This is a genomic window from Nonomuraea sp. NPDC050663, assembly GCF_044456985.1.
Classification (GTDB): Bacteria; Actinomycetota; Actinomycetes; order Streptosporangiales; family Streptosporangiaceae; genus Nonomuraea.
Genome location: NZ_JBITGL010000004.1, coordinates 453002 through 846323 on the forward strand (window position 1 = coordinate 453002; position 393322 = coordinate 846323).

The following is a 393322-nucleotide window of genomic DNA, read 5'->3' on the forward strand; positions in this document are numbered from 1 at the left end:
ACGGCGGTGCCGGACAGGGCGGGCATCACCACTTCCAGCCGCCTGCCGCCGACCTCGATGAGGACACGCTCACGAGTAAGTGAGGGCGCAGGCCCGTCGAGCACGCCCGATCCGGCGAAGGGCGGGATCGTGTTGGCGAACTCCGTCTCGATCCAGGAGGTGTGGACGGTGAAGGGAGCGGAGGTGAAGGCGGAGTCGGTCACGACCGCGCGGTGGAAGGGCAGCACCGTCGGCATGCCGTCGATCTCCATCTCGGCCAGGGCGCGACGGGACCTCTCCAGGGCCTCGGTACGGGTGCGCCCGGTCACGACGAGCTTGGCCACGAGGGAGTCGAAGGTCTGCGGGACGGTCATGCCGGCCTCGTAGCCGCAGTCGACCCGCACGCCGGGGCCGGAGGGGACGCGCATGGCGGTGAGGGTGCCGGGCGCGGGCAGGAAGTCGCGGCCGGGGTCCTCGGCGTTGAGGCGGAACTCGATCGAGTGGCCGCGCACCTCCGGGTCGCCGTAGCCGAGCGGCTGGCCGTCGGCGATGCGGAACATCTCGCGCACCAGGTCGATGCCGGTCACCTCCTCCGAGACCGGGTGTTCGACCTGCAGGCGGGTGTTGACCTCCAGGAAGGAGATCGTGCCGTCGCGGGCGACGAGGAACTCGCACGTCCCCGCGCCCGAGTAGCCGGCCGCCCGCAGGATCGCCTTGGAGCTGGAGTAGAGGATCTCGGTCTGCTCCTCGGTCAGGAACGGCGCGGGCGCCTCCTCGACGAGTTTCTGGTGCCGGCGTTGCAGCGAGCAGTCTCGCGTGCTGACGACAACCACGTCGCCGTACTTGTCGGCCAGGCACTGGGTCTCCACGTGGCGTGGCCGGTCCAGGTAGCGCTCCACGAAGCACTCGCCCCTGCCGAAGGCCTTGGTGGCCTCGCGGACGGCGCTGTCGTACAGGTCGAGGATCTCCTCCAGCGTCCTGGCGACCTTCAGCCCGCGTCCGCCTCCGCCGTACGCCGCCTTGATCGCGATCGGCAGCCCGTGTTCCCGCGCGAAGGCGACGACCTCGGCCGCTCCCCGCACGGGCTCGCTCGTGCCGGCGGCCAGGGGCGCGCCCACGGAGGCGGCGATGTGCCTGGCGCGGACCTTGTCGCCGAGGGCGGCGATGGCGGAGGGCGGCGGGCCGATCCAGGTGAGGCCGGCTTCGATGACGGCGCAGGCGAAGTCGGCGTTCTCGGCCAGGAAGCCGTAGCCGGGGTGCACCGCGTCGGCGCCGGTCCGTGCCGCGATCCGCAGCAGCTTCGCGACGTCCAGGTACGTCTGCGCGGGCGACTGGCCGCCCAGCGCGTGCGCCTCGTCGGCCATCCTGACGTGCAGCGAGTCGAGGTCCTGCTCGGCGTAGACCGCCACGCTGGCCAGTCCGGCATCCCTGCAGGCACGCGCCACCCGTACGGCGATCTCACCGCGGTTGGCGATCAGGACCTTCCTCAACATGCTTCCCTCCGCGGGCGTGGGCGGGGCGGTGACCGAAGGGGTGGATCAGATCCGCTGCAGCGCCCTGTCGGAGCGCGCCGAGATGGCGATGGCGGTGAGGACCAGCCCCTGGCTGGCCATCCAGCGGCCGCTGAAGCCGGTCAGCGGCCGGCCCATGACGCTGGGCCCGGTCACGAGCAGCCGGGCGAAGAACGTGCCGCGCACGGGGTCGAACGTCACCGTCGCGCTCTCGAAGTCGAGCCAGCGTTTGGTCAGGGGGAACCAGGCCTTGTAGACCGATTCCTTGGCGCTGAAGAGCAGGCGGTCCCAGGAGGGCCCGGGGTGCTCGCGCGCCAGCCGCCGGATGGCGGCCCGCTCCTCGGGCTTGGAGATCGCCTCCAGCACGCCGGTCGAGATGCCCTTGTCGGGTTCGGCGTCGATGCCGATCGTCAGGCCCTCGGCACTCGATCCGACCACCGCCGCGCGGTAGCCGGTGCAGTGGGTGATGCTGCCGACGACGCCTCTGGGCCACTGGGGTTCGCCACGCACGCCGGGCAGAACCGGCTGCGGAGGCACGCCGAGCGACTCCATGGCCTTCCTCGCGCACATCCGTGCTGTCGCGAACTCCGCGCGCTTCTTGGCGACGGACCTGCTGATCACCTCGGCCTCCGCGGGGAAGAGCCGGACGTTCGCGTGGTCCTCGAAGGTGTCCACGGCCATCGCCCAGGGGGGCAGGATGTTCGCGATCAAAGCCTCGGTGTTCACATTTTCACGATAGGCAGGGGTCGCGGGCCCGAAGAATCGCCGCGAGCCGCTTCTGGGGTGGTCGGCGCGACGGTCAGGGGGCGGGCAGGGTCACCTCGTGGGGGTGATCAGCGAGGCGTCGATGGCGCGGTTGACGGCGTCGATGCGGGAGGCGGCTCCGAGCTTGACGAAGATGTTGCGCAGGTGGCGCTTGACCGTGGCCTCCGTGGTGTTCAGCCGGGAGGCGATCTGCCTGTTGCTGAGGGCCTGGGCCACCAGCTCCAGCACCTCTCGCTCCTTGCTGGTCAGCACGTCGGACGGCGCGCCTTCCATCTGGGCCAGGCTCTCCGGCGAGACGACCAGGATGAGGCGGTCGGGTTCGAAGTGCACGCTCCTGATCGCCGACACCAGCTCGTAGCGGTGCACGGTCTTGAGGAGGTATCCCCGGATGCCTGCCTGCAGCAGCTGGCGGAGCAGATGCGGCCCGTCGTACATGCTGAGGATGATGATCTGGGTGCTCGGCGACAGGGCGCGGGCCTGGGTGACGGTGTGCGCCGCGGAGCCACCGGGGATCTCGACGTCGAGCAGGAGGACATCGGGGCGTTTCTGCGAGATCAGCTCAAGCGCGGTGGCCGACGTGCCGGCCTCCCCCACGACGACCAGGTCTCCCTGCGCCTCCAGGATCTCACGCACCCCTTCTCGGAACAGCGCGTGGTCGTCGACCAGCACGATGGAGATGGGACGGTCAGCCTGGCTCATCTACGGACCCCGGTAACGGCACGGCGAGATCGATCCTGGTGCCTCGCCCCACCTCGCTGCTGATGGTGACCATGCCGCCCAGCAGGGCGGCACGCTCTTGGATGGAGGCCAGCCCGAGACTGTGGCGGTCAGAGGGCCGGTTGACGTCGAAGCCGCGGCCGTCGTCGGCCACCGAGGCGCGCAGCTCGTGCGGCGCGATGTCGACCCTGATGGAGATGGCCGACGGCTTGCCGTGGCTGAGCGCGTTGCGGATGCCCTCGCTCAGGATGAGCAGGCATTCCTCGGAGATGGCCGGCGTCGCCCACACCTCGTCCCCGTTGACCACCAGCTCGGCACGCAGATCCTCGGCGCCGATGGTCTCGAGATGGGCCAGCAGCGCCTTCTCCAGGCTCTGGATCGGCTCCAGGGGATGGAGGTCGGAGGTCAGCTGCCGCAGGCGCCACATGGCCTCGCGGATGGCCTCCTGGGTGCGCTCCATCTTCGCGATGGCCTTGGCCGGGTCGGTGGTGCGGTACATGACCGACAACTCGGCCTGCCGGTGGGCGACGCTCAGGCTCTGCCCGATGCGGTCGTGCAGCTCGCGGGCGATGCGCCCGCGCTCCGCCACGTGCGCCTCGTGCACCTTGCTGAGCAGGAACCCTGCGTAGCTGGTGGCGGCCTCCCTGATCCTTATGGAGACCGACTGTTCCAGCGTGTTGACCACGTGCCTCAGCAGGCGGTCGGTCTCCGAGTCGCCCTGGAGGCGCTTGCTCAGCACCGAGAAGGCGGCGCGGAAGAAGACCGAGGCGGCCAGGAGGGATTCCTTCGGATGTACGCCGGCGGCCGCCCGGGTCAGGCCGATGTCCCAGGACAGGAAGCGGAATGCTTCGTCCGACTGAGGAAGATCCGTGCTGAGCGCGGCCGCGATATCTGTCAGGATTTGGTTGGCATTGGCGATGACCTGGGCTCTTGCGTGCGGGTCACGGACGAGCACGCTGCCTACGGCCTCGAGATCCTGCTCGTACCTGGCGAGGATATCCGCTCGGCACTCTTCGATAAGAGCGACTGAGGGACCATGCTTGTCAGCCTCGGCCACCCTGCCCCCTTCTGTCAGTTTCCCAGATATTCACATCATGGTTCAAAACTGACAGGCGGGCAACCGACATCGGGTGAATGAAGGAGTCAACCAACAGAACCCGAGCCTAACTCAATTGCGACAATAGACTTTGCTCTAAATATTACTGTGGGTCAGATTTCACTGTCATTCACATGCTCACTAGGACAAATGTGAGCGCCAATGCGGAGGGCGCCCCGGGCGGGTCGGCGCGGGGCGCCCTCCTGGGCGATCAGGCGGGGCGCGTGGTGATCATCGGCGCGGGCACGCCGTTCCTCCGGAGGGCGACGCCGATCGCCGACAGGGTCGCCCCGACGGCCGAGGAGTCGACGCCCGCCCCCCAGACGATCCCTGCGTCGAACTTGCACTCGGCGTAGACCGTCACCTCCGAGTCCGGCCCGGCCGCCTGGGCCGTGCGATGCACGGTGCGCACGTCGATTCCCCAGGCCGAGAGTTTGGAGCCGATCGTCCGGGCGTCGTGCTCCCCCGCGCCGTCGAGGTGGAGCGTCGCGGCGATGCGGCCACCGGCCACGTACAGCTCGCCCGGCATGCCCTGGGGCAGGAGGTACTCCTTCTCGAACAGCGCCCAGACCTGTTCCGGCGACAACTCCGCGCCCAGCAGCTCCGCGCTGGCCTGGACCACGGTGGAGAAGTCCCGCTGGAGCTCCTTGGGCAGGCGCATGCCGTACCTGGCGTTCATGATGTAGGCGACGCCGCCCTTGCCCGACTGGGTGGTGATCCGGACGATCGCCTCGTAGGTGCGGCCGACGTCCTTGGGATCGATCGGCAGGTACGGCATCTGCCACGGCACCTCGTCGACGCTCGTCCCCTCCTCGGTCGCCTGGCGCTCGAGATCGTCGAAGCCCTTTTTGATCGCGTCCTGGTGCGAGCCGGAGAAGGAGGTGTAGACGAGATCGCCGCCGTAGGGGTGCCTGGGGTGGACGGGGATCTCGTTGCAGAGTTCGACGGTGTGGCGGATGCGGTCGATGTCGGAGAAGTCGATGCCGGGGTCGACGCCGTGGCTGAACATGTTCATGCCGAGCGTCACGAGGCAGACGTTGCCCGCCCGCTCGCCGTTGCCGAAGAGGCAGCCCTCGATGCGCTGGGCGCCGGCCAGCAGGGCCAGTTCGGCCGAGGCCACGCCCGTCCCGCGATCGTTGTGCGGGTGGATGGACAGGCAGACGTGCTCGCGGCGCGACAGGTTCCGGTCGAGCCATTCGATCTGGTCAGCGAAAACGGACGGGAGCGAACGCTCCACGGTGGTGGGAAAATTCAGGATTATCGGACGGTCCGCGGCCGGCTCCCACACGTCCATGACCGCCTCGCACACCTCGAGGGAGAAATCGGCCTCGGTCTCATTGAACAACTCCGGCGAGTACTGGAAACGAAAATCACCCTCACGTAGCTCCTTGTCGGCATATTTCTTGACCAGCTCCGTTCCCCGCACCGCCAGCTCCCGGCACTGCTCCCGGTCCATTCCGAACACCACGCGCCGGAACAGGGGCGCGGTCGCGTTGTAGAGATGCAGCGTGGCCCGGGGCGCGCCGGACAGGCACTGGATCGTGCGTTCGATCAACTCGTCCCTGGCCGGCACCAGTGCTGATATCCAGACGTCGTCCGGGATGCGATCTTCCTCGATGAGGAGGCGGACGAAGTCATGATCATCCTGGCTGGCGACCGGGAACCCGACCTCGATCTCCTTGTAGCCGATGTCGATCAGAAGTTCGAACATGCGGAGTTTTCTCGCCGGAGACATCGGGTTGGCGAGCGACTGATTGCCGTCACGCAGATCCGTGGAGAGCCATCGGGGCGCGGAAACAATGCGCTTGTCCGGCCACGAACGACTGGGCAGAACGAGTGGCGTGAAATTTGAATAACGCTCTACTGGTCGATTCGCGTCCATTCCCGAATCCCCTTCGCCGAGATATTCCGAATGCGTCTGCGTGCTGCCAACACCAAATAATCATTGACCCGCGAGGTCAAGACCGATGATCAGGAGAACGCCGCCGTGCACCGAAGGATCAGTCCGGGTATCTAAAGTTCGGCCCGGGCGCACCGGACCGATCCCCTTGATCGCGTGGCATCGATGTTCAGGCAGCCGGGACATGTGTGACACTTGGGGGTGAAATCCGGCGTCGATCTGCAACGTCACGGGCCCCCACGGCCGAAGTGACGACTGGACAGCTTCAGCGCGGAAGGCTTGATGATGACGACCGACATCGGTTCCTCCTCACCCAATCCCCTGCCCCTGCCCATACGTCGCGCCGGCATGTGCGTGGCCGAGGCGCGAGTGACCGTCCAGATCAACTTCCTGCTCCGCTACCTCACCGGGGCCTGGCTCAGCTCGGCGGCCGGAGGGGGCGAGCCCGTCAGGGTGGCCTGGGGGGCGTTCAGCTGGACCCTGGCCGTCTTCGCGGTCTACCTCTACAACGGCGTCACCGACATGAACGAGGACCGGCTCAACGGCTCGCGCCGGCCCATCGCCAGGGGTGAGCTGTCCCCGTCCTTCGCCACCGGGGTCGCCGCCACCGCGGCGGTCGTGTCGGTCGCCGCCGCCGTGCCGCTCGGACCGGCGTGGACCGGCACGGCCGTGCTCTTCCTGACGCTCGGCTACCTCTACTCCGGCCCGCCCTTCCAGCTCAAGCGCAGGACGAGCGCGACCATCGCGATCGGGCTGACCGCGAGCGTCCTCACCTACTGCGCCGGCGCGTACGCTTACGCGGGCGAACTGCACGCCGACCCGACCCTGATCGTCTTCGTCTTGGCCGCCTCGCTCTGGACCGGGCTGGTGGGCTCGACCACCAAGGACCTGCCCGACCTGGAGGGTGACGCGGCGGCGGGCCGGGTGACGTACGCGGCGGTCCACGGCGAGCGCGCGCTGCGGCGGGCCGCCATCGCCGTCTCGCTGGCGTTGCCCGCCGTCGTCACGGTGGCCGTGCTGCTGCTGGACGTGGCGCTGCTCCTGCCGACGGCCGCCATGTGGGCGGGCGGGCTGGCCATCGCGCTGCTGTGCAGGCGGCCGATCCCGGAGGGCCCCCAGCGGGGCCGGCCGTACGCCGTCTTCATGGTCACGCAGTACGTCCTGCACGCGTGCGTGATCGTGCCCGCGATCACGAGGGACTGGCTGCTCCTGTAAGAGAGCGCAGAACCCCGAGCGACCGGTCGCTCGGGGTTCTGCGCTCTCTACATCGTGGCCGAGGCGTGGCCCACCAGGTTCAGGTCCGCCGGCAGGTCGGCCCGCTGGGTGATGTTCAACTTTCGATACACCCGGGTCAGGTGCTGCTCGACGGTGCTGACGGTGATGAACAGCTTGGCGGCGATCTCCCGGTTGGAGTATCCCGCCGTGGCCAGCCCCGCCACCCGGCGCTCGGCGTCGCTGAGGATCGCCACCGCCCTGCCGGGCTGGTCACCGTCCTCGGCGTGCACGTCGTCGACGGCGAGCAGGCGGCTCAACGGCCGGGCGCCGCACTCCTGGGCCAGCGTCCGCGCCCGGCCGGCGATGACGCCCGCCCGGCGGAACTCGCCCACGGCGTGGTAGGCCTCGGTGAGCTCGAGCAGCACCCTGGCCAGCTCGTAGCGGTCGCCGCAGGCCTGGAGGTACTCCACCGCCTGGCGCAGGAACACCGGCCGCTGCCGCGGCTCGCTGGTGACCGCCAGCACCCGCAGCGCCATCCCGTCGGTGCGCTCTGACCCCGCTCCCGACCGCTCCAGCTGCTGCTCGGCCAGCTCGCGTGCCTCGTCGGGCGAGCCCAGCGCCAGGAGCGCCTCTGCGGCGTCCGGGCGCCAGGCGATGAAGCCGCAGGTGTCCATGTTCCACTCGGTCAGCAGGTCCCCGCAGAGCCGGAAGTCCCGCAGGGCCGCCGCGGGGTTGCCGACGGCCAGCTGGTAGCGGCCGCGCGCCTGGAGGAACTGCACGCCGAACCGGGTACGGAGCATCGCCTCGGGGAAGGCGTGATCGAGCTGGGCGAGCGCCTCGTCGTACCGGCCCATCCCGGTGGCGGCCAGCATGAGGGTGGCCACCGGGCCGCCCACGGCCACGCCCCAGCTGCCGGGCGGGATGCTCTCGAGCGCCTGACGGGCGAGGTCGGCGGCCTCTGCCAGTTCGCCGCGGCGCAGGCAGATCTCCGCGCGGATCGCCGTCAGGCGGGCACGGCGCGCAGGCGATCCGCCGGAGCTCAGCTCGCCGAGCAGTTCGTCGCAGCGGGGCATCGCCCGATCGGCCTTGCCCGCGTACACGAGGGCGAGCAGCGCGCTCTCCACCGTGTCCATCGACATCTCGTCCAGCTTGGAGCTGCGCAGAATGCGCTCGGCCGTCTGCACGATCTGCTCGCGCGGGCCGTTGGTGAGCGCCCCGGCCAGCACGTTGATCGACTCCAGCCGCCGGCCCACCTGGAAGGGCAGGACGGCCTCGCTGACGCTCCTGCCGCTCCAGCTGTTCATGTGGGTGAGCAGCGGCGGAGCCGTACAGCGCAGCCACATCCTGGTGCCCACGCCTTCCGCGACGGTCAGCGGGTCGGCGTCGCCGGACTCGGCGATGCGCTCCAGCACGTCGCAGGCCACGTCCATCCGGCCGTGCCACAGCAGCGCCCTGGCCAGGACCATGGCGTCGCTGCCCTGCAGCGAGCCATTGTGGAGCGCGGCGGTCAGCTCCTCCATGTGGCCGATGGGCACCTTCGGGTCGATGCGCCACTCGGCGCGCATGAGCATGGTCGCGATCGCCGAGCGCTCGCGTTCGTCCAGGCGGCCGTGCAGGGCGAGCTTGAGGCAGTCGACGGCCGACTCGACGTCGCCGTCGGCCAGCCGCCTGCGGGCCGCCGACTCCAGCACCGGCACCGCCCAGGACTCGTCGGCGGTCTCGGCCTTGCACAGCTGCTCGGCGACCGCCAGGTCGGAGGCGCCCTCGTGGTAGAGGAACTCGGCCGCCTGCCCGTGCATCCGCCTGCGCCGCTCGGCGGACAGGTCGGCCAGCACGGCCGCCGCGCCCGCCTCGTCGCGGAACCGACCGGCCTCCAGCAGTCCTGCCGTCTCCAGCCAGTGGAGCGACATGGGGACCGAGGTGGTGTCGGAGTGGGCCAGCCGGCGGACGAGGCCGGGGTCGCCGAGCACCGCCACCCACCGGGCCACGTCCAGCAGGGCAGGGTCGGCCCGGTGAAGGCACGACAGGACGGCTTCGCCGTACCCTTCGGCCGCCTGGTCCGTGCCGTTGCGGAGGAAGTCGTCGACCAGGCCGTCCATCAGGAGCGGGTTGCCGCCGCTGAGCCGGTGCCACGCCGGCGTCACGCGCTCGGCGGCCTCGTGGCCCAGGCGCTCGGCGGCCATGCTCTGCACCGAGCCGCGGGAGAGGGGCAGCAGCCTGATGGCGGTGCAGTGCGGCTGGCGCATGACGTCGGTGGGGAAGAACCTGTCGCGCTGGTGGGTGTAGTCGGCGTGGCCGAACACCATCATCGTCGGCGTCGAGCGGGAGCGGCGCATGAAGTACGACAGGCAGGCCTGCGAGGCGTGGTCGGCGTCGTGGACGTCGTCGACCACGATCACCAGCGGCAGTTGCTCCGCCAGCGACAACAACATGCCGGACAGGGCTTCGATCACCGGGGTGGTCAGGCGCTCGGCGCCCTCGTGGAGCAGGCGTGTCGTCTGCTCGCGCAGGTGGCCGCCCAGCGGGGCGCCGCCCAGCAGTTGTCCCATGACCCCGAGCGGGAGATCCGTCTCCGCGCGGGAGGCCGACGCCACCAGCGGGAGCGCCGCCTGGCCGTAGGCCTGCTCGGCGAAGGCGTGCAGGAGTTCGCTCTTCCCCGTGGCGACCACTCCTGTCACCATCGCGACCCTGCTCCGCCCTTCCACGGCCTCGCCGAGAAGCCGCTGCAGCGAATCCATCGCCGCGTCTCTTTCGAAGAATCCCATATCACGTGCCCCCTGAGGACCGATTGGTGGAATTTACGGTACGCCGCCCCTTATGCACCCACAACGGGGTTACCCGTTAAGTCGACCGGTCTACAACTTTCGATCCCCCAAGGGGTCAAAAAAAAGCGCCGCGCCCACCTTTCAAGGGGGCGCGGCGCGCATGTTGTCCCGCGGATTACTCGGCGATTCTCGTCCTGGTCGTCCAGCGATAGACGACACCCTGGCAGTCGCCTCCGACGTGGTAGTGCTCATCGGATCGCTCGAAATGCTCGTATCCACTGCGGTGCTGGATCTTCACCTTCTCGTCGAGATTGTCGAGCCTTCTGTACCGGGCGCCCTCCGGGAAATCGGAAGGTCCGCCGAGAAGGAAGATGTTGACGTCGTAGGGACCGTTCTCCCAATTCGCGCAGTCCGCGAGAGCCGTTGCGGCAGGGCTGGGGACAGGGGCCATGGGCACCTCCATGAATGAGCCTATGAATTGATTGGACAGCCATTTTCAGAGTGGTCCCATCCCCGACCTCCCCCTCCTATCCGCCGTCCCTCGCGGTCCAGCGGAAGGTCTTCAGGCACAGGATGAGACCCAGCACGCACCAGCCGCCGAGCGCGAGGGCGACCATGGGCAGCTCCCAGCTGCCGGCGGGCTCCAGGACCACCGCCTGCTCGGGCAGGAACACCGAGCGCATGCCCTGGGTCATCCACTTGAGCGGGAAGATCGACGCGAAGACCTGCAGGAAGCCCGGCACGTCGGAGAAGGGGATGTAGACGCCCGAGCAGAACTGCACGATGAGGAAGGGCAGCGTGATCACGGCGTTGGCGCCTCGCGTCGACTTGGGCAGGCTGCCCGCCGCGATGCCGAGGAAGGTGCAGGAGATGCCGCCGAGGATGAGGACCCAGGTGAAGGTCAGCCACTGGTTGACGGTCGTGGGGAACGCCACGCCGAACATCAGGACCCCGACCGCGATCAGCAGTGCCACCTCGGCCAGCATGCACACGAGAACCTGGATGATCTTCCCGCCGAAGTAGGCGACCCGCGGCATGGGCATGCCGTACAGGCGCTTGAGCGTCCCGTCGTGACGCTCAAGCGCGATGTTGATGCCCAGGTTCTGGAAGGAGGTGCCCATGATGCCGGCGCCGATCATGCCGGCGGTGAGGATCTGCGCGCCGGTCACACCGGGCAGGCCCGTACGGCTTCCCGACATCGCGCCCAGCAGCATCAGCATGATCGCCGGGAGCGAGAAGATGACGATGAACTGGCCCTTGGTGCGGAAGAAGCCCTTGAGCTCCAGCGCGCCTCGCTTGAGCGCCAGCCGGGCGGCGCTGGGCAACTGTGGCGCCGGATCCGCCTTGATGTCAGTGGATTGCAGGGGCAACGTGGTGGTCACGGATGTTCTCCGATCAGGCCGAGGTAGGTGTCTTCGAGAGTCGGCCGCGTCACCGTCAGGTCGGGGATCTCCCCGTCGAACTGCGCGATGAGCTCGGCGACCACCTGGGTGGGCGACGAGGTCTTGATCCGGCGCTCCCCGTCAGGAGTCGACCAGGCGACCGTCGCCTCCGCCTCGGCCCGCCCGGCGAGCGTGGCCGGCTCGCCGACCGCCACCACCCGGCCCGCGGCGATCACGCCCACCCGGTCGGCCAGCGCCTCCGCCTCATCGAGGTAGTGCGTGGTCAGCACGATGGTGGTGCCCTCGCTGGCCAGCAGGGAGATCAGGCTCCAGAACTGGCGGCGGGCCTCGGGGTCGAACCCGGTGGTCGGCTCGTCGAGGAAGAGCAGCTCAGGGCTGCCCACCACGCCCAGGGCCACGTCGACCCGGCGCCGCTGGCCGCCCGACAGGTTGCGGACGCGGGCATCGGCCTTGCCGGACAATCCCACCAGCTCGATCACCGACTCCGGGTCGCGCGGGCGCGGAAAGTAGGTCGCAAAATGGTGCACGGTCTCACGGACGGTGAACTCCGCGGCGTCGGTGGCCGACTGCAGCACGATGCCGAGCTTGGACCGCCAGGCGCGCCCGGCCCGGCTGGGATCCTCGCCGAGAACGCTGACCTCGCCGCCGTCGCGCCTGCGGTGACCCTCCAGGATCTCGACGGTGGTCGTCTTGCCGGCGCCGTTGGGCCCCAGGAGCGCGAACACCTCGCCCCGGGCGATGTCCAGGTCGATACCGTCCACGGCGGCCACGTCGCCGTACTTCTTGCGCAGCTCACGAACACGTACTGCTGTATCGCTCATGCTCCTTAGAGTTGGAGATGGCCGGGAAATGCGGTATTCACCCTTCGGCACCCCGCTCCTACGCCCTTCGATACCCCTAGCCCGGGCGGCCCCTGGTCAGCGCCCCCGGATCGGCCCGATCGGGGTGGGACCCCGATCCGGGGCGCCAACCCCCATCAACCAATCGGTGGATTCCGGAGCTCCGAGGCAGCGGCGATTCTCGAACCATGACAGTCATCGAAATCAACGGCCTGCAGAAGAGCTACAAAGCGCACAGAGTGCTCGAGGACGTCACCCTGAAAGTCGAGAAGGGCGAGATCTTCGGCATCCTGGGCCCCAACGGAGCCGGCAAGACCACCGCGGTGGAGTGCATGTCCGGCCTGCGCAAGCCCGACGGCGGCACCCTGCGCGTGCTGGGGCTGGACCCGCAGACCCAGCGGAGGGAGCTGCTGCAGCGCATCGGCACGCAGCTGCAGGAGGCCGCGCTGCCCGACGCCATCAAGGTCGCCGAGGCTCTGCGCCTGTACGCCTCCTTCTACGACGCGCCCGCCGACTGGCGAGCCCTGATGGACGAGTGGGGGCTGACCGAGAAGCGGCGCGCCCGGTTCGGCAGCCTGTCCGGTGGCTGGAAGCAGCGCCTGTTCATCGCGCTGGCCCTGGTGGGCAATCCCGAGGTCGTCTTCCTGGACGAGCTGACCACCGGCCTGGACCCGGCCGCGCGCCGGATGACGTGGGGCCTGATCCGCGACATGCGCGACCGGGGCGTCACCGTCGTGCTCGTCACCCACTTCATGGACGAGGCGGAGGCGCTCTGCGACCGCATCGCCATCATCGACCGGGGCCGGGTCGTCCACGAGGGCACCCCGGGCGAACTCATCAGCAAGGGCCACACCAACTCGCTCGACGACGCCTACTTCGCACTCACCGAGAGGACCGTGTCATGAAGGGTCTTGGCAACGTCATCGCCATCGAGCTCAAGCTCGCCCTGCGCGACCCCATGGCGGCCTTCTTCGCCCTGGCCTTCCCGGCCGTCATCCTCTGGATGAAGATGCGCAACGGCGGCACGCTGCCGAGCGGCCTGCCGATGATCGAGGCGGTGGTCCCGATGCTCAGCGTCTTCGTCATCGGGCTGGCCTCGCTGGTCGTCCTGCCCGCCACGATGGCGCAGTACCGCGAGCGCCGGGTGCTCAAGCGGCTGCGCGCCACCCCGGCCTCCTCCACCATGATCTTCGGCGCGCAGTGGGCCGCGCACATGCTGCTGGCCGTGGTCGGCACGGTCGTGCTGGCGGCCATCGGCGTGTTCGCCTACGGCCTGCAGGGCCCGGTCGACGTACCGGGCATGGTCTTCGCCTGGGTGCTCGGAGCCCTCAGCCTCGGCGCGATCGGCCTGCTCATCGGCGCCCTGGTGCCCAGCGGCCGGGCCGCCACGGTCATCGGCCTGGCCGTCTTCTTCCCCATGGTCTTCGTCTCCGGCGCCATGAGCGCCCGCGAGACCCTGCCGGAGTCGATGCGCTCGCTCGGCGACTGGACTCCCATGGCTCCCGCCGTCCAGGCGGTCCGCGCCGGATGGGAAGGCCACGCCGCCTCCCCCATCACCCTGGCCGTCATGGCCGCCATCTTCATCGTGGCCAGCGGCGCTGCGTTGAAGGCCTACAGATGGTGACGAGCGCCGCCGAGCCTGACGCCTCGCGCTGGGACCGCTCCTGGCCGGCTCTGCCGTACCTCTTCATCCTGCTTCCCACGGCCTTCTCCGTGGTGCAGGGATGGCAGCCGGAAGCAGCGGTCCTGGCGGCGTTCACGGCGGCGTGGCACTGGCTCATGGTCTCCTCGAGATTCAGCCGCATCGAGCGGCCCGCGGTGGCGGTCTGCTACTTCGTGGTGATGCTGGCCCTCGTGGCGGCGCTGATCAGGATCGACTCGCTGTTCACGGTGGCGGGTCTGGGGGCTTTCATCCAGGCCTTCGCCCTTCTGTCCGGATGGCTGGCCTACGCCGGCGTGGCCGCGACCGCGGCCGTGCTGGTCCTGGCCCGCCCCGAACCCCGCCCGGCCGCGGAGCTGGCCTTCTCCTTCCTGCTGGCGGTCCTCGTCGCCTCCACCGTCGGGCTGTTCATCCAGACCATCTCGCGGCAGAACCAGCAGCGGAAGGCGATGATCGCGCAGCTGAAGGCCAGCGGGGCCAAGCTGGCCGCGCTGGCCGAGGAGAACTCCAACCTCCAGTCGCAGCTGCTGACCCGCGCCCGCGAGGCGGGCGTGCTCAGCGAGCGGCAGCGCATGGCCAGGGAGATCCACGACACGATCGCCCAGGGGCTGACCGCCATCCTCACCCAGCTCGAGGTGGCCGAGAACGTCATCGACGACGTGCCGGCCGCCCGATCCAGGCTCGACACCGTCCGCATGCTGGCCAGGGACAGCCTCAACGAGGCCCGCCGGTCGGTCCTGGCGATGCGCCCGGCCCCGCTGGCCGACGCCCAGCTCGCGACCGCCCTCGAAGAGGTCGCGAGCGCCTGGTCGCAGACCGCCGGCATCCCGGCGCCGGTGTCGGTCACCGGGGAGGCCAGGCCGCTGCACGCCGAGGTGGAGATGACCATCCTGCGGGTGGCGCAGGAGGCTCTGGCCAACGTCGCCAAGCACGCCGACGCGGGCCGGGTGGCCGTCACACTGTCGTACATGGAAGACGTGGTGGTGCTCGACGTGCGCGACGATGGCCGCGGATTCGACCCCCGGACGGTGGAACCTTCCCCCGCCGGAGGATTCGGGCTCGTCTCAATGAGACAAAGGGTCACCCGTTTGGCCGGTGACTTCGAGATCGAATCCGCCCCCGATCAAGGGACGGGCGTGTCTGCTACCGTGCCTGCCATCCCCGCCGACTCCAGAAACGCGTGAGGCATGCCGATTCGTATCATCGTCGTGGACGATCACCCCGTCGTCCGCGATGGTCTGCGCGAGATCTTCTCCACCGACGATGCCTTCGAGGTCGTCGGCGAGGCCGCCGACGGGCCTGAGGCGCTTGCCCTGACCCGTCGCACCAACCCCGATCTCGTGCTGATGGACCTGCGCATGCCCAAGATGAGCGGGGCCGAGCTGATCCGCCGGCTGCGCGAGCAGAACCCCGGCATCAACGTGCTGGTCCTGACGACGTTCGACAACGACGGTGACGTCCTGCCCGCCATCGAGCAAGGGGCCACCGGATACCTGCTCAAGGACACTCCGCGCGTCGAGCTGCTGCGCGCGGCCCAGGCCGCCGCCCGCGGCGAGACGGTGTTGTCGCCCACCGTGGCCGGGGTGCTCCAGCAGAAGGTCCGCCCTCCCTCGCAGACGCTGAGCCGTCGCGAGCTGGAGGTGCTGGGGCTGATCGCGCGCGGCGCCACCAACCGCGAGGTGGCCGCCCGGCTGTTCATCACCGAGGCGACGGTCAAGACCCACCTGCTCCACATCTTCGGCAAGCTCGGGGTCAAGGACCGCGCCGCCGCCGTGGCCGCGGCCTACGAGACCGGCCTGCTCAAACGGGCTTCCGAGACCTGATTCTGGGGCGCCTAGGGGTGGGCCGCCCAGTCCCGCGATCCGTAGCGTGAACATGTCTGCCCTGTTCACGAGCGGACAACCCCCGGGACGAATGGAGATGGGTCCATGAACACTCTTGCCCTGGCCGACCCGCGGGCCGATCTGCCGACCGTCGGAGGCAAGGGCGAGTCCCTGGCCCGCCTGGCCCGCGCCCGGTTACCTGTTCCGCCGGGCTTCCACATCACCACCTTCGCCTATCGCGCCTACGTCGAGCACCACGGCCTGCAGCAACGCATCCTGGCCGGCGACGCCGCGCAGATCGCGGGCCTGTTCGCCACCCACGAGATCCCCCAGGACATCGCCGACGACATCCGCGCCTCCTACCTCGCGCTGGGCGACGAGCCGGCGGTGGCCGTGCGCTCGTCGGCGACCGCCGAGGACCTGCCGGGCATGTCGTTCGCCGGCCAGCAGGACACCTACCTCAACGTCCGCGGCGCCGACTCCCTGCTGGAGACGGTACGGCGCTGCTGGGCCTCGTTGTGGACCGAGCGGGCGGTGGCCTACCGCGAGCGCAACGGCGTGCCCCACGACGAGGTGGCGCTGGCGGTCGTGGTCCAGGAGCTGGTGCCGGCCGACGCCGCCGGGGTCATGTTCACCGACGACGGCGACCGCCTGACCATCAACGCCGCCTGGGGCCTGGGCGAGGCCGTGGTCGGCGGCCTGGTCACCCCCGACACGATCACGATGGACCGCGACGACCTCACGGTCGTCGCGGAGAGCGTCGCCGACAAGGACGTCATGACGGTCCGCGTTCCGGACGGCACCCGCGAGGCGCCGGTGCCCGAGGACGACCGCTGCAGGCCCGTCCTGTCGAAGGACCAGGCGGTACGGCTGGCGGGGCTCGGCATGGCCATCGAGGAGCTGTACGGCCACGCGGTGGACGTCGAATGGGCCCTCCACCAGGCGGAGCCGTACATCCTGCAGGCCAGGCCCATCACCGGCCAGCGCGAGGTGTGGAACGACTCGCTCAGGGGCGACTACCTGTGGACCAACGGCAACCTGGGCGAGGCGATCCCCAGCGTGATGACGCCGTGCACGTGGTCGCTCGTGCGGGCGTTCATCGACGAGATCATGGTCGTGGGCGAGCTCGGCGGCCATCCGTACTGCGGCAACATCGGCGGCCGGGTCTACATGAACATGAGCCTGACCGCCTCGCTCGGCAGGGCGCTGGGCATGACCAGGAAGATCCGCGACGCCCAGTTGCCGGTGTACGGCAGGGTGCCGGAGGGGGTGGAGACGCCGCTGCTGCCGATGACGCGGTGGCAGACCCTCAAGGCGGCCAAGCCGATCATGGGCGGGCGGCGCGCCATCCAGCAGCTCGTCGACACCATCCCCGAGTACGTCGCCTCGGCGACACGCGACACCGAGGCGCTCCGCGCCAAGATCGCCGTCAGCGACGACCTGCCCGCGCTCTGGGAGAACGAGATCGAGCCGCGGTTCCTGGAGTGCAACCGCATGCTGGCCGCCGCCGCCCGCCAGGACGCCGGCTCGCTGGTCTATCTCGGCGCGCGCCTGAACAAGCTGGTGGGCGAGGCCGACGCCTCCGTGCTGATGTCGGGGATCCAGGCCGGCGACGGCCGCCTGGAGAGCCTCGGACCGCTGCTCGGCCTGGCCAGGTACAAGCGGGGCGAGATCACGCGCGAGGAGTACACCAGGCGCTACGGCCACCGCTGCCCGGACGAGTTCGAGGTCTCGGTGCCCAGGCCCGTGGAGGACCCCGGCTGGCTCGACCGGCAGATCGCCGGGCTCACCGTGGACCCGGGCGAGCTGCTGAAGCGCCAGGACGAGGCGAGCAGCGCCGCCTGGAGCCGCTTCCGCGAGCGCCACCCGCGCCAGGCCGAGAAGTTCCGCCGCAAGATCGACCGGTGGGAGGCGATCGTCCGCGCCCGCGAGGAGACGCGCTCGGAGATGATGCGCGGTTTCTGGATGGTGCGCGACTTCGTCGTACGGGCCGGCCAGGTGAGCGGGCACGGCGACGACCTGTTCTTCCTGACGATGGACGAGATCATCCAGGTGCTGCGCGGATCGCGCAGGCCGCTGTCGCAGGTGGCCAAGCGCCGGGCGACCCACGAGCTGTATTCGTCGCTGCCGCGTTATCCCGGGATCATCCGCGGCCGGTTCGATCCGGAGCGGTGGGCGGCCGACCCGAACCGGCGCGGCGACGTGTTCGACGCCGAGGCGGGGGCGGCGGCGCCCTCGCAGGAGGTCACCGGCTTCCCCGGCGCGTCGGGCGTGGTGGAGGGCGTGGCCCGCGTGATCTTCTCCGTGGAGGAGGGCGACCGCCTGGCGGAGGGCGAGATCCTGGTGACGACCGTGACGAACGTGGGGTGGACGTTGTTGTTCCCGCGTGCCGCCGCGGTGGTCACCGACATCGGCGCCCCGCTGTCGCACGCGGCCATCGTGGCGCGCGAGCTGGGCATCCCCGCCGTCGTCGGGACCAGGAACGCCACCATGCTCATCCGGGACGGCGACCTGCTCAGGGTCGACGGCAGCCAGGGCACCGTGGAGGTGCTGCGGGTTCCCGCGACGGTCTGAAGCCGCTGACCGCACGACGATGGCCGCGATCCCCGGGGATCGCGGCCATCGTCGTCAGGTCAGGTCAGGTCAGGTCGGATCGGGTCAGCGGGTGGCGGTCAGCAGGTGCATGCCGAGCGGCAGCTCGACCAGCTTGCCGGGGACCAGCCCGGCGCCGTCGAGCAGCACGCGATACTCCTCCTCCGTCCGCTCCCGCCCGCCGGTCATCACCATCATGTGCAGGTCGTAGGCAAGCGGCAGGTAGGTTCCCGCGGAGACGACACGCTCGACGATCAGCAGCTGCGCGCCCTTGTCCATCGCCGCCGCGCAGGTGCTCAGCAGCCGGGCGCAGCGCTCGTCGTCCCAGTCGTGCAGGATGCGGGAGAGCAGGTAGACGTCGCCGCCGCGCGGGACCGACTCGAACAGGTCGCCCGCCACGAGCTCGCACCTGTCGAGCACCTCCATGCGCTCCAGGTGCGCCGGTGCGGTCGCCACGACCTCGGGGAGGTCGAACAGGATCCCCCGGGCCCCGGGATGGTCGCGCAGGACGGCCGCGAGCAGCGCGCCGGTGCCGCCGGCCAGGTCCACCACCGTCCTGGCGCCGGAGAAGTCGTGGGCCACGGGGACCTCGCGGAAGAACGCGGCGCCGGCCGCCATGCCGGTGTTGAAGACCGACGCCCTGTCCGGGTCGTTCGCCAGGTGGGCGAAGACCGGCCTGCCGAAGACGTGGTCGAAGGCGAGCTCGCCGGTGCGCAATGTGTGCGGCAGGCCGCGCCAGGCGGTGCCGAAGTAGTCCTCGCCGTACAGGGCCGCCAGCGGGCCGAGCCTGTCGCGCTCCAGCATGGCTCCCATCGGGGTCAGCCCGTACCGGTCGTCGTCGTCGACGTCGACCAGCCCCACCCCCGCCAGCAGGCGCAGGAGGCGGTGCAACGATCCGGCGTGGGCGCCGACGCGCAGGGCGAGCTCCGCCGGGCGCAGGCGTTGCCCGGCCAGCGAGTCGGCGACGCCGAGCCGCACGGCGGCGAAGGTCGCCTCCGCGACCCAGCCGCCGGTCAGGATCCTCATCAGGTCGTGTTCCATCGTGGTCCTTAGGGGGTGGAGGGCCAGGACATGGAGACGGTGCGGAGCACGTGCGCGAGCACCTGGTCGCGGCGTGGCACGAGGTAGAAGTGGTCGCCGTCGAGCTCGCGCACGGCGAAGCGGCCGGAGGTCAGCTCTCCCCAGCGCGCGGCCTGCCCGGGGCTTACCTCGGGGTCGCCGCTTCCGAGCATGGCGGTGACGGGACAGCTCAGCGTGCCGCCGGGCGTGTGGGTGTAGTTCTGGTCGAGGCGGTAGTCGTTGCGCGCCACCGGCAGCGTCAGCTCCCTGATCACCGGATCGGCCAGGTGGGCGGCGTCCACTCCGCCGAGCCGTACCAGCTCCTCGACGAGGTCGGCGTCGGACAGGAACGCCTGGCCGGGCCGGTGCTCGTGCGGCGCGTGCCGGCCCGAGGCGAACAGGTGCACCAGGCCGCGTCCGCGCCGTTCCAGCTCGCGGGCCACCTCGTAGGCGAGCAGGGCGCCCATGCTGTGCCCGAACAGCGCGACGGGCCGGTCGAGCAGGGGCGCCATGGCGTCGGTGACGAGCTTGGCGATGTGGTGGGCGTCGTCGATCGGGGCGTCGGCGCGCCGGTCGGCGCGGCCGGGATACTGCACCGCGCGCACCTCCACCGCGGGCGGCAGGTCGTGGTGCCAGGCGCGGAAGAAGGCGGCGGATCCGGCGGCGTGCGGGAAGCAGAACAGCCGCAGTCCCGCCCGCGGCCTGGGCTCGTAACAGTGGAACCAGCTCATGTGAACTCCGCTGAGGACAGGGGTCGGGGTGCGTCCTGGACCAGCAGTTCGGGGCGGCCGAGGGCGGTGGTGGCGTCGAGCCAGAGCCGGCTGAGCGTCAGGTGGTACTGGCCCTGGCGCAGCGGGTCGGCGCCCTGTGCTGCCGCGTCGCACAGCTCGCCCAGGGCGCGCCTGACGCCGTCCGGCCAGAGCGTTCCGACGATCTCGCGGAAGGTCGGCGCGCGCTCGGGCCCGAGGACGGTCGCGCTGGGCAGGCACAGGTGTTCGGCCTCGACGTCGAAGCGGTCCTCGGCGTCGCGGCCGACGTACATGCGCGGGCTCCACACCAGGGGGCCGTGCGTGTTGACCAGGGTGAGGTTGCCGCCCTCCGTGCCAAGGGTGATGCGGTGCAGCAGGTGGAGGTGGGCGTCGGGGTCGTTGGGCGCGATCTGGTTCTGCACCCGGAGCGTCAGCGGCACGCCGCCGATGGTGCCGGTGAGGCAGGTGAACGGGCTGGCCTGCGGGGCGGGCCCGAAGGCCCACGGCCGCAGCCCGCCGAGCGCGCGGCCGAGGATGTCGAAGAGCGCGTAGGCGACGTGCACGCTGCACGCGGCGTCGATGTAGAGGGGCTGCTGGAGCTCGCGCAGCCTGCGTGCCGCCTCGATGAACCGGCGTACCGGCTCCAGGTGCACGTAGAGCGTGTTGAGGTGGTGGACCACGCCGGCCGAGCGGGCCGCGCGCAGGCATCGGGCCAGCTCGTCGGCGTGCACGGGGTGTTCCTGGAGCACGTGGACGCCGCGCTCCAGCAGCGCCGCGGCCAGCTCGCTGCCCTCTCCCCCGACGACGCCCGAGCGCACCACGACGCAGGCCAGGTCGGCGACCTCGGGCACCTGGTCGGGGTCGGTGAGCAGCGGCACGCCGTACTCCTTGGCGTACCCGGCCGAGCGTGGGCTGCCGCGGGCCAGGATGCCCGTCAGCTCGAACGGCCCGCCGGCCAGGGCGGACAGGTAGATCTGGCCGAACTTCGTGCCGCAGACCACGACCCGCTTCACAGCGCGCCCTCCTCGAAGGCCGGTTCGGCCAGGTCGATCATCGTGATGTCGTCGGAGACCTCGATCGTGGCCACGGAGGCCAGGCCGGCCAGCACTCCCGCCGGGTCGAGCACGGCGTCGGCGTAGTGCAGGCCCGGCTCGACCTGCCCGGCGAGCACGGCGGTGGTGGCGTGCGCCACGACCGCCGCGGTGAGCGCGTAGGTGTCGGTGGTGCGCAGGGCCAGCGTGCGGGTGGCGCCGGAGCCGCTGAGCTGGAAGAGCAGCACGTAGTACGGCGTGCGCCCGGCCAGTTCGAGCTCGGCCACCCGGATGAGGTCGTCGGCCGAGACCGCGGTGCTGGAGGCGGCCATCATGCGCTCGCCGGTGACGACGTTGTACCAGCGCGCCTCGTGCAGCCCCAGCTCTTCGGCGACCCTGGCCGCCTCGGTGCTGAGGTAGGGGTAGGCGGTGACGGGCCCGTGGAAGAAGGGCAGCTCCACGCCGTTGGCCGGGGCGAGGGCGCGGGAGCGGGTGGCGCCGTCGCGCCAGGCGGCCATGGCCTCGCCGTGGCCCTCCCGCCCGGCCAGCAGGACGTCCACGGCGGCCGCGGGGGTGAGCCTGTCCAGGCCGCCGGTGTAGACGTCGAGCCGGTGGGCCCCGCCGGGGGCGAAGCGGGCCAGGTGGCGCGGCAGCAGCCCGGTGAGGCCGGGCAGCATGCCGGCGGAGAACACGGCGACGGCCCCGGCCGGCTGCGACCCGTCGAGCCGCTCGATGGCCGGGCCATCGCCCGCCGCGTCGACGTAGTCGGCTCCGGCCAGGAACGCGGCTCGTGCCACGCGGTCGAGCAGCCGGTAGGAGGGCCCGGCGCAGTTGACCACGACGCGGCAGCCGCGGCAGAACCTGGCCAGGCCGGCCTCGTCGTAGGCGTCGACCTGCCACGCCTCGCCGTGCCCGGCCAGCTCCTCCTCGACGAAGCGGCGAGCCTGCCCGGCGTCGCGCCCGCCGACCCGGATGCCGTGCGGGGCCAGCGTCCGCGCGGCCGCGCCGCCGACCGCGCCGTATCCTCCGACGATCCCGATCACGACGGGTCGCCGGTGATCAGGCGGGCGACGCCCGGCGCGTTGGCCTGGTCCAGGCAGCTGAAGTGGTCGCCGGCGATGTCGACCACGTTCAGCCGGCCCAGGCACAACTCCTGCCAGAAGCCGGTCATGTCCGTCTGGAGGGTGGGCACCAGGTTGGTCACACCGCTCTGGCGTAGGAAGGTGATGTCCCCGGCGTACGGTTCCGGCTCGTAGTGGGTGACGGCGGAGAAGCTCTGCCGGAAGACCCGGTAGGCCGGCTCCACCCGCTCAGGCGGCTGGCCCAGCGCGCGGGCGACGGCTGCCAGCCGGTCGCGATGCGGCCGGGCGGCCAGGGCGGCGAAACCCCTGCCTATCTCGGCCAGTCCGACGTCCGCGCCGGCGCCGAGCGCGGCCAGGCTGCCCTCCGGCACCTGGCCCGGCGTGATGTCCTGGACAGCGCGCAGGGCGCGGGCCAGGTCTCCGTCCGGATAGCCGAGCCCGGTGGGGTCGAGCCCGCAGGCCTGGGCGAAGCCGTACTCCAGCATCAGCTCGTCGGTGATCCGGTAGGGGAAGCGCGAGCTGCTGATGACGGTGAGGTCGTCGACGGTCGCGCCGCTCTCGGTGAGCTGGCGGGCCAGTTCGGTGGCGATCAGGCCGCCCATGCAGTAGCCGACGACGCGCACCCGGCTCAGGCCCCGCTCCAGCAGCAGCCGCGTGTAGACGCCGGCGAGCGTCGACGCGGCCTCGGCCGGGTCGAGCTCCAGGTAGAGCTCCGCGTCGTCGATCGCCAGGCCGTACAGGTCGGTGCCGGCCAGTTCCCTGATCAGCGCCCGGTAGGGGGTGAGCGTCCCGGTGCCGTCGTGGACCAGCACGCGGGCCGGGCCGTCGCCTTCCGACAGGCGGACCAGCGAGCCGGCCCGTCCGCGGGTCCGGCCGGCCGCGCGGTCCTCGCCGGCCTGGCGCAGGTGGGCGGCCAGCGCTGCGACGGTCGGCTGGTTCACCAGCTGGCGGACCAGGCTGTCCCAGTAGAAGCCGTCGGCCTCCGGCATCTCCTCGCGCACGCGCCCGGCCAGCCGGGTGACCAGCAAGGAGTCGCCGCCGAGGGCGAAGAAGTCCTGGTCACGGCCGACCCGCGGCAGGCCGAGCAGCTCGGCCCACAACGCCGCCAGGCGCCGCTCCAGGTCGTCGCGCGCCTCCTCGCCGGCAGGGGCGGCCTCTCCCGACGCCCGGGGCAGCAGGGCCGCCAGCCCGGCTCTGTCGATCTTGCCGTTGGAGGTGAGCGGCAGCTCGTCCACCACCTGGAAATGGGCGGGGATCATGTAGTCGGGCAGGCGTTCCGCCATGAAGGTTCGCAGCTCGCCCTGGTCCAGGTGCTCGCGGTCGTCGGGGAAGCGGGCGGCGAAGACGCACTGCCCCAGCCGCGCCAGCGGGCCGTCGGGCTCGGGCAGGCAGGTCATGGTGGTGGCGCCGGAGACGGCCAGCAGGTCGAGCCATTCCTCGCGGGTGATGAAGGTGCGGTCACGGCCCCGCCGTACGTCGTCGTAGTCGCGGGGGTTCATCAGGAACTCCATCGAGCTCATGATCTGGACGTGCTCGCGGGTGGTCTCGATGAACACCAGCCAGCCGCCCGGCACGAGCAGCTCGCGGAAGCGCCGCAGGACGGCGTTCGCGTCCTGGGAGTTGTGCAGGACGTTGGCGCAGAGGATGACCTCGAAGGAGTTGGGCTCGTATCCCTGCGCCCGGTAGTCGGCGTTGATGTCGAACAGGCCGTAGCGCACCCAGGGATGGTCGGCGAAGTGCTCCGCGGCCCTGGTGAGGAAGAACCTGGACAGGTCGGTGAACAGGTAGTCGACGCGGTGCCCGGCCAGCTCGGGGATCAGCTCGGCGCTGGTGCCCCCCACGCCCGCGCCCGCCTCCAGGATGCGCAGGGTGCCCCCGGCGTGCTGCTCGGCGTGCCGCTCGGCCACGCGGCCGATCACGGCGCGCACGATGCGATTGACGTAGCGGCTCAGGACGTTGTCCTTGTAGGCGCCCTCCGCGGTCTCCACCCCGGCCTCGGGGAACAGCAGGTCGCGCGCGTCGAGCTCGCCGCGCAGCAGCTCGGGCAGGTGCGCCGTGCTGACGCGCAGGAACCCGATCAGCTCGGCGCCGTAGTCGAGCCGCTCGGTCAGCTCCTCGACGCGGCGCCACAGGACCGCGGTGTCGGCCGGGGCGCGCAGGCCGCGGTAGCGTCCGGCGGGGTCGCGATCGAGGCGGCCGCGCTCGTGCAACGCGGTGAGCCAGCGCCTGACCAGCCGGTGGTGGTCGGGTTTGACCCGTGCCGCGTCGAGGATCTCCGACAAATCATGACCGGACTCGTCGGCGAACAGCCCGGCGGCGCGCAGCGCACCCGCCATGGCGGACAGCGCGATCTCGTCGAGCGTCTCGGCCACCGCGCTCACGCCCGCCAGGTCGACCCCGGCGACCGTCTCCAGCGCCGCCTCCCGCGCCGCCGCGGCGACGTCGGGTGCCGCGTGCCGCTGGGTCTTGGGTACGGCTTGCGCGAAGGCGACCAGCCGCCGTTCCAGGGGGCGATCCCCCTCGACGATCACCGTTCCCGCGGCGACGGCGGGGTGGGCCTGCAGGGCGCTTTCCACCTCGGCGAGCTCGATGCGGTGGCCGCGGATCTTGACCTGGGAGTCCTCGCGGCCGAGGAACTCGATGGTGCCGTCCGGCCGATAGCGGCCCAGGTCGCCGGTGCGGTAGAGGCGCTCGCCGTGGTGGTGGACGAAACGTTCCGCTGTCTTGGCCTCGTCGCCGAGGTAGCCCAGCGCCAGGCCCGCGCCGCCGATGTACAGCTCCCCCGGCACCCAGTCGGGGCTCGGCCGCTGGTGGGTGTCGTGGATGTGGAAGCTCTGGTTGGCCAGCGGCTTGCCGTACGGGACGCTGGGCCAGCCGGGCAGGTCGGCGCCGATGCGGTGGTAGATCGACCAGATCGCGGCCTCGGTCGCGCCGCCCAGGCTGACCAGTTCCAGGCCGGGCAGGCGCCGCCGCACGCGGCCGGGCAGCGCCAGCGGGATCCAGTCGCCGGAGAGCAGGGCAAGGCGCAGGGCGGGCAGCTCCACCTGGGGTTCGGCGTCCAGGTAGTGCTCGAGCATCTGCAGCTGCGCGGGCACCGAGTTCCAGACCGTGATCGCGTGCTCGGCGGCCAGCGCGGCCCAGTGGGAGGGGTCGCCGCGGCGCAGGGCGTCGGGCAGCACGAGCGCGGCCCCGGTGGCCAGGGTGCCGAAGACGTCGTAGACCGACAGGTCGAAGCCCAGCGCGGCCAGGCCGAACACGCGGTCGTGGGCGCCGATGCCGAAGCGGGAGCTGATGTCGTCGATGGTGTTGCGGGCGGCGCGGTGGCTGATCACCACGCCCTTGGGCGTGCCGGTCGAGCCCGAGGTGTAGATGACGTAGGCCGGTTCGTCCGGGTCGCGCTCGATCAGCGGGACGGTGGCCGCCGCGGGCAGCCGGTCGACCGCGATCCAGCCCTCCTCGGCCTGCCACGACTGGGTGAGCACCAGGCGCACGGAGGCGTCGGCGAGGATGCGGTCGCGGCGGGACCCGGGCTGGCCGGTGTCGATCGGCAGGTAGACGCCCGCCGCCAGCAGCGTGCCCAGAACCGCGACGACCTGCTCGACGCCCTTGTCCATGACCACGGCGACGATCTCGCCGGGCGAGTGCCCCGCGTCGAGCAGGGCCCGTGCCACTCCTCGCGCGCGCTCCAGCAGCTCGCCGTAGGTGAGCGTGGCAGCGCCGATGACGGCGACGCGCTCGGGGGTGCGCAGCGCCTGGGCGATCACCTCGTCGTGGAGCAGGCCGGTGGGCAGCGGGGCGGCGGTCCTGTTGACCTCGGCGCGGCGGCTCGCCTGGGCGGCGGGCAGCTCGACGGGCGACACGCTCGACCACGTCTCCTGGTCGATCAGGCGGGCGAGCAGGCCGGTGAAGGCGGCGAACATGTCGTCCACCAGCTCGTCGGGCAGCACTCCCGCGCGGACGTCCCAGTTGATCAGCAGGGCTCCGCCATGCTCCTTGACCTGGCAGTCGATCCACACCTGGGGGGTCTGGCTGATGCCGTACACCGGCTCGCCCTGCTCGGCCGCGCTCTGGCCGATGCCGATGGCGCTGGTGAACACCACGGGCATCAGCCCGGCGTCCCTGCCGCGCCTGCGGGCCAGCTCGCGGATGACCTCCACGCCGCCGCAGCGGCGGTGTTCGAGGTCGGTGAAGAGCTGCGCGCCGATGGCGGCGGCCCTGGCCGCGAACGGGGCGTCGGGCGTGGTGTCGACGGCGAGCAGGTTGAGCGAGGTGAAGTCGCCCACGACCCGGTCGATCTGGGGGTGCAGGGGCGGGCGGTCCAGCAGCGTCAGGTTGAGGGTGAAGGCCGGCTTGCGGCTCCACCGGCCGACGACCTCGGCGTAGGCGGCGAGTACGGCCTGCGACGGGGTGAGCCCGGCGGCCCCGGCTCGGGCTCGCAGCTGCGCCCACTCCTGCGGCTGGAGCGTCGACTCCCAGCGGGTGAATTTCGCGGATGTGTCCTGTCCGAGCACCGGCAGCTCCGGCGCGGGCGGGAGCTCGTCGATGCGTGACCACCAGTAGGCGCGGTCGCGGTCGTACCTGCTGCTGTCGCGCTGGGCGCGCAGGCCCAGCACGCAGTCGCGGAAGCTCACCGGCACCGGCGGCAGGTCGGCGTCCGGGTCGTCGAGCAGCCGGTTCAGCTCGGCCAGGAGCAGCTGGATGCTGACGTAGTCGGCGATGAGCAGGTCGATCGACGCGTGCAGCAGGTCGGCGGTGTCGGTGCGGGTGATCCGCAGTTCGAACAGCGGCCAGGCGCCGGCGGGGTAGACCTTGTGCGCCATCTCCTCGCGGACCGCCGCCAGCCCTTCTGTCGGGTCCACGCCGCGCAGGTCGCTGACCTGGATGTCGTAGGCGGGCACCTGGGCCAGGACGTTCTGGTGCCCTTCCGGGTGGATGACGGCGCGGAGCATGTCGTGGCGGTCGACCAGGGTGCGCCAGGCCCGCTGTGCCCTGGCCGGGTCGAGGCTGGGGTAGGCGACCTCGACGTAGCCGTGACAGGCCACGCCGCCGTAGCCGAAGGCGTCGTTGCGGCCGATCAGGTAGGCCTGCTGGATGTCGGTGAGCGGGAAGGCGTCCAGGCGCCGTTCCGGTTCCGGCCGAACGGTCTGGGAGGCCGACTCGCGGCGCAGCTGCTCGATGATCTCGGGCTTGGCTTCCTGGAGGAGGGCGCGCCGGTCCTCGGTGAGCGCCCCCTTGGGGGCGCGGAAACGCAGCCGGCCGTCCTCCTCCCACAATCTGATGCCGGCCGACTCCATGTCGGCGATCAGTCCGCGTGCGACGGGTGCCTGGGTCACAGCTCGCCCTCTTCCGTGTCGTGGTCGTCGTCAATCGACAGGGCGCAGTCGGCGATGGTGGGAGCGGCGAAGAAACGCCTCAGCGTCACCTCCACGCCGAGCCGCTGCCGGGCGAGCTCCGCGAAGCGGGTGGCGAGCAGGGAGTCGCCGCCCAGGGCGAAGAAGCTCTGGCTGCGTCCGGGTTCGGGGATCTCCAGCAGGTCGGCCCAGATGCCGGCGAGCTGTTGTTCCAGTCCTGGTTTCGGGGGGTCGTCGTCGGGTGGGGGCGCCTCGCCCGCGTCGAGGGCGGATCGATCGATCTTGCCGTTGGCGGTGAGGGGCAGCTGGTCGAGTGGTGTGATCGAGGGCGGTACGGCGTGGCCGGGCAGCCGGTCGGCCAGGAACGCGCGCAGACCTTCCGGGTCCAGGCCGGAAGGGGTGACGAAGGCGGCCAGACGTCGTTGTCTGCGCTCGCCCACCGCGATCACCACCGCCCGGTCCACCAGCGGATGGGCCTCCAGAGCGGCTTCCACCTCGCCCAGCTCCAGCCGGTGGCCGCGGATCTTCACCTGATGGTCGGCCCGGCCCAGGAACTCCAGCGTCCCGTCCGGCCAGTACCGGCCCAGGTCACCGGTGCGATACCAGCGCCGCCCGCCGTACTCCACGAACTTGGCCGCCGTCGTCACCGCATCACCCCGATAACCGCGCGCGACTCCCGCGCCGCCGATCCACAACTCGCCCGCCACCCAGTCCGGGCAGTCCCGGCCCCGGCCGTCGACCACCCGGAAACACTGGTTACGCAACGGCAGGCCGTACGGGACCGACGACCAGTGCGCCGGGACGTGGCTGACCTCCCAGGCGTTCGACCAGATCGCCGCCTCCGTCGCACCGCCGAGCGCGACCAGCCGGCAACCGGCCGGCAGCCGGGCGTGCAGGTCCAGGCCCACCCAGTCACCCGACACCAGCGCCAGTCTGAGCCGGGAGGGGAGGTCGTCCGTGGCCGACAGGAGCATCTCGAGCAGGGTGGGCACGCTGTTCCACACGGTCACGCCGTGGTCGGTGCACAGCCGCGCCCAGCGTTGCGGGTCGCGGCGTTCGTCCTCGCCGATCAGCACCACCGCGCCACCCACCGACAGCAGGCCGAACAGGTCGTACACCGACAGATCGAAATCGAGCGCCGAGACGGCCAGCACCCGGTCGTCGCCGCCCACACCCCAGCGGGCGTTGACGTCGGCGACCGTGTTCATCGCCGCCCGATGCGACACCTCCACCCCCTTCGGCACACCCGTCGAACCCGACGTGAAGATCACGTAGGCCGAGGCGTCCGCGGGTACACGGATCGGCTGGTCCAGCGGAGGCCCGTCGAATACCTCGGTGAGGACCAGCACCGCTCCCGCCCGTTCGAGAATGGACTCCCGGCGAGCCGGTGGCTGGTCCACGCCGACCGGGACGTAAACCCCGCCCGCGGCCAGCACCCCCAGCACCGCCACCACCTGATCCACACCCTTCGGCAACACCACCCCGACCGCGTCACCCGGCCGCACACCCGCGTCCCGCAACCAACCGGCCACCACCAGCGCCCGCTCCGCCAGCTCGCCGTACGACACCGTGACGTCGTCGCCGACCAGGGCGGTGCGGTACGGCTCGCGGGCGGCCAGGGCGAAGAACGCCTCGTGCAGGGTGCCGTCGGGCGCGGGACCGCCGGTGTCGTTGACCCGTTCGCGGACGACCTGCTGGCCTGAGGGCAGCATGGCGGGGACCGGCGCCGACCAGTCCCCCGTCGCGAGCCACTCCAGCAGCTCCAGGTGGGCGGCGAACATCGCGTCGAGCACGCCCGGCGCGAACAGCTCCTCCACCGCGTCCCAGCGCACGAGCAGCTCGTCGCCGACCTCGGCCACCTGGTAGTCGAGCCAGACCTGCGGCGTCTGGGAGATGCCCCAGACCTGCTCGGCGAAGCCGGGTCCGCCGGCGCCGTCGGCGACGCCCAGCATGCTGGTGAAGACGATGGGCATGGCCATGTCGATCGAGCCGGAGCGCCTGGCCAGCTCGCGCATCACCCACACGGCCGAGACCTCGCCGTGTTCGAGCCCGCGCCAGACCTCTTCCTGCAGGCCGCGCGCGCTGTCGAGCCAGGCGGGGCCGGACTGGTAGGCGACGAGCATGAGCGAGGTGAAGTCGCCCAGGACGCGGTGGATGTCGGGGTGCACCTCGCGGCGGTCGAACAATGTGAGGTTGAGGGTCAGGTCGGGCTGGGCGCTCCAGGCGGACAGGACCTCGCCGAAGGCCGAGGCCAGAACGGTGGAGGCCGTCAGGTCGTGCTTCCTGGCCAGCTCGGCCACGCGTTTCCAGGCGGGCGCCGCCAGCCTGACCTCGCGGCGCACGAACCGGGGCCGCTCGATCATGCTCGGGTCGACGCGCAGCGGAGGACGCGGCGCCGCGGGCAGCTCCGGCAGGCGGCCGCTCCAGTAGGCCTCGGCCGCCTCGACCACGGCGGGGTCGGGGGCCATGCCGAGCACGTAGTCGCGGAAGGACGCCCCCACCGGCGGCAGCGTGGTGGAGAGGTCGCGGTAGAGCTGGTCGAGCTCGGCGAAGAACGTCATCGTGCTGGCCGCGTCGAGGATGATGTTGTCGAAGCTGACACCCAGCCGGACCCGCCCGTCGTCCACGGCCGCCCGCGCGTCGAACAGCGGCCAGACGGCGGGGTCGAAGACCTGGTGCGACATCTGCTCGCGCAGCTGCTCCGGGCTGGCGGCCAGGGCGATGGTGAAGGTGGGCACCTCGGGCAGGATGCGCTGGTTGCCGTCGGCGTCGAAGACGGCCCGCAACATCTCGTGCCGCCCGATCAGCAGGTTCCACGCCGTCTGCAGCCGGCCGAGGTCGATGTCGCCGTCGAACTCGGTGTAGAAGTGGCAGCCGACGCCGCCGAGCGTGAAGTGCTCGGCGCGGCCGAGCCAGTAGGCCCGCTGCACCTCGGTCGGCGGGAAGGGGTCGTGCCGGTGTACGGGATCGGCCTGCAGCGTGGCGGGCGCCTGGGCCTGCGCCTGGTCCAGGGTGAGGGTCGCGGCGAAGTCGGCCAGGACGGGCGAGTCGAAGAGCGTGATCAGCTTGGCGCCGGAGGCCTGGGCCGCGCGCAGCCGGGCGATCATCCGGGTGGCGAGCAGGGAGTCGCCGCCCAGGGCGAAGAAGTTGTCGGCCCGGTGCACGGCGGGGATCTCCAGCAGGTCGGCCCAGATCCCGGCGAGCAGGGTCTCGGCCGCGCCGACGGGCTGCTCTCCGGCCTCGGCGGAGGGAAGGTCCTCCATGCCATCGAGGGCCGAACGGTTGATCTTGCCGTTGGCGGTGAGGGGCAGCTGGTCGAGTGGTGTGATCGAGGGCGGTACGGCGTGGCCGGGCAGCCGGTCGGCCAGGAACGCGCGCAGACCTTCCGGGTCCAGGCCGGAGGGGGTGACGAAGGCGGCCAGACGTCGTTGTCTGCGCTCGCCCACCGCGATCACCACCGCCCGGTCCACCAGCGGATGGGCCTCCAGAGCGGCTTCCACCTCGCCCAGCTCCAGCCGGTGGCCGCGGATCTTCACCTGATGGTCGGCCCGGCCCAGGAACTCCAGCGTCCCGTCCGGCCAGTACCGGCCCAGATCGCCGGTGCGATACCAGCGCCGGCCGCCGTACTCCACGAACTTGGCCGCCGTCGTCGCCGCATCGCCTCGATAGCCGCGTGCGACCCCTGCGCCGCCGATCCACAACTCGCCCGCCACCCAGTCGGGGCAGTCCCGGCCGCGGCCGTCGACCACCCGGAAACACTGGTTACGCAACGGCAGACCGTACGGGACCGACGACCAGTGCGCCGGGACGTGGCTGACCTCCCAGGCGTTCGACCAGATCGCCGCCTCCGTCGCCCCGCCGAGCGCGACCAGCCTGCAGCCGGCCGGCAGCCGTGCGTGCAGGTCCAGGCCCACCCAGTCACCCGACACCAGCGCCAGGCGTAAGGACGGCGGCACACGTTCCGCCGCCGACACCAGCATCTCCAGCAGCGTGGGCACGCTGTTCCAGATCGTGACCCCGTGCCGGGAGCAGAGCTGGGCCCACCGCTGGGCGTCGCGGCGTTCGTCCTCGCCGATCAGCACCACCGCGCCACCCACCGACAGCAGGCCGAACAGGTCGTACACCGACAGATCGAAATCGAGCGCCGAGACGGCCAGCACCCGGTCGTCGCCACCCACACCCCAGCGGGCGTTGACATCGGCGACCGTGTTCATCGCCGCCCGATGCGACACCTCCACCCCCTTCGGCACACCCGTCGAACCCGACGTGAAGATCACATAAGCGGAGGCGTCCGCGGACACCCCCACGGGACGCTCCAGCGGCGGGCCCTCGGGGATGCTGTCGAGGACGTGGGTCACGCCCGCCCGATCCAGAATCGACTCCCGGCGAGCGAGCGGCTGGTCCACGCCGACCGGGACGTAAACCCCGCCCGCGGCCAGCACCCCCAGCACCGCCACCACCTGATCCACACCCTTGGGCAACACCACCCCGACCGCGTCACCCGGCCGCACACCCGCGTCCCGCAACCAACCGGCCACCACCAGCGCCCGCTCCGCCAGCTCGCCGTACGACACCGTGACGGCGTCACCGACCAGCGCGGTCCTTCCCGGCTGGTTGGCGGCCCAGGCGAAGAAGCCCGTGTGCAGGAGGCTCTCGGACACCGGACCCGCGGTGTGGTTGACCGTCTCGCGGACGAACTCCTGCTCCATCGGCAGCGTGACGGGGGCGCAGGTCTCCCAGTCGCCCGCCGCCAGCCAGTCCAGCAGGCGGCCGTAGGCGTCGAACATGGCGTCCAGCACGCCCGGCGCGAACAGCTCCTCCACCGCGTCCCACGCCAGGTGGAGCCCGTGGTCGTACTCGTTGATCTGGTGGTCGAGCCACACCTGCGGCGTCTGGGTGATCATCCATCCTGGGTCGCCGAACGCCTCGCGGACCGCGGGCACGATCAGCTCCGTGCCCAGGTTGCAGGCGAAGACCACCGGAGCTCCGGTGTGCTCGCCCTCGCGGGCCAGGTCGCGCAGGACCTCGACGCCGGAGTAGCCGGTGTGCCGGGCATCGGCGCGGAATCTGGCCTGCAGCGCCCTGGCCCGCTCGGCGAACGGCAGGTCCACCGACAGGTCGGCGGCCAGCAGAATCAGGTTGGTGAAGTCGGCCACCATGCCGGACACGTCGGGATGCACGGTCTCGTCGCGGTCGAACAGCGGCACGTTGATCAGGAAGCGCGGCTCGCCGCTCCAGGCGGCCAGGACCTCGCAGTAGGCGGTGGCCAGCACCATGGCAGGCGTGATCCCCTTGGCGCGGGCCAGCGACTCGATGCGCCGCCACGCGCCCAGCGGCAGCCACCGCTCCCTTCGCACGAACCGCGGCCGGGTGACCAGGCTCGGGTCGACCGCGAGCGGCAACTGCGGCGCCCCGGGCAGCTCGGCCAGGCGGCCGCGCCAGTACGCCTGGTCCCTGGCGTGCTCGCGCGAACGTTCCGCCTCGCGCGCGGCCAGATAGCGGGGAAAGGAGCAGCCCGGCGGCGCGGGCATGGCCGCCGGGTCCAGGTAGAGCAGGGCCAGGTCCTTGAGCAGGATCTGCAGGCCCAGCACGTCGGCGACGAGGAAGTCCACCTCGAAGTGGATCCGGCGGCGGCCACCCGGCAGCAGGGACACCTGCACGTCGAAGACCTCGCCGCGCGAGGCGTCGAACCGGCGGTGCGACAACCGCTCGCGCAGGCGCTCGGCGCCCTCGTCGTCGAGTTCGCGCACCGTCAGGCCGGGCCACGGGCTGCTGTCCATGATCTGCTGCGTGCCGTCGTCGTTGAAGCGCGCGCGCAACATGCCGTGCCGGTCGATCAGCGCGCGTACGGCCCGCTCCAGCCTGGCCGGATCGACGTCCGAGCCGTCGAACTCCAGGTAGGCGTGGCAGCCGACCCCGCCGACGACCTGGCCGTCCGCGCGGCCGATCCAGTAGGCGAGCTGGACGGGGGTGAGCTGGAACGGAGCCCGCTCGTCCACCTCCGGCAGCGCCGTCGCGGGAACGGCGGGCGCCAGCCGCGCGGCGGCCAGCGCCCACCAGGCCTGGAGCGTGAACTCCTCGGCCAGCTCCGCGAAGGCGATGCGGGCTCCCGCACGCCGCCAGCGCCCCGCCAGGCGCATGGCCCGGAGCGAGTCCAGGCCCAGGCCGACCAGATCGGCGTCGTTGCCGATCTCGGCAGGAGAGAGGGCGAGCTGATCGGCGATGTCAGCGCGCATCGACTCCATCGTCAAGGCGCCGGCTGCGATCTCATTCATTACGGGAGCCCAACCTTCGTTCGTGTCTTACGGATTCAGCCGGCCGCGCGCAGCCTGCGGGCCAGACCCGCCGGCGTCGGCTCTTCGAAGACGTCCTTGAGCTTGAGCCGGATCTGCGTGGCTCGCTTGATCTCCTGGAGCAGCTGTACGGCCAGCAGCGAGTGGCCGCCCATGGCGAAGAAATGACTGTCGGGTCCCAGGTCGCCGCGGCTGAGCATGGCCTTCCAGAGCCCCACCAGCGTGTCGACGAGCTCGTCGCCGCTGCTGTCGGTCAGTTCCTGCGTCGCGCCCACCGCGACGCTGCGCAGCTCGGTCGCCAGCCGGCGCAGCGCCGGATAGTCGACCTTGTCGTTGCCGGTCATCGGGAAGGAGTCGAGGGTGACGTACTCCTGCGGCGTGGCCGCGAAGGGCAGCGACGCGCTGGCGTGCTCCCACAGCTGCGAGGTCACCTCGGGGTTGTCAGGCGCCACCACGAACGCCCACAACACGGCGTCGGCGCTGGGGTCCCCGACGACCACCACCGCCGCCGCCCGGACGTCCGGATGAGTCAGCAGCGTGCCCTCGACCTCGGCCAGCTCGATGCGGTTGCCGCGCAGCTTGATCTGGCGGTCGAGCCTGCCGAGGATCTCCAGGCGGCCGTCCAGCGTCCACTGGGCCAGGTCGCCCGTGCGGTAGAAGCGGCCGTACCAGGCGTGCGTGCCGAACCGCTCGGAGGTCAGCTCGGGGCGCCGGTGGTAGCCGATGGCCAGCCCGTCACCCGAGATGCACAACTCGCCACGGGTCCCGATCGGCAGCGGGCGGCCGCTGGGATCGGCCACGTACACCTTCGTGTTCGCGATCGGCACGCCCACGTCCACGCGGACGTGGGAGGGGTCGATCCGGCCCGCCGTGGACCAGATGGTCGTCTCCGTCGGGCCGTACACGTTGTAGAGCTCGCACCCGGTCGTCGTGAGCCGGCGGGCCAGCACGTCGGGCATCGGCTCGCCGCCGCACAACACGCGGCGGCCCGCCAGCAGCGGCGCGACCTGGTCGATCACCAGCCGCCAGGTGGTCGGCGTGGCCTGGACGATGGACACGTCGTAGCGCTGCAGCGCCTCGGCCAGCGGCTCGCCCTGGGTCCTGGCGTCATCGGGCGCCACGGCCAGCCTGGATCCCGCCGTGAGAGGCAGGAACAGCTCCAGGGCGGAGATGTCAAAGCTGAAGGTGGTCAACCACAACACGGTGTCGTCCGGGCCCGCGGCGAGCTGCCGCGCGAAGTGGGCGATCAGGTTGGCGAGGCTGTGGTGGTCGATCAGCGTGCCCTTGGGCAGGCCGGTCGAGCCGCTGGTGTAGATCAGGTAGGCGCAGTCGGAGGGCGTGATCGCGAAGGCGGCGGCCACCTTGCCGGTCACCGGGCGCACCGAGTCGACCGGCACCAGCGGCAGGACGGTCCGCTCGCCGGGGACGATGATGCCCTCCCCGGCCAGCACCACCGCGGCGCCGGAGTCGTCGAGCTGGTAGTCGAGGCGCTGCTCCGGGTGGTCGGGTTCGAGCGGGAGGTAGGCCGCCCCCGCCAGCCAGACGCCGAGCACCGCCGCGGCCAGCTCGGGGCCGCGCCGCGCCAGGAGCGCCACGACGTCACCGGTGCCGACCCCCGCCTCCGCGAGCCGGTCGCGGGTGGCCTCGGCCGCCGCCCACAGCCGTCGCAGCCCGACGGCGCGGTCGCCGTCGAGGACCGCCACGACGTCCTCCTCCGGCGCGCGGGACACCCGGCCGGCGATCATCTCCAGCACCGTCGCCGGGGTGACCGAACGCTCGGTGGCGTTGGCCATCTCGATGGCCGCCCGGTCCTGGTAGCACCAGACCGACGTCTCGCCGAGCGGCCGGTCCGGGTGTTCCGCGAGCGTGACGAGCATGTCGTCGTAGCGGGCCAGGAGCAGCTCCACGTCGGCCCGGTCGAGCACGTCGACGCAGAAGGCCGCCCTGATCTTGATCGACTCCGGCGTGGCCGTGACGAAGAACTCCAGGTCGAACTTGCTGGCGCCGTTCTCGACCACGACCGGCTCCGCGCGCATGCCGTCCAGGACGAACTCGCCGCCGAGGTCGGCCGGGATGTAGTTGAAGGTGTGGCGGAACAGGTTGTTGCGCCAGCCCTCGCGCGCGACGAGCTCCAGCAGCTCGTCCACCGGATAGTCGGCGTGCGCCATGGCCTCCATGAACGTGCGCCGGGTCTGGCGCGTGTAGGTGCGGAAGCTCTCCGCCCAGTCGATCTGCGTGCGCAGCGTGAGGACGTTGATGTGGTAGCCGATGGCCATGCCGGCCTCGGGGGAGCGGACGCTGACGGGCGAGCCCATCGTCAGGTCCGGGCCCGCGCCGTGGGCGGCCAGCAGCACACCGTAGGCGGCCATGAGCACGACCGACTCGGGGGCGCGCAGCTCGCGCTGCATCTTCCTGGCCGCCGCGGCGGCGGCAGGAGTCAGCTCCCAGTTGACGATGTCGCCCACGAGCGTGGTCTGCGAGGCCTCCGGCTTCTCACACCACAGGTCCAGCTCGGCGGCGCGGAAGCCGGCCAGCTTGGTTCGCCAGTACTCCGCGCTGCGCGCGTCGGCGGGCGGCTCCTCCCAGGCCGGCCTGACCGCGGGGACGGGCGCCACCGCGGCGGCCAGGCCGTCGTAGAGCGCCACCAGCTCGTTCAGCAGCAGCGCCGCCGACAACCCGTCGAAGATCGCGTGATGGATCGCCAGGCAGTACAGCTCGCCGTCCGGCTCCTCGACGACCGCGGCACGCACCAGCAGCTCGCCCTCCGGCTGGAAAGGCCGGGCGAGGAAGGCCGTCAGCCACGGCCTGGAGTCGCCCGTCTCCAGAGACAGCTCGATCTCCTCGATCGGGACGACCTGCCGCATCATGCCCTGGGCCTCGATGCGGAAGACCGTCCGCAGGATCTCGTGGCGGTGCAGCAGGTGGCCGACCGCCTCCAGGAAGCGGGGACGGCTCAGCCGGCCGGCCACCCTGAAGGCGACGCTGAGGTTGTTCACCCCGGTGCCCGGGACGAGTTCCTCGAGCATCCACAACGCCTGCTCCTTGCGGGTGGCGCGGGTGCCCAGCATCTGTTCCATGGTCATCTCTCCAGTACCTTGGTCACGGCCCGGGCGATCTCCTCGGACCTGAACAGGTCCGCGTGCGGCCTCTCGAACTCCAGCTCCTCGGCCACCTGCGGCTCGATGCCGGAGGCCCGCGCCTTCTTCAGCCCGTTGAGCTGGGAGGAGGAGCTCACCACCACCGCGCGCCGCCAGGAGTCCCACGGGTCGAACTGGTCGGCCAGGCTCATGAAGGACAGGAAGGCGCTGAACGTGCCGAGCATCTCCTCGGCGTACTCCATGTCGAGCCCGGCCCGCCCGAAGGCGTTGTGCGCGACCTGGCTGAAGGTGGCGTACAGCTGCTCGGCGTAGCTCTCGATCGTGACGCCCTCCTGGTGGAGCAGGCGGTCCCTGGCCTCCTGGGTCACGGCGACGTCCTGCTGGCTCAGGATCGAGGAGAGGATCTCGAAGACCTTGCCGAACTGGAAGTAGACGTTCGCCAGGCTGGTGGGCTCGGGGTCGAACAGGATGAGCGCGGGGGCGCGCTCCTGCGTCCCCGCGAGCCGGTCGGCGAGCTCTCCGGCGTAGACGGCGCCGACGCAGTACCCCATGACCGCGCGCACGGTCTTGCCGCTCGCGGTGACCGGCTCCAGCCACGAGGCCAGGTACTGCTGGCCGTCGATGCCCGAGCCGGGCGCCACGCCGGGAGGCTCGACGTGCCAGAAGGTCGCATCGATGTCCACGCGGGCGACCAGCTCGGGAAAGCCGGCCTCGGCCCGGCCGGTTCCGGTGAAATCGATGCAGAGGACGAGATCCGAGGAGTCGGATTCCTTCAGCGTCGTCCAGGCGGTTACCAGGTTCATGATCACTTCCTTGGTTAGGAACCCCCGCCCTCCAGGGCGAGTTGAATCAGGAGGTCGGCGTCCATGGTGTCGATCGCCTCCGCCTCGGTCGGGTTGCCCGGCTCCCGGTCGTCGGGACCGGCCAGGCGGAGCAGGCTGTCGAGCAGGCCCGCCTCTCGCAGCCGCGAGATGGGGATGGTCGTCAGGAACTGGCGCACCTCCGCGTCGCTGCGCCCCGGCCCCGCCTCCGCCGCCGCCACCGCGGGGAAGAGCTGCTCGAGCACGAACTGGGTCAGCGCCAGGGGGCTGGGATAGTCGAAGATCAACGTGGCCGGTAGCCGCAGACCCGTCGCGGCGCTCAGCTGGTTGCGCAGCTCGACCGCGGTGAGCGAGTCGAAGCCGAGGTCCTGGAAACGGCGCCGCGGCTCGACCGCCGAAGCGTCCGCGAAGCCGAGCACCACCGCGACCTGCTCCCGGACGAAGTCGACCAGGGTGGCGTGCAGCTGCTCCGGATCCATCGTGGCCAGGCGCTCCGACAGGGACTGCGCGGACCTCGTACGGCGGGGCTGCGGCCGGGTCCTCGCCTTGGCGAATCGGGCGGGGACGAGGTTGGGCTCGCCGGTGCTCAGGGCGGCGTCGAACAGCGCCAGGCCTTCCTGGACCGACAGGGGCTTGATGCCCGCCCGCTCCATCCGGCGCAGGTCCGTTTCGGCCAGATCGCCCGCCATGCCGCCCGAGGCCCACAGGCCCCAGGCCAGGGAGGTGGCCGGCAAGCCCTGCTCGGTTCGTTGCCTGGCCAGCGCGTCCAGGTACGCGTTGGCCGCCGCATAGCTGGCCTGTCCCGCACTGCCCACCACCCCGGCCAGGGAGGAGAACAGCACGAACGCGGTCAGGTCGAGGTGGGCCGTCAGCTCATGCAGGTGCCGGGCCGCATCGGCCTTCGGCCGCAGGACCGCGTCCATACGCTCCGGGGTGAGCGAGCCGACGATGCCGTCGTCCAGCACACCCGCCGTGTGCACCACGCCGGTCAGCGGGAGAGACCCCACCAGCTGGGCCACCTGCTCACGGTCGCCGACGTCGCACGCCACCACCGTCACGGCGGCACCGAGCTCGGTCAGGTCCGCCATCAGCTCCCCGGCCCCCGGCGCCTGGCCACCGCGGCGGCTGACCAGCACCAGACGGCGGACTCCATGGGCGGCCACCAGGTGCCGGGCCACCAGCGCGCCCAGGCCACCCGTGCCACCGGTGATCAGAACCATGCTGTCGGGCCCGAACACCGGCCTCGCAGAACGCCCGCCGTCTGCGCCCCGCGAAGCGGAACGCTCGGGGTCGTCGCTCGTCGGTGCGGCGGGCTGCCGGTTCAGCTTCGGCGCGAGAATCTGTCCGGCCCGCACGGCCACCTGGGCCTCGCCCGAAGCCAGCGCCAGCCCGATCAGCTGATCGTCGGCCGCGGCGGACTCGTCCAGGTCCAGCAGCACGAACCGGCCCGGCTGCTCAGCCTGAACCGCCCGCACGAGACCCCACACCGCCGACTGCACCGGATCCGCGACCGCGTCCCGCGTGACCAGCACCAGCCGCGAGGCCGCGAACCGCTCCTCGGCCAGCCACCGCTGCACCAGAACGAGCGCCTCGTGCGTCACCGCATGCAAGTCCTCGCCCGACGGGCCGTCGACCAGCACGGCCTCCGGCGGCTCCGCCACCGAGTCCAGGTCGTCCGCCCGCACCCAGGCAGGCGCCGCCCCGGCCGGGACGATCGCCGTCCACTCCAACCGGTGGAGCAGACTGTCGCCTCCGGCGCCGCTCAGACCCGCTGTGGACAGCGGGCGCAGCGTGAGCGCCTCGACATCGGCCACGGGGGCGCCGGTCTCGTCGGCGATGGCCAGCGTGACACTGCTCCCGCCCGTAGCGATGATCTTCACCCGCGCCGAGGTCGCACCCGAGGCGTGCAGGGAGACACCCGACCAGGAGAAGGGCAGGTACGGCTTGCCGGGCTCGGGCTGAGGCAGCAGATCACCCACCGCGCAGGCGTGCAGCACGGCGTCCAGCAGAGCCGGGTGCACCCCGAACCGATCCGCCTCGGCATGAGCCTCCTCGGGGAGATCGATCTCGGCGAACACCTCACCCGGCCGGGCCCAGGCACGGACCAGACCCTGGAAGGTCGGGCCGTACTCCAGGCCGAAGCCCGCCAGGTCGTCGTACAAGCTGTCGACGGCCACCGGCTGCGCGTTGGCCGGGGGCCACTGCGTCAGCTCGAACGCAGGGAGCGGGAGCTCGGTGGTCAGCAGGCCCTGGGCGTGCTGGGTCCACTCGGCGGCGTCCTGGGCCCGGGAGTGGACGGTCAGGGCCCGCGCCTCCGGCTCCTCCGCCGCTCCGATGACGACCTGGAGCTGGAGGCTGCCTTCCGCCGGCACCACCAGGGGCGCCTGGATGGTCAGCTCCTGAAGGTAGGAGCAGCCGATCTCGTCACCTGCGCGGGTGGCCAGTTCGACGAGGGCCGCGCCCGGCACCAGCACGTGCCCGCCCACCATGTGATCAGCCAGCCACGGCTGGGCCTTGACCGACAGGCGGCCGCTGAAGACCACCGACTCACCGCCGGCGACCTCGGTCACGGCGCTCAGGAGCGGGTGGTCGATCGCGCCGAGTCCGGCGTCTGCCATGTCGGCGGTCTCGATCATGGCTGGGACCCAGTAGCGGTCGTGCTGGAAGGCGTAGGTGGGGAGGTCCACGTGGGGAGTTGGGGTGACGATCGTGGTCCAGTCGATCGGCACGTTGTGGGTGTGGAGGGTGCCGAGGGCTTCGACCAGCGAGCGGACCTCGTCGCGGTCCTTGCGGGTGGCGGGGATGAACACGCCCTCGTCCAGGCTTTGTTGGGCCAGGGCGGTGAGGGTGGTGTCCGGGCCGATCTCCACGAACACGTTCGCCTGACTGGCCACAACGCCGTCAGCGAAGCGGACCGCGTCACGCACGTGCCGCACCCAGTAGCCGGGGTCGGTCACTGAACCGTTCGACATGATCGGGATCTGCGGCTCGTGGAAGGTCAGGCGCGAGACGACCTGCTCGAAGTCGGCCAGCATCGGATCCATGAGCGGCGAGTGGAAGGCGTGCGACACGCGCAGTCGGCGAGTGCGTGCGTCCACCAGGACCGCGATGTCCTCCACCGCGGCGTCGCTGCCGGAGATGACGACCGAGGCCGGGCCGTTGACGGCGGCGATGCCGACATCGGTGCGGCCTTCCAGCAGCGGCGCCACTAAGGCTTCGGGGGCGGCGATGGCCAGCATCGCGCCACCTTCGGGCAGTGCCTGCATCAACTGCGCGCGGGCAGTCACCAGCGTGCATGCATCGGACAAGGACAGCACCCCGGCGACGTGCGCGGCGGCGATCTCGCCCACCGAGTGCCCGACGAGCACGTCCGGGGTGACGCCCAGCGAGGTCAGCAGCCGGTAGAGCGCCACCTCGAAGGCGAACAGCGCCGGCTGGGTCATGCCGGTCTGGTTCAGTGCCTCGACCGGACCAGCGAACATGGCCTCCCGCAACTCCGGCGGGAGCAGCGCACACACTTCGTCGAGCGCTTCGGCGAACACCGGGAAGGCCGCCGCCAGTTCGGCGCCCATGCCGACCCGCTGGCTGCCCTGGCCGGCGAACAACATCGCCAACCGGCCGCCTGCAGCGCTTGCCGTACCGTTCTCGGCCAAGGCCCGCAGGCCCGCCACCAGCTCGGCCCGATCGGCACCCACCACCACAGCCCGCTGCTCCAGCAGCGCCCGACCGGTGGCCAGCGTCCACGCCGGGTCCACCTCCGGCCGCTCCTCGGCCCACTCCGCCAGCCGGGCAGCCTGCGCCCGCAGCGCGTCAGGCGTCTTGGCCGACAGCAGCCACGGCGAGACCGGGAGCTCATTCGTGATCGACTCCGGCTCCTCGGACACCGGCCCCTGCTCGATGATCACGTGCGCGTTCGTTCCGCTGATCCCGAACGAGGAGACCGCGGCGCGGCGCGGGTGACCGTTCTGCTGCCAGGCGACCGGCTCGGTCAGCAGCTCGACGGCCCCCGCCGACCAGTCCACGTGCGGGCTGGGCTCGCTCACGTGAAGCGTCTGGGGCAGCAGATCGTTGCGGAGGGCCATGACCATCTTGATCACGCCCCCGACTCCGGCGGCGGCCTGGGTGTGACCGATGTTGGACTTCAGCGAGCCGAGCCAGAGCGGCCGGTCACGGTCCTGCCCGTAGGTGGCGATGATCGCCTGGGCCTCGATCGGGTCGCCCAGGGTGGTGCCGGTGCCGTGGGCTTCCACAGCGTCCACGTCGGAGGTCGTCAGCCCAGCGTTGGCCAGCGCCTGACGGATCACCCGCTGCTGCGAGGGCCCGTTCGGCGCGGTCAGGCCGTTGCTCGCACCGTCCTGGTTGATCGCACTGCCTCGCAGGACGGCCAGCACGTGGTGGCCGTTGCGCTGCGCGTCGGACAGCCGCTCGACCAGCAGCACGCCGACGCCTTCGCCCCACGCCGTGCCGTCCGCCGAGGCGGAGAACGCCTTGCAGCGGCCGTCCGCCGAGAGTCCGCGCTGGCGCGAGAACTCGATGAACATGCCCGGCGTCGACATCACCGTCACGCCACCGGCCAGGGCCAGGTCACATTCGCCCGATCGGAGCGCCTGGGCCGCCCAGTGCAGCGCCACCAGCGACGACGAACACGCCGTGTCGACGGTGACCGCTGGACCTTCCAGGCCCAGTGTGTACGACACCCGTCCGGACACGAGGCTGCCGCCGCTGGTGTTCGCCGGGGTGCCAAGGCCGTAGTCGTGGTACATCACGCCCGCGAACACGCCGGTACGGCTGCCGCGCAACCCCACCGGATCCAGTCCGGCCCGCTCGATCGCCTCCCATGACGTCTCCAGCAGCAGGCGCTGCTGCGGGTCCATCGCCAGAGCCTCACGCGGCGAGATCCCGAAGAAGCCGGGATCGAACTCCGCCGCGTCGTAGAGGAAGCCGCCGTGCCGCGTGTAGGTCTTGCCAGGTGTGCCAGGTTCGGGTCCGTATACCCCGTCCACATCCCAGCCGCGGTCGGACGGGAAGTCGCCCACCGCGTCCCGAGCCTGCGCGACCAGGTCCCACAGCTGCTCCGGCGAGGAGACACCGCCGGGGAAGCGGCAGGCCATGCCCACGATCGCGATCGGCTCGTCCGCCGCCGCGACACCGCGGGTGACCGCCTGCTCGACCGTCTCACCCGCGAGCTCGGCGGCCAGATGACCGGCCACCGCCTCGGCCGTCGGGTAGTCGAAGATCAGGGTGGCCGGGAGCTGCAGCCCGGTCGCGGTGCTGAGCTGGTTGCGGAACTCGACCGCGGTCAGCGAGTCGAATCCCAGGTCCTGGAATTGGCGTCGTTGGTCGATCGCCGACCCGTCGGGGAAACCGAGGACGGTGGCGGTGTGGCTCTTGACCAGATCCATGAGCATCGACTGCCGCTCCGCCGGGGTCATCGCGGCCAGGCGTTGCGTGAGCCCGCCGGAAGTAGCCGCTCGCCGTACCGGCTTGCGGTCTGTCCTGCGCTCGGCGAAGCGGGCGGGGACGAGGTTCGGCTCGCCGGTGCGGAGGGCGGCGTCGAACAGGGCCAGGCCTTCCTGGACCGACAGGGGCTTGATGCCTGCCCGCTCCATCCGGCGCAGGTCGGCTTCGGTCAGGTCGCCCGTCATGCCGCCGGAGGCCCACAAGCCCCAGGCCAGGGAGGTGGCGGGTAGTCCTTGCTCGGTTCGTTGCCTGGCCAGCGCGTCCAGGTAGGCGTTGGCGGCGGCGTAGCTCGCCTGGCCCGCACTGCCCACTACTCCGGCAATCGAGGAGAACAGGACGAATGCGGTCAGGTCGAGGTGGGCCGTCAGCTCGTGGAGGTGCCGGGCGGCATCCGCCTTCGGCCCCAGCACTCCGTCGAACCGCTCAGGGGTGAGCGAGCCGATGACACCGTCGTCCAGCACCCCTGCGGTGTGGACCACCGCGGTCAGCGGGACCGACTCCACCACGCGGGCCAGCTGCTCACGGTCGCCGACGTCGCACGCCGCGATCGTGACCGTCGCGCCCAGCCCGGTCAGCTCGGCAGCCAGCTCAGCCGCTCCGGGAGCCTGGTCTCCGCGCCGGCTGACCAGCAGCAGATGACCGACCCGGTACGTGTCCGCCAGGTGCCTGGCCACCAGCGCGCCCAGGCCACCGGTGCCGCCGGTGATCAGGACCGTGCTGTCGGGCCCGAACACCGACCCTGCCGAACGCTCGGCGTCGTTGCCCGGCGTGGGGGAACGCTCGGCGTCACCACCCGGCGAGGCGGAACGCTCGGCGTCGGTGCCCGGCGTGGCGGTGGCCAGTCGGTTCAGTTTCGGGGTGAGCATCTGGCCGGCGCGGACGGTCACCTGGGGCTCGCCCGTGGCCAGCGCCAGCCCGATCAGCTGGTCGTCGGCCGAGGCGTCCTCGTCCAGGTCGAGCAGGACGAGCCTGCCCGGCTGTTCGGCCTGTGCCGCGCGGACCAGACCCCACACCGCCGACTGAATCGGGTCCGCGACCGCGTCCCGCGTGACCAGTACCAGCCGTGAGGCGGCGAACCGCTCGTCGGCCAGCCACCGCTGCGCCAGCCCGAGCACCTGGTGCGTCACCGCACGCAGGTCCTCGCCCGACGGACCGTAAATCAGTACGGCCTCCGGCGGCTCTACCACCGCGTCCAGGTCGTCGGCCCATATCCAGGTGGGCGCCACTCCGGTCGGGACGAGCTCCGTCCAATCCAAGCGGTGCAACATGCCCTGGCCGCTGGCCGAAGCGAGGTCCGAGGTGGACAGCGAGCGGAAGGTGAGGGTGCGCACTTCCATCATCGGGGCGCCGGTCTCGTCGGCGATGGCCAGCGTGACGCTGCTCTCGCCCGTTCCGGAGATCTTCACGCGCACCGAGGTGGCGCCCGTCGCGTGAAGCGATGCTTCAGACCACGAGAACGGAAGGTACGGCTGGCCGGGCTCCGCCTCCGGCAGCAGGTCGCCCAGGCCGGTCGCGTGGAGCACAGCGTCCAGGAGGGCTGGGTGCACGCCGAACCGGTCCGTCTCGGCATGGGCGTCTTCGGGAAGGTCGATCTCGGCGAAGACCTCGCCCGGTCGTGTCCAGGCGCGGGACAGGCCCTGGAAGGTCGGGCCGTACTCCAGGCCCAGGCTCGCCAGATGGTCGTACAGGGTGTCGAGGGCGGCCACGGGCTGCGCGTTGGCCGGGGGCCACTGCGTCAGCTCGAACGCAGGGAGCGGGAGATCGGTGGTCAGCAAGCCTTGGGCGTGCTGCGTCCATGGGGTCGACGGATCGTTCTCCGGGCGGGTGTGGATCGAGATCGGGCGCGTGCCCGACTCTTCGGAGCCGAGGACGACCTGCACCTGGAGGCCGCCTTCTGCCGGTAGGACAAGGGGAGCCTGCAAGGTCAGTTCCTGCACCGAGGGCCAGCCCACCTCTGCGCCTGCTCGCAAGGCCAGTTCGAGGAGGCCTGCGCCGGGGAGCAGCACGGTGCCGTTCACGGCGTGGTCGGCCAGCCACGGCTGGGCCTTGACCGACACCCTGCCGCTGAAGACCACCGACTCACCGCCAGCGACCTCCGTCACCGCGCTCAGCAGCGGGTGGTCGATCGCGCCGAGACCCGCATCGGCCACGTCGCCCGCCACGGCCTGCGTGGTGATCCAGAAGCGCTGGTGCTCGAACGCGTAGGTCGGCAGGTCGACGTGCTTGGCCGGGGTGAGGATCGACACCCAGGAGATCGGCACGTTGTGGGTGTGGAGGGTGCCGAGGGCTTCGACCAGCGACCGGACCTCGTCGCGGTCCTTGCGGGTGGCGGGGACGAACACGCCCTCGTCCAGACACTGCTGGGCCAGGGCCGTGAGGGTGGTGTCCGGGCCGATCTCCACGAACACATCGGCTGCAGCAGCCAGCACGCCATCGGCGAAGCGGACAGCGTCACGGACATGGCGCACCCAGTAGGCGGGGTCGGTCACGGAACCGCTGGACATGATCGGGATCGACGGCTCGTGGAAGGTCAGCTGGGAGACGACCTGCTCGAAGGCGTCCAGCATCGGGTCCATGAGCGGCGAGTGGAAGGCGTGCGAGACACGCAGTCGTCGGGTTCGCGCGTCCACCAGGGCCGCGATCTCCTCCACCGCAGCCTCGCTGCCCGAGATCACCACCGACGCCGGGCCGTTGACCGCCGCGATACCGACATCGGTGCGGCCCTCCAGCAGCGGCGCCACCGAGGCTTCGGGGGCGGCGATGGCCAGCATCGCCCCACCCTCAGGCAGCGCCTGCATCAACTCAGCACGAGCTGTGACCAGCGCGCACGCATCGGCCAGCGACAACACGCCCGCCACGTGCGCGGCCGCGATCTCGCCCACCGAGTGCCCGACCAGCACATCCGGGGTGACACCCAGTGAGGTGAGGAGGCGGTAGAGCGCGACCTCGAAGGCGAACAGCGCCGGCTGCGTCATGCCCGTCTGGTTCAACGCCTCGACCGGACCCGCGAACATCGTCTCCCGCAGCTCGGCCGGGAGCAGAGCGCACACCTCGTCGAGGGCTTCGGCGAAGACCGGGAAGGCAGCGGCGAGATCAGCGCCCATGCCGACCCGCTGGCTGCCCTGACCGGCGAACAACATCGCCACCCGGCCACCAGCAGACCCGCCTGCCGTACCGCTCTCGGCCAAAGCCCGCAGGCCCGCCACCAGCTCGGCCCGATCCGCGCCCACCACAGCAGCCCGCTGCTCCAGCAACGCCCGACCAGTGGCCAGAGTCCACGCCGGATCCAGCTCGGGCCGCTCCTCGGCCCATGAAGCCAGCCGGACAGCCTGCTCCCGCAAAGCCTCGGGCGTGCGAGCCGACAGCAGCCACGGAGACACGGGAAGGGCACCGGCAACCGACTCGGGCTCCTCCTCCACCGACCCCTGCTCGATGATCACATGCGCGTTCGTGCCGCTGATCCCGAACGACGACACCGCCGCCCGACGGGGACGATCCTCCACATCCCAGGCCCGAGCCTCGGTCAACAACTCGACCGCACCCGCCGACCAGTCGACGTGCTCCGAACGACTCTCGGCATGCAACGTGCGCGGCATGACACCACTACGCAGCGCCATCACCATCTTGATCACACCAGCCACACCCGCAGCCGCCTGCGCATGCCCGATGTTGGACTTGATGGAGCCCAGCCAGAGCGGCCGATCCCGATCCTGACCGTAGGTAGCGATCAGCGCCTGAGCCTCGATCGGGTCGCCGAGCGTGGTGCCGGTGCCATGCGCCTCGACCACGTCGACGTCCGACGGAGCCAGCTTGGCGTTGGCCAGCGCCTGCCGGATCACCCGCTGCTGCGAAGGCCCGTTCGGCGCCGTAAGACCGTTGCTGGCACCGTCCTGGTTGACCGCACTCCCCCGGAGCACGGCCAGCACCTGGTGGCCGTTGCGACGCGCGTCCGCCAGCCGCTCGACCAGCAGCACGCCGACGCCCTCGCCCCAGCCGGTGCCGTCCGCCGAAGCGGAGAAGGCCTTGCACCGCCCGTCAGTCGACAACCCGCGCTGCCGCGAGAACTCGATGAAGGTGTTCGGCGTCGACATCACGGTCACGCCACCGGCCAGCGCCAGGTCGCACTCACCCGAGCGCAGCGCCTGGGCGGCCCAGTGCAGCGCCACCAGCGACGACGAGCACGCCGTGTCCACCGTGACCGCGGGGCCCTCGAACCCGAACGTGTACGACACCCGGCCGGAGGCGATGCTGCCCGAGCTGCCGGTGCCGATCAGCCCTTCCAGCTCGCTCGGCGCGGCCGAGAGCTGGGGCGCGTAGTCGTGGTACATGACGCCCGCGAACACGCCCGTACGGCTACCGCGCAACCCCACCGGATCCAGCCCAGCCCGCTCGATCGCCTCCCACGACGTCTCCAGCAACAACCGCTGCTGCGGATCCATCGCCAAAGCCTCACGCGGCGAGATCCCGAAGAACCCGGGATCGAACTCCGCCGCGTCGTACAGGAAGCCGCCGTGTCGGGCGTACGAGGTGCCGCGGCGATCCGGGTCCGGGTCGTACAGCTTCGCCAGGTCCCAGCCGCGGTCGGTGGGGAACTCGCCGATGGCGTCCACGCCGGAGGCCACGAGCTGCCACAGTTCCTCGGGTGAGGCGACCCCGCCCGGGAAGCGGCAGGCCATGCCCACGATGGCGATCGGCTCGTCGGCGGCGGCGACGTCCGCGACAACGGCCTGCGACGCCTGGTCACTGGCGAGTTGCGATTCCAGGTAGCCGGCCACCGCCTCGGCCGTGGGGTAGTCGAAGATCAGCGTGGCGGGGAGCCGCAGCCCCGTGGCCTGGTTGAGCTGGTTGCGGAACTCGACGGCGGTGAGCGAGTCGAAGCCGAGGTCCTGGAAGCGCCGGGCGGGTTCCACCGCCTTCGCGTCGGAGAAGCCGAGCACCGTCGCCGCCTGGGTGCGCACCAGCCGCAAGAGGTCCGTCGGATCGAAGGCTGCCGCCGCTGCCGTACCGGACCTGCGTGCGGGCACGCGGACCAGACCGTGCAGGACCGACGGCAGGGTTGCGGCCTGGGCCTGCAACGCCGGAAGGTTCAGGGAGGCCGGGACCAGGACGGCACGCTCGTGGTTGACGGCCGCGTCGAACAGCGCCAGGCCGTCGTCGACCGGCATCGGCGTGATGCCGCCGCGTTCGAGACGTCGCCGGTCGGTTTCGGTGAGTTCGCCCGCCATGCCGGAGGCCCACAGGCCCCAGGCCAGCGAGGTGGCCGGCAGGCCCTGGGCGCGGCGCTGCTGGGCGAGGGCGTCCAGGAAGGTGTTGGCGGCGGCGTAGTTGCCTTGTCCCGCGCTGCCCAGCAGGCCGGAGAGCGAGGAGAAGAGCACGAACGCGGTCAGGTCGAGGCCCGAGGTCAGCTCGTGCAGGTGCCAGGCGGCATCGGCCTTGGGCCGCAGGACGGCGTCCATGCGTTCGGGGGTGAGCGAGCCGACGATGCCGTCGTCGAGCACGCCCGCCGTGTGGACGACGCCGGTCAGCGGGACCGACTCCACCACCCGGGCCAGCTGCTCACGGTCGCCGACGTCGCACGCCGCGATCGTGACCGCCGCGCCCAGCCCGGTCAGCTCGGCAGCCAGCTCGGCCGCTCCGGGAGCCTGGTCTCCGCGCCGGCTGACCAGGACCAGGCGTCCCACCCCGTGGGCCGCCACCAGGTGCCTGGCCACCAGCGCGCCCAGGCCGCCCGTGCCGCCGGTGACCAGCACCGTGCTGTCCGGCCCGAAGGGAGACACGGGCAGGTCCGGCCCGAAAGGAGACACGGGCAGGTCCGAGCGCTCCGCGTCGACGCCGGCCATCCGGTTCAGCCTCGGCGTCAGCACCTGTCCGTCGCGTACGGCCGTCTGCGTCTCGCCCGAGGCCAGCGCCAGCCTGACCAGTTCCTCGTCGGCGGCGGCGTCGTCGTCCAGGTCCAGCAGGACGAAGCGGCCCGGCTGCTCGGCCTGGGCCGCCCGCACCAGACCCCACACCGCGGCCTGCGCCGGGTCCGGGACCTCGCCCAGGCCGGTCGCCACCCCCCCGTGCGTGACGATGACCAGCGGTGAAGCGCCGGGCTCCGCCTGCAGGAGGCCGAGGACCAGGTCCGTGGCGCGGCGAGCCGCGTCAGGGGCGGGCGCGGCGTCCAGCGGCACGTCCAGCAGTTCGTAGGGCAGGTCCGTCCGCCCGGTACGACCGGCCGGTGTCCAGTCCAGCTGGAACAGGGAGGTTCCGCGCGCGGGTGCCTGCCCGGCGGAGCGGGGCCGCAGGATGAGCGAGCCGACCTCCGCCACGGGAGCACCCGTCGCGTCGGCCAGAACCAGACCGAACACTCCCGTGCTGCTCGTCGCGGAGATGCGGACACGCAGGGCGGTGGCACCCTCCGCGTGCAAGACGACGTCGTTCCAGGCGAACGGGATGTACGGCCGGCCGGGATCGGCTTCGGGCAACAGTCCGGCCAGGGGGATGGCGTGCAGCGAGGCGTCCAGCAGCGCCGGGTGCAGCCCGAACCGGCGGGCGTCGGCGTCCTGCGGAAGCACGATCTCGGCGTAGACCACCTCGCCCTGACGCCAGGCCGCCTTGAGGCACTGGAACGCTTCGCCGTACTCCATGCCGATCTCGGTCAGGTCGGCGTAGACGCTCGCCACATCGAGGGCCTGCGCGCCCGGCGGCGGCCACTGCACCAGGTCGAAGCCCGCCGCACGGGAGGAGGCCGGAGCCAGGACACCCTGGGCGTGCTGCTGCCAGTCCGCGGCGTCGTCGGATCGGGAGTGAATGGTCACCCGGCGCCGGCCGGAACCGTCCGCCTCCGCGACCACGACCTGCAGGTGCAGGCTCCCCTGTTCGGGCAGGGCCATGGGGGTCTGCAGGGTGAGCTCGTCGAGCACCGGGCAGCCGACCTCGTCACCAGCCCGGATCGCCAGCTCGACCTGAGCCGCCCCGGGCACCACCACCTGACCGTCCACCGCGTGGTCGGCCAACCAGGGTTGCGTCTGCGAGGACAGGCGGCCCATGAGCGTCAGCGAGCCGGAGCCCGGTGCCGGGACGACCGCCGTCAGCAGGGGGTGTTCCACCGCTTCGAGCCCGCTGCCGGCGGTGATCTCGATGGGGGCGTCGAGCCAGTAGCGGCGGTGCTGGAAGGCGTAGGTGGGCAGGTCGACGTGGTGGACGGGCACGGGGGCGAAATAGGCGTCCCAGTCGATCATGACGCCGTGGGTGTGCAGGGTGCCGAGGGCTTCGACCAGCGACCGGACCTCGTGGCGGTCCTTGCGGGTGGCGGGGATGAAGACGCCCTCGTCGAGGCACTGCTGGGCCAGGGCTGTGAGGGTGGTGTCCGGGCCGATCTCCACGAAGACGTCCGCTGCCGAAGCAGCCACGCCATCGGCGAAGCGCACGGCGTCACGCACATGCCGCACCCAGTAGGCGGGGTTGGTCACGGAACCGCTGGACATGATCGGGATCGACGGCTCGTGGAAGGTCAGCCGGGAGACGACCTGCTCGAAGGCGTCCAGCATCGGATCCATGAGCGGCGAGTGGAAGGCGTGCGAGACACGCAGTCGGCGGGTGCGAGCGTCCACCAGGGCCGCGATCTCCTCCACCGCGGCTTCGCTGCCGGAGATGACGACCGAGGCCGGGCCATTGACGGCGGCGATACCGACATCGGTGCGGCCTTCCAGCAGCGGCGCCACCGAGGCTTCGGGAGCGGCGATGGCCAGCATCCCGCCACCCTCTGGAAGCGCCTGCATCAGCTGAGCGCGGGCCGTGACCAGCGTGCACGCATCGGCCAGCGACAACACGCCCGCCACGTGCGCGGCGGCGATCTCGCCGACCGAATGCCCGACCAGCACGTCCGGGGTGACGCCCAGCGAGGTCAGCAGCCGGTAGAGCGCCACCTCGAAGGCGAACAGCGCCGGCTGCGTCATGCCCGTCTGGTTCAACGCCTCGGCCGGACCAGCGAACATGATCTCCCGCAGCTCAGGCGGAAGGAGAGCGCACACTTCGTCGAGCGCCTCGGCGAACACCGGGAACGCCTCGGCCAGCTCGCGGCCCATGCCGACCCGCTGACTCCCCTGCCCGGCGAACAACATCGCCAACCGGCCACCCGACGAGCTCGCCGTACCGTTCTCGGCCAAGGCCCGCAGGGCCGCCACCAGCTCGGCCCGATCGGCACCCACCACCACCGCGCGCTGCTCCAGCAACGCCCGGCCGGTGACCAGGGCCTTGCCGACCAGGGCGGGTGCCGTGGTGTTGTGCGTAGCCCACGACGCCAGGCGGGCGGCCTGGTCCCTGAGGCCGTCGCCGTCGTTGGCGGAGATCAGCCAGGGCACGACCGGCGGTTCGGCGGGTTCGGCGGACTCGGGCACGGCCGGGCCCTGCTCGATGATCACGTGCGCGTTGGTGCCGCTGACGCCGAAGGACGACACTCCGGCCCGGCGCGGACGATCCTGCGCGTCCCAGGGCCGGGCCTCGCTCAGCAGCTCGACGGCACCGGCCGACCAGTCGATGTGCTCCGAGGGGTTCTCGGCGTGCAGGGTGCGCGGAAGCACTCCGTGCCGCATGGCCATGATCATCTTGATCACGCCGCCGACTCCGGCGGCGGCCTGGGTGTGACCGATGTTCGACTTCAGCGAGCCGAGCCAGAGCGGCCGGTCCCGCTCCTGACCGTACGTCGCGATGATGGCCTGGGCCTCGATCGGGTCGCCCAGGGTGGTGCCGGTGCCGTGGGCTTCCACGGCGTCCACGTCGGAGGTGGAAAGCCCGGCATTCGCCAGCGCCTGCCGGATCACCCGCTCCTGCGAAGGCCCGTTCGGCGCTGTCAGGCCGTTGCTCGCACCGTCCTGGTTGATCGCGGTGCCGCGCACGACGGCGAGGATCTGGTGCCCGTTGCGCTGTGCGTCCGACAGCCGCTCGACCAGCAGCATGCCGACGCCCTCGGCCCAGCCCGTGCCGTCCGCCGAGGCGGAGAAGGCCTTGCACCGTCCGTCGGTGGCCAGGCCGCGCTGCCGCGAGAACTCGACGAAGACGCTGGGCGTCGCCATGACGGTCACGCCGCCGGCCAGGGCCAGGTCGCACTCCCCCGAGCGCAGCGACTGGGCCGCCAGGTGGAGCGCCACCAGCGACGACGAGCAGGCCGTGTCGACGGTGACCGCGGGACCCTCCAGGCCGAAGGTGTAGGCGACCCGGCCGGAGGCGATGCTGCCCGCGCTGCCGTTGAGCACGAACCCTTCGAAACCGTCTGGCGCCTGCGCCAGACGGCCGCCGTAGTCGTGGTACATGACCCCGGCGAAGACTCCGGTACGGCTGCCGCGCATCGACTTCGGGCTGATCCCGGCGCCCTCGATCGCCTCCCAGGAGGCCTCGAGCAGCAGCCGCTGCTGCGGGTCCATCGCGGTGGCCTCGCGCGGCGAGACCCCGAACAGCGCGGCGTCGAACTGGTCGGCGTCGTGCAGGAACCCGCCCTCGCGGGCGTAGCTGGTCCCCGCGTGAGCAGGATCGGGGTGGTAGAGCCGCTCCAGGTCCCAGCCGCGGTTGACGGGGAAGGTGCTGATCGCGTCGCCGGAGCGGGCCAGCAGCCGCCACAGGTCGTCGGGCGAGAGCACTCCGCCGGGATAGCGGCAGGCCATCCCCACGATCGCGATCGGCTCGTCGGTCTGGACCGTGCGGGTGCTGACCTGCTGGGTCTGGGTGGCGCCGGTGAGCTGGGCGTACAGGTGGTCGGCGAGCGCGTCCGCGGTGGGGAAGTTGAACAGCAGGGTCGCGGGCAGGCGCAGGCCGGTGGCGGCGTTGAGGCGGTTGCGCAGCTCGACGGAGCTCAGCGAGTCGAAGCCCAGATCCTTGAAGGCCGCCTCGACTCCCACGGAATCGGGGTCGGAGTGCCCGAGGACCAGCGCGATGTTGGTCCTGATGAGGGTGAGCAGTGCCGCCCTGTCCGTCCCGGCGCGGAGCCGCCTGGCCGGTGCGGCGCGCCGTACCTGCGGTTTGACGAGGGATCGGAAGACGGCGGGGATCTCGTCCTGGCGGCGGAGCGTCGCGGTGTCGAGGAGGGCCACGACCTGAACGGCCCGGTCCAGGGTGAGCGCGGTGTCGAACAGCGCCATGCCCTGCGCGGCCGGCATCGGGGCGAGCCCGATACGGCCGAGGCGGGCGACGTCGGCCTGGGTGAGCGCTCCGGCCATGCCTTGCTCGGTCTGCCACAGGCCCCAGGCCAGGGAGTGCGCGGGCAGGCCGAGGGTACGCCGGTGCACGGCCAGGGCGTCGAGGTAGGCGTTGGCGGCGGCGTAGTTAGCCTGGCCGGCGCTGCCGACCGTGGCGGCCACGGACGAGTACAGGACGAAGAACGCCAGGTCGAGGTCGGCCGTCAGCTCGTGCAGATGCCATGCGGCGTCGGCCTTGGGAGCGAAGACCCGGTCGATGCGCTCCGGCGTCAGGGAGGCCACGGCGCCGTCGTCGACGACGCCGGCCAGGTGGATGATCCCGTTCAGGGGCCGGTCGTCGGGGATGGTGTCCAGCAGCGCCGCCAGCTGTTCGCGGTCGGCGACGTCGCAGGCCGCCACGGTGACCTGTGCACCGAGAGCGGTCAGATCGGACACGAGCTCGTCCGCTCCCGGGGCCGCCGGACCACGGCGGCCGGCCAGCAGCAGGTGGCGCACGCCGTGCTCGGTGACCAGCCGGTTCGCGGCGAGCGCGGCGAGCCCGCCGGTGCCGCCCGTGAGCAACACCGTCCCCTGCGTTCCGGAATGATCCGCGGCGGCGAACGGGTGCTCCAGGCGCCGGGCCTCGGTGAGCGGGGCCAGGCGCGGCACGTGGATCGTGCCGGACCTCAAGGCCAGTTGCGGCTCGCCCGAAGCGCAGGCACCCGGCAGGGCCGCCTCGGAGTCGGGATGACCGTCGGTGTCGAGAAGGACGAAACGCCCAGCGTGCTCGGATTGCGCGGACCGGATCAGCCCCCACACCGGAGCGGTGGACAGGTCGATCACGTCGCCTTCCACCACGCTGACAGCGCCGGAGGTCACGAGCACGAGCTGCGACTGCGCGAGCCGCTCGTCGGCGAGCCACTCCTGGACGAGCGCCAGCACCTCGGAGAGGCGCTCGCGGCCCGAGCCGACCGGAACCCGGAACAGGACACGCTCGGCGCCCACGACCTCGTCCAGCGAGCCCGCAGCCTGCAGCTCCGTCACCTCGGAGGGCTCCGGACCCGACGCGGGGACGGCCGGCCAGTCCAGCACGTACGGCGTCAGCTCTTGCGAAGGCTCGGTCGCCACCGGCCTGACCACGATCGATTCCACGGTCAGGATCGGCGCACCGGTGTGGTCGGCGACGCTGAGCGAGAGCTCCCCCACCCCCTTGGCCGTCGTCCGCACCCGCGCCCCGACGCCGCCCGCCGCGTGCGCGTGCACGCCCGACCAGGCGAAGGGCAGGTACGGCCGGCCGGGCTCGCTCGGCGGCAGCAGCCCTCCGAGCGTGATCGAGTGCAGCACGGCGTCGAGGAGAGCCGGGTGGAACCCGAACCGCTCCGCGCCGTCCTGGGCAGGGCCGGGCAGGTCGATCTCGGCGTAGACGTCGCCGTCCCGCTGCCAGGCGGCCACCAGTCCCTGGAAGGCGGGACCGTACTCCAGGCCGCTCGCGGCCAGGTCGTCGTAGAGGTCGTCGATGTCGAGGGGCTGCGCACCGGGAGGCGGCCACTGCGCCAGGTCGAAGCCTGGCGCGTCGAACGAGGCCGGAGACAGGACACCCTGGGCGTTCCGCTGCCAGGTGGTCGCTCCCTCGGCCCTGGAGTAGAGGGCCAGCCCGCGCCGGCCGTCGTCGTCGGGCGCGTCGATGACCACCTGAAGCTGGACGGGGCTGTCGTGGCCGATGACGAGGGGCGCCTGCAGGGCGAGCTCGGAGACGCTCGCGCAGTCCCCCGTCTCCGCGGCCGCGCGCAGCGCGATCTCCAGGAAGCCCGTGCCGGGAAGGATCGCCGTGCCGTTGACCGCGTGATCGGCGAGCCAGGGCAGGGTGGCCAGGGAGAGCAACCCGGTGAGCGTCAGGCCGTCGCCGTCGGGGGCGGGGATCGCGGCGCTCAGGATCGCATGGTCCACGACGCTCAGGCCCGCAGCCGTCACGTCACTGACGGAGCGGCTGGGCTCCAGCCAGAAGTGCTGGTGCTGGAAGGCGTAGGTCGGCAGGTCCACCTGCCTCGACGGGGTGAGGATCGTGGTCCAGTCGATCTCCACGTTGTGGGTGTGGAGGGTGCCGAGGGCTTCGACCAGCGACCGGACCTCGTGGCGGTCCTTGCGGGTGGCGGGGATGAACACGCCCTCGTCCAGGCATTGCTGGGCCAGGGCGGTGAGGGTGGTGTCCGGGCCGATCTCCACGAACACATCGGCTGCGGCAGCCAGCACGCCATCGGCGAAGCGGACCGCGTCACGGACATGCCGCACCCAGTAGGCGGGGTCGGTCACGGAACCGCTCGACATGATCGGGATCTGCGGCTCGTTGAACGTCAGGCGCGAGACGACCTGCTCGAAGTCAGCCAGCATCGGGTCCATGAGCGGCGAGTGGAAGGCATGCGACACCCGCAGTCGACGGGTGCGAGCGTCCACCAGGGCCGCGATCTCCTCCACCGCAGCCTCGCTGCCGGAGATGACGACCGAGGCGGGGCCGTTGACGGCGGCGATGCCGACATCGGAGCGGCCCTCCAGCAGCGGCGCCACCGAGGCTTCGGGAGCGGCGACGGCCAGCATCGCACCGCCCTCGGGCAGCGCCTGCATCAGCTGCGCGCGGGCCGTGACCAGCGCGCACGCATCCGCCAAGGACAGCACCCCGGCGACGTGTGCGGCGGCGATCTCACCGACCGAGTGCCCGACCAGCACGTCCGGGGTGACGCCCAGCGAGGTCAGCAGGCGGTAGAGCGCGACTTCGAAGGCGAACAGTGCCGGCTGGGTCATGCCGGTCTGGTTCAGCGCCTCGACCGGGCCAGCGAACATCGTCTCCCGGAGAGAACCAGGCAGGAGAGCACACACCTCGTCGAGCGCTTCGGCGAACACCGGGAAGGCTGCCGCCAGCTCGGTGCCCATGCCGACCCGCTGACTGCCCTGACCGGCGAACAGCATCGCCAACCGGCCACCCGACGAGCTCGCCGTACCGCTCTCGGCCAAAGCCCGCAGACCCGCCACCAGCTCAGCCCGATCAGCGCCCACGACCACCGCGCGCTGCTCCAGCAACGCCCGACCGGTGGCCAGCGTCCAGGCCGGATCCACCTCCGGCCGCTCCTGCGCCCACTCCGCCAGCCGGGCAGCCTGAGCCCGCAACGCCTCGGGCGTGCGAGCCGACAGCAGCCACGGCGACACCGGGAGCTCATTGGTGATCGACTCCGGCTCCTCCGCCACCGGCCCCTGCTCGATGATCACGTGCGCGTTCGTCCCGCTCACGCCGAAGGACGACACCCCGGCCCGGCGCGGACGATCGCCCGCATCCCAGTCCCGAGCCTCGGTCAGCAGCTCAACAGCCCCCGCCGACCAGTCGATGTGCTCCGAGGGGTTCTCCGCGTGCAGGGTGCGCGGAAGCACTCCGTGCCGCATCGCCATGACCATCTTGATCACACCGGCGACACCCGCAGCGGCCTGCGCATGCCCGATGTTCGACTTCAGGGAGCCGAGCCAGAGCGGCCGGTCCCGCTCCTGCCCGTAGGTCGCGATGATCGCCTGGGCCTCGATCGGGTCGCCCAGCACGGTCCCCGTGCCGTGCGCCTCGACCGCGTCCACGTCGGAGGTCGACAGCCCGGCATTCGCCAGCGCCTGACGGATCACCCGCTGCTGCGACGGCCCGTTCGGCGCCGTAAGACCGTTGCTCGCGCCGTCCTGGTTGATCGCGGTCCCGCGCACCACGGCAAGCACCTGGTGCCCGTTGCGCTGCGCGTCGGACAGCCGTTCGACCAGCAGCACGCCCACGCCCTCGGCCCAGCCGGTGCCGTCCGCCGAGGCGGAGAACGCCTTGCACCGCCCGTCCTCGGAGAGCCCTCGCTGGCGCGAGAACTCCACGAACGTGCCAGGTGAGGCCATCACCATCACGCCACCGGCCAGCGCCATGTCGCACTCGCCTGTCCGCAGCGACTGCGCGGCCAGGTGGAGCGCCACCAGCGACGACGAACACGCCGTGTCCACCGTGACCGCGGGGCCCTCGAACCCGAACGTGTACGACACGCGCCCTGAGGCGACACTGGCCAGTCCGCCGGTGAGGAGGTAGCCCTCCACCGCCTCCGCGCCCTCGTAGCGCCGCGGGCCGTACTCCATGGGGGCGATGCCGGTGAACACGCCGGTCTGGCTGCCGCGCAGGACGGCGGGGTCGAGGTTGGCGTGCTCGATCGCCTCCCAGGACGCCTCCAGCAGCAACCGCTGCTGCGGGTCCATCGCGAGCGCCTCGCGCGGCGAGATCCCGAAGAAGGCGGCGTCGAAGTCGGCGGCGTTGTACAGGAAGCCGCCGTAGCGGGTGGTGGAAGTGCCCGGATCGTCCGGGTCGCCGGAGAGGAGCCGCTCCAGGTCCCAGCCGCGGTCGGTGGGGAACTCGCCGACGACGTCGGCTCCTGACGCGACCAGGTTCCACAGGTCGTCGGGCGAGGCCACCCCGCCGGGGAAGCGGCAGGCCATGCCCACGATCGCGATCGGCTCGTCGAGGGCGGCGATCCTGGCCGTCACCGCGCCGGACGCGCCGCCGTCGGCGCCGAGCAGCTCGGCCCGCAGGTAGTCGGTCAGCACCGCGGGTGACGGGTAGTCGAACAGCAGCGAGCTCGGCAGTTGCAGCCCGGTGGCCGTGTTCAGCCGGTTCCTGAGCTCGATCGCGGTCAGTGAGTCGAAGCCGGCGTCCTTGAACGCGCCGGTCGCGCTGATCACGCTCGGCGTCACGTGCCCGAGCACCAGCGCCGCCTGGCTCCTGACCAGGTCGAGGAGGGTGCGTTCCTGCTCTTGCGGGTTCATCCCGCGCAGGAGCTCGCCGAGCGCCATCGCGCCCGACGCGCCGGAGGTGCGCCGTTCGACGGGCTTGCGCAGCAGGCCGCGCAGCATCGCGGGCGCGGGGTCGGCGACCCCGGCCAGGTTCAGCCGGGCGGGCAGCGGCGTCTCGGCCGTCGAGGCGAGCGCGGTGTCGAAGAGTTCCAGCGCCTGCTCGGGTGGCAGCGGGGCGATGCCCAGCCGGGCCCAGCGCGCCAGGTCGGCGGGCGCGAGCGTGGCGCCCATGCCGCCGTTGTCCCACAGACCCCAGGCGAGCGCCGTCGCGGGCAGCCCGAGGGTACGGCGGTGCCGCGCCAGGCCGTCGAGGAAGGCGTTGGCGGCGGCGTAGTTGGCCTGGCCCGCGCTGCCCAGCGTGCCCGCGCACGAGGAGAACAGCACGAACGCCGACAGGTCCAGGTCCTTCGTCAGCTCGTGCAGCAGCCAGGCGGCTTCCGCCTTCGTCCGCCACACGGCGTCGAGCCGTTGCGGGTTCAGCGCCGGGACGACGCCGTCGTCCAGGACCCCGGCGATGTGCACGACCGCGGTCAGCGAGTCGCAGGAGGCGACGAGCGCCGCGAGGGCGTCGCGGTCGGCCAGGTCGCACGTGACCAGCTCGACTCGCGCGCCGAGGCCGGTGAGCTCGTCGGCCAGGGCGAGCGCCGCGGCGGAGTGCGCGTCGCGGGTCGGCAACACCAGGTCGCGTACGGCATGCGTGCCGACCAGGTGGCGGGTGATCGCCCGCCCCAGCCCGCCGGTGGCGCCGGTGACCAGGACGGTGCCGTCGGCCCTCCAGGGGGCCTCGCCCGGCGGCAGGTCGCGCTTGGCCAGGCGGGGGACGAAGATGCGGCCTTCTCTCACGGCCAGTTGCGGCTCGTCGTAGGCCAGGGCTGCCTCCGGCGGGCAGCTGCCGTCGTGGTCGAGCAGGACGAAGCGGCCGGGGTACTCGGTCTGCGCCGAGCGCACGAGTCCCCAGACGGCTTTCGCGGCCAGGTCCGTCCCGTCGCCGGTGGCGCCCTGGGTGAGGATCACCAGGCGGGAGGAGGTCGGGTGGTCGGCGGCGAGCCACTCCTGGATGGCGCCCAGCACCCGCGCCACGGCCTGCCGCGCGCGCCCCGGCTCATCCCCCGACGCCCCATCGGCCTCGCCGGAAGCCCCGGAGGAACCGTCGGCGGAAACCTCGGCGGCGGTCCATGGCAGGAGCTCGTCGCCCGGGGCGGGCATCGCGCCGGTGACCGGCACAGGCGTCCAGTCCACCCCGAACAGCCCCGTGAGCTCCGTCGGCACGCCGGCCGGCCCGCCGGTCTCCAGCCAGTACCGGTCGCGCTGGAAGGCGTAGGTGGGCAGCTCGACGGACCCGGACGGCACGGCGGCGAAGAAGGCCTTCCAGTCCGGAGCCCGGCCCGCGGCGTGCAGCAGTCCGAGAGCCTGCACGAAGGTGCGGACCTCGTCGCGTTCCTTGCGCGCGGCGGCGACGAACACGCCGTCGGCGAGCGTCTGCTGGGCCAGGCCGGTGAGGATGCCGTCGGGGCCGACCTCCAGGAAGAGGTCCGCCTGCGCGGCGGCGGCGGCGTCGGCGAAGCGCACCGGCCGCCGCACGTGGTCGACCCAGTACTCGGCGGTGGTGAGCTGTCCGGGCTCGACCGGCCTGCCGGTGACGCTGGAGACGACCGGGATGCGGGGCTCGTGGTAGGTGACGGTGGCGGCGATGCGCCCGAACTCGGCGAGCATCGGCTCCATCAGCGGCGAGTGCGAGGCGTGCGAGACCCGCAGCGCGCGGGTGCGCGCGTTGATGCGCTCGCCGATCTCGTTGACCACGGTGGCGGCGCCGGAGATGACGACCGAGGTCGGGGTGTTGACGGCCGCGATGGCGACCTGGTCCTCGCGGCCCTCGATGTACGGCTGGACGTCGGCTTCCGACGCGGCGATGGCGAGCATCGCGCCGCCCGCGGGCAGGGCCTGCATGAGCCTGGCCCGCGCCGCGACGAGCGTGCAGGCGTCGGCCAGGGACAGCACGCCCGCGATGTGGGCGCCGGCGAGCTCGCCGACCGAGTGGCCGGCGACGACGTCGGGGTGGATGCCCAGGGAGGCGAGCAGCCGGGTCAGCGCCACCTCGAAGGCGAAGAGCGCGGGCTGGGTCATCAGCGTCTCGTTGAGCACGCCGTCCGGGTCGTCGACCATCGTGGCGCGGAGCGGGTGCGGCAGTTGCGCGTCGAACTGGGCGCTGATCTCCTCCAGCGCCTCGTCGAAGACGGGGAAGGCGGCGGCCAGGTCGCGGCCCATGCCGAGCCGCTGACTGCCCTGACCGGTGTAGAGCATCGCCAGCTTGCCGCCGTGCCCGCTTCCGGTGATGACGTCAGGCGTCGCCGTACCGTCCGCGAGGGCGAGCAGGCCGGCGAGCAGTTCGTCGCGGTCGGCGCCGACGATCACCGCGCGCTGCTCCAGCGGGTCACGCCGGGTGGCCAGGGCGGCTGCTGCGGCGGCGACGGGCACGTCGGGTCCGGCCCACGCCGCGAGCCGCCGGGCCTGGGCGCGCAGCGCCTCGGGGCTCCTGCCGGAGATCAGCCAGGGCACGAGGGGCAGGCCTGAGTCGTCCGTCTCGGGGTCGGGCGCGCCCTGCTCGATGATCACGTGGGCGTTGGTGCCGCTGATGCCGAAGGAGGAGACGGCCGCCCGGCGGGGGCGTTCCGGCTGGTCCCATGAGTGCTCTTCGGTGAGCAGCCGTACGGCTCCCGCCGACCAGTCGACGTGGGGCGAGGGCTCGTCCACGTGCAGCGTGCGCGGCAGCAGGCCGTGGCGCATCGCCATGACCATCTTGATGACGCCGCCGACTCCGGCGGCGGCCTGGGCGTGGCCGATGTTCGACTTGAGCGAGCCCAGCCAGAGCGGCTGCTCGCGGTCCTGACCGTAGGTGGCGATGATCGCCTGCGCCTCGATGGGGTCACCGAGCATGGTTCCTGTGCCGTGCGCCTCCACGGCGTCGACGTCCGCGGCCGACAGCCCGGCGTTGGCCAGGGCCTGCCGGATCACTCGCTGCTGCGAGGGGCCGTTCGGCGCGGTCAGGCCGTTGCTGGCGCCGTCCTGGTTGATCGCGCTGCCCCGCAGGACGGCCAGCACGTGGTGGCCGTTGCGCCGGGCGTCCGACAGCCGCTCGACCAGGAGCATGCCGACGCCCTCTGCCCAGCCGGTGCCGTCGGCGGAGGCGGCGAAGGCCTTGCAGCGCCCGTCCGCCGACAGGCCGCGCTGCCGCGAGAACTCCACGAACATGCCGGGCGAGGCCATGACGGTGGCGCCTCCGGCCAGGGCCAGGTCGCACTCGCCTGAGCGCAGCGACTGGGCCGCCAGGTGCAGCGCGACCAGCGACGACGAGCACGCCGTGTCGACCGTGACCGCCGGGCCCTCGAACCCGAACGAGAACGCCACGCGCCCGGAGATCACGCTGGCCGTGGTGCCGGTGAGCACGTAGCCTTCCGCGCTGCCGGTCGCCTCGTGCAGGCGGGGGCCGTAGTCCTGCGCCGTCGCGCCCGCGAACACGCCCGTACGGCTGCCGCGCAGCCCGTCGGGGCTGATCCCGGCGCGCTCGATCGCCTCCCACGACGTCTCCAGCAGCAGCCGCTGCTGAGGATCCATCGCCAGAGCCTCACGCGGGGAGATCCCGAAGAACCCGGCGTCGAACTCCGCCGCCTCGTACAGGAAGCCGCCGTGGCGGGCGTAGGAGGTGCCGTGGCCGGCAGGATCGGGGTCGTAGAGCCGCTCCAGGTCCCAGCCGCGGTCCGCGGGGAACTCCCCGATCGCGTCGCGGCCCGAGATCACCAGCTCCCACAGGTCGGCCGGGGAGACCACGCCGCCGGGGAAGCGGCAGGCCATCCCGACGATCGCGATCGGCTCGTCGTGGCCCACCACGCGCGCGACCGCGCCGCCGGGCTGCTCGATCGCCCCGGTCACCTGCGCACGCAGGAACCCCGCCAGTACGGCGGGCGTGGGGTAGTCGAACAGCAGCGAGCTTGGCAGCCGCAGGCCGGTCGCGGCGCTGAGCCGGTTGCCGAGCTCGACGGCGCTGTAGGAGTCGAAGCCGAGCGCCTTGAAGGTGGTGGCGGCGTCGACGGTGGCGGTGGTGGCGTGCCCGAGCACCAGGGCCACGCAGGTCCTGACGAGGTCGAGGAGCACCTGCTCCTGAGCCGCCTCCGTCAGCCCGGCCAGCTTGCCGGCGAGCGGCGAAGCCGCCGCCCCACCGGCGGGCGACACCGCTTCCGCGGAGGACGGGAGTCCCGCCGTGCTATCGCTGAGCGCCGGGCCGTCCGCGTCACGGCGGGCGGGGTCCGTGCCCGGGGTGCCGCTGCCGGGTGACCCGGTGAGCCAGTGGCGGGTGCGCTGGAAGGCGTACGTGGGCAATGCCACCCGACGTCCGCCCGGAAGCACGGCCTCCCAGTCCAGCTCGGCCCCGCCGGCGTACAGTTCGGCCACGGCCAGGGACGCGGCGAGCGGCTCCGGCCGGCCCTCGCGGAGCGTGGGGATGAAGCGCGCGCCGCTCCCGTGCGGCAGGCAGCGCGGCCCCAGGGCCGACAGGACGGCGCCCGGCCCGATCTCCACGAAGGCGCCGGTGCCCGCGTCGGCCAGGGCCCTGATGCCGTCGCCGAACCGTACGGCCTCGCGCACGTGCCTGACCCAGTGGTCGGGCGAGCACAGCTCGACGCCGGACGCCACGGCGCCGGTGAGGTTGGAGACGATGGGAACGGCCGGCTCGTGGTAGGTGAGCGACTCGGCCACCTGCCGGAACTCCGCGAGCATCGGCTCCATCAGCGGCGAGTGGAAGGCGTGGCTGACCCGCAGGCGGCTGGTCTTGCGACCCCTGCCGCGCATCTCCTCGGCGATCTCGGCGACGCGGCTCTCCACGCCGGAGACGACCACGGAGTCCGGCGCGTTGATCGCGGCGATGCCGGCGCCCGCGTCGAGGAACGGAAGGATCTCCTCCTCCGTGGCCTGGACGGCGACCATGGCGCCGCCGGGCGGAAGGTCCTGCATCAGCCTGCCGCGTGCCGAGACCAGGGCGCAGGCGTCCTCCAGGGACAGCACTCCCGCGACGTGCGCGGCGGCGATCTCGCCGACGGAGTGGCCGATGAGGTGGTCGGGGCGAATGCCCCAGTGGGCGTAGAGGCGGGTGAGGGCGACCTCGAAGGCGAAGAGGGCGGGCTGGGTGGTGCCGGTCTCGTCGAGACGGCCGTCCGGGTCGGTGAACATCGCCTCGATGAGGTCGCCGCCGAAGCAGGCGGAGATCTCGTCCAGGGCGCGGGCGAAGACGGGATGGGCGCCGTACAGCTCCTGGCCCATGCCACGTCGCTGGCTGCCCTGGCCGGCGTAGAGGAAGGCCAGGCCGCCCGTGCCGGGGCGGCCGGTCACGACCCCGGCGGCGGGCTCGCCCGCGGCGAGCTTGGCCAGGGTTTCGGCCAGCTGGGCCTGGTCGTCCACGACGAGGCCGGCCCGCACCGGGAAGGCGGTGCGCGTGGTGGCCAGCGAGTAGGCGAGCTCGGAGAGGCCGGTCTCCGGCGTGTTCAGCAGGTGCTCGCGCAGCCGTACGGCCTGGCCGCGCAGCGCGGCCTCGTTCTGCCCGGACAGCGGCACGATCACCGGCTGGGCGTCCGCGGAGGGCGGGGAGGCCGCGGCCGTGACCGGGGAGGGCGGCTCGACGAGGACCAGGTGGCAGTTGGCTCCGCCCATGCCGAACGAGCTGACGCCGGCCACCAGCGGCGCGTCGGTCCGCGGCCACGGGCTCAGGGCGGTGTTGACCCGGATGTTGAGCTCGTCGAAGGGGATCTGCGGGTTGGGCGTCTCGAAGTTCAGCGACGCGGGCAGCTCGCGGTTCCGGATGGCCAGCGCGGTCTTCAGCAGGCCGACGATGCCCGCGGCTCCCTCGAGATGGCCGACGTTGGTCTTGGCCGAGCCGACGAGCAGCGGGGTGCCCGGCTCCCTGGCGGAGCCCAGGGCCGCGCCGAGCGCGCGGGCCTCGATGGGGTCGCCGACCCGGGTGCCGGTGCCGTGGAGCTCGACGAACTGCACGTCGGCGCCGCTGATCCCGGCCCGCTCGCAGGCCAGCCGGATGACCTCCTCCTGCGCGTGCTGGGCGGGCACGGTCAGCCCGTCGCCGCCGCCGTCGTTGTTGACGGCGCTGCCCGCGATGACGCAGTAGACGTGGTCGCCGTCGGCCAGCGCGCGGGCCAGCGGCTTGAGCACGACGACGCCGCCGCCCTCGCCGCGGACGTAGCCGTTGGCTCGCGCGTCGAAGGTGTGGCATCGCCCGTCGGGCGACAGCGCGCCGAAGCGTTCGGCGGCCAGGGTGCTGTCGGGCGTGATGTTGAGGTTGACGCCGCCGACGAGGGCCAGGCCGGACTCGCCGTTGCGCAGGCTCTCGCACGCCAGGTGGACGGCGGTCAGGGAGGCGGACTGCGCCGAGTCGACGGTCAGGCTGGGCCCCTGCAGGCCCAGGGTGTAGGAGATGCGGTTGGCGAGCAGCGCCCTGCTGAGCCCGGTCAGGCTGTGGCGGGACACGGTGCCCTGGAGCAGCTGGGCGTAGTCGCCGGCCATGGCGCCGATGTAGACGCTGGTGCCGCTGTCCCGCAGGCTGGCGGGGACGATGCCGGCGTCCTCCAGCGCCTCCCAGCTCAGTTCGAGGACCAGCCGCTGCTGCGGGTCCATCATGGCCGCTTCGTTCGGGGCGATGCCGAAGAATTCGGCGTCGAAGTCGGCTATTGCGTCGATGAATCCGCCGCGCATTCCCTCGGTCGCCGGCGATTCCCAGCGGCCGGGCGGCACTTCCGTGATGGCGTCGCGGCCGTCGCGGAGCAGCCGCCAGAACGACTGCGGATCGGGGGCCTGCGGAAGTCGGCAGGATATACCGACGATCGCCACTGCGTCGTCGGAAAAAGTACGGGAAGAAAGTTCGAATTGCATGTGAACCTGTCCAGCTTCCGACGGAGTTATCAGCTGATGACGTCGTAGATCTCGAACCCGGTGGCGACGGTGACCGGCTCCTCGAAGAGCGCGGCCGGGTGGTCCGGGTCGAATTTCCCGCAGTGCCGGTAGGCGGCCAGGGTGCCGTCCTGGTGGAGCCCGAGCAGGTCGGGGCGGCCGTCCAGGTCGATGTCGGTGAGCGCCATCAGGCGCATGTCCTGCCAGCCCGTGGCGACCGTGTGCCAGGCGCCCTCGGTGGTCTCGCCGGGGCGGCCGTCGAACTCGAACAGGTCCAGGTCGCCGTTGGCGCGGCGGACCAGCAGGTCGAGGGTGCCGTCGCCGGTGAAGTCGGCCATCGCGACCGGCAGGTCGTCGACCCCGATCTCGGTGAGCCTGACCGGTTCCTTGTCGTAGGTGTCGTTGCGGACCACGCCCCGGTCGCGGTGCGGGAAGACGTCGACGTTGCCGGCGTCCTTGCCCCTGCCGAAGGTGTCGTCGGGGCCGGTGCCGGTCACGTCGGCGAAGCCGATCGTCTCCCACTGCTGGTCGTCGTCACGCCTCCCGGACACCCTGATCGGGTCGGCGAACGGGCCGATCTCGCCGGGCCCGCCCAGGTTCTGCAGCAGGAAGAACCCGTGCTCCCCGTTCTCGCCCGGGTTGATGTCGAATTCGTGGGCGCTGAAGGCGCAGATGTCCGCCTGGCCGTCGCCGGTCGCGTCTATGGCGCGGACGAAGAAGAAACGCCACCAGCCGAATCCGTCGCCGATGCGCACGGGATCGGCGAACGTGGCGGTGCCGTTGAATTCACCGCTGTGCGGATAGACGAACAACTCGCCGGTCTCCGTGTTACGCACGAGCAGGTCGGGTCGTCCGTCTCCGCGGAAGGATCGGCATTGACCGTTCGCGAAATTCGGCGCCATTCTGAATGCTCCTCCCGACAGGTTCCACCGATTTCAGTATTCGCGGGCGGCGGGAGGCCGAGTAACCCCTAGAGGCCACTAAAGGCGCTGGTAGAGGCCCCAGTAAGGGGTGCCGGGAACGACGACGCCCGGCGGCCGGAGCGGCACGCCGGGCGTCATGACGGAGGGGGTCAGGCGTCCCTGGTCCTGAACACGGCGAAGGCCGCCAGCAGCAGGACGGCGGTGCACGCCGCCATCAGGCCCAGGCCCGTCCACGGCGCCAGCCGTTCCGCGTCGGGGACCGTGGAGGTGATACGCAGACCGGCCTGGATCGGCCAGTAGACGGTGACCCAGTCGCCCATGGCCTGGGGCATCAGCCGCGGCCCGATGATCGGGATGATGAAGTTCACCGCGACCACCACGGTCGTGGCCGCCATCGTGTCGCGCAGCAGGACACCGATCCCGACGCCGATGAGGCCCACCAGGACCCAGATCAGCCCCATGCCGAAGACCGCGCGCAGCACGCCCGGATCGGAGAGCGAGGCCGCCGGGGCGCCGTTGGCGCCGATCGTGATCTGCCCGAGCAGGAACGAGCCGAAGGCGGCGATCTCCCCCATCACCAGCGCGATCAGCCCGAACGTCCAGACCTTCGCGGCCAGCAGGCGCCCGCGCCTGGGCACCACGGTCAGGCTCGTCCTGATCATCCCGGTGGCGTACTCGGAGGTCGCCACGAGCACGCCGAGCCCGCCCACGCTGATCTGCGCGAACAGGAAACCCCCGTACATGCTGATGTAGGTGGCGTCGAACATCGGCCCCGCGGCCTGGAAGTTCTTGCTCGCGCCGTTGGCGGTGAGGGCGCCCGCGCCGATCATGACCGCCACGGTGGCCAGCATGACGGGGACGTTCGACGGGATCGAGCGGAACTTGGTCCACTCCGAGCGCATCGTCTCCACGGCGGCCATCACGCCACGCTCGCCTGGAACTCGACGCTGTCGCGGGTCAGGTCCATGTACGCCTGCTCCAATGAGCGTTGGGGGGTCAGTTCTGTCAGCACCACTCCGGCGGCCAGCGCGGCCTCACCGATCCTCCTGGCCTCCAGGCCGGTGACGATGAACGAGCCGTCCGTCCCGCGCTGGACGGTGCCGCCCGCCTCGACCAGGCGGGGGGTCAGTTGCTCGGCGTCGTCCGCGCGGACCAGGACGTTGGAGCCCTGCCGGACGAACTCGGCGATCCCGATGTCGGCGATCAGCCTGCCCTTGCCGATGACGACGAGATGGTCGGCCGTCTGCGCCATCTCGCTCATGAGGTGGCTGGAGACCAGCACGGTGCGGTTCTCTCCGGCCAGGCCGCGCATCAGCTCGCGGATCCACTTGATGCCCTCGGGGTCCAGGCCGTTGACGGGCTCGTCGAACAGCAGCACCTTCGGGTCGCCGAGCAGTGCCACGGCGATGCCGAGCCGCTGGCCCATGCCCAGGGAGAAGGAGCCGGCCCGGTTGCGTGCGACCGACGCGAGACCCACCAGCTCCAGCACCTCGTCGACGCGGCGGGCGGGGATCGCGTTGGTCTGGGCTAAGCAGAGCAGATGGTTGCGTGCCGTACGCGACTTGTGGACGGCGCGGGCGTCCAGCAGCGCCCCCACCTCGTGCATGGGGCGGGCCAGCCCCACGTAGTCGTGGCCGTTGACGGTCACCCTGCCGGCGTCGGGCCGGTCAAGGCCGAGGATCATCCTCATGGTCGTCGACTTGCCGGCGCCGTTCGGCCCCAGGAAGCCGGTGACCCTGCCCGGTTCGACGCTGAAGGTCAGGTCGTCCACGGCCGTCTTGGCGCCGAAACGCTTCGTCAGCCCGGTTATCTCAATCATGGTCGAGTGCCTCTCGAACGTGGTTTCCGATCAAGAGGTTCCCACCCCGACCGGCCCGTACCCGGGAACGGCGAGGGCATCGAGCATCGTGCGGAACTTGAGCCGGGTCTCCTCCAGCTCGGCCTCGGGATCGGAGCCGGCCACGATCCCGCAGCCGGCGTAGAGGGTGGCGGTGCGTCCGTGCAGGTGGGCGGAGCGCAGGGCGACGGCGAAGTCCCCTTCCTGGTCGGTGTTCATCCAGCCGACGGGGCCCGCGTACCAGCCCCGGTCGAAGGGTTCGGCCGCGGCGATCCAGTCCAGGGCGGCCTGCCTCGGATGGCCGCCGACGGCGGGCGTGGGGTGCAGCAGCTCGACCAGGTCGAGCACGCCGGTGTTCGACGGGTCGGCGATCCGGCCCTCGATGCGGCTGTGCAGGTGGCGCAGGTTCGGCAGGTCCATCACGTACGGCTCGGCGGGCACCCGCACCTCGCCGCACACCCGGTCGAAGGCCTGCCGCAGCATGGCGGTGACCATCTGCTGCTCGCGCCGGGACTTGTCGTCCGCCAGCAGGGCGTCGCGCAACCGGGCGTCCTCCTCGGGGGTCGCGCCGCGGGGCATGGAGGCCGCCAGGCTCATCGACCTGGCCTGGCCGGTGCGCACGCCGACCAGCCGCTCGGGGGTGGCGCCGACGAAGGCGTGCCGGTCGAGCGCGACCGCGAAGACCGTGCTGCCCGGCTGTCCCTCGATCAGGGCGCCCACCACGGACGGGATGTCGTAGGAACAGGGGGCGTCCACGCGCAGCTGGCGGGCGAGCACGGCCTTGCCGAACGCGCCGCTGCCGACCTGCTCCACCGCCCGCCCGGCCAGCGCCTTCCACTCGTCGGGCGGAGGCACCTCCGTGACCGTCGTGCCCTCCAGGTGAGGGCTGCGGCACGGGCGGCCGCCCACCGCGGTGAGCCAGCCGTACGCCTGGTTGACGACCCGGACCACGTCGTCCGATGCGGCGGGGCCCGGTTCGACGCCGACGCTGAGCGACAGCACGGCCGGCCCGTCCGCCTCGCGTGAGATCAGCACCTTCGGCACCCACATCAGCCCGTCCGGCATGGGTCCGTCGCCCGGGGCGAAGGCGAAGCCGCCGACGAGCGACGGCGTGCCGCGCGGGCCGGGGCCGCCCTCCACGACGTCGCGGGCGGCCGGTTCCCAGCCCGCCCTGACGGTGGCGAAGCGCGCGGGGCCGCGGCCGGAGAAGTCGGCCGCGGTGCCCATGGCCAGGACGCTCGACTGCGGCGAGACCCAGACGAAGGCGCGCCTCGTGTGGACGAACAGCGGGATCAGCAGCTCGGCGGGATCGATGGGATCGATCTCCTGGCGCCAGACCGCCAGGGTGGCGCGGCCGCTGTTGCACGCCTCCGCGACGGCCTTGGCGTGCACTTCCAGGAAGCCGGACAGGTCGATGGTGAACGAGGTCATCCAGAACTCCCCCGCGTACCGAACATGCCTGCGAGCTGCTTCTTGCTGACCTTGCCCAGCGGGGTCAGCGGCAGCGCCCCGATGATCTCCAGCCGGTCGGGGAACTTGAAGGCCGCCACTCCCCTGTCCCGCAGGAACGTGGTGAGCTCCGCCAGTGTCGGCGGCTGTCCGCGCGGCACCACGCAGGCGCAGCTGCGCTCGCCGAGCACCTCGTCCGGCACGCCCACCAGGGCGACCTCGCGGACGTTCGGATGGGCCAGCAGATGGTTCTCGACCTCCTCCGCCGCGATCTTGTCGCCGCCCCGGTTGATCTGGTCCTTCACCCTGCCCTCGAAGACCACGTGGCCGGACGGCAGCAGCCGCACCAGATCACCGCTGCGGTAGAAGCCGTCGGCCGTGAAGGAGCGCGCGTTGTGCTCGTCGGCCCGGTAGTAGCCGCGCGTCGTGTACGGCCCGCGGGCCAGCAGCTGGCCGACCTCTCCCAGGGGGACGTCGTTGTCCTCCTCGTCGACCACCCGCACCTCGTCGGCGGGCGAGACCGGCAGCCCCTGGCTGATCAGGACCACGTCCGCCGGATCGTCCGGCCGGTGGAACCCGCACAGGCCCTCCGCCATGCCGAAGGCCTGCTGGAGGCGGCACCCGAGGGCGGGCTCCACGCGGTGGGCGAGCTCCGGCTGGAGTTTCGTGCCGCCGATGGTCACCCGGTTCAGGCTGGAGATGTCGTACTCACCCCAGTCCGCGGCCTCCATCCAGAGCAGGGCGGCGCCGGGGATCAGGCCCGTCTCCGTCACCCGCTCGCGCTCGATCAGCGGGAAGGACTCGTCCGGGCTCGGTCCGGGGGCCAGCACGAGCGTCGCCCCGGCGTGGAAGGTGGCCAGCAGCCCGTGGGTCAGCGGCCAGTTGTGGCACAGCGGCAGGCTCACCATGTGCACGGTGCCCGCGTGGTAGCCGCACGCCTCGCTCACCGCCCGCCCGCTGTAGCTCCACTCCTGGTGGGTGCGCGGCACCAGCTTGGGCACCCCGGTCGTGCCGCCCGACAGCAGGAACAGCGCCACCGCGGCCGGGTCGGGGCGCGGCAGGTCGGGCAGGCGGTCGCCGTCGACCTCGGCCAGGGGCACGAAGTCGCCGGGTTCGCCCGCCACCAGGACGTGCTTGACCGTCGGCACGCTCGCCACCACCTCGGCGGCCAGCGTGCGGTAGTCGAAGCCGAGATGCGTGTCGGCGATGATGTAGGCGGCCGCCTCGGTGAACTCGCAGAAGTAGGCGATCTCGCTGCTGCGGTGCGCCGGCAGCGCCATGACCGGCAGGGCGCCGATCCTGAACAGCGCGAACAGCACCACCACGAGCTCGGGCACGTTGGGCAGCTGCACGACCGCGCGGTCTCCCGGGCCGATGCCGAGGCCGTGCAGGCCGGCCGCCATCCTGTCGACCCTGGAGTCGAGCTCGGCGTAGGTCCAGCGGTGCGGGTCCACCACGAGGGCGGTCCTGCCGGGATGGTCGCGCGCCTGGCGGCGCAGCAGCTCACCCAGGTTCTCGTCCGTCCAGTAACCGGCCTCCCGGTACCGCCGGGCGAACTCCTCGGGCCAGGGAGTGAATCCATCGAGCACGGGGATCGTCCTTTCCGTCTCGGCCTCCTGCCGCCGGCTCAGCCGGCGACGGCCACCTCGGCGAGCAGGTGCCCGGCCAGTTCGGCCGGGGTGGGGTAGTCGTAGACCGCGTCGGCGGCCAGCTGGATGCCGGTCAGCTCGCCGATCCGGTTGCGCAGCTCCACCGCCGCCATCGAGGAGAAGCCGAGCTCGAAGAACTCCGCGTCCGGCTCGATCGCGTCGGGCAGGGGGAACTGCAGGATGGCGGCGGTCTCGCGGCGCACGACGTCGAGCAGGATGCCGTGGTGGCTGTCGGGCGCGCTGCCGTCCAGCAGGCGGCGGAAGGCGGCGCTGCCGTCGATCACGTTCTCCGCCTCCTGCGGCGGCAGCGCCGCCTCGGGGACGGCGTCCAGCAGGTGGGAGCGGAGCAGACCGGCCAGGGCGGCCCAGTCGGGGTCTGCCACGACGAGCGTGGTGTCGTTCAGGCGCAGGGCGTGGCGCAGGGCCGCGACCGCGTCCGCTGGTTCCTTCAGGCCGACCGCCGCCGACAGTGCCGGCAGGCCCGCCTCCCGTCGCCGGGCGGCCAGCGCGGTGAAGTGCTCCAGGTGCGCCGCCCCGTCGTCGCCCCAGGCCGCCTGGGCCGGGGCGAGCATGATGAAGGCGGCCAGGTCCGTCGTGCGGGTCCGCTCGTCCAGGAGGCGCGCGGTCTCCGGTGTCGTGCAGACGACGGCGGTCAGCGGGTGAGCACCGTCGGCCGCGGCTGCCGTCACGGCGTCGAGCCCGCCCGCAAGCACGGCGTCCAGCCCGGCTGCCGTCATGGCGTGCTCGTCGGCGAGACTGCGGACGATCACTCCCGGCTCGCCGTCGAGGCGGGCGTCGGGTTCGGTGAGCACGACTCTCGTGGCGCCGTTGCGCGCGGCCCAGCGGCCGAGCTCCGCGGCGGTCTCGTCGAGCGGCCCGGCCAGCACGATGGTCCCGCTCGGACGCCATTCGGCGCCGAGCACCGTGGCCCGTGCCGGCGCGGGGCGGAGCCTGCGCACGAACACGCCGCCCTGCCGTACCGCCGCCTCGTCCTCGCCGGTGATCCCGGACAGGACCGAGCACAACCGGCGCAGCACCTGCTCGTCCAGCACGGCGGGAAGGTCGACCAGCCCGCCGTCGCGCAGCAGCCGCTCGCGGGCCGCCGTTCTGAGCCTGCCCCAGGTCTGCGCGGCCTCCGGCGTGACGTCGCCGTCCGAGGGCGCGACGCGCACCGCGCGCCGCGTGAGCACCCAGACGGGCGCGCCGCCGGGGGCGATGGAGGGCGGCGCGGCTCCGTCGGGCAGGAGGCAGACGATGCCCGCCACCCCGGTGTCCGAGCCGGGCGGTTCCGGCACGACGGCGGTGTCGGCGCCGTACCTGGCCAGCGCGGCGGCGATCGCCCGCCCGGCCGGAGCCGTGGCGTCCGGCTGCGGGGAGTCGTCGGGCGCGACCACCAGCCACGTGCCCGACAGGACGGGCGCGGGCAGGTCGGTGAGCGGCTGCCAGCCGAGCTGGTGGCGCGGGTGCCCGTGGTCGGCGCCGGTGCCGCCGTGCAGCCTGGCCAGGGCGGGCAGCAGGTCCTCCAGGGTGGCTCCCGCCCCGAGCCCGAGCGTGGCGAGCAGTCCGGGCAGGTCCTGGCGGGCGACCGCCTCCCACAACTCGGTGTCGGGCGCGGCCACCTGCTCGATCGCGGGCGGGTCGGGCCAGTAGCGCTGGCGCTGGAAGGGGTAGGTGGGCAGCGGCACGGTCGCTCCGGCGCCGACGACCGCTCCCCAGTGGACCTCGGCCCCGTGGGTCCAGGCCTGGGCCAGGGCGTCGAGCAGGGTGGCTGCCTCGGGCCGGTCGCGGCGCATCACCGCGGCGGCGACGCCGGTCCAGTCCTCGACGCAGTCTCCGGCCATCGCCGTCAGCACCGCGTCGGGGCCGACCTCCAGGAAGGTGGTGACCCCCTGCCGCTGGAGGGTGCGGATCCCGTCGCAGAAGCGCACGGCCTGCCGCAGGTGGCGGACCCAGTACTCCGGCGAGGTCAGCTCCTCGGCGCCGGCCGCCTCGCCGGTGAGGTTGGAGACGATGGGGATCGCGGGCGGCCGGAACGCCAGTCCGGCGGCCACCTCGCGGAAGGCGTCCAGGACCGGTTCCATCAGCGGGGAGTGGAAGGCATGGCTGACGGCCAGCCGCTTGGTCTTGTGCCCGCGCAGCGACAGCAGCGCGGCCACCTCCAGGACGGCCTCCTCGGTACCGGACACGACCACCGACGAAGGCCCGTTGACGGCGGCGATGCCGACCCGGTCCTCGCGCCCGGCCAGCAGCGGCAGGATCTCCTCCTCGGTGGCGCGGACGGAGACCATCGCGCCTCCGGAAGGCAGTTCCTGCATGAGGCGGCCTCGCGCGGCCACCAGCGTGACCGCGTCGTCCAGCGTCAGCACGCCTGAGACGTGCGCGGCGACGATCTCGCCGATCGAGTGGCCGGCCAGGAAGTCCGGGCGAGTGCCCCAGGCTTCGAGCAGGCGGTAGAGCGCGACCTCGACGGCGAACAGGGCGGCCTGGGTGTAGCGGGTCTGCTGCAGCGCCTCCGGGTCGCCGGTGATGACCTCGCGCAGGGGGCGGTCGAGGTGGCCGTCGAAGCGGGCGCACACCTCGTCGAAGGCCGCGGCGTACTCGGGGTAGGCCGCGTACAGCTCCTCCCCCATCCCCTGGCGCTGGCTGCCCTGGCCGGTGAACAGGTAGGCGGTCCGTCCGCGTGCGGCCGTCGCGCTGGTCACGTTGTCGGCCGGGGTCTGCGCGATCGCCGCCTCCAGCCCGGAGGTGAGCTCTTCCCTGGTCGTGCCGAGCACCACCAGCCGCCGCCGCAAGGACGAGCGGGTCGTGGCCAGCGAGCGGGCGATCTCGTCCGCCGCGTGCTCAGGCCGCGTGGCCAGGTGGCCGCGCAGCCGCCGGGCCTGCGCCCTCAGCGCCTCGTGCGACTTGGCCGACATCACCCACGGGATCAGGGGGCGCTCCGGCGCCTCCGCCGTGGCGGCGGTCTGCGGGGGCGCCTGCTCCAGGATGATGTGGGCGTTGGTGCCGCTGATGCCGAAGGACGAGACTCCCGCCCGGCGCGGCCGCGCGGTCTCGGGCCACGGGGTGGCCTCATGAAGCAGCCGCACCGCGCCCGCGGACCAGTCGACGTGGCCGGTCGGCTCGTCCACGTGCAACGTCTGCGGAAGCACGCCGTGGCGCATCGCCATGACCATCTTGATCACGCCCGCGACGCCCGCGGCCGCCTGGGTGTGGCCGATGTTCGACTTGACCGAGCCGAGCCACAGCGGCCGGTCCTGCGGCCGGTCCTGGCCGTAGGTGGCCACGATGGCCTGCGCCTCGATCGGGTCGCCCAGGGTGGTGCCGGTGCCGTGTCCCTCGACGGCGTCGACGTCCGCCGTGGTCAGGCGGGCGTCGGCCAGGGCCTGCTCGATCAGGCGCTGCTGCGACGGGCCGTTCGGCGCGGTCAGGCCGTAGCTGGCGCCGTCCTGGTTGATGGCGCTGCCGCGCACGACGGCCAGGATCGGGTGGCCGTTGCGCTGGGCGTCCGACAGCCGCTCGACGAGCAGCATGCCGACGCCCTCGCCCCAGCCGGTGCCGTCGGCCGCCGCGGCGAAGGACTTGCAGCGTCCGTCGGCGGCCAGGCCGCGCTGGCGGGCGAAGTCGACGAAGACGGCGGGGGTGGACAGCACCGTGACCCCGCCGGCCAGCGCGAGCGAGCACTCGCCGCGGCGCAGGGCCTGCATGGCCATGTGCAGGGCGACCAGCGAGGAGGAGCAGGCCGTGTCGACGGTGACCGACGGGCCCTCGAACCCGAAGGTGTAGGAGACCCGCCCGGACGCCACGCCCGCCGAGACGCCGGTGCCGACGAAGCCGTCCAGGTCGCTGGCCAGGTTCTGCAGGTGCACGCCGTAGTCGTGGTACATCAGCCCGACGAACACGCCCGTACGGCTGCCGCGTACCTCGGCCGGGTCGATGCCTGCGTGCTCCAGCGCCTCCCACGAGCCCTCCAGCAGCAGGCGCTGCTGCGGGTCCATGGCGACCGCCTCCCTCGGCGAGATGCTGAAGAAGGCCGGGTCGAAGGCGGTGGCGTCGTAGACGAAGCCGCCCTCGCGCGCGTAGGTGGTGCCCGGGTGCTCCGGGTCGGGGTGGTAGAGCTCGTCCAGCGGCCAGTTGCGGTCGGTGGGGAACATCGACATCGCGTCGCCGCCCTGCGACACCAGGTTCCACAGGTCCTCGGGGCCCGCGACGCCGCCGGGCAGCCGGCAGCTCATGCCGACGATGGCGATCGGCTCCTCCGCGCTCATCGCGGTGTGGGTGGTGACCGCCGTGCCCGGACCGTCCAGGAGCCTGCCGCGCAGGTACTGCACGAGGGCCACGGGTGTCGGGTAGTCGAAGATCAGCGTGGCGGGCAGCCGCAGCCCGGTGGCCGCGTTCATCCGGTTGCGGAACTCGACGGCGGTGAGCGAGTCGAAACCCGCCTCGTTGAAGGGCCGGTCCTGCTCGACGGCGCTCGCGTCGGCGTAGCCGAGCACGGTCGCGACCTGGTCGAGCACCAGGTCCATGACGACCTTGGCGTGCTCGCCCTCCGGCAGGCGCGCCAGGCGCTCGCGCAGCTGCGAGGCGGCGGCCGGGTCGGAGCCGACGACGCGCCGCTTGGAGACGGGCACGAGGCCATGAAGGATCGCGGGCAGGGCGCCGAACTGCGCCGCCGTCCTCAGGTTGCGCAGCTCCAGCTTGATCGGGACCAGCGTCGCCCGGTCGGCCGCGCAGGCGGTGTCGAGCAGGGCCAGGCCCTCCTCGGTGGTGAGCGGGACGACCCCGGTGCGGGCCAGCCTGGCCCGGTCGGCGTCGCTGAGCGTGCCGGTCAGGCCGCTGTCCTGCTCCCACAACCCCCAGGCCAGCGACAGGGCGGGCAGGCCGAGCCGGCGGCGTCGTACGGCGAGCGCGTCGACGAAGGCGTTGGCCGCGGCGTAGTTGCCCTGGCCGGGGCCGCCGAAGACGCCGGCGGCGGACGAGAACGTCACGAACGCCGAGATCGGCAGGTCCTGGGTGAGCTCGTGCAGGTTCAGCACGGCGTCCGCCTTGGGGCGCAGCACCGCGTCGATGCGTTCGGGGGTCAGCGTGGCCAGCACGCCGTCGTCGAGCGCGCCCGCCGCGTGCACGATCCCGGTGAGGGGATACTGGGCGGGGATCGATGCCAGGAGCCCGGCCAGGGCGTCGCGGTCGGCGGCGTCGCAGGCCGCGATGGTGGTGTCGACGCCGAGCTCGAGGAGTTCGGCCTGCAGCCGGAGCGCCCCCGGGGCGTCGGGTCCCCGGCGGCTGGTCAGCAGCAGCCGGCGCACGCCGTGCCGGAGCACCAGGTGGCGGGCGACGATGCCGCCCAGCGTCCCGGTGCCGCCGGTGATCAGCACGGTCCCACCGCGCTCCCAGCCCGCCACGGCCTGGACATTCACACCCGCCGCCTCGGCCTCCGCGCTCGCGGCCTCGGTGCCCGCACTCTCCGTCACGGGCTCCGTGCTCGCGGCTCCTGTGACCTGCTCGGGCGTGAAGCGGGTCAGGCGGGGGACGTGCAGGGCGCCCGCGATCAGCGCGGCCTGGGCCTCCCCCGACTCCGCGGCGGCCGGGACCGCGCGCCACGACTCCTCGCTGCCGTCGACGTCGATCAGGACGAAGCGCCCGGGGTTCTCCGACTGGGCGGAGCGCATCAGCCCCCAGACCGCGGCGGCGGGAAGGCTCTCTCCCGACACCGCTCCCTCGGTGACGATGACGAGCGGCACGTCGGCGTACCTGTCCTCGGCGAGCCACCGCTGCGCCACCTCCAGCACCTCGGAGGTGGCGGCCCGTGCCCCGTCGGCGGCGTGCGCCGTACCGGCCGGGCCGCAGGGCAGGAAGGCCAGCCGCGGTAAGGGGCCGTCGGCCGCGAGCTCCGCGAGCACGACCCCGTCCGCCGCCAGCCGGGACCCGTCGCCGCCCGCGAGGGCGTAGCGGGCCTCGCCGGGCTCTCCCAGCTTGGCCGGGATCCAGTCGAGGGAGAACAGCGAGTCCTTGAGCGGGTCGGCGGCGGCCTTCAGGTCCTCCACGGCCAGCGCCCGCACGGCCAGCGATTCCACGCTCGCCACGGGCGCTCCGGCGGTGTCGGCGACCTCGATGCCGACGCCGTTGGCTCCCGAGGGGCTCAGCCGTACCCGGAGAGCGGCGGCGCCGGTGGCGGCCAGCCGTACGTTGGTCCAGGCGAAGGGCAGCATCGGCCCGCCCGAGGTGTCGAAGAAGCCGCCCACGGCCAGCGGCTGGATGGCCGCGTCGAGGAGGGCCGGGTGCAGGCAGAACCCGCCCGCCTCGGTGCCTTCCGGCAGGGCCACCTCGGCGAACAGCTCGCGGTCGCGGCGCCACAGGGCGGTCAGACCGCGGAAGGCGGGGCCGTAGTCGATGCCGATCCCGGCCATCAGCTCGTACACGTCGCCGGGCTGCAGGGCCGTCGCGCCTGGCGGCGGCCAGGACTGCTCGGCGAAGGCCGCCGCGGCGGTGTCCTTGGCCAGGAATCCGGTGGCGTGCCTGGTCCACGGCTCGTCCTCGGCGCGGGCGTGGATGGTGAGCGCTCGCCTGCCGTCCTCGTCCGGCGCGCCGACGGCGATCTGCACATGCACGCCGCCGGTGGCGGGCAGGATCAGCGGAGCCTGCAGCGTCAGCTCCTCCAGCAGGTCGCAGCCGACCTCGTCGCCCGCGCGTACGGCAAGCTCCACGAAGGCCGTGCCGGGCAGCAGCACCTGCCCGTTGACCAGGTGGTCGGCCAGCCACGGGTGCGTTTTGACGGAGAGCCTGCCGGTGAGCAGCACGCCTTCCGCGTCGGCCAGCGACACGGCGGCGGCCAGCAGCGGGTGCCCGGCGGCGCCCAGGCCGAGCTGGGTGAGGTCGCCGTTGGTCTGGACGGCGGGCGGCCAGTAGTGCTGGTTCTGGAAGGCGTAGGTGGGCAGGTCGACGCGGCGGGGTGCGGCCGGTCGCAGCAGCAGGTCCCAGTCGACGTCGCCGCCGCGCACCCACAGTTCGGCGGCGCTGGCCAGGAACCGGCGCAGCCCGCCGTCGTCGCGCCGCAGGGTGCCCACCGCCGCGCAGGCGTCGGCGGCCCCTGCCGCTTCCACACTCTCCTGGACGCCGATCTTCAGGACCGGGTGGGCGCTGCATTCGACGAAGAAGCGGAAGTTCTCCTGTGCCAGGGTCTCGACGGCGGGGCCGAAGCCGACCGTCTCGCGCAGGTTCTCGTACCAGTAGGCGCCGTCGGCCTCGGTGCCCTCCAGCCAGGCGCCTCTGACCGTCGAGTACCACGGGGTGTGGCTGATGCGCGGGGCGACCGGGGCCAGCAGGCCCGCCAGGTCGTCCTTGATCGCGGTCACGTGCGCCGAGTGCGAGGCGTAGTCCACCTCGATGCGCTTGGCCCGCTCGTTGCCGGCCAGCAGCTCGTCCAAGGCGTCGACGTCACCCGAGACGACGGTGGAGGAGGGGCCGTTGATCGCCGCCACGGAGACCCGGCCGTCGAGTCCGGCCAGATACTCCCGTACCTCCGCGACCGGCAGCGGCACCGACACCATGCCGCCCCGGCCCGCCAACGCGATGATCGCCTGGCTCCGCAACGCCACCACCCGGGCGCCGTCCTCCAGCGACAATGCCCCGGCCACCACGGCGGCCGCGATCTCACCCTGCGAGTGGCCGATCACCGCGGCCGGCTTGACACCCACCGACTGCCACACAGCTGCCAGCGAGACCATCATCGCCCACAACACCGGCTGGACCACGTCCACCCGATCGAAGCCCGGCTGGCCGCCCTCGCCACGCAACACGCCCGTCAGCGACCAGTCCACGAACGGCGCCAGCGCCACCTCGCACTCGGCCATCCGCCGCGCGAACACCGGCGAGGACTCCAGCAACTCCACACCCATGCCCAGCCACTGCGAGCCCTGGCCGGGGAAGACGAACACGGTCTTGCCCGCCGTACCCGCCGTGCCTTCGACGGCGCCGGACACCGCGCCCGAGGCCAGCCGCTCCAATGCCGACGTCAGCTCTTCGCGGTCCCCCACCACAACGGCCCGGCGCTCGAACGCCGACCGCGACGCCACCAGCGAGTGCGCGACGTCGGCCGCGGCGAGTTCCGGCCGCCCGGCGGTCCAGGAGGCCAGCCGCCCGGCCTGGGCCCGCAGCGCCTCACCGGTCTTGGCCGACAGCACCCACGGCACCACCGGCAGCTCGATGCCCGCCTCGGCCTCCGCGGGCTCCAGCGCGGGAGCCTCCTCCAGGATCACGTGCGCGTTGGTGCCGCTCATGCCGAAGGAGGAGACGCCTGCCCGGCGCGGCTCCGCACCGGGCGACCAGGGGCGGGCCTCCTGCAGCAGCTCCACGTCGCCGGCGGTCCAGTCGATCTGCTCGGACGGTTGCGAGGCGTGCAGGGTGGCGGGCAGGACGCCGTGGCGCATCGCCATGACCATCTTGATCACGCCGGCCGCTCCGGCCGCCGCCTGGGCGTGGCCGATGTTCGACTTCACCGAGCCCAGCCACAGCGGCTGGCCCTCGGGGCGGCCCTGACCGTAGGTGGCGATGATCGCCTGCGCCTCGATCGGGTCACCGAGGGCCGTGCCCGTGCCGTGCGCCTCGACGGCGTCGATCTGGTCCGGGGTGAGCCGCGCGTCGGCCAGCGCCTGGCGGATCACGCGCTGCTGCGAGGGGCCGTTCGGCGCGGTCAGGCCGTTGCTCGCACCGTCCTGGTTGATGGCGCTGCCGCGCACGACCGCCAGGATCGGGTGCCCGTTGCGCTGCGCGTCCGACAACCTCTCCACCAGCAGGACGCCCGCGCCCTCGGCCAGCGCCATGCCGTCCGCGTCGTTGGAGAAGGCCTTGGAGCGGGCGTCCCTGGCCAGCGCGCGCACCCGGCTGAACCCGATGAACGTGCCCGGCGTCGACAACACGGTCACCGCTCCGGCCAGCGCCAGCGAGCAGTCGCCGTTGCGCAGCGCGCGCACGGCGAGGTGGAGGGCGACCAGCGAGGAGGAGCAGGCGGTGTCGATGGTGACGGCCGGGCCCTCCAGCCCGAGGGTGTAGGAGATGCGGCCGGACACCACGCTGGTGGCGACGCCGGTCATCAGGTAGCCCTGCAGCTCCGGCGGCGCCTGCATCATCATCGTGAGGAACTCGGGACTGTTGGCGCCCACGAACACGCCGGTCCTGCTGCCGTGCAGCGTGGCGGGGTCGATGCCGGCGCGCTCGATCGCCTCCCAGGAGGTCTCCAGCAGCAGCCGCTGCTGGGGGTCCATGGCGACGGCCTCACGCGGTGAGATGCCGAAGAAGCCCGGGTCGAACTCCGTGATGTCCTCCACGAACCCGCCCTCGGCGACGTAGGAGGCGCCGAACGCGTCGGGGTCGGGGTTGTAGAGCGTCTCCAGGTCCCAGCCGCGGCCGTCGGGGAAGCCGGAGATCGCGTCCGTGCGGTCGGCCACCACCCGCCACAGGTCCTCCGGGCTCTGGACCTCACCCGGGTAGCGGCAGCCGATGCCGATGATCGCGATCGGCTCGTGGTTGCGCTCCTCGGCCGCGTGCAGGCGTCGTTTGTTGTCGTGGAGCTCGGTCGTCACTCGCTTCAGATATTCGACGAGCTGTGCTTCGGTCGCCATCGTCGTTCCTCTCTCGCTTCCACGCCTGCTCAGGCGATGCCGAGCTCGTTGTCGATGAAGGTGAGGATCTCGTCGGCCGTCGCGGCGGCCAGCCGGTCGGCCACGTTCTCCTCCGCGGGCCGGGTGCCGCTCTGCCGTTCCTTCCAGGAGAAGAGCAGTTGCTCCAGCCTGGCGGTGATCTCCTCGGGGGTCGCGCAGTCGGCCGCGGCGGCGGCCAGCGCCGCCTCCATCCGGTCGATCTCGGCCAGCACCTGCTGTCCCGCGCTGTGCGCCGGTGGCGCGATCTCCTCCAGCAGGTGCCTGGCCAGCGCGGCGGGGTTGGGGTAGTCGAACACCAGCGAGGCCGGCAGCCGCAGGCCGGTGGCGGCCTTGAGGCGGTTGCGCAGCTCCACGGCGGTCAGCGAGTCGAAGCCGATCTCCTTGAAGGCCCGGCCGGGCTCGACGGCGTCGGGCCTGGCGAAGCCGAGGACCGCGGCCACGTGGCTCTGGACCAGCTCCAGCAGCACCGGCGTGCGGTCGGCCTCCGGGAGGGCGGCCAGCCGGTCGCTGAGCGACTCGCCCTGCGCCGCCTCCGCCACCACGACGCGCCTGGCGGTGGTCCGCACCAGGCTGCGCAGCAGCGGATGGCCCAGGCCGCCGGCGGCTCCCGCGCGCAGGGTCGCCAGGTCGAGCCTGATCGGCACGAGCGCCGCCTGGTGGGCGCCTATGGCCAGGTCGAGCAGCGCCAGGCCGTCGTCCAGGTCGAGCGCGCCCATGCCGGACCTGTTCAGCCGGCTGATGTCGGCCTCGTCGAGGTGGCCGGTCATGCCGCTGCCGCTGCGAGGTGTCCACAGTCCCCAGGCCAGCGAGGTGGCGGCCTGGCCGCGGGCCAGGCGGTGCTGGGCGAGGGCGTCCAGGAAGGTGTTGGCCGCGGCGTAGTTGCCCTGACCGGGGCTGCCGAAAACGCCCGCGGCGCCGGAGTAGAGCACGAACTGGGCCAGGTCGTGCCCGGCGGTGAGTTCGTGCAGGTTGATCGCCGCCGTGACCTTGGGCCGCAGGACGGCCGCCAGGCGCTCGGGCGTGAGCGAGGTGATCATGCCGTCGTCCAGGACGCCCGCGGTGCTGACGACTCCGGTCAGCGGGTGCTCGGCCGGGATCCGCGCGAGCAGGTGCGCCAGGGCATCGCGGTCGGCGGCGTCGCAGGCCACGATGCGCACGCTCGCCCCCAGCTCGGTCAGCTCCCGCTCCAGCTCGGCGGCTCCCTCGGCGTCGAGTCCCCGGCGTCCGGCCAGCACCAGGTGCCGCACCCCGTGCTCGGTCACCAGCCGCCTGGCCGCCAGCGCGCCGAGCGCGCCGGTGCCGCCGACCACGAGCACGCTGCCCTCTCCGCCGATCTCGGCCGGCATGGTGAGCACGACCTTGCCGATGTGGCGGGCCTGGGCGACGTGGCGGAAGGCGTCGTCCGCCCGGCGCACGTCCCAGCCGCGGATCGGGGGCAGCCGCAGGGCTCCCTGGTCGAACAGGGAGACGATCTCGGCGAGGATCTCGCCGGTCCTGTCCATGTCCAGCTGGGTGAGGTCGAAGCTGACGTAGCGGGCAGGCAGCATCCGCTCGGGGTCGCGCAGGTCCGTCTTGCCCATCTCGATGAAGCGCCCGCCGGGACGCAGCAGGCCGAGCGAGGCGTCGACGAACTCGCCCGCCAGGGAGTTGAGCACCACGTCCACGCCGGCCTCGAAGATGCGCGCGAAGTCGAGGGTGCGGGAGGAGGCGATCCGGGCGGGGTCCACGCCCAGGTCACGCACCGCCTGCCACTTGCTCTCCCCCGCCGTGCCGTACACCTCGGCCCCCAAGTGGTGGGCCAGTTGCACGGCGGCGGTGCCGACACCGCCCGCGGCCGCGTGCACCAGGAGCGATTCCCCTGCGCGCAGCCCGGCCAGGTCCACGAGAGCGTGGTAGGCGGTGATGAAGGCGATCGGCACCGACGCGGCCTCGGTGTAGGACCAGGCCTCGGGGATGCGGGCCAGCAGCCGGTGGTCGGTGACGGCGCGCCGGGCGAAGCCGTCGACGATGCCCATGACCCGGTCTCCCGGCGCCAGCGTCGTGACGTCGTCGGCGACCTCGATGACGACGCCGGCGCCCTCCCCGCCCATCGGCGCGTCGCCCGGGTACATGTCCAGGGCGATCAGCACGTCGCGGAAGTTCAGGCCCATCGCCCGGGTGGCGATCCTGACCTGGCCGGGGGCCAGCGGCGCGTCCTCGGCGGGCAGGAGCGCGAGGTTGTCGACCGTGCCGCGGCCGGTTGTGTCCAGCCGCCAGTTCGCGGTGCCGGCGGGCGGGACCATCGCGCTGCCGCGCCCGGTTCCGGCGCGGACCAGCCGGGGCGTGTACGGCACGCCCTCGCGCAGCGCCACCTGGTTCTCGCCGCCCGACAGTACGGCAGGCAGCGCCCGGTAGGAGTCGGGGTGGCCGTCCAGGTCGAGCAGGACCAGCCGCTCGGGATTCTCCGACTGGGCCGACCTGGCCAGGCCCCAGACGGCCGCGTTGACCAGGTCGGGCACCTCGTCGTGCACGTCGGCGGCTACGGCTCCGCGGGTGATGAGGACCAGCCGCGAGCCCGGGTGGCGCTCATCGGCCAGCCACTCCTGCAGCAGGCCGAGCGCCTCGCCGGTGCGCTCATGGACGGCGTCGGCCAGATCGCCGGACGTCGCGCCGTCCAGGGGCACGCACACGAGGTCGGGCGCCTGCTCCATGGACAGGATCTCGGCCAGGCCGCCGTACGGCACGGCGGTGATGCCCGCCGCGGCCAGGGCTGCGGGATCGCCGAGAGTGGCCCAGCGCTGTCCGGGGATCGGCTCGCCCGCCTGCATGGCGGCCCATTCGAGCTCGTAGAGCGACTCGCGTGCGGTGTCCGCGGTCCCGGCGCCCCCGCCCGCGGGCAGCGGACGCAGCAGCAGGGAGGCCACGTCGGCGACGGGAGCCCCGGCCTGGTCGGTGATCGTGAGCGTCACCCGGCCGGCTTCCCTGATCGACAGGTGGGCGCGGACGGTGGCGGCTCCGGTGGCGTGCAGGCGCACGCCGCTCCAGGCGAAGGGCATCTGCGGCCCGTCCTGCGAGCCGACCTCGTGCAGCGCGATGGAGTGCAGCGCCGCGTCCAGCAGCGCGGGGTGGAGGCCGAAGCCCCCGGTGGCGGTGTCTTCCGGCAGGGCCACCTCGGCGTACAGGTCCGTGTCCTTCCGCCAGACGGCCCGCAGGCCCTGGAAGGTCGGGCCGTAGCCGAGCCCGCCCTGCGCGAGCCAGCCGTACATGCCGGTCACGTCGACCGGCCTGGCGCCCTCCGGCGGCCAGACGGCAGTCTCCTGCGCCGGACGGTGCGCCGCCCCGGCGGCCAGGGTGCCGGACGCGTGGCAGGTCCACGGGTCGTCGGCCAGGCCGCGGTCGGGGCGGGCGTGGACGGTGAGGGGACGACGCCCCTCCTCGTCGGGCGCGCCGACCGTGAGCTGCAGCTGCACCGCTCCCTGCTCGGGCAGGGTGAGCGGCGCCTGGATGGTGAGCTCGTCGAGCAGGTCGCAGCCGACCTCGTCGCCCGCCCGCAGGGCCAGGTCGACGAAGGCGGTGCCCGGCAGGATGGCCTGCCCGTTGACCGCGTGCTCGGCCAGCCACGGGTGGGTCCTGAGCGACAACCTTCCGGTCAGCAGGACCCCCTCCGCCCCGGCCAGCGGCACCGCCGCGCCGAGCAGGGGGTGCCCGGCCGCGCCCAGGCCCGCCGCGCCGACGTCGCCGGCCGTGGCGGTGCGCTCCTCGAGCCAGAAGTGCTGGTGCTGGAAGGCGTAGGTGGGCAGGTCGACGATGACGGGACGGGCGGGGGCGAGGATCTGCCGCCAGTCCACGTCCAGGCCGCGTACCCACGCCTCGGCGGCGCTGGTCAACACCCTGCGCAGGCCGCCTTCCTGGCGGCGCAGCGTGCCGACGGCGGTGACGTCGTGCTCGGCCGCCTCGGCGGTGTCCTGGATGGCCGTGGTCAGCACCGGGTGGGCGCTGCACTCGACGAAGACGCCGTGTCCCTGCTCCATCAGGGCGCGGATCGACGGCTCCAGCCGGACCGTCTGGCGCAGGTTGGTGTACCAGTAGCCGGCGTCGAGCTCGGGGCCGTCGATCCAGGCGGCCGTCACGGTGGAGAAGAACGGGGTGTGGCTGGTGCGCGGGGCGACCGGGGCCAGCAGGCCCGCCAGGTCGTCCTTGATCGCGGTCACGTGCGCCGAGTGCGAGGCGTAGTCCACCTCGATGCGCTTGGCCCGCTCGTTGCCGGCCAGCAGCTCGTCCAAGGCGTCGACGTCACCGGAAACGACGGTGGAGGAGGGGCCGTTGATCGCCGCGATGGAGATCCGGCCCTGCCAGCGCTCCAGCTGCTCGGCCACCTGGGCGGCCGGCAGCGGCACCGACACCATCCCGCCCCGGCCCGCCAGCGCGATGATCGCCTGGCTGCGCAGGGCCACCACCCGGGCGCCGTCCTCCAGCGACAGCGCCCCGGCCACGACGGCCGCGGCGATCTCGCCCTGGGAGTGGCCGATCACGGCGGCGGGTTTGACGCCGACCGACTGCCACACAGCTGCCAGGGAGATCATCATCGCCCACAGCACCGGCTGGACCACGTCCACCCGGTCGAAGCCGGGCTGGCCGTCCTCGCCACGCAGCACACCGGTCAGCGACCAGTCCACGAACGGGGCGAGCGCCACCTCGCACTCGGCCATCCGCTGGGCGAACACCGGCGAGGAGTCCAGCAACTCCACGCCCATGCCCAGCCACTGCGAGCCCTGGCCGGGGAAGACGAACACGGTCTTGCCGTCGCCGGTGGCCACGCCGGTGACGACCGCGCCGCTGACGCCGCCCTCGGCCAGCGCCGCCGCACCGGACAGCAGCTCGGCACGGTCGGCGCCGACGACCACCGCACGATGATCGAATACCGACCGGGTGACGACGAGGGAGTGCGCGACGTCCACGGGCTCGGCCACGGGCTCGGCGAGCGCGAGGCGCCCGGCCTGGTCGCGCAGGGCCTGCGCGGACCTGCCGGAGAGCAACCACGGCACCGCGGGCAGCCGCACGGGAGCGTCGCCGCGACCGGAGGCGTCCGCCAGGGCACCGGTGGCGCCCGCCACGGCAGCGGAAGCGTCCGCCGGGGCGCCCGGGGCCGCCTCCGCCGAGGCCAGGCCGGGGGTCTCCGCCGGAACCGGGCCGGAGGGCGCCGCGAGGGCCTGGGCGGGGGGCTCTTCCAGGACCACGTGCGCGTTCGTGCCGCTGATGCCGAACGACGAGACCGCGGCGCGGCGCTCGCGGCCGGTGACCGGCCAGGCGACCGGCTCGGTGAGCAGCTGGACCGCGCCCGCCGTCCAGTCCACGTGCGGGCTGGGCTCGTCCACGTGCAACGTCTGCGGCAACACCCCGTGCCGCATCGCCATGACCATCTTGATCACACCCGCGACACCGGCGGCCGCCTGGGTGTGGCCGATGTTCGACTTGATCGACCCGAGCCAGATCGGCAGCTCCCGGTCCTGGCCGTAGGTGGCGATGATGGCCTGGGCCTCGATGGGGTCGCCGAGGGTGGTTCCGGTGCCGTGGGCTTCCACGGCGTCGACGTCGGCGGGCGACAGGCCGGCGTTGGCCAGCGCCTGCCGGATCACCCGCTGCTGCGAAGGACCGTTCGGCGCCGTCAGACCGTTGCTCGCGCCGTCCTGGTTGACCGCGCTGCCGCGCACCACGGCCAGGACCGGGTGTCCGTTGCGCCGCGCGTCCGACAGCCGCTCCACCAGGAGCATGCCCACGCCCTCCGACAGGCCGAAGCCGTCGGCCGCTCCGGCGAAGGCCTTGCAGCGGCCGTCGCGGGCGAGCGCGCCCTGCAGGCTGAAGCCGATGAAGCCGAGCGGAGTGCACATGACGGTGACGCCACCGGCCAGGGCGAGGTCGCAGTCGCCGTTGCGCAGGGCCTGCACCGCGAGGTGCAGGGCCACCAGCGATGAGGAGCAGGCCGTGTCGACGGTGACGGCGGGACCCTCGAATCCCAGCGCGTACGCGACGCGGCCGGAGGCGATGCTGCTCAGCGTGCCGGTGACCAGGTGGCCGATGGACTCCAGCGGCACCTGGTCGGAGTGGCGGCCGTACTCCTCGTAGGCCGCGCCCACGAAGACGCCGGTGCGGCTGCCGCGCAGCGAGCCCGGGTCGATCCGGCCGTGCTCGATGGCCTCCCAGGACGCTTCGAGCAGCAGGCGCTGCTGCGGGTCCATGGCCAGGGCCTCGCGGGGGCTGATGCCGAAGAACTCAGGGTCGAACTCCCCCGCCCCGAGCACGAAGCCGCCGTCCTGGGTGTAGGAGGCGAACGGCGCATCCGGGTCGGGGTCGTAGATGCCGTCGACGTCCCAGCCCCGGTTGCCGGGCAGCCGGGAGATCGCGTCGCTGCCCTCGGCGACCAGGCGCCACAGGTCGTCGGGGCCGTTCACGTCGCCGGGGGTGCGGCAGCTCATGCCGACGATCACGATCGGGTCGTCGGATAGCTCCCTGTGGGCAGGGCCCGCGCTTTCCTGCCGGACGCCGAGGATCTCGGTCCTGGCCAGTTCGGCGAGCGCCTTGACGTTCGGGTAGTCGAAGACCACGGTGGCCGGCAGGCGGATGCCGAGGACCTGGTTGAGCCGGCCGCGCAGCTCGACGGCGGTGACGGAGTCGAAGCCCAGGTCGCGGAAGGCACGTTCGACGCCGACCTCGGCGGGGTCGGCGTAACCCAGCACGCCGGCGACCTCCTGGCGGACCTTGGCCACCAGCAGCCGCGCCTGCTCCTGCGGGTCGAGCAGCCGGAGCTCGGCGCCGAGCTCGGACACCTCCGCCGTGGCGTCGCCGTCCGACAGGGCGGCGACGGCCTCGGGGACGCCGTCCAGGAGGGGGCGGCGCCGGGCGGCGGTGAAGAGCGGGGCGAAGCGCGGCCAGTCGATGTCGGCGACCACCAGGGCGGTCTCGTCGTCGTCCAGCGCCTGCCAGAGTCCTTCGATCGCCATGAGCGGGTCCATGTAGGCGACGCCGCTCCTGCGGGCGTCGTCCTCGCCGAGCAGCGTCGTCATGCCGCCGCCCGCCGCGTCCCAGAAGCCCCAGGCGACGGCGGTGCCGGTCAGGCCGCGGGCGCGGCGGTGGGCGGCGAGCGAGTCGAGGAAGGCGTTGCCCGCGGCGTAGGCGCCGTTGTGGGAGCCGCCCCAGACCCCGGCGCCCGAGGAGAAGAGCACGAAGGCGTCGAGCGGGGCGGTCAGGAGCTCGTCCAGGAGGCTCGCGCCGACGATCTTGGCGCTGGTGGCCTCGGCCAGTTCGTCGACGCCGAGGGCGAGCAGCGGCTGGATGTGCGGGACCCCCGCCGTGTGGAAGACCGACCGGATCGGGTCGCCTGACGCTTCCGCCTGGCTGATCACGCTCTGCAGGGCGTCGCGGTCGGCCACGTCGCACCCGGCCACGGTCACCCGCGCGCCGAGCTCCTCCAGTTCGGCGACGAGCTCGGCGGCGCCGGGCGCGTCCGCGCCGCGGCGGCTGGTGAGCAGCAGGTGCTCGGCGCCGCTCCGGGCCAGCCATCGGGCCACGTGCGCGCCGAGGCCGCCGGTGCCGCCGGTGATCAGGGCGGTGCCGCGCGCCTGCCACCGCTGCGTGGTGCCGGCGCTCTGCCGCGGCGCTCGCGTCAGGCGCCTGGCGAAGGTTCCTGAGGCGCGTACGGCGAGCTGGTCCTCGGGGCCTGCCGCGGCGAGCACGCTCATCAGGCGGCCCAGCACGCGGGTGTCGAGGGTCTCGGGCAGGTCGACGGTGCCGCCGGGGCGCTGGGGGTGTTCCAGGCCGTGGACTCGTACCACGCCGGCCACCGCTCCTTGGACGGGGTCGCGGACGAAGTCGACGCGGCTGACGCTCTGGCCGCCGTCCGTGCCGACCCACAGGGGCACGTCCATGCCGTCGGTGGCCTGGATCAGCGCGAGCGCCTGCGCCGGGTCGCAGTGCAGGGCAAGCACCCCGGCGACCTCCCCGGCGGCCTCCGTGGCGGGCTCCCCGGCGAACTCCTTGGTGGGCTCCCCGGCGGCCTCCGTAGCGGGCTTCCCGGCGGGCTCCGTGGCGGCCTCCAGGGTCGGGCCGACGATCTTCGTGGTGGCTCCGTGCCGCTCCAGGGCGCGCGCGACCGCGGTCACCGACTCGTCGGCGGCGCGCTCGTGCGGGACCGCGATCAGCCAGGTGCCGCCGAGCGCCGCCGGACCGGCCTCCGGAAGGGCGACGGGCTCCCAGGTGACGCGGTAGCGCCAGCTGTCCAGCACGTCCTGCTCGCGCCTGCGGCGTCGCCACGACGACAACGCGGGCAGCACGGCGGCCAGGGGCGATCCGTCGTCGATGTTGAGCGTCGCGGCGAGCGCGTCCACGTCCTCCCGCTCGACGGCCGCCCAGAACTCGGGGTCGGCGGCCTCGGCGGCCTGCTGGGCGGCGAAACTGCCCGGCATGAACCAGTACCGCTTGCGCTGGAACGCGTAGGTGGGCAGGTCGACGCGGCGCGGGCAGGCGTCGGCGAAGTAGGCGTCCCAGCCGACGGCGACACCCCTGGCGTGCAGCCGGCCGAGGGCCTCGACGAAGCTTCGCGCCTCGTCCCTGTCCTTGCGTACGGCGGGCACGAAGGTGACGGCCTCGTCGCCGTCGAGGACCTGCCTGGCCAGCCCGGTGAGGACGGCGTCGGGGCCGATCTCCACGAAGACCGTGGCGCCCCCGGAGCGCGCGGAGGCGACGGCGTCACCGAAGCGGACCGCCTGCCGTACGTGGTCCACCCAGTAGCCGGCGTCGGTGAGCTGGCCGGGCTGCGCGCGCCGTCCGGTGACGTCGGAGATGATCGGTATGGACGGCTCGTGGTAGGTCAGCGACTGGGCGAAGCGCCGGAACTCCTGCAGCATCGGCTCGATGAGCGGCGAGTGGAAGGCGTGCGAGACCCGCAGCCGGCGGGTGCGGACGGTGACGAGCGCGGCGATCTCGTCGACGGCGGCGGCGTCGCCGGAGATGACGACGGAGTCCGGCCCGTTGACTGCGGCGATGCCGATGTCGGAGCGGCCTTCCAGCAGCGGGAGGATCTCGGCCTCCGGCGCGGCGATGGCCAGCATCGCTCCGCCGGGCGGCAGCGCCTGCATCAGGCGGGCCCGGGTGGCGACGAGGCCGCACGCGTCGGTCAGGGACAGCACCCCGGCCACGTGCGCGGCGGCGATCTCGCCCACCGAGTGGCCGACCAGCACGTCCGGTGTGACACCCAGCGAGGTGAGGAGGCGGTAGAGCGCGACCTCGAAGGCGAACAGCGCCGGCTGGGTCATGCCGGTCTCGTCCAGCACCTGCTCGGGGCCGGAGAACATGGCTTCGCGCACGGGATGCGGCAGCAGCGGGTCCAGGACCTTGCAGACCTCCTCCAGGGCGTCGGCGAAGACCGGGAAGGACTCGGCGAGGGCGGCGCCCATGCCCAGGCGCTGGCTGCCCTGGCCCGCGAACAGGAAGGCCAGCTGGCCGCCCGTCCCGCTTCCCGTGACGGTCCCCGGCGCAGGCGTGCCGCCGGCGAGGGCCTCGAGCCCGGCGACGAGCTCGGCCCGGTCGGCGCCGACGATCACGGCCCGCTGGTCCAGGACGGACCTGCCGGTCGCCAGGGACCAGCCGACGTCGGCCACCGGCAGTTCGTCGTGCGCGAGCGTCCAGCCGTGCAGGCGGGCGGCCTGGGCGGCGAGCGCCGTCTCGTCCTTGGCCGACACCACCCACGGCACCAGCGGCAGGGGCAGCCGCTCCGGCTCGTCCTCGTCGGACTCGGCCGGCGTCTCCTCGATGATCAGGTGGGCGTTGGTGCCGCTGAACCCGAAGGCCGAGACGGCGGCGCGGCGGGGCGCTTCGGCCCGCGGCCAGGGGCGGGGCCGCGTCAGCAGCTCGACCGCGCCGGCCGACCAGTCGACGTGCTCGGTCGGCTCGTCCACATGCAGCGTCCTGGGCAGGACGCCGTGGCGCATGGCCATCACCATCTTGATCACGCCGCCGACCCCGGCGGCGGCCTGGGTGTGGCCGATGTTCGACTTCAGGGAGCCCAGCCACAGCGGGCGCTCGGCCTCCCTGTCCTGGCCGTAGGCGGCGAGGAGGGCCTGCGCCTCGATCGGGTCGCCCAGGGTGGTGCCGGTGCCATGGCCCTCGACGGCGTCGACCTGGGAGGGCGACAGGCCCGCGTCGGCCAGCGCCTCCCTGATCACGCGGATCTGGGAGGGTCCGTTGGGCGCCGACAGGCCGTTGCTGGCGCCGTCCTGGTTGACCGCGCTGCCGCGGATGACGGCGAGCACGTTGTGGCCGTTGGCCCTGGCGTCCGAGAGGCGTTCGAGCAGCAGTACGCCGACGCCCTCGGACCAGCCGGTGCCGTTGGCCGAAGTGGCGAAGGACTTGCAGCGGCCGTCGGAGGCCAGGCCTCGCTGCTGGGAGAACTCGATGAAGGTGTTCGGGGTGGCCATCACGGTGACCCCGCCGGCCAGAGCCATCGTGCACTCTCCGCGTCGCAGGGCGTGCACCGCCAGGTGCAGCGCCACCAGCGACGAGGAGCAGGCCGTGTCGACCGAGACGGCCGGGCCCTCCAGGTCAAGGGCGTAGGCGACGCGGCCGGAGGTGACGCTTCCGAGCGCCTCGGCGCGGAAGTAGTCGTGGTACATGACCCCGGCGTAGACGCCGGTCCGGGTGCCGCGCGCCGACACCGGGTCGATGCCGGCGCGTTCGAAGGTTTCCCAGCAGGTCTCCAGGAAGAGCCGCTGCTGCGGGTCGGTGCCCATGGCCTCGCGCGGGGAGATGGCGAAGAAGCCGGCGTCGAACTCGGCGGCGTCGTAGAGGAAGCCGCCGTGCCTGGCCGTCGTCGTGCCCGGGTTGTCGGGGTCGGGGTGGTAGAGGTCCTCCCGCCAGCCGCGGTCGGCGGGGAACTCGGAGATCCCGTCACCCCCGTCGGCGACGAGCTCCCACAGCTGCTCGGGCGAGGTGGCCCCGCCCGGGTAGCGGCAGCCCATGCCGATGATCGCGATGGGCTCGCGGTCGCGGCCCTCGATCTCGCGCAACTGCCGACGGGTTTGCTGAAGGTCGGCGGTAACTCGCTTCAGGTAGTCCCTGAGCTTGTCTTCGTTTGCCATCTCGCGTTGTCCTTCTCAGCAGAAGCGCACAGGGGGTCAGGAGACTTCGAGCTCGTTGTCGATGAAGGCGAACATCTCGTCGTCGGTGGCCATCTCGAAGTGCTCTGCCGTACCCGGGCCGTTGAGCCCGGTCAGCAGGTCCTTCAGGCGGGCGACCAGCCGGTTTCGTGCGGTGCTCTCCTCGTCGAGGCCCGCCACCGTGCTCTCGATCTTGTCGATCTCGGCGAAGAGCCGCAGGATCTGCGCCTCCTCGTCGTGAGCGCCGTCGAAGTGACTCATCAGGTACTCGATCAGTTCGATCGAGGTGGGGTAGTCGAAGACCAGCGTGGCCGGGAGCCGCAGTCCGGTGACGGCGGCCAGGCGGTTCCTGAACTCCACCGCGGTGAGGGAGTCGAAGCCCAGGCTCTGGAACTGGCGCTGTGGTTCGATGGCCGAGGCGTCGGAGAAGCCGAGCACCGTCGCGGCCTGGCCGCGCACCAGGTCGGACAGGGCCGCCTGCCGCTCGGCGGTGGTCATCTCGGCCAGCCGCTCGGCCAGCCCGTCGAGGGCGCCCGCGCGGGCCGTCCCCGTCCGCGACGCGGCCCTGGCCTGGACGAACCGGGCGGCGACCAGAGCGGGCAGCTCGTGGCGCAGTCCGGCGTCGAACAGGGCCAGGCCGTCCGCGACCGTGAGCGGCTTGAGTCCCATGCGCTCCATGCGGCGCAGGTCGGCCTCGGTCAGGTCGCCCGCCATGCCGCCGGCCTCCCACAGGCCCCAGGCCAGCGAGGTGCCCGCCAGTCCCTGGGACCTGCGCTGCTGGGCGAGGGCGTCCAGGAAGGCGTTGGCCGCGGCGTAGTTGCTCTGGCCGGCGCCGCCGAGGACTCCTGACAGGGAGGAGAAGACCACGAACGCCGACAGGTCGAGGTCGCGGGTGAGCTCGTGCAGGTGCCAGGCGGCCTCGGCCTTGGGCCGCAGCACCGTCTCCAGCCGCTCGGGCGTCAGCGCGGTGATCACGCCGTCGTCGAGGACTCCCGCCGCGTGCACCACGCCCTGGAGCGGGAGGCCGGCCGGGATGCCCGCGATCAGCCCGGCCAGTGCTTCCCGGTCTCCCACGTCGCAGGCCGCGACGGTGACCGTCGTGCCGAGCCCGGTCAGCTCGGCGACGAGTTCGGCGACGCCGGGTGCCTGCTCGCCGCGCCTGCTGGCCAGCAGCAGGTGTCCGACGCGATAGGTGCCGGCCAGGTGCTTGGCCACCAGCGCGCCGAGCCCGCTCGTGCCGCCGGTGACCAGGACCGTGCCGTCGCGGCCGAACTCCAGGAGCTCGTCGTCCGGCTTGGCCGCCCGGGTCAGGCGGGCCGTCCACACCGTGCCGGAGCGGATCGCCACCTGGTTCTCGCCGGTGGCCAGGGCCCGGTCGACCGTCCTGGCGTCGAGCGCGCTGTCTTCGAGGTCGAGCAGGACGAACCGGTCGGGCTGCTCGGCCTGCGCCGCGCGCACCAGACCCCACACCGCCGCCTGCGCCGGATCCGGCATCCCACCCGTCGCGTTCCTGGTGACCAGCACCAGCCTCGACGAGCCGTACCGCTCATCGGCCAGCCACTCCTGCACCAGCCCCAGCGCCTCCCGCACACCACCAGGCACCTCGACCAGCACACACTCGGCCACCGAACCGTCCAGCGACTCCACCGCCACCCAGCTCGGGGCGAGCGCGGAGCCCGCGGGGATCTCGCTCCATTCGAGCCGGTAGAGGTTCTGCGCCGCGGTGCTGCCCAGGCTCGCCGTGCTCAGGGCGCGGAGGGTCAGCTCCCCGATGTCCGCCACCGGCGTTCCGCTGCCGTCCGCGACGGCCAGCGACAGGCCGACGTTCCCGGCGTTGGTGCTCTTGGTGGCCTTCACGCGGAGCGTGGTGGCTCCCGTCGCGTGGACGCTCACGCCGTTCCAGGCGAAGGGCAGGTACGGCTTGCCGGGCTCGGGCTGCGGCAGCAGGTCGCCGAGCGCACTGGCGTGCAGCGCGGCGTCCAGCAGAGCCGGGTGCACCCCGAACCGGGCGGCCTCGGCGTGCGCCTCCTCGGGAAGGACGATCTCGGCGAACACCTCGCCCGGCCGCGCCCAGGCGCGGGCCAGGCCCTGGAAGGTCGGCCCGTACTCCAGGCCGATCCGCGCCATATCGTCGTAGAGGTCGTCGACGGTCACCGGCTGCGCGTCGGCCGGGGGCCAGACCGCGACATCGAAGCCCGGCTCCGTCACCTCCGCCGACAGCTCGCCCTGCGCGTGCAGCGTCCAGCCGTCGGCGTCCTGAGCTCGGGAGTGGATCGCCACCGCGCCACCACCGGCCACCACCTGAACCTGGACGCTGCCGCTCTCGGGGAGCACCAGCGGTGCCTGCAGGGTCAGCTCGCGGACCTGCGGGCTGCCCAGTTCTTCACCCGCCCGCACCGCCAGCTCCACCAGTGCCGTCCCTGGGACGATGACCATCCCGTTGACCACGTGATCGGCCAGCCATGCGTGCGTCGCCGTCGACAACCTGCCGCTGAAGACCACCGACTCGCCACCCGCGACCTCCGTCATCGCGCTCAGCAGCGGGTGATCGATCGCGGCCAGGCCCGCCGCGTCCATGTCACCGGCGCCCGCCTGCCCCGCCACCCAGTAACGCTCGCGCTGGAAGGCGTAGGTGGGCAAGTCAACGCGGACCGGTGCGGCCGGGGCGTAGAAGGTGTCCCAGTCGACCGCGATGCCGCGGACCTGCAGCTGGGCGAGGGCCTTGGCCAGCGCCTGCGGGCCGTCGCCGTCGCGGCGTGAGGCCGGGACGAAGACGCCGTCCTGAACACTCTGCTGGGCCAGGACGGTGAGTGTGGTGTCCGGGCCGATTTCCAGGAAGACGTTCGCCTGGCTGGCGACGACCCCGTCGGCGAAGCGGACCGCGTCGCGCACGTGCCGCACCCAGTAGCCCGGGTCGGTCACGGAACCGCTGGACATGATCGGGATCGACGGCTCGTTGAACGTCAACTGGGAGACGACCTGCTCGAAAGCGTCCAGCATCGGGTCCATGAGCGGCGAGTGGAAGGCGTGCGACACCTTCAGGCGGCGCGTGCGTGCCTGCACCAGTCCTGCGATCTCCTCGATCGCGGTCTCGCTGCCGGAGACCACGACGGCCTGCGGTCCGTTGACCGCCGCGATGCCGATGTCCGGGCAGCCGTCCAGCAGCGGCAGGATGTCGGCTTCCGAGGCTGCGACGGCCAGCATCGCGCCTCCCTCGGGCAGTGCCTGCATCAGCTCGGATCGGGCGGTGACCAGGGTGCACGCGTCCGCCAGGGACAGCACCCCGGCCACGTGCGCGGCGGCGATCTCGCCGACGGAGTGACCCACGAGCACGTCCGGGGTGACTCCGAAGGAGGTCAGGAGGCGGTACAGCGCCACCTCGAAGGCGAACAGCGCCGGCTGCGTCATCCCCGTCTGGTTCAGCGCCTCGGCCGGACCGTCGAACATGGTCTCGCGCATTCCGGCCGGGAGCAGGGCGCACACCTCGTCGAGGGCTTCGGCGAACACCGGGAACGCCTCGGCCAGCTCGCGGCCCATGCCGGCCCACTGGCTGCCCTGACCGGCGAACAACATCGCCAGCCGGGCGCGCCCGCGCACCAGCCCGGACTCCACGACCGACTCGTCCTGCTCGCCCTCGGCCAGCGCCGACAGGGCCCGCAGCAGGGCGGCGCGGTCGGCGCCGACCACGGCGGCCCGCTGTTCCAGGAGCGCCTTGCCGGTGGCCAGCGACCAGCCGACGTCGGCGGGCTCCAGCTCGGGCCGGGCCATCACCCATGACCTGAGCTGCCTCGCCTGGGCCCGCAGCGCCGCCACCGACTTGGCGGACAGCAGCCACGGCAGGGCGGGCAGATCCGCGCCAGGCGCCCTCTCCGGCTCGGCGGGTGACTCCTCCAGGACGACGTGGGCGTTGGTGCCGCTGATCCCGAAGGAGGAGACGGCGGCGCGGCGGGGACGGTCCGCGGCCTCCCACGGGCGGGCCTCGGTGAGCAGTTCGACCGCGCCGGCCGACCAGTCGATGTGCTCGGAACGGGTCTCGGCGTGCAGCGTCTGCGGCAGGATGCCGTTGCGCAGCGCCATCACCATCTTGATCACGCCGGCCGTACCCGCGGCCGCCTGGGCGTGGCCGATGTTCGACTTGATCGAGCCGAGCCACAGCGGCCGGTCCTCCGGCCGGTCCTGGCCGTAGGTGGCGATGATCGCCTGGGCCTCGATCGGGTCGCCCAGCACCGTTCCCGTGCCGTGCGCCTCGACGGTGTCGACGTCCACGGCCGACAACCTGGCGTTGGCCAGGGCCTGGCGGATCACCCGCTGCTGCGAGGGTCCGTTCGGCGCGGTCAGGCCGTTGCTCGCGCCGTCCTGGTTGACGGCGCTGCCACGGACGACGGCGAGGATCTGGTGGCCGTTGCGCCGGGCGTCCGACAGCCGCTCGACCAGCAGCATGCCCACGCCCTCCGACAGGCCCACGCCGCCTTCGGCCTGGGCGAAGGCGCGGCAGCGGCCGTCGGGCGACAGGTTGCGCTGGCGGGCGAACTCGACGAACGTCCACGGCGTGGCCATGATCGTCACGCCGCCCGCGAGCGCCAGGTCGCAGTCGCCCGCCCGCAGCGCCTGCACGGCCAGGTGCAGGGCCACCAGCGACGAGGAGCACGCGGTGTCCACCGTCATCGCGGGACCCTCGAACCCGAAGGTGTAGGAGACGCGGCCGGAGGCGACGCTGCCCGAGTTGCCGGTGCCGATCAGTCCTTCGAGCTCCTCGGGCACCGCGCCCAGCTGGGTGGCGTAGTCGTGGTACATCACTCCGGCGAAGACGCCCGTACGGCTTCCGCGCAGCGTGTGGGGGTCGATCCCGGCCCGCTCGATCGCCTGCCAGGAGCTCTCCAGCAGCAGGCGCTGCTGCGGGTCCATCGCCAGGGCCTCGCGCGGGCTGATCCCGAAGAAGCCGGGGTCGAACTCCGCCGCGCCGTACAGGAAGCCGCCGTGCCGGGCGTAGGAGGTGCCGCGGTTGGCGGGGTCGGGGTCGTAGAGCTTGGCCAGGTCCCAGCCGCGGTCGGTGGGGAACTCGCCGATCGCGTCACCCGCCTGGGCGACCAGGCGCCACAGGTCCTCGGGCGATTCGACGCCGCCGGGGTAACGGCAGGCCATGCCCACGATCGCGATGGGCTCGTCGTCGCCAGCCGACACGCGGGAGGCGACCGCGATCTCCCGCTTGCCGAGCAGCTCGCCCGCCAGGAAGGGGACGAGCACGGCCTGGGTCGGGTAGTCGAAGATCAGCGTGGCGGGCAGCCGCATGCCGGTGACCGCGCTGAGCCTGTTGCGGAACTCGACCGCCATCAGCGAGTCGAAGCCCAGCTCCTGGAAGGAGATGCCCTCGTCGAGGGCGGAGGCGTCGGAGAAGCCGAGCACCACGGCCAGCTGGTCGCGGACCAGGTCTTCCAGTACGGCCTGCTGTCCGGCCGGCGGCAGCGCCGCCAGCTGCTGCTTCAGGGTGGCCGCCGCTTCGGAGGCCGCCGTCACCACGCGCCGCGCGGGAGCCGAGATCAGGCCGCGCAGCAGGGGCGGCAGCGCGTCCGCGTGGGCCGCCAGGACCTTGAGGTTGAGCTGGGCGGGGACCAGCGTGGCCGCTCCGTTGCCGAGTGCGGCGTCGAAGAGGGTCAGGCCGTCCTCCGCCGTGAGCGGGTCGACGCCGGAGCGCGCGAGGCGCCGCAGGTCGGCTTCGTCGAGGTCGGCCAGTCCGCCCTCGCGCCACAGGCCCCAGGCCAGCGACGTGCCCGCCAGCCCCAGCCCCCGACGATGCTCGGCCAGCGCGTCCAAGAACGCGTTGGCCGCCGCGTAATTGCCCTGGCCAGGGCCGCCTAGGACACCCGCCAGCGACGAGAACAACACGAACGCTCTCAAATCGAGGTCGCGGGTGAGCTCGTGCAGATGCCAGGCCGCCTCGGCCTTAGGCTTCAGCACCGCCTCCAACCGCTCGGGCGTCAACGCGGTGATCACACCGTCGTCCAACACGCCCGCCGCGTGCACCACACCCTTCAGCGAAGGCACCGACGCCACCAGCGCCGCCACCGCCTCGCGATCGCCCACGTCGCAGGCCGCCACTCTCACCGTGGCACCCAGCCCGGACAGCTCCTCCACCAGCTCGGCCGCACCCGGAGCCCGATCACCGCGCCGGCTCACCAGCACCAGCTCACGCACCCCGTACACCGACACCAGATGACGAGACACCAGCGCACCCAGGCCACTCAGGCCACCGGTCACCAGCACCGCACCCTCAGGACCGAACACCGGCTCCAGTGTGTCCTGGGGCGGGGTGGTGCGGGCCAGTCGCGGCACCCACACCGCGCCGTCGCGTACCGCGACCTGCGCCTCGCCGGACGCCAGCGCCCGGCCCACCAGGGGCTCGTCGAGCGTCCCGGCTTCGAGGTCGAGCAGGACGAACCGATCCGGCTGCTCGGCCTGCGCCGCACGCACCAGACCCCACACCGCCGCCTGCGCCGGATCCGGCATCCCACCCGTCGCGTTCCTGGTGACCAGCACCAGCCTCGACGAGCCGTACCGCTCATCGGCCAGCCACTCCTGCACCAGCCCCAGCGCCTCCCGCACACCACCAGGCACCTCGACCAGCACACACTCGGCCACCGAACCGTCCAGCGACTCCACCGCCACCCAGCTCGGCGCCTGCGCCGGACCGGACGGGGCAGCGCTCCACTCGACCTGGAACAGCTTGTTCCTGAGGCCGGTGGTGCGGGGGGTGTCGAGTTGTCCGACGGCGACCGGGCGCACGGCCAGCGAGGCGACCGTCGCGACGGGCAGGCCCGCGGTGTCCATCAGCTTGAGCGAGACCGCGCCCTGGGCCAGCAGCGCGATCCTGATGCGCAACCGTGTGGCGCCCGAGGCGTGCAGCGCCACGCCGTTCCAGGCGAAGGGCAGCGAGGGGCGTCCCGGCTCGGAGTCGGCCACGAACCCGCCCAGGGCGGTGGCGTGCAGCGCGACGTCGAAGAGCGCCGGGTGCAGCCCGAACCTGGCGGCGTCGCGCGCCATCGTCTCGGGCAGTGCCAGCTCGGCGAAGACCTCGTCGTCCTTGCGCCAGGCGGCCTGCAGCCCGCGGAAGGCGGGACCGTAGTTCAGGCCCATGGCCGCGAAGTCGTCGTAGAGGCCGTCCATGCTCACGGCCTGCGCGCCCTCCGGCGGCCAGACCTCCTCGGCCTCCGGTACGGCGGCGCCGGACCTGGCCAGGATGCCGGCGGCATGCTGGGTCCAGGGCTCGTCCTGCGCGTCCTGCGGCCGGGAGTAGATGTTGAGGTTCCTGCGCCCGTCGTCGTCGGGTCCGGCGACGGCCACCTGCAGCTGGATCGCCCCGCGCTCGGGCACGATGAGCGGCGCCTGCAGCGTCAGCTCCTCCAGCAGGTCGCAGCCGACCTCGTCGCCCGCCCGCACGGCCAGTTCCACGAACCCGGTGCCGGGCAGCAGCACGGTCCCGTTGACGGCGTGGTCGACCAGCCACGGGTGGGTGGCGATGGACACGCGTCCGGTGAGCACCGTCGCGCCGTTCTCGGCCAGTCCGGTGGAGGCCCGCAGCAGCGGGTGCCCGGTCGCCCAGAGTCCGAGGCTCTCGGCGTCGGCCGCTCCACCGGTCTCCAGCAGCCAGTAGCGCTGGTGCTGGAAGGCGTAGGTGGGCAGGTCGACCCGTCCGGGCCTGGCGGGGGCGACGGCCAGGGTCCAGTCGACCTCGCCGCCGCGCACCCACAGTTCGGCCGCGCTGGTCCACATCCGGCGCAGCCCGCCGTCGTCGCGGCGCAGCGTGCCGACGACCGCGGCGTCGGAGGCTCCCTCCAGGCTCTCCTGGACGCCGATCTTGAGCACCGGGTGGGCGCTGCACTCGACGAAGAAGCGGAAGTTCTCCTGCGCCAGGGTCTCGACGGCGGGGCCGAAGCCGACCGTCTCGCGCAGGTTCTCGTACCAGTAGGCGCCGTCGGCCTCGATGCCCTCCAGCCAGAGGCCTCTGACCGTCGAGTACCACGGGGTGTGGCTGATGCGGGGGGCGACCGGGGCCAGCAGGCCCGCCAGGTCGTCCTTGATCGCGGTCACGTGCGCCGAGTGCGAGGCGTAGTCCACCTCGATCCGCTTGGCCCGCTCGTTGCCGGCCAGCAGCTCGTCCAAGGCGTCGACGTCACCGGAGACGACGGTGGAGGAGGGGCCGTTGATCGCCGCGATGGAGATCCGGCCCTGCCAGCGCTCCAGCTGCTCGGCCACCTCGGCGGCGGGCAGCGGCACCGACACCATCCCGCCCCGGCCCGCCAGCGCGATGATCGCCTGGCTCCGCAACGCCACGACGCGGGCGCCGTCTTCCAGGGACAGCGCCCCGGCCACCACGGCGGCGGCGATCTCGCCCTGGGAGTGGCCGATCACCGCGGCCGGTTTGACGCCGACCGACTGCCACACAGCGGCCAGGGAGATCATCATCGCCCACAGGACCGGCTGGACCACGTCCACCCGGTCGAAGCCGGGCTGGCCGTCCTCGCCGCGCAACACGCCCGTCAGCGACCAGTCCACGAACGGGGCGAGCGCCACCTCACATTCGGCCATCCGCTGGGCGAACACCGGGGAGGAGTCCAGCAGTTCCACGCCCATGCCCGGCCACTGCGAGCCCTGGCCGGGGAAGACGAACACGGTCTTGCCGTCGCCGGTGGCCACGCCGGTGACGACCGCGCCGCTGACGCCGCCTTCGGCCAGCGCCGCCGTACCGGACAGCAGCTCGGCGTGGTCGGCGCCGACGACCACCGCACGATGGTCGAACACCGACCTGGAGGTCGCCAGCGAGTGGGCGACGTCGGCGTCGGCGGGACTGCCCGCTTCCGCCCAGGCCGCCAGTCGCCCGGCCTGGTCGCGCAGCGCCTCGCCGGACTTGGTCGACAGCGCCCACGGCACCACCGGCAGCTCGGTTGCCGCCCCGGACTTGGCGGGCGCGGGCGTGGGAGCCTCCTCCAGGACCACGTGCGCGTTGGTGCCGCTGACCCCGAAGGAGGAGACCGCGGCGCGGCGCGGGTGCTCGCCCGTCTGCCACGTCCTGGGCTCGGTGAGGAGTTCCACCGCTCCGGCGGACCACTCGACGTGCGGGCTGGGCTCGTCCACGTGCAACGTCTGCGGCAACACGCCGTGGCGCATCGCCATCACCATCTTGATCACACCCGCCGCACCCGCGGCGGCCTGGGTGTGACCCAGGTTCGACTTGATCGAACCCAGCCAGACGGGCAGGTCCCGGTCCTGGCCGTAGGTCGCGATCAGCGCCTGCGCCTCGATCGGGTCGCCCAGCGGGGTGCCGGTGCCGTGCGCCTCGATGGCGTCCACGTCGGCGGGCGACAGGCCCGCGTTGGCCAGCGCCTGCCGGATCACCCGCTGCTGCGAAGGACCGTTCGGCGCCGTCAGACCGTTGCTGGCGCCGTCCTGGTTGACCGCGCTGCCGCGCACCACGGCGAGGATCTGGTGGCCGTTGCGCTGGGCGTCCGACAGCCGCTCGACCAGCAGCATGCCGACGCCCTCGCTCCAGCCCGCGCCGTCGGCCCCGGCCGAGAAGGCCTTGCAGCGGCCGTCGACGGACAGGCCGCGCTGGCGGCAGAACTCGATGAAGGTGCCGGGAGTCGCCATCACCGTGACGCCTCCGGCCAGGGCCAGATCGCATTCGCCGGCCCGCAGCGCCTGCACCGCCAGGTGCAGGGCCACCAGCGACGAGGAGCAGGCCGTGTCGACGGTGACCGCCGGGCCTTCCAGGCCGAAGGTGTACGACACCCGCCCCGAGGCGACGCTGCCCGAGTTGCCGGTGCCGATCAGCCCTTCGAGCTCGTCCGGGATCACGGTCAGCTGGGAGGTGTAGTCGTGGTACATCACGCCCGTGAACACGCCGGTACGGCTGCCGCGCAGCTGGTTCAGGCGGATCCCGGCACGCTCGATGGCCTCCCAGGAGGTTTCCAGCAGCAGACGCTGCTGCGGGTCCATCGCCAGGGCCTCGCGCGGGCTGATGCCGAAGAAGCCGGGGTCGAAGTCGGCCGCGTCATACAGGAAGCCGCCGTGCCGTACGTAGGAGGTGCCTCGGGTGTCGGGATCGGGGTCGTAGAGCTTGTCGAGGTCCCAGCCGCGGTCGGTGGGGAACTCGCCGATGGCGTCCGTGCCCGACACGACGAGCTGCCACAGGTCCTCCGGCGACAACACGCCGCCCGGGTAGCGGCAGGCCATGCCCACGATCGCGATCGGCTCGTCGTCGGATGGCGCCCGGGTGACGGCGACCGCTCCGGCCGCCGCCTCGCCGCTGAGCTCCCCGGCCAGGTACTCGGCCACCGACCGCGCGTTCGGGTAGTCGAAGACCAGCGTCGCCGGCAGCCGCAATCCCGCGACCGCCATCAGCCTGTTGCGCAGCTCGACCGCGGTCAGCGAGTCGAAGCCCAGCTCCTGGAAGGCCCGGTCCGGCTGGATCGCCGACGCTGACGCGTGTCCGAGCACGGTGGCGACCTCCTGCCTCACCGCGTCCAGCACGATCTCCAGCCGACGTGTCTCGTCCGTTCCGGCGAGCCGCTGCGCCAGTGCAGAACCGCCCGCCCGTGCGGCCCGTCTTGCCGGGGCGCGCACCAGGCCGCGCAGGAGCGCAGGCAGGCTCTCGGCGCGCGAGCGCAGCGCCGTCGTATCCACGCGGAGTGGTACCAGCGTTGCCGCACCGCTGGTCAGACCGGCGTCGAAGGCGGCAAGGCCCTCCTCCACCGACAGCGGTGGCAGGCCTTGGCGGCGCATACGTTCGAGATCGGCCTCGCTCAGCCAGCCGCTCAGCCCGGTCTCGGCATCCCACAGCCCGTAGGCCAGCGACGTCGCCGCCAGCCCCTTGGCCCTGCGGAACTGCGCCAGCCCGTCCAGGAACACGTTCGCCGTGGCGTAGCTGCCCTGCCCGGCGGCCAGGACCAGCCCGCCGGCCGAGGAGAACAGCACGAACGCCGACAGGTCGAGGTCGCGGGTCAGCTCGTGCAGATGCCAGGCGGCATCGGCCTTCGGGCCGAGGACTCCGTCGAACCGTTCGGGGGTGAGGGATGCGACCAGCCCGTTGTCCGCCACTCCTGCGGCGTGCACCACGGCCCTCAGCGGGCGATCAGCGGGGACGGAGTCGATCAGCGAGGCCAGGGCCTCTCGGTCGCTCACGTCGCAGGCGGCGACGGTGACCGTCGTGCCGAGCTCGGTCAGCTCGGCGACGAGCTCGGTGACGCCGGGCGCTTGTTCGCCGCGCCTGCTGGCCAGCAGCAGGTGTCCGACGTGGTGGGTGCCGGCCAGGTGCTTGGCCACCAGCGCGCCGAGTCCGCCCGTGCCACCGGTCACCAGTACCGTGCCGTCGAGCTCCAGGACCGTCTCGTCCGGCCTGGCCGCCCGGGTCAAACGAGGCACCCACGCCTCGCCGTCACGGATCGCCGCCTCCGGCTCACCCGAACCGACCACCGCACCCAGCATCCGCCAGGTCTCATCACTCTCATCCACATCCACCAGCGCGAACCGGCCGGGATTCTCCGCCTCGGCCGCCCGCACCAGACCCCACACCCCGGCGACACCGAGATCCACATCCCCGGCCCCGCCCACCGCCACCGCGCTGTGCGTCACCACCACCAGCCGAGAACCGGCATACCGCTCATCGGCCAGCCACTCCTGCACCACCGCCAGCACACCCGCCGCCGACTCCCGCACCGCACCCGGCACGTCCGCCACCGGCGAATCCACCACGAACACCACCGACTCCGGCACCACGCCACCCGAAGTGCGCGCCACCGACAGATCCACCAGCTCCACCGGCTCGACCTGAGCAGTGGAGAGCGCGGTCCAGGTCACCTCGTGGAGGGAGGTGAGGCCGGTGCCCGTGCTCGCGATCGTCAGGGCACGGACGGTGAGGTCCTCGATGTCCGCCACGGGTGTTCCGTTGCCGTCCGCGATGGCCAGTGTGACGCTGGTGCTTCCCGCACTCGTGTTCTTGGTGGCCTTCACGCGGAGCGTGGTGGCTCCCGTGGCATGGACGCTCACGCCGTTCCAGGCGAAGGGCAGGTACGGCTTGCCGGGCTCGGGGTCGGGCAGCAGATCGCCGAGCGCACTGGCGTGCAGCGCGGCATCCAGCAGGGCCGGGTGCACCCCGAAGCGACCCGCTTCGGCATGCGCCTCCTCGGGAAGGACGATCTCGGCGAACACCTCACCCGGTCGCGCCCAGGCGCGGGCTAGGCCCTGGAAGGTGGGGCCGTACTCCAGGCCGATCCGCGCCAGGTCGTCGTACAGGCTGTCGACCGTTACCGGCTGCGCGTCGGCCGGGGGCCAGACCGCGACATCGAAGCCCGGCTCGGCAAGGTCAGCGGACAGCTCGCCCTGCGCGTGCAGCGTCCAACCGTCGGCGTCCTGGGCTCGGGAGTGGATCGCCACCGCGCCACCACCGGCCACCACCTGAACCTGGACGCTGCCGTTCTCGGGGAGCATGAGTGGTGCCTGCAGGGTCAGCTCGCGGACCTGCGGGCTGCCCAGTTCCTCGCCCGCCCGCACCGCCAGCTCCACCAGCGCGGTTCCCGGGACGATGACCATCCCGTTGACCACGTGGTCGGCCAGCCACGGCTGGGCCTTGACCGACAGCCGGCCGCTGAAGACCACCGACTCGCCACCCGCCACCTCCGTCACCGCGCTCAGCAGCGGGTGATCGATCGCGGCCAGGCCCGCCGCGTCCACGTCGCCCGCGCCCAGCTGCACGCCGACCCAGAAGCGGTCGTGCTGGAAGGCGTAGGTGGGCAGGTCGACGTGGGGGGTGGGGGTGAGGATCGCAGTCCAGTCGATGGTGGTGCCGTGGGTGTGGAGGGCGCCCAGGGCTTCGATGAGCGAGCGGACCTCGTCGCGGTCCTTGCGGGCCGTGGGGACGAAGACGCCCTCGTCGAGGCACTGCTGTGCCAGGGCTGTGAGGGTGGTGTCCGGGCCGATCTCCAGGAAGAGGTGGGCCTGGCTGGCCGCTATTCCGTCGGCGAAGCGTACGGCGTCGCGCACGTGCCGCACCCAGTAGGCGGGGTCGGTGACCTGGCCAGTGGACATGATCGGGATGGATGGCTCGTTGAACGTCAGCTGGGAGACGACCTGCTCGAAGGCGTCCAGCATGGGGTCCATGAGCGGCGAGTGGAAGGCGTGCGACACCTTCAGGCGTCGGGTGCGCGCGTCCACGAGGGCCGCGATGTCCTCCACCGCGGCCTCGCTGCCGGAGATGACGACCGAGGCGGGGCCGTTGACGGCGGCGATGCCGACATCGGTGCGGCCTTCCAGCAGCGGCGCCACTAAGGCTTCGGGGGCGGCGATGGCCAGCATCGCACCGCCTTCAGGCAGCGCCTGCATCAACTCGGCGCGGGCGGTGACGAGGGTGCATGCATCGGTCAGGGACAGCACCCCGGCGACGTGTGCGGCGGCGATCTCGCCCACAGAGTGCCCGACCAGCACGTCCGGGGTGACGCCCAGCGAGGTGAGCAGCCGGTAGAGCGCGACCTCGAAGGCGAACAGCGCCGGCTGGGTCATGCCGGTCTGGTTCAGCGCCTCGACGGGACCAGCGAACATGGTCTCCCGCAGCTCAGGCGGGAGCAGGGCGCACACCTCGTCGAGGGCTTCGGCGAAGACCGGGAAGGCTGCGGCCAACGCCTGGCCCATGCCGACCCGCTGACTGCCCTGACCGGCGAACAGCATCGCCAACCGGCCGCCCGCTGCGCTCGCCGTACCGCTCTCGGCCAAAGCCCGCAGGCCCGCCACCAGCTCGGCCCGGTCCGCACCCACCACCACAGCGCGCTGCTCCAGCAGCGCCCGACCGGTGGCCAGCGTCCACGCCGGGTCCACCTCCGGCCACTCCTCGGCCCACTCTGCCAACCGGGCAGCCTGCGCCCGCAGCGCCTCAGGAGTCTTGGCCGACAGCAGCCACGGCGACACCGGGAGCTCATTGGTACTCGGCTCGGGCTCCTCCGCCCGAACCTCCTCGATGATCACGTGCGCGTTCGTGCCGCTGATCCCGAACGAGGAGACCGCGGCCCGACGGGGGTGACCGTTCTGCTGCCAGGCGACCGGCTCGGTCAGCAGCTCCACGGCCCCCGCCGACCAGTCGATGTGTCCCGATCGCTCCTCGGCGTGCAGGGTGCGAGGGAGGACGCCGTGCCGCATAGCCATGATCATCTTGATCACGCCACCGACTCCGGCGGCGGCCTGGGTGTGACCGATGTTGGACTTCAGCGAGCCGAGCCACAGCGGCCGGTCACGGTCCTGCCCATAGGTCGCGATCAGCGCTTGGGCCTCGATCGGGTCGCCCAGCACGGTCCCCGTGCCATGCGCCTCGACCGCGTCCACATCGGCGGTCGACAGCCCGGCGCTCGCCAGCGCCTGACGGATCACCCGCTGCTGCGAAGGACCGTTCGGCGCGGTCAGGCCATTGCTCGCACCATCCTGGTTGACCGCGCTGCCTCGCACCACGGCCAGGATCTGGTGCCCGTTACGCTGCGCGTCGGACAGCCGCTCGACGAGCAGCACGCCGACGCCCTCGCCCCACGCCGTGCCGTCCGCCGAGGCGCCGAAGGACTTGCACCGGCCATCGGGAGCCAGGCCACGCTGCCGGGAGAACTCAATGAACGTGCCGGGCGTCGACATCACCGTGACGCCACCGGCCAGGGCCAGATCACACTCGCCCGAGCGCAGGGCCTGCGCCGCCAGGTGCAGCGCCACCAGCGACGACGAGCACGCGGTGTCCACCGTCATCGCGGGGCCCTCGAACCCGAAGGTGTAGGACACGCGGCCGGACACCAGGCTTCCGCCGCTCGTCGACGCGGGGGCGCCGAGACCGTAGTCGTGGTACATCACGCCCGCGAACACGCCGGTACGGCTACCGCGCAGCTCGACGGGGCTGACTCCGGCCCGCTCCATCGCCTCCCACGACGCCTCCAGCAACAACCGTTGCTGCGGGTCCATGGTCAGCGCCTCGCGCGGGCTGATGCCGAAGAAGCCGGGGTCGAAGTCGGCGGCGTCGTAGAGGAAGCCGCCGTGCTTCACGTAGGAGGTGTCCTTGCTCTCCGGATCCGGGTTGTAGATCCTCTCCACGTCCCAGCCGCGGTCGCCGGGGAACTCGGAGATGGCGTCCGTGCCGGAGGCCACCAGGTTCCACAGCCCTTCGGGGGTCAGCACGCCGCCGGGGTAGCGGCAGGCCATGCCCACGATCGCGATCGGCTCGTCCGCCGCCCCGACGCCCCGGGTCACCGTCTGCTCGACGGTTCCGCCCGCCAGCTCGGAGGCGAGATACTCCGCGACCGCCTGGGCGGTCGGGTAGTCGAAGATCAGGGTCGCGGGCAGCCGCATGCCGGTGACCGTGCTGAGCCGGTTGCGGAACTCGACCGCGGTGAGCGAGTCGAAGCCGAGGTCCTGGAAGGCCCGATCGGCCGCGACCGCGTCCTTGGTGTCATGCCCGAGGACCGTCGCCACCTCCTGGCGTACCAGGTCGGACAGGACCGACCGCCGTTCGGCCGGTTCCATGGCGGCCACCCGTGCCGCGAGCCCGGTGGCGCCCGCCTTGGGCGGCGCCGCGCGGTTGGTGACCCTCGTCTGAGCGAACTTGGCCGCGATCAGCGCGGGGTTCTCGTGCCCCAGGGCGGCGTCGAACAGCGCCAGGCCCTCCGCTTCCGAGAGCGGCTTGAGCCCCAGGCGCGCCATGCGCCGGACTTCGGACTCGGTGAGCTCCTCGGCCATACCGCCGATCTCCCACAGGCCCCAGGCCAGCGACGTGCCCGCCAGCCCCAGCCCCCGACGATGCTCGGCCAGCGCGTCCAAGAACGCGTTGGCCGCCGCGTAATTGCCCTGCCCAGGACCGCCCAGCACACCCGCCAGCGACGAGAACAACACGAACGCTCTCAAATCGAGGTCGCGGGTGAGCTCGTGCAGATGCCAGGCCGCCTCGGCCTTAGGCTTCAGCACCGCCTCCAACCGCTCGGGCGTCAACGCGGTGACCACACCGTCGTCCAACACGCCCGCCGCGTGCACCACGCCCTTCAGCGAAGGCACCGACGCCACCAGCGCCGCCACCGCCTCGCGATCGCCCACGTCGCAGGCCGCCACCCGCACCGAAGCACCCAGCCCCGACAACTGCTCCACCAGCTCGGCCGCACCCGGAGCCCGATCACCGCGCCGGCTCACCAGCACCAGCTCACGCACCCCGTACGCCGACACCAGATGACGAGACACCAGCGCACCCAGGCCACTCAGGCCACCGGTCACCAGCACCGCACCCTCAGGACCGAACACCGGCTCCGAGCCCGCGTCCTCCGCCTGGCCGTGAGTCTCGTTCGGACGCGCCTCCGCTGTAGCCGCCGCGCGGGCCAGGCGGGGCGTCCACACCGCGCCGTCGCGGACAGCGACCTGCGTTTCGCCCGACGCCAGCGCCCGGCCCACGAGAGACTCGTCGAGGGCTCCAGCTTCGAGGTCGAGCAGGACGAACCGGCCCGGCTGCTCGGCCTGCGCCGCGCGCACCAGACCCCACACCGCCGCCTGCGCCGGATCCGGTCCCTCGCCCGCGACCGAAACAGCGCCGCGAGTCACGAGGACCAGGCGCGACGACGTGTACCGGTCATCGGTAAGCCACTCCTGCACCAGCCGCAGCGCGTCGTGCACCCCGGCCGACGCTTCGACCAGCACGCACTCGGCCACGGTCCCGTCCAGCGACTCGACCGCGACCCAGCCCGGTACCTGCGCGGGACCGGCCGGGGCCGCGGCCCACTCGAGCCGATGCAGCGAGTCGGATCGGCGGCCTGCGGACAGCTGCTCAGCGGTGATCGGGCGGACGGACAACGCTCCCACCGACAACACCGCCGACCCGGCCTCGTCAGCCACGGCCAACGCCACCGCGTTGTCCCGCGCCTGCGTCAACCGCACCCGAACCGATGCCGCACCGGCCGCGAAGAGCTCCACTCCAGCCCACGAGAACGGCAGGACCAGCCGGCCGTCGCCCGCCACCAGCTGTGCGTGCAGCGCAGCGTCCAGCAGAGCCGGGTGCACCCCGAAGCGACCCGCTTCGGCATGCGCTTCCTCTGGTAGCGCCACCTCGGCGAAGACTTCGTTGTCCCGCCGCCATACCGCGCGAAGTCCCTGGAAGACCGGCCCGTACTCGTATCCCATTCCGAGCAGCACGTCATACGCATCCGCGACGTCGACCGGCTGCGCGCCCGTCGGCGGCCATTGCGTCAGGTCGAAGCCCGCCGACGCGCTCTCCGCGGTCAGGAATCCCTCGGCGTGACCCACCCAGGCCGCGCCCGGGTCGCCTTCCGGACGCGTGTGAACCGACACCGGCCGGCCGCCCGACTCCTCCGAGCCGACCACGACCTGCACCTGCAGACCGCCGTCGGCCGGAAGCACCAGGGGAGCCTGCAAGGTCAGTTCCTGCACCGCGGGCCGGCCCACCTCTGCGCCCGCCCGCAATGCCAGTTCGAGCAGTCCTGCGCCGGGGAGCAGCACGGTGCCGTTCACCGCGTGGTCGGCCAGCCAGGGCTGAGATTGGAGGGAGAGGCGTCCGCTGAAGATGACTGCCTCGCCGCCCGCGACCTCGGTTACCGCGCTCAGCAGCGGGTGATCCAGGCCGCCCAGGCCGACGCCCAGCATGTCGCTGGTCTCGACCTTGACGGGGGACCAGAAGCGCTGGTGCTGGAAGGCATAGGTCGGCAGGTCGACGTGCTTGGCCGGGGTGACGATCGTGGTCCAGTCGATCTCCACGTTGTGGGTGTGGAGGGTGCCGAGGGCTTCGACCAGCGAGCGGGCCTCGTCGCGGTCCTTGCGCGCTGTGGGGATGAAGACGCCCTCGTCCAGGCTCTGTTGGGCCAGGGCTGTGAGGGTGGTGTCCGGGCCGATCTCCAGGAAGACGTTCGCCTGGCTGGCCACAATCCCGTCGGCGAAGCGGACCGCGTCGCGCACGTGGCGCACCCAGTAGCCAGGGTCGGTCACGTTCGACATGATCGGGATCTGCGGCTCGTGGAAGGTCAGCCGGGAGACGACCTGCTCGAAGTCGGCCAGCATCGGATCCATCAGCGGCGAGTGGAAGGCGTGCGACACCTTCAGGCGTCGGGTGCGCGCGTCCACCAGGGCCGCGATCTCCTCCACCGCGGTCTCGCTGCCCGAGATCACCACCGACGCCGGGCCGTTGACCGCCGCGATACCGACATCGGAGCGGCCCTCCAGCAGGGGAAGAACCGCCGCTTCGGGGGCGGCGATGGCCAGCATCGCACCGCCCTCGGGCAGCGCCTGCATCAACTCGGCACGGGCAGTCACCAGCGTGCATGCATCGGCCAAGGACAACACCCCGGCGACGTGCGCGGCGGCGATCTCACCGACCGAGTGCCCGACCAGCACGTCCGGGGTGACACCCAGAGACGTCAGGAGCCGGTAGAGCGCGACTTCGAAGGCGAACAGCGCCGGCTGGGTCATGCCCGTCTGGTTCAACGCCTCGACCGGGCCAGCGAACATCGTCTCCCGGAGAGAACCAGGCAGGAGAGCACACACTTCGTCGAGGGCTTCGGCGAACACCGGGAAGGTCGCCGCCAGCTCGCGGCCCATGCCGACCCGCTGACTGCCCTGACCGGCGAACAACATCGCCAAGCGGCCACCCGACGAGCTCGCCGTACCCAGGGCCCGCAGGCCCGCCACCAGCTCGGCCCGATCCGCGCCCACCACAGCAGCCCGCTGCTCCAAGGTCGACCGGGTGGTCAGCAGCGACCACGCGACGTCGCCCACTTCCAGCTCAGGCCGCTCCTCGACCCACGACGCGAGCCGGGCAGCCTGCTCCCGCAGCGCCTCGGGCGTGCGAGCCGACAGCAGCCACGGCGACACGGGAAGGGCACCCTCAACCGACTCGGGCTCCTCCGCCACCGGCCCCTGCTCGATGATCACATGCGCGTTCGTCCCGCTGATTCCGAACGACGACACCGCCGCCCGACGGGGACGATCCTCCACATCCCAGGCCCGAGCCTCGGTCAACAACTCGACCGCACCCGCCGACCAGTCGACGTGCTCCGAACGACTCTCGGCATGCAACGTGCGCGGCATGACACCGCTACGCAGCGCCATCACCATCTTGATCACACCGGCGACACCAGCAGCCGCCTGCGCATGCCCGATGTTCGACTTCAGCGACCCCAGCCACAGCGGCCGCTCACGGTCCTGCCCGTAGGTCGCGATGATCGCCTGGGCCTCGATCGGGTCGCCCAGCACCGTTCCCGTGCCGTGCGCCTCGACCAGGTCGACATCCGCGGTCGACAGCCCGGCACTCGCGAGCGCCTGCCGGATCACCCGCTGCTGAGAGGGCCCGTTCGGCGCCGTCAGACCGTTGCTCGCACCGTCCTGGTTGATCGCGCTGCCCCGGAGCACGGCCAGCACCTGGTGGCCGTTGCGCCGCGCGTCCGACAGCCGCTCGACCAGCAGCACGCCGACACCCTCGGCCCAGCCGGCCCCATCAGCGGAGGCGCCGAACGACTTGCATCGGCCGTCGGGAGCCAGGCCGCGCTGGCGCGAGAACTCGATGAACATGCCCGGCGTCGACATCACGGTCACGCCACCGGCCAGCGCCAGATCGCACTCGCCCGAGCGCAGCGCCTGGGCCGCCCAGTGCAGCGCCACCAGCGACGACGAACACGCCGTGTCGACCGTGACCGCAGGACCTTCCAGCCCCAGCGTGTACGACACGCGCCCCGACACCAGGCTGCCGCCGCTGGTGCTCGCCGGGGTGCCGAGACCGTAGTCGTGGTACATCACGCCCGCGAACACGCCCGTACGGCTACCGCGCAACCCCACCGGATCCAGCCCGGCCCGCTCGATCGCCTCCCACGACGTCTCCAGCAACAACCGCTGCTGCGGATCCATCGCCAAAGCCTCACGCGGCGAGATCCCGAAGAAGCCGGGATCGAACTCCGCCGCGTCGTACAGGAAGCCGCCGCGCCGCGTGTAGGTGGTGCCCTGGCTGCTCGGGTCGGGGTTGTAGATCCTCTCCATGTCCCAGCCGCGGTCGGTCGGGAACTCACCGACGGCGTCCGTGCCGGACATCACCAGCCGCCACAGGTCCTCCGGCGACAACACGCCGCCCGGGTAGCGGCAGGCCATGCCCACGATCGCGATCGGCTCGTCATCGGTGACCGTCCTGGCGACCGCGACAGCCCGGGACGAAGCCTCACCGCTGTACTGCTCGGCCAGGTACTCGGCCACCACCCGCGCGTTCGGGTAGTCGAAGACCAGCGTCGCCGGCAGCCGCAGCCCCGACACCGCGATCAGGCGATTACGCAGCTCGACCGCGGTCAGCGAGTCGAAGCCCAGCTCCTGGAAGGCGCGATCCGGCTGGATCGCCGACGCCGACGCGTGCCCCAGCACGGAGGCGACCTCGTGGCGTACGACCTCCAGCACGATCTCCAGCCGACGCGTCTCGTCCGCTCCGGCGAGCCGCTGCGCCAGCGCAGAACCGCCCGCCCGTGCCACTCGCCGTGCAGGGCTGCGCACCAGACCGCGCAGCAACGCCGGCAGCTCCCCGCCTCGGGAACGCAGCGCCGCCGCGTCCACCCGTAGCGGCACCAGCACCGCCTCACCGCTGGTCAGACCGGCGTCGAAGGCAGCAAGGCCCTCCTCCACCGACAGCGGCGGCAGCCCCTGGCGGCGCATGCGCTCCAGATCGGCCTCGCTGAGCCAGCCGCTCAGCCCGGTCTCGGCATCCCACAGCCCGTAGGCCAGTGAGGTCGCCGCCAGCCCCTGAGCCCGACGCACCTGCGCCAGCCCGTCCAGGAACACGTTCGCCGCCGCGTAGCTCCCCTGCCCAGCGGCCAGAACCAGCCCACCCGCCGACGAGAACAGCACGAACGCAGACAGATCGAGATCACGGGTCAGCTCGTGCAGATGCCAGGCCGCGTCCACCTTCGGAGTCAGCACCCTGTCGAACCGCTCGGGAGTCAGCGAGGCGACCAGGCCGTTGTCAGCCACACCTGCCGCGTGCACCACGGCCCTCAGCGGGCGGTCAGCCGGAATGGCGGCGATGAGCTCGGCCAGCGCATCGCGGTCACCGACGTCGCAGGCCGCGACGGTCACCTGGGCGCCCAGCTGCCACAACTCGGACACGAGCTCGGTGACGCCCGGAGCCTGCTCGCCGCGCCGACTGGCCAGCAGCAGATGGCTCACCCCGTGGGAACCGGCCAGATGTTTGGCCACCAGCGCACCGAGTCCACTCGTGCCACCTGTCACCAGCACCGTGCCGTCGAGCTCCAGGACCGCCTCTTCCGACCTGGCCGCCCGAGCCAGACGAGGCACCCACGCCTCGCCATCACGGATCGCCGCCTCCGGCTCACCCGAACCGACCACCGCACCCAGCATCCGCCAGGTCTCATCACTCTCGTCGACGTCCACCAGCGCGAACCGGCCGGGATTCTCCGCCTCGGCCGCCCGCACCAGACCCCACACCCCGGCGACACCGAGATCCACATCCCCAGCCCCGCCCACCACCACCGCGCTGTGCGTCACCACCACCAACCGAGAACCGGCATACCGCTCATCGGCCAGCCACTCCTGCACCACCGCCAGCACACCCGCCGCCGACTCGCGCACCGCACCCGGCACGTCCGCCACCGGCGAATCCACCACGAACACCACCGACTCCGGCACCACGCCACCCGAAGTGCGCGCCACCGACAGATCCACCAGCTCCACCGGCTCGACCTGAGCAGTGGAGAGAGGCGACCACTCGATGTGCTGGAGCGAGTCGGATCGGCGGCCGGCGGACAGCTGCTCGGCGGTGATCGGGCGGACGGACAACGCCTCCACCGACAACACCGCAGATCCAGCCTCGTCAGCCACGGCCAACGCCACCGCGTTGTCGCGCACCTGCGTCAACCGCACCCGAACCGACGCCGCACCCGAAGCGAACAGCTGCACCCCGGCCCACGAGAACGGCACCACCAATGGCCCGTCGGCCGCCACCAACTGCGCGTGCAGCGAGGCGTCCAGCAGAGCCGGGTGCACCCCGAAGCGGCTCGCTTCGGCATGCGCTTCCTCCGGCAGCGCCACCTCGGCGAAGACTTCGTTGTCCCGCCGCCATACCGCGCGCAGGCCCTGGAAGACCGGCCCGTACTCATATCCCATTCCGAGCAGCACGTCATACGCATCCGCGATCTCGATCGCCTGCGCTCCGACCGGCGGCCACTGCGCCAGGTCGAAGCCCGCCGACACGCTCTCCGCGGCGAGGAAACCCTCAGCGTGGCCCACCCATGCCGCAGCCGGATCGCCTTCCGGACGCGTGTGAACCGACACCGGACGGCCACCCGACTCCTCCGAGCCGACCACGACCTGCACCTGCAGACCACCCTCGGCCGGGAGCACCAGCGGAGCCTGCAACGTCAGCTCCCGCACCAGCGGCCAGCCCACCTCGGCACCCGCCCGCAGCGCCAGCTCCAGCAGCCCCGTCCCCGGGACCAGCACGGTGCCGTTCACCGCGTGGTCGGCCAGCCACGGCTGAGCCTGCAGAGACAGGCGCCCGCTGAAGATGACCGACTCGCCACCGGCGACCTCGGTCACCGCGCTCAGCAGCGGGTGGTCGATCGCGCCGAGTCCCGCATCCGCCACGTAGCCCGCCACGGCCTGTGTGGTGATCCAGAAGCGCTGGTGCTCGAACGCGTAGGTCGGCAGGTCGACGTGCTTGGCCGGGGCGACGATCGACGCCCAGGAGATCGGCACGTTGTGGGTGTGGAGGGTGCCGAGCGCTTCGACCAGCGAGCGGACCTCGTCGCGGTCCTTGCGGGTGGCGGGGATGAACACGCCCTCGTCCAGGCATTGCTGGGCCAGGGCGGTGAGGGTGGTGTCCGGGCCGATCTCCACGAACACGTTCGCCGCAGAAGCCGCCACGCCATCGGCGAAGCGCACGGCGTCACGCACATGCCGCACCCAGTAGGCGGGGTCGGTCACGGAACCACTCGACATGATCGGGATCGACGGCTCGTTGAACGTCAGACGCGAGACGACCTGCTCGAAGGCATCCAGCATCGGATCCATCAGCGGCGAGTGGAAAGCGTGCGACACCTTCAAGCGGCGCGTGCGCGCCTGCACCTGGCCAGCGATCTCTTCAATCGCGGCTTCGCTGCCGGAGATCACCACCGAGGCGGGGCCGTTGACGGCGGCGATGCCGACATCGATGCGGCCCTCCAGCAGCGGCGCCACCGCAGCTTCAGGGGCGGCGACGGCCAGCATCGCGCCGCCTTCAGGCAGCGCCTGCATCAGCTGCGCGCGGGCCGTGACGAGTGTGCATGCATCGGCCAGCGACAACACGCCCGCAACGTGCGCGGCGGCGATCTCGCCCACCGAGTGCCCGACGAGCACGTCGGGGGTGACACCCAGCGAGGTCAGCAGACGGTAGAGCGCTACTTCGAAGGCGAACAGCGCCGGCTGCGTCATGCCGGTCTGGTTCAGCGCCTCGACCGGACCCGCGAACATCGTCTCCCGCAGTCCGGCCGGAAGCAGCACGCACACTTCGTCGAGCGCCTCGGCGAACACCGGGAACGCAGCCGCCAGCTCAGCGCCCATGCCGACCCGCTGACTCCCCTGCCCGGCGAACAACATCGCCAACCGGCCACCCGCTGCGCTTGCCGTACCCAGGGCCCGCAGGCCCGCCATCAGCTCGGCCCGATCCGCACCCACCACAGCAGCCCGCTGCTCCAGCGTCGACCGAGTGGTCAGCAACGACCACGCGACGTCGCCCACTTCCAGCTCAGGCCGCTCCTCGACCCACGAAGCCAGCCGGACAGCCTGCTCCCGCAAAGCCTCCGGAGTCCGGGCCGACAACACCCACGGCGCCACGGAAAGCCGGGTCTCGGCCGCCTCCGGCTCCTCATCCACCGGCCCCTGCTCGATGATCACATGGGCGTTCGTCCCGCTCACACCGAAGGACGACACCCCGGCCCGGCGCGGACGATCCTCCACATCCCACGCCCGAGCCTCGGTCAGCAGCTCGACAGCCCCCGCCGACCAGTCGACGTGCGGAGAGGGGGCATCCACATGCAAGGTCCGCGGAAGCACGCCGTGCCGCATCGCCATGACCATCTTGATCACACCGGCCACACCCGCAGCCGCCTGCGCATGCCCGATGTTCGACTTCAACGACCCCAGCCACAACGGCCGCTCACGATCCTGCCCATAGGCCGCGATCAGCGCCTGCGCCTCGATCGGATCCCCGAGCGTGGTGCCGGTGCCGTGCGCCTCGACCACGTCGACATCAGCCGGAGCCAGCCTGGCATTCGCCAGCGCCTGACGGATCACCCGCTGCTGCGAAGGACCGTTCGGCGCCGTCAGACCGTTGCTCGCACCATCCTGATTGACCGCACTCCCCCGCAGCACGGCCAGCACCCGGTGCCCGTGACGCCGCGCGTCCGACAGCCGCTCGACCAGCAGCATGCCCACACCCTCGGCCCAGCCGGTGCCGTCGGCCGAAGCGGAGAACGCCTTGCACCGCCCGTCCACCGACAGCCCTCGCTGCCGCGAGAACTCCACGAAGGTCCCTGGCGTCGCCATGACGGTCGCCCCGCCGGCCAGCGCCAGGTCGCACTCCCCCGAGCGCAGCGACTGCGCGGCCAGGTGGAGCGCCACCAGCGACGACGAGCAGGCCGTGTCGACGGTGACCGCGGGACCCTCGAACCCGAACGTGTACGACACCCGCCCGGAGGCGATGCTGCCCGAGGTGCCGGTGCCGATGAGCCCTTCAAGCTCGGCAGGCGTGGAAGCGGAGGCGTAGTCGTGGTACATCACGCCCGCGAACACGCCGGTACGGCTGCCGCGCAGGGCGTCGGGGTCGAGGCCGGCGCGCTCGATGGCCTCCCACGACGTCTCCAGCAACAACCGCTGCTGGGGGTCCATCGCCAGAGCCTCGCGCGGCGAGATCCCGAAGAAGCCGGGATCGAAGTCGCCCGCGTCGTAGAGGAAGCCGCCGTGCCGCGAGTAGGTGGTGCCGCGGCTGCTGGGGTCGGGGTCGTAGAGCCGCTCCAGATCCCAGCCACGGTTGGCGGGCAGTTCTCCGATGGCGTCCGTGCCGGAGGCCACCAGCTCCCACAGGTTCTCCGGCGAGAGCACGCCACCGGGATAGCGGCAGGCCATCCCCACGATCGCGATCGGCTCGTGCGCCGCGTCGGTGAGGGAACGGTTCTGCGCGCGCAGCCGTTCCGTCTCCTTCAGGGAGGAACGCAGGGCCTCGATGAGCTTGGTGTCGTTCGCAGTCATTCTCGCCTCGTACTCTTCGCGCTGCCGGTTGAGGATCTACGCGCTGGTGATGCGTTCGGTGATGATGTTCATCACCGCAAGGGCGTGGTTGTTCAGGTAGAAGTGGCCCCCGCTGAAGACCTGCATGTCGAAGGCGCCGCTGGTGTGTTCCTTCCAGCGGATCGCCTCGTCCAGGGAGACGTGGGGGTCGTTGTCGCCGACCAACGCGACGATCGGCGCGTCGATCTTGATGCCGGGCGAGCACCGGTAGGTCATGATCGCGGTGTAGTCGCCGCGCAGCGACGGCAGGATCATGCTCACGACCTCCGGGTCGTTGAGCATCCGCAGGTCGGTTCCGCCGAGGCGCCGCACCTCGGCCAGGAGCGCCTGGTCGCCTTCCTTGTGCACAGTCTCGTTGCGCGTGGTGGAGGGGGCGCGGCGTCCGGAGGCGAAGAGCGTCACCGGGGAGACGCCGTGGGTCAGCAGCCTCCTCGACACCTCGAACGCGACGACGGCGCCCATGCTGTGGCCGAAGAAGGCCATCGGCAGGTCGGCGAGCGGGAGGAGTTCCCCGGTCAGCTGGTCGGCCAGGGTCGCGATGTCGTCGATGCACCGTTCGTGGCGGCGTTCCTGCCGGCCGGGGTACTGCACGGCCAGCACGTCCATGACCGCCGACAGCTGCCTGGCGACGGGGTGGAAGTAGGACGCCGAGCCTCCCGCGTGCGGGAAGCAGATCAGTCGGGTGGAGGACGGCGGCGCGCTCTGGAACCGGCGCAGCCACATCCCGGTATCGGTGATCACTTGTACTCCTTCTGCCGATTCACCGTGAAGACCATGAATTCGGCGCTTCGAAGGCTCTCGGCTCGTCCCAGGCGGGCAGTCGAGCCGGAGCGTCGTCGTCCTGGCCGGCCTTCGCCGCCAGGGTCCTGGCCAGCGCCGCCATGACCGCGGCGATCTCTTCCGGGGCCGGATCGCCGCCGACGAACCGCACCCTGACCTGCTCGTCGCCGGACATCACAGCGGCAGGTTTCCGTGCTTGCGGTAGGGCGTTCTCGCGCTCTTGGCGCGCAGCATGGCCAGCGAGCGGGCCAGCACGGCCCGGGTGTCGGCGGGGTCGATGACGTCGTCGACCAGGCCTCGCTCGGCGGCGTAGTAGGCGTGCATGAGCTCCTGCCGGTAGCGGCTGATCATCTCGGCGCGCATGGCCTCGGGGTCGTCGGCGGCGGCGATCTCCTTGCGGAAGACGACGTTCGCCGCGCCCTCGGCGCCCATCACCGCGATCTCGTTGGTCGGCCAGGCGAAGGACAGGTCCGCGCCGATGGAGCGGGAGTCCATGACGATGTACGCGCCGCCGTACGCCTTGCGCAGGATGACCTGGATGCGGGGCACGGTGGCGTTGCAGTACGCGTAGAGCAGCTTGGCCCCGTGACGGATGATGCCGGCGTGCTCCTGGTCCTTGCCGGGCAGGAAGCCTGGCACGTCGACAAGGGTGACCAGCGGGATGCTGAAGGCGTCGCAGAACTGCACGAACCTGGCGGCCTTCTCGGAGGCGTCGATGTCCAGCGCGCCGGCCAGGGAGCACGGCTGGTTGGCCACGATCCCGACCACGTGGCCGTCGATCCTGGCCAGGGCGCAGATGACGTTGGTGGCCCACAGGGCGTGCACCTCGAAGAAGTCGCCCAGGTCGGCGATCTCCCTGATCACCTCGCGGATGTCGTAGGAGCGGTTCAGCTCGACGGGCACGATGTCGAGGAGCGCGTCGCAGCGGCGGTCGGCCGGGTCGCCCGCCGGCAGGTACGGCGCGGCCTCGCGATTGTTGGCCGGCAGCAGCGACAGCAGGTAGCGGACCGCGTCGAGGCAGTCGGCCTCGTCGGCGTAGACGAACCCGGCGGCTCCGGAGACCGTGCCGTGCACCTGGGCTCCGCCCAGCCCGTCATGGCTGATCTTCTCGCCGGTCACCGCCTCGACCACGCTCGGGCCGGTGATGTACATCTGCGCGATCCCGTCGACCATGAACGTGAAGTCGGTGAGGGCCGGGGAGTAGGTGGCGCCGCCGGCGCAGGGGCCGAGCATCACGCTGATCTGGGGGATGACCCCTGAGGCCCGGACGTTGCGCTGGAAGATGCCGCCGTAGCCGGCCAGGGCGGTCACGCCCTCCTGGATGCGCGCGCCGGCCCCGTCGCTGAGGCTGACGAGCGGGGCTCCCGTGGCCGCCGCGAGGTCCATCAGCTTGTGGATCTTCTGGGCGTGCGCCTCGCCAAGCGAGCCACCGAAGATCCGGAAGTCGTGGGCGTAGGCGAAGACGGTGCGGCCGTGGACCGTGCCCCAGCCGGCCACCACCCCGTCGCTGTACGGCCTGCGGTTCTCCAGGCCGAAGCCGGTGGCCCGGTGCCTGCGCAGCTGCTCGATCTCGGTGAAACTGCCGGGGTCGAAAAGGAGGTCCAGCCGTTCGTCGACGGTGAGTTTGCCTTTGGCTTGTTGTTGTTTCGTGGCCGATTGCAGGTCACCGCCGCGCGCCTGGTCCTTGAGCATGCCGAGCTCGGAGACTCTCTCCCGCATCGAGAGAGGCGTTTCAAGACCGCGTTCTGTAGTCAGCGTCACGTCAATATTTCCTCTCGGCTAACAAGCGGGCGGATTCGAAAAGCCACGTGTGCCGATGCCCCACTCAGTCAAGGCTCATTTCAACCCGGTGGGTGGCGGGGCAGCTACCGGGGACCGCCCCTTAACCTGCGGCGGAATGGCCCCTACGGGTGGCCCTCGCGCGCCGGGAAGCTGCCTATGATCAGTGCATGAGCCCCTCGCCGAGGCTGCTGGCCATCAGCGATCTGCACGTGCGCCACCCCGAGAACCGGCGGTTCGTGGCGGAGCTGCGCCCGGGTTCCGACGACGACTGGCTGCTGGTGGCCGGCGACGTGGGCGAGTTCATGAGTGACGTGCTGTGGGCGCTACGCCTGCTCAGCGAGCGTTTCGCCAAGGTCGTGTGGGTGCCGGGCAACCACGAGTTGTGGACCCCGGCCGACGATCCGGTGCGTCTGCGTGGCGAGGCCCGCTACCTGCACCTCGTGGACCGCTGCCGCGACCTGGGCATCGTCACGCCGGAGGACCCCTACCCGGTCTGGCGGGGCGAGGGCGGGCCGGTGACGATCGCGCCGCTGTTCCTGCTGTACGACTACAGCTTCCGCATGCCCGGCGCCACGACCAGGGAGGCGGCGCTGGAGCAGGCCTACGAGGCGGGCGTCGTCTGCACCGACGAGTTCCTCCTGCACCCCGACCCCTACCCGACCCGTGACGCCTGGTGCGAGGCCCGGGTCGCGCAGACGGCCGCCCGGCTGGCCGCCCTGCCCGACGGCCTGCCGACGGTCCTGGTCAACCACTATCCGCTGGTGCGCGAGCCCACCCGCGTGCTGAGGCATCCGGAGTTCGCACTGTGGTGCGGCACCGAGCGGACCGCCGACTGGCATGTGAAGTACGGCGCCGCCGCCATGGTCTACGGCCACCTGCACATTCCGCGCAGCACGGTTTACGACGGGGTGCGTTTCGAGGAGGTCTCCGTCGGCTATCCGCGGGAATGGAAACCCCGGGCCAGGGGTCCCGCGCTCCGCACCATTCTGCCTGGGTAGTGGATTCTAGGGGTTACTCGCTCTCTCCGATCGGGCGAACAATGGAGCCGCTCGTCCATATTTCGAGCAGCACGTGAGGAGAGACCGTTGGACTTTGGCCTTTTCTATTTCGCTGACGAGGCAAGAGCCGGGACCGACCCGTACCGGCTGCTGCTGGAAGGTGCCCGTTTCGCCGACACCCACGGTTTCTCTGCGGTGTGGACGCCGGAACGGCATTTCCATGAATTCGGCGGCCGTTATCCGAATCCCGCCGTCACCGCCGCGGCCATCGCCGCGGTCACCAGCAACGTCGCGATCCGCGCCGGCAGCGTCGTGGCTCCCCTGCACCACCCGGCACGGATCGCCGAGGAGTGGGCGGTGGTGGACAACCTGTCGGGTGGTCGCGCCGGCATCTCCTTCGCTCCCGGCTGGCACGCGGTCGACTTCGCCCTGCGGCCCGAGAACTACGCCGACCGCCGGCAGGTGACGGCCGACACGATCGACACCGTGCGCCGGCTGTGGCGCCAGGAGTCGGTCGAGCTCGGCGACGGCACCGGCGAGCCGGTCAAGATCCGGACCCATCCGGCGCCGATCCAGCCCGAGCTGCCGACGTGGCTGACGAGTTCGGGCAGTCCCGAGACGTTCCGCCAGGCGGGCGAGCTGGGCGTCGGCATCCTCACCCATCTGCTCGGCCAGAGCGTTGACGAGCTGGCGGGCAAGGTGGCCGACTACCGGGCGCGCTTCGCCGCCGGCCACGGCGGCAACGGTCATGTGGTGCTGATGCTGCACACCTTCATCGGCGAGGACCGGGCCCGCGTGCGGGAGATCGTGCACGGCCCGTTCACCGACTACCTGCGCAGCTCGATCGGGCTGGTCCTGAAGGCCGCCCAGGAGCTGATGCCGGGGCTGGACGCCGAGTCGATGGATCCCGAGGACCTGGAGTTCCTCCTGGAGGTCTCCTTCGACCGCTACTTCGACACCGGTGGCCTGTTCGGCACCGTCGAGGACGGGCTGGCCGTGCTGGAGTCCCTGGAGAGCATCGGCGTCGACGAGATCGGCTGCCTGATCGACTTCGTTCCCGACACCGATCTCGTGCTGGACGGCCTGCGGCACCTCGACCGGCTCAAGAGTGCGTGGGAGAGCCGGTGAGAGATGATCGATAACTTGACGATGCGCAGGGTGCTGGGTCACTACCCGACCGGGGTGGTCGTGATCGCCGCGATGTCGGGCGGCGAGCCGCACGGGTTCACGGTCAACTCCTTCACCTCGGTCTCGCTCGACCCGCCCATCGTGTCCTTCTGCGCCGCCCACACCTCCTCGACCTGGCCGCACATCCGTGAGGCTGGCTCCTTCACCATCAGCCTGCTGAGCGTCGGGCAGGCGGAGGTCTGCCGGTCGTTCGCCACCAAGGGCGCCGACCGGTTCGCCGGGGTGGACTGGTCGCTCAAGGGCGGCGGGCATCCCGCGATCACCGGGGCGCTGGCGTGGATCGACTGCGTCCTGGAGGCCAGCCACGTCGTCGGTGACCACGAGCTCGCCCTCGCCCGCGTCACCGCGCTGACCACCGGCGAAGGCGATTCGGGCCCCCTGGTCTTCCACCGGGGAAGCCTTCATCGTGTCTGCGCCGACGCGCTGCACGCGCCCTGCCGGACCTTGCAGCCGGTCTCCTGATCCTTCTTTCCCACCCCGGAAGGCCCGGGCCCTCCCCCCGGGCCCGGGCCTTCCCCTTTCCGGTGGCAGGTGACATGAGCCTTCGACATGCCGTGCTCGGGCTCCTCGCGCGGGAGCCCGGCAGCGGCTACGACCTGATGAAGCTGTTCGACGACTCGCTGCGCACCGTCTGGCCGGCCACGCAGAGCCAGCTGTACGGCGAGCTGTCCAGGCTCGCCGACGCCGGGCTGGTCCGCGTCAGCGCCTCCGGCGGCCGCGGCCGCAAGGAGTACTCCATCACCGACGCCGGGCGGGCCGAGCTGCGTGCGTGGCTGCTGTCCGGGCCGTCGCGCGGCGCCCGGAGCGAGATGTTGCTCCGGCTGTGTTTCCTCGGCCAGGTCGAGCCGGCCGAGGCTCGCGCGTACCTGCGGCACCAGGCCGAGCTGGCCGCCAAGGAGCTGGCCGAGCTGGAGGCCGTGGAACGGCTGGTGCCTGAGCACGGCAGGCTGGCCTTCGAGCTCGGGCTGCGCCATGTGCGGGTGCGGCAGGAATGGGCGGCGTGGGCCGAGGAGCGGCTGGCCGAATCGGTGGCCTCAATGGCAGAATAAAATTCGGTTTGATACCGACACCAAGGAGCGTGGATGTTCAACTCGCCCGCCGACGTGAGCGAGCGCCTGAGCGCCGCCGGCTACCTCTCCGACGACGCGATCGCCACGAGCGTCTTCCTGGCTGCCGCCCTGGGCAAGCCGCTGCTGACGGAAGGCCCGGCGGGTGTGGGCAAGACCCAGCTGGCCAAGGCCGTGGCGCAGGCCACGGGGGCGCGGCTGATCAGGCTCCAGTGCTACGAGGGCCTCGACGAGGCCAGGGCCCTGTACGAGTGGAACTACAAGAAGCAGCTCCTGCGCATCCAGGCCACCAGCGCCGACGACGACATCTTCACCGAGGAGTTCCTGCTCGAGCGGCCGCTGCTCAAGGCCATCAGGAGCACCGAGCCCACGGTCCTGCTCATCGACGAGACCGACAAGGCCGACGTCGAGGTGGAGGGGCTCCTGCTGGAGCTGCTGTCGGACTTCCAGGTGACGATCCCAGAACTGGGCACGATCGAGGCGGCGCGCCGGCCGTACGTCATCCTCACCTCCAACGCGACCCGCGAGCTGTCGGAGGCGCTCAAGCGGCGCTGCCTCTACCTCCACATCGAGTACCCGACGCCGGAGCGCGAGCGCGACATCGTGCTCAGCCAGGTGCCCACGATCCGCCAGGACCTGGCCGAGCAGCTGGCCAGGACGGTGGCGACGCTGCGGGCGATGGAGCTGAAGAAGGCGCCGTCGGTGGCCGAGACGATCGACTGGGCCAGGACCCTGCTCGCGCTGGGCAAGGACGACCTCGACGAGGAGACCATCGGCCAGACGCTCGGCGTCGTGCTCAAGCACGCCTCCGACCAGGACCGGGCGGTCAAGGAACTGGGGCTCAAGTGAGAGTGAGCCTGGTCGACCGGCACGTGGGGTTCCTGCACGCGTTGCGCGGCGCGGGCATCCCGGTGTCGGTGGCCGAGGGGCTCGACGCGGCCGCCGCGCTGCGCGTCATCGAGATGGGCGACCGCGAGCTGCTGAAGGCCACCTACGCGGCGACGCTGGTCAAGAAGCCGTCGTACCGGCCCGGCTTCGACGTGCTGTTCGATCTGTGGTTCCCGCCGTCGACCAGCGGGCTGTACGGCGCGCCGCGCGACGACCTGCAGGAGGCGACTCCCCAGCAGTTGCGCGACGAGCTGGCCAGGCTGCTGGCCAACGGCGGCGACGAGGAGATGCGGCAGTTCGCCAGGGCGATGGTCGAGCGGTACGGCCGCCAGCCCGCCGGTCCCGGCCGGCAGAACTGGTTCTCCTACAGCGTGATGCGCGCCCTGTCGCCCGAGACGCTCATCGCCAGGCTGCTGGAGGGCATCGAGCGCGGCACCCTGCACGAGAAGCGGGCGCGTACCCACATCTCGGCCAAGATCCGGCAGTTCGAGACCGAGGTCGCCTCCGACGTGCGGCGCAGGATCGCCGAGGACTCCGGCATCGAGAAGATCGCCAAGTCGGCGGTCCGCCCCCCGCTCGACCAGATCGACTTCCTCAGGGCCACCAAGCAGGATCTCTCCGACCTGCGCCGGGAGGTCTACCCCCTGGCCAGGCGCCTGGCCACCAGGCTGGCGATCAAGCACCGGCACGGCAAGCAGGGCCGCCTCGACTTCAGGAGGACCGTGCGCGCCTCCCTGCAGACCGGAGGGGTCCCGCTCACCACGCACTTCAAGCCGCCCCGCCCCCACAAGCCCGAGCTCGTCGTGCTCTGCGACACCAGCGACTCGGTCTCCAGCTTCGCCCACTTCACCCTGCTGCTCACCTACGCGCTCAAGGAACAGTTCACCAAGGTGCGGGCCTTCGGCTTCGTCGACACGGTCGACGAGATCACCCGCTTCTTCGCGCCGGGGGCCGACTTCCTCGACGCGGTCACCCGCCTGGCGAGCGAGGCCGACATGACCCGCTTCGGCAGGACCAACTACGGCCACGCCTTCGAGCGGTTCGCGGAGAAGTACGGCGACGCGATCGGGCCTAGGACCTCGCTGCTGATCCTCGGCGACGCCCGGTCCAACTACCAGCCGCCGGCCGCCGACACGCTCAAGCGGCTGGCGGGCAGGGCCCGGCACGCCCACTGGCTCAACCCCGAGCCGCGCGCCCAGTGGGACACCGGCGACTCCGTCGCCTCCGGCTACGGCGCGATCGTGCCGATGCGGGAGTGTCGCAACGTGGCCCAGCTGGCGGAGTTCATCGAAGATCTAAACTGATCCCATGTGGTGGTTACGCCGGCCAGGACCTGATCCGGCCCAGCTCAGGCAGGCCCAGGCCGTGGCCTACGGCTCCAAGCTGCTCAGCGAGGCCCGCGAGGAGCTGAACAAGGCCGACTCCAAGGCCCAGGTGCTCCTCGGCGTGGTCGGCATCGGCCTGGGCGCGATCGCCGGCGGCCTGCTGGCGGGCAGCTGGAAGCCGCAGGACCTCGCCGACTCCGTCGAGTGGTTGTGGTGGGCCGGGGTGGTGGCCGCGCTCGCCTCGGTCGGCGTGTTGTCGGGTGCCGTCTATCCCCGGCTCGACCGGCGCAACAACAGCGGCAGGATCATGTACTTCCACGACGTGTCGCACTTCAGGACCGTCGACGACGTGACCACCGCGCTGCGCCAGTCGGCCGAACTCGACCTCGAGCGCGTCACCCACCAGCTCCTGCGGCTCAGCCGGATCGCCACGCGAAAGTACCGGCTGATCCGCTGGGGGTTCTGGCTGGCGGTCGTGGCCGCGCTGGCGAGCCTCAGCGCGGTGGTCATCAACCTGCCGCTCAGCCCTTAGCCGACCCGCTGCAGCTCCCGCGCCGCCGTACGGGCCAGCACCTCGATCTGCTGCGGTGTCAGCACCTGGGTGACCGTGCGCCGCACGAGCGAGGACACGCGTCCCGGCCTGGTGACGGTCACGCCCTCGGCGGCGACCAGGCCGCCGCGCGGCAGCTGGCCGCAGTGCACGGCCAGGATCGGGCTGATCGCGACCTTGATCCCGGTCTCGCGGGACAGCAGGTCGGCGAAGGCGTTGGCCGTCTCGACGAGCGGCCTGGCCACGCTGGTGCCGTACTTCTCGCCGAAGAACAGCCGCCCGCCGTACGTGGCGATCTCGGTGTCGGGCGCCCACGACTCGTTGTCGACGATCCACAGGCCGCCCGGCCCGATGACCAGGTGGTCGATGGAGGCCATCCCGCGGATGGCGCGTCCGTCGAGCACCCTGTGCCCGGTACGGCGCAGCGCGCGCCGCAGCAGTTTGCCGGTGATCGACTCGCCCCTGCGGCGGCCCCTCCACACCGCCGTGGAGCGGAAGGAACGCCAGGACAGGTACCAGTCGACGGCCGCGACGACGCCCGCGAGGGCGAAGCCGTACAGAGCCGCCGGGATGAGGTCGAAGCGGAGCGCCAGCAGGAAGCCGGCGACGAAGCCCGCCGCCGCCTTCGCGACGCGGGCGCGCTGTCTGGTCTTGGCGTCCTCGTGCCAGTACTTCTCGTAGTACCACTGGGCTGAGGAGCCCGTGAACTTCTCGTCCCGCTGCACGTAGATCGAGCCACCGGGCATGCCAAACTCCCCGAATGAGTAGGTAATGCCTGGATCTACCACGCCGGAGATCCCTCGCCGGTCCAAGGGGTACCCGCTCCCAGCCTCCCACGTGCAGGGGGTTACGGAAATAGCACCAACCCGATTCCATTCAACCGACCAGTCGGTATGCTCGGGAGGCGTGAAGGAAGAACCGGTACGCCAGAGACTGCTCAGCGAGGCCACCCGCCTGTTCGCGAAGCAGGGATTCGAGAGCACCTCGGTCCAGGAGATCGTGGTCGCGGCCGGCGTCACCAAGGGCGCCATGTACCACTACTTCGATTCCAAGGATGACCTGCTGCACGAAGTCTACGCTCGCCTGCTTCGCATGCAGATGGGCAGGCTCACCCAGATCGCCGACGAGTCGGGCCCCGTCGCCGAGCGCCTCCACAGAGCCGCCGCCGACGTGGTCGAGACCACCACGGAGTACCTGGACGACTCGAAGATCTTCTTCCGGTCCATGCACCTGCTCGCGCCGCAGACCCAGAAGACCGTGCGCGCCGAGCGCCGCCGCTACCACGAACGTTTCCGCGCGCTCGTGACGGAGGGACAGCGCGAGGGCGTCTTCCGCGACGACATCCCCGCCGAGATCGTCGTCGACTACTTCTTCGGCTCCGTGCACCACCTGGGCACGTGGTACCACGCGGACGGGCCGCTGACCGGCGCCCAGGTGGGTGCTCACTTCGCCGACCTGCTGCTCACATCTCTAGCCCCACGAGACTAGCCAGCGCCTCGCGGTGGTCGCCGGGCGTGCCCAGCGCGATCTGGGTGGCCTTGGCGCGCTTGAGGTAGAGATGCACGGGGTGCTCCCAGGTCATCCCGATGCCGCCGTGCAGCTGGACCGCGTCCTCTGCCACGTGCACGGCCACGTCCGCGTTCCACGCCTGCGCCGTGGCCGTCGCGATCGGCGACAGCTCCGACACCGCGTTCCTCGCCGCGGCACGCGCCCGCACCACGTCGAGCCAGAGGTCGGCCAGCCGGTGCTTGATCGCCTGGAAGGAGCCGACCGGGCGGGCGAACTGGTAGCGCGTCTTGACGTAGTCGAGCGTCGTCTGCAGGCACCACTCGGCCACACCCAGCTGCTCGGAGGCGAGCAGCGCGGCGCCGAAGCCGAGCACCTCGGGCAGGTCGACCTCGCCGAGCCTGACCTTGTCGCCCGAGCCGTACGACACGGTCCCGACAGGCCTGGTCATGTCGAGCGACGACACCAGCTCCACGCGGGCGTCGGACACCTGGTAGAGCACGCCGTCCTCGACCACGAGCACGATGTCGGCGACGTCCGCGCCCGCCACGTTCGCCGTGCCGGACGGGATCCGGTACGGCGAGGCGCTGAACGGCACCGCGAGCGCCGCGGTCGCCTCGCCGGCCGCCAGCCGCTCCAGCAGCTCACCCGCGCCCACCTCCAGCAGCGCCTTGGTGGCCAGCACCGAGCTGGTGAAGAAGGGAACGGGCGCGACGAACCGGCCCAGCTCCTCCAGCACCACGCCCGCCTCGCGCGGCGTCGCGCCGGCGCCGCCGTGCTCCTCGGGGATCAGCAGGCCCGCGACCCCGATCTCGCGCGAGAGCGTCTTCCACAGGTCCAGGTCGTAGGGCTGGGCCGTCTCGACCCGCGCCAGGACGTCGGTGCACCGGTCCTTCAGCAGATCCCGTACGGCCGAGCGCAGGTCTTCCTCGTCCGGGCTGTAGAGCAGGGTCATCGGGGCAGGTCCTTCCACGGCACGTCCTTGTCGACGCGGGGCTCGCTCGGCAGCCCGAGCACCCGCTCAGAGACGATGTTGCGCAGGATCTCCGAGGTGCCGCCCTCGATGGAGTTGCCCTTGGCGCGCAGGTAGCGGTAGCCGGGCCCGCGTCCGAAGAAGTCGACGCTCTCGGAACGGCGGAAGCTCCAGTCGTCGTAGCCCAGGTCGCGGTTGAGCTCGACCTCGATGCCGGACAGCTCCTGGTTGAGCTTGGCGAAGCTCAGCTTCATGCCCGAGCCCTCAGGGCCCGGCTGGCCGACCGCGAGCTGCTCGCGCAGCCGTACGCCCGACAGCCTCGTGACCTCGGCCTCCACCCAGATCTTCAGCAGGCGCTGCTGCAGGTCGTGGCTGCGGTGCTCGGGGTGCTCGCGCCAGGCGTCGAGCACGGGGCCCATCATGCCGCCGCCGCGCCGTACCGGATTGCCGCCGATCGCGACGCGCTCGTTCATCAGCGTGGTCTGCGCGACCCGCCAGCCGTCGCCGACCTGGCCCAGGCGCAGGTCGTCGCCGAGCCGCACGCCGGTCAGGAAGACCTCGTTGAACTCGGCCTCACCGGTGATCTGGCGCAGCGGGCGCACCTCGACGCCGGGGGCGTGCATGTCGCAGACGAAGTAGGTCAGGCCGCGGTGCTTGGGGACGTCGGGATCGGTCCTGGCGACCAGGATGGCCCAGCGGGCGTGGTGGGCGCCCGAGGTCCAGACCTTCTGGCCGTCGACGATCCACTCGTCGCCGTCCCTGACCGCCCTGGTGGCCAGCGTGGCCAGGTCGGAGCCGGCGCCGGGCTCGCTGAACAGCTGGCACCAGATCTCCTCGCCCGTCCACAGCGGCCGCAGGAAACGTCGCTTCTGCTCCTCGGTGCCGAAGGCGAGGATCGTGGGCGCGGCCATGCCCAGGCCGATCGCCTGCACGCCGAAGTCGAGCTGCGGCGTGCCCTTGAACGCCTCGTCGACCTCCTGCTGCTGGTCGCGCGACCAGCCCCGGCCGCCCAGCCCTTCGGGGAAGTGCACCCAGGCCAGCCCGGCGTCGAAACGGGCGCGGAGGAACTCCAGCCGGTCGTCGGCGGAATGATCCCTCAGGAAATCGTCGACTACATCCACTTCTTCAGCTCCCGGTAGGCGAGTGACCTCTTGTGCACCTCGTCGGGCCCGTCGGCCAGGCGCAGCGTGCGCGCGTGCGCCCAGAGCCCGGCCAGCGGGAAGTCCTGGGACACGCCGCCCGCGCCGTGCACCTGGACGGCCTTGTCGAGGATCCACTCCACCGTCAGCGGAGCGGCGATCTTGATGGCCTGGATCTCGGTGTGGGCGCCGCGGTTGCCGACGGTGTCCATGAGCCAGGCGGCCTTGAGGGTCAGCAGGCGCAGCTGCTCGACCCTGACGCGGGACTCGGCGATCCAGTCCTGCACGACGCCCTGCTGGGCGACGGGCTTGCCGAACGTCGTACGGCTCAGCGCGCGCTTGCACATCATCTCGATGGCGCGCTCGGCCATGCCGATGAGGCGCATGCAGTGGTGGATGCGGCCGGGACCGAGGCGGGCCTGGGCGATGGCGAAGCCGCCGCCCTCCTCGCCGATCAGGTTGTCGGCCGGGACCCGCACGTCCTCGAAGATCACCTCGGCGTGCCCGCCGTGGTCGCCGTCGGTGTAGCCGAAGACCGTCATGCCGCGCTTGATCGTCATCCCGGGCGTGTCGCGCGGCACCAGGATCATGCTCTGCTGCCGGTGACTCGGGGCCTCGGGGTCGGTCTTGCCCATGACGATGAAGATCTTGCAGCTGGGGTTCATCGCGCCGGAGATGAACCACTTGCGGCCGTTGATCACGTACTCGTCGCCGTCCCTGACGATCGAGGTGGCGATGTTGGTGGCGTCGGAGGAGGCCACATCGGGCTCGGTCATCGCGAAGGCCGAGCGGATCTCGCCGTCGAGCAGCGGCGCGAGCCACTCCTTGCGCTGCCACTCGCTGCCGAACATGGAGAGCACCTCCATGTTGCCGGTGTCGGGCGCGGCGCAGTTGGTCGCGGCCGGGGCGATGCTCGGCGAGCGGCCCATGATCTCGGCCAGCGGCGCGTACTGCAGGTTCGTCAGGCCCGCGCCGTGGTCACCCGGCAGGAACAGGTTCCACAGGCCCCGCTTCCTCGCCTCGTCCTTGAGGTCCTCCAGCAGTGGCGGCGGGCTCCACCCGCTCTCGTCCGCCTGCTCGTGGAAGGCTGCCTCGGCTGGGTAGACGCACTCGTCCATGAAGCGCAGCAGGCGCTCGCGCAGGTCCTCGGTGACGCTGTCGAAGGCGAAGTCCATGCCGCGAGACTACCGACCGGTCGGTATGCCTGTCGACTCTGTCAAATACCGACATACATAGATAAAGGAGGGCGCTACTATGCTCCGCGCATGACCGCAACACTCCCCCGCGCCACGGTTCTCGCGGACGGTGTCGTACGGCTGGAGCCGCTCTCCGAGAACCACGTGCCCGACCTCTTCGAGGCCGGCGGCGGGGACGACGAGGTGTGGCGCTGGCTCAGGCCCACACCGCACACCAAGGAAGACCTCACCACCCTGGCGCTGCGCCTGATCGACGGCCCCGAATACACGCCCTTCGCCGTCGTCCACGACGGCCGCGCCATCGGCTGGACCTCGTATGTGAACGTTCCCGGATACGCGCAGAGCGTCGAGATCGGCTTCACCTGGTACGGCAGGGCGTACTGGCGGACGGCCGTCAACACCGCCAGCAAGATCCTGCTCCTCGACCACGCCTTCGACGCCCACGACTACAACCGGGTCGTGCTGAAGACCGACAACCTCAACACCCGCTCCCAGCAGGCCATCGCCCGCCTCGGAGCCGTGCACGAGGGCACCCTGCGACGCCACCGCGTCCGCCCCGACGGCACCTGGCGGGACTCGGTCTACTTCGGCATCCTGCGCGAGGAATGGCCCGCCCACCGCACCCGGCTCGCCGGCGCCCGCCAATAGGATCACGCAGCACGACCCGGCCTGTCGGTGGCCGCCGGTAAGGTCACGCGGCATGGACTGGCAGACATGGCACGCCGACTACGACCGTCCCGGCTCCCCCCTGGCCCAGCGCCTGCAGGTCGTGCAGGACCGCATCCGCCAGGCGCTCGACACCGCCCCGCCCGGCCCGCTGACGATCATCAGCCTGTGTGCCGGGCAGGGCCGCGACCTGCTGCCCGTCCTGGCCCACCACCCCCGCCGCGTCGACGTCCGCGCCCGCCTGGTCGAGCTCGACCCCGCCAACGGCGACGCCGCCCGCGCCTTCGGCCTGCCCGAGGTCGAGGTCGTCACCGCCGACGCCGCGCTCACCGACCACTACCTCGACCTGGCGCCCGCCGGCCTGGTGCTGCTGTGCGGCATCTTCGGCAACATCACCGACGCCGACGTCGAGCGCACCGTCGCCTACGCCGCCCGCCTGACCGCCACCGGCGGCATCGTCGTCTGGACCCGCCACCGCCGCTCCCCCGACCTCGTCCCGTCGATCCGCTCCTGGTTCGAGGAGCAGGGCTTCGAAGAGCAGTGGATGTCGCCGTCCGACGCTCCCTACGGCGTGGGCGCGCACCGCTTCACCGGCACCCCAGGCCCTCTCGCCGCTGGTGAACGCATGTTCGCCTTCGAATAGTGGTCCCTGAGAAACGGCTGCTTGTGGCCATGCTCGGCAGACCACCCCGCCACTACCCTCGTGCCCATGACAGCGACCATGCCCTCACCCACCGTGCTCTCCGACACGGTGGTCCGCCTCGAACCCCTCACCGGCGACCACGTCCCCGACCTGTTCGCCGCCAGCGGCAAGGACGACGAGGTGTGGCGCTGGATGCCCGTCCCCACCCCCCAGAACGAGAACCAGATCGCCCGCATCGTCACCGGCCTGCTCGCCAACCCCGAATGCGTCTCCTTCGCGGTCGTGCACGACGGGCGCGCCGTCGGCTCCACCTCCTACTGGAACGTCCCCGGGTGGGACCTGAGCGTCGAGATCGGCTTCACCTGGTACGGCAGGGCCGTGTGGCGGACCGCCGTCAACACCTCGTGCAAGATCCTGCTCGTCGACCACGCCTTCGACGCCCACGACTACAACCGCGTGATGTTCAAGACCGACCACCTCAACACGCGCTCCCAGCAGGCCATCGCCCGCATCGGCGGCGTGCACGAGGGCACCCTGCGACGCCACCGGCTCCGGCCCGACGGCACCTGGCGAGACTCGGCCTGCTTCGGCATCCTGCGCGAGGAATGGCCCGCCCACCGCGCCCGCCTCGCCGCCCGCATGGCCGGACGGGGCCGGTCATGACTGTCGCCCTCCCCACGCCAGCCCACCGCGCCCGCCTGGCCGCCCGCATGGCCGGACGGGGGCCGGTCATGACCCTCGCCCCGCCCACGCCAGCCCACCGCACCCGCCTGGTCAGCCGGGGCCGGTCATGACCCTCGCCCTCCCCACGCCCGCCATCCTCGCCGACACCGTCGTCCGGCTCGAACCGCTCTCCCTCGATCACGTCGCCGACCTCTTCTCCGCCAGCGGCAAGGACGACGAGCTGTGGCAGTGGATGCCCGCCGCCACCCCTCGCACCGAGGACGACATGGAGCGCATCGTGCGCTCGCTCGTCGACAACCCGGCGCGCGTGCCGTACGCCGTGATCCACGACGGGCGGGCCGTCGGGTCGACGTCCTTCTGCGACGTGCCCGGGTTCGATCTGAGCGTCGAGATCGGGTGGACGTGGTACGGCAGGGCGTACTGGCGGACGGCGGTGAACACGTCGTGCAAGGTGCTGCTGATCGACCACGTTTTCGGGGGGCATGAGCACAACAGGGTGCTGTTGAAGACCGATGACCGGAACGTGCGGTCGCAGCGGGCCATCGCGCGGATCGGCGGGGTGCACGAGGCGACCCTGCGCCGCCACCGGCCGCGCCCGGACGGCAGCTGGCGTGACACGGTGTGCTTCGGGATCCTGCGCGAGGAGTGGCCGCAACACCGGGCCCGCCTTACGGGCAGGTAACAGGGCTCGGGAACGCCCCTGCGGGCGGTGCTCAGCGGCTGGGGGCTCTGGCGCCGGGCAGGGACCCGGCGTCGGCGCTCCCGTCAGCCGTCAGCCGTCAGCCGTCAGCCGTCAGCCGTCAGCGAGCATGCCCGCGATCAGTTCCTCGATCCCGTCCCGCAGTTCCTCGAACGACGGCTCGGATCCCGCCCCCACCAGTGTGTCGAACATCAGCCCCTCCCCGAAGGCCACCAGCTGGCGCGCGTGCCGCACCGGGTCCGCCGACCCCATCGCAGCCAGCATCACCACCCCCGGGTCCCGGAAGCGCGCCCCCACCCGGTTGTAGACGGCCCGCAGCTCGGGCCGCCGGTTGGCCTCCAGCGCCAGCTCGTAACGGGCCAGTGTGCGCCGCCGGTCCCTGATCTGCACCAGCAGCGCCGCCGCCATCAGCTCCGCCAGCTCCGACCCGCCGGCGCCGAGAGCCTCCGCCAGCGCCCGCTCCTCCAGCGCGGTCAGGTGCACCAGCGTGAGCTCCAGGAGTGCCGCCCGGCTGCGAGCCAGGTTGGAGGTGGAGCCCGTGGGAAGCCCCGCGGCCTCGTCGACGGCGCGATGGGTGAGCCCGCGCATTCCGTGATCGGCCAGGACGGTGATGGCCGCTTCCGCGACGACTTCCGATCGCTTCACAGCGGCATACTACAGGTGTAGTCTCGAACTACAAGTGTAGTTTCCCTGGAGGAGTGGGCATGCGTGCGGTAGTGATCGGAGCAGGCATCGGCGGGCTGACCGCCGCCATCGCGTTGCACAGGAAGGGCTGGGAGGTCGAGGTCCTGGAGCGCGCGCCACAGCTGGAGCCGGTGGGTTCCGGGCTGGCGATCGCCGCCAACGCGCTGAAGGCCCTCGACGTGATCGGGGTCGGCGACGAGGTGCGCAAGCTCTCGGCGATCCAGGGCACCGCCGGGATACGCAGCTCCGACGGGAAGTGGCTGATGCGCACCACGAATGACAGGGCGGTGGCCACGTTCGGCGACTCGGTCGTGCTCCTCAAGCGGGCGACGCTGACGGAACTCCTGGTGGAACGGCTACCGAAGGGCGCGCTCCGCCTGGGAGTAGAAGCGGGCGCGGGGGATCCGGCCGAGCGCTACGGTGCCGATCTCGTGGTGGCCGCCGACGGTATTCACTCGGCCACCCGCAAGGCGCTCTTCCCCCACCACCCCGCCCCGATCTACGCGGGCGTGACGGCGTGGCGGGCGATCGTGCCCAAGACCGGGGGCGTCGAGCAGACCCACGAGACCTGGGGCAGGGGCCTCGCCTTCGGCGTCATGCCCCTGGCCGGCCCCGAGGTCTACATCTACGCCACCGACGTCGTCCCCGCGGGCAGCACGTTCGCCGACGAGAAGGCCGAGCTGATCAAGCGCTTCGGTTCCTGGCACGACCCCATCCCCGAGCTGCTCCAGGGCGCGGAGAAGGTGCTCAGGAACGACGTCTACTACCTCGAGAAGCCCCTGCCGGCGATGCACCACGGCAGGGTGGCCCTGCTGGGCGACGCCGCGCACCCCATGACGCCCAACCTCGGCCAGGGCGCCTGCCAGGCGATCGAGGACGCCGTCGTCCTGGCGGCGACGGCGCCCGATCTGGAGGCCTACACGCGGGCCAGGCTGGAGCGCACCGCGATGATCGTGGCCAGGTCGGCGGCGATCAACCGGACGGTCTCCCTGACCAATCCGCTGGCCGTACGCCTGAGGAATCTGGGTGTACGGCTCGGCGGGAAGCTCAGTCCAGATCTGCTGCTGCGGTCGCAGGCACAGGTGCTGGGATGGGAGCCGCCGGAGGCTTCTTGGAGTGGTCGGGAGCCAGGCGCCCGAGTGTGATCGTGCCGGCGATGGTCAGCGCCGCGGCGGCGATCGCGGGGATGGCGGTGCCGGGGCTGGTCGGCAGGGGCTCGCCGAGCATGATGGCTCCGGCGAGCACGCTGGTGATCGGGTCAACGACCTGCACACCCGCGTAGGCGATGCCGAAGTAGCCGACGGCGTAGGAGTGCTGCAGCAGCATCACGGCGCAGATGAGCAGCACCGGGATGGCCAGCGTGAACCAGTGCAGCAGCTTGCCGAAGTCGCCGTCCATGCCGCCGCCGACGACGCGGACGAAGGTGGAGACGCTGGCCGTCGTGGCGCCCGCGCCGATCGACAGCAGGAGCGCCTTCGCCGGGCCGCTGGCCCGTCTGGAGGCCAGGTGGGTGATCAGCACGATGGTGCCGATCACGCCGACGAACACGAGTGCGGCGGGGGTCGACAGGCTCGGTTTCACGTTGTGCTCGGGCACCAGCAGCATGAGCCAGAGCAGGCCGACGGCCACGGCGATGGATCCGAAGATCTCCGCCTTGTACGGCTTGCGGCCGTACATGAAGGCGGCCAGGGGGACGGCGAACACCAGCGTGGCCACGCTGATGGGCTGCACCGCGACCAGCGGTGCGAAGCTGAGCGCCACCGCGTGCAGGCACGCGCCGGTGAAGCCGATGATGCCGCCGATCCACCAGCGCGGGCGCTTCATCAGCGAGAACGAAGCGCCCTCCGCCACGGCTTCGTACTGTTGCAATGCCGCGCCGAGCGCGTATCCGAGGGCCCCGAGCAGGGCGATCACCAGGCCTACCCAGGTCATGGGCGCCCGCAGAGGTCCAAGAGCATTGATACAGACTATTCGCCCAGCAAGGTCGTTAGATCAGACTTTAGGCTGATCTCTCGGGGCAGACGCAGAAAAGGTGGCCCTGCGGGTCCTGCATCACGACCCATTTTCCCTCACCGGGCTGGAAGTCGGGCCTGGTAGCGCCCAGATCGATGTATTCCTGGACCGCCCGCTCCACGTCCGGCACGCGGAGATCGATGTGGAACTGCTTGTCCGGACTCGGCCACTCGACAGGCTTCCGGTCGGCCACCCGCCCGAAGTAGATGCTGGTCTTCCCGTCGCCGATGGCCGCGTACTCCTCCTCGGCGTAGGTCACCTCCCAGCCGAGGACCTTGGCGTAGAAGTCGGCGAGCTTGGCGGGCTCGGAGCAGTCGATGGTGAAGGCGATGAGCGTTGCTGTCATGGATGTCATCGTGCCGGGCATACCTGTCATCCGATGTCAGGTACGTTTCCTCGCTATTCTGAGCCGGTGCCGTCGTATTACCTGATCTCTCCTCCGCCCGCCGCCTAGCGGGCGCCCCTCGTAGCGGACCGCGGGTCCGTGAGTGGTTGCCGCCTGCCCTCGTTCAGGCCCTTCCTCCAACCACTCTTCCGGAGAGATCTCCTTGTCATCCCTTACCGCGCGCCGTGGCGCGCTCTACATCTGCGTCGCCGCTGCCGCCTGGGGCACCGGCGGCGCCGCGGGAAAGCTGCTGTTCGAGCACGGCGGCCTCGACGCCGTCGGCGCCTCGTTCTGGCGTTACCTGCTGGGCGCGGGCTTCCTGCTCCTGGCCACCCGCCTCCTCGCGACCGGCGCGGGCGCTGCCGTAAGAAGCGGCACGACCGGCGCCGCAAGAAGCGGAACGACCGTCGCCGTAAGAAGCGGCACGGCCGGCGCTCGGTCAGGCCGCACGCTCCGCCACACGCTCGTCGTCGGCGCCGGAATGGCGATCTACCAGACCGCTTACTTCGGCGCGATCGCCGAGTCGGGCGTCGCCGTCGCCACCGTCGTCACCATGGGCGCGACCACGTTGTTCGCCGCCGCGGGCAGCCGCGTGTTCCTCGGCGAGCGCCTCGGCGGGCCGGGGCTGATCGCCCTGCCCGCCGCCCTGTCGGGGCTGGTCATGCTGACGGCCGAGCAGACCGGGACGAGCACCCCGCTGGGCATCGCCCTGGCGTTGTTGTCGGCGGCCGGGTACGCGGCGGTGACGCTGTACACGAAGTCCGCGGGGCAACACAACGATCCGGCCACAACCACCGCGGGCGCCTTCGCGGTCGGGGCGTTGTGCCTGGCGCCGTTCGCGACCCTGCCCCACTTCACCCCGGAGACGGTCGCGTTGCTGCTCTACCTGGGCGCGGTGCCGACGGCTCTCGCCTACGCGTTGTTCTTCAGGGCGCTGACCACCGTCAAGGCGTCGACCGCCGCGATCTTGTCCCTGGGCGAGGCGGTGGGCGCGGCCGCGCTGGGAACGCTCCTGCTGGGCGAGCCGCTGACGCTCCTGTCCGCGATGGGAGGTGCCGTGCTGCTCGCCTCCGTCGTGGTGTTGACCGTGCAGGGTCAAAGGTGAGCTAGTGTCCGGTACGGCGGCGCCTGCCGTACCGGACCTATGCCGGTCCCACGAGGAACAGGCCCGGCGTTCTTGTCGTTGGAGGGACTGTGACCGGCAACAGGGCCAGGATTTCCGGGCTTTTCCGCAATCTCTTGGATCGTCCGGGAGGAGTGAACCTCTCCGCGTACAAGAAGGTCGTTCATGCGGCCGACAAGCGCGAGGTCTCACCGGACGACAAGCCCGACATGTCAGACCTGGCGGGCTTTTGTGCCATCGCTCGGGAGGCCGCCGACCGCACCCTCGGCCTCAGGCCGTACGACGTGCAGCTGATCGGCACCCTGGCCCTGCTCGAAGGCCATGTCGCCGAGATGGTCACCGGCGAGGGCAAGACCCTGTCCGGCGCCATGGCCGCCGCCGGCTACGCCCTGCAGGGCAGGCGTGTCCACGTGATCTCGGTCAACGACTACCTGGCCAAGCGCGACGCCGAGTGGATGGCCCCGCTGTACGAAGCCCTCGGCGTCACGGTCGGCTACATCGACCAGAACACCCCGCACGACGAGCGCAGGTCGGCCTACGCCTGCGACGTGCTCTACGGCTCGGTCAGCGAGATCGGCTTCGACGTCCTGCGCGACCGCCTGGCCACCTCCCCGGCGCAGATCATCGTCCCCGCGCCCGAGGTCGCGCTCGTCGACGAGGCCGACTCCGTGCTCGTCGACGAGGCCCGCGTGCCGCTCGTGCTCGCCGGCGCCGCCGACCCCGGCAGCACCATCCCCGAGCTCGCCGCCCTGGTCCGCACCCTCGTGCGCGGCTACCACTACGAGATCGACGAGCAGGGCCGCAACGCCTACCTGACCACCAAGGGCGCCGCCAGCGTCGAGAACATCCTCGGCATCGACCTCTACGACGAGAACGAGCCGGGCACCCTGATCGAGGTCAACCTCGCCCTGCACGCCCACGCCCTGCTCACCCGCGACGTCGACTACATCGTGCGCGACGGCAGGGTCCAGCTGATCAACCCCTCGCGCGGCCGGGTCGCCCTGCTGCAGCGCTGGCCCGACGGGCTCCAGGCCGCGGTCGAGGCCAAGGAGGCGCTCGACCCCACCGAGAAGGGCGAGATCCTCGACCAGATCAGCGTCCAAGGGCTGATCAAGCGTTACCCGCAGGTCTGCGGCATGACGGGTACGGCTGTCGCGGTCAGCGAGCAGCTCGGCGAGTTCTACGGCCTCAAGGTCGCCGTCATCCCGCCCAACCGCCCCTGCGTCCGCGACGACTTCGCCGACCGCATCTACCCGACCGTGCCCGACAAGATCGCCGCGCTGGTCGAGGAGATCCAGGAGGTGCACGAGAGCGGCCGCCCGATCCTCATCGGCACCCTCGACGTCGCCGAGTCCGAGCACCTGGCCCACCTGCTGCAGCGCCGCAAGCTCGAACCGGTCGTCCTCAACGCCAAGAACGACGCCGAAGAGGCCTCGATCATCGCCAGGGCAGGCGAGCGCGGCGCCATCACCGTCTCGACGCAGATGGCCGGCCGCGGCACCGACATCCGCCTCGGCGACGGCGTCGCCGAGCTCGGCGGCCTCTACGTGATCGGTTCGGGACGCCACTCATCCAGCCGCCTCGACGACCAGCTCCGCGGCCGCGCCGGCCGTCAGGGCGACCCCGGCGGCTCGGTCTTCTTCGTCAGCATGGAGGACGAGCTGCTCACCCAGTTCGTCCCCGACGAGCGTCCGCCCGCCGCCGACCCCGACGGTCTCGTACGGCACCGCCGCGGCGCCTACCTCGTCGGCCACGCCCAGCGGGTCGCCGAGGGCGTCAACCTCGAGATCCACCGCAACACCTGGCGCTACACCAGGCTGCTGGAGCACCAGCGCGAGCTGGTCATGGAGTGGCGCGACAAGGCCCTGCACGGCGACTCGGCCTCCGTGGCCCTGTCCGAGGCCGACCCTGAGCGCTGGGCGGCCCTGCCCGAGGCCACCCGCGACGAGACGGCCAGGCAGATCGTGCTCTACCACCTCGACCGGTGCTGGACCGAGCACCTGGCCTTCCTCACCGACCTGCGCGAGGGCATCCACCTGCGGGCTCTGGGGCGCATGAGTCCGCTGGACGAGTTCCACCGCGAGGCGGTCGCGGAGTACAAGCAGCTGATGGCGGAGATCGAGCGCCGGTCGCTCGACTCCTTCGAGGCGCCGGCGCCGGAGCTCAAGCGGCCCAGCGCGACGTGGACCTACATGATCAACGACAACCCCTTCGGCACGGAGTGGGAGCGGGCGCTCAAGCGGGTCACCTCGACCAGCAAGCGGTAGCCCTCAGCTCAGGGGGAACCGCGCGGCGACCGCGAAGCCGCCGTGGGCGTCCGGCCGAGCGGTGAGGGATCCGCGCAGCCGTTCCACCCGGTCGGCCAGATGCGTGAGGCCGCGCTGGCCGGATGGCAGCGCGATCGGCGCGCGGCTGGGGCGGTCGTTGACCACCGCCACCGTGAGCCGCTCCGCCGTGCCGTCCAGGCTGACGGTCACGGGGGCGCCGGGGGCGTACTTCACGGCGTTGGTGAGGCTCTCCTGGATGACCCGGTAGGCGAGCCGTCCCACCTCCGGCGGCAGCACGACCTCCGGATCCACCCGGTCGTCGAGGCGGACCGTGGTGCCGGTGGTGTCCTCGACCCGCGCGATCAGCGCCGGCAGCGTCCGGAGGCTGAACAGCTCCCCCGCCTGCCCCGACGCCTTGTCGCCGAGGATCGCGACGATCTGCCGGAGCTCGGCCAGACCGTTGCGGGCCAGCGAGGCGATCTGGTCGGCCGTGCGCTGGTCGCCGCCGGTCAGCGGCAGCGTCGCCGCCAGGACCGCGATGAGGCTCAGCTCGTGCCCGATCGCGTCGTGCAGTTCCTCCGACAGCCGGGCCCGGTCCTCCACGCGGGCGCGGGCCTCGCGTTCCCTGTGCTCGCGCACCATCAGGCGCTTGCGTGACCGCATCGCCCGCTGCAGGAAGCCGAACGAGCAGACCGCCGCCGCCAGCATCACGCAATACAGCGTGCGGTACACCGGATCAACGGCGTACCACTCCAGGTCCCACGGCTGGGCGTAGCTGATCACCACCGTCGCCAGGGTCACCCACAACAGCGGGCCGAACCTCTGGCGCGAGGTCAGCGCCGGCACCACGAACAGGTAGGCGACGGTCTGCGCGGCCAGCGGGTCGCCCACCTGGGTGTAGAGCAGGGTGAAGCTCAGGAGGAACGCGGCGAACACCGGGTTGACCCACCGCACCGCGACCGCCGCCACGCACAGGAGGTTGACGAGCCTGATCTGCCAGGTGACGTCGCCCGGCAGGAGCACGGTCCAGATCGTCAACGACACAACCAGCGCGACCTCGAAGCCCCGCCTCAGCCGTCGGCTGCCGGCCGGCCGGCCGCTCAGCGCTCCTGTCCTCACCCTGACCATGATCAGCCCGGTGACCGCGCAGACCCCGCCCGCCACGCCCGCGTAACCGCCTCCGCGGCCTCGCGAGATGATCCCCTCATGACGGACGTGATCTTCTTCGATCTTGACGGCACCCTCGTCGACCATCGCGGCGCGGTCTGGGAGACGATCGCCCAGATCATCCGGGCCGCGCCCGGCCCCACGGCCGCCCCCGACGAACTGGCGGCGGCGTGGTGGGCGCTGGAGGCGCGTCACATGCGGGAATACCTGGCCGGCGAGTGCTCCTTCGCCGAGCACCACCGGCGCAGGGCGCGTTCCTTCCTGCCGATGCTCGGCGAGCCGGTTCCCGGGGATCCCGAACTGCTCGACGCGTGGGTCGCCGAGCGCTACCTGACCGCGTTCGAGCGGGCCTGGCAGTGCTATCCCGACGTGCGGCCCTGCCTCGAAGATCTGAAGGACCGAGGGGTACGGCTGGCCGTCCTCACCAACGGCGACCCCGGGCAGCAACGCGCCAAGCTCGCCCGCTTCGACCTGCTCGGCTTCTTCGAGGCCGTCCTGACCCCGACCGAGCTGGGCGCCGCCAAGCCCGCCGCGTACGCGGCCGCCTGCCGCCGGATGGGGACCGACCCCTCGCGGGCGGTCAACGTGGGCGACATGCTGGAAAGCGATGTGAACGCGGCCGCCCGCGCCGGGCTCACGGGCGTCTGGCTGGACCGCGGCATCGACTTCGTCACCGGCGGCCCCTCCCCTACTGCGGACGACACGGTGATCCGCATCGAACGCCTCACCGACCTGCCCGGCCGCTTGGATTCCGGCCTCGGCGGAAGGAACGGCCAAGCACGCGTCAGCCGTACCTGAGCAGTTCAGGAACCCGCGCCGCGAGCACTACCAGGGCGGCGACCAGCACCAGGCCGGCGCTCAGCGTCGTGATCCCCACGCCCACCGCGTGCGCGGCGGCGCCGAGGGCGACGGCGGCGAGCGGCATGACGCCGATCGCGAGTTCCTGCGCCCCCAGCGCCCGCCCGTGCAGGGCGGGTTCGGTGGTCATGAGCAGCAGCGTCGTCTGCAGCACGCCGAAGCACGCGCTCGCCAGGCCGATCACGACCATGAGCACGTACGCGACCGTGGTGGTGTGGGTGAGCGAGAACGCCGCCCACAGCGCCCCGAGCGCGGCGGTGCCGCCGACGAACAGGGCGCCCTTGAAGCGGAAGTCGCCCAGCCCCGCGATGATCAGCGAGCCGACGAGGCCGCCGGCTCCGCAGCACGTCAGCAGGATGCCCAGGCCGGCCGCGTCGAGGCCGAGCGACTCCCTGGCGAAGACCGGCATGAACGACTGGTAGATGGGCCAGATCAGGATGTTGGCCGCGAGCGTGACGAGGAGGACGGCGACCGCCAGGCGGTTGCGCCCGATGGCGCGGAAGCCACTGGCGATCATCGCGAACACCGGTTCCGTGGCCGAGCGCACGACCGTGCCCTGGCCGCGCAGCGGCAGCAGCAGGAACAGCGAGAAGGCGAACCAGCTGGTCGAGATCCAGAGCGCGGCGGGCGCGCCGACGGCGGCGATCATGGCGCCTCCTGCGGCGGGGCCGACCACCTGGGTCACGTTCATGGCCATGGAGTTGAGGGCGTTGGCGTTGCTGAGGTTCTCGCGGCCGACGAGGTCGAGCACCATCGAGGCGCGGGCGGGCTGCGCGGGCGACTGGGCGAGCCCCAGCGCGAACCCTCCCGCCACGATCGCCCAGTACGGCAGCAGCCCGACGGCGGCGAGCACGGCGACCGCGGCGGTGACGGCGAACGCCCAGGTCGAGGCGAGGATGAGGAGCCTGGAGCGGTCGTAGCGGTCGGCGATGGCCCCGGCGATCGGCCCGAACAGGAGCGGGGACAGGCGGATCGCCGTGTAGGCGGCGACGAGGAACTCCGACCGTGTCGTCTCGTAGACCAGCCAGCCCATGACGAGGGTCTGGTTCCAGACGCCGCCGAAGAAGAACAGGTTCGAGAGCCAGAGCAGGGCGAAGCGGCGGTTCCTGAGCGAGGCCAGCGCCGCACCCGGGCCGCGTCGGGGTGGTTTCTGACGCAGCACCAGGGCTCCTTCGGGGGTACGGACGGCGTTCGCCGTACCGGTATACCACTAATCGCGGATGACCTGCGCCTCGTCAGCGGGCGGAGGCGGAGATCGCCGCGGCCGCGGCGCACAGGATCGCGGTCCAGGCCAGGGTGGCCTCGGTCGTGGTGCCGTCGGCCAGGACGCCCGCCAGCCGCGGGCCCGCGGTCTGGCCCGCGGCGAACAGCACGGTGAACGCGGACAGGGTGGCGGTCCAGGCCTCCGGCGGCGTGGTGGTCTTGATCAGGGTGGTGACGGCGGCGGGGACGCCCATGAACGTCGCCCCGTAGAGGACCGCGGAGGCGAGGATGATCGGCGGGCTGGGGGCGAGCAGGGCCAGGGCGGCGCCGGCGGAGAGGGTGACGAGCAGCGCGGTCAGGGCGCGGGTGCCGGGCCAGCGGGCGGTGGGGCCGTTCCAGAGGAGAGGGGCCGCGATGACGGCCAGACCCAGAGCCGTCCAGGTGAGAATGACCTGGGCGAGGGGGGCGCGCTGGTCGGCGAGGTAGGCGGACAGGAACGTGATGTAGGTGATGTAGCCGGTGGCGAAGAGCAGGTAGGCGACGGCGATGCCGGCCAGCGGACGCAGACGGGCCCGGCCGCCGACGGCGGGCCGGGCCTCCCGGGCGATGGTCTCCCGGGCGGCGGTCCAGCTGGCCGCGGCGGAGGCGGCGGCGGCCAGGCCGAGGGCGGCCCAGGCCAGGCGCCAGTGCTCGGCCATCGCCGGAAGGGTCGCGCCCGCGGCGGCGATGCCCAGGCCGGCGCCGGCGAAGTACACCGTGATGGGCGCACCGGAGCCGGCGCGGGCGGCGATGCGCGAGGCGATCACCCCGCCCGCGATGAACACGGCCGCCCCGGCAGCCCCGGCCATCGCCCGTAAGGCCAGCAGGACCGGATAGTCGCCCGTCGCCGCCGTGGCCGCCAGGGCAGCGGCCACCAGGACCATGCCCCCGCGAAACGTCGCCGTGGCGCTCACCCGGCGCGTGACGACGGCGGTGGCCAGCGCCCCGAGCAGGTAGCCGAGCCCGTTGGCGGTGTTCATGGCCCCGGCCTCGGCCAGGTTCCAGTGGAGGTCGTCACGCATGGCGGGCAGGAGCAGCCCGTAGGCGAAGCGCGCCAGGCCGAGGGCCGAGGCGGTGCCGAGCGCCAGCCGTACAGCCTGCCGGTGGGCCGGATCGAGCACGACACCTCCTGAGATAGAACTGATCGGTACGATCTCGGATGCTAGCAGCGACACGAACCGATCAGTACTATCCCTCCGTGGACTGGCTGGCCGAGTGGTGCCGCGAGCAGCTGGGCGCCGCCCCGGCCGACGTGCTGTTCCGGCTCCAGCAGATCTCGACCGTGATCGGGCTCCGCCTGGCCGACGGGCGCGAGGTCGTGGTCAAGGCACGCGAGGACGACGGCAGGGCGGCGTCATGCGTCGCGGCCCAGGCCCACCTGGCCGAGCGCGGTTTCCCGTGCGCCCGCCCCCTCACCCCGGCGACCACCGTCGACGGCGCCGATCACGCTCCGCTCGCCGTCCACGCCGAGGAGCTCCGCGCGGGCGGCGAGGTGATGCACGGAGGCTCCCCCGGGGTGGCCGTGCGCTACGCGCGGGTGTTCGCCCGCCTCATGGCGGAGCTGGCCGGCGTGACCGTGCCGCCCCCGCTGCCCAACCCCCGGTGGGCGCGCTGGGACCATACGGACCCCGGCCCGTGGCCCGCGATCGACGTCCTCGACGACCTCGACCAGGCCGCCGTCCCCTCCCACCTCGCCGGCCTCGCCTCCCGGGTCCGCGAGCGCATCCTCGCCGCCGGGCTTCCCAGCGTGCTCGGCCACGCGGACTTCGAGGCCCAGAACCTGCGATGGCACGGCAGCCGGATCTGGGCGGTGCACGACTGGGACAGCCTGGCCTGGCAGCCGGAAGCCACCCTGGCCGGAGCGGCCGGCGCGGCCTTCTCCAGCTCCGGGCAGCCGACGCTGGCGCCGATCGAGAGCACGGAGGCCTTCCTGTCGACCTACCAGGAGCTGCGAGGGCGCCCGTTCACAACCGGCGAGCGGGAGGTCGCCTGGGCGGCCAGCCTCTGGACCGCGGTGCACAACGCGCGCTGGGAGGCGCTGCACGGCGACCCTCCGGTCTCCGGCGCCCAGCTCGAAGCCCAGGCGGCCGAGCGCCTGCGCCGGGCCGGGGCGTAGATAACCCGTCGCCGGCCGACGCGCCGATCTCCTAGGGTGCCGGGTATGACGGACAGCCCCGGCCAGGGCCGATGCGACTGCGGCGCGCCCGCGGGCGAGCTCGGCACGTGCGCGGACTACTACCACGCCATCCTCGCCGAGGAGCAGTCCGATCCGGAGATGTACCGGTGGCACGCGGTCGTGGTCATGGCCTACCTGCTGCAACATCCGTCGAGAGGCCACGCCACGTACCTCGACGGCCAGTTCCGCATGCTGCAGTTCTCCGTGGATCAAGGGCTCGACGCTCTGGCCCGGCTGACGGCCGGCCAGGTGGCGCGCAACAACCACCGGGCGCGGCGGGCTTTCGAGCCGGATCTCCTGACCGCCTACCCACCACTCCCCCAGGACGGGCCGCCCGCGCGCTTCACCGCCGCCTTCAGCTCGCTGCCGGTCCGGGAGGGGAGCTTCGTGTTCGACGGGCCCGTGCCGTACGGCGAGCGCATCAGGGCCATCGCCGTGGCGACGGTCGAGGGCTGGAGAGCCGTGCAGCGCTGAGGTGACGTCCACCCGCTGGACATCCGCCCACGTCCGGGCTAATGTACAACCAAATGGTTGTACATGAAGAGGCCGTGGACCAGCTGTTCCACGCCCTGGCCGACGGAACACGCCGCGACATCCTTCGCCGCTGCGGAAGGGGCGAGCTGTCGGTGTCGCGCCTGGCCGAGGCCTACCCGATGAGCTTCGCCGCCGTGCAGAAGCACGTGGCGGTACTCGAACGCGCCGGCCTGGTCAGCAAGGAGCGTCGCGGAAGGGAGCAGCTCGTGCGAACCGATCCCGACGCCGTGAGCAGGGCCCGCGCCGCCCTCGACGAGCTCGAGGCGACCTGGCGCGGACGGGTGGACCGCATGGCTCACCTGCTCGCCCTGGATCCCGGCCCAGAAACCGACAACCCGACGAGAGGACCAGCCCGATGAGCGTCACGAGCATCGACAAGGACTTCGAGAACCTGACCCTGACCCTGATCGCCGACTTCGACGCGCCGGTCGAGCGGGTGTGGCAGCTGTGGGCCGACCCGCGGCAGCTGGAGCGCTGGTGGGGCCCGCCGACCTATCCGGCGACGGTCGAGGAGCACGACCTGACGCCCGGGGGGAGCGTCACCTACTTCATGACCAGCCCCGAGGGCGAGAGGTACCGCGGCTGGTGGCGGGTCTCGGCGGTCAGCCCGCCCAAGTCGCTGGAGTTCATCGACGGTTTCGCCGACCAGGACGGCACGCCCTCGGACATGCCGACCACGACGTCTCACATGCAGTTGCTCACGCACGACGGCGGCACCCGGATGGAGCTGCGCTCGGTCTTCGACTCGCGTGAGCAGATGGAGCAGCTCGCGGAGATGGGCATGATCGAGGGGCTCAGGCTGGCGATCGGGCAGATGGACGCGTTGCTCACCGACTGACCGCGAACGGCTGACCGCGACCGACTGACCGCGAACGGCTGGGCCGGAACGACTGGCGGAACGACCAGGTCTGAACGACCGCGGCACGGCACCGGACACGGGTGAGACACCGGGTCCGGTGCCTTCACGTGTGCGCCCGGCTCACGGCTTGCGCGCGACTCCCCCCAGGAGCACCTCTTCCCACGTCGCCAGCCCCCCGTGCCGGTGCTCGTCGGGCCGCCACTCGGCCAGGTTCACCACGCCTGGCTCCACGAGCTCGAACCCCTCGAAGTATCGTTCCACCGCCGCCCGCGACCGGAAGAAGCCGGTCCCCATGGTGGCGTGCAGCATCGCCTCCAGCGCCTTGGCCTGCGGGTGCTGGGCCGTGTGGAAGTTGGTCGCCGCCAGGTAGCTCCCTCGCGGCACCGCCCCCATGTAGTCGGTGACCAGCCGCCACGGATCCTCGCTGTCGGGGAACAGGTGCAGCAACCCGACCATCATGATCGCCACTGGCCGGGAGAAGTCGATGTGCCGCAGCAGCTCGGGATGGCCGAGCACGGCGTCGACGTCCCGCGCGTCGGCGGTGATCGCGGTCGCCCTGCCGTTCTCGCGGAGGATGGAGAGCGCGTGCGGCTCCACCATGGGGTCGTTGTCGACGTAGACGACCCGAACCGCCGGGTCGGCGAACTGCGCGACCTCGTGGGTGTTCTCGATCGTCGGCAGCCCCGCCCCCACGTCGATGATCTGGGTGACCCCGGCCTCGCGCACCAGGAAGTCGGTGACGCGCCCGATGAAGGAGCGGTTGCACCAGACCAGGTCCACGACCTCCGGCACGGCGGTTTTCAGCTTGGTGGCGACCGCGCGGTCGACGGCGAAGTTCTCCGTTCCGCCGAGGAGCGCGTCGTGCACCCTGGCGACGCTGGGCGCTGACGCGTCGACACCGGGAGGCGACCACTCGCGACCTGCTTCGAGCGCCATGGCCACTCCGTAACTGCCGAATGAGGGGACGAGTGGCTGGATCGTATCCCCGTAGGGGACGGTACGTCAGTAAGTCATGCTGCAGGTCGGAGACACCCCAGCGTTATTGAAACGTTCTTCATTGACGTACAAGCCCAGGACCTGCGGAAAGTTCCAAACCCGCAACGAGGCCTTGTGCAACCTGGAGAAGAACGTTTTAATCCCCCGTAACACCGATGTAGCGAAGTGTTTCGACGAGAGGAGACTGGGCGTGCTTGCCTACGGCGGCGACTGGAACCCCGAGCAGTGGCCCGAGGAGATCTGGTCGCAGGACGTCCGGCTGATGCGCGAGGCCGGCGTCAACCGTGTCAGCCTGGGCATCTTCGCCTGGTCGAAGCTGGAGCCTGCCGAGGGCGTCTACGACTTCGCCTGGCTCGACCGCTGCATGGACCTGCTCGCCGAGAACGGCATCCGGGCCAACCTGGCCACGCCGACGGCCGCTCCCCCGCCGTGGTTCGCCGCGACCTACCCGCAGGCGCTGCCGGTCGACGCCGACGGCAGGGTGCTCACCCACGGCAGCCGCCAGTCGTTCTGCCCCAGCTCGCCGATCTACCGCGAGAAGGCGCTGGCCATCGCGGAGAAGGTCGCCACGCGGTATGCCGGGCACGAGGCGCTCGCGCTCTGGCACATCCACAACGAATACGGCTGCCACAACTCCCGGTGTTTCTGTGACACTTCCGCGGAAGCGTTCCGTAGTTGGCTCTGTGAACGTTACCAGAGCGTTGACCAGGTGAATCAGGCCTGGGGATCGGCTTTCTGGTCACAGCTTTACAGCGACTGGAGCCAGATCCTGCCGCCCCGCGCCACCCCCACCTTCACCAACCCCGCGCAGCAGCTCGACTTCCGCCGTTTCAGCTCCGACGCGCTGATCGAGCTCTACCGCGCCGAGCGCGACCTGCTGGCGGGCATCACCCCGGGTGTCCCGTTCAGCACCAACCTGATGCCCGGCATGCACTGGGAGATGGACCAGTTCGCGTTCGCCAGGGAGCTCGACGTCGTCTCCGCCGACCACTACCTGGTCGGCACCGACCCCGAGCCGCACATCCACCTGGCCTTCTCCGCCGACCTGGCCCGTTCGCTGAACGGCGGCCGCCCGTGGCTGCTGATGGAGCACTCCACCAGCGGCGTGAACTGGCAGGGCCACAACCGCGCCAAGCAGCCCGGCGAGATGATCCGCAACTCCGCGCAGCACCTGGCGCGCGGCGCCGACGGCATCATGTTCTTCCAGTGGCGAGCCTCGGCCGCCGGCGCCGAGAAGTGGCACTCGGCGATGGTGCCGCACGCCGGCACCGAGACCAAGATCTGGCGCGAGGTGGTCGAGCTCGGCGCCCTGCTCCACGACAACGCCGCCGTCGAGGGCAGCACGGTCGCCGCCGACGTCGCGATCCTCATGGACTACTCCAGCATCTGGGCGCAGGAGCACCCCGCGCAGCCCACGACCAAGCACAAGCCGATCGACGTGATCCGCGAGTGGTACGGCCAGCTGTGGAAGCTGGGCGTCACCGCCGACGTCGTGCACCCTTCGGCCGATCTCACGGGCTACCAGGCCGTCATCGTCCCAGCTCTGTACTCTGTGAACGATCACAGTCAGGCCAACCTGGAGCGCTTCGTCGAGCAGGGCGGTGTCACGCTCGTCGGGCCGTACTCCGGGATCGTCGACGAGCACGACCGCGTGCGCCTCGGCGGCTACCCGGGGGCCTGGCGCGAGCTGCTGGGCATCACGGTCGAGGAGTTCTTCCCGCTCGACGACGACATCCGGCTCACGAGCGGCGCCACCGGCACGGTCTGGTCGCAGCTCACCCACGCGAGGGGCGCCAAGGTCCTCGACAGCTACGTCACCGGCGAGCCCGCGTGGACCCGCAACGTGTACGGCGAGGGCGTCGCGCACAGCCTCACCACGCTGCTCACGGGCGACGACCTCAAGCACGTGATCGCCGAGGTGTGCGCCGACGCGGGCGTCGCGACGAGCGACCACCCGGGCGTGGAGATCGTCCGGCGCGGCCACCCGGACGGCAGCGTCCACGTCTTCGCGATCAACCACACGGCCGAGGACGTCACCGTCCAGGGGGTGGGCACGGTCCCCGCCGGGCGCGTTGTCATCGCCCATCAGGCAAGCGCTTTCCCCCAGGAGGTGGCGCCATGAGCACGGAGACGGGCCACAGCGTGACCACCGAGCCACGCGGCACGATCGCGGGCGGCGTGCCGTACGTCAACCCGCTGGCCTCCCCCGACGACATCAGGGGCTTCCGCCTGGAGGGCGACGGCGCGGTCACCTTCCCCCGCGGCCGCATGCGCCTGGAGAGCCTGCGCCCGCCCGAGGACGGCCAGGACGCCAACATCGTGCTCTGGTCCCCCCACGACTTCCCCGCCGACGTGACGATCGAGTGGAACTTCTGGCCGGTCAACGAGCCCGGCCTGGCGATCCTGTTCTTCCACGCCCGCGGCAGGAACGGCGAGGACCTGTTCGACCTGGCCCCCCGCACCGGCCCCTACGAGCAGTACCACCACGGCGACCTGGACGCCTACCACGTGTCCTACTACCGCCGCATGTGGCCGTCCGAGCGCAGGCTGCACACCTGCAACCTGCGCAAGAGCCACGGCTTCCACCTCGTCGCCCAGGGTCCCGACCCGCTCCCCGCGGCGCTGGACGCGCAGGGCCCCTACGCGATGCGCCTGACCGTCAAGGACGGCGAGGTCGCCTTCTCCGTCGACGGCCTGGAGAGCTTCCGCTGGAAGGACGACCGCCCCCTGCAAGGCGGGAAGATCGGCCTGCGCCAGATGGCTCCCCTGATCGGCGAGTACGCGGATCTGCGGGTGACGCCATGCTGAAGCTCTACCGGGCCTTCGACGAGGTCTTCTGGACCGCCCGCCTGAACCTGCTGTGGCTGGCCTTCACCCTCATGGGCGGGATCGTGCTGGGCATCGGCCCGGCCACGGTCGCCGCCTACGGCCTGGCCAGGCGGCACAGCCAGGGCAAGTCGACCACGGTCGGCGACTTCGCCGGCCTGTTCCGCAAGGAGTTCAGGTCCGGCTCCGTGCTGGTCCTGCCGATCGTCGCGGTCGTCACGCTGCTGATCGGTTACTACGAGTACTTCACCGGCCCGATGCGAACGCTCACAGGCGTCGGGCTGATCCTGGTGGCCGCCACGGCGTCCTACCTGTTGCCCATGTACGTCCACTACGACCTGAGGCCACGCGCCTACGTTCCCACGGCATCGCTGTTCGCGCTCACAAGGCCCGCGGCCACGATCCTGCTGCTGTTCATCCTCACGGCGGTGGTCTTCGCGACCGCATCGCTCCCCCTCCTGGCACCCCTGTTCACCGTGGGCGCCTGGATTCACCTCAACACCTGGCTCTGCCTGCGCTTCTTCGCCGAGAACGAAGCGCGCCTGCTTGCGAAAGGCATCTGATGAACCACTCCCCCCGCCGGCTGCTGGCCGGAATGTTGGCGCTCACAACCGTGCTCACCGCCGCCGCCTGTGGCAGCGAGGGCGAGGGCGGCGGCGAGGCCGCGAGCAACTCGCTGACCATGATGGTCCCCCTGTTCGGCACCGCGCCGAGCCCGCAGGGCGAGATCCACCAGGCGGTCGAGAAGCTCACCGGCAAGAAGCTCCAGATCACCTGGGTGCCGAACGCCGAGTACCCGGACAAGACCAACGTCACGCTGGCGTCGGGCAACATCCCTGACGTCATGGTCATCCAGGACAACAAGGGCGCCCAGTTCGTCAAGACGGCCGAGGCAGGCGCCTTCTGGGACCTGACCGACAAGCTGGACAAGTACCCGAACCTGAAGCCCAAGACCGAGCAGGGCCGGATCAACTCCCAGACCAACGGCAAGAACTACGGCGTCTACCGCGTGCGCCCGCTGCTGCGCTCCGCCGTCATGATCCGCAAGGACTGGCTGGAGAAGCTCGGCCTGCAGCTGCCGAAGACCACCGAGGACCTGTACACCATCGCCAAGGCCTTCACCGAGAAGGACCCCGACGGCAACGGCAAGAAGGACACCTACGGCCTGATCCTGCCCAAGTGGCCCTCCCCCAGCTTCTCCGCCTCCAGCCCGTACAACGCGATCGACGTCTGGTTCGGCGCCCCGAACAACTACGGCATGCGTGACGGCAAGCTGATCACCGAGTTCGACGCCCCCGAGTTCTGGGAGGCGCAGAAGTACATCAAGCGCTTCATCGACGAGGGTCTGGTCAACCCGGACTGGGCGACCCTCGACACGGCCAAGTGGAACGACCCGTTCGTGCAGGGCAAGGGCGGCATCTCGATCGACGTGAACGTCCGCACCGGCCAGCTCTACGACCTGTTCAAGGAGGTCGACCCGACGGGCTACCAGAACAAGGTCACCATGGTGGGCAACCTGGCCCGTCCCGACGGCCAGAAGACCTCCCTGCCCTTCACCGGCTTCAACGGCATCATCACCGTCTCCAAGTCGCGCATCAAGACCGAGCAGCAGCTCGACGACGTCCTGAAGTTCCTGGACAAGCTCGCCTCCAAGGAGGGCTCCGTCCTGCTGACCAACGGCATCGAGGGTCGCAACTTCAAGGTCGAGAACGGCTTCGCGGTCAAGATCGACGACCAGAAGCCCGAGATGAAGACCATCAAGAACGACGTCGAGTCGGCCTTCATCCAGCTCGGCATGACCTCCAGCGTCGGTGTCGCGGGCGGCGCCTACGAGTGGATGCGTCCCACCCCCGAGGAGCAGGCCTGGCAGAAGGAGCGCGACCTGATCGCCGAGGAGGACCTGAAGACCGCGGTGCACGACCCGTCGCTGCCGCACATCTCCAAGACCGCCGTGGAGAAGGGCGCCACGCTCAACCCGATCCCGACCGACGCCCGGATCAAGCACCTCGCCGGCCAGCTCACCGACGAGCAGCTCAAGGCCGAGTTCCAGCGCTGGCACACCTCCGGCGGCGACCAGATCATCGCCGAGCTCACCGAACTGATCGGCAAGACCAGCTGACGTTCCCGACGTGAGGGGGCCCGGACGGGTTCCGGGCCCCTCCCCCGAAAGGAGGCCGCTATGGCCACCGACCTGGCGCCGCCTCCGACCGAGGCGTCACGCAAGGCCAAGAAGCAGAAGGCGCCCAGGGTGCCGCTGGGAGCGGCGATCCTCCGCTACCGCTGGCTCTACCTGATGCTGCTGCCCGGCCTGGCGTACTTCGTCATCTTCAAGTACCTGCCGATGTACGGGCTCACCATCGCCTTCCAGGACTTCGTGCCGTTCCTGGGCTACTCCGGCAGCGAGTGGGTGGGGTTCAAGCACTTCGAGACGCTGTTCGCCGGCGGCGACTTCGGCATGCTGTTCAGCAACACGATGATCCTGGCGATGCTGATCTTCCTGATCGCCTTCCCCATGCCGATCATCGTCGCTCTCATGCTCAACGAGCTGCGCATCAACGTCGTCAAACGTTCGGTCCAGTCGCTGATCTACATCCCGCACTTCCTGAGCTGGACCATCGTCGCCGGGCTCACCTACATCCTGTTCTCGGTCGACTTCGGCGTGATCGCCAACTGGATCCACTCGATCGTCGGCGGCGGCAAGGTCGACTACGTCGCCCAGGCGGACTGGTTCCGGCCGATCATCATCCTGCAGACGGTCTGGAAGGGCACCGGCTGGGGCACGATCATCTACCTGGCCGCGCTGGCCAGCGTCAACACCGAGCTGTACGAGGCCGCCCGCATGGACGGCGCGGGCCGCTGGCGGCAGTTCTGGCACGTCACGCTGCCGGCCATCCGCCCGACGATCGTGCTGATGGCGATCCTGCACTCCGGCCACCTGCTGGACCAGAGCTTCGAGCAGCTGTGGCTGCTGACCAACTCGCTCAACCGCGAGGTCGCCAACGTCTTCGACACCTACACGTACTACGTCGGCATCACCCAGGGCGGCTACAGCTACGCCACCGCGGTCGGCCTCTTCAAGGGCACCGTCGGCGTGCTTCTGATCTTCGGATGCAACTGGCTGGCCAAGCGCCTCGGGCAGAGAGGGCTCTTCTAGCCATGAAGCAAACGTTCGGCAGCCGCGTCTTCGACGTCGTCAACACGGCCCTGCTCGTCGGCATGGGCCTCATCACCGTGCTGCCCCTGCTCTACGTGCTGGCGGGCTCCTTCGCCACCGAGTCGGAGATCGCGACCCGGCCCTTCTTCCTGTGGCCGGAGCGGTTCACCACCGGGGTCTACGAGTACATCTTCGCCACGCCCACCTTCGTCAGGGCGCTGATCACGACCATCTTCGTGACCGCGATCGGCACGCTGGTGCAGCTGGCGCTCACGCTGGTCATGGCCTACCCGCTGGCCAAGAAGGGCCTGCCCGGCCGGGGTGTCGTGCTGAACATGATCATCTTCGCGATGGTCTTCAGCGGCGGCATGATCCCCACCTACCTGGTGGTGCGCGACCTGGGCCTGCTGGACAGCTACTGGGCGCTGATCCTGCCGCTCGCGATCAACCCGTTCTACCTGATCATCGTCAAGAGCTTCTTCCAGGAGCTCCCCGAGGCGCTGGAGGAGGCCGCGCGCATCGACGGCGCCAGCGAGCTCATGGTCTTCTGGCGGATCGTGCTCCCGCTGTCGAAGCCGGTCATCGCGACCTTCGCGCTGTTCTACGCGGTGGCCATCTGGAACGACTACATGTCGCCATTGCTCTACATCACCGACAACACCAAGTGGACCCTGCAGGTCCTGGTCCGCCAGCTGACCAGCCCGGAGGCGGCCAACGCCCTGGCCACGGTGGACTCGGCCAACTTCTTCCCCGTCGAGGGCATCAAGTTCGCGGTCGTCGTGATCGCCACCGTGCCCATCCTGTGCTTCTACCCGTTCCTCCAGAAGCACTTCGCCAAGGGCGTCATGATCGGGTCGGTGAAGGAGTAGTGACCGTCCTTCACTGGCTGGACGGCTCGCGGGGCCAGGGCACCTCCTGGGGTGTGCCCTGGCCGCGCGGTGCCCACCACCCCGGCACCCCGTTCTCCCTCGGCGAGGTCCCCCTGCAGAGCTGGGTCACCGCGACCTGGCCAGACGGGTCGATCAAGTGGTCGGGCCACGCCATCGGCCCGCAGGACCGGCCGGCCGAGACCTACACGCTCGCGGCCGGCGAGCCCGCCCGCCCCGAGCACCCGGTCACCGTCGACGGCCTGACCGTTCGCAGCGGCCCGGTCACCTGGCAGCTGTCCCGCGACACGCTGATCGAGTCGATCACGTACGGCTCCCGCGAGATCGTCCGTGACGTGCGCCTGGTCAGCGTCAAGGACGAGGAGACGGTCGCCACGGTCGAGCGGGTGACGGTCGAGCAGGACGGCCCGGTCCGCGCCGTGGTCAGGGTCGAGGGGCGGCACGGCGACTGGTTGCCGTTCTCCGTACGGCTGTACTTCTACGCCGGCGCCCGCGACGTGCGCATCGTGCACACCTTCGTCTGGGACGGCGACCCCGAGCGCGACTTCCTCAGGGGCCTGGGCCTCAAGGCCGACGTGGTGATGCGCGACGAGCTGCATGACCGCCACATCCGCCTGGCCGGTCCGTCGGGTTTCCTCACCGAGTCCGTGCGCGGCCTCACGGGCCTGCGCCGCGACCCCGGTCAGGCCGTACGGCAGGCGCAGCTGACCGGCCGCCCGGTCGGCGAGATCCCCAACCCCGAGGTGGCCGGCAGGCTGCACCTGATCCCCGCCTGGAACGACTACACCCTCGACCAGAACAGCGCCGACGGCTTCGTGCTGCGCAAGCGCACCAAGCGGGGCCGCGGCTGGGTGACGATCCCGGCCGGCACCCGCTCCCAGGGCTACGGCTACGTCGGCGGTGTCAGCGGCGGCCTCGGCTTCGGCCTGCGCGACTTCTGGAAGCTGCATCCCACCAGGCTCGACATCCGCAACGCGGCAACCGAGCTGGCGACGGCGGCGGTCTGGCTGCACTCGCCCAGCGCCCCGCCGCTCGACGTGCGGTTCTGGCACGACGGCATGGGCCAGGACACGCATGCCGAGCAGCTCGAAGGCCTGGAGATCACCTACGAGGACCACGAGCCGGGCTTCGGCGACGCCCACGGCGTCGCCCGCACCCACGAGCTGTCCTTGCGGGTCTTCGAGAGCACGCCGCAGGAGCTCCCGCTGGAGCTCGCCCCGAGCCTGCTGGTCTGCACGCCCGAGCGCTACCACGAGGCGGGCGTCTTCGGCTCGTGGGCGCCGAGGGGCGACGACCCGGCGGAGGAGCGTCTCGACTTCCTCTTCGACTTCTACCGCGACCAGCAGGAACAGCGCCGCTGGTACGGGTTCTGGGACTACGGCGACGTCATGCACGCCTACGACGCCGACCGGCACACGTGGCGCTACGACGTCGGCGGCTACGCCTGGGACAACTCGGAGCTGTCCCCGGACTTGTGGTTGTGGTACCAGTTTTTGCGTACCGGCCGGGAAAGCGTTTTCCGCTTCGCGGAGGCGATGACCCGCCACACCGGCGAGGTCGACGTCTACCACCTGGGCCCGTGGAAGGGACTGGGCTCCCGGCACAACGTGCAGCACTGGGGCTGCTCCTGCAAGCAGCTGCGCATCTCCAGCGCGATCTACCGGCGCTTCTACTACTACCTGACCACCGACGAGCGCACCGGCGACCTGATGGACGAGCTGAGCGAGAACGCGGTGGCCGCCCTCGACCCTCTCCGCAAGTATCGCGACATCGACGAGCCCAGGATCGGCCTGGGCACCGACTGGGGCGCGCTGGCGGCCATGTGGCTGACCCGATGGGAGCGCCACGGCGACACCGAGGCCCGCGACAAGCTGCTCGGCACGATGGCCGACATCGCCGGCATCGGCTTCCTGGTCGGCGAGGCCGCCCTGAGGGAGGGCCGCCTCCACCAGACCACGGCCGAGATCTCCGTCTCGCACCTGTCGGCGGTCTTCGGCCTGCCCGAGGTCTGCGCCGAGCTGATCGACCTGGAGCTCGGCGTGCCCGGCTTCGAGCAGGCCTGGCTCGACTACTGCCGCCTCTACCTGACCGCCGGGTTCGAGACCGTCTCGCTGATCCAGGCCCACAGCCGCCTGGCCGCCTACTACGCCCACCGCACCGGCGACCAGGCGCTGGCCGACGTGGCCTGGCGCGCCTTCGAGGTCGGCGACGGCGACCGGCTCAACACCAACCCGCTCCAGGCCGAAGCCGACTGGAAACGCACGCGCGTCGACGGCGCGAACGTGCTCATGCCCGTCGACGAGGCCCCCTACATCTCCACCAACGACGCCGCCCAGTACTCCCTGGCGGCGATCCAACTCCTCGCCCTCATCCCCCGGAGGCCTTGATGGAAGTTTCCCGCCGCCAGGTGTTAGCCGGTATGGCAGCGACGCCGCTGATCTCGGTGGTCGGCAACACGCAGTCCGCGCAGGCGGCTGCCGTACCGGAAGTGAACCTGACCTGGCTGGAGGGCAAGCCGGGCACGGCGGCCGTCTCCACCTGGGGCACGCCGTGGCCCAGGGCCACGGTCACCAAGGAGCAGACCTTCGCCCTGTCCGACGGCACGCCGGTGCAGAGCTGGCCGATCGCCTACTGGCCCGACGGCTCGGTGAAGTGGACCGCGCACGCGATCGCGCCCACCACGCCCGCCGAGTCCTACACCCTGGTCGCCGGCGCGGCGGCGGCGCCGGCGACACCGGTGACGGTCAAGGACGAGAAGAACCACGTCGACGTCGACACCGGCGTCATCCGGGCCCGCATCCGCAAGTCCGGCTCCGAGCTGGTCAGCCAGGTCTGGCGCGGCGACGTGGAGATCGCCCGCAAGGGCCAGCTGGTCAACATCAAGCAGAACAAGATCGAGCACGACAGCGTCGAGCGCGACGAGTTCCTGAGCAACATCCAGAAGGTCGTGGTCGAGCAGTCGGGCCCGATCCGCGCCGTCGTCCGCATCGAGGGCAAGCACCAGGACAAGAAGGGCAAGTCCTGGCTGCCCTTCACGGTCCGGCTGTACTTCTACGCGGGCGCGGAGAACTTCCGCATGGCGCACACCTTCGTCTACGACCGCGACGGGCAGGAGGACTTCATCGCCGGGCTCGGCGTGCGCTTCCGCGTGCCGATGCGCGACGCCTCCTACGACCGCCACGTGCGCTTCGTCGGCGACGGCCACGGCATGCTCTCCGAGGCGGTCAAGGGCATCACCGGCCTGCGCCGCGACCCCGGCGCCGCCGTACGGGCCGCCCAGATCGCCGGGCAGAAGCTGCCCGACCCCGCCACCTGGGACCAGCGCGTCACCACCCGCCTGCAGTACATCCCCGAGTGGGGCGACTACACCCTCAGCCAGCTCTCCTCCGAGGGCTTCACGATCAAGAAGCGCACCAAGAAGGGCCAGGGCTGGATCTCGGTCGACCAGGGCAAGCGCGCCTCCGGCTTCGGCTACGTCGGCGGCGTCACCGGCGGCCTCGGCTTCGGGCTCAACGACTTCTGGCAGCGCCACCCGGCCCAGCTCGACGTCAAGAACGCGCACACCGAGGAGGCCGAGGTCACCGTCTGGTTGTGGTCGCCCGAGGCCCAGCCGATGGACCTGCGCTTCTACCACGACGGCATGGGCCAGGACACCTACGAGGAGCAGTACAAGGGCGGCCTGGAGATCACCTACGAGGACTACGAGCCGGGCTTCGGCACGCCGTACGGCATCGCCAGGACCAACGACCTGACCTTCTGGGCGCTGGCGGCCACGCCGACGGCGCAGGTGCTGGGGGCGATGGCCGACCAGGTCCGCACCCGCCCGCAGGTGATCAACTCGGTGGAGCACCTGGTGTCGGCGAAGGTCTTCGGCGGGCTGTTCTCGCCGGTCGACCGCGCCCACCCGGTCAAGAAGGTCATCGAGGACCACCTGGACTTCCAGTTCGACTTCTACCGCAAGCAGGTGGAGGAGCGGCACTGGTACGGGTTCTGGGACTACGGCGACATCATGCACACCTTCGACGAGGACCGTAAGGTCTGGCGCTACGACATCGGCGGCTACGCCTGGGACAACTCCGAGCTCTCCCCCGACCTGTGGCTCTGGTACGCCTTCCTGCGCAGCGGCAGGGCCGACATCTTCCGCTTCGCCGAGGCCATGACCCGCCACACCGGCGAGGTCGACGTCTACCACCTCGGTCCGTGGGCGGGCCTGGGCACCCGGCACGGCGTGCAGCACTGGGCCGACAGCGCCAAGCAGCAGCGCATCTCCACCGCGAGCTACCGGCGTTTCTACTACTTCCTCACCGCCGACGAGCGCACCGGCGACCTGCTGTCGGAGCTGGCGGAGTCGGAGAAGACCTTCCTGGTGCTCGACCCGATCCGCAAGATCCGCACCGAACCGTACACGCCGAACCCGAACGCGCTGTCGATCGGCTTCGGCACCGACTGGTCCGGCCTTGCCGCCGCCTGGCTGGCCGAGTGGGAACGCCAGGGCCCCAAGGCCGAGGCCTGCCACACCAAGCTGCGCGGCACCATGGAGACCATCGGCGCCCAGCCGAACGGTTTCGTCCAGGGCAGCGGCCTGTACGACATGGACACCGGCAAGTTCGCGGTCGCCGCGGCTCCCGTCGTGAGCGTCTCGCACCTGTCGGCCATGTTCGGCCTGGTGGAGATGTGCGCCGAGCTCATCGACCTGATCGAGGTGCCCGCGTTCAAGTCGGCCTGGCTCGACTACTGCAAGTACTACAACGGCACCAGGGCCGAGCAGACCGCCAGGTACGGCGCGCACTTCGGCAACGTCAGCCTCAAGCAGGGCCACGCCAGGCTCGACGCCTACGCGGCCGTCCACCTCAAGGACGACGCCCTGGCCGCGCGTGCCTGGCAGAAGTTCATGACCGTCGACAACGTCTGGGAGTACGCCCACAACGGCAACTGGACGACCACGAAGGTCGACAGCACCCTCAACCCGTCCACGGCGGCGCCGTGGATCTCCACCAACTCCACCGCGCTGTTCGGCCTGTCGGCCATCCAGAACCTGGCCCTCGTCGGGGACAAGCTCCCCAGCGCATGATCACCCGCTCGTTCGACCTGCCGCCCGGCCACTACGACGTCACCGTACGGCTGGGCGGCGGGTCGGCCGTCTTCGCCCAGGCCCGCCGCCTCATGGTCGCCCCCTGCCCTGAGGCGGGCACGCACGGGTTCACGGTGAACGTGCGCCACCCGGAGGGCCAGCAGAACGCCTTCCACGGGCACGGCAGGCACGGGTTGCACCTGGCCTTCACCGGCTCCTTCTCGGAGCTCGAGGTCGCTCCCGCCGCCGGGCACGTGCGGCTGTTCCTGGCCGGTGACTCCACCGTCACCGACCAGGAGCACGCGCCCTTCACCGGCTGGGGCCAGCGCCTGACCCGCCACTTCGGCCGGGGCGTGTCGGTGGTCAACCACTCCGGCTCCGGCGAGAGCGCGGCGAGCTTCCTGGCCAAGCCCGAGTTGTGGGCGGCGATGGAGCCGCAGGTGCGGCCGGGCGACGTCGTGCTGGTGCAGTTCGGCCACAACGACAAGCGGACGACGGCCCGAAGTTTCCGCGCGAGCCTCACCGAGATCGTGCGGAACGTCCAGGACCGCGGCGCCACCCCGGTGCTGGTCACCCCGATGGTCCGCCGCGGCCTGGGCCCCGCCGGCCTGCACGTCAACGAGGCCGGCGCCGACCTGCCCGCGGTCATGCGGGAGCTCGCCGAACGCCTGATCGACCTCACCCGGCTCAGCCGCGAGCTGGTCGAGGAGCTCGGGCCGGACGCGTCACAGGACCTGTATCTCACCCGGGAGGAGGCAGACGACACCCACACCTCCGACTACGGCGCGACGGTCTTCGCGGACCTGGTCGCGGCCGAGTTGCGCTCGCTCGACCTGATGGCAACCCCCCACTGGAAGGTCTCGCCTTGCGATTAGCAGCAGCTCTCATCCTGACCCTGGCCCTGGTGGCCGCCCCCGCCTCCGCGGCCACCACCCGATACGAAGCCGAGCAGGCCGCCTGCGACGGCACCATCGACTCCAACCACGCGGGCTTCTCCGGCACCGGCTTCTGCAACGCCGCCAACGCCGTCGGCTCAGGCGTGACGTTCACCGTGAACGCCGCCTCGGCGGGCACCGCCACCCTCACCTTCCGCCACGCCAACGGCGGCACCACCGGCCGCCCGGCCGACATCGTCGTCAACGGCTCCACCACGCAGGCGGCCAGCGCCTTCGACCCCACCGGCGCCTGGACCACCTGGGTCTCCAAGACGGTGACCGCCAACCTCAACGCGGGCTCCAACACCGTCAGGCTCAGCCCCACCACCGCCAACGGCCTGGCCAACATCGACCACCTGGAGGTCACCGACGGCGCGGTGCAGACCGGCCGCCAGGCGGAGGACCTCAACCGGGGCCTGGTCAGCGTGCGCTCCGGCAGCGCCAACCTGCTCTCCTGGCGCCTGCTCGGCACCGACCCGGTGGGCGTCACCTTCAACCTCTACCGGGGCTCCACCTTCGTCGCGGGCGTCTCGGGCTCGACCAACTACCTGGACTCGGGCGCCGCGTCGGACGCCTCCTACACCGTGCGCCCGGTGGTCAACGGGTCGGAACAGGCCGCCTCCGAGGCGTCGCTGCGCTTCACCGGCGGCTCCTACCTGGACGTGCCGATCCAGGTGCCGTCCGGGGGAACCACCCCTGACGGCGTCGCCTACACCTACAGCGCCAACGACGCCAGCGTCGGCGACCTCGACGGCGACGGCCAGCTGGAGATCGTGCTGAAGTGGGATCCGTCCAACGCCAAGGACAACTCCCAGTCCGGCTACACCGGCAACGTCTACGTCGACGCCTACCGGCTCAACGGTCAGCGGCTGTGGCGCATCGACCTGGGACGCAACATCCGGGCGGGCGCGCACTACACCCAGTTCCAGGTCTACGACTACGACGGCGACGGCCGCGCCGAGGTGGCCATGAAGACCGCCGACGCCACCGTCTCCGGCACCGGCCAGGTCATCGGCAGCTCGTCGGCCGACCACCGCAACTCCTCCGGCTACATCCTGGCCGGGCCCGAGTACCTGACCATGTTCAACGGCCTGACCGGCGCGGTCCTGTCCACGGTGAACTACGACCCGCCGCGCGGCACCGTCTCCTCGTGGGGCGACAACTACGGCAACCGCGTGGACCGCTTCCTGGCGGGAACCGCCTACCTCGACGGCGAGCGCCCGTCGCTGATCATGTCCCGCGGCTACTACACCCGCACCGTCATCGCCGCCTGGGACTTCCGCAACGGAACGCTGACCAAGCGCTGGACCTTCGACTCCAACTCCGCGGGCAGCGCCTACACCGGGCAGGGCGCCCACTCCCTGTCCATCGCCGACCTCGACCAGGACGGCAGGGACGAGATCGCCTTCGGCGCCATGGCCGTCAACGACAACGGCTCGGCGCTGTGGAACACCGGCAACGGCCACGGCGACGCCCTCCACGTCGGCGACTTCAACCCCGGTCGCTCCGGCCTGGAGTACTTCATGACGTCGGAGAACACCTCCGGCGTCGACTCCTGGATGGCCGACGCCCGCACCGGCTCGATCCTGTGGTCGGTCAGCGGCTGCGGCTGCGACAACGGCCGGGGCGTGGCGGGCGACGTCTGGGCGGGCAGCGCGGGCGGCGAGGCCTGGTCGGCGTCCGACACGGTGCTGCGCAGCGCCACCGGCGGCTCGCTCGGGCGCGAACCCTCCTCGATAAACTTCCTCGCCTGGTGGGACGGCGACCCGGTGCGCGAGCTCGTCGACCAGACCAGGATCGACAAGTACGGCACCGGCTCGGACGCCAGGCTGCTGACCGCCTCGGGGGTGCACTCCAACAACGGCACCAAGGCGACGCCGTCGTTGTCGGGCGACATCCTGGGCGACTGGCGCGAGGAGGTCGTGTGGCCGCTGAGCGACAACACCGCGTTGCGGATCTACGCGACGACGAACACCACCAACCGCGCCATCCACACCCTGCTCCACGACACCCAGTACCGGGTCGCCCTGGCCTGGCAGAACACCGCCTACAACCAGCCGCCGCACCCGAGCTTCTTCCTGGGTGACGGCATGTCGACCCCGCCGAGGCCCGCGATCTACGTGCGCTAGAGCTCCTTGGCGGCCAGGCGGATCTCGTCGAGCAGGATGGCGAGGTCCGCCTCGGTCGTCTCCGGGTGCAGGATGCACGCCCGCAGGGCCGCCATGCCGCCGAGGTGGGTACCGGTGATGAACGCCCGGCCCCTGCGCTGCACGGCGGCGGGCAGCCCCGGCAGGTCGGCCGGGGTGTAGCGGAAGGCGACGATGGAGGTCGTCACGGGCGCCATCAGCTCGAAGTCGCCGGACTCCTCGACCATCGTGGCCAGGGTCCTGGCCAGGCCGGTGGTGCGGCGTACGAGCTCGACCACGCCCGCGCGTCCGCGGTGGGCGATCGTCGCCCACACGCGCAGAGCCCTGAAGGGGCGGGTCTGCTCGATGCCGTACTCAGAGAACCAGCCCAGCGGGTCGCCCTCGTCGTCGCGAAGGTAGGGCGGGACGAGGCTGAAGGTGTCGCGCACCAGGGCGGGGTCGCGGAAGAGCACGCAGCCGCAGTCGACCGGGACGCCGAGCCACTTGTGCGGGTCGAGGGCCAGGGAGTCGGCCTCGGCCATGCCCTCGAAGACCGGGTCGCCGGTCACGGCCGCCAGCGCCCCGTAGGCGCCGTCGACGTGGAACCACAGGCCGTGCTCGCGAGCGACGGCGGCGATCTCGGCGAGGGGGTCGACGGCGCCGGTGTTGACGGTGCCGGCGCTGGCGGCCACCAGGAAGGGACGCGCTCCCTCGGCCAGGTCGCGTTCGATCCGGGCGCGCAGGGCGGCCGGGTCCATGCGGTAGGCGTCGTCGACGGGCACCACGTGGAGGTTGGCGCTTCCCAGGCCCAGCAGCTCGGCGGCCTTGCGCAGGCAGCTGTGGCCCTCTTCCGACAGGTACATGACCAGGGGCGCCCGGCCGTACAGCCCGTTCTCGCGCACGTCCGGCAGGGCGCGGCGGCGGGCGGCGGACAGCGCGACGATGGTCGCCATGGACGCGCCGCTGGTCAGCAGCCCCCCGCCGGGCGGGTGCGGGAAGCCGACGAGCTCGGCCAGCCAGCGTACGGCGGTGCGTTCCAGCAGCACGCCCGCCTGGTCGCCACCGGCGGTGCTGGGGTTGAAGGCGGCCGCGAGGGGGGCGACGGCGACCCCGGCCTGGGAGGGCGGGGAGTTGACCCAGCCGAAGAAGCGCGGATGGCCGTTGCCCATGGGGTGCGGCAGCACGAACTCGCCGATGTCGTCGAGCAGGCGGGCCAGCGGCCGGCCGCGGTCGGGCATCTGCTGCTCGGTCAGCCAGGCGCGGTCGGGCACGGGCCGCCAGACCGGCCGGTCGGGCACCCGCTCCAGGTAGGTCGAGGCCATGCGGGCCGCGCGCTCGAACTCATCCATCGTGTCGCACTCCCAGTTCCATGGCCAGGTAGAAGACGCAGTCGCCGGTCTCCAGGTCGTTGGCGAAGGCGTGCAGCCGGTCGCCGGGGAAGTAGGCGGCATCGCCTTCCTCCAGCACGTGGGGGCGGGCGTCGAGGGTCAGGCGCAGCCGGCCCTGCTCGACGGCGACGTACTCCCGCGAGCCCGGGGCGTGCGGGTCGAACATCCCGGCGTCCACGCCCGGTCCGAGCGTGGTGCGCATGAACTCGAACTCGACGCCGGGCAGCACGGGCGACAGGATGCGCCGCTCCCAGCCCGAGGGGTCGCGCACCACCCGCTGGCTCTCGCGGGTGAGCAGGACCACCTCGGGACGGGCGGGGTCGTCCAGCAGCCTGGCGATGGAGGTGCCGAGGGCGGTGGCCAGGCGGTCGAGCACGAGGACGCTCGGCGTCTTGGCTCCGCGCTCGATGTCGGAGACCATGCTCCGGCTGACTCCGCTCAGCTCGGCGAGCCGTTCGAGCGCCAGGCCGCGGGCCCGGCGCTCGGCACGGACCCGCGCTCCCAGCTCGGCCATCGACAGGCCGCTGGACAGGACGTTTTCCACAAAAGTCCACTATAGCGGCGCTGATTCCGCTATAGCGTCACCGGGCGTGCGTCGTGGCCGGCCCCGCGCCAGACGTCTTCTAGGACAGGTGCAGGACGTTCCAGGACAGCGGGGGCAGCACGGCGGTCAGCCTGCCGCCGTCGATCGCCGCGCCGGTCACCGCGTAGGGACGGACACGGTCGGGGTGCTCGCGGGTGTTGGTGGCGAACCGGTCGGCGTCGGCCAGCACCTCGTGGCCCACGACGCGCGTGGCCTCGATGCCGCGCACGTCGATCCGGAGCTCCATCGGCTCGGTGAGCGAGCGGTTGACGGCGAACACGGTGGTGCGCTCGTCGTCGCGCACGGCGGTGGCGTGGAGCAGCGCGGCCTCGCCGTACCCCTTGGTCTCCGAGACAGGGCTGACCGGCTCCACGCGCAGCACCTCGCCGCGGCCGTACCTGGCGGCCTGGGCGAAGGGGTGGAAGATGGTCTGGCGCCAGGCCGGGCCGCCCGGCTCGGTGAAGATCGGGGCGATCACGTTGACGAGCTGCGCCAGGCTGGCGGCGCGCACCCGGTCGCTCTGGCGCAGCAGGCCGATGAGCATGCTGCCGACGGCCACCGCGTCGGTGAGGTTGTAGACGTTCTCCAGGATGCGCGGGGCCTGCTCCCAGGTGTCGTTGCCGGGGCCGGCGTACCAGACGTTCCACTCGTCGAACGACAACATGATCCGCTTGCGGGCCTTGCGCTTGGCGCGCACGTGATCGCAGGTGGCGACCACGTCCTGGATGAAGTCCTCCATCGCGCTGCCGGCGGCCAGGAAGGTCGCCGGGTCGCCGTCCTCCTCGCGGTAGTAGGCGTGCAGCGAGATGTAGTCGACCTCGTCGTAGGCCGCCTCCAGCACGGTCGACTCCCAGGCCGCGAACGTCGGCATCTCGTGGTTGGAGCTGCCGCACAGGACGAGTTCGAGGTTCGGGTCGATCATGCGCATCGCGTGCGCGGTCTGCTGGGCCAGCGAGCCGTACTCCGCCGCGCTCTTGTGGCCGGTCTGCCACGGGCCGTCCATCTCGTTGCCCAGGCACCACATGCGGATGCCGTACGGCTCGGCGTCGCCGTGCTCGATCCGCAGGTCGCTCAGGGCGGTGCCGCCGGGGTGGTTGGCGTACTCCAGCAGGTCGCACGCCTCCTGGACCCCGCGGGTGCCGAGGTTGACGGCCATCATCGGCTCGACGCCCGCCTCCCTGGCCCAGGCGGCGAACTCGCCCAGGCCGAAGGCGTTGGTCTCGATGGAGCGCCAGGCGGGGTCCAGGCGGGTCGGCCGGCGCGGGCCCACCCCGTCCTCCCAGCGGTAACCGGAGACGAAGTTGCCGCCGGGGTAGCGGACCGTCGTCACCCCCAGCTCGCGGGTCAGCTCCAGGACGTCGGTCCTGAAGCCGCGCGCGTCGGCGCGCGGGTGACCCGGCTCATAGATCCCCGAGTAGACGCACCTGCCCAGGTGCTCCACGAACGAGCCGAACAGGCGGCGGTCGAGCTGTCCGATGGAGAAGGCGGGATCGAGGGTGAACGAGGCGCGCAGCATGCGGATGATTAAAACGTGTCAATCCGGGGTTTCGCTAGACCCATGTTTGCACCGCGTGGGGTTGTTAAAACGATTTGTAGATTTTCTTCCCGAGCACGAGGCCGCGACAGGGCGCGCTTGAGGCGGGAGGCGAGGGGCTTCTCGACGAACCGGTGCATGCCGTACGCCGCGACCAGCATGAGCGTGGTGATCCCGGCGAGCAGGACGTAGGCGTTGACGTGGGCGTCGAACAGGTTGAACAGGATGAAGCCGATGTGCGCGTGCAGCAGGTAGAGCGGGTAGGTCAGCGCGCCCGCCGTCACCATGCCCGGGCGGCCCAGCGGCTTGGTCACCCGGGTCGCGACCAGCAGCATGACCACGAAGATCAGCACCACGACGGCCACGATCACCGCGTCAGAGTAGCCGACCTGGTAGCGGCGGCCCACGGCCTCGGCGAAACCCACGGCGCGGAAGACCGCATTGCCCAGGCAGATCGGGATGATCAGCGCGATCTGCAGGCTCATACCGAACCGGTAGAGCATGAACATGGCCATGCCGGCGATGAAGTAGTGCGAGAACTCCGACTGCACCAGCAGGTCCAGCACCCGCGGCGCCAGGCCCGCCTGCACGGCGAAGGTCAGCGCCAGCCAGCCCCACAGCACCGCCATCATGCGGTTCTTCGTCATGCCCACCAGGGTCAGGGCGAAGATGACGGCGTAGAACCGCATCTCCGTCCACAACGTCCAGTAGACGACGTCCACGTTGGGGATGTCCGCGACCGACTGGAACATGGACAGGTTGGCCAGGAACTGCACCGGCGTCACCTCGAACACGCCCGCGCCGAGGGTGGCGACGACCACGGCCGTCACCACGACGCCGACCCAGTACGCCGGATACAGCCGCACGAAGCGCGAGACCGCGAAGTCGCGCGGCGACCTGCCCCAGGCGCTCATCAGCACCACGAAGCCGCTGATCAGGAAGAAGAGATCGACGCCGAGGTAGCCGTACTTGCTGACCACGCTCTCGGCGGCGAAGACCACCGCGGTCTCCCCCTTGGCCCAGCCGGAGAAGGTGTAGTGGAAGAGCACCACGCACAACGCCGCGATCAGCCGCAACGCGTCCATCTCGTACAGTCTGTCTCTCTCCATGTCTGGAGGGTGAACCCGACCTCTTGACGGGCGGTTGCCACATACCTGGCATCGACCAGCCATCCGCTTGAATCCGCGTTTAGGTGATTCTGTCCGGGTAGCCGGGGGTCTACCGAGAAAGTCGGACGAAAGGAGCACTCCCGATGGAGCTCTGGGAGTATCGCGCTGACGTCTACGATCGAGGCAAGAGTCTCGACCTGGTCGGATACCACGTCCAGGCCACCGACGGCAAGATCGGTTCGGTGGACGAGGCCACCTACGAGGTCGGCGAGAGCTACATCATCGTCGACACCGGCCCGTGGATCTTCGGCAAGAAGGTCCTGCTTCCTGCTTCGGTCATCACGCAAATCGACCCGCAGGAACGCAACGTCTACGTCTCCCGCACCAAGGCGGAGATCAAGGCCGCGCCGGAATTCGACGAGGCGACCTTCAAGGAGCCCGAGTACCGCAACCGGGTCGGCGACTACTACCGCCAGTTCCCGAGCGGTCCCGGTGCGGGCACCACGTTCTGACCCAATCGGGAACACAGGGGCCGCGTCCTTTCGGGGACGCGGCCCCACCCGCGTTCTAGGGCCACCCGTGTTCTATGGCCACTTCGAGTCGCCGTCGGCGTTCACCGGGTGGGAGATCACCCCCAGCCGCTCCAGCAGGGTCAGGAACGTGAACGCGTACGGCGAGTCCTGCGTGACGGCCGCCACCCGATCCCAGTCGACCTGCTCCCGCAGCGCCCTGACCTGCGGCAGCATGCTCCCGTAGTCGCAGGCGTGCTCCGACATCGGGATCAGCCACGAGATGACCAGATCGGTCGCCTCCAGCACCGGCAGCCGCACCGCGGAAGCGGTCAGCGGCTCCGCCCGATCCAGCAGCGCCTCGGTGACGTCGTGGTCGGCGATCCTGAAGATCAGATCAACCAGCCTGTCCTCGTCGAACGCCTTCACCAGCCACCCCTCCGGCGGCGTCACCGTGCGGAAGCCCAGCTCCCGCAAGGCCTCCAGGGCGGCAGGAGCGTCCTTCTCCGTGAGCACGAAATCCACGTCGTGCAGGGACGGCGCCGCCCCTCTGGCATAGGCCGCACACCCTCCCGCCAGCGCGAACTTCAGGCCCGCATCCTTCAACGCATAACTCGCGCGCTTGAGCGTCTCAAGAATCGCGTCCGTAACCTCATGACTGTGACTCCCCATGGAGTGACGGCTACCCTCACGATCGACGACTAGACGCGCTGAACAGGGGTAGCGCCCAGGGATGCTCGAGGAAACCGAACGCGAATACCAACACGGCCCGCTCGCCCCCTACCTGCGGATCCTGGCGGTGTACGGCGGAGCGGTCGCGGCCACCGCGGCCATCGCGGCCCTGACCCGGCGTCGCCCGCCCGACCGCCTCGGCCTCCTCGACCTGGCCGTCATGGGCGTGTGCACCCACAAGATCTCCCGCCTGATCGCCAAGGACCCCGTCACCAGCCCCCTGCGCGCCCCCTTCACCCGCTTCAAGGGCGTCAGCGGCCCCGCCGAGCTGAAGGAAGAACCGCGCAACCCCGTCGGCGAACTGCTGGCCTGCCCGTTCTGCCTGGCCCAGTGGACAGCCACCGGCTACGCGGCCGGGCTCATCTTCGCCCCCCGCTTCACCCGCCTGGTCGGCTCCACCATGACCGCCGTGGCCATGTCCGACTGGCTGCAGCTGGCCTATGCCAAGCTGATGAAGGAGGCTTCGTGACCACCGGCTCCGGACCCGCCGAAAGGGGCCGCGTGACGACCGACTCCCGAGTCGGTGAACAGGACCCTGTCACGACCGACTCCGGAGACGGCGAGAGAGACCTTGCGACCACCGAATCCAGAGCTGCAGAAGGAGGCCGCGTGACGACCGAATCCCGAGCGGTCCGCGAGCCCGGCGAGCCGGGCGAGAGCCACAAGGAACGCGTCGACCGCGAACTGCAAGAGCTGCTCCAAGGCCTGCGCGTGGCGGTCACCGGCGTCCAGGTACTCTTCGCCTTCCTGCTCACCGTGCCCTTCCAGCAGGGATTCACCAAGATCGACCAGCTCGGGTTGTGGCTGTTCTTCATCTCGCTGCTGGGATCGGCGCTGGCCTCCATCTGCTTCATCACGCCCGCGGCCCAGCACCGGCTCATCTTCCGCACCGGCCTGAAGGAACGCATGATCCACCGCGCCAACCGGCTGGGGATCGCGGGGGCGATCTTCCTGCTCATCGCGATGACGTCGGCGGTGGCACTGGTGGCGGAGGTCGTGCTCAACAACTGGCCGGCGGCCATCTTCGGCGGAGTCGTGGCACTCACCGGCACCTGGTTCTGGCTGCTCGAGCCGATCGTGGACCTGCGCCGCGAACGGTGACGATCGCGGGTGCGCGCCGCTAACGCTGACGATCGCCGACGCGCGCCCCGCGACCGCCAACGACCTTGGATGTGCGCCGCGAGCGCAGACGATCGCCGACGTACGCCGCGAACGCAGGCAGTCGTGAACGCCCCCCGCGACCGCAGACAATCGTGAACGCGCACGCCGCGGCCGCAGACGCTCGTCGACGTGCCTGTGCCGCGAACACTGCCCCCTCGTCATGGGGCACTAAAGTCGCCCCATGACGAGATGCGCGATCCTGGACGACTACCAGGGCGTCGCCCTGGACCTGGCCGACTGGTCCGGGATCGACGCCCACCCCTTCCACGAGCCCTTCGCCTCGACCGACGACCTCGTCGCCGCCCTCGCCGACTACGAGATCGTCGTCATCATGCGGGAACGCACCCCCTTCCCCGCCTCCCTCTTCGCCCGCCTGCCCAAGCTGCGCCTGCTCGTCACCACCGGCATGCGCAACGCCTCCATCGACCTGGCCGCCGCAGCCGCCCACGGCGTCACCGTCTGCGGCACCGGCAGCCGCTCCACCCCGCCCGCCGAACTCACCTGGGCCCTCATCCTCGGTCTCACCCGCCACCTCCTCACCGAGGCCACCAGCCTCCGCACCGGAGGCCCCTGGCAGTCCACCCTCGGCCTCGACCTCCACGGAGCCACCCTCGGCCTCCTCGGCCTCGGCAAGATCGGCACCCAGGTCGCCCGGGTCGCCCAAGCCTTCGGCATGAACGTGGTGGCATGGTCACAGAACCTCACCCATGAGCGCGCCACTGAGGCGGGCGCCACCCTCGCCCCGTCACTGGACACGCTGCTCGAACAGTCGGACATCGTCTCCGTCCACCTCGTCCTCAGCGCCCGCACCCGCCACCTCATCGGCGCCCGAGAGCTCGCCCTGCTCCGCCCGACGGCATACGTGATCAACACGTCGCGAGCCGCCATCATCGACCAGGAGGCGCTGGTGAAGACTCTGAGCGCAGGGTCCATCGCAGGCGCCGGCCTCGACGTCTTCGACGAGGAGCCGCTCCCCGGGGACCATCCGTTGCGCACCTTGCCGAACGTTCTCGCAACGCCTCACCTGGGGTATGTGACGTCGGGCAACTATCGCACGTACTTCGCCGAGGCGGTGGAGGACATTCACGCCTTCCTCGCGGGCTCCCCTCTCCGCCGCCTGCAGTAACCTCACCGGCCACGCCCCTTCGGAGAGGCCTCGCCGACCACGCATCTCCGGACGGGCCTCGCCGGTCGTGCACCTTCGGCATGGGCCTCGCCGGTCCGAGCGCCTTCGGCGCGAGGCGGGCTCGGGCTTCCCTCATTGGACCGAGCCCCCCAAGACCCCCCCTGCCGGGGCCTTCCGGCCCCGGACCCCCGGCCGTTGCCGTTGGCGAAGCGGGAATGGGTTTCGATGCCTGCTCTCAAGGGGGTGGATTCTGTCGGGTGCCCCGAGATCCGTCCCACGCATTGGCGAGCCGAGATCCAGGTGGGAGGGCTACGGCGCGCAGTCATGAGCGAAGGGGCCCCGTCGGCCTTCTATCAAGCTGATGACTTTCAAGCGCGCCTCGGCTGTCCAAGCTGCGAAACCAGCTGCGTGTTCGGTTTCGATGACGGCTTCGACGATCACCATGGTTCCAAGTATCCGATGGTGGGCTCGACGTCCAGACGGCCGTGCTGGACGTCGAGGTTCCGGGGTTGGCGTCGTGGTCGGCTCAGGCGGTCATCGGTGTGGGTGGCGGGGGTGGCGAGCTGCGACAAGCAGCGAAGCGTTCATGGCTGTGACGCTCGGACGTGGGCTGTGCGCCCGCGGTTGGCGTCACGGCGCTCAACCGCGGTCAAGCCCCTGGAAGAAGGCGCTGATGTCCGCTGCCAGTGGGGCGGGGCCGGCCATGGCCAGCATGTGGCTGGGGTGGTGGAGGTCGTTCCAGTGGACGATGCGGTTCTTGCGCTCGGCGATGCGGCGGAAGGCGGCGGGGCCGCCGTGGGAGACGCCGGTGGGCACGCGGTCCTGGTCGATGGGCATGCCGGCGGCGCCCTCGTAGTACGTCCATGACGAGGAGCTGCCGGTGTCGGTCAGCCAGTAGAGGCTGGCGTTGGTGAGGATGAGGTCGCGCGAGATCGGCTCGGTGCCGGAACCCCAGCCGTCGAACTCCTTGAAGCGCTCGACCAGGTAGGCGAGCTGCGCCACGGGCGAGTCGGACCAGCCGTAGCTGAGCGTCTGGGGGCGGGCGGCGAGGTAGGGGGCGTATGCGCTGCCGCCGGCTCCGCTGAGCATCTCGGTGACCCAGGAGATGCTTGCGCGCTCCTCCTCGGACAGGTCCGCCATGTCCTCGGGGCCGGTGGGGATGCCGAGGCCGCCGGTGATGTGCACGCCGACCACGTGCTCGGGGAACAGGGCGCCGAGTTGCGGGGAGACGAGCGCTCCGGCGTCGTTGCCGTGCGCGCCGTACCGCTCGTAGCCGAGGCGGCTCATCAGCTCGGCCCAGGTGCGCGCGACGCGTTCGATGCTCCACGGTCGCTCGTCGGCCGGGTTGAACGGCGAGAAGCCGAAGCCGGGTAGTGACGGTGCGACGACGTGGAAGTCCTCGGCGAGGGGGCCGAGCAGGTCGGTGAATTCGGCGATCGAGTTGGGCCAGCTGTGGGTGATGATCAGCGGCAGCGCGTCCGGGTTGGTGGAGCGCACGTGGAAGAAGTGGATGGGCTGGCCGTCGATCTCGGTGACGAACTGCGGGAAAGTGTTGATCTTCGCTTCCCAGGCGCGCCAGTCGTAGTCGTCGCCCCAGTAGGCGGCAAGGTCGCGCAGGTAGTCGACCGGGACGCCGCGGCTCCACCCGGCTCCGGGGAGCCTGGCGGGCCAGCGGGTGCGAGCCAGGCGCTCGCGGAGGTCGTCGAGGTCGGCCTGCGGGACGTCAATGGCGAAGGGCTTCATCATGTTTTTACGGTAGGACGTAATGCGGAAGATTTCGTTCCGCATTACGTCGGGTTCATGGATTGGCGGGGCCTGGCACCACCAGGAATGTGCCCTGGGTGCGGGTGCTGTCGGGGAGGTCCCAGGCGCCGGTCACGTGTCCGAGCGCCTTCGAGGGGGGTGAGGACTGGGGCCTGAGGACGCGCTGCAGGTGGACCGTCGTTTTCTCCGGGGTGGTGAGCTTCGTTCCTGCTCCGTCGTCCGTCGCGGTTGCCGTCGAGGACAACGCTTCGCCTGTGTACGAGCGCGTCACTTCGAGGTCGGGGGCGTCGCTGACGCTCTGCTGCTGGGCTTGCGCCCGGCCCGCGATCAGGGCGAGCAGTTGCTCGACCAGCACCGGGTCGTGGCATCCGTCGTAGGCCCAGCGGCGGCCCAGCACGCCGTGCTCCATCGTGCCGATGAGGGCGTGGTCGGCGCCTTCGAGGGCGGCGCCTCGGTAGGTGAGCGGGGTCAGGTACGAGACGGGGGCGGGGCCTGAGGTGTCGGTGACGACCATGAACTCGATGCCCACCTCGCCCGCGGGGTCGTCCAGGCGGAAGCCGCCTGCCTTGGTCAGACGGGGTACGGCCGAGCCGCCTGCGTACCAGGGGCGGGTGGGGAGCCAGGTGGTGAGGAGTTCCAGCTTGGTCGGCTTGAGGGTGGTGTTGTGGACGACGGCCATGCTGCGGGCTCGCTCTCTACGCGAAACGGGGGGCGCGGGGGTGACCTTGGCCATCGTGCCAAAAGCCAGCGGGCCGGGGTGCGCCGGGAGGGCTGGCTGTGTTGACCTCAAGGCTGGTTGAGGTTGCAGCATGGGTGGCTCGACGTGGGCATCGGCGGGAGTGGTGGTTATGCGAGTGATTCAGATGGCGCAGTTCGGGGGGCCTGAGGTGCTGGTGCCCGGGGAGGCGCCGGATCCGGTGGCCGGGGCGGGGCAGGTGGTGGTCGAGGTGGCGGTCGCGGGCATCACGTTCGTCGAGACGCGGATCCGGCGCGGGGTCGACGAATGGCATGCCAGACCGGCGCTTCCCCACGTGCCGGGTGGGCTGGTGGCGGGGCGGGTGGGTGCGGTCGGCGCCGGGGTGGATCCAGCTTGGGCGGGGCGGCGGGTCGTGGCCGATCTCGGGGAGAGCGGCGGGTTCGCCGAGCTGGCGGTTGCCGATGTGGAGAGGTTGTTCTCCGTGCCGGACGGGCTGGGGCTGCCGGAGGCGGTCGCCCTGCACAGCGACGGCAGTACGGCTCAGGGCCTGATGGAGACGGTGAAGGTGGGCCCTGATGATCATGTTCTGGTCGAGGCGGCCGCTGGTGGGGTGGGCAGTCTGCTGGTGCAGCTCGCTCTGGCGGCCGGTGCGCGGGTCGTGGGGGCGGCTCGTGGGGCGCGCAAGCTCGGTGTGATCCGGGAGCTTGGTGCGGACGCGGCGGTCGACTATTCCGAGGTGGGGTGGACCGAGCGGGTGCTGGAGGCCACCGGCGGGGTGGGGCCGACCGTGGTGTTCGACGGCGTGGGCGGGCGGATCGGGCGGGAGGCGTTCGAGGTGACGGCTCGCGGGGGGCGGTTCTCGGTGCACGGTGCGTCCAGCGGGGAGGTCACCGCCATCGAGCCCGGTCACGCCCGCGCCAGGGATGTGGAGGTGATCGGGATCGAGCAGCTTTTCGGGTTCGGGCCGCATCTGGCGAGGTGGGCGGAGCAGGTGATGTCCCTGGCGGCGGACGGGCGGGTCCGGCCGGTGATCGGGCAGACGTTTCCGCTGGAGCGCGCCGCGGACGCGCACGCGGCGATCGAGAACCGCACGGCCGTGGGGAAGACGCTGCTGCTGGTCGGAAGCACACCCCCTCCACCGGCCGGACTCTAGGCCGACGCACCAGGCCACCCTCCAGGCCGCGCGGTTCGCGCCAGGCCACGCGACAGGCCCTCGCTTCACGCCTCCTCCACCTAGGCCAGAGCCATGGCCACGACCACGGGAGCCAGGTAGAGCAGCGGGAACGGGATGTGCTTGTACGACCGGGCGCGCAGCACCGTCACCACGGCGCCGGTGAAGTAGACCACCAGCCCGATCCCTGCCGCGAGCCCGATGGCCGGGATGAACAGGCCGACCACCAGGCCAACGGCGCCCGCCGCCTTGGCGGTGCCCAGCCAGGGCCACAACGTCCGCGGGACGCCGTACTCGGCGAGGGGTTCGACGACCCACGCGGCACGAGTGAGGACCGATACGGCCGAGAAGGCCACCCAGGCGGCGGCGAGGACGGTGACGACAACGTGTGCGGTGAACATCTGAACTCTCCTGTCATGGATCTTGCTGACGGAGTTCAGCTTGCTGGGAGGGGTTGATAGGTCCGCGATGCGGCGGCGATGCGAACCTCTTGCGGTGATCTGTCATCCAATGAGCGACGGAAAAGGATCTCCTCGGGAGGATCGATGAAGAAGACTCTCGCCATGCTCGTCGCCGGCGGCGCGGTCGCCACCATGTCGCTCGTGGCGGCCCCCGCCGCTCAGGCCGCCGCGCCGCCGCAGTGCCAGGCGCCCAAGGTGGCCGACCGGGACAAGGGCCGGGCCACGATGCGCGGCACGTTCAACCTCAAGGCCGGGCCGTACGCCGGGCCGCGGTGTTCGACCGTCGGGAAGGCCAGGAAGGGGCAGGTGCTGGAGTTCTTCTGCTGGGTGACCAACGACTACGGCACCCACTGGGTGTTCGCGCACGTCAGGGGGACGAAGAAGTACGGCTGGATGTCGATCGACAACCTGAGGACGTTCCGTGACACCAACAACGTCCGGGAAGGGTGCTGACCCCGGCCACCCCCGGCGTCGCTAAGATCCACTGCGCGATGGGAGTCCACTGCGCGATTCGGAGTTGACCGCTATGAACATGCCGGAAACAGCCGTCCGGATCGGCGCCCTGGTGCCGTTGTCCCGCCCTGGATGGGTCGAGGCGGGCCGGCATCTGCTCGCCGGGCTGGAGCTGGCCGTAGGCGAGGTCAACGACGCGGGCGGGATCGGCGGTAGGCCGCTTGAGCTGGTCGTCAGGGACACCGCGGCGGATCCGCTGAAGGCCGCCGCGGCCGTGGACGAGCTGGCGGAGCTGGGGGTCTCGGCGCTGGCGGGTGAGTATCACAGCGTCGTGGCCCGGGCCGTGGCCGCGCGGGCCGTCGCCCTCGGCCTGCCGTACCTCTGCTCGTCGGCGGTGCTCGACGCGCTCACGGAGGAGCCGACCGACCGGGTGGCGCGCATCGCTCCCGCGCAGTCGCACGGGTGGCGGATCTATGCGGACTTCCTGCTCGGCGCGGGGCACGAGCGGGTCGTGGTGGCCGCGCAGGCGAGCGTGTACTGGGCGTCCGGGATCCGGATCCTGCGGGAGGCGCTGGAGGCGCGTGGCGGGTCGGTCATCGAGGTCGACATGGGGACGGTCGATCCCGCGGGGCTCTGCGACGAGATCGTCGGCTATCAGGCGACGGCTCTGCTGCTGCTCGTCGGGCATCCGGAGCCGGCGCTGCCCATCGTCGGGGCGGTGCGGGGTGATCGGCGGCTGGCCGGGGTCATGATCGGTGCTCCGGCCGGGCAGCCGGAGTTCGCCGAGTGGGCGGCGTTGCCGGGCGGGGAGGGGGCGGGCATCCCGTTCCTGCGGTATCTGCCCGAGCGGCTCGGCCCGCTGGGTGAGCGGGTCGAGGGGGCCTTGCGGGAGCGGCTGGGGGCTCCGCCCTCGTTCGTGGCGTTCGAGGGGTATGACACGGTCGCCGTGCTGGCCGAGGTGCTGCGGTCGTCGGTCCTGGACTGGGCGGGGGTGTCGGTGGAGGGAACCCGGGGGGTGATCAGGTTCTCGCGGGCGCCGGAGATCGGGGTGTGGCAGTGGGTGTGGGCGCCGGTTCAGGTGGCGGAGCGGGATCCGGCCAGGCCTGACCGGATCCGCGTCCTGCACACGGGCTGAAGGTCGGCCCGGCAGACGAAGGTCCCGCACACGGGCTGAAACCTGAACGGGTCACCTCAGGCGGGGCAGGACCTCGCGTCCGTAGAAGTCGAAGAACGCGTCCTGCTCCGTCCCGATCTGGCTGATGAACACCTCGTCGAACCCGGCCTCGACGTACTTCCCCACCGCCTCCACGTGCACCTCGGGGTCGGGCCCGCAGGCGCTCTTGCCCGACGCCTCCTCCTCCGACACCATCTCCGCGAGCTGCTCGAAGTGCCGGGGCAGGGGAAGCAGCTGCGATGCCTCCCCCTTGATCCCCTGCGTCGGCCACAGCCGGTGCACGGTCTTGCGTGCCTCGCCCTCGTCGGCGGCGTAGCAGACCTTGATGCCGCCCTGGGTGCGCTTGCCCTCCTTGGTGAACATCTGGACCTTCTCGGCGTCGGGTCCCGTCGAGATGAAGCCGTCGGCGATGCGCAGGGCCAGCTCGACCGACTTGTCCCCGAAGGCGGACATGTACACGGGGGGCGGCTCGTCGGGCAGGGTGTAGAGCCGCGCGGTGTCCACGGTGTAGTGCTTGCCCCGGTGGGTGACGAGCTCGCCGGACCACAGGGCGCGCATGACCTCGATCGCCTCCTCCAGCATCTCCAGCCGTTCGGCGGCCGGGGGCCAGCGCGAGTCGAGGATGTGCTCGTTGAGCGCCTCCCCGGTTCCGACGCCGAGCTGGAACTTGCCGCCCGTGAGCACGGCGCTGGTGGCCGCCGCCTGGGCGATGATCGCCGGGTGGATGCGGACGAGAGGGCAGGTGACCGCGGTCGTGATGGGGAGCGAGGTCGCCTGCGCGATGGCTCCGATGGTCGACCAGACGAAGGGGCTCTGGCCCTGCTCGTCGAGCCACGGGTGGAAGTGATCGGAGATCCACAACGCCTCGAAGCCGGCGCGCTCGGCCAGGACGGCCTGCCGTACCAGCTCGTCGGGACGGTGTTCTTCGCTGCTCAGGAAGTATCCGAAGGTAGCCATGCGACTCACCTGCCCAGATGAAGAAACGAAATGTGTTAAGTCGTCTCGTCTGGGGGCAGTGGCAGTCCCATGGCTACCTTGCTCTGGATCATCGCAGTAATCCTCGTCATCGCTGGGATCTACGTGATCCTGGCTCGTCGGGACATCCTCTGGGGGATCGTCCTCATCGTCCTCGGATTCCTGGTCGGACCGGGTGGCGTCAGTATTTTTAATGTATAGCGCGGGTCATGGCGGCTTGCCAGGTCTGTAGATAGGCCTCGGCTCCTGCCGCCATGTCCTGCATGAACCCGTCGCCGGCGATCGCCCGCATGTCCTCGATCCAGTCCGGAACGAGGCCGACGTGGGCGACGCCGTCGACGTTGTAGTCCCACGTGCGCTGGCCCGTGCTCGCGCGGTCCTGGCCTGTCGGAAGCGGATAGGTCACGGCACTGCCCGAGCGCGGCGCCGGTAGCACGTGCAGTCCGTAGGCGTCGAGCCCATAGCCGTATCCCGTCTTGCCCAGCTCGTCGCGCAGCGTCTTGGACGAGCGCCAGCTGTCGACGAAGTCGTCGGCGTCGTGGCTGATCGAGGTGATCATGCCGCCGAGCTGGTAGATGCGGCGGAAGTAGTTGGGGTCGGTCCAGCTGTGCGAGGAGATCACGCCCGCGTACCCGCGTGATTCCAGCAGGTCGAGGGTCTGGTCCGCGGCCTTGACGCTCATGTGGTCGATCTCGACCATCATGCCGCGGGAGATCATGCCCTCCAGCATGTAACGGCCCAGTGAGGTCAGGCCCTTGGTGTTGCAGTGCGGCGCCGGCGGGTAGACCGGCAGCCCCACGCCGGGCGGCAGCAGGTCGTTGAGCACCGGCGGGAGCACGCCGTCCGGCGAGATGGTGTTGTCGCGCTCCGGCCCCGTGCAGCGTTCGACGCGCCAGAAACTGCCCGAAGAGAGCAGGTTGCCCAGGTTGACGATCGCGCCCTGGGCTCCGGAGTCGAAGCGCACGCCACACAGCGCGTTGTCGTACTTGTGGCACAGGAACATGCTTCGCACGCCGAGCGCGTGCATCTCGTTGAGCCCGCGGTCGATCTGCGCCCTGGTGCAGTGCGGGATGCCCAGCGTGGTGCGGCACCCGAACGGCTCCGAGGTCTCGATGCCCAGCACGACGGCGAGCTTGCCCGCCGCGATGACCTGGCGGGCCTCGTCGGGGCTCTTGACGATGCGGAAGAAGCCGGTGCCGGGGCCACCCGACTTGGCGTCGATGTGATTCTGCAGGTCGTAGGTGCGCTGGGCTTCCAGCCTGATGGCCGTCATCTCGTCGCAGGAGCGGTTCTTCAGCGGGTAGATCTCGCAGAGCTGCCGGTTGGTCACCAGGTCGTTGACCATGATGCGCAGGCCGCCGCGCCAGGCTCGCTCGATCCACTCGTAGTAGTTCTGCTGGTGGGTCATCGAGTCGTTGGCGGGCCAGTCCCTGAAGGTCGGGTAGCCGACCGGGTCGTGGGTGCCCAGGGGCGAGCCGGTCCTGGTGAAGTTCTCGAACCAGGCGGCCTCGCCGTTGGGGTGGTGGTCGAGGCAGTCGACCAACGCTCTGGCGATGCCGTCGGGGTGGAAGGTCTTGCCGCAGAACAGGGCCCCGCCGAAGCCCTCGTTCGACATCAGGTGGTTGTGGGTGTCGACGTAGCCGGTGACCGGCTGGGCGGTGCGGGAGGCGGCCGGGGCGGCGGCCACGGCGATCCACACGACGGCGAGCAGGATGACAAGACGTCTGACCATGGGCACCTCGGGAGGTTACTGGCGCGGGTGCCCCCAGCGTGTGGGCTTGGTCACATGTCGTCAAGGCCTAATGTGAGCCCTACTCATCAAGGCAGTAGACCCCGAAGGCCCGCCCCAGCACGGGAAGCGCGACGTTGCGCACCCTGATCCCGCCGGGCGTCATGCCCTTCTCCGAACCCTTGTGCGCGTGGCCGTGCAGGATCAGGTCCGCCCCGACGCTGTCGACGGCCTCGGCCAGCAGGTAGCTGCCCAGGAACGGGAAGATCTCCGGCGGCTCGCCCTCCAGGGTCTCCTTGACGGGCGAGTAGTGCGAGAGCACCACGACGCGGTCCGCCTCGACCTCCTTGAGCGCCAGGGTCCACGCCTCGGCGATGTGGCGGGTGTGGGCGACGAAGTTCTTCATCTCCCGCTCGCCGAACTCGCTGGCGCACTTGCCCGCGAAGCCTCCGCCGAAGCCCTTGCCGCCGACCACGCCCAGGCGGGCCGGGCCGCACTCGAGCACGTGGCTGTCGTCGTCGAGCACGACGATGCCGTGGTCGCGCAGCTCGGCGGCGATCTCGTACTGCTGGTCGGAGTGGTAGTCGTGGTTGCCCAGCACAGCGACGACCGGGACCGGCAGGTCGCGGAACTCCTGCGCCACCAGCCTGCCTTCCTCCGCCGTGCCGTGCCTGGTCAGGTCTCCGGCGAGCATGAGCACGTCGGCGCACTCCTCGATGCCCCCGAGGCGCGCACGATACTTGCCCTTGACGTCCTCCCCCAGGTGGACGTCGCCGACCGCGGCGATCCTGATCTCAGTCAAGGTGTTCAGCCTCCCCCGGCTCCGTCATTTCGACCACGTTGATCTCGTTGTGGACCGTCATGGTGGGCGCGGCCTCCTGCGCCACCACCCCGATCTTCCTGCGGTGCTCCTCCCCGGAGACCTGGCCGCGCAGGAAGAGCTGGTCGCCTCTGACGTCGACGCGAATGCCCAGCTCGTGGGTCCGGTCGTCCTCGGCGAGCTGCTGCTGCACCCTCGCCGCCACGTACTGCGGAGCCTCCATCGTGTCCTCCTCGCTCAGAAGGCCCGCATTCCCTACTGCTCCCGGATCAAACGGATGACCTCCTGCTCGGCCGCGCCGTGGGTGGCCGGGGTGCCGAGGTCGGCGTCCGCTCCGAGCCCGGCGACCGAGATCGTACGGCCGGCCTCGAAGGCCTCGACCACCCGCGGATCCACGTACGAAGCCCTGGCCACGGCCGGGGTGTTGCCGAGGTACTCGGCGACCTCCTTCATCACCCTGGCCACCGCCCGGCGGGTGCCCGAGGGCGAGATGGCCAGGCCCACGGCGGCCAGCACCGTGGCGTGCCAGGTGCGGAAGTCCTTGGCGGTGACCTCGCAGTCCAGGAGCTCGCGCAGGTAGTCGTTGATCTCGTGGCTGCGCACGTCGCACCAGCCGTCGTCGGTGCGGTAGCGCAGCAGCTCCCCCTCCGTGCCCAGCGCCTTCAGCGACCGGATCACCGCGCAGGCGCCGGGGTCGGTGACCAGCACCTCGCGCGGGATGTCGCCCTTGCTCTGGTAGGAGCAGGTGACGGCGCCGTTGGAGCAGGTCACGTGCTCCATGCGCAGGGTGGCCAGGCCGAAGGTGTCGTAGCTCTCCGTGCCGATGCGGAAGAAGCCGACGTCGAGCAGCCTGGCGGCCGTCGCGAGCACGCGCTGCCTGGTCAGGCCCTTGCCGGCCAGGTGCTCGTCGATCTGGGCGCGGAAGGCGGGCAGGCGCTCGGCCACCTCCAGGACGTGGTCGAACTTGACCTCGTCCTGCTGCTCGCGCCACTGGTCGTGGTAGCGGTACTGCCTGCGTCCCGCCGCGTCGGTGCCGACGGCCTGCAGGTGGCCGTGCGGCGACGGGCAGATCCACACGTCGGTCCAGGCCGGCGGGATGGCCAGATCCTTGATGCGGCGCAGCGTCGCGGCGGAACGCACGGGCTTGCCGTCCCGGTGGTAGGAGAACCCCCGCCCCCTGCGGCGCCGTACGATCCCCGGCTCGTTCTGGTCACTGGGGTGCAGTTCTGGCACGTCGCCACCGCTACCCGGCACGTTAACCGGCAAACGGCCAGGGTAGCTGGTCAGACATGACTCAACACGAACGCCCGGAGGACATCCGGCACGAGGAGTTCGACGAGCGGGGCAAGCCCATGGTGCCCGCCACGCCGCGTGACGTGGTGCACATCCGGGTGGGCTCGTTCGTCCTGATTTTCTGCTTCGCGATCGGGGTGCTCGGCATCATCGCGCACGCGCCGGTCATCACCTGGATCGCCGGAATCGCGGCGGTCATCACGGTGGTCGACATCGTGCTCGCCGCCCGCAGGCAGAAGACCCGAGGCGCGGGAGAGGCGGGCTGATGGCGGCGAACGACGCCACCGCAGGAAACCACAACTCGCTCAGGGACAAGGTCGTCGTCGTGACCGGCGCCAGCGGCGGCGTGGGCCGCGCCGTGGTGCGCGAGCTCGGCGCGCAGGGCGCCAAGGTGGCGCTGGTCGCCCGCGGGACGACCGGCCTCGGCGCCGCGGCCGTCGACGTGGGCGCCGCCGGAGGGCAGGCGCGCGTGTTCGAGGCCGATCTGGCCCACTACGAGGAGGTACGGCAGGCGGGCGAGCGCATCGAGGCGGAGATGGGTCCGATCGATGTCTGGATCAACGTCGCTTTTTCTTCAGTTTTCGCCAAATTTCAGGACATCGAGCCTGAAGAGTTCGAGCGCACCACCAAGGTCACCTACCTCGGCTACGTCTGGGGCACCAAGGTCGCCCTGGACCTCATGCGCTCCCGCAACCGCGGCACGATCGTCCAGGCCGGCTCGGCCCTGTCCTACCGCTCCATCCCGCTCCAGTCCGCCTACTGCGGCGCCAAGCACGCCGTCAAGGGTTTCACCGAGTCGGTGCGGGTCGAGCTGATGTCGGAGGGCAGCGGCATCGACATCACCACCGTCCAGCTGCCCGCGGTCAACACCCCGCAGTTCGACTGGGTGCGCTCCAAGCTGCGCGGGCGCCCGCAGCCCGTGCCGCCGATCTACCAGCCCGAGGTGGCCGCGCGCGCGATCGTGTTCGCGGCGGCGCACCCGGAGCGCAAGGAGTACTGGGTGGGCATCACCACCGCGCTGAGCATCCTGGCCAACCGCGTGGCGCCTGCCGTACTGGATCGGTACCTGGCCAGGACCGGGGTGAAGTCGCAGCAGGTCGAGGAGGGCAAGCAGCCCGACACCGTCGACCGGGGCTCGGGCAACCTGTGGGAGCCGAAGGACGAGTGGAACGACTACGGCGCGCACGGGGCCTTCGACGATCGTGCGCACGGTCGCAGCCCGCAGGTCTGGCTCTCGCAGCACCGCAGGCAGGCGTTACTGGCCGGAGCGGGGGTCGCGGCCACCGCCGTGCTGGCCCGCACGCTACGCCGCCGGTCCAGGTGACCGGGTCGAGCCGAGGCGGCCGGAGATGCGTCCGGCGGCCGCGGCCACCACGGGTCCCAGCTCCCGCACGCGCGCGGGCGTGAGCCTGGAGGCCAGCCCCGACACCGAGATGGCCGACGCGACGACCTCCTGGTGGTTGAAGATGGGCGCCGCCACGCACCGCACCTCCGGCTCGTTCTCCCGGTCGTCGACGGCGAAGCCGCGCCTGCGCACCCGCGCCAGCTCCGCGCGCAGCCGTACGGGGTCGGTGATCGTGTGCCGCGTCACCGCGGCCAGCCCGCCCTGGATCGCCTCCTCGACGCCCGCCTCGGGCTGCCAGGCGAGGATGGCCTTGCCGACCGCCGTGGAGTGCACGGGCCCGCGGCTGCCGATGCGTGAGGCCATGCGCACCGTGGCCTGGTTCTCGACCTTGTCGACGTACACGACATGCGGCGGCTCGTAGACCACCAGGTGCACGGTCTCCCTGGCCTGCGTCATCAGCCGGTGCGACTCCTCCGCCGCGACCGTGCGCAGGTCGAGCGTGGCCAGGTAGGCCTGGCCGAGCCGGAGCGAGCCGGATCCCAGCCGGAAGGCCCCGCTCTTGCGGTCGCGCTCCAGCAGCCGCTCCTCCAGCATGGGCGCGGCCAGGCGCAGCACGGTGCTCTTCGACAGGCTCGTCAGCTCCGCGAGCTGGGTGAGTGTCAGCCCCGGCCGCTCGCGCACGTGATCGAGCACGGCCAGGGCGCGCCGTAACGACGAGGAGTTGTTGCGCACCACGCCATTGTGCATTGCACAACAACCCCGCACAGGGTCTTCCCGCCCGCGATCCGTTTTCCTACGGTGCCGAGCAGGAGGCAATAGTGAAGTTTCTTTCCTATACAGCCGCGTTACTCGCGGCCGCCCTGGTCACGGCCTGCGCGCCGAGCACCGCCCCCGCGACGGGCGGCGGCGACGAGCGCACCGGCACCCTCCAGGTCTGGCTCTACGACGAACCCAACCGCGCGCCCAAGGAGAAGGTGGTCGGCGAGGCGATCGCCGAGTTCACCGCCAAGCACCCGGACGTCAAGATCCAGGTGACCTACGTCCCGACCACCCCCGCCCGGCACGAGAAGTTCAAGGGCGCCTTCAACGACCCGGCCAGCTCCCCCGACGTGGCGGAGTACGGCAACACCGACCTGGCGGAGTACGCCGCCGCGGGCGGCTTCGCCGAGCTCGACCTGGCGGGCCTGGACCTCTCCCCCGACCTGGTGAAGTCGGCCACCGTCGACGGCAAGGCATACGGCCTGCCCTGGTTCATCGGCATCCGCGCCCTGTTCTACCGCACCGACGTCTTCACCGAGCTGGGACTCGAGCCGCCGGCGTCGCTGGAGGAACTCGCGACCACCGCGCGCACGATCCGCCAGAAGAAGCCCGACCTGTACGGCATAGCGGTCGGCGGCGAGTACACCTTCGGCGCCCTGCCCTTCGTCTGGGCGCACGGCGGCGACATCACCTCGCTCGACTCCGAGGGCGCGCGCAAGGGCGTGACCGCCTACACCGGCCTGCTCACCGACGAGGTCTGCCCGCCCCAGGCCTGCGCCTCGCTCACCGGCGGCAAGACCGTGGAGCTGTTCGCCAGCGGCAAGGCCGCCATGGGCATCCTGGGCAACTTCAGCCGCTCGGCCGTCGACGCGGGCGCCGCGGCCGGAAAGTACGCGGTGGTGCCGCTGCCCGGCGTCTCGCCCGGCTCGATCGCCCCCGCCTTCTCCGGCGGCAACAACCTGGGCGTGCTGAAGAACGCCAAGCACTCCAGCCTGGCCAAGGAGTTCGTCCAGCTCCTGGGCGGCAAGCCGTACCAGATCAAGATGTTCGAGGCGATGGGCAACCTGCCGACGCTCACCTCCGCCCGCGACGAGCTGGCGGCCAAGGAGCCCTTCCTCAAGCCGTTCCTGGAGACGGTGACGTCGGGCACGAGGTTCGTCCCGATCGACCCGGCCTGGGTGAAGATCGACAACCAGAAGGTCATCCCGACCCTGCTGCAGAAGGTCGCCACCGGGCAGGCGACGGTCGAGGTGGCCACAACAGAGGCGGCCGCGGCGGTCAAGGGAGCCTTCGGCACTTCATGAGGCCCTGGCTGTATCTGCTGCCCGCGGCGGCGGTGCTGCTGCCGCTGTTCGGCTATCCGATGTACATGCTGGGCCTGCTGTCGGTCTTCGACTACCGGCAGGCCCAGGTCAGCGGCGGTCAGCCGACGACCTTCGTGGGCCTGGGCAACTACGCCAGGCTCCTGTCCGACGAGCGGTTCTGGCAGGTGCTCGCGCAGACCGTGGGCTTCGCGGCGGCGCTGGTCGTCGCGACGCTCGCGGTGGGCGCCTTCCTCGCCGTGGTGATGTCCAGGGCCGGCCGCCTGCCGCGCCTGCTGCTGGGCCTGGCCGCGACGGCGGCGTGGGCCGCCCCGGCCATGACCGGCTCGACGGTGTGGATGTTCCTGTTCGACACCGACCTGGGCCTGGTCAACCAGGTGCTCGGCGTCGAGGGCTTCAACTGGTTCTACGACCGGTGGGTGACCTTCGGCGTGGTCGGCGCCACGGTGGTGTGGCACTCCTTCCCGTTCGTCATGGTGACCCTGTACGCGGGCATGCAGGCGATCCCCCGCGAGATCTTCGAGGCGGCGGCGCTCGACGGCGCGGGCCAGTGGAGCACCTTCCGCCGCGTCGTGCTGCCGATGTTGCGGCCGCTGGTCACCATCGTCGTCATCCAGTCGATCATCTGGGACTTCAAGATCTTCACCCAGATCTACGTGATGACGAACGGCGGCGGCATCGCCGGGCAGAACACCGTGCTCAACGTCTACGCCTACCAGAGCGCCTTCGGCTCCTCCGAATACGGCCTGGGCTCGGCGATCGGCGTGGTGATGACGTTCATCCTGCTCGTCGTCACCCTCTTCTACATCCGGGCGCTGTACCGATCGGGGGAACGACTGTGAGGCCCTCCCGCGCGGCGAGCACCATCGCGGTGGTCGTGGCCGTGCTGACCGCCTTCCCCATCTACTGGATGGTCCTGTCGGCGCTCAAGCCCGACGGCGAGATCCAGTCGCTGGAGGTGCGCCCGTGGACGCTCCACCCCACCCTCGAGAACTTCGCCAGGGTGCTGACCGGCGAGAACTTCGGCCGCTACTTCCTCAACAGCGTGCTCGTCGCGGGCTCGGTGGTGATCCTCTCCGGGCTCGTGGCGTTCCTGGCCGCTGTCGCCGTCACCCGCTTCACCTTCCGGCTGCGGACCACGATCCTGATCATGTTCCTGGTCGCCCAGATGGTGCCCATCGAGGCGCTGACCATCCCGATGTTCTTCGTCGTGCGCGATCTGGGCCTGCTCAACACGCTGGCCTCGCTGGTGCTGGTGCACCTGGCCTTCACGCTGCCGTTCGCGATCTGGATGATGCGCGGCTTCGTCGCCGCGGTGCCCGAGTCGCTGGAGGAGGCCGCGATGATCGACGGCGCGAGCCGGGCGACGGTGTTGTGGCGCATCCTGTTCCCGCTGGTGGCGCCGGGGCTGGTGGCCACCAGCGTGTTCTCCTTCATCACCGCCTGGAACGACTTCGTCTTCGCCCGCACCTTCATCATCTCGGCCAAGGACAGCCAGACCCTGCCCGCGGCCCTGCTGGTCTTCTTCAAACCCGACGAGAACGACTGGGGCGGCATCATGGCGGCCTCGACCCTGATGACGCTGCCGGTGCTCGTCTTCTTCGTGGCCGTGCAGCGCCGGCTGGTGTCCGGGCTGGGCGGGGCGGTTAAGGGCTGAGCTGGGGGTAGGCCTCCGATGAGGCGTTAGGAGGCCCCATGCCAGAACGAGACATCCAGTTCCTCTGCGACCTGGCCGCCCAGTTGCGGGTGGACTCGATCCGCTGCTCCACGGCGGCCGGTTCGGGCCACCCGACGTCGTCGATGTCTGCCGCCGACCTGATGGCGGTGTTGTTCGCGCGTCACCTGAAATACGACTTCGACCACCCGGACGCGCCGCTCAACGACCACCTGATCTTCTCCAAGGGGCACGCGTCGCCGCTGCTGTACTCCCTCTACAAGGCCGCAGGCGCGATCTCGGACGAAGAGCTGCTCACCTTCCGCAAGCGCGGCAGCAGGATGGAGGGACATCCGACGCCCCGCCTGCCATGGGTGGACGTGGCGACCGGCTCGCTCGGGCAGGGGCTGCCCGTGGGCGTCGGGGTGGCGCTGGCCGGGCGGCTGGAACGCCTGCCGTACCGGGTTTGGGTCCTGTGCGGTGACAGCGAGCTGGCGGAGGGCTCTATCTGGGAGGCGGTCGAGCACGCGGGCCAGGAGGGGCTGGCGAACGTGACGCTGATCGTCGACGTCAACCGGCTCGGGCAGCGCGGCCCGACCCGGCACGGCTGGGACACCGGCGCCTACGCCCGCAGGTTCGGGGCGTTCGGCTGGCACACCATCGAGATCGACGGCCACGACCCCGGCGAGATCGACTTCGCCTACTCCGACGCCGGCAACACCCGGCGCAGGCCCACCGTCATCCTGGCCAGGACCCGCAAGGGCGAGGGCGTCAACGAGGTGGAGAACCGCGAGGGCGCGCACGGCAAGCCGGTCAAGAACCCGGAACGGGCCATCTCCGAGCTCGGCGGCCCGAGGGACGTCACGGTGACGGTGGCCAAGCCGGGCGACGGGCGCGGACCGCGCAGCTTCGAGGGCGGCTCGCTGAAGCTGCCCGAGTTCGAGCTGGGCGGCCAGGCGGCGACCAGGAGCGCGTACGGCGAGGCGCTCACGGCCGTCGGCGCGGCCATGGGCCAGGTCGTCGCCCTCGACGGCGAGGTGGCCGACTCGACCAAGGCCGAGGAGTTCGCCAAGGCCTTCCCCGAGCGCTTCTTCGAGTGCTACATCGCCGAGCAGCAGATGGTGGCGGCGGCGATGGGGTTGCAGACCCGCGGCTGGGCGCCGTTCGCCGCGACGTTCGCCGCCTTCCTGACCAGGGCGCACGACTTCATCCGCATGGCCGGGGTGAGCGGCAGCGACATCCGGCTGGTGGGCTCGCACGCGGGCGTCGCGATCGGCGAGGACGGGCCGTCACAGATGGGGCTGGAGGACCTGGCCATGATGCGCGCCGTGTACGGCAGCACGGTGCTCTACCCGTGCGACGCCAACCAGACGGCCGCGCTCGTCGCGGAGCTGGCCTCCGCCAAGGGCGTGTGCTACCTGCGCACCACGCGCGGCGACACCCCGGTGATCTACCCGCCGGGCGAGAACTTCGCCGTCGGCGGATCGCGGGTGCTGCGGCGCTCGCCCGAGGACCGCGCCACGATCGTCGCCGCCGGGGTGACCGTCCACGAGGCGCTGGCGGCGGCCGACCGGCTCGCCGACGAGGGCGTCGCGGTCGGCGTCATCGACCTGTACTCCGTCAAGCCCGTGGACGAGGCCGCCCTGCGCGAGGCGGCGGCCACCACCGGCACGCTCGTCACCGTCGAGGACCACCGCCCCGAGGGCGGGCTGGGCGACGCCGTCCAGGAAGCCGTCAGCGACCTGGGGCCCAGGGTGGTTCGGCTGGCCGTACGGAACCTGCCGGGCTCGGCCGAGCCCGCCGAACAGCTCGCCGACGCGGGGATCGACCGCGACGCCATCGTCGCGGCCGTCAAGGCGCTGTAGCCGTTGGGACCCCGTACAAGGAAAGGCCCCCCGGGGGAGGGGGCCTTTCGTTACGTCACACCTCGGGGTCGACGTAGCGGCGTTCCTCGTAGACCGTCTCGCGAGCGCGCTCGGGGCTGGCCGGGTGCACGATCTCCCGGGTCACCCTTACGCGGTACAGTCCGAAGAGCAACATCGCGATCCCGCCGATCATGAGAATGACGCCGACGATGTTGATGTCAAGACCGGCCAGATCGAACTCGACGGCCCAAGTGAGGATCGCGCCGAGCATGATGAGGACGATACTTCCGGCGATCGTCATCGGATTACCTCCTTAGCACCGAGGAACTTCTATCCCCATGTCGAAAAACAAACCCGTCGTTGTGATCGGCCTGATGGGCTCGGGCAAGACCACCGTCGCCCTGCTCCTGGCCCAGGCACTCGACCTGCCCATGAGCGACAGTGATCCGTGGCTGCGCGAGCACTGCGGCGCCAGCGCGGCCGAGATCGCCGCGCAGGACGTCGGGAACCTGCACGCCCTCGAGGCCCGGCACGTGCTCGAGGCGCTGCGCACCCCCCAGGTGATCGCCGCCGCCGCCAGCGTGGTGGAGAACCCCGAGGTACGGCAGGCGCTCAAGGGCGCCCTGGTCGTCTGGCTCGACGCCCCCGACGAGGTGCTCAAGGCCAGGATGAAGAGCGGCACCCACCGCCCCCACTTCGACCCCGCGGCGATGCGGGCCAGGCGGGAGCCGTACTTCCGCGAGATCGCCGACGTGCGGGTCGACGTCGCGGAGAACAAACCGGAGGAGGTGGTGGCGCGGATCCTGGCACTCTAGACGGCATGTTCGCGAAGAAACCCACCCTCATCGGCGAGCTCGTGACGCTCGTCCCCGTCGGTCCCGAGCACGCCGACGGTCTGGCGGAACTGGTGCACGACCCCGAGGTCAAGCGCCTGACCGGCTCCCACGGTCAGGTCCCCGACGCCGAGGCCGGGCTGCGGTGGTATTCGACGCGCAAGGACCACGCCGACCGGCTGGACCTGGCGGTCATGGCCGGCGGGAGGTACGAGGGCGAGATCGTCCTCAACGAGCTCGACGACGACAACCTGTCGTGCAACCTGCGCATCGCCCTCATCCGGCCGGGCAAGGGCTACGGCAGCGAGGCGATCCGCCTGGTCCTCGACCATGTCTTCGCCACCACCCCGCTGCATCGGGTCAGCCTGGGCGTCTACGCCTTCAACGAGCGCGCGGTCCACGTCTACGAGAAGTGCGGCTTCCGGCGGGAGGGCGTCTCGCGCGACGCCCTGCTGTGGGAGGGAAGCTTCCACGACGAGATCAGGATGGCCGTCCTGCGGCCGGATCACGGGGCCTGACCGGCGAACCGGACAGAACCAATCCGGTTCGCCGGGCATCTAAGCTGCAGTGACGATGCGCTTGCTACCCGGCGACCCGGAGCGTCTTGACGGCTACTGGCCGGCGAGACGGCTCGGCACGGGCGGGCAGGGCATCGTCTACGAGGCCTACGACGAGCAGGGCGCGCGCTACGCGATCAAGGTACTCCACACCGGCGTGCCCGAGCAGGTCGCCAAGGAGGTCAGGGCCACCCGCCAGGTGGCCTCCTTCTGCACCGCACGCGTGGTCGACGTGCGGCTCGACGGCCCGCAGCCCTACCTGGTCAGCGAGTTCGTCGACGGCCCCGACCTGCGCCAGGCCGTCGAGCGCGACGGGCCCTACCGGGGCGACGCGCTCACCCGCCTGGCGGCGGCGCTGGCGACCGCCCTCACCGCGGTCCACCGGGCGGGCGTGGTGCACCGCGACTTCAAGCCCGAGAACGTGCTGCTCGGCCCCGACGGTCCCCGGGTGATCGACTTCGGCGTGGCGGGCACGGGGCAGACCTCCTCCACCGGCTTCGTGGCGGGCACCCCGACCTACATGGCGCCCGAGGTCTTCACCGGCGCCAGGGCCACCGCCAAGGCCGACGTCTTCGCCTGGGGCGGCGTGGTCCTGTACGCCGCCACCGGCTGCGACCCCTTCCAGGCCGAGAGCCTGGGTGGGGTGATGCACCGGGTGCTCACCCTCGACCCCGACCTGAGCGCGCTCGACGAGCCGGTGCGCGGGCTGGTCGCCCGTGCCCTGTCGAAGGAGCCGTCGCAGCGGCCGGAGGCGGCCGAGCTCCTGCTCGGACTCCTCGACGGCGCTCCGGCCGGCGAACAGACCCCCGATGGGGTCGCCTCCGAGGACTTCGCCGACCTGGCGGGACCGCCCGGCGGCAAGTCGCTGGGCCAGATCGCCGAGGAGCTCTACCAGAGCCTGCCGCCGGGCCGCCAGGAGGCGCTGCCCGGGCTCCTGCTGCGCATGCTCGACGGCCCCGTCCCGATCGCCGAGGTCGACGACCCCGACCTGGTCTCCCGCCTGTCGAGCGCCGGGCTGGTCGTCCGGCGCAGCATCCCGGTGCCTCCCGTCGACACCGAGACCGGCCGCCTGGTCGCCGTCAGCGACGACTCGGTGGCCCCGGCCGCTGCCGCCCTGTTCCACGCCTGGCCCAGGCTGCGCGCCTGGATCGACGACGACAGGGCGGGCCTCGACACGCACCGCACCCTGCGCGCCGCCGCCCGCCGATGGGAGGCGCGCTCCCGGCGCAGGGGCGACCTGCTGCACGGCTCCGCCCTGGACGAGGCCCTCGCCTGGGCCGCCACCGGGCGCCGCCACCTGGCGCCCAACCGGCTGGAGAGCGACTTCCTGCGCGCCGCCTCCGGCCAGGCCAGACGGCGGCGGCGGGCGCGCGGCCTGGTGACCTCCGCCCTGGCCGTGCTGCTGGCCGTCTCGGTGGGCGCCTCGGTCGTGGCCGTCCAGCAGCGCGACCAGATCAACGACCGGCTGACCGAGGCCAACGCCCGCGCGGTGGCCGCGCGCGCCGACGGGCTGCGCGGCACCGACCCGCGGGCCGCGATGCGGCTGAGCGTCGCCGCGTGGAAGATGTCGCCGGTCTTCGAGGCCCGCAGCGCCCTGCAGCGCTCGCTGGCCCAGCCCGAACTGTCGGTCTTCACCGTCCCCGAGGCGGGCTCGTCCAGGCACCGGCTGTCGTCCGACGGCGAGAGCCTGCTGAAGTGGAGCGGCGACCAGATCACCCGCTGGGACGTGCGCACAGGCCGTCGCACCGGCGCCTCCACCGTCCCCGCCGGGCTGGCGGTCACCTCCGAGCTGAGCGACGACGGCGCCCGCCTGGCCGGGGTGCGCGACCGCAGCACCCGCGTCTTCGACCTGGCCGACGGCCGGCAGGTCAGCGCCGACCTGCCGCCGGGCACCAACGTCACCCTGTACGGCGGCGGCACGCTGGCCGGGGTCTGGGAGCTGAACAGGCTGCGCCTCTACTCGATCGACGGCCGCGAACTGCTCGACCTGACCGACCGCGAGCTGACCGTCTCCCGAGACGGCCGCTGGGCGTGCGTCGCCGACCACGCGGGACGCGTGGAGTTGTGGCAGCTGCCCGGACTCAAGAAGGTCTTCTCCGGCAAGGTCGACCCGCCCGTCACCGAGGACGCGGGCGCTCCCCCCGCCGTCTTCAGCGCGGACGGGAGCAAGCTCGCCCTGGTCGGCAGCCAGGGCACCACGCTGGTCGACACCGCCTCCGGCAAGGCCTCCTACGAGGCGATCCCGGCGACGGCCCTCGTGGCCCCCGCCTTCAGCCCCGACGCCAGGTTCCTGGCGATCGACGGGCGCGAGGGCGTCGACCTGTGGCGGCTGTCCGACGGCCACCTGCTGGCGACCTACCCGGCGGAGGCGCCGGAAGGGCTCACCTTCTCGGCCGACGGCCGCGAACTGCGCTACCTGCGCGCCGACGGCGGGGTGGTCTCGCTCGACGTCTCCGGCTCGGTCGACCGGCCCGACCCCAAGACCCCCGTCCACGACAGCAACGTCGCCACGCTCTCGGCCGACGGCACCGTGGCCGCCGCCGAGACCGGCACCGCCGTCGAGCTGACCGACGTCGAGCAGCGCACCTCGCTGGGGCGCATCGAGGTCAGGGGCGCCCCGGCGGTCGACGCCGACGGCGGCGTCATGGCGATCTCCGGCGACCCCGTCACCGTGTGGCAGGTCTCCACCCGCACCAGGATCGCCTCGCTGAAGGCCGGGGCCGACCGCCAGGCCATCGCGTTGTCGCCCGACGGCCGGCTGCTGGCCGCGGGAGGCGCGAAGGACGTGCAGGTGTGGGACGTGCGCACCGGCGAGCGCACCCGGTCGGTCGGCGACGTCGAGGCGCTGGTGCTGGCCTTCTCCCCCGACGGGCGCACGCTCGCGGCGGGCGCCGACCTGATCGACCTGGCCACCGGCAGGATCAGCCGCGACGAGGCCGGGGTGCGGCGGTTGTCGCCGAGCTCGATCGCCTTCTCCCCCGACGGGCGCTCGCTCGCCTACGCCCTCGACGACGGCAGCATCCGGCTGTGGGACCTGAACAGGCGCAAGAAGCTGGGCACGGTCGCCGTCGGGCAGGCGGGCATGGGCACGGTGCGCTACTCCCCCGACGGGTCGCTGCTGGCGGTCAACGGCGCGAACGTGCGCCTGTGGGAGGTGGCCACCCTGCGCGAGCTGGGCCGGGTGCCCCTCGGGCAGAACTCCAGGGAGCTGGCCTTCAGCCCCGACGGCAAACGCCTGCGGGGGCTGCTGCCCGACGGCACCGTCCAGGAGGCGCCGGTCGACCCGGGGCTGGCCGTACGGGCCGTGTGCGCGCGGGCCGGTGGAGCGCTCAGCCCCACCGAGTGGCGCCAGTGGATCCCGGAGGCGGATTACATCTCCGACCAGTGTGCGTAAGGTGCTCGCCATGGACATCCGCGCCCTCAACCGCGCCACCCTCGAGCGTCAGCACCTCGTCCGCCGCTCCACCCTCTCCGCGCTCGAGATGGTCGAGCACCTGGCCGGGCTGCAGGCTCAGACCCCCCACACCTGGTACACGGGCCTGTGGAACCGCATCGAGGGCTTCCGCGCCGAGGAGGCCGCGCACCTGCTGGAGCAGCGGCAGGTCGTCCGCATCGCGTTGCAGCGCAGCACCATCCACCTGGTCACCGCCGACGACTGCCTGGCGATGCGGCCGCTGCTCGAGCCGCCGACCGGGCGCATGACGCGCAGCACCTTCGGCAAGAGGGTCGCCGGCGTCGACCTGACCGAGCTGGAGGCGGTGGGCAGGGCCCTGGTGGAGGAACGCCCGATGACCTTCGCCGAGCTGGGCAGGGCGCTGGCCGAACACTGGCCCTCCGCCGACCCGCACGCCCTGGGCCAGCACGTGCGCTGGCTGGTGCCGCTGGTCCAGGTGCCGCCGCGCGGCGTGTGGGGCAAGAGCGGCCCGATCGCGCACACCAGCGCCGAGTCGTGGATCGGGCGCGAGGTGGAGCCCATGACCCCCGCCGAGCTGATCCGCCGCTACCTGGCCGCCTTCGGCCCCGCGACGGTCAAGGACGTGCAGACGTGGTCGGGGCTGACCCGGCTGCGCGAGGTCGTCGCCACGATGGACCTCAAGCGCCACGGCGACCTCTACGACCTGCCCGACGCGCCGCTGCCCGACCCGGAGACGCCGGTGCCGGTCCGGCTCATGTACGACTTCGACAACCTGTTCCTCTCCCATGCCGACCGCACACGCTTCATCACGCCCAAGGCCCTGGAGGTCTCGGGCGCGTTCGTGAAGGCCAACGTGATGTGGCGGCTGATCCTTGTCGACGGGTTCACCGCGGGCGACTGGACCCTCGACAAGGGCACGCTCACCATCCATCAGTGGGAACCGTTCGCGGACGACGATCTCGAGGCCGCTATCGTCGAGGCCCGTAAGCTCCTGGCGTTCCTCGCGCCGGGCGACGAGCACGAGATCGTCACCACCCTCGGACCCTCAAAGGCTTGATGATGCTCCTTACCTTCGGCGAGACCATGGCGCTGTTCGTCGCCCGCCGCACCGGCCCCCTGCGCTTCGCCCGCGACTTCGACCTGGGGGTGGGCGGCGCCGAGTCGAACGTGGCCATCGGCGTGACCCGGCTGGGCGGCCGGGCGACCTGGATCGGGCGCGTCGGCGCCGACGAGTTCGGCGACCTGGTCAGGACCACGCTGCTCGGCGAGGGCGTCGAGACGGTCGCGATCCCCGACGAGGACGCGCCCACCGGGCTGATGATCAAGGGCCGCCGCACCGCCGACCTCATCGACGTGCGCTACTACCGCTCCGGCAGCGCGGGCTCGCGGATCGGGCCCGGCGACCTCGACGCCGAACTCATCCGCTCCGCGAAGGTGCTGCACGTCTCGGCGATCACCCCGGCGCTGTCGCCGAGCGCGCGCGAAGCCGTACGGCACGCCGTCACGCTCGCCCGGTCGGCCGGCGTGCTGGTCTCGCTCGACGTGAACTACCGGCGCCGGTTGTGGTCGCCAGAGGACGCGGGGGCGTGGCTGCGCGGGATCGTCGACCAGGTCGACGTGATCTTCGCCACCGAGGAGGAGGCCGCGCTGATCACCGACGAGCCGGAGAAGCTGCCGGTGCCGCACGTGGTGCTGAAGTTCGGCGCCAAGGGCGCGCTGGAGCGCTCCGAGGGCGTCACCCGCTTCGCCGAGCCGTACAGGGTGACCGAGGTCGACCCGGTCGGCGCGGGCGACGCCTTCGCGGCGGGCTGGCTGGCCGAGTGGATGGCCGGCGGCGACGCCGACCGGCGGCTGCGTACGGCATGCGCCGCCGGGGCGTTCGCGGTCACCTCGCAGGGCGACTGGGAGAGCCTGCCGCGCCGCGCCGACCTGGCCCTGCTTGAGCCCGGCGGGGGCGACGTCAGCCGATGACCTCGCGGTAGAGCTTCTCGTAGCCGCGGGCCATCGCCGGGACGCTGAACAGGCTCTCCACGCGTTCCCTGCACGCCCGCGGGTCGAGCCCGCCCGCCGCCTCCACGGCCTCGGCCAGGCCCTCCTCCGACTCCAGCACGAACCCGGTCACCCCGTCCTCCACGACCTCGGGCGCCGCGCCCCTCCGCAGCGTCACCACGGGCGTGCCGCAGGCCATCGCCTCCACCATGACCAGGCCGAACGGCTCCTCCCACTGGATCGGGAAGAGCAGGCAGCGGGCGCGGGCCAGCAGGTCACGCTTACGTTCGGCGTCGGCCTCGCCGATGTACTCGGCACCGTCGCCCAGCAGCGGCTCGACCTCCCGCTCGAAGTAGTCGCGCTCGAACTGCTCCGTGAGCTTCCCTGCCAGCACGATCTTCCTACCGGCTCTCCTGGCCGCCTCGACCGCCTGGTGGGCGCCCTTCTCCGGGCTGAAGCGGCCCAGCCAGAGCACCCAGTCCTCCTTCTTGTCCGCCAGCGGGAAGCTGTCGACGTGGATGCCGTTGTGGACGACTCCCGCCCAGTTCAGCTCCGGCATGCGGGCACGCTGGGCGTGGGAGATGGCCGCCAGGCTGACGCTCTGGCCCAGGCCGCGGTAGTACTCGCCCAGCTCGCCCTCGGTCGGTCCGTGCACGGTCAGCAGGGTCGGCGCGTCGCGGCCCTCCGCGGTGAGCGGCCCCGCGAGGGTGTTGTCGTGGACGATGTCGGGCCGCAGTTCGGCGATCTCCTGCGCGGCGGTGGCGGCGTGCAGCACCTCGGGCATCGGCTCGCCGATCCGTTCCGAGGGCGCCTCCGGATAGGTCGCCACGAAGCGGGCGGGCGTGTCGGCCTCGCCTGCGCCGATCAGGGTGACGCGGTGGCCGAGCCGTACGAGCTCACCCGCCAGGTCGGTGACCATGGCCTCGATGCCGCCGTAGCCGTCGGGGGGCAGCTCGTACCAGGGAGGCGCGAGTATCGCCACACGGAGCGGGGGTAGTGATTGCATTTCCGCCCACTACCCGAGGGAGCTCGAAAAGTGTCTACGTTCGTGACGTTGGTGGAAGGGGACTCCTTCGCGGTCTCGGAACGCAACGGCGACATCGTTCCCGGCGCCGCCCAGGGCGTCTTCCACGCCGACACGAGGCTGATCTCCCGGTGGGAGCTGCGCGTCGACGACGGGCCGGTGGAGCCGCTGCGGGTCGTCGAGCACGCGCCGTTCCACGCCAGCTTCCTGGGGCGCGCCCGCCCGCGTCCCGGGCAGCCGGAGAGCACGCTGCTGGTGGTGCGCGACAGGTACGTGGGAGGCGGGCTGCGCGAGGACCTGACGTTGCGCAACCTGTCGGACGAGCCCGTCGGCTGCCTGGTCAGCGTGCACGTCGGCTCCGACATGGCCGACCTGTTCGAGGTCAAGGGCGCCGGGCCGGTCACGCACGTGGCCGACGTGGAGACCGTGGTGACCTCCGACGGGCTGCTCATCTCCGCCGGCAGCCGCGGGCGCGGCACCCGGGTCGTGGCGGGCGAGTCCGTCGTGGCCGCGCAGGGGCGGCTGACCTTCCGTGTGGCCATACCCGCGCGGACCAGCTGGGAGGTCGTGCTCCAGGTCAACCCGATCGTCGGCGGCGAGGAGACGAGCGCCTGGTTCGCCGCCCACCAGCCGGTCGAGCAGGCACAGCCGTCCGTGCGCCGGGCCGACTGGGCCAGGCTCAGCCCCGTCGTCGAGACCCCGCACCGGGTCCTGGCCCGCACCCTGCAACGTTCGCGCGACGACCTCGGCTCGCTGCGGCTGCTCGACGGCGCCGTCGCGGCCGGCGCACCGTGGTTCATGACGTTGTTCGGCCGCGACTCGCTGCTGACCGCGTGGATGGCGCTGCCGCTCGACCAGTCGCTCGCGGTCGGGACGCTGCGCCGCCTGGCCGAGCTGCAGGGCGTCGAGGACGACCCGCTCACCGAGGAGGAACCGGGCAAGATCCTGCACGAGCTGCGGCACGGCGTGTTGTCGCTGGGCGGCAACGCCGGCGCTTACTACGGCTCGGTCGACGCCACGCCGCTGTTCGTCATGCTCGTCGGCGAGCTGGCCCGCTGGGACGTGCCGGTCGAGGAGTTCCTGCCCGCCGCCGACCGGGCGCTGGAGTGGATCGTCAAGCACGCCGACCCGTTCCTGTCGTACCGGCGCCGCACCGACCAGGGGCTGGCCAACCAGGGCTGGAAGGACTCCTTCGACGGGGTGAACTTCGCCGACGGCACGCTCGCCCGGCCGCCCATCGCCCTGGCCGAGGTCCAGGGTTACGTCTACGCCGCCTACCGGGCGCGCGCCAGGTTCGGCGACGCCTCGGAGTGGAACGAGCGCGCGGAACGGATCCGCGCGGCCTTCGAGGAGCGGTTCTGGCTGCCCGACCGCGGCTACTACGCCGTGGCCCTGGACGGCTCCGGCCGCCCGGTCGACGGCCTGGCCTCCAACATGGGCCACTGCCTGTGGAGCGGGATCGTGTCCGAGGAGCGGGCCGAGCTCGTCGCCGAGCGCCTGCTCTCGCGCGAGATGTTCAGCGGCTACGGGGTGCGCACCCTGGCCTCGGGCATGGGCGCCTACAACCCGATGAGCTACCACAACGGCTCGATCTGGCCGCACGACAACGCCCTGGTCGCGGCCGGTCTCATGAGGTACGGCTTCGCGGCGGAGGCCCAGCGCGTGGCGCTCGGGCTGCTGGAGGCGGCCGAGGCCTTCGACGGCCGGCTGCCCGAGCTGTTCTGCGGCTTCGACCGCGAGGAGTTCGGCGTGCCCGTGCCCTATCCCACCTCGTGCTCGCCCCAGGCGTGGGCGGCCGCCGCACCGATCCAGCTGCTCAGGACGCTCCTGCGCCTGGAGCCCGCGCCCGCGGGCATCGAGGTCGACCCGGCGCTGCCCGAAGGGTTCGCGCCGCTGCGGATGACAGGATTGCCGGTCGGGACTTACCGCGCCGACGTCGATGTCCCCGATAATTAGGGCATGGCGGAGATCACCGGCACGGACGGCACGTGGACCTTCAACGGGGAGATCCTGCGGATCGTGCCGGGGAGCGACGCCAAGGTGCACGAGATCCGCAAGGCGCTCGGCGACCGGTCGATCCCCCTGGAGGCGATCGCGGGCGCGGCCTTCGAGGCGGGGCGCAAGGGCGGCCACCTGCGGCTGCGGCTGCGCAAGGGCGCCGATCCCGTCTACGACGCCGCCGCCGGAGGGCTGACCGCTCCCGCCGACCCGTACCGGCTGTCGGTGCCCAAGGACCGCGTCGGCGCGGCGGAGTACTTCGCCGACGAGCTGCGCGACCTGCTGCAGGTCTACCAGGTGCCGTCCGGGCCGTGCGAGAGCTGGCTGCTGCCCGCGCCCGACGTGCCCGTCTCCGCGACCGCGGGCGACGCCGCGGTCAGCTTCGACGGCGAGCGGGTCAGGCTGGAATGGACGTGGCTGGCCGCCTCCGGCAAGGAGGCGGCGGGCAACCAGGAGTTCCGCCTGGCCGACGTCGTCGGCGTCGAGTGGAAGCCGCTGTCCGGCGTGGGCTACGGCAGCCTGCGTTTCCGCCTGAAGGACGAGGGCCCGCCCAAGCGGCCCGACAAGGACCTGCACTGCGTCTCGTGGGGCGTGCAGCGCTTCGGCGGCACGACCGTGCTGGTGGCGGCTGCGGTGCTGCCCATGCTGAGCCGTCCGGCGGCCGAGCTGCCCGCGGCGCCGTCGGAGGCCGACCAGGACGCCCTGCTGCGCCGTCTGGCCGAGCTGGGCGAGCTCCACAAGGCGGGCGTGCTCACCGAGGAGGAGTTCTCGGCGGCCAAGCAGGCCCTCTTGAGACGCCTCTGACCTGCTTTGGGAAGCCTTTCCTTCGTTGCGGATCATGCTTTAATCGACATAGTGTCATAAAACTATGAGCGAATGGCATCACCACCATCGAGACGTGACCGGCGGCTGGCTCCGCCCCGCCGTGTTCGGCGCCATGGACGGCCTCGTCTCCAACTTCGCCCTCATCAGCGGCGTCGTCGGAGGCGGAGCGTCGTCGACCGTGGTGATCGTCACAGGCCTGGCCGGACTGGTCGCCGGCGCCTGCTCGATGGCCGTCGGCGAATACACCTCCGTCGCCTCCCAGACCGAGCTGACCCGCGCCGAGATCGAGGTGGAGAAGGCCGAGCTGATCCGCAACCCCGAGGGCGAACTGGCCGAGCTGACCGCGCTCTACCGCACCCGCGGCGTCGACGCGGAGACCTCCGAGAAGGTCGCCAGGCAGATCACCGCCCAACCCGAACTGGCGTGGCGGGTGCACGTCCGCGAGGAACTCGGCGTCGACCCCGACGACCTGCCCTCGCCGTACGTGGCCGCCCTGTCGTCGTTCGCCGCCTTCTCCGTCGGCGCCGCCGTACCCGTCCTGCCGTTCCTGCTCGGCGCCTCCGGCCTCATCGCGGCGGCGGTGGTCAGCGTGCTCGGGCTGCTCGTCCTGGGCGGCGTGGTCGCCAGGCTCACCGCGCGGCCCTGGTGGACCGGAGCCCTGCGCCAGCTCGCCCTCGGGGCGTTCGCGGCGGCCGTCACCTTCGGCATCGGCAGCCTCGTGGGAAGCACTTTGACGTGACGCGATGAGTTTGGCGCTCCGGCCCGGTCTGTACCTGAGTACGGCCATCGCCAACTCTTCAGTGAGGAACCATGAGCGCCAACGCACTCCCGCCCGTCGTCGACGCCGGCACCTGGAAGCGCGAACTCGACGCCCTGCGCGTCCGCGAGAAGGCCGCGACCAGGGAGCTGGACGCCATCGCCGCCCAGCGCCGCCGCCTGCCGATGGTGCGGATGCCCGACTACGTCCTCGAAGGCGAGCAGGGGCCGGTCAAGCTGGCCGACATCTTCGAGGGCAAGCGGCAGCTGATCGTCTACAACCACATGTGGTTCCCGGGCAAGGAGTGGCAGTGCCCGGGATGCACCGGATTCACCTCGCAGTACACGCGGCTGGAGTTCCTCGACAACTACGACGCGCGGTTCGTCATCGTCACCCAGGGGCCCATCGACGAGGCGCTCGCCTACAAGCGGCGGGTGGGGAACCGCATGACCTGGTACTCGACGGCCGGCAGCCCCTTCGGCGCCGACGTCGACGCCCCGCCGGACGCCGGGTTCGCGGTCAACGTGTTCCTGCGGGACGGGGACGACGTCTACCGGACGTGGCACACGAACGGGAGGGGGACCGAGCAGCTCAGCCACTCGTTCCCGCTGATCGACCTGCTGCCCTACGGGCGGCAGGAGGAGTGGCAGGACTCCCCGGAGGGCTGGCCCAAGTCGCCGACGTACAGCGGGTGGGCGGGGTCGAAGGACATCGCCGCGCTGTACGGCGAGGACGCCGGCTAGCCGCCCCGGCCTCGCCGCCACGCGTTCGCCACCTGCCGCCCCGGCCGCCCGCCTCCCGGGCAGCCCGGGCCTCGCGTCCACCCCCGCCCACCCGGGCGCCCTTCGTCCCCGGGTGGGCCGTTAGAGTCGCCCTGAGGGAAGAAACGGGGAGGCGACGTGGACGTTGACGTGATTGTGATCGGCGCGGGCCCGGCGGGCGAGAACGTCGCCGGCCGGGTCGTGCGAGGCGGCCTCACCTGCGCGGTCGTCGAAGACCACCTGGCGGGAGGCGAGTGCTCCTACTACGCCTGCATCCCCAGCAAGGCCCTGCTGCGCCCGATGGAGCTGGCCGACGAGGTCAGCCGGGTGCCCGGCCTGCCCGCGACCGAGCCCGTCGACGTGGCCGCCGTCCTGGCGCGCCGCGACGAGGCGGTCTCCAACCTCGACGACTCCGGCCAGGTCGAGTGGATCACCAAGCTGCCCGCCGAGTTCGTCCGCGGCCGCGGCACGGTCGTCGAGCCCAAGGTCGTGGAGGTGACGGGCCCGGACGGCGAGGTCACCAGGCTCACCGCCCGCCACGCCGTCGTCGTGGCGACCGGCAGCGTCCCCGTCGTCCCGCCGGTGCCCGGCCTGGCCGAGGCGCGCCCCTGGGGCAGCCGCGAGGCGACCACCGTCAAGCAGGTCCCGCGCCGCCTCGTCGTGATCGGCGGCGGCGTGGTCGCCTGCGAGATGGCGCAGGCGCTGCACTTCCTGGGCGCCGGCGAGGTCACCATGCTGGTGCGCGACGACCGGCTGCTGGGCCGCGTCGAGCCGTTCGCGGGCGAGCTCCTCGCCGAGTCGCTGCGCTCGGCCGGCATCGACGTGCGATTCGGCGCCTCCGCCGAACGCGTCGAGCGTACGGCGGAGCAGGTCGTGGTGCACCTGGCCGGCGGCGGCACGATCGAGGCCGACGAGATCCTCGTCGCCACCGGCCGTCACCCCGCGCTCGACGGCCTGGGCGTCGACAGCGCCGACGTCGACGACAGCATGCGGGTCAAGGGCAGCGACTGGCTGTACGCCGTGGGCGACGTCAACGGCCGCAGCCTGCTCACCCACATGGGCAAGTACCAGGCCAGGGTCTGCGGCGACGTCATCGTCGCCCGCGCGAAGGGCGAGCCCGACGACGGACCGGCGCTGCGGGCCACCGCCCCGGTCCCGCAGGTGGTCTTCACCGATCCGCAGATCTGCTCGGTCGGCCGCACCGAGGAGGCCGCGCGAGCCGACGGCTTCGACATCCGCGTGGTGGAGTACGACCTGGGTGACGTGTCCGGCGCCTACCTGCTGGGCGACGGCTACAAGGGCAGGGCCAAGGCGATCGTCGACGAGCGGCGCAAGGTGCTGCTCGGCGTCACGTTCGCCGGTCCCGGCGTGGCCGAGCTGCTGCACGCCGCCACGATCGCGGTGACCGCCGAGGTGCCGCTCGAGGTGCTCTGGCACGCCGTCCCCGCCTTCCCCACGGTGAGCGAGGTGTGGCTGCGGCTGCTGGAGGAGTACGGGCTCTAGAAGAAGTCCTGCAGCTCGCGGGCGGCCAGCGCCATGTCGCCCGCGACGCCGCAGTCGAGGAGGCGCACGAACAGGTCCTCCCCTGTGGCGGCGCGCTGGCGGATGATCTCCGCCCTGGCCAGCATGCGGGCGCGCACCTCCTGCACGATCGCCTCCGGCCGGCCGCGGTAGCCGTACTCTCGCAGGAACATGTGCAGGCGGCGGGGCCGTCCCGCGAAGTCGTCGAAGCCCTCGCCCGCGGCCACGTGCCTGGCGTGCATGGGCACCCAGCACATGGCGGTCCAGGCCAGATCGGAGAAGACGGTGGCGGGTCCGGCGAAGTCCCAGTCGAAGAAGCCGGTCAGGCGTCCTTCGTCCCAGGCGGCGTTGTAGGGGCTCGCGTCGTTGTGGCCGATGATCAGCCCGGGAGACCACTGGTCGCCGCAGCGCCAGACGGCGTCGCCCGGCGGCACGAAGTCGCGCACCGCGACGTGGTAGTCGCGCAGCCACCACGCCACCTGGCGCAGGATGTCGTCGGTGCGGGTCCAGCCCGGCCACACCTGCCGGCTGCCCATGGTCTCGCCGTCGAGGAAGGTGAGCTGCTCGCGGCCCTCGCCGTCGAAGCCCAGCACGCGCGGCGCTCCGGGGAACCGTTTGCGCTCCAGGTGCCGCAACAACGCGTGGACCGCCGGGGTCCACGGTCCGGGTCTGCGCACGACCGCCGTGCCCACGCGCATCGCGCCCCGATCGTTGCCGCCGTCCAGGAGGATCCCCACGCCGTTGCTCACTCACGCCAGCATGAGATCGGGTAAGCGTAATGTCCAGAGACAGTGATGTGGCCCCTGGGCCTGGTCTTGCACACACGCCAACACTAGAACTACGTTCGGTCTCATGGAGTCAGCACGACAGGCCTGGCGACGCCTCGAACCAGTGCACGGCATGATCTACTTCGTCCCCGAAGCCGGGCTGCGATGGTCCGAACTCGGGCTGAAGGGCATGGCCGGCTACTTCGCCTCGCGCGGCGCCGCCTTCGGCCGCGCCTCCGCCGACCTGGTCATCGCCACCTTCTACAACTTCTGCCCCGACCTGGTACGGCAGGCGCTGCCGCAGGCCTGGGAGGTGGTCACCCCCGAGCGGATGCTGGCCGCCCGGGTCGAGGCCGCGGGCGCCGCACTGCGTCGGGCGGGACTCCACGAGCTGCCGGGACTCGACGAAACCCTGGAACTGGCCAGGCGGGCGGCACTCGCGGCCTGCGAACACCCGCAGGGACGGCCCCTGTTCGCCGCCCACGCCGCGCTGCCCTGGCCCGACGAGCCGATCGAACGGCTGTGGCACGCGCAGACCCTGCTGAGGGAGTTCCGCGGCGACGGGCACGTGGCCATGCTGCTGGCCGAGGGCGTCGGCGGGCTGGAGGCGCTGGTGCTCCACGCGGCGAGCGGCGACGTGCCGGTCGCCTTCCTCAAGATCAGCCGGGCATGGCCCGAGGAGGAGTGGGCGGCCGCCGAGGAGCGACTGCGCTCGCGGGGCCTGCTCGACGGCGACGGACTGAGCGCCGAGGGCGCGGCCCTGCGGCAGCACATCGAGGCCCGCACGGACGCGCTGGCACTGCCCGCCTACGCGGCGCTCGGCGAGGACGGGTGCGCGCGCCTGGCCGAACTCGCCCGCCCCTTCGGCCGCGGCGTGGTCAACGCGGGTCTCCTCAGCCTGGGCTGATCAACTGGCCGCCCGCCCCTCTTCAACCGCCCCCCGTCCTGCCGTATGTTCGGGTCCCGTGACTGCCATCCGCCGCCTCGACCCGTCCGAGCTCCCCGCCTGCAAGCGCCTCGAAGAGGACCGCGGGTGGGACACCGACCCCGCCAAGTGGCGGCTGATGTTCGCCCACGGCGAGGTCCATGCCATCGACGCCGACGACGGTGACGGTTTGGCGGGCTGCGTGGTCCTCACCCACTACGGCGACGATCTGACCGCCGTCGGCATGATGCTGGTCGCCGACCGCTACGGCAGGCGGGGCCTGGGCAGCACCCTGATGCGCCACGCCCTGGAGCAGACGGGCAAGCGGTCGGTGGAGCTGACCGCCACCCGCTTCGGCCGCCCCGTCTACGAGCGCCTCGGTTTCCGCCCCACCGGCACGCTCACGATCCACCACGGCTCCCTGCCCGACCTGCCCACACCGTCGGCTCGCCCGGCTACCCCCGGCGACCACGAGCGCATCCTGCGCCTCGACCACCGCACCGCCGGCGCCGACCGGAGCGCCGTCCTCACCCACCTGCTGACGGTCGCCGAGCAGACGGTGGTGGCAGACGACGGTTTCGCGATCGCCTGGAACGCCGGAAGCCATCGCGTGATCGGTCCGGTGGTCGCGCCCTCGGAGGAGGTGGCGCGTGACCTGGTCGTGGCCGCCGCCCGCGGCGCCGACCGCCCGCTGCGTCTCGATGTGCTGAGCGGCTTTCCTGACCTGCGCGCTTGGATCGTCGACAACGGCATGGCGGGTGGCGAGAACGAGCTGCCGACGATGATCCACGGCGCCGACGCGGTCGGGGGCGACAGGGCACGCTATGTCGCCCCTATCCTGATCTCCATGGGGTAGCCGGGGCGGCTCCCTAGACTTCCTATCGGGGAACAGGAGTACGTTGACCCACCCCCTTTCGCGGCGCACGTTCCTCGGTGCGTCCGGCGGTCTGGCGACCGCGCTCGCGACACCCGCCTCGGTGTCCGCTTCAGCTTCCCCGCCTGCGTCCGCGTCCCGGTTACGCAAGCCGAACATCGTGGTCATCCTGGCCGACGACCTCGGTCACGGCCAGCTCGGCGGCTACGGCCAGCGGACGATCCGTACCCCCTCCCTCGACCGGCTGGCCGCCGAGGGTGTGCGCTTCACCGGCGCCTACGGCGGTGCGCCCGTCTGCGCGCCCTCGCGGGCGGCGATGCTGACCGGCAGGCACACCGGCCACGGCATGGTCCGCGAGAACCCGGCGCCCGGCCTGCCGCAGTCGTCGCTCACCGACCTCACGTTCGCGGAGCTGGCCCGATCGGCCGGTTACCGCACGGCCTGCATCGGCAAGTGGGGCTTCGGCCCCGACACACCGGGGCAGGAGTCGCACCCCCTCCAGCGCGGTTTCGACCGGTTCGAGGGTTATCTGACCCACCGCAAGGCGCACCGCTACCGGCCAACCCAGTTGTGGAGCGGCACCCGCCGTGTGCCGATGAAGCGGGTCTACGCGCCCGACCTGTTCGCCGAGCAGGCGGTGGAGTTCATCAGGTCGGCGAGACACTCGCCCTTCCTCCTCTACTTCGCCACCAACCTGCCGCACGCCCCCAGCACCGTGCCCGACCTGGGCCGATATCGCGATCACCCGTGGAGCGAGGCCAATCGCGGCCACGCCGCGCAGATCACCCGGCTCGACCGCCACGTCAAGGCGATCATGGCGGCGCTGCACGAGAGCGGCGTGGCCGACCACACGCTGGTGCTGTTCGCCTCCGACAACGGCGCCCACGAGGAGAAGGGCGTCGACCCCGAGCTCTTCCGCGCCGGTGGCGGGCTGCGGGGATACAAGCGCAACCTGTACGAAGGCGGCATCCGGGTGCCGCTGATCGCCTGGTCGCCGTCGATCGTCGCCCGCCCAGGCACGACGGTGAGCGAGCCGGTCGCGCTCTGGGACCTGCCCGCGACCGTCGCCGACCTGACGGGCTCGACGCTGCCCGCCGGCACCGACAGCCGGTCGCTGCTGCCCGCCCTCACCGGTTCTGGCAAGGTCGGGCACGACTTCCTCTACTGGTACAGGCGGGAGTGGTACACCACCCGCCGTGCCAACGCCGCCGAGTACGGCCGCGGCAAGCGGGTCGCCGAGGCCGTACGGCGGGGCAGGTGGAAGGCGGTGCGGTTCGCTCCCGGCGTCGACCGTGAGGCGCCAGACTCCGAGTGGGAGGTCGAGCTCTACAACCTGGCCACCGACCCGGGCGAGCGGCGCGACCTGGCCTACGAGCGCTCCGATCTCGCGGACGAGCTGGTCGGCCTGATGCGGGATTCGTGGATGTCCCACCCGTCCGTTTAGCCGCTCACCCGAGACGACGGTGGCGGACCGCTGGGCTCACATCAGCGCGGTCAGCTGTGCCGTCTGCTGCGCCACCAGCACGGCCAGGAGCACCAGCACTCCGGCCAGCCCCGCCGCATGCTGCCTGCGCGGCAGGTACGCCAGGGCGGCCGCGACCGCGCCTCCGGTCAGCAGGCCGCCCAGGTGCCCCTGCCAGGAGGTGAAACCGGCGGAGATGACCATCCAGATCACGAAGAACATGAGCAGCCGGGTCGCGTCGTAGCCCAGCCGCCTGGCGAAGACGAAGTAGGCGGCGGCCAGGCCGAAGACCGCACCCGAGGCGCCGACCGCCGGCTGCTCCGGGTCGACGAGGTAGCCCAGGACCGAGCCGCCGATCGCCGACAGCAGGTAGAGGGCGGTGTAGCGCCAGGCGCCCAGGGCCTGCTCCACCACGCGCCCGAGCGTCCAGATCCAGTAGACGTTGAGCACCATGTGCAGCAGGGACTGGGCGGCGCCCTGGCTGAGCGGCAGGTGCAGGAAGGCCGAGGTCACCAGCCGTTCGTACTGGCCGGCGGCGATGCCCACCGCATCCATGTCCTGGTCGGGGTCGTACTGGTAGGACTGGCCGTCCACGTCGAGCATGCCGATGCCGAGGCTGTCGAACCTGTCGTTCAGCCACGGCCACAGCAGGTCGGCGACGTAGACGGCCACGATGATCCCGATGAGGACGTAGGTGACCACCGGCTGTGCTCCGGCCCTGCCGCCGAAGACCGTCCGGGCCTGCCGTACCGTCTTGTTGCCCTCGCGCACGCACTCGACGCACTGGTGGCCGACGGCCGCGTCGCGCATGCAGTCCGGGCAGATGTGGCGGTCACAACGAGTGCACCTGACGTAGGTCTCGGTCTTGGGATGCCGGTAGCAAGCCGGGGTCACCTGCTCATTCACTGGGGCACCTTATTGAGTGATTTATCTCCCTTGCAACGCCTTCACGTTGTCGCCGAAGGTCCAGTTCTTCGAACCGTCCCAGTTGATCGACCACGTCATCAGGCCCTTGAGCTGCCCTCCGAAGGAGTTCCACGCCTGGCTGACCAGCGACGGCGACATGTGGCCGCCACCCGCTCCCGGCTGGGCGGGCAGGCCGGGGACCTGCTTGTCGTACGGCACGCGGATCGTGGTGCCCTGGATGACCAGCCCGGTGTTGAGGCAGGTGGTCTGCGCCACGAAGCCCTGGACGGTGCCCGCCGAGTAGGAGTCACCGCTGCAGCCGTACATCGAGCCGTTGTAGTACTGCATGTTCAGCCACCACAGCCGCCCGTTGTCGGCGTACTTCTTGATGATCGGCAGGTAGGCGCCCCAGATCGAGCCGTAGACGACGCTGCCGCCGGTGACGTAGGCGGTCTCGGGCGCCATGGTGAGGCCGAAGTTCGACGGCATCTGCGCCAGCACGCCGTCGATGATGCGGATCAGGTTCGCCTGCGACGCCGACAGCGTGTTGATGTTGCCGCTGCCGGTGAGCCCGGTCTCGATGTCGATGTCGATGCCGTCGAAGTTGTAGCGCTTGAGGATCGGCACGACGGTGGCGATGAAGCGGTCGGCGACGGTGCTGGAGCTCAGGTCGATGCCCGCAGTGGCGCCGCCGATCGACATGAGGATGGTGGCGCCCGCCGCCTTGGCCGCGCACATCTCGGCCGGGGTGGAGACCTTGACGGTGGCGTCCATGCCGTCCTCCCACAGCACGGTGCCGTCGGAGCGGATGACGGGGAAGGCGGCGTTGATCACGTTGTAGCCGTGCTGCTGGATGCGGGCGTCGGTGATCGGGGTCCAGCCGAACGGCGGGTGCACGCCGTTGATGGCGCCGTCCCAGTTCTCCCAGTAGCCCTGCAGGACCTTGCCCGCGGGCTTGCTCTTGACGGCGCAGGTGTCGGGGCCGGTCGGGGTGATGGTGGGCGTGGGGCTGACGGTGGGGCTGATCGTGGGGCTGGCCGTCGGGCTGGCGGTCACGGTGGGGCTGGCGGTCGGGCTGGAGGTGACCGTGGGGCTCGGGCTGGGGCCGCCGGGGCCGTCGAGGCTGACGTCGTCGGCGTGGTAGGTGCCCTGGCCGTACCAGCCGTGCAGGTAGACCTCGGCGGTGTTCTGGCTCGCGCCGGTGGTGAAGGTGAAGCTGAGCTGGCTGTAGGAGGCCGAGCTGGTCCAGCGGGAGGTGGCGCCGGTGACGCCCAGGTAGACGTAGTTGCCGCGCACCCAGGCCGACACCGTGTAGGTGGTGCTGGGGCGCACGCTGACGGTCTGGGCGCACCGGGCGTTGTCGGAGCCGCTGGCCGCCCCGGCCAGGGCCCCGGTGCCCGAGCGCACCGGGGTGGTGACGACCGAGCCGAGGCCGCAGGACCAGGGCGAGAGGCTTCCGGTTTCGAAGCCGGGGTTGGACAGGAGGTTCGCGGCCTGGGCGGAGTTCTGGGCCAGGACCACGGCGGTCAGGGCCAGTAACACCGAGATGGCCAGGGCCAGCGGACGGAATGGTCGTTTCATGGGGGGTGGACCCTTCCTTGTTTATTTACAAGAAAGTTTCCTAACCATTCCGCCGTTTGTCCATGGCTCAGAAGTACGTGGGATACAGGTCCTTGGTGGGCCAGCTCGTCACCTTGCGGTAGGCCTCCCAGAGCACCGGGTCGATGACGTCGAAGTCGGGCGAGCCCTCCTCCTCGCGCCGGTTGAACAACACGCACCACGTGACGCCCGCCGACTGGCGCACCAGCAGCGTGAAGGTGCCCGGCATGGAACCGTCGTGCCAGGTGTTGAGCCCCGTGCCCGCCGGGCGCACCGACCAGCCGCAGCCGAACCAGGAGCCGTAGGAGTTGACCCCGGTCTCCGGCTTGGCGAACGCCCGGGTGCGCGAGGTCGCGTTGAGCACCGGGCTGGTGGAGTCGAAGGCGCTCGCCCAGCGCACCATGTCGACGGCCGAGGCGATCCAGCCGCCGTTGGCGTCGTGGTTGGCCATGTTGAACCCGCCGTGCGGATAGGGCACGGTGGCCCCCGAGCCGTTGAGCACCGTCTTGGCGGTCAGCGCCGACTTGTAGACGACCTCGGTCCTGGGCATCTCCTCCCGGAGCGTGGCGCCCAGGCGCATGCGGGTGATGCCGAGCGGCTCCAGCAGCGTCGACCGCACGTACGACTCGTAGCTCTGCCCCGTGACCTTCTCGATGATCCGGCCGAGCAGAAGGTAGCCGTAGTTGGCGTAGGCGACCTTGGTGCCGGGGTCGAAGTCGAGCGGGCGGGCGGTGACGTACTTGATGATGTCGGCGTGGCTGACCGGCAGCCCGGTGCCGAGCGAGGCGGCGACGGTGTGGTCGTTCCACACCGGATCGCGGGTGACCGTGCGGTCCCAGCCGCCGGTGTGCTGCATGAGCCGCCACAACGTCACCTTCTCCAGGCGCGGGTCGGCGGCGGACGAGAGGCCCAGCAAGGTCGTCACGGGGGCGGTGAGGCTGAGCTTGCCGTCCTGGGCCAGGCGCAGGATCGCGGCGGCGGTGATGCTCTTGGACAGGCTGGCGACGCGGAACAGGGAGGTGGGCTGCACGCGGGCGTACCACCGGTAAGGGCGGGTGAAGGAGTACATGCCGTACCCCCTGGCGAGCAGGAGCTTGCCGTTCTTGGCGACGGCCAGCTGCCCGCAGCTGATGGCGCGCTCGCTCATGTAGTTCTGGACTGCCTGGTCGAAGGGGGCGAGCTGGGAGGGAAGGGTCCCGGTCGCCGGTAGAGCGGCGGCTGTGGCGGGACGGGCGCCGAGCGCGACGGCGGGGACCGCCGCCGCGCCGGCCATCAGCAGGCTCCTGCGACTCACGTTGATCATGACCGTGAATCTTACGGACTTTTACCGGCTGACGGGATTTTGCTCGCGTTCGTCCTCTTCGACCAGGAATCCACCGGACTGGTGGTGCCACAACCGCGCGTACGAGCCGTCCGCCTCCAGCAGCTCGGCGTGCGTGCCCTGCTCCACGATGCGCCCCTGGTCGAGCACGACCAGCCGGTCCATGCTGACCACCGTGCTCAGCCGGTGTGCCACCACGAGCGCGGTCCTGTCGCGCATCAGCCGCCACAGGGCCTCCTGCACGAGGATCTCGCTCTCGGAGTCGAGCGCGCTCGTCGCCTCGTCGAGCAGCAGGATCGGGGCGTCACGCAGGATGGCGCGGGCCAGGGCGACCCGCTGGCGCTGGCCGCCGGAGAGCTTGACGCCGCGCTCGCCGACCAGGGTGTCGAAGCCGTCGGGCAGCGCCTCGGCGAACTCGGTGACGTGCGCCGCCTGCGCCGCCTGCCGTACCTCGGCGTCGGTGGCGCCCGGCCGGGCGAAGGCGATGTTCTCGCGCAGCGTGCGGTGGAACATCGCCGGGTCCTGCGGCACGTAGGCGATCAGGCTGCGCAGGTCGGCCTGGCGCAGCCGGGCGATGTCCTGGCCGCCGACGAGGATCCGGCCGCCGTCGACGTCCATCAGCCGCAGCAGCAGCCGCGTCAGCGTGCTCTTGCCGCCGCCGGACCGGCCCACCAGCCCGATCCTGGTCCCGCCCGGGATGTCGAGGTCCAGCGCCTCGAACAGGGGCTCGTTGCCCTGATGCGCGAAGGTCACGCGCTCGAATCGCACCCCGCTGCCGGCCGGGCGCAGCGGCGCCGGGCTGGGCGGGTCCACCACGACGGGCGGGACCAGCAGCAGCTCGGTGAACTGGGCGCCCTCGGTGAGCACGCTCTCCAGCCGGCGGTAGATCTGGTTGAACTCGAACATGATGCCGGTCGCGTTCATGTAGTACGTGAACGTGACCACGATCGCCTCGATGCCCAGCCCGCCGCGCAGCATCGCCGCGAGCAGCAGGCCGATCGTGCTGGTCAGCACGGACAGCGGGGCGACGGCCATGTCGACCCGCAGGTTGCTGTAGTCCCACGAGCGCAGCGTCAGCTTCTGCTGCTCGGCCAGGCGCACCCGGTGCTCGGCCAGCTCGCGCCGCTCGGCAGCGAAGGCCCGCACGGTGTCCATGTTGGACAGCACGTCGGCCACGTGGCCCGACACCCGCACCTTGGCCGCCTCCCGCGCGTCGACCAGCGCCTGGCGGCGGCGGATCAGCGGAGCGGCGACGAGGGCGGTGAAGGCGATCAGCCCGAGCAGCACGAAGACGAGGATCGGGTCGTACTGCCACAACACCACCGAGGCGAAGGCCAGCGGCACCACCTTGGCGATGATCTGGAAGGCGAGCAGGTCGCCGAACTCCTCGAACCCGGAGGAGAAGTTCAGCACCCGCTTGGTCAGCGACCCGGCGAAGTTGTCGTGGAAGAACGCCGCGTCCTTGGCGAGCAGTTCGTCCATGCCCTGCGCGCCGAGCCGCTCGATGCCCCGGGAGTCGAGGCGGTTGAGGAAGTGCAGCCCGACCCGCCACAACGCCTCACCGGCGAGCATCAGCCCGCCGAAGGCCAGGACGTACGGCAGGAGCGCGCCGACGGTGCTCTCACCGTTTCCGGCGACGTGCCCCACGAGCGCGGCCACGGCCAGCGGCGGCAGGTAGAACAGGCAGATGTTGCCCAGCGCGGGCGAGACCAGCGCGGCCGCTCCCACGCGCCACTGCCTGCGCAGTTCCTGACTGTAGTAGCGGAGCGTCAGAAGGACGGCGGATCTTCGGTTCTCCATCCCACCCCCTTGGATCGGCGAAACCAACCTCGCCATGGTGACCTCGGGGGTACGGCAGGAGCGAACGGTTTTCCGTCCAGCGGTATCCGGCGCTCAGCCGCTCTGGCAGCGCGGGCACCAGAACAGGTTGCGCGTGGCGAGCACGGCCGTGCGGATCTCGGTGCCGCACACGTGACACGGCTGCCCGGCCCGGCGGTAGACGTACACCTCGCCGCCGTGGTCGTCGACCCGCGGCGGGCGCCCCATCGCCTCGGGGGTGTGCTCGGGCCGCACGGTGTCGATGCGGTTGAGCCGCACGCCCTCGGCCATCAGCTCGACCAGGTCACGCCAGATCGACTCCCACTCGGCGGGCGAGACCCGCTCCCCCGGCTTGTCAGGGTCGATGCCGTGGCGGAACAGCACCTCGGCGCGGTAGACGTTGCCCACGCCCGCGATCACCTTCTGGTCCATGAGCAGCGCCGCGATGGGCAGCCTGCTGCGCCGTACGCGGCGGAAGGCGAGCCAGGGTTCGGCGTCGTCGCGCAGTGGATCAGGCCCGAGCCTGGCCAGCAGCGGGGCGCGGTCGTCGAGCAGCTCGCACGCCGTCGCCCCGCGCAGGTCGGCGATCCTGGTGCGGTGCGTGATGCGCAGGCGCACGGTGTCGTCGTTGGGCGCCCGCGTGAAGTCGAGCCTGCCGAACAGGCCGAGGTGCACGTGGATGTAGCGCGGGCCGAAGTGCAGGAACAGGTGCTTGCCGTAGGCGTCGGCGTCGGTCATCACCGAGCGGTCGAGCAGGGCGGCGCCGTCGCTGAACTTGCCCTGCGGGCTGCTGACCCGCACGCCCCTGCCGACGAACCGGGCACGGAACTCGGCCGCCAGCCGGTGGATCGTGTGCCCCTCTGGCAAAGGCCTCTCCCAACTCCGCGCTGTCTCCTCTCGGTTATAGCCGATGGCGGCGGCACTTTCGTCCCGGTGCCGCCGCCGTCGGAGCGGGCTCAGTAACCGTGCCCGCGCAGCCACCGCAGGCAGTCGTCGGTCCAGTGCAGCCCGGTGCCGCGGGCCAGGCCGAGCGCGTGCGGTCCCTCCTGGTAGAGGTGGAGCTCGTAGGGAAGGCCGTGCTCGTGGAGCACCCGCGCGTAGGCGAGCGTGTTGCCCGCCGACACCTCGGGGTCGTCGAGCGTGTGCCACAGGAAGCACGGCGGCGTCGAGTCGTCGACCAGCAGCTCGCCCGAGAACCTGGCCTGCAGGTCCTTGTCGTCGGCCTGCGCGCCGAGGAAGTTGCCCCTGGTCTCGTGGTGGGCGAGCGGATCGCTCAGGGAGATGACCGGATAGCAGAGCACGCCGAGTCCCGGCCGGGTCTCGCGCCGCTCGTCGCCGGGGCCGGTGACGCCCGCGAGCATCATCGCGGCCAGGTGCCCGCCCGCCGAGGTGCCGATCACGCCGATGCGCGTGGGGTCGATCCCCCAGCCGCCGGCGTGGCGGAGGGCCAGGTCCAGGGCGCGCCAGGCGTCGGCCAGGACGGCGGGGTGGCGGTAGCCCGCCGAGCCCAGCCGGAAGTGCACGACGATGCCGGCGATGCCGGCGTCGGCGAGCCACTCCGCGTACTGGATGCCGGACTTGTCGGACAGGAAGGTGTAGGCCCCGCCCGGCAGCAACAACATGGCCGCGCCGCCCGCGCGCTCGGGCGCCGGCAGATGCACGTCGAGGAAGGGGATGTCGTCGGCCCCGTCCCCGTGCGCGTGCGGCGGGCGGCCCAGCCACAGGTTCACCTTCATTCCGCTTGCCCCCTCACGTGCACGGCCTGGCCGCGCTCGACGTCGATCACGAACTCGCCCTCGCCCCAGACGGCCGCCGGGTCGACGGCCGGCGGCCGCTCCCGCAGGGCGTTCCTGGTACGTTCCAGGCCGTCCAGGAGCCAGTCGTACCGGTCGGCGTGCACACCCTGGCGGGTGAGGAAGTCGGCGAGCGTACGGCGGTAGCAGCCCATGATCTCCTCGTGGTGCTCCGCGATCAGCTCCTCCGCCAGCCGTTCCGCCAGGTCGAGCCGCTCGTCGTGTCCGGCACGGCGGATGCGCACCACCGCGGCCTCCGAGAACCACCTGGCCTCCACCTGCGCGGCCCTGCCGGGGAAGAACACCTCCAGCAGCCCTTCGCGGACGAGCAGGCGCGCCCTCGGGTCCTCGTGGGCGTAGAAGCGCAGGGCGTTCTGGAAGATCCAGCGCAGGGGGAACAGCAGGCGCTCGGGGAAGATCGTCCGTTCGAAGGCGGCGTCGTCGTAGCCGCGCACCTCGGCCTCGATGTCGGTCTGGATGCGCGTCATGTGCACGTACAGGCCGCTGGCGCGCTCGATGGCCGAGTCGCGGGTCTGGCCGTAGAACACCGGCTGACCCTTCATCAGGTTCCTGGCCATCTTGATCAGCCGGTCGATCTCCGTCTCCGCGTAGGCGCTCGCGGGGCCGAGCCGTACGGTGCAGCCGGTGGCCTGCAGGACGCGGCCGGTCTGGTAGTCGCTGCCGGTCACGATGCGCAGGCCCGGCCTGCGCAACTGGTGCTGGCCCCCGATGGCGAACGCCCAGGTCCTGATGGCCTTGAGCGCGTCGCTGGTGTCGGGGTAGACCATCGCCTCCGGCACGCCCATGCCGTCGAACAACCAGGTCAGGAAGATGTCGTGGCCCACGACGGCGTGCCAGCGCCACTTCTCGTCGCGGCGCACGCCGCCGTTCTCGAGGAAGACCAGCGCGGCGTCCCATCCGGAGACGGGCGCCTCCGCCAGCACGATCGTGCGGTCGTCGAGAACGTGGGCGAGCCGGCCCGCCGGGTCGCGCACCGTGCCGAAGCGGCGGCCGTGCTTGTCGGTCGCGGGCATCGGCACCCGCACCACCGCGCCGGCTGCGGTGGTCAGCTCCATCTCGTCGCCCACGGCCCTGCGCCGCCACCGCGGCAGCCGGTCGAAGGCCAGCAGGCCGGACAGGTCGACGTCGATCTCCGTGATCGTGCTCCTGTCGGCCAGGCAGGCCAGTTCGTCGGGAGAGGCGGCCTGGTAGCCGTCGAACAGGCGCAGCGCCGCCGTCGCCTTGTAGGCGAGGAACGGCATGACGGCGTCCACGTCCTGGTCGTCGTGGAAGACGCGCAGCACCTCGCGCAGCACGTGCGGGTGGTAGACCGTGTCGCCGTCGGACAGCGCGATCACGGCGTCCTGCAGCCGGCTCCAGTCTCCGTCGGTCTCGCACATGCGCAGCACGGTCGCGATGGAGGTGTCGACGCCGAGCCTGGCGGCGTGACCGGCGCCGGGACGGGTCTGGTTCAGGTAGACGACGCGGGCCGGTCCCCTGTTGTGGTCGATGATGGCCTTGACGATCTGGTCGGAGCCGTCGGTGGAGTTGTTGTCGACGGCGACGATCACCACCCTTCCCAGGTCCACGCCCTGCTGGTTGAGCAGCGAGCGGAAGGTGTCGGCGATGTGCGGCGCCTCGTCCATGAACTTGACCACGACGAACACGTCGCGGCCTTCGCGGGCCAGGATCTCCGCGTCGGGGAGCGGACCGCACTCGTCCGCGCCGAAGTGGGCCTCCCGGCCGTCGAGGAAGCCCTCGACGACGCGGCGCTGGAGGTCGAAGACCTTGTCGCCCTCCTCGCGGGCGCGCAGGACCTCCCGGGCGAGCAGGATCTGCTCGGCACGCAGATCGTCCACGTCCGAGCTCATGTGCAGAGCCAGCAGAGGACTGCCCAGGGTGACCTCCGCCGGCTCGGATCTCCTGCGGTGGGTCCACTCGTGGTGGAACAGCGTCGATCGTGCATCTGGGGTCACGGATTCTCCCAACGGCGGTGCGGGGCGGTCTGCCGCTCACACACGGGGTCGAAGGAACGCTGCGAGCCGTCGGCATCCCTCGGTCAGGGTCGGCTCGTCGTAGTGCACGAAACACAGCCGCATGCAGTGGGCCGAGCCACCGCCGGTGGAGAAGAGGCTGCCCGGCCGGTAGGCCAGGCCCGCCTTCTCGGCCTCGGGAAGCAGTGCGGCGCAATCGAGGTGCTCGGGAAGCGGCAGCCAGATGTAGTAGCCGCCGTCGGGCGGGACGAAGCGCAGGCTCGGGGGAAGCGTGTCGGACAGCGCCTGGATCATGTGCCTGCGAAGCGCGTGGTAGTGGTCGCTGAGCTCGTCGAGGAAGCGGTCCTGCAGGCCCAGCGCCAGGGCGCTCTCCATGATCGCTCCGGTGACCGGGGAGGCGCCGCCCGCGCTGTGCAGCTCGCCGTCCTGCAGCAGCCGCGTCAGGAGGCGGGGATCGGCGTGCACCCAGCCGAGCCGTACCCCGGGGGCGAAGATCTTGGAGAAGGAGCCGAGGGAGAGCACCCTGTCGCCGCCGGCCGCGCGCAGCGGGGGCGTCACGTCGCCGAGCAGCTGGTAGACCTCGTCGGCGACGATCAGGAAGTCGTGACGTTCCGCGAGCTCGACCAGCCGCCGCCGGCGTTGCGGCGCCAGCGTCGTCCCCATCGGGTTGTTGAAGACCGGGACGGAGTACAGCAGCCGGGGGTGCTCGGTGGCCAGCAACGACTCCAGCGCCCCGACGTCGAGCCCGCCGCCGTCCATCGGGACGGGCAGCACGCGCACGCCCCGGTCGCGGATGATGTCCAGGGCGAAGAAGTACGTCGGGTCCTCGACGACGATCGTGTCGCCCGGCCTGGTGAAGCGGCTGAGGATCAGGTCGAGCCCGTGCGAGGCGCCGGAGGTCACGAGCAGCTCCCCCGGATCGACGTCGAGGCCGGAGCGGGCGGTCAGGAACCGCGCCATCTCGGCGCGCAGCGACTCCCAGCCCTGCTCGGGCGCGTATCCGAAGGCGCTGCGGTCCGGCAAGGCCAGACGGTGCTCCGCGGCCTTGCGGAAGTACTCCAGGGGCAGCACCGAGTTCTGCGGCTCGCCCTTGCCCAGATCGATGAGGCGGGTGGTGGTCACGTGTCCCCTTCCGCGGGCGCGAGCGTGTCCAGGCCGAGCCGCGCGAGGCTCGGCCGGCCTGACAGGGCCATGGCCAGATCGAGCTCGTCCTTCAGCAGGCGCAGGACCTCGCGTGCCCCGTGCTCTCCGGCGACGGCCAGCCCCCACAACACCGGGCGGCCGGTGAGGACCAGCCGGGCGCCGAGCGCGACCGCCTTGAGCACGTCGAGGCCGCGGCGCACGCCTCCGTCGAGGTAGACCTCGACGTCGCCGGCGGCGCCGTCGCACACCTCGGCGAGGGCGTCGAGCGTGGCGGGCGCGCCGTCGAGCTGGCGCCCGCCGTGGTTCGACACGATCACCGCGGCGGCGCCGGCCCCGCGGGCCAGCACGGCGTCCTCGGCGGTCATCACGCCCTTGATGACCAGCGGCAACCGGCTCGACTCCGCCAGCCGCCCGACCGCGTCCCACGTCAGGGCCGGGTCGAGCAGGTCACGCGTGGCGGCCGCGAGGTCGCGCCCACCACCGGGGAGGCCGCGCAGGTTCGCCGGTTCGACGTCGTCGGGCAGGACGAAGCCGTGCCGGATGTCGCGCTCGCGCCGCCCCATGAGCGGGGCGTCGCCGGTCAGGACCAGGGCCGTGCATCCGGCCGCCTCGGCCCGTGAGACGAGCTCGGCGGTCAGGCCCCGGTCGCGGAAGCAGTACAGCTGGAACCACACCCTGCCGGGCGCGGCCGCCGCGATCTCCTCGACGGTCTGGCTGGCGAACGTGCTCGCCACGGTGAGCAGGCCTTCGGCCGCCGCCGCGCGTGCCGTGCCGCTCTCGCCGTCGGGGTGGACGAGGCGGTGGTAGGCCATCGGGGCGACGGCGAGGGGAGCGGCCAGGTCGGTGCCGAGCACGCGGGTGCGGGTGTCGCGGTGGGCGACGTCCACGAGCACGCGGGGCCGTACGGCACGGCGGCGGAAGGCCGCGAGGTTGGCGGCCAGGGTCAGCTCGTCGCCCGCGCCGCCGTTGACGTAGTCCCAGACGTCGGGAGGCAGGGCGGCGCGGGCCGCGGCGGCGTAGTCGGCGGCGCAGGCGAGCGGGCGAGCGGTGGCCGCGATCCCGCGGCCCTGCTCGCGCAGCACGTCAGAACCTGCCGTAACGCTTGGGGAAGTAATCCTGCAGTTCGCCTTCCCTGTGGATGTCGACGGTCGAGCAGTGCAGCCCTCCGCCGAACGGCGCGACGTCCCAGAACGGCACGGGGATGACCTCGAAGCCCAGGCTGTCGAGCAGCTCCATCTGGGCCGTCTCGCCCGCCTCCACGCAGACCGTGTCGGGCGCCAGGCTGAGCACGTTCATCGACAGCCAGGGGCTGCAGAAGCAGAGCTTGGGCAGGTCGTCCCAGGTCTTGGCGGGCCGTGCGGCCGACACGATCTCCCAGTCGTTGATCTTGAAGTACTGGACCAGGTCCTCCTCCGCCTCCCGCTCCGCGCAGTGCAGGACGAGGCCGGGGCGTAACGGCACCCACGTCGCGTCGATGTGCACCGGGTGGGTGTTGCCGAAGGTCACGGGGTGCACCCGGTGCTCGGGGAAGTGCCGCCGCAGCCAGTCGACGCCGCTGCGGTTGGTCACCATCGACAGCTGGACGAACAGGTCCTTGCCGCACCTGGCGATGTCGGCCGCGTCGAACAGGGGCTCGATCTCGGTGAGGGCCAGGTCGTTCTCGCGCACCCTGGCGATCTGCTCGTCGAAGCCGAGCGCTTCGTACTCGGGCCAGAATCCCGGTTTGTAGGCGTCGTCGGTGAGCCGCGGCTTGGGCGCGGCCTCCCAGCGCATGCCGGGGTCGTCGCGGAAGTAGGAGTCGAGCAGCGGCCGGTAGCAGAGGTACTCGAACCATCTGCTGCGATAGCTCATCGTGGCCTCGAGGATCTCGCTGCCGACGGTGACGAGCACGTCTCTGGGCGGCATGCAGCCGAACATGGAGTCCTGCTCCCAGTCGGGCGTCGACACCGGGCGGCCGAAGTCGATGACGTCGGGCCTGTCGACCCTGATGCCCCGGCTCCGCAGCAGGTCGGCGAAGGCGTCGAGCTGGGCGTTGGCGGCCTGGACCATGTCGTCGGGCAGCGGCCCGTAGGCGCCGGCCGGGAAGCCGTCCTCCGGCCAGTCCCTGACCACGGTCGGCTCGGGCGCCTGCACCATGGTGCCGTCGGCGCGGCCGACGATGACGTGCGTGAGCGGATCCCAGCCATTCCAAGAATTGACTCTCACTGAGCGTCCCCCATTAACGATGGGTGAAAGTGCGATTGACGGAGGAGCCGAAATCACCGGGCTCCCAGAGATCACGTCCTCGGCAAAGCTAAATTGGGGCTCCGGCTCTGTCAACAGCACAGAAGCACATGAAAACCCTCTTGCTAACGGATGAAGAGTCATCTATCGCACGCGCGATCCGTGCCTTTGTCCGGCCCGGATAATTGGCGACGCAGAAGATCCAAAATCAGCTTTCTGACATCGCCGAAAACGGAGGAGAATAATCTCCTGTAAATGTTGGGGGCGCGCCGGGCGCTCGCACCCCACCGAGGGCGCTCTTTATTGCACAGTCCATAAAAATTCACCGCTGGGCCCTTGCAGCGCCACCCGGAGACCGCGATGATCTCGGTAGAAGAGGCCTCACAGGGAGAAACTTCCTCTGGAGTGTATCGATAGTGAGCACCCATCCCCCGACCCCCAAGGAACGCCCATGCGCCGCTTGATCCCACCCCTGGCCGCCGCCGTGGCCCTGACCGGAGTCCTCGCCGCGACCAACTCCACCGCCGCCACCGCCGACCCGGCGAACAAGCCGACCTACCGGCTCGAGTGCGACGGCACCGGCGGTCCCGGCAGCACCTGCACGGTGGTCGCCACCGGCAAGGCGCGCAACCACCGCGTCGAGGAGTTCGTCACCACGGTCAGGACCGGCGAGCAGGTCTGGGCTCGCGACACCATGTACACCCGTGACGGCAAGGTCCGCAGCCGTCCCTTCACGCACCCCGACGGTCAGGTGACGGTCGACGTCTCCCTCACCTCCCTGCCGGAGAAGCACGTGGGCACGCAGCTGCGGCTGATGGCCTTCAACCTCTTCGTGGGCGGCACGTTCGACCGCAAGGAGACCACCGGCGAGAACCTCACCCACATGATCGACTACATCAACGAGGTCAACCCCGACGTCTTCTTCGTGGTCGAGGGCTACGGCTCAGGCGAGAAGATCCTCGACGGCCTCAACGTCGGGCGGGCGGAGGGCGACCGGTACACCGGCGTCCGGCTCACCCACCCGGAGGACAACAGCCACAACGGCGACAACCTGTGGCTGTACACCAAGCTCGAGGTCCAGAAGGTCTACCCGCGCTACGCCGACGCCGACATCGACTCCTTCAACATCGGCGGCGCCCGCCTCGGCCTGCCCAACGGCCAGCACGTCCACGCCTTCAGCCTGTGGACCTGGCACGACGGCTGGGCCTACGGCGACACGCACAACGCGGCGGTGGAGAACACCCACGGCCTGCCCCGCTCCAAGACCGACGCCCAGATCCTGGAGGGCGACTACCTGCGCCGCATGGCCATGGGCAAGGCCATCCTGGAGAAGGCCATCCCGCAGTTCACCGGGAACGACGGCGCCCCCGTGCTCATGGGCGGCGACCTCAACGCCCAGTCGCACCTGGACTGGAGCGAGCAGTTCGCCAACTCGCCCGGCCACGGCGGGCTGGTGCTGCCCTGGCCGTACACCAAGCAGTACACCGACCACGGCTTCATGGACACCTTCCGCTACGCCAACGCCGACGCGGGGCTGTACCCGGGCCGCACGTGGAGCCCCTTCCACGGCATGGGCGCCATCCCCGGCCGCATCGACTACGTCTTCGCCCGCGGCGAGGACGTGCGCGTCCTGGGCTCGCGCGCCGACGTCCGGCGCCTGCCCCGCCACCAGCAGACGCCGCTCGACCCGCAGTACCCCTGGTACTCCGACCACGGCTCCGTGGTCACCGACATCCTGATCCGCGGCAAGGGCACCGGACCCAACCGCGAGATCGTCTTCGAGGAGCCCGGCAAGGGACGCCACATCTGGCCGCCCGCGCCCGCCGGCCGCCGCATCCCGCCCGCCGAGCTCAAGGCCACGGCCAGCACGTTCAAGCCGGGCATCGGCGATCCCAAGCGGGCCGTCGACGGCGACCTGACCACGGACTTCCACTCCGACTACCCGGTGGTCGCGCCGCAGCCGCACACCATCACCGTCGACCTCGGCAGGGTCAGGGAACTGTCCGCAGTGCGGTTCCAGCCCAAGCTGCGCACCAACATGAACGGCACGATCCTCAAGGGCATGGTCCAGGTCAGCGACGACGGCGTCACGTTCAGGGACGTCGTGCCGGTCGAGTGGGCCCGCATGACCGCGGCCAACGACGTCAGCCTCCAGGGCGTCTCGGCCCGCTACCTGAGGCTGCGTTCCGACTACGGCATCGGCGGCGCGTCCGCCCTCGCCGAGATCGTCCCCTACGAGAAGGCCTGACCGCCTCCGTCGCCCCTCAGCCGAGCCGCTGGGGGGCGACGGGGCTGGCCAGGCTTCCCTCGGAGGAGAAGAACCGCTCGGCGACCTGGTCCAGCGCCAGGCAGGCGCCGCCCAGGGCGACGCACTCCTCGCCGAGGGTCGAGGGCCGGATGTCGGGCACGCGCAGGCAGTGGGGCTCAAGGGCCCGCTGGAGCGCCGGCAGCAGCACGTCGGCCGAGCGGGAGAACCCGCCGCCGAGGATGACCAGCTCGGGGTCGAGCGTGAGCACCATGGCGGCGGTGCCGAGCGCCAGGCGGCGGGCGTAGACGTCGACGGCCTCCCTGGCCACGGCGTCTCCGGCGCGGGCGGCGCCGAAGACGAGCCGGGCGGCCTCCTCCGGCGGCGCGCCGTCGGCCACGGGGCAGCCCTCCAGCTCGACCGCCATGGTGCGCCAGCCGGTGATGTTCATCAGGCCGACCTCGCCGGTGGCGCCGCTGAAGCCGTGGTGGAGGCGGCCGCTGAGGATGAGCGCCGCTCCTGGCCTACGTCCGACGTGCAGGTAGACGAGGTCCTGGACGCCCGCGGCGACGCCGAGCCGCTGCTCGGCCAGGGCGGCGAGCTTGCTGTCGTTCTCGATGGTGATCGGGCAGGACAGGCGCTCGCCCAGGTGGCCCGCGAGGTCGACCCCCGCCCAGTCGGGCAGGGCCTCGACCCGGGTGACCGACCCTTCCCGGCTGACGACGCCGACGCTCCCGGCGGTGACGCCCCACAGGTCGGCCGCGGCCAGCCCCGAGGCGACCAGGGCGGCCTCGACCGCCCGCCACACGGCATCCAGGCGCTCGGGCCTGGTGGTGCTCCTGTCGACGGCGACGCGTCCGCTGGCCACGATGCGGCCCGTGAGGTCGGTGACGACGGCCAGGACCTTGTGCACTCCTATGTCGATGCCGAGCACGTGCCCGGCGTCGGCGCGGAAGCGGTAGCGCTTGGCGGGCCGGCCCATCGTGCCGGGCGTGGGCTCGACCTCGGTGATCCAGCCGCGCTGGTGGAGGTCGGTGACCACGTCGCCGACCGAGGCCCGCGAGAGCCCTGTCTGGGCCGACAGCTCGGTGAGCGTCAGTGGTGCGCGCGACTCGCGCAGGGCGCGGATGCTGCTGAGGGAGTTCAGCTGACGCAGGCGCTGAAGATCCCCACCACTGACCTGCACAGGGTTGCTCCTCGTCATCAATGGTCTCCGGGCATTAATGAGATCATCCGGCAAAGCGGGTCTTGACTGCAAGGCGGGTTCCATGACTATTTATGGAGTCCGCAATAAAAGGGGTCCGCGAATGACAGTGACTATAGCCGTAGCCGGGGCGGGAGCCCGCGGCATGATCTACGCCCGGGCGGCGGCCGCCGACGGCCGGGCGCGGATCGTGGCCGTGGCCGACCCGGATCCGGCCAGGCGGGCCGCGATGGCCGCCGAACACGGCGTTCCCGAGGAAGCGCGCTTCGAGGGATGGGCCGAGCTGGCCGCCGCGCCGAAGCTGGCCGACGCCGTGATCATCGCGACCCAGGACACGATGCACGCCGACCCGGCCGTCGCCTTCGCCGACCTGGGCTACGCGATCCTGCTGGAGAAGCCGCTGGCCCCCACCGAGCCGGAGGCCCGCCGCATCGTCGAGGCCGTCGAGCGCAACGGCGTCGTCTTCGCCGTCTGCCACGTGCTCCGCTACACCGCCTACACCAGGGCGTTCAAGCAGCTCCTGGGCAGCGGCCGGTTAGGGCCGATCTCCAGCGTGCAGCACCTGGAACCGGTGGGCTGGTGGCACATGGCCCACTCGTTCGTGCGCGGCCACTGGCGCAACGCGGCCGCATCGGGGCCGATGTTGCTGACCAAGTCGTGCCACGACATCGACTGGCTGCTCCACGTCGTCGACGAGAAGCCCGTCGCCGTGTCGTCCTTCGGCTCGCTGACCCACTTCCGTCCGGAGAACCGGCCGGAAGGCGCGGGCACCCGCTGCGTCAGCTGCCCGGTCGAGCCGACCTGCCCGTACTCGGCCTCCCGCCTCTACCTGGGCTGCCTCGGCGACCCGGTCCGCGAGTTCTGGCCGCTCGGCGCGGTGACCTCGGACGCCAGTACGGCAGGCGTCATGCACGCGCTGGAGACCGGCCCCTACGGCCGGTGCGTCTACGACTGCGACAACGACGTGGTCGACCAGCAGGTCGTCACGATGGAGTTCGAACGAGGGACCACCGTGTCATTCACGATGACGGCGTTCACGCCGCTGGAGCACCGCAAGACGCGCGTCTTCGGCAGCCGCGGCTTCGCCGAGGGAGACGGTCACACCATCAGGGTCGTCGACTTCGTGACCGGCGCCGAGGAGACGATCGACACCGGGACGAGCGCGGGCGCGTCGTTGTCCGACGGCCACGGCGGCGGTGACACCGGGCTCATCAGGGCGTTCGTCGACGCCGTCGAGGCGGGCGACCAGGCTCCCCTCGGCGCCGGTCCCGACGACGCCCTGGCGGGACACCTCGTCGTGTGGGCCGCCGAGCGTGCCCGCGAGAACCGTACGGTGGAGGCGCTGTGACCATGATCCCGGCGCCTTCCCGCCACAGCCTCGGTGCGGGCCGCTTCACCTTCACCGCCTCCACCCCGCTGACCGCCGACCCAGCGCTGGCCAGGGCCGCCGAGTGGCTGCGCCGGTCCCTCGCCCCCGCCACCGGCCTGCCGCTGCCGGAAGGGCGGGGCGGAGTCGAGATCCGGCTCGTCGAGGGCCTCGGCCCCGAGGAGTACCGGCTCAGCGCCACGACACGATCCGTCGTGATCGAGGCCACCGGGCAGGCCGGGGCGTTCTACGGCGCGCAGACCCTGCGCCAGCTGCTCGACCCTGCAGCCTTCCGCGCCGGCCGTACGGCGGACAGGACCTGGAGCATCCCCGAGATCACCGTCTCCGACGCCCCCAGGTACGGCTGGCGCGGCTGCCTCATCGACGTGGCCCGCCACTTCCTGCCCAAGAACGACCTCCTGCGCTACATCGACCTGCTGGCCGCCCACAAGCTCAACGTCCTGCACCTGCACCTGACCGACGACCAGGGCTGGCGGCTGGAGATCAGGAAGTATCCGAGACTCACCGAGGTCGGCTCGTGGCGGCGCGAGTCGCCCCGGGGCGCCAGGCAGCACCGCCTGTTCGACGGCCGCCCGCACGGCGGCTACTACACCCAGGACGACATCAGGGAGATCGTCTCCTACGCGGCCGACCGGTTCGTCACGGTCGTCCCGGAGATCGACCTGCCCGGCCACACCCAGGCCGCCATCGCCGCCTACCCGGAGCTGGGCAACCTCAATGTCCCCCTGGACGTGCGCACCGAATGGGGCGTCGGCGAGAACGTGCTCAACGTCGCCGACGAGACGATCGCCTTCTTCACCGACGTCCTCGACGAGGTCATCGAGCTCTTCCCCGGCCAGTACGTCTGCGTCGGCGGCGACGAGACGCCCAAGACCCAGTGGAACGCGAGCGTCCCCGCCAAGGAACGCATCCGCGAACTGGGCCTGCGCGACGCCGACGAGCTGCAGACCTGGCTCATGCGGCACTTCACCGACTACCTGCTGGCCCGCGGGCGCAAGCCGGTCGGCTGGGACGAGCTCCTGGAGGGCGGCCTGCCCCCGGGCGTCACCGTCGGCGCCTGGCGCGGCCCCAAGTGCGCGGCGATGGCGGCCAGGGCCGGCCACGACGTGGTCGTCTCCCCCTTCGCCGAGACCTACCTGGACTTCCGCCAGGCGGAGGGCGAGCAGGAGCCGGTGCCGATCGGCAGCGTGACCTCGCTGCGCTCCATCCACGCGTTCGACCCGGTCCCACCAGGACTGGCCGAACGGGACCGGATCCTCGGCGCGCAGGCGGCGCTGTGGACCGAGCACATCGACTCGCCCCGGCTCCTCGACTACATGGCCTTCCCGCGCCTGGCAGCCTTCGCCGAGGCGATGTGGAGCGACGAACACGACTTCGACGACTTCCTCGTACGGCTGGCCGTACACGAGAAGCGGCTCGACGCGCTGGGCGTGGAATACCGCCCGGCCGGCGGCCCGCACCCCTGGCAGCAACGTCCCGACGCCCCCGGACACCCCCGGACCAGGGCCGAGATCGACCGTCAGCTCGTCAACTGGACCTCCAACCTCCACCCCTGACCCCCCATGGAGACAACCATGCGTTTCCGTCTGACCCTCGCGGTCCTCACCGCGTTGACGGCCGCCTGCGGCTCGTCGGGCACCTCCGGCTCGTCCGGCGACCCGTCGGGCTCGGGCAAGGCCACGATCAGCTACGCCATCTGGGACAAGAACGACCAGGCGAGCGCGGAGAAGATCATCGCGGCCTTCCAGCAGGCCAATCCGAACGTCACGGTGAAGCTCGAGATCACCCCGTGGGACCAGTACTGGACCAAGCTCCAGACGGCCGCCTCGGGCGGCGCCGCCCCCGACGTGTTCTGGATGAACAGCCTCAACGTCCGCATGTACGCCAAGGGCGGCATCCTCGCCCCGCTCGACGAGTCCAAGGCCCAGGGGCTCACCCCCGCGGTCGTCGACGGCTACCGCTACGACGGCAAGCTGTACGGCCTGCCGCACAACGTCGGCATCCCGGCGCTCTGGTACGACAAGAAGATCTTCGACGACGCCGGCGTGGCCTACCCGACCGCCGACTGGACCTGGGACGACGTCAAGGCCGCCGCCAAGAAGCTCACCGACCCGGCCAAGAAGCAGTTCGGCATCCTGGCCCACATGTGGGACCAGGGCGCCTTCTACCCGACGATGTACCAGGCCGGCGGCGAGGTGATCTCCGCCGACGGCAAGAAGAGCGGCTTCGACAACCCCGCCTCGATCCAGGGCCTGGAGTTCTGGACCAGCATGATCCAGGAGAAGGTCGCCCCGGTCGCCGAGGTCTACGCCGACACCGACTCCATCACGCTCTTCCAGTCGGGCAAGTACGGCATGTTCTACGGCGGCGCCTGGCTCGCCGCCACGTTCGCGGCCAACCCCGAGGTCGCCGAGCGGATCGACCTGGTCGCGCTGCCCAAGGGCCCGGCCAAGGAGGCCGTCATCCTGCTGGGCCTGGCCAACGCGGTCTCGGCCAAGACCGAGCACCCGAAGGAGGCCGCGGCCTTCGCCGAGTTCGTCGCCTCCGAGCCGGCCCAGAAGATCCTCGCCGACGCCGGCGGCGGCGCCCTGTCGCTGCGCGAGGGCACGCAGGACGGCTGGTTCAAGGCCTTCCCGAACTTCCACCTCAAGGAGACCTACGACGCGTCGCTGCCGCACGGCGTGCCGTACCCGGTGTCGCTCAACACCGCGCAGTGGCAGGACGTGCAGAACAAGCTGCTGGCCGAGGCCTGGGCGGGCAAGCGGCCGGTGGCCGACGTCGCCAAGGAGATCGCGACGCAGATGAACGAGATCCTGGCCAAGGAGTAATCGATGCACTCCAAGCGCGAGTGGGCGTGGGGCTACCTCCTCATCGCCCCGATGGCGCTGGGATTGGCCGTCTTCTACCTGTGGCCGATCGCCCAGACCCTGTACCTCAGCATGACCGAGTCGGGCGTCTTCGGCGGTTACACCTGGGTGGGGACGGCCAACTTCGCCGAGCTCTTCGGCGACGAGGAGATGTACGGCACGCTCGGCAACACCCTGCTCTACTCGGTGCTGGTGCTGGCGGGCGTGCCGCTGTCCATCGTCGTCGCGTCGCTGCTCAACGTCCCGGGCCTGCGCGGCCTGAGCGTCTACCGCACGCTGTACTTCCTTCCCGTGGTGACGATGCCGGCGGCCATCGGCCTGACCTGGAGCTACCTGTTCAACGGCGAGTTCGGCGCGATCAACCACCTGCTGGCGGCCATCGGGATCGACGGGCCGTACTGGCTCGGCGACGAGAGATTCGCGATCTACGCCATCGCGATCGTCGGCATCTGGAGCTCGATCGGCTACAACGCCGTGCTGTTCCTGGCCGGGCTGCAGGGGATCCCGCGTCACTTCTACGAGGCGGCCGAGATCGACGGCGCCGGGCGGATGCGGCAGTTCTTCAGCATCACCCTGCCGTTGCTCACGCCGACCACGTTCTTCGTCATCGTCATCACGATGATCAACGCGTTGCAGGTGTTCGACCTGGTCTACCTCATGGTCGACGCGGAAAGCCCCGCCCTGGCGGGCAGCCGGACGATCGTCTACCTCTTCTACCAGACCGGCTTCGTGCAGAACCAGCGCGGCATGGCCGCGGCGATCGCCGTCATCCTGCTCGCGCTGATCCTGGTCCTGACCGCGATCCAGTTCAGGCTCCAGAAGAAGTGGGTGCACTATGAGTAAGCCGCGGACCTGGCCCGCGCACGTCATCCTGGCGGCGGGCGCCCTGGTGATGCTCGCGCCGTTCGCCTGGCAGCTCATCGTCTCGCTGCAGACGCTGCCCGACTCGCTGCGCGTGCCGCCGAAGTTCACCCCGTCGTGGCAGTGGTCCAACTTCGTCGACGTCTTCCGCTCGGTTCCCCTGGGCAGGCAGTTCCTCAACACCGTCGTGGTGACGGCGGCGGTGACGGCGGGCCAGCTCCTGCTGTGCTCGCTGGCCGCCTTCGCCTTCGCCCGGCTGCGTTTCCCCGGGCGCGGCATCCTGTTCATGGCCTTCCTGGCCGTGCTGATGGTGCCGGGCGAGCTGTTCCTCATCCCCCGCTACGAGATCATGATGGGGCTGGGCTGGCTCAACACGCTGCAGGCCCTGATCGCCCCCGGCGTCTTCGGCGCGTTCGGCACGTTCCTGCTGCGGCAGTTCTTCATGTCGCTGCCGAAGGAGCTCGACGAGGCGGCCTCGATCGACGGGGCCAACCCGTGGCAGATCTACTGGCACATCCTGCTGCCGCTGGTCAGGCCGGGGCTGCTGGCGCTGGGGCTGCTGACGGTGATGTGGTCGTGGAGCAGCCTGCTGTGGCCGCTGGTGGTCAACACCGACCCGGAGATGATGACGCTCTCGGCCGGGCTGGCCTCGCTGCGCGGGCAGTTCCTGACGAACTACCCGATCCTGTTCGCGGGGTCGCTCGTGGCGTCGCTGCCGGTGATCGTGCTCTTCGTGGTCATGCAACGCCAGCTGATCGCGGGGATCGCGTTCACGGGGTCGAAGGGGTGACCTCCGCCGGAGCCTCGTCGTCGTGGGCGATGTGCATGAGCTGCCGCCACAGCGCCACCACGAAGACGGCCGAGCCGGCGAAGGCGAACCAGAAGGGAGCCGTCACGCCGTAGTGCGAGGCGAGGGCGCCGCCGATCAGCGAGCCGACGACCATGCCGCCGAAGACGCCGATGGTGTTCACGCTGCCCACCCGGCCCTGCAGCTCGGTGGGTACGGCACGCTGGCGCACGGTGACCGAGGTGGCGCCCCAGATGAACGCGTGCGCGCCGAACACCAGGAAGATCGGGAAGGCCACCCAGGCGGAGGTCGCCAGAGCCAGGCCCAGATGGGTGAGGGTCTCGATGATCAGGCCGGCGCGCATGACGACGCCGAGGCTGAACCGGCGGGTGATCGCCCCGTACAACGCGGTGCCGATCAGCCCGCCGACCGCCATGATCGTGGTGAGCAGGCCGAAGCCGACCGAGCCGAGGCCGAGCCGCTCCAGGCTGTAGAGCACCAGCACCGACCAGGCGGCGCCGAAGGTGACGTTGAAAATCAGGATGGTGAGCACCAGGGTGCGCACGGCGGCGTGCCGTACCGTCCAGAGGAAACCCTCGCGCAGGTCGTGCAGGACGCTCTTGCCCGTCGAGCCGTTCTCGCGGCCGTGCGCCGGGAGCACGATGCGGGAGATCATGACGAGCCCGGCCGCGGCCAGCAGGAACTGACCGGCGAACGGCCACGCCGCTCCCGCGGTGAACAACAGCGCGCCGAGCGGCGGCCCGGCGAGCTGGTTGAGCGTGAGGAAGCCGGTCTGCAGCCGCGAGTTGGCCAGCGCCAGGTCGTCGCGGGGCACGAGCATCGGGGCCAGGGTCGAGGCGGTGTTGTCGGCGAACACCTCGGCGACGCCCATCAGCGCCAGCGCGACCAGCGCGGAGGCCACCGTGATCGTCCCGGTGGCGATCATCGTGACCAGTCCTGCCAAGACGACCAGCCGGGCCGCGTTGGCCACGAGCATGATCCGCCGCCGGTTGAGCCGGTCCGACAACACCCCGGCGTACAGGCTGAACACCATCGGCGGTGCCCAGCTGATCAGCGCACCCAGCGAGATCAGGAAGGGATTCCTGGTCAGCGAGGCGATGAGCAGGGGCGCGGCCGCCATGGCGACGCCGTCGCCGAAGTTGGTCGACCAGCTCGATCCCAGGAGCCAACGAAACGATGAACCCCACCGTTTGGGCACAAAACGCCCCATAATCCCGCGCACAAATCACCAACCCTACGGGCCGCTGTGAGCGGCGGCAACGCAATTACCACCCGCCCGTATCCTGGGCACAACGCTCGTCCGAGGAGAGAAGCATGCAGGGGGCCGCCGAACACGCCCGCGAACTGATCGGCAGGGCGATCGGCCTGCTCCACCACGACGACCAGGCCGGATTCGACACCTGCGTCGCCGTCCTGGCCGACGGCGACGGACCGGCCGTGCGATCCGGAGGCCCTGCCTCCCGCGCCGCCACGCCGGCCGACGGCGACGGCCCGGCGCCCGGCTGGAGCCGTACCGTCGACCGCGAGCTGAACGCCACCATCGCGCGGTCCATCGGGGCCCTGTGGCGCAACGGGTGGCAGCCCGCCGACGTGATCCGCGTCGCCGGCCGCCGCCTCGGCACCCCGCACGCCGACCTGGCGGCCGAGCAGATCGCGTCGGAGCTGCGGAACTACCCCAACGACACGGTCCCGGAGCGCTGGCCGGCCCAGGTGCCCGCCGTCACCGGCCGCAAGGAGCCGCGCCTGGTCGCCCTCGGCCACGCCCTCGAACTGCTCCAGGTCCTGACCACCCTGCCCCGCCTCGAACAGCTCGGCCCCATCCCCGGCCAGGCCCGCCGCACCTCGCCCGCGCGCCAGAGCACCGCCGACGACAAGACGCTCACCAGGGTGCGCGCCCTGCTCGCCAAGGCCGAGTCGACCTCCTTCGAGGCCGAGGCGCAGACCTTCACCGCCGCGGCGCAGCGGCTGATGGCCAAGCACAGCATCGACGTCGCCATGCTGGAGGCCGGGCCCCACGCCGGCCCCTCCGGCATCAGGGTGGGCATCGACGCGCCCTACGAGCAGGCCAAGGCGTCGCTGCTGTCCGTCGTGGCCGACGCCAACCGGTGCCGCGCCATCTGGAGCGACGACCTCGGGTTCTCCACCGTGCTGGGGTTCGAGGCCGACCTCGACGCCGTCGAGCTGCTGTTCACCTCGCTGCTGGTGCAGGCGACGACCTCGATCGTCCAGGCGGGCACCAAGAAGCATGGGTCAGGACGGTCGCGCAGCCGCTCCTTCCGCGAGTCGTTCCTGCAGGCGTTCACCGTGAGGGTCGGCGAACGGCTCGACGAGGCCACCGCCGAGACCGTGCGGGAGGAGGGCCAGGCCCGCGGCACCGACCTCGTCCCGCTGCTCGCGGCCCGCACGGCCGAGGTGGAGTCGGTGGTGGAGGCGATGTTCCCGACGCTGACGCGGTCACGGGTGCGCGGCGCCTACGACCACGAGGGATGGACGGCGGGACGCGCGGCGGCCGACCAGGCCCGGCTGGGGGTGCGAGGACAGGTCGGCTCGTGAACCGCCTCGTCCGGGGAGGCAGTCAGTCGACGCGCACCTGATCTCGTCCTGGGCGCGGTCAGTCGTCGAGGCGCACCTGGTCACTGTCACCATCGGACAGGAAGCGCGCCAGCGCCCGCCCCTCCTCGGCGACGGCGTCACGATCGGCCGGCGACAGGCGCCCCAGCGGCGTGACGACCACGCCCGCGCCCGTGGCCGCCTCGACGGTCCACGTCGCGGCGACCCTGCCGTCGACCAGCACCACCCGCGCCCCCGCCACCGACAACCCCCGGTGCTCATCGTCGATGATCCGGCTCCGGTCGTCGAACCCGAGAATCACGTTGTCGAACGCCGGCAGGAAACGCACCGGCGCGGGCGTGTCCGCGTCCGGGCGCGGCGCATCGGGCAGATCCAGCAACTCCCGCCCCCGCTCGTCCCGGAACGACACGAGCTCTGGCCGTACCGCCTTCACCGCCACCGGCAGCCCGGCCAGACCGCACCAGGCCCGCAGGTCGGCGGAGGCCGCCGGGCCGTACGCGGCCAGATAGCGCCGCACCAGCGCCTCCCCCGCCGCATCCGGCCCGTCGGCGGCGAGCGGATCGGCCTCGCGCCCGAGCCACGACGACAACAGCGCGTTCCGCACCCCCGCCTTCGTGCGCCACACCCCGCGGGGCGGCATCTGGACCATCGGGATGAGGGCCGCGACGACCATCTCCCCCAGCACCCGGGCCCCCGCCGCCGGCCACCGGTCGACCAGCGCCCGGCCGATCTCCCCCATCGACCGCGGCTCGCCGTCGGCCATCAGCTCCCGGCCCGCATCGAGCAACTCGTCGAGATCCACCCCGGCGAGCTCAGCGCGATAGACCCCGAGCATGCGCTGGCGCAGCATCGCATCGTGACGGGCGCGCCACGCCAGCGTGTCCTCCGCGGTCAGCAGGTGGACGGTGCGCCGCATCAGGATGGTCCGCACCACCCTCCGCTCCACGAGCAGCTCCGAGAGCTCCTTCGGATCGAAGTCGTGCAACCGCGACCACAACCCCACAAAGGGCTCCTGCGGTTCCTGCGCCTGCAACCCGCCCAGATGCGCGACGGCGTCATACACCGGGCGATCGGCGCGCTCGAGCAGGAACTGCCTGGCCAGCGTCGCGCGGTTGAGCGTGCGATTGTCGAGCACGGTCGTCATGCGATCATCATCCCGCAACGCTCACATCGATCACCCAGGTGACGCCGAACCGGTCGGTCAGCATGCCGTACACCGGCGCCCACGCCGACGGCCCCAGCGGCTGGTGGATGCGCGCGCCGTCGGAGAGCCCGTCCCAGAAGGGGACGACCTCCTCCGCCGTCTCCCCGCGCACGGAGACGAAGAACGCGTTCTCCCCCGGGCTGTACGGCATGCCGGACGGCACGTCGTACGCCATGACGCGGAACCCGTTCGCGGCGGCCACCTGCCCCCACATCACCAGGCTCTCGTCATCCGCATGCGGCACCGAGACCAGCTCCCCGCCGAACACGGACTGGTAGAACGCCAGCGCCTCACGGGCGGCTCCGCGAAAGTTCAGATGGGTCACCGAGGACACGGCCATGACATCTCTCCTTTGTTCGAGTGCCCTCAACTTCGCATCAGAAGCGGACAGATTCTGGCCGCTACTCTGATCGGGTGCAGAAAACCTCGGCCCGGCTCCTGGCCCTGCTGTCGCTGCTCCAGGCACGACGCGACTGGCCGGGGGCGCTGCTGGCCGAACGCCTCGACGTCAGCCCCCGCACCGTGCGCCGAGACGTCGACCGTCTCCGCGACCTCGGCTACCCCATCGCCGCCATCAAGGGCCCCGACGGCGGCTACCGCCTGGACGCCGGCGCCCAGCTGCCGCCCCTCCTCTTCGACGACGACCAGGCCGTCGCCCTCGCCATAGCCCTCCAGGCGGCCCCCACGACGGGCGCCGCCATCGACGAGGCCGCCGCCCGAGCGCTGGCCACCGTCCGGCAGGTCATGCCCGCCCGCCTGCGCCACCGCATCGACGCCCTCCACCTCACCGCCGTCGCCGACCCCCAGATGCCCGGCGACGTCCTGCTCTCCCTCGGCACCACCGTCCGGGCGCGGGAGGTGCTCCGCTTCGACTACACCGGCCACGACCTGCCGCGCCGGGCCGAACCCCACCACCTCGTCACCTGGGCGGGCCGCTGGTACCTCGTCGCGTGGGACCTCGACCGCGACGACTGGCGCATCTTCCGCGCCGACCGCATCACCCCGCGCGTCCCCACCGGCCCCCGCTTCACCCCCCGCGAACTGCCCGGCGGCGACGTGGCCACCTTCGTCGCCGCCCGCTTCCGCGGCTCCTCCCCCGGCGCCTCCGGCGACTGGCCGTGCCGCGGCGAGGTCATCCTCGCCCTCCCAGCCGCCGCCGTCTCGCCCTACATCCGCGACGGCGTCGTGGAAGAGCTCGCCCCAGACCGGTGCCGGCTCGTCACGGGCTCCTGGTCATGGATCGCCCTGGCCGCCGACCTCGGCCGCTTCGACGCCGACCTGGAGATCGTCGGGCCAGAGGAGCTCAAGGCGGCCGTCACCCGCCTGGCCAGGCGATACGCGCACGCGACCGCCCCCTCGTGAACACTGGTCCCGTGACCATCACCAGACTCAACCCCTCAGACCTGCACGCCACCCCCGGCTACAGCCACATCACCATCGCCGAGGCCGGCCGGCTGGCCTTCCTCGCCGGCCAGTGCCCCCTCGACCCCACCGGCACCCTGGTCGGCGCCGGAGACCTCGACGCGCAGGTGGACCAGATCGTCGCCAACGCCCTCACCGCCCTCGCCGCAGTCTCCGCCCGACCGGAACACGTCGTGCGTTCCGTCATCTACGTGGTCAGCCACGACTCGCCCGCGCTCGGCACGGTCTGGCGGCGGCTCCTCGCCTCACCACTGGCCCCGGCCTTCACCTCCGCCAGCACGCTGCTCGGCGTCGCACAGCTCGGGTTCGCGGGCCAACTCGTCGAACTCGACCTCACCGCCGCGCTCCCTCCTGGGGAGCCTGGATGAGGTCGGCCAGGAAGTCCTGGGTCTCCTCGTCGACGGCATGGACGACCACGCCCCGGAGCCCGCGGGTGAGCAGGACCTTGTAGATGTTGCGGACCAGCCGGCCGAACTGCTCGTGCGTGACTGCGGACCTGGTCAGTTCCCTGTCCTTGCTGTACTCCTGGCGCGGCACGAAGCGGCCGTTCCGCGCCACGAGGTCGGGGCCGATGATGACCCCGGCCCAGTCGAACTCCAGCCCCTGGGCCGTATAGACGCAGCCGACCTGCCCGAAACCGCCCTCCGTGGTGGCCCACAGGGTGCTGGGCGGGATGCCGTTCATGGGCTTGTCCTGCTTGAGGTTCCACGGGCGTGCCCACTCGCCGATCGTGACGTCGGGCACCAGGGGCTGACCGGCGACGGGCTTGCTCCAGGGCCAGCAGTACCCGGCCATGATGCGCGCGCTCTGTCCTTGGCTCAGCTTCTCGTGCAGGAAACCCTCCAGTTCGGCGGGCGAGCCGGCGAGGTGGACCTGGAAGGCGGGATCTCCCGGCCAGCGTTCCGGCTCGGCTCCGCCGTTCCACTCCCCGTCCGAGGCGCCGAGCCCCAGCAGCCGCAGGACCCACGTGTCGTAGATGGCGCTGCCGCCGCAACGCCACTGGGCGTCCAGCCTGACGTGGTCGTAGGCGAGGTCCATGGCCTGCGCCTGCGCGACGATGGCGGCGACGGTGCCGACCTCGTCCGGCTTGACGACCTGGTGCTCGTCAAGGAGGAAGACGGGGACCCTGCTGGCGTTGATCATGCTCTCGATCTGCGGCCGATCGCTGCGCCACTGCTTTCTGTAGAGGTCGAAGGAGTTCTTTCTGACCCGATGCGCCTCGTCCGCGATGAGCAGGTCGAGCTCGTTCCGGCTCGCGTTGGCGAACTCCATGTAGTAGCGGAACAATCCGTGCAGCGCGCGGTCCCTTCCCGCCACGTGCTTGCGGAGGGTCTTGGTGACCGTGCTCGACCCCGTGGCGTAGGCGATGCGTGGATTGCCCTCCTCGATGTACGACTGGAGGAGCGAGAGCGCTATCGCCGACTTCCCGCTGCCAGGCCCACCGGTGATGATCACCACCCGCTTGGTGTTCGCCTCGTTCGCTTCCCTGACCCTGGCCCGGACGATGGCGAAGGCGTCGAGCTGCTGGTCCAGCAGATCGAACTGGCCGAACCCGCGGATGACTTCGGCGGACTTGCGCAGGAAGTTCTGGCTCGGATGAATCCGGCTACCGAGCAGCCGATCGGCGGCCAGGCGGCCGGGGCTGTTCGCCAGCAGCCCCAGCAGATGCTCGATCAGGCTGCCGCGGCTGGCTCTGGTGAACACCGGCACGCCCTCGCAGGCGGCGCCCATGCTCAGATCGGAGACATCCTGTGGATCGGCGTTGTGCAGGTAGACCAGAGCGGTGACGGCGTCCGCACGCCCGTCCAGGACCGCCAAGCCGCCGACGATCTGGCTGCGGTACCCCTTGGCCTGAAGTGACGGATGGCTCTTCTGACCCAGATTCGGCACTTCGAAGAGTTGCTTGTCCTCGTCCACCGCGCGGGCCTCGCTCCACTGCTTGAGCTCGACCACGACGTAGGTGTCCCGGCCGGTCTCGGGGTGCACGCCGGCGAGGACCACGTCGGCGCTGCTGCGCCGGTTGTGCGGCATGGGGAACTCGACCAGGACCTCGACCTCTCCCAGACCGGCGTCGTCGAGGACGCAGGCGAGGTCGGAGAGGCTCTCCCTCCACGCGGTCTTCTCCGACTGCACCGGTCTGCGGCCCGTCTCACGCTGCACCCGCTCCGACAGGGTCTTGATCAGCCTGGTCTCGATGACGGACCTGGGGTGAAGAAGGTCGGAGCGCAGCGCTCGGGCTGAGGACCGGTGGGCGGGTACCACAGACGTCTCCCAGACAGCACGAAGGATCGTGCGGAATGGGGGCGTATCCACGATCTGCGGAAGCCCGTCGGCCGCTCAGGTTGCGCTCTCGATGGTAGCGGGGAGATCGACTGAGCGCCGTGACCTTTCCCTGACCCACCGCTACCCTCTTGATGACCATGTGATGCGGCCCGACGGGCTTCCGCGTTCGTACGGCTGACGCCGGAGCGGATAGGCCCCCACCCGCACGAGTCTTCTCGTGCTGCCTGGGGGAAGTCCGTGACGGCGCTGCGGCTGTCTGTCGAGAACCTGCTCGCCTCGCCGAACGAGGCCGCGCTGGTGGAGGTGATCGCTGAGCACGTGCGCAGGACGACAGGGCGCGGTGTCTCGCCGGCCGAGACCAACTCGTGGCGCAGGAGCCTGCCCGTGCTGGCGCGGGACCTGGCCGACGCGGGGCTCGGGCAGGTCGAGATGCTCGTCGAGTACCGGCTGCCGCTGACCAGCAAGCGCGCCGACGTGGTGCTGGCCGGGGTCCATCCGCGGACCGGCCGGGACTCCTACGTCGTGGTCGAGCTCAAGCAGTGGAGCAGGGCCGAGCCGTCCGAGCTGGGCGAGCGCCTGGTGCTGGTGGACGGCATGGGTGGCGCGGAGCGGCTGAACCCGGCCGAGCAGGTGCGGCGCTACTGCGAATACATGGGCGACTTTCTGGGCGTCTTCGCCGGGAACCCGGACGGGCTGCACGGCGCCGCCTACCTGCACAACGCCATGGACCTGGACGTCGACGGCCTGGCCGACCAGGTCGGCGAGGAGCGCGGCCGTCTGTTCACCAAGCAGCGCCGTGGCGAGTTCCTGCGCTACCTGGGCGAGCGGCTGGCCGACCGGTCCGGCGCGGAGGCGGCCGACCGGCTGCTGGGCAGCCCGGTGGCGCCGAGCAAGCAGCTGATGACCTACGCGGCCAGGGAGATCCGCGAGCGGGAGCAGTTCGTCCTGCTCGACGAGCAGCAGGTCGCCTACGAGCTGGTGATGCGCGCCGTCGACAGGGCGAGGCGGTCCGATCACAAGCAGGTCGTCCTGGTGACCGGCGGGCCGGGCAGCGGCAAGAGCGTCATCGCGCTGTCGCTGCTGGGTGAGCTGTTCCGGCAGGGCCGTTCCGCGCTGCACGCCACGGGCTCGCAGTCGTTCACCCAGACCATGCGCCGTTATCCCGGCCGGGGAAGCACGCGGATCAAGAGCCTCTTCGCCTACTTCAACAGCTTTATCGGAGCCGAGCCCAACGCCCTGGACGTCCTGATCTGCGATGAGGCGCATCGTATCCGTGAGACCTCCACCAACCGGTTCACCCCCGCTGCCAGGCGGACGGGCCGCAGCCAGCTCGACGAGCTGTTGTCGGCCGCGCGGGTCCCGGTCTTCCTGCTCGACCAGCACCAGGTGGTACGGCCCGGCGAGTTGGGCACCGTCGACGGCATCGAGCGCTACGCCGATGCCAAGGGCTTCGACGTGCACCGGGTCGACCTGGACGAGCAGTTCAGGTGCGGCGGCAGCCGTGCTTACGAGCAGTGGGTGCTGCGCCTGCTCGGCCTGGCCGGAGGCGGCCCCGTCGCGTGGGAGGGTGACGAGGACTTCGAGGTGCGCCTCGTCGGCAGCCCGCAGGAACTGGAGGCCGCGCTCCGGGCGCGACCAGGTACGGCCCGCATGACGGCGGGGTTCTGCTGGCCGTGGAGCGAGCCGCGGCCCGACGACACCCTGGTGGACGACGTGGTCATCGGCGAGTGGGCACGGCCGTGGAACGTCAAGAAGGACCGTGCGGTCGGCGACGCCCCGCCCAGCATGTTGTGGGCCAGCGAACCCACCGGGTTCGGGCAGGTCGGCTGCGTGTACACGGCGCAGGGCTTCGAGTACGACTGGAACGGCGTCATCCTCGGCCCTGACCTGTCGGTCCGCGACGGTCGGCTGGTGACCGTCCGCAAGGAGAATCGGGACCCGGCCTTCAGGAGCCACAAGACCGTCCCCGACGCCGAGTTCGACAGGCTGGTGCGCAACGTCTACAAGGTGCTGCTCACCAGGGGGATGCGCGGGACCGTGATCTATGCTGTGGAGCCGGCTCTCCGCGATCTGCTGGCCCAGCTCGTCCGGCGCTGACACGGAGACAGGGAAAAGGTCCGCTATCGCCTGGAGACACCGTCTTGTCGCTCCGACCCCCGATCGGCCCCGCGCTGGCCCGGCGGCTGGTGGACAGCCAGTTCCCGCAGTGGTCCCGGCTCCCGCTCACCCTCGTCGAGCCCGGCGGATCCGACCACATGATCTTCCGCCTCGGCGGCGAGCTGGCCGTACGGCTGCCGCGTCACGCGGGCGCGATCGAGCAGGCGGCCAAGGAGCTGGAGTGGTTGCCCCGGATCGCCCCGCACCTGCCGCTGGCCGTCCCCGTGCCGGTCGCCGTCGGGGAGCCTGATTACGGCTACCCGTGGAGGTGGGCGGTGTCACGCTGGCTGGAGGGCGAGGTGGCGACGGTCGAGATGCTGGGCGACTCCGCCGAGGCGGCCGTCGCGCTGGCCGCCTTCCTGAAGGCGCTCCAGGAGCTGCCGCCGGGCAACAAGGAGCTGGTCGACGCGCCGTTGGCCCTGCGCGACCAAGCGACGCGGGCGGCGATCGCGCAGGTGGACGGCGTCTTCGACGGCACGGCCATGACCGCGTTGTGGGAGGCCTCGCTGGAGGCGCCGGAGTGGGACCGTGCGCCGGTGTGGTTCCACGGCGACTTCCACACCGGCAACCTGCTGACCACCGGCGGGGTGCTGAGCGCGGTCATCGACTTCGGCGGCCTCGGGGTCGGCGACCCCGCCTGCGACATGATCATCGCCTACACGCTGATGTCGGCGCGCAGCCGTACAACCTTCCGCGGGCGGCTGGAGGTGGACGAGGCGACGTGGCTGCGCGGGCGCGGCTGGGCGCTTGCGACCGGGCTGAACGCCTACACCGCCTACGCCGCCGAGAATCCGCGCGTCGCCGAGCAGACCACCCGGCAGATCAGGCAGGCGCTCGCCCAGGAGTGAGGCGATGCGCGCTCTTCAGTGGTGGAATCCCGTCCGTGAGGCGTCGGCCGTCCCCTTGGTGAGCCGCTCCACGGAGCGTCGGATGTCGCCTGCCAGCAGGGCGAGCTCGTCCCTGCCGACGCCGTGCCGTACCAGCACCCGCTGGATCACGGTCTCCTGCCGGTCGGCGGGCAGCGGGTAGGACGGCACCTGCCAGCCGCGCACGCGCAACTGCTCGGTCAGGTCGTACAGGGACCAGCCGGTGACGTCGTCCTTGAGCTTGTAGGAGACGGCGGGCAACGCGGTCGTGCCGTCGTAGAGCAGCTCGAACGGCCCCATCTGGCTGATTTCCCGTCCCAGGAACCGTGCCGAGTCCATGCAGGCCTGCTGGATCTTGCGGTAGCCCTCGCGGCCCAGCCTGATCAGGTTGTAGTACTGGGCGACGACCTCGCCGCCGGGGCGGGAGAAGTTGAGGGCGAACGTGGGCATGTCGCCGCCGAGGTAGTCGACCCGGAAGATCAGCTCCTCGGGCAGCAGCGAGGCGTCCCGCCACACCACCCAGCCGACGCCCAGCGGCGCCAGGCCGTACTTGTGCCCCGAGGTGTTGATCGACGCCACGCGCTCCAGGCGGAAGTCCCACACGACGTCGGGCTGGACGAAGGGCGCCACGAACCCGCCGCTGGCGGCGTCGACGTGCAGGGGGATGTCGAGCCCCGTGTCCGCCTGGATGGCATCGAGCTCGGCGGCCAGCTCGGCGATGTTCTCGTAGTCGCAGGTGAAGGTGACGCCCAGGATTCCGACGACGCCGATCGTGTTCTCGTCGACGTGGTCGCGCAGCTGGTGGGCCCGCAGGCCGGTGGCGCCCTCCTCGATCGGGACCTGGCGCAGCTCGACGTCGAAGTAGCGGGCGAACTTGTCCCAGCAGATCTGGACGGGCCCGGCGACGATGTTCGGCTTGTCGGCGGCCTTGCCAGCGGCCTCACGCGCCTTGCGCCATCGCCACTTCATGGCCAGCCCGCCCAGCATCGCGGCCTCGCTGGAGCCGGTCGTCGAGCACCCCATCGTGGTCTGCCCGTCGGGCGCGTTCCACAGGTCGGCCAGGATGTGCACGCAGCGGTTCTCGATCTCGGCGGTCTGGGGGTACTCGTCCTTGTCGATCATGTTCTTGCCGAGGCAGTCGTCCATCAGCTTGTGGACTTCCTGCTCGGACCAGGTCGTGCAGAACGTGGCGAGGTTCTGGGAGGCGTTGCCGTCCAGGAGCAGCTCGGAGTGGATGAGCTGGTAGACGGTGCGCGGGTCGGATTCCGCGGCGGGCAGCCGGTACTTGGGCAGGACCTGTTCGCTCAGCGGTGACGCGAAGACGTCGTCGAAATCGGCCGATACGGCATGCAACGCCATGGAACTCCCCCGTTTTGTGGGCCGGGCACGGGGGATACGGCCACCATACAAAACTCCTCGGCGTTCCTGTGTGACATGAGATGGAACGTCATGCCACGCCCGGGAGGCATGCGTTCCTTATTTCTCAGGTCACTAGTGGCCGTGGCGCTGATCGGCGCGTTCGTGGGCGTTCCTGCCCCGGCGCAGGCCGCGTCTCCCATCGATACCGAGATCTCCGTGCTCAAGGAAGAGCTGAATCGGGTGATCGAGGCGCAGCGACAGGGCCCTGCTCCCATGGATGATCAGGCCGCCACCTCCATGAAGGAGAGCGTGGAGAAGGCCCAGTCCCCGGAACCGTGCGAGTCGGCCGACGGGCTGCTGTCTTTTGCACGGCTCGCACGTGAGCAGGTGCGAGTCCTGCAAGAGGCGATCGACAAGGGCGGCTGGAATGCCGATCAGCTCGCCCAGCTCAACGCCACCCGCAACGGCCTGGACAAGCTCGGAAGGCAGGCGGGGGCCATCCGCGCGCGCGTCTTCGCCGAGCTGAAGGAGTGCGAGGGCCCGCTCGACTTCTACGTCGATCCCGACCGCGCCAAGCCTCCGATGGACAAGCTCCCCGATGATCGTCCTCTGGCCAGCCTCACCGGCTCTGACGGCACCCCGATGGACTTCGTCGCCGACGAACTGGTCGTCACCACGTCGAATCAGTCCGAGCTGGACGCCGTCGTCGCCAGGTGGAACGGCAAGGTCGTGAACAAGGTGGAACAGGGCGACCTCAACCACTACCTGGTCAAGATCGAAACTGGTGCCGCTCAGCCCGGCCAGCTGAGTGACGCGCTGAAGGCGCTCAATCCGGACAAGAACCAGGCCGATTCCGTGGCGGTGTCCAGCCGCGAGGGCCTGGAACTGCTCGCGGCCGCCGCCACGACGGAGAAGGCCGCCGTCAACTGGGTGAGCAAGGACGACGACATCCCCAGCGGCATCACGCCGGAGGCTCAGCAGGGGCCGTCCGGCCACAGCTCGACGGGTTACGACCGGAACTCCTTCAGCTGGCGATACCTCAAGGAAGGCAGCACGCAGGACATCGGGGTGCCCGCCGCGTGGCAACTGCTCGACTCGGTCGGCAAGCTGAACAACAAGGTCAAGATGGCCGTGCTCGACCGCGCCTTCACCACCAGCGTCGATCATCCGTCCTCGACCACATTCACCACCTCGGTGCCCGGAGTGAGCCCGAGCTCTCAATTCCCCGGGTCGACACCGTGGCACGGCGTCAAGATCCTGGACTCGATGGCCGCCGTTCCAGGCAACTCCGTCGGTACGGCAGGCACGGCGGGCCCGGTGGCCCGGCCGACCGGCATATGGACGACCGGCGACTTCTTCTACATGATGGTCGCGCTCGGTCAGGCGGCCGCCGGCGGCAACAAGATCGTCAGCATCAGCCAGCGGACCGAGGTGCCGTGGTACCTGTCGTGGAGCGTGCTGCCCTTCGACCGCTTCACCGCGTGGGTCAGGAACATCAACAACATCCTGATCTTCGCGTCGGCGGGCAACGAGGGAAACGACGTCGACGCCACCACCGGCTTGATCGTCAAGTGGGAGAAGACCTGGCACACCCCGTGCGAGAACGCCGGAGTGATCTGCGTCGGCGGCCTCGGCCACAACTCGCTGAACCGTCACGCACAATCCAACTACGGAAGCGAGGACGTCAACATCTACGCTCCGTACACCGTGCTGGCCGGCCCGAACCCGGACAATCCCAACCCGAATGTCGCGACCGAGATCCACGGGACCAGCTACTCCACGCCGTACACCGCCGGGGTCGCAGCGCTCCTCATCTCGGCCAATCCCGGCCAGAACACCGACACGATCGAGAACATCCTGCTCGACCACATGCGCCTGAGCCCCGACGGCAAGGTCAAGAGGAAGGTCGTCCACGCGCTGGGCGCGGTCCAGGACGCTCTACCGCCCACGGTCAAGATCGATACTCCGCTGAACGGTGAGACGGTGTCAGCGCACCTTCCCACCTCGTTCAAGGCGTCCGTGTTCGACGACGGCAACGGGCAACCCGCGATCGTCTGGCGGCGAGGCGGTGTGGTCATCGGCACGGGCCCGCAGATCCAGGCCACGGTTCCGGCCGGAACCCACACGATCACCGCGACGGGCACCTTCGGCAACGGGGTCTCGGCCGTGGACCAGGTCACGGTGACCTCGGTGGATCACGTGCCGGATGTGAAGGTCACCGGACCCAAGTCGCCGACCACGACACCCACCTTCGACCGGTCCGAGCTGATCCCGTTCCACTCCACCAGCCTCGACGACCTGGGGCCGCTGGCCGACAGCTCGATGAAGTGGTATCTCGACAACGCCACCACTCCCTTCGCGACGGGACACAACCCGACCGTCAACACCGGCGCCGCCGTGGGCAACCACACGGTGACCCTCAAGGGCTGCGACCCGGTCAACCAGTGCGATCAGGAGACCATCCCCATCGCCATCCAGCCGGACGGCGCCAACAAACCACCGGTGGTCAAGGTGACCAACCCGGCCAACGGCGCGCTGCTCTGGGTCAACGGAAGTGACGCCACCGGCTGGTACCACCAGATAACACTCAACGGCACCGCCACCGACCCCGAGGGCAACCCGGTCACCGTGAAGTGGTTCGACAACGGTGTCCAGATCGCCGACACGCTCCAGCCCACCGTCAGGCTCAAGGGCGGCTGTGGCAACTCCACCCGCAACCTCACCCTGCAGGCGACCGACAACGCGGGCCTCACCCGCCAGGACCAGGTGACCGTCACGGTCTCCCTGATCTGCTGACACCCGGCCCTCGCATGATCACCGAGGCAGATAGGAGCAGCGGACACCCGTTCGCACGGTGGCGCGCAGCTCCGCGCCGATCACCTCGTCTGCCTCGGCGATATGCGTCAACGCCCGCCGGATGGCCTTGGCCACCGCCACCCTGGCCCGTTCGTGGTCATCGGTGAAGTTCCGAGCCCGGCCGCCCAGACCGGTGCTCGCCGTCAGCTCCGAGATCAGCCAGTCGCGCTCGGAGCGCAGCACCGCGGCGCGCTCCAGGTCGTGGGCGGCCTCCAGCTCACCGATCTCCTCTTCGAGCTCGGCCATCCGCGCCACGTAGGTGCGTTCCGCGTACTCGTCCAGAAGTGGCTGAGCGGAGTGGGCCGGGGTGTCCTCCCCGCCGGCCACGAGATCGATGGAGCGGATCTCCCGTCTGGGATTGGCGATCAGGACGGCGAGGTGGCGCATGCCCACACTCGACTTGACCAGCGCGGTGCGGCCGGCCAGCTCGACCCGCCACCAGCGCCCGCCGTTCGAGCACACCGCCACCGACGGCCCCGCCGCCCGTGCCTGCGTGCCCCGCACCTCGGGAAGCGCCATGCCCAGCTCTGCGGCCTCCTTCTCCGCCATCATCAGCTCGTCGCGTGGCCCGCCGAGCCGTACGAGCACATGGCCCAGGCGCCAGCGGCTCAGGGCCGCCGCGGGCCAGTGGCCGAGCGCGCGGTTGGCCCGCAAGGCCTCGCCGAAGTGCTCGGCGGCCCGCTCGACCTGCCCCATCGTCAGAGCGGCCAACCCGAGAGACTGGTGGGCGGAGCCGAAACAGGCCACCCCGCGGCTGGCGATCATCGGCAGCCGGGCGTAAGGCTGGAGCAGATCGTAGGCCCGCGCGGCCATCGCCTCGTCGTCCAGCAGGTGAGCGGCCTCCACCAGCCCGTACATCGCCGCCAGCCAGTTCTTCGCCGGCGGGAGCGTGATGTCGCGCAGCCGGGCCATCATCGTCTCGGCCAGGCGCCGGTCGCCGGCTTCGGCGGCGGCCACCGCCAGCGCGGGGAAGTAGGCGTAGTCCGCGTGGCACAACGCCGAGGAGTTCACCAGGTCCGACAACAAGGGGAGCAGCTCCGCGACACGTCCCTGATACCAGCGGATCGTCACCAGCTGCGCGCCGTACCAGCCGACGGCGTTGACGTCACCCGCGGCCGTGCCGCGCTCGGCGCAGGCCGCCGCCGCCCGCTCGGCCTGCTCGAACCGGCCCGCCCTGATGAGCAGCATGACCTCGATGGCGTCGATGACGAACCCGATCGCCGGGTGGTCTCGGGCGGCGAGCCGCTCGCATAACTCGCGCAGAGAACGCTCGGCATGCGGATCGGCGGCCAGGAACAGGTCGACCGTCCACCACAGCAGCCCCATCAGCAGGTCGCCGCGGCGACGAGTACGGCTGGCCACCCCGACCAGCTCCTGCGCCAGCTCGAACCTGAGGTCCTGGTGCTCGGGGCTCATCAGGCAGTGATGGGCCAGGCTCAGCGCCTCGGCCAGAGTCACCGGGTCGCCGGCGGTCCTGGCGTGGGCCAGCGCGCGCATGACCGTGGCGTGCTCCCCCGTGCGGTTGTCCCGCTCGGCGGCCAACCGCACGCACAGCCGTACGGCGAGCGCGGAGTCGGGCCTGATGCCGGCCAGGGCATGCTCCTGGCGAGTGTTGATCATCACCGACTCGGCGGTGGTGCGGTGCTCGTTCAGCCAGATCCCGCCCAGCCCCAGCGCCGCACGAGCCAGCGCCCCGGAGTCGCCCGAGCGCTCGGCCTCCTGGTACGCCGCCTCGAACCAGCGGCGGCTGTCATGCAGGTTGCCCTCCTCATGGAGGGCATGATCAGCCCGGTGAAGGTAGTCGTCAGCCGTGCTCCGCTGTTCCCCGTCACGCACAGATGCCCCCTGGACATTGCGAACGCGGCCCCCGCGCCGAATCGTATGAAGGCGTGGGTGGTCTGTCCAGGGTGCACAACGGGGGCAGACAGAAAGAAACCCCAGTTCGGTATACCGAACTGGGGTTTCGCGCCGTGCGCCGCCAGGGACTCGAACCCCGGACCCGCTGATTAAGAGTCAGCTGCTCTAACCAACTGAGCTAGCGGCGCTTGCGACAGAAGAAACTCTACCAGCCCCCAAGCACCGCTCGCACACATCACCCAAGCCTCTCCCCCAACCGCCCATAAGCCCCGAGCAACACCTCCCAGAACCCCGGCACATCGAAGGACGTGGCCACCCGGGCGTTGGGCGCGTCGGAGCGGAAGTCCGTCACCGTCATCCCCGTCGTGAACCTCCCGACCGTCTCCACCTCCACCCGCGCGTCGGCGAACCCCATCAGCCCGGGCGAGATCGCGTAGGCCACGGCGCAGGCGTCGTGGAGCGCCGGCCCGCCGTCCGTCGTCACCTGCCCGTAGAAGGAGGCGGCCGGGACGACCAGGGAGGACAGCCGGCCCAGGGCGCCCATCTTCTCCAGGAGCGCGGTGTTGACCTGGGCGGTGAGGGTGACGTCGAGGCCGATCTGCGTGACGGTCCATCCCGCCCCGAACACGATGGCCGCCGCCTCCGGGTCGGTGAGGATGTTGAACTCCGCCGCCGGGTTGGAGTTCCCCCGCGTGTACGACCCGCCCATGACGACCATCTCCTTGACGGCCTGCACGATGCGGGGCTCCCGGCGGACGGCGAGGGCGATGTTGGTGAGCGGTCCGACGGCGACGAGGGTGATCTCGCCGGGCCGGTCGAGGATGGTGGAGATGATGAAGTCGACGGCGTGCCCGTCGGTGGCGCCCAGGACGGGGGCGGGCAGGACGGCGTCGCCCAGGCCGGAGGTGCCGTGCACGTGGGCCGCGTGGATCTGGTCGCGGACGAGGGCGCGGCCGGCGCCGGCGTGGACGGGCAGTTCGCCCAGCTGCAGGAACTCGCGGAGCGCCAGCGCGTTCAGGGTGGTCAGGGACAGGCCCACGTTGCCCGCGACGGTGGTGATGCCGACGAGGTCGATGTCGGTGGAGCCGGCCGCGAGGGCGATGGCGAGGGCGTCGTCGATGCCCGGGTCGCAGTCCAGGAGAACAGGTTTCACCCGTCAACGGTTTCACACCGGAGAGAAGGCGGATCCACTGGGCATAAGAGGAGGCCGGGTGGTCTCCCCCAAGAACCACCCGGCCTCCGTTTGCGGTCCAGGCCGGCTCTTTCCCCCAAAGAACCGGCGGTCCCGCATAGCAGACAGCGGTCCCCCTCCGCGTCCGCATCGGCAAAAGTCTGCAAGTCAGTCGCAGCACCCTTGACCTGCTTCGACACTACCGAGCCGAACACCACGGAGAAGTCATAACGCGGTCGAAATCGGACAACAAGCCCTCTACGGAAGTTCCAACTCCACCTTGGTTCCCTCTTGGAGTGTGCGGCTGACGGTGCAGTACTTGTCGTGCACGCGCTGCGCCACGGCCCGGTAGACCTCGTCGGCCGCCTCGGAGGGAAGCTCCACGTCGTAGGTGACGGTGATCGGCCCCAGGAGGTTCGGTTCGGCCTTCTCGGCGGTGATCTCCATCGCCAGCCGTACGAGCTTGTGCCCGCGCTTGGCGGTCAGGGGTTCGACGGTCACGATGTTGCATCCGCCCACGGCCGCCAGCAGGAGCTCGACGGGGGTGAAGACCCCCTCGTCGTCGCTGCTGCCCATGCGCACCTCGGCGCCGCGGGCGTTCACGGCGCGGAAGCCGCCGTCGTCAGTACGTTCGACTCGAACATTAGCCATGCCCATAGAAACTACTCAGTTCCCTCTCATCTTCCTGGAACACCTTGGAGACATGACGAGCCCTGTACTGATCGCCGCCGACATCGATACGGCCCGGCTGGAGCGGCTGCTGGCGCGTTTGCCGCAGGGCGCTCCGACCGTCGTGCGCACACAGCGCGTCACAGCCGAGCTCCGCGAGATCCAGCGCCGGCGCGGCCTGGTGCTGGTGGTCGGCGACGAGCACGATCCGCGGGTCAAGGAGCAGGTCAGCGCCTCGGGCCTGAGCCGGCTGCTGCCCGACATCGGCGAGCGTGAGGTACGGCTGGCGGGGCCCCGGCCGTTCCGTAAATACGTGCGGGGAGCGCTCAAGCGGATCAGGACGCAAAGCGCTTAGGCCGGCCTTACGGCTGTTATGAAAGCGTGACCTCTGGAGGTGGCAGAATGACGTTCCCCGGATCGGCCCGTATGGAAGTTGTCATGGGCATCCCGGTCATGGTTGACATCCGCACCGCGTTGCCGCAGCGCGAGCTGACGCCGCTGCTCGACGACGCCTTCGGCTGGCTGACGTGGGTCGGCGAGACCCTCGCTCCCGAGATGGAGCGCTTCTCCGGTGGGCAGACCATCGAGCAGATCCCGGAACTCATCGAGATCCAGCACCGCTGCAACGAACTCTTCGAGAGCACGGGCGGCTGGTTCGACCGCGGCGACCACGACGCGTACATAAGAGGGTGGGCGGTCGAGCGTCTGTCGCGTGCCCTGACGAACGCAGGGGCGGTCGACCATCGGATCGACGCGGGGGGCGACGTCCGGGTGCGGGGCAGCGCGGCTCCCGGGCGCCAGTGGCGCATCGGCGTGCGCGATCCGCAGCAGGGCACGATGCGCACCGTTCTGATCGCCCGCGATCTCGCGGTCGCGACGGTGGGCCATGTCACGGTCTCCGGCGCCGACCTGGGCGTCGCCGGAGCCTACGCGTCCGCCATGCATCGCATGGACCTGGCCAGGGCCAGGCGTTTCGCCGACCGCCTGCCGTACCGGACGGTGATCGTCACGCCGGACGGCACGCAGGAGTACGGCGGCGCGCTGCAACTGGCCGTCTGATCGAAGCGTCACAGCGCGCCGCCTGACCGGCGTGCCACGGCCCACCATCTGACCGGCGCGCCGCAGCGCGCCGGATAAATACGGATAAATCAGGCGTCGGGGTGCTTGGCGAGGTAATCGACGTACACCGGTTTCAACGCCTCGCCGAGCTCGCCCTCCCCAGCCGCCATCGCATCGCTGAGCAGCGCCGACACCCGGCTGAGGTCGTTGGCGCTCTCGTTCGAGTGCCCGCTGGCGGCCTCGGCGGCGGGGATCACCTTCAGCAACTCCCACAGGAATCCGAAGTCGCCATGCCGTACGGCATAGCGGACAGCGCGGTCGTGCAGCTCGCTCGCGGGCAGGGTTTCCAGCTCCTCGACGTCCATGCTTCCGCTTTTCCCGTGATTCGCTCTCCATAACGACTACGCGGTGTAATGGATGGGCACATAGCGTGCATGTCCAGTCTCGACATGACCGGCGTGCTGGTCATCTCGCTCGCCGCTGTGGCCGCCCCCATCGCGGCGGCGAGCGTGGCCCGCGTGGCGCGGGTGCCCAACGTGGTGCTCGAGATCCTGCTGGGCGTGCTGGTCGGCCCGGTGGTCCTGGGCTGGGTGCAGGTCGACGAGCTGGTGAACGCGGTCTCCGAGTTCGGTCTGGCGATGCTGATGTTCATGGCCGGCTTCGAGATCGACTTCCAGCGGGTCAAGGGCCGCCCGATCAGGATGGCCGCCCTCGGCTGGTTCGTCTCCTTCGGCGTCGGCATGGCCATCGGGCTGGCGCTCTTCGGCTTCACGACGCTCGCCCAGGTGGTGGGCCTGTGCATGACCACCACCGCGCTCGGCACGATCCTGCCGATGCTGCGCGACTCCGGCGCGCTGGCCACGCCGTTCGGCAACCGGGTGCTGGCCATCGGGGCGCTGGGAGAGTTCGGCCCGATCGTGGCGATGGCCTTCATCTTCTCCGAGGACGAGAAGTGGCACACGGTCGTGGTGATCGCCCTGTTCACGCTGATCGCCCTCACCGCGGCCACGATGGCCGCCCGGCCCCGGCATCCGCGCCTGGCGCATCTGGTCACCGCCACCATGACCACCAGCGGGCAGCTGGGTGTCCGCATCGTCATGTTCGTGCTGATGCTGATGTTGTGGCTGGCCGCTTCGTTCCGGCTCGACGTGCTCCTGGGCGCCTTCACCGCCGGGATCGTGATCCGCCTGGCGGTCAAGTCGGGTCCTGAGGAGGAGCAGGAGCTGGTCACCTCCAAGCTCGACGCCATCGGCTTCGGCTTCCTCATCCCGTTCTTCTTCGTGGTCAGCGGCGTCAAGCTCGACCTGAAGGCGATGTTCGCCGATCCGGGCTCCCTGCTGCTGATCCCGCTGTTCCTGCTGCTCTTCCTCCTGGTCCGCGGCCTGCCCAGCCTCCTGCTGGCCCGCCGCGATCCCGACGTGCGTCCCGGCGAGGACCGGGCGGTGGCGCTGTTCACCGCCGCCGCCCTGCCGCTGATCGTCGTCATCACGAACACGGGCGTGGGGGCCGGGGTCATGTCCACGGCCACCGCGGCCGCGATCGTCACCGCGGGCGTGTTCAGCGTGATGATCTATCCACTGGTGGCGCTGCGCCTCTATCGCGCGGCGGAGCAGAAATGCGAGGATCTTCCAGCGTGAGATTCATTCTGAACATCCTGGCGGTGATGGTCGCCTTCTGGGTGACGACGAAGTTCGTCGACGGCGTCACCGTCCAAGGTGATCCCAGCACCGCCAAGTACTGGGGAACACTGCTGGTGGTGGCGCTGATCTTCGGTGTCATCAACGCCATCGTCAAGCCCATCGTCCAGGCGCTCGGGTGCGCGCTGATCGTGCTCACGCTGGGCCTGTTCCTGATCGTCATCAACGCCGGCATGCTCATGCTGACGAGCTGGATCGCCGCCCAGCTCGACATCCCCTTCCACGTCGACGGATTCTGGCCGGCCGCGGTGGTCGGATCCATCGTGATCAGCGTCGTCACCTGGATCATCGGGCTCGTCATCCCCGACTAGGGCATGGAGTTCACCGGATCGGGCCTGACCTGCGCGCGGGTCCACACGATCGCGTACGGCGGAGCCGAGGTCACCCTCGGCTCCCTCGACGCGGCCTGGCGTTCCTACGAGATCGCGCAGGAACTGACGGGCCCCGTGTACGGCCAGACCACGGGGGTCGGCGCCAACAAGGCCGTCGACGTCGCCGGGGGCGGCCTCGACCTGCTGCGCAGCCACGCCACGGGTGCCGGGCCGCTCGTCGCCCCCGAGCGCACGCGCGCGATGCTGGCCGTACGGCTCAACCAGTTGCTCGCCGGAGGCTCCGGCATCGATCCCCGGCTGCTGCCGGTCCTCGCCGAGGCGATCAACGCGGGCGCCGCTCCCCCGGTCCGGACCTACGGCGCCATCGGCACCGGCGATCTGACCGCGTTGTCGGTCACCGCGTTGTGCCTGCTCGGCGAGCTCGCCTGGGACGGGCCGCGGTTCCCTCTCGCCTCCTCCGACGCCCTGCCCTTCATCAGTTCCGGCGCCGCCACCCTGGCCGACGCCGCCCTCGCCTGCCACCGGCTCGCCGCTCTGCTCGACGCCGCCGTCGAGGTGGCGGCGCGGTCCTTCCAGGCCGTGAACGCCTCGGCGGAGCCGCTGGCGCTGGCCGTCCAGCGGGCGCGCCGCCAGCCGGGGCAGGCGGCCACGGCCGCGCGCCTGCGCGACATGCTCGCCACCGAGCCGGTGCGGATCCAGGACCCGTACGGCTTCCGCGCGTTCGCCCAGGTACACGGCACCGCCGTCGCCGTCGCCTCGCACGCGTCCAGGACCGTGGAGATCGACCTCGACTCCGCCACCGAGAACCCGCTCGTCGCCGACGACCTGGCCTGGCACAACGGCAACTTCCACGCCGCCGCCGTGGCCCACGCCCTCGATGGCCTGCGTACGGCTGTGGCCACCGCCGCCCAGCTGAGCACCGCCAGGCTGGCGGCGATGATGGATCCGGCGCTCACCGGCAGGCTGCCGTTCCTGGCCGCGGAGCCGGGCGGCAACGGGGCGCTGATCCTGGAGTACGTCGCCCAGGACGCCCTGGCCGAGCTGCGGCACCTGGCGGCGCCGGTCAGCGTCGGCACCGCGGTGATCTCGCGCGGGACCGAGGACCACGCGTCGTTCGCCACCCAGGCGGCCCGGCTGGCGCTGCGGTGCGTGGAGCCGCTGGAGGTCGTCTTCGCCGTCGAGTCGGTCGCCGCGAGCCTCGCGCTCGGTGAGCCGGGGCCCGACCGCCCCCTCGACGCCGAGCTCGACGCCGCTCGCGAACGCCTGCGCGCCGCGTTCTAGCGAGCGCGGACGGAACCCCGTTCGACGAGCGTCGGCTGCTGCAGCACCCGCCTGCGTCGTGTGGCGCCGTCGGCGGCGGCCACGCCGAGGCGGACCGAGGCGCGCACGATGCCGTCGATGTCCCAGTCGACGGTGGTGAGCCCGGGGCTCAGCAGCGACGACACCGGATGGTTGTCGTATCCCATGACGGAGATGTCGCCCGGGATCGACAGCCCCAGCGACTCGGCCGCCGCGTACACCCCGTAGGCGATGGAGTCGGCGAAGCAGAACACCGCCGTGACCGCGCCGTCGGCGAGCACCTCGCGCGCGGCCTCGGTGGCCCCGGCCAGGTCGTGGGGCGCGGTCGACACCGAGATCGACAATCCCAGCCGCTCCCCCTCGGCCAGCACGTGCACGTCGGCCGGGCGGTCGGGGGTGCTGGGCATGGTCGAGGTGAGCAGCGCGATGGCGTGGTGTCCCTGCGAGCGCAGGTGCTCCAGCGCCAGCGTGACGCCGCGCCGGTTGTCGAAGACGACCTCGCCGATGGTGCCGGGCAGGGAGTCGCCGATGGCCACCACGGGCACCGATTCGGCCAGTTGCGCCCAGAACGGCGCCGCCGGGTCGACCGGCTGCACGATCATCGCGTCGACCCGCTGGTCGCGCAGCTGCTGGGCGAGCGAGCGCTGGCGCTCCGGGTCGCCCGCGGCGTCGAGGATGAGGGCGTAGCGGTCCTGGCCGAGCAGGCCCCGCCCGATGCCGACCGCGAGGGCCTGCTGCCACAGGTCTTCGAGCGAGGCGGACAACATCCCGATGGTGCCGGTCTTCCCGCTGGCCAGGGCTCTGGCGATGGGGTCGGCTTCGTAGCCGAGCTCGGCGGCGGCGGCCTTGACGCGTTCCATGGTCTCCTCGGAGACCTGCATACCGCGCAGCGCGTAGGACACGGCTGCCGGTGACAGACCCGTCGCCTGCGCCACCTCACGGATCGTCGCTCGTTTCCGCGGCATCCCGCAAGCCTAGCCCCCCATTGACACGAAACGGGGTGAAGCGGTTCACTGAACCGTATCACTGAATCGCTTCACAGAGACGTCTTCCCAGACTGAGACGTTTGCCTATAAAGTCAGTAGGAAATACATGGGATGGAGGTGGCCCGATGGACGTACATCAGCACGTGTGGACCCCCGCGTTCGTCGCGGCCCTGCGCGCCCGCACGCGCCCGCCCTATCTCGACGGGTGGACGCTCATCCTCGACGGCGAACCGCCGTACGAGGTCGACCCGGCCGATCATGACCCGGCCAAGCGCGAGACCCCGGCGATCCTGTCGTTGTCGAGCCCGCTCGGCATCGAGACGCTGCCGCCCGAGGAGGCCTGGCCGCTCATCGACGCCTACCACGCCGACGTGCCGTACGGCTTCGAGCAGTGGGCCTCCACGTGCGTCAGCGAGCCCGACCCCGGCCGCCTGGCCGCCGACCTCGGCGGCAAGGCCGGCCTGCAGCTCCCCGCGACGACGCTCCCCGACGACGCTCTGCTCGACGTGCTCACCGCCCAGGACAAGCCGCTCTTCGTGCACCCCGGTCCCGCCTCCGGCCACGCGCCGACGCCCTGGTGGCCCGCGCTGGTGCCGTACGTCCAGCAGATGCACGCGTCGTGGCACTACTTCCACGCCGTCGTGCGCCCCCGCCACCCCCGCCTGCGCGTCTGCTTCGCCCTGCTGGCGGGGCTGGCGCCCCTGCACTCAGAACGGCTGATCACCCGCGGCGGCCCGTCACGGGGCCGCCTGGACCGCGACTTCTTCGTGGAGACCTCCAGCTACGGCCCCAAGGCGATCGACGCGATCGTCCGCGAGCTGGGCGTCGACGTCGTCGTCAACGGCTCAGACGCGCCGTACGCGAGCGCCCCGGAAACGGGACTCGGCGCCGCGGCCGACCACGCCATCCGAGAGACCAACCCCCTGCGATTGATGAGAGGAGACAGGTAAGTGAACACGCTGCCCGAGCGCAACCTCGACCGGAGGGAGCTGCGGAACCTGGTCGACGAGCTGGCAGCCGACCCGGCGCAGTGGCAGGACCAGGTGGAGTTCCCCGAAGGCGGCGGCAGGCACTACGCCTCGCTCTACCGCGACGCCTACGTGGACGTGTGGCTGCTGTGCTGGCGCCCGGAAGACGACACGGGCTGGCACGATCACGACATCTCCTCGGGCGCCGTGACCGTCGTGCAGGGGGCGCTGCTGGAGTGCAACCCGCGCATCGGCGGCGAGCACCTGGAGACGGTGGTGTCCGAAGGCCAGTCGTTCTCCTTCGGACCCGATCACATCCACCGCCTGACCGGCGCGATCGACAAGAGCATCTCGATCCACGCCTACTCGCCGCCGTTGTGGCGCCTGGGTCAGTACTCCATCGACGACACCGGCCTGATGCGCCGGGTGTCGGTGAGTTACGCCGACGAGCTGCGGCCTATCGACGCCGTTGCGTGACCACCGCCCTGCCCATCGACGGGTCGTCGCAGAACGCTCCGTCGATGCCGAGGTCGAGCAGCTTACCGAGCCAGCCCATCACGTCTCCGGTGGCGCGGGGGTAGACGGGGCTGGCCGGGTTGCCGAGCCGGTGGTCGGCGGGTAGCTGGGAGTTCTCGTTGCGGACGGTCCACACGTGCACGTCGAGCCGTCGCCGGTGAGCGTCCTGGACCAGCGTGGTGGGAGGCAGCAGCCGGCCGTCGGCCCCGACGGGGATCACCCGGCGGGTGTCGACACCGATGCCGTCGGCGTAGGAGGCGACCTCGCGCAGCCCGTCGGGGGTGACGAGGTCGTCGTAGCCGCGAGGGTCCCCCGAGACCACCCAGTCGTACGGCTTGCCGCCGAAGGTCATGAGCTGGATGAGCGGGTATCGCGTCCTGCCGTGCAGGTCGCGCAGGTTGGCGGTCTCGAAGGACTGGATGAAGGCCTTGCGCACCCGGTGGCGGCCGAGCACGTCGAGCAGCGGCTCCTCCAGCGACAGGTTGATCGAGTCGAAGTAGGTCGGGTGCTTGGTCTCGGGGTAGACGCCGACGCCGTGACGCTCGGCGAGCTGCACGACCTCCTCGAAGGTCGGGATCTCGGCCAGGCCGTCGAAGGCGGTGTTGTCGGGCCGCAGGTCCGGCACCCGCTCCTTGGCCCGCAGGGTCTTCAGCTCGGCGAGGGTGAAGTCCTCGGTGAACCAGCCGGTGACGGGGCGGCCGTCGATCGTCTTGGTGGTGCGGCGGGCGGCGAACTCGGTGCGCGCGGCCACGTCCGTGGTGCCCGAGATCTCGTTCTCGTGCCTGGCGACCAGGATGTGGTCCTTGGTCGAGACGAGGTCGGGCTCGATGTAGTCGGCGCCCATGGCGATGGCCGCCTCGTACGCCAGCAGTGTGTGCTCCGGACGGTGGGCGCTGGCGCCCCGGTGCGCGATGACGATGGGATCGCCGCTGCGGCGATCGGCGACGGCGGGCTCGGGTTGGATCAGCACGACCGCGACGGTAACACCGGCGATCAACCTGCGCAGGATCATGCGCGGGAGGCTAGATCGGCTCAGTTACGGCTGAGCACACAGCAGGTGGAGCAGGGTTCAACATCCGGCAGCGTGACCCACAGGCAGCAGGTGCGGCGCAGGTAGCGGCTGCCGTCGCTCTGGATCAGCCCGTCGACGGGCGGCCCGATCCGCTCCAGCAGGCTCATGTAGTCGCCCGGCACCTGGTCGCGCAGCGGGTGGGCGAAGGCCTCGGCGGTGGAGCCCCACAGGGTGCGCTCCCCCACCCTGGCCAGCGTGGAGATGCGCTTGATCAGCGGCTGCTGCGCCTCCAAAAGCGCTGGCCTGATGCCGTCGACGTCGGTCCAGGTGACGGCGGTGGCGCCGACGGTGACGCCCGCGGGCGAGACCTTGAACCAGGTGTCGTCGAAGCGCATGACCGGGACCTGGCCGTCGAGGGCCCAGCCGACGGCCATGGGCATGGTGTGCCAGTAGGAGTAGGTCTTCCAGAACAGCGCCGCCCCGACGTGGCGCGGCGCGCCCCAGCGGTCGGCGGTCTCCTGGATCAGGTCGTCGAGGGGCATCCGCGAGACCGGGGTCCAGGTCTCGTCGGGTTCGATGACGAGGCTCGGCACGATGCCGAGCACACCTTGGCGGGCCTCCGCGAACTTCTCGAGCACACCGGTGAGCATGCAGCCATGGTAAGCCTTACCTAAGCTCGTGCGGCCAGCCACCCCACCACTGCCTGCACGCCGCAGAAGACCAGGCCGGTCAGCAGCGGCACCGTCCAGGCCCCGCTCGACTCGCGCAGCGCTCCGACCAGCACCGGGCCGATGGCCGCGAGCACGTAGCCCACCGACTGCGCCACGGCCGACAACGCGGTGACCGAGGTGGGGTCGGAACCCCGGTTGGTGATGATGAGCAGGGCCAGCGCGAGCGTCGCCCCCTGCCCGATCCCGAGCACGATCATCCACAACCACGGCAGGGTCGTGGGCGCGAGGAGCACGCCCAGGTAGCCCGTGGCGGTGAGCGCGGTCGCGCCCAGCACGTGCGGCACCTGCGAGGCCCGGCCGCCGGCGTGCATGGGCGCGCCGAAGGTGCCGACGACCTGCGCCAGCGCCGACAGGCTGAGCAGGTATCCGGCGTGCTCGGGGGTGACACCCGACTCCAGGAAGATGGTGGGCAGCCAGGCGAGCGTGACGTAGAAGGTCAGCGACTGCACGCCCATGAAGGCGGTGATGTACCAGGTGGTGCGGTTGCGCAGGATGGCACGGAAGGGCCGGGTCGCGACCTGCGGGTCGGGGCGCCTGCGCAGCGCCTGCGGCAGCCACAGCAGCGCGCCGAGCAGCGCGGGCACCGCCGCGAGCGCCGAGACGCCGCGCCAGTCGAGCCCCGTCCAGCGTTCCATGGGGATCGCCAGCCCGCTGGCGATGGCCGCGCCGAGCACGAGGGCCGAGACGTAGACACTGGTGAACAGGCCGACGCGGTCGGGGAAGTGCTGCTTGACGACGGCGGGCATGACCACGTTCATGATCGCGATGGCGGTGCCCGCCACGGCGGCTCCGCCGTAGAGGAGCACGGGGCCGTCGAGGCTGCGCACGACCACCCCGGCGGCCAGGAGCAGCAGGCCGAACAGCAGGGTGCGGTCCACGCCGAGGCGGCGGGCCAGCACCGGCGTGGCCACGCCGCACACGCCGAGGCAGACCACCATGACCGTGGTGATCGCGCCGCCGCCCGCGGGAGTGAGGCCGACGTCGGTCATGATCTCGTCGAGCAGGGGGGAGATGCCCGCCAGCGCGGGCCGCAGGTTGAGCGCGGCCAGGACCAGCCCGGCCACCAGAAGCACGAATCTCACAATGGCGGTTATTGTTTCGTGCGCTGGATCTGCGCGTAGACGTGCCCCCTCAGTTCGGCGAACCTCGGCAGCGAGCGGGTGGTCAGCTGGTCGCGCTCGGCGGGCAGGTCGATCTTGAGGTCCTCCAGCACCGTGGTGGGCGAGGCCGACAGCACGATCACGCGACGGCCCAGGTAGACCGCCTCGTCGATGTCGTGGGTGATGAACAGCACGGTCACCTCCAGGCGCTGCCAGAGGCGCAGGATCAGGTCCTCGAGGTCGGCGCGGGTCTGGGCGTCGACGGCGGCGAACGGCTCGTCCATGAGCAGCAGGCTCGGCTCGTAGGCGACGGCGCGGGCGATCGCCACCCGCTGCTGCATGCCTCCCGACAGCTGCCAGGGGTGCGCGTCGTGCGCGCCGGCGAGCCCGACGGCCTCCAGCGACTCCGTCACCAGTTCGGTGCGCTTGGCCCGGTCGAGGCCCTTCTCCTTGAGCGGCAGCTCGACGTTCTGGCGCACGGTGAGCCAGGGGAACAGGCTCCTGCCGTACTCCTGGAAGACGACCGCGGTGTGCTCGGGCGGCCCGGTCACCGGCCGTCCGGCGACCCTGACCTCTCCTTCGTACGGCAGCAGCCCGGCGACGCAGCGCAGCAGCGTGGTCTTGCCGCAGCCCGAGGGCCCGACGACGCAGACCAGCTCGCCCGCGTCGACCTGGAGCGAGAGGTGGTCCAGCGCCGTGACGGTGCGCCCGCGGCCCTGGTAGGTCTTGGTCAGATCGATGAGCTCAAGCACGGTGATACCAAGCCAGGACTCGCTTTTCGACCATACGGAACACCAGCGACAACCCCCATCCGATGAGGCCCAGCAGCACGATTCCACTCCACATCTCGGCGATCTGGAAGCCCCGCTGGAACAGCACGATCGTGAAGCCCAGGCCGCTGCTGCTGGCGAACATCTCGCTGATCACCATGAGGATGATCCCGATCGACAACGCCTGCCGCAGGCCTGTCATGATCTGCGGGCTGGCCGAGCGCAGCACCAGGTGGCGCAGGCGCACGCCGTACAGCTTGCAGGTGTCGGCCAGCACCTCGTCGATGGCCCTGACGCCCTCGACGGTGTTGAGCAGGATCGGCCAGACGCATCCCGAGATGATCACCGCGACCTTCATCGCGTTGTCGATGCCCGCGAACAGCATGATCAGCGGCACCAGCACCGGCGGCGGGATCGCGCGGAAGAACTCCAGCACCGGCTCGGCCGCCGCGCGCAGCCCGCTCGACAGGCCGATCGCCACGCCGAGACCGACGCCGATGACACCGGCCAGCGTGTAACCCACCGCCAGCCTGGCCAGGCTCGGCAGCACATCGGTGAGGATCCGCTCGGAGAACCACGTCTCGGCGAAGGCCGCGGCCACCCGTCCGGGGCTCGGCAGGTAGAACGAACCGCCGCTGACCAGCCACCACAGGCCCACGAGCAGCAGCGGCACCGCGAGGGCGTTGACCAGCCTCATGCCGCCGCCTCCCGGCGCACCGACTGGTGCCACGACAGCACCCGCCGCTCCAGCGCCCGCACGCCCACGTTGACCGCGATGCCGATCAGCCCCGCCAGCACGATCAGCGCGTAGACCTGCGCCACCGCCCCGCTGGACTGGGCGATCTGGATCTCGAGCCCGAGCCCCGGGCTGCCGATGACCAGCTCGGCGGTGATCGCCAGGATGAACGCCACCGCCGCGGCCAGCCGCAGCCCCGTCATGACGTACGGCAGAGCGGACGGCCACACCAGCCGCCGCATCCGCGTCCACGAGGAGAAGCCGTAGGAACGCGCCGTGTCCACCGCCACCGGATCGACGGCCGCCACGCCGTACAGCACCTGGATGAGCACCTGCCAGAAGGAGGCGTACACCACGAGCAGCAGCGTGGACCCCAGCGATGCGCCGAACAGGAGCGTGGCGAGCGGGATGAGCGCCACCGACGGGATCGGCCGCAGGAACTCGACGGTGCTGTTGGTGGCCGCGCGCAGCCCCGGCACGGTGCCGATGACCAGGCCGGCGGCCACGGCGGCGCAGAAGGCGATGCCCAGGCCGAGCGCCCAGCCGAGCATGGTCTCGCCGAGCGCCGCCCACAGCCCGGCGGTGACCAGCTGCCCGCCCAGGGTGGCGAGGATCTCCGTGGCGGGCGGCAGGAACCGCTCGTCGACGAGCCCGAGCCGGGGCACGGCCTCCATCAGGAGCAGGAGGCCGGCCACCCCATACAGGGATCTCATTCCAGCAGGCTCGGGACGCTCTTGAGCACGCCGTCGTTCTTGGCCATCTCGGCGATCGCGGTGACCGACTCCTTGTTGATCTCGGCGGGCCACTTGGGGAGCTTGATCTTGGCGATGACGTCCGGCGCGATCTTGGTGTAGGTCTTCAGCGTCTCGCGCACCTCGTCCGGATGCTCTGCGGCGTAGGCGAGCGACTCGTTGATGGCCTTGGCGAAGCGGTCGGACAGGTCGGCGTCGGCCTTGCCGGTGGTGAAGTACATGGCGACCGTGAGGTTGGGCGTGGCCTCGGCGAAGTTCCACGCCACCGCGCGGGCGCCCTGCGAGAGCGCCTGGCTGACGAAGGGCTCGACCACCCAGATGGCGTCCACGCTGCCGTTCTGCAGGGCCGCGGGGGCGTCGGGGAAGGGCAGCTCGACGAACTGGATGCCGGCCGGGTCGCCGCCCGCCTTGCGGACGGTGGCGCGGATGGTGGTGTCGCCGATGTTCTTGAGCTGGTTGACGGAGATCTTCTTGCCCGCCAGGTCGGCGGCCGACTGGATGGGGCTGTCGGCCTTGACCAGCACGGCGCTGAAGTCCTCGCCAGGCGTGCCGGTCGAGGAGACGCCGTTGGCCACGACCTTCACGTCCAGGCCCTGCTCCTTGGCGGCCAGCAGGGAGGTCACGTTGGCGAAGGCGAACTGGAACTGGTTGCTCACCACTCCCGAGATGGCGGCGGCGCCGCCCTGGACCGGGGTGATCGTGAGGTCGATGTTGTGCTTGTCGAAGAAGCCCTTGGCCTTGCCGAGGTGGATGGGCGCGGTGTCGACGATCGCGATCACGCCCGCGTTGACCTTGGCCTTGCCCCCGGAGGTGTCTGTCGAGCCGCAGGCCGTCAGGGCGGCCAGTAAGAAGACGGCTAAGACACGGCGCATCTCGCCTCCAGATTGTGTTCGCGATACGCACAGCCTGCCCGGTTGACGCCGTAATTGTCCACCGCTTAGCGTCACATTTGCGACCAGGAGTTCGGTAGACGAACAAGGAGCCTCCCATGCACCTCCTCGACCCCAAGCTCTGGACGGGATCGGTGTTCAGCGGCGGATGGACTTCCGCGCGGGAGGACGCGCCGGTCGTGGAACCGGCCACCGGCGAGGAGCTCGGCCGGGCGGGCGTGGCGGGGCCCGAGGAGATCGCGCGTGCCTGCGCCGCGGCGGCCGCCGCCCAGCGCGAGTGGGCAGCCACGAGCTTCGAGGAGCGGGCTGCGGTGCTGCGCCGCGCCGGGCGGCTGTTCGAGGAGCACGGCGCCGAGATCCAGGAGTGGATCGTGCGCGAGGCCGGCTCCATCCCGCCCAAGGCGGGCTTCGAGGTGCACGTGGCCGCCCAGGAGTGTTACGAGGCGGCCATGCTGACCTCCCAGCCGCTCGGCGACATCCTGCCCACCGCCAAGCGACGCCTCAGCCTGGCCCGCCGGGTCCCTGCCGGGGTGGTCGGCGTCATCGCGCCCTTCAACTTCCCGCTCATCCTCGGCATCCGCTCCGTCGCCCCCGCCCTGGCCCTGGGCAACGCGGTCGTCTTCAAGCCCGACCCGCGCACCGCCGTCTGCGGCGGCATGTCGATCGCACGGGTGATGGAGGAGGCGGGGCTCCCAGAAGGCGTGCTGCACGTGCTGCCCGGCGGCGCCGAGGCGGGCGCCGCCCTGGTCGCCGACCCGCACGTGCGGGTGATCTCGTTCACCGGCTCCACCGCCGCGGGACGCAAGGTCGGCGAGGTGGCCGCGTGCCATCTCAAGCGCGCCCACCTGGAGCTGGGCGGCAACTCGGCGCTGATCGTGCTGGAGGACGCCGACCTGGAAGCGGCGGTCTCGGCGGCGGCCTGGGGCTCCTTCCTGCACCAGGGCCAGATCTGCATGACCACAGGCAGGCACCTCGTGCACGCCTCGCTCGCCGAGGAGTACGCCGCGCTGCTGTCGGCCAAGGCCGAGGCGATGCCGGTCGGCAACCCGCTGACCGAACAGGTCGCGCTCGGCCCGATCATCGACGCCGGGCAGCTGGCGAAGGTGCACGCGCTGGTCACCGCCAGCGTCGACGCGGGCGCCAGGCTCGACGCCGGAGGCACCTACCAGGACCTGTTCTACCGTCCCACCGTGTTGTCGCGGGTGCCCACCGCCGCGCCCGCCTTCGCCCAGGAGGTCTTCGGACCGGTCGCGCCCATCGTCTCCTTCAGGGACGACCCCGAGGCCGCCGCGCTGGCCGCCGCCTCGGAGTACGGCCTGTCGCTCGGCATCCTCACCGCCGACCCGATGCGCGGCATGGAGCTGGCCGAGCACATCCCCACCGGCATCGTGCACATCAACGACCAGACGGTCGACGACGAGGCGGTGGCCCCGTTCGGCGGGGTCGGCGCGTCCGGCACGGGTGCTCGCTTCGGCGGTGCCGCCGCTAACATCGAGGCATTCACGGAGACGCGCTGGATAACGATGCAGAGCGGGATAGAGCGCTATCCGTTCTAGGTGGGGGTGACCGGATGGCGGAGTCGGCTGAGCACGTGCAATCGCTGGCACGCGGCCTGGCGGTGATCCGCGCCTTCGGCTCCGACAGCCCGGAGCTCACGCTCAGCGACGTGGCCAAGTCCACCGGCCTGACCAGGGCCGCCGCCAGGCGTTTCCTGCTCACCCTGGTCGACCTCGGCTACGTGCGCACCGACGGCAAGTTGTTCGCGCTCACCCCTCGGGTGCTGGAGCTCGGCTACTCCTACCTGTCCAGCCTGAGCCTGCCCGAGGTCGCCGACCCGCATCTCGAGCGGCTGGTCGCCGAGGTGCACGAGTCCGCCTCCGTCGCGGTGCTCGACGGCCCCGACGTCGTCTACGTGGCCCGCGTGGCCACCTCGCGCATCATGCGGGTGTCGATCAACATCGGCACCCGCTTCCCGGCCTACTGCACCTCGATGGGCCGCGTGCTGCTGGCCGGGCTCGACGACGAGGCACTCGGCACCTACCTGTCGGGCACCGAGCTGCGGGCACTCACCCCGCGCACGATCACCTCGCCGATGGTGTTGCGCGCCGAGCTCGACAAGGTGCGCAGGCAGGGATGGGCCCTGGTCGACCAGGAGCTGGAGGAGGGGCTGCGCTCGCTGGCGGCGCCGATCCGCGACCGCGGCGGGCGCACGATCGCGGCGATCAACATCTCCTCGCACGCCAGCCGCACCACCGCCCAGTCGGTGCGCCGCGACCTCCTGCCGCCGCTGCTGGCGACCGCGGCCAGGATCGAGGCCGATCTGGAGGCCACGCGCACGGGTCTGCGGGCCTGATTATCTGCGGGCCTGACCATCTGCGGGTCTGACCACGAGGTCGACCGCCTGACAACGTTGTCGGTGACGCCAGGCTGAGCGATGATTCGGTCGTGAGACCGACGATGAACGATGTCGCCCGCGCGGCCGGAGTGGCGCTCAAGACCGTCTCCCGCGTCGTGAACGGCGAGCCGGGCGTCAACGAGTCCACCGCGGCGCGGGTGCGCGAGGCGATCCAGCAGCTCGGCTACAGCCGCAACGAGGGCGCCCGCATGCTGCGCCGTGGCCGCACCGCCACCATCGGCCTGGTCATCGAGGACGTGGGCGACCCCTTCTACGCCGGGCTCAGCCGCGCGGTCGAGGAGAGCGTGATCCGCCAGGGATACCTGCTGCTCACGGGCTCCTCGGGCGAGGATCCGGGGCGCGAGCGCGAGCTGGTGCGGGCCTTCTGCGACCGCCGGGTCGACGGCCTGATCGTCATCCCGGCCGGGAACGACCACACCTACCTGCGCCCAGAGCTCGACGCCGGCACGCCCGCCGTCTTCGTGGACCGGCCGCCGGGTCCCGGCATCGACGCCGACACGGTGGTGTGCGACAACGCGGGAGGCGCGGCTCTGGCCGTCGGCCACCTGCTCAGGCACGGCCACCGGCGCATCGCCTTCCTCGGCGACAGCCCGTCGATCTTCACCGCCACCGAGCGCCTGCGCGGCTACCGCGAAACCCTGGGCGAGCTGTACGACGAGCGGCTGGTCACGATGCGCCCCGCCACGCTGGAGGGCGTGCGCGCCGACCTCGACCGCATGTTCGCCCTCGACGACCCGCCGACGGCGCTGTTCACCGGCAACGGCCGCTTCACGATGACGGCGCTGCGTGCCCTGGCTGGCAGGTGGCTGCCGCTGGTCGGGTTCGACGACTTCGAGCTGGCCGACCTGCTCTCCCCCGGCGTCACCGTGGTCGCCCAGGACCCCGCCGGGCTCGGCAGGGTCGCGGCCGAGCTGCTGCTGCGCAGGATCGGCGGCGACGACGGGCCCTCCGAGCACCTGCGGCTGCCGGTCAGGCTCATCGTGCGCGGCTCGGTCGAACGCTGAGCAGCGCCACGACCATGCCCACCGCTCCCGCCAGGGCGATCGCCAGGTGCGGCGCGGTCACCTCGCCGACGCCGCCCACCAGCGCCGCGCCCACGGCCTGGCCGGTCATCAGCCCGGTGTTCTGCAGGCCGAACGCCTGACCGCGCACCTGCTCGGGCACGGCGTCGAGGAAGGCGCGCTGCAGCCCGAGCGTGTAGGCCAGGCAGGCCGCCGCCAATCCCGCGCACACGGCGGCCACCACGATGCCCGGCTGCGCCGCGAAGACCAGCCACGGCAACCCCATGAGGACCGCCAGCGGCCGTGACAGGCGCTCGCGGGTCGGCGGCGCGAGGAACCTGCCCACGACGAACTCCCCCACGGCCATGCCGCCCGCGGCGATGCCCAGCACCAGGCCCGCCTTCGAGCCCAGGTACGGCACCAGCATCGCCTCGGCCCCGGCCAGGAACATCACCGGCAGCCACTGCGCCAGCAGCAGCCCGCGCACCTTCCGGTCGGCGAACAGCCGCTTGTTGACGGCCAGCGAGCCGCCCGCGCCGCCACGGGCCGGACGGTACGGCAGGCCGAGGCGCAGCAGCAGCGCCGAGAGCAGGGCCATGGCCGCGGTGACGACGAGCGCGTTCTCCGGCCCGGTCAGCGCGATGAAGGCCCCGCCCACCGCCATGCCCGCGATCTGGGAGCCGGCCGAGGTCACGCCCAGCACCGAGCGCCCCAGCACGAAGGCGTCGCCCGGCAGCACCTCGGGCATCATCGCCGACCTGGCGGCCATGAAGACCGGGGTGAACACGCCGCTCACCAGCACCAGGGCCAGCAGCGCCCAGATCGGCAGGCCCGCGAAGGCGATCAGCAGGCAGACCACGACCCGCACCAGCTCACCCACGATCATGAGCAGCCGGGGCGGGATCCGGTCGGCCAGGTTGAGCAGGAACAGGCCGCCGAAGACGTAGGGCAGCCATCCGGCCATGTAGGCCGCCGCCGAGAGGCCCGGCGATCCCGTCTGGGCGTAGACCAGCACCGACAGGGCCAGCATCTTGACCGAGTCGCCCGTCACCAGGAGGGCGAAGCTGCCGAACAGCACCCGGAACTCGCGGACGGCGAAGACCTGACCGAAGGTGGCGGCCTGCTCCCGGCTCTGGGTCGTCATCCTGGCTCCTTCGTGTCGGATCGCCCCGGCGGCCGAGGGAGGAGGGCCGCCGGGGCGAGGTACGTCACGATCGTCACGGCTCACCGCACCCCGTGGCGAAAGATTCGGATATAACCGAAAGATGTACCGCCTGGAGGTCACGCCGCAGGACATCGTCGCCAGCCGCTTCGCGATCTCACCGCTGATGGAGACGATGCACTGCCAGTTCGTCCTCGACGGCCAGCACCCCGCCGGGCCCCACCGGCAGTGGCTGGCCCGGTGGCGCGAGCCCTACCGGCGGCTGCGCGAGCGCCATCTCGGACTGCGGCTGGCGCCCCTGATCACCGGCCTGCGCGGGCCGAACAACGTCGACTTCCTCGCCCCGCCGCCCAGCGGCGTCGCTGTCGGCTTCGACGAGGAGATCGCCGCCATGCGCCAGGTGCCGCTGGAGCAGGCGCACCGCGAGATCGTGGAAGCGCTCGCCCCGCGGCACGGGATCGACCCCGCGCTGCGGCGCGTCCTGCTCGGGCCGGACGTCGTCGAACTGCTCGCCCAGGCCATGGAGGCGCTGTGGCGGGAGGTCCTCAGCACGACCTGGCCGAGGTTCCAGGCCACCCTCCAGCGCGACATCGTGCACCGGGCCGGGCAACTGGCCGCCTACGGCTGGGCGGCGGCGCTCGGCGACCTGAGCGAGCACGTCCGGTGGGTGCCGCCAGGGCGGATCGAGATCGACATGCGCAGCGACGGCGACATCAGGCTCGACGGGCGCGGCCTGCTGCTCGTCCCGACCGTCTTCGGGTTCGACGTGGGCGCCTACCTGGAGGAGGCCTGGCCGTACGCGCTGGTCTACCCGGCCAGGGGCGTGGCCGCCGACCTGCCCGCCCACCACGACCTGACCGGGCTGATCGGGCGCAGCCGTACGCGCATCCTGCTCGAACTCGCCGGACCGGCGACCACCACGCAGCTCGCGGTCCTGCTGGAGCAGAGCCCGGGCACCGTCGGCGAGCACCTCGCCGCCCTGCGCAAGGCCGGGCTGATCACCGGGGCCCGCTCGGGGCGGCACGTGCTCTACAGCCGCACGCTCCTGGGCGAGGCGCTGGTCAGCCCTTCAACGCTCCAGCCATGAGCCCGCGCATGAAGAAGCGACCCAGGAAGACGTAGATCAGCATCGTCGGGATGGAGCTCAGGATCGCCGCGGCCATCTGCTGGCTGTACGGCGTCGCCTGCGCGCCGGCGATGTTGTTGAGCATCACGGTGGTCGGCCAGTTCTGCGGGCTGGCCAGGAAGACCGCGAACAGGAAGTCGTTCCACAGCGACGTGAACTGCCAGATGATCACCACGGCGATCGCCGGGCCGCTCACCGGGAGCACGACCGACCAGTAGGTGCGCAGCATGCCCGCGCCGTCGACGCGGCTGGCCTCGATGAGCTCCGTCGGGATCGTCACGTAGTAGTTGCGGAAGATCAGCGTGCAGATCGGGATCCCGTAGACGACGTGCGCCAGGACCAGGCCGGGGATGCCGCCGTAGAAGAAGCCGCTCGTGCCCACCGCCTCGTCGAGGTTGATCAGCAGCTGGACCAGCGGGATCATCACGCCCTGGTACGGGATGAACATGCCGAACAGGAAGAGCGTGAACAGCACGTCGGCGCCGGGGAAGCGCCACTTGGACAGCACGTATCCGTTCATCGAGCCGAGCGCGCAGGCCAGGATCGAGCCGGGCACGGCCAGCAGGATCGAGTTCCAGATGCCCGGGCGAAGCTTCTCCCAGGCCACGCCCCACGCCTCGAAGGTCCAGGTCTGAGGCAGGTTCCAGGCCTGGCTCGGATCCGCCTCTGTCAGCGGCTTGAAGCTGGTGGCCAGCAGCACGTAGACGGGGATCAGGAAGATCAGCACGAAGGCCAGGAGCAGGATGAAGCGGACGGCCCTCAACGGTCCCTCTCCTTACGCACCGACCAGACCAGGTAGGGGATGACGAAGATCGCCACGGCCAGCACGATGTAGGCGGCGATCGTCGCGCCCTTGGCCGGATCGTCGGAGTCGAAGACGGTCACCCACATGAACACCGCGGGCACGTCGGTCACGATCTGCTTGCCCGACACCGCCATGATCAGGTCGAAGACCTTCAGCGAGATGTGGCCCAGGATGATCAGCGCCGACAGGGTCACAGGACGCAGGAGCGGCAGCACCACGTGCCGGTAGACGCCCCACTCCGTGCAGCCGTCGACCCGCGCCGCCTCCCTCAGCTCCTCCGGCACCCCGCGGAATCCCGCCAGGAACAGCGCCATGATGTAGCCCGACATCTGCCAGACCGCCGGGATCGCCATCGCGGCCATGCCCCAGTCCTGGTCGCGGAACCACGCCCACTGCGGCAGCCCGACCGCGTCGAACAGCCGGTTCAGGCCGACCGCCCGCTCGTCCACGCCCGAGTTCATCAGCCAGCGCCACACGATGCCGGTGGCGATGAACGAGACGGCCATCGGGAACAGGTAGATGGTGCGGAAGGTGCCCTCGCCCCTGATGCCCTTCTCCATGAGGAAGGCCAGGAACCAGCCGAGGACCAGCGCCCCGACCACGAAGACGACCGTGAACTTGATCGCGTGCTCGACCGACAGGTGCCATCGGGGCTGGTCCCAGATGGCGATGAAGTTCTCCAGCCCGACGAACTGCTCGTCCTGCTGCCTGCTCGTGTGCTTGTCGGTCATCGCCAGGCGGAAGTTCCAGCCCAGCATGCCGTACACGAACACGCCGATCGCCACGATCGAGGGCGCGACCAGGAGCAGTCCGGGCAACCAGGTGCGTGCCCTTCGCAAGATCTCTCCCTCAGTGAGGTGGGCCCCCGCACGGGGGACCCACGCTGCTACTGAATGTTGGCCTTCGCCGCGTCGTCGAGCGCCTTCTGCAGGCCGGCGACGTCCTTGGTGCCCATGAACAGGCCCACCGCCTCGCCGATCGCCGCCAGGTGCGGCTGGCTCACCGAGACGCCGTGCTGGATGGATCCGGCCAGCTTGTTGCTGCCCCAGTCCTTCAGCGCGTCGGCCAGGTAGTCGGTGTACAGCGAGGTGTCGGCGTCCTTGCGGGCGGGGATCGAGCCCTTCTTCGGGTTGAAGGCGTCCTGGCCCTCCTTGCTCGCCGCGACCTTCAGCCAGGCGAGCGCGCCGTCACGGTTCTTGGCGCCCTTGGGGAGGGTGAAGCTGTCGGACAGCCACATGTAGGTGCCCTCGGTGCCGGGCGAGGGCGCCCAGTCGAAGTCGGTCTTGGAAGCCTTGCCCAGGCCGCCGTCCGGAGGGTTGTGGAAGTAGCCGTAGGCCCAGTCGCCCATGATGTTGAAGGCGGCCTGGCCGTCGGCGACCTGCTTGGCCGCGGGCTGCCAGTCGTCCTGCGGGTCGCCCGCGTACTCCATGATCTTGGCGAACTTCTGCAGCGCCGTCGTCACCTCGGGACCGGCCCAGTTGCCGCCCGGCTTGAACAGGGCGTTGTAGGCGTCGGTGCCCATCGAGCCGAGCATGACGTTCTCGAGGAGGTGGGCGACGGTCCACTCAGAACCGATCGACAGCGGGATCTTGCCGGTGGCCTTGACCTTCTCCAGGGCGGCGATGAACTCGTCGATCGACTTCGGCGCGCCCGCGAGGCCGGCTTCCTTGAGGATGGCCGGGTTGAACCACAGGACGTTCGAGCGGTGGATGTTCACCGGGACCGAGTAGATCTGACCGTCGACGCTGATCTGCTCGATCAGCTGGGCGGGGAAGACGTCCTTGAGCTTGAGCTCGTCGTAGAGGCTGTTGAGCGCCTCCAGCTTGCCGTCCTTGATGTAGCCCTGGAGCTCGGCGCCCGCGTGACCCTGGAAGGTGTCGGGGGGCTGGTTGCCGTCGAGCTTCGTCTTCAGCAGGGCCTTGGCCTTGTCACCCGAGCCGCCGGCGACGGCGGCGTCGAAGAAGGTGAATTGCGTGTTCTGCTTTTCGAAGATCTCTCTCATGGCCTTCAGGCCGTCGGCCTCACCCGGGCCCGTCCACCAGGAGAAGACCTCCACCTGTTTCTTGGAATCGCCGCCCGCCGCGCCCGTCGCCTGCGTTCCCGACGGGGTCTGGTTGCCCCCTCCGCAGGCGGCCAGGCCCAGTAAGCCGGCCATCGCGATGGTCGCTAACCACTGTCGTCGCATCGCACACCGTCCCTTTCACAACCCCGAGCGGTCGTCAGGTGACAACGTTGTCAGTAGGGCAATCAACCCACTTCGCGGTCTGTGCCGTCAAGGAGCTGCGGATAACAGGTCCGCATACAAGGGGGAGCGCTCTCTGGGCCTATGCAACGCTTTACTGAGTATGCAGACAGCGATGATCTGGGCGGGCCCGAGCCCTGCGCGACTCGGGCCCGCTGTCGCGCGCCGGCGGCCAGAACCCCCACCCCTCCGAGGAGGCCAAGGCCGCGGGGGACACGCGACGTCCCCGATCGATCGGGCCGCGGCCGCGATCCCTGGCTCGCCCGGGGCACGGGGGCGGGGGTCGCGGGCACGCGGCCGATCACACTGAGAACGCTAGGCCCGCGCAGCCCCGAGCACATGGGCTGACTTCACCATTCGACGGTGTATCCCAAGTTGTGTAGGCACCCGACTCTGTATGCAGGCCATCCGAAGTGTCAGTGCACGAGCGCACACTGAGGGGATGGCCGAAGAACCGTTAGACCTCGGCGAGGTCACCTTCTCCGACTGGCACGCCCACACCGGCACCCTCACCGGGCTGCGCTTCCTCACGATGGCCCGCCGGCTGCCCGCGCTGATCCGCCACGCGATGCGCCTGGCCTGGGAGGCCAGCCCCCGTGACACCACCGTCACGATCTCACTCAACCTGGTCAGCGGCGTCTTCACCGCTTTCGGCCTGCTGGCCACCACCGGCGTGCTCGAAGCCCTCTTCAGCCAGGGTCCCACCCCCGACCGGGTGCGGGCCGCCCTGCCGAGCCTGGCGCTGGTGGCCGCGGCGGCTGCGCTCCGCGCGTCGACGCAGGCGCTGGCCGGGTGGGCGCAGTCTCGCCTGTCGCCGCAGATCTCCCGCCTGGCCGAGGGACGGCTCTACGACCTGACCGCGCAGGTCGAGCTGGTCGCCTTCGACGATCCCGAGTTCCACGACGCCTTGGAGCGTGCCAGGGCCCGCGGGGCCGACAACGCCCACGCGGTGGTCTCCACGGCGATCAACGTGGTCACCGCCCTGGTGAGCCTGACCGCGGTGGCGGGCGTGCTGGGCGTGCTGCATCCGGTGCTGCTGCCGCTGCTGCTGCTCGCCGTGCTGCCCGACGCGTGGGCGGCGGTGCGCACCGCCAAGATGCGCTATGCCGCCAACTTCGCGGTCATCCCCGCCATGCGCCGCAAGTGGATCATCGCCGACCTGATGGGCGGCCGGCATCCGGCGGCCGAGGCCAGGTCGTTCACCATGCGCGGCTTCCTCACCCGGATGTACGACGCGGTGGCGCGGGCCGAGCAGGACGTGATGCTCGACCTGGCCAGGAGGCGCACGGTCGTGCAGCTGATCGGCCAGGCGCTGGGCGGGCTCGGCACCGGCATGGTCTACGCGGCGCTCGGGCTGATGTTGTGGCTGGGCACGATCCCGCTGGCGATCGCGGGCACCGCCGTGCTGGCGATCAGGCAGGGGCAGAACTCCCTGGAGAACCTGATGTACGCCACCAACCGCCTGTATGAGGAGGGGCTGTACTTCACCGACTTCCTCGACTTCTGCGCGGCCGCCGAGAAGCGCCTGCCGCGCAGCAGGTCACAACTCGCGCCGCGCGAGTTCGGCGCCATCGCCGCCGAGGACGTGCACTTCAGCTATCCGGGCAGCGACTCCCCCGCCCTGCGCGGCGTCTCGATCGAGATCAACCGGGGCGAGGTGATCGCCTTCGTCGGGGAGAACGGCTCGGGCAAGACCACGCTCGCCAAGATCCTCTCGGGCCTGTACGAACCCGACGTCGGCCGGGTCACCTGGGACGACGTCGACGTCGCGCAGGTCGAGCCGGAGCAGCTCAGGAGCCACATCGCGGTGATCGCCCAGGACCACACGCGCTGGCCGCTGACCGCCCGCTACAACATCACGATGGGCACCGACAAGGGCCAGGAGCAGCTCGAGGCGGCGGCCAGGGTCGCCGGGGCCGACGAGGTGGTGGCCGACCTGCCGTACGGCTATCGCACGCTGCTCGACCGGCGCTTCAAGGACGGCCAGGAGTTGTCGGGCGGCCAGTGGCAGCGCATCGCCGTGGCACGCGGCTTCCACCGCGACGCCACGCTGCTGATCTGCGACGAGCCGACCGCGGCGCTCGACGCCAGGGCCGAGCACGCCCTGTTCGAGCGCATCCGCACCCATGCCGACGGCCGCACGGTCCTGCTGATCACCCACCGCCTGGCCAGTGTGAGGTACGCCGACCGGATCTATGTACTGGAGCGCGGCAAGGTGGTGGAGCAGGGCTCGCACCGGCACCTGATGGTGCTCGACGGCCTCTACGCCGAGCTGTACAACCTCCAGGCCGCCGCCTACCAGGCGGGTATGTAGTCACGACAGGGCCGCTTCCATGATGGCTCTGGCGATGGGCGCGGCGACGGCGCCACCGCTGCCGGCGTTCTCCACGACCACTCCCACCGCGACCGCAGGCGCGTCGGCGGGGGCGAAGGCGGTGAAGACCGCGTGGTCGGCCGCCCCCGGCACGTTCTCCGAGGTGCCGGTCTTGGCGGCCACGGCCACGCCGGGGATGGCGGCGCCGGTGCCGGTGCCGCCGGGCTGGGTGACCGCGACCATCATGGTGGTCAGCTCGCGCGCCTCCATGACCCCCATGGTGGTGCGGTACTCCGCAGGGTCGGCGCGTGAGATGAGCGTGCGGTCGGGCAGCCTGACCTCGTCGACCAGGTAGGGCGTCATCAGCACGCCGTCGTTGGCGACGGCGGCCGAGAGCATCGCGACCTGGAGCGGGGTGGCCCGGTCGTCGTACTGCCCGATCGCCGCCATGGCCAGCTGGGCCTGGTCGAGCTGCTTGGGGAAGACGCTCTCCGACACCGGCATCGGCACCGACAGGCCCCCGGCGTCGAACCCGAAGCCCTCGGCCTGGTCGCGCAGCACGTCCTGACCGAGTTGCAGGCCGATGGTGGCGAAGGCGGTGTTGCAGGAGATCTGGAAGGCGTAGGTGAGGGTGGGGCGGCCGTCGCCGCACGGCTCGCCGCCCGCGTTGCCCAGGGTGGCCGAGGTTCCCGGCAGCGGCAGGCGCTGGGGCGCGTCGAGCTGCGTGGCGGGTGTGTACTCCCCCGAGGTCAGCGCGGCGGCCGCGGTGACCACCTTGAACGTGGAGCCGGGCGGATAGGTCTGGTTGAGCGCCCGGTTGAGCAGCGGCTCGGCGGAGTCCTCGCGCAACGCGGAGTCGGCCCTGGCCAGCTTGGCGCTGTCGAAGGTGGTGTAGGCGTTGGGGTCGTAGGAGGGCGTCGAGACCAGGGCCAGGATCGCGCCGGTGGCGGGGTCGATCGCGACGGCCGCGCCCCGCCTGCCCGTGGCGCGCAGCGCCTCGTAGGCGGCCTCCTGCACCCGTGCCTCGATGGTCAGGCGCAGGTCGGCTCCGCCGAAGTCGCCGTCCTTGACCACCGAGCGCACCTTGACCTTGGGGTCGCTCCCCGACAGCTGGGCGTTCTCCGCGGATTCCAGGCCGGTGGCGTCGTAGAGGGAGACGTGGCCGGTGACGGCGGCGTAGCGTCCGGCCTGCGGATAGTGGCGCCGGTAGGTGTACTTGGCGTCCTCGGTGCGCACGCTGCGCGCGATGACGGTGCCGTCGGCGGTGAGGATGTCGCCGCGCGGGTTGTCGAAGCGGGCGATGATCCGGCGTTCGTTGCGCGGGTCGGCGTTGAGCGAGTCGGCGCGGAAGGCCTGGATGTAGGTGACGTTGGCCATGAGCAGGAAGAGCATCCCCGCGCACATGAGGGCGACGCGGCGGAGCGGGATGTTGATCCTCTTCGCCCTGGGTCCGGCCATACGACCTGGTCTAACAGCCGGACGACCTCGTTCCGGCTACACGACGCTGCGATAATAGGAAATCTTGGTGCGAATGTAGCGCTGCTGGGCTCGCTGCTGGGCGATCTGCTCCTCCACCCGCCGGTCGTGCTCCTCCAGGAGCTTGATCCGGTCGGCGATGGTGTGGTCGCCGGCGCGGACGAGTTCGGCGAAGCGGAGCATCTCGGCGATCGGCATGCCGGTGTCGCGCAGGCAGCGGATGGTGCCGAGCCAGCTCACATCGTGTTCGGTGAAGCGGCGCTGACCTGCGGCGTTACGCTCGACGCGGTCCAGCAGGCCGATCTTCTCGTAGTAGCGCAGGGTGTCGATCGAGAAGCCGGTCTCTTCGACCACCTCGGCGGGGGTGTAGACGCTCACGCTTCGATTGTCCCACCTGGAGTGAGCTCCAGGTCAACCGGTTGACCTGGAGCTCACTCCAGCTGACACGGTTCTCGCATGACCTTCGCACTGGGCACGATCCCCCTTGGCACCACCGTCTCCCCCGAGGACTCCTTCGCGATCCTCGACCGGTTCATCGAGGCCGGCGGGACGATGCTGGACACCGCCAACAACTACCCGTTCTGGAACGAGGGCTGCACCGGCGACGAGAGCGAGGCGACCATCGGCGCCTGGCTCGCCGCCCGCGGCAACCGCGACCGCGTCTTCCTGAGCACCAAGGGCGGCGCCCGTCCCACGGTGCCGGGCGACCGCACGCTGGCCTCCGCCGAGGGCGTCACCGGCAAGGCGCTGCGCCCGGCGATCGAGGGCAGCCTGAAGCGGCTCGGAGTGGATCACGTCGACCTCTACTGGACCCACGTCGAGGACCGGCAGACGCCGCTGGAGGACACGCTGGAGGCGCTCGACGAGTTCCACCGCACCGGCAAGATCCTCAAGGCGGGGTCGAGCAACATGCCGGCCTGGCGCGTGGAGCAGGCCCGCGGCGTCTCGCGCGCGCACGGCTGGCTGCCCTACACCCACCTGCAGCTGCGCTTCACCTATCTGCAGCCGCGCCCCGGCGCGCTCCTGCGCGAGATGGGGCACAAGCTCGCGACCGCCGAGACCCTCGGCTACGTGCAGCACGCGCCCGACCTGACCCTGTGGGCCTACAACACCCTGATGTTCGGCTCCTACACCAACCCCGCCAAGCCGATCGACCCCGCCTACGACCACGCGGGCACCACGGAGCGCCTCAAGGTGCTGCACGAGGTCGCCGCCGAGCTGGGCGCCACCGTCAACCAGGTGGTCCTGGCCTGGCACCAGCGCCAGGGGATCGTGCCCATCGTGGGCGTGACCCGCATGGAGCAGCTGGAGGAGGCCATCGGCGCCACCCGCATCGAGCTCGACGACGAGCTGTTCGCACGACTGGAGGACCCGGCGTGAAGCCTCACCGCGACAAGCGGCACGGCAGGGTCGTGATCGGCGCCGGGGGCGCGTGGTTCGTCCCCCGTCACGAGCCCGTCAGGCGGTCAGGTGCTCGGCGAGGTAGCGCCTGACCAGGTGCTTGCACTCGGCGATCAGATCGGGATCGCCGTCGGGGTGCACGCGGAAGGCCAGCTTGAGCACCGCGTCGGTGGCCTCGACCGCGACCAGCAGCGCGCGGTCGGCGGCGGTGCCGACCGGGGCTCCGAGCAGGTCGCGCAGCCGGTCGGCGACGACGGCGTTGTTCTCCAGGGCGGCGTCGAGCATGCGGTTGGTGCCGGGGACGGCGGGCCCGCCGGGGGTCGGCAGCACCTCTCCGAAGTCGACCACGGCGAAGCCAGGGGTGCTGCGCTTCATCTCGACGAACTCGTCGATGGCCAGGTCGACCAGGTCGGTCCAGTGTTCGGGAGCACGCTGGGCGATCTGGTCGGCCACGCGGGCCAGGAAGGCCTCCAGGTTGCGCAGGGCCAGAGCGCGCACGAGGCCGCGCTTGTCCTGGAAGAACTGGTAGAAGGTGCCGATCGGAACCTCGGCTCGGCGCGCGACCTCCTTGGTGGTAAGCGCGTCGTAGCCCACCTCCCCGAGCAGCGCGGCACACTCGTCGAGCATGCGCTCGACGCGCTCGACACTGCGTCGCTGGGCTGGACGGCGGCGGAGGGTACTCGTCATGCCCCCATCCTGGCTCATTACCGACCAGTAGGCTTAACATGAGCCATGCACACGTTCCTTTGGGGTACGGCCACGGCCTCGTACCAGATCGAAGGCGCCGCGAACGAGGACGGGCGCGTGCCCTCGATCTGGGACACCTTCTCCCACGAGCCTGGCCGTACCCGTGACGGCCACACCGGCGACGTCGCCTGCGACCACTACCACCGCTGGCCCGAGGACGTGGCGCTGATGAAGGAGCTCGGCGTCAACGCCTACCGCTTCTCCGTCGCCTGGCCCAGGGTCATGGGCGGCCCCGCCGGACTCGACTTCTACGAGCGCCTCGTCGACGCCCTGCTCGACGCCGGGATCACGCCCACACCCACGCTCTTCCACTGGGACCTGCCCCAGGAACTGCAGGACCTCGGCGGCTGGCTGAACCGCGACACCGCGCACCGCTTCGCCGACTACGCCGCCCAGGTCGCGGCCAGGCTCGCCGACCGCGTCTCCACCTGGATCACGCTCAACGAGCCGTTCGCCCACACCATCGAGGGACACGCCCTCGGGGTGCACGCTCCCGGCCAGGCCCTCATGCTCGACTCGCTGCCCGTCGCCCACCACCAGCTGCTCGCGCACGGCCTGGCCGTACCAGCCCTGCGCGCGGCCGGGGCGGAGCAGGTGTGGATCACCCAGAACTGCTCGCCCGCCTGGGCCGCCACCCCGGCCGACCAGGCCGCCGCCGACGCCTACTCCACACTGCACAACTGGCTCTTCAACGACCCGGTGCTGCTGGGCCGCTACCCGGACCTGTCGGCGTTCGGCGTCGAGCCTGACTTCGTGCGCGACGGCGACCTGGAGATCATCTCGGCGCCCATCGACGGCCTGGGCATCAACTACTACAACCCCACGCTGCTCGGCTCGCCGACGGGCGACGGCCTGCCCTTCGACCTGCTGGAGATCACCGGCTACCCGACCACCTCGTTCGGCTGGCCCGTCGTGCCCGACGGGCTGCGCGAGCTGCTGGTCTCCTTCAAGGACAGGTACGGCGCGGCGCTGCCGCCCGTCTACATCACCGAGAACGGCTGCTCCTCCGACGAGCCCCTGGACGACCAGGACCGCGTCGCCTTCCTGGAGGGCCACCTCACGGCTCTGGACCAGGCCAGGGCCGAGGGTGTGGACGTGCGCGGCTACTTCGTCTGGTCGCTGCTGGACAACTTCGAGTGGGCCGAGGGCTACCACCAGCGGTTCGGCCTGGTGCACGTCGACTTCGAGACGCAGCGCCGCACCCCGAAGGCCTCCTACCACTGGTTCAGGAAGTACCTCGCAGATCGATGATGATCTTTCCTACCTGGTGGCCCGCCTCCATGTAGCGGTGCGCCTCGACGATGTCGTCGAGGGCGAAGACCCGGTCCACGTTCGCCTCGAACGCGCCCCCGCGCAGCCCGGCGGAGACGAAGGCGACGGCCCTGCGCAGCCGCTCGGGGTCCGTCGTCGTCTCGTGCACGGTGTAGGTGCGCACGGCCAGCGCAGGCATGCCCAGCTCGAAGCCGGGATAGGGGGTGGGCTGCCCGCTCAGCAGGCCGTACAGCAGGAGCGTGCCTCCGGGGGCGACCACCCTGCCCAGCTCCAGCACGCCGGGACCGGCGACGGCGTCGAAGACGATCTCGGCGCCCCGCCCGCCGGTCAGCTCCAGCACCCGCGGGCCGATCTCCTCGGCCGAGGTCACGATCACCTCGGCCGCCCCCGCCTTCAGCAGTGCCTCCTTCTTGGCGTCCGTGCGGGTGGTGGCGATGGGGATCGCGCCGATGTGGTTGGCGACCCGGATCGCGGCCAGGCCGACGCTGCTGGAGGCGGCGGTGATCACCACCGTGTCGCCTGCCCGCAGCCCGCCCTCCACCAGCGCGCCGTACGCGGTCAGGTAGGGCATCCACACCGCCGCGCCCGCCACCGCGTCGACGCCGTCGGGGCGGTGCAGCACGGCGGAGGCGGGGACGATCGCCTGCTCGGCGTAGACGCCGTAGTCGTTCATGGAGAAGCCGGGCACCACGCTGACCGCCTGGCCGGACTCGAACCCCGGGGCGTTCGACGTCAGCACCACGCCCGCGGCCTCGGCTCCCAGCAGGGAGGGGAACCGCTTGACCGGCACGATGTAGTTCCCGCTGCGGAACAGGGCCTCGGCGCGGTTGAGCCCGATCGCCTGCACCTGGATGAGCAGCTCGCCCGGGCCCGGCTCGCCGACGGGCACGTCGTCGAGCTTCAGCACCTCGGGCCCGCCCAGCTCGTGGAAGCGCACAGTTCTGGTCATCACGAAACTCCATGCATTAGTACGACGGCCATCGAAGTTCGATGACCGTCGTACTATAGCCCGGATCAGAACACCGAGACGTGCACGTGGTCCCAGTGGTTGGCGGTCACGCCGCCGCGGTCGGACATCGGATCCCAGCCGCCGCCCGAGCGGATGTCGTAGTAGCGCTGCTTCCAGATGATGTACATCACGCCGAGCTGCTGCCCGTTGTCGATGAGGTACTGGGCGATCTGGTCACCCCAGTGGGCGGAGTCGCCGCCGGCCATCTGCCCGCCCAGCGTCATCATGAAGTCGCACGCCCGGCCCTTGCCGTGTTCGCCGGGGTCGCCCGCGCGGAAGCAGCCGACGCTCTTGACCGGGAAGTTGGAGGTCACCGCGTTGCGGACGGCGACCATGCGGGCCGTCAGGCCGTCGCCCGAGGTCGGCGGCTGGAAGCCGAACTTGGTGAGCAGCTGCTGCACGTCGCGGCGCTTGCCCTGCATCTTCTTGATCTCGGCCTCGAGCTTGTCGACCTTCTGGGAGGCCGCCGCCCTGGACGCCTTGGCCTCCTTGATCAGCTCCTTGAGCCGTTTGACCTGGTCGGCGCGCTCCTCGGTCAGATAGGACAGGCTCGCCGCGCGCCCCAGGACCTTGTACGGATCACCGGCGCCCAGCAGGCGGGAGGGGTCCATCGGACCGGTGATGTAGCTGGTCTGCGCCATGGCCGTGACGTCGCCCCTGGCGTTGGCCAGCAGCTTCTCCAGCCTGGCCGTCTGCGTGTTGGCGTCCTTGATCTGGACCTTGATCTCTTCGAGGCTCTGGATCTGGCCGCGGTAGAGCTTCTCGAGCTGAGCGGCCTGCTTGGTGAGGCGCTTGACCTTGGCCGGGTCGGGATCGGCGAGGGCAGGCTGGGAGACAGGGCTGGCCAGGAGCATGACAAGGACGGCGAACGACACGGCGATACGGCCGGATCTCACGCTCGTCCTCCCCTCAAGCGACGGGCGAAACTATAGAAGGTGATCTTGATCTCTGCCACCTGAACGGGGGAACTCATGCACCATTAGCGAAGTTTCTACCATTTATCGGGCACCTTGCCGAAAGCGCCAGAACATGCTTCGGTTTGAATCAACAACCAAGCGTCCGGTCATTGGAGGCTCGCGGCATGCGCCAGCACGACAAGCTTTTCATCGGGGGCGAATGGGTGGCCCCAGCGGGCACCGGAACGATTGACGTCATCTCCCCGCACACCGAGGAGATCGTCGGCCGCGTGCCCGACAGCACCCCCGCCGACATGGACCGCGCGGTGGCCGCCGCGCGCGAGGCCTTCGACCACGGCCCCTGGCCGAGGCTGAGCTTCGCCGAGCGCGCCGACGCCATCGCCAGGCTCGCCGAGATCTACGCCGCCAAGCAGGGCGAGATGGCCGAGCTGATCACCGAGGAGATGGGCTCGCCGATCACCTTCTCCCAGCTGGCCCAGGCCCCCCAGCCGCTGGGCATGCTCCAGTTCTACGCGGAGTACGGCAAGACGTTCCAGCAGGAGGAGCAGCGCCCCGGACTGTTCGGCCCGACCACCGTACGGCGCGAGCCGGTCGGCGTGGTGGCCGCCGTGGTGCCCTGGAACGTCCCCCAGTTCGTCACCATGACCAAGGTCGCCCCCGCGCTGCTGGCCGGATGCACGATCGTGCTGAAGCCCGCCCCCGAGACCCCGCTCGACGCCTACCTGCTGGCCGAGATGGTCCAGGAGGCCGGCATCCCCGCGGGCGTGCTCAACATCGTGCCCGCGGGCCGCGAGGCGGGCGAGCACCTGGTCAGCCACCCCGGCATCGACAAGGTCGCCTTCACCGGCTCCACCGCCGCCGGCCGCCGCATCGCCTCGATCTGCGGCGAGCAGCTCAAGCGGGTCAGCCTGGAACTGGGCGGCAAGTCCGCGGCGATCGTCCTCGACGACGCCGACCTGACCTCCAGCATGGGCATGCTGGCCATCGCCAGCCTCATGAACAACGGCCAGGCCTGCGTGGCCCAGACCCGCATCCTGGCCTCGCGCAACCGCTACGACGAGGTCGTCGAGGCCGTCGCCGGCATGGTGGGCGGCCAGCCCGTCGGCGACCCGAGCGACCCCACCACCGGCATCGGCCCGCTGGTCGCCAAGCGCCAGCAGGAGCGGGTGGAGAGCTACATCAAGATCGGCATGGACGAGGGCGCCAAGGTCGTCGTCGGCGGGCTCGACCGGCCCTACGACCGCGGCTGGTACGTCGCCCCCACGGTCTTCTCCGGCGTCAACAACGACATGCGCATCGCGCGCGAGGAGATCTTCGGCCCGGTGCTGGCGGTGATCCCCTACGACGACGAGGCCGACGCGATCCGGATCGCCAACGACAGCGACTACGGCCTGGCCGGAACGGTGTGGACCAGCGACACCGAGCACGGCATGGACATCGCCCGCCAGGTGCGCACCGGCACCTACGGGGTCAACTGCTTCATGCTGGAGGCCAACACGCCGTTCGGCGGCTACAAGGCCAGCGGCGTCGGGCGCGAGCTCGGCCCCGAGGGCCTCAGCGGCTACCTGGAGTACAAGACCATCTCCAGGCTGGGATAGCGGATGGGCCCAGCGCGCCCCCGCGACGCTGGGCAACCACCCGAACACAGGAAGTATGTCTCAAGTCCAACGGTTGACGCTGGACTATCCCCACGACATTTCTCCCAGGGGGTATCTTCCATCCGCCCTAAGTAGACGCTGTTTACTCAGGAAAGGTTCGAAGAGATCCAATTTCCGATGCGATGAATGAGATCGGGCCTGGCAGCCGACTCGGCGTGACCGTAGCCGGGCTCGATCCACAACTCCTTCGGCTCGCGAGCCCCCTCGAAGAGCTGGTGCGCGTGCTCCAGCGGGAAGAAGGTGTCGCTGTCGCCGTGGACCACCAGCAGCGGGGTGGGTGAGATCAGCGCGGCCGCCTCGTGCGGCGGCACCGGCACCGGGTCCCACGGCCCGCGGGCGATCCTGGTGCGCTTGCCCACCGAGGCCGCCCAGCGCCCGACGGGGCGCTCGATCGCCCAGTGCACCGTGCGCATCGGGCGGGTGCCCCGGTAGTACCAGCGGGCGGGGGCGCTCACCGAGACCACCGCGTCCACCCCGCCGTGCAGGCCCGCGTGCCGTACCGACACCGCCGCGCCCATGGAGAAGCCCACCACCGCGATCTTCCGGTAGCCGATCACCCGCAGGTGCCTCACCGCCGCCTCGACGTCCAGGACCTCCAGGTCGCCCACGGTGCTCAGACCGGTCGAGCGGCCGTGCCCGCGGAAGTCGAAGGCGACCACCCCGCCGGTGCGGCTCAGCACGTGCGCGATGCGCCTGGTGTCCTTGCACCGCCACGACCCGGTGAAGCCGTGCGCCAGCACGATGCCGATCTCGGAGCCGGGCCCCGGGGTGTGCACGGCGTCGAGCCTGACCCCGTCCTTGGTGACGAGCATGGCGGGATAGTTGGTGGCAAGAGGCATGCCAGCCAGGTTATGACCTCGCCGGATCGAGCCCGTGGGCGACCGCCGATCAGCCCGCGAGCTCCTGCGGCCCCACCACCACGCGCACGCGCGACTCCTCCGCCAGCTCCGGCCGGTCGCTGATCATCACCCTGGCCGCGGCGCCGCGCACCGCCTCCGGAGAGGGCGGGTAGGCCAGCGGCATCGCCACGGCGCCCAGGGCGATCACCGCGTTGGCCGCCACCAGCAGGTCGGTGCCGGTGGGCAGGCAGATCAGCACCGCGTCGCCCTCGCGCACGCCCCGTTTGCGCAGGCGCAGCACGGCCGCCACCGTCCGGGCGTCGAACTGCGCCTCGGTCAGCGGCAGGCCGGTGCCAGGGTCGACGCACACCACGCGGTCCATACCTGCCACCGTAGAGACGAAGCCAGGCACGAACATGGGGCGGATTATGCAGAAGATTATGCAGACCCCAGGTCGTGCTCGGCGGCCCACACCGCGATCTGCGCGCGGCTGGTGAAACCCAGCTTGTCCATGATGTTGGCGATGTGCCTGGCGACCGTCGCCGGGCTGATCACCAGCTCCTCGCCGATGGCCCGGTTCGACAGCCCGCGCACCAGCAGGCCCGCGATCTCCTGCTCGCGGGCGGTCAGCACGGTGCGCCGGCGCGGAGGCGGCGGATCCACCACGCTGACGTGCTCCTGCTCCAGCACCCTGCCCGCGGCCTCCTCCGGCGACAGCTCGCCGCCCTTGGCCCACATCGCGGCGGCCCTGCCGTCGCCGAGCTTGGCGCGGGCCCTGGACATCAGCTCGTCGGTGCGGACCCGTGAAGCGGGCTGCCCCATCGACTCGCGAAGCCGCTGGACCGCCGCCGCGGTCAGGACGGCGCCCTCCAGGTCGCCCTCCTTCTCGGCCAGGACCGACAGCGCCGACAGGCAGTGGGCGATGGTCAGGCGCTGGCCGGTGCCCTTGGCCAGGGCCAGGCTCCTGGCCAGGTGGCGCCGGGCGGCGGCGAAGTCGCCCAGCTGCCCGGCCACCCTGCCGCTCCTGGACAACACCCTGGCCAGCTCGGCCCGGTTGTCGAGCTCCTCGTTGAGCGGGACCGCGGCGGCCAGGTGCCCCAGCGCCGCCTCCAGGTCGCCACGTGCCTCGGCCAGCACGCCGAGTTGCAGGCTGACCTGGGCGATGATCCACGGGTGCCCGTGCTCGCGCGCCGCCCGCAGGGCCTCCTCGACGTGCCGCCGCGCCTCACGCAGCCGGCCCTCCGCCATCGCCAGGGTGGAACGGTAGAGCAGGGCTGCGGCCAGGGTGAACCGGTCGGCGTGGGCCCTGGCCCGGTCGATCAGCTCCTCCAGCCAGACCCCCGCGGCCTCCCGCTCTCCCAGGCGCAGCAGCACCCTGACCGCGATCGCGTAGACCACGCCGAGCCGGAAGTGGTAGGCGCCGGCCCGCAGCCCCTCCACGCCCTCCAGGGCCAGCTCGCGGGCCTGGAGCAGCTCGTCGCGCGCCTCCAGCCCGTAGGCGATGAACGACCTGGCCATCAGCAGGTCGGAGGCGGCCACCGCCGACACGTCCATCGCCAGCAGGAGGACGAGCCAGTCGGCCGCCTCCGCCTCGTCTCCCGCCACCGCCAGGGGCGCCGCCGCGATCAGGCACAACTCGATGCCCGCGCGGGCGTCACCGGCCCTGATCGCCCAGTCGAGCGCCGTCCGGGAGTCGTCGAGCAGCGCCGACGCGCGCTGGAAGGCCTCCAGCCGGTCGGGGCGCTCCATGCGCTGCTCCTCGAAGGTGACGCGGAGCCCCCTGGCCTGGACGGCGAGCACCTCCCGCAGGTGCCGCCCGGCGAACCGGTCGCCCTCGCCCGCCTCGGCCAGCCGCTCGGCGGCGAACTGCCTGATGGTGGCCAGCAGCCGGAACCGCTCGCCCTCGCCGATGACCAGCGACTTGTCGACCAGCCCCGACAGCAGGTCGAGGATCTCCTCCTGGCGCAGGTGGTCGTCGTGGCAGACCTGCTCGGCGAAGGCCAGGTCGAAGTCTCCGGGGAAGACCGACAGGCGGTGCAGCAGCGCCTTCTCCTTCTCCTCCAGCAGGTCGTGGCTCCACTGCACGGTGGCCAGCAGTGTGCGATGCCTGGCGGGAGCCGTACGGTCACCGGAGGTCAGCAACGTGAAGCGGTCGCCGATGCGGTCGATGATCTGGCGCGGGCTGAGCACCTTGGTGCGCGCGGCGGCCAGCTCCAGGGCCAGCGGCAGCCCGTCGAGCGCCACGCACAGATCGGCCACGTCGGGCAGCACGTCGAGGGAGATGCGGATCCCGGCGGCCGTCGCCCGCTCCATGAACAGCAGCACGGACTCCGCGTCGGGACGGCGCGCGTCGGGCAGGTCGAGCGGCGGGACACGCCAGATGAGCTCCTGCGGGATGCGCAGCGGCTCGCGGCTGGTGACCAGCACGCGCAGGTCGGGGCACGAGGCGACCAGCCGGGCGACCAGCTCGGCGCAGGCCTCGACCAGGTGCTCGCAGTTGTCGAGCACGAGCAGGGTGCGCGCTCCGCGAAGGTTCTCGATCAGCCCGTCGACCAGCGGCCTGGCGCCCTCCTCCCGCACGCCGAGCACCCCGGCCAGCTCCTTGGCCACCAGGTCGGGCCTGGCCAGCCGGGCCAGCTCCACCAGCCTGACCCCGCCGGGGAAGCGGTGCACGAGACGCTCGGCCACGCGTAAGGCCAGGCGGGTCTTGCCGATGCCGCCCACGCCGCACAGGGTCACGACGCGTTCGTCGGCGAACAGCGCGCACAACTCCTCGACATCCCGCGCCCGGCCGATGAAGCGGTTGGGCTCGACGGGAAGGTTGTGGTTGGCCGCCTGCGGGGAGTACACGACTCCCTCAGTGTCGCATCACGGCCGTTGGCTGAACACCATCTCATCCACAACACGTATGCCCCGCTGTCCCGCCAGCCTCCTGCCCAGGTCGGCCGGGCCGACCATCATCGTGGCGCGGTGTTCGGACATCAGCACGCGGCAGCCGATCAGCGTCGGCTCGTAGGCCAGCACCACGTGGGCGCCCGCCGTCAGCGCCAGGCCGAGCAGGCGTAGCGACCGCAGACGGTCGCCGACCGCCGCCAGGACGACGTCGTCCCGGCCGATCATGCCGCCCTTGGCCATACGCCGCAGATCGTCGGTGAGATCGGCCTGACTGAGCACCGTGTCGCCCAGCGCCAGCGCCGGACCGGCGATCGGGCCGAACTCCAGGGAGTCTCCGGTGTACAGCTCGGCGAAGGTGCTCGCCCCGGGGGTCGGCTCGACCGTGAAGACCTGCCTGGTCTCCTCGGGATCGAACCGGTTGTAGGTGACGGCCATGCGGGCCTGCCCGTTGGGATGGGCGAACGAGACGACGCCACCGGCCCACGAGACGGCGTGGACGGCCAGCAGGAGCGCGATGCCGGGAGGCAGGTCGACCGACACCCGGTCCCCTGGTCGCAGGCCCCGGCGGCGCAGGCCTGCGGCCGCCTGGGTGACACGACGCGACAGGGCCGCGTAGGACAACACCTCTCCGGTCCTGACCTCCGTCACCGCCAGGCGATCGCCCCGCTCGGGGGCTGCGCTCAAGACGAGTTCTGTCCAGGTCATGATGTTCAATCTAGGGAGGCGCACGGCCGCTGCCATGCGCAAAACCATGCACGGACCTATGTATGTTCGTGCGGCCCCGGCTTCGCGGTTGCATTCCGGGGACAGGTGGAACCGGCCGACGCCGTGACGCCTGTCGCGCCACGGCGCCGGCCGGGCTCGGTGATCAGCCGGGGCGGACGACGATCATGGTGTGGCCGTGCACCGTCAGGCTGGTGTGGGCGCCCGACAAGACGGGGGCGATGCGCGGCGGCACCGCCGCGAGCGTCACGCCGTACTGCCCGATCAACTCGCGGCAGCGGCTCAGCGACGTGTCGGCGGTGGCGACGATGTGCGCGCCCGCCATCAGCGCCACATCGAAGATCATCGCCTGCTCGCGTGCCTCCGTGGCGGCCACCAGCACGACGTCGCGCTCGCGCAGCCGCAACTCGCGCGAGATCCGGCGCAGTTCGGCCACCATCTCGGCATGGCTGACCACGCGCCGGCCGTCGAAGCTGGCGGCCGACGCCACGGGCACCCGCTCCGGCGCGCCGTCGAGATCGCAGAAGGCCGTCGCGCCGTGCACCTCGCCGAAGGCGAAGATCTGCCTGATCCTGGACTCGCCCACCGCACTCGTCGACCAGCTCGCCAGCTCGGCATCGGTGATCAGGATGCGCGCCCGGCTCGAACACAGCCGCTCGTAGAACAACTCGGTGTCCATGTCGGCTTCGAGCGGCACCACCAGGCCACCGGCCGAGGCCGCCGCGTGCATGGCCAGCGGGTAGTCGGCGCCGGGCGGCAGATGCACCAGCACCGGGTCCCCGGTCGACAGGCCACGCTCGCGCAATCCGGCCGCAGCCCTGTTCAGGCGCTTGGGCAACAACTCATAGGTGAGGATCTCGCCGGTCCCGGCATCGGTCACCGCCGGGCGGCCGTTGCGGCGCCCGGCCTCCCCCAGCACGGCATCAGTCCAGGTAGGCATGGGTTCACCGTAAGAACCGGACGCGCGGCGTACATGCGTACGAATATGCAGCGACCTAACCATTCACGATGCGGTGCTCCAGGGCCCACGCCGCGACCTGGGTGCGGGAGGAGAATCCCAGCTTCAGCATGATGTTGGCGACGTGCCTGGCGACCGTCGCCGGGCTGATCACCAGCTCCTCGGCGATCCTGCGGTTCGACATGCCCTTGACCAGCAGGCCGACCACCTCCCGCTCCCGTTCCGTGAGCAGCGAGGCGGCCTCCATCGAGACCTGCTCCCCCGGCCCCGGCGAGGCCGGTGCCACGGGCTCGGCCGACTGAGCCCTCTGCAGCGCGGCCTCCTCCGACATGGCGCGGCCGTGGGCGTACAGCAGACCGGTCCTGGACTCGCCGATCTCCGCGCGGGCCCTGCCGAGGATCTCCTCCGCCCACGCCACCGACGAACGTTGCCCGATCGCGTCACGCAGCGCCGCCACCGTCCCGCACAGCAGCACCGCGCTCTCGATCTCACCCGACGCCTCGGCCACCCGCGCCAGCGCCGCGAGCCCGCGCGTCACCCCGCGCCGCTGGCCGATCTTGCGGCTCAGCTCGATGCTCTCCACCAGCCGGTCCCTGGCCCTGCCCAGGTCGCCCTGCTGCGTGGCGACCCGGCCGAGCTCCGCCAGCGCCCTGGCGATCTCCGGCTTGGCGTCGAGCGCCTCCAGGTACGGCAGGCTGGCCTCCAGATTGGCCCTGGCGTTCTCGTAGTCCTCCCTGATGCGCCCCAGCACGCCCACGCTGATGAGCGCCCGCCCGATGCCCCACGGCTGGTCGGTCTCGCGGAAGGCGACCAGGGCGTCCTCCGCGTGGCGCTGGGCCTCGCGCAACCTGCCGCCGAGCCCGGCGATCAGGGTCAGGCCGTTGTGCGCCATGCCGATGTTCCACAGGTCCCCCGCCTGAGTGGCGCCCTCCAGCGCCTCCTCGGCGTGCCTGCGCGCCTCCTCGGGGCGGCCCGTGCGCAGGTAGATGATCGCGACGTTGTTCAGCGTCAGGCCCAGCGCGAAGCGGTAGCCAGGCCTGGTGCGCATCAGCTCCAGGCCCCGCAGCGCCGACCTCTCGGCGGTGGCCAGGTCGTCCTGGCCGAAGGCCATGTCGGCCTGGCGCGACCAGGCCTCGCCCACCAGCTCGGGACGCACCCCGCTGGTGTCGAGCGACAACAGCCGTTCGTACCAGGCCCGGTTCTCGATCCAGGTGCCTCGCACCGCCCAGATCGGATACAGGTAGCAGGCCGTCTCCAGGCCCACCTCGGCCTGCCCGGTCTCCACCGCCCAGGCGAGCGCCGCGCGGTGGTCGGCGTTGCGGTCGGCGACCTTGCCGAAGGCCTGCAGCCGCTTGTCGCCCGGCAGCTTCTTGAGCATGTCGACCCAGAAGTCGTCCCTGGCGCGGTCACGCGTCACCCTCAGGTGCCGGTCGCGCAGCTCCTGCTCCTCGCCCGCCTCCTTGAGCTGCTCCCTGGCGAAGTGGGCGATCGTCTCCAGCAGGCGGTACCTGGCCTGGTCGAACTGCACCAGCGACTTGTCGACCAGGCCGGCGAGCAGGTCGAGGATGTCCTCGGCGGGCAGGATGCCGTCGCCGCAGACCAGCTCCACGTACTCCAGGTCGAACTGGGCGGCGAAGACGGCCAGGCGCCGCAGTAGCACCCGCTCGCCCTCCTCCAGGAGGTCGTGGCTCCACTGGACCGTGGCGAGCAGCGTGCGGTGCCGGGCGGGCGCCGTACGCTCGCCGCCCGTCAGGAGCTTGAAGCGGTCCTTGATGCGGTCGGAGATCTGCTCGGGCGAGAGCACCCTCGTCCGGGCCGCGGCCAGCTCCAGGGCGAGCGGCATGCCGTCGAGGGCCCGGCACAGCTGGCCGACGGTACGCATCGTCTCGTCCGCGGGCTCGAGCCTCGACCCCGACGCGTAGGCGCGCTCCAGGAACAGCTGGACCGCCTCGCTCGCCTCGATCGCGCCGTCGTCGGGCAGGTCGAGCGGCGGCACGCGCCACACCAGCTCACCCGCGATCCGGACCGGCTCCCTGCTGGTCGCCAGGACCCTGAGGTTGGCGCAGTTGGCGATCAGCGCGTCGACCACCCGCGCGCACTCCTCGATCACGTGCTCGCAGTTGTCGAGCACCAGCAGGATGCGCTGCCCCGCGATCCGCCCGATGAGCGTGTCGAGCAGGGTCCTGGAGCCTTCCTCGGCCGCCTGCAGCACGTCGGCGAGCATGTGCAGCAGCAGATCGGCCCGGGTGATCTTGGCCAGCTCGACCAGCCACACCCCGTCGGCGAAGTCGTCGACCACCCGCCCGGCCACCTGCAGCGCGAACCTGGTCTTCCCGATGCCGCCCGCTCCGCACAGCGTGACCACCCTGTGCCTGGTCAGCAGCCCGGCGACCTCGGTCAGGTCGCGTTCCCTGCCGATGAATCGGTTGGGCTCAAGAGGGAGGTTGTGGGGCATCGTCGTCCCGTGGGTCGAGGCTCGATCATTTCGGAGTCTCGTCGGAGTGGGGAGACCTTGCAAGCGCGAGTAACTTTTGTCCTGTATCTCACTTAAGCCACGGTGATGGCATCAATCGGTCACCGAGTCTGGCCTTCGATCTCGCGGCGTGGACGAAGCCCAGGACGAGCAGAGCGAGGCCCCACCCCAGGATGTACGGCAGAGCGGCGGGTCCGGTCAGCCACTGCGGAACGACCAGGAAAGCGAAAATCCAGATCGCCGTCCCGCCGACGACGAGCTTTGCGCCGCGGCTGACCCCGAGGATGGCCGCGAAGGGCCGCCACCCCACCTCGAAGAGCGGCACCGCGACCAGCAAGGCGGTCACCGGGAGCACGGCGATCCGCAGCGCGGTCCCGCTCTCATCGATCGCCTGCGTCATCACGGTGAAGAGCGGGACGCCCGCCAGCCATATCGCGAACGGCAGCACGCCGTGCCTGCGCAGGTTGGCCTGGTCCATCGCGTCGAGCTGGGCGCGGGCCCCGGCTCTGTGCCGGTTGACGACGACGCGGACGCCGCCACGACGTCTGGCGCGCACGACCCAGCCGATCACCAGGACCAGCACGACGGCGCCGGCGATCGCCGCCTCCAGGGCGGGGTTGTCCACGAGCACGTTGACGATGATGAGGATCAGAGCGACGGCGCCTAAGAAACCGTTACGACCCATCGATCAACCGGCCTTCCCGCTTCAGCGTGCGGCGCAGCGGCACGGTGTACGGCATGGTCACCAGCCAGCCCGCCACGCCCCAGGCCAGCGCGTAGAGCCACCAGCGCGGCTCGATGGTCACCGCCGCGAGTGCCGTGAAGGCCGCCGCCGCGTTGCCCCATGCCACCGGCCCCGCCTGCCGTACGCGCGGGCCCATGTCCTGCCACAGCCACCACGCCACCAGCGCGCCGACGAGGGGTGGCCAGACGCGCATCACCACCTGGTGCCCGCCGGTGAGGGCGACCATCGGGACCAGGGCGGGCAGGACGGCGAAGCACAGCACCGAGCCGGTCTCGGCCGCCGCGAGGCGCAGGTTGTCGGCGTCGAGCGCGGCCCACCAGGCTCGCTGGCCCTCGCGGCGTTTGCTGAGGGCGGCACGGATCGTCTTGCCCGAGCGCCTGGCCTTGATCAGCTGCCAGCCCAGCACCGTGGCGCCCACCGCCAGCAGGAGCGAGGCGTCGCGGTGCACGGGCAGGTGGAGGGTCCTGACGAGGGCGGCCAGGCCTTCGTCGAGGAGCAGGATGGCGGCGCCGGCGGCCAGGAGTGCGGCGCACCCGGTCGCGGCGTCCCTGACCTCACTGTCGGCCAAGGCGCCCCCACGGCTTGCGCGCCCGGGCCTGGCGTCGCTCGGGCCGGGCCGCGAGCCAGACGACCCATGTGACGAAAATCCCGGCGAGCGCGACGCTCAGGCCGTCGAGGTCCGGGATGTCCACGGGTCCGATGATGCCCCAGAGCCGGCCCACCGTCACGCTCACGGTGGTCAGGGCCAGGAAGGTGACCAGCGGGAAGCCCGCCCGCCTCATCCGGACTCACCTCCGGACCCTGGGAAACGTTCGGTGTCGGACAGGCGACGAGGACGGGTGGCCCGGGGAGACATAGGCTGAAATGTACTGCTTTGCGCAGGGCGCGCCATAGGTGCTAACGGGATCAACTAAAATGGAGTCGCCGCGACTTCGCGCGGACGACCCCACGAGCTACAGAGCGAGACACCACCATGCCTTTGAACCGCCGCGACGACCTGCGCAACATCGCGATCATCGCGCACGTCGACCATGGGAAGACGACGCTGGTCGACGCCATGCTCTGGCAGTCGGGGGCGTTCCGCGCCAATCAGGACGTCGACGACCGCGTGATGGACTCCAACGACCTCGAGCGCGAGAAGGGCATCACCATTCTCGCCAAGAACACCGCGGTCAAGCACGGCGACATGACCATCAACATCATCGACACCCCCGGCCACGCCGACTTCGGCGGTGAGGTCGAGCGCGGCCTGTCGATGGTCGACGGCGTCGTGCTGCTGGTCGACGCCTCCGAGGGCCCGCTGCCGCAGACGCGCTTCGTGCTGCGCAAGGCCCTGTCGGCCAAGATGCCGGTCATCCTGTGCATCAACAAGGTCGACCGACCCGACGCCCGCATCGCCGAGGTCGTCGACGAGGTCTACGCCCTGTTCATGGACCTCGACGCCACCGACGACCAGATCGAGTTCCCGATCGTCTACGCCTCGGCCAAGGCCGGGCGCGCCTCGCTCGCGCGTCCCACCGACGGCGGCATGCCCGACAGCGAAGACCTCGAGCCGCTGTTCGACATCATCAAGTCGACCATCCCGGCCCCCACCTACGACCCGACCGCGCCGCTGCAGGCCCACGTCACCAACCTCGACGCCTCGTCGTACCTGGGCCGCATCGCCCTGTGCCGCATCCACCAGGGCACGATGAAGAAGGGCCAGCAGGTCGCCTGGTGCAAGACCGACGGCACGATCCAGCGGGTGAAGATCACCGAGCTGCTCATGACCGACGCGCTGGAGCGCAAGCCCGCCGAGGAGGCCGGCCCCGGCGACATCATCGCGATCGCGGGCATCCCCGAGATCATGATCGGTGAGACCCTGGCCGACCCCGACGACCCGCGCCCGCTGCCGCTGATCACGGTCGACGAGCCAGCCATCTCGATGACCATCGGCACCAACACCTCGCCGATGGTCGGCCGGGTCAAGGGCTCCAAGGTCACCGCCCGCATGGTCAAGGACCGTCTGGAGAAGGAGCTCGTCGGCAACGTGTCGCTGCGCGTGCTCCCGACCGAGCGTCCCGACGCCTGGGAGGTGCAGGGCCGTGGCGAGCTGGCGCTGGCCATCCTGGTCGAGCAGATGCGCCGCGAGGGCTACGAGCTGACCGTCGGCAAGCCGCAGGTGGTCACCAAGGAGATCGACGGCAAGGTCCACGAGCCGGTCGAGCGCCTGACGGTCGACTGCCCCGAGGAGTACCTCGGCGCGGTCACGCAGCTGCTGGCCGTACGCAAGGGCCGCATGGAGCACATGACCAACCACGGCACCGGCTGGATCCGCATGGAGTTCATCGTGCCGGCCCGTGGCCTCATCGGCTTCCGCACCGAGTTCCTCACCGAGACCCGCGGCACCGGCCTGGTCCACCACGTGTTCGAGGCCTACGAGCCGTGGTTCGGCGAGCTGCGCACCCGCAACAACGGCTCGCTGGTCGCCGACCGCTCCGGCCCCGTCACCGCGTTCGCGATGACGAACCTGCAGGAGCGCGGCACGCTGTTCGTCTCGCCCGGCACCGAGGTGTACGAAGGCATGATCGTCGGCGAGAACTCCCGCTCCGACGACATGGACGTCAACATCACCAAGGAGAAGAAGCTCACCAACATGCGCTCCTCCACGGCCGATGTGACCGAGACGCTCACGCCGCCGCGCGTCCTGTCGCTGGAGCAGGCGCTGGAGTTCATCCGCGACGACGAGTGCGTCGAGATCACTCCCGAGACCGTGCGCATCCGCAAGGTGGTGCTCGACGCCTCCACCCGCGCGCGCACCGCCGCCCGCGCCAAGCGCTCCAACTAGCGCCCGCACCACCCGAAGGCCCGCGCGGACGCGCGGGCCTTCGGCGTTCGCGGGGAGGGTACGGCGCCGCTCTCGTGATGGGACCGTTATCCCTATCGCTAGAACCTTTCCCTCTGTCAATGGATCATCAGTAACCGTGGGTCCGTTACGGGTGGTCATCGGTTATGCGCTGGCCGCGATATCGGCCGGGGCGATCGTCTGGGGCGCCGCGGCCGCCGAACCCGTGCCACGATTCCCCCAACCGCCGTTCGAGACGCAGACCCTGCAGACGGAACCCGATGGCCCGCCGGTCAGCGAGTCGCTGATCCCGCCGGAGATCACGACGAAGGTGACGGTCTCCGACCCCTCGGAAGCCGACCTCTCGCTTGCGCCGCAGGGCCGCATCGACGTGGGACGGCGGCAGGCCAAGCTGACCATCGTCCACACCCTGAGCGTCGACGCGCGCCAGAGCTCCCTGCTCGACGGGATCAGGGCGCACGCGAAGTTCCCCCAGCAGCTGGCGAGCGAGACCAACGAGCTGTTCGGTCCCACGACGGTGCTCAAGGGCGAGGAGCTGGCGTCGACGCGACGCAGCCCGCCGGAGACCACCACGTCCGGCGGGGTCACCAAGGTCTCCTACAGCCTGGTCCTGCTGCGCCAGACCGGCATGGGCGAGCCGCTCACCGTGAAGTTCCAGGTCCCCACGAGACGGCCCTACCTGGTCGACCATCGCAAGATCTCGGTGGAGTCGAAGGAGTGGGTGGTCGTCAGGACCGGCGGCTTCGTCCCCGACAAGGAGACGAAGGAGGGCATCGAGGTCACGATCAACCCCAACGACATCGAGATCACGCTCGCGCACCGCAGCCACAGCCTCGTCGACGCGGCGCAGAACTCCGACGTCTCCTGGTCGGCCGCGCTGGGCGTGCTGACCGCGATCGTGCTCATCGTCTTCCTGATGCGCGCGCTGGGGAGCGAGTGGTGGTATCGCATGCTCAACCGCGAACTGGCCGTCGGCGCCGGGTTGTGCGCCGCCGTCGCCGCGATCGCCATCCCGCTGCAGCAGGCCGAGCGCGAGGCCTCCGAGGCCGCGGCGCAGGCGCTGCACTCCTCGGCGATCGTCGGCTACGTGGCGCTGTTCGTGCTGCTGCCCGCGATCGCGCTGCGCCACGCCGTCAAGCTCGTCCCCGGTCCCGCGCCGTGGAACACCACCGACCTGCTGGTCGTCACCGGCTCCGGCATGCTCATCGGCGTCGGCATGCTCACCTGGTCGGGCATCCACCACCAGCTCGGCATGCCCACGCTGCTGGCCACCGCCACGATCGCCGCCGCGGCCGCCGCGGGCGCCGCCGTGGCGTTCGGCGCCGACCTGGGCGACCGGGCCATGGTCGTACGGCTGGCGCTGATCGCGGTGGGCATCGCCCTGGGCACCCTGGCCCTGGCGTTGTGGATGCGCGCGCTGATGAGCGGCGAGGCCTACCCTCCGGACAGCACCCGCCTGGTGCTGGCCCTGGCCTGGTCGCTGATCCCGATCGCCGGGATCGCCGTGGCCACCCGGCAGTGGTCGCGCGTGGTCGTCGGCATGGGTTTCGTGGCCGGGCTGCTGGTGCAGGGCTGGCCCAGCGAATGGCTCGACGCCAACTCGTGGACCAGGCAGATCGAGGACACCTACCCCGTCTACCCGACGCTCGGCGTCTTCCCGCTCGACGCCCTCTACCGGGGCATGCTCGGCCTGCTGCTGCTCAGCTTCATCTTGATCGTGCTGCGGTTGCGGCGGCTCGGCGACTCGCCCATGGCGCTCAACAGCAGGGCCGTGCAGGGAACGATGATGGCGGCCCTGCTCGTGGTCTACCTGACGCCCCGCGAGGACGCGCTCGACGTCGGCGTGCCGCTGCCGTCGCTGGCGATCACCTCGCTCATCGCCTGGCTGGGCGCGACCTGGCTGATCACCGGGCCTCGCCTGGAGTTCCGCGAGCCGCTCACCCATGCCGAGCACCGCGACATGATCCGCGACGCGCTCCACCAGCGGCTGCTCTTCCAGGCCAAGCAGGAGCTGTATCGGCTCGGCCGCGGCAAGCTCGGCGCCGGGGAGATGACGCTGGAGGACTTCGACAACCAACGCCGTGACCTGAACCACGCCCTGGGCGAGGAGTCACACCGGCCGGAGACCGCCTTCGCCACCTCGGCGGCCTGCTCGCCGTGGCACAACGGGGTGATGGCCTTCACGCTCACGCTGGCGCTGACCCTGCCGTTCGCCGCGCTGTTCGGCTGGCCGTCGGGCACCGACCTGAGCGTCTTCGTCTTCGACGCCCGCGGGCTGCTCGCCCTGCCCGTCTTCGGCTTCCTGTTCGGCTACTTCTACCCGCTCCTGCGCGGCACCCAGCCGATGACCAAGGCGCTCTACCTGATGACGGCCGCCACGGCCACCGAGATCTCCGCCTACGTCACCGCGTTGTTCGAGCCCGACATCGGCGCGATCGACAAGTTCCAGGTGATCGCCATCGTCGTCGGGCAGACGGCGCTGGCGTGCATCGGGCTCGGGCTCTACTGGGAGTGGCGGCTGATGCACCTGGCCGGCGAGCCGTGGGGCAGGGTGCGCAACGTGCGGAGCGTGCGCAGCCTGGCGACCCCGCTGATCGCGGTCGTCATCGCTGCGGGCACCACGGCGGCCACCACCGTGGCGGGCAAGACCGTCGACCGGATCCTGCGCGGCGACTCGATCACGACCGGGCAGGTCCAGAACTCGCAAGGACCGTGAACCCCGCCTTCTCGAAGGTGACCCGGTAGCCGTGGTCGAGGAGGAAGCGCACCCTGGCCTGCTGCTCGCCCACGTCCTTGAAGGGGAAGACCCGGCGTCGGGTGTCGGCGATCACCCAGGGCGCCCACCGGGGAGTACGGTCCCACAGCAGGACCTCGTTGCCCGCCGACAGGGCGGGGGCCAGGTTGTTGGGCGCCTCGACGCGCACGCCTCCTGGCACCGCCGCGACGGCCTCGGCCGCGGCACGCTCGCGCTCGTCTCGCTGGTAGGTCGCGGGGTCGGCGAGCGTGGCCAGGGAGAAGAACGGCACGCTGACCACCGCCACGACGAGCACGGCCACGGGCCATACCCGCCGCACGGCCCGCGCCTGTCCCGCCCGCCGTACGGCACGCAGCCGGCAGGCTCCGTCGACGCCCGCGAAGAAGACCACCGTCACCAGGAACGCGTTGTAGTGGTATTCGGGCACCCACCAGTTGGGGAACGCGCTGGCCAGCATCCGCTCGGCCAGCAGCGGCACCGCGGCGAGCAGCACCGGTGACAGGCACGCCGCCAGCAGCGTCACCCCCAGCAGCAGCCCCAGCGTCACCAGCTTGACCGGAGGGGTGCCGAGCTGGGCCAGCGCCGTCAGCGGCTGGGTGAGCACCGTCGTGGCCGCCTCCGTCATCGTCGAGCCGAGCGCCCCGTAGGCCCAGTAGTAGTCGGGCCGCCCGCCGAAGGCGGGGATGAGCACCTGCGACGCCAGCCAGGTGAACCCGAGCCCTCCCGCCAGGAAGCACCCGCCCATCACCCTCCAGCCGCGCTGCCGCGCCTGGGGCGCGGCGCCGGCCACGTGGGCGCCGTCCAGGGCCCGCCATCCGCGCTGGGTGAGCAGGGTCAGGCCGAAGCCCGCGACCAGCAGGCCCATGTCCTCCTTGACGGCCAGCAGCGCGAGCGCCGCGAGGACGACGTGGACCTTGCGCCCGGCCTGCCAGCGTTCCAGCATGACCGCGGCGGCCAGCGGCGCGAAGGCGACCTCGTGGAAATCGAAGGCGACGGCCTCGACGACGGGCCACGACAGCAGGTAGGCCGCGGCGACCAGGTGGGCCGCCGCGACTCCCATGGCCCGCCGAGTGAACACCCACAGCGGGACCGCCGCCAGCGCCATCAGCACCGCCTGCGCGACCAGCAGGGTCACCGAGGTGTCGGCGACCCAGTAGAGGGGTGCCAGGAGCGCCAGGATCGGCGAGAAGTGGTCGCCGAGGACGGAGAAGGCGGGCCCGAAGTCGTTGTGGACGCCCTTGACGATGGCCACGGGCGGGCCGAAGCGCGAGTAGGAGCGCACGGCCTGGTCGAAGATCACCAGGTCGTAGGCGCTGGCCTGGAAGTTGGCCAGCCGGAGCAGGGAGAGCGCGGAGTAGACGGCCGCCGCGGCGACGGTCATCGCCGCCAGGAGCATGGTGTCGCGACGGGCCCGCGCGGTGGGCGCCTTCACCGGGCCGGCAGCTCGCTGCCCCTCACGTGGTCGGAGAGCCAGTCGACCAGCGGGGCGAAGTCGCGCCAGCTCTCCCGCACCCGCTCGGCGACCTGCGCGGTGTGCACCCACGGCTCGGGCTCGAAGCGCAGCCCGGCGTAGAGGCTCTTGTGGCGCAGCAGCTCCAGCCGCGGGTGTGCCTCGTCGACCCCGCGCGGCCTGGTCTTGAGTCGCTCGCCCTCGACCGCGTAGCCGGCCTCGCGCAGCGAGTCGACGAGCTTCTCCAGCGGCATCCCGGTCAGGTCGTAGTCGACGGCGGCGCGGTAGCGGGCGATCTGGTCGGAGGCGCCGCTGTAGTAGCCGCCGGCGACGTAGAGCCCGTCGGCGCTGATCTGCACGTAGAGGCCGATCCCGGGGCAGCTGTCGACGAAGGCGCCCTGGTGGTCCTTGTAAGGCGACTTGTCCTTGGAGAAACGCACGTCACGGTAGGGCCGGAACAGCGTGGCGACGCCGAACTCCTCCCCCAGCTCCTCGGCCAGCGCCAGCATCGGCGCCCGCACCGCGTCATCGTAGAGATGCTTGTTGCGGGTGAAGTAGGTCTTGGAGTTATCCGCCTCGAGGCCTTCGTAGAACAGGAAGGCCTCGTCGGGGAAACCAGTGAACGCCATGCCGTACAGAGTGCCACGGCGTGCCGACAACTACCGACGTCGCTTGGCCGTGCCGAAAATGGATCGGCTGATCTCGCGTCCCAGCGTGTTCGCGATCGACCGGGTGAAGGAGCGGAAGAACGACGAGCCGAGGATGCCCTCGACCATCGACGGCTCCTGCCGCTGGGGCGGCGGCGCGGTGGGCGCGGTGGGCGCGGGTGCCTGCGGCGCCTGGGCCAGCACCCGGGCGGCGAGCATCTCGTAGGCGGACTCCCTGTCCACCTCCGTTCCGTACCTGGGCATGAGCGGCGACTGGGCGATGAAGCCGCGCATCACCACCGGGTCGATGGGCCCCATCTGCGACTGCGGCGCCCGCAGCCGGGTCCAGGCCACCGGCGTGGGCACGCCCTTGTCGCCCAGCACGGTCACCACGGCCTCGCCGATGCCGAGCTGGGTGAGCACCTCCTCCAGGTCGTATCCGGAGTTGGGGAAGGTGGACACGGTCGCCTTCAGCGCCTTGGCGTCCTGCGGGGTGAAGGCGCGCAGGGCGTGCTGCACCCTGGCTCCGAGCTGGGCGAGCACGTCGGCGGGCACGTCCTTGGGCGTCTGGGTGACGAAGAAGATGCCCACGCCCTTGGAGCGGATCAGCCGCACGGTCTGGGTGATCGACTGCAGGAACGCCTTGGAGGCCCCGGTGAACAGCAGGTGCGCCTCGTCGAAGAAGAAGACGAGCTTGGGCTTGTCGGGATCGCCCACCTCGGGCAGCTCGCCGAACAGGTCGGCCAGCAGCCACATCAGGAAGGTCGAGAACAGCGCGGGCCGGTCCTGGACGGCGGGCAGCTCCAGCATGGAGACGACGCCGCGCCCGTCGGGCAGGACGCGCAGCAGGTCGGCGGTGTCGAAGGCGGGTTCGCCGAAGAACTGCGCGGCGCCCTGGGCCTCGAAGTTGACCAGGGTGCGCAGGATGACCCCTGCGGTCTGCTTGGACAGCCCTCCGACGTCCTTCAGCACCCCGGGATTGTCGATCAGGTACTGGATGACCGAGCGCAGGTCCTTCAGGTCGAGCAGCGGCAGGCCCTGCTGGTCGGCGAAGTGGAAGATCAGTCCGAGCGACGACTCCTGGGTGTCGTTGAGCCCGAGGACCTTGGACAGCAGCGTGGGGCCGAAGTCGGTCATCGTGGCCCGGAGCGGGATGCCGTCGCCGATGCCGCCCAGGGAGTAGAACTCCACGGGGGAGGGCGTGCCCACCCAGTTCTGCCCGATGCCGGCCGTACGGCTGAGCAGTTTGTCGGAGCCGGCGCCCGGCACGGACATGCCGGACAGGTCGCCCTTGACGTCGGCCAGGAAGACCGGCACGCCCTGCGCCGACAGCTGCTCGGCCATGACCTGCAGGGTGACGGTCTTGCCCGTGCCGGTCGCTCCGGCGACCAGGCCGTGCCGGTTGAGCATGCGCAGCGGGATGCGGATCTGGTCGGCCGGGCTCGGCTGACCGTCCACGAGCAGGGCCCCGAGGTCGATCGTGGGGCTGTCGAAGTCGTACTCGATCATCGTTCGGTGTACTTCCTTCCCGGTGCCGGGCGCTTGCCGTACAGCTCGGATACGGTCACGAAGGTGTAGCCGCGGCGGGAGAAGGAGGAGATCAGCGAGGGCACGGCGGCGACCGTGCTGCGGTGGATGTCGTGCAGGAGGACGATCGAGCCCGGGGTGGCGGCGGCGGCGCGGCGGGCCACGACCGACGCGTAGCGGTCGCGCCAGTCGAGGGTGTCGACGTTCCAGAGGATCTGGGCGAGCCCTTCGCGGCGGCTCTCGGCGGCGACCCTGCCGTCGGTCGAGCCGTACGGCGGCCGCATGACCTGCATGGTGACGCCGGTCTTGTCCTTGACGATGGCCTGGGTGCGGGCGAGTTCGGCCTTGATGCCCGAGCTGGACAAGGCGGTGAGCTGGGCGTGGCTCCAGGAGTGGTTGCCGAGCTCGTGCCCGTCTTCGACCATGCGGGGCAGGTTGCCGTCGCGGTCCTCGGCGACCATCTGCCCGACGACGAAGAAGGTGCTCCTGACGTTGCGTTTCTTCAGCAGGTCCAGCAGGTCGGCGGTGTATTCACCGGGACCGTCGTCGAACGTCAGCGCGACACATTTAATTTTGGCGCAGTTTATCGGTATTTTCCGTTTTGGCCATTGCGCCTGCATCCCCTTCAGGCGCTGAGCCAGCACTCCCAGGTCAGCCGCCGGCGAAGGAAAATCTCGTACTGCCATTTCCCTCGTCGACACCTGCGCCTTGCAGCCTGCTACGGCCAGGCCGACAAGAAGCACCCACACCCCCCACCGCATGCTTCCCCCCGAAAGCGCACGCGGAGGTTAGATCACGGATAGTCCTGAGCCGAGTCCCCCCGCAGCTCTCTGCTCAGTTCCTCCCACCATGGTGGAATATCCGCCTGCAACTCTGCATGGCGACGCGCCACACGAATGGCACATCCGACCGGATCTGTACCCAGATGACGTCGTTTAACTGCTCCTTCCTGCCAACGGAAAAAACCATCCCTGAACCGCACGACCAGCCCGATCCACACGGAAAGGGTGGCACCATCGCCAACCTCGTCCGTATCGGTCACACCGAGACCGTTAAGCTCGATCTTGAGCTTCTCGATCGCAGCGCGAGCTTCGCTCACGAGCGCTCCTTTGCCTGGCCCCCCAACTGACGGTTTGTCGCACGCATTTGGTGTACCCAAGATTGACGCCGCGATGGAGCAATCATGACTCAGACATCCAAGACTTCCCGCGGTTCGGCGACCATCATGACAAAACGCACGGTTACCCCGGCGACATTCGCGTAGCGGTGGGGCCGATCGGCCGTGAACAACACGGCGTCGCCGGCCCCGACGGTGTGGCTCCTGCCGTCCACGGTGAGGGTCAGCTCCCCCTCCAGGATGGTCAGCAGCTCGCGCGTGCCCGGAGGGTGCGCGTCGCCGTCGTGGTGGGAGCCGGGGTCCAGCCGCCAGTCCCACAACTCCAGGATCATCGGCGAGTCGGCGCCCACCAGCAGCGTGGCGGCCGAGCCGTCGTGGGCGAAGGTCACCATCTCGCTCCTGTCGACGACCCTGACCACGGGCACGTCCGACACCTCGACCAGCTTGGCCACGGTGGTGCCGAGCGCGGCGGCGACCCGGGTGAGCGTCGACACGCTGGGGTTGGTGCGCGCCTGTTCGATCTGGATGAGCATGCCCCGGCTGACGCCCGAGCGGGCGGCCAGGGCGTCGAGGGTCATGTTCCGCTGGGTACGCAGGCCGCGGACGTTGGTGGCGATGGCCGCGGTCACCGCATCAGTTTCGCGCATTAGAGTGTACTAACTGTGCAATGGAGTGAACTGTGCTTGCTGTGATGTTAGCGACCGCGTGCGCGGTGGTGTACGGGACCGCCGACTTCCTGGGCGGTCTGGCGACGCGCCGGTCGCGAGTACTGGCCGTCGTGGTGCTCTCCCAGGTCGCCGGATTCGCTCTGATCCTCCTGCTGATGCCTCTCCTGCCAGGGCTCTTCTCGACGCCGGCCCTGCTGTGGGGCATGGCGGCGGGCGTGGCCGGAGCGGCCGGGCTCGTCCTGTTCTACCGGGCCCTGGCCACGGGTGTCATGTCCGTCGTCGCCCCGACGACCGCGGTGACCTCGACCGTGCTGCCGGTGGTGTTCGGCCTGGCGACGGGCGAGCGCCCCGAGGTCCTGGCCCTGGCCGGAATCGTGCTGGCCGTGGTCGCGGTGGTCATGGTGGGCCGCAGTCCCTCCCGAGGGCAACGGTCGTCGGCCGCCTCCGTGCTCTCGGCGCTGGCGGCGGGCGCGGGATTCGGCGGCTTCTTCATCCTCCTCGCCCAGGCGCCCGAAGGCTCGGGCCTGTGGCCGCTGGTCGGGGCCAGGATCACCTCCATCGCGGCGGCGGTCCTGCTGGCGCTGGCCACCCGCGCTTCCCTGCGTCCAGGCAAGGGCGCGCTGGGCATCATCGCCGCGGCCGGGGCGCTCGACATGGCGGCCAACGTGCTCTACCTGCTGGCCGAGCAGCAGGGCATGCTCAGCCTGGTCGCGGTGCTGGTCTCGCTCTACCCCGCCAGCACGCTGGTCCTGGCCCGGTTCGTGCTGGGTGAACGGCTGCAGGGGGTCCAGGTGGCCGGGGTGGCGTGCGCGCTCGGGGCGGTGGTGATGATTGCCGTTGCCTAGCGGGCCAAGCGCTTGTTACGGTTCGCTGCGTGCACTTCATGCACATGGCGGTGCCGTACAGCTCGGACGAGGGATTCCTTCACCTGGTCGGACCGCACGTCGAGAGAGCGCTGGGCGAGGGCCGTCACGTCCTGGCCATCACCGCGCCTGCCCGGCTCGACCTGCTCGACGGGCGCGTCGAACGCCGGGTGGCCGCGCGCTGGTACGAACACCCGCCGCGCACCCTGGCCGCCACGCACGAGTACGCCGACGGCCGGCGCACGCTGATCGTGGGCGAGCCGCCCTGGCAGAGCGAGGCCTGGATCCGCTTCGAGTCGGTACTCAACGCCGCCCTGCGCGGCCAGGCCTGCACGGCGTTGTGCCTCTACGCCGCCCCGCCCGAGCACATGTGGCTGACGCATCCGGCCCAGCTGGCCCCCGACGGCGTACGGCCGAGCGAGCGTTACGTCGAGCCGCACGACCTGATCCTCGACAGTGATCGTGCTCCCCTGGCCGATCCGGTCGGCGAGGTGCGCGCAGCCGCCTTCACCGCTCCCGAGCTGGCCAGGCTGCGCCAGCTCGTGGCCGACTACGCCAGGTCGGCGGGCATGGAGCGCAACCTGATCTCATCGCTGGTGCTCAGCGTCTCCGAGGTGGCGGCCAACAGCGTCGAGCACGGCGCCGGGCACGGCACGCTGAAGGTGTGGACCAACGGCCGCGAGGTGGTCTGCGAGATCATCGACCCGGGCGGCTCGCTGGCCGACCCGTTGCCCGGCTACATACCACCAGAGCCCGAATCCCAGCGGGGATACGGGCTCTGGATAAGTCGTCAGTTGTGCGATCTGGTGGAGACCAGGACCGACGCGGGCGTCCTGCGGGTCCGGCTCCACCAGCGGCTGCGTTAGGCGGCGCGCTGCGCCGGGACCTTCGCGCCCTCGTCGAGGACGTAGTCCTCCAGCATGCTGCGCAGCTGGCGGCGTCCACGGTGCAGACGGGACATCACGGTGCCGATGGGGGTGCCCATCCGCTCGGCGATCTCCTTGTAGGCGAAGCCCTCCACGTCGGCCAGGTACACCGCGACACGGAAGTCCTCGGGCAGCGAACGCAACGCGTCCATCACCGTGCTGTCGGGCAGCTGCTCCAGCGCCTCCGTCTCGGCTGACCTCAGCCCCGTGGAGGTGTGCGACTCTGCCGCGTGCAGCTGCCAGTCCTCGATCTCCTCGGCGGCCGAGAGCTTCGGGGAGCGCTGCTTCTTGCGGTAGTCGTTGATGAAGTTGTTGGTGAGGATGCGGTGCAGCCAGGCCTTGAGGTTCGTGCCCTCGCGGAACTGGTGGTAGGAGGTGAAGGCCTTGGTGACCGTCTCCTGGACCAGGTCCTCGGCGTCGGCGGTGTTCCGGGTCAGACGCATAGCGGAGGCGAACAGCTGGTTGGTCACCGGAACGACGTCGCGTTCGAACCAGTCCTGACGCTGCTCTTCAGTCATTGTGATCAAGATCTTTCCCCCTTGCGCTATCCCCCGGTCCGGCGCACGCGCCGGACTCCATGCTCGCAAACCGCCCGTAAGGGGCGCGTTAGCTGGTCATTGGGGCGAATCATCCGTCTGCTCGCGGCGTGCGTGGTCACGTCCACGGCCGGATAAGTCTCATAATCATAACACTCTCCCTCCAATTCCGCATGAGGTGTGGTAAGAGTCACATGGGTTACGTTATGGGGCATGATGGACCGTCAATGGGTCGCCGAAGCCGTCCGCACGGTCGAGGCCGACGCCAACCGCAGTGCCGATACTCACCTGCATGTCTTTCCGCTTCCCTCGCGCTGGGGGGTAAACCTCTACTTGAAAGACGAGTCGGTCCACCCCACTGGTTCACTCAAACATCGCCTAGCGCGCTCGCTTTTTCTGTATGGCCTTGCCAACGGCTGGATCGGGCCGAACACCACGATCGTGGAGGCCTCCAGCGGGTCCACCGCGGTCAGCGAGGCGTACTTCGCCCGGCTGATCGGCCTGCCGTTCATCGCCGTCATGCCCGACTCCACCTCGCCCGAGAAGATCGCCCTGATCGAGTTCTACGGGGGCAAGTGCCACCTGGTCACCGATCCCCGCGAGATCTATTCGGAATCACAGCGCCTGGCGGATGAGACCGGCGGCCATTTCATGGACCAGTTCACCTACGCCGAGCGGGCCACGGACTGGCGGGGCAACAACAACATCGCCGAGTCGATCTTCCAGCAGATGACCCTGGAGCCCTTCCCCGTGCCCCACTGGATCGTGGTCGGCGCGGGCACCGGCGGCACCTCCGCCACGCTCGGACGCTACCTGCGCTACCGATGTCACCCGACCCGGCTGTGCGTCGCCGACCCCGAGGGCTCGGCCTTCTACGCGGCCTGGACCACGGGAGACCTCTCGACCACGGCCAGCGGCTCCCGCATCGAGGGCATCGGACGGCCGCGCGTGGAGCCGTCGTTCCTGCCGTCGGTGATCGACCGCATGATCCAGGTGCCCGACGCCCGCTCGATCGCCGCGATGCGCTGGGTGCACCGGCTCACCGGGCTCGACGTGGGCGGCTCGACCGGCACCAACGTGGCCGCGGCCGTCGACCTCATCCGCGAGATGATCGCCGCGGGCGCGCGCGGCAGCGTCGTCACCCTGATCTGCGACCAGGGCTCGCGCTACCGCGGCACCTACTGCGACGACTCCTGGGTCGCCGCCCAGGGGCTGGACCTCGCCCAGCACCTGGCGGAGTTCGAGGAGTTCCTCACCCTGTGACGTCGAAGATCTTGGCCACGTCGTCGAGGATCGCGTTGGCCCCCTGGATGCCCACGGCGGTCATCCAGGTGACGTCGGCCACGTCGTGCTTGTCGCCCTTGAGCTTGTCCCACAGCGGGTTGGTGACGAACTGCTGCTTGGGCCCGACCGCGGCCGGGTCGGGATAGGTCGCGACGAAGATGTGGTCGGCGTCGAAGTCGGCGATCCGCTCCTGGCTGACGTCCACGGCGATCTTGGCCGGGTCCTTCGGCTGGCCGTCCGGACGAGGGAAGCCGACGTCCTTCAGCACGATGCCCGAGTAGGAGTTCTCGACGTACAGGCGGGTCGTGGGCTCGCCGGCGAAGCGGACCACCGCGATGGTGGGCAGCGCGCCCTCCTTGGCCTTGATCGCCTCACCCAGCTTGGCCGCGCGCGACTCGAACGTCTTGAGCGTCTCGTCGGCCAACTGCTCCTTGCCCAGGGCCTGGCCCATCAGGCGCAGGTTCTCCTTCCAGATCGCGCCGGTCGTCTCGCTGAAGACCGTCGGCGCGATCTGGGAGAGCTTGTCGTACAACGCCTCGTGGCGCACCTTGGCCGAGACGATCAGGTCGGGCTTGAGCGCGATGATCTTCTCAAGGCTCGGCGACTCGAGCGTGCCCACCGGGACGGCGTCCTTGCCGTACTGCGCGGCGACCTCGCCCAGATAGGCGGGCAGCTTGTCGTCGACCGAACGGTAGGTCGTGAAGCCGACCACGGGGGTCTGCAGGGTCAGCACGGCGTCGACGAAGCTCTGGTCCAGCGCGACCACCCGCTTGGGCTGGGCGGGGATCTTCGTCTCACCCATCGCGTGCTTGATCGTCCGGAATGGCTGCTGGGGCGCGGCCTGCTCGGCCGTCGAACCACAAGCGGACAGAGCGAGCGCGAGCGCGACCCCCAGGACCCAACGTTTCACAGCGAACCCCCATGTTTAGCTTAGGCATGCCTAACCTGGCATACTTCACCGGAACCGGCAAACCTTGGAGGCACCACATGGCACGCACGCGCGTCCTGTGCGTGCTCGCCGCCGCACTCCTCGTCGCCGTCGTGCTGAGCATCACCATCGGGGCGAAAGCCGTCCCCCTCACCGACGCCTGGCAGGCGCTGACCGCGCCCACCGGGAGCGAGAACGACATCATCATCCGCTCCCTGCGCGTGCCGCGCACCGTCCTCGGCGTGCTGGCCGGCATCGCCCTCGGCGTCGCCGGCGCGCTCATGCAGGGCCACACCCGCAACCCGCTGGCCGACCCCGGGCTGCTCGGCGTGACCCAGGGCGCCGCCTTCCTCATGGTCTCCTCGATCATCTTCCTCGGCGTCTCCAACCTGTACGCCTACATCTGGTTCGGCCTGGCCGGAGCGCTGATCGCCAGCGTCGGCGTCTTCGCCCTCGGCATGGTCGGCGGGCGCGGCGGCCCCACTCCCGTCACGCTCGCCCTCGCGGGCACCGCCGTCAGCGCCTTCCTCTACGCGCTGACCTCGGCCATCGTGCTGCTCGACGAGCAGGCCATGGACGTCTTCCGCTTCTGGCAGGCCGGCTCCATCGCCGCCCGCGGCGCCGACGTCGTCTGGCAGATCGTGCCCTTCATCGCCGCCGGGCTGATCCTCGCCCTCGTCAACGCCCCAGGACTCAACGCGCTCTCCCTGGGCGAGGACGTCGCCCGCAGCCTCGGCCAGGACGTCAACCGCACGCGCGTGGTCGGCGTGGCCGCCGTCACGCTGCTGACCGGCGCATCCGTCGCCGCCTGCGGCGCGCTCGCCTTCGTCGGGCTCATCGTCCCGCACCTGGCCAGGCACCTGTCGGGCACCGACCACCGCTGGCTGCTGCCGTACTCCGGGCTCATCGGGGCGGCCCTGCTGCTGGTGGCCGACGTGATCGGCCGCGTCGTCGCGCCGCCCGGCGAACTCGAGGTCGGCGTCGTGCTCGCCCTGCTCGGCGCGCCGTTCTTCATCGCGCTCGTGCGGCGCAGGAAGCCGGTGCGGCTGTGAGATTCCGCGTACGGCCCCGCGCGGTGATCGCCTGCGTGACCGGGTCCATCGCCCTGCTCCTGCTGATGGCGCTCAACATCCGCATCGGCGACATCCCCATGTCCCTGGGCGAGGTGCTGCGGGGGGTGGTCGAGGGCGACTTCGTCGTCATGGAGCTGCGCCTGCCCCGCGCCCTCACCGGCGCCCTCGTCGGGGCCGCGCTCGCCATGGCGGGCGGCATCACCCAGTCCATCGCGCGCAACCCGCTGGCCAGCCCCGAGATCCTCGGCGTCACCACCGGCGCGTCCGTCACCGTCGTGGCCGGCATCGTCGCCAGCGGCAGCGTGTACGGCGGGGCCAGCGGCCTGCTGCTCAGCCTCGGCATCCCCGTCCTGGCCCTGCTCGGCGGACTGCTCGGAGCGGCGCTCGTCTACTCCCTGGCCTGGCGGCGCGGGCTCGACGGCTACCGGCTCGTCCTCGTCGGCATCGGCGTGGCCGCCGTGTTCACCAACGTGAAGTACTGGCTGCTGACGGTCGGCGACGTCAACGACACCACGCGCGCCATGGTGTGGATCTCCGGCTCCCTCCACGGACGCGGATGGGAGCACGTGCTCCCCGTCTTCCTGGCCCTGGCCGCCCTCGTGCCCGTCGCCCTGGCCGCCACCCGCGCCCTCGACGCGCTCCGCTTCGCCGACGACACCGCCATGTCGCTCGGCGTGCGGCTCAACCCGGCGCGCGCCGGCATGATCCTGCTGGCCGTGGGCCTGGCCGCCGTCGCCACCGCCTCGGCCGGACCGATCGCGTTCGTCGCCCTCGCCTCGCCGCAGATCGCTCTCAGGCTGACGGGGTCGGGCAGACCTCCCCTGCTGACGTCGGCGATCGTCGGAGCGGTCCTCGTCGCCGCGGCCGACCTGATCGCCAGGACCGCCTTCGCCCCCGTCGAACTGCCCGTGGGCATCGTCACCGCCGTCCTCGGCGCGCCGTACCTGATCTATCTGCTCATCCGAATGCGAAGGGGAACCCGCACATGAGGCTCCAGGCGGTGGACGTCCGTCTCGCGTACGGCGACCGCGTGGTGGTCGACGGCCTCGACCTCGGCATCGAGGCGGGCACCGTCACCACCATCATCGGCCCCAACGGCTGCGGCAAGTCGACCCTGCTGCGTGCCCTCGGCCGCCTGCTCAAGCCCGCGGGCGGCGAGGTGCTGCTCGACGGCAAGCGCATCGACAAGCTCCCCACCCGCGAGGTCGCCCGCGTGCTCGGCGTCCTGCCCCAGTCGCCGACCGCCCCCGAGGGCCTCACCGTCGCCGACCTGGTCGCCCGCGGCCGCCACCCCCACCAGACGTGGTATCGCCAGTGGTCGTCGGACGACGAGTCGGCGGTCGCCGACGCCCTGGCGATGACGGGCCTGTCGGACCTGGCCGACCGCCCCCTCGACGAGCTCTCCGGCGGCCAGCGCCAGCGCGCGTGGATCTCCATGGCCCTCGCCCAGGGCACCGACCTGCTGCTGCTCGACGAGCCGACCACCTTCCTCGACCTCGCGCACCAGGTGGAGGTGCTGGAGCTGGTCAGGCACCTGCACTCGTCACTGGAGCGCACAGTCGTCATGGTGCTGCACGACCTCAACCTCGCCGCCAGGTACGCCGACCGGCTGGTGGCCATGCGGTCGGGGCACATCATCGCCGCGGGGACGCCGCACGAGGTGCTCACGGAGGAACTGCTGGCCTCGGTGTTCGACCTCGACGCCAAGGTGATCGCCGACCCGGTGGCGGGCACCCCGCTCGTGGTCCCCATCGGCACCCGGCACGGCTCGCTTCCGGGGGGAGCCGCCTGACCGCTCAGCGGTGGGCCATGTAGTCCACGGGCCGGTCGGGGCAGTCGAGGCAGATGAAGAGAGACAGCGAGCCGCCGCCGTGGATGTTCCAGTCCGGTGGGCACTGGAGGTCGCCGAAGTGACGATGCCGCTCCTCGATCGGCTTCCATCGCCGCTCGCCTTCGATGTCCATCTCCCAGTCGGACAGGGTGAGGAGGTGAGACATCAGATGCCCCTGAGCGCAGGTCGCCGGCCAGGGATCCTGATGCCAGTCGACATGACCCGCGACCTTGCTTCCCGGGGCGACGGACAGATGCGAGAAGTAGTGCCACCCTTCGGGATTGTCCGGGCTCCGCTCCCACGCCCGGATCCGGTCCCGTAGCGAGTCGGGAAGCTCCCAGCCGTCCGGATACTCCAGCACTCGCTCCGGCGCGAGCACACAAGGCCGGGGCACGTAGAAGTCGTCGACGTCCGGCCCCGGCTCGGGCATCTCAAGCAGCGGCGCCACGATCGATTCCGCTTTGCGCCAGAAGAGCACGGGGTGGGGGACGAAGAAGTCTCCGTGCTCGACCGGGCACCACAGGACCTGGAGGAGGTCCGTCCCGTCAGGGAAGGGCAGTTCGGGAACGTCTCGGGCGTAGAGCTGGGCGGCAGGGACCAGGGGAAGCGGATCGGTGCCCTCCGAAGGATCATGCGTCTCCGGCACGGGGCACTCAGGCCACGCCTCGTCGGACGGCCACAACAACGGCCCCCCGATCGAGCTGTCCAGAGCGGTGGGGTGGCCGCGACGGGGATGCAGCCGGACGGTCGTCCTGGCCAGCCCCGCGAGCTCGGGGAAGACCGCCTCGATCGCCAGGGGCGGCGAAGGGGTCGTCAGAGGAGTCACGTCCGAAACCCTAGAACCCCTACGCACCCCTGCGACACACCCCTTTTCACCTCAAAAGACACCGGTTCCCAGCGCGCCCCCGCTATGCGACGATCACCCGGTGCTGCGCAGCCTGGAAATCCACGCCACCCTCTCGGCCCCCTCCGCGCCCGACCATCTCCCCCTCTTATCGTGGTCCCCCACCATCGAACTGAGCCTCGACTGCTTCGTCTGCGTACGCGTGGGCCGCACCACCCGCCTCGAACGGGGGGCCGAGCAAGCCATCTGCTCCTCCGACCGCGATCACGGCCCCCACTTCGCGCCGGCCCGCATCGCCGAGTTCGACCCCGCCCAGGCGTCGGTGCGCGCCGTGGTCGAGTTCTGGTGGGCGCCCTTCCACGACGCGAAGCGCGACACCCCGGCCACGCCGCTGAGCGAGACCCCGTGGGTCCGGCTGCACCTGGCCTACCGGTGCCCCCTCCACGAGGCCCTCGGCACGGCCTCCACGCAGACGAATCTGGTCCGCCCGACCGCGCTGCGCTGCGAGCATTGCGCGGCGGTGATCGCCACGAGCCATGAGGCGCCCGCCATCCGCCTGCTGGGATGAAGGGCCGCAAGCCGGGTAGCAGCGGCCCGTGCCGATGTTCGAGAAATTCCAGGCCGAGCACGTCCAGACCGGCGACGCGTCGATCTTCACCCGCTATGGCGGCGACGGTCCGCCGGTGTTGTTGCTGCACGGTCATCCCCGTACCTCTGCGACCTGGCATCAGGTCGCGCCCCTTCTGGCCGAGCAGGGTTTCACCGTGGTGTGTCCTGATCTGCGCGGATACGGCAGATCGCGTGGCCCCGCCCCCGCGGCCGATCATTCGGCGCACTCCAAGCGCGCGGTGGCCGGCGATCTGGTGGCGGTGATGCGGGCGCTCGGGCACGAGCGGTTCGCGCTGGCGGGTCACGACCGTGGCGGCGCCGTGGCCCTGCGGCTGGCGCTCGACCATCCCGATGCCGTCACCCGCCTGGCGATCCTCGACTGCCTGCCGATCAGCGAGCACCTGTCGCGCATCACGCCCCAGTTCGCCACCCAGTGGTTCCACTGGTTCTTCTTCGCCCAGCCGGAGGTGCCCGAGCGGGTCATCAACGCCGACCCCGACGGCTGGTACCAGGGCGATCCGGAGCGCATGGGCGAGGAGAACTACGCCGAGTTCCGTGAGGCGACGCGCAATCCCGGCGTGGTCAGGGCCATGCTGGAGGACTACCGGGCGGGCCTGACCGTGGACGCCGGGCACGAGCGCGAGGACCGGGCCGCCGGGCGGGGGATCTCGTGCCCCACGCTCGTGTTGTGGTCGCTGCGCGACGACCTGGAGGAGCTGTACGGCGATCCGCTGCGGATCTGGCGTGACTGGGCCGGGGACGTGCGCGGTCACGGCATCGACTGCGGGCACCACATGGCGGAGGAGGCTCCGGACGAGCTGGCGGCAGCGCTGTCCGGCTTCCTGAAGAGCTGATCAGCGCCCCAGCACCTTCTTGAGCAGGTCGGGCCGATCCGTCATGATCCCGTCGGCGCCGAGCTCGACCAGTTCCCGCATGGTCGCCTCGTCGTTGATCGTCCAGTAGTGCACCTGCATCCCCAGCCGGTGCGCCCCCTCGACGATCCCGGGGTCGGCCAGGTCGAACCCGCTGCTGGAGGTCGGCAGCTGCAGCACGCTCGCCTGCGGCCGGTAGAACCCCGGCACGAAGAGCTTGTGCGTCAGCGCGAACGTGGTCGCCTCGGCGCGCCCGGCGCCGAGCGCGACCCTGCCGCCCGACAGCGTGTCGAACCGGTCGACGATGGCCTGGTCGAACGAGACGACCACCACGCGCGACGCCAGGCCGTACTTCTGGATCAGCTCCCACAGGGCGGCCTCGACGCCGGGGTAGGGCGCCTTGATCTCGACGTTGAACAGGTGCTTGCCGGCATATTTCTGGAACAGCTCCTCCAGCAGCGGGATCCGCACCCCCTTCCCCCGGAAGCTCGCCGCCCCGGACAGGTCCGTGAACCGGTAGCCGGCGTCCAGCTCGCGCAGTTGCGCGTAGGTGAAGGAGTCGACCCGCCCGTGCCCGTCCGTGGTGCGGTCGACGGTGTCGTCGTGGATGGTCACCAGCTGCCCGTCGCGCGTCAGGTGCACGTCGGTCTCCAGCACGTCGGCTCCCAGCGAGGAGGCCAGGTCGAAGGCGGCCATCGTGTTGCTGGGCGCGAGCTGCTCCCCGCCCTGGTGGGCGATGAACAGCGGCGTGCGCGCGCCGGGGAAGGTCGGGACCGGCCGGCCCGGCGGGAAGACGAAGAGCAGGGCCAGGTTGACCAGGTAGGCGGCGGCCAGGAGCGCCACGACACCGAGGAGGATCCGCCGCAAGAGTTTCACGGCAGCATTATGGGACCTTATCCGCCTAAACCGTACGAATCGCTGACCGCGTGACGGATGTCCTCGTCGTCGGGCGCCAGCCGGGCCGCGACGAGCAGGTCGGCTCGTGCCTCGTCGGCCCGTCCGCAGGCGCGGAGGGCGACGGCCCGGTTGAACCGCACTTCGGCGCCGTCGTCGAGGTCGAGCGCCCGGGTCAGGTCGGCCACCGCCGCCCTGGCGTCTCCCTGGCCGAAGGCCAGCCGCCCGCGTCCCGCCCAGGCGGCGGCCAGGTCGGGCTGGAGCGAGATCGCCCGGTCGAAGGCGGCGCGGGCCAGGTCGGCACGGCCATCGGCCTCCTCCACCTGGCCCAGCACGCAGAGCAGGTGAGCGTTGCCGGGGTCGAGCTCCAGGCCGCGCTCGACGTCGCGCCTGGCCTTGCCGTGCTGCCCGAGCGCGGCGTGCAGCCCGGCGCGGTTGACGTAGGCGGGGGCGAAGGCGGGGTCGAGCTCCAGCGCGTAGCCGAGGTCGGACAGCGCCCCTTCGAGGTCGCCGGCGCCGAAGCGGATGCCCGCCCGGTTGTAGTGCGGCTCGGGGAAGGGCGGGCTGATGCGCATCGCGGTCTCGTAGTCGGCCAGCGCCTCCTCCTGGCGGCCGAGCTCGACCAGCAGGTTGCCCCGGTCGAGGTAGTGATCGGGGTAGCCGGGGTCGATCGCGATGGCGCTGCCGTAGTCGGCCAGCGCCTCCTCGGTGGCCCCGCGCAGCTGGGCGCGGTTGGCCAGCAGCACCATCCGGTGGATCGGGTGGCTCTCGCCCAGCGCGGAGGCGACCTCGATGGCCTCCTCGACCAGCGCCGCCGCCCGGTCGGGGCGGCCCAGCCGTACCTCGACCAGGGCCCGGGTGTTGAGGTCGAAGCTCAGGTGGAAGGCGCGCTCGCGGGGGTCGGGCAGCAGGGACGTGATCGTGATCGCCTCGTTGATCCAGCCCAGCGCCTCTTCCGGGTCACGCCGCGACGGGTCGCTGTGCCGTACCAGGATCGTCGCGGTCTGGCAGGCCGCCGTGGCGCGCGCGACCGGGTCGACGCAGGTGCGTCGGGAGCGGTGGTACAGCTCCAGCGCCTCGTCCTCCCGCTCGATGGCCGCCAGCGCGCCGGCCGTACGGCTCAGCAGGGTCCAGTCGTCGGGCGTCCTGGCCAGCGCGGCCAGGCCGCTCTCGGCCATGGCGTGGTGGAGGCCCTCGTTGCGCAGCCGTTCGAAATCCGTGACGAGCGGCAGCCCCGAGGGCAGGTCACGGCCGCGCTCGACGCGCACCCGCGGAACCCGGCGCGCGAGAACCACAAGGAACTCGCGGTCGGTCTGGTCGGCTTCGTCCAGATTGTCGACGATCACCGTGACCGCCCCGGGCAGCGCGTCGCGGACGAACTCGGCCAGCCCGTTGGCGATCCGCAACGTGCGGCGCGCGCCGGGCACCAGGATGCGCTCCTGCGACGGCAGCCCGTCGGCCAGCGAGGTCCTGCGGGCGGCGACCCCGAGGTGCGGGGCGGCGACCCGCAGCTCGATGTCGTGCGCGGCGACCAGCTCGGTCCGCGCCTTGGGGACCAGCGTCTCCAGCAACCCGGCGGCGAGCGTGTACGGCCCGCGCAGGCGGCGGTCGGCGTCGACCACGATCGTGTTCACGAGAAGGCCCTCCCGAGCATGAGAGAGCCGGCGCTCCTGTCCAGAACGCCGGCTGATCTACTGGCTACGCTCCGTGCCTGGGGGCCGCGGCCCCGGCAGGCTTGACGGTCCCGGGCTTGTAGACGATGACCTTCTTCATGTGCGACCTCTCCTCGAACGGGTTGACGACTTATGTCAACACGAGTGAACTCAGAGATCAAGGTTCGAGGTGATAATCGATCATTCCTGAGCGAGTTCGCGCCGGATGTCCTCGTCGTCCGGGTCGAGGGACGCCGCGTGGCGCAGGTCCTCCAGCGCCTCCGGCTCGCGGCCGCACGCACGCAGCGCGACGGCCCGGTTGAAGTACAGCTCGGCCGACTCCTCCAGCTTCAGCGCCTGGGTCAGGTCGGCCACGGCGGCCTCGTGATGGCCCTGGGCATACTCCAGCTCGCCCCTGCTGGCCCAGGCCGCCACCAGATCCGGCTGGAGCTCCAGCGCGGCGTCGAAGGCCTCCCTGGCCTCCGCCCTGCGCCCCGCCGCCGCCTGGACCTGGCCGAGCACGCACAGCAGGTGCGGGTTGGCGGGATGCAGGGCCAGGCCCCTGGCCGCGTCCACCGCCGCCTCGCCGTAGCGGCCGAACTCCGCCAGCAGCCCGGCCCGGTTGACGTAGGCGGGCGCGAAGGCGGGGTCCAGCTCCAGCACGTAGTCGAGGTCGGTCAGCGCCCCCTCGTGGTCACCGGCGGCGAAGCGCAGCTCGGAGCGGTTGTAGTACGGCTCGGGAGAGGGCGGGCCGAGCCGCATCGCGCTCTCGTAGTCGGCCAGCGCCTCCTCGTCCCGTCCGAGCTTGGCCAGCAGGACACCGCGGTCGAGGTAGTAGTCGGGGTAGTCAGGATCGAGGGCGATCGCCCGCGAGTAGTCCTCGACGGCCGCGTCGGAGACCCCCTTGAGCAGGGCACGGTTGGCGTACAGCACCATCCGGTGGATCGGGTGGCGCTCGCCCAGCGTGGCGGCCAGCCCGATGGCCTCCTCGACCAGCTCGGCCGCCCGGCCGGGGCGGCCCAGCCGTACCTCGACCAGGGCCCTGGTGTTGAGGTCGAAGCCCAGGTGGAAGGCGCGCTCGCAGGGGTCGGGCAGCAGGGACGTGATCGTGATCGCCTCGTTGATCCAGCCCAGCGCCTCTTCCGGGTCACGCCGCGACGGGTCGCTGTGCCGTACGAGCAGCGTGGCCATCGAGCACGCCACCGACGCACGATGCTTCGGCTCGGTGCCCTCGCGTCTGGCCAGCTGGTACAGCTCCCAGGCCTCGTCCTCGCGCTCGATCGCCTCCAGCGCGCCCGCGGTGCGGTGGATCATGGTCCACCACTCCTCGCTCGACGGCTCCAGCCGGGGCAGCGCGTCGAGCCCTGATTCGGCCATCGCGTGGTGCAACCCCTCGTCGCGGTAGCGCCCGAAATCCGAGGGCAGCGGCAGGCCGCTCGGCCGCGACTCCCCCGGCGTGATCGTCAGGTACGGCACGCGCCGCCGGACCACCTCGACCAGTTCGGCATCGGTCGGGTCGGCCTCGTCCAGGTTGTCCGCGATCACCGCGATCGGTTCGGCGAGCGCGTCGCGGAAGAACTCCGCCAGCCCGTTGGCCAGCCACAACGTGCGCCGCGCGCCTGGGATGAGGATGCGCTCGCCCGGAGCGAGCCGGATGGAACGTTCCTGGACCAGGTGGGGCGCCGCCACCCGGATCTCGCGCTCGTGCGCCTCCACGAGCGGCGCGGGCGCCCCCGGCACCAGCAGCTCCAGGAGCGCGGCCCCCAGCGTGTACGGCCCCCGCAGGCGGCGGTCGGCGTCGACGACGGGCACTTCGATCCCCTCACCCAGGCTGTTTCCGGCAACAGAAAGGCCGGCGTCCCTGTCCAGAACGCCGGCCGACAGTACTCAGCTCTTGTGCCGCGGCGCGGCGGCTCCGGACGGCTTCACGGTTCCGAGCTTGTGGACCACGACCTTCTTCATGCGCACCTCTCGCTTTCTTTCCGCGAGATCGCCCCCACTGCACCTTGGTGGCGATCCCGACATGACCGACTCATGTGAACACGGGAAGATTGAGAGATCAAGGGCTGGGTCGGTAACGGACAATTCCCCATAAAAAAGGAACAACCCACGATTCCTCGCGGGGTGCCCAAAACCATTTCAGTCTCCCAGAATGGCGTCCACGAACACCTCCGGGTCGAACGGAGCCAGGTCGTCGGCCCCCTCGCCCAGTCCCACCAGTTTCACGGGTACACCCAGTTCACGCTGGACCGAGACCACGATGCCGCCCTTGGCCGTGCCGTCGAGCTTGGTCAGCGCGATGCCGGTGATGTTCACCACCTCGGCGAACACCTGCGCCTGGCGCATGCCGTTCTGGCCGGTGGTGGCGTCGAGCACCAGCAGCACCTCGTCGACGGTCGAGCGCTTCTCGATGACGCGCTTGACCTTGCCGAGCTCGTCCATGAGGCCGGTCTTGGTGTGCAGGCGGCCGGCGGTGTCGACGATGACGGTGTCGGCCTTCTCCTCCAGCCCCTTGGCCACCGCGTCGAACGCCACGGAGGCGGGGTCGCCGCCCTCGGGGCCGCGCACGACGTCGGCGCCGACCCGGTCGCCCCAGGTCTGCAGCTGGTCGGCCGCCGCGGCGCGGAAGGTGTCGGCCGCGCCGAGCACGACCTTCTTGCCGTCGCCGATCAGCACGCGCGCCAGCTTGCCCGTCGTGGTGGTCTTGCCGGTGCCGTTGACGCCGACGACCAGCACCACGGCCGGGCGCTCGCCGTGTTTTTCGACGTGGAGCGTGCGGTCGAGATCGGGGTTGACCTGCGCCAGCAGCTGCTCGCGCAGCAGGGCGCGCACCTCCGCGGGCGTGCGGCTGCCGAGCACCTTCACCTTGGTGCGCAGCTCGCCCACGATCTCCTGCGTCGGGGTGACGCCCAGGTCGGCGGTGAGGAGGGTCTCCTCGAACTCCTCCCAGACGTCCTCGTCGAGCCGGTCGCGGGACAGCAGCTCCAGCAGGCCCTTGCCGAAGGCGTTCTGCGAACGGGCCAGCCGGGCGCGCAGGCGCACCATGCGACCGGCCGACGGCAACGGCACATCGATCTCGGGAGCCTTGACCATCGGCTCGGCGGGCCTGGTCGCCGGAGGCGGCAGCGTGGTGGTCGCCCCGCCCTCGTCGGCCTGGGCCGGGGCGGAAGCGGCGGGAGCCTCCTTCTCCGCTTCCTCGACCTTCGGCGGCGCCGCGGGCGGCGGCACCGGCTTGGAGGATCGCCGGAACATGAAGAACAGGCCACCGGCCGCCAGCAGGGCGACCAGGGCCACGATCACGATGAGGAGAAGAGAATCACTCACAAGTGTTTAGTTTTCCAGATCAACCCAGATGCTCACGACGATCAGACACGTTCGCGCAGCCGCTGGCTCACCACCTGGGTCACGCCGTCGCCGCGCATCGACACTCCGTAGAGCGCGTCGGCGATCTCCATCGTGCGCTTGTTGTGCGTGATCACGATCAGCTGCGAGCTCTGCCGCAGCTCCTCGAACAACGTCAGCAGGCGCTGCGTGTTGGTGTCGTCGAGGGCCGCCTCGACCTCGTCCATCACGTAGAACGGCGAGGGCCTGGCCTTGAAGATGGAGATCAGGAACGCCACCGCCGTCAGCGAGCGCTCGCCGCCCGACAGCAGCGACAGCCGCTTGACCTTCTTGCCCGGCGGGCGCGCCTCCACCTCGATGCCGGTGGTCAGCATGTCTTCGGGATCGGTCAGGATCAGCCTGCCGTCGCCACCGGGGAAGACCCGGCTGAAGATCTGCTCGAACTCGCGCGCCACGTCGTCGTAGGCGGCGGCGAACATCTGCTGCACCCGGTCGTCGACCTCCTTGACCACCGTCATCAGGTCACGCCGGGTCTTCTTGAGGTCTTCGAGCTGGCTGTTGAGGAAGGCGTGGCGCTCCTCCAGCGCCGCGAACTCCTCCAGGGCCAGGGGGTTCACCTTGCCGAGCTGGGTCATCTGCTTCTCGGCGATGCGCGCCCGCTTCTCCTGCTCCTCACGGACGTACGGCACCGCGGGGTCGCCCGGCACGGGCGCCCCGGGACCGTACTCGCCGATCAGCGAGTCGGTCTCGACGCCGAACTCCTCCATCGCCCGCTCCTCGAGCTGCTCCAGCCGCAGGCGCTGCTCGGTGCGGGCCACCTCGTTGCCGTGGACCCGGTTGACGAGCTTGTCGAGCTCGTGGCCCAGCTCGCGCACGTGGGCGCGGACCTGCTTCAGCTCGGCGTCGATGGCGACCCTGGCCAGATCGGCGTCGTCGCGCTCGCGGCCCGCCTGCTGGATGGAGGCCGCCAGGGTCGACAGCACCCTGCGGGCGGCCTCGGCGATCTGCTCGGCCAGCGCCGCCTGCCTGCGGCGCTTCTCGCGCTGCTCGACCGCCCTGACCCGTTCCTCGCGCTCCTGCTGGGCCTGGCGCACCAGCTGGTCGGCCCGGCCCTCGACGCCCCTGACACGCTCCTCCGCGGTGCGGACCTGCAGGCGTGCCTCCATCTCGCGCTGCCGGGCGGCGTCGCGGGTGGCGGCCAGCTCGTCGCGGGTGTCGGTGGTGGGCTCGGCCTCCAGCTCCTGGGCGTATTCGGCCTCGGCCAGACGCATCTCCAGCTCGGCGGCCTCCTCCTGGCCCTCCGCCCTGGACTCCTCGGCCGCGCGCACGCTGGTGTTGAGGCGCGCCGCCTCGGCCTCGGCCGCCTTGGCCGCCGCCTCCAGCTGCGCCACCCGCCTGGCCGCGGCGGCGTTGCGCTGGTCGGCCTCGCGTTGCCTGGCCCTGACCTGGTCGAGCCTGCGCTGGGAGTCGGTCACCCCGGCCTGGGCGTTGCCCGCCCCCTGCTGGGCGGTCGCCACCCCTGCCTGCGCCGCCTCCAGGGCGGCCTGGGCGGTGTGCTCGGCCTCCAGGGCGGTGTCGAGGCCGTGGGCGGTGGTCTCGGCGGTGAGGCGGGCCTCTTCCAGGGCCGCCACGGCCTCGTCGAGCGCCGCGCGGACCTGCAGCACGCTGGTGCCGCCGGTGGAGCCGCCGTGGGCGGTGTGGGCGCCGACCAGGTCGCCGTCCTTCGTGACGGCCTTCAGCGACGGGTCGGTTTCGACGAGGGAGCGCGCCTCGTGCAGGGTGTCGACGACGACGATGCCGTCGAGGAGGTGGTCGAGGGCGGCTCTCAGCTCGCCGGGGACGGTCACCAGGTCGGCGGCCCACTGACCGGCCGCGAGAGAACGCCGCGCCCCGCCGAAAGACCTCTCGCCGTCGCGGCGCCCGGAAAGGGCGGTTTCGGCGCCGGCGGTCATACCCGACGCCGCGCCGGTGTCGGAGCCCGCCACGACCAGGGCGGCGCGGCCGCCGCCTGAGGCGCGCAGGTGCTCCAGGGCCTCCACGACCGACTCCAGCGACTTGACCGTCACCGCCTCGGCGGCGGCGCCCAGGGCGGCGGCGATGGCCGCCTCAGCGCCCGGAGCGACCGTCAGCGAGGTCGCCAGCGGGCCGAGCACTCCCGGCAGGGACGAGGACAGCAGCGCGGCGCCGCCGTCGGCCCCCTGCGCCAGCCCCAGCTCCAGGGCCTCGCGACGGGCCTCCAGCGCGGCCACGGCGCGCTGGGCCTCTTGGTCGGCGGCCCGGGCCGTGCCCACGGCCGCCTTGGCCGACTGCAACGCCGATCGGGGGCCGCCCAGCGCGGCGGAGGCGGCCTCGACCGCCTCCTGCGCCTCGGTCGCCAGCGCGCGAGCCTCCTCCAGGGCGGCCTCGGCCACCGCGAGATCGGCGGCGAGCTCGGGATCGGCCTCCGGTTCCTCGTCGCGGGCGGCGGCCAGCTCGTCCTCGGCGCTCTGGGCGCGGGCGGCGGCGTCGAAGACGGCCTTCTGGAGCCGCCCGATCTCCTCCTCGGCCGCGCGGACCCGGCTGCGCGCCGAGTCGACCTGGCCGCGCAGCCTCACGAGCTCCTCGCGGCGCGAGGCGGCGGCGCGGGCGGCGGCGGCCAGCGCGCGCTCCTCCTCGGCCAGGGCCGCCTCGGCGTGCTGGCGGGCCTCGACGGCCTCCTCCATCAGTTCCTGGGCGGCCTCCAACTCGGCGGCCAGGATGAGCTCCTGCTCGCGTGCCTCGACGGCCTCGCGCTCGAGCTCCTCGGGGTCGCGCCCGCGCCGCTCGATCGCGGCGGCGTCGAGGGCGTGGCGGTGGCGCTCGCGGGCCAGCTGCTCGAGGCCCGTGATGCGCTCGCGCAGCGACGACAGGCGGAAGTAGGTCTCGTGGGCGGCCGACAGCCTGGGCTGGGCCTCGGCCTCCGCCGTCTCCAGGGCGGCCTCGCGCTCCTGCCCCTCCTCGAGGGAGGCCTCGACCTGGGCACGCCTGGCGATGATCGCGGCCTCGTCGGCGGCCTCGCGCTCCAGGGTGGCACGCAAGGTCACCACGTCGTCGGCGAGCAGCCGCAGGCGCGCGTCGCGCAGGTCGGCCTGGATGACGGCGGCCTTGCGGGCGATCTCCGCCTGCCGGCCCAGCGGCTTGAGCTGGCGGCGCAGCTCGGTGGCCAGGTCTTGCACGCGGGTCAGGTTGGCCTGCATGGCATCGAGCTTCCGCAGCGCCTTCTCCTTGCGCTTGCGGTGCTTCAGGACGCCCGCGGCCTCCTCGATGAAGGCCCGCCGGTCTTCCGGGCCCGCGTGCAGGACGGCGTCGAGCTGGCCCTGGCCGACGATGACGTGCATCTCGCGCCCGATGCCCGAGTCGGACAGGAGTTCCTGGATGTCGAGCAGACGGCAGGTGTCGCCGTTGATCGCGTATTCGGACTGCCCGCTGCGGAACATCAGCCGGCTGATCGTCACCTCGGTGTAGTCGATCGGCAGCGCGCCGTCGGAGTTGTCGATCGTCAGCGTGACCTCGGCGCGGCCCAGCGGCGGGCGCGAGGAGGTGCCGGCGAAGATGACGTCCTCCATCTTGCCGCCGCGCAGCGACTTGGCGCTGTGTTCGCCCATGACCCAGGCCAGGGCGTCGACGACGTTGGACTTGCCGGAGCCGTTGGGCCCGACGACGCAGGTGATGCCGGGTTCGAAGCGCAGGGCGGTCGCGGAGGCGAAGGATTTGAAGCCGCGCAGGGTGAGGCTCTTGAGGTACAAGCAATCGCCCCTTCCCTTGACAGCGCTTCCGGGAAAGCCTACTGGTCCTCACTGCCCGGCGAAGGCCGCTGTAGCCACTGGTCAGGGAAATGACGAAGGGACGTCCCATCCGGAACGTCCCTGTGATTTAGCGCTTCCGTCCACTCACGTGAGTGCCGGCTCGCGCTCCTGCAGGCGGTTGTACGCCTCATCTCGGCTTTGGGCCGCAAGAGCGTCGTTCTGGGCCTGAAGTCGGATGAGTTCTGCCTCGAGATCCCGGATTCGCTGCTGTAGACGGCGCATCTCCGAGACCATCCGAGGGTCAGGACCGCCGACGTGGCCGAGTAGAGCCTTCGCCATGGTAAAGGGTCCTCCACGCTGAGTGACCAGACTGGTTCGCGCACTTCTTCATTCCGCGGGAGGGGTGCGCGTGGTACCTAACAAGAGTCGCACCGGCAGAGTGGGCGGTCAAGTTGAACGCACCGCATAGACCTACCTGTGGGCACTCCCGACATACAAATATACCCTATTTGGCGCGTTTACGGGAAGGGGCTACCGCTCAACAAAACCGGCCAAACTACCTCGGGCTTCACTCCAGCGTTCCACCACTCCACGGACCTCGCCCGGCGTGTCGCAACCTCGAAGCAGGTCGAGGAGCTTGACGCACCGGTCCTCAGGACCTTCTGCAACGACTTCCACGCGCCCGTCGGGCATGTTGCGCGCCCAGCCGGCGAGCCCCAGCTCCAGAGCACGCGCCCGGGTCCACCAACGGAACCCGACCCCCTGGACCCGCCCACGCACCCAGACGGTGATCCTCACCGGGGCTTGCGCTGGCATTTCGGACAGCTGAAAGAGGAGCGGTTCATGAACGGGTCGCGCCTGATCGGCGTGCCGCAGCGCGAGCAGGGCAGCTCGCGCCTGCCGTACGCCTCCAGGGAACGCTCGAAGTAGCCGCTCTCGCCGTTGACGTTGACGTAGAGGCTGTCGAAGGAGGTGCCGCCCTGCGCCAGCGCGCTGGACATCACCTCGCGCACCGCCGCGAGCAGCTCGGAGATCTTCGGCCTGGTGAGGGTCGCCGTCGGCCTGGCCCAGTGCAGCCGGGCACGCCACAGCGCCTCGTCGGCGTAGATGTTGCCCACTCCGCTGATCAGCGACTGGTCGAGCAGCGCCCGCTTGATCTCGGTGTCGCGCGCCCTGAGCCGCTTGGCGAACACGTCGTCGTCGAAGGCGGGCTCGAAGGGATCGGGCGCGATGTGGACGATCGGCTCGGGGATCTGGCCCACCAGGGGGCTGACCATCATCTCGCCGAAGGTGCGCTGGTCGACGAAGCGCAGGTCGGGGCCGCCGTCGGTGAAGGCCACGCGGACCCTCAGATGACGCTCCACGACCGAGTCGACCAGCAGCTGGCCGCTCATGCCCAGGTGGGCCACGATCGCCTCACCCGAGTCGAGCGGCAGCCACAGGTACTTGCCGCGCCGCCGTACGTCGGTGACGGTGCGGCCCGCCAGAGCGGCGGAGAAGGCCGCCGCTCCGGGAAGGTGACGCCTGATCGCCCGCGGGTGCAGGACCTCGGCGAGCGTGATGGTGCGGCCCTTGACCCACTGGTCCAGGCCCCGCCGCACCACCTCGACCTCGGGCAGCTCCGGCATCAGGACCCTGCGGGCTGAGACTCGCGGGCCTCACGGGCGGCGCGGATGCGGTTCCACGCGGCCTCGGCGGCCTGCTGCTCGGCCTCCTTCTTGGAGCGCCCGTTGCCGGTGCCGTAGGCCTGGCCGCTGACCCGCACCTCGGCGGTGAAGGACTTGGCGTGGTCGGGGCCGCTCTCCTCGACGTGGTACTCGGGCACGCCCAGCGCCTCGGAGGCGGTGAGCTCCTGCAGCGAGGTCTTCCAGTCGAGCCCGGCGCCCAGCGAGGCGGAACGGATGATGAGCGGGTCGAAGAGCTGGTGCACGACCCTGAACGCCTCGTCGAGGCCCTTGTCGACGTAGACGGCGCCGATCAGCGCCTCCAGCGTGTCGGCCAGGATCGAGGACTTGTCGCGCCCGCCGGTGCCCTCCTCGCCGCGGCCGAGCCGGAGGTACTTGCCGAGCCCGAGATTGCGGGCGACGTCGGCCAGGGCACGCATGTTGACCACCGCGGCCCTGAGCTTGGCCAGCTGGCCCTCGGGCAGGTCGGGGTGGTTGCGGTAGAGGGTGTCGGTGACGACGAGACCCAGCACCGAGTCGCCGAGGAACTCCAGGCGCTCGTTGGTGGGCAGGCCGCCGTTCTCGTAGGCGTAGGAACGGTGCGTCAGCGCACGCTCGAGGATGTCGGGGTCGAGCTTGACCACGAGCACCTTGTCGAGCTCGTCACGCGCTACGTCGACGGCGATGGGTTTGGGAGCTGAGCCCACGTGCTTCCTCCTCGGACATCTTCCAGCAGCGAGCGATGGCTGGGAGATGCCCGAAAACGTGGTGGGCGTCGGGGACACGCTCCGGCGTCCACCACGGCCGCGGGCTACGAACCACCGCGTCGCATCTTGAACCGCCGATGCCGACCGGTTGCACCGGCCGGCACGTCAACGGTCGTGTGCGATCAGGCAGACGGCTCGATGACCTGGCGACGGTTGTAGGTGCCGCAGGTCGGGCACGCGATGTGCGGCTGCTTGGGCGAACGGCACTGCGGGCAGCTCACCAGCGCGACAGCAGTCGTCTTCCACTGGGAGCGGCGGTGGCGAGTGTTGCTCCGCGACATCTTCCGCTTCGGGACGGCCACGTCACTTCTCCTGATCGTTCTCGGTAACCAAACCTTGCAACGACGCCCAGCGGGCGTCGATCTTCTCGTGCCGGTGATCCGCGCCGGCCTCGGCCAGCCTGATCCCGCACTCCACGCAGAGCCCCTGGCAGTCGTCTTGGCAGACGGGGCTCAGCGGCAGTGCGAGCACCGCCGCGTCGCGGAACGTCGGCTCGAGGTCGAACAGTTCGCCGTCGAGCAGCGAATCCTCCTCCGAGGAATCCTCGTCGGAGTAGAAGAACAGCTCCTGGAGTTCGACCTCGATCTCGTCGGAGACCGGTTCGAGGCACCGCACGCACTCCCCTGCCAGAGGAGCCCGGGCCGTGCCGCTCACGAGCACGCCTTCCATCACCGCTTCGAACCGGAGATCCAGTTCGACTTCGGCGTCCTTGGGAACGCCGATCATGTCGACGCCGAGATCTGCCGGAGCCGGGAGAGACAAATGGATCTCTCGCATCGTGCCCGGCCGCTTGCCCAGATCGTGGGTGGAGAACACCCAGGGTGCGCGGGGGTCGAGGTGCTGAGTCATTCTGCTCTCGCTAGGCATGGCGAAGACCGTCGCCGTCGTACAAGGCCGAATAGAAACAATACCAGGCGCGGGTCAGCCCCTGAGACGCTCAATCAGCAGCTTGTGTACCAGGTCGGGCACGAGACCCGAGACGTCGCCGCCGTAGCGGGCGATTTCCTTCACTCTGCTGGAGCTCAGGAAAGAGTATTCGGGGTTGGTCGGCATGAACAACGTCTCCACGCCGGACAACCGGTAGTTGAGCTGCGCCATCTGCAGCTCGTAGTCGAAGTCGCTGACGACCCGGATGCCCTTGACGATGGCCGGGATGTCGTTGTCCTTGCAGAAGTCGACCAGCAGGCCGTGGAACTTCTCGACCTTGACGTTGGAGTACTCGCGGGTCACGGTCTGAAGGATCTCGATCCGCTCGTCGACCGTGAACAGGCTGCTCTTCTCGATGTTGATAAGCACGGCGACGGTCACCTCGTCGTACAACTTGGCCGCACGGCCGATGATGTCGAGGTGCCCGTTGGTGATGGGGTCGAAGGACCCCGGGCAGACCACGCGTCGCAAAACGCCTCCCCGGTTCTAAGGGTTCCCGGCGGCGCGACCGTACCAAACGGCCGCTTCGCCGTAACGACGGACCCTCTCCTCTACGTACCCACTCGGCCAGACCAGGTCGTCTCCCCTGCTCTCGCGTTCGTAGGCGATCACGGCGTCGGACGCCAGCCACCCGTTGTCGCGCAGCAGCTCCAGCACCTCGCCGGTGTTGGCCGCGGCGTAGGGCGGATCGGCGAAGACGATGTCGTACGGCTCGGCGCACGGTTTGGCGATCACCCGCTCGACCTTGTCGGCCACCACCCGCGCCTCCTGGGCGAAGCCGAGCGTCGCGATGTTGGCCTTGATCGTGCGGACCGCCCTCTGGTCGGCCTCCACCAGCAAGGCGTGCGCGGCGCCCCGGGAGACCGCCTCCAGCCCGATCGCCCCCGACCCGGAGTACAGGTCGAGGAAGCGCACCCCCTCCAGCCCCTGGAGCGACTCGAGCGTGGAGAAGATCCCCTCTCTGGCCCGGTCGCTGGTGGGTCTGGTCGCCTTGCCGGGCGGCGCCTGGATCCGCCGCCCTCCGGCGCTCCCCGCGATGATCCGACTCATGCCTCCATCCTCGCAGGTCAAGAGTGGACAAGTGTCGGCCTCGTATGCGCAAGGGTGATTCACAACGCCACCCCCGACCCGCATGATGATGACTGCGGCCTTCGAGGTGACCCACAGGGAGGCCGCCCGGCGTGATCGTGAGCCCTTCCGCACGCCGGAACCCTCGGCACCTGACCCGAGGGTGGGCCCAGGCGGGGACGGCATTCGGGGGGAGGCCGTCCCCGCAGCTGGGCACTTGCCCGCTGCGGAGCGCTCAGGTCTTCTCCAGGTAGCCGGCCTTCTCGTCGCGCAGCAGCCGGTCGATCTCGGCCCGCAGCCCGGAGTGCCCCTTCATCTCAGGATCCTTGCGCAGCAGCTCCAGCGCCTCCGCCCTGGCCGCCTCGATGACGTCTTCGTCGCGCAGCAGCTGCAGCAGCTTCAGTGACGACCGCTTGCCCGACTGGGCCGCGCCCAGCACGTCGCCTTCGCGCCGCTGCTCGAGGTCGACCCTGGACAGCTCGAACCCGTCGAGCGTGGCGGCGACGGCGTCGAGCCTGGCCCTGGCGGGAGTGTTCTCGGCGAACTCGGTGACCAGCAGGCACAGGCCCGGCAGGCCGCCTCGTCCGACCCGGCCGCGCAGCTGGTGGAGCTGGGAGACGCCGAACCGGTCGGCGTCCATGATGACCATGACCGAGGAGTTGGGCACGTCGACGCCCACCTCGATGACGGTCGTGGCGACCAGCACGTCGACCTCGCCGCGCGAGAACGCCTTCATGATCGCGTCTTTCTCCTCCGGCGGCAGCTTGCCGTGGAGCACCGCCACCCGCAGGCCGCGCAGGGGGCCGCTCGCGAGCAGCTCGGCGACCTCCAGGACCGCCAGCGGCGGACGCCGGTCTTCGCCGCCGGACGCCGACAGGTCGCCCTCGTCGCCTTCGAGGTCGCCGATGCGCGGGCAGACGATGTAGGCCTGGCGGCCCAGCCCGACCTCCTCGCGCACCCGCTCCCAGGTGCGGTCGAGGTAGTGGGGCTTGTCGGCGGCGGGCACGACGTGCGAGGTGATCGGAGCCCGGCCCGAGGGCAGCTGCGAGAGCGTGGAGACCTCGAGGTCGCCGAAGACGGTCATGGCGACCGTGCGCGGGATCGGGGTGGCGGTCATGACCAGCACGTGGGGCCGGCCGCCCGACACCTTCTCGCGCAGCGCGTCGCGCTGCTCGACGCCGAAGCGGTGCTGCTCGTCGACGACGACCAGGCCGAGCTCGGCGAACTGCACGTGCTCCTGCAGCAGCGCGTGGGTGCCGACCACGATGCCGGCGGCGCCCGAGGCGGCGTCGAGCAGGGCCGAGCGGCGGGCGGCGGCGCCCATGGAGCCGGTGAGCAGGCCGACGGTGGTGCCGCCGAACATGCCCCCGGCGGCCAGGTCGCCGAGCATGGCGCTGATCGAGCGGTGGTGCTGCTGGGCCAGGACCTCGGTGGGGGCCAGGAGCACGGCCTGGCCGCCGGAGTCGACGACCTGGAGCATGGCGCGCAGCGCGACCACGGTCTTGCCGGCGCCCACCTCGCCCTGGAGCAGCCGGTGCATGGGGTGCTCCAGGGCGAGGTCGCGCGCGATCTCCTCGCCGACGGCCGACTGGCCCTCGGTGAGGGTCCACGGCAGGCGCTCGTCGAACTGGTCGAGCAGCCCTCCGGCGACCCGGGGCCGCGCCTTGGCCGGCCAGGAGGTGGCGGCGATGCGCCGCTGCAGCAGCACCGCCTGCAGCACGAACGCCTCGTCGAACTTCAGCCGCTCGCGCGACCTGGTCACGTCGCCGAAGTCGCGCGGCCGGTGGATGGCCTCCAGCGCCTCGGCCAGCGGCATCAGCCGGTGGCGGGCGCGCACCTCGGCGGGCAGCGGATCGTCGAGGGGGCCGAGCGTGTCGAGCACCACGCCGATCGCCCGCCTGATCACCCAGGGCGTCAGGTCCTTGCCCGCCGGATAGATCGGCACGGGCGCGTTGGCGAACTCCTCGGCCGACGCCGAGCCCGTCTCCTCCTCGAAGAGCTCGAACTCGGGATGGGCCAGCTGCCAGCGCGGGTGGGCGCGCGAGCCGAACTGCCCGACCTTTCCGGCGAACATGCCGCGCCTGCCCGGCTTGAGCCGCGACTCGGCGACGTGGGAGCCCTTGCCGAAGAACGACAGGTAGATCTTCGCGCGGTTGCCGTCGACCACCTCGACCTCGAGCCAGGTGCCGCCGCGGTTGCGCATGGGTTTGCGCATCAGCCTGGTCACCTCGCCCACGACGGTGACGTGCTCGTCGACCTCGAGGGCGTCGATCGCGGTCAGCTCGCCGCGCTCGGCGTAGCGGCGTGGGTAGTGGCGCAGCAGATCGCCGACCGTCTCCAGCTCCAGCACCGACTGCAGGAGTTTGGCGGTCTTGGGGTCGAGCGCCTTCCCGAGCGGCTCGTCAAAACGACTCACGCAGTCCGTTCTACCGTGCCGGGGCGACAGTAACGCCCTACTCCACTCCGATGAGCAACGGGTATCCGCCCTGACCGCCCTCGTAGACGACCACCTCGACCAGCGGCCCGAGGTGGTCGGCGACCGCCTGGGCCAGCGAAGGCGGCGCGTCCTTGCCGGTGACCAGCGTCACCAGCTCGCCGCCGCCCGCCACCATGCGCTGCACCAGGCGCATGGACAGCTCGCCGAGATCGGGGCCGAGGTCCACCACGTCGCCGTCGATCAGGCCCAGCACGTCGCCGGGACGGCACACGCCCGCGCTGGTCATCGCCTGGCGGTCGGCGACGGTGACGTGGCCATACCTGGTGTGCCCCGCGGCGTCGGTCATCGCCACCACGTCGTCGTCGAAGCGCCGCAGCGGGTCGTGGACGGCCAGCGCGGCCAGTCCCTGGACGGTCGCCTTGGTCGGCAGGACGCTGACCACCACGCCGTCCTCGCGGGCGATCTCCGCCGCCGCGATGGACACCGCGCGCACGCCCTCGTCGTTGGGGAGCACCGCGACCTCGCTGCCCGCCTCCCTGATGGCCGCCAGCATCGCGGGAAGCGGCGGCGAGGTGCCGGGCTCGCGCCTGACCACGACGGCCCCCGCCTCCTCGAACAGCGCCGCGATGCCGTCGCCCGCGGCCACGGCCACCACGCCGCGCCCGGCGTTGCCGCGGTGGGTGCGCTCGGCCAGGTAGGTCACCCTGATGCGGTGCGGGCGGCCCACGCGCAGGCCCGCCTCGATCGCCTGGCCGGCGTCGTCGCAGTGCACGTGCACGTTCCACAGGCCGTCGCCGCCGACGATCACCAGCGAGTCGCCCATGCCGTCGAGCTCGTCGCGCAGGTTGCCCAGCGACGGGGCGTCGAGCAGGTACATGACCTCGTATCCCGCGCCGGCCTCGGTCATCGGCACCACGGGCGCGGTCGGCGCGGGCACCTCGTAGCGCCGCGGCCCCGACCCGGTCAGCACCGACACGAGCGTGTCCAGGATGATCGCCAGGCCCGCCCCGCCGGCGTCGACGACGCCGCTACGGGCCAGGACCTCCAGCTGCCCTGGCGTCCGGCTGAGCGCCGACCGCGCCTCCGCCGCCGCGCACCTGGCGACCTCTTCGAGGTCACCTTCAAGATCTCGTACGGCTGTCGCCACGGCTTCGAGCACGCTCAGCACGGTGCCCTCGACGGGTCTGGCCACCGCCCCGCGCGCCAGCTCCGCACCCCTCACCAGCGCGCCGCGCAGGTCGGACTCGCCGTTCTTCAGCACCTCGGCCAGTCCGCGCAGCGCCTGGCTGACGATCACGCCGGAGTTGCCGCGCGCGCCCACCAGCGCGCCGTACGACAGGGTCTGCCACACCACGGCCACGTCGACGTCGTCGGGAAGCGACTCCACGGCCTCCGCGGCCGACAACATCGTCATGTGCAGGTTCGTGCCCGTGTCGCCGTCGGCGACGGGGAAGACGTTGAGCGCGTCGATCTCCGCCCTGGCCCGGCCCAGCGTGTCAGCCGACAGCCTGGCCCAGCGCCGCACCGCGGGCGGGTCGAGAACCGTGCTCACTCTCGCGCGCTCCTCGGTGTGCGGTATCTTGGATGTCAGGAGAATATCCCCACGAACCGGGCCCTGTTGAGTAGCTCTGCCGAGCTCGCGTGGCACCCATCCATCCGGATCGGATATCCTCGACTAGCTCGCCGGTTGTCCCGGCATGCCCTCCGCAAGGCCAAGCATCAGCGGAACGGGCTGTATATCGACTGTTTGAAGGAGCGATACCGTGGCTTCCGTCTGCGATGTCTGCGCCAAGGGCCCGACCTTCGGCAACAACATCTCCCACTCCCACCGCCGCACCCGCCGCCGGTGGAACCCGAACATCCAGACCGTTCGCGCGGTCGTCGGCGGCACGCCGAAGAAGCTGAACGTCTGCACCTCGTGCATCAAGGCCGGCAAGGTCACCCGCTAAGGCCTTCGGCGAAGCGAGGCGAAGCCCGGCGCACCCCGCCGGGCTTTTGTCATGCCCGAAACGGGAAGACGCTCAGCGCCACTTCCAGGCGTGGTCGACCGGGCCGATGCCGTCGCCGAGCGGGAAGCCGAGCCCGATCGCCCCGGTGACGTAATCCTTGGCCTTGCCCACCGCTCCCGGCACGTCGTCGCCCAGCGCCAGGTGCGAGGCGATCGCCGAGGCCAGCGTGCAGCCCGTGCCGTGCGTGTGCCGGTTGTCGAGCCGCTCGGCCCTGAACAGGTGCTCCCGGTCGCCGTCGGTGAGCAGGTCGACCGGCTCACCCGGCAGGTGGCCGCCCTTGATGAGCGCCCAGCGCGGCCCCAGCTCCAGCACGGCGTCGGCGGCGCGCCGCAGGTCGGACTCTGACTCCACGCGCACGCCCGTGAGCTGCTCGACCTCCCACAGGTTGGGCGTGACGACCGTCGCCACCGGCAGCAGCAGTGTCTTGACCGTGTCGACCGCCTCGGGGGCCAGCAGCGGGTCGCCGTGCTTGGAGACGCCCACGGGATCGACCACCACGGGCGCGGGGTAGGCGGCCAGCGCGGTGGCGACCGTCTCCACGAGCACGGGAGAGGCCAGCATGCCGGTCTTGATCGCCTGCGCCCCGATGTCGCCGAGCACCGAGTCGAGCTGCGCTCGCACGGCCTCGGGAGGCAGCTCCCAGTAGCCCTGGACGCCCAGGGAGTTCTGCGCGGTGACGGCGGCGATGACGCTCATGCCGTGCACGCCCAGGGCCAGCATGGTCTTGAGGTCGGCCTGGATGCCCGCGCCTCCGCCGGAGTCGGATCCGGCGACGGTCAGAACACGTGGAGGGGTACGAAGCGACACGCTTCCTATCCCATCACACACTCCGCGCCGACCACGCCACAGGTCGAGGGCTCCTCCGCCTGGCCGTACGCGCTGACGGTCACCGTGGCCTGCCCGCCCTCGGCCAGCTCGCCGGGCAGGTCGAGGATGAGCAGGTCGCCGTCCTGGGTCCAGTTGGCTCCCGCCACGTCGAAGACGTCGCCGGAGACCGGGACGGTGACGGTGGCGGCGCTCAGCGGCGAGCCGGTGTGGTTGGTCACCGAGACCTCGGCGGTGTAGCCGCGCCTGCCCTGCTCCAGGAGGTCGAAGGTGACGCCGACCTGGCTGCTGCTCTGCCGTCCGAAGGTGTCGGTGGTCGGCTCGACCGTGGGCCGGCCGTCGTCGCCCGGGTCGTCCTGGAAGATCGGAGCGTCCTCCTTCTCGGTGGAGGTGGGCTCGGCGGTCGGCGACGTCTCCGTGAAGTCCGGGGACGGTTCGCTGACCGGGCGCTGGGTCTGTTTCAGCTTGCTCTTGGTGGGCGTGGGCCTGGCCGGGCGCGGTGTGGTCGTACGGCCAGGCGTGCGCGCGGTCGGAGACTGCTCCGACTCCGGGGTCTGGTCCGCCTCGGTCTGGGGGCTCTCGTCGGCCGCACCGGAATCGGAGACGGTCGGCAGGGGCTGGCCCGAGGCCGCCTGGCAGGAGTCGCCCGTGCACTCGGCGGACGACGACGAGCTCACCATCCGCACGCCGACCACGGAGCCGCCGAGCACCACCGCGACCGCGGCGACGGCCAGCAGGGCCGCCTTGCCCCGGCCCTGAGCGCCTCCTGGCGGCCGGCCGCCGGAACGCGGGCGTCGCCGTCCGCGCCTGCGCCCTTCGTCGCCAGGCAGCTCCTCGCCACCGGACCAGCGCGAGCCGCCGGTGTCGTCGTTGCCCCACCCCGAGTCGTCGTTGCTCCAGCCGGAGCCCAGGAAGGCGGTCTGGCTCTCCGCCCACGCCGGGACGGGCGCTCCGGCGACCTTGACGTCGCCGCGTTCGGGGGGCGGCGCGTTGAAGGAGGCCCGCTGGTCCCAGGGGACCTCTGCGGTCTCGTCGAGCGCCTGGTGGCGGCTGTCCTGCGGAGGCAGGTGGTAGGGCTGCTCCGGGGCAGGCCTGGCCCACTGGCCGGTCACCGCCGGCCTGTCGGGCGGTTGCGGCCATGCGGGCTGAGAAGCGGGTTGCTCGGGGGCGGGCTGCTCGGGGGCGGGCCGTTCGGCCGGCCAGAACGCCCCTGTCGAGACGGACTCCTCCGACCAGGACCACGAGGCCCTCGGATCGGTCTGATCCGCCCCACGCTGATATTCGCTCTCCGATCCACCGCTGCCGTGGCGGCCCATAGTCGCCCTTTCTGCCGGGTACAGTGGCCGCCAAACTTCATAACACCTTTACTACGCCTTTGTCACAACTTTCCCGTGTGTCACGCGAGAGTCAAGGCATGTCAGGACTGAAGTGGTCCCAGCCCCGCGACGGCGCGACACGCCCGGCGACCTGCACGCCCTCACCCTCGACCACCCTGCCTGCAACGTTCCACCCCGCCGTGAGGCATATGTCACTCGGGAAGACCGCCGCGAGCGCGTGATCCTCCCCTCCGGCCAGCACCCAGTCGAGCGGATCGGCCCCCGCTTCGGCCGCGGCCCGGGCCACCGCGTCGTCGGCCCGCAGCAGCTCGGGGTCGAGCACGATGCCCACCCCGCTGGCCGCCGCGATGTGCCCGAGATCCTGCACCAGACCGTCGCTGACGTCGAGCATCGCGGTCGCCCCCAGCCGCGCGGCCTCGGGTCCGGCGGCGTACGGCGGGCGGGGCCGTCGATGGACCTCCACCACCTCTCCCGAGGCGTCCTCGCCGTACTTCTCCAGCATCGCCAGCCCTGCCGCTGAGTACCCCAGCAGCCCGCTGACCGCCACGACCTGTCCCGGCCTGGCCCCCGAGCGCAGCACGGGAGCGCGCCCCTCCAGGTCGCCCAGGACGGTCACGCCCATGACGACCAGCGGGCAGCGGGTGATGTCGCCGCCCGCCACGCTCGCCCCCACGAGGGCGCACTCGTCGCGCAGCCCGTCGGTCAGCGCCTCCAGCCATTCGACGGGGAGATCGGCGGGCAGCCCGAGCCCGACCACGAGCGCGGTCGGCACGGCTCCCATGGCCGCCGCGTCGGCCAGGTTCTGGGCCGCCGCCTTCCTGCCGACGTCGTACCCGCTGGACCAATCGCGGCGAAAGTGCCTACCCTCGATCAACAGATCAGTTGACACGACGACACGCCCATCGGAGGCGCTGATCATCGCAGCATCGTCACCGGGACCGACCAGGACCGGCGCGCCTTGGGGCAGACGAGCGGTAATGCGGCCTATAGCACCAAATTCGCCAATATTTCCAACTGTGATGACGCACCTCCAACAGGCAACAGGGTACGGTGGCCCTTCGGCGTGATCCAATTGCCCGGGAGGACGCAATGGTGCAGGCCTACATCCTGATTCAGACCGAGGTTGGCAAGGCGGCCGACGTGGCCAGAGAGATCGCCGCGATCCAGGGGGTCACCCAGGCCGAGGACGTCACCGGCCCGTACGACGTGATCGTGCGCGCCGAGGCCAGGAACGTGGACGAACTCGGCAAACTCGTCGTCGCCCAGATCCAGGCCGTGGACGGCATCACCCGCACTCTGACGTGCCCTATCGTGCACATATGAGAAGCTTCGCCCTGCTCAGCCTGCTCGTGCTCGCCGGTTGCGGCGCAGCCGTACAGGTGGAACCTCCGGTTCCGCAGGGCGAGGCGGCCGCGGCGTGCGGCCGCCTCAGTGGATCTCTGCCCGCGCAGTTGGCCGGGCTGGAGCGCGGCCGGTCCAGCCCGGAGTCGGCGTATGTCGCCGTCTGGGGGGACGGCGAGATCGCGCTGCGCTGCGGCGTGTCCAGGCCCAGCCAGATGGCGCCCACCGACCAGCTCCTGGAGATCAACGGGGTGGGCTGGTTCGCCGACCCCGACACGCCGACCCTCTTCACGGCCGTCACCGACACGGCCTACGTCGAGGTGACGGCCGCGCGCACGCACGAACCCGCCGAGGTCCTGGCCGACCTGTCGGAGCCGGTCAAGACGGCCACCACGACGAGCTAGCGAAGCCCAGGCTCGCGGCGCAGGGCGAGCTGGATGAGGTGGTCGACCAGCTGCGGGTAGTCGATCCCCGAGTGCGCCAGCAGCTGCGGCGCCACCGACAACGAGGTGAACCCGGGCAGCGTGTTGATCTCATTGAAGATCAGCTTGCCCTCGGGCGTGTAGAAGAAGTCGACCCGGGACACGCCCTCGCAGCCCAGCGTCTCGTAGGCCTTGACCGCCATCGCGCGCAGCTCCTCGGCCACCTCCGTGGGCAGGTCGGCCGGGACCGTCAGCGACATCTGCTCGGGGTAGTACTTGGCCTCGAAGTCGAAGAAGTCCTGGCCGCCCTCGACGATGACCTCGCCGGGCTGGGAGGCCAGCGGCGGCTGGTCGTCGAGCTGCTCCAGCACGGCGCACTCGACCTCACGCCCGTCGATGGCCGCCTCGATCAGCACCTTGGGGTCGTGCTCGCGGGCCAGCTCGACCGCCTCCTCCAGCGAGGCGCGGTCGTGCGCCTTGGAGATGCCGCGCGAGGAGCCCGCCCTGGCCGGCTTGACGAAGACCGGCCAGCCCAGCTCCTCGGCCTCCTTGAGCACCCGCTCCCTGTCGAGGCGCCAGTCGCGCTCGCGCACCACCACGTAGCGTCCGATCGGCAGCCCCGCGGCGGCCATGACGGTCTTCATGAAGGCCTTGTCCATGCCGGCCGCGCTGGCCAGCACCCCGGAGCCGACGTAGCGCACGCCAGCCATCTCCAGCAGGCCCTGGATGGTGCCGTCCTCGGCGAACGGGCCGTGCATCACGGGGAAGACCACGTCGACCTCACCCAGGCCCTGGCCTGGCTCGATCGAGACCAGCTCGCTGGAGGGCAGCGCCACCAGCGTGCCCGACTCGTCGACCACGGGCAGCTGCCCGCCCTCGATGGCGTAACGCTGGTCCCCGCCGACGAGCACCCACCGGCCGTCCTGGGTGATCCCGATCGGGATCACGTCATACTTGCTGGTGTCGATGGCCTGCAGCACACTGCCCGCCCCCATGAGGGAGACGGCGTGCTCCGAATTCCGGCCACCGAAAACGACGGCTACGCGTGGCTTGCTCATGTGAACCGAATCTACACGCCATACCGCTCAGGCTTGGGTGAGCGCGACATGAGCAATACGCCCGCTTCGGCAGGAGCCATCCCGTCATGCACCACTCCGACGACCACCTCGGTGATCGGCATCTCCACGTCGTGCTTGCGTGCCAGCTCCAGCACCGACTCCGCGGACTTGACGCCCTCGACGGTCTGCTTGGTGGAGGCGATGGCCTCCTCCAGCGTCATGCCGCGCCCCAGCTTCTCGCCGAAGGTGCGGTTGCGCGCGAGCGGCGAGTTGCAGCTGGCGATCAGGTCGCCCATGCCGGCCAGCCCCGCGAAGGTGTGCGGGTCGGCCCCAAGCGCGGCGCCCAGGCGGGAGATCTCGGCCAGGCCGCGCGTCATCATGAGCGCGCTGACGTTGTCGCCCATGCCCATGCCCTGGGCGACGCCGATCGCCAGCGCGATGACGTTCTTGATCGCGCCGCCGAGCTCCACCCCGACCACGTCGGGATTGGTGTAGGCGCGAAACCACGGCGGCACGTGGCAGGCCTGCTGGAGCCGGTCCATCACCTGCTCGTCGACGCACGACACCACGGTCGCGGACGGCTGGCCGCGCACGATCTCGCCGACGAGGTTCGGCCCCGAGACGACCGCCACCCGCTCGGCGGGCAGCTCGGCCACCTCCATCATGACCTCGCTCATGCGCTTGGTGGTGCCGAGCTCGATGCCCTTCATCAGGCTGACCAGCACCGCCCCCTCGGGCAGGTGCGGCTTCCAGGCCGTGAGGTTCTCGCGCAACGTCTGAGAGGGCACGGCCAGCACGACGAAATCGGCACCCTGGAGCGCCTCGGCGGCATCGGTGGTGGCGCGCAGCGTTTCGGGCAGCTTGACGCCGGGCAGGTAGTCGGGGTTCTCGTGCCGCCGGTTGATCGCCTCGACGATCTCGGTGCGACGCCCCTGGATGACCGTCTCCGTGCCGGCCTTCTCCAGGATCATCGCGAAGGCCGTGCCCCACGATCCGGCTCCGAACACCGCGGCCCTAGTCATCGGAGGGCTCCCACGGCTTCTCCGGCGCCTTCTCGCCGCGCAGCTCGGCCAGCTGGTGGGTGATGGCCATCATGATGTCGTTGGTGGCTTCCTTGAGCACCTTGCCGCGCATCGGCTGGCCTTCGTACTTCGACAGGTCGACCGGCTCGCCCACCGACACCTGGAAGGTCTTGCGGGGAAACGGCTTGGGCTTCGACGAGCCGTACGGCAGCAGCTCCTGGGCGCCCCAGTGGGCCACGGGGATGACCTTCGCGCCGGTCTCCAGCGCCAGCCGCGCCACGCCGGTCTTGCCCTGCATGGGCCACAGCTCGGGGTCGCGGGTGCAGGTGCCCTCGGGGTAGAAGAGCACGGCGGCGCCGTTCCGCAGGCGCTCACGCGAGATGTCGAGCGACTTGGCCGCGTCGGTGCTGCCACGGTAGACGGGGATGGCCAGCAGCGCCTTGACCGCCACCCGCAGCACCGGCACCTCGAACAGGCCCGACTTGGCCAGGATGACCGGCCAGCGGCCGTTGTTGTAGAGGAAGTGCGAGATCAGCACCGGGTCCGACCACGACAGGTGGTTCGCCGCGATGATCAGTCCGCCCTGCCGGGGAACCCGCTCGCCGTGGCGCCAGTCCTTCTTCACCAGCAGCCGCGAGAGCGGCTTGACGATCACTACGGCCAGCCACTCCCAGAAGCGGGTCGGTCGGTTGGGACGACTCACGGACTTTCCTCCAACAAACGCACGGATTGCGCCCCAATGTTCACACACGAAGTTGAGCCGCGATAGTTAACTCTTTGGCTTCCTCCCCCTCGCGGACGAGGGAGATTCTCGCAGCTCACGCCGCGAGGCATTCTGCTTCGACACCGCCTGCCCGCCCGGAGTCCTCCGTTGGGGTCTTACACCGGCTCCACAGACCGACACCGCCAGCCCGGCGGCCAGAAGGTTACGTGCCGCGTTCACATCCCGGTCATGAACCGCACCACAGCTTACGCACGTCCATTCACGAACTGCCAAGGGCATCGTCTTGGCGAGAACGCCGCAACGGGAGCAGAGCCTGGACGAAGGGAAGAAGCGGTCGACGACCACGACCTCCCGCCCGTACCAGCTCGCCTTGTACTCCAGCATGCGCCGGAACTCGGCCCAGGCCGCATCACTGATGGCGCATTTCCTGGTGCCGGGCGCGAGATCCTCGATCACGAGCGTTTGGTTCTCACGCACGAGTCGAGTGGTCAGCTTGTGCAGGTGGTCATGCCGGCGGTCACGGATCCGGGCATGGATCCGCGCAACCCGGCGTCCCGCCTTGACCCTGTTGGCTCCATCGCCCTTCTGCTTGCGAGCCAGGGAGCGCTGGGCTCGGGCCAGCCGCAACCGATCGCGGCGATCGTGCCGGAGGCCGGCGACCTTCTCCCCCGTGGACAGGATCATCAGATGGTCCGGCCCCGCACCGATCCCCACGTCCGCGTCACTCACCTGCAGCGGGACCAGGCTCGGATCGTCGCACAGCATCGACACGAACCACCGCCCCGCCCTGTCCTGGGACACGGTCACCATCGAAGGCGCGGCCCCCTCGGGGAGCGGTCGCGACCAGACGATGGCCAGCGGCTCCGTCATCTTCGCCAGGGTGAGAGTCCCGTCGCGGTAGCGGAAGGCAGAAGTGGTGTACTCCGCGCTCCTTGACGAGCGTTTCCGGCTCTTGAACCGCGGATAGCCCGCCTGCTTCGAGAAGAAGCTGCTGAACGCCGCCTGGAGGTGTCGGAGCGCCTGCTGGAGCGGAACAGAGGACACCTCGTTCAGGTAGGCCAGGTCCGCGGCCTTCTTCCAGGCCGTCAACATCTCCGACGTCTGGTTGTAGTTCAGCCGCTCCTGACGAGCCCATGCCTGGGTGCGTGCGGCGAGCGCCATGTTGTAGACCTTACGAACACAGCCGAACGTGCGCGACAGCTCCGCCGCCTGCGCATCGGTCGGGTAGAAGCGGTAACGGAACGCCCGCTTCCTGCGCTGCTCCATGGCCTCACAAATTAGCACACTAGTATGTGAGCACGATTGAAGGATTGTGATGGACGACGTCCCACCGGCTCAAGGAGCTCGGATGACGAACCGCTGGTCCCTGGTCATCCCGGTGAAGACCCTGGTCGCCGCGAAGACCCGGCTGGCAGCCGCGCTGGGGCCGCATCGCGAGCGCCTGGCCGTCGCCGTCGCCTGCGACACGGCCTCCGCCGCCCTCTCCTGCCCCGGCGTGGCGCGGGTCATCGTCGTCACCGCCGACCCCCTGGCCGCGGGGCCGCTGGGCGAACTCGGGGCCGTGGTGGTCCACGATCCGGACCGCGGTCTCAACACCGCGCTGCGCACCGGAGCCGCCCATGCCGTACGGCTCGCGCCGGACGATCCGGTGGGCGCCCTGCAGGCCGACCTGCCCGCGCTGCGCTCCCCCGAGCTGGCGCGGGTGCTGGAGCAGGACTTCGAGCAGGGATTCGTGCCCGACGCGCTGGAGGTGGGCACGACCTTCTACGGCGTACGGCCCGGCGTGCCGTTCACCCCGCGCTTCGGCGGCGAATCGAGGGCCAGGCACCTGGCGGGAGGGGCCAAGGAGCTGGCGCTCGACGGCATCGACTCGGTGCGCCGCGACGTGGACACCCCCGACGACCTGGCCGCGGCCATCGTGCTCGGCCTCGGACGGCACACCGCCGCGGTGGTCGGGGAACTGGAGCGAGCCGGACGCTGGCCGGTGCGCTGACCTGGGAGCTGGGGCGGGCTGGACGGTGGCCGGTGGCCGGTGAGCTGACCGGGGAGCTCGAGCGGGCCGGACGGTGGGCCGGTGCGCTGATCGCCCGCCTCATGGCCCGGGGGCGGTCACAGTTTCAGGTCGCGGGTGGGCAGGTGGAGCGTGATCGGCAGATGGGCCGCGGTGACGATCAGGCAGGTGATCCAGAGCATCGTGGAGATCGGCAGCGACTCCGCCAGCAGGCCGGCGATCACGCTGCCGACCGGCATCATGCTCCACATCAGGAACCGCATGCTGGCGTTCATGCGGCCCCGCAGGTGGTCGGGCGTGACCGCCTGCCGGTAGCTGGCCTGACCGACGTTGAAGACGACCGCCGCGATGAGCCAGGTCAAGGTGCCCAGCGGGTAGAGCACCAGCTGCCAGCCCGGCCCAGAGAAGGGGATGATCAGCGGGAAGACCATCGCCAGCAACGCCCCGCCGTACATCGCCCTGCCCAGGCCGAACCGCTCCACGACCTTGGGCGCGATCAGGGCGCCGACCACGCCGCCGACGCCGTACGTGGAGACGATCAGGCCGTAGACTGCGGCGCTGACCCCGATCTCCTCGATCAGGAAGAGCGGCTGCACGACGGCCCAGAAGCCGTTGGCGAGCATGTTGAGGCCGCCGACCATGGCCACGCGGCGCAGGATCGGGTGGCCGAGCACGTAGCGGATGCCCTCCAGCAGCTCGGCCCTGAGGCTGCGCCGCTCCTGGACGGGCTTGACCTCCTCGGTGGCCTTCAGGCCCCTGAGCAGGAACGCCGACGCGAGGTAGCTCATCGCGTCGGCCGCCAGGGCGATGGGCGCGGTGAGGAGCTGCACCATCGCGCCGCCCACGCCCGGCCCCGCCACGCCCGCGACGCTGCGCAGGCTCTCCAGCATGCCGATGGCCTTGGCCAGCGCCCCCTTGTCGATGATCGACGGCAGGAAGCTCATGTGGGCGACGTCGAAGAAGACTGCGCACACGCCCACCACCAGTGCCACGCCGTACAGGTGGGGCAGGGTCAGATGGCCCAGCGCCGCCGCGAGCGGGACGCTGCCCAGTGCGGCCGCGCGCACGAGGTCGGTGACGATGAGGATAGGCCGCCGCCGCATGCGGTCCACCCAGACACCCGCGGGCAGGCCCACCAGCAGGAACGGGATCATCTCCACCGCGGTGAGCAGGCCGAGCTGGAACGGCGTCGCGTCGAGGGTGATCAGCGCGACCAGGGGAAGGGCGACCAGCGTCACCTGGGTGCCGAACTGGCTCAGCACGTCGGCGCCGAGATAGCGGCGATACGCCGGATTTCTCCACAAGCTGTCCTGGGCGGCCATGAAGATCGATCCTGCGTGGCTGTGGCCGCGGGGTCAACCCGATTACTCTGGGACCCGTGCAGGGAACGGTGCGAACCTTCGATCCGGCCACCCGCAGCGGGACGGTCTTCCTCGACGACGGCGCGGTGCTCGAATTCGGCGCCCGCGCCTTTGACGCCGGGCCGCTGCGGCTGCTGCGTTCAGGACAGCGGGTCAATCTCGTGCTGACCGGCGACGAGATCAGCTATGTGACGCTGTCGACTTTTCCGGTCCCGGAATAGAAAACGGCCCCCGCATGCGCGAGGGCCGTTTCCTGGGTGAATCGTTACTTCTTCTTGGAAGCCTTCTTGCCGCCGGCGTTCACCAGCTCCTTGAAGTCGGAGCCGGGACGGAACTTCGGCCCCCAGCTCTCGGCGACCTTGATCTCGGCGCCGGTGGAAGGGTTCCTCGCCGTGCGAGCCGGCTTGTGAACCATCTCGAACGCGCCGAAGCCGGTGATCGAGACCTTGTCACCGCTCGCGACGGCCCCCTGAATCGCCTCGAGAATCGCGTTGACGGCCTCGGTGGCCGTCTTCTTGTCGCCCACCTTCGGCGCGATGGCGTCGACGAGTTCCCGCTTGTTCATCTATCCCCCTGAATTGGCGCGGGGTTCCAGCACAGACGTCCACGTAGAAACCCCTTACGCGCTCGAAATTAAGGCCGATTGCTGGGGAACTCAATCACCAAGCGCGTTTTCTTGACTGCGTGGCGTGTCGGGAAGATCCGCCAGGAAGGCGTCGAGCCGGGTTCCCGCCCGGTCGGGATCGCGTTTGGCGAGGTCGCAGATCGCCAGGAAACGCCGCTGCTGAGCGGGCGTGAGCAGGCGGACGCGGCGGTGCGCATCGCGCAACCGCCGCGCCAGATCGTCTTCTTCTAGATGCTCGTCTAGACGGTCGTCGGCAGCCATGACTGCCGACCATTCTCGTACGTGGCGATGTCGTCGGCGTGACGCAGGGTCAGCCCGATGTCGTCGAGACCCTCCAACAGGCGCCAGCGGGTGTAGTCGTCGATCTCGAACGAGTGCGCCTCGCCCGCGACCCTGACCTCGCGCTTGTCCAGGTCGACGGTGATCTCCGTGGACGGGTCGGCCTCGACCAGATCGTGCAGGTGATCGACGGCCTTCTCGTCGAGGATGACCGGCAGGAGGCCCATCTTCGTGGAGTTGTTACGGAAGATGTCGCCGAACCTGGCGGCGATCACGGCGCGGAAGCCGTACTGCTGGATCGCCCAGACGGCGTGCTCGCGGCTGGAGCCGGTGCCGAAGTCGGGGCCGGCCAGCAGGATCGTGGCGCCGGCATAGGTGTCCTGGTTGAGGACGAAGGCCGGGTCCTCGCGCCAGGCGGAGAACAGGCCCTTCTCGAAGCCGGTACGGCTGACCTGCTTGAGCCAGACGGCGGGGATGATCTGGTCGGTGTCGACGTTGCTGCGGCGCAGGGGGACCGCTGTGCCGGTGTGGGTGGTGAATGCGTCCATGTCGTGGTCTCTTCTCCTGGGCGGGGTGTGGTCAGGGGCGATCGGCTGTCACTCGTCGGCTTCCGCTCGGCGGCCTTCGCTCGTCGGCTTCCGCTCGTCGGCCTTCGCTCGGCGGCCTTCGCTCGTCGGCTTCCGCTCGTCGGCTCTCGCCATCGGCTTCGGCTCGTCGGCTTCGGCTCGTCGGCTTCGGCTCGTCGGCTTCCGCGCGGCCGTGCGTACGCGGCTTCGCTTTGCCGTGCCGTGCCATGCGGACCTCGTCAGAGGTCAGCCGGTGCGGTCAGCTTTCCGGTGACGGCGCTCGCTGCCGCGACCTGCGGCGACACCAGGTGCGTGCGGCCGCCCTTGCCCTGCCGGCCCTCGAAGTTGCGGTTGGAGGTGGAGGCGCTGCGCTCCCCCGGCTTCAGCGTGTCGGGGTTCATGCCCAGACACATCGAGCACCCGGCCTGGCGCCACTCGGCACCCGCCTCGGTGAAGACCTTGTCGAGGCCCTCCTTCTCGGCCTCCAGCTTGACCAGCATCGAGCCCGGGACGATCAGCGTGCGAGCCTTGACCTGCCGGCCCTTGAGGATGTCGGCGACCGCCCGCAGGTCCTCGATGCGGCCGTTGGTGCACGAACCCACGAAGACCGTGTCGACCTCGATGTCGCTCAGCGGCGTGCCCGCGGTCAGCCCCATGTACTGCAGGGCCCGCTCGTCCTCGCTGTTGCGCGGCGACGGGATCGGGGTGTTCAGCGGAGCGCCCTGGCCGGGGTTGGTCCCCCACGTCACGAACGGGCTGAGCTCGGCCGCGTCGATCTCCACGACCCGGTCGAACTCGGCGTCGTCATCGGTGCGCAGCGTCTTCCAGTGCTCGACCGCCTTGTCCCAGTCGTCGCCCTGGGGCGCGTGGGCGCGGCCCTTCAGGTAGGCGAAGGTGGTCTCGTCGGGGGCGATCATGCCTGCCCTGGCGCCGGCCTCGATGGACATGTTGCAGATGGTCATCCGGCCCTCCATGGAGAGCTTGCGGATGGCCTCGCCGCGGTACTCCACGATGTAGCCCTGGCCGCCGCCCGTGCCGATCTTGGCGATGATCGCCAGAATCAGGTCCTTGGCCGTGACGCCCGCGGGCAGGTCGCCCTTGACCTCGATGGCCATCGTCTTCGGGCGGTAAGCGGGCAGCGTCTGGGTGGCCAGCACGTGCTCGACCTCGGAGGTGCCGATGCCGAACGCGATGCCGCCGAACGCGCCGTGGGTGGAGGTGTGGGAGTCGCCGCAGACGATCGTCATGCCGGGCTGGGTCAGGCCGAACTGCGGCCCGATGATGTGCACCACGCCCTGGCCGGCGTCACCCATGGGATGCAGCCGGACGCCGAACTCGGCGGCGTTCTTGCGCAGCGTCTCGACCTGCGTCTTGGAGACCGGGTCCTCGATCGGGCCGAGCACCGTGGGAACGTTGTGGTCCTCGGTGGCGATGGTGAGATCGGGGCGCCGCACCTTCCGACCGGCCATGCGCAGGCCGTCGAAGGCCTGCGGGCTGGTGACCTCGTGAATGAGGTGCAGGTCGATGAAGAGCAGGTCGGGTTCGCCTTCGGCACGTCGCACGACGTGTTGCTCCCAGACCTTCTCCGCCAGTGTGCGGCCCATAATCTCCTCCTTCGATCGCGACCCGCCGGGGAATTCCGGTCAGCGCCCTTGCCTTCCGCCCTTTGCAGGTCGCAGGGACCCTCCGACTTGCTTTCTCGTATGCTGAGACGGCAGTATCGGTACATGGACAACTCTAGCGGAGTCGGAGTACTCGACAAGGCCGTTTTGGTGCTGAACGCCCTCGAAGCGGGCCCAGCCTCGCTCGCGCAACTGGTCCAGGCGACCGGTTTGGCCAGGCCTACAGCGCATCGGCTGGCGGTAGCCCTGGAATTTCACCGTTTCGTATCGCGAGACACCCAGGGCCGCTTCGTGCTCGGGCCCCGCCTTTCCGAGTTGTCCACCGCCGCCGGCGAGGACCGGCTGCTGGCCGTGGCCTCCCCCGTGCTGACCCAGTTGCGCGACTTGACCGGAGAGAGCGCCCAGCTCTACCGCCGCCAGGGCGACGAGCGGGTCTGCGTGGCCGCCGCCGAACGAGCCAGCGGACTCCGTGACACCGTGCCCGTCGGCTCCGCGCTTCCCATGAGCGCCGGATCGGCGGCCCAGATCCTGCTCGCCTGGGAGGAGCCCGACCGGCTCCACCGGGGGTTGCGGGGGGCCAAGTTCACCGCCGCCACGCTCGCATCTGTACGGCGCCGTGGATGGGCGCACAGCGTGGGCGAGCGGGAGAACGGCGTGGCCAGCGTGTCGGCACCCATCCGGGGGGCTGGGGGGAAGGTGATCGCGGCGGTGTCTGTTTCCGGGCCGATAGAGCGGCTGACCAGGACGCCGGGACGGCTGCACGCGGTGCCGGTGATGTCGGCGGCGGAGCGGATCACGGAGGCCATGCGACGGTCGTCTTGAGAGAGGTCGTCCTGGTCGCTTGAGAGAGGCCGTCTTGAGGGATATCGCCTCGAAAGACCGGGGTCCCCTCGAGAGACAGGGTTCTGTCGACACGCAGTGACGCGGCACCGCCGAAGACGCCGGTCCGCTCGCTTCACACCGTGGCCATGCCACGTTCCCCGCCGCCCCCACCCCGCCGCGACCCACCGTTTCGCCACCCTCGCCACGTCCCAGCCCACTCACTGCATTCCCGCACTGCATCCCGCCCCCTCCGCGGTCCTCGCGCGGGCGCCTGCAAGTGCCCCACCACACGCCGGACGGCCATCCCCGCCCCTTGCCGACCACTCCCTCGCCGACACGACGCCGCATCCCGGGCACCCCACCTCCCGAGCCGACACCCCACCCTGCGCCGCCCCTACCTCCCCTAAAGGCAATCGTCCACCCCATCCAGCCCCTCCCTCCGGCCCCGCCAACCAGCCCCGAGGCCGTCCGGACGCGGCATTTGCTGACGATTTCCCGAAGCGAGCGCCCTCTCAGGCGCACTAGCCTGGTCGGGTGACAGATCGCATCGAGGTAGCCGCCACTGAGCTGCGACCCCTGCTCGAGGAGTTCATCGTCTGGGCCCGCACCAACGAGCCCGACATCGCGCCTGAACTCGTCGGCCCCGCCGTGCTGTGGCACCGCTTGGCTTTCTCCGACGACGCCGGCATCTGGAAGGCCGACACCCTGCGTGAGCTGCTGCTCGAGCGCATGCCCACGGTCGTCGACGACCCCGATGCCGCCGCCGACGGCCTGATCCAGGCTTTGGAGGCCTACCTGACCTTCCTGTCCCAGACCGGCAGGATGCACCAGCGCGCCGACTCTTTCGACCGGCTGCGCTCGGAGCTGCTCGCCCTCGAAGACGATTTCGTCGACGCGATGGAAGACCTGATCGACTCCGACTCCCCCTCCGGTGCCGAGGGTGACGACGACGAGGAGATCGCCGACCTCGGCGACTTCGAGCTGTTCGCCGACGAGCTCGCCGAGCTCGACACCATCCGCTTGCGTCCCGACGCCGAGCTGGCCGACGCCGCGCGTGCCGTACCTCTGCTCGCCAAGGCGCGTGACCTGGCGCTGTGGGTCGGGCCGTCGCGGCAGGTCGGCGAGGAGAGCCTGCTGACCGACGCCGAGGTCGAGGAGGCCCTGTCGGTCGTCGGCCTGCCCCGGCCGTCGGCCGCCGGCCCGCTCGCCCAGGCGGTGCCGCAGTTGTGGAACATCTGGAACCTCGCCGTCGACCTGGAGTTCCTCGAGCCGGGCGACGACGACACGGTCAGCGTGCGCGCCGACACGGCCGACTGGCCCTTCGACGACGACGAGGACGTGCTCGACGCCTGGGCGCTCGGCCTGCAGTCGGTCGACTACGCCGACCCGGAGCTGCCCGACGAGGACCTGACGCTCGTCCTCACGGGGCTGACTCGCGGGGTGCTCGTGCGGCTGCTGCTCGCCGGCGGCTCCCTGGAGCTCGCGAACCTGCGCGCCGACCTCGAGGCCGCCGCCACCGACCTCGACGAGCTCGGCCCCGACGCGTGGGCCGCCGCCACCTCGGTGTACGGCGACCCGCTCGCGCCCGTCATCGACTGGCTCGTGGGGTACGGCATGGCGGTCGTGTCGGGCACCTCCCTGGTGCTCACCCCCCTCGGTGTCGACGGTGTGGTGCACCTGATCGACGACGCCGACATCGAGGTCGACGCCCGACCGGCCATCGACTCGATGAACGCCCTCGACCTGCTGGCGCTGAGCGCCGATCTGCCGGAGGAGGAGGCCGACGCCGAGCTCGCGGCCTGGATGGAGCTCCGCGATCCGGCCAAGGCCGCCTCGGAGCTGCTCGACGCCGCCACCGCCGACCCGGCGGACGCCCTCATCCGCGTGCAGGCCGCCTCCGTCGTGGGGGCCCTCGGCGAGGCGGCCACTCCGGCCTGGAAGGCTGCGCTCTCCGAGCCCTCGCTCCGGCCGTACGCCGCCACCCACCTCACCCAGCTCGGCGTCGCCGACGCTCCCGAGCCGACGCAGGACGACACTCACTGGCTCATCTTGGACATGTGGACCATCTCCGCAGGTCTCGGCCGCTCGGAGTTCGTGAGCAGCTTGAGGGACATTGGGCCTGATCTGCTGAACAACCTGTTGGAGGTGGTTTGGAAGATTCCTCACGCGCATGTGGAGGAGCTTCTGGACCTCATCTCGCAGGTGCACCCGGACAAGCAGGTCGCCAAGGCCGCCAAGCGGGCCTTGTTCAAGACCCGCTCCGCGACCGGGCACTAGGGTCCCGGGCACCGGGAGCGCGGGCACTCGTCGCGTTACTGGGCGCGGTGCATACGCCGGACGTTCGCATATGCATCGGGCGATCGGCGTCATGCACAGGGGTGGGACGTCATGCGCCAGGTGATCGGCACTGCGAGGCGCTTGCTGGGCGGGCCGCCGCTCCCCCGGAGTCCGGCCCTGGCCAGGCGACCGCTCGCCAGGCGACCGCTCGCCAGGCGACCGCTCGCCAGGCGACCGCTCGTCAGACGGCTGCTCGTCAGACGGCTGCTCGTCAGACGGCTGCTCGTCAGGCGTCCGCTCGTCAGGCGTCCGCTCGTGCAGCGCCAGCTCGTCAAGCAGCGGCTCGTCAAGCGTCGCGGTGCCGTAAGAGCCAGCGGCCCAGCGCCATGGCGGCGAGCGCCCAGGCGGCGAACACCCCCAGCCCTCCCCAGGGGCTGATGGGAAACGCCGCCAGGTCGGTCGTCGCCTGGATCGTCAGCCCGGCGTTGGTCGGCGCCAGCCTGAAGATCCACTCCCGCATGTCCGGGTTGCTGATCAGGACCAGGAAGCTGGGCACGTAGAGCACCGCCAGCACGCTTCCCGTGGCGGCCGCCGAGTCGCGGACCGCTGCCGCGACTCCGACACTGAGCAGGGCGATGAGCCCCAGGTACAGCACCGTGCCGACGGCGGCGCGCAGGCTGGGGCCGTGGGTGAGGGACGGCAGCGCATATCCGTGGACGAAGGTGTATCCGCTGTCGGGCAGGATGAGCCGCGCCGCGAGGATGGAGCCGAGGACTCCGACCGTCCCCGCGGCCAGGGTCGTGCCCGTGACGAGCATCGCCTTGGCCGCGAGCACCCTGCCGCGGGCGGGCATCGCCGTCAGGGTGGTCTGGATGAGCCCGGTGCTGTATTCGCCGCTGACCACGGCGACGGCCAGGAGGGCGACCAGGGCCTGGCTCAGCTGCACGCCGCTGAGGCTGATCCGGGCGGGGTCGTAGGAGCACTGGCCGTAGGGGCAGGTCATGACGGCGCTCGCCGCGGCACCCACGGCCACGGTGAGCAGCACCACCCCCACCAGCAGCCAGGCCGGACCGGCCACCGTGCGCATCTTGGTCCACTCGGCGTGCAGTTCGCGCCTCATCGTGGCTCCCCTCGGGTCAGGCGTCATCGCTCAAACGTCTCGCGATCGGAGCCGGTGGATCGCCACGCCCAGGGCGAGCGCCGCGTAGACGCAGAGCACCCCGAATCCGCCCCAGGGGGGCAGCGGATAGTAGCCCTCCAGGGGCGACTCGGACGTGAGCACGTGGGGATAGCTGGGCATGCTCTGCTGGACGGCGAAGGCGGCCGCCGGGGTCAGGCGGAGCAGCCACTGCGCCGGGCCTGTCGGCAGGAGTGAAGTAGTCGCCAGGATGTACGGCAGGACGATCAGGGCGAGCGTGGTGACGATCGCCGCCGCGCTGCGCCGGAAGATCGCCCCGAGGCCGAGGGCGAGCACCGCCGTCACGGCCAGCAGCGCCGCGGTGCCGCCCAGGATGCGGGCCTGGGTGGGGAACGAGATCGGCAGGATGAAGTTGCCGTTGTCGCGCAGCATCGGCAGGGACACGGCGATCGTGGCGACGGTGGCGAGCAGGGCTCCGGCGAGGGTGACGGAGCCGATCACGACGGCCTTGGCGGCGATCGCCCGGTGGCGCCGCGGGCTGGCGAGCATCGTGGTGGCGATCATGCCGCGGCGGTACTCCGCGGTGATGTACATGACGGCCACCACCGTGACCGCGATCATTCCGGCGAGTGTGCCGGTGAGGATGCTGGAGTAGCGCACGCCGTCGGTGGTGAGCGGCGCGATGTCGCCGTTGCCGGTGATGGTGAAGGTGTCGCCGGACTGGGTGGCCTCGCCAGGGCGGTGGGGCGTCAGGCCGTCGGGGCCGAGGGTGACGCCGACGTCCGTCTTCGTCCACTGGCCCGTCGTGGAGGGTGTGACGTTGTCGAAGGCGGCAGTGGCGTTCGCGAGGCGGGAGGTGGAGATGCTCCCGCCGAGGGAGTTGCCGGTGAGCGTCATGTCGTCGGGCGACGCGACGAAGAGGCCGATCTCCGCCGTGTCGGGCAGGTCGTCCATGCGCACTGTGCTCACCGTGCTCCAGGTGCGGCCGTCGGCCGACTCGCTGCCGGTGATCGTGTCACCGCTGCGGCTCAGTTTCAGCCACCGGCCGCCGGGCGCCGAGGCGCTTCCCGCGGTGTCTTCGGTGAAGTCGTGCTGCATGCGGACGCCGTGCTTGGCCGTGACCATCACCGCGGCGTAGGGCGAGCCCTGCTCGACGCCTTTCTTGATCATGAGGCCGGCCTTGGCCCAGGGCGTGTTGCCGGGGACAATCTCGTTGTGGTTGGGCGGCGGATAGGTGATGCTGCCGGACAGCGACGCGACGCGGGCGATGATCGTGCCGTCGCCGGTGAGCGGCTGGTGCACGAAGAAGAACTTGTCGTTCACCGCCTCCCCGCCGGGCCCGGTCGGAGGAACCGGGCATGGCACCTCTTTCGTGCCCTGCATGCACGAGCTGTAGGAGTTGGCCGCGAAGAGCAGGCCGAAGGCGGGGATCACCAGCAGCGCCACGGCCAGGCCGATGGTCCAGCCGCGGACGGTGCGGAACTTGGTCCACTCGGCGCGCAGCAGGTGGGCGAAGCCGTCGCGTCGGGCGCGCGCCTGGGGGCGAGGGCGGGTGGCGGTCGTCATCTCCCCTCACCTCCGTGGAACTCGACGGAGGCGCGCGTCAGGTCCATGTAGGCCTCTTCGAGGGTGGCGCGGTGGGCGCTCACCTCGGCGAACGGCACCGCGTCGCGGGTCAGCAGGCCGACGACCCGCTCGGCTTCCATGCCTTCGATCACGAGGGTGTCGGGCCCGGTGACGGCGACGGTCGCCCCGGCGGGTGACAGGGTCTCCATGGCCGACTCGCGCGACGACGTGCGCAGCGTGACGCGCCCGTTGGAGGCGGCCGCGATCAGGCGCGCCACGGCGGTGTCGGCGACCACCTGCCCGCGCCCCACGACCACGAGATGCTCGGCGGTGTCCTGCAGCTCGCTCATGAGATGGCTCGACACCAGGACCGCCCGCCCCTCGCGCGCCAGCGAACGCAGGAATCCGCGGACCCACAGGATGCCCTCGGGGTCGAGCCCGTTGAACGGCTCGTCGAGCATCAGCACGGCCGGATCGCCCAGCAGCGCCGCGGCGATGCCGAGCCGCTGCCGCATGCCCAGCGAATAGCCGCCCGCCCTGCGCCGGATGGCGCCGCCCAGACCCACCAGCTCGGCGACCTCGTCGACGCGCCTGGCCGAAAGTCCCTGGGAATGGGCCAGCCACAGCAGGTGGTTGCGTGCCGTACGGCTCGGCTGGAGGGCGCCCGCGTCGAGCAGCGCTCCGACCTGGCTCAGCGGGTTTCTGAGCTTTTGGTACGGCATGCCGCCGACCAGTGCGGTGCCCTCATCGGGGGCGTCGAGCCCGAGGATCACCCGCATCGTGGTGGACTTGCCGGCTCCGTTGGGGCCGACGAACCCGGTCACCTGGCCCGGCCGCACGGTGAAGGACATCCCGTCGAGGGCGAGGACCTGCCCGAACCGCTTGCGCAGCCCGGAGACTTCGATGGTCGCATCCATGCCAGGCAGATTAGGGAGTTTGGCCGTACCGGGGCGTCCCGCGTGGGAGCCATCTTCGGCATCCCTGGCATAAGGGAGGCAGGATCCCTCACGTGAGGGATGCCCCGGCAGGGCCCTGGCCTGCACAATGACCTGTGTGAATCGGTGGGTCGAGTGGGCGCGGCGCATCGCAGCCGCCCCGCGCGCGCCCGTCATAGCTGGGGTGCTGCTGGTGCTGCTCGCCGTGGCCGAGGCGCTGCTGCAGGCGCGCGACACGCGGCTGCCGAGCCTGGTGGGCGGGATCAGCGAAACCGTGCCCGTCGGCACGATCGCGCCCGCCGTCTCGCCGCACCCGCCCGACAACTCGCTGTACTTCCTCGTCTTCCCGCTGCTCGCCCTGGCGGCCACGCTGCCGCTCCTGCTGCTCAGAGCCCTGCCGGGGGCGGTGGTCGTCACGGCGACAGTGGTGGTGTCGCTCACGGCGTTCCACACCTTGACCCTTGCCGCGGCGGCAGCTCTGCTGATCTCGGAATACCGGCTCGGGCGCCGGGGCTCCCCGTTGGCGGCCGTGGTGCTGGCCGCGCCCTTCCCCGTGCTCGCCCTGGTGATGGCGGCTTCCGCGCCCTCGGGTGAGGCGTCGCTGGCCGTGCTGGTCCTGGCGTCGATGGCGCCGACCGCCGCGCTGGCGGGCATCGCGCAGCGTGCCCACGCCCAGACGCTGGCCTCGGCCGCCACCCGGCAGGTCGTGGAAGACTCGCTGCTCGCGCACACGGCGCGCGGGGAACGGGCGAGGATCGCCCGGGAGCTGCACGACGTCGTGGCGCACCACATCTCGATGGTGGCCGTGCAGGCGGAGACCGCGCGCCTGGCCACCCCGGGCATGCCCGAGGCCGGGGCCGAGCGGCTGCTGGGCATCGGGAACACCGCCCGGGCGGCGCTGACGGAGATGCGGCGGGTGCTGGGCGTGCTGCGCGAGGACGCCGAGGCCGAGACGGCCGAGCGTCGGCCGCAGCCGGGGTTGCGGTTGCATGAGCTGAACGCGCTGCTCGACGAGGCGCGGGAGGCTTCGGGGACGGTGGTGCGGCTCGTCCTCAGCGGGACGCCGGAGGTGTTCGATCCGGGGGTGGAGCTGGCGGCTTACCGCATCGTGCAGGAGGCGCTGACGAATGCTCGGCGGCATGCGCCTGGAGCTGCGGTCGATGTGGAGCTGACGTATTCGGCGGAGGCGCTGCGGGTGCGGGTGAGGGATAACGGGCCGGGAACGGAGCGGGGGGTTCAGGGGCCTGCTGGGGGTGGGCAGACCGGTGGGTGGCTGCTCACGGGCGCGCCTCAAAAGGGTGGAGAGGCCGGTGAGCGGCTGCGCACGGACGGGTCGCCGGGCGATGGAAGGTTCCATGACGGGCGCCGCGAAGAAGGGGTCGATGGCGAGTTGGTTGGTGACGAGCGTGCGCGCGGCGGGAAGGCGAGTGGCGGGCAAGCGAGTGGCGGGCGAGTGAGTGGACTCGCGGGGCGGGCGGGATCGCGCGGCGGTGGGCGGGAGGAGAGGAGTGGGCTGGGGCGCCTCTTCGGGTGGCGCCGAGCGGCGATGGTCGTGGACACCCCTGTGCTTCCGGTCGCCGGGCATGGCCTGTCCGGGATGAATGAACGGGTCGCGGCCGTGGGCGGGCGGTTTCGTGCCGGGCCGGCGCCCGGTGGAGGGTTCATGGTCGAAGCGATCCTCCCCAGGGCCGCCGAATGACGACAGGGAGCGGCCGCATGAGCGTGCGGATCATCGTCGCCGACGATCACCTGGTGGTGCGCACCGGCTTCGCCGAGCTCCTCGGCACGCAGCCTGACTTCACCGTCGTGGGCACCGCCGCCGACGGCGCCGAGGCCGTACGGCTCAGCAAGGAGCTGGAGCCCGACGTCGTCCTGATGGACATCCGCATGCCCGGCATGGATGGCATCGAGGCCACTCGCCGCCTCATGTCCGGCCCGGCGGGGCCGTACGTGCTGATCCTGACCACGTTCGACCTCGACGAGTACGTCTACGACGCGCTCAAGGCGGGTGCGAGCGGGTTCCTGCTGAAGGATGTCACCGCGGAGCGGCTGTTCGACGCGGTGCGGGTGATCGCGGCGGGTGAGGCGCTGCTGGCTCCCGGGGTCACCAAGCGGTTGATCCGCGAGTTCGCCCAGCTCAAACCCAAGGCGAATCCGGTGGTGCTCGACGGGCTGACCCCGCGTGAGACGCAGGTGCTGCGCCTGGTGGCCGAGGGGCTGTCGAATCCGGAGATCGCCGACCGGCTGGTCGTGACGGAGGAGACGGTCAAGACGCACGTGAGCCGGGTGCTGAACAAGCTCGGGCTGCGTGACAGGACCCAGGCGGTGGTGATGGCCTACGAGAGCGGGCTGGTGGTGCCGGGGCAGAAGGAGTGAAGAAATGAGAAAGCCCCTCGTGGAGAGGGGCTGAGAAGTAGTCCCGACCGGATTCGAACCGGCGCTACCGCCTTGAGAGGGCGGCGTCCTAGGCCACTAGACGACGGGACCGCTCGCGATTGTGACAGTGGTAGTCCCGACCGGATTCGAACCGGCGCTACCGCCTTGAGAGGGCGGCGTCCTGGGCCACTAGACGACGGGACCCTGTCACAAGCGACGTGCCGGGTTTCCCCGGCAGCGCTGGTAACTCTACCGCACCCCGTGGAGCACAACCAAACTGAGTGCCAAGCCCCTCAAACATCCCCGGAAATGCAGAAAAGCGGATGATCTACAGATCATCCGCTCCAGAGCTGGGGTACCAGGACTCGAACCTAGAATAACTGAACCAGAATCAGTCGTGTTGCCAATTACACCATACCCCATCGCGGCGAACCCCTTGGGGCTCACTGGCGACGTCCCAAACAATAGCCCAGTTCCGGCGTCATCGCCAAAACGATTGCCGAACCGCTGTCCCCAGTGCCATTGCACAACCCTCGACATGCCAAGCTAGAAGGGACAAAATCACCCCGTGAGGAGCCCGAGCGTTGACCGACAACCCGTTCTTCGCACCCAGTGCCCTGCCGTACCAGCTGCCTGACTTCGCCAACATCCGCGAGGAGCACTTCCGGCCCGCGTTCGAGCGTGGCATGGCCGAGCACCTGGCCGAGGTCGACGCGATCGCGAACAACCCCGAGCCGCCCACTTTCGACAACACCATCGTGGCCCTGGAGCAGGCCGGACGGATCCTCTCGCGGGTCGCCACGGTCTTCTACAGCCTTGCCTCCTCCGACGCCAGCGACGGGATCCGCGAGCTCGAGAAGGAGTTCGCGCCGAAGTTCGCCCAGCACAGCGACGAGATCCGGCTCAACCGCGCTCTGTGGGCGCGCATCAAGCAGGTCGCCACGGCCGACGCCGAGGAGGCGTGGCTGCTGGAGCGTTACCGGACCGACTTCATCAAGGCCGGCGCCGACCTGACCGAGGAGGAGCAGGCGCGGCTCAAGGAGCTCAACTCCCAGCTGGCCGAGCTGTCCACGGAATTCGGACAGAACGTGCTCAAGGCGACGACCGAGTCGGCCCTCGTCACGAGCGACGCGAGCGACCTCGACGGCCTCGACCAGGCCGAGATCGACGCGATCAAGCAGGAGGACGGCACCTATGTCCTGCCGCTCCTCAACTTCACCAACCAGCCGAAGCTCGCACAGCTCACCAACCGGGAGACCCGGGAGAAGCTGTACACCCTGAGCGTCGAGCGGGCGCCGCAGAACTTCGACCTCGCGCCGAAGATCGCCCAGATCCGCATCGAGCGGGCGAACCTCCTCGGTTACCCCAACCACGCCGCGCTGATCGTCGCCGACCAGACGGCCAAGACCGTCGACGCGGTCGAGGAGATGCTGGCCCAGCTGGTCGGCCCCGCCGTACGGAATGCCAAGAAGGAGGCCGCGGCGCTGGCCGAGCAGGCCGGGCACGAGATCCAGCCGTGGGACTGGTCGTTCTACGCGGAGAAGGTGCGCCAGGCCACCTACGACTTCGACGCCTCGGCGATGAAGCCGTACTTCGAGCTCAACCGGGTCTTCGACGACGGTGTGTTCTACGCCGCGACCAAGCTGTTCGGCATCACCTTCTCCGAGCGTCCCGAGCTGAAGGGGTATCACCCCGACTGCCGGATCTGGGAGGTTTCCAACGAGGACGGCTCGCCCATCGGCCTGTTCCTGCTGGACCCGTACGCCCGGCCCACCAAGCGCGGCGGCGCGTGGATGAACAACCTGGTCGACCAGTCGTTCCTGCGCGACGAGCGGCCCGTGGTGATGAACAACCTGAACCTCACCAAGCCGGTCAGCGGCCCGACGCTGCTGACCTTCGACGAGGTCAACACCGCCTTCCACGAGTTCGGCCACGCCCTGCACGGCCTGTTCTCGCAGGTGCGCTTCCCGCGCGTCGAGGGCACCAACGTGCCGCGCGACTTCGTGGAGTACCCCTCGCAGGTCAACGAGATGTGGGCGACCTGGCCGGAGATCCTCACGAACTACGCCAAGCACCACGAGACCGGCGAGCCGATGCCCGCCGAGCTCGTCGAGAAGATGAAGGCCGCCGAGCAGTTCAACCAGGGTTTCGCGACGCTGGAGTACCTCAAGGCGACGCTGCTCGACTGGACCTGGCACAAGCTCGGCACCGGCCAGACCGTCGCCGACGGCCGCGCCTTCGAGGACGAGGCCCTGCGCGAGGCCGGCGTCGACTTCCCGCTGGTGCGCACGCGTTACCGGACGAACTACTTCCTGCACATCTTCTCCGACATCACCGGCTACAGCGCGGGCTACTACTCCTACATCTGGAGCGAGGTGCTCGACGCCGAGAGCGTGGAGTGGTTCAAGGAGAACGGCGGGCTCAAGCGGGAGAACGGCGACCACTTCCGCAAGACGCTGCTGTCGGTCGGCGGCAGCATGGACGCGCTGCAGGCCTTCCGCAACTTCCGCGGCCGCGACCCGCAGATCGCGCCGCTGCTCAAGCGCCGCGGGCTCGACTAGTCACACCATGATGTCCGGGTGTCCGTGTCTGCCGTCGCCGGTGGCACGGACACCGGCCCCGCCGGACCTTGACGCACGATTCGACCCGGCACGATAGTCGATCCCCATGAGACGGGGGATCTTGATGCTGGCAGCGTTATGGCTCGTCGGCTGCGCGGCCCAAGGACCGAGCCCTGATCGGGGCTCCGTCACGACGACTCAGGAACCGGACCACGGCATGAGCGCCGTGGCGTACGAGCCGCTGGCCCCGCCGGACGGCCCCTGGCCGCGAGCCGCGACGGTGGTCGTGCGCCTGTGCGGCACCAGCAAGCTGAGCACCTGCGACAGCCGCGGCAAGATCACCTCTGCGGAGGCTGCGGAGGCCGGAAGGCGATGAGCGCCCTTCCCGGCGTGCGGAAGGTGGAAGGCAGGCGGACGGCCTTCTGGTACGGCAAGGCGGATGTGGCCGTGGCGCGCTCTGCGCCCGCCGCGAGATGCTGCACAACTGCCCCGGCGAGATCACCGAGGCGGGCCGACATCAAGGGACGGGTCGCCGACGAGAACGAGTCCTTCATGGTCAAGATGGATTCGGACGACCCCTACCAGGAGATCTACGAAGCTCTCGACGGCCTGCGCGCGATCGCCTTGATCACCGGCATCGAGATGTGAACCCTTTTCCCACGCGGCGGTAAGTAACGATGTCCGCTGACACACCGAGAAGGGCTCATATGCATGACCATCACCCGCGAAGTCGACCAAGCCGACGACGCGACCCTCATCCAGGAGTCACTCCGTGACCCCGAGCTCTTCGCCGCCCTGTTCGACCGGCATGCGCCGCTTCTGCACCGCTTTGCCGTACGCCGGTTAGGGCCCGACGCGGCCGAGGACGTGGTCGCCGACACCTTCCTGGCGGCGTTCAAGCACCGCGAGCGGTATGACCGCTCGCGCCCGGATGCGCGGCCCTGGTTGTACGGCATCGCGTCGAATGTGATCGGCAAGCGAAAACGCACCGAGCTCAACCTCTATCAGGCCTACGTGCGCAGCGGTGTGCACCCCGGCGTGCCTCCGGTGGAGGACGGGGTCAACACGCTGGCCGTCAACCGGCCCCTGGCCGCGGCGCTGCTGAAGCTCAAGCGCGCCGACCGGGACGTGCTCCTGCTCATCGCCTGGGCGGAGCTCACCTACGAGGAGGTGGCGCGGGCGCTCGACATTCCGGTGGGAACCGTACGGTCCCGGCTCAACCGCGCCCGCACCAAGATCCGCGAGACGTTGGGAGACGTGTGATGGACGACCTGAAGACGATGTGGGCCGAGGTGCCCGCGGCCGGCCGCCAGGACCTGGCCCCGGCCAGGGCCAGGCTGCTGGACGGCATGCACGGCGCGAAGCGCGGCAGGGCGGGCGTGAGGTTCGCGGTCGCCGGAGGGCTGGCCGCCGCCCTGGCGGTGGGGTTCGTGGCCGTGCAGGTCGTCGCGGACCCGGCGCCGGCCAACGCGCAGGAGCTGCTGGCCCGCGCGGCGCAGCAGGCCGCGGCGGAGCCCGACCTGAACCCGCGCGCCGGCCAGGTCGTGCACACGGTGGCGCGTGACCGGTCAGGGATCTTCTCCGGTCCCGACGCCACGGGCAAACCGGTGAAAATGCAGGACGAGGTGCGCGAGGACTGGTCGCCCGCCGACAGCTCGGGCCCGTTCATGATGCGCCAGGGCGACCAGATCACCCTGATGAAGCTCTGCTCCGAGAGCTTCGACAGGAAGCGCGGCACCACCTACACCGATCTCACGAGCTGGCCCACCGACGTGGCGTCGCTTCGCGAGAGGGTACGGCAGGCGGCGGCCGCGCACCCCGCCGAGCCGCACCTCCGCATGTCGTACACGCTGCAGGACCTGATCGACAAGGCGGCCGTACGGCCCAGCCTGCGCGCGTCGCTGTTCACCCTGATCTCCGAGATGGACGGAGTGACCGTGAAGCCCTCGATCACCGACGCCCTGGGGCGCGCCGGTGTGGGCGTGCGCACAGCGGAGGGCACCACCCTGATCTTCGAGCCCGAAACCTACCGCTACCTGGGCTTCGCCGAGGAGAACAGGAACGGCCACGTGATCGCCTCGCACGCCCTGGAGAAGGTCGAGCTGCTCGACCGCCTCCCGAAGGAGAAGGCGACCTTCACCGAGCCGAGCTGTATTCCGGCCTGAACGCGTCAGCGTGCTCGGCCGCCCACTGCGCGAACGTCAGGGGCGTACGGCCGAGCAGGTCGGCGACGGTCGAGCTCGGCTGGTAGGCGTCAGGGTCGACGTCGCCGAAGACCCTGATCTGGAAGTCGATCATCTCCTCGGGCACGCCCTCCGCGGCGTACTTGGCGCGCATCTGCTCGATCGACAACTCCACGAACTCGATCTCCCGCCCGATCGCCTCGCCGAGGATCCGCACCTTGGTGGGGATGTCGAGCCGTTCGCCGCCGGTCAAGCCGTACGTCTTGCCGGTGTGGCCATCCGAGGTCAGCACATGGGCGATCACCGCGCCGATGTCGGCCTCGTGCACCATGACCGTCTTGGTCGCGGCGAACGGCTCCTCGATGCGGTTGCTCAGCCGTACGGACTGCGCCCAGGCCAGCGCGTTCGACATGAACTCGGTGGGCTGGATGTACGTCCAGTCGAGGGTGCTCGCGCGCAGGGCCGGCTCGAGGGTGCCCTCGCCCCAGCTGCTGAGCAACGTCACCTTGCGGCCTTCGAGCAGCTTGACGAGCTCGGAGCCGTTGCGGAGCGGGGTGTAGTCGGAGTCGGCCGTGTCGATGAGGTGGACTCCGGCCACACCCTCCAAAGCTGGGACGATCGTGTCGAGGCGGGTCAGATCGCCCTCCACCACCTCGACCTCGTCGGCGAAACGGGCCCGCGAGGCCGAGCGGGTCAGGGCCCGCACGCGGACTCCGCGCTCCAGGAGAGACGTGACGACATGGCGGCCGACTGCGCCGGTGGCACCGGTGACGAGGTAGGTCATGGAGCTCACGGTAGGAGCTATTGCGGCAAGGACAGTTCCTCAATGGTCGCCCTCAGCCATTCTTTCTCGGCGGTGCCTGTGGCTCGCGCGACCAGGAGCATGCCGCGGCGGAAGGGATCCTGCTCCTCCTCAGCCCGGACGGGCTTGCCGGAGTCGTAGAAGAAGCTCGCCGGAGTCTCGAGGAAATCGAGGCGGCGGCGCAGCACCTCGACCTGGTCGGCACGGTCGGGCAGCACCGACAGGAAGGTGAGCAGGGTGAAGAACCTGGTCTGGTCGGTGATCTCGACGTCCTTCGGGGAGCGGAGCCTGGCCATGAGCTCCTCGCGACCGGGCAGGGTGAGGGTGAGCATGTGGCGGGGGGCGGCGACGAGGCCGCGCTCCTCCTGGCAGAGAACCAGGCCCTTCTCGCGGAGGCGGGCGATGGCGGGGTAGAGGGCGCCGTCGCTGATCGGGCGTCTGTGGCCGGACAGGGCCAGGAGGCGGTTCTTCAGCTCGTAGCCGTGCATCTGGCGCTCGAAGAGAAAGCCGAGGATCGCGAGGCTCAACTCATTGGACACGAGGTACATCTTATCGCTATACCTCTTTTCGAGATAACTCGAATCGAGGTACATCGATGCTGCTCCTCCGGCGCGCCGCCCCCATCTACGTCGAACTGCTCACCGCCGTCGTAGCCGTCAGCGTGATCGACATGCTCTGGGTCTCCGGTCTGGGCCCGTCGGCGATCGCCGCGGTTACGGTGGCGACCACCGTTGAGTACCTTCTCTACGGCCTCTTCCTCGCCGTGCCCACCGGCCTCACGGTGCTGATCGGCCGCCACGACGCTCGCAACGGCGGGCGCGGTGACGACCGTGATGGCGGGCGCGGTGACGCTCGCAACGGCGGGCGCGGGGAAGGGCGCGACGGCGGGCGTGGGGAAGGGCGCGACGGTGCGCCCGCCGGCGAGCTCGGCAGGAGCGGCAGCGGGCACGACAAGCACGGCGGTGCGCCTAGCGGTCCGCGCAGCGGCGGGCACGGCGGCGGGCGGCGCCCCATTCGACCCCTCGTCCGCACCGGTGGGCTGGTCACCGTCGCCATCGGCACCGCGATCGCCGCCGTAGCCCTGCCCCTGCGCCACCACCTCTCCGCCCTACTCGCCGCCGACCCCGCCACCGCCGCGCTGACCGCCGACTTCCTGCTCGTCAGCCTCGCCGGCCTGCCCATCTACTTCGCCCAGACCTGCGTGGACGCCATCGCCAAGGGCCGCGGCAACACCAAGCTCCCCATGCGCAACGCCCTGATCTGCAACGCGCTGGTGATCGCCCTCGACCCGCTGTTCATCTACGCCCTGGACCTGGGTGTCCAGGGCGCGGCGCTCGCCACGGTCCTCGCCCGCGCGATCACGTTGCTCGTCTCCCTCACCGCCAGGCTCACTCCGCATGACGGCACAGGCTGGGCGTCGCCGTGGCCGATCCTGCGCACCGGACTGCCGATGTCGGGAGATTTCCTGAGCCGTTCAGTGGTCGGCCTCGTCATGGTCGATCTGGTCGCCACCTTCGGGCTCCCCGCACAGGCCGGGTACGGCATCGGCCTGAAGATCATGCTCGCCGGGGTGATGGCGTTCTACGCCATCCGCCAGGCCACGATGATCTCCACCGCCCGATCGGAGCCCCTCCCCTCCCCCGCGAAGACCGGCCTGGCGACCGGAGCCGTCGTGGCCCTGGGGCTCAACCTGGTCGCCGCCCCCGTCGTCACCTGGTTCACCGACGACCCCGCGGTGGCCGGGCAGGCGGTCGCCTTCCTGCGGTGGATGCCGCTCTACCTGCTGCCGTTCGCCACCCTGCTCGCCGTCGGCGGCGTGCTCCAGGCTTCAGGTCGCGGCGCCCGCCTCCTCGCCGCCACCCTCGCGGGCTTCGCCGTACAGCTGCCTGCGGCCTTTGTGCTCAGCGGGTGGATCGGGCCGACCGGGCTCTGGCTCGCCATGGCCGTCGGCGCGGTCGTCTCCCTGGTCGGGAGCACCGACAGAGCACCCGCCCACCGCTAGTCGCCGAAGCGCGACAACTTCCCGTGGGCCCTGGCGTAGCGCAGGGCCCATGCGAAGACCCCCAGCGCCGCCGCCAGGTACACGACGTCCAGCGCCGCCGCCACCGCCAGGTCCGCCCACGGTACGGCTCCGCCGCCGAGGACGGTGCGCATGCCCTCGAAGACGTACGTCCCGGGAATGGCGTGTGCGACGGCCTGCAGCGGCGCGGGCAGCACGCTGACCGGGTAGAAGATGCCCGTCAGCGGCTGGGCGACGAACACCAGCGACCAGGCGATGACCTGGGCGTTCTCCCCGAATCTGAGCACGGCGGCGATGCCGACGAGGCCGAGGCTCCATCCCATGACGAGCAGCAGCGCCATGAAGGGCACGAGTCCGGCGCCGACGGCCGTGATGCCGAAGCCGTACAGCAGGACGCTCAGCACCGCCATCAGGGCGACGGCGACCACGACCTTGCCGAGGGCGAAGAGCATCAGGCCGAGCAGGTATTCGCCGCTGGACAGCGGGCTGACCTGGACGTTGAGCAGGTTCCTGCTCCAGATGTCCTCCAGGAAGGCGATGGAGATCTCGTTGCTCGCCTTCTGCAGCACCTGCCAGAGCAGGACTGCGCCGAGCAGGAAGCCGACCACGAACGGCACCCGCTGCGACTGGAGGAAGAGGGTGACGAACCCCCACAACACCAGTTCCACGGTCGGCCAGAAGACGATCTCGAACATCCGGATCGGGCTGCGGCGCAGGGCGGCGAAGTCGCGGCGGACGACGCCGCGCACCCGTTGCGCGCGGGCCGGGAGCGTCAGGGCGGTCATCGGCGTGCCACCTTCAGGAAGACCTCTTCGAGGTCGTCGGCGCCGAAGCTGGTGGTCAGCTCGGCGGCGCTGCCGCTGGCGATGATGCGGCCCTCCGCCATGAAGTGGATGCGGTCGCACATGCGCTCGACCTCGGGCATGTTGTGCGAGGTGATGAGCATGGCGCGGCCGTTGTCGCGCGCGAGCCGTACCAGCAGGGAGCGGATGCGGTCGCCCGCGTCGGGGTCCAGGTTGGCGGTGGGCTCGTCGAGAATGAGCAGGTCGGGCTCGTTGATGAGCGCCTTGCCGAGCTGGACGCGGGTGCGCTGGCCGGAGGAGAGCTCCATGTATCTGCGTTTGCGCAGCCGTCCGAGCTCCAGCAGGTCGATCATGTCGCGCACCCGGCTCTGCGGGACGGCGTAGAGGTCGGCGTAGGCCTCCAGGATCTCCTGGACGTACAGCACGCCGGGCAGGTCGACGTAGCTGGCGGCGAAGTTGATGCGGCTCAGCACCTCGATGCGGTGGCGCTGCAGGTCCATGCCGAACAGCTCGACGGAGCCGTGGTCGGGGGTGATGAGGCCGAGCAGCATGTGGAGGGTGGTGGACTTGCCGGCGCCGTTGGGGCCGAGCAGGCCGATCACCTCGCCGGGACCGATGGTCAGGTCGAGGCCGTCGACGGCGGTGACGGGTCCGAAACGTTTGGTGAGGGCACGTGCTTCGAGGAGATGCACCACGCCAGGATGCGGAAGCGGGGGCAGGCCGGGCAAAGGGTTTTCGCGGCGGCTCCGTGCACTGCGAGGAAGCCCTCTCTCATGCGGGCGACCGTAGGAGAGAGGGCTGTGTTCGCGCTTTACGCGCCGAGCCTGGCCAGCGCCGCGCGCACCCGCTCGACCGACTTCTCGCGCCCGAGCACCTCGATCGACTCGAAGAGCGGCAGCCCGACGGTGCGCCCGGTGATGGCCACCCGCACCGGCGCCTGCGCCTTGCTGAGCCCCATGCCGAGCTCCTCGCCCACCTTCAGCAGGGCGTCCTTGAGCGACTCCGGGTCCCAGTTGACGACCTCGAGCGACGACAGGTAGCCGGTGAGGATCTCGACGGGGTTCTTCTTCATCGCCTTGTCCCACGACGCCTCGTCGAAGACGGGCTCGTCGAGGAAGAGGAAGTCGACGTTCTGCCGGATCTCGCTCAGCACCGCGATGCGGGTCTGGGCCAGCGGCGCGACCTTGCTGAAGAGCTCGGCGTCCCAGGAGGGGTCGAGGTAGGGCAGGCAGCGCTCCTCGAAGGTCTCCAGCGGGAGTGCCCTGATGTACTCGCCGTTGAAGGCGCGCAGCTTCTTCTCGTCGAAGAAGGCGCTGGCGGAGTTGACGTTCTCGAGGGAGAACAGCGGCACCATCTCCGCCCACGGCATGATCTCGCGGTCTCCGCCGGGGCCCCAGCCGAGCAGCATGAGGTAGTTGACCATCGCCTCGGCCAGGTAGCCCTCGTCGCGGTAGGACTCGAGGGCGACCTTGTCGCGGCGCTTGGACAGCTTCTTGCGCTGCTCGTTGACGATGACGGGCAGGTGCGCCCAGACCGGGACTCCCGCGCCGAGTGCGGGCCAGAGCATGACCTGCTTGGCGGCGTTGCCCAGGTGTTCCTCGCCGCGCACGACGTGGGTGATGTTCTGGGTGATGTCGTCGACCGCGTTGGCGAGCACGTAGAGCGGCGAGCCGTCGGTGCGGGCGATGACGAAGTCTTCCTGGGCGTCGTTGGGGAACTCCACCCGGCCCCTGATGAGGTCGTCGACCACGGTGACGCCCTCGTCGGGGGTGCGGAAGCGTACGGCGCCCGCGGTGAGCCCGCGCTCGCGGCAGTGGCCGTCGTAGCCCTTGTGCTCGGAGCCGGTGCGGGCGACCAGGTCTTCGCGGGTGCAGTCGCAGAAGTAGGCGCGCCCGCCGGCCAGCAGCTTGGCCACGGCCTCGCGGTGCTGCGGCTCGAAGGTGGACTGGAAGTAGGGTCCCTCGAAGACCGGGTTGGTGCCGTTGATCCCGATCCAGGCCAGCGCCGAGATGATGCCCTCGGTCCATTCGGGCTGGTTGCGGGAGGCGTCGGTGTCTTCGATGCGCAGCACGAAGACACCACCGGACTGCTCGGCCAGCGCCCAGTTGAACAGCGCCGTGCGGGCGCCGCCGACGTGGAACATGCCGGTCGGGGAGGGTGCGAATCGGACCCTAATCACGGGAGACCACCTTGTTCGTCAAAGTGCCGATGCCCTCGATGCCCACGCTGACCTCGTCGCCGACCTCCATCGGGCCCACGCCCGCGGGGGTGCCGGTCAGGATGACATCGCCGGGGATCAGCGTCATGACCGCGCTGACGTAGGAGACCAGCGCGGGGATGTCGTGGATGAGCTGGCTGGTGCGTCCGCTCTGCCGTACGTCTCCGTTGACCGTGGTGGTCAGGGCCAGGTCGGACGGGTCGAGATCCGTCTCGATCCACGGGCCGATCGGACAGAACGTATCGAACCCCTTGGCGCGGGTGAATTGCACGTCCTTTTTCTGGAGGTCGCGCGCGGTCACGTCGTTGGCGCAGGCGTAGCCGAAGATGACGTCCTTGACCCGCTCGGCCGGGACCTCGCGGCACAGGCGGCCGATGACCACGGCGAGCTCGCCCTCGAAGTCGACCCGCTGCGACAGCGAGGTCGGGTAGGCGATCGACTCGCCGGGACCGATCACGGAGGTCGACGGCTTCATGAAGATCAGGGGCTCTTCCGGCACCTCGTTGCCCAGTTCGGCGGCGTGCTCGGCGTAGTTGCGGCCGATCGCCACGACCTTGCTGGGCAGCATGGGCGCGACCAGCCGCACCTCGGCCAGCGGGAAGCGCTCCCCGGTGAACTGGATCTGGTTGAACGGGTGACCGGCGACCGTCGAGATGAACTCATCCTCGACGACGCCGAAAGAGACACCCTCACCTGTGGAGAACCTTGCGATACGCACCCGTCAAGGCTATCGGGGCTTTGGTGTCAAGCGGTCATACCTCAATCGTCACATGGGGCGATATTTCAACATGCTGCTCCGTAGCCTGCACGCGTTGTTACCCGTTGACTGAGGAGATCACCCCATGCGGACCGCCCGGCTGGCGGCTGCAGTCTCGCTGCTGCTGCTCGCCCACCTCCCAGCGCCTGCCCAGGCCGCGACGAGCCCTCTGAGCGACGCCTTCACCAAGGCCGCCGCCGCGTTCGACGTCCCGGCCGACCTCCTGGTCGCCATCGCCTACGCCGAGTCGCGCCTGGACGCCCACGAGGGCCAGCCCAGCGCCAGCGGCGGGTACGGCATGATGCACCTGGTCAGCCCCGGCCCCCTGGAGAAGGCCGCACAGCTCACCGGGGAGAGCGCCGATCGGGTCAAGACCGACACCGCCGCGAACATCCTGGGCGGCTCGGCCGTCCTGGCCTCCCTGGCAGGCCAGATCAACCGCAAGGACCTGGCCGCCTGGTACCCGGCGGTCGCCGCCTACTCTGGCGCCGCCTCCGACACCGTCGCCCGCCTCTACACCGACGCGGTCTACGAGGTGCTCAACAAGGGCCTGACCACTCCCGAGGTCTCCATCACGCCCAGCCCGGTGCAGCCCCAGCGCGGCGAGCTGGAGAACGCCCGCAGCTTCGCCCAGGTGATCAGCGCCGACTACCCCGCGGCGCACTGGATCGCGGCCAGCGCGAGCAACTACACCGCCGCCAACCGCACCAGCGTCGACCGTGTCGTCATCCACGTCACGCAGGGCTCCTACGCGGGCGCGATCTCGTGGTTCCAGAACCCGCGCTCGCGCGTCTCGGCGCACTACGTGGTGCGTTCCAAGGACGGCGACATCACGCAGATGGTCCGCCACAAGGACATCGGCTGGCATGCCGGAAACAGCTCCTACAACCGCCGCTCGATCGGCATCGAGCACGAGGGCTTCGTCAACAACGCCTCGTGGTTCACCGACGCCATGTATCGCGCCTCGGCCGCGCTGACCAGGGCCCTGTGCGACAAGTACCGCATCCCGAGGGACCGCAAGCACATCATCGCCCACAAGGAGGTGCCGGGCGCCGACCACACCGACCCTGGACCTCACTGGAACTGGAACCGCTACATGCAGCTGGTCAACGGCACCAGCACGCCCGACCCGGGCAACCCCAAGCCGAACCCCAAGCCCAAGCCCCCGGGCGCCTGGAGCGCGGTGATCGACACGCCGTCCGGGAGCACCAACTGGGGCACCTCCGACTTCTCCGGCCAGAAGTACGGCAAGACGTACAGGTTCGCCAAGCCCGCCAAGACGGCCGACGCCGCCTGGTTCACCGCCAAGCTGCCCACCGACGGCAAGTACAAGATCGACGTCTGGTACCCGGCGAACAAGGGCTACAACACCGTGGCGCCCCATCTGGTCAAGGGGAACACGATCGAGATCAACCAGACCGTCGCGGGAGGCTCGTGGCAGCACCTGGGCACCTTCACCTTCACCGCGGGCACCCAGAAGGTGGTCGGCGTGAGCCGGTGGACCACCACGCCCGGCTACGTGGTCGCCGACGCCATCAGGGTGACCAGGGTGTCATAGGACGAAAAGTTTCATCTGACAAATGGGCCTTGGCAATTATCGACAGATGATCGTATGGTGCGGTCAACCCCCCAAAGGAGTTGACATGCGATTAGTTGCCTCCGTCTCCCTCGTCCTCGCGCTGTTCGTGGCCGCCCCGGCCCAGGCCGCCACGAGCCCCCTGTCGGACGCCTTCGACAAGGCCGCGCAGACCTACGACGTGCCGCGTGACCTGCTGGTGGCGCTGGGCTACGCCGAAACCCATCTCGACGGGCACGGCGGAGAGCCCAGCGCCAGCGGCGGCTACGGGGTCATGCACCTGGTCAGCAACCCCTCCACCAAGAACCTGGAGAAGGCCGCCGAGCTGACCGGCCTCAGCGCCGACCAGCTCAAGACCGACACCGCCGCCAACATCCTCGGCGCCGCCGCCGTCCTCGGCTCGCTCGCCGGCGACATCGACCGCAAGGACCCCGCCGCCTGGTACGAGGCGGTCGTCCAGTACGGCAACGTCGCCAGCCCCGAGGTCGCCCGCATCTACGGCGACGCGGTCTACGAGGTGCTCAACAAGGGCCTGTCCACCCCCGACGTCTCCGTCGCCGCCAGCCCGGTGCAGCCCCAGCGCGGCAAGCACGACCGGGCCCGCAGCTTCGCCGAGATCCTCAGCACCGACTACGGCCCCGCCCACTGGGTGGCCGCCAGCTCCAGCAACTACACGGTCGCCAACCGCCCGACCTCCAACGCGATCGACCGCATCATCATCCACGTGACCCAGGGCTCCTACGCGGGCTCGATCTCGTGGTTCCAGAACCCCAGCGCCCAGGTCTCCGCGCACTACGTCATCCGCTCCTCCGACGGCGACGTCACCCAGATGGTCCGCAACAAGGACATCGGCTGGCACGCGGGCAACTGGACCTACAACCAGCGTTCGATCGGCATCGAGCACGAGGGCTTCGTCAACAACGCCTCGTGGTTCACCGACGCCATGTACCGCGCCTCCGCGGCGCTGACCAAGGCCATGTGCGAGCGGTACGGCATCCCGAAGACCCGCTCGTACATCATCGGCCACAACGAGGTTCCCGGCGCCACCCACACCGACCCAGGCCAGTACTGGAACTGGTCCAAGTACATGGAGCTGGTGACCGGCAGCACCTCGACCTGGTCCACCATCGCCGACAGCCCCACCGCCTCGGCCAACTGGGGCACCTCGACCTACTCGGCCCAGAAGTACGGCGCGAACTACCGCTTCGCCAACCCCGAGGCGGTCAGCGACCCGGCCTGGTTCCGCGCCAACATCCCCAGCGCGGGCGCCTACCGCGTGGACGTCTGGTACCCGGCCGACGCGGGCTACAACGACTCCACCCCGTACATCGTGGCCGCCTCGGGCGGTAACCAGTCGGTCCGGGTGAACCAGCGCACCGGTGGCGGAAGCTGGCAGAGCATCGGCACCTTCACCCTCAACGCGGGCGACCAGAACATCGTCGGCGTCAGCCGCTGGACCAGCGGAACGGGCTACGTGATCGCCGACGCCGTGCGCATAACGAAGCAATAGCCCTCATCGCTAGTCTCCCGGCGTGGAGACAGCTCAATACACCGTCATCAGGCGACTGGGCGAGGGAGAGACCTTCCTCGCCCAGTCCGCTTCCGGGCAGCTGGTGGCGCTCAAGTACCTCACGCCTGAATACACCGTGGGACTGCGCGCCTGGCTGACCGAGGCCCGCGCCGTCTCCTCCCGCCACCTCGCCCCCATCCTCGACGCCGACCTCGACGCCGAGCGGCCCTGGGTGGCCACCGCCTACCTGGAGGGGCCCACGCTCCAGCAGCACGGCCCGGTCGGCGGCTACCTCGGCGAGCTGAGCTCGTGCCTGCACGAGGCCCTGGACGCCCTGCACCAGGCGGGGATCGCCCACGGCGACCTGCGGCCGTCGAACGTCATCCTCAGCGCCAACGGGCCGCGCCTGGTGGACTACGCCCTCACTGACCGGATCGACGACGCCGAAGGCCTGGAGTCGGTCCTGGCCTACGCCAAAGGCGCCACCGCCGTGGAGCCCTACCGGCCCAAGCGGGCCCTGCTGATCGTCTCGGCCGTCATCGCGCTCTTCGCCGCGGCGGCGGGGGCGACCCATCCCGCGCTCTGGCCCGACGGCGAGATCTGCTGGGCGGTCGGCGAGGAGACGCGGCGCATTTATCCCATCGACGACCAAGGCGCCGCCAGGCTCCGGCAGCTCGCGCAGGAGACGGACGACGCCCCCCTGCGCGGGGCATTGGAGGACGCCGCGAGGGCCGACGTCTCAAGTGACCTGTTATCCCCCTCGACCGAATACAACGACGCCCTGGCGAGGATCTCCGATGCTTGTGAACGCTGACCACGCCCACGTCACGCTGGGCCGTGCCCGCCGGATCGCGCTGGCCGCCGCGCTCACCGTGGTCGGCGTGATGGTGCTGGTCAGCGTGGGCCGCGCCGCCTTCTTCCGGCCCGATTGGGAACGCGTCGACTACACCTCTTTCTTCAACACGATCTACGGGATCACCGTCTTCCCCCTGTCGAGAACCGAGGTCCCTCCACCGCTCGTGCTGGTCTGGACCGTGCTCGCCTACGCCGCCGCGGGCGCGGTCGTCTACGGCCTGGTCGTCGGCCTGCGCAGGGTGGTGCCGGTACGGCACGGCAAACTGGCCGCCTTCCTGCTCGGTTGGGGGGCGACGATGGTCGCGCTCCTGGCGGCCGCCGTGTTTTACCGGGGCGCCATAGGCAGTGGGTACTGGCCGGGACTGGAGCCGGCCGATTGGAGTGCGCTCTTCAGCGCGCACGCCAACGGCTGGACGCTGCTCTTCGGCTGGCTCGGCGGGTTGGCCGCGCTCGTCGCCTACCATCGCACCCGCGTCTCCGACGGACCGCCCGCGCCCAGGCACACCGGTCGCGCGTTCGGTGCGGCGGCACTCTGCGCGTCCCTGCCGGCCGCGCTCATGGTGGTCGGCGGGCTCCTCCCCCTTCGGGTGGAATCGGCCTGGCCGATCTGGCTGCTCGACTTCCCCAAGCCGCTCACTCCGGACTACTTCGACGACAGCCTGACGACGGCGGACGTGCTGGCGACCTTCGCCATGGCACTGCTGACCCTCATTCTGCTGACCGCCCTGCTCGGGCTCGCCCTGCGCGGCTCCCGACGCTCCTTCCCCGGCGTGTTCGTCCTGGGCTGGATCTGCGCGTTCCTGGTCACCTCCGCCTTGGGGGCGCTCCACTCCTGGGTCTCGCTGCTCGTGCAGAAGGGCTCGGGCCTCAGCACCTGGAACGGCTACTCCGTCTTCGACGGCGCCACCTACGGCATCGCCATCGGCTGGCTGGCGGGGCTCGTCGCCGCCCTGGTGTTCGCGGGGCTCCGCCGTACTAGATTCCCCGCATGACACGCATTTCGGCTGATCTGCTCATTCCAGGCGACGGCGAGCCCGTACGGCACGGCACGGTGGTGATCGAAGGCGGCGTGATCACCTATGCCGGGCCCGCCCAAGGCGAGTCCGACCTGCACGTCCCCGTCGTCATGCCAGGCATGTGGGACTGCCACAGCCACCTGTTCGGCCTCACCGATCTGGAGCCGAGCAAGGTGGCGACCGTCCCGATCCCCACCAGGGCCGCCAGGTGCGTGCCCGACCTGAGGGCGGCGCTCGACGCGGGCGTCACCTCCATCCGCGAGGTCGGCGGGCTGGGCATCTACCTCGCGCCCGCGGTCGAGGACGGCACGGTCGAGGGGCCGTCCATCTACGCGGCGGGCGCCATCCTGTCGGCCACCGGCGGCCACGGCGACCTGCACGGCCTGCCGTACGACTGGGTCGTCGACTACAGCCACCACGGCGGCGAGCTGCGCATGGCCGACGGGGCCGACGAGTGCATGCGGGCGGTGCGCGACCAGCTGCGGCGCAACGCCAAGGTGATCAAGATCTGCGCCTCCGGCGGCGTGCTGTCCGACGTGGACCACCCGATCCACCAGCAGTTCACCGACGCCGAGATGCGGGCGATCGTCGAGGTGGCCGCGATGGCCGACCGCAGCGTGGCCGCGCACTGCCACGGCAAGCCCGGCATGATCGCCGCGCTGGAGGCCGGCGTTAAGACCATCGAACACGGCACCTACCTCGACGAGGAGGTGTGCGAGCTGATGCGCGAGAAGGACGCGGTCCTGGTCGCCACCAGGACCATCATCGACGAGCTGATCACCGACGGCTCGCTGCCGCCGATGTACATGGACAAGCTCAAGGCGATCGCCGAGATCCACGCCGACGCCATCGCGCTCGCCCACCAGAAGGGCGTCACGCTCGCGATGGGCACCGACATCTTCGTCAGCGGCTCCGAGCGGCCCAACTCGTGGGGCCGCAACGGGCGCGAGCTTGCGCACCTGACGGCCTGCGGGCTCTCCCCGCTGGAGGCGATCAAGGCCGCCACCGCCAACGGCCCGCTGACCCTGGGCCGCCAGGCTCCGCGCAGCGGCGTGCTGGCCGAGGGCCACGACGCCGACCTGATCACCCTGTCGGCCGACCCGCTCGCCGACATCTCGGTGCTGGCGGAGCCTGGAAATGTGACCGGCGTGTGGAAGGCTGGGCGCAAGGTGAAGGGGGCCTGATGGAATTCCAGGACGTCGTCGACAAGCGCCGGATGGTGCGCAACTACGACCCCGATCGGCCGGTGCCGCCGGAGATCCGCGAACGCATTCTGAGCAACGCCCTGCACGCGCCGTCGGCGGGCTTCAGCCAGGGCTGGGCCTTCCTGACGCTCGAGGGCGACGACATCCAGACCTTCTGGAAGGCCGCCGTCAAGGACCGCGGCGACGACCCGTGGCTGCAGGGCCTGATGAACGCTCCCCTGCTGATCATCCCGCTCTCCCACAAGCAGGCCTATCTCGACCGCTACGCCGATTCCGACAAGGGCTGGGAGGACAAGGACGAAAACCGCTGGCCCGTGCCGTACTGGGACATCGACACCGGCTTCGCCTCCCTGCTCATGCTGCTGACCGCGGTCGACGAAGGGCTGGGCGCCTGCTTCTTCGGCATCCCGCCGGGCGAGAACACCAGGAAGTTCAAGTCCGCCTTCGGCGTCCCCGACACCTACACCGCCATCGGCGTGATCAGCATCGGCTACCGCGCCCAGGACCGCCCCTCGCCGTCGCTGAAGCGCGGCAGGAAGCCCGTCGAGACCGTCGTGCACCGAGGGTCATGGGGCAACCACTGAGCGAGGCCGGTCCGGGCGTGTCACACTGGCCAGAGTGAGCCCGCGCAGGCACAACATCCCGGCCGAGCCCAACCAGTTCGTCGGCCGGAGCAGAGATCTCGACGAGTTGAGCCGCCTGGTGCACGAAACCAGGCTGCTCACCCTGAGCGGCATCGGCGGCATCGGCAAGACCCGCTGCGCCCTCCAGCTGGCCACCCGTGTGGTCGAACACTTCCCCGACGGCGTGTGGCTGGTCGAGCTGGCCAAGCTCACCCGCACCGACCTGGTGCTGCACGAGGTCGTCGGCACGCTCGGCCTGCGTGAGGAGGGCGGGCGGCCGCTGCTCGACTCCCTGCGCGACTTCCTGTACGGCAGGCGGCTGCTGCTGGTGCTCGACAACTGCGAGCACCTCGTGGAGTCCTGCGCGGAGCTGGCCGGGTCGCTCCTTGCCGCCTGTCCCGAGCTGCGGGTGGTGACCACCAGCCGCGAGCCGTTGAAGATCCCCGGCGAGCTGGTGTGGCGGGTTCCCCCGCTGGCCGTCCCGCTGCCCGGCCAGCCGATCGAGCAGGCCGAGTCGGTCGAGCTGTTCCTGCAACGTGCCCGCGCGGCCGGATCCGGCCTGGCGCTGACGGCCGACAACGCCCCCGACATCGAGCGGCTCTGCCGCGACCTCGACGGCCTGCCGCTGGCGCTGGAGCTGGCCGCCGCGCGCACCAGCGTGCTGTCGCCCGGCCAGATCGCCCAGCGCATCGGCGACCGCTTCCGCCTGCTGACCACCGCCTCCCGCACGACGCCCGCCCGGCAGCGCACCCTGCTGGCGACCATCGACTGGAGCCACGCGCTGCTGTCCCCGGCCGAGCAGGTGCTCTTCCGCCGCCTGTCGGCCTTCGGCGGCCCGTTCACCCTCGACCTGGCCGAGCTGGTCTGCGCGGGCGCCGACCTGCCGCCCTTCCAGGTGCTCGACCTGCTCGGCCTCCTGGTCGAGAAGTCGCTGGTGCTGTTCGACCAGGGCGACGCCTGCTACCGGCTGCTGGAGTCGACCCGGCAGTTCGCCGCCGACCGGCTGGAGCAGGCGGGCGAGAGCGTCGCCATGGCCGACCGGCTGCTGGACGGCCTGGCCGGGCTTGCCGCCCGCCACGGCCACGACATGTGGCTGGCCGACGACCGGACCTGGGCCGAGCGGGCTGTCGCGCGCGACCTGCTGCTGCGCCTGGCCGACAACGCCCGGCAGGCCATGGCCTGGGCCGCCGCGTCCGGCCAGATCGCCCCCGGGCTCCGCCTGGCCTGCGCCTACATGCCGGCCTGGATGATCACCGGCTCCTTCGCCGAGGGCCGGGGCTGGCTGGAGACCTTCCTGGAGCGCTGCGAGGGCGAGCCGCCCGAGCTCGTCGGCGACGCGCTGGTCTGCCACTCGGCGCTCGTCTTCGAGCAGCACGACTCCGCCGCGGCCGAACGCTCCGTCGCCCGCGGCCTGGAGCTCTGCCGCGCGGCCGGATCGCCCGCCCTGCTCGGCTTCGCCCTCGACATCTCGGCGATGCAGGCCGTCTTCCGCGGCGAGCTCGCGATGGCCCGCGCCCACGCGCAGGAGGCCCTGGAGGTGATCGGGCCGGGCGGCTCCGGATACCTGGAGGCCGGCGCCAGGATGATCCTGGCTTCGGTGGCCGGCCTGGAAGGCCACCGAAGGCAGGCCCTGGCCGGCGGCGAGGGCGCCATCGACTGCTACCTGGAGAGCGGCCAGCTGTACGGCGCCGCCAGGGCCGGGCTGGAGCTGGGACGGCTCGGCGACGCCCTCGGCGAGCTCGGCTTCGCCCGGCGCCAGCTCGACCGGGCCATCGCCCTGGCCGGGGAGGCGGGTTCGCAGCCGCTCCTGGCGCTGGCCCTGGGCCTGCTGGGGCTGATCCTGGCCCGCCAGGACCAGGGCGAGGACGCCAGAGACCGGATCCGCGAATGCGTGCGGCTGAGCCAGGCCATGGGGCAGCACCTGCCCGTCGCCTCGGCGCTCATGGCGCTGGCCGTCCTGGCCGAGGAGCAGGAGGACCTGGAGCCCGCCGTCCGCCTGTGGAGCGCCGCCAAGGCCCTGGAGCAGCGGCTGGGCCTGTTCACCTTCACCTCCGCCTCCCCCGAGCCGCTGCTGGCCAGGGCGCGGGCCAGGCTGGGCGACGGGCTGGTCAACCAGTGGTGGGCGGTGGGGAGCGCGATGAGCGAGGAGGAGGCCGTGCGCTACGGCCTCGAGGGTGTGCGCCCGGCCCGCGCCGCCAGACCGGCGGGCGGCGCGACCACCGTGCTCACCGCGCGCGAGCGCGAGATCGTCGCGCTGATCTGCCGCGGCATGTCCAACAAGGCCATCGCGGAGGAGCTGTTCATCAGCCCGGCGACCGCCGCGCGCCACGTCGCCAACATCCTGACGAAGCTCAACTTCAGCTCCCGTTCCCAGGTCGCCGCCTGGGGAGCGGAACTACACATCGGCCTACACAGTCCTGGCCATGCGGGCCGGGAGCCGCGCTCCTAGCGTGGAGTCATGGCTAGGACGCTGGAACGGGCGCTCGCGCTCGGCCCCCGCAGGGCGGTGGTCGAGGCGGAGACGGGAGCGTCCCTGAGCTACGCCGCGCTCGCGCTGCGCGCCACGCACTCCGCCGAACTCCTCGTGAGACGCGGCCTGATGCCAGGGGACCCGGTGGCCGTCGTCCTGCCGGTGGGCTGCCGCTTCCCGATCGCGGCCCACGCCGTGACCGTCGCGGGCGGGCATGCCCTCCCCTTCGAGGAGGGCCCCGGCCTGGGCGTACGGCTGGCGGCCGCGCGTGCCCGCATCATGATCACCGACCTGGCCCACGCGGACGAACTCGCCCAGGAGGCGAGCATCAGGCAGGTCTACTCCTTCTCCCCCGTCAGCGGCGCGATGCCGTTGCCGTGCCCGCCCGGTCCGGAGCCGGAGCCGGGCGGGGTGAACGGGGTGGTCCTGGTCACCGCGCCCGATCTGGGCGCCTTCGACCTGGCGTTCGACGCCGGAGCCCTGGTCGTCACCGCCCGCGAGCCGTCCCCCGAGGCGTGCAGGGAGCTCGTGGGCTGCCACGGCGTGACGCTCGTGGCCGGGCGCAGGCACCTGGTGGACCGGCTCGGCGACCTCGTGCCGGTCATGGCCGTCGGGGGTTGAGCGGCGGTGTCGCTCAGGAGTTGAGCGGGTTGGCCGCCAGCTTGCCCGCCAGCCCGCCCTTGACGAACCGCGCCGCGAGCGAGTCCGGCTTGCGCTCGCCCTGCGCGACGAAGCAGGCGGCGAACTCCGTCACCAGGTCGAGCCTCGGGTAGGCGGCCAGCACCTCGCGGCGCACCTCGGCCGGGATCTCGTCGGTCTGCCGTCCCGAGATGTCCATGGCGGTCGACAACTCCAGCAGGTGTCCCTCCGGGTCCTCGGTCACGTCCACGGTGTCCCACATGTGGCGCACGATCACCTCGGCGGCCCGCCTGCGCCGCTCCACCGGCCACCCGGCGCCCGCGCCGAACACCCACGCCACGTGCCCGCCCGCGTCCTCGAACGGCACCGACACGTTGTCGAAGGCCGAAGCCAGCCCGATGTCGTGCAGCATCGCCGAGACGAACAGCAGCTCGTCGTCGAAGGCGATGCCGTGCCGTCCCGCGTGGTCGGCGGCCCAGAGGTAGGCCCTGATCGAGTGGTTGAGCAGCGACGGCGTCTGGAACTCGGTGGCCACTTCGAGGGCGGTGCGGCAGGCGGCGGAGTCAGGAAAGTTCATGGAGCCAGGGTGCCGTCTGCGCCGCTCGGGCGCGAGTGGCCGGAGCGTCACCAATCGACAGAATCCGGCCAGCAATAACGATCTGGTACTCAACTTGACCAATAACTGACGAACCGGAAAACATGTTGCGCCGCCCCCGTTCCGGAAGGACCTCACGTGCGTCCCCTCGTCGTGCCTGCCGCCGTTCTCCTTGCCCTCACCGGGCTCACCGGGGGCGCCCACGCCGCGGACAAACCGGTCAAGCGCACGGCCCAGTGCCAGGGCGACTGGATCCCCGGCACCCCCACCGCCGACGACGTGATGAAGGGCGAGGTCTCCCTGGTCGGCCTGCCGCCCGTCAAGCTCGGCAAGAAGATCAACTGGGACGCCTCGCCGTACAAGAACCGCTCCTGGGAGTACGTCTTCCACTCCCTGCGCTGGATGGGCACGCTCGTCGTCGCCTACGAGAACTCCGGCGACGACAAGTTCCTGGAGCGCGCCAAGGAGATCACCGCCGACTGGTGGCGCAACAACAAGCCCGGCGCCAGCCGGCCGTACGTCTGGAAGGACCACCCGGTCTCCCTGCGCACCCAGGCCCTGGTCTGCCTGAGCATGCACGTCGACGACCCGTGGCTCAAGGACAGCCTCAGCGCCCACGCCAAGCTGCTGTCGACGCCCTCGCTGTACAAGAAGGGCCACAACCACGGCATCGACCAGGACATCGCCCTGATGGCGATCGGCTGCCGCTACAAGCGCACCGACTGGTCCAAGCTCGCCGTCCGGCGGCTCACCGAGACCGTCAAGCTCGACGTCGACTCCCAGGGCGCGCTGCGCGAGCAGGCACCGCGCTACGCCGTCTACGTGTACGGCAGGCTCCAGGTCGCCATGACCAACATGCGCGAATGCGGCATCAAGGTGCCCGGCGACATCGCCGGCAGGGCAGAGTCGCTCAAGGACTTCATCGCCCACTCCACCCAGCCCAACGGCTACATGGCCCCCCTGGGCGACGGCAGCGCCGAGACCGAGCCGAAGATGGAGACCGGCACCCCCGCCCAGGAGGTCAAGGTCTACAGGTCCGGCTACGCCTACGGACGCACCGAATGGGGCAAGCCCGACTCGGCCTACTACAGCATCCGCTTCGGCCCCGGCATGAAGTACCACGGCCACGAGGACCACCTGGGCGTCACCTACTACGCCCAGGGCCGCGACATCCTCGTCGACACCGGCTTCCACTCCTACGAGCGCAGCAAGTACCGCTACTGGACGATGTCGCACGAGGCCCACAACGTGCCCACCGTCGTCGGCGCACGCTTCCGCCCCCGTACGGCCTCGCGCCTCGTCGACAGCTCCCTCGACAAGGACCGCCAGTCCTACGAGCTCACCGACCAGGCGTACGGCGTCAGCCGCACCCGCAAGGTGCTGGTCAACCACGGCGAAGACGTCATGGCGGTGCGCGACAGCGCTGGCGGCAAGAAGGTGCGCAACATCTGGCGCTTCGCCGACTCGCTCACCCTCGTGTCGAACAAGGGCGGCGTGGTCGTGCTCGGCGACGGGAAGTTCAAGGTGGCGCTCGTGCAGCTGTCGTCGAGCTGCCGGCCGCTGACGGGGCAGAAGGTGGAGCGCGGAGGCAAGCTCGGCTGGGTGTCGCCCACCTACCTGTCCAAGAAGCCCGCCACCGTCGTCGTCTCACCGGCCGCGGCGGACGTGCTGACCATCGTGGTGCCCGGGGTGGAGGACCCCAAGGTGTCGTGTGCGGGCGGCAAGGTCACGGTTCACACGGCGGAGGGGGCCGTGAGCTTTTCGGCGGGGCTGATCTGAGGCCGAGGTCAGCTGGAGAGGTGTGCCACCGGCTGCCTGAGCATCGTCCTGGGCTCGGGAGCGGCGAAATCGGTCAGGTAGATCTCATGGTGCAGCCCATGCGGCACCAGACCGCGCTCGGCCATGAACGCCTCCATCACGTCGAGCGACGCCTTCTCCTCGCTGTAGGGGCCCTCGTGGAGCAACTCCACGCACTCGCCCTCGGCGAAGGTGACCACCAGCACACGGTCGACCGCCGCGCTGACCGCACGCGCCTGCTCACGCGCCGCCTCGGCCACACCCGGCTCGGGCACGCCGGGCAGCGCAAGCAGCAGATGCCACCGCCACTGATCGCGCGGCACCTCCAGCGGGGGCAGGGAGGTGTCCTCCACCCACCACCGGCCCTCCAGCGGCCCATAGGGGCAGCCCATGGCAGAGGCCACGGCGTACAAGGCGCCGATGGCCGAGCGGTGCTCGGCACCGCCGGGCTCGCCGACGCCGGTGACGTTGAGGCAGGTGACGGGGTCATGGTGGGTGAGGCGGGGAGGCATGCCACTCCAGGGGATCGTCAGGTGGGTGATCACCAGGATGGAGTCTCCCCACGTGGGAGAGTCCAGGCGCTCGCCGTATCATCACGAGCTCTGGCGCGCCATGCCCCCACCCGCTCCAACCACGGCGGCGACCGGGGGTCCGGGGGCCGGCAGGCCCCCGGCTGGGGGTCTTGGGGGGCTGGGCCCCCCAATGAGGGGAGCCCGACCCCGCTAGGCGCGAAGCGCCCGCCATGGGAGGCCCGTGCTGGTCAGGCTTCGCGGCCCGCTCGCAGGAGCCCGTATGTGACGGCCTGCTCCAGCGCCTGCCAGGACGCCTCGATGATGTTCTCGGCCACCCCCACCGTGTCCCACTCGCTCGTCTCGTCGCTTGAGGTGACGAGGACCCGCGTGATGGCGTCGGTGCCGTGGGTGCCTTCGAGGATGCGCACCTTGAAGTCCACCAGCTCGACCTTGGCCAGCTCCGGGTAGAGCTTCTCCAGCGCGAGCCGTACGGCGCGGTCGAGGGCGTTGACGGGGCCGTTGCCCTCGCCGGTGGCGACGATGCGTTCGCCCTTGGCGTGCAGCTTGACGGTGGCCTCGGAGACGAGTTCGCCGCCCTTGGTGCGTTCGACGATGACGCGCCACGACTCGACGTCGAAGTGGCGGCGGCGCTCCCCATGGACGGTGTCGCGCAGGAGGAGTTCGAAGGAGGCGTCGGCGGCCTCGAAGGTGTAGCCGCGGGATTCGAGGTCCTTGACCCGGTCGACGAGTTCCTTGGTGGTCTCGGGGGTGAGTTCGTAGCCGAGTTCGCGGCCCTTCAGCTCGACCGATGCCCGCCCGGCCATGTCGGAGACGAGCATGCGCATGTCGTTGCCGACGAGGGCCGGGTCGATGTGCTGGTAGAGGTTGGGGTCGACCTTGATGGCGCTGGCGTGCAGGCCGGCCTTGTGGGCGAAGGCGGACATGCCGACGTAGGGGGCGTGGGAGTTGGGGGTGACGTTGGTGACCTCGGTGATCGCGTGGGCGATGCGGGTCATGTCGGCCAGCGCGGCAGCGGGCAGGAGGTCGAAGCCGCGCTTGAGTTGCAGGTTGGCGACGACGGTGAAGAGGTTGGCGTTGCCGGATCGCTCGCCGTACCCGTTGGCGCAGCCCTGGACGTGGGTGGCGCCGGCCTTGACGGCGGCGAGGGTGTTGGCGACGGCGCAGCCGGTGTCGTCGTGGCAGTGGATGCCGATGCGGGCGCTGGTGCCGGCGGCGGCGTGAACGACGTCGGCGAGCTCGTCGGGGAGCATGCCGCCGTTGGTGTCGCACAGGGCGATGACGTCGGCTCCGGCTTCGGCGGCGGCCAGGATGACCTCGAGCGCGTAGGCTGGGTTGGACTTGTAGCCGTCGAAGAAGTGCTCGGCATCGAGGAAGACTCGCTGTCCCTCCGCACGAAGGTGAGAAACCGTGTCGCGGATCATCGCGAGGTTCTCCTGGAGAGTCGTACGGAGGGCCAGCTCCACGTGCCGGTCGTGACTCTTGGCGACAAGGGTCACGACCGGCGCGCCGGATTCGCGCAAGGCGGCCACCAACGGGTCGTCGGCTGCCTTCACACCGGCTCGGCGGGTCGCACCGAACGCGGCGAGTTGCGCGTGCTTCAGGTCCAGCTCTGTTTGAGCACGCCTGAAGAATTCTGTGTCCTTGGGGTTGGCGCCCGGCCAGCCCCCTTCGATGAAGCCGACGCCGAGCCCGTCCAGGTGCCGCGCGATGGCGAGTTTGTCGGCGACAGTGAGGTTGAGCCCCTCCTGCTGGGCGCCGTCTCGCAGCGTGGTGTCGTAGACGTGGAAGCGGTCGTCGGCCATCTGAAGTCTCCTGAAGCAAAGAAAAAGACCCCTCACGGACGTGAGAGGTCTGCGCGCTGGCGGTGTCCTTTGTCAGCCAGCGCGCCTGCCGATAATGAGCAGACCGTAGAACATGGTGAAACCGAGTCTGCCACAGGCATTCAACATCTGGCACATGGATCTCAGGATTCGAGATACGTGCCGCCGAACTGCGCCACCACCTGCTCCAGGGCGTTGGGGTCGAAGGCGAGGTCGCCGAGCATCTGGCCGTTGAGCAGCACGGTGGGCGTGCCTTCGAGTTGCGGGTTGTCCTTGAGGTGGCCTGCCGCCCGTTCCTGGCCGCGCACGCAGGCGTCGAATCCGGTCACGCGCACGCCTGCCTTCTCCCCCGCCGCGACGAGCTCGTCGAGGGTGAATCCGCTGGCGGTGCCGTGCGGTTCCGGCTGCATGCCGTACAGCTGCTCGCGGTAGGCCAGCCAGCTTTCGGCCGGGACGCAGCGGGCGGCGGCCGCGGCGCGGATGGAGTTGGAGCGCATCGGCTCGTCCACGAAGATCGTCACGGGGTGGAAGACGACCTTGAGGCGGCCCTGCGCGGCCAGCTTCAGCAGGGTGGGGTTCACCTTGCCGTGCAGCTCCCTGCAGATCGGGCAGTCGAAGTCTTCGTACAGGTCGAGCACCGGCTGCGTCACCCCGGGCAGGGCCAGCACCAGCGAACCGTCTGCCTGCCGCGTGATCGGCGTCTGGGCCTGTGCCTGGTCGGACGCCTTGTCGCCGCCGGCCCAGAACACGGTGGCGGCCATCACGGCGATGGCGACCACGACCACGGCCACACGCTTGATCATCGGCACTCCTTAAGCTGGCAGGCATGAGCTACATCGATCCCGCTGTCGAGCAGTACATTCTGGACCACACGACACGTTCCGACGAATTGTTCACTCAGCTCGCAGAAGAGACTCGCCGTCTGACAGGTGACGCGGCGGGCATGCAGATCTCAGCGGACCAGGGACGATTCCTGACGATGCTCACCCAGCTGGTCAATCCCACGCTGGCGGTCGAGGTCGGCACGTTCACCGGCTACTCCTCGTTGTGCATCGCGCGCGGGCTCACCCACGGGCGCCTGCACTGCTTCGACGTGAGCGACGAGTGGACCTCCGTCGCCCGCCGCTACTGGGAGAAGGCCGGGCTGGCCGAGAAGATCACGCTCACGCTGGGCCCGGCCACCGAGACGCTGCGCGAGGTGGAGGGCCCGATCCAGCTCGCCTTCATCGACGCGGACAAGACGAACTACCCCGCCTACTACGAGCTCGTCATGGAGCGCATGGAGCCGGGCGGGCTGATCCTGGCCGACAACACGCTGCGGGGCGGGACCGTGGCCGATCCCGCCCGCACAGAGGGTTATGTCCAGGAGATGCGCGAGTTCAACGAGCTCGTGATCAACGATCCCCGGGTGACCACGACGATCATGCCGATCCGCGACGGCGTGACGCTGATCAGGAAGAACTAGCGCGCGAACGCGATGGCCGTCGCCGTGGAGATGGCGGAGACCAGCACCACGACCACCACCACGGTGCCCAGCGGATTGCGGCGTTTGGGCGGCGCCGCGGCGATCCGCAGCGGCTTGCGCTCGGGGACGGGCGCCACCACCGCTCGCGGGGTCTTCTTCGGCCTGTCGGGTCTCTCGGGAGCCGACGGCGGCACGACGATCGGCGCCGGCTGCACCCGCCTGGGCGACTGGGTCGGCGTCGGTGTCGGTGTGGGCGTCGGCGTCGGCTCGGGGGTCGGTTCCGGACTGGGTGTGGGCGGCGGCGGGGCGGGGCTGTAGGTGGGCTTGGGGCTCGGCTTCGGCTTGGGCGGCGGAGCGCACTCCGCCGGGCACCCGCAGCCGAGGTTGACCGACACCAGCCCGCCGACGTTCACGCAGAGCTCGATGTCGACCGGCCCGACCACGACGCCGCCGCCCTTACCGTGCCCGTCATGGACGCCATCGCCCTCGCCGTGCCCGCCGGACTCCACCTCCGGGTCGTCGGCGTCCTCAGCCTCGTCGGGGACCTCGGGGGCGCCCGAGGGGTGGGCCGCCATCGCGACGATCCGGCCGCGGGGCTCCGGCTCGGCGACCGCCCCCGCGGCCGAGGCGCCCGCTGCCATCATGATGGCCAGTACGGCAAGCGCCAGCCGCATGGTCAGGCGCTCCAGGAGATGCGCTGGAGCTCGGAGAGCAGCCCCGAGAAGGCGTCAGGCGTGACCGCCAGCGCCCCGTCGAAGACGCGCGAGATGTCCATGGTCAGGTAGACGCCCATGCCCAGCAGGACCGCCATGAGCGCGAGCGGCAGCAGCGCCATCCCGCGCGGCCTGGCCCCGCCCAGCAGCGGCAGCACCAGCACGGCCAGCCCGGTGGCCACGGTGACGCCGAGCAGGCTCGGCGGCGGGGTTGCGGCCGCGTCCATCGCGCGCTGCCTGCGGGTGGCGGAGATCTCGCTGATGTGCTGCAGGACCGAGGCCTGCGCCTCCTCCTCGTCGGTGCCCTTGACCTGCAGGTCGACGACGCCCTTGCGCAGGTCTTCCAGGCGCGACCAGCCTTCCGGGCTGAGCTTGCCCTCCGCCATGAGCGGCCACTCGGCGTCCTTGACGAACCTGGCGTAGTCGTGCAGGCCGACCTGGATCGTGGCGACCGAGGCGGCGGGCAGTTCGGCCGCCGACCACGACGCCTCGGCGATGGCCTGGGTCTCGGCGTAGGTGTTGAGCCTGGCCGCGTCGGCGGTCGTCCACGGCACCACGATCGCGATGGCGAACGCGATGAGGAACAGGGCCGAGATCATCGACCCGGCGTGCGAGACGGTGGGACCGGCTGGGTCGCCGTCGTCGGACGCGCTGCGCAGCTTCCTTACCAACACGCTGGCGATGATCACCAGTGCGATGGCGCTCGCTCCGGCGAGAAGATATCCGGCCATGACCCTACCAGTCTCTCGGCATCAACTACGGAGAGAGACATTAACATCACCATAGGTAGTCATGGGTGTCATCGACGGCGTGGGCGCGCGCGTGTTCGCCGCGGCCACGCCCGATGTCAGCCGATCTTGTGAATCCACCCGTGGTGGTCGGGGCGGCCGCCGTACTGAATGCCCACGAGTTCCTCGCGCACGCGCATGGTCACCGGGCCGGGGGTGCCGTCGCCGATGGTCCAGGCGCGGTCGGCGCCCTTGACGAAACCGACCGGCGTCACGACCGCGGCGGTGCCGCAGGCGAAGACCTCGCCGAGCTCGCCCGACTCGCAGCCGGCCTGCCACTCCTCGATGGACAGCCGTCCCTCGACGGGCTCGAGGCCGAGCTCGGCGGCGAGGGTGAGGATCGAGTCGCGGGTGATGCCGGGCAGCAGGGTGCCGGTGAGGGCGGGCGTGAGCAGCTTGTCGCCGTAGACGAAGAACAGGTTCATCCCGCCCATCTCCTCGACGTAGCGGTGCTCGTGCGAGTCGAGCCAGACCACCTGGTCGCAGCCCTGCTCGACGGCCTGGCGGGTGGCGACGAACGCGCCCGCGTAGTTGCCGCCGCACTTGGCGGCGCCGGTGCCGCCGGGGGCGGCGCGGGTGTACTCCGTGGACAGCCACACCGACACCGGCTTGAGCCCGCCGGTGAAGTAGGAGGCCGCCGGCGAGGCGATCACCATGAACTTGTAGCTGCGCGAGGGGTAGTTCACGCCCAGCCCGACCTGGGTGGCGATGATGAACGGCCGCAGGTAGAGGCTGTGGCCCTCGGTGGTGGGCACCCAGTCGCGGTCGGTCTGGACGAGCAGCTCCAGCGCCTCGACGAAGGTCTCCTCGGGCAGCTCGGGCATGGCCATGCGCTGGCACGACAGGTTGAAGCGGGCGGCGTTGGCGTAGGGCCTGAACGTCACGATCGAGCCGTTGACCTGGCGGTAGGCCTTGAGGCCCTCGAAGAGCTCCTGGCCGTAGTGGAAGACCGAGGTGGCCGGGTCGAGGGTCAGCGGGCCGTACGGCATGAGCCGCGCGTTGTGCCAGCCGAGCTCTTCGGTGTAGTCGATCGAGATCATGTGATCGGTGAAGTGCTGCCCGAACCCGGGACTGGAAAGTACCTGCTCGCGCTCCGCATCGGTGCGCGCGTGGTCGGAGAGCTGCACATCGAAGCTGAGCTGAGTCATGGGATTCCCTTCATGAACGACTGCGTGACCAATACTAGGACGTAAAAAGAAATACCCGGCAGCTGTCCAGCCACCGGGCATTCGGGGGTGGCCGAGCGCGGAGGGCGCCCAGCCGTGCGGCTAGGCGCCGCCGGCTACTCGGGTCGCGATGTCGTCGCCGATCCGGCCGGTGCTGCGGCCAGGGGTGCGGGCGAGGATGTCGGCGGCGACGGCCTGCTCGACGCGGACCGCCTCGGCGGCGTGGCCGAGGTGGTCGAGGAGCATGGCGACCGACAGGATCGTGGCGGTCGGGTCGGCCTTGCCCTGGCCGGCGATGTCGGGGGCGCTGCCGTGGACCGGCTCGAACATGCTCGGCGCGGTGCGGTCGGGGTTGACGTTGCCGCTGGCGGCCAGGCCGATGCCGCCGGCGATGGCGGCGCCGATGTCGGTGATGATGTCGCCGAACAGGTTGTCGGTGACGATCACGTCGAAGCGCGCGGGGTGGGTCACGAAGAACATCGACGCGGCGTCGACGTGCTGGTAGTCGGTGGTGACCTCGGGGTAGTCGGCGGCGACGCGCTTGACCGTGCGGGCCCACAGGTCGCCGGCGAAGGTGAGCACGTTGGTCTTGTGGACCAGGGTGAGGTGCTTGCGCGGGCGCGACTGGGCCCTGTCGAAGGCGTAGCGCACGACGCGCTCGACGCCGAAGGCGGTGTTGAGCGACTCCTGGGTGGCGACCTCGTGCGGGGTGCCCTTGCGCAGCACGCCTCCGGCGCCCGCGTAGAGCGACTCGGTGCCCTCGCGCACCACGACCATGTCGATGTCTTCGGGCCCCGCGTCGGCGATGGGGGTCTTCACGCCGGGGAAGAGCTTGACCGGGCGCAGGTTGACGTAGTGGTCGAGCTCGAAGCGCAGCTTGAGCAGCAGGTCGCGCTCCAGGATGCCCGGGGGCACGCTGGGGTCGCCGACGGCGCCGAGCAGGATGGCGTCGAAGCCGCGCAGCTCCTCGAGCACGGAGTCGGGCAGGGTCTCGCCGGTGCGGTGGTAGCGCGCGGCGCCGAGGTCGTAGTGGTGGGTGTCGAACTTGACGCCCACGGCCTCCAGGACCTTCAGCCCCTCGGCCACGACTTCGGTGCCGATGCCGTCTCCGGGGATCACTGCCAAACGTGTCATGCGCAGCACTTTACCGGCCTGTCTCGCCGTACGAACACACATCTCAGGATTCGGACACAGGTAAATGTCTGATTTGCGCCCTTTTGACCATTTCGTTAGAGTCCTGACCTGCCTAATCCGCCGCGCCGTCCGTGGCGGAGCCGGGGACCCACGTTCCCCCGGGGCGAATCGGCGGTTTCCGCCGTAGGGCCGCGCTTCCAGGTCCGAGCCCGTCAGCTAACCCGGCCGGCCCCGTGGAAGGTCAATCCCCTGTCCTCCTTGCGCCTCGCCATGCTCGTGTCCGCTCCCCTCGGACTCGCGCTCGTGCTCACCGCCTCCCCCGCCTCCGCCTCCGCCCCCGAGAAGCCCGTCACCCTCACGCTTGACGGCGCCGGGATCAAGGAGATCCGCGACAAGGCCCTCAAGCCGCCCGCCTGGAAGAAGGCCCTGACCTTCGCCATGGCCGAGCGCGGCACGCCGTACGTGTGGGGCGGCGCCTCCGGCAGCGGCTACGACTGCTCGGGGCTGATGCTGCGAGCCTACGAGAACGCCGGCATCGAACTGCCGCGCACCGCGGCCGAGCAGTACTCAGCCTTCGACCGCAAGATCTCCTGGGACGACCTCAAGCCCGGCGACCTGGTCTTCTTCTCCGGGCTCGGGCACGTCGGCATGATCAGCCGGCCCGGCTACATGGTGCACGCGCCGCACTCGGGCGACGTGGTCAAGGAGGAGAGGCTCAGCGGCTGGCGCCGCCAGGCGTTCGTGGGCGCGGTGCGGCCCGACCCCAAGGGCGTCACGATCTGGGCGGCCCAGCTCAAGCAGAGGCGGGCCCCCGCACCCGCGATGCTCACCGCGAGCCTGTGAGCCCTTCCCGATCTATCGTGGTGGCATGGAGAAGATCCGGCTGACCGGCGCGCAGGCCACCATGCTGGCCACCCTGTACGGCAAGGCCGTCGACGCCGGCTCCCCCCGCTCGATCCTGCACGACACCATGGCGCTCGACGCGGTCAGGAAGATCGACCACGATTTCTCCCAGGTCGGCATGAAGCCCGGCGACGCCGCCACTGTCGCGCTGCGCAGCCTCCACTTCGACGGCTGGACGCGCGAGTTCCTCGCCGCGCATCCCTCGTGCACCGTGCTGCACCTGGGCTGCGGCATGGACACGCGCGTCTTCCGCGTCGACCCCGGCTCCGGCGTGCGCTGGTACGACGTCGACTATCCCGACGTCATCGACCTCCGGCGCAAGCTCTACCCGGCCGATCGTCCCGGCTACGAGCTCGTCGCGGCGTCGGTCACCCCTCCCGGCTGGCTCGACCAGGTGCCGGGAGACCTGCCGGTGCTCGTGGTGGCCGAGGGCCTGACCATGTATCTGCGCGAGGAGGAGGGCCGCGAGCTGTTCCGCCGCATCGTGGAGCACTTCCCCGGCGGGCAGTTCGTCTTCGACGCCTTCAGCCGTCGCGGCATCAGGATGCAGAGGATGAACAAGCCCGTCCAGGTCGCCGGGGCGACGCTGCACTGGGGTGTGGACGGTGCGGCCGAGCTGACCTCCGTCCACCCCCGGCTGCGCTGCCTCGACGCGGTGAGCGCCTTCGACATCGGAGGTTACGACCGGGTGGGGGTGCGCTACCGGGCGTTGGTGGGGGTGGCCAGGATGTTGCCGTTCATGCGGCGCATGGCCGTCATGTACCGGCTGGCGTTCTAGTCACTCGCTGGGGCGGCCGCCGTTGTCGCGGCGGTCCAGTGACAGCTGGACGGCCTCGACCGCCTCGTTCTCGGTCTCTTCTGGCGCGTTCCAGGAATACATCTCGTACATGAAGTGACTCGTCTCGCTTCGCGGGCGTTGGCTGGGAAATGTCGGACTCCGGTCGCGAATCCAAACCGGGCCTGGGTCCCTCGGTCCGGGTCACGGACGTCCGGGAGGGGGACTTAACGGCCGACACGCGCCACTCGCCGCGGCGAGTCGTCGACCTGCCCTAACAGGCCTCGCCGCGGCAGGTAATAAGTACGAGTACCTGGCGCATCCCCGTCAGGATAACCCGGTTGTCTCGTAGGACGTCCTACTATCTCATATCCTGAGACAACAAAACGGCCGGCGCCTCGTGACGAGACGCCGGCCGTACCAGGGAACGGGCTAGTCGGCCAGGTCGACCGAGCGTCCGCTCTCGGCGCCGATCTCGCTCACGATCTGGTCGAGTACCTCGGCCGGGAGGGCCGAGTCGACGGTGAGCGCGATGAGCGCCTGGCCGCCCTTGGTGTCGCGCGACACCTGCATCGAGGCGATGTTGATGGAGTGGTCGCCGAGGATGCGGCCGACCACGCCGACGATGCCGGGACGGTCGGCGTAGGCGAAGAAGGCCAGGTGGTCGGTCGGCTCGATCTCCATCTGGTAGCCGTTGACCTCGACGATCTTGGTGATCTGCCGGGGACCGGACAGCGTGCCCGAGACCGAGACCTGGCGGCCGTCGGCCAGGACGCCGCGCACCGTGATGACGTTGCGCCAGTCGGGGCTCTCCTCGCTGGTGACCAGCTCGACGGTCAGGCCGCGCTCCTTGGCGATGAGCGGGGCGTTGACGTAGGTGACCTGCTCCTCGATCACGTCGGCGAAGACGCCTTTGAGGGCGGCCAGCTCGACCACGCGCACGTCCTGCGTGGCGATCTCGCCGCGCACCTCGATGTCGAGCTTGGTCGCGCTCTCGCCGGCCAGGGCGGTGAAGACGCGGCCCAGCTTCTCGGCGAGCGGCAGGCCCGGCTTGACGTCCTCGGCGACGGCGCCGCCCTGGACGTTGACGGCGTCGGGCACGAACTCGCCGGCGAGGGCGAGCTTGACGCTGCGCGCGACCTGGGTGCCGGCCTTCTCCTGGGCCTCGTGGGTGGAGGCGCCCAGGTGCGGGGTGACGACGACCTGGTCGAGCTCGAAGAGCGGGTGCTCGGTCATCGGCTCCTTGGAGAACACGTCGAGCCCGGCGCCGGCGACGCGGCCCTCCTTGATCGCGGAGTAGAGCGCGTTCTCGTCGACGATGCCGCCGCGGGCGACGTTGATGATGCGCACGCTCGGCTTGACCTCGTGCAGCTCCTTGTCGCCGAGCAGGCCCAGGGTCTCCTTCGACTTGGGCAGGTGCACGGTGATGAAGTCGGCGGTCTTGATGGCCTCGTCGAGGCTGACCAGGCGCACGCCCATCTGCGCGGCGCGGGCCGGCGGCAGGTAGGGGTCGTAGGCGATCAGCTCGACGCCGAACGGCTGCAGGCGCTGGGCGACCAGCTGGCCGATCTTGCCGAGGCCGAGGATGGCGACGACCTTCTCGTCGAGCTCGACACCGGTGTACTTGGAGCGCTTCCACTCGCCGTTCTTCAGGGCCGCGTGGGCCTGGGCGGTGTTGCGGGCGCTGGCCAGGATGAGCGCGATGGTCTGCTCGGCGGCGCTGGTGATGTTGGAGGTCGGCGCGTTGACGACCATCACACCGGCCTTGGTGGCGGCCTCGACGTCGACGTTGTCGAGACCGACGCCCGCGCGGGCCACGACGCGCAGCTTCGGCGCGGCCGCGATGGCCTCGGCGTCCACCTGCGTGGCGGAGCGGACGATGAGCGCGTCAACGTCGGCGAGAGCGGGCAGGAGCTGGGAGCGGTCGGCGCCATCGGTGTGGCGGACTTCGAAGTCCGCGCCGAGGACGGCGAGACCGGCCTCCGACAGCTCCTCTGCGACCAGGACGACGGGCTTGTTCACAGGTGCGGATCCTTAAGGGCGGGCGTGATCAGGGGCACTTCGACGGGCCCCCGTGGGATCCCCAAGAGTCTATCCGGCCTTGTGAACGCGTTCACGAGTGTCCCAGGATCTGGGCACTACCCAGGGGTTTACAAGATCATTCAAGCTCACAGCATCTTTGTCTTGATCGGGAGTTTTCTTCACCATTAGCCTGATAAGTCGTGGCCGACTACCTATGGTTCGTCATATGAGCATCGGGAACGCTGCCCTCGCCGAAGTGCTGCGTCAGCATGGCAACCCGCACCGCCTGCTGTCCGCACTCGCCGACGGTGGAGTCCTGGTGGCCGTGCGACCAGACCGCTCCGTCGTGCTTGGGACCACCCAGGCCGGCGACCGCGTCCTGCTCGGATACACCGGGCCGGACACCTACGCACGACACCGCGGCAGCCATTCGCTGTCGGCGTGCGACGCCGACACCATCCTCGACATTCAGCGCGTCACCGGTGTGCGGGAAATCGTGATCGACGCTGCGGGCCCGGCTGCGGCAGCCGTGCCCATCGAGGACCTCCAGCGCTTCCTGCGCGCGATCCGCTCGGGGCCCATGCCCGCGTTGTCGGGGGCCGTTCCCGCGGCCTACGCGACCGGCGCCATGGCCACGGTCTCGCGAAGCGCCCCGCCGTCGGAGCGATCGTTCGCCCTGGCCGCCCCGGTCGCCTCGCCGCCGCAGAGCTGGATCCCCGCCCCCCGGCCGCACCTGTCCGGCCCCATGCAGCAGGTCGACCCCGGCTACCGGCGCTGCACCCATCCGATCCTGCCCGCCCTGCGCAAGGGGATCGCCACGCTGCTGGCGGACTTCCCCCTCGTGCACCACGTGTGGATCTCCGAGGCTCGCACGGCCTCCGGGGCTCCAGGGATCATGCTGCACGTCAAGGTGCACATGTCGGCGGCCGAGGACGTGGTGCGCGACCTCCATCGCGGGATCCGCGCCAGGCTGCCCCAGCTGGCGGCCAGCGAGGCCCCCATCCTGATGGCCCGGGTGGCCGACACCCGCAGCGAGCGGCGGATGATCGAGATCGGTGCCCACGTGGTCTGCGCCGACGTGACGGACTGACGCGCCGCGGGTAGGGGGTGGGTGTGAAGCGCACCAGCCCCCTGCACCAGCTCCGCTATGCCGTACGGCATCCCGGCCGCATCGTCCCGCACGTGCGGCGGCTGCTGCGCGACACCTGGTATCGCCTGCGGACCAGGGACCACGTGGCCTACTACCGCGCCGTCATGAAGTCCGACACGGCCAGGAACCCCGAGGCGGCCGTCGGCTCGCAGACGCACAAGCGCTGGCTGGCGCTCGGGCGGATGCAGTTCGACTACCTCAGGGAGCACGGGCTGCTGCCCGAGCACCGGATGCTGGAGATCGGCTGCGGCAACCTGCGGGCGGGCCGGCTGTTCATCGACCACCTGGAGCCGGGCCACTACTACGGCATCGACATCTCGCCCGACATCCTCTTCGCCGCGCAGGCCACGCTCGTGGAGCACGGCCTGCGCGACAAGCTGCCGCACCTCATGCCGGTGCGCGACCTGACCTTCGCCTTCCTGCCCGACGAGCACTTCGACGTCGTGCACGCGCACAGCGTCTTCTCGCACTCGCCGCTGCACGTGATCGAGGAGTGCTTCGGGCACGTGGCGAGGGTGATGAAGCCGAGCGGGTGGTTCGACTTCACCTTCGACAGGACCGAGGGCAAGGAGCACCAGGTGCTGCGGGAGGACTTCTACTACCGCGCCGAGACGCTGATCGCCCTGGCGGACCGGCACGGCCTCGACGCGGTCTTCATGGACGACTGGGAGAAGCTGCCGCACCGGCAGTCGAAGATCCGCGTCACACGGCGGGTATGAGCGCGCTCAGGTCGCCCGCCGGGTGAGTGCGGGCCTCGGCCTGCGGGTGAAAACCCCGGCGATCAGCGCCGCCAGCAGCGGCAGGCCGAGCACCACCGCCAGCGTGAAGCCCCACGGCACCGCGAAGGTCGTGTGGTCGGGAAGTTCGAAGTACCCCTGCGGCCCGTACACGGACACACCGCTCCACTTGGCAGTCAGCGAGATCGCCAGCGCCGCCCCCGCGACCCCGCCGACGAACGTGCCCGCCACCGTGCCCAGGAGCGCGATGAACCCCGCCTGGCCGGCGAGCATGCCCCGATGCGTCCCTGCGCCGGCGCCGATGGCGGCCATGGTCGACTGCTCCTGACGCCAGTCCGCGGCGGCCAGCCGGGTGGCGATGAGCGTGCCGCCGAGCACGACCACCAGCGAGCCCCCGAAGAGGATCCACAGCTGGCCGGGCATGGGGTCGGGGTAGCCGTGCTCCACGAAGAGATCCGCGCTGCCCGCCGCCATGAGGTTGCGTTCCAGGCGCAGCTCGTCGGCGGGCACGTGCATGCCGTACAGGCGCGCCTCGGCCACCTTGAGCCCGGAGGCGGCGGCGACCGCGGAGGCGGGCAGGACCGCGCCGCCCTGAGCGGGGTCGGCGGCGGTGACGCGGACGGCGGGCAGGGTCACCCGCACGGGATCGGCGATGCCGTCGTAGCGGTAGTAGCCGTTCAGCGTGATCGTGCCGTTCTCGATGAGCACGCCGGGGTCGAAGATCACGGCCTTGCCCTCCGACAGCGCGGCGGCCGCGGCGGGGTCGTCCCTGCCCTGGAAGAGCCGCAGCAGCGCCGCGTCGCCCATGGGCAGTTCCTCCCCGTGCCAGCCGTACGACTTGCACCTGCCGGAACACGTGCGCGGCATGCTGAAGGTGATCACCCGGTCCTCGGCGTCGAGGGCGACCATGCCGGGCACCAGGCGCACTCCCGGCAGCTGAGCCTCGGCCTCGGCCCGCACCCGTTCCCAGGTCGCCACCCCGTGCTGGCCGTTGACCATCATCATCCCGAGCGGCGCACCGGCCCGGTAGTTGGCCAGGTTGCCCATGTGGTTGCTCTGGTAGCCGATGGCGAACGCCAGCGCCGCCGCGGTGACAGCCATCACCGCGGCCGCGGCCGACGCCGTGCGGACCCGGTGGCGGGAGGCGTCGCGCACCGGCAGCCTGAGCACCAGCGGCAGGCGCCGGGCGGCCCGCCCGCTCCGCACCACCAGCCACGGCATCAGGGCGATCACCCCCAGCACGACGACCACCGCGGCCGCGACGACCAGCACGTCGTTCAGGTCACGCCACTCCCTGGCGCGGAAGCCGAAGACGGCGTCGCTCTGCAGGACGAGCGCGGTGGCCACCAGCCCCAGCCCGACCAGGACCGCGCCGAGCACCGGCCTGCCGGCCTTCTGGCGAGCGGATCGGCTCTCCCGCCCCACCTGCGCGGCGGGCGCGACGGCGGCGCACACGCCGCTGACCAGCCCCAGCGCGACCACGGCGAGCACCTGCGCCCACGGCACCTCGGGCGGGCCCAGCGGGGTGCCGAGCCTGGCGACGAAGGGCGTGCCGACGAGCGCCAGCACCACCCCCAGTGCGCCGCCCGCGATCGCGCCGAGCCCGCCGAGCAGCAGCCCGTCGGCCAGGACGATCATCCGCAGGTGCCGCTTCGAGGCGCCCTGGGCGGCGACCGTGGCCAGCTCGTCGCGGCGCCTGCGCAGCCCCACGGTGAAGGCGGGCCCGGCCAGCAGCACGACCTCCAGGACCACCATGAAGACGGCGAGCGCGAACCCCAACTGGTAGCCGGGAGCGTAGCCCGATCGCGAAGGCTTGTCCGGCGGGTCCATGATCACCGTCCGCGAGAGCACGCCGAGCCCCGCCTGGTTGAGCCGCTGGACATCCTGCCACGTCACCGGCGCCGGGGTGTCGACGAGGAAGCCGAGGTCGAGCCCCTTCGAGGGGTTGAGCAGCAGCAGGCCAGGCAGGGAGACGATCTCGTCGGCGGCCGGCTGCTGCGGGTGCTCCACGACGCCGACCACCGTGGCCGGGCGTTCCTGGCGGGTGACGGGGACGGTGTCGCCGAGCCGTACGCCGAGGTCGAGCACCGCCTCGGTGACCGCCACCTCGCCCGCGGCGGCGGGCAGCCGTCCCTCGACCAGGGTCCGCATGCCGTCCGTCAGCGGATCGCGCAGGTCCACCTCGACGGCGTCGAGCGCCTCGAACCCGCCGGGCAGCCGCACCTCGGTCGTTCCCACCTGGTACGGCAGGGCACGGTGGCCGGGTGGCAGCAGCGCGGCCACCTCCTCGGGCCGCCAGGGCTCGGACGGCCGGTTGCCGAGCCCCGCGTGGTACGCCCAGGCCGACAAAGGCTCCTGCGCCACCGGCCCGTGCACGGACGACGGCCGCACGATCGCGTCGGCGCGGCCCAGGCTCACCTCGACACCCTCGCGCGGGGAGACCATCATGGTGGAGTAGCCGGTGAGCAGCGCCGAGATGACGAGCACGGGCAGCCCGATCATGGCGATGATCAGTGCCGAGCGTCCCTTCGCGCGCCGGATGTCCCGCCAGGCCAGACGCAGCACCGCCCTCATCGCGCGTCCTGCAGCAGGGCGGCGTCGACGATCCTGCCGTCGCGCAGGAAGATCACCCGGTCGGCCCAGGCGGCGTAGCGGGGCTCGTGCGTGACCAGCAGCACCGCCGCTCCCGCGTCCGCGCGGGAGCGGAGCAGGGTCAGGATCTCGTCTCCGGTGGCCGTGTCGAGCGCGCCCGTGGGCTCGTCGGCCAGGACCAGCCGCCGCTCGCCCACCAGCGCCCGTGCGATCGCCACCCGCTGGCGCTGGCCGCCGGACAGCTCGTCGGGGAAGGCCTCGGCGTGTTCCCGCAGACCCACCTCGTCGAGGGCGGCCAGCGCCTGCCGGCGGGCCTGCCGGGCGGCGACGCCGTCGAGTTCGCGGGGCAGCATGACGTTCTCGGCGGCGGTGAGCGAGTGGATCAGGTTGAGCTCCTGGAAGACGTAGCCCACGCTGCGCCGCCGTACCGCCGCCAGGTCGCGCACGCGCGCGAGGTCCTCGCCGTCGACCGCGACGGTGCCCGAGGTCGGCTTGTCCAGGCCGCCGGCCAGGTTGAGCAGGGTGGACTTGCCCGACCCCGACGGTCCCATCACGGCCACCAGCTCGCCCGCCGCGACGGTCAGGTCGACGCCGTCGAGGGCCGTGACCTCCCCGTAGGCCCGGCTCACCGATTCCAGCGATAACAACGTCATGACAGCCCCTTTTCGCAGTGGTCCAGCCAGCGCAGCTCGGCCTCGGCGTGGAAGATCATCGAGTCGAGCACCAGCCGGTGCGCCAGGTCCCCGTCGGCCTGGCGTTTGGCCCTCGTCAGCTCCTGCATCGTGCGCATGGTGGCGGTGCGCTGCGCCTGGATCACCGCGAGCGCGTCGGGATGGGCGGCGACCGCCATGGCGAGCTTGATGACCAGTTCGTCCCGAGGCCGGTCGGACGGGGCGACGGGGGTGCCGAACCATCGCCCCACTTCCGCCCGGCCGGCCTCGGTGATCCGGTAGACGACCCGGCCCTGTTCGTCAGCCTCGCCCGGCTCGACCAGGCCGTCGCGTTCGGCACGGGACAGCGTGGTGTACACCTGGCCGATGTTGAGCGGCCAGGCGGCCCCGGTGCACGCTTCGAACTCCGCGCGCAGCTGGTAGCCGTAGCGCGGGCCGCGGCTCAGCAGGGCGAGCAGCCCGTGTCGGATGGACATGAATACTGAGTATGCATACTCAGTATGCTCAAGACAAGCGGGATTTCTGGACATCGGCCGTCAATCAGCCCGATACTCTGGGGCATGGGCTCGACGCAACCTCCATATCGCGCATCAGATGGAGAGCGCGATCGCGCGATCGATGAGCTCCGTGACCGCGCCGTCGAGGGACGCCTGTCCCCCGAAACCTTCGTCGGACGCGTCGACATGGCCCTGCGCGCTCAGAACGTGCACGAGCTCGACGACCTGGTCGCGGACTTACCGCCGCGCGACACGTTCCGGCTGCGGGTCACCAACGCCGTCAGCTCGGTCTCGGAGTTCCTCACCCGGCTGCAGTCGGCCTGGCGGCGCCCGCGCCTGCCCCGCCTGGCGTTGCCCGACGACACCAGGGTGCGGTTCGTCGTGGGCCGGGGATCGGCCTGCGACCTGGTGCTGTCCGACCTGACCGTCTCACGCGTGCACGCGGAGCTGCGGCGCGAGGCCGACGGCGGCTGGATGATCCACGACCTGGGCTCGCTCAACGGCACCCGGCTCAACGGCTGGCGCCTCGTCGGCCCGGCGCGGGTGCGCGCGGGCGACGAGATCGCCTTCGGCGACTGCGGCTTCCTGCTCAGCTCCGGGCAGCCATCTCTGCCGCGGTGAGCCGGTAGCGCAGCGTCAGCACGATCGCCACCCCGATGAACACCGCGGGCAGCAGCGTGCCGCCCAGCAGCACGGCCTGGATCGCCGAGTCGGGCTGGGCGACCTTCTCCCCCGGCTGCGACTCCACGAAGCCGTTCGAGCCGAGCACCCAGCCCAGCACCGTCGCGCCGAAGGCGAACACCACCGTCTCGCACGCCGTCCACAGACCCGTGAAGACCCCGGCGCGCGCCTTGCCGCTCGTCGCGGCGTCGTGCACGATCACGTCGGCCATCATCGAGAACTGCAGCAGCTGGATGCCCGCGTAGCCGATGCCCACGAAGAACACGCACGCGTGGGCGTAGACCGAGCCGAAGACCGGGGTGAGCGACATGGCCGCCGCCCCCGCCATGAACAGCGCCGACGACAGGACCATCGCGCCCTTCTTGTCGAGCACCCTGGCCAGCCACACCCACAGCGGCATGGTGAGCAGGATCGGCCCGACCAGGCACAGGAACAGGGTCGTCGTCGCGCCCGAGTCTCCCAGCGTGTAGGTCGCGAAGTACGGGGCGCCCGCCAGCATGACGCCTGCCGCGAACATCTGGGAGCAGCTGAAGCCCAGGAGCAGCAGGAAGTGCTTGTTCGAGCGCGCCACGGCGAGCTGCCTGGCCAGGGACGGCTCGGCCTCCGAGCGGGTGACGACCGGGGCCTTGGCCGTACCGAAGTAGGTCCCCAGCATCGCCGCGAACAGCACGACGCCGACGGCCACGCCCATCACGTGGTAGCCGAAGGCCTCGGCGATCGGCTGGGCCACCGCGCCCGACAGCAGGATCGCGATGCCGAGGAAGATCATGCGCCACTGGAGCAGGCTCGACCGCTCGTGGTAGTCCTCGGTCATCTCGGCGGGCATCGCCTTGTACGGCACCTCGAAGAAGGCGTAGGCGGTGGCGGTCAGGAAGTAGAGCACGGCCACGTAGATCGCGGCGGGGACGCCGGACATGCCGGGCGCGGCGAAGATCAGCGCGAACGCGATGGGCAGTGTCAGCGCGCCCAGCAGCAACCACGGACGTCTGGAGCCCGATCGGTCGGACCGTTGCCCGACCCAGGGGTTGATCAGCACGTCCCAGAGCTTGGGCAGGAACACGACGAAGCTGGCCAGCCAGGCCGGCACGGCCAGCTGGTTGGTCATGTAGAACAGCAGCAGCAGGCCTGGGACCGTGGAGAACGTTCCCGTGCAGAAGGAGCCGATGCCGTAACCGATCCGAACACTCCTGGGGACCATTGCCCTATTAGAGCCGAGCGGCCGCTCGTTCGGTAGATCTCCCGGAATATACGGATATTTGCGGATTGCAGGACGACCTTTTCGCCTCATGATCCGATCGAGATCCCCCAGTCCCCTCTTGGAGACCCCATGCGGCGCACCTCAGCCTCCCTCATCGCGGGCGCGCTCGTCGCGACGCTCGCCTGGTCGTCCAGTCCGGCCACCGCCGTCGATCCCTCGCCCGGCATCACGGACCTGACCACGGACATCAACCAGATCCTCGCCGACAACCGCCTCACCATCGCGCGCTCCGCGGTCACCGTGCGCAGCGCCGTGAACGGCGAGGAACTCTATGCCCACGACCAGGGCAAGCTCATGACGCCCGCCTCCAACACCAAGCTCTTCACCTCCGCGGCCGCCGTCGAAACCCTCGGCCTCGACTACCGCTTCGAGACCTCCGCCCTGCGCGCCGGACGCCAGGTCGGCAGCTCGATCATCGGCGACCTCGTCCTGCGCGGCACCGGCGACCCCACCATGCTCGGCGAGGACTACTCCAGCCTCGCCGCCGCCGTCGCCGCCAAGGGCGTCAAGCTCGTCACCGGCCGGCTGATCGCCGACGACACCTGGTTCGACGCCGTACGGCTCGGCAACGACTGGGCCTGGGACGACGAGCCCTACTACTACGCCGCCCAGATCTCCGCGCTGACCGCCTCGCCCGACCGTGACTACGACGCCGGCACCGCGATCGTCTCCGTGGCCCCCTCGGGCGACTCGGTCAAGGTCTCCGTCACCCCGCCCAACGACTACCTCAAGATCGACAACCGGGCCGTCGTCGGCGCCACCACCGACGTCGTCATCGAGCGGCAGCACTCCACCAACACCATCCTCATCACCGGCACGGTGGCCGAGGAGACCTCCGAGTGGGTGACCGTCGAGAACCCGACCCTGTACGCCGCCGCCCTCTTCCGCGACGCCCTGGCCAAGCACGGCGTCCGCGTCCTCGGCCGCACCACCGCCGGCGCCGCCCCCGCCTCGGCCGTCTCGCTCGCGACCCACCAGTCGATGCCGCTCAGCGAACTGCTCATCCCGTTCATGAAGCTGAGCAACAACATGCACGCCGAGATCCTCACCAAGGCCATGGGCCGCAAGGCGTCCGGCCAGGGCACCTGGGCCGCCGGGCTCAAGGTCGCCACCGACTTCGCCAAGGCGAACGGGGTGCAGGTGCTCAACCTGCGCGACGGCTCTGGCCTGTCGCGCCGCGACGGGATCACGACCTCGTCGATCGCGCAGCTGCTGTACTCCGTGCGCTCGAAGCCCTGGTACCCGGTCTGGTACGCGTCGCTGCCCATCGCCGGCGACCCGGACCGGCTCGTGGGAGGCACCCTGCGCAGCCGGATGCGGGGGACCGCGGCGGCCGGGAACGTGCACGCCAAGACGGGGTCACTGACCGGCGTGACGTCGCTCTCTGGGTACGTGACCAGCGCAGACGGGGAGCCGCTCGTCTTCTCGATCATGCTCAACCAGTACCTGTCCTCGTCGCCGAAGGACATCGAGGACAAGATCGCCGTACGGCTCGCGACGTTCTCGCGGAACGCGCCGAACGTGAGCGCGCAACTGCGCGGCGGGGAGAGCACGCAGGAGTTCCCCGACCTCGAGTGCTCGTGGCTCAAGCCGCTGCCCTGCTGACCTGACTGACCCGGGTGGGGGGGGGGGGGGGGGGGGGGGCCCCCCCCCCGCCGCCGCCCCCCCCGGGGGGGGGGGCCCCGGCGCGGTGGGCCCCCCCCGGGGGCGCCCCCCCGGCGTGCCCGTGGCCCGCGCCGCGTCCCCCGC

The 393322-nt window shown here is 71.0% G+C and carries 293 protein-coding genes, 4 tRNA genes and 1 riboswitch (1 of these 298 only partly in view); of the genes, 132 read left to right on the forward strand and 165 right to left on the reverse strand.

The features are described from left to right. The 5 genes from ACIBH1_RS15300 to ACIBH1_RS15320 form a co-directional block, all read right to left on the reverse strand. On the reverse strand, nt 1-1469 hold the 5' portion of the coding sequence (locus ACIBH1_RS15300) for an acetyl/propionyl/methylcrotonyl-CoA carboxylase subunit alpha (RefSeq protein ID WP_397314676.1). The gene continues 283 nt to the left of window position 1, outside the view; the window shows 1469 of its 1752 coding nt (coding positions 1-1469); its start codon is at nt 1467-1469; the stop codon falls past the left edge of the window. 48 nt (nt 1470-1517) lie between these two features. After that, nucleotides 1518-2216 (reverse strand): 4'-phosphopantetheinyl transferase, encoded by a 699-nt coding sequence (locus ACIBH1_RS15305; protein ID WP_397314348.1) that lies wholly within the window; start codon nt 2214-2216, stop codon nt 1518-1520. A 90-nt stretch (nt 2217-2306) separates the two neighbouring features. Further along, nucleotides 2307-2954 (reverse strand): response regulator, encoded by a 648-nt coding sequence (locus ACIBH1_RS15310; RefSeq protein ID WP_397314349.1) that lies wholly within the window; start codon nt 2952-2954, stop codon nt 2307-2309. After that, entirely contained in the window at nt 2941-3927 is a 987-nt protein-coding gene (locus ACIBH1_RS15315; protein ID WP_181612544.1) for a histidine kinase, read from the reverse strand. Before ACIBH1_RS15315 ends, ACIBH1_RS15310 begins: the two co-directional genes overlap by 14 nt. Nucleotides 3928-4279: 352 nt before the next feature. Continuing rightward, nucleotides 4280-5950, reverse strand: a complete 1671-nt coding sequence (locus ACIBH1_RS15320) for a 2-isopropylmalate synthase (RefSeq protein ID WP_397314350.1) — start codon at nt 5948-5950, stop codon at nt 4280-4282. A gap of 303 nt (nt 5951-6253) precedes the next feature. Between ACIBH1_RS15320 and ACIBH1_RS15325 the strand changes: the two genes are divergently transcribed. Continuing rightward, a complete protein-coding gene (locus tag ACIBH1_RS15325) occupies nt 6254-7183 on the forward strand; it encodes a UbiA family prenyltransferase (RefSeq protein WP_397314351.1) in 930 nt (309 codons plus the stop codon). A 47-nt stretch (nt 7184-7230) separates the two neighbouring features. On the opposite strand, the gene ACIBH1_RS15330 is transcribed toward ACIBH1_RS15325, so the two are convergent. The 4 genes from ACIBH1_RS15330 to ACIBH1_RS15345 form a co-directional block, all read right to left on the reverse strand. Continuing rightward, nucleotides 7231-9948 (reverse strand): AAA family ATPase, encoded by a 2718-nt coding sequence (locus tag ACIBH1_RS15330; protein ID WP_397314352.1) that lies wholly within the window; start codon nt 9946-9948, stop codon nt 7231-7233. Nucleotides 9949-10123: 175 nt separating this feature from the next. Then, nucleotides 10124-10399 carry a DUF5988 family protein gene (locus ACIBH1_RS15335; RefSeq protein WP_397314353.1) on the reverse strand — a complete coding sequence of 92 codons (276 nt, stop codon included), beginning with the start codon at nt 10397-10399 and terminating at the stop codon, nt 10124-10126. Nucleotides 10400-10475: 76 nt separating this feature from the next. Continuing rightward, on the reverse strand, nt 10476-11330 hold the full coding sequence (locus ACIBH1_RS15340) for an ABC transporter permease (protein WP_397314354.1): 855 nt from the start codon (nt 11328-11330) through the stop codon (nt 10476-10478). Beyond that, a complete protein-coding gene (locus ACIBH1_RS15345; RefSeq protein ID WP_397314355.1) occupies nt 11327-12172 on the reverse strand; it encodes an ABC transporter ATP-binding protein in 846 nt (281 codons plus the stop codon). Before ACIBH1_RS15345 ends, ACIBH1_RS15340 begins: the two co-directional genes overlap by 4 nt. Before the next feature lie 206 nt (nt 12173-12378). Between ACIBH1_RS15345 and ACIBH1_RS15350 the strand changes: the two genes are divergently transcribed. The 5 genes from ACIBH1_RS15350 (at nt 12379) to ACIBH1_RS15370 (ending at nt 18247) form a co-directional block, all read left to right on the forward strand. Then, nucleotides 12379-13095, forward strand: coding sequence for an ABC transporter ATP-binding protein (locus ACIBH1_RS15350; RefSeq protein ID WP_397314356.1), 717 nt, complete (start codon nt 12379-12381; stop codon nt 13093-13095). Further along, nucleotides 13092-13814, forward strand: a complete 723-nt coding sequence (locus tag ACIBH1_RS15355; RefSeq protein ID WP_397314358.1) for an ABC transporter permease — start codon at nt 13092-13094, stop codon at nt 13812-13814. Before ACIBH1_RS15350 ends, ACIBH1_RS15355 begins: the two co-directional genes overlap by 4 nt. Beyond that, nucleotides 13808-15034 (forward strand): sensor histidine kinase, encoded by a 1227-nt coding sequence (locus ACIBH1_RS15360; protein ID WP_397314359.1) that lies wholly within the window; start codon nt 13808-13810, stop codon nt 15032-15034. The genes ACIBH1_RS15355 and ACIBH1_RS15360 overlap by 7 nt, the downstream gene beginning before the upstream one ends. A gap of 3 nt (nt 15035-15037) precedes the next feature. Beyond that, a complete protein-coding gene (locus ACIBH1_RS15365; protein ID WP_397314360.1) occupies nt 15038-15673 on the forward strand; it encodes a response regulator in 636 nt (211 codons plus the stop codon). Between the two features lie 105 nt (nt 15674-15778). Next, nucleotides 15779-18247, forward strand: coding sequence for a PEP/pyruvate-binding domain-containing protein (locus tag ACIBH1_RS15370; protein WP_397314361.1), 2469 nt, complete (start codon nt 15779-15781; stop codon nt 18245-18247). Nucleotides 18248-18331: 84 nt separating this feature from the next. Here the strand turns inward: ACIBH1_RS15370 and ACIBH1_RS15375 are convergent, their stop codons facing one another. The 20 genes from ACIBH1_RS15375 to ACIBH1_RS15470 all read right to left on the reverse strand — a co-directional run bounded on the left by ACIBH1_RS15375 (nt 18332) and on the right by ACIBH1_RS15470 (nt 119600). Further along, entirely contained in the window at nt 18332-19306 is a 975-nt protein-coding gene (locus ACIBH1_RS15375; RefSeq protein ID WP_397314362.1) for a methyltransferase, read from the reverse strand. 8 nt (nt 19307-19314) lie between these two features. Further along, complete coding sequence (locus tag ACIBH1_RS15380; RefSeq protein WP_397314363.1) at nt 19315-20055, reverse strand: thioesterase II family protein; 741 nt, start codon at nt 20053-20055, stop codon at nt 19315-19317. Continuing rightward, entirely contained in the window at nt 20052-21086 is a 1035-nt protein-coding gene (locus tag ACIBH1_RS15385; protein WP_397314364.1) for a Gfo/Idh/MocA family oxidoreductase, read from the reverse strand. The genes ACIBH1_RS15380 and ACIBH1_RS15385 overlap by 4 nt, the downstream gene beginning before the upstream one ends. Next, a complete protein-coding gene (locus ACIBH1_RS15390) occupies nt 21083-22147 on the reverse strand; it encodes a saccharopine dehydrogenase NADP-binding domain-containing protein (protein ID WP_397314365.1) in 1065 nt (354 codons plus the stop codon). Before ACIBH1_RS15390 ends, ACIBH1_RS15385 begins: the two co-directional genes overlap by 4 nt. Next, nucleotides 22144-27519 (reverse strand): amino acid adenylation domain-containing protein, encoded by a 5376-nt coding sequence (locus tag ACIBH1_RS15395; RefSeq protein ID WP_397314366.1) that lies wholly within the window; start codon nt 27517-27519, stop codon nt 22144-22146. The genes ACIBH1_RS15390 and ACIBH1_RS15395 overlap by 4 nt, the downstream gene beginning before the upstream one ends. After that, nucleotides 27516-33812 carry an amino acid adenylation domain-containing protein gene (locus ACIBH1_RS15400; protein ID WP_397314367.1) on the reverse strand — a complete coding sequence of 2099 codons (6297 nt, stop codon included), beginning with the start codon at nt 33810-33812 and terminating at the stop codon, nt 27516-27518. The genes ACIBH1_RS15395 and ACIBH1_RS15400 overlap by 4 nt, the downstream gene beginning before the upstream one ends. 35 nt (nt 33813-33847) lie before the next feature. Next, the gene (locus ACIBH1_RS15405; RefSeq protein WP_397314368.1) at nt 33848-36907 is read right to left on the reverse strand and encodes an amino acid adenylation domain-containing protein; all 3060 of its coding nucleotides are present in this window, start codon (nt 36905-36907) and stop codon (nt 33848-33850) included. A 2-nt stretch (nt 36908-36909) separates the two neighbouring features. Further along, nucleotides 36910-37731 carry a hypothetical protein gene (locus ACIBH1_RS15410; RefSeq protein WP_397314369.1) on the reverse strand — a complete coding sequence of 274 codons (822 nt, stop codon included), beginning with the start codon at nt 37729-37731 and terminating at the stop codon, nt 36910-36912. Nucleotides 37732-37745: 14 nt separating this feature from the next. Further along, a complete protein-coding gene (locus tag ACIBH1_RS15415; protein WP_397314370.1) occupies nt 37746-65135 on the reverse strand; it encodes an SDR family NAD(P)-dependent oxidoreductase in 27390 nt (9129 codons plus the stop codon). A gap of 29 nt (nt 65136-65164) precedes the next feature. Next, nucleotides 65165-65989, reverse strand: a complete 825-nt coding sequence (locus ACIBH1_RS15420; protein WP_397314371.1) for an FG-GAP repeat domain-containing protein — start codon at nt 65987-65989, stop codon at nt 65165-65167. 236 nt (nt 65990-66225) lie between these two features. After that, the gene (locus ACIBH1_RS15425) at nt 66226-66996 is read right to left on the reverse strand and encodes a hypothetical protein (RefSeq protein ID WP_397314372.1); all 771 of its coding nucleotides are present in this window, start codon (nt 66994-66996) and stop codon (nt 66226-66228) included. Then, complete coding sequence (locus ACIBH1_RS15430; RefSeq protein WP_397314374.1) at nt 66996-67895, reverse strand: ABC transporter ATP-binding protein; 900 nt, start codon at nt 67893-67895, stop codon at nt 66996-66998. Before ACIBH1_RS15430 ends, ACIBH1_RS15425 begins: the two co-directional genes overlap by 1 nt. A 30-nt stretch (nt 67896-67925) precedes the next feature. Continuing rightward, nucleotides 67926-69344 carry an isochorismate synthase MenF gene (locus tag ACIBH1_RS15435; protein WP_397314375.1) on the reverse strand — a complete coding sequence of 473 codons (1419 nt, stop codon included), beginning with the start codon at nt 69342-69344 and terminating at the stop codon, nt 67926-67928. Continuing rightward, nucleotides 69341-70951 carry a (2,3-dihydroxybenzoyl)adenylate synthase gene (locus ACIBH1_RS15440; RefSeq protein WP_397314377.1) on the reverse strand — a complete coding sequence of 537 codons (1611 nt, stop codon included), beginning with the start codon at nt 70949-70951 and terminating at the stop codon, nt 69341-69343. Before ACIBH1_RS15440 ends, ACIBH1_RS15435 begins: the two co-directional genes overlap by 4 nt. Nucleotides 70952-70989: 38 nt before the next feature. Further along, nucleotides 70990-80625, reverse strand: coding sequence for an SDR family NAD(P)-dependent oxidoreductase (locus tag ACIBH1_RS15445; protein WP_397314378.1), 9636 nt, complete (start codon nt 80623-80625; stop codon nt 70990-70992). Nucleotides 80626-80654: 29 nt separating this feature from the next. Further along, entirely contained in the window at nt 80655-91772 is an 11118-nt protein-coding gene (locus ACIBH1_RS15450) for a type I polyketide synthase (RefSeq protein ID WP_397314379.1), read from the reverse strand. Between the two features lie 36 nt (nt 91773-91808). Continuing rightward, entirely contained in the window at nt 91809-117062 is a 25254-nt protein-coding gene (locus ACIBH1_RS15455) for an SDR family NAD(P)-dependent oxidoreductase (RefSeq protein WP_397314380.1), read from the reverse strand. Nucleotides 117063-117098: 36 nt separating this feature from the next. Next, nucleotides 117099-117842 (reverse strand): thioesterase II family protein, encoded by a 744-nt coding sequence (locus ACIBH1_RS15460; protein WP_397314381.1) that lies wholly within the window; start codon nt 117840-117842, stop codon nt 117099-117101. 19 nt (nt 117843-117861) lie between these two features. After that, the gene (locus tag ACIBH1_RS15465; protein ID WP_397314382.1) at nt 117862-118059 is read right to left on the reverse strand and encodes an acyl-CoA carboxylase epsilon subunit; all 198 of its coding nucleotides are present in this window, start codon (nt 118057-118059) and stop codon (nt 117862-117864) included. Continuing rightward, nucleotides 118056-119600 carry an acyl-CoA carboxylase subunit beta gene (locus tag ACIBH1_RS15470; protein WP_397314383.1) on the reverse strand — a complete coding sequence of 515 codons (1545 nt, stop codon included), beginning with the start codon at nt 119598-119600 and terminating at the stop codon, nt 118056-118058. Before ACIBH1_RS15470 ends, ACIBH1_RS15465 begins: the two co-directional genes overlap by 4 nt. Nucleotides 119601-119830: 230 nt before the next feature. On the opposite strand from ACIBH1_RS15470, the gene ACIBH1_RS15475 reads away from it, so the two are divergent. The 7 genes from ACIBH1_RS15475 (at nt 119831) to ACIBH1_RS15505 (ending at nt 125661) form a co-directional block, all read left to right on the forward strand. Then, on the forward strand, nt 119831-120661 hold the full coding sequence (locus tag ACIBH1_RS15475; protein ID WP_397314384.1) for a metallophosphoesterase family protein: 831 nt from the start codon (nt 119831-119833) through the stop codon (nt 120659-120661). A gap of 87 nt (nt 120662-120748) precedes the next feature. Beyond that, on the forward strand, nt 120749-121789 hold the full coding sequence (locus ACIBH1_RS15480; protein ID WP_397314385.1) for a MupA/Atu3671 family FMN-dependent luciferase-like monooxygenase: 1041 nt from the start codon (nt 120749-120751) through the stop codon (nt 121787-121789). Nucleotides 121790-121792: 3 nt separating this feature from the next. Next, nucleotides 121793-122311, forward strand: a complete 519-nt coding sequence (locus tag ACIBH1_RS15485; protein ID WP_397314386.1) for a flavin reductase family protein — start codon at nt 121793-121795, stop codon at nt 122309-122311. Nucleotides 122312-122385: 74 nt separating this feature from the next. Next, the gene (locus ACIBH1_RS15490; RefSeq protein WP_397314387.1) at nt 122386-122898 is read left to right on the forward strand and encodes a PadR family transcriptional regulator; all 513 of its coding nucleotides are present in this window, start codon (nt 122386-122388) and stop codon (nt 122896-122898) included. Nucleotides 122899-122931: 33 nt separating this feature from the next. Then, the gene (locus ACIBH1_RS15495; protein WP_397314388.1) at nt 122932-123765 is read left to right on the forward strand and encodes an AAA family ATPase; all 834 of its coding nucleotides are present in this window, start codon (nt 122932-122934) and stop codon (nt 123763-123765) included. Next, on the forward strand, nt 123762-125108 hold the full coding sequence (locus ACIBH1_RS15500; RefSeq protein ID WP_397314389.1) for a VWA domain-containing protein: 1347 nt from the start codon (nt 123762-123764) through the stop codon (nt 125106-125108). Before ACIBH1_RS15495 ends, ACIBH1_RS15500 begins: the two co-directional genes overlap by 4 nt. A gap of 4 nt (nt 125109-125112) precedes the next feature. Beyond that, entirely contained in the window at nt 125113-125661 is a 549-nt protein-coding gene (locus ACIBH1_RS15505) for a Pycsar system effector family protein (protein ID WP_397314390.1), read from the forward strand. Here ACIBH1_RS15505 and ACIBH1_RS15510 read toward each other — a convergent pair. Further along, on the reverse strand, nt 125658-126425 hold the full coding sequence (locus ACIBH1_RS15510; RefSeq protein ID WP_397314391.1) for a nuclease-related domain-containing protein: 768 nt from the start codon (nt 126423-126425) through the stop codon (nt 125658-125660). The genes ACIBH1_RS15505 and ACIBH1_RS15510 overlap by 4 nt on opposite strands. A 160-nt stretch (nt 126426-126585) precedes the next feature. On the opposite strand from ACIBH1_RS15510, the gene ACIBH1_RS15515 reads away from it, so the two are divergent. After that, a complete protein-coding gene (locus ACIBH1_RS15515; protein WP_397314392.1) occupies nt 126586-127167 on the forward strand; it encodes a TetR/AcrR family transcriptional regulator in 582 nt (193 codons plus the stop codon). On the opposite strand, the gene ACIBH1_RS15520 is transcribed toward ACIBH1_RS15515, so the two are convergent. From ACIBH1_RS15520 to ACIBH1_RS15530, 3 genes are read right to left on the reverse strand one after another with little or no spacing between them, the layout of a single operon-like run. Then, the gene (locus tag ACIBH1_RS15520; protein WP_397314393.1) at nt 127142-128158 is read right to left on the reverse strand and encodes an acyl-CoA dehydrogenase family protein; all 1017 of its coding nucleotides are present in this window, start codon (nt 128156-128158) and stop codon (nt 127142-127144) included. The two genes, ACIBH1_RS15515 and ACIBH1_RS15520, sit on opposite strands and share 26 nt — an antisense overlap. Further along, a complete protein-coding gene (locus tag ACIBH1_RS15525) occupies nt 128137-129279 on the reverse strand; it encodes an acyl-CoA dehydrogenase family protein (protein ID WP_397314395.1) in 1143 nt (380 codons plus the stop codon). Before ACIBH1_RS15525 ends, ACIBH1_RS15520 begins: the two co-directional genes overlap by 22 nt. Then, a complete protein-coding gene (locus ACIBH1_RS15530; RefSeq protein WP_397314396.1) occupies nt 129270-130472 on the reverse strand; it encodes an acyl-CoA dehydrogenase family protein in 1203 nt (400 codons plus the stop codon). The genes ACIBH1_RS15525 and ACIBH1_RS15530 overlap by 10 nt, the downstream gene beginning before the upstream one ends. 90 nt (nt 130473-130562) lie before the next feature. On the opposite strand from ACIBH1_RS15530, the gene ACIBH1_RS15535 reads away from it, so the two are divergent. From ACIBH1_RS15535 to ACIBH1_RS15555, 5 genes are all read left to right on the forward strand, one after another. Next, complete coding sequence (locus ACIBH1_RS15535; RefSeq protein ID WP_397314397.1) at nt 130563-131141, forward strand: GNAT family N-acetyltransferase; 579 nt, start codon at nt 130563-130565, stop codon at nt 131139-131141. Between the two features lie 52 nt (nt 131142-131193). Next, the gene (locus ACIBH1_RS15540; protein WP_397314398.1) at nt 131194-131802 is read left to right on the forward strand and encodes an SAM-dependent methyltransferase; all 609 of its coding nucleotides are present in this window, start codon (nt 131194-131196) and stop codon (nt 131800-131802) included. 66 nt (nt 131803-131868) lie between these two features. After that, the gene (locus ACIBH1_RS15545) at nt 131869-132465 is read left to right on the forward strand and encodes a GNAT family N-acetyltransferase (RefSeq protein ID WP_397314399.1); all 597 of its coding nucleotides are present in this window, start codon (nt 131869-131871) and stop codon (nt 132463-132465) included. After that, nucleotides 132462-132596 carry a hypothetical protein gene (locus tag ACIBH1_RS15550; RefSeq protein WP_397314400.1) on the forward strand — a complete coding sequence of 45 codons (135 nt, stop codon included), beginning with the start codon at nt 132462-132464 and terminating at the stop codon, nt 132594-132596. Before ACIBH1_RS15545 ends, ACIBH1_RS15550 begins: the two co-directional genes overlap by 4 nt. Beyond that, nucleotides 132593-133168, forward strand: coding sequence for a GNAT family N-acetyltransferase (locus ACIBH1_RS15555; RefSeq protein WP_397314401.1), 576 nt, complete (start codon nt 132593-132595; stop codon nt 133166-133168). The genes ACIBH1_RS15550 and ACIBH1_RS15555 overlap by 4 nt, the downstream gene beginning before the upstream one ends. A 111-nt stretch (nt 133169-133279) precedes the next feature. Here ACIBH1_RS15555 and ACIBH1_RS15560 read toward each other — a convergent pair whose 3' ends face one another. After that, a complete protein-coding gene (locus ACIBH1_RS15560; RefSeq protein WP_397314402.1) occupies nt 133280-133831 on the reverse strand; it encodes a TetR/AcrR family transcriptional regulator in 552 nt (183 codons plus the stop codon). Nucleotides 133832-133890: 59 nt separating this feature from the next. On the opposite strand from ACIBH1_RS15560, the gene ACIBH1_RS15565 reads away from it, so the two are divergent. Beyond that, nucleotides 133891-135015, forward strand: coding sequence for an FAD-dependent monooxygenase (locus ACIBH1_RS15565; RefSeq protein WP_397314403.1), 1125 nt, complete (start codon nt 133891-133893; stop codon nt 135013-135015). On the opposite strand, the gene ACIBH1_RS15570 is transcribed toward ACIBH1_RS15565, so the two are convergent. Continuing rightward, nucleotides 134918-135802 (reverse strand): DMT family transporter, encoded by an 885-nt coding sequence (locus tag ACIBH1_RS15570; protein WP_397314404.1) that lies wholly within the window; start codon nt 135800-135802, stop codon nt 134918-134920. The genes ACIBH1_RS15565 and ACIBH1_RS15570 overlap by 98 nt on opposite strands. Nucleotides 135803-135869: 67 nt before the next feature. Next, entirely contained in the window at nt 135870-136229 is a 360-nt protein-coding gene (locus ACIBH1_RS15575; RefSeq protein WP_397314405.1) for a VOC family protein, read from the reverse strand. A gap of 202 nt (nt 136230-136431) precedes the next feature. Between ACIBH1_RS15575 and ACIBH1_RS15580 the strand changes: the two genes are divergently transcribed. Next, nucleotides 136432-137373, forward strand: a complete 942-nt coding sequence (locus ACIBH1_RS15580) for a DMT family transporter (RefSeq protein WP_397314407.1) — start codon at nt 136432-136434, stop codon at nt 137371-137373. 152 nt (nt 137374-137525) lie between these two features. After that, a complete protein-coding gene (gene secA2, locus ACIBH1_RS15585; protein WP_397314408.1) occupies nt 137526-139658 on the forward strand; it encodes an accessory Sec system translocase SecA2 in 2133 nt (710 codons plus the stop codon). Between the two features lie 3 nt (nt 139659-139661). Here secA2 and ACIBH1_RS15590 read toward each other — a convergent pair whose 3' ends face one another. After that, the gene (locus ACIBH1_RS15590) at nt 139662-140822 is read right to left on the reverse strand and encodes a sensor histidine kinase (RefSeq protein WP_397314409.1); all 1161 of its coding nucleotides are present in this window, start codon (nt 140820-140822) and stop codon (nt 139662-139664) included. Nucleotides 140823-140864: 42 nt separating this feature from the next. On the opposite strand from ACIBH1_RS15590, the gene ACIBH1_RS15595 reads away from it, so the two are divergent. Beyond that, entirely contained in the window at nt 140865-141623 is a 759-nt protein-coding gene (locus tag ACIBH1_RS15595) for an HAD family hydrolase (protein WP_397314410.1), read from the forward strand. On the opposite strand, the gene ACIBH1_RS15600 is transcribed toward ACIBH1_RS15595, so the two are convergent. After that, entirely contained in the window at nt 141610-142845 is a 1236-nt protein-coding gene (locus tag ACIBH1_RS15600; protein ID WP_397314411.1) for an MFS transporter, read from the reverse strand. The two genes, ACIBH1_RS15595 and ACIBH1_RS15600, sit on opposite strands and share 14 nt — an antisense overlap. A gap of 73 nt (nt 142846-142918) precedes the next feature. Beyond that, nucleotides 142919-144046 carry a YbfB/YjiJ family MFS transporter gene (locus tag ACIBH1_RS15605; protein ID WP_397314412.1) on the reverse strand — a complete coding sequence of 376 codons (1128 nt, stop codon included), beginning with the start codon at nt 144044-144046 and terminating at the stop codon, nt 142919-142921. 77 nt (nt 144047-144123) lie between these two features. Here ACIBH1_RS15605 and ACIBH1_RS15610 point away from each other — a divergent pair, with 77 nt between their 5' ends. The 4 genes from ACIBH1_RS15610 to ACIBH1_RS15625 all read left to right on the forward strand — a co-directional run bounded on the left by ACIBH1_RS15610 (nt 144124) and on the right by ACIBH1_RS15625 (nt 146473). Then, nucleotides 144124-145041, forward strand: a complete 918-nt coding sequence (locus ACIBH1_RS15610; protein ID WP_397314413.1) for a hypothetical protein — start codon at nt 144124-144126, stop codon at nt 145039-145041. A gap of 45 nt (nt 145042-145086) precedes the next feature. After that, nucleotides 145087-145575, forward strand: a complete 489-nt coding sequence (locus ACIBH1_RS15615; RefSeq protein WP_397314414.1) for a DUF5946 family protein — start codon at nt 145087-145089, stop codon at nt 145573-145575. A 74-nt stretch (nt 145576-145649) separates the two neighbouring features. Next, on the forward strand, nt 145650-145994 hold the full coding sequence (locus tag ACIBH1_RS15620; RefSeq protein ID WP_397314415.1) for an ArsR/SmtB family transcription factor: 345 nt from the start codon (nt 145650-145652) through the stop codon (nt 145992-145994). After that, the gene (locus tag ACIBH1_RS15625; protein WP_397314416.1) at nt 145991-146473 is read left to right on the forward strand and encodes an SRPBCC domain-containing protein; all 483 of its coding nucleotides are present in this window, start codon (nt 145991-145993) and stop codon (nt 146471-146473) included. The genes ACIBH1_RS15620 and ACIBH1_RS15625 overlap by 4 nt, the downstream gene beginning before the upstream one ends. Before the next feature lie 141 nt (nt 146474-146614). Here ACIBH1_RS15625 and ACIBH1_RS15630 read toward each other — a convergent pair whose 3' ends face one another. Beyond that, nucleotides 146615-147430, reverse strand: a complete 816-nt coding sequence (locus ACIBH1_RS15630) for an SAM-dependent methyltransferase (protein ID WP_397314417.1) — start codon at nt 147428-147430, stop codon at nt 146615-146617. 250 nt (nt 147431-147680) lie between these two features. On the opposite strand from ACIBH1_RS15630, the gene ACIBH1_RS15635 reads away from it, so the two are divergent. Genes ACIBH1_RS15635 through ACIBH1_RS15680 form a run of 10 tightly spaced genes read left to right on the forward strand, consistent with a single transcriptional unit; the run spans nt 147681 to nt 162492 of the window. Then, complete coding sequence (locus ACIBH1_RS15635) at nt 147681-149612, forward strand: beta-galactosidase (protein ID WP_397314418.1); 1932 nt, start codon at nt 147681-147683, stop codon at nt 149610-149612. Continuing rightward, nucleotides 149609-150298, forward strand: coding sequence for a DUF1961 family protein (locus ACIBH1_RS15640; protein WP_397314419.1), 690 nt, complete (start codon nt 149609-149611; stop codon nt 150296-150298). The genes ACIBH1_RS15635 and ACIBH1_RS15640 overlap by 4 nt, the downstream gene beginning before the upstream one ends. Continuing rightward, nucleotides 150292-150879, forward strand: a complete 588-nt coding sequence (locus ACIBH1_RS15645; protein WP_397314420.1) for a YesL family protein — start codon at nt 150292-150294, stop codon at nt 150877-150879. The genes ACIBH1_RS15640 and ACIBH1_RS15645 overlap by 7 nt, the downstream gene beginning before the upstream one ends. After that, nucleotides 150879-152435: an extracellular solute-binding protein gene (locus ACIBH1_RS15650; RefSeq protein WP_397314421.1), complete on the forward strand. Its 1557-nt coding sequence runs from the start codon at nt 150879-150881 to the stop codon at nt 152433-152435. Before ACIBH1_RS15645 ends, ACIBH1_RS15650 begins: the two co-directional genes overlap by 1 nt. A 60-nt stretch (nt 152436-152495) precedes the next feature. After that, on the forward strand, nt 152496-153470 hold the full coding sequence (locus ACIBH1_RS15655) for an ABC transporter permease (RefSeq protein ID WP_397314422.1): 975 nt from the start codon (nt 152496-152498) through the stop codon (nt 153468-153470). Nucleotides 153471-153472: 2 nt separating this feature from the next. Continuing rightward, nucleotides 153473-154339, forward strand: coding sequence for a carbohydrate ABC transporter permease (locus tag ACIBH1_RS15660; RefSeq protein WP_397314423.1), 867 nt, complete (start codon nt 153473-153475; stop codon nt 154337-154339). Further along, entirely contained in the window at nt 154339-156744 is a 2406-nt protein-coding gene (locus tag ACIBH1_RS15665) for a Tat pathway signal sequence domain protein (protein ID WP_397314424.1), read from the forward strand. The genes ACIBH1_RS15660 and ACIBH1_RS15665 overlap by 1 nt, the downstream gene beginning before the upstream one ends. 32 nt (nt 156745-156776) lie before the next feature. Beyond that, nucleotides 156777-159428 (forward strand): Tat pathway signal sequence domain protein, encoded by a 2652-nt coding sequence (locus ACIBH1_RS15670; protein WP_397314425.1) that lies wholly within the window; start codon nt 156777-156779, stop codon nt 159426-159428. Next, nucleotides 159425-160303: a rhamnogalacturonan acetylesterase gene (locus ACIBH1_RS15675; RefSeq protein WP_397314426.1), complete on the forward strand. Its 879-nt coding sequence runs from the start codon at nt 159425-159427 to the stop codon at nt 160301-160303. The genes ACIBH1_RS15670 and ACIBH1_RS15675 overlap by 4 nt, the downstream gene beginning before the upstream one ends. Continuing rightward, on the forward strand, nt 160294-162492 hold the full coding sequence (locus ACIBH1_RS15680; RefSeq protein WP_397314427.1) for a carbohydrate-binding protein: 2199 nt from the start codon (nt 160294-160296) through the stop codon (nt 162490-162492). The genes ACIBH1_RS15675 and ACIBH1_RS15680 overlap by 10 nt, the downstream gene beginning before the upstream one ends. Here the strand turns inward: ACIBH1_RS15680 and ACIBH1_RS15685 are convergent. The 4 genes from ACIBH1_RS15685 to ACIBH1_RS15700 all read right to left on the reverse strand — a co-directional run bounded on the left by ACIBH1_RS15685 (nt 162489) and on the right by ACIBH1_RS15700 (nt 167103). Then, nucleotides 162489-163838, reverse strand: coding sequence for a pyridoxal phosphate-dependent decarboxylase family protein (locus tag ACIBH1_RS15685; protein WP_397314428.1), 1350 nt, complete (start codon nt 163836-163838; stop codon nt 162489-162491). The genes ACIBH1_RS15680 and ACIBH1_RS15685 overlap by 4 nt on opposite strands. After that, nucleotides 163831-164421 carry a helix-turn-helix domain-containing protein gene (locus ACIBH1_RS15690; protein WP_397314430.1) on the reverse strand — a complete coding sequence of 197 codons (591 nt, stop codon included), beginning with the start codon at nt 164419-164421 and terminating at the stop codon, nt 163831-163833. The genes ACIBH1_RS15685 and ACIBH1_RS15690 overlap by 8 nt, the downstream gene beginning before the upstream one ends. A gap of 79 nt (nt 164422-164500) precedes the next feature. After that, on the reverse strand, nt 164501-165976 hold the full coding sequence (locus ACIBH1_RS15695) for an alpha-N-arabinofuranosidase (protein ID WP_397314431.1): 1476 nt from the start codon (nt 165974-165976) through the stop codon (nt 164501-164503). Nucleotides 165977-165984: 8 nt separating this feature from the next. Continuing rightward, nucleotides 165985-167103 (reverse strand): acyltransferase family protein, encoded by a 1119-nt coding sequence (locus ACIBH1_RS15700; RefSeq protein WP_397314432.1) that lies wholly within the window; start codon nt 167101-167103, stop codon nt 165985-165987. 143 nt (nt 167104-167246) lie between these two features. Here ACIBH1_RS15700 and ACIBH1_RS15705 point away from each other — a divergent pair, with 143 nt between their 5' ends. Next, nucleotides 167247-167615 carry a PRC-barrel domain-containing protein gene (locus tag ACIBH1_RS15705; protein ID WP_397314433.1) on the forward strand — a complete coding sequence of 123 codons (369 nt, stop codon included), beginning with the start codon at nt 167247-167249 and terminating at the stop codon, nt 167613-167615. Between the two features lie 72 nt (nt 167616-167687). Here ACIBH1_RS15705 and ACIBH1_RS15710 read toward each other — a convergent pair whose 3' ends face one another. Then, entirely contained in the window at nt 167688-168284 is a 597-nt protein-coding gene (locus ACIBH1_RS15710; RefSeq protein WP_397314434.1) for a nucleotidyltransferase, read from the reverse strand. 61 nt (nt 168285-168345) lie between these two features. Between ACIBH1_RS15710 and ACIBH1_RS15715 the strand changes: the two genes are divergently transcribed. The 3 genes from ACIBH1_RS15715 to ACIBH1_RS15725 all read left to right on the forward strand — a co-directional run bounded on the left by ACIBH1_RS15715 (nt 168346) and on the right by ACIBH1_RS15725 (nt 170631). Next, nucleotides 168346-168813, forward strand: coding sequence for a DUF1360 domain-containing protein (locus tag ACIBH1_RS15715; protein ID WP_397314435.1), 468 nt, complete (start codon nt 168346-168348; stop codon nt 168811-168813). Nucleotides 168814-168953: 140 nt separating this feature from the next. After that, nucleotides 168954-169445 (forward strand): DUF6328 family protein, encoded by a 492-nt coding sequence (locus ACIBH1_RS15720; RefSeq protein ID WP_397314436.1) that lies wholly within the window; start codon nt 168954-168956, stop codon nt 169443-169445. A gap of 241 nt (nt 169446-169686) precedes the next feature. Further along, nucleotides 169687-170631: a D-2-hydroxyacid dehydrogenase family protein gene (locus tag ACIBH1_RS15725; RefSeq protein ID WP_397314437.1), complete on the forward strand. Its 945-nt coding sequence runs from the start codon at nt 169687-169689 to the stop codon at nt 170629-170631. A 639-nt stretch (nt 170632-171270) separates the two neighbouring features. On the opposite strand, the gene ACIBH1_RS15730 is transcribed toward ACIBH1_RS15725, so the two are convergent. Next, entirely contained in the window at nt 171271-172377 is a 1107-nt protein-coding gene (locus tag ACIBH1_RS15730; RefSeq protein ID WP_397314438.1) for an epoxide hydrolase family protein, read from the reverse strand. Between the two features lie 52 nt (nt 172378-172429). Continuing rightward, nucleotides 172430-173074 (reverse strand): 1,4-alpha-glucan branching protein, encoded by a 645-nt coding sequence (locus ACIBH1_RS15735; RefSeq protein ID WP_397314439.1) that lies wholly within the window; start codon nt 173072-173074, stop codon nt 172430-172432. A 169-nt stretch (nt 173075-173243) separates the two neighbouring features. Between ACIBH1_RS15735 and ACIBH1_RS15740 the strand changes: the two genes are divergently transcribed. Then, nucleotides 173244-174245, forward strand: coding sequence for a zinc-binding dehydrogenase (locus ACIBH1_RS15740; protein WP_397314440.1), 1002 nt, complete (start codon nt 173244-173246; stop codon nt 174243-174245). 80 nt (nt 174246-174325) lie between these two features. On the opposite strand, the gene ACIBH1_RS15745 is transcribed toward ACIBH1_RS15740, so the two are convergent. Next, complete coding sequence (locus tag ACIBH1_RS15745; RefSeq protein ID WP_397314441.1) at nt 174326-174664, reverse strand: DoxX family protein; 339 nt, start codon at nt 174662-174664, stop codon at nt 174326-174328. Nucleotides 174665-174808: 144 nt separating this feature from the next. Here ACIBH1_RS15745 and ACIBH1_RS15750 point away from each other — a divergent pair, with 144 nt between their 5' ends. Next, nucleotides 174809-175177, forward strand: a complete 369-nt coding sequence (locus ACIBH1_RS15750; protein WP_397314442.1) for a hypothetical protein — start codon at nt 174809-174811, stop codon at nt 175175-175177. 79 nt (nt 175178-175256) lie between these two features. Continuing rightward, nucleotides 175257-176312 carry an ABC transporter substrate-binding protein gene (locus ACIBH1_RS15755; RefSeq protein WP_397314443.1) on the forward strand — a complete coding sequence of 352 codons (1056 nt, stop codon included), beginning with the start codon at nt 175257-175259 and terminating at the stop codon, nt 176310-176312. 51 nt (nt 176313-176363) lie between these two features. On the opposite strand, the gene ACIBH1_RS15760 is transcribed toward ACIBH1_RS15755, so the two are convergent. Beyond that, complete coding sequence (locus ACIBH1_RS15760) at nt 176364-177308, reverse strand: TIGR03557 family F420-dependent LLM class oxidoreductase (protein ID WP_397314444.1); 945 nt, start codon at nt 177306-177308, stop codon at nt 176364-176366. A gap of 69 nt (nt 177309-177377) precedes the next feature. Between ACIBH1_RS15760 and ACIBH1_RS15765 the strand changes: the two genes are divergently transcribed. Continuing rightward, nucleotides 177378-177527 carry a GPGG-motif small membrane protein gene (locus ACIBH1_RS15765; RefSeq protein WP_164903902.1) on the forward strand — a complete coding sequence of 50 codons (150 nt, stop codon included), beginning with the start codon at nt 177378-177380 and terminating at the stop codon, nt 177525-177527. Here the strand turns inward: ACIBH1_RS15765 and ACIBH1_RS15770 are convergent. The 4 genes from ACIBH1_RS15770 to ACIBH1_RS15785 form a co-directional block, all read right to left on the reverse strand. Then, nucleotides 177517-179058 (reverse strand): Coagulation factor 5/8 type domain-containing protein, encoded by a 1542-nt coding sequence (locus ACIBH1_RS15770; protein ID WP_397314445.1) that lies wholly within the window; start codon nt 179056-179058, stop codon nt 177517-177519. The genes ACIBH1_RS15765 and ACIBH1_RS15770 overlap by 11 nt on opposite strands. A gap of 79 nt (nt 179059-179137) precedes the next feature. Then, nucleotides 179138-179857 (reverse strand): metallophosphoesterase, encoded by a 720-nt coding sequence (locus ACIBH1_RS15775; protein ID WP_397314446.1) that lies wholly within the window; start codon nt 179855-179857, stop codon nt 179138-179140. Then, nucleotides 179850-180098, reverse strand: coding sequence for a BON domain-containing protein (locus tag ACIBH1_RS15780; RefSeq protein WP_397314447.1), 249 nt, complete (start codon nt 180096-180098; stop codon nt 179850-179852). The genes ACIBH1_RS15775 and ACIBH1_RS15780 overlap by 8 nt, the downstream gene beginning before the upstream one ends. Before the next feature lie 32 nt (nt 180099-180130). Continuing rightward, nucleotides 180131-181108 carry a DNA topoisomerase IB gene (locus ACIBH1_RS15785; protein WP_397314448.1) on the reverse strand — a complete coding sequence of 326 codons (978 nt, stop codon included), beginning with the start codon at nt 181106-181108 and terminating at the stop codon, nt 180131-180133. A gap of 56 nt (nt 181109-181164) precedes the next feature. Between ACIBH1_RS15785 and ACIBH1_RS15790 the strand changes: the two genes are divergently transcribed. Together ACIBH1_RS15790 and ACIBH1_RS15795 are read left to right on the forward strand one after the other, a co-directional pair. After that, nucleotides 181165-181434, forward strand: a complete 270-nt coding sequence (locus ACIBH1_RS15790; protein WP_397314449.1) for a hypothetical protein — start codon at nt 181165-181167, stop codon at nt 181432-181434. Beyond that, a complete protein-coding gene (locus tag ACIBH1_RS15795) occupies nt 181434-182492 on the forward strand; it encodes an SDR family oxidoreductase (protein WP_397314450.1) in 1059 nt (352 codons plus the stop codon). The genes ACIBH1_RS15790 and ACIBH1_RS15795 overlap by 1 nt, the downstream gene beginning before the upstream one ends. Here ACIBH1_RS15795 and ACIBH1_RS15800 read toward each other — a convergent pair. After that, nucleotides 182472-183245, reverse strand: a complete 774-nt coding sequence (locus tag ACIBH1_RS15800; protein ID WP_397314451.1) for an IclR family transcriptional regulator — start codon at nt 183243-183245, stop codon at nt 182472-182474. The two genes, ACIBH1_RS15795 and ACIBH1_RS15800, sit on opposite strands and share 21 nt — an antisense overlap. An 86-nt stretch (nt 183246-183331) precedes the next feature. Between ACIBH1_RS15800 and ACIBH1_RS15805 the strand changes: the two genes are divergently transcribed. Genes ACIBH1_RS15805 through ACIBH1_RS15820 form a run of 4 tightly spaced genes read left to right on the forward strand, consistent with a single transcriptional unit; the run spans nt 183332 to nt 188113 of the window. After that, nucleotides 183332-184576, forward strand: coding sequence for an extracellular solute-binding protein (locus ACIBH1_RS15805; RefSeq protein WP_397314452.1), 1245 nt, complete (start codon nt 183332-183334; stop codon nt 184574-184576). Next, a complete protein-coding gene (locus tag ACIBH1_RS15810) occupies nt 184573-185436 on the forward strand; it encodes a carbohydrate ABC transporter permease (RefSeq protein ID WP_397314453.1) in 864 nt (287 codons plus the stop codon). Before ACIBH1_RS15805 ends, ACIBH1_RS15810 begins: the two co-directional genes overlap by 4 nt. Then, entirely contained in the window at nt 185433-186251 is an 819-nt protein-coding gene (locus tag ACIBH1_RS15815; RefSeq protein WP_397314454.1) for a carbohydrate ABC transporter permease, read from the forward strand. Before ACIBH1_RS15810 ends, ACIBH1_RS15815 begins: the two co-directional genes overlap by 4 nt. A gap of 38 nt (nt 186252-186289) precedes the next feature. Further along, nucleotides 186290-188113: a transketolase gene (locus ACIBH1_RS15820; protein ID WP_397314455.1), complete on the forward strand. Its 1824-nt coding sequence runs from the start codon at nt 186290-186292 to the stop codon at nt 188111-188113. 55 nt (nt 188114-188168) lie between these two features. On the opposite strand, the gene ACIBH1_RS15825 is transcribed toward ACIBH1_RS15820, so the two are convergent. Then, nucleotides 188169-188414 carry a hypothetical protein gene (locus tag ACIBH1_RS15825; protein WP_181612627.1) on the reverse strand — a complete coding sequence of 82 codons (246 nt, stop codon included), beginning with the start codon at nt 188412-188414 and terminating at the stop codon, nt 188169-188171. Between the two features lie 37 nt (nt 188415-188451). On the opposite strand from ACIBH1_RS15825, the gene ACIBH1_RS15830 reads away from it, so the two are divergent. From ACIBH1_RS15830 to ACIBH1_RS15850, 5 genes are read left to right on the forward strand one after another with little or no spacing between them, the layout of a single operon-like run. Continuing rightward, nucleotides 188452-188928 (forward strand): shikimate kinase, encoded by a 477-nt coding sequence (locus tag ACIBH1_RS15830; protein ID WP_397314456.1) that lies wholly within the window; start codon nt 188452-188454, stop codon nt 188926-188928. Nucleotides 188929-188933: 5 nt separating this feature from the next. Then, a complete protein-coding gene (locus ACIBH1_RS15835; protein ID WP_397314457.1) occupies nt 188934-189464 on the forward strand; it encodes a GNAT family N-acetyltransferase in 531 nt (176 codons plus the stop codon). Nucleotides 189465-189519: 55 nt separating this feature from the next. Then, on the forward strand, nt 189520-192897 hold the full coding sequence (locus ACIBH1_RS15840) for a protein kinase (protein WP_397314458.1): 3378 nt from the start codon (nt 189520-189522) through the stop codon (nt 192895-192897). 10 nt (nt 192898-192907) lie between these two features. Further along, nucleotides 192908-193975 (forward strand): winged helix DNA-binding domain-containing protein, encoded by a 1068-nt coding sequence (locus ACIBH1_RS15845; protein ID WP_397314459.1) that lies wholly within the window; start codon nt 192908-192910, stop codon nt 193973-193975. After that, entirely contained in the window at nt 193975-194889 is a 915-nt protein-coding gene (locus ACIBH1_RS15850; protein ID WP_397314677.1) for a sugar kinase, read from the forward strand. The genes ACIBH1_RS15845 and ACIBH1_RS15850 overlap by 1 nt, the downstream gene beginning before the upstream one ends. Here the strand turns inward: ACIBH1_RS15850 and ACIBH1_RS15855 are convergent. Beyond that, a complete protein-coding gene (locus ACIBH1_RS15855) occupies nt 194879-195889 on the reverse strand; it encodes a glycosyltransferase family 4 protein (protein WP_397314460.1) in 1011 nt (336 codons plus the stop codon). The genes ACIBH1_RS15850 and ACIBH1_RS15855 overlap by 11 nt on opposite strands. Nucleotides 195890-195943: 54 nt before the next feature. On the opposite strand from ACIBH1_RS15855, the gene ACIBH1_RS15860 reads away from it, so the two are divergent. The 5 genes from ACIBH1_RS15860 (at nt 195944) to ACIBH1_RS15880 (ending at nt 201775) form a co-directional block, all read left to right on the forward strand. Further along, on the forward strand, nt 195944-197887 hold the full coding sequence (locus ACIBH1_RS15860) for a glycogen debranching N-terminal domain-containing protein (RefSeq protein ID WP_397314461.1): 1944 nt from the start codon (nt 195944-195946) through the stop codon (nt 197885-197887). 3 nt (nt 197888-197890) lie between these two features. Next, a complete protein-coding gene (locus ACIBH1_RS15865) occupies nt 197891-198733 on the forward strand; it encodes a DUF4429 domain-containing protein (protein ID WP_397314462.1) in 843 nt (280 codons plus the stop codon). 64 nt (nt 198734-198797) lie between these two features. After that, complete coding sequence (locus ACIBH1_RS15870) at nt 198798-199493, forward strand: VIT1/CCC1 transporter family protein (RefSeq protein WP_397314463.1); 696 nt, start codon at nt 198798-198800, stop codon at nt 199491-199493. A 71-nt stretch (nt 199494-199564) separates the two neighbouring features. After that, on the forward strand, nt 199565-200254 hold the full coding sequence (locus ACIBH1_RS15875) for a DUF899 domain-containing protein (RefSeq protein ID WP_397314464.1): 690 nt from the start codon (nt 199565-199567) through the stop codon (nt 200252-200254). 156 nt (nt 200255-200410) lie between these two features. Further along, nucleotides 200411-201775, forward strand: coding sequence for a dihydrolipoyl dehydrogenase family protein (locus ACIBH1_RS15880; protein ID WP_397314465.1), 1365 nt, complete (start codon nt 200411-200413; stop codon nt 201773-201775). Here ACIBH1_RS15880 and ACIBH1_RS15885 read toward each other — a convergent pair. After that, nucleotides 201772-202542 carry a phosphotransferase gene (locus ACIBH1_RS15885; RefSeq protein WP_397314466.1) on the reverse strand — a complete coding sequence of 257 codons (771 nt, stop codon included), beginning with the start codon at nt 202540-202542 and terminating at the stop codon, nt 201772-201774. The genes ACIBH1_RS15880 and ACIBH1_RS15885 overlap by 4 nt on opposite strands. 103 nt (nt 202543-202645) lie before the next feature. Between ACIBH1_RS15885 and ACIBH1_RS15890 the strand changes: the two genes are divergently transcribed. The 3 genes from ACIBH1_RS15890 (at nt 202646) to ACIBH1_RS15900 (ending at nt 205803) form a co-directional block, all read left to right on the forward strand. Continuing rightward, the gene (locus tag ACIBH1_RS15890; protein ID WP_397314467.1) at nt 202646-203467 is read left to right on the forward strand and encodes a hypothetical protein; all 822 of its coding nucleotides are present in this window, start codon (nt 202646-202648) and stop codon (nt 203465-203467) included. A gap of 58 nt (nt 203468-203525) precedes the next feature. Further along, a complete protein-coding gene (locus ACIBH1_RS15895; RefSeq protein WP_397314468.1) occupies nt 203526-204341 on the forward strand; it encodes a GNAT family N-acetyltransferase in 816 nt (271 codons plus the stop codon). A 178-nt stretch (nt 204342-204519) separates the two neighbouring features. Beyond that, the gene (locus ACIBH1_RS15900) at nt 204520-205803 is read left to right on the forward strand and encodes an arylsulfatase (RefSeq protein WP_397314469.1); all 1284 of its coding nucleotides are present in this window, start codon (nt 204520-204522) and stop codon (nt 205801-205803) included. Between the two features lie 36 nt (nt 205804-205839). Here the strand turns inward: ACIBH1_RS15900 and ACIBH1_RS15905 are convergent, their stop codons facing one another. The 10 genes from ACIBH1_RS15905 to ACIBH1_RS15950 all read right to left on the reverse strand — a co-directional run bounded on the left by ACIBH1_RS15905 (nt 205840) and on the right by ACIBH1_RS15950 (nt 218600). Continuing rightward, the gene (locus ACIBH1_RS15905) at nt 205840-206727 is read right to left on the reverse strand and encodes a rhomboid family intramembrane serine protease (protein WP_397314470.1); all 888 of its coding nucleotides are present in this window, start codon (nt 206725-206727) and stop codon (nt 205840-205842) included. Nucleotides 206728-206748: 21 nt separating this feature from the next. Then, nucleotides 206749-208308, reverse strand: a complete 1560-nt coding sequence (locus ACIBH1_RS15910; RefSeq protein ID WP_397314471.1) for a glycosyl hydrolase family 18 protein — start codon at nt 208306-208308, stop codon at nt 206749-206751. Between the two features lie 67 nt (nt 208309-208375). Then, entirely contained in the window at nt 208376-209629 is a 1254-nt protein-coding gene (locus ACIBH1_RS15915) for a serine hydrolase domain-containing protein (RefSeq protein ID WP_397314472.1), read from the reverse strand. A 21-nt stretch (nt 209630-209650) separates the two neighbouring features. Next, nucleotides 209651-211447: an ABC transporter ATP-binding protein gene (locus tag ACIBH1_RS15920; RefSeq protein WP_397314473.1), complete on the reverse strand. Its 1797-nt coding sequence runs from the start codon at nt 211445-211447 to the stop codon at nt 209651-209653. 93 nt (nt 211448-211540) lie between these two features. After that, complete coding sequence (locus tag ACIBH1_RS15925; protein WP_397314474.1) at nt 211541-212332, reverse strand: Fpg/Nei family DNA glycosylase; 792 nt, start codon at nt 212330-212332, stop codon at nt 211541-211543. Nucleotides 212333-212421: 89 nt separating this feature from the next. Then, on the reverse strand, nt 212422-213201 hold the full coding sequence (locus tag ACIBH1_RS15930) for an alpha/beta hydrolase (protein WP_397314475.1): 780 nt from the start codon (nt 213199-213201) through the stop codon (nt 212422-212424). After that, entirely contained in the window at nt 213198-215234 is a 2037-nt protein-coding gene (locus ACIBH1_RS15935; protein WP_397314476.1) for a glycosyltransferase family A protein, read from the reverse strand. The genes ACIBH1_RS15930 and ACIBH1_RS15935 overlap by 4 nt, the downstream gene beginning before the upstream one ends. Before the next feature lie 36 nt (nt 215235-215270). Beyond that, nucleotides 215271-216374: a PLP-dependent aminotransferase family protein gene (locus tag ACIBH1_RS15940; RefSeq protein WP_397314477.1), complete on the reverse strand. Its 1104-nt coding sequence runs from the start codon at nt 216372-216374 to the stop codon at nt 215271-215273. Then, nucleotides 216371-217477: an alpha-hydroxy acid oxidase gene (locus ACIBH1_RS15945; protein ID WP_397314478.1), complete on the reverse strand. Its 1107-nt coding sequence runs from the start codon at nt 217475-217477 to the stop codon at nt 216371-216373. Before ACIBH1_RS15945 ends, ACIBH1_RS15940 begins: the two co-directional genes overlap by 4 nt. A gap of 1 nt (nt 217478) precedes the next feature. Further along, nucleotides 217479-218600 (reverse strand): serine/threonine protein kinase, encoded by a 1122-nt coding sequence (locus ACIBH1_RS15950; protein ID WP_397314479.1) that lies wholly within the window; start codon nt 218598-218600, stop codon nt 217479-217481. A gap of 469 nt (nt 218601-219069) precedes the next feature. On the opposite strand from ACIBH1_RS15950, the gene ACIBH1_RS15955 reads away from it, so the two are divergent. After that, entirely contained in the window at nt 219070-220866 is a 1797-nt protein-coding gene (locus tag ACIBH1_RS15955) for a discoidin domain-containing protein (protein ID WP_397314481.1), read from the forward strand. Nucleotides 220867-220882: 16 nt separating this feature from the next. On the opposite strand, the gene ACIBH1_RS15960 is transcribed toward ACIBH1_RS15955, so the two are convergent. Further along, the gene (locus ACIBH1_RS15960; RefSeq protein ID WP_397314482.1) at nt 220883-222049 is read right to left on the reverse strand and encodes an ROK family protein; all 1167 of its coding nucleotides are present in this window, start codon (nt 222047-222049) and stop codon (nt 220883-220885) included. Between the two features lie 121 nt (nt 222050-222170). Here ACIBH1_RS15960 and ACIBH1_RS15965 point away from each other — a divergent pair, with 121 nt between their 5' ends. The 5 genes from ACIBH1_RS15965 to ACIBH1_RS15985 are packed head-to-tail and all read left to right on the forward strand — an operon-like array spanning nt 222171 to nt 227972. After that, a complete protein-coding gene (locus ACIBH1_RS15965) occupies nt 222171-223415 on the forward strand; it encodes a Gfo/Idh/MocA family protein (RefSeq protein WP_397314483.1) in 1245 nt (414 codons plus the stop codon). 2 nt (nt 223416-223417) lie between these two features. Beyond that, nucleotides 223418-225010: a beta-N-acetylhexosaminidase gene (locus ACIBH1_RS15970; RefSeq protein WP_397314678.1), complete on the forward strand. Its 1593-nt coding sequence runs from the start codon at nt 223418-223420 to the stop codon at nt 225008-225010. Between the two features lie 18 nt (nt 225011-225028). Beyond that, nucleotides 225029-226282, forward strand: coding sequence for an ABC transporter substrate-binding protein (locus tag ACIBH1_RS15975; protein ID WP_397314484.1), 1254 nt, complete (start codon nt 225029-225031; stop codon nt 226280-226282). A gap of 3 nt (nt 226283-226285) precedes the next feature. Further along, nucleotides 226286-227164: a carbohydrate ABC transporter permease gene (locus ACIBH1_RS15980; protein ID WP_397314485.1), complete on the forward strand. Its 879-nt coding sequence runs from the start codon at nt 226286-226288 to the stop codon at nt 227162-227164. Continuing rightward, on the forward strand, nt 227157-227972 hold the full coding sequence (locus ACIBH1_RS15985; RefSeq protein WP_397314486.1) for a carbohydrate ABC transporter permease: 816 nt from the start codon (nt 227157-227159) through the stop codon (nt 227970-227972). The genes ACIBH1_RS15980 and ACIBH1_RS15985 overlap by 8 nt, the downstream gene beginning before the upstream one ends. Here the strand turns inward: ACIBH1_RS15985 and ACIBH1_RS15990 are convergent. Further along, nucleotides 227953-229200, reverse strand: coding sequence for an MFS transporter (locus ACIBH1_RS15990; protein WP_397314487.1), 1248 nt, complete (start codon nt 229198-229200; stop codon nt 227953-227955). The genes ACIBH1_RS15985 and ACIBH1_RS15990 overlap by 20 nt on opposite strands. A 104-nt stretch (nt 229201-229304) precedes the next feature. Here ACIBH1_RS15990 and ACIBH1_RS15995 point away from each other — a divergent pair, with 104 nt between their 5' ends. Next, complete coding sequence (locus tag ACIBH1_RS15995) at nt 229305-230543, forward strand: DUF2786 domain-containing protein (protein WP_397314488.1); 1239 nt, start codon at nt 229305-229307, stop codon at nt 230541-230543. A gap of 58 nt (nt 230544-230601) precedes the next feature. Here the strand turns inward: ACIBH1_RS15995 and ACIBH1_RS16000 are convergent, their stop codons facing one another. Both ACIBH1_RS16000 and ACIBH1_RS16005 read right to left on the reverse strand, forming a co-directional pair. Next, nucleotides 230602-231705 carry a winged helix DNA-binding domain-containing protein gene (locus ACIBH1_RS16000; RefSeq protein ID WP_397314489.1) on the reverse strand — a complete coding sequence of 368 codons (1104 nt, stop codon included), beginning with the start codon at nt 231703-231705 and terminating at the stop codon, nt 230602-230604. Nucleotides 231706-231712: 7 nt separating this feature from the next. Beyond that, nucleotides 231713-232105 (reverse strand): VOC family protein, encoded by a 393-nt coding sequence (locus ACIBH1_RS16005; protein WP_397314490.1) that lies wholly within the window; start codon nt 232103-232105, stop codon nt 231713-231715. 74 nt (nt 232106-232179) lie between these two features. Between ACIBH1_RS16005 and ACIBH1_RS16010 the strand changes: the two genes are divergently transcribed. Beyond that, entirely contained in the window at nt 232180-233127 is a 948-nt protein-coding gene (locus tag ACIBH1_RS16010) for a helix-turn-helix transcriptional regulator (protein WP_397314491.1), read from the forward strand. Between the two features lie 11 nt (nt 233128-233138). Continuing rightward, entirely contained in the window at nt 233139-233555 is a 417-nt protein-coding gene (locus ACIBH1_RS16015) for a RidA family protein (RefSeq protein WP_397314492.1), read from the forward strand. On the opposite strand, the gene ACIBH1_RS16020 is transcribed toward ACIBH1_RS16015, so the two are convergent. Further along, entirely contained in the window at nt 233521-235449 is a 1929-nt protein-coding gene (locus ACIBH1_RS16020; protein WP_397314493.1) for a DNA/RNA helicase domain-containing protein, read from the reverse strand. The two genes, ACIBH1_RS16015 and ACIBH1_RS16020, sit on opposite strands and share 35 nt — an antisense overlap. A gap of 258 nt (nt 235450-235707) precedes the next feature. Between ACIBH1_RS16020 and ACIBH1_RS16025 the strand changes: the two genes are divergently transcribed. Continuing rightward, a complete protein-coding gene (locus ACIBH1_RS16025; RefSeq protein ID WP_397314495.1) occupies nt 235708-237567 on the forward strand; it encodes a DNA/RNA helicase domain-containing protein in 1860 nt (619 codons plus the stop codon). Between the two features lie 44 nt (nt 237568-237611). Beyond that, nucleotides 237612-238475 (forward strand): aminoglycoside phosphotransferase family protein, encoded by an 864-nt coding sequence (locus ACIBH1_RS16030; RefSeq protein WP_397314496.1) that lies wholly within the window; start codon nt 237612-237614, stop codon nt 238473-238475. Between the two features lie 15 nt (nt 238476-238490). Here ACIBH1_RS16030 and ACIBH1_RS16035 read toward each other — a convergent pair whose 3' ends face one another. After that, entirely contained in the window at nt 238491-239852 is a 1362-nt protein-coding gene (locus ACIBH1_RS16035) for a glutamate decarboxylase (RefSeq protein WP_397314497.1), read from the reverse strand. A 141-nt stretch (nt 239853-239993) separates the two neighbouring features. Here ACIBH1_RS16035 and ACIBH1_RS16040 point away from each other — a divergent pair, with 141 nt between their 5' ends. Next, nucleotides 239994-242648 carry a S8 family serine peptidase gene (locus ACIBH1_RS16040; RefSeq protein ID WP_397314498.1) on the forward strand — a complete coding sequence of 885 codons (2655 nt, stop codon included), beginning with the start codon at nt 239994-239996 and terminating at the stop codon, nt 242646-242648. 18 nt (nt 242649-242666) lie between these two features. On the opposite strand, the gene ACIBH1_RS16045 is transcribed toward ACIBH1_RS16040, so the two are convergent. From ACIBH1_RS16045 to ACIBH1_RS16060, 4 genes are all read right to left on the reverse strand, one after another. Beyond that, complete coding sequence (locus ACIBH1_RS16045) at nt 242667-244544, reverse strand: hypothetical protein (protein ID WP_397314499.1); 1878 nt, start codon at nt 244542-244544, stop codon at nt 242667-242669. 135 nt (nt 244545-244679) lie between these two features. Beyond that, nucleotides 244680-244753: transfer RNA gene (locus ACIBH1_RS16050), tRNA-Lys, on the reverse strand. A 47-nt stretch (nt 244754-244800) separates the two neighbouring features. Further along, entirely contained in the window at nt 244801-245718 is a 918-nt protein-coding gene (locus tag ACIBH1_RS16055) for a nucleoside hydrolase (protein ID WP_397314500.1), read from the reverse strand. 276 nt (nt 245719-245994) lie between these two features. Continuing rightward, on the reverse strand, nt 245995-246387 hold the full coding sequence (locus tag ACIBH1_RS16060; RefSeq protein ID WP_397314501.1) for an OsmC family protein: 393 nt from the start codon (nt 246385-246387) through the stop codon (nt 245995-245997). Nucleotides 246388-246439: 52 nt separating this feature from the next. Here ACIBH1_RS16060 and ACIBH1_RS16065 point away from each other — a divergent pair, with 52 nt between their 5' ends. Both ACIBH1_RS16065 and ACIBH1_RS16070 read left to right on the forward strand, forming a co-directional pair. Next, a complete protein-coding gene (locus tag ACIBH1_RS16065; protein WP_397314502.1) occupies nt 246440-246760 on the forward strand; it encodes a hypothetical protein in 321 nt (106 codons plus the stop codon). Nucleotides 246761-246843: 83 nt separating this feature from the next. Beyond that, nucleotides 246844-247464, forward strand: a complete 621-nt coding sequence (locus ACIBH1_RS16070; protein ID WP_397314503.1) for an FAD:protein FMN transferase — start codon at nt 246844-246846, stop codon at nt 247462-247464. Nucleotides 247465-247553: 89 nt separating this feature from the next. Here ACIBH1_RS16070 and ACIBH1_RS16075 read toward each other — a convergent pair whose 3' ends face one another. Then, nucleotides 247554-247829, reverse strand: coding sequence for a hypothetical protein (locus ACIBH1_RS16075; RefSeq protein WP_181612668.1), 276 nt, complete (start codon nt 247827-247829; stop codon nt 247554-247556). A gap of 69 nt (nt 247830-247898) precedes the next feature. On the opposite strand from ACIBH1_RS16075, the gene ACIBH1_RS16080 reads away from it, so the two are divergent. Genes ACIBH1_RS16080 through ACIBH1_RS16090 form a run of 3 tightly spaced genes read left to right on the forward strand, consistent with a single transcriptional unit; the run spans nt 247899 to nt 250774 of the window. Beyond that, complete coding sequence (locus ACIBH1_RS16080; RefSeq protein ID WP_397314504.1) at nt 247899-249101, forward strand: cation:proton antiporter; 1203 nt, start codon at nt 247899-247901, stop codon at nt 249099-249101. After that, a complete protein-coding gene (locus tag ACIBH1_RS16085) occupies nt 249098-249472 on the forward strand; it encodes a phage holin family protein (protein ID WP_397314505.1) in 375 nt (124 codons plus the stop codon). The genes ACIBH1_RS16080 and ACIBH1_RS16085 overlap by 4 nt, the downstream gene beginning before the upstream one ends. 3 nt (nt 249473-249475) lie before the next feature. Then, a complete protein-coding gene (locus tag ACIBH1_RS16090) occupies nt 249476-250774 on the forward strand; it encodes an aromatic amino acid ammonia-lyase (RefSeq protein WP_397314506.1) in 1299 nt (432 codons plus the stop codon). Here the strand turns inward: ACIBH1_RS16090 and ACIBH1_RS16095 are convergent. Then, on the reverse strand, nt 250771-251757 hold the full coding sequence (locus tag ACIBH1_RS16095) for a LacI family DNA-binding transcriptional regulator (protein ID WP_397314507.1): 987 nt from the start codon (nt 251755-251757) through the stop codon (nt 250771-250773). The genes ACIBH1_RS16090 and ACIBH1_RS16095 overlap by 4 nt on opposite strands. Nucleotides 251758-251903: 146 nt before the next feature. Here ACIBH1_RS16095 and ACIBH1_RS16100 point away from each other — a divergent pair, with 146 nt between their 5' ends. Next, entirely contained in the window at nt 251904-252728 is an 825-nt protein-coding gene (locus tag ACIBH1_RS16100) for an amidohydrolase (protein ID WP_397314508.1), read from the forward strand. Beyond that, complete coding sequence (locus tag ACIBH1_RS16105; RefSeq protein ID WP_397314509.1) at nt 252729-253223, forward strand: cysteine dioxygenase; 495 nt, start codon at nt 252729-252731, stop codon at nt 253221-253223. On the opposite strand, the gene ACIBH1_RS16110 is transcribed toward ACIBH1_RS16105, so the two are convergent. Genes ACIBH1_RS16110 through ACIBH1_RS16140 form a run of 7 tightly spaced genes read right to left on the reverse strand, consistent with a single transcriptional unit; the run spans nt 253204 to nt 259235 of the window. Further along, entirely contained in the window at nt 253204-254274 is a 1071-nt protein-coding gene (locus tag ACIBH1_RS16110; RefSeq protein ID WP_397314510.1) for a glycerophosphodiester phosphodiesterase family protein, read from the reverse strand. The two genes, ACIBH1_RS16105 and ACIBH1_RS16110, sit on opposite strands and share 20 nt — an antisense overlap. Before the next feature lie 20 nt (nt 254275-254294). After that, a complete protein-coding gene (locus ACIBH1_RS16115) occupies nt 254295-254924 on the reverse strand; it encodes a hypothetical protein (RefSeq protein ID WP_397314511.1) in 630 nt (209 codons plus the stop codon). Nucleotides 254925-254944: 20 nt separating this feature from the next. After that, on the reverse strand, nt 254945-256087 hold the full coding sequence (locus ACIBH1_RS16120; RefSeq protein WP_397314512.1) for a CynX/NimT family MFS transporter: 1143 nt from the start codon (nt 256085-256087) through the stop codon (nt 254945-254947). Nucleotides 256088-256095: 8 nt separating this feature from the next. Beyond that, complete coding sequence (locus ACIBH1_RS16125) at nt 256096-256857, reverse strand: ABC transporter ATP-binding protein (RefSeq protein ID WP_397314513.1); 762 nt, start codon at nt 256855-256857, stop codon at nt 256096-256098. After that, nucleotides 256850-257572: an ABC transporter permease gene (locus ACIBH1_RS16130; RefSeq protein WP_397314514.1), complete on the reverse strand. Its 723-nt coding sequence runs from the start codon at nt 257570-257572 to the stop codon at nt 256850-256852. The genes ACIBH1_RS16125 and ACIBH1_RS16130 overlap by 8 nt, the downstream gene beginning before the upstream one ends. After that, nucleotides 257569-258324, reverse strand: coding sequence for an ABC transporter permease (locus ACIBH1_RS16135; protein WP_397314515.1), 756 nt, complete (start codon nt 258322-258324; stop codon nt 257569-257571). The genes ACIBH1_RS16130 and ACIBH1_RS16135 overlap by 4 nt, the downstream gene beginning before the upstream one ends. Next, on the reverse strand, nt 258321-259235 hold the full coding sequence (locus tag ACIBH1_RS16140; RefSeq protein ID WP_397314516.1) for an ABC transporter substrate-binding protein: 915 nt from the start codon (nt 259233-259235) through the stop codon (nt 258321-258323). Before ACIBH1_RS16140 ends, ACIBH1_RS16135 begins: the two co-directional genes overlap by 4 nt. A 116-nt stretch (nt 259236-259351) precedes the next feature. On the opposite strand from ACIBH1_RS16140, the gene ACIBH1_RS16145 reads away from it, so the two are divergent. From ACIBH1_RS16145 to ACIBH1_RS16155, 3 genes are all read left to right on the forward strand, one after another. Then, nucleotides 259352-260809 (forward strand): benzaldehyde dehydrogenase, encoded by a 1458-nt coding sequence (locus ACIBH1_RS16145; RefSeq protein WP_397314517.1) that lies wholly within the window; start codon nt 259352-259354, stop codon nt 260807-260809. Nucleotides 260810-260823: 14 nt separating this feature from the next. Continuing rightward, nucleotides 260824-261606, forward strand: a complete 783-nt coding sequence (locus tag ACIBH1_RS16150; RefSeq protein ID WP_397314518.1) for an IclR family transcriptional regulator — start codon at nt 260824-260826, stop codon at nt 261604-261606. A 92-nt stretch (nt 261607-261698) separates the two neighbouring features. Beyond that, on the forward strand, nt 261699-262673 hold the full coding sequence (locus ACIBH1_RS16155) for a LacI family DNA-binding transcriptional regulator (RefSeq protein WP_397314519.1): 975 nt from the start codon (nt 261699-261701) through the stop codon (nt 262671-262673). Here the strand turns inward: ACIBH1_RS16155 and ACIBH1_RS16160 are convergent. After that, nucleotides 262645-263814, reverse strand: a complete 1170-nt coding sequence (locus ACIBH1_RS16160; RefSeq protein ID WP_397314520.1) for an MFS transporter — start codon at nt 263812-263814, stop codon at nt 262645-262647. The genes ACIBH1_RS16155 and ACIBH1_RS16160 overlap by 29 nt on opposite strands. 121 nt (nt 263815-263935) lie before the next feature. Between ACIBH1_RS16160 and ACIBH1_RS16165 the strand changes: the two genes are divergently transcribed. Next, complete coding sequence (locus ACIBH1_RS16165; protein ID WP_397314521.1) at nt 263936-264919, forward strand: DUF5937 family protein; 984 nt, start codon at nt 263936-263938, stop codon at nt 264917-264919. Here the strand turns inward: ACIBH1_RS16165 and ACIBH1_RS16170 are convergent. Genes ACIBH1_RS16170 through ACIBH1_RS16180 form a run of 3 tightly spaced genes read right to left on the reverse strand, consistent with a single transcriptional unit; the run spans nt 264894 to nt 267918 of the window. Next, nucleotides 264894-265721: a carbohydrate ABC transporter permease gene (locus tag ACIBH1_RS16170; protein WP_397314522.1), complete on the reverse strand. Its 828-nt coding sequence runs from the start codon at nt 265719-265721 to the stop codon at nt 264894-264896. The two genes, ACIBH1_RS16165 and ACIBH1_RS16170, sit on opposite strands and share 26 nt — an antisense overlap. Beyond that, complete coding sequence (locus ACIBH1_RS16175) at nt 265718-266602, reverse strand: carbohydrate ABC transporter permease (protein WP_397314523.1); 885 nt, start codon at nt 266600-266602, stop codon at nt 265718-265720. Before ACIBH1_RS16175 ends, ACIBH1_RS16170 begins: the two co-directional genes overlap by 4 nt. 47 nt (nt 266603-266649) lie before the next feature. Then, complete coding sequence (locus ACIBH1_RS16180) at nt 266650-267918, reverse strand: ABC transporter substrate-binding protein (RefSeq protein WP_397314524.1); 1269 nt, start codon at nt 267916-267918, stop codon at nt 266650-266652. A gap of 529 nt (nt 267919-268447) precedes the next feature. Here ACIBH1_RS16180 and ACIBH1_RS16185 point away from each other — a divergent pair. Then, the gene (locus ACIBH1_RS16185; RefSeq protein ID WP_397314525.1) at nt 268448-270319 is read left to right on the forward strand and encodes an ABC transporter ATP-binding protein; all 1872 of its coding nucleotides are present in this window, start codon (nt 268448-268450) and stop codon (nt 270317-270319) included. Here the strand turns inward: ACIBH1_RS16185 and ACIBH1_RS16190 are convergent, their stop codons facing one another. Continuing rightward, nucleotides 270320-271777, reverse strand: coding sequence for a peptidoglycan D,D-transpeptidase FtsI family protein (locus tag ACIBH1_RS16190; protein WP_397314526.1), 1458 nt, complete (start codon nt 271775-271777; stop codon nt 270320-270322). A gap of 36 nt (nt 271778-271813) precedes the next feature. Further along, complete coding sequence (locus tag ACIBH1_RS16195) at nt 271814-272173, reverse strand: MerR family transcriptional regulator (protein WP_397314527.1); 360 nt, start codon at nt 272171-272173, stop codon at nt 271814-271816. A gap of 78 nt (nt 272174-272251) precedes the next feature. Between ACIBH1_RS16195 and ACIBH1_RS16200 the strand changes: the two genes are divergently transcribed. Then, the gene (locus ACIBH1_RS16200; protein ID WP_397314528.1) at nt 272252-273175 is read left to right on the forward strand and encodes an aldo/keto reductase; all 924 of its coding nucleotides are present in this window, start codon (nt 272252-272254) and stop codon (nt 273173-273175) included. Nucleotides 273176-273253: 78 nt separating this feature from the next. On the opposite strand, the gene ACIBH1_RS16205 is transcribed toward ACIBH1_RS16200, so the two are convergent. Beyond that, nucleotides 273254-273883 carry a TetR/AcrR family transcriptional regulator gene (locus ACIBH1_RS16205; RefSeq protein ID WP_397314529.1) on the reverse strand — a complete coding sequence of 210 codons (630 nt, stop codon included), beginning with the start codon at nt 273881-273883 and terminating at the stop codon, nt 273254-273256. A 45-nt stretch (nt 273884-273928) separates the two neighbouring features. Between ACIBH1_RS16205 and ACIBH1_RS16210 the strand changes: the two genes are divergently transcribed. After that, nucleotides 273929-275194 carry a GH1 family beta-glucosidase gene (locus ACIBH1_RS16210; RefSeq protein ID WP_397314530.1) on the forward strand — a complete coding sequence of 422 codons (1266 nt, stop codon included), beginning with the start codon at nt 273929-273931 and terminating at the stop codon, nt 275192-275194. Here the strand turns inward: ACIBH1_RS16210 and ACIBH1_RS16215 are convergent. Continuing rightward, nucleotides 275169-276164 (reverse strand): zinc-dependent alcohol dehydrogenase family protein, encoded by a 996-nt coding sequence (locus ACIBH1_RS16215; protein WP_397314531.1) that lies wholly within the window; start codon nt 276162-276164, stop codon nt 275169-275171. The genes ACIBH1_RS16210 and ACIBH1_RS16215 overlap by 26 nt on opposite strands. Before the next feature lie 65 nt (nt 276165-276229). After that, on the reverse strand, nt 276230-277120 hold the full coding sequence (locus ACIBH1_RS16220; protein WP_397314532.1) for a coiled-coil domain-containing protein: 891 nt from the start codon (nt 277118-277120) through the stop codon (nt 276230-276232). Between the two features lie 185 nt (nt 277121-277305). Here ACIBH1_RS16220 and ACIBH1_RS16225 point away from each other — a divergent pair, with 185 nt between their 5' ends. Next, a complete protein-coding gene (locus tag ACIBH1_RS16225; protein WP_397314533.1) occupies nt 277306-278739 on the forward strand; it encodes an aldehyde dehydrogenase in 1434 nt (477 codons plus the stop codon). 146 nt (nt 278740-278885) lie between these two features. Here the strand turns inward: ACIBH1_RS16225 and ACIBH1_RS16230 are convergent, their stop codons facing one another. The 9 genes from ACIBH1_RS16230 to ACIBH1_RS16270 form a co-directional block, all read right to left on the reverse strand. Further along, nucleotides 278886-279638 (reverse strand): alpha/beta hydrolase, encoded by a 753-nt coding sequence (locus ACIBH1_RS16230; RefSeq protein WP_397314534.1) that lies wholly within the window; start codon nt 279636-279638, stop codon nt 278886-278888. A gap of 49 nt (nt 279639-279687) precedes the next feature. After that, the gene (locus ACIBH1_RS16235) at nt 279688-280020 is read right to left on the reverse strand and encodes an AMP-binding protein (RefSeq protein ID WP_397314535.1); all 333 of its coding nucleotides are present in this window, start codon (nt 280018-280020) and stop codon (nt 279688-279690) included. 56 nt (nt 280021-280076) lie between these two features. Beyond that, the gene (locus tag ACIBH1_RS16240) at nt 280077-282488 is read right to left on the reverse strand and encodes an ATP-binding protein (protein WP_397314536.1); all 2412 of its coding nucleotides are present in this window, start codon (nt 282486-282488) and stop codon (nt 280077-280079) included. A gap of 18 nt (nt 282489-282506) precedes the next feature. Next, the gene (locus ACIBH1_RS16245; protein WP_397314537.1) at nt 282507-283238 is read right to left on the reverse strand and encodes an AMP-binding protein; all 732 of its coding nucleotides are present in this window, start codon (nt 283236-283238) and stop codon (nt 282507-282509) included. A gap of 163 nt (nt 283239-283401) precedes the next feature. Further along, entirely contained in the window at nt 283402-284196 is a 795-nt protein-coding gene (locus ACIBH1_RS16250; protein ID WP_397314538.1) for an AMP-binding protein, read from the reverse strand. A 55-nt stretch (nt 284197-284251) separates the two neighbouring features. Continuing rightward, entirely contained in the window at nt 284252-286669 is a 2418-nt protein-coding gene (locus tag ACIBH1_RS16255) for a tetratricopeptide repeat protein (RefSeq protein ID WP_397314539.1), read from the reverse strand. A gap of 88 nt (nt 286670-286757) precedes the next feature. Further along, nucleotides 286758-287318: a hypothetical protein gene (locus ACIBH1_RS16260; RefSeq protein ID WP_397314540.1), complete on the reverse strand. Its 561-nt coding sequence runs from the start codon at nt 287316-287318 to the stop codon at nt 286758-286760. Nucleotides 287319-287361: 43 nt separating this feature from the next. Continuing rightward, complete coding sequence (locus tag ACIBH1_RS16265; RefSeq protein ID WP_397314541.1) at nt 287362-288000, reverse strand: hypothetical protein; 639 nt, start codon at nt 287998-288000, stop codon at nt 287362-287364. Further along, nucleotides 287987-288214, reverse strand: coding sequence for a hypothetical protein (locus ACIBH1_RS16270; protein ID WP_397314542.1), 228 nt, complete (start codon nt 288212-288214; stop codon nt 287987-287989). The genes ACIBH1_RS16265 and ACIBH1_RS16270 overlap by 14 nt, the downstream gene beginning before the upstream one ends. 191 nt (nt 288215-288405) lie before the next feature. On the opposite strand from ACIBH1_RS16270, the gene typA reads away from it, so the two are divergent. Continuing rightward, complete coding sequence (typA, locus tag ACIBH1_RS16275; RefSeq protein WP_397314543.1) at nt 288406-290259, forward strand: translational GTPase TypA; 1854 nt, start codon at nt 288406-288408, stop codon at nt 290257-290259. A 136-nt stretch (nt 290260-290395) separates the two neighbouring features. Beyond that, nucleotides 290396-292993 carry a hypothetical protein gene (locus tag ACIBH1_RS16280; protein ID WP_397314544.1) on the forward strand — a complete coding sequence of 866 codons (2598 nt, stop codon included), beginning with the start codon at nt 290396-290398 and terminating at the stop codon, nt 292991-292993. Here the strand turns inward: ACIBH1_RS16280 and ACIBH1_RS16285 are convergent. From ACIBH1_RS16285 to ACIBH1_RS16310, 6 genes are all read right to left on the reverse strand, one after another. Next, nucleotides 292956-294464: a DUF2079 domain-containing protein gene (locus ACIBH1_RS16285; RefSeq protein ID WP_397314545.1), complete on the reverse strand. Its 1509-nt coding sequence runs from the start codon at nt 294462-294464 to the stop codon at nt 292956-292958. The genes ACIBH1_RS16280 and ACIBH1_RS16285 overlap by 38 nt on opposite strands. Further along, nucleotides 294461-295111, reverse strand: a complete 651-nt coding sequence (locus ACIBH1_RS16290) for a DUF2461 domain-containing protein (protein ID WP_397314546.1) — start codon at nt 295109-295111, stop codon at nt 294461-294463. The genes ACIBH1_RS16285 and ACIBH1_RS16290 overlap by 4 nt, the downstream gene beginning before the upstream one ends. A gap of 30 nt (nt 295112-295141) precedes the next feature. Continuing rightward, entirely contained in the window at nt 295142-296638 is a 1497-nt protein-coding gene (locus ACIBH1_RS16295) for a helicase HerA-like domain-containing protein (protein WP_397314547.1), read from the reverse strand. Further along, on the reverse strand, nt 296635-297276 hold the full coding sequence (locus tag ACIBH1_RS16300) for a polysaccharide deacetylase family protein (RefSeq protein ID WP_397314548.1): 642 nt from the start codon (nt 297274-297276) through the stop codon (nt 296635-296637). Before ACIBH1_RS16300 ends, ACIBH1_RS16295 begins: the two co-directional genes overlap by 4 nt. Before the next feature lie 173 nt (nt 297277-297449). Beyond that, nucleotides 297450-297755, reverse strand: coding sequence for a hypothetical protein (locus ACIBH1_RS16305; protein WP_397314549.1), 306 nt, complete (start codon nt 297753-297755; stop codon nt 297450-297452). 89 nt (nt 297756-297844) lie between these two features. Continuing rightward, complete coding sequence (locus tag ACIBH1_RS16310; protein WP_397314550.1) at nt 297845-298420, reverse strand: helix-turn-helix domain-containing protein; 576 nt, start codon at nt 298418-298420, stop codon at nt 297845-297847. Between the two features lie 44 nt (nt 298421-298464). Here ACIBH1_RS16310 and ACIBH1_RS16315 point away from each other — a divergent pair, with 44 nt between their 5' ends. After that, nucleotides 298465-299286, forward strand: coding sequence for an EamA family transporter (locus tag ACIBH1_RS16315; RefSeq protein ID WP_397314551.1), 822 nt, complete (start codon nt 298465-298467; stop codon nt 299284-299286). A 38-nt stretch (nt 299287-299324) separates the two neighbouring features. Next, a complete protein-coding gene (locus ACIBH1_RS16320) occupies nt 299325-300170 on the forward strand; it encodes an anti-sigma factor RsbA family regulatory protein (RefSeq protein ID WP_397314679.1) in 846 nt (281 codons plus the stop codon). Here the strand turns inward: ACIBH1_RS16320 and ACIBH1_RS16325 are convergent. Beyond that, nucleotides 300167-300748 carry a sigma-70 family RNA polymerase sigma factor gene (locus tag ACIBH1_RS16325; RefSeq protein ID WP_397314552.1) on the reverse strand — a complete coding sequence of 194 codons (582 nt, stop codon included), beginning with the start codon at nt 300746-300748 and terminating at the stop codon, nt 300167-300169. The genes ACIBH1_RS16320 and ACIBH1_RS16325 overlap by 4 nt on opposite strands. 231 nt (nt 300749-300979) lie before the next feature. On the opposite strand from ACIBH1_RS16325, the gene ACIBH1_RS16330 reads away from it, so the two are divergent. After that, nucleotides 300980-302029, forward strand: coding sequence for a PLP-dependent cysteine synthase family protein (locus ACIBH1_RS16330; protein ID WP_397314554.1), 1050 nt, complete (start codon nt 300980-300982; stop codon nt 302027-302029). Here the strand turns inward: ACIBH1_RS16330 and ACIBH1_RS16335 are convergent. Then, the gene (locus tag ACIBH1_RS16335) at nt 302019-302960 is read right to left on the reverse strand and encodes an ABC transporter substrate-binding protein (protein WP_397314555.1); all 942 of its coding nucleotides are present in this window, start codon (nt 302958-302960) and stop codon (nt 302019-302021) included. The genes ACIBH1_RS16330 and ACIBH1_RS16335 overlap by 11 nt on opposite strands. Nucleotides 302961-303037: 77 nt before the next feature. Here ACIBH1_RS16335 and ACIBH1_RS16340 point away from each other — a divergent pair, with 77 nt between their 5' ends. The 3 genes from ACIBH1_RS16340 to ACIBH1_RS16350 are packed head-to-tail and all read left to right on the forward strand — an operon-like array spanning nt 303038 to nt 305843. Then, nucleotides 303038-304030 carry a FecCD family ABC transporter permease gene (locus tag ACIBH1_RS16340; RefSeq protein WP_397314556.1) on the forward strand — a complete coding sequence of 331 codons (993 nt, stop codon included), beginning with the start codon at nt 303038-303040 and terminating at the stop codon, nt 304028-304030. Beyond that, nucleotides 304027-305040, forward strand: coding sequence for a FecCD family ABC transporter permease (locus ACIBH1_RS16345; protein ID WP_397314558.1), 1014 nt, complete (start codon nt 304027-304029; stop codon nt 305038-305040). The genes ACIBH1_RS16340 and ACIBH1_RS16345 overlap by 4 nt, the downstream gene beginning before the upstream one ends. Then, a complete protein-coding gene (locus ACIBH1_RS16350; protein ID WP_397314559.1) occupies nt 305037-305843 on the forward strand; it encodes an ABC transporter ATP-binding protein in 807 nt (268 codons plus the stop codon). Before ACIBH1_RS16345 ends, ACIBH1_RS16350 begins: the two co-directional genes overlap by 4 nt. Before the next feature lie 4 nt (nt 305844-305847). On the opposite strand, the gene ACIBH1_RS16355 is transcribed toward ACIBH1_RS16350, so the two are convergent. Further along, on the reverse strand, nt 305848-306708 hold the full coding sequence (locus tag ACIBH1_RS16355; RefSeq protein ID WP_397314560.1) for a DUF1963 domain-containing protein: 861 nt from the start codon (nt 306706-306708) through the stop codon (nt 305848-305850). 100 nt (nt 306709-306808) lie between these two features. On the opposite strand from ACIBH1_RS16355, the gene ACIBH1_RS16360 reads away from it, so the two are divergent. After that, on the forward strand, nt 306809-307294 hold the full coding sequence (locus tag ACIBH1_RS16360) for a hypothetical protein (protein ID WP_397314561.1): 486 nt from the start codon (nt 306809-306811) through the stop codon (nt 307292-307294). 34 nt (nt 307295-307328) lie between these two features. Next, the gene (locus tag ACIBH1_RS16365; RefSeq protein WP_397314680.1) at nt 307329-308189 is read left to right on the forward strand and encodes an alpha/beta fold hydrolase; all 861 of its coding nucleotides are present in this window, start codon (nt 307329-307331) and stop codon (nt 308187-308189) included. Here the strand turns inward: ACIBH1_RS16365 and ACIBH1_RS16370 are convergent, their stop codons facing one another. From ACIBH1_RS16370 to ACIBH1_RS16440, 15 genes are all read right to left on the reverse strand, one after another. After that, entirely contained in the window at nt 308190-309083 is an 894-nt protein-coding gene (locus ACIBH1_RS16370; protein ID WP_397314562.1) for a glycerophosphodiester phosphodiesterase, read from the reverse strand. A gap of 17 nt (nt 309084-309100) precedes the next feature. Continuing rightward, nucleotides 309101-310735, reverse strand: a complete 1635-nt coding sequence (locus ACIBH1_RS16375) for a tetratricopeptide repeat protein (RefSeq protein ID WP_397314563.1) — start codon at nt 310733-310735, stop codon at nt 309101-309103. 219 nt (nt 310736-310954) lie between these two features. After that, nucleotides 310955-312565, reverse strand: coding sequence for a tetratricopeptide repeat protein (locus ACIBH1_RS16380; protein ID WP_397314564.1), 1611 nt, complete (start codon nt 312563-312565; stop codon nt 310955-310957). A 327-nt stretch (nt 312566-312892) separates the two neighbouring features. Continuing rightward, entirely contained in the window at nt 312893-314077 is a 1185-nt protein-coding gene (gene ftsY / locus ACIBH1_RS16385) for a signal recognition particle-docking protein FtsY (RefSeq protein ID WP_397314565.1), read from the reverse strand. Between the two features lie 41 nt (nt 314078-314118). Beyond that, nucleotides 314119-317859 (reverse strand): chromosome segregation protein SMC, encoded by a 3741-nt coding sequence (gene smc, locus ACIBH1_RS16390; RefSeq protein WP_397314566.1) that lies wholly within the window; start codon nt 317857-317859, stop codon nt 314119-314121. 144 nt (nt 317860-318003) lie between these two features. Beyond that, nucleotides 318004-318198 carry a hypothetical protein gene (locus tag ACIBH1_RS16395; RefSeq protein ID WP_246379188.1) on the reverse strand — a complete coding sequence of 65 codons (195 nt, stop codon included), beginning with the start codon at nt 318196-318198 and terminating at the stop codon, nt 318004-318006. Nucleotides 318199-318390: 192 nt separating this feature from the next. Further along, complete coding sequence (locus tag ACIBH1_RS16400; RefSeq protein ID WP_397314567.1) at nt 318391-318675, reverse strand: acylphosphatase; 285 nt, start codon at nt 318673-318675, stop codon at nt 318391-318393. After that, nucleotides 318654-319487, reverse strand: coding sequence for a bifunctional DNA-formamidopyrimidine glycosylase/DNA-(apurinic or apyrimidinic site) lyase (gene mutM / locus ACIBH1_RS16405; protein WP_397314568.1), 834 nt, complete (start codon nt 319485-319487; stop codon nt 318654-318656). Before mutM ends, ACIBH1_RS16400 begins: the two co-directional genes overlap by 22 nt. Continuing rightward, entirely contained in the window at nt 319487-320209 is a 723-nt protein-coding gene (gene rnc, locus ACIBH1_RS16410) for a ribonuclease III (RefSeq protein ID WP_181613081.1), read from the reverse strand. Before rnc ends, mutM begins: the two co-directional genes overlap by 1 nt. Nucleotides 320210-320412: 203 nt before the next feature. Further along, nucleotides 320413-320592 carry a 50S ribosomal protein L32 gene (gene rpmF / locus ACIBH1_RS16415; protein WP_139632166.1) on the reverse strand — a complete coding sequence of 60 codons (180 nt, stop codon included), beginning with the start codon at nt 320590-320592 and terminating at the stop codon, nt 320413-320415. Nucleotide 320593: 1 nt separating this feature from the next. Continuing rightward, a complete protein-coding gene (locus tag ACIBH1_RS16420; RefSeq protein WP_397314569.1) occupies nt 320594-321139 on the reverse strand; it encodes a YceD family protein in 546 nt (181 codons plus the stop codon). A 72-nt stretch (nt 321140-321211) separates the two neighbouring features. Next, nucleotides 321212-321688, reverse strand: coding sequence for a pantetheine-phosphate adenylyltransferase (gene coaD / locus ACIBH1_RS16425; RefSeq protein WP_397314570.1), 477 nt, complete (start codon nt 321686-321688; stop codon nt 321212-321214). A gap of 15 nt (nt 321689-321703) precedes the next feature. Further along, nucleotides 321704-322267, reverse strand: coding sequence for a 16S rRNA (guanine(966)-N(2))-methyltransferase RsmD (gene rsmD, locus ACIBH1_RS16430; protein ID WP_397314571.1), 564 nt, complete (start codon nt 322265-322267; stop codon nt 321704-321706). A 253-nt stretch (nt 322268-322520) separates the two neighbouring features. Then, a complete protein-coding gene (gene recG / locus ACIBH1_RS16435; RefSeq protein WP_397314572.1) occupies nt 322521-324701 on the reverse strand; it encodes an ATP-dependent DNA helicase RecG in 2181 nt (726 codons plus the stop codon). A 37-nt stretch (nt 324702-324738) separates the two neighbouring features. Next, on the reverse strand, nt 324739-326274 hold the full coding sequence (locus ACIBH1_RS16440) for a DAK2 domain-containing protein (RefSeq protein ID WP_397314573.1): 1536 nt from the start codon (nt 326272-326274) through the stop codon (nt 324739-324741). Between the two features lie 211 nt (nt 326275-326485). Between ACIBH1_RS16440 and rpmB the strand changes: the two genes are divergently transcribed. Next, nucleotides 326486-326671 carry a 50S ribosomal protein L28 gene (gene rpmB, locus ACIBH1_RS16445; protein ID WP_181612732.1) on the forward strand — a complete coding sequence of 62 codons (186 nt, stop codon included), beginning with the start codon at nt 326486-326488 and terminating at the stop codon, nt 326669-326671. A 72-nt stretch (nt 326672-326743) separates the two neighbouring features. On the opposite strand, the gene thiD is transcribed toward rpmB, so the two are convergent. The 3 genes from thiD to ACIBH1_RS16460 all read right to left on the reverse strand — a co-directional run bounded on the left by thiD (nt 326744) and on the right by ACIBH1_RS16460 (nt 329899). Next, nucleotides 326744-327538, reverse strand: coding sequence for a bifunctional hydroxymethylpyrimidine kinase/phosphomethylpyrimidine kinase (gene thiD, locus ACIBH1_RS16450; RefSeq protein WP_397314574.1), 795 nt, complete (start codon nt 327536-327538; stop codon nt 326744-326746). Between the two features lie 5 nt (nt 327539-327543). Then, nucleotides 327544-328668, reverse strand: a complete 1125-nt coding sequence (locus ACIBH1_RS16455; protein ID WP_397314575.1) for a hypothetical protein — start codon at nt 328666-328668, stop codon at nt 327544-327546. A 295-nt stretch (nt 328669-328963) separates the two neighbouring features. After that, nucleotides 328964-329899, reverse strand: a complete 936-nt coding sequence (locus ACIBH1_RS16460; protein WP_397314681.1) for a thiamine-phosphate kinase — start codon at nt 329897-329899, stop codon at nt 328964-328966. Nucleotides 329900-329982: 83 nt separating this feature from the next. Here ACIBH1_RS16460 and ACIBH1_RS16465 point away from each other — a divergent pair, with 83 nt between their 5' ends. Together ACIBH1_RS16465 and ACIBH1_RS16470 are read left to right on the forward strand one after the other, a co-directional pair. Continuing rightward, nucleotides 329983-330216, forward strand: a complete 234-nt coding sequence (locus ACIBH1_RS16465) for an Lrp/AsnC family transcriptional regulator (protein WP_181612735.1) — start codon at nt 329983-329985, stop codon at nt 330214-330216. Further along, nucleotides 330213-330638: a DUF3515 family protein gene (locus tag ACIBH1_RS16470; RefSeq protein ID WP_397314576.1), complete on the forward strand. Its 426-nt coding sequence runs from the start codon at nt 330213-330215 to the stop codon at nt 330636-330638. The genes ACIBH1_RS16465 and ACIBH1_RS16470 overlap by 4 nt, the downstream gene beginning before the upstream one ends. On the opposite strand, the gene ACIBH1_RS16475 is transcribed toward ACIBH1_RS16470, so the two are convergent. From ACIBH1_RS16475 to ACIBH1_RS16490, 4 genes are all read right to left on the reverse strand, one after another. After that, entirely contained in the window at nt 330635-331714 is a 1080-nt protein-coding gene (locus ACIBH1_RS16475; RefSeq protein WP_397314577.1) for a D-alanine--D-alanine ligase family protein, read from the reverse strand. The genes ACIBH1_RS16470 and ACIBH1_RS16475 overlap by 4 nt on opposite strands. An 11-nt stretch (nt 331715-331725) precedes the next feature. After that, nucleotides 331726-332736 (reverse strand): NAD(P)H-dependent glycerol-3-phosphate dehydrogenase, encoded by a 1011-nt coding sequence (locus ACIBH1_RS16480; RefSeq protein WP_397314578.1) that lies wholly within the window; start codon nt 332734-332736, stop codon nt 331726-331728. Next, the gene (locus tag ACIBH1_RS16485; RefSeq protein WP_397314579.1) at nt 332729-333439 is read right to left on the reverse strand and encodes a lysophospholipid acyltransferase family protein; all 711 of its coding nucleotides are present in this window, start codon (nt 333437-333439) and stop codon (nt 332729-332731) included. Before ACIBH1_RS16485 ends, ACIBH1_RS16480 begins: the two co-directional genes overlap by 8 nt. A gap of 66 nt (nt 333440-333505) precedes the next feature. After that, nucleotides 333506-334726: an RNA-guided endonuclease InsQ/TnpB family protein gene (locus ACIBH1_RS16490; protein WP_397314580.1), complete on the reverse strand. Its 1221-nt coding sequence runs from the start codon at nt 334724-334726 to the stop codon at nt 333506-333508. A gap of 82 nt (nt 334727-334808) precedes the next feature. On the opposite strand from ACIBH1_RS16490, the gene cofC reads away from it, so the two are divergent. Continuing rightward, on the forward strand, nt 334809-335453 hold the full coding sequence (cofC, locus tag ACIBH1_RS16495; RefSeq protein WP_397314581.1) for a 2-phospho-L-lactate guanylyltransferase: 645 nt from the start codon (nt 334809-334811) through the stop codon (nt 335451-335453). 116 nt (nt 335454-335569) lie between these two features. Here cofC and ACIBH1_RS16500 read toward each other — a convergent pair whose 3' ends face one another. Then, complete coding sequence (locus tag ACIBH1_RS16500) at nt 335570-336793, reverse strand: MFS transporter (RefSeq protein ID WP_397314582.1); 1224 nt, start codon at nt 336791-336793, stop codon at nt 335570-335572. A 56-nt stretch (nt 336794-336849) separates the two neighbouring features. Here ACIBH1_RS16500 and ACIBH1_RS16505 point away from each other — a divergent pair, with 56 nt between their 5' ends. Beyond that, on the forward strand, nt 336850-337053 hold the full coding sequence (locus ACIBH1_RS16505; protein ID WP_397314583.1) for a hypothetical protein: 204 nt from the start codon (nt 336850-336852) through the stop codon (nt 337051-337053). Nucleotides 337054-337097: 44 nt separating this feature from the next. Here ACIBH1_RS16505 and ACIBH1_RS16510 read toward each other — a convergent pair whose 3' ends face one another. The 4 genes from ACIBH1_RS16510 to leuC form a co-directional block, all read right to left on the reverse strand. Beyond that, nucleotides 337098-337397 (reverse strand): HU family DNA-binding protein, encoded by a 300-nt coding sequence (locus tag ACIBH1_RS16510; protein WP_397314584.1) that lies wholly within the window; start codon nt 337395-337397, stop codon nt 337098-337100. A 90-nt stretch (nt 337398-337487) separates the two neighbouring features. After that, nucleotides 337488-337718: a hypothetical protein gene (locus ACIBH1_RS16515; protein WP_397314585.1), complete on the reverse strand. Its 231-nt coding sequence runs from the start codon at nt 337716-337718 to the stop codon at nt 337488-337490. After that, nucleotides 337697-338284: a 3-isopropylmalate dehydratase small subunit gene (gene leuD, locus ACIBH1_RS16520; protein WP_397314586.1), complete on the reverse strand. Its 588-nt coding sequence runs from the start codon at nt 338282-338284 to the stop codon at nt 337697-337699. Before leuD ends, ACIBH1_RS16515 begins: the two co-directional genes overlap by 22 nt. A gap of 257 nt (nt 338285-338541) precedes the next feature. Beyond that, on the reverse strand, nt 338542-339906 hold the full coding sequence (gene leuC, locus ACIBH1_RS16525; protein WP_397314587.1) for a 3-isopropylmalate dehydratase large subunit: 1365 nt from the start codon (nt 339904-339906) through the stop codon (nt 338542-338544). A 123-nt stretch (nt 339907-340029) separates the two neighbouring features. Between leuC and ACIBH1_RS16530 the strand changes: the two genes are divergently transcribed. Next, the gene (locus ACIBH1_RS16530) at nt 340030-340746 is read left to right on the forward strand and encodes an IclR family transcriptional regulator (RefSeq protein WP_181612747.1); all 717 of its coding nucleotides are present in this window, start codon (nt 340030-340032) and stop codon (nt 340744-340746) included. A 534-nt stretch (nt 340747-341280) separates the two neighbouring features. Continuing rightward, complete coding sequence (locus tag ACIBH1_RS16535; protein ID WP_397314588.1) at nt 341281-343023, forward strand: hypothetical protein; 1743 nt, start codon at nt 341281-341283, stop codon at nt 343021-343023. Nucleotides 343024-343369: 346 nt separating this feature from the next. Here ACIBH1_RS16535 and ACIBH1_RS16540 read toward each other — a convergent pair whose 3' ends face one another. From ACIBH1_RS16540 to ACIBH1_RS16550, 3 genes are read right to left on the reverse strand one after another with little or no spacing between them, the layout of a single operon-like run. After that, entirely contained in the window at nt 343370-344143 is a 774-nt protein-coding gene (locus ACIBH1_RS16540) for an ABC transporter permease (protein ID WP_397314589.1), read from the reverse strand. Nucleotides 344144-344173: 30 nt separating this feature from the next. Beyond that, nucleotides 344174-345727, reverse strand: coding sequence for an ABC transporter permease subunit (locus tag ACIBH1_RS16545; protein ID WP_397314590.1), 1554 nt, complete (start codon nt 345725-345727; stop codon nt 344174-344176). After that, nucleotides 345724-346644 (reverse strand): ATP-binding cassette domain-containing protein, encoded by a 921-nt coding sequence (locus ACIBH1_RS16550; protein ID WP_397314591.1) that lies wholly within the window; start codon nt 346642-346644, stop codon nt 345724-345726. Before ACIBH1_RS16550 ends, ACIBH1_RS16545 begins: the two co-directional genes overlap by 4 nt. A gap of 136 nt (nt 346645-346780) precedes the next feature. On the opposite strand from ACIBH1_RS16550, the gene ACIBH1_RS16555 reads away from it, so the two are divergent. Further along, nucleotides 346781-348361 carry a sensor histidine kinase gene (locus tag ACIBH1_RS16555; protein ID WP_397314592.1) on the forward strand — a complete coding sequence of 527 codons (1581 nt, stop codon included), beginning with the start codon at nt 346781-346783 and terminating at the stop codon, nt 348359-348361. Between the two features lie 17 nt (nt 348362-348378). Then, nucleotides 348379-349038 (forward strand): response regulator, encoded by a 660-nt coding sequence (locus ACIBH1_RS16560; RefSeq protein WP_397314593.1) that lies wholly within the window; start codon nt 348379-348381, stop codon nt 349036-349038. Nucleotides 349039-349076: 38 nt separating this feature from the next. Here the strand turns inward: ACIBH1_RS16560 and ACIBH1_RS16565 are convergent. The 3 genes from ACIBH1_RS16565 to ACIBH1_RS16575 all read right to left on the reverse strand — a co-directional run bounded on the left by ACIBH1_RS16565 (nt 349077) and on the right by ACIBH1_RS16575 (nt 349460). Continuing rightward, nucleotides 349077-349149, reverse strand: a tRNA-Glu gene (locus ACIBH1_RS16565). Between the two features lie 17 nt (nt 349150-349166). Beyond that, nucleotides 349167-349242, reverse strand: a tRNA-Glu gene (locus tag ACIBH1_RS16570). A 146-nt stretch (nt 349243-349388) separates the two neighbouring features. Further along, nucleotides 349389-349460, reverse strand: a tRNA-Gln gene (locus tag ACIBH1_RS16575). Nucleotides 349461-349622: 162 nt separating this feature from the next. Between ACIBH1_RS16575 and ACIBH1_RS16580 the strand changes: the two genes are divergently transcribed. From ACIBH1_RS16580 to ACIBH1_RS16600, 5 genes are all read left to right on the forward strand, one after another. Then, nucleotides 349623-351599 (forward strand): M3 family metallopeptidase, encoded by a 1977-nt coding sequence (locus ACIBH1_RS16580; protein ID WP_397314594.1) that lies wholly within the window; start codon nt 349623-349625, stop codon nt 351597-351599. Between the two features lie 217 nt (nt 351600-351816). After that, nucleotides 351817-351975: a hypothetical protein gene (locus ACIBH1_RS16585; RefSeq protein ID WP_397314595.1), complete on the forward strand. Its 159-nt coding sequence runs from the start codon at nt 351817-351819 to the stop codon at nt 351973-351975. Beyond that, complete coding sequence (locus ACIBH1_RS16590; protein WP_397314596.1) at nt 351972-352247, forward strand: hypothetical protein; 276 nt, start codon at nt 351972-351974, stop codon at nt 352245-352247. Before ACIBH1_RS16585 ends, ACIBH1_RS16590 begins: the two co-directional genes overlap by 4 nt. A 63-nt stretch (nt 352248-352310) precedes the next feature. Next, nucleotides 352311-352862 (forward strand): RNA polymerase sigma factor, encoded by a 552-nt coding sequence (locus ACIBH1_RS16595; protein WP_397314597.1) that lies wholly within the window; start codon nt 352311-352313, stop codon nt 352860-352862. Next, nucleotides 352862-353764 carry a CU044_5270 family protein gene (locus tag ACIBH1_RS16600; protein ID WP_397314598.1) on the forward strand — a complete coding sequence of 301 codons (903 nt, stop codon included), beginning with the start codon at nt 352862-352864 and terminating at the stop codon, nt 353762-353764. Before ACIBH1_RS16595 ends, ACIBH1_RS16600 begins: the two co-directional genes overlap by 1 nt. Here the strand turns inward: ACIBH1_RS16600 and ACIBH1_RS16605 are convergent. Both ACIBH1_RS16605 and ACIBH1_RS16610 read right to left on the reverse strand, forming a co-directional pair. Then, nucleotides 353736-354566 carry an SDR family oxidoreductase gene (locus tag ACIBH1_RS16605; protein WP_397314599.1) on the reverse strand — a complete coding sequence of 277 codons (831 nt, stop codon included), beginning with the start codon at nt 354564-354566 and terminating at the stop codon, nt 353736-353738. The genes ACIBH1_RS16600 and ACIBH1_RS16605 overlap by 29 nt on opposite strands. A gap of 17 nt (nt 354567-354583) precedes the next feature. Then, entirely contained in the window at nt 354584-355132 is a 549-nt protein-coding gene (locus tag ACIBH1_RS16610) for a PadR family transcriptional regulator (RefSeq protein WP_397314600.1), read from the reverse strand. 47 nt (nt 355133-355179) lie between these two features. Here ACIBH1_RS16610 and ACIBH1_RS16615 point away from each other — a divergent pair, with 47 nt between their 5' ends. Then, nucleotides 355180-356586, forward strand: a complete 1407-nt coding sequence (locus ACIBH1_RS16615) for an MATE family efflux transporter (protein ID WP_397314601.1) — start codon at nt 355180-355182, stop codon at nt 356584-356586. Here the strand turns inward: ACIBH1_RS16615 and ACIBH1_RS16620 are convergent. From ACIBH1_RS16620 to ACIBH1_RS16635, 4 genes are all read right to left on the reverse strand, one after another. Then, nucleotides 356583-357389 (reverse strand): ABC transporter permease, encoded by an 807-nt coding sequence (locus ACIBH1_RS16620; RefSeq protein WP_397314602.1) that lies wholly within the window; start codon nt 357387-357389, stop codon nt 356583-356585. The two genes, ACIBH1_RS16615 and ACIBH1_RS16620, sit on opposite strands and share 4 nt — an antisense overlap. After that, complete coding sequence (locus ACIBH1_RS16625; RefSeq protein ID WP_397314603.1) at nt 357386-358099, reverse strand: ABC transporter ATP-binding protein; 714 nt, start codon at nt 358097-358099, stop codon at nt 357386-357388. The genes ACIBH1_RS16620 and ACIBH1_RS16625 overlap by 4 nt, the downstream gene beginning before the upstream one ends. 119 nt (nt 358100-358218) lie before the next feature. Next, nucleotides 358219-359550, reverse strand: a complete 1332-nt coding sequence (gltX, locus tag ACIBH1_RS16630; protein ID WP_397314682.1) for a glutamate--tRNA ligase — start codon at nt 359548-359550, stop codon at nt 358219-358221. Nucleotides 359551-359578: 28 nt separating this feature from the next. Continuing rightward, nucleotides 359579-360343, reverse strand: coding sequence for a fumarylacetoacetate hydrolase family protein (locus tag ACIBH1_RS16635; protein WP_397314604.1), 765 nt, complete (start codon nt 360341-360343; stop codon nt 359579-359581). Between the two features lie 124 nt (nt 360344-360467). Here ACIBH1_RS16635 and ACIBH1_RS16640 point away from each other — a divergent pair, with 124 nt between their 5' ends. From ACIBH1_RS16640 to ACIBH1_RS16675, 8 genes are all read left to right on the forward strand, one after another. Then, a complete protein-coding gene (locus tag ACIBH1_RS16640; RefSeq protein WP_397314605.1) occupies nt 360468-361940 on the forward strand; it encodes an N-acetylmuramoyl-L-alanine amidase in 1473 nt (490 codons plus the stop codon). Nucleotides 361941-362025: 85 nt separating this feature from the next. Further along, complete coding sequence (locus ACIBH1_RS16645) at nt 362026-363468, forward strand: N-acetylmuramoyl-L-alanine amidase (RefSeq protein WP_397314606.1); 1443 nt, start codon at nt 362026-362028, stop codon at nt 363466-363468. 22 nt (nt 363469-363490) lie between these two features. Continuing rightward, the gene (locus tag ACIBH1_RS16650) at nt 363491-364282 is read left to right on the forward strand and encodes a hypothetical protein (RefSeq protein ID WP_397314607.1); all 792 of its coding nucleotides are present in this window, start codon (nt 363491-363493) and stop codon (nt 364280-364282) included. Beyond that, nucleotides 364266-365315, forward strand: coding sequence for a hypothetical protein (locus ACIBH1_RS16655; RefSeq protein ID WP_397314608.1), 1050 nt, complete (start codon nt 364266-364268; stop codon nt 365313-365315). Before ACIBH1_RS16650 ends, ACIBH1_RS16655 begins: the two co-directional genes overlap by 17 nt. After that, nucleotides 365312-366523, forward strand: a complete 1212-nt coding sequence (locus ACIBH1_RS16660; protein WP_397314609.1) for an amidohydrolase family protein — start codon at nt 365312-365314, stop codon at nt 366521-366523. The genes ACIBH1_RS16655 and ACIBH1_RS16660 overlap by 4 nt, the downstream gene beginning before the upstream one ends. Further along, the gene (locus tag ACIBH1_RS16665) at nt 366523-367128 is read left to right on the forward strand and encodes a nitroreductase family protein (protein WP_397314610.1); all 606 of its coding nucleotides are present in this window, start codon (nt 366523-366525) and stop codon (nt 367126-367128) included. Before ACIBH1_RS16660 ends, ACIBH1_RS16665 begins: the two co-directional genes overlap by 1 nt. Nucleotides 367129-367162: 34 nt before the next feature. Further along, a complete protein-coding gene (locus ACIBH1_RS16670) occupies nt 367163-369616 on the forward strand; it encodes a LuxR C-terminal-related transcriptional regulator (protein WP_397314611.1) in 2454 nt (817 codons plus the stop codon). 9 nt (nt 369617-369625) lie between these two features. After that, entirely contained in the window at nt 369626-370258 is a 633-nt protein-coding gene (locus ACIBH1_RS16675; protein ID WP_397314612.1) for an AMP-binding protein, read from the forward strand. 13 nt (nt 370259-370271) lie between these two features. Here ACIBH1_RS16675 and ACIBH1_RS16680 read toward each other — a convergent pair whose 3' ends face one another. Beyond that, nucleotides 370272-370853, reverse strand: coding sequence for an HD domain-containing protein (locus ACIBH1_RS16680; RefSeq protein ID WP_397314613.1), 582 nt, complete (start codon nt 370851-370853; stop codon nt 370272-370274). A gap of 156 nt (nt 370854-371009) precedes the next feature. Between ACIBH1_RS16680 and ACIBH1_RS16685 the strand changes: the two genes are divergently transcribed. Then, nucleotides 371010-372650, forward strand: coding sequence for a heparinase II/III family protein (locus ACIBH1_RS16685; RefSeq protein ID WP_397314614.1), 1641 nt, complete (start codon nt 371010-371012; stop codon nt 372648-372650). Between the two features lie 8 nt (nt 372651-372658). On the opposite strand, the gene ACIBH1_RS16690 is transcribed toward ACIBH1_RS16685, so the two are convergent. The 3 genes from ACIBH1_RS16690 to ACIBH1_RS16700 form a co-directional block, all read right to left on the reverse strand. After that, nucleotides 372659-373213, reverse strand: coding sequence for a hypothetical protein (locus tag ACIBH1_RS16690; protein WP_397314615.1), 555 nt, complete (start codon nt 373211-373213; stop codon nt 372659-372661). A 215-nt stretch (nt 373214-373428) separates the two neighbouring features. Continuing rightward, nucleotides 373429-375003 carry a citramalate synthase gene (cimA, locus tag ACIBH1_RS16695; RefSeq protein WP_397314616.1) on the reverse strand — a complete coding sequence of 525 codons (1575 nt, stop codon included), beginning with the start codon at nt 375001-375003 and terminating at the stop codon, nt 373429-373431. 161 nt (nt 375004-375164) lie between these two features. Then, entirely contained in the window at nt 375165-375824 is a 660-nt protein-coding gene (locus ACIBH1_RS16700) for a DsbA family protein (protein WP_397314617.1), read from the reverse strand. A gap of 23 nt (nt 375825-375847) precedes the next feature. Here ACIBH1_RS16700 and ACIBH1_RS16705 point away from each other — a divergent pair, with 23 nt between their 5' ends. Next, nucleotides 375848-376486 carry an O-methyltransferase gene (locus tag ACIBH1_RS16705; protein ID WP_397314618.1) on the forward strand — a complete coding sequence of 213 codons (639 nt, stop codon included), beginning with the start codon at nt 375848-375850 and terminating at the stop codon, nt 376484-376486. Here the strand turns inward: ACIBH1_RS16705 and ACIBH1_RS16710 are convergent. The 4 genes from ACIBH1_RS16710 to ACIBH1_RS16725 all read right to left on the reverse strand — a co-directional run bounded on the left by ACIBH1_RS16710 (nt 376483) and on the right by ACIBH1_RS16725 (nt 380287). Next, nucleotides 376483-377160 (reverse strand): hypothetical protein, encoded by a 678-nt coding sequence (locus tag ACIBH1_RS16710; RefSeq protein WP_397314619.1) that lies wholly within the window; start codon nt 377158-377160, stop codon nt 376483-376485. The two genes, ACIBH1_RS16705 and ACIBH1_RS16710, sit on opposite strands and share 4 nt — an antisense overlap. 2 nt (nt 377161-377162) lie before the next feature. Beyond that, entirely contained in the window at nt 377163-377930 is a 768-nt protein-coding gene (locus ACIBH1_RS16715) for a hypothetical protein (RefSeq protein ID WP_397314620.1), read from the reverse strand. A 116-nt stretch (nt 377931-378046) separates the two neighbouring features. After that, nucleotides 378047-379135, reverse strand: a complete 1089-nt coding sequence (locus ACIBH1_RS16720) for a branched-chain amino acid aminotransferase (protein WP_181612786.1) — start codon at nt 379133-379135, stop codon at nt 378047-378049. A gap of 120 nt (nt 379136-379255) precedes the next feature. Beyond that, the gene (locus ACIBH1_RS16725) at nt 379256-380287 is read right to left on the reverse strand and encodes a 3-isopropylmalate dehydrogenase (protein ID WP_397314621.1); all 1032 of its coding nucleotides are present in this window, start codon (nt 380285-380287) and stop codon (nt 379256-379258) included. A 99-nt stretch (nt 380288-380386) separates the two neighbouring features. Next, nucleotides 380387-380533: riboswitch (cyclic di-AMP (ydaO/yuaA leader) on the forward strand. 12 nt (nt 380534-380545) lie between these two features. On the opposite strand from ACIBH1_RS16725, the gene ACIBH1_RS16730 reads away from it, so the two are divergent. Beyond that, on the forward strand, nt 380546-381130 hold the full coding sequence (locus ACIBH1_RS16730; protein ID WP_397314622.1) for a C40 family peptidase: 585 nt from the start codon (nt 380546-380548) through the stop codon (nt 381128-381130). A gap of 25 nt (nt 381131-381155) precedes the next feature. Next, on the forward strand, nt 381156-381968 hold the full coding sequence (locus ACIBH1_RS16735; protein ID WP_397314623.1) for a class I SAM-dependent methyltransferase: 813 nt from the start codon (nt 381156-381158) through the stop codon (nt 381966-381968). A 429-nt stretch (nt 381969-382397) separates the two neighbouring features. On the opposite strand, the gene serA is transcribed toward ACIBH1_RS16735, so the two are convergent. Then, nucleotides 382398-383987 carry a phosphoglycerate dehydrogenase gene (gene serA, locus ACIBH1_RS16740; protein WP_397314624.1) on the reverse strand — a complete coding sequence of 530 codons (1590 nt, stop codon included), beginning with the start codon at nt 383985-383987 and terminating at the stop codon, nt 382398-382400. A gap of 226 nt (nt 383988-384213) precedes the next feature. Here serA and ACIBH1_RS16745 point away from each other — a divergent pair, with 226 nt between their 5' ends. Beyond that, nucleotides 384214-385077, forward strand: coding sequence for a hypothetical protein (locus ACIBH1_RS16745; protein WP_181612791.1), 864 nt, complete (start codon nt 384214-384216; stop codon nt 385075-385077). Nucleotides 385078-385094: 17 nt separating this feature from the next. After that, nucleotides 385095-385856 carry a class I SAM-dependent DNA methyltransferase gene (locus ACIBH1_RS16750; RefSeq protein ID WP_397314626.1) on the forward strand — a complete coding sequence of 254 codons (762 nt, stop codon included), beginning with the start codon at nt 385095-385097 and terminating at the stop codon, nt 385854-385856. Between the two features lie 6 nt (nt 385857-385862). On the opposite strand, the gene ACIBH1_RS16755 is transcribed toward ACIBH1_RS16750, so the two are convergent. The 3 genes from ACIBH1_RS16755 to ACIBH1_RS16765 are packed head-to-tail and all read right to left on the reverse strand — an operon-like array spanning nt 385863 to nt 389613. Beyond that, complete coding sequence (locus tag ACIBH1_RS16755) at nt 385863-388448, reverse strand: FtsX-like permease family protein (protein ID WP_397314627.1); 2586 nt, start codon at nt 388446-388448, stop codon at nt 385863-385865. Then, nucleotides 388445-389119, reverse strand: coding sequence for an ABC transporter ATP-binding protein (locus ACIBH1_RS16760; RefSeq protein WP_397314628.1), 675 nt, complete (start codon nt 389117-389119; stop codon nt 388445-388447). The genes ACIBH1_RS16755 and ACIBH1_RS16760 overlap by 4 nt, the downstream gene beginning before the upstream one ends. Then, on the reverse strand, nt 389116-389613 hold the full coding sequence (locus ACIBH1_RS16765; RefSeq protein WP_397314630.1) for a PadR family transcriptional regulator: 498 nt from the start codon (nt 389611-389613) through the stop codon (nt 389116-389118). The genes ACIBH1_RS16760 and ACIBH1_RS16765 overlap by 4 nt, the downstream gene beginning before the upstream one ends. Before the next feature lie 84 nt (nt 389614-389697). On the opposite strand from ACIBH1_RS16765, the gene ACIBH1_RS16770 reads away from it, so the two are divergent. Beyond that, entirely contained in the window at nt 389698-390255 is a 558-nt protein-coding gene (locus tag ACIBH1_RS16770; protein WP_397314631.1) for an FHA domain-containing protein, read from the forward strand. Here ACIBH1_RS16770 and ACIBH1_RS16775 read toward each other — a convergent pair. After that, on the reverse strand, nt 390224-391513 hold the full coding sequence (locus tag ACIBH1_RS16775; RefSeq protein ID WP_397314632.1) for an MFS transporter: 1290 nt from the start codon (nt 391511-391513) through the stop codon (nt 390224-390226). The genes ACIBH1_RS16770 and ACIBH1_RS16775 overlap by 32 nt on opposite strands. A gap of 129 nt (nt 391514-391642) precedes the next feature. Here ACIBH1_RS16775 and dacB point away from each other — a divergent pair, with 129 nt between their 5' ends. After that, entirely contained in the window at nt 391643-393178 is a 1536-nt protein-coding gene (gene dacB, locus ACIBH1_RS16780) for a D-alanyl-D-alanine carboxypeptidase/D-alanyl-D-alanine-endopeptidase (RefSeq protein WP_397314633.1), read from the forward strand. The last annotated feature ends 144 nt before the right edge of the window (nt 393179-393322 follow it).

Bases quoted from the DNA above. Each gene is read 5' to 3' on its own strand.
- ACIBH1_RS15310 (WP_397314349.1), bottom strand. From the start codon at position 2,954: ATGAGCCAGGCTGACCGTCCCATCTCCATCGTGCTGGTCGACGACCAC.
- ACIBH1_RS15320 (WP_397314350.1), bottom strand. From the start codon at position 5,950: ATGGACGCGAATCGACCAGTAGAGCGTTATTCAAATTTCACGCCACTC.
- ACIBH1_RS15325 (WP_397314351.1), top strand. From the start codon at position 6,254: ATGACGACCGACATCGGTTCCTCCTCACCCAATCCCCTGCCCCTGCCC.
- ACIBH1_RS15330 (WP_397314352.1), bottom strand. From the start codon at position 9,948: ATGGGATTCTTCGAAAGAGACGCGGCGATGGATTCGCTGCAGCGGCTT.
- ACIBH1_RS15335 (WP_397314353.1), bottom strand. From the start codon at position 10,399: ATGGCCCCTGTCCCCAGCCCTGCCGCAACGGCTCTCGCGGACTGCGCG.
- ACIBH1_RS15345 (WP_397314355.1), bottom strand. From the start codon at position 12,172: ATGAGCGATACAGCAGTACGTGTTCGTGAGCTGCGCAAGAAGTACGGC.
- ACIBH1_RS15350 (WP_397314356.1), top strand. From the start codon at position 12,379: ATGACAGTCATCGAAATCAACGGCCTGCAGAAGAGCTACAAAGCGCAC.
- ACIBH1_RS15355 (WP_397314358.1), top strand. From the start codon at position 13,092: ATGAAGGGTCTTGGCAACGTCATCGCCATCGAGCTCAAGCTCGCCCTG.
- ACIBH1_RS15360 (WP_397314359.1), top strand. From the start codon at position 13,808: ATGGTGACGAGCGCCGCCGAGCCTGACGCCTCGCGCTGGGACCGCTCC.
- ACIBH1_RS15365 (WP_397314360.1), top strand. From the start codon at position 15,038: ATGCCGATTCGTATCATCGTCGTGGACGATCACCCCGTCGTCCGCGAT.
- ACIBH1_RS15370 (WP_397314361.1), top strand. From the start codon at position 15,779: ATGAACACTCTTGCCCTGGCCGACCCGCGGGCCGATCTGCCGACCGTC.
- ACIBH1_RS15375 (WP_397314362.1), bottom strand. From the start codon at position 19,306: ATGGAACACGACCTGATGAGGATCCTGACCGGCGGCTGGGTCGCGGAG.
- ACIBH1_RS15380 (WP_397314363.1), bottom strand. From the start codon at position 20,055: ATGAGCTGGTTCCACTGTTACGAGCCCAGGCCGCGGGCGGGACTGCGG.
- ACIBH1_RS15400 (WP_397314367.1), bottom strand. From the start codon at position 33,812: ATGAATGAGATCGCAGCCGGCGCCTTGACGATGGAGTCGATGCGCGCT.
- ACIBH1_RS15405 (WP_397314368.1), bottom strand. From the start codon at position 36,907: ATGGAACAGATGCTGGGCACCCGCGCCACCCGCAAGGAGCAGGCGTTG.
- ACIBH1_RS15410 (WP_397314369.1), bottom strand. From the start codon at position 37,731: ATGAACCTGGTAACCGCCTGGACGACGCTGAAGGAATCCGACTCCTCG.
- ACIBH1_RS15415 (WP_397314370.1), bottom strand. From the start codon at position 65,135: ATGCAATTCGAACTTTCTTCCCGTACTTTTTCCGACGACGCAGTGGCG.
- ACIBH1_RS15425 (WP_397314372.1), bottom strand. From the start codon at position 66,996: ATGGCCGCCGTGGAGACGATGCGCTCGGAGTGGACCAAGTTCCGCTCG.
- ACIBH1_RS15430 (WP_397314374.1), bottom strand. From the start codon at position 67,895: ATGATTGAGATAACCGGGCTGACGAAGCGTTTCGGCGCCAAGACGGCC.
- ACIBH1_RS15435 (WP_397314375.1), bottom strand. From the start codon at position 69,344: ATGACCTCGTTCACCATCGACCTGTCCGGCTTCCTGGAAGTGCACGCC.
- ACIBH1_RS15445 (WP_397314378.1), bottom strand. From the start codon at position 80,625: ATGGCGACCGAAGCACAGCTCGTCGAATATCTGAAGCGAGTGACGACC.
- ACIBH1_RS15450 (WP_397314379.1), bottom strand. From the start codon at position 91,772: ATGGCAAACGAAGACAAGCTCAGGGACTACCTGAAGCGAGTTACCGCC.
- ACIBH1_RS15455 (WP_397314380.1), bottom strand. From the start codon at position 117,062: ATGACTGCGAACGACACCAAGCTCATCGAGGCCCTGCGTTCCTCCCTG.
- ACIBH1_RS15470 (WP_397314383.1), bottom strand. From the start codon at position 119,600: ATGCGGGAGAGAGTCTCCGAGCTCGGCATGCTCAAGGACCAGGCGCGC.
- ACIBH1_RS15475 (WP_397314384.1), top strand. From the start codon at position 119,831: ATGAGCCCCTCGCCGAGGCTGCTGGCCATCAGCGATCTGCACGTGCGC.
- ACIBH1_RS15485 (WP_397314386.1), top strand. From the start codon at position 121,793: ATGATCGATAACTTGACGATGCGCAGGGTGCTGGGTCACTACCCGACC.
- ACIBH1_RS15490 (WP_397314387.1), top strand. From the start codon at position 122,386: ATGAGCCTTCGACATGCCGTGCTCGGGCTCCTCGCGCGGGAGCCCGGC.
- ACIBH1_RS15495 (WP_397314388.1), top strand. From the start codon at position 122,932: ATGTTCAACTCGCCCGCCGACGTGAGCGAGCGCCTGAGCGCCGCCGGC.
- ACIBH1_RS15505 (WP_397314390.1), top strand. From the start codon at position 125,113: ATGTGGTGGTTACGCCGGCCAGGACCTGATCCGGCCCAGCTCAGGCAG.
- ACIBH1_RS15510 (WP_397314391.1), bottom strand. From the start codon at position 126,425: ATGCCCGGTGGCTCGATCTACGTGCAGCGGGACGAGAAGTTCACGGGC.
- ACIBH1_RS15530 (WP_397314396.1), bottom strand. From the start codon at position 130,472: ATGGACTTCGCCTTCGACAGCGTCACCGAGGACCTGCGCGAGCGCCTG.
- ACIBH1_RS15535 (WP_397314397.1), top strand. From the start codon at position 130,563: ATGACCGCAACACTCCCCCGCGCCACGGTTCTCGCGGACGGTGTCGTA.
- ACIBH1_RS15540 (WP_397314398.1), top strand. From the start codon at position 131,194: ATGGACTGGCAGACATGGCACGCCGACTACGACCGTCCCGGCTCCCCC.
- ACIBH1_RS15545 (WP_397314399.1), top strand. From the start codon at position 131,869: ATGACAGCGACCATGCCCTCACCCACCGTGCTCTCCGACACGGTGGTC.
- ACIBH1_RS15550 (WP_397314400.1), top strand. From the start codon at position 132,462: ATGACTGTCGCCCTCCCCACGCCAGCCCACCGCGCCCGCCTGGCCGCC.
- ACIBH1_RS15555 (WP_397314401.1), top strand. From the start codon at position 132,593: ATGACCCTCGCCCTCCCCACGCCCGCCATCCTCGCCGACACCGTCGTC.
- ACIBH1_RS15565 (WP_397314403.1), top strand. From the start codon at position 133,891: ATGCGTGCGGTAGTGATCGGAGCAGGCATCGGCGGGCTGACCGCCGCC.
- ACIBH1_RS15570 (WP_397314404.1), bottom strand. From the start codon at position 135,802: ATGACCTGGGTAGGCCTGGTGATCGCCCTGCTCGGGGCCCTCGGATAC.
- ACIBH1_RS15575 (WP_397314405.1), bottom strand. From the start codon at position 136,229: ATGACAGCAACGCTCATCGCCTTCACCATCGACTGCTCCGAGCCCGCC.
- ACIBH1_RS15595 (WP_397314410.1), top strand. From the start codon at position 140,865: ATGACGGACGTGATCTTCTTCGATCTTGACGGCACCCTCGTCGACCAT.
- ACIBH1_RS15615 (WP_397314414.1), top strand. From the start codon at position 145,087: ATGACGGACAGCCCCGGCCAGGGCCGATGCGACTGCGGCGCGCCCGCG.
- ACIBH1_RS15625 (WP_397314416.1), top strand. From the start codon at position 145,991: ATGAGCGTCACGAGCATCGACAAGGACTTCGAGAACCTGACCCTGACC.
- ACIBH1_RS15630 (WP_397314417.1), bottom strand. From the start codon at position 147,430: ATGGCGCTCGAAGCAGGTCGCGAGTGGTCGCCTCCCGGTGTCGACGCG.
- ACIBH1_RS15640 (WP_397314419.1), top strand. From the start codon at position 149,609: ATGAGCACGGAGACGGGCCACAGCGTGACCACCGAGCCACGCGGCACG.
- ACIBH1_RS15645 (WP_397314420.1), top strand. From the start codon at position 150,292: ATGCTGAAGCTCTACCGGGCCTTCGACGAGGTCTTCTGGACCGCCCGC.
- ACIBH1_RS15650 (WP_397314421.1), top strand. From the start codon at position 150,879: ATGAACCACTCCCCCCGCCGGCTGCTGGCCGGAATGTTGGCGCTCACA.
- ACIBH1_RS15655 (WP_397314422.1), top strand. From the start codon at position 152,496: ATGGCCACCGACCTGGCGCCGCCTCCGACCGAGGCGTCACGCAAGGCC.
- ACIBH1_RS15660 (WP_397314423.1), top strand. From the start codon at position 153,473: ATGAAGCAAACGTTCGGCAGCCGCGTCTTCGACGTCGTCAACACGGCC.
- ACIBH1_RS15670 (WP_397314425.1), top strand. From the start codon at position 156,777: ATGGCAGCGACGCCGCTGATCTCGGTGGTCGGCAACACGCAGTCCGCG.
- ACIBH1_RS15675 (WP_397314426.1), top strand. From the start codon at position 159,425: ATGATCACCCGCTCGTTCGACCTGCCGCCCGGCCACTACGACGTCACC.
- ACIBH1_RS15685 (WP_397314428.1), bottom strand. From the start codon at position 163,838: ATGGATGAGTTCGAGCGCGCGGCCCGCATGGCCTCGACCTACCTGGAG.
- ACIBH1_RS15695 (WP_397314431.1), bottom strand. From the start codon at position 165,976: ATGCTGCGCGCCTCGTTCACCCTCGATCCCGCCTTCTCCATCGGACAG.
- ACIBH1_RS15700 (WP_397314432.1), bottom strand. From the start codon at position 167,103: ATGGAGAGAGACAGACTGTACGAGATGGACGCGTTGCGGCTGATCGCG.
- ACIBH1_RS15705 (WP_397314433.1), top strand. From the start codon at position 167,247: ATGGAGCTCTGGGAGTATCGCGCTGACGTCTACGATCGAGGCAAGAGT.
- ACIBH1_RS15710 (WP_397314434.1), bottom strand. From the start codon at position 168,284: ATGGGGAGTCACAGTCATGAGGTTACGGACGCGATTCTTGAGACGCTC.
- ACIBH1_RS15715 (WP_397314435.1), top strand. From the start codon at position 168,346: ATGCTCGAGGAAACCGAACGCGAATACCAACACGGCCCGCTCGCCCCC.
- ACIBH1_RS15725 (WP_397314437.1), top strand. From the start codon at position 169,687: ATGACGAGATGCGCGATCCTGGACGACTACCAGGGCGTCGCCCTGGAC.
- ACIBH1_RS15730 (WP_397314438.1), bottom strand. From the start codon at position 172,377: ATGATGAAGCCCTTCGCCATTGACGTCCCGCAGGCCGACCTCGACGAC.
- ACIBH1_RS15735 (WP_397314439.1), bottom strand. From the start codon at position 173,074: ATGGCCGTCGTCCACAACACCACCCTCAAGCCGACCAAGCTGGAACTC.
- ACIBH1_RS15740 (WP_397314440.1), top strand. From the start codon at position 173,244: ATGCGAGTGATTCAGATGGCGCAGTTCGGGGGGCCTGAGGTGCTGGTG.
- ACIBH1_RS15745 (WP_397314441.1), bottom strand. From the start codon at position 174,664: ATGTTCACCGCACACGTTGTCGTCACCGTCCTCGCCGCCGCCTGGGTG.
- ACIBH1_RS15750 (WP_397314442.1), top strand. From the start codon at position 174,809: ATGAAGAAGACTCTCGCCATGCTCGTCGCCGGCGGCGCGGTCGCCACC.
- ACIBH1_RS15755 (WP_397314443.1), top strand. From the start codon at position 175,257: ATGCCGGAAACAGCCGTCCGGATCGGCGCCCTGGTGCCGTTGTCCCGC.
- ACIBH1_RS15760 (WP_397314444.1), bottom strand. From the start codon at position 177,308: ATGGCTACCTTCGGATACTTCCTGAGCAGCGAAGAACACCGTCCCGAC.
- ACIBH1_RS15765 (WP_164903902.1), top strand. From the start codon at position 177,378: ATGGCTACCTTGCTCTGGATCATCGCAGTAATCCTCGTCATCGCTGGG.
- ACIBH1_RS15770 (WP_397314445.1), bottom strand. From the start codon at position 179,058: ATGGTCAGACGTCTTGTCATCCTGCTCGCCGTCGTGTGGATCGCCGTG.
- ACIBH1_RS15780 (WP_397314447.1), bottom strand. From the start codon at position 180,098: ATGGAGGCTCCGCAGTACGTGGCGGCGAGGGTGCAGCAGCAGCTCGCC.
- ACIBH1_RS15790 (WP_397314449.1), top strand. From the start codon at position 181,165: ATGACTCAACACGAACGCCCGGAGGACATCCGGCACGAGGAGTTCGAC.
- ACIBH1_RS15795 (WP_397314450.1), top strand. From the start codon at position 181,434: ATGGCGGCGAACGACGCCACCGCAGGAAACCACAACTCGCTCAGGGAC.
- ACIBH1_RS15810 (WP_397314453.1), top strand. From the start codon at position 184,573: ATGAGGCCCTGGCTGTATCTGCTGCCCGCGGCGGCGGTGCTGCTGCCG.
- ACIBH1_RS15820 (WP_397314455.1), top strand. From the start codon at position 186,290: ATGCCAGAACGAGACATCCAGTTCCTCTGCGACCTGGCCGCCCAGTTG.
- ACIBH1_RS15825 (WP_181612627.1), bottom strand. From the start codon at position 188,414: ATGACGATCGCCGGAAGTATCGTCCTCATCATGCTCGGCGCGATCCTC.
- ACIBH1_RS15830 (WP_397314456.1), top strand. From the start codon at position 188,452: ATGTCGAAAAACAAACCCGTCGTTGTGATCGGCCTGATGGGCTCGGGC.
- ACIBH1_RS15835 (WP_397314457.1), top strand. From the start codon at position 188,934: ATGTTCGCGAAGAAACCCACCCTCATCGGCGAGCTCGTGACGCTCGTC.
- ACIBH1_RS15840 (WP_397314458.1), top strand. From the start codon at position 189,520: ATGCGCTTGCTACCCGGCGACCCGGAGCGTCTTGACGGCTACTGGCCG.
- ACIBH1_RS15845 (WP_397314459.1), top strand. From the start codon at position 192,908: ATGGACATCCGCGCCCTCAACCGCGCCACCCTCGAGCGTCAGCACCTC.
- ACIBH1_RS15850 (WP_397314677.1), top strand. From the start codon at position 193,975: ATGATGCTCCTTACCTTCGGCGAGACCATGGCGCTGTTCGTCGCCCGC.
- ACIBH1_RS15865 (WP_397314462.1), top strand. From the start codon at position 197,891: ATGGCGGAGATCACCGGCACGGACGGCACGTGGACCTTCAACGGGGAG.
- ACIBH1_RS15870 (WP_397314463.1), top strand. From the start codon at position 198,798: ATGAGCGAATGGCATCACCACCATCGAGACGTGACCGGCGGCTGGCTC.
- ACIBH1_RS15875 (WP_397314464.1), top strand. From the start codon at position 199,565: ATGAGCGCCAACGCACTCCCGCCCGTCGTCGACGCCGGCACCTGGAAG.
- ACIBH1_RS15890 (WP_397314467.1), top strand. From the start codon at position 202,646: ATGGAGTCAGCACGACAGGCCTGGCGACGCCTCGAACCAGTGCACGGC.
- ACIBH1_RS15910 (WP_397314471.1), bottom strand. From the start codon at position 208,308: ATGAAACGACCATTCCGTCCGCTGGCCCTGGCCATCTCGGTGTTACTG.
- ACIBH1_RS15915 (WP_397314472.1), bottom strand. From the start codon at position 209,629: ATGATCAACGTGAGTCGCAGGAGCCTGCTGATGGCCGGCGCGGCGGCG.
- ACIBH1_RS15920 (WP_397314473.1), bottom strand. From the start codon at position 211,447: ATGGAGAACCGAAGATCCGCCGTCCTTCTGACGCTCCGCTACTACAGT.
- ACIBH1_RS15930 (WP_397314475.1), bottom strand. From the start codon at position 213,201: ATGAAGGTGAACCTGTGGCTGGGCCGCCCGCCGCACGCGCACGGGGAC.
- ACIBH1_RS15955 (WP_397314481.1), top strand. From the start codon at position 219,070: ATGCGCCGCTTGATCCCACCCCTGGCCGCCGCCGTGGCCCTGACCGGA.
- ACIBH1_RS15965 (WP_397314483.1), top strand. From the start codon at position 222,171: ATGACAGTGACTATAGCCGTAGCCGGGGCGGGAGCCCGCGGCATGATC.
- ACIBH1_RS15970 (WP_397314678.1), top strand. From the start codon at position 223,418: ATGATCCCGGCGCCTTCCCGCCACAGCCTCGGTGCGGGCCGCTTCACC.
- ACIBH1_RS15975 (WP_397314484.1), top strand. From the start codon at position 225,029: ATGCGTTTCCGTCTGACCCTCGCGGTCCTCACCGCGTTGACGGCCGCC.
- ACIBH1_RS15980 (WP_397314485.1), top strand. From the start codon at position 226,286: ATGCACTCCAAGCGCGAGTGGGCGTGGGGCTACCTCCTCATCGCCCCG.
- ACIBH1_RS15985 (WP_397314486.1), top strand. From the start codon at position 227,157: ATGAGTAAGCCGCGGACCTGGCCCGCGCACGTCATCCTGGCGGCGGGC.
- ACIBH1_RS15990 (WP_397314487.1), bottom strand. From the start codon at position 229,200: ATGGGGCGTTTTGTGCCCAAACGGTGGGGTTCATCGTTTCGTTGGCTC.
- ACIBH1_RS15995 (WP_397314488.1), top strand. From the start codon at position 229,305: ATGCAGGGGGCCGCCGAACACGCCCGCGAACTGATCGGCAGGGCGATC.
- ACIBH1_RS16000 (WP_397314489.1), bottom strand. From the start codon at position 231,705: ATGACGACCGTGCTCGACAATCGCACGCTCAACCGCGCGACGCTGGCC.
- ACIBH1_RS16005 (WP_397314490.1), bottom strand. From the start codon at position 232,105: ATGGCCGTGTCCTCGGTGACCCATCTGAACTTTCGCGGAGCCGCCCGT.
- ACIBH1_RS16035 (WP_397314497.1), bottom strand. From the start codon at position 239,852: ATGGCGTTGCATGCCGTATCGGCCGATTTCGACGACGTCTTCGCGTCA.
- ACIBH1_RS16060 (WP_397314501.1), bottom strand. From the start codon at position 246,387: ATGGCTAATGTTCGAGTCGAACGTACTGACGACGGCGGCTTCCGCGCC.
- ACIBH1_RS16065 (WP_397314502.1), top strand. From the start codon at position 246,440: ATGACGAGCCCTGTACTGATCGCCGCCGACATCGATACGGCCCGGCTG.
- ACIBH1_RS16070 (WP_397314503.1), top strand. From the start codon at position 246,844: ATGGGCATCCCGGTCATGGTTGACATCCGCACCGCGTTGCCGCAGCGC.
- ACIBH1_RS16075 (WP_181612668.1), bottom strand. From the start codon at position 247,829: ATGGACGTCGAGGAGCTGGAAACCCTGCCCGCGAGCGAGCTGCACGAC.
- ACIBH1_RS16080 (WP_397314504.1), top strand. From the start codon at position 247,899: ATGTCCAGTCTCGACATGACCGGCGTGCTGGTCATCTCGCTCGCCGCT.
- ACIBH1_RS16090 (WP_397314506.1), top strand. From the start codon at position 249,476: ATGGAGTTCACCGGATCGGGCCTGACCTGCGCGCGGGTCCACACGATC.
- ACIBH1_RS16095 (WP_397314507.1), bottom strand. From the start codon at position 251,757: ATGCCGCGGAAACGAGCGACGATCCGTGAGGTGGCGCAGGCGACGGGT.
- ACIBH1_RS16100 (WP_397314508.1), top strand. From the start codon at position 251,904: ATGGACGTACATCAGCACGTGTGGACCCCCGCGTTCGTCGCGGCCCTG.
- ACIBH1_RS16110 (WP_397314510.1), bottom strand. From the start codon at position 254,274: ATGATCCTGCGCAGGTTGATCGCCGGTGTTACCGTCGCGGTCGTGCTG.
- ACIBH1_RS16115 (WP_397314511.1), bottom strand. From the start codon at position 254,924: ATGCTCACCGGTGTGCTCGAGAAGTTCGCGGAGGCCCGCCAAGGTGTG.
- ACIBH1_RS16130 (WP_397314514.1), bottom strand. From the start codon at position 257,572: ATGAGGCTGGTCAACGCCCTCGCGGTGCCGCTGCTGCTCGTGGGCCTG.
- ACIBH1_RS16135 (WP_397314515.1), bottom strand. From the start codon at position 258,324: ATGAGATCCCTGTATGGGGTGGCCGGCCTCCTGCTCCTGATGGAGGCC.
- ACIBH1_RS16140 (WP_397314516.1), bottom strand. From the start codon at position 259,235: ATGCGCCGTGTCTTAGCCGTCTTCTTACTGGCCGCCCTGACGGCCTGC.
- ACIBH1_RS16145 (WP_397314517.1), top strand. From the start codon at position 259,352: ATGCACCTCCTCGACCCCAAGCTCTGGACGGGATCGGTGTTCAGCGGC.
- ACIBH1_RS16150 (WP_397314518.1), top strand. From the start codon at position 260,824: ATGGCGGAGTCGGCTGAGCACGTGCAATCGCTGGCACGCGGCCTGGCG.
- ACIBH1_RS16160 (WP_397314520.1), bottom strand. From the start codon at position 263,814: ATGACGACCCAGAGCCGGGAGCAGGCCGCCACCTTCGGTCAGGTCTTC.
- ACIBH1_RS16165 (WP_397314521.1), top strand. From the start codon at position 263,936: ATGTACCGCCTGGAGGTCACGCCGCAGGACATCGTCGCCAGCCGCTTC.
- ACIBH1_RS16180 (WP_397314524.1), bottom strand. From the start codon at position 267,918: ATGGCCGGCTTACTGGGCCTGGCCGCCTGCGGAGGGGGCAACCAGACC.
- ACIBH1_RS16185 (WP_397314525.1), top strand. From the start codon at position 268,448: ATGGCCGAAGAACCGTTAGACCTCGGCGAGGTCACCTTCTCCGACTGG.
- ACIBH1_RS16190 (WP_397314526.1), bottom strand. From the start codon at position 271,777: ATGGCCGGACCCAGGGCGAAGAGGATCAACATCCCGCTCCGCCGCGTC.
- ACIBH1_RS16200 (WP_397314528.1), top strand. From the start codon at position 272,252: ATGACCTTCGCACTGGGCACGATCCCCCTTGGCACCACCGTCTCCCCC.
- ACIBH1_RS16205 (WP_397314529.1), bottom strand. From the start codon at position 273,883: ATGACGAGTACCCTCCGCCGCCGTCCAGCCCAGCGACGCAGTGTCGAG.
- ACIBH1_RS16210 (WP_397314530.1), top strand. From the start codon at position 273,929: ATGCACACGTTCCTTTGGGGTACGGCCACGGCCTCGTACCAGATCGAA.
- ACIBH1_RS16215 (WP_397314531.1), bottom strand. From the start codon at position 276,164: ATGACCAGAACTGTGCGCTTCCACGAGCTGGGCGGGCCCGAGGTGCTG.
- ACIBH1_RS16225 (WP_397314533.1), top strand. From the start codon at position 277,306: ATGCGCCAGCACGACAAGCTTTTCATCGGGGGCGAATGGGTGGCCCCA.
- ACIBH1_RS16230 (WP_397314534.1), bottom strand. From the start codon at position 279,638: ATGCCTCTTGCCACCAACTATCCCGCCATGCTCGTCACCAAGGACGGG.
- ACIBH1_RS16235 (WP_397314535.1), bottom strand. From the start codon at position 280,020: ATGGACCGCGTGGTGTGCGTCGACCCTGGCACCGGCCTGCCGCTGACC.
- ACIBH1_RS16245 (WP_397314537.1), bottom strand. From the start codon at position 283,238: ATGACCTGGACAGAACTCGTCTTGAGCGCAGCCCCCGAGCGGGGCGAT.
- ACIBH1_RS16250 (WP_397314538.1), bottom strand. From the start codon at position 284,196: ATGCCTACCTGGACTGATGCCGTGCTGGGGGAGGCCGGGCGCCGCAAC.
- ACIBH1_RS16255 (WP_397314539.1), bottom strand. From the start codon at position 286,669: ATGCCCCACAACCTCCCTCTTGAGCCCAACCGATTCATCGGCAGGGAA.
- ACIBH1_RS16270 (WP_397314542.1), bottom strand. From the start codon at position 288,214: ATGAGGCGGGCGGGCTTCCCGCTGGTCACCTTCCTGGCCCTGACCACC.
- typA (WP_397314543.1), top strand. From the start codon at position 288,406: ATGCCTTTGAACCGCCGCGACGACCTGCGCAACATCGCGATCATCGCG.
- ACIBH1_RS16290 (WP_397314546.1), bottom strand. From the start codon at position 295,111: ATGGCGTTCACTGGTTTCCCCGACGAGGCCTTCCTGTTCTACGAAGGC.
- ACIBH1_RS16295 (WP_397314547.1), bottom strand. From the start codon at position 296,638: ATGATCGAGTACGACTTCGACAGCCCCACGATCGACCTCGGGGCCCTG.
- ACIBH1_RS16300 (WP_397314548.1), bottom strand. From the start codon at position 297,276: ATGCAGGCGCAATGGCCAAAACGGAAAATACCGATAAACTGCGCCAAA.
- ACIBH1_RS16310 (WP_397314550.1), bottom strand. From the start codon at position 298,420: ATGCGCGAAACTGATGCGGTGACCGCGGCCATCGCCACCAACGTCCGC.
- ACIBH1_RS16315 (WP_397314551.1), top strand. From the start codon at position 298,465: ATGTTAGCGACCGCGTGCGCGGTGGTGTACGGGACCGCCGACTTCCTG.
- ACIBH1_RS16320 (WP_397314679.1), top strand. From the start codon at position 299,325: ATGCACATGGCGGTGCCGTACAGCTCGGACGAGGGATTCCTTCACCTG.
- ACIBH1_RS16325 (WP_397314552.1), bottom strand. From the start codon at position 300,748: ATGACTGAAGAGCAGCGTCAGGACTGGTTCGAACGCGACGTCGTTCCG.
- ACIBH1_RS16330 (WP_397314554.1), top strand. From the start codon at position 300,980: ATGATGGACCGTCAATGGGTCGCCGAAGCCGTCCGCACGGTCGAGGCC.
- ACIBH1_RS16340 (WP_397314556.1), top strand. From the start codon at position 303,038: ATGGCACGCACGCGCGTCCTGTGCGTGCTCGCCGCCGCACTCCTCGTC.
- ACIBH1_RS16350 (WP_397314559.1), top strand. From the start codon at position 305,037: ATGAGGCTCCAGGCGGTGGACGTCCGTCTCGCGTACGGCGACCGCGTG.
- ACIBH1_RS16365 (WP_397314680.1), top strand. From the start codon at position 307,329: ATGTTCGAGAAATTCCAGGCCGAGCACGTCCAGACCGGCGACGCGTCG.
- ACIBH1_RS16395 (WP_246379188.1), bottom strand. From the start codon at position 318,198: ATGGCGAAGGCTCTACTCGGCCACGTCGGCGGTCCTGACCCTCGGATG.
- ACIBH1_RS16400 (WP_397314567.1), bottom strand. From the start codon at position 318,675: ATGCCAGCGCAAGCCCCGGTGAGGATCACCGTCTGGGTGCGTGGGCGG.
- mutM (WP_397314568.1), bottom strand. From the start codon at position 319,487: ATGCCGGAGCTGCCCGAGGTCGAGGTGGTGCGGCGGGGCCTGGACCAG.
- ACIBH1_RS16420 (WP_397314569.1), bottom strand. From the start codon at position 321,139: ATGACTCAGCACCTCGACCCCCGCGCACCCTGGGTGTTCTCCACCCAC.
- rsmD (WP_397314571.1), bottom strand. From the start codon at position 322,267: ATGAGTCGGATCATCGCGGGGAGCGCCGGAGGGCGGCGGATCCAGGCG.
- ACIBH1_RS16465 (WP_181612735.1), top strand. From the start codon at position 329,983: ATGGTGCAGGCCTACATCCTGATTCAGACCGAGGTTGGCAAGGCGGCC.
- ACIBH1_RS16470 (WP_397314576.1), top strand. From the start codon at position 330,213: ATGAGAAGCTTCGCCCTGCTCAGCCTGCTCGTGCTCGCCGGTTGCGGC.
- ACIBH1_RS16475 (WP_397314577.1), bottom strand. From the start codon at position 331,714: ATGAGCAAGCCACGCGTAGCCGTCGTTTTCGGTGGCCGGAATTCGGAG.
- ACIBH1_RS16480 (WP_397314578.1), bottom strand. From the start codon at position 332,736: ATGACTAGGGCCGCGGTGTTCGGAGCCGGATCGTGGGGCACGGCCTTC.
- ACIBH1_RS16490 (WP_397314580.1), bottom strand. From the start codon at position 334,726: ATGGAGCAGCGCAGGAAGCGGGCGTTCCGTTACCGCTTCTACCCGACC.
- cofC (WP_397314581.1), top strand. From the start codon at position 334,809: ATGACGAACCGCTGGTCCCTGGTCATCCCGGTGAAGACCCTGGTCGCC.
- ACIBH1_RS16500 (WP_397314582.1), bottom strand. From the start codon at position 336,793: ATGGCCGCCCAGGACAGCTTGTGGAGAAATCCGGCGTATCGCCGCTAT.
- ACIBH1_RS16510 (WP_397314584.1), bottom strand. From the start codon at position 337,397: ATGAACAAGCGGGAACTCGTCGACGCCATCGCGCCGAAGGTGGGCGAC.
- ACIBH1_RS16515 (WP_397314585.1), bottom strand. From the start codon at position 337,718: ATGGCTGCCGACGACCGTCTAGACGAGCATCTAGAAGAAGACGATCTG.
- leuD (WP_397314586.1), bottom strand. From the start codon at position 338,284: ATGGACGCATTCACCACCCACACCGGCACAGCGGTCCCCCTGCGCCGC.
- leuC (WP_397314587.1), bottom strand. From the start codon at position 339,906: ATGGGCCGCACACTGGCGGAGAAGGTCTGGGAGCAACACGTCGTGCGA.
- ACIBH1_RS16530 (WP_181612747.1), top strand. From the start codon at position 340,030: ATGGACAACTCTAGCGGAGTCGGAGTACTCGACAAGGCCGTTTTGGTG.
- ACIBH1_RS16540 (WP_397314589.1), bottom strand. From the start codon at position 344,143: ATGAGGCGCGAACTGCACGCCGAGTGGACCAAGATGCGCACGGTGGCC.
- ACIBH1_RS16545 (WP_397314590.1), bottom strand. From the start codon at position 345,727: ATGACGACCGCCACCCGCCCTCGCCCCCAGGCGCGCGCCCGACGCGAC.
- ACIBH1_RS16550 (WP_397314591.1), bottom strand. From the start codon at position 346,644: ATGGATGCGACCATCGAAGTCTCCGGGCTGCGCAAGCGGTTCGGGCAG.
- ACIBH1_RS16560 (WP_397314593.1), top strand. From the start codon at position 348,379: ATGAGCGTGCGGATCATCGTCGCCGACGATCACCTGGTGGTGCGCACC.
- ACIBH1_RS16585 (WP_397314595.1), top strand. From the start codon at position 351,817: ATGAGCGCCGTGGCGTACGAGCCGCTGGCCCCGCCGGACGGCCCCTGG.
- ACIBH1_RS16590 (WP_397314596.1), top strand. From the start codon at position 351,972: ATGAGCGCCCTTCCCGGCGTGCGGAAGGTGGAAGGCAGGCGGACGGCC.
- ACIBH1_RS16595 (WP_397314597.1), top strand. From the start codon at position 352,311: ATGACCATCACCCGCGAAGTCGACCAAGCCGACGACGCGACCCTCATC.
- ACIBH1_RS16600 (WP_397314598.1), top strand. From the start codon at position 352,862: ATGGACGACCTGAAGACGATGTGGGCCGAGGTGCCCGCGGCCGGCCGC.
- ACIBH1_RS16605 (WP_397314599.1), bottom strand. From the start codon at position 354,566: ATGACCTACCTCGTCACCGGTGCCACCGGCGCAGTCGGCCGCCATGTC.
- ACIBH1_RS16610 (WP_397314600.1), bottom strand. From the start codon at position 355,132: ATGTACCTCGTGTCCAATGAGTTGAGCCTCGCGATCCTCGGCTTTCTC.
- ACIBH1_RS16615 (WP_397314601.1), top strand. From the start codon at position 355,180: ATGCTGCTCCTCCGGCGCGCCGCCCCCATCTACGTCGAACTGCTCACC.
- ACIBH1_RS16620 (WP_397314602.1), bottom strand. From the start codon at position 357,389: ATGACCGCCCTGACGCTCCCGGCCCGCGCGCAACGGGTGCGCGGCGTC.
- gltX (WP_397314682.1), bottom strand. From the start codon at position 359,550: ATGTTCCACGTCGGCGGCGCCCGCACGGCGCTGTTCAACTGGGCGCTG.
- ACIBH1_RS16640 (WP_397314605.1), top strand. From the start codon at position 360,468: ATGCGGACCGCCCGGCTGGCGGCTGCAGTCTCGCTGCTGCTGCTCGCC.
- ACIBH1_RS16645 (WP_397314606.1), top strand. From the start codon at position 362,026: ATGCGATTAGTTGCCTCCGTCTCCCTCGTCCTCGCGCTGTTCGTGGCC.
- ACIBH1_RS16655 (WP_397314608.1), top strand. From the start codon at position 364,266: ATGCTTGTGAACGCTGACCACGCCCACGTCACGCTGGGCCGTGCCCGC.
- ACIBH1_RS16660 (WP_397314609.1), top strand. From the start codon at position 365,312: ATGACACGCATTTCGGCTGATCTGCTCATTCCAGGCGACGGCGAGCCC.
- ACIBH1_RS16665 (WP_397314610.1), top strand. From the start codon at position 366,523: ATGGAATTCCAGGACGTCGTCGACAAGCGCCGGATGGTGCGCAACTAC.
- ACIBH1_RS16675 (WP_397314612.1), top strand. From the start codon at position 369,626: ATGGCTAGGACGCTGGAACGGGCGCTCGCGCTCGGCCCCCGCAGGGCG.
- ACIBH1_RS16680 (WP_397314613.1), bottom strand. From the start codon at position 370,853: ATGAACTTTCCTGACTCCGCCGCCTGCCGCACCGCCCTCGAAGTGGCC.
- cimA (WP_397314616.1), bottom strand. From the start codon at position 375,003: ATGGCCGACGACCGCTTCCACGTCTACGACACCACGCTGCGAGACGGC.
- ACIBH1_RS16700 (WP_397314617.1), bottom strand. From the start codon at position 375,824: ATGATCAAGCGTGTGGCCGTGGTCGTGGTCGCCATCGCCGTGATGGCC.
- ACIBH1_RS16705 (WP_397314618.1), top strand. From the start codon at position 375,848: ATGAGCTACATCGATCCCGCTGTCGAGCAGTACATTCTGGACCACACG.
- ACIBH1_RS16710 (WP_397314619.1), bottom strand. From the start codon at position 377,160: ATGCGGCTGGCGCTTGCCGTACTGGCCATCATGATGGCAGCGGGCGCC.
- ACIBH1_RS16715 (WP_397314620.1), bottom strand. From the start codon at position 377,930: ATGGCCGGATATCTTCTCGCCGGAGCGAGCGCCATCGCACTGGTGATC.
- ACIBH1_RS16720 (WP_181612786.1), bottom strand. From the start codon at position 379,135: ATGACTCAGCTCAGCTTCGATGTGCAGCTCTCCGACCACGCGCGCACC.
- ACIBH1_RS16725 (WP_397314621.1), bottom strand. From the start codon at position 380,287: ATGACACGTTTGGCAGTGATCCCCGGAGACGGCATCGGCACCGAAGTC.
- ACIBH1_RS16735 (WP_397314623.1), top strand. From the start codon at position 381,156: ATGGAGAAGATCCGGCTGACCGGCGCGCAGGCCACCATGCTGGCCACC.
- ACIBH1_RS16745 (WP_181612791.1), top strand. From the start codon at position 384,214: ATGAGCATCGGGAACGCTGCCCTCGCCGAAGTGCTGCGTCAGCATGGC.
- ACIBH1_RS16755 (WP_397314627.1), bottom strand. From the start codon at position 388,448: ATGAGGGCGGTGCTGCGTCTGGCCTGGCGGGACATCCGGCGCGCGAAG.
- ACIBH1_RS16760 (WP_397314628.1), bottom strand. From the start codon at position 389,119: ATGACGTTGTTATCGCTGGAATCGGTGAGCCGGGCCTACGGGGAGGTC.
- ACIBH1_RS16765 (WP_397314630.1), bottom strand. From the start codon at position 389,613: ATGTCCATCCGACACGGGCTGCTCGCCCTGCTGAGCCGCGGCCCGCGC.
- ACIBH1_RS16770 (WP_397314631.1), top strand. From the start codon at position 389,698: ATGGGCTCGACGCAACCTCCATATCGCGCATCAGATGGAGAGCGCGAT.
- ACIBH1_RS16775 (WP_397314632.1), bottom strand. From the start codon at position 391,513: ATGGTCCCCAGGAGTGTTCGGATCGGTTACGGCATCGGCTCCTTCTGC.
- dacB (WP_397314633.1), top strand. From the start codon at position 391,643: ATGCGGCGCACCTCAGCCTCCCTCATCGCGGGCGCGCTCGTCGCGACG.